Annotated in this window: 444 protein-coding genes, 1 tRNA gene and 6 pseudogenes (2 of these 451 cut by a window edge); 222 read left to right on the top strand and 229 right to left on the bottom strand. The window is 68.5% G+C overall.

Features of this window, described 5'->3' with window-relative positions:
* A protein-coding gene (locus tag JOE46_RS22095) for an HAD-IIA family hydrolase (protein WP_209929228.1) crosses the window boundary here: on the top strand, positions 1-307 show its 3' portion. 452 nt of this gene lie to the left of the window's left edge; 307 of the gene's 759 nt are visible here — the last part of the coding sequence; the start codon falls outside the window, past its left edge; it ends in the stop codon at positions 305-307.
* A 9-nt stretch (positions 308-316) separates the two neighbouring features.
* On the opposite strand, the gene JOE46_RS22090 is transcribed toward JOE46_RS22095, so the two are convergent.
* Positions 317-955: a DedA family protein gene (locus JOE46_RS22090; RefSeq protein ID WP_209928506.1), complete on the bottom strand. Its 639-nt coding sequence runs from the start codon at positions 953-955 to the stop codon at positions 317-319.
* Positions 956-1118: 163 nt separating this feature from the next.
* Between JOE46_RS22090 and JOE46_RS22085 the strand changes: the two genes are divergently transcribed.
* From JOE46_RS22085 to JOE46_RS22075, 3 genes are read left to right on the top strand one after another with little or no spacing between them, the layout of a single operon-like run.
* On the top strand, positions 1119-2405 hold the full coding sequence (locus tag JOE46_RS22085; protein WP_209928505.1) for a sensor domain-containing protein: 1287 nt from the start codon (positions 1119-1121) through the stop codon (positions 2403-2405).
* Positions 2396-3049: a response regulator transcription factor gene (locus JOE46_RS22080; protein WP_136908361.1), complete on the top strand. Its 654-nt coding sequence runs from the start codon at positions 2396-2398 to the stop codon at positions 3047-3049. The genes JOE46_RS22085 and JOE46_RS22080 overlap by 10 nt, the downstream gene beginning before the upstream one ends.
* Positions 3046-3831, top strand: a complete 786-nt coding sequence (locus JOE46_RS22075; RefSeq protein ID WP_209928503.1) for a DUF4097 family beta strand repeat-containing protein — start codon at positions 3046-3048, stop codon at positions 3829-3831. The genes JOE46_RS22080 and JOE46_RS22075 overlap by 4 nt, the downstream gene beginning before the upstream one ends.
* 11 nt (positions 3832-3842) lie before the next feature.
* On the opposite strand, the gene JOE46_RS22070 is transcribed toward JOE46_RS22075, so the two are convergent.
* Both JOE46_RS22070 and JOE46_RS22065 read right to left on the bottom strand, forming a co-directional pair.
* On the bottom strand, positions 3843-5066 hold the full coding sequence (locus JOE46_RS22070; RefSeq protein ID WP_209928502.1) for an O-succinylhomoserine sulfhydrylase: 1224 nt from the start codon (positions 5064-5066) through the stop codon (positions 3843-3845).
* Entirely contained in the window at positions 5063-5470 is a 408-nt protein-coding gene (locus tag JOE46_RS22065; RefSeq protein ID WP_097210094.1) for a rhodanese-like domain-containing protein, read from the bottom strand. The genes JOE46_RS22070 and JOE46_RS22065 overlap by 4 nt, the downstream gene beginning before the upstream one ends.
* 429 nt (positions 5471-5899) lie before the next feature.
* Between JOE46_RS22065 and JOE46_RS22060 the strand changes: the two genes are divergently transcribed.
* Positions 5900-7291, top strand: coding sequence for an FAD-dependent oxidoreductase (locus JOE46_RS22060; RefSeq protein WP_209928501.1), 1392 nt, complete (start codon positions 5900-5902; stop codon positions 7289-7291).
* 82 nt (positions 7292-7373) lie between these two features.
* Positions 7374-8111, top strand: a complete 738-nt coding sequence (locus JOE46_RS22055) for an amidohydrolase (RefSeq protein WP_097210092.1) — start codon at positions 7374-7376, stop codon at positions 8109-8111.
* Positions 8112-8425: 314 nt separating this feature from the next.
* On the opposite strand, the gene JOE46_RS22050 is transcribed toward JOE46_RS22055, so the two are convergent.
* On the bottom strand, positions 8426-8908 hold the full coding sequence (locus JOE46_RS22050; RefSeq protein ID WP_209928500.1) for a DUF456 domain-containing protein: 483 nt from the start codon (positions 8906-8908) through the stop codon (positions 8426-8428).
* A 56-nt stretch (positions 8909-8964) separates the two neighbouring features.
* Between JOE46_RS22050 and JOE46_RS22045 the strand changes: the two genes are divergently transcribed.
* On the top strand, positions 8965-9393 hold the full coding sequence (locus JOE46_RS22045) for a hypothetical protein (RefSeq protein ID WP_209928498.1): 429 nt from the start codon (positions 8965-8967) through the stop codon (positions 9391-9393).
* A 3-nt stretch (positions 9394-9396) separates the two neighbouring features.
* On the opposite strand, the gene JOE46_RS22040 is transcribed toward JOE46_RS22045, so the two are convergent.
* Positions 9397-9777, bottom strand: coding sequence for a VOC family protein (locus tag JOE46_RS22040; RefSeq protein WP_209928496.1), 381 nt, complete (start codon positions 9775-9777; stop codon positions 9397-9399).
* Between the two features lie 153 nt (positions 9778-9930).
* Between JOE46_RS22040 and JOE46_RS22035 the strand changes: the two genes are divergently transcribed.
* Positions 9931-11028, top strand: a complete 1098-nt coding sequence (locus JOE46_RS22035; RefSeq protein ID WP_097210088.1) for a CaiB/BaiF CoA-transferase family protein — start codon at positions 9931-9933, stop codon at positions 11026-11028.
* A gap of 85 nt (positions 11029-11113) precedes the next feature.
* Here JOE46_RS22035 and JOE46_RS22030 read toward each other — a convergent pair whose 3' ends face one another.
* Together JOE46_RS22030 and JOE46_RS22025 are read right to left on the bottom strand one after the other, a co-directional pair.
* The gene (locus JOE46_RS22030) at positions 11114-11992 is read right to left on the bottom strand and encodes an alpha/beta fold hydrolase (RefSeq protein WP_209928494.1); all 879 of its coding nucleotides are present in this window, start codon (positions 11990-11992) and stop codon (positions 11114-11116) included.
* 38 nt (positions 11993-12030) lie between these two features.
* Positions 12031-13530 carry a PLP-dependent aminotransferase family protein gene (locus JOE46_RS22025; RefSeq protein ID WP_097210086.1) on the bottom strand — a complete coding sequence of 500 codons (1500 nt, stop codon included), beginning with the start codon at positions 13528-13530 and terminating at the stop codon, positions 12031-12033.
* 61 nt (positions 13531-13591) lie between these two features.
* Here JOE46_RS22025 and JOE46_RS22020 point away from each other — a divergent pair, with 61 nt between their 5' ends.
* A complete protein-coding gene (locus tag JOE46_RS22020) occupies positions 13592-13825 on the top strand; it encodes a hypothetical protein (RefSeq protein ID WP_097210085.1) in 234 nt (77 codons plus the stop codon).
* Positions 13826-13906: 81 nt separating this feature from the next.
* Positions 13907-14452 (top strand): methylated-DNA--[protein]-cysteine S-methyltransferase, encoded by a 546-nt coding sequence (locus tag JOE46_RS22015; RefSeq protein ID WP_209928492.1) that lies wholly within the window; start codon positions 13907-13909, stop codon positions 14450-14452.
* A gap of 208 nt (positions 14453-14660) precedes the next feature.
* Here JOE46_RS22015 and JOE46_RS22010 read toward each other — a convergent pair whose 3' ends face one another.
* Positions 14661-14795 carry a LysM peptidoglycan-binding domain-containing protein gene (locus tag JOE46_RS22010; RefSeq protein ID WP_179800432.1) on the bottom strand — a complete coding sequence of 45 codons (135 nt, stop codon included), beginning with the start codon at positions 14793-14795 and terminating at the stop codon, positions 14661-14663.
* A 144-nt stretch (positions 14796-14939) separates the two neighbouring features.
* Between JOE46_RS22010 and JOE46_RS22005 the strand changes: the two genes are divergently transcribed.
* Entirely contained in the window at positions 14940-16619 is a 1680-nt protein-coding gene (locus JOE46_RS22005; RefSeq protein WP_209928490.1) for a tyrosinase family protein, read from the top strand.
* A gap of 19 nt (positions 16620-16638) precedes the next feature.
* On the opposite strand, the gene JOE46_RS22000 is transcribed toward JOE46_RS22005, so the two are convergent.
* The gene (locus JOE46_RS22000; protein ID WP_077040487.1) at positions 16639-17928 is read right to left on the bottom strand and encodes an adenylosuccinate synthase; all 1290 of its coding nucleotides are present in this window, start codon (positions 17926-17928) and stop codon (positions 16639-16641) included.
* Between the two features lie 300 nt (positions 17929-18228).
* Here JOE46_RS22000 and JOE46_RS26620 point away from each other — a divergent pair.
* Positions 18229-18488: pseudogene (locus JOE46_RS26620) on the top strand (TIGR03118 family protein); the annotation flags it as partial.
* An 18-nt stretch (positions 18489-18506) separates the two neighbouring features.
* Here JOE46_RS26620 and JOE46_RS21995 read toward each other — a convergent pair.
* The 8 genes from JOE46_RS21995 to JOE46_RS21960 all read right to left on the bottom strand — a co-directional run bounded on the left by JOE46_RS21995 (position 18507) and on the right by JOE46_RS21960 (position 27749).
* Positions 18507-18812 carry a hypothetical protein gene (locus JOE46_RS21995; RefSeq protein ID WP_209928488.1) on the bottom strand — a complete coding sequence of 102 codons (306 nt, stop codon included), beginning with the start codon at positions 18810-18812 and terminating at the stop codon, positions 18507-18509.
* Between the two features lie 114 nt (positions 18813-18926).
* On the bottom strand, positions 18927-20489 hold the full coding sequence (locus JOE46_RS21990; protein WP_097210080.1) for a GMC oxidoreductase: 1563 nt from the start codon (positions 20487-20489) through the stop codon (positions 18927-18929).
* Positions 20489-22375 carry a metallophosphoesterase gene (locus JOE46_RS21985; RefSeq protein WP_097210079.1) on the bottom strand — a complete coding sequence of 629 codons (1887 nt, stop codon included), beginning with the start codon at positions 22373-22375 and terminating at the stop codon, positions 20489-20491. The genes JOE46_RS21990 and JOE46_RS21985 overlap by 1 nt, the downstream gene beginning before the upstream one ends.
* Positions 22372-22986 (bottom strand): hypothetical protein, encoded by a 615-nt coding sequence (locus JOE46_RS21980; RefSeq protein WP_097210078.1) that lies wholly within the window; start codon positions 22984-22986, stop codon positions 22372-22374. The genes JOE46_RS21985 and JOE46_RS21980 overlap by 4 nt, the downstream gene beginning before the upstream one ends.
* The gene (locus tag JOE46_RS21975) at positions 22983-23345 is read right to left on the bottom strand and encodes a hypothetical protein (RefSeq protein ID WP_097210077.1); all 363 of its coding nucleotides are present in this window, start codon (positions 23343-23345) and stop codon (positions 22983-22985) included. Before JOE46_RS21975 ends, JOE46_RS21980 begins: the two co-directional genes overlap by 4 nt.
* Positions 23346-23347: 2 nt before the next feature.
* Positions 23348-24472, bottom strand: a complete 1125-nt coding sequence (locus JOE46_RS21970; RefSeq protein WP_179800430.1) for a hypothetical protein — start codon at positions 24470-24472, stop codon at positions 23348-23350.
* 80 nt (positions 24473-24552) lie between these two features.
* Positions 24553-27153, bottom strand: coding sequence for a LuxR family transcriptional regulator (locus JOE46_RS21965; protein WP_097210076.1), 2601 nt, complete (start codon positions 27151-27153; stop codon positions 24553-24555).
* A 56-nt stretch (positions 27154-27209) separates the two neighbouring features.
* Positions 27210-27749, bottom strand: coding sequence for a hypothetical protein (locus JOE46_RS21960; RefSeq protein ID WP_209928487.1), 540 nt, complete (start codon positions 27747-27749; stop codon positions 27210-27212).
* Between the two features lie 184 nt (positions 27750-27933).
* Here JOE46_RS21960 and JOE46_RS21955 point away from each other — a divergent pair, with 184 nt between their 5' ends.
* Positions 27934-28614 carry a hypothetical protein gene (locus JOE46_RS21955; RefSeq protein ID WP_245221142.1) on the top strand — a complete coding sequence of 227 codons (681 nt, stop codon included), beginning with the start codon at positions 27934-27936 and terminating at the stop codon, positions 28612-28614.
* On the opposite strand, the gene JOE46_RS21950 is transcribed toward JOE46_RS21955, so the two are convergent.
* Positions 28611-29621 carry a glutamate ABC transporter substrate-binding protein gene (locus JOE46_RS21950; protein ID WP_209928486.1) on the bottom strand — a complete coding sequence of 337 codons (1011 nt, stop codon included), beginning with the start codon at positions 29619-29621 and terminating at the stop codon, positions 28611-28613. The two genes, JOE46_RS21955 and JOE46_RS21950, sit on opposite strands and share 4 nt — an antisense overlap.
* Before the next feature lie 123 nt (positions 29622-29744).
* On the opposite strand from JOE46_RS21950, the gene JOE46_RS21945 reads away from it, so the two are divergent.
* Complete coding sequence (locus JOE46_RS21945) at positions 29745-30524, top strand: site-2 protease family protein (RefSeq protein WP_097210072.1); 780 nt, start codon at positions 29745-29747, stop codon at positions 30522-30524.
* Positions 30525-30575: 51 nt separating this feature from the next.
* Here the strand turns inward: JOE46_RS21945 and JOE46_RS21940 are convergent, their stop codons facing one another.
* Complete coding sequence (locus JOE46_RS21940; RefSeq protein WP_097210071.1) at positions 30576-31091, bottom strand: helix-turn-helix domain-containing protein; 516 nt, start codon at positions 31089-31091, stop codon at positions 30576-30578.
* A gap of 56 nt (positions 31092-31147) precedes the next feature.
* On the opposite strand from JOE46_RS21940, the gene JOE46_RS21935 reads away from it, so the two are divergent.
* From JOE46_RS21935 to JOE46_RS21920, 4 genes are read left to right on the top strand one after another with little or no spacing between them, the layout of a single operon-like run.
* The gene (locus tag JOE46_RS21935) at positions 31148-32578 is read left to right on the top strand and encodes an MFS transporter (protein WP_209928485.1); all 1431 of its coding nucleotides are present in this window, start codon (positions 31148-31150) and stop codon (positions 32576-32578) included.
* Positions 32575-33342: a thioesterase family protein gene (locus JOE46_RS21930; protein WP_097210069.1), complete on the top strand. Its 768-nt coding sequence runs from the start codon at positions 32575-32577 to the stop codon at positions 33340-33342. The genes JOE46_RS21935 and JOE46_RS21930 overlap by 4 nt, the downstream gene beginning before the upstream one ends.
* Entirely contained in the window at positions 33339-34511 is a 1173-nt protein-coding gene (locus JOE46_RS21925) for a thiolase family protein (protein ID WP_209928484.1), read from the top strand. The genes JOE46_RS21930 and JOE46_RS21925 overlap by 4 nt, the downstream gene beginning before the upstream one ends.
* Positions 34508-35431, top strand: a complete 924-nt coding sequence (locus JOE46_RS21920; RefSeq protein WP_209928482.1) for an alpha/beta fold hydrolase — start codon at positions 34508-34510, stop codon at positions 35429-35431. The genes JOE46_RS21925 and JOE46_RS21920 overlap by 4 nt, the downstream gene beginning before the upstream one ends.
* Before the next feature lie 61 nt (positions 35432-35492).
* Here the strand turns inward: JOE46_RS21920 and acpM are convergent, their stop codons facing one another.
* The 3 genes from acpM to JOE46_RS21905 form a co-directional block, all read right to left on the bottom strand.
* Positions 35493-35798, bottom strand: coding sequence for a meromycolate extension acyl carrier protein AcpM (gene acpM / locus JOE46_RS21915; RefSeq protein WP_097210067.1), 306 nt, complete (start codon positions 35796-35798; stop codon positions 35493-35495).
* Positions 35799-35855: 57 nt separating this feature from the next.
* The gene (locus JOE46_RS21910) at positions 35856-36662 is read right to left on the bottom strand and encodes a helix-turn-helix domain-containing protein (protein WP_143548371.1); all 807 of its coding nucleotides are present in this window, start codon (positions 36660-36662) and stop codon (positions 35856-35858) included.
* A gap of 67 nt (positions 36663-36729) precedes the next feature.
* A complete protein-coding gene (locus JOE46_RS21905; RefSeq protein WP_097210065.1) occupies positions 36730-37401 on the bottom strand; it encodes a helix-turn-helix domain-containing protein in 672 nt (223 codons plus the stop codon).
* A 154-nt stretch (positions 37402-37555) separates the two neighbouring features.
* Between JOE46_RS21905 and JOE46_RS21900 the strand changes: the two genes are divergently transcribed.
* On the top strand, positions 37556-38377 hold the full coding sequence (locus JOE46_RS21900; protein ID WP_209928479.1) for a class I SAM-dependent methyltransferase: 822 nt from the start codon (positions 37556-37558) through the stop codon (positions 38375-38377).
* A gap of 70 nt (positions 38378-38447) precedes the next feature.
* Here the strand turns inward: JOE46_RS21900 and JOE46_RS21895 are convergent, their stop codons facing one another.
* Complete coding sequence (locus tag JOE46_RS21895; protein ID WP_097210063.1) at positions 38448-39359, bottom strand: aminotransferase class IV; 912 nt, start codon at positions 39357-39359, stop codon at positions 38448-38450.
* A 97-nt stretch (positions 39360-39456) separates the two neighbouring features.
* Here JOE46_RS21895 and JOE46_RS21890 point away from each other — a divergent pair, with 97 nt between their 5' ends.
* Positions 39457-40419: a DUF389 domain-containing protein gene (locus tag JOE46_RS21890; protein WP_097210062.1), complete on the top strand. Its 963-nt coding sequence runs from the start codon at positions 39457-39459 to the stop codon at positions 40417-40419.
* A 4-nt stretch (positions 40420-40423) separates the two neighbouring features.
* On the opposite strand, the gene JOE46_RS21885 is transcribed toward JOE46_RS21890, so the two are convergent.
* Complete coding sequence (locus JOE46_RS21885; RefSeq protein WP_209928477.1) at positions 40424-41380, bottom strand: YafY family protein; 957 nt, start codon at positions 41378-41380, stop codon at positions 40424-40426.
* A 64-nt stretch (positions 41381-41444) separates the two neighbouring features.
* On the opposite strand from JOE46_RS21885, the gene JOE46_RS21880 reads away from it, so the two are divergent.
* Together JOE46_RS21880 and JOE46_RS21875 are read left to right on the top strand one after the other, a co-directional pair.
* On the top strand, positions 41445-41909 hold the full coding sequence (locus JOE46_RS21880; protein ID WP_097210060.1) for a pyridoxamine 5'-phosphate oxidase family protein: 465 nt from the start codon (positions 41445-41447) through the stop codon (positions 41907-41909).
* Complete coding sequence (locus JOE46_RS21875; RefSeq protein WP_097210324.1) at positions 41906-42829, top strand: SDR family oxidoreductase; 924 nt, start codon at positions 41906-41908, stop codon at positions 42827-42829. Before JOE46_RS21880 ends, JOE46_RS21875 begins: the two co-directional genes overlap by 4 nt.
* 6 nt (positions 42830-42835) lie before the next feature.
* On the opposite strand, the gene JOE46_RS21870 is transcribed toward JOE46_RS21875, so the two are convergent.
* The 3 genes from JOE46_RS21870 to JOE46_RS21860 form a co-directional block, all read right to left on the bottom strand.
* Complete coding sequence (locus JOE46_RS21870; RefSeq protein WP_097210323.1) at positions 42836-43756, bottom strand: cation diffusion facilitator family transporter; 921 nt, start codon at positions 43754-43756, stop codon at positions 42836-42838.
* 69 nt (positions 43757-43825) lie between these two features.
* A complete protein-coding gene (locus JOE46_RS21865) occupies positions 43826-44920 on the bottom strand; it encodes an aromatic acid exporter family protein (protein ID WP_223263884.1) in 1095 nt (364 codons plus the stop codon).
* Between the two features lie 37 nt (positions 44921-44957).
* Entirely contained in the window at positions 44958-45374 is a 417-nt protein-coding gene (locus tag JOE46_RS21860; RefSeq protein ID WP_097210322.1) for a DUF3151 domain-containing protein, read from the bottom strand.
* A 60-nt stretch (positions 45375-45434) separates the two neighbouring features.
* On the opposite strand from JOE46_RS21860, the gene JOE46_RS21855 reads away from it, so the two are divergent.
* A complete protein-coding gene (locus tag JOE46_RS21855; RefSeq protein ID WP_209928476.1) occupies positions 45435-47063 on the top strand; it encodes a hypothetical protein in 1629 nt (542 codons plus the stop codon).
* Positions 47064-47145: 82 nt separating this feature from the next.
* Here the strand turns inward: JOE46_RS21855 and fbaA are convergent, their stop codons facing one another.
* Positions 47146-48183 carry a class II fructose-bisphosphate aldolase gene (gene fbaA / locus JOE46_RS21850; protein ID WP_027502545.1) on the bottom strand — a complete coding sequence of 346 codons (1038 nt, stop codon included), beginning with the start codon at positions 48181-48183 and terminating at the stop codon, positions 47146-47148.
* Between the two features lie 273 nt (positions 48184-48456).
* Between fbaA and JOE46_RS21845 the strand changes: the two genes are divergently transcribed.
* From JOE46_RS21845 to JOE46_RS21835, 3 genes are all read left to right on the top strand, one after another.
* Entirely contained in the window at positions 48457-49134 is a 678-nt protein-coding gene (locus tag JOE46_RS21845) for a DedA family protein (RefSeq protein ID WP_209929227.1), read from the top strand.
* A 3-nt stretch (positions 49135-49137) separates the two neighbouring features.
* Positions 49138-49788: a DedA family protein gene (locus JOE46_RS21840; protein WP_097210056.1), complete on the top strand. Its 651-nt coding sequence runs from the start codon at positions 49138-49140 to the stop codon at positions 49786-49788.
* A 96-nt stretch (positions 49789-49884) separates the two neighbouring features.
* Positions 49885-50607, top strand: a complete 723-nt coding sequence (locus tag JOE46_RS21835) for an antibiotic biosynthesis monooxygenase (RefSeq protein ID WP_097210055.1) — start codon at positions 49885-49887, stop codon at positions 50605-50607.
* Between the two features lie 11 nt (positions 50608-50618).
* On the opposite strand, the gene JOE46_RS21830 is transcribed toward JOE46_RS21835, so the two are convergent.
* A complete protein-coding gene (locus JOE46_RS21830) occupies positions 50619-51764 on the bottom strand; it encodes a GTP-binding protein (RefSeq protein ID WP_209928474.1) in 1146 nt (381 codons plus the stop codon).
* A 59-nt stretch (positions 51765-51823) separates the two neighbouring features.
* Between JOE46_RS21830 and JOE46_RS21825 the strand changes: the two genes are divergently transcribed.
* Positions 51824-53734, top strand: a complete 1911-nt coding sequence (locus JOE46_RS21825; RefSeq protein ID WP_097210053.1) for a glycoside hydrolase family 15 protein — start codon at positions 51824-51826, stop codon at positions 53732-53734.
* A gap of 9 nt (positions 53735-53743) precedes the next feature.
* On the opposite strand, the gene JOE46_RS21820 is transcribed toward JOE46_RS21825, so the two are convergent.
* From JOE46_RS21820 to JOE46_RS21805, 4 genes are all read right to left on the bottom strand, one after another.
* A complete protein-coding gene (locus tag JOE46_RS21820; protein ID WP_097210052.1) occupies positions 53744-54865 on the bottom strand; it encodes a glycoside hydrolase family 76 protein in 1122 nt (373 codons plus the stop codon).
* A gap of 34 nt (positions 54866-54899) precedes the next feature.
* The gene (locus JOE46_RS21815) at positions 54900-55562 is read right to left on the bottom strand and encodes an RNA methyltransferase (protein ID WP_097210051.1); all 663 of its coding nucleotides are present in this window, start codon (positions 55560-55562) and stop codon (positions 54900-54902) included.
* A gap of 17 nt (positions 55563-55579) precedes the next feature.
* Positions 55580-56209 carry a hypothetical protein gene (locus tag JOE46_RS21810; protein ID WP_209928472.1) on the bottom strand — a complete coding sequence of 210 codons (630 nt, stop codon included), beginning with the start codon at positions 56207-56209 and terminating at the stop codon, positions 55580-55582.
* A gap of 98 nt (positions 56210-56307) precedes the next feature.
* A complete protein-coding gene (locus JOE46_RS21805; RefSeq protein WP_097210049.1) occupies positions 56308-57096 on the bottom strand; it encodes an SDR family oxidoreductase in 789 nt (262 codons plus the stop codon).
* A 47-nt stretch (positions 57097-57143) separates the two neighbouring features.
* Between JOE46_RS21805 and JOE46_RS21800 the strand changes: the two genes are divergently transcribed.
* Entirely contained in the window at positions 57144-57590 is a 447-nt protein-coding gene (locus tag JOE46_RS21800) for a hypothetical protein (RefSeq protein ID WP_097210321.1), read from the top strand.
* Positions 57591-57617: 27 nt separating this feature from the next.
* Here the strand turns inward: JOE46_RS21800 and JOE46_RS21795 are convergent, their stop codons facing one another.
* Positions 57618-58322: a lysoplasmalogenase family protein gene (locus tag JOE46_RS21795; RefSeq protein WP_209928471.1), complete on the bottom strand. Its 705-nt coding sequence runs from the start codon at positions 58320-58322 to the stop codon at positions 57618-57620.
* A 254-nt stretch (positions 58323-58576) separates the two neighbouring features.
* Between JOE46_RS21795 and JOE46_RS21790 the strand changes: the two genes are divergently transcribed.
* The 4 genes from JOE46_RS21790 (at position 58577) to JOE46_RS21775 (ending at position 61528) form a co-directional block, all read left to right on the top strand.
* Positions 58577-59464, top strand: coding sequence for a triacylglycerol lipase (locus JOE46_RS21790; protein WP_179800429.1), 888 nt, complete (start codon positions 58577-58579; stop codon positions 59462-59464).
* A gap of 76 nt (positions 59465-59540) precedes the next feature.
* On the top strand, positions 59541-60140 hold the full coding sequence (locus tag JOE46_RS21785; protein ID WP_209928470.1) for a phosphoribosylanthranilate isomerase: 600 nt from the start codon (positions 59541-59543) through the stop codon (positions 60138-60140).
* Between the two features lie 97 nt (positions 60141-60237).
* Positions 60238-60855, top strand: a complete 618-nt coding sequence (locus JOE46_RS21780; protein WP_209928469.1) for an FHA domain-containing protein — start codon at positions 60238-60240, stop codon at positions 60853-60855.
* A 160-nt stretch (positions 60856-61015) separates the two neighbouring features.
* Positions 61016-61528 (top strand): hypothetical protein, encoded by a 513-nt coding sequence (locus tag JOE46_RS21775; protein WP_209928467.1) that lies wholly within the window; start codon positions 61016-61018, stop codon positions 61526-61528.
* Positions 61529-61607: 79 nt separating this feature from the next.
* Here JOE46_RS21775 and galK read toward each other — a convergent pair whose 3' ends face one another.
* The gene (gene galK, locus JOE46_RS21770) at positions 61608-62792 is read right to left on the bottom strand and encodes a galactokinase (protein WP_209928465.1); all 1185 of its coding nucleotides are present in this window, start codon (positions 62790-62792) and stop codon (positions 61608-61610) included.
* Positions 62789-63907, bottom strand: coding sequence for a galactose-1-phosphate uridylyltransferase (gene galT, locus JOE46_RS21765; RefSeq protein WP_209928463.1), 1119 nt, complete (start codon positions 63905-63907; stop codon positions 62789-62791). Before galT ends, galK begins: the two co-directional genes overlap by 4 nt.
* Positions 63908-64029: 122 nt before the next feature.
* Here galT and JOE46_RS21760 point away from each other — a divergent pair, with 122 nt between their 5' ends.
* The 3 genes from JOE46_RS21760 (at position 64030) to JOE46_RS21750 (ending at position 66670) form a co-directional block, all read left to right on the top strand.
* Complete coding sequence (locus JOE46_RS21760) at positions 64030-64482, top strand: MarR family winged helix-turn-helix transcriptional regulator (protein ID WP_097210041.1); 453 nt, start codon at positions 64030-64032, stop codon at positions 64480-64482.
* 28 nt (positions 64483-64510) lie between these two features.
* The gene (locus JOE46_RS21755; protein WP_209928462.1) at positions 64511-65764 is read left to right on the top strand and encodes an MFS transporter; all 1254 of its coding nucleotides are present in this window, start codon (positions 64511-64513) and stop codon (positions 65762-65764) included.
* Positions 65765-65848: 84 nt separating this feature from the next.
* Positions 65849-66670: a DUF5602 domain-containing protein gene (locus JOE46_RS21750; RefSeq protein WP_209928461.1), complete on the top strand. Its 822-nt coding sequence runs from the start codon at positions 65849-65851 to the stop codon at positions 66668-66670.
* A 9-nt stretch (positions 66671-66679) separates the two neighbouring features.
* Here the strand turns inward: JOE46_RS21750 and pyrE are convergent, their stop codons facing one another.
* From pyrE to JOE46_RS21725, 5 genes are all read right to left on the bottom strand, one after another.
* The gene (gene pyrE, locus JOE46_RS21745) at positions 66680-67210 is read right to left on the bottom strand and encodes an orotate phosphoribosyltransferase (RefSeq protein WP_072752564.1); all 531 of its coding nucleotides are present in this window, start codon (positions 67208-67210) and stop codon (positions 66680-66682) included.
* A 47-nt stretch (positions 67211-67257) separates the two neighbouring features.
* Positions 67258-67878, bottom strand: a complete 621-nt coding sequence (locus JOE46_RS21740; protein WP_209928460.1) for a LemA family protein — start codon at positions 67876-67878, stop codon at positions 67258-67260.
* Between the two features lie 148 nt (positions 67879-68026).
* Positions 68027-68824, bottom strand: coding sequence for a hypothetical protein (locus JOE46_RS21735; protein ID WP_373560220.1), 798 nt, complete (start codon positions 68822-68824; stop codon positions 68027-68029).
* A gap of 88 nt (positions 68825-68912) precedes the next feature.
* Positions 68913-69977: a DUF5666 domain-containing protein gene (locus JOE46_RS21730; RefSeq protein ID WP_209928459.1), complete on the bottom strand. Its 1065-nt coding sequence runs from the start codon at positions 69975-69977 to the stop codon at positions 68913-68915.
* Between the two features lie 110 nt (positions 69978-70087).
* Positions 70088-70825: a FadR/GntR family transcriptional regulator gene (locus tag JOE46_RS21725; RefSeq protein ID WP_245221139.1), complete on the bottom strand. Its 738-nt coding sequence runs from the start codon at positions 70823-70825 to the stop codon at positions 70088-70090.
* Positions 70826-71131: 306 nt separating this feature from the next.
* On the opposite strand from JOE46_RS21725, the gene JOE46_RS21720 reads away from it, so the two are divergent.
* Positions 71132-71803 carry an MspA family porin gene (locus JOE46_RS21720; protein ID WP_097210035.1) on the top strand — a complete coding sequence of 224 codons (672 nt, stop codon included), beginning with the start codon at positions 71132-71134 and terminating at the stop codon, positions 71801-71803.
* A gap of 98 nt (positions 71804-71901) precedes the next feature.
* Positions 71902-72579: an MspA family porin gene (locus JOE46_RS21715; RefSeq protein WP_097210034.1), complete on the top strand. Its 678-nt coding sequence runs from the start codon at positions 71902-71904 to the stop codon at positions 72577-72579.
* Positions 72580-72773: 194 nt separating this feature from the next.
* Here JOE46_RS21715 and clpB read toward each other — a convergent pair whose 3' ends face one another.
* From clpB to JOE46_RS21700, 3 genes are all read right to left on the bottom strand, one after another.
* Complete coding sequence (gene clpB, locus JOE46_RS21710; protein WP_077040447.1) at positions 72774-75326, bottom strand: ATP-dependent chaperone ClpB; 2553 nt, start codon at positions 75324-75326, stop codon at positions 72774-72776.
* Positions 75327-75467: 141 nt separating this feature from the next.
* A complete protein-coding gene (locus JOE46_RS21705) occupies positions 75468-76163 on the bottom strand; it encodes an alpha/beta hydrolase (protein ID WP_209928457.1) in 696 nt (231 codons plus the stop codon).
* Positions 76164-76190: 27 nt separating this feature from the next.
* Entirely contained in the window at positions 76191-77768 is a 1578-nt protein-coding gene (locus tag JOE46_RS21700; RefSeq protein ID WP_209928456.1) for an AMP-binding protein, read from the bottom strand.
* A gap of 144 nt (positions 77769-77912) precedes the next feature.
* On the opposite strand from JOE46_RS21700, the gene JOE46_RS21695 reads away from it, so the two are divergent.
* On the top strand, positions 77913-78668 hold the full coding sequence (locus JOE46_RS21695; RefSeq protein ID WP_209928453.1) for an FAD-binding oxidoreductase: 756 nt from the start codon (positions 77913-77915) through the stop codon (positions 78666-78668).
* 68 nt (positions 78669-78736) lie between these two features.
* Here the strand turns inward: JOE46_RS21695 and JOE46_RS21690 are convergent, their stop codons facing one another.
* On the bottom strand, positions 78737-79591 hold the full coding sequence (locus JOE46_RS21690) for a mycofactocin-coupled SDR family oxidoreductase (protein ID WP_209928451.1): 855 nt from the start codon (positions 79589-79591) through the stop codon (positions 78737-78739).
* A 2-nt stretch (positions 79592-79593) separates the two neighbouring features.
* Positions 79594-80394 carry a mycofactocin-coupled SDR family oxidoreductase gene (locus JOE46_RS21685; RefSeq protein WP_097210029.1) on the bottom strand — a complete coding sequence of 267 codons (801 nt, stop codon included), beginning with the start codon at positions 80392-80394 and terminating at the stop codon, positions 79594-79596.
* A gap of 152 nt (positions 80395-80546) precedes the next feature.
* Here JOE46_RS21685 and JOE46_RS21680 point away from each other — a divergent pair, with 152 nt between their 5' ends.
* The 4 genes from JOE46_RS21680 to JOE46_RS21665 all read left to right on the top strand — a co-directional run bounded on the left by JOE46_RS21680 (position 80547) and on the right by JOE46_RS21665 (position 83048).
* Positions 80547-81098: a nuclear transport factor 2 family protein gene (locus JOE46_RS21680; protein ID WP_097210028.1), complete on the top strand. Its 552-nt coding sequence runs from the start codon at positions 80547-80549 to the stop codon at positions 81096-81098.
* A gap of 29 nt (positions 81099-81127) precedes the next feature.
* The gene (locus JOE46_RS21675) at positions 81128-81280 is read left to right on the top strand and encodes an antibiotic biosynthesis monooxygenase (protein ID WP_209928449.1); all 153 of its coding nucleotides are present in this window, start codon (positions 81128-81130) and stop codon (positions 81278-81280) included.
* A gap of 80 nt (positions 81281-81360) precedes the next feature.
* On the top strand, positions 81361-82491 hold the full coding sequence (locus tag JOE46_RS21670; RefSeq protein ID WP_209928448.1) for a TauD/TfdA family dioxygenase: 1131 nt from the start codon (positions 81361-81363) through the stop codon (positions 82489-82491).
* The gene (locus tag JOE46_RS21665; protein WP_209928446.1) at positions 82488-83048 is read left to right on the top strand and encodes an HD domain-containing protein; all 561 of its coding nucleotides are present in this window, start codon (positions 82488-82490) and stop codon (positions 83046-83048) included. Before JOE46_RS21670 ends, JOE46_RS21665 begins: the two co-directional genes overlap by 4 nt.
* Here the strand turns inward: JOE46_RS21665 and JOE46_RS21660 are convergent.
* The 11 genes from JOE46_RS21660 to JOE46_RS21610 form a co-directional block, all read right to left on the bottom strand.
* Positions 83035-83790, bottom strand: coding sequence for a GntR family transcriptional regulator (locus JOE46_RS21660; protein ID WP_097210027.1), 756 nt, complete (start codon positions 83788-83790; stop codon positions 83035-83037). The two genes, JOE46_RS21665 and JOE46_RS21660, sit on opposite strands and share 14 nt — an antisense overlap.
* Before the next feature lie 25 nt (positions 83791-83815).
* Positions 83816-84913: an ABC transporter ATP-binding protein gene (locus JOE46_RS21655; protein WP_097210026.1), complete on the bottom strand. Its 1098-nt coding sequence runs from the start codon at positions 84911-84913 to the stop codon at positions 83816-83818.
* Positions 84910-85824 (bottom strand): ABC transporter permease, encoded by a 915-nt coding sequence (locus JOE46_RS21650; protein ID WP_209928445.1) that lies wholly within the window; start codon positions 85822-85824, stop codon positions 84910-84912. The genes JOE46_RS21655 and JOE46_RS21650 overlap by 4 nt, the downstream gene beginning before the upstream one ends.
* Complete coding sequence (locus JOE46_RS21645; protein ID WP_209928444.1) at positions 85812-86699, bottom strand: ABC transporter permease subunit; 888 nt, start codon at positions 86697-86699, stop codon at positions 85812-85814. Before JOE46_RS21645 ends, JOE46_RS21650 begins: the two co-directional genes overlap by 13 nt.
* Positions 86699-87841 carry an ABC transporter substrate-binding protein gene (locus JOE46_RS21640; RefSeq protein ID WP_307861323.1) on the bottom strand — a complete coding sequence of 381 codons (1143 nt, stop codon included), beginning with the start codon at positions 87839-87841 and terminating at the stop codon, positions 86699-86701. Before JOE46_RS21640 ends, JOE46_RS21645 begins: the two co-directional genes overlap by 1 nt.
* Before the next feature lie 255 nt (positions 87842-88096).
* Positions 88097-88837 carry an ABC transporter ATP-binding protein gene (locus JOE46_RS21635; protein ID WP_209928442.1) on the bottom strand — a complete coding sequence of 247 codons (741 nt, stop codon included), beginning with the start codon at positions 88835-88837 and terminating at the stop codon, positions 88097-88099.
* Positions 88834-90693: an ATP-binding cassette domain-containing protein gene (locus JOE46_RS21630; protein ID WP_209928440.1), complete on the bottom strand. Its 1860-nt coding sequence runs from the start codon at positions 90691-90693 to the stop codon at positions 88834-88836. Before JOE46_RS21630 ends, JOE46_RS21635 begins: the two co-directional genes overlap by 4 nt.
* A gap of 1 nt (position 90694) precedes the next feature.
* Positions 90695-91552 carry a branched-chain amino acid ABC transporter permease gene (locus tag JOE46_RS21625; protein ID WP_097210318.1) on the bottom strand — a complete coding sequence of 286 codons (858 nt, stop codon included), beginning with the start codon at positions 91550-91552 and terminating at the stop codon, positions 90695-90697.
* Positions 91553-91619: 67 nt separating this feature from the next.
* Entirely contained in the window at positions 91620-92837 is a 1218-nt protein-coding gene (locus JOE46_RS21620; RefSeq protein ID WP_209928439.1) for an ABC transporter substrate-binding protein, read from the bottom strand.
* A gap of 246 nt (positions 92838-93083) precedes the next feature.
* A complete protein-coding gene (locus JOE46_RS21615) occupies positions 93084-94739 on the bottom strand; it encodes an NAD(P)/FAD-dependent oxidoreductase (RefSeq protein ID WP_097210021.1) in 1656 nt (551 codons plus the stop codon).
* Between the two features lie 109 nt (positions 94740-94848).
* Entirely contained in the window at positions 94849-96012 is a 1164-nt protein-coding gene (locus JOE46_RS21610) for a globin domain-containing protein (RefSeq protein WP_179800425.1), read from the bottom strand.
* Positions 96013-96275: 263 nt separating this feature from the next.
* Between JOE46_RS21610 and JOE46_RS21605 the strand changes: the two genes are divergently transcribed.
* Positions 96276-97400: a nitric oxide synthase oxygenase gene (locus JOE46_RS21605; RefSeq protein ID WP_179800447.1), complete on the top strand. Its 1125-nt coding sequence runs from the start codon at positions 96276-96278 to the stop codon at positions 97398-97400.
* Positions 97401-97404: 4 nt separating this feature from the next.
* Here the strand turns inward: JOE46_RS21605 and JOE46_RS21600 are convergent, their stop codons facing one another.
* Entirely contained in the window at positions 97405-98589 is a 1185-nt protein-coding gene (locus JOE46_RS21600; RefSeq protein WP_209928438.1) for a sensor histidine kinase, read from the bottom strand.
* 1 nt (position 98590) lies between these two features.
* The gene (locus tag JOE46_RS21595) at positions 98591-99229 is read right to left on the bottom strand and encodes a response regulator transcription factor (protein ID WP_077040433.1); all 639 of its coding nucleotides are present in this window, start codon (positions 99227-99229) and stop codon (positions 98591-98593) included.
* 203 nt (positions 99230-99432) lie between these two features.
* Here JOE46_RS21595 and JOE46_RS21590 point away from each other — a divergent pair, with 203 nt between their 5' ends.
* Entirely contained in the window at positions 99433-99996 is a 564-nt protein-coding gene (locus tag JOE46_RS21590; RefSeq protein WP_209928437.1) for a putative immunity protein, read from the top strand.
* Between the two features lie 89 nt (positions 99997-100085).
* Here JOE46_RS21590 and JOE46_RS21585 read toward each other — a convergent pair whose 3' ends face one another.
* From JOE46_RS21585 to dnaK, 4 genes are read right to left on the bottom strand one after another with little or no spacing between them, the layout of a single operon-like run.
* The gene (locus JOE46_RS21585; protein WP_077040431.1) at positions 100086-100502 is read right to left on the bottom strand and encodes a heat shock protein transcriptional repressor HspR; all 417 of its coding nucleotides are present in this window, start codon (positions 100500-100502) and stop codon (positions 100086-100088) included.
* On the bottom strand, positions 100502-101704 hold the full coding sequence (gene dnaJ / locus JOE46_RS21580) for a molecular chaperone DnaJ (RefSeq protein ID WP_097210016.1): 1203 nt from the start codon (positions 101702-101704) through the stop codon (positions 100502-100504). The genes JOE46_RS21585 and dnaJ overlap by 1 nt, the downstream gene beginning before the upstream one ends.
* Before the next feature lie 34 nt (positions 101705-101738).
* Positions 101739-102293, bottom strand: coding sequence for a nucleotide exchange factor GrpE (grpE, locus tag JOE46_RS21575; RefSeq protein ID WP_097210015.1), 555 nt, complete (start codon positions 102291-102293; stop codon positions 101739-101741).
* Positions 102290-104134 carry a molecular chaperone DnaK gene (gene dnaK, locus JOE46_RS21570; RefSeq protein WP_097210014.1) on the bottom strand — a complete coding sequence of 615 codons (1845 nt, stop codon included), beginning with the start codon at positions 104132-104134 and terminating at the stop codon, positions 102290-102292. The genes grpE and dnaK overlap by 4 nt, the downstream gene beginning before the upstream one ends.
* A 333-nt stretch (positions 104135-104467) precedes the next feature.
* Between dnaK and JOE46_RS21565 the strand changes: the two genes are divergently transcribed.
* Together JOE46_RS21565 and JOE46_RS21560 are read left to right on the top strand one after the other, a co-directional pair.
* The gene (locus JOE46_RS21565) at positions 104468-104842 is read left to right on the top strand and encodes a hypothetical protein (protein WP_209928435.1); all 375 of its coding nucleotides are present in this window, start codon (positions 104468-104470) and stop codon (positions 104840-104842) included.
* A gap of 46 nt (positions 104843-104888) precedes the next feature.
* Entirely contained in the window at positions 104889-105473 is a 585-nt protein-coding gene (locus tag JOE46_RS21560; RefSeq protein WP_209928433.1) for a hypothetical protein, read from the top strand.
* Positions 105474-105497: 24 nt separating this feature from the next.
* Here the strand turns inward: JOE46_RS21560 and JOE46_RS21555 are convergent, their stop codons facing one another.
* The 3 genes from JOE46_RS21555 to JOE46_RS21545 form a co-directional block, all read right to left on the bottom strand.
* Positions 105498-106970: a dynamin family protein gene (locus tag JOE46_RS21555; RefSeq protein WP_097210011.1), complete on the bottom strand. Its 1473-nt coding sequence runs from the start codon at positions 106968-106970 to the stop codon at positions 105498-105500.
* Complete coding sequence (locus JOE46_RS21550) at positions 106967-108820, bottom strand: dynamin family protein (RefSeq protein WP_209928432.1); 1854 nt, start codon at positions 108818-108820, stop codon at positions 106967-106969. The genes JOE46_RS21555 and JOE46_RS21550 overlap by 4 nt, the downstream gene beginning before the upstream one ends.
* Before the next feature lie 133 nt (positions 108821-108953).
* Positions 108954-111581 carry an IniB N-terminal domain-containing protein gene (locus tag JOE46_RS21545; protein ID WP_209928430.1) on the bottom strand — a complete coding sequence of 876 codons (2628 nt, stop codon included), beginning with the start codon at positions 111579-111581 and terminating at the stop codon, positions 108954-108956.
* 370 nt (positions 111582-111951) lie between these two features.
* On the opposite strand from JOE46_RS21545, the gene JOE46_RS21540 reads away from it, so the two are divergent.
* The 4 genes from JOE46_RS21540 to JOE46_RS21525 all read left to right on the top strand — a co-directional run bounded on the left by JOE46_RS21540 (position 111952) and on the right by JOE46_RS21525 (position 117651).
* Positions 111952-113793 (top strand): Hsp70 family protein, encoded by a 1842-nt coding sequence (locus tag JOE46_RS21540; RefSeq protein WP_209928429.1) that lies wholly within the window; start codon positions 111952-111954, stop codon positions 113791-113793.
* 5 nt (positions 113794-113798) lie between these two features.
* Positions 113799-116306 (top strand): LuxR C-terminal-related transcriptional regulator, encoded by a 2508-nt coding sequence (locus JOE46_RS21535; protein ID WP_307861322.1) that lies wholly within the window; start codon positions 113799-113801, stop codon positions 116304-116306.
* A gap of 107 nt (positions 116307-116413) precedes the next feature.
* Positions 116414-117187 carry a hypothetical protein gene (locus tag JOE46_RS21530; protein WP_245221138.1) on the top strand — a complete coding sequence of 258 codons (774 nt, stop codon included), beginning with the start codon at positions 116414-116416 and terminating at the stop codon, positions 117185-117187.
* A complete protein-coding gene (locus JOE46_RS21525; RefSeq protein WP_209928428.1) occupies positions 117184-117651 on the top strand; it encodes an RDD family protein in 468 nt (155 codons plus the stop codon). Before JOE46_RS21530 ends, JOE46_RS21525 begins: the two co-directional genes overlap by 4 nt.
* 25 nt (positions 117652-117676) lie before the next feature.
* Here the strand turns inward: JOE46_RS21525 and JOE46_RS21520 are convergent, their stop codons facing one another.
* The 3 genes from JOE46_RS21520 to JOE46_RS21510 are packed head-to-tail and all read right to left on the bottom strand — an operon-like array spanning position 117677 to position 120036.
* Positions 117677-118192 carry a nitroreductase/quinone reductase family protein gene (locus JOE46_RS21520; protein ID WP_209928426.1) on the bottom strand — a complete coding sequence of 172 codons (516 nt, stop codon included), beginning with the start codon at positions 118190-118192 and terminating at the stop codon, positions 117677-117679.
* A gap of 3 nt (positions 118193-118195) precedes the next feature.
* Positions 118196-118999 (bottom strand): family 1 encapsulin nanocompartment shell protein, encoded by an 804-nt coding sequence (locus tag JOE46_RS21515; protein ID WP_097210005.1) that lies wholly within the window; start codon positions 118997-118999, stop codon positions 118196-118198.
* Positions 118996-120036 carry a Dyp-type peroxidase gene (locus JOE46_RS21510; protein ID WP_209928424.1) on the bottom strand — a complete coding sequence of 347 codons (1041 nt, stop codon included), beginning with the start codon at positions 120034-120036 and terminating at the stop codon, positions 118996-118998. The genes JOE46_RS21515 and JOE46_RS21510 overlap by 4 nt, the downstream gene beginning before the upstream one ends.
* A 171-nt stretch (positions 120037-120207) precedes the next feature.
* Here JOE46_RS21510 and JOE46_RS26875 point away from each other — a divergent pair, with 171 nt between their 5' ends.
* From JOE46_RS26875 to JOE46_RS21490, 4 genes are all read left to right on the top strand, one after another.
* A complete protein-coding gene (locus tag JOE46_RS26875) occupies positions 120208-121944 on the top strand; it encodes an Hsp70 family protein (RefSeq protein ID WP_209928422.1) in 1737 nt (578 codons plus the stop codon).
* A gap of 32 nt (positions 121945-121976) precedes the next feature.
* Positions 121977-122891 carry a DMT family transporter gene (locus tag JOE46_RS21500; RefSeq protein WP_209928420.1) on the top strand — a complete coding sequence of 305 codons (915 nt, stop codon included), beginning with the start codon at positions 121977-121979 and terminating at the stop codon, positions 122889-122891.
* A 99-nt stretch (positions 122892-122990) separates the two neighbouring features.
* Entirely contained in the window at positions 122991-124340 is a 1350-nt protein-coding gene (locus JOE46_RS21495; protein WP_209928418.1) for a S1 family peptidase, read from the top strand.
* Positions 124341-124481: 141 nt separating this feature from the next.
* On the top strand, positions 124482-125780 hold the full coding sequence (locus JOE46_RS21490) for a S1 family peptidase (protein WP_209928417.1): 1299 nt from the start codon (positions 124482-124484) through the stop codon (positions 125778-125780).
* A 455-nt stretch (positions 125781-126235) separates the two neighbouring features.
* Here the strand turns inward: JOE46_RS21490 and JOE46_RS21485 are convergent, their stop codons facing one another.
* Positions 126236-126913 (bottom strand): ammonium transporter, encoded by a 678-nt coding sequence (locus JOE46_RS21485; protein ID WP_209928415.1) that lies wholly within the window; start codon positions 126911-126913, stop codon positions 126236-126238.
* 358 nt (positions 126914-127271) lie between these two features.
* Here JOE46_RS21485 and JOE46_RS21480 point away from each other — a divergent pair, with 358 nt between their 5' ends.
* Entirely contained in the window at positions 127272-130535 is a 3264-nt protein-coding gene (locus JOE46_RS21480) for a (Fe-S)-binding protein (protein ID WP_209928414.1), read from the top strand.
* Between the two features lie 237 nt (positions 130536-130772).
* The gene (locus tag JOE46_RS21475) at positions 130773-131732 is read left to right on the top strand and encodes a hypothetical protein (RefSeq protein ID WP_209928413.1); all 960 of its coding nucleotides are present in this window, start codon (positions 130773-130775) and stop codon (positions 131730-131732) included.
* 108 nt (positions 131733-131840) lie between these two features.
* Here JOE46_RS21475 and JOE46_RS21470 read toward each other — a convergent pair whose 3' ends face one another.
* Entirely contained in the window at positions 131841-133790 is a 1950-nt protein-coding gene (locus JOE46_RS21470) for a prolyl oligopeptidase family serine peptidase (RefSeq protein WP_209928412.1), read from the bottom strand.
* 252 nt (positions 133791-134042) lie between these two features.
* Between JOE46_RS21470 and JOE46_RS21465 the strand changes: the two genes are divergently transcribed.
* Positions 134043-134477: a hypothetical protein gene (locus tag JOE46_RS21465; protein WP_209928410.1), complete on the top strand. Its 435-nt coding sequence runs from the start codon at positions 134043-134045 to the stop codon at positions 134475-134477.
* Positions 134478-134483: 6 nt separating this feature from the next.
* Here the strand turns inward: JOE46_RS21465 and JOE46_RS21460 are convergent, their stop codons facing one another.
* Genes JOE46_RS21460 through JOE46_RS21445 form a run of 4 tightly spaced genes read right to left on the bottom strand, consistent with a single transcriptional unit; the run spans position 134484 to position 137365 of the window.
* Positions 134484-134858 carry a hypothetical protein gene (locus JOE46_RS21460; RefSeq protein WP_143548434.1) on the bottom strand — a complete coding sequence of 125 codons (375 nt, stop codon included), beginning with the start codon at positions 134856-134858 and terminating at the stop codon, positions 134484-134486.
* A complete protein-coding gene (locus tag JOE46_RS21455; protein ID WP_209928408.1) occupies positions 134859-135578 on the bottom strand; it encodes a hypothetical protein in 720 nt (239 codons plus the stop codon).
* The gene (locus JOE46_RS21450) at positions 135578-135922 is read right to left on the bottom strand and encodes a type VII secretion target (RefSeq protein WP_209928406.1); all 345 of its coding nucleotides are present in this window, start codon (positions 135920-135922) and stop codon (positions 135578-135580) included. The genes JOE46_RS21455 and JOE46_RS21450 overlap by 1 nt, the downstream gene beginning before the upstream one ends.
* A 48-nt stretch (positions 135923-135970) precedes the next feature.
* The gene (locus JOE46_RS21445; RefSeq protein ID WP_209928404.1) at positions 135971-137365 is read right to left on the bottom strand and encodes a carotenoid oxygenase family protein; all 1395 of its coding nucleotides are present in this window, start codon (positions 137363-137365) and stop codon (positions 135971-135973) included.
* Positions 137366-137481: 116 nt separating this feature from the next.
* Here JOE46_RS21445 and JOE46_RS21440 point away from each other — a divergent pair, with 116 nt between their 5' ends.
* Positions 137482-138789: a pyridoxal phosphate-dependent aminotransferase gene (locus JOE46_RS21440; RefSeq protein WP_373560251.1), complete on the top strand. Its 1308-nt coding sequence runs from the start codon at positions 137482-137484 to the stop codon at positions 138787-138789.
* Positions 138790-138811: 22 nt separating this feature from the next.
* On the opposite strand, the gene JOE46_RS21435 is transcribed toward JOE46_RS21440, so the two are convergent.
* Entirely contained in the window at positions 138812-139006 is a 195-nt protein-coding gene (locus tag JOE46_RS21435; RefSeq protein ID WP_097211573.1) for a hypothetical protein, read from the bottom strand.
* Positions 139007-139235: 229 nt separating this feature from the next.
* Between JOE46_RS21435 and bluB the strand changes: the two genes are divergently transcribed.
* The 3 genes from bluB (at position 139236) to JOE46_RS21420 (ending at position 141120) form a co-directional block, all read left to right on the top strand.
* Positions 139236-139865: a 5,6-dimethylbenzimidazole synthase gene (bluB, locus tag JOE46_RS21430; protein WP_097211574.1), complete on the top strand. Its 630-nt coding sequence runs from the start codon at positions 139236-139238 to the stop codon at positions 139863-139865.
* 86 nt (positions 139866-139951) lie between these two features.
* Positions 139952-140632, top strand: a complete 681-nt coding sequence (locus JOE46_RS21425; protein WP_209928402.1) for a helix-turn-helix domain-containing protein — start codon at positions 139952-139954, stop codon at positions 140630-140632.
* A complete protein-coding gene (locus JOE46_RS21420) occupies positions 140629-141120 on the top strand; it encodes a hypothetical protein (protein WP_097211576.1) in 492 nt (163 codons plus the stop codon). The genes JOE46_RS21425 and JOE46_RS21420 overlap by 4 nt, the downstream gene beginning before the upstream one ends.
* Here the strand turns inward: JOE46_RS21420 and JOE46_RS21415 are convergent.
* The 4 genes from JOE46_RS21415 to JOE46_RS21400 form a co-directional block, all read right to left on the bottom strand.
* Complete coding sequence (locus JOE46_RS21415; RefSeq protein ID WP_097211577.1) at positions 141071-142483, bottom strand: cytochrome P450; 1413 nt, start codon at positions 142481-142483, stop codon at positions 141071-141073. The two genes, JOE46_RS21420 and JOE46_RS21415, sit on opposite strands and share 50 nt — an antisense overlap.
* A complete protein-coding gene (locus JOE46_RS21410) occupies positions 142483-143706 on the bottom strand; it encodes an MAB_1171c family putative transporter (protein ID WP_097211578.1) in 1224 nt (407 codons plus the stop codon). The genes JOE46_RS21415 and JOE46_RS21410 overlap by 1 nt, the downstream gene beginning before the upstream one ends.
* 8 nt (positions 143707-143714) lie before the next feature.
* Entirely contained in the window at positions 143715-144239 is a 525-nt protein-coding gene (locus JOE46_RS21405) for a hypothetical protein (RefSeq protein ID WP_143548435.1), read from the bottom strand.
* Between the two features lie 360 nt (positions 144240-144599).
* A complete protein-coding gene (locus JOE46_RS21400) occupies positions 144600-145259 on the bottom strand; it encodes a hypothetical protein (RefSeq protein ID WP_097211580.1) in 660 nt (219 codons plus the stop codon).
* Positions 145260-145439: 180 nt separating this feature from the next.
* Here JOE46_RS21400 and JOE46_RS21395 point away from each other — a divergent pair, with 180 nt between their 5' ends.
* Positions 145440-146726 carry a YibE/F family protein gene (locus JOE46_RS21395; protein WP_209928401.1) on the top strand — a complete coding sequence of 429 codons (1287 nt, stop codon included), beginning with the start codon at positions 145440-145442 and terminating at the stop codon, positions 146724-146726.
* 45 nt (positions 146727-146771) lie between these two features.
* On the opposite strand, the gene JOE46_RS21390 is transcribed toward JOE46_RS21395, so the two are convergent.
* The 5 genes from JOE46_RS21390 to JOE46_RS21370 form a co-directional block, all read right to left on the bottom strand.
* Complete coding sequence (locus tag JOE46_RS21390) at positions 146772-148055, bottom strand: Hsp70 family protein (RefSeq protein WP_209928400.1); 1284 nt, start codon at positions 148053-148055, stop codon at positions 146772-146774.
* Between the two features lie 148 nt (positions 148056-148203).
* Positions 148204-149526: a UDP-glucose/GDP-mannose dehydrogenase family protein gene (locus JOE46_RS21385; RefSeq protein ID WP_209928398.1), complete on the bottom strand. Its 1323-nt coding sequence runs from the start codon at positions 149524-149526 to the stop codon at positions 148204-148206.
* 99 nt (positions 149527-149625) lie between these two features.
* Complete coding sequence (locus JOE46_RS21380; RefSeq protein WP_209928397.1) at positions 149626-150144, bottom strand: hypothetical protein; 519 nt, start codon at positions 150142-150144, stop codon at positions 149626-149628.
* A 41-nt stretch (positions 150145-150185) separates the two neighbouring features.
* The gene (locus JOE46_RS21375) at positions 150186-151904 is read right to left on the bottom strand and encodes an alpha/beta hydrolase (RefSeq protein ID WP_209928395.1); all 1719 of its coding nucleotides are present in this window, start codon (positions 151902-151904) and stop codon (positions 150186-150188) included.
* Positions 151904-152209: a hypothetical protein gene (locus JOE46_RS21370; protein ID WP_209928394.1), complete on the bottom strand. Its 306-nt coding sequence runs from the start codon at positions 152207-152209 to the stop codon at positions 151904-151906. Before JOE46_RS21370 ends, JOE46_RS21375 begins: the two co-directional genes overlap by 1 nt.
* A 225-nt stretch (positions 152210-152434) precedes the next feature.
* On the opposite strand from JOE46_RS21370, the gene JOE46_RS21365 reads away from it, so the two are divergent.
* A complete protein-coding gene (locus JOE46_RS21365; protein WP_179800531.1) occupies positions 152435-153724 on the top strand; it encodes an acyl-CoA dehydrogenase family protein in 1290 nt (429 codons plus the stop codon).
* A 51-nt stretch (positions 153725-153775) separates the two neighbouring features.
* Here the strand turns inward: JOE46_RS21365 and dcd are convergent, their stop codons facing one another.
* Positions 153776-154354: a dCTP deaminase gene (dcd, locus tag JOE46_RS21360; protein ID WP_097211587.1), complete on the bottom strand. Its 579-nt coding sequence runs from the start codon at positions 154352-154354 to the stop codon at positions 153776-153778.
* A gap of 77 nt (positions 154355-154431) precedes the next feature.
* Between dcd and JOE46_RS21355 the strand changes: the two genes are divergently transcribed.
* Positions 154432-154505: transfer RNA gene (locus JOE46_RS21355), tRNA-Gly, on the top strand.
* Positions 154506-154746: 241 nt separating this feature from the next.
* Here JOE46_RS21355 and JOE46_RS21350 read toward each other — a convergent pair.
* From JOE46_RS21350 to JOE46_RS21340, 3 genes and pseudogenes are all read right to left on the bottom strand, one after another.
* Positions 154747-155718: an aldo/keto reductase gene (locus JOE46_RS21350; RefSeq protein ID WP_209928392.1), complete on the bottom strand. Its 972-nt coding sequence runs from the start codon at positions 155716-155718 to the stop codon at positions 154747-154749.
* Positions 155715-156098, bottom strand: coding sequence for a MerR family transcriptional regulator (locus JOE46_RS21345; RefSeq protein ID WP_307861321.1), 384 nt, complete (start codon positions 156096-156098; stop codon positions 155715-155717). Before JOE46_RS21345 ends, JOE46_RS21350 begins: the two co-directional genes overlap by 4 nt.
* A 65-nt stretch (positions 156099-156163) precedes the next feature.
* Positions 156164-156304: pseudogene (locus JOE46_RS21340) on the bottom strand (IS110 family transposase); the annotation flags it as partial.
* Positions 156305-156721: 417 nt separating this feature from the next.
* Between JOE46_RS21340 and JOE46_RS27020 the strand changes: the two are divergent.
* The gene (locus JOE46_RS27020; protein ID WP_209928390.1) at positions 156722-157642 is read left to right on the top strand and encodes an SMI1/KNR4 family protein; all 921 of its coding nucleotides are present in this window, start codon (positions 156722-156724) and stop codon (positions 157640-157642) included.
* Positions 157643-157902: 260 nt separating this feature from the next.
* On the opposite strand, the gene JOE46_RS21330 is transcribed toward JOE46_RS27020, so the two are convergent.
* Complete coding sequence (locus JOE46_RS21330) at positions 157903-158355, bottom strand: hypothetical protein (protein ID WP_209928389.1); 453 nt, start codon at positions 158353-158355, stop codon at positions 157903-157905.
* Between the two features lie 72 nt (positions 158356-158427).
* On the opposite strand from JOE46_RS21330, the pseudogene JOE46_RS21325 reads away from it, so the two are divergent.
* A pseudogene (locus tag JOE46_RS21325) lies at positions 158428-158532 on the top strand (c-type cytochrome biogenesis protein CcsB); the annotation flags it as partial.
* Between the two features lie 1140 nt (positions 158533-159672).
* Here the strand turns inward: JOE46_RS21325 and JOE46_RS21320 are convergent.
* Entirely contained in the window at positions 159673-160191 is a 519-nt protein-coding gene (locus tag JOE46_RS21320) for a hypothetical protein (RefSeq protein ID WP_209928387.1), read from the bottom strand.
* 1294 nt (positions 160192-161485) lie between these two features.
* Between JOE46_RS21320 and JOE46_RS21315 the strand changes: the two genes are divergently transcribed.
* Positions 161486-162892 carry a PQQ-binding-like beta-propeller repeat protein gene (locus JOE46_RS21315; RefSeq protein ID WP_209928385.1) on the top strand — a complete coding sequence of 469 codons (1407 nt, stop codon included), beginning with the start codon at positions 161486-161488 and terminating at the stop codon, positions 162890-162892.
* Between the two features lie 496 nt (positions 162893-163388).
* Positions 163389-164228: an alpha/beta fold hydrolase gene (locus JOE46_RS21310; protein WP_209928383.1), complete on the top strand. Its 840-nt coding sequence runs from the start codon at positions 163389-163391 to the stop codon at positions 164226-164228.
* An 827-nt stretch (positions 164229-165055) separates the two neighbouring features.
* On the opposite strand, the gene JOE46_RS21305 is transcribed toward JOE46_RS21310, so the two are convergent.
* The 5 genes from JOE46_RS21305 to JOE46_RS21285 form a co-directional block, all read right to left on the bottom strand.
* Positions 165056-165316, bottom strand: coding sequence for a hypothetical protein (locus JOE46_RS21305; protein ID WP_143548437.1), 261 nt, complete (start codon positions 165314-165316; stop codon positions 165056-165058).
* A gap of 12 nt (positions 165317-165328) precedes the next feature.
* Complete coding sequence (locus JOE46_RS21300) at positions 165329-165811, bottom strand: LppA family lipoprotein (protein WP_209928380.1); 483 nt, start codon at positions 165809-165811, stop codon at positions 165329-165331.
* Positions 165812-165885: 74 nt separating this feature from the next.
* Entirely contained in the window at positions 165886-168486 is a 2601-nt protein-coding gene (locus tag JOE46_RS21295) for an alpha/beta hydrolase (protein WP_209928379.1), read from the bottom strand.
* A 110-nt stretch (positions 168487-168596) separates the two neighbouring features.
* A complete protein-coding gene (locus JOE46_RS21290; protein WP_209928378.1) occupies positions 168597-168983 on the bottom strand; it encodes an MspA family porin in 387 nt (128 codons plus the stop codon).
* Entirely contained in the window at positions 168967-169278 is a 312-nt protein-coding gene (locus JOE46_RS21285; RefSeq protein WP_209928377.1) for an MspA family porin, read from the bottom strand. Before JOE46_RS21285 ends, JOE46_RS21290 begins: the two co-directional genes overlap by 17 nt.
* A 251-nt stretch (positions 169279-169529) precedes the next feature.
* Here JOE46_RS21285 and JOE46_RS21280 point away from each other — a divergent pair, with 251 nt between their 5' ends.
* The 3 genes from JOE46_RS21280 to JOE46_RS21270 all read left to right on the top strand — a co-directional run bounded on the left by JOE46_RS21280 (position 169530) and on the right by JOE46_RS21270 (position 171254).
* The gene (locus JOE46_RS21280) at positions 169530-169703 is read left to right on the top strand and encodes a hypothetical protein (protein ID WP_179800534.1); all 174 of its coding nucleotides are present in this window, start codon (positions 169530-169532) and stop codon (positions 169701-169703) included.
* Positions 169704-169968: 265 nt separating this feature from the next.
* Complete coding sequence (locus JOE46_RS21275) at positions 169969-170322, top strand: hypothetical protein (protein ID WP_097211594.1); 354 nt, start codon at positions 169969-169971, stop codon at positions 170320-170322.
* Positions 170323-170474: 152 nt separating this feature from the next.
* Entirely contained in the window at positions 170475-171254 is a 780-nt protein-coding gene (locus JOE46_RS21270; RefSeq protein ID WP_209928375.1) for a hypothetical protein, read from the top strand.
* Positions 171255-171687: 433 nt separating this feature from the next.
* Here JOE46_RS21270 and JOE46_RS21265 read toward each other — a convergent pair whose 3' ends face one another.
* From JOE46_RS21265 to JOE46_RS21245, 5 genes are all read right to left on the bottom strand, one after another.
* Positions 171688-172251 (bottom strand): maleylpyruvate isomerase N-terminal domain-containing protein, encoded by a 564-nt coding sequence (locus JOE46_RS21265; protein ID WP_097211596.1) that lies wholly within the window; start codon positions 172249-172251, stop codon positions 171688-171690.
* A 44-nt stretch (positions 172252-172295) separates the two neighbouring features.
* Complete coding sequence (locus JOE46_RS21260; RefSeq protein ID WP_209928373.1) at positions 172296-173255, bottom strand: zinc-binding alcohol dehydrogenase family protein; 960 nt, start codon at positions 173253-173255, stop codon at positions 172296-172298.
* Positions 173252-173485, bottom strand: coding sequence for a hypothetical protein (locus JOE46_RS21255; protein ID WP_097211598.1), 234 nt, complete (start codon positions 173483-173485; stop codon positions 173252-173254). Before JOE46_RS21255 ends, JOE46_RS21260 begins: the two co-directional genes overlap by 4 nt.
* Positions 173486-174216: 731 nt before the next feature.
* Positions 174217-174663 (bottom strand): DUF1579 family protein, encoded by a 447-nt coding sequence (locus JOE46_RS21250; RefSeq protein ID WP_209928372.1) that lies wholly within the window; start codon positions 174661-174663, stop codon positions 174217-174219.
* 761 nt (positions 174664-175424) lie between these two features.
* Positions 175425-175754, bottom strand: coding sequence for a MerR family transcriptional regulator (locus JOE46_RS21245; protein ID WP_209928370.1), 330 nt, complete (start codon positions 175752-175754; stop codon positions 175425-175427).
* A gap of 140 nt (positions 175755-175894) precedes the next feature.
* Here JOE46_RS21245 and JOE46_RS21240 point away from each other — a divergent pair, with 140 nt between their 5' ends.
* Positions 175895-176317 carry an Hsp20/alpha crystallin family protein gene (locus JOE46_RS21240; protein ID WP_280923632.1) on the top strand — a complete coding sequence of 141 codons (423 nt, stop codon included), beginning with the start codon at positions 175895-175897 and terminating at the stop codon, positions 176315-176317.
* A gap of 389 nt (positions 176318-176706) precedes the next feature.
* Positions 176707-177138 carry an STAS domain-containing protein gene (locus tag JOE46_RS27155; protein ID WP_209928369.1) on the top strand — a complete coding sequence of 144 codons (432 nt, stop codon included), beginning with the start codon at positions 176707-176709 and terminating at the stop codon, positions 177136-177138.
* A gap of 574 nt (positions 177139-177712) precedes the next feature.
* Here the strand turns inward: JOE46_RS27155 and JOE46_RS21230 are convergent.
* Together JOE46_RS21230 and JOE46_RS21225 are read right to left on the bottom strand one after the other, a co-directional pair.
* Positions 177713-178144 (bottom strand): STAS domain-containing protein, encoded by a 432-nt coding sequence (locus tag JOE46_RS21230; protein ID WP_245222196.1) that lies wholly within the window; start codon positions 178142-178144, stop codon positions 177713-177715.
* 230 nt (positions 178145-178374) lie between these two features.
* On the bottom strand, positions 178375-178746 hold the full coding sequence (locus JOE46_RS21225; RefSeq protein WP_097211605.1) for a hypothetical protein: 372 nt from the start codon (positions 178744-178746) through the stop codon (positions 178375-178377).
* Between the two features lie 144 nt (positions 178747-178890).
* Between JOE46_RS21225 and JOE46_RS21220 the strand changes: the two genes are divergently transcribed.
* Positions 178891-179454 (top strand): hemerythrin domain-containing protein, encoded by a 564-nt coding sequence (locus JOE46_RS21220; RefSeq protein ID WP_097211791.1) that lies wholly within the window; start codon positions 178891-178893, stop codon positions 179452-179454.
* A 157-nt stretch (positions 179455-179611) separates the two neighbouring features.
* Here the strand turns inward: JOE46_RS21220 and JOE46_RS27015 are convergent, their stop codons facing one another.
* Positions 179612-180046, bottom strand: coding sequence for a hypothetical protein (locus tag JOE46_RS27015; protein WP_306455728.1), 435 nt, complete (start codon positions 180044-180046; stop codon positions 179612-179614).
* Here JOE46_RS27015 and JOE46_RS21210 point away from each other — a divergent pair.
* On the top strand, positions 180039-180890 hold the full coding sequence (locus tag JOE46_RS21210; RefSeq protein ID WP_097211606.1) for an SDR family oxidoreductase: 852 nt from the start codon (positions 180039-180041) through the stop codon (positions 180888-180890). The two genes, JOE46_RS27015 and JOE46_RS21210, sit on opposite strands and share 8 nt — an antisense overlap.
* Positions 180891-181269: 379 nt before the next feature.
* Here JOE46_RS21210 and JOE46_RS21205 read toward each other — a convergent pair whose 3' ends face one another.
* Positions 181270-181512 carry a hypothetical protein gene (locus JOE46_RS21205; RefSeq protein WP_209928366.1) on the bottom strand — a complete coding sequence of 81 codons (243 nt, stop codon included), beginning with the start codon at positions 181510-181512 and terminating at the stop codon, positions 181270-181272.
* A gap of 333 nt (positions 181513-181845) precedes the next feature.
* Between JOE46_RS21205 and JOE46_RS21200 the strand changes: the two genes are divergently transcribed.
* The 3 genes from JOE46_RS21200 to JOE46_RS21190 all read left to right on the top strand — a co-directional run bounded on the left by JOE46_RS21200 (position 181846) and on the right by JOE46_RS21190 (position 183536).
* Positions 181846-182268 (top strand): VOC family protein, encoded by a 423-nt coding sequence (locus JOE46_RS21200; protein WP_097211607.1) that lies wholly within the window; start codon positions 181846-181848, stop codon positions 182266-182268.
* Between the two features lie 137 nt (positions 182269-182405).
* The gene (locus JOE46_RS27010) at positions 182406-182666 is read left to right on the top strand and encodes a DUF4186 family protein (RefSeq protein WP_307861320.1); all 261 of its coding nucleotides are present in this window, start codon (positions 182406-182408) and stop codon (positions 182664-182666) included.
* Positions 182667-182912: 246 nt separating this feature from the next.
* Positions 182913-183536 carry a DUF4158 domain-containing protein gene (locus JOE46_RS21190; protein WP_209928364.1) on the top strand — a complete coding sequence of 208 codons (624 nt, stop codon included), beginning with the start codon at positions 182913-182915 and terminating at the stop codon, positions 183534-183536.
* Positions 183537-183789: 253 nt separating this feature from the next.
* Here JOE46_RS21190 and JOE46_RS21185 read toward each other — a convergent pair whose 3' ends face one another.
* Together JOE46_RS21185 and JOE46_RS21180 are read right to left on the bottom strand one after the other, a co-directional pair.
* Positions 183790-184179 (bottom strand): MerR family transcriptional regulator, encoded by a 390-nt coding sequence (locus JOE46_RS21185; protein ID WP_097211609.1) that lies wholly within the window; start codon positions 184177-184179, stop codon positions 183790-183792.
* A 944-nt stretch (positions 184180-185123) separates the two neighbouring features.
* Positions 185124-185423 (bottom strand): hypothetical protein, encoded by a 300-nt coding sequence (locus JOE46_RS21180; RefSeq protein WP_143548442.1) that lies wholly within the window; start codon positions 185421-185423, stop codon positions 185124-185126.
* A 992-nt stretch (positions 185424-186415) separates the two neighbouring features.
* Here JOE46_RS21180 and JOE46_RS21175 point away from each other — a divergent pair.
* From JOE46_RS21175 to JOE46_RS21165, 3 genes are read left to right on the top strand one after another with little or no spacing between them, the layout of a single operon-like run.
* Positions 186416-187288, top strand: a complete 873-nt coding sequence (locus JOE46_RS21175; RefSeq protein ID WP_209928362.1) for a CPBP family intramembrane glutamic endopeptidase — start codon at positions 186416-186418, stop codon at positions 187286-187288.
* 8 nt (positions 187289-187296) lie between these two features.
* A complete protein-coding gene (locus JOE46_RS21170; protein WP_307861319.1) occupies positions 187297-188496 on the top strand; it encodes a histidine kinase in 1200 nt (399 codons plus the stop codon).
* A complete protein-coding gene (locus tag JOE46_RS21165) occupies positions 188493-189161 on the top strand; it encodes a response regulator transcription factor (protein WP_209928359.1) in 669 nt (222 codons plus the stop codon). Before JOE46_RS21170 ends, JOE46_RS21165 begins: the two co-directional genes overlap by 4 nt.
* 451 nt (positions 189162-189612) lie before the next feature.
* Here JOE46_RS21165 and JOE46_RS21160 read toward each other — a convergent pair whose 3' ends face one another.
* The 3 genes from JOE46_RS21160 to JOE46_RS21150 all read right to left on the bottom strand — a co-directional run bounded on the left by JOE46_RS21160 (position 189613) and on the right by JOE46_RS21150 (position 191876).
* Positions 189613-190149 (bottom strand): AAA family ATPase, encoded by a 537-nt coding sequence (locus tag JOE46_RS21160; RefSeq protein ID WP_209928357.1) that lies wholly within the window; start codon positions 190147-190149, stop codon positions 189613-189615.
* Positions 190150-190272: 123 nt separating this feature from the next.
* On the bottom strand, positions 190273-190440 hold the full coding sequence (locus tag JOE46_RS21155; protein WP_307861318.1) for an ATP-binding protein: 168 nt from the start codon (positions 190438-190440) through the stop codon (positions 190273-190275).
* 995 nt (positions 190441-191435) lie between these two features.
* Positions 191436-191876, bottom strand: a complete 441-nt coding sequence (locus JOE46_RS21150; RefSeq protein ID WP_209928356.1) for a decarboxylase — start codon at positions 191874-191876, stop codon at positions 191436-191438.
* A gap of 561 nt (positions 191877-192437) precedes the next feature.
* Between JOE46_RS21150 and JOE46_RS21145 the strand changes: the two genes are divergently transcribed.
* Genes JOE46_RS21145 through JOE46_RS21130 form a run of 4 tightly spaced genes read left to right on the top strand, consistent with a single transcriptional unit; the run spans position 192438 to position 194770 of the window.
* Positions 192438-192788 (top strand): PadR family transcriptional regulator, encoded by a 351-nt coding sequence (locus JOE46_RS21145; RefSeq protein WP_097211614.1) that lies wholly within the window; start codon positions 192438-192440, stop codon positions 192786-192788.
* A 2-nt stretch (positions 192789-192790) separates the two neighbouring features.
* On the top strand, positions 192791-193153 hold the full coding sequence (locus tag JOE46_RS21140; RefSeq protein ID WP_097211615.1) for a DUF1048 domain-containing protein: 363 nt from the start codon (positions 192791-192793) through the stop codon (positions 193151-193153).
* 25 nt (positions 193154-193178) lie between these two features.
* Positions 193179-194009, top strand: coding sequence for an ABC transporter ATP-binding protein (locus JOE46_RS21135; RefSeq protein WP_209928354.1), 831 nt, complete (start codon positions 193179-193181; stop codon positions 194007-194009).
* Positions 194006-194770: an ABC transporter permease gene (locus JOE46_RS21130; RefSeq protein WP_097211617.1), complete on the top strand. Its 765-nt coding sequence runs from the start codon at positions 194006-194008 to the stop codon at positions 194768-194770. Before JOE46_RS21135 ends, JOE46_RS21130 begins: the two co-directional genes overlap by 4 nt.
* A gap of 885 nt (positions 194771-195655) precedes the next feature.
* On the opposite strand, the gene JOE46_RS21125 is transcribed toward JOE46_RS21130, so the two are convergent.
* Positions 195656-196879 carry a hypothetical protein gene (locus JOE46_RS21125; RefSeq protein WP_209928353.1) on the bottom strand — a complete coding sequence of 408 codons (1224 nt, stop codon included), beginning with the start codon at positions 196877-196879 and terminating at the stop codon, positions 195656-195658.
* Positions 196880-197077: 198 nt separating this feature from the next.
* Positions 197078-198190 (bottom strand): DUF418 domain-containing protein, encoded by a 1113-nt coding sequence (locus tag JOE46_RS21120; RefSeq protein ID WP_209928352.1) that lies wholly within the window; start codon positions 198188-198190, stop codon positions 197078-197080.
* Positions 198191-198376: 186 nt separating this feature from the next.
* Here JOE46_RS21120 and JOE46_RS21115 point away from each other — a divergent pair, with 186 nt between their 5' ends.
* From JOE46_RS21115 to JOE46_RS21105, 3 genes are all read left to right on the top strand, one after another.
* Positions 198377-199582, top strand: a complete 1206-nt coding sequence (locus tag JOE46_RS21115; protein WP_097211621.1) for a sensor histidine kinase — start codon at positions 198377-198379, stop codon at positions 199580-199582.
* A gap of 17 nt (positions 199583-199599) precedes the next feature.
* Positions 199600-200232 (top strand): response regulator transcription factor, encoded by a 633-nt coding sequence (locus JOE46_RS21110; protein WP_257017458.1) that lies wholly within the window; start codon positions 199600-199602, stop codon positions 200230-200232.
* A 64-nt stretch (positions 200233-200296) separates the two neighbouring features.
* Positions 200297-200518, top strand: a complete 222-nt coding sequence (locus tag JOE46_RS21105) for a hypothetical protein (RefSeq protein ID WP_097211622.1) — start codon at positions 200297-200299, stop codon at positions 200516-200518.
* Positions 200519-200817: 299 nt separating this feature from the next.
* Here the strand turns inward: JOE46_RS21105 and JOE46_RS21100 are convergent, their stop codons facing one another.
* Positions 200818-201324 (bottom strand): MarR family winged helix-turn-helix transcriptional regulator, encoded by a 507-nt coding sequence (locus JOE46_RS21100; RefSeq protein WP_179800538.1) that lies wholly within the window; start codon positions 201322-201324, stop codon positions 200818-200820.
* On the opposite strand from JOE46_RS21100, the gene JOE46_RS21095 reads away from it, so the two are divergent.
* On the top strand, positions 201323-202405 hold the full coding sequence (locus JOE46_RS21095; RefSeq protein WP_179800539.1) for a substrate-binding domain-containing protein: 1083 nt from the start codon (positions 201323-201325) through the stop codon (positions 202403-202405). The two genes, JOE46_RS21100 and JOE46_RS21095, sit on opposite strands and share 2 nt — an antisense overlap.
* Before the next feature lie 107 nt (positions 202406-202512).
* On the opposite strand, the gene JOE46_RS21090 is transcribed toward JOE46_RS21095, so the two are convergent.
* Positions 202513-204243 carry a cytosine permease gene (locus JOE46_RS21090; RefSeq protein WP_209928348.1) on the bottom strand — a complete coding sequence of 577 codons (1731 nt, stop codon included), beginning with the start codon at positions 204241-204243 and terminating at the stop codon, positions 202513-202515.
* Between the two features lie 208 nt (positions 204244-204451).
* Here JOE46_RS21090 and JOE46_RS21085 point away from each other — a divergent pair, with 208 nt between their 5' ends.
* The 3 genes from JOE46_RS21085 to JOE46_RS21075 all read left to right on the top strand — a co-directional run bounded on the left by JOE46_RS21085 (position 204452) and on the right by JOE46_RS21075 (position 207390).
* Positions 204452-204754: an FmdB family zinc ribbon protein gene (locus JOE46_RS21085; protein WP_307861317.1), complete on the top strand. Its 303-nt coding sequence runs from the start codon at positions 204452-204454 to the stop codon at positions 204752-204754.
* Between the two features lie 19 nt (positions 204755-204773).
* Positions 204774-206027: a formamidase gene (gene fmdA / locus JOE46_RS21080; RefSeq protein ID WP_097211624.1), complete on the top strand. Its 1254-nt coding sequence runs from the start codon at positions 204774-204776 to the stop codon at positions 206025-206027.
* Positions 206028-206658: 631 nt separating this feature from the next.
* A complete protein-coding gene (locus JOE46_RS21075) occupies positions 206659-207390 on the top strand; it encodes an AAA family ATPase (protein ID WP_097211625.1) in 732 nt (243 codons plus the stop codon).
* 500 nt (positions 207391-207890) lie between these two features.
* Here the strand turns inward: JOE46_RS21075 and JOE46_RS21070 are convergent, their stop codons facing one another.
* The 4 genes from JOE46_RS21070 to JOE46_RS21055 are packed head-to-tail and all read right to left on the bottom strand — an operon-like array spanning position 207891 to position 211750.
* Positions 207891-208472, bottom strand: a complete 582-nt coding sequence (locus JOE46_RS21070) for an ATP/GTP-binding protein (RefSeq protein ID WP_097211626.1) — start codon at positions 208470-208472, stop codon at positions 207891-207893.
* A 6-nt stretch (positions 208473-208478) separates the two neighbouring features.
* Positions 208479-208868 carry a DUF742 domain-containing protein gene (locus JOE46_RS21065; RefSeq protein ID WP_097211627.1) on the bottom strand — a complete coding sequence of 130 codons (390 nt, stop codon included), beginning with the start codon at positions 208866-208868 and terminating at the stop codon, positions 208479-208481.
* Positions 208869-208874: 6 nt separating this feature from the next.
* Positions 208875-209288 carry a roadblock/LC7 domain-containing protein gene (locus tag JOE46_RS21060; RefSeq protein ID WP_097211797.1) on the bottom strand — a complete coding sequence of 138 codons (414 nt, stop codon included), beginning with the start codon at positions 209286-209288 and terminating at the stop codon, positions 208875-208877.
* Between the two features lie 2 nt (positions 209289-209290).
* On the bottom strand, positions 209291-211750 hold the full coding sequence (locus tag JOE46_RS21055; protein WP_097211628.1) for a nitrate- and nitrite sensing domain-containing protein: 2460 nt from the start codon (positions 211748-211750) through the stop codon (positions 209291-209293).
* 860 nt (positions 211751-212610) lie between these two features.
* Between JOE46_RS21055 and JOE46_RS21050 the strand changes: the two genes are divergently transcribed.
* The gene (locus JOE46_RS21050; protein WP_143548444.1) at positions 212611-212871 is read left to right on the top strand and encodes a hypothetical protein; all 261 of its coding nucleotides are present in this window, start codon (positions 212611-212613) and stop codon (positions 212869-212871) included.
* Between the two features lie 158 nt (positions 212872-213029).
* Here JOE46_RS21050 and JOE46_RS21045 read toward each other — a convergent pair whose 3' ends face one another.
* Entirely contained in the window at positions 213030-214067 is a 1038-nt protein-coding gene (locus JOE46_RS21045) for an alpha/beta fold hydrolase (RefSeq protein WP_209928347.1), read from the bottom strand.
* A 127-nt stretch (positions 214068-214194) separates the two neighbouring features.
* Between JOE46_RS21045 and JOE46_RS21040 the strand changes: the two genes are divergently transcribed.
* The 9 genes from JOE46_RS21040 to JOE46_RS21000 all read left to right on the top strand — a co-directional run bounded on the left by JOE46_RS21040 (position 214195) and on the right by JOE46_RS21000 (position 224536).
* The gene (locus JOE46_RS21040) at positions 214195-215709 is read left to right on the top strand and encodes an MFS transporter (RefSeq protein ID WP_245221136.1); all 1515 of its coding nucleotides are present in this window, start codon (positions 214195-214197) and stop codon (positions 215707-215709) included.
* Positions 215699-216316: a TetR family transcriptional regulator gene (locus JOE46_RS21035; RefSeq protein ID WP_245221135.1), complete on the top strand. Its 618-nt coding sequence runs from the start codon at positions 215699-215701 to the stop codon at positions 216314-216316. Before JOE46_RS21040 ends, JOE46_RS21035 begins: the two co-directional genes overlap by 11 nt.
* Positions 216317-216478: 162 nt before the next feature.
* A complete protein-coding gene (locus JOE46_RS21030) occupies positions 216479-217150 on the top strand; it encodes an SRPBCC family protein (protein WP_097211634.1) in 672 nt (223 codons plus the stop codon).
* Positions 217151-217567: 417 nt separating this feature from the next.
* Positions 217568-218038 (top strand): Hsp20/alpha crystallin family protein, encoded by a 471-nt coding sequence (locus JOE46_RS21025; RefSeq protein ID WP_257017461.1) that lies wholly within the window; start codon positions 217568-217570, stop codon positions 218036-218038.
* 994 nt (positions 218039-219032) lie between these two features.
* Complete coding sequence (locus JOE46_RS26600; protein WP_245221133.1) at positions 219033-219440, top strand: hypothetical protein; 408 nt, start codon at positions 219033-219035, stop codon at positions 219438-219440.
* A gap of 325 nt (positions 219441-219765) precedes the next feature.
* Entirely contained in the window at positions 219766-220431 is a 666-nt protein-coding gene (locus tag JOE46_RS21015; RefSeq protein WP_097211635.1) for a hypothetical protein, read from the top strand.
* Between the two features lie 119 nt (positions 220432-220550).
* Positions 220551-221402: a DUF1707 domain-containing protein gene (locus JOE46_RS21010; RefSeq protein ID WP_209928346.1), complete on the top strand. Its 852-nt coding sequence runs from the start codon at positions 220551-220553 to the stop codon at positions 221400-221402.
* Positions 221399-222220, top strand: a complete 822-nt coding sequence (locus JOE46_RS21005; protein ID WP_097211637.1) for a DUF1707 domain-containing protein — start codon at positions 221399-221401, stop codon at positions 222218-222220. The genes JOE46_RS21010 and JOE46_RS21005 overlap by 4 nt, the downstream gene beginning before the upstream one ends.
* Before the next feature lie 144 nt (positions 222221-222364).
* The gene (locus JOE46_RS21000; RefSeq protein ID WP_209928345.1) at positions 222365-224536 is read left to right on the top strand and encodes a hypothetical protein; all 2172 of its coding nucleotides are present in this window, start codon (positions 222365-222367) and stop codon (positions 224534-224536) included.
* A gap of 22 nt (positions 224537-224558) precedes the next feature.
* Here JOE46_RS21000 and JOE46_RS20995 read toward each other — a convergent pair whose 3' ends face one another.
* From JOE46_RS20995 to JOE46_RS20970, 6 genes are all read right to left on the bottom strand, one after another.
* Positions 224559-225314, bottom strand: a complete 756-nt coding sequence (locus tag JOE46_RS20995; protein ID WP_209928343.1) for a GntR family transcriptional regulator — start codon at positions 225312-225314, stop codon at positions 224559-224561.
* On the bottom strand, positions 225311-226090 hold the full coding sequence (gene trpA / locus JOE46_RS20990; RefSeq protein ID WP_209928340.1) for a tryptophan synthase subunit alpha: 780 nt from the start codon (positions 226088-226090) through the stop codon (positions 225311-225313). The genes JOE46_RS20995 and trpA overlap by 4 nt, the downstream gene beginning before the upstream one ends.
* Positions 226077-227255 carry a tryptophan synthase subunit beta gene (trpB, locus tag JOE46_RS20985; RefSeq protein ID WP_108168825.1) on the bottom strand — a complete coding sequence of 393 codons (1179 nt, stop codon included), beginning with the start codon at positions 227253-227255 and terminating at the stop codon, positions 226077-226079. The genes trpA and trpB overlap by 14 nt, the downstream gene beginning before the upstream one ends.
* Positions 227256-227374: 119 nt before the next feature.
* On the bottom strand, positions 227375-227761 hold the full coding sequence (locus tag JOE46_RS20980; protein WP_097211642.1) for an HsmA family protein: 387 nt from the start codon (positions 227759-227761) through the stop codon (positions 227375-227377).
* 32 nt (positions 227762-227793) lie between these two features.
* A complete protein-coding gene (locus JOE46_RS20975) occupies positions 227794-228234 on the bottom strand; it encodes a hypothetical protein (protein WP_097211643.1) in 441 nt (146 codons plus the stop codon).
* Between the two features lie 638 nt (positions 228235-228872).
* Positions 228873-229475, bottom strand: a complete 603-nt coding sequence (locus tag JOE46_RS20970; RefSeq protein ID WP_209928338.1) for an AAA family ATPase — start codon at positions 229473-229475, stop codon at positions 228873-228875.
* 479 nt (positions 229476-229954) lie between these two features.
* On the opposite strand from JOE46_RS20970, the gene JOE46_RS20965 reads away from it, so the two are divergent.
* Entirely contained in the window at positions 229955-230596 is a 642-nt protein-coding gene (locus tag JOE46_RS20965; RefSeq protein ID WP_209928336.1) for an SMI1/KNR4 family protein, read from the top strand.
* Between the two features lie 49 nt (positions 230597-230645).
* Here the strand turns inward: JOE46_RS20965 and JOE46_RS20960 are convergent, their stop codons facing one another.
* Complete coding sequence (locus tag JOE46_RS20960) at positions 230646-232091, bottom strand: hypothetical protein (protein ID WP_209928335.1); 1446 nt, start codon at positions 232089-232091, stop codon at positions 230646-230648.
* 564 nt (positions 232092-232655) lie between these two features.
* On the opposite strand from JOE46_RS20960, the gene JOE46_RS20955 reads away from it, so the two are divergent.
* The 4 genes from JOE46_RS20955 to JOE46_RS20940 all read left to right on the top strand — a co-directional run bounded on the left by JOE46_RS20955 (position 232656) and on the right by JOE46_RS20940 (position 235206).
* Positions 232656-233105, top strand: coding sequence for an SRPBCC domain-containing protein (locus JOE46_RS20955; RefSeq protein ID WP_097211647.1), 450 nt, complete (start codon positions 232656-232658; stop codon positions 233103-233105).
* A 102-nt stretch (positions 233106-233207) separates the two neighbouring features.
* Entirely contained in the window at positions 233208-233729 is a 522-nt protein-coding gene (locus JOE46_RS20950) for a cysteine hydrolase family protein (protein WP_097211648.1), read from the top strand.
* 11 nt (positions 233730-233740) lie between these two features.
* Positions 233741-234175, top strand: a complete 435-nt coding sequence (locus JOE46_RS20945) for a MerR family transcriptional regulator (RefSeq protein ID WP_097211649.1) — start codon at positions 233741-233743, stop codon at positions 234173-234175.
* On the top strand, positions 234172-235206 hold the full coding sequence (locus tag JOE46_RS20940) for an aldo/keto reductase (RefSeq protein ID WP_209928334.1): 1035 nt from the start codon (positions 234172-234174) through the stop codon (positions 235204-235206). Before JOE46_RS20945 ends, JOE46_RS20940 begins: the two co-directional genes overlap by 4 nt.
* Before the next feature lie 24 nt (positions 235207-235230).
* On the opposite strand, the gene JOE46_RS20935 is transcribed toward JOE46_RS20940, so the two are convergent.
* The 3 genes from JOE46_RS20935 to JOE46_RS20925 are packed head-to-tail and all read right to left on the bottom strand — an operon-like array spanning position 235231 to position 238094.
* Positions 235231-235854 (bottom strand): YigZ family protein, encoded by a 624-nt coding sequence (locus JOE46_RS20935; protein ID WP_209928331.1) that lies wholly within the window; start codon positions 235852-235854, stop codon positions 235231-235233.
* A 29-nt stretch (positions 235855-235883) separates the two neighbouring features.
* Entirely contained in the window at positions 235884-236714 is an 831-nt protein-coding gene (locus tag JOE46_RS20930; RefSeq protein WP_209928328.1) for a DUF1707 domain-containing protein, read from the bottom strand.
* Positions 236715-236735: 21 nt separating this feature from the next.
* On the bottom strand, positions 236736-238094 hold the full coding sequence (locus JOE46_RS20925; protein ID WP_209928327.1) for an NAD(P)/FAD-dependent oxidoreductase: 1359 nt from the start codon (positions 238092-238094) through the stop codon (positions 236736-236738).
* A 44-nt stretch (positions 238095-238138) separates the two neighbouring features.
* Here JOE46_RS20925 and JOE46_RS20920 point away from each other — a divergent pair, with 44 nt between their 5' ends.
* Complete coding sequence (locus JOE46_RS20920) at positions 238139-239059, top strand: alpha/beta hydrolase (protein WP_257017463.1); 921 nt, start codon at positions 238139-238141, stop codon at positions 239057-239059.
* Between the two features lie 12 nt (positions 239060-239071).
* On the top strand, positions 239072-239533 hold the full coding sequence (locus JOE46_RS20915; RefSeq protein WP_209928325.1) for a HEAT repeat domain-containing protein: 462 nt from the start codon (positions 239072-239074) through the stop codon (positions 239531-239533).
* 228 nt (positions 239534-239761) lie between these two features.
* On the opposite strand, the gene JOE46_RS20910 is transcribed toward JOE46_RS20915, so the two are convergent.
* Positions 239762-240946 (bottom strand): FAD-dependent monooxygenase, encoded by a 1185-nt coding sequence (locus JOE46_RS20910; protein ID WP_097211655.1) that lies wholly within the window; start codon positions 240944-240946, stop codon positions 239762-239764.
* A 100-nt stretch (positions 240947-241046) separates the two neighbouring features.
* Between JOE46_RS20910 and JOE46_RS20905 the strand changes: the two genes are divergently transcribed.
* Positions 241047-241778 carry a TetR/AcrR family transcriptional regulator gene (locus JOE46_RS20905; RefSeq protein WP_209928324.1) on the top strand — a complete coding sequence of 244 codons (732 nt, stop codon included), beginning with the start codon at positions 241047-241049 and terminating at the stop codon, positions 241776-241778.
* Positions 241779-241913: 135 nt separating this feature from the next.
* On the opposite strand, the gene JOE46_RS20900 is transcribed toward JOE46_RS20905, so the two are convergent.
* Entirely contained in the window at positions 241914-242648 is a 735-nt protein-coding gene (locus JOE46_RS20900; protein ID WP_257017464.1) for an SDR family oxidoreductase, read from the bottom strand.
* Between the two features lie 75 nt (positions 242649-242723).
* Here JOE46_RS20900 and JOE46_RS20895 point away from each other — a divergent pair, with 75 nt between their 5' ends.
* Positions 242724-243338: a TetR/AcrR family transcriptional regulator gene (locus JOE46_RS20895; protein WP_097211657.1), complete on the top strand. Its 615-nt coding sequence runs from the start codon at positions 242724-242726 to the stop codon at positions 243336-243338.
* Between the two features lie 137 nt (positions 243339-243475).
* Here the strand turns inward: JOE46_RS20895 and JOE46_RS20890 are convergent, their stop codons facing one another.
* The 3 genes from JOE46_RS20890 to JOE46_RS26595 all read right to left on the bottom strand — a co-directional run bounded on the left by JOE46_RS20890 (position 243476) and on the right by JOE46_RS26595 (position 246225).
* Positions 243476-244963: a GMC family oxidoreductase gene (locus JOE46_RS20890; RefSeq protein ID WP_209928323.1), complete on the bottom strand. Its 1488-nt coding sequence runs from the start codon at positions 244961-244963 to the stop codon at positions 243476-243478.
* Between the two features lie 111 nt (positions 244964-245074).
* Complete coding sequence (locus JOE46_RS20885; RefSeq protein WP_097211803.1) at positions 245075-245575, bottom strand: DinB family protein; 501 nt, start codon at positions 245573-245575, stop codon at positions 245075-245077.
* Between the two features lie 23 nt (positions 245576-245598).
* The gene (locus JOE46_RS26595; protein WP_245221132.1) at positions 245599-246225 is read right to left on the bottom strand and encodes a bifunctional 2-polyprenyl-6-hydroxyphenol methylase/3-demethylubiquinol 3-O-methyltransferase UbiG; all 627 of its coding nucleotides are present in this window, start codon (positions 246223-246225) and stop codon (positions 245599-245601) included.
* A gap of 87 nt (positions 246226-246312) precedes the next feature.
* Here JOE46_RS26595 and JOE46_RS20880 point away from each other — a divergent pair, with 87 nt between their 5' ends.
* On the top strand, positions 246313-246906 hold the full coding sequence (locus JOE46_RS20880) for a helix-turn-helix domain-containing protein (RefSeq protein ID WP_097211659.1): 594 nt from the start codon (positions 246313-246315) through the stop codon (positions 246904-246906).
* Between the two features lie 482 nt (positions 246907-247388).
* Here JOE46_RS20880 and JOE46_RS20875 read toward each other — a convergent pair whose 3' ends face one another.
* Together JOE46_RS20875 and JOE46_RS20870 are read right to left on the bottom strand one after the other, a co-directional pair.
* A complete protein-coding gene (locus tag JOE46_RS20875; RefSeq protein ID WP_209928318.1) occupies positions 247389-248297 on the bottom strand; it encodes a hypothetical protein in 909 nt (302 codons plus the stop codon).
* A 135-nt stretch (positions 248298-248432) separates the two neighbouring features.
* A complete protein-coding gene (locus JOE46_RS20870) occupies positions 248433-249116 on the bottom strand; it encodes a transglutaminase family protein (protein ID WP_097211661.1) in 684 nt (227 codons plus the stop codon).
* A gap of 77 nt (positions 249117-249193) precedes the next feature.
* Here JOE46_RS20870 and JOE46_RS20865 point away from each other — a divergent pair, with 77 nt between their 5' ends.
* Positions 249194-249868 carry a hypothetical protein gene (locus JOE46_RS20865; RefSeq protein ID WP_097211662.1) on the top strand — a complete coding sequence of 225 codons (675 nt, stop codon included), beginning with the start codon at positions 249194-249196 and terminating at the stop codon, positions 249866-249868.
* A 7-nt stretch (positions 249869-249875) separates the two neighbouring features.
* Here JOE46_RS20865 and JOE46_RS20860 read toward each other — a convergent pair whose 3' ends face one another.
* The 4 genes from JOE46_RS20860 to JOE46_RS20845 all read right to left on the bottom strand — a co-directional run bounded on the left by JOE46_RS20860 (position 249876) and on the right by JOE46_RS20845 (position 252337).
* Positions 249876-250526: a hypothetical protein gene (locus JOE46_RS20860; RefSeq protein WP_097211663.1), complete on the bottom strand. Its 651-nt coding sequence runs from the start codon at positions 250524-250526 to the stop codon at positions 249876-249878.
* On the bottom strand, positions 250513-251223 hold the full coding sequence (locus tag JOE46_RS20855; RefSeq protein WP_097211664.1) for a hypothetical protein: 711 nt from the start codon (positions 251221-251223) through the stop codon (positions 250513-250515). The genes JOE46_RS20860 and JOE46_RS20855 overlap by 14 nt, the downstream gene beginning before the upstream one ends.
* A gap of 218 nt (positions 251224-251441) precedes the next feature.
* Entirely contained in the window at positions 251442-251873 is a 432-nt protein-coding gene (locus tag JOE46_RS20850) for a hypothetical protein (protein WP_097211665.1), read from the bottom strand.
* A gap of 38 nt (positions 251874-251911) precedes the next feature.
* A complete protein-coding gene (locus JOE46_RS20845) occupies positions 251912-252337 on the bottom strand; it encodes a hypothetical protein (RefSeq protein WP_097211666.1) in 426 nt (141 codons plus the stop codon).
* Between the two features lie 74 nt (positions 252338-252411).
* On the opposite strand from JOE46_RS20845, the gene JOE46_RS20840 reads away from it, so the two are divergent.
* Positions 252412-252825 (top strand): hypothetical protein, encoded by a 414-nt coding sequence (locus JOE46_RS20840; RefSeq protein ID WP_143548446.1) that lies wholly within the window; start codon positions 252412-252414, stop codon positions 252823-252825.
* Positions 252826-252830: 5 nt separating this feature from the next.
* Here the strand turns inward: JOE46_RS20840 and JOE46_RS20835 are convergent, their stop codons facing one another.
* The 6 genes from JOE46_RS20835 to cycA form a co-directional block, all read right to left on the bottom strand.
* Positions 252831-253202 (bottom strand): DUF4259 domain-containing protein, encoded by a 372-nt coding sequence (locus JOE46_RS20835; RefSeq protein WP_097211668.1) that lies wholly within the window; start codon positions 253200-253202, stop codon positions 252831-252833.
* Between the two features lie 67 nt (positions 253203-253269).
* Positions 253270-253686, bottom strand: coding sequence for a hypothetical protein (locus JOE46_RS20830; RefSeq protein ID WP_209928315.1), 417 nt, complete (start codon positions 253684-253686; stop codon positions 253270-253272).
* A 40-nt stretch (positions 253687-253726) separates the two neighbouring features.
* On the bottom strand, positions 253727-254359 hold the full coding sequence (locus JOE46_RS20825) for a class I SAM-dependent methyltransferase (RefSeq protein ID WP_209928312.1): 633 nt from the start codon (positions 254357-254359) through the stop codon (positions 253727-253729).
* 62 nt (positions 254360-254421) lie between these two features.
* The gene (locus JOE46_RS20820) at positions 254422-256035 is read right to left on the bottom strand and encodes a hypothetical protein (protein WP_209928311.1); all 1614 of its coding nucleotides are present in this window, start codon (positions 256033-256035) and stop codon (positions 254422-254424) included.
* An 11-nt stretch (positions 256036-256046) separates the two neighbouring features.
* Positions 256047-256418, bottom strand: coding sequence for a DUF3955 domain-containing protein (locus JOE46_RS20815; RefSeq protein ID WP_097211672.1), 372 nt, complete (start codon positions 256416-256418; stop codon positions 256047-256049).
* 72 nt (positions 256419-256490) lie between these two features.
* On the bottom strand, positions 256491-257951 hold the full coding sequence (gene cycA, locus JOE46_RS20810) for a D-serine/D-alanine/glycine transporter (RefSeq protein WP_097211673.1): 1461 nt from the start codon (positions 257949-257951) through the stop codon (positions 256491-256493).
* A gap of 734 nt (positions 257952-258685) precedes the next feature.
* Between cycA and JOE46_RS20805 the strand changes: the two genes are divergently transcribed.
* From JOE46_RS20805 to JOE46_RS20775, 7 genes are all read left to right on the top strand, one after another.
* Entirely contained in the window at positions 258686-259942 is a 1257-nt protein-coding gene (locus JOE46_RS20805; RefSeq protein ID WP_097211805.1) for an FAD-binding oxidoreductase, read from the top strand.
* 301 nt (positions 259943-260243) lie between these two features.
* A complete protein-coding gene (locus JOE46_RS20800) occupies positions 260244-261911 on the top strand; it encodes a CdaR family transcriptional regulator (protein WP_097211674.1) in 1668 nt (555 codons plus the stop codon).
* 367 nt (positions 261912-262278) lie between these two features.
* The gene (locus tag JOE46_RS20795; protein ID WP_245222178.1) at positions 262279-262737 is read left to right on the top strand and encodes a RidA family protein; all 459 of its coding nucleotides are present in this window, start codon (positions 262279-262281) and stop codon (positions 262735-262737) included.
* Between the two features lie 115 nt (positions 262738-262852).
* Complete coding sequence (locus JOE46_RS20790) at positions 262853-263086, top strand: hypothetical protein (RefSeq protein ID WP_097211676.1); 234 nt, start codon at positions 262853-262855, stop codon at positions 263084-263086.
* A gap of 15 nt (positions 263087-263101) precedes the next feature.
* A complete protein-coding gene (locus tag JOE46_RS20785; protein WP_209928308.1) occupies positions 263102-263374 on the top strand; it encodes a WhiB family transcriptional regulator in 273 nt (90 codons plus the stop codon).
* Positions 263375-263380: 6 nt separating this feature from the next.
* The gene (gene alr, locus JOE46_RS20780) at positions 263381-264604 is read left to right on the top strand and encodes an alanine racemase (RefSeq protein WP_245221130.1); all 1224 of its coding nucleotides are present in this window, start codon (positions 263381-263383) and stop codon (positions 264602-264604) included.
* Positions 264601-264816 (top strand): hypothetical protein, encoded by a 216-nt coding sequence (locus JOE46_RS20775; protein WP_143548447.1) that lies wholly within the window; start codon positions 264601-264603, stop codon positions 264814-264816. Before alr ends, JOE46_RS20775 begins: the two co-directional genes overlap by 4 nt.
* Before the next feature lie 46 nt (positions 264817-264862).
* Here the strand turns inward: JOE46_RS20775 and JOE46_RS20770 are convergent, their stop codons facing one another.
* Both JOE46_RS20770 and JOE46_RS20765 read right to left on the bottom strand, forming a co-directional pair.
* Positions 264863-265891, bottom strand: coding sequence for a MerR family transcriptional regulator (locus JOE46_RS20770; RefSeq protein ID WP_209928307.1), 1029 nt, complete (start codon positions 265889-265891; stop codon positions 264863-264865).
* A gap of 11 nt (positions 265892-265902) precedes the next feature.
* Complete coding sequence (locus JOE46_RS20765) at positions 265903-266568, bottom strand: HEAT repeat domain-containing protein (protein ID WP_097211679.1); 666 nt, start codon at positions 266566-266568, stop codon at positions 265903-265905.
* A gap of 132 nt (positions 266569-266700) precedes the next feature.
* Here JOE46_RS20765 and JOE46_RS20760 point away from each other — a divergent pair, with 132 nt between their 5' ends.
* Positions 266701-267324 (top strand): class I SAM-dependent methyltransferase, encoded by a 624-nt coding sequence (locus JOE46_RS20760; RefSeq protein WP_097211680.1) that lies wholly within the window; start codon positions 266701-266703, stop codon positions 267322-267324.
* Here the strand turns inward: JOE46_RS20760 and JOE46_RS20755 are convergent.
* On the bottom strand, positions 267289-268176 hold the full coding sequence (locus tag JOE46_RS20755; protein WP_097211807.1) for a hypothetical protein: 888 nt from the start codon (positions 268174-268176) through the stop codon (positions 267289-267291). The genes JOE46_RS20760 and JOE46_RS20755 overlap by 36 nt on opposite strands.
* Positions 268177-268377: 201 nt before the next feature.
* On the opposite strand from JOE46_RS20755, the gene JOE46_RS20750 reads away from it, so the two are divergent.
* The 6 genes from JOE46_RS20750 to erm all read left to right on the top strand — a co-directional run bounded on the left by JOE46_RS20750 (position 268378) and on the right by erm (position 274531).
* A complete protein-coding gene (locus tag JOE46_RS20750; RefSeq protein WP_097211681.1) occupies positions 268378-269331 on the top strand; it encodes an STM4015 family protein in 954 nt (317 codons plus the stop codon).
* Entirely contained in the window at positions 269328-270422 is a 1095-nt protein-coding gene (locus JOE46_RS20745; RefSeq protein WP_097211682.1) for an STM4014 family protein, read from the top strand. The genes JOE46_RS20750 and JOE46_RS20745 overlap by 4 nt, the downstream gene beginning before the upstream one ends.
* Positions 270409-271275: an STM4013/SEN3800 family hydrolase gene (locus JOE46_RS20740; RefSeq protein WP_097211683.1), complete on the top strand. Its 867-nt coding sequence runs from the start codon at positions 270409-270411 to the stop codon at positions 271273-271275. Before JOE46_RS20745 ends, JOE46_RS20740 begins: the two co-directional genes overlap by 14 nt.
* Entirely contained in the window at positions 271272-272630 is a 1359-nt protein-coding gene (locus tag JOE46_RS20735; RefSeq protein WP_097211684.1) for an STM4012 family radical SAM protein, read from the top strand. Before JOE46_RS20740 ends, JOE46_RS20735 begins: the two co-directional genes overlap by 4 nt.
* 2 nt (positions 272631-272632) lie before the next feature.
* Entirely contained in the window at positions 272633-273577 is a 945-nt protein-coding gene (locus JOE46_RS20730) for an STM4011 family radical SAM protein (RefSeq protein WP_179800540.1), read from the top strand.
* Between the two features lie 141 nt (positions 273578-273718).
* A complete protein-coding gene (erm, locus tag JOE46_RS20725) occupies positions 273719-274531 on the top strand; it encodes an ErmE/ErmH/ErmO/ErmR family 23S rRNA (adenine(2058)-N(6))-methyltransferase (RefSeq protein WP_209928306.1) in 813 nt (270 codons plus the stop codon).
* A gap of 99 nt (positions 274532-274630) precedes the next feature.
* Here the strand turns inward: erm and JOE46_RS20720 are convergent, their stop codons facing one another.
* Positions 274631-275350 (bottom strand): helix-turn-helix domain-containing protein, encoded by a 720-nt coding sequence (locus JOE46_RS20720; protein WP_097211686.1) that lies wholly within the window; start codon positions 275348-275350, stop codon positions 274631-274633.
* 277 nt (positions 275351-275627) lie between these two features.
* Between JOE46_RS20720 and JOE46_RS20715 the strand changes: the two genes are divergently transcribed.
* Both JOE46_RS20715 and JOE46_RS20710 read left to right on the top strand, forming a co-directional pair.
* Positions 275628-276416, top strand: coding sequence for an alpha/beta fold hydrolase (locus JOE46_RS20715; protein WP_209928305.1), 789 nt, complete (start codon positions 275628-275630; stop codon positions 276414-276416).
* 97 nt (positions 276417-276513) lie between these two features.
* Positions 276514-276912 (top strand): hypothetical protein, encoded by a 399-nt coding sequence (locus JOE46_RS20710; RefSeq protein ID WP_209928302.1) that lies wholly within the window; start codon positions 276514-276516, stop codon positions 276910-276912.
* Positions 276913-276991: 79 nt separating this feature from the next.
* Here the strand turns inward: JOE46_RS20710 and JOE46_RS20705 are convergent, their stop codons facing one another.
* Positions 276992-277396, bottom strand: a complete 405-nt coding sequence (locus JOE46_RS20705) for a DUF4259 domain-containing protein (protein ID WP_209928300.1) — start codon at positions 277394-277396, stop codon at positions 276992-276994.
* 394 nt (positions 277397-277790) lie between these two features.
* On the opposite strand from JOE46_RS20705, the gene JOE46_RS20700 reads away from it, so the two are divergent.
* Positions 277791-280166 (top strand): MMPL family transporter, encoded by a 2376-nt coding sequence (locus JOE46_RS20700; protein ID WP_307861316.1) that lies wholly within the window; start codon positions 277791-277793, stop codon positions 280164-280166.
* Positions 280167-280272: 106 nt separating this feature from the next.
* On the opposite strand, the gene JOE46_RS20695 is transcribed toward JOE46_RS20700, so the two are convergent.
* Positions 280273-280650, bottom strand: coding sequence for a hypothetical protein (locus JOE46_RS20695; protein WP_209928298.1), 378 nt, complete (start codon positions 280648-280650; stop codon positions 280273-280275).
* Between the two features lie 350 nt (positions 280651-281000).
* Between JOE46_RS20695 and JOE46_RS20690 the strand changes: the two genes are divergently transcribed.
* The gene (locus JOE46_RS20690; protein ID WP_097211691.1) at positions 281001-281420 is read left to right on the top strand and encodes a helix-turn-helix domain-containing protein; all 420 of its coding nucleotides are present in this window, start codon (positions 281001-281003) and stop codon (positions 281418-281420) included.
* 18 nt (positions 281421-281438) lie between these two features.
* Here JOE46_RS20690 and JOE46_RS20685 read toward each other — a convergent pair whose 3' ends face one another.
* Both JOE46_RS20685 and JOE46_RS20680 read right to left on the bottom strand, forming a co-directional pair.
* Positions 281439-282389: a hypothetical protein gene (locus tag JOE46_RS20685; protein ID WP_143548448.1), complete on the bottom strand. Its 951-nt coding sequence runs from the start codon at positions 282387-282389 to the stop codon at positions 281439-281441.
* The gene (locus tag JOE46_RS20680) at positions 282386-282886 is read right to left on the bottom strand and encodes an ImmA/IrrE family metallo-endopeptidase (RefSeq protein WP_097211693.1); all 501 of its coding nucleotides are present in this window, start codon (positions 282884-282886) and stop codon (positions 282386-282388) included. Before JOE46_RS20680 ends, JOE46_RS20685 begins: the two co-directional genes overlap by 4 nt.
* A gap of 587 nt (positions 282887-283473) precedes the next feature.
* On the opposite strand from JOE46_RS20680, the gene JOE46_RS20675 reads away from it, so the two are divergent.
* The 4 genes from JOE46_RS20675 to JOE46_RS20660 all read left to right on the top strand — a co-directional run bounded on the left by JOE46_RS20675 (position 283474) and on the right by JOE46_RS20660 (position 286718).
* The gene (locus tag JOE46_RS20675; RefSeq protein ID WP_209928296.1) at positions 283474-283692 is read left to right on the top strand and encodes a hypothetical protein; all 219 of its coding nucleotides are present in this window, start codon (positions 283474-283476) and stop codon (positions 283690-283692) included.
* An 850-nt stretch (positions 283693-284542) separates the two neighbouring features.
* The gene (locus tag JOE46_RS20670; protein ID WP_209928294.1) at positions 284543-285151 is read left to right on the top strand and encodes a hypothetical protein; all 609 of its coding nucleotides are present in this window, start codon (positions 284543-284545) and stop codon (positions 285149-285151) included.
* Positions 285152-285460: 309 nt separating this feature from the next.
* Positions 285461-285676: a hypothetical protein gene (locus tag JOE46_RS20665; RefSeq protein WP_209928293.1), complete on the top strand. Its 216-nt coding sequence runs from the start codon at positions 285461-285463 to the stop codon at positions 285674-285676.
* A gap of 109 nt (positions 285677-285785) precedes the next feature.
* On the top strand, positions 285786-286718 hold the full coding sequence (locus JOE46_RS20660) for a hypothetical protein (RefSeq protein WP_209928292.1): 933 nt from the start codon (positions 285786-285788) through the stop codon (positions 286716-286718).
* A gap of 30 nt (positions 286719-286748) precedes the next feature.
* On the opposite strand, the gene rox is transcribed toward JOE46_RS20660, so the two are convergent.
* Positions 286749-288179: a rifampin monooxygenase gene (rox, locus tag JOE46_RS20655; RefSeq protein ID WP_209928289.1), complete on the bottom strand. Its 1431-nt coding sequence runs from the start codon at positions 288177-288179 to the stop codon at positions 286749-286751.
* Between the two features lie 392 nt (positions 288180-288571).
* Here rox and JOE46_RS20650 point away from each other — a divergent pair, with 392 nt between their 5' ends.
* Both JOE46_RS20650 and JOE46_RS20645 read left to right on the top strand, forming a co-directional pair.
* Positions 288572-290767 carry an acyltransferase family protein gene (locus tag JOE46_RS20650; protein ID WP_209928287.1) on the top strand — a complete coding sequence of 732 codons (2196 nt, stop codon included), beginning with the start codon at positions 288572-288574 and terminating at the stop codon, positions 290765-290767.
* 443 nt (positions 290768-291210) lie between these two features.
* Positions 291211-291966, top strand: coding sequence for a hypothetical protein (locus JOE46_RS20645; RefSeq protein ID WP_209928286.1), 756 nt, complete (start codon positions 291211-291213; stop codon positions 291964-291966).
* Between the two features lies 1 nt (position 291967).
* Here JOE46_RS20645 and JOE46_RS20640 read toward each other — a convergent pair whose 3' ends face one another.
* Together JOE46_RS20640 and JOE46_RS20635 are read right to left on the bottom strand one after the other, a co-directional pair.
* Positions 291968-292399 carry a nitroreductase/quinone reductase family protein gene (locus tag JOE46_RS20640; protein ID WP_097211700.1) on the bottom strand — a complete coding sequence of 144 codons (432 nt, stop codon included), beginning with the start codon at positions 292397-292399 and terminating at the stop codon, positions 291968-291970.
* Positions 292400-292402: 3 nt separating this feature from the next.
* On the bottom strand, positions 292403-293017 hold the full coding sequence (locus JOE46_RS20635; RefSeq protein WP_245221128.1) for a pentapeptide repeat-containing protein: 615 nt from the start codon (positions 293015-293017) through the stop codon (positions 292403-292405).
* A gap of 48 nt (positions 293018-293065) precedes the next feature.
* On the opposite strand from JOE46_RS20635, the gene JOE46_RS20630 reads away from it, so the two are divergent.
* The 7 genes from JOE46_RS20630 (at position 293066) to JOE46_RS20600 (ending at position 301074) form a co-directional block, all read left to right on the top strand.
* On the top strand, positions 293066-293662 hold the full coding sequence (locus tag JOE46_RS20630) for a TetR/AcrR family transcriptional regulator (RefSeq protein ID WP_209928284.1): 597 nt from the start codon (positions 293066-293068) through the stop codon (positions 293660-293662).
* A gap of 223 nt (positions 293663-293885) precedes the next feature.
* The gene (locus JOE46_RS20625) at positions 293886-296255 is read left to right on the top strand and encodes a LuxR C-terminal-related transcriptional regulator (RefSeq protein ID WP_097211703.1); all 2370 of its coding nucleotides are present in this window, start codon (positions 293886-293888) and stop codon (positions 296253-296255) included.
* A gap of 24 nt (positions 296256-296279) precedes the next feature.
* Positions 296280-296531: a dihydrofolate reductase family protein gene (locus JOE46_RS20620; protein WP_209929218.1), complete on the top strand. Its 252-nt coding sequence runs from the start codon at positions 296280-296282 to the stop codon at positions 296529-296531.
* Between the two features lie 130 nt (positions 296532-296661).
* Positions 296662-297135 carry a flavodoxin family protein gene (locus JOE46_RS20615; protein ID WP_209928282.1) on the top strand — a complete coding sequence of 158 codons (474 nt, stop codon included), beginning with the start codon at positions 296662-296664 and terminating at the stop codon, positions 297133-297135.
* Between the two features lie 47 nt (positions 297136-297182).
* The gene (locus JOE46_RS20610) at positions 297183-297626 is read left to right on the top strand and encodes a hypothetical protein (RefSeq protein WP_097211705.1); all 444 of its coding nucleotides are present in this window, start codon (positions 297183-297185) and stop codon (positions 297624-297626) included.
* Positions 297627-297774: 148 nt separating this feature from the next.
* Entirely contained in the window at positions 297775-299358 is a 1584-nt protein-coding gene (locus JOE46_RS20605; RefSeq protein ID WP_209928280.1) for an MFS transporter, read from the top strand.
* A 108-nt stretch (positions 299359-299466) separates the two neighbouring features.
* Positions 299467-301074 (top strand): AMP-binding protein, encoded by a 1608-nt coding sequence (locus JOE46_RS20600; protein WP_209928278.1) that lies wholly within the window; start codon positions 299467-299469, stop codon positions 301072-301074.
* Positions 301075-301155: 81 nt separating this feature from the next.
* Here the strand turns inward: JOE46_RS20600 and JOE46_RS20595 are convergent, their stop codons facing one another.
* Positions 301156-302190, bottom strand: a complete 1035-nt coding sequence (locus JOE46_RS20595) for an SMI1/KNR4 family protein (protein ID WP_209928276.1) — start codon at positions 302188-302190, stop codon at positions 301156-301158.
* 36 nt (positions 302191-302226) lie between these two features.
* Here JOE46_RS20595 and JOE46_RS20590 point away from each other — a divergent pair, with 36 nt between their 5' ends.
* The 3 genes from JOE46_RS20590 to JOE46_RS20580 all read left to right on the top strand — a co-directional run bounded on the left by JOE46_RS20590 (position 302227) and on the right by JOE46_RS20580 (position 304479).
* On the top strand, positions 302227-302616 hold the full coding sequence (locus tag JOE46_RS20590; RefSeq protein ID WP_209928275.1) for a hypothetical protein: 390 nt from the start codon (positions 302227-302229) through the stop codon (positions 302614-302616).
* A 99-nt stretch (positions 302617-302715) separates the two neighbouring features.
* A complete protein-coding gene (locus JOE46_RS20585) occupies positions 302716-303342 on the top strand; it encodes a hypothetical protein (protein ID WP_209928274.1) in 627 nt (208 codons plus the stop codon).
* A gap of 162 nt (positions 303343-303504) precedes the next feature.
* Positions 303505-304479 carry a hypothetical protein gene (locus JOE46_RS20580; protein ID WP_209928271.1) on the top strand — a complete coding sequence of 325 codons (975 nt, stop codon included), beginning with the start codon at positions 303505-303507 and terminating at the stop codon, positions 304477-304479.
* A gap of 109 nt (positions 304480-304588) precedes the next feature.
* Here JOE46_RS20580 and JOE46_RS26870 read toward each other — a convergent pair whose 3' ends face one another.
* On the bottom strand, positions 304589-304723 hold the full coding sequence (locus JOE46_RS26870) for a hypothetical protein (RefSeq protein ID WP_257017466.1): 135 nt from the start codon (positions 304721-304723) through the stop codon (positions 304589-304591).
* Positions 304724-304914: 191 nt separating this feature from the next.
* Between JOE46_RS26870 and JOE46_RS20575 the strand changes: the two genes are divergently transcribed.
* Together JOE46_RS20575 and JOE46_RS20570 are read left to right on the top strand one after the other, a co-directional pair.
* Positions 304915-306066, top strand: coding sequence for an acetyl-CoA C-acetyltransferase (locus JOE46_RS20575; protein WP_209928269.1), 1152 nt, complete (start codon positions 304915-304917; stop codon positions 306064-306066).
* Positions 306067-306244: 178 nt separating this feature from the next.
* Positions 306245-306781, top strand: a complete 537-nt coding sequence (locus JOE46_RS20570) for a hypothetical protein (RefSeq protein ID WP_209928268.1) — start codon at positions 306245-306247, stop codon at positions 306779-306781.
* 56 nt (positions 306782-306837) lie between these two features.
* On the opposite strand, the gene JOE46_RS20565 is transcribed toward JOE46_RS20570, so the two are convergent.
* Positions 306838-307422, bottom strand: a complete 585-nt coding sequence (locus JOE46_RS20565) for a TetR/AcrR family transcriptional regulator (protein ID WP_136911126.1) — start codon at positions 307420-307422, stop codon at positions 306838-306840.
* An 89-nt stretch (positions 307423-307511) separates the two neighbouring features.
* Between JOE46_RS20565 and JOE46_RS20560 the strand changes: the two genes are divergently transcribed.
* The 3 genes from JOE46_RS20560 (at position 307512) to JOE46_RS20550 (ending at position 310206) form a co-directional block, all read left to right on the top strand.
* On the top strand, positions 307512-308549 hold the full coding sequence (locus JOE46_RS20560) for a beta-ketoacyl-ACP synthase III (RefSeq protein ID WP_097211713.1): 1038 nt from the start codon (positions 307512-307514) through the stop codon (positions 308547-308549).
* 176 nt (positions 308550-308725) lie between these two features.
* Positions 308726-309418 carry a FadR/GntR family transcriptional regulator gene (locus JOE46_RS20555; protein ID WP_097211714.1) on the top strand — a complete coding sequence of 231 codons (693 nt, stop codon included), beginning with the start codon at positions 308726-308728 and terminating at the stop codon, positions 309416-309418.
* Positions 309415-310206 carry an ABC transporter ATP-binding protein gene (locus JOE46_RS20550; protein WP_097211715.1) on the top strand — a complete coding sequence of 264 codons (792 nt, stop codon included), beginning with the start codon at positions 309415-309417 and terminating at the stop codon, positions 310204-310206. Before JOE46_RS20555 ends, JOE46_RS20550 begins: the two co-directional genes overlap by 4 nt.
* A gap of 31 nt (positions 310207-310237) precedes the next feature.
* Here the strand turns inward: JOE46_RS20550 and JOE46_RS20545 are convergent, their stop codons facing one another.
* On the bottom strand, positions 310238-310972 hold the full coding sequence (locus tag JOE46_RS20545) for an SMI1/KNR4 family protein (RefSeq protein ID WP_209928267.1): 735 nt from the start codon (positions 310970-310972) through the stop codon (positions 310238-310240).
* Between the two features lie 49 nt (positions 310973-311021).
* On the opposite strand from JOE46_RS20545, the gene JOE46_RS20540 reads away from it, so the two are divergent.
* Positions 311022-312275: a DUF4303 domain-containing protein gene (locus JOE46_RS20540; protein ID WP_209928265.1), complete on the top strand. Its 1254-nt coding sequence runs from the start codon at positions 311022-311024 to the stop codon at positions 312273-312275.
* A gap of 75 nt (positions 312276-312350) precedes the next feature.
* On the opposite strand, the gene JOE46_RS20535 is transcribed toward JOE46_RS20540, so the two are convergent.
* A complete protein-coding gene (locus tag JOE46_RS20535; RefSeq protein WP_097211813.1) occupies positions 312351-314669 on the bottom strand; it encodes an FHA domain-containing protein in 2319 nt (772 codons plus the stop codon).
* 136 nt (positions 314670-314805) lie between these two features.
* Positions 314806-315981 carry an NADH:flavin oxidoreductase gene (locus JOE46_RS20530; RefSeq protein ID WP_097211716.1) on the bottom strand — a complete coding sequence of 392 codons (1176 nt, stop codon included), beginning with the start codon at positions 315979-315981 and terminating at the stop codon, positions 314806-314808.
* Between the two features lie 193 nt (positions 315982-316174).
* Between JOE46_RS20530 and JOE46_RS20525 the strand changes: the two genes are divergently transcribed.
* Positions 316175-316675 (top strand): nuclear transport factor 2 family protein, encoded by a 501-nt coding sequence (locus tag JOE46_RS20525; RefSeq protein ID WP_097211717.1) that lies wholly within the window; start codon positions 316175-316177, stop codon positions 316673-316675.
* A 4-nt stretch (positions 316676-316679) separates the two neighbouring features.
* Here JOE46_RS20525 and JOE46_RS20520 read toward each other — a convergent pair whose 3' ends face one another.
* The 3 genes and pseudogenes from JOE46_RS20520 to JOE46_RS20510 form a co-directional block, all read right to left on the bottom strand.
* Complete coding sequence (locus JOE46_RS20520; protein ID WP_097211718.1) at positions 316680-317690, bottom strand: LacI family DNA-binding transcriptional regulator; 1011 nt, start codon at positions 317688-317690, stop codon at positions 316680-316682.
* A gap of 134 nt (positions 317691-317824) precedes the next feature.
* Positions 317825-318364 (bottom strand): annotated as a pseudogene (locus JOE46_RS20515) (LLM class flavin-dependent oxidoreductase); the annotation flags it as partial.
* A gap of 84 nt (positions 318365-318448) precedes the next feature.
* Positions 318449-319399 (bottom strand): GlxA family transcriptional regulator, encoded by a 951-nt coding sequence (locus JOE46_RS20510; protein WP_097211720.1) that lies wholly within the window; start codon positions 319397-319399, stop codon positions 318449-318451.
* A gap of 70 nt (positions 319400-319469) precedes the next feature.
* Between JOE46_RS20510 and JOE46_RS20505 the strand changes: the two genes are divergently transcribed.
* The gene (locus JOE46_RS20505; RefSeq protein WP_097211721.1) at positions 319470-320276 is read left to right on the top strand and encodes an MBL fold metallo-hydrolase; all 807 of its coding nucleotides are present in this window, start codon (positions 319470-319472) and stop codon (positions 320274-320276) included.
* Positions 320277-320570: 294 nt separating this feature from the next.
* Here JOE46_RS20505 and JOE46_RS20500 read toward each other — a convergent pair whose 3' ends face one another.
* Positions 320571-321326, bottom strand: a complete 756-nt coding sequence (locus JOE46_RS20500; protein WP_209928263.1) for an alpha/beta hydrolase — start codon at positions 321324-321326, stop codon at positions 320571-320573.
* A 166-nt stretch (positions 321327-321492) separates the two neighbouring features.
* Positions 321493-322458 carry a prolyl aminopeptidase gene (gene pip / locus JOE46_RS20495; protein WP_257017467.1) on the bottom strand — a complete coding sequence of 322 codons (966 nt, stop codon included), beginning with the start codon at positions 322456-322458 and terminating at the stop codon, positions 321493-321495.
* Positions 322459-322525: 67 nt separating this feature from the next.
* On the opposite strand from pip, the gene JOE46_RS20490 reads away from it, so the two are divergent.
* Entirely contained in the window at positions 322526-322846 is a 321-nt protein-coding gene (locus JOE46_RS20490; RefSeq protein ID WP_097211724.1) for a DUF6191 domain-containing protein, read from the top strand.
* A 31-nt stretch (positions 322847-322877) separates the two neighbouring features.
* Here JOE46_RS20490 and JOE46_RS20485 read toward each other — a convergent pair whose 3' ends face one another.
* The 5 genes from JOE46_RS20485 to JOE46_RS20465 all read right to left on the bottom strand — a co-directional run bounded on the left by JOE46_RS20485 (position 322878) and on the right by JOE46_RS20465 (position 327455).
* Entirely contained in the window at positions 322878-323324 is a 447-nt protein-coding gene (locus tag JOE46_RS20485) for a MarR family winged helix-turn-helix transcriptional regulator (RefSeq protein WP_097211725.1), read from the bottom strand.
* Positions 323321-323947 (bottom strand): DJ-1/PfpI family protein, encoded by a 627-nt coding sequence (locus tag JOE46_RS20480; RefSeq protein ID WP_097211726.1) that lies wholly within the window; start codon positions 323945-323947, stop codon positions 323321-323323. The genes JOE46_RS20485 and JOE46_RS20480 overlap by 4 nt, the downstream gene beginning before the upstream one ends.
* 59 nt (positions 323948-324006) lie before the next feature.
* Positions 324007-324642, bottom strand: coding sequence for a pyridoxamine 5'-phosphate oxidase family protein (locus JOE46_RS20475; protein WP_097211727.1), 636 nt, complete (start codon positions 324640-324642; stop codon positions 324007-324009).
* A gap of 78 nt (positions 324643-324720) precedes the next feature.
* On the bottom strand, positions 324721-325758 hold the full coding sequence (locus JOE46_RS20470; RefSeq protein WP_245221126.1) for an alpha/beta fold hydrolase: 1038 nt from the start codon (positions 325756-325758) through the stop codon (positions 324721-324723).
* 11 nt (positions 325759-325769) lie between these two features.
* Complete coding sequence (locus JOE46_RS20465; protein WP_245222165.1) at positions 325770-327455, bottom strand: alpha/beta fold hydrolase; 1686 nt, start codon at positions 327453-327455, stop codon at positions 325770-325772.
* 341 nt (positions 327456-327796) lie between these two features.
* Here JOE46_RS20465 and JOE46_RS20460 point away from each other — a divergent pair, with 341 nt between their 5' ends.
* The 3 genes from JOE46_RS20460 (at position 327797) to JOE46_RS20450 (ending at position 331449) form a co-directional block, all read left to right on the top strand.
* Positions 327797-329359, top strand: coding sequence for a hypothetical protein (locus JOE46_RS20460; RefSeq protein ID WP_245222164.1), 1563 nt, complete (start codon positions 327797-327799; stop codon positions 329357-329359).
* Between the two features lie 54 nt (positions 329360-329413).
* Positions 329414-329959 carry a TetR/AcrR family transcriptional regulator gene (locus JOE46_RS20455; RefSeq protein ID WP_209928259.1) on the top strand — a complete coding sequence of 182 codons (546 nt, stop codon included), beginning with the start codon at positions 329414-329416 and terminating at the stop codon, positions 329957-329959.
* A 113-nt stretch (positions 329960-330072) separates the two neighbouring features.
* On the top strand, positions 330073-331449 hold the full coding sequence (locus tag JOE46_RS20450; protein ID WP_097211730.1) for an FAD-dependent oxidoreductase: 1377 nt from the start codon (positions 330073-330075) through the stop codon (positions 331447-331449).
* 96 nt (positions 331450-331545) lie between these two features.
* Here the strand turns inward: JOE46_RS20450 and JOE46_RS20445 are convergent, their stop codons facing one another.
* The 4 genes from JOE46_RS20445 to JOE46_RS20430 all read right to left on the bottom strand — a co-directional run bounded on the left by JOE46_RS20445 (position 331546) and on the right by JOE46_RS20430 (position 336791).
* Complete coding sequence (locus JOE46_RS20445) at positions 331546-333171, bottom strand: long-chain fatty acid--CoA ligase (protein ID WP_097211731.1); 1626 nt, start codon at positions 333169-333171, stop codon at positions 331546-331548.
* A gap of 67 nt (positions 333172-333238) precedes the next feature.
* Positions 333239-334756, bottom strand: a complete 1518-nt coding sequence (locus JOE46_RS20440) for an NAD(P)/FAD-dependent oxidoreductase (protein WP_097211732.1) — start codon at positions 334754-334756, stop codon at positions 333239-333241.
* On the bottom strand, positions 334753-335979 hold the full coding sequence (locus tag JOE46_RS20435; RefSeq protein ID WP_097211733.1) for a serine hydrolase domain-containing protein: 1227 nt from the start codon (positions 335977-335979) through the stop codon (positions 334753-334755). The genes JOE46_RS20440 and JOE46_RS20435 overlap by 4 nt, the downstream gene beginning before the upstream one ends.
* Before the next feature lie 38 nt (positions 335980-336017).
* Positions 336018-336791 carry an SDR family NAD(P)-dependent oxidoreductase gene (locus JOE46_RS20430; protein WP_097211734.1) on the bottom strand — a complete coding sequence of 258 codons (774 nt, stop codon included), beginning with the start codon at positions 336789-336791 and terminating at the stop codon, positions 336018-336020.
* A gap of 165 nt (positions 336792-336956) precedes the next feature.
* On the opposite strand from JOE46_RS20430, the gene JOE46_RS20425 reads away from it, so the two are divergent.
* The 3 genes from JOE46_RS20425 to JOE46_RS20415 all read left to right on the top strand — a co-directional run bounded on the left by JOE46_RS20425 (position 336957) and on the right by JOE46_RS20415 (position 339224).
* Positions 336957-337874 (top strand): crotonase/enoyl-CoA hydratase family protein, encoded by a 918-nt coding sequence (locus JOE46_RS20425; RefSeq protein WP_257017476.1) that lies wholly within the window; start codon positions 336957-336959, stop codon positions 337872-337874.
* Positions 337858-338475, top strand: a complete 618-nt coding sequence (locus JOE46_RS20420; RefSeq protein WP_097211736.1) for a TetR/AcrR family transcriptional regulator — start codon at positions 337858-337860, stop codon at positions 338473-338475. The genes JOE46_RS20425 and JOE46_RS20420 overlap by 17 nt, the downstream gene beginning before the upstream one ends.
* 146 nt (positions 338476-338621) lie before the next feature.
* Positions 338622-339224, top strand: a complete 603-nt coding sequence (locus JOE46_RS20415) for a TetR/AcrR family transcriptional regulator (protein ID WP_097211737.1) — start codon at positions 338622-338624, stop codon at positions 339222-339224.
* Here the strand turns inward: JOE46_RS20415 and JOE46_RS20410 are convergent.
* From JOE46_RS20410 to JOE46_RS20385, 6 genes are read right to left on the bottom strand one after another with little or no spacing between them, the layout of a single operon-like run.
* Positions 339198-340019, bottom strand: coding sequence for an SMP-30/gluconolactonase/LRE family protein (locus JOE46_RS20410; RefSeq protein ID WP_179800544.1), 822 nt, complete (start codon positions 340017-340019; stop codon positions 339198-339200). The two genes, JOE46_RS20415 and JOE46_RS20410, sit on opposite strands and share 27 nt — an antisense overlap.
* Before the next feature lies 1 nt (position 340020).
* Entirely contained in the window at positions 340021-342264 is a 2244-nt protein-coding gene (locus JOE46_RS20405; protein ID WP_209928257.1) for an acyl-CoA dehydrogenase, read from the bottom strand.
* 29 nt (positions 342265-342293) lie between these two features.
* Entirely contained in the window at positions 342294-343250 is a 957-nt protein-coding gene (locus JOE46_RS20400) for an SDR family NAD(P)-dependent oxidoreductase (RefSeq protein ID WP_097211815.1), read from the bottom strand.
* A complete protein-coding gene (locus JOE46_RS20395; protein WP_097211740.1) occupies positions 343247-344056 on the bottom strand; it encodes an enoyl-CoA hydratase/isomerase family protein in 810 nt (269 codons plus the stop codon). Before JOE46_RS20395 ends, JOE46_RS20400 begins: the two co-directional genes overlap by 4 nt.
* The gene (locus JOE46_RS20390) at positions 344053-345069 is read right to left on the bottom strand and encodes a TIGR03617 family F420-dependent LLM class oxidoreductase (protein ID WP_097211741.1); all 1017 of its coding nucleotides are present in this window, start codon (positions 345067-345069) and stop codon (positions 344053-344055) included. The genes JOE46_RS20395 and JOE46_RS20390 overlap by 4 nt, the downstream gene beginning before the upstream one ends.
* Entirely contained in the window at positions 345066-345683 is a 618-nt protein-coding gene (locus JOE46_RS20385; RefSeq protein WP_257017470.1) for a TetR/AcrR family transcriptional regulator, read from the bottom strand. The genes JOE46_RS20390 and JOE46_RS20385 overlap by 4 nt, the downstream gene beginning before the upstream one ends.
* Before the next feature lie 126 nt (positions 345684-345809).
* On the opposite strand from JOE46_RS20385, the gene JOE46_RS20380 reads away from it, so the two are divergent.
* The 3 genes from JOE46_RS20380 to JOE46_RS20370 all read left to right on the top strand — a co-directional run bounded on the left by JOE46_RS20380 (position 345810) and on the right by JOE46_RS20370 (position 349223).
* Positions 345810-347240, top strand: a complete 1431-nt coding sequence (locus JOE46_RS20380; protein ID WP_209928255.1) for an aldehyde dehydrogenase family protein — start codon at positions 345810-345812, stop codon at positions 347238-347240.
* A 62-nt stretch (positions 347241-347302) separates the two neighbouring features.
* Complete coding sequence (locus tag JOE46_RS20375; protein WP_097211744.1) at positions 347303-348439, top strand: acetyl-CoA C-acyltransferase; 1137 nt, start codon at positions 347303-347305, stop codon at positions 348437-348439.
* 19 nt (positions 348440-348458) lie between these two features.
* Positions 348459-349223, top strand: coding sequence for an SDR family NAD(P)-dependent oxidoreductase (locus JOE46_RS20370; RefSeq protein ID WP_097211745.1), 765 nt, complete (start codon positions 348459-348461; stop codon positions 349221-349223).
* A 103-nt stretch (positions 349224-349326) separates the two neighbouring features.
* Here the strand turns inward: JOE46_RS20370 and JOE46_RS20365 are convergent, their stop codons facing one another.
* Positions 349327-350319, bottom strand: coding sequence for a hypothetical protein (locus tag JOE46_RS20365; protein ID WP_209928254.1), 993 nt, complete (start codon positions 350317-350319; stop codon positions 349327-349329).
* Between the two features lie 129 nt (positions 350320-350448).
* Here JOE46_RS20365 and JOE46_RS20360 point away from each other — a divergent pair, with 129 nt between their 5' ends.
* The 6 genes from JOE46_RS20360 to JOE46_RS20335 all read left to right on the top strand — a co-directional run bounded on the left by JOE46_RS20360 (position 350449) and on the right by JOE46_RS20335 (position 358204).
* Entirely contained in the window at positions 350449-351066 is a 618-nt protein-coding gene (locus JOE46_RS20360; RefSeq protein ID WP_209928253.1) for a TetR/AcrR family transcriptional regulator, read from the top strand.
* A 154-nt stretch (positions 351067-351220) separates the two neighbouring features.
* Positions 351221-353662, top strand: coding sequence for a glycoside hydrolase family 3 protein (locus tag JOE46_RS20355; RefSeq protein WP_245221125.1), 2442 nt, complete (start codon positions 351221-351223; stop codon positions 353660-353662).
* Positions 353663-353882: 220 nt separating this feature from the next.
* A complete protein-coding gene (locus JOE46_RS20350) occupies positions 353883-354485 on the top strand; it encodes a TetR/AcrR family transcriptional regulator (protein WP_143548451.1) in 603 nt (200 codons plus the stop codon).
* A gap of 22 nt (positions 354486-354507) precedes the next feature.
* Positions 354508-356052 (top strand): NAD(P)/FAD-dependent oxidoreductase, encoded by a 1545-nt coding sequence (locus JOE46_RS20345; RefSeq protein WP_097211749.1) that lies wholly within the window; start codon positions 354508-354510, stop codon positions 356050-356052.
* Positions 356049-356864 carry a mycofactocin-coupled SDR family oxidoreductase gene (locus tag JOE46_RS20340; RefSeq protein ID WP_097211750.1) on the top strand — a complete coding sequence of 272 codons (816 nt, stop codon included), beginning with the start codon at positions 356049-356051 and terminating at the stop codon, positions 356862-356864. The genes JOE46_RS20345 and JOE46_RS20340 overlap by 4 nt, the downstream gene beginning before the upstream one ends.
* A gap of 170 nt (positions 356865-357034) precedes the next feature.
* A complete protein-coding gene (locus JOE46_RS20335; RefSeq protein ID WP_097211751.1) occupies positions 357035-358204 on the top strand; it encodes a serine hydrolase in 1170 nt (389 codons plus the stop codon).
* A gap of 77 nt (positions 358205-358281) precedes the next feature.
* Here the strand turns inward: JOE46_RS20335 and JOE46_RS20330 are convergent, their stop codons facing one another.
* The gene (locus JOE46_RS20330; protein ID WP_097211752.1) at positions 358282-359442 is read right to left on the bottom strand and encodes a hypothetical protein; all 1161 of its coding nucleotides are present in this window, start codon (positions 359440-359442) and stop codon (positions 358282-358284) included.
* Positions 359442-360392, bottom strand: coding sequence for a metal-dependent hydrolase (locus JOE46_RS20325; protein ID WP_097211753.1), 951 nt, complete (start codon positions 360390-360392; stop codon positions 359442-359444). Before JOE46_RS20325 ends, JOE46_RS20330 begins: the two co-directional genes overlap by 1 nt.
* Before the next feature lie 163 nt (positions 360393-360555).
* Between JOE46_RS20325 and JOE46_RS20320 the strand changes: the two genes are divergently transcribed.
* Together JOE46_RS20320 and JOE46_RS20315 are read left to right on the top strand one after the other, a co-directional pair.
* Entirely contained in the window at positions 360556-361176 is a 621-nt protein-coding gene (locus tag JOE46_RS20320) for a TetR/AcrR family transcriptional regulator (RefSeq protein ID WP_097211817.1), read from the top strand.
* Positions 361177-361260: 84 nt separating this feature from the next.
* Positions 361261-362007 (top strand): thioesterase family protein, encoded by a 747-nt coding sequence (locus JOE46_RS20315; RefSeq protein WP_257017471.1) that lies wholly within the window; start codon positions 361261-361263, stop codon positions 362005-362007.
* A gap of 1 nt (position 362008) precedes the next feature.
* Here the strand turns inward: JOE46_RS20315 and JOE46_RS20310 are convergent, their stop codons facing one another.
* Positions 362009-362602 carry an NADPH-dependent FMN reductase gene (locus tag JOE46_RS20310; protein WP_097211755.1) on the bottom strand — a complete coding sequence of 198 codons (594 nt, stop codon included), beginning with the start codon at positions 362600-362602 and terminating at the stop codon, positions 362009-362011.
* Between the two features lie 145 nt (positions 362603-362747).
* Between JOE46_RS20310 and JOE46_RS20305 the strand changes: the two genes are divergently transcribed.
* Entirely contained in the window at positions 362748-363605 is an 858-nt protein-coding gene (locus JOE46_RS20305; protein WP_097211756.1) for a helix-turn-helix domain-containing protein, read from the top strand.
* Positions 363606-363611: 6 nt separating this feature from the next.
* On the opposite strand, the gene JOE46_RS20300 is transcribed toward JOE46_RS20305, so the two are convergent.
* The 4 genes from JOE46_RS20300 to JOE46_RS20285 are packed head-to-tail and all read right to left on the bottom strand — an operon-like array spanning position 363612 to position 366894.
* Entirely contained in the window at positions 363612-364487 is an 876-nt protein-coding gene (locus JOE46_RS20300) for an alpha/beta fold hydrolase (RefSeq protein WP_097211818.1), read from the bottom strand.
* A 30-nt stretch (positions 364488-364517) separates the two neighbouring features.
* Entirely contained in the window at positions 364518-365327 is an 810-nt protein-coding gene (locus JOE46_RS20295; protein ID WP_097211757.1) for an SGNH/GDSL hydrolase family protein, read from the bottom strand.
* Positions 365324-366124, bottom strand: coding sequence for a hypothetical protein (locus JOE46_RS26590; RefSeq protein ID WP_245221124.1), 801 nt, complete (start codon positions 366122-366124; stop codon positions 365324-365326). The genes JOE46_RS20295 and JOE46_RS26590 overlap by 4 nt, the downstream gene beginning before the upstream one ends.
* A complete protein-coding gene (locus tag JOE46_RS20285; protein WP_097211758.1) occupies positions 366121-366894 on the bottom strand; it encodes an SDR family NAD(P)-dependent oxidoreductase in 774 nt (257 codons plus the stop codon). The genes JOE46_RS26590 and JOE46_RS20285 overlap by 4 nt, the downstream gene beginning before the upstream one ends.
* 50 nt (positions 366895-366944) lie before the next feature.
* Here JOE46_RS20285 and JOE46_RS20280 point away from each other — a divergent pair, with 50 nt between their 5' ends.
* The gene (locus tag JOE46_RS20280) at positions 366945-367433 is read left to right on the top strand and encodes a MarR family winged helix-turn-helix transcriptional regulator (RefSeq protein WP_097211759.1); all 489 of its coding nucleotides are present in this window, start codon (positions 366945-366947) and stop codon (positions 367431-367433) included.
* Between the two features lie 73 nt (positions 367434-367506).
* Here the strand turns inward: JOE46_RS20280 and JOE46_RS20275 are convergent, their stop codons facing one another.
* Positions 367507-368139 carry an NAD(P)-dependent oxidoreductase gene (locus JOE46_RS20275; RefSeq protein ID WP_097211760.1) on the bottom strand — a complete coding sequence of 211 codons (633 nt, stop codon included), beginning with the start codon at positions 368137-368139 and terminating at the stop codon, positions 367507-367509.
* Positions 368140-368285: 146 nt separating this feature from the next.
* The gene (locus JOE46_RS20270; RefSeq protein WP_143548452.1) at positions 368286-368510 is read right to left on the bottom strand and encodes a hypothetical protein; all 225 of its coding nucleotides are present in this window, start codon (positions 368508-368510) and stop codon (positions 368286-368288) included.
* A gap of 146 nt (positions 368511-368656) precedes the next feature.
* On the opposite strand from JOE46_RS20270, the pseudogene JOE46_RS27150 reads away from it, so the two are divergent.
* A pseudogene (locus JOE46_RS27150) lies at positions 368657-369462 on the top strand (helix-turn-helix domain-containing protein).
* Between the two features lie 217 nt (positions 369463-369679).
* Positions 369680-370144, top strand: a complete 465-nt coding sequence (locus JOE46_RS20255; protein ID WP_097211763.1) for a MarR family winged helix-turn-helix transcriptional regulator — start codon at positions 369680-369682, stop codon at positions 370142-370144.
* 72 nt (positions 370145-370216) lie between these two features.
* Here JOE46_RS20255 and JOE46_RS20250 read toward each other — a convergent pair whose 3' ends face one another.
* Positions 370217-371128 carry a VOC family protein gene (locus JOE46_RS20250; RefSeq protein WP_097211764.1) on the bottom strand — a complete coding sequence of 304 codons (912 nt, stop codon included), beginning with the start codon at positions 371126-371128 and terminating at the stop codon, positions 370217-370219.
* Between the two features lie 182 nt (positions 371129-371310).
* Positions 371311-372030, bottom strand: a complete 720-nt coding sequence (locus JOE46_RS20245) for a DUF4386 domain-containing protein (RefSeq protein ID WP_097211765.1) — start codon at positions 372028-372030, stop codon at positions 371311-371313.
* A 116-nt stretch (positions 372031-372146) separates the two neighbouring features.
* On the opposite strand from JOE46_RS20245, the gene JOE46_RS20240 reads away from it, so the two are divergent.
* A complete protein-coding gene (locus JOE46_RS20240) occupies positions 372147-372839 on the top strand; it encodes a TetR/AcrR family transcriptional regulator (protein ID WP_097211820.1) in 693 nt (230 codons plus the stop codon).
* A gap of 43 nt (positions 372840-372882) precedes the next feature.
* Here JOE46_RS20240 and JOE46_RS20235 read toward each other — a convergent pair whose 3' ends face one another.
* The 7 genes from JOE46_RS20235 to JOE46_RS20205 form a co-directional block, all read right to left on the bottom strand.
* Positions 372883-373395, bottom strand: coding sequence for a hypothetical protein (locus JOE46_RS20235; RefSeq protein ID WP_245221123.1), 513 nt, complete (start codon positions 373393-373395; stop codon positions 372883-372885).
* 51 nt (positions 373396-373446) lie between these two features.
* A complete protein-coding gene (locus JOE46_RS20230) occupies positions 373447-374316 on the bottom strand; it encodes a citryl-CoA lyase (RefSeq protein ID WP_097211767.1) in 870 nt (289 codons plus the stop codon).
* Positions 374313-375563: a CaiB/BaiF CoA-transferase family protein gene (locus JOE46_RS20225; RefSeq protein ID WP_257017472.1), complete on the bottom strand. Its 1251-nt coding sequence runs from the start codon at positions 375561-375563 to the stop codon at positions 374313-374315. The genes JOE46_RS20230 and JOE46_RS20225 overlap by 4 nt, the downstream gene beginning before the upstream one ends.
* The gene (locus JOE46_RS20220) at positions 375560-376333 is read right to left on the bottom strand and encodes an IclR family transcriptional regulator (RefSeq protein ID WP_097211768.1); all 774 of its coding nucleotides are present in this window, start codon (positions 376331-376333) and stop codon (positions 375560-375562) included. The genes JOE46_RS20225 and JOE46_RS20220 overlap by 4 nt, the downstream gene beginning before the upstream one ends.
* A 180-nt stretch (positions 376334-376513) precedes the next feature.
* A complete protein-coding gene (locus tag JOE46_RS20215) occupies positions 376514-377797 on the bottom strand; it encodes an RNA polymerase sigma factor (RefSeq protein WP_097211769.1) in 1284 nt (427 codons plus the stop codon).
* 18 nt (positions 377798-377815) lie between these two features.
* Positions 377816-378235, bottom strand: coding sequence for a YciI family protein (locus JOE46_RS20210; RefSeq protein ID WP_097211770.1), 420 nt, complete (start codon positions 378233-378235; stop codon positions 377816-377818).
* Between the two features lie 131 nt (positions 378236-378366).
* On the bottom strand, positions 378367-379815 hold the full coding sequence (locus tag JOE46_RS20205; RefSeq protein WP_257017473.1) for an MFS transporter: 1449 nt from the start codon (positions 379813-379815) through the stop codon (positions 378367-378369).
* Positions 379816-379951: 136 nt separating this feature from the next.
* On the opposite strand from JOE46_RS20205, the gene JOE46_RS20200 reads away from it, so the two are divergent.
* Positions 379952-380551, top strand: coding sequence for a helix-turn-helix domain-containing protein (locus tag JOE46_RS20200; protein WP_097211822.1), 600 nt, complete (start codon positions 379952-379954; stop codon positions 380549-380551).
* 4 nt (positions 380552-380555) lie between these two features.
* Here JOE46_RS20200 and JOE46_RS26860 read toward each other — a convergent pair whose 3' ends face one another.
* Positions 380556-381125, bottom strand: coding sequence for a TetR/AcrR family transcriptional regulator (locus JOE46_RS26860; RefSeq protein ID WP_097211823.1), 570 nt, complete (start codon positions 381123-381125; stop codon positions 380556-380558).
* Positions 381126-381346: 221 nt separating this feature from the next.
* Here JOE46_RS26860 and JOE46_RS20190 point away from each other — a divergent pair, with 221 nt between their 5' ends.
* The gene (locus tag JOE46_RS20190) at positions 381347-382846 is read left to right on the top strand and encodes an LVIVD repeat-containing protein (RefSeq protein ID WP_245222156.1); all 1500 of its coding nucleotides are present in this window, start codon (positions 381347-381349) and stop codon (positions 382844-382846) included.
* On the top strand, positions 382843-383517 hold the full coding sequence (locus tag JOE46_RS20185; RefSeq protein WP_097211773.1) for a DUF305 domain-containing protein: 675 nt from the start codon (positions 382843-382845) through the stop codon (positions 383515-383517). Before JOE46_RS20190 ends, JOE46_RS20185 begins: the two co-directional genes overlap by 4 nt.
* 15 nt (positions 383518-383532) lie before the next feature.
* On the opposite strand, the gene JOE46_RS20180 is transcribed toward JOE46_RS20185, so the two are convergent.
* Positions 383533-384168, bottom strand: coding sequence for a TetR/AcrR family transcriptional regulator (locus tag JOE46_RS20180; RefSeq protein WP_097211774.1), 636 nt, complete (start codon positions 384166-384168; stop codon positions 383533-383535).
* A 107-nt stretch (positions 384169-384275) separates the two neighbouring features.
* Positions 384276-385991 (bottom strand): hypothetical protein, encoded by a 1716-nt coding sequence (locus tag JOE46_RS20175; RefSeq protein WP_097211775.1) that lies wholly within the window; start codon positions 385989-385991, stop codon positions 384276-384278.
* Positions 385992-386345: 354 nt separating this feature from the next.
* On the opposite strand from JOE46_RS20175, the gene rsgA reads away from it, so the two are divergent.
* A complete protein-coding gene (gene rsgA / locus JOE46_RS20170) occupies positions 386346-387368 on the top strand; it encodes a ribosome small subunit-dependent GTPase A (RefSeq protein WP_097211776.1) in 1023 nt (340 codons plus the stop codon).
* A gap of 61 nt (positions 387369-387429) precedes the next feature.
* On the opposite strand, the gene JOE46_RS20165 is transcribed toward rsgA, so the two are convergent.
* Positions 387430-388239 (bottom strand): alpha/beta fold hydrolase, encoded by an 810-nt coding sequence (locus tag JOE46_RS20165; protein ID WP_097211777.1) that lies wholly within the window; start codon positions 388237-388239, stop codon positions 387430-387432.
* A 367-nt stretch (positions 388240-388606) separates the two neighbouring features.
* Complete coding sequence (locus JOE46_RS20160) at positions 388607-389227, bottom strand: TetR/AcrR family transcriptional regulator (protein WP_097211778.1); 621 nt, start codon at positions 389225-389227, stop codon at positions 388607-388609.
* 125 nt (positions 389228-389352) lie between these two features.
* On the opposite strand from JOE46_RS20160, the gene JOE46_RS20155 reads away from it, so the two are divergent.
* From JOE46_RS20155 to JOE46_RS20145, 3 genes are all read left to right on the top strand, one after another.
* Entirely contained in the window at positions 389353-390534 is a 1182-nt protein-coding gene (locus tag JOE46_RS20155; protein ID WP_097211779.1) for a phosphotransferase family protein, read from the top strand.
* On the top strand, positions 390531-391685 hold the full coding sequence (locus JOE46_RS20150) for a hypothetical protein (protein ID WP_097211780.1): 1155 nt from the start codon (positions 390531-390533) through the stop codon (positions 391683-391685). Before JOE46_RS20155 ends, JOE46_RS20150 begins: the two co-directional genes overlap by 4 nt.
* Positions 391686-391770: 85 nt before the next feature.
* Positions 391771-392718, top strand: coding sequence for a tyrosine-protein phosphatase (locus tag JOE46_RS20145; protein ID WP_097211781.1), 948 nt, complete (start codon positions 391771-391773; stop codon positions 392716-392718).
* A 109-nt stretch (positions 392719-392827) separates the two neighbouring features.
* Here the strand turns inward: JOE46_RS20145 and JOE46_RS20140 are convergent, their stop codons facing one another.
* Positions 392828-393460, bottom strand: coding sequence for a TetR/AcrR family transcriptional regulator (locus tag JOE46_RS20140; protein WP_097211782.1), 633 nt, complete (start codon positions 393458-393460; stop codon positions 392828-392830).
* A gap of 47 nt (positions 393461-393507) precedes the next feature.
* Between JOE46_RS20140 and JOE46_RS20135 the strand changes: the two genes are divergently transcribed.
* The 7 genes from JOE46_RS20135 (at position 393508) to JOE46_RS20105 (ending at position 400243) form a co-directional block, all read left to right on the top strand.
* Complete coding sequence (locus JOE46_RS20135; protein ID WP_097211824.1) at positions 393508-394938, top strand: amidase; 1431 nt, start codon at positions 393508-393510, stop codon at positions 394936-394938.
* A gap of 26 nt (positions 394939-394964) precedes the next feature.
* Positions 394965-395489: a hypothetical protein gene (locus tag JOE46_RS20130; protein ID WP_097211783.1), complete on the top strand. Its 525-nt coding sequence runs from the start codon at positions 394965-394967 to the stop codon at positions 395487-395489.
* An 80-nt stretch (positions 395490-395569) separates the two neighbouring features.
* Positions 395570-396025 (top strand): group II truncated hemoglobin, encoded by a 456-nt coding sequence (locus JOE46_RS20125; RefSeq protein WP_097211784.1) that lies wholly within the window; start codon positions 395570-395572, stop codon positions 396023-396025.
* A gap of 115 nt (positions 396026-396140) precedes the next feature.
* Positions 396141-396500, top strand: a complete 360-nt coding sequence (locus JOE46_RS20120) for a Rieske 2Fe-2S domain-containing protein (RefSeq protein WP_209928246.1) — start codon at positions 396141-396143, stop codon at positions 396498-396500.
* 168 nt (positions 396501-396668) lie between these two features.
* Positions 396669-399440 (top strand): (Fe-S)-binding protein, encoded by a 2772-nt coding sequence (locus tag JOE46_RS20115; protein ID WP_245221122.1) that lies wholly within the window; start codon positions 396669-396671, stop codon positions 399438-399440.
* Between the two features lie 101 nt (positions 399441-399541).
* Entirely contained in the window at positions 399542-399754 is a 213-nt protein-coding gene (locus JOE46_RS20110) for a hypothetical protein (RefSeq protein ID WP_245221121.1), read from the top strand.
* A 3-nt stretch (positions 399755-399757) separates the two neighbouring features.
* Complete coding sequence (locus tag JOE46_RS20105; protein WP_097214437.1) at positions 399758-400243, top strand: Clp protease N-terminal domain-containing protein; 486 nt, start codon at positions 399758-399760, stop codon at positions 400241-400243.
* Between the two features lie 10 nt (positions 400244-400253).
* Here the strand turns inward: JOE46_RS20105 and JOE46_RS20100 are convergent, their stop codons facing one another.
* Positions 400254-401156 carry a LysR family transcriptional regulator gene (locus tag JOE46_RS20100; protein WP_097214436.1) on the bottom strand — a complete coding sequence of 301 codons (903 nt, stop codon included), beginning with the start codon at positions 401154-401156 and terminating at the stop codon, positions 400254-400256.
* Positions 401157-401235: 79 nt separating this feature from the next.
* Here JOE46_RS20100 and JOE46_RS20095 point away from each other — a divergent pair, with 79 nt between their 5' ends.
* The 5 genes from JOE46_RS20095 to JOE46_RS20075 all read left to right on the top strand — a co-directional run bounded on the left by JOE46_RS20095 (position 401236) and on the right by JOE46_RS20075 (position 404507).
* Complete coding sequence (locus JOE46_RS20095) at positions 401236-402474, top strand: MFS transporter (RefSeq protein WP_245221120.1); 1239 nt, start codon at positions 401236-401238, stop codon at positions 402472-402474.
* Positions 402475-402535: 61 nt separating this feature from the next.
* Positions 402536-403174: an NAD(P)-dependent oxidoreductase gene (locus JOE46_RS20090; protein ID WP_097214435.1), complete on the top strand. Its 639-nt coding sequence runs from the start codon at positions 402536-402538 to the stop codon at positions 403172-403174.
* Between the two features lie 32 nt (positions 403175-403206).
* On the top strand, positions 403207-403668 hold the full coding sequence (locus JOE46_RS20085) for a MarR family transcriptional regulator (RefSeq protein WP_209928245.1): 462 nt from the start codon (positions 403207-403209) through the stop codon (positions 403666-403668).
* Positions 403669-403697: 29 nt separating this feature from the next.
* Positions 403698-404099: an SgcJ/EcaC family oxidoreductase gene (locus JOE46_RS20080; RefSeq protein ID WP_097214434.1), complete on the top strand. Its 402-nt coding sequence runs from the start codon at positions 403698-403700 to the stop codon at positions 404097-404099.
* Between the two features lie 39 nt (positions 404100-404138).
* Complete coding sequence (locus JOE46_RS20075) at positions 404139-404507, top strand: antibiotic biosynthesis monooxygenase (RefSeq protein ID WP_097214433.1); 369 nt, start codon at positions 404139-404141, stop codon at positions 404505-404507.
* Between the two features lie 44 nt (positions 404508-404551).
* Here JOE46_RS20075 and JOE46_RS20070 read toward each other — a convergent pair whose 3' ends face one another.
* From JOE46_RS20070 to JOE46_RS20060, 3 genes are all read right to left on the bottom strand, one after another.
* Positions 404552-405967 (bottom strand): HNH endonuclease signature motif containing protein, encoded by a 1416-nt coding sequence (locus JOE46_RS20070; protein ID WP_209928243.1) that lies wholly within the window; start codon positions 405965-405967, stop codon positions 404552-404554.
* Positions 405968-406032: 65 nt separating this feature from the next.
* Positions 406033-406386, bottom strand: a complete 354-nt coding sequence (locus JOE46_RS20065; RefSeq protein ID WP_209928241.1) for a hypothetical protein — start codon at positions 406384-406386, stop codon at positions 406033-406035.
* A gap of 77 nt (positions 406387-406463) precedes the next feature.
* Positions 406464-409742 carry a BTAD domain-containing putative transcriptional regulator gene (locus JOE46_RS20060; protein WP_209928239.1) on the bottom strand — a complete coding sequence of 1093 codons (3279 nt, stop codon included), beginning with the start codon at positions 409740-409742 and terminating at the stop codon, positions 406464-406466.
* A 157-nt stretch (positions 409743-409899) separates the two neighbouring features.
* Between JOE46_RS20060 and JOE46_RS20055 the strand changes: the two genes are divergently transcribed.
* Both JOE46_RS20055 and JOE46_RS20050 read left to right on the top strand, forming a co-directional pair.
* Positions 409900-410934: an NADP-dependent oxidoreductase gene (locus JOE46_RS20055; RefSeq protein ID WP_209928237.1), complete on the top strand. Its 1035-nt coding sequence runs from the start codon at positions 409900-409902 to the stop codon at positions 410932-410934.
* Between the two features lie 39 nt (positions 410935-410973).
* Positions 410974-411369, top strand: coding sequence for a RidA family protein (locus tag JOE46_RS20050; protein ID WP_209928235.1), 396 nt, complete (start codon positions 410974-410976; stop codon positions 411367-411369).
* On the opposite strand, the gene JOE46_RS20045 is transcribed toward JOE46_RS20050, so the two are convergent.
* Together JOE46_RS20045 and JOE46_RS20040 are read right to left on the bottom strand one after the other, a co-directional pair.
* Positions 411359-412366 (bottom strand): NAD(P)-dependent alcohol dehydrogenase, encoded by a 1008-nt coding sequence (locus JOE46_RS20045; RefSeq protein ID WP_209928233.1) that lies wholly within the window; start codon positions 412364-412366, stop codon positions 411359-411361. The two genes, JOE46_RS20050 and JOE46_RS20045, sit on opposite strands and share 11 nt — an antisense overlap.
* A gap of 21 nt (positions 412367-412387) precedes the next feature.
* Entirely contained in the window at positions 412388-412786 is a 399-nt protein-coding gene (locus JOE46_RS20040) for a nuclear transport factor 2 family protein (RefSeq protein WP_209928232.1), read from the bottom strand.
* A 91-nt stretch (positions 412787-412877) separates the two neighbouring features.
* Between JOE46_RS20040 and JOE46_RS20035 the strand changes: the two genes are divergently transcribed.
* Positions 412878-413447 carry a TetR/AcrR family transcriptional regulator gene (locus tag JOE46_RS20035; RefSeq protein WP_097213863.1) on the top strand — a complete coding sequence of 190 codons (570 nt, stop codon included), beginning with the start codon at positions 412878-412880 and terminating at the stop codon, positions 413445-413447.
* Positions 413448-413499: 52 nt separating this feature from the next.
* On the opposite strand, the gene JOE46_RS20030 is transcribed toward JOE46_RS20035, so the two are convergent.
* The 4 genes from JOE46_RS20030 to JOE46_RS20015 form a co-directional block, all read right to left on the bottom strand.
* Positions 413500-414300 carry an SDR family oxidoreductase gene (locus JOE46_RS20030; RefSeq protein ID WP_097213862.1) on the bottom strand — a complete coding sequence of 267 codons (801 nt, stop codon included), beginning with the start codon at positions 414298-414300 and terminating at the stop codon, positions 413500-413502.
* Positions 414297-415955 carry an FAD-binding dehydrogenase gene (locus tag JOE46_RS20025; RefSeq protein ID WP_269588681.1) on the bottom strand — a complete coding sequence of 553 codons (1659 nt, stop codon included), beginning with the start codon at positions 415953-415955 and terminating at the stop codon, positions 414297-414299. Before JOE46_RS20025 ends, JOE46_RS20030 begins: the two co-directional genes overlap by 4 nt.
* 2 nt (positions 415956-415957) lie before the next feature.
* Entirely contained in the window at positions 415958-416602 is a 645-nt protein-coding gene (locus JOE46_RS20020) for a TetR/AcrR family transcriptional regulator (protein ID WP_097213860.1), read from the bottom strand.
* A gap of 158 nt (positions 416603-416760) precedes the next feature.
* Complete coding sequence (locus JOE46_RS20015; RefSeq protein WP_097213859.1) at positions 416761-417372, bottom strand: hypothetical protein; 612 nt, start codon at positions 417370-417372, stop codon at positions 416761-416763.
* A gap of 397 nt (positions 417373-417769) precedes the next feature.
* Between JOE46_RS20015 and JOE46_RS20010 the strand changes: the two genes are divergently transcribed.
* The 5 genes from JOE46_RS20010 to JOE46_RS19990 all read left to right on the top strand — a co-directional run bounded on the left by JOE46_RS20010 (position 417770) and on the right by JOE46_RS19990 (position 423010).
* Positions 417770-418111, top strand: a complete 342-nt coding sequence (locus JOE46_RS20010; RefSeq protein WP_097213858.1) for a hypothetical protein — start codon at positions 417770-417772, stop codon at positions 418109-418111.
* Positions 418112-418233: 122 nt separating this feature from the next.
* Complete coding sequence (locus JOE46_RS20005; RefSeq protein ID WP_027502787.1) at positions 418234-418437, top strand: cold-shock protein; 204 nt, start codon at positions 418234-418236, stop codon at positions 418435-418437.
* Positions 418438-418840: 403 nt separating this feature from the next.
* Positions 418841-419353: a hypothetical protein gene (locus JOE46_RS20000; protein WP_245221119.1), complete on the top strand. Its 513-nt coding sequence runs from the start codon at positions 418841-418843 to the stop codon at positions 419351-419353.
* A gap of 160 nt (positions 419354-419513) precedes the next feature.
* Complete coding sequence (locus JOE46_RS19995) at positions 419514-421247, top strand: Ig-like domain-containing protein (protein WP_209928228.1); 1734 nt, start codon at positions 419514-419516, stop codon at positions 421245-421247.
* Between the two features lie 35 nt (positions 421248-421282).
* The gene (locus JOE46_RS19990) at positions 421283-423010 is read left to right on the top strand and encodes an Ig-like domain-containing protein (protein WP_097213855.1); all 1728 of its coding nucleotides are present in this window, start codon (positions 421283-421285) and stop codon (positions 423008-423010) included.
* A 379-nt stretch (positions 423011-423389) separates the two neighbouring features.
* Here JOE46_RS19990 and JOE46_RS19985 read toward each other — a convergent pair whose 3' ends face one another.
* Together JOE46_RS19985 and JOE46_RS19980 are read right to left on the bottom strand one after the other, a co-directional pair.
* Positions 423390-424415 carry a beta-ketoacyl-ACP synthase III gene (locus tag JOE46_RS19985; RefSeq protein ID WP_097213854.1) on the bottom strand — a complete coding sequence of 342 codons (1026 nt, stop codon included), beginning with the start codon at positions 424413-424415 and terminating at the stop codon, positions 423390-423392.
* Between the two features lie 152 nt (positions 424416-424567).
* Positions 424568-425551 (bottom strand): isopenicillin N synthase family oxygenase, encoded by a 984-nt coding sequence (locus tag JOE46_RS19980; protein ID WP_097213853.1) that lies wholly within the window; start codon positions 425549-425551, stop codon positions 424568-424570.
* Between the two features lie 144 nt (positions 425552-425695).
* Between JOE46_RS19980 and JOE46_RS19975 the strand changes: the two genes are divergently transcribed.
* From JOE46_RS19975 to JOE46_RS19960, 4 genes are all read left to right on the top strand, one after another.
* Entirely contained in the window at positions 425696-426808 is a 1113-nt protein-coding gene (locus JOE46_RS19975; protein WP_209928227.1) for a DUF4185 domain-containing protein, read from the top strand.
* Between the two features lie 35 nt (positions 426809-426843).
* Complete coding sequence (locus JOE46_RS19970; RefSeq protein WP_097213888.1) at positions 426844-427452, top strand: methyltransferase domain-containing protein; 609 nt, start codon at positions 426844-426846, stop codon at positions 427450-427452.
* Between the two features lie 97 nt (positions 427453-427549).
* Positions 427550-429385: an acyl-CoA dehydrogenase gene (locus tag JOE46_RS19965; protein ID WP_097213851.1), complete on the top strand. Its 1836-nt coding sequence runs from the start codon at positions 427550-427552 to the stop codon at positions 429383-429385.
* A 214-nt stretch (positions 429386-429599) separates the two neighbouring features.
* A complete protein-coding gene (locus tag JOE46_RS19960; protein WP_257017778.1) occupies positions 429600-430832 on the top strand; it encodes an oxygenase MpaB family protein in 1233 nt (410 codons plus the stop codon).
* A 7-nt stretch (positions 430833-430839) separates the two neighbouring features.
* Here JOE46_RS19960 and JOE46_RS19955 read toward each other — a convergent pair whose 3' ends face one another.
* The 4 genes from JOE46_RS19955 to JOE46_RS19940 all read right to left on the bottom strand — a co-directional run bounded on the left by JOE46_RS19955 (position 430840) and on the right by JOE46_RS19940 (position 437387).
* A complete protein-coding gene (locus tag JOE46_RS19955; RefSeq protein WP_257017777.1) occupies positions 430840-432963 on the bottom strand; it encodes a VanW family protein in 2124 nt (707 codons plus the stop codon).
* Between the two features lie 577 nt (positions 432964-433540).
* Positions 433541-434332, bottom strand: coding sequence for a glycoside hydrolase family 19 protein (locus JOE46_RS19950; protein ID WP_097213849.1), 792 nt, complete (start codon positions 434330-434332; stop codon positions 433541-433543).
* Between the two features lie 613 nt (positions 434333-434945).
* Complete coding sequence (locus JOE46_RS19945; RefSeq protein WP_097213848.1) at positions 434946-435941, bottom strand: aldo/keto reductase; 996 nt, start codon at positions 435939-435941, stop codon at positions 434946-434948.
* 108 nt (positions 435942-436049) lie between these two features.
* The gene (locus JOE46_RS19940) at positions 436050-437387 is read right to left on the bottom strand and encodes an acetyl-CoA C-acetyltransferase (protein ID WP_097213886.1); all 1338 of its coding nucleotides are present in this window, start codon (positions 437385-437387) and stop codon (positions 436050-436052) included.
* A 116-nt stretch (positions 437388-437503) separates the two neighbouring features.
* Between JOE46_RS19940 and JOE46_RS19935 the strand changes: the two genes are divergently transcribed.
* Positions 437504-438850 carry a 3-oxoacyl-ACP reductase gene (locus JOE46_RS19935; RefSeq protein WP_097213847.1) on the top strand — a complete coding sequence of 449 codons (1347 nt, stop codon included), beginning with the start codon at positions 437504-437506 and terminating at the stop codon, positions 438848-438850.
* Positions 438850-439737 carry a MaoC/PaaZ C-terminal domain-containing protein gene (locus JOE46_RS19930; protein WP_097213846.1) on the top strand — a complete coding sequence of 296 codons (888 nt, stop codon included), beginning with the start codon at positions 438850-438852 and terminating at the stop codon, positions 439735-439737. Before JOE46_RS19935 ends, JOE46_RS19930 begins: the two co-directional genes overlap by 1 nt.
* A 69-nt stretch (positions 439738-439806) precedes the next feature.
* Here the strand turns inward: JOE46_RS19930 and JOE46_RS19925 are convergent, their stop codons facing one another.
* Positions 439807-440400, bottom strand: a complete 594-nt coding sequence (locus JOE46_RS19925; RefSeq protein WP_077040206.1) for a TetR/AcrR family transcriptional regulator — start codon at positions 440398-440400, stop codon at positions 439807-439809.
* Between the two features lie 125 nt (positions 440401-440525).
* Positions 440526-441656 carry a glycoside hydrolase family 3 N-terminal domain-containing protein gene (locus JOE46_RS19920; protein ID WP_097213885.1) on the bottom strand — a complete coding sequence of 377 codons (1131 nt, stop codon included), beginning with the start codon at positions 441654-441656 and terminating at the stop codon, positions 440526-440528.
* Positions 441657-441795: 139 nt separating this feature from the next.
* On the opposite strand from JOE46_RS19920, the gene JOE46_RS19915 reads away from it, so the two are divergent.
* The 4 genes from JOE46_RS19915 to JOE46_RS19900 all read left to right on the top strand — a co-directional run bounded on the left by JOE46_RS19915 (position 441796) and on the right by JOE46_RS19900 (position 448153).
* Positions 441796-442263 carry a universal stress protein gene (locus JOE46_RS19915; RefSeq protein ID WP_097213845.1) on the top strand — a complete coding sequence of 156 codons (468 nt, stop codon included), beginning with the start codon at positions 441796-441798 and terminating at the stop codon, positions 442261-442263.
* Positions 442264-442330: 67 nt separating this feature from the next.
* Entirely contained in the window at positions 442331-443437 is a 1107-nt protein-coding gene (locus JOE46_RS19910; protein WP_097213844.1) for an isochorismate synthase MenF, read from the top strand.
* An 83-nt stretch (positions 443438-443520) separates the two neighbouring features.
* On the top strand, positions 443521-443691 hold the full coding sequence (locus tag JOE46_RS19905; RefSeq protein WP_077040203.1) for a DUF2613 domain-containing protein: 171 nt from the start codon (positions 443521-443523) through the stop codon (positions 443689-443691).
* 37 nt (positions 443692-443728) lie between these two features.
* Positions 443729-448153: an alpha-(1->3)-arabinofuranosyltransferase gene (locus JOE46_RS19900; protein WP_209928225.1), complete on the top strand. Its 4425-nt coding sequence runs from the start codon at positions 443729-443731 to the stop codon at positions 448151-448153.
* 23 nt (positions 448154-448176) lie between these two features.
* Here the strand turns inward: JOE46_RS19900 and JOE46_RS19895 are convergent.
* Positions 448177-449226: pseudogene (locus JOE46_RS19895) on the bottom strand (acyltransferase family protein); the annotation flags it as partial.
* Positions 449227-449428: 202 nt separating this feature from the next.
* Between JOE46_RS19895 and JOE46_RS19890 the strand changes: the two are divergent.
* The gene (locus tag JOE46_RS19890) at positions 449429-450604 is read left to right on the top strand and encodes a DUF3068 domain-containing protein (protein WP_209928224.1); all 1176 of its coding nucleotides are present in this window, start codon (positions 449429-449431) and stop codon (positions 450602-450604) included.
* Positions 450605-450696: 92 nt separating this feature from the next.
* On the top strand, positions 450697-451452 hold the full coding sequence (locus JOE46_RS19885; protein ID WP_209928223.1) for a Mut7-C ubiquitin/RNAse domain-containing protein: 756 nt from the start codon (positions 450697-450699) through the stop codon (positions 451450-451452).
* On the opposite strand, the gene JOE46_RS19880 is transcribed toward JOE46_RS19885, so the two are convergent.
* On the bottom strand, positions 451449-452651 hold the full coding sequence (locus tag JOE46_RS19880) for a polysaccharide biosynthesis protein (protein ID WP_209928221.1): 1203 nt from the start codon (positions 452649-452651) through the stop codon (positions 451449-451451). The two genes, JOE46_RS19885 and JOE46_RS19880, sit on opposite strands and share 4 nt — an antisense overlap.
* A 6-nt stretch (positions 452652-452657) precedes the next feature.
* Here JOE46_RS19880 and JOE46_RS19875 point away from each other — a divergent pair, with 6 nt between their 5' ends.
* A complete protein-coding gene (locus JOE46_RS19875; RefSeq protein ID WP_374102906.1) occupies positions 452658-454481 on the top strand; it encodes a hypothetical protein in 1824 nt (607 codons plus the stop codon).
* On the opposite strand, the gene JOE46_RS19870 is transcribed toward JOE46_RS19875, so the two are convergent.
* Complete coding sequence (locus JOE46_RS19870; protein WP_209928220.1) at positions 454404-455642, bottom strand: glycosyltransferase family 4 protein; 1239 nt, start codon at positions 455640-455642, stop codon at positions 454404-454406. The two genes, JOE46_RS19875 and JOE46_RS19870, sit on opposite strands and share 78 nt — an antisense overlap.
* Positions 455643-455795: 153 nt before the next feature.
* Between JOE46_RS19870 and JOE46_RS19865 the strand changes: the two genes are divergently transcribed.
* From JOE46_RS19865 to JOE46_RS19855, 3 genes are all read left to right on the top strand, one after another.
* Complete coding sequence (locus tag JOE46_RS19865) at positions 455796-456551, top strand: class I SAM-dependent methyltransferase (RefSeq protein WP_097213883.1); 756 nt, start codon at positions 455796-455798, stop codon at positions 456549-456551.
* 83 nt (positions 456552-456634) lie between these two features.
* Positions 456635-457546, top strand: a complete 912-nt coding sequence (locus JOE46_RS19860) for an ROK family protein (RefSeq protein WP_209928218.1) — start codon at positions 456635-456637, stop codon at positions 457544-457546.
* Positions 457547-457635: 89 nt separating this feature from the next.
* Positions 457636-457868 carry the 5' portion of a phosphotransferase family protein gene (locus tag JOE46_RS19855; protein ID WP_097213881.1) on the top strand. 970 nt of this gene lie beyond the right edge of the window, so the window shows 233 of its 1203 coding nt (coding positions 1-233); the start codon lies at positions 457636-457638; the stop codon falls past the right edge of the window.

Here is a 457868-nt window from a genome sequence, read left to right as displayed (position 1 = left end):
CGCGACCGGGTCGGTCGCGGCGCTGATCACCAGGGCCACCGGGCGGGAGCCGTACTACGTCGGCAAGCCGAACCCGTTGATGATGCGCTCGGCGCTGCGGGCGATCGGCGCGCACTCCGAACACACCCTGATGATCGGCGACCGGATGGACACCGACGTCGTCTCCGGCCTCGAGGCCGGCCTGCAGACCATCCTCGTGCTCACCGGCATCTCCACCCGCGCATCGGTCGAGATGTTCCCCTACCGGCCGACACGGGTCATCGAGTCGGTGGCCGACCTCGTCGGGCGGACGGCAAACCCCTTCTGACGCCGCTGCTCAGAGCCGTGACCTATCGCGAAGCCGGCTCCCCACCGCGACGAGCACCACTGGAATCCACGCAAAACCGTAGGCGGTCCGCAGTACCTCGTTGTCGCCGACGATCGAGCCCACCGAGACAAGGGCCATCGCCCACAGGGTGGCTGCGGCAACGCTCACCATAGTGAAATCGCGTCGGCGAAGACGCGTTCCGGCCAGGACGCGAGGCGCCAGCGTCCGCACCCCGCCGATCATGTGACCGCAAACGGCGATCGAACGCGGTCTCGAACCCGACTGCTCGTGCAGCCACCGCTGCCAGGCCGCGACCCGGTCAGGCAGCGGGCGGCCGAGTACTTCGGGGAGGACGCATGTCCCGTGCCGACGCGCCCGAGCAAAAGCCAGCTGGGCGCCCGCGCACGACGACACCGCCACCACGACCACCGCATGGACCGTGTGGAGAGCGCCACTCGCCACCAGCATTCCGAGGGTCAGCGGGATGCTGTTTCCCGGCAACACAAGTCCGATCAGGTACCCCGACTCGACTACCAACAACACCCCCACGACCAAGAACAGCAGCGGCGCGGGCGCCAACGTCAGGTTGTCCACGTCGAGCATGCGGCCGAGACCGGTCACCATCGACGGCAGGTCGGGAATGTCCATGGAACCAGCCTGTCCGAGCGCCGCCCCCGAATCTGCCTGGGACGCCCACGAACTCCTGGTATGGATTTCCCTACCAGGGCTCGTGGGCCCGCCCGCCAGACCCCGGTCGTGCGCGGCCCTATGGTGGGATCGAAGCATCGAACCGACCACGAGAGGCAGCGCTGTGACCGCACCCGGTTCGTTGCCTATCCGCCGCAACCCGCTGCGCGCCTGGCTCAGCGTCGACTGGTGGCTGTCCGTGCTCTCAGTGCTGTCCGCCGCGCTCTCCGGAATCGTCGGCCTGCTGTTGATCACCCTCCTCGCCGCCGCCGCACTCACCCTGCCGATGGCCTTGCTCGGGGTCCTCGTGTTCGCCTGCACCATTCCGGCGGTCCGGGGCGCCGACGCGGCCCAACGGGCCGCGGTCCGATTCCTCGGCGGCGGTCGAATCGCCGAGCCCGACCGTCCCGGCGGTCCCACCCGGCGGGCCCGGTTCGTCGCCGCAGCCCGCGACCCGGCACTGTGGCGTTCGCTCGCCTACTGGTTCCTGCGAATCCCACTGGGAGTCCTGCTTCCGATCGTGGTCGCCGCCCTGTTCACCGCACCCCTCACCCTGACACTGGCTCCCGTCGCGTGGCTGCTCACCGACCCTCGGGATTCCGAGCTGCGAGAGCACTTTGTTGGACTGCCGTCGTTGTTGGCCGTCGGCGCTGTCGGCGCTGTCGGCGCGGTATGGCTGATGCTGCTCACCCCGCTGCTCGTGTCCTCCCTTGCACGGGCCGATTGGTGGTGCACCCGAATGCTGCTGGGCGCCTCGATCACCCAGGAACGCATGGCGCAGCTGACCGAATCCCGCGCCAGGGTGATCGATGCCGCCGAGGCGGACCGACGGCGCATCGAGCGCGACCTGCACGACGGCGCACAGCAGCGATTGGTATCGGTGTCGATCTCCCTGGGGCAGGCGCGATCCCGCTTGGCAGCTTCCGAGGACGAGACGCTTCGCACGCTGCTCGACGACGCCCACCGGGAAACGAAGAACGCCATCGGCGAGATCCGGGCGCTGACTCGTGGACTGCATCCGCCGATCCTCACCGACAGGGGACTCGATGCTGCGCTGTCCTCGGTGGCGACGCTGTGTGCGGTTCCCGTTGACATCGACGTCGCCGCGGAGCTGGCCGGAGTGGGAAGACCGTCGGCCGCACTCGAGTCCAACATCTACTTTCTCGTCTCGGAGGCCCTGACCAACGTGAGCAAACACGCCAACGCCACCCGCGCGACCGTCGCCGTCAAACGTGTCGGGTCCGCGATCCGGGTCACCGTCGACGACGACGGCGACGGCGGCGCACGGATCCTGCCCAGCGGCGGACTCGCGGGCCTGGCCGACCGGCTCAGCGGGGTGGACGGCACCCTGCGGGTGGAGAGTCCGGCCGGTGGGCCGACCCGACTCCTCGTGGAGGTCCCGTGCGGGTGATGCTGGCCGATGATTCGGTGTTGCTACGCGAGGGCATCGGCCGTCTCCTCGCCGACAGCGGCGCGACGATCACCGCGAGCGTCGGCGACGCCGAGGCCCTGCTGCGCGCCGTCGGCGACGCCGAGGCGCCACCGGAGGTGTGCGTCGTGGACGTGCGGATGCCGCCGACTTTCCTCGACGAGGGGCTGCGAGCGGCGTTAGTGATCCGCGAGCGGTGGCCGCGGGTCGGGGTCCTGGTGCTCTCGCAGTACGTCGAGGAACGCTATGCGTCCGAACTCCTCCGTGACCGCATCGACGGTGTCGGCTATCTGCTGAAGGATCGGGTTGCCGACGTCGCGGACTTCATTGACGCCGTGGAGAGGGTGGCGGCGGGAGGCACCGTCATCGACCCCGATGTGGTTCAACAACTCCTGGCACGCACGCCGCGTAACGACACGCTCGACACACTGACCCCGCGCGAACGCGAGGTGCTCACCGCGATGGCGCAGGGGCAGTCGAACGCCGGAATCGCCGCCACGCTCGTGATCGGGCACGCCGCTGTCGAAAAGCACATCGGCAATATCTTCGGCAAGCTCGGCCTCCACCACGACGCCGCCGACCATCGGCGCGTCCTGGCCGTCCTGCGCTACCTAGGAGCGACATGAACAGGCTCGCGCCCTCCCGCCGGATCGCCGCGTTCGCCTGCGCGACCGCCGTCGCGGTCGGGGCGGGCGGCGCGGCGTCCGCAACGCTTGCATACTTGTTCGGGGTGCCAAGCCAGCATGAGTTCTCCCACACCGCGTCCGGCGATGCCTCCGGCACACTGACGGTCCGAGCACCGGCCGGTGGGGTCGACCTCACCATCTCACCCAGCCCCGATGACCGCCTGCACGTGTCGGCCTCGGGCACCTATCGTGGTGGTCCGCCGGTGGTCACGGTCGGCGAATCCGGTGCCGCGGTGGACATCGTGTGCCCCGAGGGCCAGTTCTGGAGATGCTCGCTCGGCGTCACCGTAGCGGTCCCGTCACGGGCCGACGTGACGGCGGAGGGCGTCGCCGGATCGATCACGATGACGGACCTGCACGGTACCGTGACGGCAACCACCACCACCGGTGACGTCACAATACGGCGACACCACGGTCCCGTCCGAGCGCAGACCGCCGAGGGGGCAGTCGAGATCGGGGCGATTGCGGCACCCGAACTGTCGGCCCGCACCGCCTACGGCAGCATTCGAATCGACGTGGATACCCCACCTGATTCCGTCGATGTGCGAAACACCATCGGCGACATCGAGATCGGGTTACCCGGTGGTGTCGCCTACCACCTGGAGACGACCGTCCGCGACGCAACCGCCGTGACCACCGCCGTTGCCGAGGACCCCGCCAGCCCGCACCTGGTCCGGATCGAGTCCTCAGCCGGGGCAGTGGCGGTGTTCCCCAACGACTAGCGGGGCGCCGCTCAGCCCAGAGCCCGTTCCAGGTCCGACAGCAGGTCGACCGTGTCCTCGAGCCCGACGGACAGCCGGACCACGCCGTCGGTGAGGCCAACGGCCGCACGGCCTTCCGGGCCCATCGCACGGTGCGTGGTGGTGGCCGGGTGGGTGATCAGCGACTTGGCGTCACCGAGGTTGTTCGAGATGTCGATCACCCGCAGCGCGTCGAGCACCTCGAAGGCCCGCTTCTTGGCCTCCCCGTCCGGCGCGTCGAGCTCGAAGGTGACGACCGTGCCGCCGCCGCTCATCTGCCGCTTGGCCAGATCGTGCTGCGGATGCGACTCCAGGTACGGGTACTTCACCCAGCGCACCGACTTGTGGCCCTCGAGGAACCGGGCGATCTGGAGCGCCGAGTCGACCGAGTGCCGCACCCGCACCGGCATCGTCTCGAGCCCCTTGAGCAGCGTCCACGCGTTGAACGGGCTCAGTGCGGGACCGGTGTGCCGCATCAGGTTCTGCACCGGACCCTCGATGTAGTCCTTGGGCCCGAGGATCGCGCCGCCAAGCACCCGGCCCTGGCCGTCGATGTGCTTGGTTCCGGAGTACACCACGATGTCCGCGCCCAGGTCGAGGCTGCGCTGCAGCAGCGGGGTGGCGAAGACGTTGTCCAGCACCACCTTTGCGCCGGCCGCATGCGCGAGCTCCGAGACCCGCGGGACGTCGACGAGCGACTGCATCGGGTTCGACGGGGTCTCGAAGAACACCGCGGTGGTCGGCACCGACAGCGCCTCTTCCCACTGCTCGAGGTCCTCACCGTCGACGAAGACCGTCTCCACGCCCCAGCGCGGCAGGATCTCGTTGCACACCACGAAGCAGGAGCCGAACAGGCTGCGCGCCGCTACCAGCCGGTCGCCCGCGCCGAGCAGCGCGCCGAGCGCCGTGAACACCGCGGACATGCCGCTCGAGGTCGCGAAGCAGGCCTCCGCGCCCTCGATCAGGCGCAGTCGCTCCTCGAACATCTTCACGGTCGGGTTGCCGTACCGGGAGTAGACGAAGTGGTCGACCTCCCCGGTGAACGCCTGCTCGGCCGCTCCCGCCGACTCGTAGACGAAGCCGGAGTTGAGGAACAACGCCTCGGAAGTCTCCTCGAACCCGGTGCGCATGATGCCGCCGCGCACGCCGAGCGTGCCGAGCCCGACATCCGGCGGGAGCTCGCGGTGGAAGGCCCCGCCCTGCGGGATGCCACTCACGACTGCCGCCACGGGAGTCCGAGGGCGCGCCAGCCGGCCGCCCCGCGGTGGCCGTCCGCGTCGATGCCGCCCTCGAAGCCGTCGAGGACGTTGTAGGCCGGCTCGATCCCGGCCGCGGTCGCGGCCTCGGCCGCACCGATGGAGCGCTGGCCGGATCGGCACAGGAAGACCGCAGGTCCGCCGGAGATCCCGGCCTCCTTGAGCTGGTCCACGAAGTTGTCGTTCCTGGACCCGGTGACGCTCACCCACTCGATGAGCACCGGCTGCCTGCCCAGTTCGGTGGTGTCGGGAACACCCACGAACCGCCATTCCGCGTCGGTGCGAACATCGACGAGAACCGCCTCGGGATGCTCGCGCAGCAGGTCCCATGCCTGCTGCGGGGTGATGTCGCCTGCGTAGCTCATGGCATCAGTTTTTCACAGCCCGAGAATCCGTTCACGCTGCGGCGGCACCTTGGCCGCGCGCCCTCGCCGACCGGCACCTGGCAATGATTCCGCTCAGCCTGATCCACAGGGTTGCGCACAGGGCGGCCAGCCCGTAGTGAGGGGGGACACAAGCAACAGTTGTGACCCCCCAACCGGGGGCTGCCTAGCGGTGGGGCGCCGGAGAGCGCAGGATTGACAGTTGCGGTTCGGGGCTCCCGCCTCGAACGACCGGTCGGGGTGTGCTTAGCCTAAGCTGGAAGCCGACCGGCGGGCCCGAGAACGGCCTGACCACTGCTCGAAACCGCTAGCGACTGCTAGCAGGTCGCTCGAAAATGACCGCTAGCGACTGCTTGCAGGTCGCTCGAAAATGACCGACTGTCCGCACATCGAAAAGGTAGTTCGCTCCCGATGACAGAGACCCGTACGGCGTCGACTCCCGCCCACACCCGCCCGCTGCGCGTGGCCATCGTTGGTGCCGGCCCTGCCGGTATCTACGCCGCCGACGCCCTCATGAAGTCCGATACTGCCTCCGGACGCGGCGTGTCGATCGACCTGTTCGAGCGGATGCCCGCACCGTTCGGCCTGATCCGCTACGGCGTCGCCCCCGACCACCCGCGAATCAAGGGCATCATCACCGCCCTGCACAAGGTGCTCGACAAGCCGCAGGTCCGCCTGCTCGGCAACATCGACTACGGCACCGACATCACCCTCGACGACCTGCGCACCTTCTATGACGCGGTCATCTTCTCCACCGGCGCCAACGCCGACCGGGCGCTCAACATCCCGGGCATCGAGCTCGACGGCAGCTACGGCGCCGCCGACTTCGTCTCCTGGTACGACGGCCACCCCGATGTCCCCCGCGCCTGGCCGCTGGAGGCCGAGAAGGTCGCCGTGCTCGGCGTCGGCAACGTCGCCCTCGACATCGCGCGCGTGCTCGCCAAGACCGGCGACGAGCTGCTGCCGACCGAGATCCCGGCGAACGTCTACGAGGGCCTGAAGAACAACAAGGCCGTCGAGGTCCACGTCTTCGGCCGCCGCGGCCCGGCGCAGGCCAAGTTCACGCCGCTGGAGCTGCGCGAGCTCGACCACTCGCCCACCATCGAGGTCATCGTCGACCCCGAGGACATCGACTACGACGAGGGCTCCGAGGCCGCGCGCCGCGGCTCGAAGCAGGTCGACATGGTCGCCAACACCCTGCAGGACTGGGCCATCCGCGACCAGGGCAACCGCCCGCACAAGCTGTTCCTGCACTTCTTCGAGTCGCCCACCGAGGTGCTCGGCGAGGACGGCAAGGTCGTCGGCCTGCGCACCGAGCGCACCGAGCTGGACGGCACCGGCAACGTCCGCGGCACCGGCAAGTTCAACGACTGGGACGTCAAGGCCGTCTACCGCGCCGTCGGCTACCTGTCGCAGAACATCGCGAAGCTGCCGTTCGACGACCAGGCCGGGACTGTCCCCAACGAGGCGGGCCGGGTCATCGGCGAGGACGGCAACCACATCGCGGGCACCTACGTCACCGGCTGGATCAAGCGCGGCCCGGTCGGCCTGATCGGCCACACCAAGGGCGACGCCAACGAGACCATCGCCTGCCTGCTCGAGGACGCCCCCGGCTTCGAGGGCGCAGCGCAGCCCGAGGAGGACGCGGTCGTGACGTTCCTCGAGGGCAAGCAGGTCCCGTTCACCACCTGGGACGGCTGGTACCGCCTCGACGCCCACGAGCGTTCCCTCGGCGAGCCCGAGGGCCGCGAGCGCATCAAGGTCGTCGAGCGCGAGGACATGTTGCGCGCGTCGCAGCAGTAGGCTTCTTCAGATCGAGGTGGCGTTCGGCCCGCTGAGCGGGCCGGACGCCACACTTTTGTCACCGACAAGGCATGCTCTTACAGTGTTTGACGCCCACGTACACATCATCGATCCCCGGTTCCCGCTGGTGGAGAACGACGGCTACCTGCCGGAACCGTTCACCATCGCCGACTATCGCAAGCGGGTCGACGGCTTCGGCGTGGACGGCGGCGCGGTGGTGACCGCGTCGTATCAGGGCACCGACCAGGCCTACCTGGTCGCCGCGCTGCAGGAGCTCGGCCCCGGTTGGGTGGGCGTGACCCAGCTCGCCGAGGACGCCACCGACGAGGACATCGTCGCGCTGGACAAGGCAGGCGTCCGGGCACTGCGCTTCAATCTGCGCCGCAGCGCCACCGACCTCAAACTGCTGGCCACGCAGGCTCAGCGGGCCTGGGACCTGGTGGGCTGGCACGCGGAGTTCTACGTGGACGCGGCGCTGCTGCTGTCCCTGGAGCCGGTGTTCAAGAAGCTGCCCGCCGTGAGCATCGACCATCTCGGCATGTCCACCAGGGGCCTGCCCTACCTGCTCAACCTGGTCGACCGCGGCGTCAAGGTGAAGGCCACCGGCTTCGGCCGGGCCACCATCGACGACGTGGGCGACGCGCTGCGCCGCATCCACGCCGTGAACCCCGAGTCGTTGATGTTCGGCACGGACCTGCCCGGGACCAGGGCCAGGCGGGCCTTCGAGGCCGCGGACCTCGACATCGTCGCGGACGCGGTGGGCGACGACCTCGAGGCGGTCCTCGGCGGCAACGCCCGCGCCTGGTACCGGCTCACCTGACCGGGCGACAAACGGATCGGGCCTCTGCCGCCACTCCTAGGTGGCGGCAGAGGCCCGTTCGCCCCACGGAGAGGCGGGGTGGAGCATGACTACTTCGACGATCCACCCGTCGGGGCGGACGAGCCGTCGAGGATGCCGAAGACGGTGGACAGCGCGCCGAACAGGTCGGACAGATCAGACGAGGACATCGGTGCTCCTTAGCGGTTGCGGGATTGTCGACGCCACGAGACCCAGCGTCCAGATAGTTGTACCCGACGTCCCGGCCGCTTTCAGTGCTCGGAGGGTGAACGCGGGTTGAAACCTTCCCGGTTCCCCTACGCGAAGATCGCTGCGGCCAACCAGATCCCGGACGCCAGCAGCGCGCCGAGCAGTTCCACCAGGATCGACAGCCCAACGGCCTTCGTCGCGTGCACGGTCGAACGCCATGCATCCGAGTGTGTGCGGTGGCGCTGTACCTCCGCCAGGTAGGTGCCGAGCAGGAAGCCGATCAGCAGGCCGACGACCGGGATCACGAAGAACCCGACGATCCCCAGCAGCGCGCCCGCGACCAGCGACCGCTTGGGCACGCCCGCGTCGCGCATCCGGCGTCCCGGCCAGGTGTACTTGACGACACCCGACACGACCAGCAGCACGGCCGCCGCGGCGAACACCGACCACCCGGTCCCGGTGCCTTCGAGGATCGCCCAGACCGCAATGGCCCCCAGGATCAGCAGCGCACCGGGCAGGATCGGCAGCACGACCCCCACCAGTCCCACCACGATCGCCAACCCGATCAGGACCTCAACACCGACGCTCACGGGCGACACTGTGCCAGACCGCGGACCGGTGCAGGCGCGCACGCCACAATGGCCGGATGGAACTGGGGATCGACACCACGCTGACCCTGCTCGCCGCCGGGCTGATCTTCCTGCTCGCACTCGGTCTCGGCGTGTGGAAGTACCGGCAGATGGCGCTGTCGGAGAACCACCTCGCGCACCCGTACGTGGACATCGCGCACCGGGCGGCACTGCTGTATTCCTTTGCGACCCTGCTGATCGCGGTGTTCGTCGAGCTCAGCGCCTGGCCGACCTGGGTGAACCTGGTGGCCGCGGCCGTGACGGTCTTCTTCTTCGTCGGCGCGATCGCGAGCTATGTCGTGCACGGCGCCAAGCGGGACACCACCAACCAGTTCGAGCATCCGGACCTGGGTCTGCGCCTGGCGATGATCGCGCTGATCGCCGGCGAGATGGGCGGTTTCGCGGTACTGCTGGCCGGGTTCGCCCGCGGGCAGCTGCTCGGCTGACCGCTACGCCGGGACCTGGTGCAGCGACAGCACGTTCGCGTGCGGGTCCCGGAACCACGCGATCCTGGTGCCGTCGGGGCCCGTCCAGGCGTCGTGCTCGTCCTTATCCAGGCCCGGGTACCGGCTGAACTCCACCCCCTTGGACCGCAGTTCCTCGACCGCCGCGTCCAGGTCGTCCATCTGCCAGCCGAGCACCGTGTACCCGGTGTCCGCCTTCGACTGCACCAGGGTGATCCGGAGTTCGACCCCGTTCCCACCGTCGACCACCAGCGCAAACGGGGTCCGTTCGGTGAGGGTGAGCCCCAGCGTGTCCACGTAGAACATCGCCGAGACGTCGAGGTCCGTGCTGGGCGCGAACGCCACGAGTCGACCGGGGAAGGCCATGGCCTCACTCTGCTCGGCCGGTCGCGAACAGGCAAGACCCCCGCCCCTACGGGCCCCTCTCGAGCCGATCCGTGACCCGCGGCACACACCCCATTGGCCACGGGTTAACGTCTGTTAATTCACGCAATATCGTGCTCAGAACGAGGAGAATCCGTGTCCGCAGAAGACGTAAGGAAAGGCCCGCTCGCGGGCGTCCGCGTGGTCGAACTGGCAGGCATCGGGCCGGGACCGCACGCCGCGCTGCTGCTCGCCGACCTCGGCGCCGATGTCGTCCGGGTACAACGCGCCGGGATGATCCCCGGCCCCGACAAGCGTCACGACCAGACCCAGCGCGGCCGCCGGATCGTCGAGGCCAACCTCAAGGACCCGGCCGACATCGAGAAGGTCCTCGGCCTGCTCGAGCGCGCCGACGTCCTGATCGAGGGCTTCCGGCCCGGTGTCACCGAGCGGATGGGGCTCGGCCCCGACGTGGTCCTCGAGCGCAATCCGCGCCTGGTCTACGGCCGGATGACCGGCTGGGGCCAGGAGGGACCGCTCGCGCAGTCCGCAGGCCACGACATCAACTACATCTCCCTGACCGGCGTGTTGCACGCCATCGGCCGCAAGGGCGAGCGCCCGGTGCCGCCGCTGAACATGGTCGGCGACTTCGGCGGCGGCTCCATGTTCCTGGTGTTCGGCATCCTCGCCGCCCTCGTCGAACGGCAGAACTCCGGCAAGGGCCAGGTCGTGGACGCCGCGATGGTCGACGGCACGCTGGCCCTCTCGCACATGATCTGGAGCTTCCGCGGACAGGGGGTGTGGTCGGATGAGCGCGGCGTGAACATGCTCGACACCGGTGCGCCCTACTACGACACCTACGAGACCGCGGACGGCAAGTACATGGCCGTCGGCGCGATCGAGCCGCAGTTCTACGCGGTGCTGCTCCAGGGATTGGAGCTCGATCCCACCGAACTGCCCGGCCAGAACGAGGCGAACGCGTGGCCGGAGCTGCGAAAGGTGTTCACCGAGCGCTTCCTGTCCAAGACCCGCGACGAGTGGACCGCGATCTTCGAGGGCACCGACGCCTGCACCACCCCGGTCCTGACCTTCGCCGAGGCCCCCGACAACGCGCACATCGCGGCCCGCGGTTCGCTCGTCGAGCTCGACAAGGTCACCCAGCACCGCCCGGCGCCGCGGTTCTCGCGGACCGAGACCGGCCTCCCGACCCCGCCGCCGAGCGCGGCCGTCGACGCGGCCGACATCTGGACGTAGCGGGTCGCGATTCGCACGCCACGAGGGCGGGTGGGGTCATCCTGTCGGGAAACCCCGCCCGCCCCTTTTCGGCACCGGAGCCGGATCACGCGGGCGCCGAGAGTGATTCGAAGATCTCCCGGTAATACCGATGCGCCATGAAGTGGCCGCCCGGACGCGTGCGCAGCCGTGCGCCGGGGATCCGCCGGGCCAGCTCCCTCGGCCATGCGCTCGGGACGAGTTCGTCGTCGTCGCCGTACCAGACGTCGACCGGCACTGCGAGGTCCTCGGGACCGAATCCCCACGGCCGCATCCAGGCTCGGTAGTCCTCCACCATCCCCCGGCCGCCGCGCAACGCCGCACCCGTCATGGCGGCGAAGTTCGCGGCGGGCTCGCCCAGGATCACCTCGGCGTCCGCCCTGCCGAGTCCCCTGGCCGAGACCCGGGTGAACAGCGTCGGCGCGGACCGTGCCGTCACACCCATCGCCTGGAACACGACCCGCGCCACCGGCGCGGCGCGCTGGGACAGCCGGGTGAACACGCGATCCATCGTGGGCAACCGGTCGAACACGCCGTCCTCGGTCAGCGGTAGTGCCCCCGCGACGATCGCCACCCTGTTCAGTCGCGGGGCCAACGCGAACCCGAGGGCCGCGGCGTACTGTCCGCCCATCGACCACCCCATCGCCGACATCCGGTCGACCTCGAGGTGATCGGCCAGCTCCTCGACGTCACGCGCCCAGTCCAGCGGCGTCCGTCCCGGCAGCGGATCGGAGAGCCCGATGCCGGGACGGTCCGGCGAGACCAACCGGATCCCTGCGTCGTGGGCGACGGCCGACGCGGCCGCCACGTCGAGCCGTCCCGCCAGCCCACCGTGGGCGTTCACGACGACGAATCCGGCCGGGTCACCGTAGTCCGCAAAACCCAACAGACGGCCGTCGCGCAGGCGAATGACGCGATCCTGTGGTCCAACGTGATCTCGGCGCACCGGAGCCTCCGTTGGCGTCAACGCTAGATCCGTCGACGTCAGATCACCAGGGCCGGACGTTCCACCTCCACGCCCCCGGAGAGCGCGCGGTAGGCGGCTGCGATGCCGGTGACCGCGGCCCTGAGCTCCTCCTCGCCGCGGGCGTAGGGCAGCCGGATGTACCGCTCGAACGCGCCCTCGAGCCCGAACCGTGGGCCGGCCGCGAGCAGTACGCCGTGGTAGGGCGAGGTGGCGGCGAGCGCGGTCGACATCGGAGCCGGCAGCTGCATCCACAGCGCCATGCCGCCGCTGCCCGGGGTGCACCGCCAGTCCGGCAGATCCGTCGCGACCGCGTCGAGCAATGCGGCGCGCTGGCTGCGGAGCTGTTCGCGACGCTCCGGCAGCACCTCGTCCTCGACCTCGAACATCGACACGGCGGCCAGCTGCTCGACCACCGCGGTGCCCAAGTCGAGGGCGGACCTCGACGCGGCGAGCGCACTGATCAGCGGGGCCTCCGCCCGGATCCAGCCGATCCGCAGCCCGGACCAGAAGGCCTTGGAGGTAGAGCCGATGGTGACGATGTCCGCCCGTCCCGCGCCGCGCGCGAAGGCAGCGACCGGCGTCGGAGTGGGCGCGTCGAGCCCGAGGTCGGCCATCGTCTCGTCGATGATGAGCGTCATCCGGGTGTCCCGGGCGATCGCGGCCAGTTCGGCGCGGCCCTCGTCGTCGAGGCAGAAGCCCGTCGGGTTGTGGAAGTCCGGCACCAGGTACGCGAGTTTGGCCGCGGTCTGCCGTGCGGTGCTGCGGATTCCGTCCAGGTCCCAGCCCCTGGTCTCCTGCCGGACCGCGACCGGTACCGGCCGGGCGCCCATCCTCTTGATCGCCTCGATGGCGTTCGTATAGGTCGGGTGGTCGATGAGCACCCGCTCACCCGGCGCGGCGAGCAGGCCCAGCACCAGGACCAACGCGTGTTGCGCGCCCGCGGTGACCATGATCTGCTCGGGGGCGGTCGGCAGGCCTCGCCTGCAATACCGTTCGGCGATCGCCTGGCGCAACACCGGCAGCCCGACCGGTTCGATGCCGTGCCCGCCCAGGTAGGCGGGCAACGCGTCGAGTCCCTCCGCGTATGCCCTTCGCATCGGCTCGACCGGCGCGGACATCGAGGCGCACGTGAGGTCGATGACCGGGTCCGTGCTCGCGCCTCCGACGGCAGATCCGCCGAACATGGTGCCGCGCAGCAGTTTACCCGTGGCACCGGACTCGGGCAGGGCGACCGTGCTTCGCGACCCCTGCCTACTGATCAGGTATCCCTCGTCGCGGAGCACCGCGTACGCGGAGGTGATGGTGGTCCGGCTCAGTTCGAGCACGCCCGCGAGGTCACGCTCGCTGGGCAGCGCCACCCCCAACGGGATCCGGCCGTCGGCCACCAACATCCGCACGTTGTCCGCCAGCGCGCGGTACGCGGGCCGGGAGACGCGGCGCCGGCCCCCGGACTCGTCGTCCTGCCATTTCCCGAGATCGCGCGCCAACGTGGTCGCTCCGAGCACCCTGATTGCCATGCAGTCCAGTATTCGCAAAGTGGATGTTTATTGCAATACCAGTTGGGCGCAGGATGGGGACATGTTCGCAGCACTGACCCTCACCATCCTGGCCCTCGGCTCCGCAGGCCTGTACGTCGCGGCGCGCCGGTCGAACGGCACGCGAATCTTCCACCTCGACCAGTTCCGTCCCGCCGCACCACTGGCCGGACTGCTGCCGGAGGGTCGCGATGCGGAGCGCGCCCACCGCGACCTGCAGGCCGCGCAGTCCCGACACGAGGCCGTCGTGGCGGGCAAGGGCGCGCCCCACCACTGACCCCCGGATCTACCAGTCCAGTTGACTCCAACTGGACTGGTACTCCGGGCGGATGTCGGCTACCTGACTCATACTGAACCCGTGTGCTCACTCGAATTCGCCCTCTTCGACACCCCGGTCGGCCGGTGCGCGGTGGTGTGGGGAGAGCAGGGGATCGTGGGCTTTCAGTTGCCCGAGGGCTCGGACGAGCTGACCCGTGAGCGGAACGCGCAGCTCTTCCCCGACGCCACCGAGGGGGATCCGGACTCGAGCTCCGCGGCCCGACGCGCGATCGACGGCGTCGTCTCGCTGCTGGCGGGTGAACCCGATCCCCTCACCGACGTGCAGCTCGATCTGCGCGCGGTGCCGGACTTCGACAGCCGGGTCTACGCGGTGACCAGGGCGATCGAGCCGGGGGCGACTCTCACCTACGGGGAGGTCGCCGCCCGGATCGGCAGCCCCGACGCTGCCCAGGCCGTAGGTCAGGCGTTGGGGCGCAACCCGATTCCCATCCTGGTCCCCTGCCACCGGGTGCTCGCCGCCGGTGGGAAGACCGGCGGCTTCTCCGCGCCCGGCGGCGCGGTCACCAAACGCGCGCTGCTGACGATCGAGCGCGCCCCGGGTTTTGACGAGCCAACACTGTTCTGATCGGGGCCATGACCGCCCCGACGCGTGGCCACCCTACGGCGCGCCGAACATCATCAGGCCGTCCCTGGTGCACTCGGGGAAGTTGTTCTCGCGCGGGTGGCAGTCCCAACCCCTGATGCTCGCGGCCTGCCCCGGCGCCCCGGCGTCGCGATGAACTCCTCCATGACGGTGAACGCCTCACCGCAACCCACCCGGCCCATGGGGGCACTCACCGCGGCACGATCAGCACCTGCCCCGGATAGATCACCGTATCCACACTCGGGAACCCGTTGAGCCGCAGGATCTCCCCGACATTGCCGCCGAACCGAAGCGCCACATCCGACATGCTTCCGCCCGGCTCCACGACGTGCATCTTGGTACCGGGCGGGTACTCGGACGGGATTGCCCGCGGAACAGGTAGTGCACTACCCGCGACTGTGAGGACTATCCACCGAAGAATCATGATCGAGTCAGTTTCGATGTCCGAACCGTCCGGGGGGCCCGCTCAATGATCGTTTCCGCACTGTTCCAGGGGGACGGCGTGCTCGCCGCCATCGCCGCGGGCCTCGACACCATGTCGCGGACCAGGAACGACGCAGGCGACGCGGTGGGGAAGGTCCAGACCGCCCTACTGTCCTGGGACCCGAACAGCCTGCCCGTGCACGGCATCGACAAGGCCTACGGCGGCGAGACCGAGGCGGCCGTGCGCCGGTTCCAGATCAGCGTGCTGAGGACCCCGGCCGCTGCGGCGACGGGAGAACTCGGGCCGCGGGCGGTGCTCGGGCTGGACCAGGTGCAGGCCACCGCCGAGAACCCGCCGACCCGATCGACGGAACGTATCCGGCGCAACGTGTGGCGCCTGAGCACCGGGCGCGGTTGGGACCAGACCCTGCTCGCCTACGCGCAGGCGGTGTGCACAATGCAGGCCCGCCCCGCCGACGACCCCACCAGCTGGGAGTTCCAGGCGAACCTGTACCGCGCCTACCGCGCCACCTTCGCCGATGCGCGCGACAGCCAGGACGGCAACCGTTTCTTCCTCCCGTGGCACCGGATGTACCTGTACTTCTTCGAGCAGATCCTGCGCGCGGCCGTCATCGACAACGGCGGGCCTGCCGATTTCGCACTGCCCTACTGGAATTACGGGAACCCGGAGCCGCAGAGCACGCTCCCCTACCCGTTCCGCGACACGGGGCTGGCCCTCCCGGACGGCTCACCAAATCCGCTGGCACTCGCCGCCCCGCTGCGCAACGCCGACCTCATGGCGGGGGATCCGTTGAGCCCCACCATCACGTCCTCGTTCACCGCGATGTGGCAGCCGTCGTTCGCCGGCGCCATGCGCACCGGGTTCTCCGGGCAGCTGGAGAACATCCCGCACGGCGCGGTGCACGCGGCCATCGGCGGCGATCCGGGCGGGGAGCTCGGCGCGCTGATGAGCAACGCCGACTCCGCGCCCCGCGACCCGATCTTCTGGCTGCACCACGCGAATCTCGACCGGCTGTGGGTGCAGTGGCTCGAGCGCCACGCGAATCCGACCGATGGGGATTGGCTCGACGCCGAGTTCCGGTTCTTCGACGCCGACGGCCGCCCCGTCGACTGCCCGGTCCGCGACGTGCTCGATCACGTCGATCGACTCGGATACCGCTACGACGACCAGGCCCAGCTCCCCGTCCGGCCGCAGAGGGTGGTCCCGGTCGCGCCGAATCCCACGCTGGTCGCGTCGTCTCCTGGACCGACCGAGCTGACCGGACGAACCACCGTCGGGCTCGAGGTCTCGCCGAGCAGCCTCCCAGTGGTCGAGCACGCCCCGGACACCGCGGCTGCGGCCGGCTTCGGCGCGGTGCTGCTGACGGTCGACGGCCTTGCGGCACAACGGAACCCGGGGTGCGTGTACCACGTGTACATGAACCTGCCCGACGCCGAGGTCGACGGTAAGCCCGAACACCACCTCGCCGGGACCTTCTCGCTGTTCGGCGTGGACGCCGACGGGCGACTGGGCTTCACCTTCGACATCACCGCCCTGGTGCAGGCGCTCGCATCCGCCTACCGGTGGGACCCGGCGGCGCTGACGGTGACGGTTCAGCCGGTGCGGCCCACCACGAAGACACACGCGGGCGCCGTGGAATCCGGTCTCCCCACGAAAACCACTCTGCCGCTACGGATCGGGCGCATCGGCCTGTTCGTCGGCTGATGCGCCCGGGCCGTGGGTCCTACCTGAGGACCTCGCGGCGGACGATGGTCTCGTCCCGGCCGGGGCCGACACCGATGCAGGAGATGTAGGCGCCCGAGAGCTCCTCGAGCCGCAGCACGTAGTTCTGCGCGTTCACCGGCAGCTCCTCGAAGGTGCGGGCGTGCGAGATGTCCTCCCACCAGCCCGGCATCTCCTCGTAGATCGGCTTCGCGTGGTGAACCTCGGTCTGCGACATCGGCATTTCCTCGTATCGCACGCCGTCGATCTCGTAGGCGACACAGATCGGCACGGTGTCCAGGCTGCTCAGCACGTCCAGCTTGGTGAGGAAGTAGTCGGTGATGCCATTGACGCGCGTTGCGTAACGGGCGATCACGGCATCGAACCAGCCGGTGCGCCGCGCACGACCGGTGGTGACGCCGACCTCGCCGCCCTGCTTGGCCAGGTACTCGCCGTGGTTGTCGAACAGCTCGGTCGGGAACGGACCGGAGCCGACACGGGTGGTGTACGCCTTGAGGATGCCGAGGACCGTGGTGATCTTGGTGGGCCCGATACCCGAACCGACCGCCGCACCACCGGAAGTGGGGTTGGACGAGGTCACGTACGGGTAGGTGCCGTGGTCGACGTCGAGCAGCGTGCCCTGCGACCCCTCGAGCAGCACGGTCTCGCCCGCCTCGAGCGCCTGGTTCAGCTGCAGCCGGGTGTCGGCGATCCGGTGCTTGAAGCCCTCGGCCTGGCCGAGCACCTCGTCGACGACCTGCTGCGCGTCGAGCGCCTTGCGGTTGTAGATCTTGACCAGGACCTGGTTCTTGTACTCCAGGGCCGCCTCGACCTTCTGGGTGAGGATCTTCTCGTCGAGGACGTCCGCGACACGCACACCGACGCGGGCGATCTTGTCCTGGTAGCAGGGCCCGATTCCGCGGCCCGTGGTGCCGATCTTCTTGGCGCCCAAGAAGCGTTCGGTGACCTTGTCGATGGCCACGTGGTACGGCATGATCAGGTGCGCATCGGCCGAGAGCAGCAGCCGACTGGTGTCGACGTTGCGCTCCTCGAGGCCCGCGAGCTCGGTCAGCAGCACGCCCGGGTCGACCACGACGCCGTTGCCGATCACGTTGGTCACGCCGGGGGTCAGGATGCCCGACGGGATCAGGTGCAGCGCGAACTTGTCGCCGTTCGGCAGGACAACGGTGTGACCCGCGTTGTTACCGCCCTGGTAGCGCACCACCCACTGCAGGCGTCCGCCCAGTAGATCGGTAGCTTTGCCCTTGCCCTCGTCGCCCCACTGGGCTCCGATCAGGACGATTGCCGGCATGACGTTGACTCCTACGGTTGACGGGCATCTGTGCATGTCGCAGCGCAGAGGCCAGCCGTCCATGGACAGTGGCCGAAAGGACAGTTTAGTCCAGCCGACCGACGCAGCTGCCAACCACGTCACCAGAACCCGGATTTCGCTGACAATCGGCCATGGTGAGGCAAGGCTAATCAATATTGTTGCCCACGCCTGGAAGGGCCCCAGGACGACACCGCCCGCTTCCTGTTCGCCACCGACTCCGGCCACATCTCCGGATGGACCGAACAGGGCGCCGACGGACAGATCGTCCGCCACAGCGGCCCCGACGAGTTCGGCGCACTGGCAGGCAAGCTCCTCGTCGGCAACTTCGCAGGCGCCGGCCACCTCGCCTTCGACGACGCCACCGGAGAATTCGTCGACTATGTCCGCGACGACGCCGGTGAGCCGCTGGCCGTCGAGGGCCTGCGGGGCCTGCTGTTCGGGAACGGCGAAAGCCTCGGCGACGCCGACGCGCTGTATTTCACCGCAGGCCCCGGGGAGGAAAGGACGGCCTGTTCGGCGTGCTGCGCGCAGCGAACTGAGCCCATGGGCTCGTCCGGTCATACGACGTGCGGCGCGTGCACCCACGGTGCGGTGCTGACCTCGACCTCGAGCGCGGACGGGCCTGCGGCGGCCCGGATCGAAGAGGTGGGCGGCGCCCAGACGGCACCGTTGAGCTGCATGAAGATCGCCCGGTCCGGATCGCCGCCGAGCAGATAACACAGGTCCGTGTCCGTCCGGAACTCGTCGGTCGCGTGCGGGCCGATCCGCCGTGGGGGTGGCGGCTGCACAGGGCTCGGCGGCCCATTGTCGAGCAGCAGTTCCTCGTTGGTCGTGTTGACCACCCTGACGGTCATGCATGTCATCGGAGTCACCTCGGTTCATCCGTCCCACATGTCTATCGTTCGCGCTGACTCCATCGTGACACTGCCCACCGACATCGGCACCAGTAGTCCACTACCCGCCCGTTCGCGCCGCGATCAGTCCTCCGCGAGCAGCAGGGCGACCGCGCGTTCCGCGACCGCGGCGATCGTCTTCGACGGGTTCCTGCCGATCGCCCGCGGTATCACCGCGCCGTCCATGACGTAGAGCCCGTCCTGCCCGAACACCCGGCACGCGTGATCGACGACCCCCGCCGCGGGCGACGCCGCCATGTTGCATCCGCCCAGCGGGTGCGGCGTCACCAGGGCCCGAAACCGCTTCCAGGTCAGCAACGGGTTGGGCTTGCCCCCGGTCGCCTCGGTCAGCAGCCCGTGCATCTCGGCCATGGCCCCGATCACCGTCTCAGAGCGGTGCGGATTCCAGTCCAGCTTCACCACCCGGCGCCACGGCCGCACCCGGCCACGACCGAGGTAGAAGGAGCCGTCCGCCGCGTCGACCGACTGACCGAACCACGGCATCACCGAGTCGAACGCGCCTGCCTGCGACAGGCGCAGCCACATGCGACGACGCAACGGGGAGCCGACGCCGTCGCGCAGCCGCTGCTCGAAACAGTTCCGCAGCAGGTTAGGGATCCCGCCGTCCTCCACGAAGTACCGCCCGCCCCGCGAACCGTCGAGGAAGTCGATGGCCGAGGTGATCGTGGGACCGGAGGTCGGCGCGACCGACGTGCGGCCGTACCCGGCGGGGGTGAGGAAGTCTCCGTTCGAGCTCCATCCGCGACCGAGGGCACGCGGCAGTTCCCGCACCGTCCGGTACTCGTCGCGCGAGCGCAGCAACAGTTCCGTCGACCCGAGCGACCCGGCGGCGAGGATCACCCGGCGTGCCGTCACCGAGTCGGGCCTGCGACGACCGCCGTCCAGGTGATCGAAATGCACCCGCCAGCCCTCGTCCTCCCGCGAGAGGTACCGCGCCAGGGACAGCGGCGCGATGACGGCACCGGCATCCTCCGCCGCCGCGAGATAGTTCAGGTCGAGTGTGTTCTTCGCCCGCGTGGGACACCCGACGTCGCAGCTGCCGCAGTGCACGCAGGTGCCCTGCTCGCGGCCCTGGGCGTTGGGCGCCGCGACCGACCTCTCGTACTCGGGTGTCTCCGCGGGCGAGGGCGTGAAGCCCGGGTCGAACCGGATCGCCAAGGGCACCTTCTGAAAGCGCTGGCCCTCGCCTATGGCGTCCGCTGCCCGCCGCATCAGCTCGAGCCGGGCGGTGTGCTGACCCGCGGGGATCTCCATCGGGGTCAGCATCTCGGCGACGTCGCGGTAGTACGGCGTCATCTCCCGCGCCGTGATCGCGGCCGGCCAGCCGGAGTCGAACGCCTCCGGCCTGGCGTCGATGCACACGTTCGCGTAGATCAGCGATCCCCCGCCGACCCCCGCGCCCTGCGCGACGACCATCTGATCCAGGAACCGCAGCTCCATCCAGCCGTTGCGCCGATGCGGGGCGCGGGGATCGAACAGCCACGCGTCGCCGGGCCTGCGCGGATAGTCCTCCGGTTCCCATCGCCTGCCCCGTTCGAGCACCAGCACGCTGCGCCCCGCCGCCGCGAGCCGGCACGCCGCGACCGCGCCGCCGAACCCGCTGCCCACGACCACCACGTCGTACATCACGGCGAACCGCCCGGCGCGCGCACGGCGGACGGCGTGGGATCGGGCACGGCGCCGTTGGGGATCAGGAACGGCGCCTCGATCAGGTGCGGGCGCAGCGGTTCGACCGGGTCGATGACCCGCTGACAGCCGTCCGGGAGGTCCAGGCTCACCGACCCGGTCCGGCGGAACCGACCCCGCGGTGCCGGGTCGTCGCGGGACTCCACGCCGGGCGCCGCCACCCAGCCGGTCGACGGTGCGCGCAGGCCGATCGGATGGACACGCAGCCCCTGGGCGGAGATGTGGATCCGGAGGAAGGACTTGTAACCCTCGATGCCCTGTGCGGAATAGACCTCCAGCTTGTGCATGCCCAGCACCTTGTGGCTCAGGAACAGGTACAGCCCGAAGAGCGTGCCGCAGTACATGTAGAGCGCGGCCAACGAGATCGGGACGCTGAACCACCAGGCGAGGCCGGCCTTCAGCACCGCCCGCACGAGCAGGAATCCGCCCGCCAGTAGGAGCAGCGCGTGCGCCCCGCCGACCGCGCCCGCGGCGGCCGGGGGCATCCCGGGTGCGCGGCCGCTGACCGCGAACGCCGAGAAGGCGGCGACGATGGCGAGGCACACCGCGGCCGGTCCGAACCCCTGCAGGGTGCCGAGAACGCCGCCCAGGATCCCCTCGTTGCCGCCGCCCGCTCCCAGCAGCATCGCGGCGAACCCGGACAACACCGTGAGCACGGCGGTGAAGAAGACGTTCGAGGCCGGAAAGCCCAACACCCCGCGTCGCAGCCGAACGGACTGTCGCTCCGTCGGGAAGGCCGCCTGCAATCGGGCCGAGCCGACGTAGGAGGGCCCGTCCGACATGGACACGTCCACCGGCGTGCCGATCGTGCCCTGGGTGAAGGCGCCGCCCCCGCCGCACACGATGTAGTGGCGTTCCTGCTCCCCCACCGTGCCGTGGTGGCGCACGTAGTGGTGGTGGTCGCCGCTGAGGACCAACGGCACCTCGATGTCGCGGTCGGGTCTGCGGGCCAGGTCCATGATGACGTCGAGCTTCGTGGCGGTCGCGGAATCCACTCGGCCACCGGGAGTTCCGGCCGCGGCATCGTCGATCCAGGTCGGGTTCGGGACGCAGAGGATCACCCGGTCGCCGGGCTCGAGCTGCTGCGCGCGGGCCCGGAAGTAGTCGTACTGCGGCGGGTCCAGGTCGTCCTCCAGAGCGGTGTCCACGCCCCAGACCCACCACCGGTGCGGCAACCGCAGCGCGTAGTAGCTGCGTCGCTGCTGTGCCTCCCAGGCGCCGAACCAGGTTCTGCCGTCGGGTGATTGACAGAACTGCCGGATGAAGCTGGTGAGGCCGTCGTACCAGTCGTGGTTCCCAGGGATGGCGAAGAGACTGCGCCCCCGCGGGTGCGCGATCCGGGCGCTGCGCATCGGATCGACCAGCCGGTGCTGGTACTCCTGACGCGATCCCGCGGGGTAGACCTGGTCACCACCCAGCAACAGCACCTCGCCCGCGGGCAGCACCGTCTGCCCGGGACCCGCGGTCGGCAGCCCCTCGGTCCGGCAGTCGGCCGGCACCGGCTGCGGTACCGGGGCGCCCGGTTCCGCGACGACCAGTCCGTCCCGGCCGAGCAGCCAGGCGACGGAGGCGGTGGCGTTCCAGCCGTCGCCGGTGTCCGCCATGTAGTCCAGCCAGATCTCTTCCGCGCCCGAGCAATCCGCACAGAATGCCGGTTCGGCCTCGAGCGCGGCCATGATCTCGCGGCGCCCGCTCATCGAACCGATCACGGACGCGGCGACGGCCCGCGCGCCGAGGGCGACGAGCTGCCGGGCCTCGAACCAGCCCACCTTGCGCTGCGGGCTGATCGTGAGCCGCCCGGCGTCCATCCGGTACGGCACCGTCATGCCCGCCGCCGCAGCAGGTAGGTGGAGATCAGTCCGCCCGCGAAGAACGCGGTGAACCGCCCCGAGGCCCCCCACCGGCGCCACATCGACACGCCACCGGTCACGGTCAGCGAACCGAGCAGCGCCGTGAAGGCGGTCAGGCGCAGCCGCAGCATGCCCGCCGCCACCACCGGTCCCTCGCGATCCCCCTCGTGCAGGGTCACCAACAGCGTGGTGGTGGCGGGCCACAGCCGCCACGGACCGGCGACCCGGATCTCCTTGTGGCCCCGGAACCAGTGCCTGACCCCACCGACGTCCACACCCAACTCGTAGACCATGTGGGTCATCCGGGCCTGCTCTGTCGGGGTGAACAGGCCGAAGCGTCCCGAGTCGGACTCGAATCGGCCACCGAGCGACGGGATGTCGACCTCGCCGGACAGCCGCGCCTCGTGGCGCGGGTCGTCGAGAAACGCGCCCAGGTCCTCGATGTGGATGGTCCCGCGCACCACGACACCGAACGCGCCCGGATTGCGATACCCCGACCTCGGGTCGGTCTCACCGAGCGTGATCTGCCCGGTCATCGTCTCCCCGAAGCGGATCCCGGCGACGGGCCGCTCCGACGGCCCGCTCACCGGTCGGCCCTGGCGTCGAAGGCGAGCCGATAGAACCAGTACGCCACCGCCGCCCACTGGACGAACCACAGGACCACCGCGACGGAGCTGAGCGAGTCGGTCTTGTACGCGATGGCCGTCGCGGCCACCCCCGCGACCACCGCGACCCGCGAGGGCCAGCCGAGGCCGCTGAGCCATTCGGTGCCCATCATCAGCAGCCCGGTCAGCAACGCGATCAGCCAGAGCGCGAGGAACCAGCCGTCGGGCAGCGGCCGCGGACCGGTGGCCTCGTCGGAGAGTTCTGCGGCCAGTCCGGCCCCCATGAGCAGCGAGGCGCAGAGCAACAGCAGCAGGTGGCTCCACAGCAGCGAACGCGGCATCGTCAGCCCCTGTTCAGTTCGTCGAGGATGAAGGGGAAGACGTCCCGCGCGGCGTGCCTGCCGAGGAACACGTCGAGGTGCCCGTACCCGTGCATCTGCTGGAACACGTGGCGCCCCGGCGCGATCCGCTCGAAGTAGTCGAAGGTCTTCGCCATTCCCGAGGGCAGGAAGGTGTTGTTCTGGTCGCCGGTCATGAAGGCGAACCGGGCATCGGTCTGCGGCTCCTGCGCGAACAGGTCGCTCGGCAGCACATCCGGGTAGTTGCCCATCGTCACCAGATGGCCTGCGGCGGCGCACTCGGCCATCTGCGCGAAGAAGGTGACCGGGACGAACCCGAACTCGCCCTTGATCCACTCGTGGGTCGCCTCGCCCAGGTTCTCGTGCGACCACAACGTCGGGAAGGCGCTGCCGTAGGTGAAGCTGCTGTGCTTGCACACCGCGTTGTTGCATTCGTGGTGCGTCGCCCGCACCGCCCAGTCGAACACCTTGGGCCAGAACCCGGGTGCGTGCAGACCCCACTGCGGATTGAAGTAGGGCATCACCTTGCCGAAGGTGGCGACGGCGAGTGGCAGCTTCAGGAACGACAGGGAGGTCAGTTGCGGGTGCAACGCCACCGAATTGCTCACCACCGTGGTCACTTCCGGGAGCAGGCCGGAGACGATGGACATCATGAAACTGGTCGAGCCCTGGCAGTGCACCACCGCCTTGAGGGTCTCGGCTCCGGTCCGCTCCAGCACCGTCCGTACCGCGGCGGGGTGGTCGTACACCGCCGCGTCGTCGAGGTGGTATTCGCTGGGGGCGAAGTCGATGCTGGCCCGCCAGTTGAGGATCCAGACGTCGTAGCCGGCGCGGGCGAGGAACTCCGGCAGCGTGTCCTCCGTCGGCGGCGAGAAGATGTCGGCGCGGACACTGGTGCCGCCGATCAACAGCACCGGCCCCTCGCCAGGGACGGTCGACCCCGGCAGCAGGTGTTTGAGGTTGAGCTCGCGCGGCTCATCCTCCGTGGTGTGGAAGGGGACGGTCTCGAACCGGGCCTGTCGCGAGACGGACTGCCCGGGGGCGGGCGTCGCGAAGGCGGCACCGTCGAGACGCGCAGGATCGAGCCTTCTGCGCTGGGATCGCCGCATTGCGGCTCCGTTCATCGGAAGGGGCGGTTGTTGTCCCTTCCATTGTGTCGCCTACGCCCAGGAACGGCGCGCGTAGTGCACTACTTGCTTCCCACCCCGACCGCGTCCGCCAGCGCGGCTCGGTCCGCCACGTTGAGCTTGGTACACGAGCGGTAGATGTGACCCTCGACCGTGCGGACGGAGACCACGAGGCGATCCGCGATGTCCTTGTTGGACAGGCCGAGCGCCACCATCGACGCGACCTCCCGCTCCCGCTCGGTCAGCGGCAGCGGCTTCGCGACCACCGCGAGTGCGGGCGTCGTGGCCCCGCAGAGGTCGGCGAGCCGCTTGGCGTTGGCGGTCGAGGCGAGTTCGGCGCGGCGGTTCCCGGCGTTGGCGTGTGCCGCCGCCGCCTGCGCCGCCGCGTCCGCGGCCGAGAGCAGGGCGCCCGCCTCCTCCACCTTCCCGGCGATGGTGTCCAGCGCCGCCCCGTCGCCGTCCGCCAACGCCCTCGCGTGGGCGGCGGCGGCCCTGATCAGGACGCTGGGGACCCGCTCGGCGAGCTCCGCCAGGCGCGGTGCGGTGGTGGCATCCCCGAACCGGGTGGCCAGGTACAGGCACACCGCCTCCTGCGCGAGCAGTTCCGACCCGGCCGCGGCGTCGGCGCCTGCCCGGGCATGGGCGATCGCGCGCCGGGTGTCCGACTCGCTGGCCGCGACCCATGCCCTGGTCAGCTCCAGGTCGGACCGGAACACCTCGGTGTTCGCGCCGAACAGGCGCTCGGCGCGCACCAACTCCTCGCGGGCGTCCGCGGCCCGGCCGAGCGCGGCGAGGGACTGGCACAGGAACGCCGCGGACAGGAAGGCCCACGAATAACCGGTTCCCTCGAGAACCGCTGCCGCCTGGCGGAATTCGGTCTCCGCCGCGGCCAATGAGCCCTTGACGAACAGCACCCGGCCCAGCAGCACGCCACCGAGCGAGCGGCCCGGCTGCTGCATCTCGGCGAAGTCGACATAGTGCCGCGCGAGCTCCTCCGCCGCGGTCAGCTCGCCAGACATCGTCTGCGTGTACACCTGGCCGAGCCCGATGGTGAAGCGCAGCAACCCGGTCTCGGACTCCGCCGCCGCCGCCAGCCCGCGCTCGGCGAACGAGGGGACCTCGTCGAACCGGCCGAGGTACGCGGTGGCCAGGGCCCCGCTCGCGCCCGCCCATGCCTTCGCGAGCGGCAGTGCGACGGGCGAGTCGATCACCCCGTAGATGCTCGCCGTCGCCGCCGCGGGTTGCGCTGCGTACACGGCGAACATCGCCTCGAGCGCATCCAGCAGGTTCACCGCCGCCGGATGGGTGAGCCTGGCACGCACCGAGGCCATCACCGAGGCGGCCTCGTCGGGTCTTCCGAGCATCCAGAACAGGTTCGCCGAGCGGGGCAGGCACCACAGCAGCAGGTCGAACTCGCCGAGCGAGCTGGTGTCGATCGGGCCGAGCACGGCCTCGGCCTCGGTGCCGCGGCCCTGCCAGGCCAGCGAATGGGCGAGCGGAAGGGCCGCCGCGAACCCGGCACCCATCGCCATCGCCCCGCGCGCGAGCCGCTCACCGAGGACCAGTTCGCCGAGCGTGAGCGCGTCCCTGGCCGCGGAGATCAGCAGCTCGGCCTCCGGGGGCGAGTCGCTGTCCAGCGCGAGGGCGGCCAACCTGATCCGGTCGCTCACGTGTGCAGGCGGATGATCCGCGATCTGACGCGCCATCTCACCGCGCAGCCGGCGCGCGGCGAGGATGCCGGTGCCTGCGCGCACCACCTCGCCGTACAGCGGGTGCGCGAGCTTCACCGTCAGCCCGGAGTCGTCGCGGCGGCGCACCCGCACCAGGCCCGCGTTCTCCGCCGCCTCGACCGTCTCGGGGGCACTGAGCTTCGAGAGCACCTCGAGCGAGAGGGGCTCCTGAAACGCCAGCAGTTCCAGCACGTGCCGGAGCTCGGGGTCCAGGTGATCGATCCGCGACTCGATCAGCGTGCTCAGGTGTGGGCTGATCACGGTCTCGCCGCGGAGCTGCCACACCCCGGCGACCTCGCGCAGCGTGCCCGCCTCCAGCGCGCCCTCGACGACGTGCCGCAGGAACAGCGGATTGCCCTCCGACATCACGAAGATCCGGTTCGCGCTCGATTCCTCGAGCGGCCCGCCGAGCACCGTCTCGACCAGCGAGACCGCCTCCGCCCGTGTGAACGGGGGCAGCTCCACGCGGGTGAGCAGGTTGTCCTTCCACAGGGCGGTGATCGCGTCCGGCACCGGCTCTCCCGTTCGGACGGTGACCACGAGGGGTGCGATCCGGTTGACGGCGAGCTGGTGCACGAACGTGGCGGACAGCCGGTCGAGCAGGTGTGCGTCGTCGACACCGATCACGATGTCGGCGCTGTCGGCGACGAGATGCTCACGGGCCGCGCGCAACACCGAGGCCGCGTCCATCGGGCTCGAAACGCCGACGAGGTGGGCAAACGCCCCGAGCGGAACGGCGCGCGCCGACTCCGTGCCCGCGGCCCAACGGCGTTCGCCTGCGAAGGCACCGACTGCCGCCCTGGCCAGGGTGGTCTTGCCGACCCCGGCGTCCCCGGTGAGCACGGCGCCCCACGGGCCCCGCCGACTGCGCAACGTGGACACCACGGTGCGGAGCTCGTCGTCCCGATTCACCGTGGGCCACGCGAAGACCATTGCGAAATTCTAAGCTCTGGCGCCGGAAACCCCGTTACTCAGCGATGAGAGTGCCGTTACTCCGCTATGAGAACGAACCCGGGCCGATGCGAAGTGCCCCCGTCGTCATCCGCGCCGTCGATCGCGGCGACGATCACCCCGACTCCGGTCCGCACCAGCGACGAGCGGCCTGCCGGCTCCGGTGGGTTCTCGGCCGTGAACTGATCGAGCGGGTGCGTTCCGCCCTCGAGGGTGGCCATGTTGAACCAGGTCACGGTGAGCGTCTCGTCCCACGATTCGGGGCCGGAACCAGGCGGGAGGTCCACTGTGAACCGCAGGGTGTCGGCCCGCGCGACGAGCCGGTCGGTCCTGGCCTTGCCGGTTCGCAGGCCGCGCGGCTGGACCTGGAAGCGCCGGGAGTTCAGTCCGGACGGCGTGCACATCTGCCCGATCCCGAGGTCGAGCAGGTGCCGGGCCGCCTCGAGGTCCGCCGCGCGTCCGGCACCGCCCTCACCGCGCAGCTCGGCAGCCGCCGCGACGAGGCCTGACCTGCAGAACCGGATGGTTCGGGCAAGGGTGTCGGGGTGGTCGCGGGTCGTCGGCATCGTGATCTGCATGGGGATCTCCGGTCGGTTGGTCGGCTGACTTCGACGCTATTGCCGTGATGAGCCGATGACACGAGTAGTGAGGTACTCGTTATGTCCGCGTGCCCGGTTTGGTCGACCGAATGACACCTTCGTATCGTCTGGTTGTACGAATGTGACCTCCGGTCGACCGCCGACCCGAACCGGGAGCAGAACCTTGACCTGTCTCGTGCTCGCCTGCGGTGACGCGCCCATTCCGCCCCGGCTGGCGGAGCTCGCCACGGTCACCGCGCCCGCCGTCCCCACCAAGCCGGACTTCGACGAGCTGCTCCCCCGGCTGGACGAGCTGGGCGAGCGCTCCCCGTCCGCGCCCCGACTCATCGTCGTGGGCGAGGACGCCGCCCTGGCCGCGGCGCTGACCCGGCTGATGCGGAGCGAGCGGCTCTCCGTCGAGCTGGCCTATGTCACCGCGACGAGAACCGCGGCCACCCGGCTGTACCGGCTCCCCACCGGCTCCCCCGCCGCCGACCTGGCCGTGCTGGGGCAGGCCGCGCCGCTGCCACTGGTCCGGGACGATTCGGGCACCGCGCTGGTCGGGCTCGCCTCCATCACCGGACCGGAGGGCGGCGAGCTCGTCGGCGAGACCTACGCGGACTCGACCCGACTGTTCTCCGGAACCGTCCGGTCGGTGCGGGTCGCACCGACCCTGGAGGCTCCCGGCGTCCGGGCCACCGTCGGCCGCGGCTGGGGATTCCTCGGCCCGAGGTGGACCAGCGCGCGCGCCGTACAGACGGGCTCGACGGCCGCGGTCGTCACCCGCGACGGCGTCACGACACCGCGCTCGCTGAAGCGGTGCAGCTTCTATCGGCATCCGCAGGACTGGTTGCTCGTCCGCTAGTCGCGGTAGTGCGGTTCGGGCGGCGCTGGTGCGGGCCCGAGCACGGACAGCCAGTGGTCGTACAGCTTCGTCCAGGTCCCGTCCGAACGCATCCGCTCGAGCGTCCCGTTGACGAAGCGGACCAGTTCCTCGTCCGCGATGTTGACCCCGACTCCGTACGGCTCGGGTTCCAGGCTGCCCCCGACGATCTCGAGGTACGGGTCCTGTGCCGCGAGACCGGCCAGCTCGGTGTCATCCGCGGTGGCCGCGTCCACCTGCCGTTGTTGCAGTGCGACAAGACAATCCGCCCAGGTTTCGGTGGCGAGGACGGTGGCGGCGGGCTGGATCCGCTGCAGGTTGGCCAGCGAGGTGGTGTTGGGGACGGTGCACACCCGCTTACCCGCGAGGTCCGCGACGCCGCCGATTCCCGACCCCTCGGTCACCAGGATCCGTTGCGCGGCGTTCAGGTAGACGGTCGAGAAGGCGATCCGCTCCGCGCGGTCACAGGTGATCGTCATGGCGTTCACGATGAGGTCCACCGAACCGTCCCGCAGCGCGGGCTCGCGATCGACGGTGTCGCGGACCTGGAACTCGACCTTCGACGGGTCCCCGAAGATGTCGCGGGCGATCTCGCGCGCGACATCGACGTCGAATCCGGCGATCTGACCCGAATCGGGATCACGGTAGCTGAACAGGTTCGTGGACTGGTCGACCGCGACGATGAGCCTGCCGCGTTCGACGATGCGGGCCAGCGGGCCGCCCGGCGGCATCGCCCCCGGCGGCATCGGCGGGCCGGGACGCAGGCTGGCGGTCGCGTCGCAGCTCGTCGGTGCAGGCGCGGCTGAGGGCTCGCCGCTGACCGGTGCGAGGACCTGCGCGCCGCCCGGCAGCGGCGGACCGAACGTGGGGGTTGCCGTCGCGGGCCCTTCGGGGGAACCGGAGGAGCAGCCCGTTGCCGCCAGGAGCACACCCACCGCGAGCACCAGGGCGACGAGGTGCGGCGGGTGTCCCGTTCCTCGTCCCGACATCACACCCCCAGCTGGGCAATGGTCGACGTTCGTACCCGCCATCTTTCCGCTCGGCGGCCCCGAGCGGAAGGAATCCGGCCACACCTCGCCGGCCGCGAGGCGGATGCGGGTGATACTGGGCGCATGACCTTTCCCGGTGCCCCCACTCGGAGGGTCGCGATCCGCCCGAGCCCGGTCTTCTACGGCGTGCTCGCGCTTGCCGTGCTCGGCGGCGTGCTGTCCTGGAACGCCGCGCCCCGCTCGACGCTCGCGCACTTCGGCGTCTTCCTGCTGGTCATCGCGGGTTGGGTGGTCACGGTGTGCCTGCACGAGTTCGGCCACGCCTACACCGCGTGGCGGCACGGCGACGACGAGGTGGAGGCCCGCGGGTACCTCACGCTGAACCCGCTCAAGTACAGCCACCCGCTGCTCTCGATCGGGCTGCCGGTGCTGTTCATCGCTCTCGGCGGCATCGGGCTGCCGGGCGGCGCCGTCTATCTGCGCACCGCGGGCCTGCCTGCCCGGGTGCAGCGGCAGATCTCACTGGCCGGTCCTGCGGTCAATGCTGCCGCGGCGGTGGTGCTGCTGGTGGTCATCCGGTTTTTCGGCCTCGGCAGCGACCACAAGGTCTTCTGGTACGGCCTGAGCTTCCTGGCGTTTCTGCAGGTGATGGCGACGGTGTTGAACCTGCTCCCGATCCCGGGGCTGGACGGGTACGGGGCGCTGGAGCCGTCGCTGTCCCCGCAGACCCGCCGCTCCCTTGACCAGTACAAGGGCCTGGGCATCCTGTTCCTGGTGGCGTTCCTGTTCGTGCCGTCGGTCAACCGGGTGTTCTTCGACGCCATCTACGGGCTGTTCGGCCTGTCCGGGGTGCCGTCGATCTGGGCCGAGTACGGCAACTATCTGATGCGCTTCTGGCTGTAGGCGGCTCCGCCGCCCGTGCGCGGTTTGCGAGTGCAGGAACTCGTCGAGCACTCACGGGCGCCGACGGCGCTCTTCGACATGGCGGCGATACTGCTCGCCGGGGCGGATCCGCAGCCCCTCGAGCGGCATCGCGCGTCCCGACTCGCCGCGCACCTCCACCCGTACCGGCTCACCGGTGTCGTTCTCGACCAGGTCCAGCGGCGCGCCCTTGCCGTCCTGCAGGTACTTGTCGCCCCACTGCATCAGCGCCAGCACCGCGGGCAGCAGATCGCGCCCCATCTCGGTGAGCAGGTACTCGTGCCGGGTGCGCTGCCCGGGCTCGCGGTAGGGGCTGCGCTCGAGCAGCCCGGCCTCTGCGAGCTCGCGCAGCCGCGCCGACGCGACCGCCTCGGTGATCCCGACGCGGGCCGCGAAGTCGTCGAATCGCGTTGTGCCGTAGTAGGCCTCTCGCATGATGAGCATCGCCGACCGGGTGCCGATGACCTCCATCGCCTTGCCGATCGAGCATCGCGTGGCCCGCCAGGCGTCCCGGTCGGCCAGCACACCCTCCAGGTGAATCGCTCCCATGGCGTCATCGTACCCCTGGCTTGCGTAATCCATAGTCAGCTCGTACCTTGCTGACTATGGAACTCCATAGTCAGCTATCGCGGCCGGTCCGCTCCGGACCTGTCCTCCTCGCGCTCTGCGGCGCGAGCTTCCTGGCAGGCCTCGACCTGTTCGTCGTCAACGTGGCGTTCGACGAGATCGGCGCCGACTTCACGGGCCACTCCCTCGCGGACCTGAGCTGGATCCTCAACGGCTACGCGATCCTCTACGCCGCGCTGCTGATCCCGCTCGGACGCTGGGCGGACAAGGTGGGCAGGCGCCGCGGATTCCTGCTCGGGCTCGGGCTGTTCGTCGCGGCGAGTGCGGCCTGCGCGCTGGCCCCGAACCTGTGGTCGCTCATCGGTTTCCGCGCCGCCCAGGCCATCGGTGCCGCGCTGCTCACCCCGGCCAGCCTCGCCCTGATCCTCACCGTCCTGCCCGCCGAGCGCCGCTCCGCGTCCGTCCGCATCTGGGCCACCGCAGGCGCCATCGCCGCCGCGGCAGGCCCCGTGATCGGCGGCGTCCTGGTCGCCGCATCCTGGCGCTGGGTGTTCCTGATCAACGTCCCGATCGGGATCGCGTTCCTCGTGCTCGCGGCCCGCTCCATCCCCGAGTCCCGCGACCGCGACGCCGACCATCCCGACGTCCTCGCCGCCGCCCTGCTCACCGTGGCGGTCGGGGCGCTCGCTCTCGCGCTGGTCGAGGGGCCCGACTGGGGCTGGTCGAGCGTGGGGGTCCTCGGCGCGCTCGGGGTCTCCCTCGTGTCGGGTGCGGCGTTCTGGATCCGGAACGGCCGCGGCGGCGCACCGATTCTCGACCCCGCCATGCTCCGGGTGCGCAGCTTCGCGTGGTCCAACGCCGCGATGCTGCTCTTCAGCGCCGGGTTCGCCGCCGCGCTGCTGGCGACCATCCTCTGGATGCAGACGGTCTGGGGCTACTCGGCGACGCGCACCGGCATGGCGATCGCGCCGGGCCCGCTGATGGTGCCGGTGTTCGCGATCGTCGCACAGCGGCTCGCCTCCCGGGTCGACGCGGGCCGGATCGCCGCCCTCGGCTGCCTGCTCTGGGGCGGCGGCGCGGTGCTCATGGCGGCGTCCGTCGGACCGGAACCGGCCTACGCGACGCAGGTCCTGCCCGGCTGGCTGATCGCGGGCGTCGGTGTCGGCCTGGCGCTGCCGACCATCCTGGCCACCGCCACCGCGGGCCTGCCGCAGGATCGCGCGGCCACCGGCAGCGCCGTGGTCTCCATGCACCGGCAGATCGGCGCGGTCATCGGCATCAGCGCCCTCGTCGCCATCCTGGGCACACCCATCGGATTCGAGTCCACCCGAACGGCTTTCACGCATTCCTGGTGGGCCGTCGCGGCGGTCTCGGCGCTCGCGGCCGCCGCCGCGCTCGGCATCACCGCCCGCACCTCGCCCCCGGAGCGCTCCGCCCCCGCCACCGAGCCCGCGGAGGTATTGCGATGACCACCACCACCACCACCACCGGGTTCCCGACGAGCTTCGACGAGTCCTGGCGGGGGTTCGGCGGCATCCACGGCGGCCTGGTCGTCGCCGCACTGCTCCGCGGCGCCGCCCGCGCCCTCGACGCCACCCCGGTCGCGGTCACTGCCCACCTGTACGCCCCGGTCGCCGCGGGACCGTTGACCGTCGACGCGGAGGTGGTCATGGGTGGACGCTCGGCGGGCGTCCGGGCGCGCCTCGGCGACGCCGCGACAGCGGTCGTTCGGCTGGCCCGGTCCCCCGGCACCACCGTGGCCTGGCCACCCGGTCCCGTGTCGCCGCCCGACGTGGACCCGGAAACACTTCCCCCGCTGGAGATCCCGGTCGAATTCGTGCCGTTCTCGCAGTACCTCGACATCCGGCCGATCAACTCGGCGCGGCCGTTCGCGGGCGGCGAGACACCGGAGTTCGACGTCTGGATCCGCCTGACCGCCGACATCGACCTCACCCCACAGGAGACCGCGGCGGTGCTGCTCGACGCCCTGCCGCCCGGGCTGTATGCCACCCGCACCGCGCCCGTCCCGATCCCCACCATCGAGTTCAGCGCCCACTTCCCACCCGGAACGCCACCCTCGCGCTGGTACCGGCTGCGGCACCGCACCGCGTGGGCGACCGACGACCTGTGCGTCGACGAGGCCGAACTCCACACCGAGACAGGTGAACTCGCCGGACAAGCACGCCAGCTCCGCCGAATCCTCGGCGGCGCCACCACGAAGGAGCAGTCATGAGAGACGCCGTCATCGCCGCCGCCGTCCGCACCCCGATCGGCAAGGGCAAGCCGGGGGGCGCCCTGCACGGGATCCACCCGGTGGACCTGCTCGCGCACAGCCTGACCGCGCTCGTCGATCGCACCGGGATCGACCCGGCGCTCGTCGACGACGTGATCGGCGGCTGCGTCACCCAGGTCGACCAGCAGGCCGCCAACATCACCCGTACGGCGCTGCTGGCCGCGGGTTTCCCCGAATCGGTGCCCGGCACCACCGTCGACCGGCAGTGCGGCAGCAGCCAGCAGGCCGTCCACTTCGCCGCGCAGGGCGTCATCTCCGGCGCCTACGACGTGGTGATCGCCTGCGGCGTGGAGTCGATGAGCCGCATCCCCATGGGGTCGAATATCCGCGCGGGCGCCGATCCACGTGGCACCCGGTTCGCCGAGCGCTATCCGGACGGGCTTGTGCCCCAGGGCATCAGCGCCGAACTGATCGCCGCGCGCTGGGGCATCTCGCGGGCCGAGATGGACGAGTTCGCGCTCCGGAGCCATGCGAAGGCGCACCGCGCCACCGTCGGCGGCGCCTTCGCCAAGGAACTCGCCACACTGCCCGAACTCGGCACCGACGAGGCCATCCGCCCCGGCGGCACGCCGGAGTCGCTGGCGGCGCTGCGTCCGGCATTCGCGGACGAGGCGATGGCGACGCGGTTCCCGCAGATCGACTGGGGAGTCACGGCGGGCAACTCGAGCCCGCTCAGCGACGGCAGCGCAGCGGTGCTCATCACCACCAGCGAGACCGCGGCCCGGCTCGGGCTCACCCCGCTGGCGCGGTTGCACAGCTTCGCGGTCGCGGGCGACGACCCGCTGTACATGCTCACCGCGATCATCCCGGCCACCGAGAGGGTGCTGCGGCGGGCCGGGCTCGCGCTGGCGGACATCGACCTGTTCGAGGTGAACGAGGCCTTCGCCTCGGTGGTGCTGGCCTGGGCACAGGAGACCGGCGCCGACCTCGACCGGGTCAACGTGCACGGCGGCGCGCTCGCCCTCGGTCACCCGCTCGGCGCCAGCGGCGCACGGCTGCTCACCACCCTTGTGGGCGCGCTGGAACAACGTGGCGCCCGCTTCGGTCTGCAGACCATGTGCGAGGCTGGCGGCATGGCGAATGCGACGGTGATCGAGCGGCTGGCGTGACATCAACCGAGGTCACGACCCGTCCCGTCACCTTCGGGTGCCGGGACGGCGTCGTGCTGGGCGGGAACCTGTTCGATCCCGCGGTCGCGGCTACGGACGCGCCGATGGTGATCGTCAATTGCGCCACCGGGGTGCTGGCCCGCTACTACCACCGGTACGCGCGGTTCCTGGCCGAGCTGGGCTCGCCGGTGCTCACCTACGACTACCGCGGCATCGGCGAGTCCCGGCCGCCCGGCACGCTGCGCGGCGCCGCGATCCCGTGGCGAGCGTGGGGCGAGCAGGATTTCGACGCGGCGGTCGAGTTCGCGCGGACGCAGGAACCGGACCGTCCGCTGGCCGTGGTCGGGCACAGCATCGGCGGGTTCCTGCCGGGGTTCGCCGCCGGTGCGGTGCACGTGGACCGGATGCTCACCGTCGGCGCCCAGTACGCGTACTGGCGCGACTACGCCCGCCGGAGCCGGGTGGGCCTGCTCGCGAGGTGGCACCTGGCGATGCCGGTGCTCACCGCCGCCTACGGGTACTTCCCCGGCCGCAGGCTCGGCTGGCTCGAGGACCTGCCCGCGGGTGTGGCCCACGAGTGGGCCTTCCGCCGGGCCGCGATGGAGTCCAGCTACCCGCGCGGCGAGCGGGCCGAGGTGCGGCGCCGGTTCGCGGCCGTGCGGGCACCGATCCTGGCGGTGGCCACCACGGACGACGAGTTCGGCACCCCCGCCGCCCTCGAACGGACGCTCGGGTACTACCGGGGCAGCGACCGCGCCCGGGTGGAACTGGACCCGACACTGTTGGGCCACGAGGAGATCGGCCACTTCGGGCTCTTCCACGATCGGCACCGGGACGGGTTCTGGCGTGGCACCGCCGAGTGGCTGCACCGCGGGGTGAACCCGTGGCCGGCGGCCACCGAACGCCGGGCCGAGGCCTGAGTACCCATCGGCGGGAAGGATCCGCCCCGGTTTCCGGGGCGGATCCTTCCCGGGTCGCCGATCAGGGGCGGTCGGTCTCGGATTCGATCTTCGCCCGGATCGCTTCCGCGGCTTCCGAATCCTGGGCCGCCAGCTTCTGGATGTAGTCGACCGCATCGCCGACGGTCCGCAGACCGGCAAGGTCCTCGTCGGGGATCTTCACGCCGTACTTGTCCTCGGTCTGGACCGCGATCTCCACCATGGAGAGCGAGTCGATATCGAGATCGTCGACGAAGGACTTCTCGATCGTCACCTCGGACGGCTCGATTCCGGTGACCTCCTCGATGATCTCGGCGATTCCCGAGACGAGTTCTTCCTGTGTTGCCACTTCCTGGCTCCCTTTCTCACGTGGACCGCTTCGATCGAGCGGTTGATTTCGGGTGGATCAGCGTCGACGGGAATCGGTCACGGGCACACCGTTTCCGGGCCGCGCCTGGTAACGCGGCGTCGTTCCCGGCCGTCGCCGCCGCTCGAGTTCCGGATAGGAGGGATCAAAGATCTCGTAGGTCTCTTCGATCGCCGCGGTGAGCAGCTTCCACACCTGATGTGCGGTCGGGCGCCGACCGGGCCAGCCGTTTCCGAAGAGGTCATCGCCGTCCCTGAGCCCGATCTCACCGAGCGGGAGCGACGTGTGGCTGCCCGCGCATCGCCCGTCCTCCAGGCCCGGGCAGCGCTCGATCAGGTAGCGGCCTCGCCGATCCCAACCGTCCTCGGTCGTCTCGTCGGGCCTGCCCTTCCAGCGTTCCTGTGAGTACACGAGGATCCGCTGGCCGGTTGTCACCTGCAGGTACTCGCGAGCGGCGGTGTCGGCGAGACCGGCCGAGCGGAGGAGTTCGACGTCGATACCGTGGCGGGCCATCCGTTCGTGGCTGACGAGCTGGTCGTCCTCGATGATGAAGTGCTGCCCGGACATGCCCGCGACGTCGACCCACACCCCGAACCTGAGCACCTCGACCTGACCGGCCGCCGACTCGTCGTCGACCTCGGGACCGATCGCCATCGCCCGGATCGACGATTTGCTGACGTCCAGTTCCGCCGCGATCCTGCGGTCGCTCAACCCCTCGGCACGCATGACGGCGATCGCCTCGGCGATCACACTCCGGTACGTCGCATCGGCGATCTCCGCCCGTTCCCGGGCGAGCCGGGCGGCCTCGACGGAGACGCCCACCCGGAACGAATGATGATCTTGCACGGCAGCAGCATGGCACGCAGGCGTCCAAGTGTCCAGCCAATTGGACACTTGGCCATAGCGTCGGACACTACGGCCTGACGGTCGCGGCCAGGTTCATCTGCCCCAGCCACGCGGGCACCTCCCGCGCAACCGAGCTCGGCCCGGAGATGGTGACCCGCCCCGACGTCAGCGCCTGCTCCCAGGACCGGTCCCCGCGCCAGACCTCGATCAGGGTGCGCAGGCCGGTGGCGACGGTGACGGTCACCTCGAAGCCAGGGTCGTAGTCGCAGGCGTCGGCCTCGTCGCCGGTCACGCAGAGCCACCACCGCCCGGCGCGGGCGGCGACGTCGTCGAACTCGAAGGCCACCACGGTGCGACCGCGCGGCCACCGGTCGATCGGCACCGTGCGGCGGATGTCCCACATCAGTAGGTGCGGGTCCAGGTCCTCCTCGCCGAGTTCGCCGATCCAGCGCACGCCCCACGCCCCGAGGGCCTCGACCACGCCGCCGAGCTCCTCACCGCAGGGCGTGAGCGCATAGCTGCTCCGGCCGTCCTCGACGGTCCGGCGGACCACCCCGGCCCGCTCCAGCGTCCGCAGGCGCTTGGACAGCAGCGCGGGCGACATCTTGGGGTTACCCCGCCGCAGGTCGTTGAAGCGGGTGCTGCCGGCCAACAGCTCGCGCACCACGAGCATGGTCCAGCGCTCGTCGAGCAGCTCCATGGCCTTCGCCACCGGGCAGAACTGGCCGTATTCCGACACGGCTTCCTCCTCGGTTTGCCCCCTGACCAGTACACGCCTGGCCCGGCGAGGACGCCAGTACAGATCGTGAACCGCCGGTGGTTCACATCTGGGACTAGAGCTCCCGCCGGGATGGGCCGACGCTGGAAACACCACCACATCCGAGGAGGACTTCATGAGCACACACACCACCGCCGCCCCCGACATCAAGGCCAAGCACCGGGCCATGTGGGCGCTGGGCGACTACCCGTCGGTCGCCGCCGACGTCATCGCGGCCCTCGGCCCGAGCCTGGTCGGGGCCTGCGGCATCAGGGCGGGCGACCGGGTCCTCGACGTCGCGGCCGGTTCCGGCAACGCCTCGATCCCCGCCGCCCGACTCGGCGCCGCCGTCGTCGCCTCGGACCTGACCCCCGAGCTGCTCGAGTCGGGCCGTCGGCAGGCCGAGTCGCTCGGCCTGACGCTGGACTGGCGTGAGGCCGACGCGGAGGCACTGCCGTTCACCGACGACGAGTTCGACGCCGTGATCTCGTGTGTCGGAGTGATGTTCGCACCCCACCACCAGCCGAGCGCCGACGAGCTCGTCCGCGTCCTGCGCCCTGGCGGCACGCTCGGGCTGATCAACTGGACGCCCGAGGGATTCATCGGCCAGATGTTCGCGACCATGAAGCCCTACGCTCCCCCGCCGCCCGCAGGCGCGCAGCCGCCGCCGCTGTGGGGCAGCGAGGAGCACGTGCGCACCCTCCTCGGCGACCGCGTGACAGAGGTCGTGGCGCGCCGCGAGCGGCTGACCGTCGACTGCTTTGACACCGCCGAGCAGTTCCGCGACTTCTTCAAGGCCTGCTACGGCCCGACGATCGCGGTGTACCGGGCGATCGCCGACGACCCCGAGCGCGTCGAGGCCCTGGACCGCGAGCTCGCCGAGCTGGGCCGACGCTTCGACCGCAGCGACGGCACCATGGAATGGGAGTACCTGCTGCTCACCGCCGTCAAGAAGTGAGCGGCTCCGCCGCCCGTGCGCGGTTGACGAGTCCACACACTCGTCAACCGCGCACGGGCGCCGCAGGCGCCTAGAGTTCCGTGACCCAGCCGTGCAGCTCATCGGTGCGCATGGCCGCCGCGTGCCGCTTGCGCAGGGCCTGACCGATCGGTCCCGCGGTGCCGTCGCCGACCACCCGGCCGTCCACCTCGAACACCGGGGCGACGCCCGCGGAGGTGCCGGTGACGAACACCTCGTCCGCGATGTACAGCTCGGTGAGGTCGACGGTGCGCTCGACGACGGGGATGCCGTCCTCCGCCGCGAGAGTGAGCAGGGTCCGACGGTTGATGCCGTCGAGGATGTCGCAGGACACGTCCGGCGTGATCAGGGTGCCGCCGCGGACCAGGAAGATGTTGGCTGCGCTGAGCTCGCAGACGTGGCCGTTCCCATCGAGGAAGATCGCGTCGTCGTAGCCGGCGTCGATGGCGTCCTGCTTGGCCAGCACCGAGTTCACGTACGCCCCGTTGACCTTGGCGCGGGAGGGGATGGCGTCGTCCGGGATCCGGCGCCAGGTGCTGGTCTTGAGCCGCATGCCGTCCTGCGGGACGATCGGCACCGCGTCGTAGACGAACATGCTGACGGTGGTGTGGCAGCCGCGCACCCGGGTGCCGGCGATCGACTCGTCGACGTGCACGGTGGCCCGGACGAACACGTCCTCGGTCGGCGCGTTCGCGGCGACGAGTTCGGTTGCCACCGAGACGAATCGGTCGTAGTCCCACTCGTCGGCGAACCGATCCATCCCGATGATCTTGCAGGACTCGACCATTCGCTGGAAATGGTCACGCAGCCGAAATGCGCTACGCCGGGACCCGTCGACCTGCACCGGGAACACCGTGTACACGCTGAGCCCGTACAGCACAGCCGAGGTGGCGACGCCGAGCGTCGCCTCCGCGACGTCGACGATCCGGTCACCGAAGTACACGCGGGGATGTGGGGTAGCCATGGCACGCCATGCTATCGACCAGGTCGGTACCCCGGAAACCGAATTTCGTGCCGGCCACCTCCCGCGACTTCCGCCTGACTCCCGGCAGACTGTCGGGATGCTCCATTTGCGGATCCTGGCGCCGAGCGACCTGACCGACGAGGCCCTCAGGATCCTCGACGCGGAACCGGCCGTCAGCGGCCTCGCGGTGATGCGCGGCGCCTCGCTGCGCCCGGAGGGCGACGTGGTGTACGCCGACATCGCCAGGGAGGCGGCCAACGACGTGATCGACGAGTTGCGGGCCACCGGGTTGCACCACCGCGGCAGCATCGAGATCGAACCGGTCAACGCGTGGCTCTCCCGCAGCGGATTCGACGCCGAACTGCGCACCCCGGGCAGCAGCGCGGACTCCGTGGTGTGGGCGGAGGTCGCGCAGCGCTCCTACGAGGAGACCGAACTCAACTGGACCTACCTGAGCTTCATGTCCCTGGCGACCCTGCTGGCGGCGATCGCGATCATCACCGACTCACAGATCCTGGTGATCGGGGCGATGGTGCTGGGGCCCGAGTTCGGGGCGATCGCCGCACTCGGGGTCGCGCTGGTGCGGCGCCGGTGGGTGCTGCTCGCGCTCGCGGTCCGCACCCTCGTCGTCGGGTTCGTGGTCGCGATCGCGGTCACGGCGATCCTCGCGGTGGTCGGCAGGGGGCTGGGCTGGGTGACGATCGACGACGTCACCGGTCCGCGGCCCGACACCGCGTTCATCTACAGCCCGGACAAGTGGTCGTTCATCGTGGCGGTGATCGCGGCGGCCGCAGGCGTGCTGTCGCTGACCTCGGCGAAGTCGGCCGGACTGGCCGGCGTGTTCATCTCCGTGACGACGGTGCCCGCCGCGGGAAACGTGGGACTGGCCCTGGCATTCGGCGCCGGTCACGAGATCTGGGGCAGCAGCCTGCAGCTGCTGCTGAACCTGTCCGGCATGGCGATGGCCGGATGGGCGACGCTGACGATTCAACAGGCACTGTGGTCGCGGGTGTCGGTGCGCAGGGCCCGTGCGCTCGACCGGGTCCGCCGGATGCTCTGAGACCTCAGCCGTTCCGTCGGGCCATCTCCGCACCGATCGCGCGCAGGCCCGCGCGCAGCGAAGCCGGCTCCAGCACCTCCACGCCCGCGCCGAGCGCCGTCAGCTGGTGCACCGCAACCTCTTCCGACTCGAGCAGCAGTCCCGCCTCGACCCAGCCGTCTGCGTCCGCCGGGCCCGGGGTCACCCGGGCGGCCTCCGGCCCGATAACGGCGGGCAGCGACCGCCACGCCGCGGGCGCGAGCCGCACCCGGCACGGGTACCGCAGCAGCGACCGGTCGAACTCGGCGGCCGATCGCGCCCACCAGGCCGCCAGGTCGAAGTCGTCCGGTCGTCGGGCGTCCCCGTCGAGGACCACCGCGGCCTCGACCCGCGAGACCCGGAAGGACAGCGCCGCGCCGCGATGCGCGGCGACGAGGTACCAGATGCCCGCCTTCGCCACCAGCCCCAGCGGGTCGAGGGTGCGGGTCACCTCCCGGCCGCCCCTGCGATAGCCGATCCGCACCCGACGGCCGTCGAGCACGGCCCGCGCCACCGTCGCCAGGTGTGGGGCGTTCGCCGCCCGCCCGAACCAGCCGGGGGCGTCCACGTGCAGGCGGCTGCGCCAGAGCTCGGCACCCGCACGCAGCGGAAGCGGCATCGCACCAAGGAGTTTGGCCTCCGCGGCGGCCGTCTGCTCCCCCAGACCCAGGTCCGCAGCCAGACCGGGGACTCCGAGCAGCATGAGCGCGGAGGTCTCGACGCCGGTCATCCCGCTGAGCTTGGACTGCCAGCCGTCGAGGAGCCGGATGCCGCCGCCCGGCCCGCTCTCCGTCCACAGCGGGACGCCCGCGGCCTGCAGTGCCGCGACGTCGCGGTACACGGTGCGCACGGACACCTCCAGCTGCTCGGCCAGCCGCTCGGCGGTGCTACCCGGGCCGCCCTGCAGCCGCAGCATGAGGTCGAGCAACCGACTGGAGCGCACCGGCGAAGCCTATCCCGTAATCACTGACAGAAGATGTCAGTGATTACGGTGCACACTGACCGTCATGACAACCTGGCAGCAGTTCTCCGACGAAGCACCGGCCTTGTCCGAATCCATCGCCGCGCGGCTGCGCGTACACAAGCATCACGTCCTCGCGACGCTGCGGGCCGACGGATCCCCGCGGGTCAGCGGCACCGAGGTGGAGATCTTCCGCGGACTACTGGTTCTCGGGTCGATGGCGGGCGCGATGAAGGTGCGGGACCTGCACCGCGACCCGCGCTTCTCGCTGCACTCCAATCCGGGCCACCACACCATGGAGGGCGGCGACGCGAAGATCTCCGGTCGCGCCCGCGAGCTGTTCGGAGACGAGAAGCAGGCAATCCTCGAGAGCTACGACCAGAACCCCGGCGACGAGGCGCAGATCTTCGAACTCGGCGTCGAGGAGGCGGTCCTGACGACGGTCTCGGAGGACCGGCTGCACGTCGACCTGTGGCGGCCCGGCGCGGGCGTCACGAGGCGCAGCCGGTGAGCGGGCCGGATCTGACCGGAAAGGTGGCGCTGGTCGCGGGTGCCACCCGCGGCGCGGGCCGCGCCATCGCGGTCGAGCTGGCCCGCGCAGGCGCGACCGTCTACGCGACCGGGCGCAGCAGCCGCGAGGCCGGTCGGTCGGAGATCGACCGACCGGAGACCATCGAGGAGACGGGCGATCTCATCGCGGCGACCGGCGGTGACGGTGTCGCGCTGCGGGTCGACCACCTCGACCCGGACCAGGTACGCGCGCTGATCGCCCGCATCGACACCGAGCACGGTCGGCTCGACGTCCTGGTCAACGACATCTTCGGCGGGGACAGATACGCGCAATTCGGCACCAAACTCTGGGAGCACGACCTGGAGGGCGGCCTGCGCATGCTGCGGATGGGCATCGACACCCACGCGATCACCAGCCATGTCGCGTTGCCCCTGCTGATCCGCCGACCCGGCGGCCTGGTCGTCGAGATGACCGACGGCACAGCGGAATACAACGTCGCCTACCGGCACCAGGTGGGCTTCTACTACGACCTGATCAAGGCCGCGGTGCAGCGGATGACCACCGCGCAGGCCCACGAACTGGCCCCGCTGGGCGGCGCGGCGGTCGCCGTCACCCCTGGCTGGCTCCGGTCGGAGACGATGCTGGAGATCTTCGGCGTCGCCGAGGACAACTGGCGCGACGCGCTCGACCGGGAACCGCATTTCGCCATCTCCGAGTCGCCGACCTTCGTGGGCCGGGCGGTCGCCGCGCTGGCCGCCGACCCGGATGTCATGGGGTTCAGCGGAACCGTGGTCTCGAGCGGGCAGCTGGCCGAACGGTACGGCTTCACCGACGTGGACGGCTCGCGGCCGGACTGCTGGCGCTATCTCGTCGAGGTGGCTGACAGGGACCTGCCCGCCAACACCGAGGGCTACCGCTAGCCGGCGTCACCAGGTGAGGTTCTCCTGGCAGTGGCTGCCCTCGACGCCCGACTCGATCTGCACGGTCGCGTGGCCGAGCCCGTGCGCGTCGAGCACGACCTTCGCCGCGCCGAGCACCTGCCGCGAATCCGCCTCGCTGGTCAGGTGCACGGTCGCGACGTCCATGCCGGTGGTCAGCGTCCACACGTGCAGGTCGTGCACGTCCGAGACCCCGGACAGGGCGCGCAGATCCGACTCGACGGCGTCGACGTCGACGTGCGCGGGCGAGGCCTGGGTGAGGATGCGCAGCGCGGCGCCCGCGAGCTTGACCGCGCGGGGCACCACCCACAGCGAGATCAGCACGCCCACCACGATGTCGGCGTACGGCCAGTTGAACACCAGCACCACGGCGCCTGCGATGAGGACGCCGACACTGCCGACGGCGTCCGCGAGCACCTCGAGGTAGGCACCGCGGACCGCGAGGGAGCCCTTGGCGTCGGCGCGCAGCATCAGCATCACGACGATATTGGCCGCGAGCCCGGCAGCGGCCGTCAGCATCAGCGGCAGGCCGGGTACCTCGGGGGCGTCGCCGATCCGTCCGATCGCCTCGTACATCACCCACGCCGCGACGGCCAGCAGCAGCACCGCGTTGGCCATCGCGGTGAGCACCTCGGCGCGATGCCAGCCGAAGGTGCGTGCGGCGGCCTTGGACCCCTGCCTGGCGAGCAGCAACGCCACCAGGCCCATCGACATGCCGACGACGTCGGTGAGCATGTGCCCGGCGTCCGCGAGGAGCGCGAGCGAGTTGATGGTCAGGCCGACCGCGACCTCGAGCGCGAGGAACGCGAGCAGGATCCCCAGCGCGATGACCATCCGGCGGATCCGGCCCGCCGACGGCCCCGCGGCGGTCGGCTCACCCCCGTGGCTGTGCCCGTGCCCAACTCCCATGACGCTCCCCTTCGTGTGGTTCGCGTCCATCATATGCATACATTCGCATATGTGGCTACATCGTCGCCGCTACTGCTCCGGCGGATAGTAGGGATGCGCGACCGTCGGCGGCAGGGTCGCGATGGCCGAGATCCGCTTCAGCCCCGCGACCTGCAGCAGGTCCACCGTCAGCGAGCGGATCTGCGCGAACACCACGGTCGCGGACACGCCCGCGTTCTCCACCAGTTCGGCCTTCGCCCCGGACGCCACCGAGCGCAGCACCCGGGCCGCGTCGGCCTGGTCGGGCTTCTCGCCGGGATCGGCCAGCATCATCCGGCGCAGCACCTCCAGCGCCTGCGCGAGCTTCTCCACCTCGTCGACCAACCGCGGATCGAGGATCTCGTCGTCGCGGACCAGCGTCAGCGACCGTCGCGCGAGCACCCGGATGTTGCGCATCGCGTTGTCGATCGGATCGGCGGTGGCGCTCAGCCGCGCGAGACGTTCGCGCGAGTTCCAGTACAGCGGCGATACCCGGCTGATCTCCCGGCCACCGATCAGGTTCGAGCGGAGCCCGTCGATCGCCGACTGGGTGTCGCGGGCCTTCTGCAGCGCCTTGACGATCGGTTCCGGGTCGTTCTCGACCAGCCCGTCCGCCACCAGCTGCAGCACCTCCCCCGCGGTGCCGAGGATCGCGGCGGCGTGCTGCCGCGCCCGCAGCACCGGATGGGTCGGCACGAACGCGACGACGAGGATCCCGACCAGGCCACCGATGAGGGCGTCGATCATCCGGTCGGGACCACCGCCACGTTCGGGCGGGATCAGCGTCGCGACCAGCACCGCGGAGGTGCCGGCCTGCATCGAGATGATCGGCCCGCCGTCGAGGAAGATCGCCGTCGACATGGCCAGCATCACCACCAGCACGATCTGCCAGGCGCCGGTGCCGATCTGGGAGATCAGCAGGTCACCGATCCCGATGCCGACGGTGACGCCCGCGAGCAGCTCCACCGACCGCCGCAGCCGCGCCCCGAGGGACAGGCCCAGCGAGACGACGGCCGCGATCGGCGCGAAGAACGGATTCGGGTGGTGGATCAGGTCATTGGCGATCCACCAGGCGAGTCCGGCGGCGAGCGCGCACTGCAGGACGGGAAACGCCGACCCGCGCAGCCGTTTGACCGAGGCCCTCAGTCGAGCGCGGCCCCGGTCGGCGGTGAAGAATTGAGGGCTAGCCGAGGCCAAGTGCTTCGGCGGCCCTGGGGTCGCAGTCCTCGAGCAGGTCCAGGCAGCGGGCGTGCTCGTCGGATTCGCCGATCGCCTTGGCGGCCTTGGCCAGTACCGCGACGCAGCGCAGGAACCCGCGGTTCGGCTCGTGGCTGTACGGCACAGGACCGAAACCCTTCCAGCCGTTGCGTCGCAGCTGGTCGAGCCCGCGGTGGTAGCCGGTGCGCGCGTACGCGTAGGCGGTGATCGTCTGATCGTCGGCGAGTGCGGCCTCGGCCAGGTAGGCCCACGCGATGGACGCCGTCGGATGGTCGGCCGCAACCTGCTTGGGGTCCGCCTTGTTCAGGAGTTCGGACTCCGCGTCGTCGTCTCCGGGCAGCAGGGTGGGCTGGGGGCCGAGCAGGTCACCGAAAGAGGTCATGCCGACCATTGTGCCCCGACCACCGGTCGCTCGATAGGCTGCCCACAGTCACGAACAGGAATGGCGAACGAGAGGGCGGACGTGTCGGACCCCAAGAACCCGGAACCCAAGGACTCTGCCGCCCAGAGCGCGGAACCCGGCAGCGACCGGGCAGCGATCGGCGCGGACGCGAAGGACACCGGAAACGCCTCGGTGACAACGCCGGAGACGACGGACGCCGAGGCACAGGAGACCCCCGAGGCCGAGACCCCGGCCACCGAACCCGACATCGCCGGCGATGCCGCTGTCGCTGTCGCTGTCGCTGTCGCTGTCGCTGACGAGGCGGAGGCGGCGGACGGGCATGCGGCCGACGACACGCCGGTCACCGACGCGACGGACGACGTCGCACCGGAGTCGGCGGAGCACACCGAGAAGGACGAGGACCCCGCGCCGGTCGAGACCGTGACCGAAGCGAAGTCCGAGCCCGGAACAGAGCCAGAGGCCGAGACGGGGGCCAAGCCCGAGCCCGACGCCGAGGCTGAGGCGGATGCCGAGGCTGAGGCGGATGCCGAGGCAGACGCAGAGCCTGAGGCGGAGGCTGAGCCCGAGGCGGACTCCGAAGCGAAGTCCGAGCCCGAGCCCGAGGCGGACGCCGAAGCGAAGTCCGAGCCCGAGGCGGACGCCGTGACCCAGGGCGAGGACGCACCGGCCGAGCCCGAGCCCGAGGCGGACGCCGAATCCAAGGCCGAGCCCGAGCCCGAGGCGGACGCCGAATCCAAGGCCGAGGACGTCCACGCACCGGCCGAGCCCGAGCCGACGGACACGGACACGGACACCGACGCCGATGAGGACGGATTCGCCGCGGTCACCGTCCCGGTGGAGAGGTCGGGCGCGGCATGGAAGCCGCAGGCTCCGACGGCCGCACCGCGAAAGGTCGTGCCCGCAGGCGCCCCGCCCGCGCCCACCACCGCCCCGCAGTCCGCACCCGCGGCCACCGCCGGGACCCCAGACGACGCCACCGTCGCCCTCCCGAGGGTCACACCGCCGCCCGCCGCCCCCGACGACGCCACCGTCGCCCTCCCGAGGGTCACCCCGCCGCCCGCACGGCCCAACGCCGTGGTGCCCCCGACCCAGGTCTCGCGCCCCAAGGCCGCGCCGGCCAAGGTCGGTCCCGGCCGACCCGCACCGGCGGTCCGGCCGCCCGCGGGTGCCTCTCCCATCGCCGCGCCGCCGCGCCCGGCACCTCCGGTCGCGGGGCCCGCCAAGATCCCCGCCCCGGAGCCCGCGTCGAGCGGCAAGAAGCGATGGCCGATCGTCGTCACCGTCGGCGTAGTGCTGGCCGCCGCGGCGGGTGGGGCCTACCTGCTCACCTCGACGGTCAGCAGCAACTCGGCGGAGGACCAGGTCAAGACCGCGATCAACACCTTCGTCGACGCGATCGAGGGCGGAGATCTCGCGACCCTGCGGACGATCTCCTGCGGCGACCTGGCGTCGTACTACGCGCAGATCCCCGATGCCGAGTTCGCCGACGTGTACCGGGTGGCGGTCGACCAGCGGTCGATCCCCGTCGTCGAGAGCATCGACACGGTCTCCATCACCGACGACACCGCGATCGCCCAGGCCACCGTCCACACCGGCGCGGCCCCGAACGAGAGCTCGGCGCGCTCGTTCAACCTGCAGCGCGACGGCGACGCGTGGAAGGTCTGCTGACCTAGCCCGGAAACGACGAAAGTGCAGCTACCGGGGCATCGGCCGAGAGGCCGAGCCGGTAGCTGCACTTTCGTGCGAGCGACTAGCTGCCGGAGACGGAGCGTCCGGCGGACTTGAGGTCGTTGCAGGCCTCGATGACGCGAGCGGTCATGCCGGCCTCGGCCTTCTTGAGGTAGCTGCGCGGGTCGTAGACCTTCTTGTTGCCGACCTCGCCGTCGATCTTGAGGACGCCGTCGTAGTTGGCGAACAGGTGTCCGGCGATCGGGCGGGTGAACGCGTACTGGGTGTCGGTGTCGACGTTCATTTTCACGACACCGAAGTTCAGCGAGTCCTCGATCTCCGACTTCAGCGAGCCCGAGCCGCCGTGGAAGACGAAGTCGAACGGCTGCGAGCCTGCGGCAAGGCCGAGCTTCGCGGCCGCGACCTTCTGGCCCTCCTCGAGCACGGCGGGCTTGAGCTTGACGTTGCCCGGCTTGTAGACGCCGTGCACGTTGCCGAAGGTGGCGGCCAGCAGGTACTTGCCGTTCTCGCCGACACCGAGCGCGTCGACGGTCTTCTCGAAGTCCTCGCTGGAGGTGTACAGCTTGTCGTTGATCTCGGCCTCGACGCCGTCCTCTTCGCCGCCGACCACGCCGATCTCCACCTCGAGGATGATCTTCGCGGCCGCCGAGAGCTTGAGCAGCTCCTTGGCGATCTCCAGGTTCTCGTCGATCGGGATGGCCGAGCCGTCCCACATGTGCGACTGGAACAGCGGGTTCTGGCCCGCGTTGACGCGCTCCTGCGAGATCGCCAGCAGCGGACGCACGAAGCCGTCGAGCTTGTCCTTGGGGCAGTGGTCGGTGTGCAGCGCGATGGTCACGTCGTACTTCGCGGCGATGACGTGCGCGAACTCGGCCAGCGCGACGGCGCCGGTGACCATGTCCTTGACGCCGAGGCCGGAACCGAACTCCGCGCCGCCGGTCGAGAACTGGATGATGCCGTCACTGCCCGCGTCCGCGAAGCCCTTGATGGCGGCGTTGATGGTCTCGGAAGAGGTGCAGTTGATGGCGGGGAAGGCAAAGGAGTGCTCCTTGGCCCGACCGAGCATCTCGGCGTAGACCTCGGGAGTTGCGATCGGCACGGAACTGACCTCCATTTAAAGAGTCGAGGGGCGCATCCCTTGATGTCAGGGGCGCCGGGGGTACATGCAGTATTGCAAACCCCGCCGCGCGTGCCCGACGACTCCTGACCGTCGCCGCCCACCGGCGACCTCACGATTGCCGCCGGCGCCGCGTGCGTTCACCCGGTTCCGACCGGCCGCGGGGCGCGGGCGGGCGAGCCCGCGCCGATCGCCGGTACTCTGGGCCGCGTGATTGTGCAGGCAGCCTCGGAGTCCGTGACCAACCTAGCCCTGATGCCCCAGTGGATGGACCCGATGTATCTGCTGACGGAGTCGTGGCTCAAGAACCTGGTGCTACCGGCGATCCTCACCATCGTCTTCATCGAGACGGGCCTGCTGTTCCCGCTTCTGCCTGGCGATTCGCTGCTCTTCACCGGTGGCCTGCTCGCCGCACAGCCGAACCCGCCGGTCAACATCTGGGTCCTGATGATCGCGGTGCCTGTCGTGGCGATCCTCGGCGACCAGACCGCGTACTGGATCGGTCGCAAGATCGGCCCCGCGCTGTTCAAGAAGGAAGACTCGCGCTTCTTCAAGAAGGAGTACGTGACCGAGTCGCACGCGTTCTTCGAGAAGCACGGGCCGAAGACCATCATCCTGGCCCGCTTCGTGCCGATCGTGCGCACCTTCACCCCCGTGATCGCGGGCGTCTCGAAGATGAACTACCGCACCTTCCTCGGCTACGACATCGTCGGCGGCATCCTGTGGGGCGGCGGCGTCACGATCCTGGGCTACTTCCTCGGCAATGTCGCCTTCATCCGCGACAACGTCGAGGCCATCTTCCTGCTCATCGTCTTCATCTCGATCCTGCCGGGCATCGCCGCGGTGGCCAAGAAGGTGTTGGCCTCGCGCCGCGAACCGGTCGCAGCGACAGCGCCCGAGGTCCCCGTGACCCAAGACGACCCGACGCCGTAGCCGATGACGCTCGCCGCCGGCAGTTTTGCGCCACTTGAAACCGCCGGGCCGGCGGTGGTGTGGCTGATCGTCCTCGCCTTCGTCTTCCTCGAGTGCGCCGTCATCATCGGCCTGTTCCTGCCCGGTGACTCCCTGTTGATCACAGCGGGCATCGTGCTGGCGGGCCACTCCTCGGGTTCGGCCCACGTGTGGGCGCTGTCCGCGGGTGCCGCCGTCGCCGCCATCGCGGGCAACCAGGTCGGCTACCGGATCGGCCTGCGCACCGGGCACCATCTGGTGGCGCGCCGCGGGGGCCGCTACGTGACGGCCGAGAACCTGCACAAGGTCAACGTCCTGTTGGATCGGCACGGCTTCCTGTCGGTTCTGGTGGCGCGCTGGATTCCGTTCGTCCGGACCCTGTGCCCGCTGGTCGCGGGCGCGGCGGGGATGAACCACCGCATGTACACGGTGGCCAGCAGCCTGGGCGCGCTCGCGTGGGCCCCGGTGCTGCTGCTGATCGGCTACTACGCGGGCGAGTTCCTCCAGCGCGTCCCGTGGCTGATGCCTGCGGTGCTCGCAGTGATGGTGGTGTGCCTGATCGTCGGCACGGTGCTCGGCATCCGGCATTACCGGCAGGAGATGGCAAAACCACCCGTGGACTACGCCGTCGAGTGACCGCGTCCCCACGGCTTGACCTCAATTGAACTTCAGGTTCAAGGATGTCTCTCAGGACCCGAGCCCCAGCGCCCCCCGAGAGACCGGAGATCAGCCATGAGCGTCGTCAGGAACCCCCACGCGCTGCCACGGATCACCCGTCCCGGTGCCGGCATCGTCAAGGCCAGTGCTTGGGACGTCGGCACGCCCGAGCGACAGCGGGCGGCGGTCGACGCGATCGCCGCGGCCTGGGGCAAGCGCGACTGGCCCGACGAGCACCTGCTCTCCTACAGCGTCTACATCGGCAATGACGGCGGGACGCTGTTCCACTACTCACAGTGGGCCGACGAGGAGAGCTACCGGATCTGGCTGACGGGGGCGCGGAGCGACACGGTCGCGGAGATCGACGCCGCGGTGCCCGGCATCGAGCGACTCTGGCTGCACACGTACGAGCTGTACCGAAACAGGGGCGGCTCCGCCGGGGACGCCGGCCGGGTGCCGGGCGCGATCATCGTCGTCGACATCGAGTTCGACGGTCCCGACCCCGTGCGCCAGCGGGCCTGGGTGGACGGCGTCTTCGAGGCGCTGGAGAACGACCCGGAGCCGGCCCCCGGCGGGATCTCCGGACACTTCCACGTCAGCGTCGACGGGACCCGGGTGCTCAACTACGCCGAGTGGGAGAGCGCGCAGGCGCACATCGATGCCCTCGCCGGGGGCGAGGGCATCGGCTCGGCGACGCCCGAGTGGCACCGGGTGCAGAGCTTTCCCGGCGTGACCGGTCTCGGCATGAAGCGGTACACGCCCGCGCTCAGCCTGAGCGGCGGCGTCGCGGGGGCGTGAACCGCCCCGCCTCAGTGCTCGTGGTCGTCGAGTTCCCACGCGGGCAACGGATCCGGGTAGCCGACCCACGCACTCGGGCCCGCGGCCAACTCGCCGTCGGTCAGCAGGGCGGTGTCGAGGATCCGCTTCGGCGCGTGCACGTCCAGGCGGACACCGATGAAGACGAGCTCCTGCCCCGGTGGCACCTCGGCGCTCGACCACAGCTGCGCGGGCTCGATCGTCAGGTTCGGCCCCGCCTGCGACCAGATCGCCGCGACCTCGGGCCTGCTGGCGATCCAGCAGAACCCCTTGCTGCGCAGCAACCCCTTCAGCTCCGCGAGCGCGACCTCGAGGCGCGCGGGATGGAACGGCCGGTCGGCCCGGTAGGTGACGCTGCGGATGCCGTACTCCTCGGTCTCCGGGGTGTGCCCACCGGCCAGCTCGTCGTCCCAGCCGGGAGCCCGGGCGGCGAGCTCGGGGTCGTAGAGGCCGGTCTCGAGGACCTCGTCGAGGTCGACGACGCCTGCCACCGTGCGCAGCAGTCGCGCGGACGGGTTCAGCCTGCGCAGCGTCGCCTCCACCGTCCCGGCACCCTTTTCGCTGACGAGGTCGGTCTTGGTGAGCAGCAGTACATCGGCGAATTCGACCTGGTCGACGAGCAGGTCGGAGATGGTGCGTTCGTCACCGTCCCCGGCGACCTCGCCGCGGTCGGCGAGGCGCTGGCCGCGGGTGAGCTCACCGAGGAAGGTCGACGCATCGACGACGGTGACCATCGTGTCGAGCTGCGCCACCTGGCCGAGGCTGAACCCGTCCTCGAACTCCCAGTCGAAGGTCGCGGCGACCGGCATCGGCTCGGAGATGCCGGTCGACTCGATGATCAGCTGGTCGAACCGACCGTCGCGGGCCAGTGCCCCGACCGCCTCGATGAGGTCCTCGCGCAGCGTGCAGCAGATGCAGCCGTTGGTCAGCTCGACCAGCTTCTCCTCGGTCCGGTCGAGGTGCCCCTGGCCGGCAACCAGGGCGGCGTCGATGTTGATCTCGCTCATGTCGTTGACGATCACCGCGACGCGGCGCCCGTCACGATTGGCGAGCACATGGTTGAGCAGGGTGGTCTTGCCCGCGCCGAGGAATCCGGACAGGACCGTGACGGGCAGTTTCTTGGTCGGGACTGAAGTCATTCCTTAATAGTAATGGTTACCATTTCCGTCTATGCCACCCGTGTGCGCGTCGCACCCCGATGGGGGTACAAATCACGCACCGCCGCCGGGCCCCGGCGTACCTTCACAGGGCACAGGCACCCCGCAGAACCAGACGAAGGGCGGCGATCATGTCCGAATTCCCTCCGATCGCCGACTACGCATTTCTGTCCGACTGCCAGACGTCTGCCCTGGTCGCCCCCGACGGTTCGGTGGAGTGGCTGTGCATTCCACGACCCGACGCCCCCAGCGTGTTCGGCGCGCTCCTCGACCGGTCCGCGGGGTCCTTCCGGTTCGGCCCGTCGCACGTCCAGACGCCCTCGCAGCGTCGCTACCTTCCTGGATCGATGGTCCTCGAGACGACCTGGTGCCTGCCCACAGGAACCCTGGTGGTGCGCGACGCGCTGGTGATGGGCCCGTGGAACGGCACCACCCGGTCGGACGAGTACCGGCGGCCACCGGCGGACCAGGTCGCTCAGGACATGTTGCTGCGCACCGCGGAATGCATCGAGGGCAGCGTCGAGATCACCGTCAATTGCATGCCGCTCTTCGAGTACGGCAGGTCGACCGGCGCGTGGACCTACTCGGGCGAGGGCTACGAGAGCGCGACCTGCTCCGCAGGCGAACTCACGCTGACGTTGACGAGCAACCTCCGACTCACCTTCGGCTCGGCGCGGGCGGGCACCAGGACCGAACTGTCCGCTGGGGATACCGCTTTCGTCGCGCTCTCCTGGAACGGACTTTCCGTCACGAGCCTCGACCAGGCCACCGGCCTGCTCGACGGGACCGACCGGATGTGGCGCGACTGGATCAGAAAGGGCGACTTTCCCGACCACCGGTGGCGCCCGTATCTCGAGCGCAGCGCGCTCACCCTCAAGGGCCTGACCTACGCCCCCTCGGGCGCCCTGATGGCGGCCGCGACCACGTCACTTCCGGAAACGCCTGGCGGCGAACGGAACTGGGACTATCGCTACACGTGGGTGCGGGACTCTGCGTTCATGCTGCACGCCCTGTTCGAACTCGGCTACGACTGGGTGGCCTTCGAGTATTTCGCGTTCCTGATCGACGCCGCGGCGAGCGGTCCGATGCAGATCATGTACGGCCTCGGCGGCGAACGCGACCTGACCGAGCACACCCTCGACCACCTCTCCGGCTACGACGCCGCCCGTCCGGTCCGGGTCGGCAACGGTGCCTGGAGCCAGCGCCAGCATGACATGTGGGGGATGCTGATCGAGTCGGTCGCGACCCACGTTCGGCACGCCAGCCAGCTCGGCCCTCCCGCCTGGGCCCTGGTCACCCAGCTGGTCGACAGCGCGATCGACGTCTACCGCAAGCCGGACCGGGGCATCTGGGAAGTGCGCGGCGAACCCCGGCACTTCACCGCGTCGAAGGTCATGTGCTGGGTGGCGGCCGACCGCGGCGCATCGATGGCCGCGGATCGCGGGGTGGGCGAGCTCGCGGAGCGATGGCGGCAGGCAGCCGACGAGATCCACGCCGATGTGTGCGCCAACGGCGTCGACGCCCGCGGGGTGTTCGTCCAGCACTACGACACCACCGCCCTCGACGCCTCCACCCTGCTGATCCCGATCATGGGTTTTCTTCCCCCGGAAGATGATCGGGTCCGGGCGACGGTACTGGCGATCGCCGACGAGCTGACCACCGACGGGCTCGTCCTGCGCTATCGGACGGAGGAGACGGACGACGGCCTCTCGGGCGAGGAGGGCACGTTCACGATCTGCTCGTTCTGGCTGGTGTCCGCCCTCGCGATGATCGGCGAGGTCGACCGGGCGCGGATGCTGTGCGAGAAGCTGCTCTCGTTCGCCAGCCCACTGCACCTCTATGCCGAGGAGATCGAGTCCTCCAGCGGCAGACACCTGGGCAACTTCCCGCAGGCCTTCACCCACCTCGCGCTGATCGACGCCGTCACCAGCGTGATCAAGGCCGGGGGCTGACGACGGGACCTAGATCGCTCCCGACGCCACGTACGCGGCCTCCATCAGCATCCAGCCGCCGAGCTGCACCGAGAAATCCCGCTCGGCGATGTCGGACGACCGCACGGTGCCGCCGGTGAAGGTGGCGATCCCGTCGCCGAGACCGGGCAGGTGAGCCGGGGCCGTCCAGTCGCGCCCGAAGAGCGGCAGTCCCTCGACCTGGAGGCGGTTCTCCCACGCGACCTCCGCGGAGTCCAGCACGATCTGCGCCGCGGTCCGGCGCGCTCGCACATCGGCCGCGCGATCGCCCGGTAGCTCGGCGGCGACCAGCGCCAGGTAGCGCGCGAGGATCCCGTTGAAAAGGCCGCCGTCCCCTCCCCCGCCGCCGACGATCAGGCCGTCCTCGGTGAGCCGCTTGTCGATGGCCTCGACCAGCGCGTGCACCCGGTGCCGGTGCCGGGGCGCGCCGAGCCGCACCGCGAGCTCGACCTCGGTGCCGAGCGCCACGCCCTGGCAGTAGCTGTAGATCTCGCGGTCGAGCTCCCCAGGGGAATCCGCGTCGTCGGTCCGGATGCCGTCGAACATCAGGCCCGTGAACGGGTCCCGGAGCTTCTCGTCCATCCAGTCCGCGATGGCCTGCGCCCGCCACAGCCGTCCGGTCCGGGCCAGCATGATCGCCGCGGGACCGTTGGCCGGGGTGTTGTAGAAATTGGACCTCTTGCACCACGGGATGCCGCCGCCCTGGTCAGGGGCCCACGCATCGAAGAGCTGGGATTCCAGGTCCTGGATGGCGTTCCGATAGTCGAGGTGGTGCAGTCGCTGCGCACGCTCGAGTGCGATCCCGAGCCAGGCCATGTCGTCGTAGTAGTTGTTCGTCCATCCGCCGATGTTTCGGACCCGATGTGCCCGAGCAATTTTCGTTATGCGACGGCGACGCTTGGGGGTTGGATCGCGCAACGCCGCATCCACGACGCAGTCGAGGAGGTGCGCCTGCCACCAGTAGTGCCAGCTGAAGAAGAGCCGTTCGCGCCGCACCGGCGGCCAGGCCACCACGCCGAGGGCGGTGCCGGGCAGGGCCCACAACCGGCGCACGTGCCGGGAGACCATCGCTTCCTCGGCGGCGTCGGCTCGCTCGGCCCACTGATGCTGCATAACAAACGATCTTGCCTATATATGTGACGAATCGCTACCAGGCACGCCCCAGGTCGGCGTGCTGGCGAATCCACGCGTGCATCGCGATACCCGCGGCGACCCCCGCGTTGATGCTCCGGGTGGATCCGAACTGGGCGATCGAGACGGTCATCTCCGCCGACCGTTTCGCGTGGTCGGTGACGCCGGGGCCCTCCTGTCCGAACAGCAGGATGCACTCGCGCGGCAGGCTCGCGGTCTCCAGCGGCACCGAGCCCGGCGTATTGTCCACCGCCACCACGGCCAGGTCGCTGCGGGCCGCGTATTCGAACAGCGTCTCCACATCGGGGTGGTGGACGATGTGCTGGTACCGGTCGGTCACCATGGCCCCCCGGCGATTCCAGCGACGCCTGCCGACGATGTGCACCGAGGCCGCGGCGAAGGCGTTGGCCGTGCGGACCACGGTGCCGATGTTCGAGTCGTGCCCGAAGTTCTCGATCGCGACGTGGAACGGATGCCGCCTGCTGTCGATGTCCGCGACGATCGCCTCGCGGGTCCAGTACCGGTACGCGTCCACCACATTGCGCCGGTCACCCAGCGCGAGCAGCTCCGGGTCGTAACGGGGGTCGGTCGGCAGCGGGCCGTCCCGCTCCGTGTCCCATGGCCCCACCCCGTTGGGATGCTCTCCCCACTCGGTCGGGCCGGATTCGTCGTCGGTCATTGCCGTGTCCGCATCTGTCAGAACGTGTCGTTGGAGTCGGTCGCGATCCGGAACCCGTGCCCGGTGTCGTCCTTGACGCAGGTCACGCCCTTCGCCTCGGATTTGCAGGTGAACCCGAACGAGCTCACCTTGTCCCCCACCGGGAGCACGGAGTCAGCGGCCGAGACGCCGGAGGTGTAGACGGGACCACCCGAGCACAGGAACTCACCCGGTCCGTTGCCCGTCACCCTGATCCCGTTGCCCCAGTTCACCATGCAGTTCTCCGGCCGGGCCGGAATCGGGGTGGTGGCGCCCTGGCAGCCGGCCTCGGTCCGGGTGGGCAGCGAGATGATGCCGCACTCGAAGCCACCCACCGGCGAGCTGAAGTAGACCGCCTCGTTGCGCGCGTACTCGACCGCGGTGGTCGAGGGCGGCGCGCTGGTGGTGGTGGTGGTGGTGGTGGTGGTGGTGGTCGTCGTCGTCGTGGGCGGTGCGGTGGTGGTGGTCGTCGGCGCGAGGGTGGTGGTGGGCGCGGAGGCGGTGGTGGTGGGCACCGCGATACTGGACGGCGGCGCCTGACCGGCCTCGGAGGTGCCGCAGGCGGCCGCTCCGAACACCGCCGCGACCCCGAACACCGCTGCTACAACCCGACCTGAACGCACACGCACACCCTTCCTCGACAGTCGCCACAGAACTCTAGTGGCCGACGCGCCGAGGTCCACGCGGGCAAGGGATCGGGTACCGGGCTCCCCGGCCGGGCGACCCGCTAGCTGTGGCTGATCCGCCGGTTGATCTCCCTGGTCAGCCAGGCCGGGGAGAACCGCGACGCCATCATCATCGCGCCAGCCTGACGACCCACCGGGTAGTGCACCTTCGCCAGCATCCGGTGCGAGCGCCTGGTCGCCTTGACGACGACCTTCGCGACGTCGGTCGCGGTCAGCTTGATGCCGAGCGAGTCGGCGGTGCGCATGTCCAGGTTCCCGGTCATCGCGGTGTTCACGAACAGCGGCCAGACGGCGAGCACCCGAATGCGGTGCCGCCGCCACTCCAGTTCCAGCGCCTCCGTGAGGCCCCGGATGGCGAACTTGGTTGCGCTGTAGGTGGCGAGTTCGGGCTGGCCGTAGATCGCCGAGGCCGAACACAGGTTGACCAGCTGCGAACCGGGCGTCGCCTGCAGGTAGGGGAAGGCGGCCCGGCTGCCGAGCACGACGCCGCCGACGTTGATGTCGACCATCCGCCGATGCTCGGTCAGCGACATCTCCTCGAACCGGCCAGAGGAGAGCACCCCCGCGTTGTTCACCAGGATGTCGAGGCGGTGCGAGGCGACCTCCGCGAACTCGGCGAGCCGCGCATCCCACTGATCGGGGTCGGTGACGTCCAGCACCCCGGTCGAGATCTCGCCGCCACCCGCGCGGATCTCCCGCGCCAGGTCCGCGAGACCGGTCTCGTCGATGTCGAAGGCACCGACGAGGTATCCGGCCCTCGCGAACTCCAACGCGGTCGCCCTGCCGATCCCGGCCGCCGCACCGGTGATGACCACTGTCTGCTTCGCCATGTCGGCCAGGGTAGGCGGTGCGCCTACCCTGGGGGGTGGAGGATCCGATGTTTCACGAGCGCATCGTCCGCACGGTGCTGACCATCACCGTCGGCTACCTGATCGTCCTGGCGATCTGGCTGGGCTGGCTCGTCCAGCACACGCCGCCGGGCACCGTGCCGTACCAGATCGGCGGGCTCCTGGCCGCGTACGGTTCGGCGCTCGGGCTCGGGATGATGTGGGCCGACCGGCCGACCCGGGCGGACCGGAAGCTGGAGCGGCGAGGGCTGGAGGGCTGGGCGAAGATCGAGAGCACGCAGCGGCTCGCCGAGACCGCCGATCACGGACAACTCACCGAGCTGCGGCTCGCGCTCACCGTCCCGGGCGAGGAGTCGTATTCGGGCCGGGTGGTCTACGAGGTGCCCGCGTCGATGCGTGAGCGATTCGTGCCAGGCAGGACGGTGCCGATCCGGGTCGACCCCCACAACCGGGACCGGATCGTGCTCTGCCCCTGATCGGTTCGGGGGTTCGGCGGCCGGGTCCTAGCTGGTGCGGTTCTTCCGCCCGAGCGCGAGCATGCCCTCGACCAGGAGGAACTGCGCGGCCGCGTAGCTCGCCAGGACCACGCCCTCGGCGGCCCGGCGGCCCGACTCCGAGCGCACGAACAGTCGCCGCACCACGATCAGGCCATCCGAGCCGGTGAACAGCAGCCCGCCGAGCCCGAGCCAGCTCCGCCGGTCCGCGTTGGGCAGCGCCATACCCGCGGTGGTGGTGGCGCCGGGGGCCAGCGCCGGGTCGGCCGAGAGCATGGACGTGGTGGCCAGCGCCGCGCCGTACGCGGTGAGCGGGGTGGAGACCGTGCGAGCCCTGGCCCGCAGCAGCCCGGCCGCACCGAGCCAGCCCAGCTTCCGCGGGACAAGGGCGGGCAGGGTGGGGCGGGCCCCGCGTCGCAGCAACAGCGTCGTGTAGCTGGCCTGCATCACGGCGAACGACGACGCGCCGCGCACCAACCGGGCATCGTTGTCGGGGTCGATCATGAAGACGTCGCCGACGGTCGCGGCGGCGAGACCGCCGACGAGCAGCGCGGTGTCGGCGGCGTCGGTGTCGGCGCGCTTGCGCAGTACCCGGACCGCGAGGGACGGCGCGATCAGCGGCTTGGCGATCTGCTGCAGCCGTTCGTTCCCGATGACCGCGCCGAGCACGGTGGCTCCGGTCGCGCCGAGGAACACCGCATGCTCGAGCCGCATCTCTACCTCTTTCGGTGACGGTTGACGTGTGGCTCGAGCGTATCGGGTGCTCGAGCGGGGCCGGAGCGCCGGCGGCACCCGGGTGACATCGGGCCGGCGCACGAGCCCGCCCGGCACCGGCGATTCGCCTTGACGGTGATCGCGGGGTCTGTTGCCATGTGATCGAAGGCCTTGATCGCGATCGGATTTCGCCGGTCGGATCGGCTCACAGGGGGGGCGTTCCACATATGGCGATCAAGCATGGTGCCCGATCGATGTCGATGCGGCTGGGGATCCTCGGCGTGGCGCTCGCGGGGGTGCTCGCGATATCGGCGGCGCCTGCCACCGCCGCGCCCGACACGGGCTCGGCGGCTCCGGCGCCCCCGTCGGGAACGGTGATCGAGCCTGCGATCGATTGCCGTCCCAGCAGCGTCCGGCCCCGTCCGGTGCTTGTTCTGCCCGGAGCGGACGGCACCACCTCCGAGACGGCGTCCCAGTGGGAGGTCGTCGTCTCGGCGCTGCGGCAACAGGGCGCCTGCACCCTGGTGTTCCAGGGCGGGGTCGTCGACGGCCGACGTTGGGCGGGAGACATGGCCGCCTCCGCCGGCCAGCTGGCGCAGTTCGTCGAGAAGGTCAAGGACACCACCGGGGCACCCCAGGTCGACATCGTCGCCCACTCTGCGGGCTCCGTCGCCGCGAACTACTACGTCAAGGTGCTCGGCGGCGCGCCGGATGTGCACGACATGGTGCTGCTCGCGCCGGAGGCCCGCGGCTGCGACGGCGCAGGCTTCCTGGCCCAGTACGGAATCAAGGACTTGCCGGTCACCCCGGTGCAGGTGCTGGAGGCGCTGCCCTTCCTCGCACCGGCGCTGGCAACGCTGATTCCCGGGATGGCCTCGGCGCTCCAACTGACGCCGGTATCCGACATCTATCGGACTCTCATGGACGGGCCCATCGCCCAACCCGGCGTCGGCTACGCCGTGATGGCGACGAAGAACGATCAGGTCGCGACGCCGCCCGGCACGTGTTCCTTCATCACCGAGCCCGGCGTCACCAACGTCTTCTTCGAAGACGCCTTTCCCGGCGGCCCCGCCGTGGACCACTCGAGCCTTCGATCGAACCCGAACACGGCGAGCTGGATCGTGGATCAGCTCTATCGGTGACGCCGAGCGATGACCGAGTTCCCTCGGCCTGCCCCTATCCTCTAGCGGACGAGCACACGGAGGATCGGCGATCTCAATGACATTCATCAAGATGTGTGGCCTGCGTGACGAGGTCACGGTGGACCGCGCCGTGCAGCTCGGCGTCGACGCCGTTGGCTTCGTCTTCGCGCGGAGCCCACGCCAGGTGACCCCGGAGGTGGCCGCGCAGCTCAGGCAGCGTGTGCCCGAGGGCGTCCTCGCGATCGGGGTGTTCACCGGGATCGGGATCGCCGATATCGTCTCCGCAGCGAGGACCGCGGGAATCGACGTCGTGCAGGTGCACGATCTGCGCTCGGCCGACGAGGTCGCGGCCCTGCACGACGCCGGACTCCGCGTCGTCCGGGCGCTGAACACAGGGAGTTCGGGCGATCCGGCGACCGGTTTCGACGAGGACCTCCTGCTCGTCGACGGTGCCGTCGCCGGGGCGGGCGTCGCCTGGGACTGGCAGGACCGGTCCCTGCTGCCGAGCGGTCGGTGGATCCTCGCCGGCGGGCTCGACCCCGACAACGTCGCGCACGCGCTGGACGCCAGCGGAGCCTGGGGCGTCGACGTCTCCAGCGGTATCGAGTCGAGCCGCGGCGTCAAGGATCCGGAACTGATGGCTGCCTTCGTGACCGCGGTGCGTGGCCGCGGTTAGCGGCCACTGCTCCTGCCGACCTGCGGCCGATCGGAACTAGACTGGACGGTCAGGGGCATGTGTGTCAGTGCCCACCGAGGCGCGCATTGGGGTGGCCGTGAGCCAACTGGATGGGCCCCGTCTCAGCTATACCGACGACGACGGGATTCATCGCGAACTCGCATTGGTCGAGGACTCGCCCCGGGTCACCGTGGGGCGATCTCCGAAGGCCGATATCGCGTTTGCGTCGGACCACGACGTCGCGCTCCTGCACGCTGCGATCGAGTGGACAGGCACCCACTGGACCATCGTCGACGAGGGGCTCTCCCACACCTGCACGTTCGTCAACGGCGAGCGACTGAGCGGGCGCAGGCGCCTGCAGTCGGGCGACGGCATCGGGATCGGATCCTCGATGCTGACCTTCCACGACACACCTGCGGGTGGTGACCCTGCCCGGATCGCCGACGCCGTGCCCACCCGCGCCGCATTGACGCCCGCCCAGCAGGCGATCGTGGTCGAACTCTGCCGGCCCTTCAAGGGCAACGCCGCGGCCTGCAAGCCTGCCTCCAACCAGCAGATCGCGGAGCGGCTGTTTGTCAGTGTCGAGACGGTGAAGACCCATCTGCGGACGCTGTTCTCGAAGTTCGGCGTGGAGGATCTGCCGCAGAATCGGAAGCGGGCACAGCTCGCCGAACGCGCTCTGCAGAGCGGCGTCGTCACCGACCGTGATCTCTGAGAACCCGCCCCGCGAGGGGACTGCCCGATCGTCGCGCACAGACTGTGCGGTTGGTTTCGGGGCCGTGGTCTGTGGGAACATGTCCTCGGCCGACCCGCTGGCGCTTCGACGCCGGGGTCGCGGCCGGGGGAATGACACATCACACAACGGGGGATTCACAATGAGTATTCGTAGCTTTGCCGTGCGCGCGATCGTCGCGGGCACCGTCGCCGCGGCCGCCGTGGTCGGCCTGACCGGTCCGGCCTCGGCCGCGCCCGCACCGGCACCCATCCTGCACACGTTCTTCACCGGACCACTGCTTCCCGTGCTCGGGCAGAACGCGTTCTGCAACGGCGTCATCGACACCCTCGTCGAGACCGATCCCACTCGTCCGGGGCTCGCCACGGTGGTGCTCACCTCGCGCGGCATGCATGGGGTCGGCCCGGAGTGGGCAGCCAATCCGGTCTGCCGCATCAAGGCAGACATCGTGTGGGGCCTCGGCGTGCTGGCGGGCCAGGCCAAGACCGTCGAACTCAACTTCGGCGAGCGCCCCGGCGAGTCGGTCCGGACCGAGATCAACCCCGGTCCCGGCGTGACCGGACTGACCATCCAGGCCACCTTCATCAATCCCTACGTCAACGAGCTCCGGCCGCAGTACTCGCTGCCGGTCGGGGCGTACGCGATCATTCCCTGATCCGCGGCACCCACTGAACACCCACTGAGCGGGGGTTCGGCGGTCAGGTTTCACGCGAAACCGGCCACCGAGCCCCCGTTCAGCACGTGAGGGAAACGCGACGGGCAGGACCGGCGCAGGCCCGCAGCTCCAGGAAGCGCGGTTCGGTGAGCCCGCGGGACCGCGCGCCAGCCAGCACCTCGGCTGCCACGCGCTCCGCCGCACCGGCATCGATCAACGCGATGGCCGACCCGCCGAAGCCCCCGCCGGTCATCCGGGAGCCGAGCGCGCCCGCCGCGAGCGCCGAGTCCACCGCGCAGTCCAGCTCCGGGCAGGACACCTCGTAGTCGTCGCGCAACGAAACGTGCGACGCGGTCAGCAAGGGGCCGAGCTCGCGGTAGCGACCGGAATCCATGAGGGACAACACCTCCCGTACCCGGCCGATCTCCGAGACGACGTGCCGCGCACGGCTCCGCAACACCGGATCGGTCAGCGCCGACACGTCGGTCACCTCACGCAGCGAGGCGCCGAGCGCGGCGGCCGCCTCCTCCACCGAGGCCCGGCGCTGCGCGTACTGGCCGTCGACCAACCGGTGCGGGGCGCGGGTGTCGATCACCAGCAGCGCCAGCCCCTCCCCCACCAGCTCGAACGGCACCGGGGTGACGCCGCCGTCCCGCGAATCGACGAGCAACGCGTGACCGTCCTCGGCGCGCAGCGAGACCGCCTGGTCCATGCCGCCGGTGGGGGCCAGCGCGATGTCGTTCTCCGCCCGCACGCAGCACGCCGCCAGCGCGGCGCGGCCCGCGTCGTCGGTCGGCCCCCCGGACAGGTCCGCCAGGGCGAGCGCCAGCGCGCACTCGAGTGCGGCCGAGCTGGAGAGGCCCGCACCGATCGGCACCGAGGACTCGACCGCCACGTCCGCGCCGCCGAAATCGCTGTCCAGCAGCCCGTCTCGCCGCATCGCCCACACCACACCCGCGAGGTACGCCGCCCAGTCCGCCGGGTTGCCCGGCGCGATCTCGTCGACCCGTCCGGTCCAGGCACCCAGGCCGGACCGGCACCGCAGCATCCCGTCGCGCCGGCGCCCGACCGCGACCACGGTGCTGTGCGGCAACGCGATCGGCAGCGACAGGCCCTGGGCGTAGTCGACGTGCTCGCCGATGAGGTTCACCCGCCCCGGCGCGGCCCACACGCCCTCCGGGTCGGTGCCGAACTGGCCCCGGAACCGATCGACGACGGACGCGGCCAACGCCGAATCCGACGCGGACTCCACCCATTCGCTCACGGCGCGATCTCCCGAAAGCGCGCCGCGATCCGCTCCGGGGTGGTGTCGCTGACCCAGGCTCCCATCCCCGACTCGGAACCCGCGAGGAACTTCATCCGGTGCGGGGACCGCATCAACGAGAACAGCTGCAGGTGCAGCCTGCCCAGCGCGCGCTGCTCCCCGACCGGCGCCTGATGCCATCCCGCGATGTACGGAAGCCGTTCCACCCCTTCGAAGAACCGATCCAGGCGGCCCAGGATGTCGAGGTAGACGTGCGCCAGCTCGTCCAGCTCGACCGCCTCCAACGCGGCCAGATCGGGGACGTCCCGGTGCGGCGCGAGGTGCAGCTCCACCGGCCACCGCGCGGCAGCGGGCACGTAGGCCGTCCAGTGCTCGCCCTCGAGCACGACCCGGCTGCCCGCGCGCCGCTCCGCCTCCAGCACGTCGCGCAGCAGCGATCGCCCGGTCCGCGCCAGATGCCGCTCGGACTGCCGCAGCAGCGCACCGGTGTTCGCGGGCAGCATCGGGTACGCGTAGATCTGGCCGTGCGGGTGCGCCAACGTCACGCCGATCTCCTCGCCCCGGTTCTCGAAGCAGTAGACCTGCTCGATGCCCGGCAACGCCGACAGCTCCCTGGTCCGGTCGGCCAGCGCGCCGAGCACCGTGCGCACCCGGCCCACCGGCAGCTCCGCGAAGCTGCGGCCGTGGTCGCTGGTGAAGCAGACGACCTCGCAACGGCCGGCTGCGGCCCGCTGCGGCCAGAGGGACTCGCTGTCGACGTGGTCGGTCGGCGGCGCCACCGCGCCGGTCGCAAGGGACGGAAACCTGTTCTCGAAGACGGCGACGTCGTAGTCGTCGGCGGGGATCTCCGTCGGCGTGCGGCCGGGGCCGCTCGGACACAGCGGACACGCGTCGGCCGCGGGCAGGAAGGTCCGATCCATCCGGTGCGCGGCCATCGTCACCCACTCGCCGGAGAGCACGTCGTAACGCATGGTCGACTCCACCCGGATCGGCGACAGGTCACGGGTGTCGTGCAGTTGCCGGGTCGCCGCCCCGCTCACGTACGGCTCGGAGTCGTCGAAGTAGATCAGCTCTCGGCCGTCGGCGAGCGCCGTCGCCGTCCTCCGGATCGTCATCGGATCTCGTCCCCGCCCTTCACCCGTGTTCGCCGCCGCACAGATTGTGCCCCACGCGCCTCACCGGCCTGTTCGACCACAGGGTTCACATACATAGTTTGCCTATGCAATAATATGCACCCATGGCATCCGAACACCCGGCGGAGCGCCACCTGCGCGAGGTCCTCGCGGAGCTGGTGACCAACACGTCGAGATTCACCCGACTCGCCTCCTCGATCGCGACCGACGACCGGCCACGAGCCTGGATGCGGGCGCTCTCACACCTCGACGAGTACGGCGAGCTCCGCATCAGCGAGTTCGCCCGGATCGATCGCTGCTCACAGCCGACGGCCACCGCCCTGCTCAAGCAGATCACCGATGCCGGCCTGGCCCGCAGACACCGCGACCCCGCGGACTCGCGGGCGGTGGTGGTCGAGATGACCGAGGCCGGACGCCGATGGCTCGGCGAGGCCCGCGCCGAGATCGGCACCGCACTCGCCGCCCACCTCGGCGACCTCGAACCCGAACAGATCGAACGACTCTCGCAGAGCCTGGCCGACCTTCGGGCCGCGATCAAGGCGTCTACGCAGCGATGAGAGAACCAGCGACACAGAGGAAGAGCCCGTGACAGTCACCGACACGGCCACAAGCGCCGGCACCGAGAGCAAGAGCATCCTGCAGCAACCGAAGGCGGTCTGGGCGGTCGCGTTCGCGAGCGTCATCGCCTTCATGGGCATCGGCCTTGTGGACCCGATCCTCAAACCGATCGGCGAGCAACTCGACGCGACCCCCTCGCAGGTGTCGCTGCTGTTCACCTCGTACATGCTCGTGACCGGTGTCGCCATGCTGATCACCGGCGTGGTGTCGAGCCGGATCGGCCCGAAGAAGACGCTGCTCTTGGGCCTGGCGATCATCGTGGTGTTCGCCGCGCTGGCCGGGATGTCGGGCACCGTCGGACAGATCGTCGGATTCCGCGCCGGCTGGGGACTGGGCAACGCGTTGTTCATCGCGACCGCGCTGGCGACGATCGTGGGCGCGGCCAGCGGCGGCGTCGCGAAGGCGATCATCCTGTACGAGGCCGCGCTCGGCATCGGCATCGCGGTGGGGCCGTTGGTCGGCGGCGTCCTCGGCAGCGTCAGCTGGCGCGCCCCCTTCTTCGGCGTCGCCGCGCTGATGGCCATCGCCTTCATCCTGATCGTGGTGATGCTGCCCGCCACCCCCGCACCGAAGTCGGGCCGGACGTCACTGTCCGCCCCGTTCCTCGCGCTGCGGCACCGGGGCCTGCTCACCGTCGCGATCACCTCGCTGCTGTACAACTACGGCTTCTTCACCCTGCTCGCGTACACCCCGTTCCCGCTCGACATGGGCACCTACGCAATCGGTTTCATCTTCTTCGGCTGGGGCCTGATGCTCGCGATCTCGTCGGTGTTCCTGGCGCCGCGGTTGCAGCGGGCGTTCGGCACGCTGCCGATGATGATGCTCGCCCTCGCCCTGTTCGCGGTCGACCTCGCGGTGATGGCGCTGTTCACCGAGAACAAGACCGTCCTGATCGTCTGCGTGATCCTGGCAGGCCTGTTCCTCGGTGTGAACAACACCCTGATCACCGAGACCGTGATGATCTCCGCGCCGGTCGAGCGCTCCACCGCGTCCGCCGCGTACAGCTTCGTCAGGTTCGTCGGCGGCGCCGCCGCGCCGTGGGTGGCGGGCAAGCTCGGCGAGAGCAACGTGCACCTGCCGTTCTGGGTCGGCGCGCTCTGCACGGCCGCCGCCATCGTGGTGCTGTCCACCGGGCGCAGGGTGCTCGCCCACGTCGACGACCACGACCCGGCCCCGCACAGCGTCGACGAGGCCGCGGCCATCACCGCCGGTTCGGACTAGGCGACGCCGAAAGGGGCCGCCACCCCGGGGCATCGGCACTAACATCGACGGGTACGCGAATCACCACGGAAGCCGAGGTGCACGATGCGTCCACGGAGCCGGTTCCTGTCCGCCGGACTGATCGTCGCGTGTGCGACGCTGACCATGGCCGGGGGTACCCACGCGCCGGTGGACCGGCCCGCCGCCGTCGGAGCAGGCGTGTTCGACGGACCGACGGTTCGGGTCGGCGATGGCACCGCCCACAGCTTCGTCACCCTCGACGCCGCGGGCAATCCGACCGAAGTGGGCATGCGGCTGTCCGAGGGTGCGATGGACGGCCTGCCCGCGACCCACGCCGACGTGGCGACCTTCGAACTCGACCTGCCCGACGAGGCCGCGGCGACGGTCTTCGACCACACCACCCTCGACTGGAACGACCACGGTCACGGCCCGAGCGGCATGTTCGACAAGCCGCATTTCGACACGCACTTCTACATGGCCGACAAGGCCGAGGTCGCCGAGATCGATCCGGCGAGTCCGGATTTCGAGGCGAAGGGCTTGCGGCTACCGGACCCGCGCTACCTCCCGCCGGACTACTTCCCGATGCTCGGGCCGAAGCTCGTGCCGCAGGCGTCGCCCGCGATGGGGGTGCACTGGTTCGATGTCGCCGACGGGGTGATCCCGGGCCCCTACCAGTTCACGCTGGCATTCCTCAACGGAACCTGGGACGGCGACTACACCTTCATGGAACCGATGGTGACCCGCGAGTGGCTGCTGACCAAGCCGAACACCGTGCGGAGCATCAAGCAGCCGCAGGCCTATCAGCGCAGCGGCTACTACCCCACCACCGTCGCCGTCACGTTCGACGACACCGCGGACGAGTACGTCATCACGATGGGCGGCATGGTGCTGCGCCAGGCGTCGTGAGGAGGCGCGCTAGAGGCCCAGGTCCTCGAGGCCGAGCAGCGATCGGTACTCCACGCCCTCCGCGGCGATGACGGCGTCGGCTCCGGTCGCGCGGTCCACCACGGTCGCCACGCCGACGACGATCGCGCCTGCCTCGCGCAGCGCGCGCACGGCGGTGAGCGGCGAGTTACCGGTCGTGGTGGTGTCCTCGACGACCAGCACCCGCTTCCCCACCACGTCGGGGCCCTCGATCTGGCGCTGCATGCCGTGCGCCTTGGCCGCCTTGCGCACCACGAAGGCGTCGATCGGCCTGCCCTCGGCGTGCATGACGGCCATGGCCACCGGATCCGCGCCCATGGTCAGGCCCCCGACTGAATCGAAGTCCCAGTCCGCGACGAGCTCGCGCAGCAGCTTCCCGATCAGCGGTGCGGCACGGTGGTGCAGCGTCGCGCGACGCAGGTCCACGTAATAGTCGGCTTCCTTGCCCGAGGACAGGGTCACCTTCCCGTGCACCACAGCCAGCTCGCGTACGAGCCCTGCGAGCTCCGCCTTCTCCGTCATTCGACCGCTCCTCTTCGCGTCCAGTTTTCGACGCCTAGCGTAGTCGGCTAGAGCAGGGCGCCGGGAACGCCCGCATCCCGGCCCGAAGGGGCGACCGTGTCGTCATGGAGGGGCGCAGGCGAAACAACCTCGTCATGGAGGCGAGCCAGCGGCGGGACGTCGTGCAGGGCGTGCGCCTCCGCGGCCACGTCGGGGCCGACCGGCAACTCGACGACCGTCGCCTCGAACAGCGGCATCTGCTGCCCGCCCACCAGCCGCGCGACAAACCCGGCGGGAACCGAGCGCACCAGCCGGTTCACCGCGGTGGCACTGTCGTTGTAGACCCGGGCCGCTCCGATGATCCGCTGCTCGGTCACCTTGAGCTCGAGGGCGGGGCGCTGAATCGCCCAGTCGTGCTTGACATTCGGGTTGCACTCCACCTCGAACATCAGCCGGTGCAACGCGACCGACAGCGCGTTCTCGGAACCGGCCTGCTCGCCGAGGCTCATGCCCTGCTCGCGCAGCGCCACGGCCAGCGACCGAGCACCGACCAAGGGGGCCAGGATCTCGGACGGCATCGCCGCGGCCCGGGCAGCGGCGATCAGCTCAGGCGCCTGATCGCACCGTCGTTTCAGTTCCACATCGAGTAGGCCCCGGCTCGCGGTGAGGTTTCCCTCGAATCGACGCAAGCGTCGAACCACGGACACCACCCACGTCACAAGAAGAACAACAGCAACGACCGCCACAACCGTCACAAGAGTCACAGGCGTGCAATCTACTCACACCCCGGGGCGCGCGCACACCGGGTCCACCCACCGGCCGTACGCCGGGCCTGATTCAGCCGCGCGGGTCCTGGTCGACGTCACCCTCGTGCGGGTACGGACGTCCCGGATCGTGATTTACATTGCGCGCCATCGGGACAACGTTCGGCGGCGCGTAGTCGTCCACGTCCGGCGCCGAGTACGGCGAGCGCTCCCAGTCAGGCAGCTCGCGGGGGGCGGGGGCGGCGACCGGCGGAGCCTCCGGCTCGGAGTCGAGAACGGGGGGCAGCACGTGCAGGATGCCGGAGAGCCGGGCCACCGCGTCGATCGCGGCGTCCCACTCCCGGCCGTTGCTGGTGACCGGCATCGAACCGAGCGTCCACTCCCCCTCGCTCCACAGCATCTGCACATGCGGCGGAACCGACTCCGTGAAGTGCACCATGCGCTGATCGCAGACCCGTCGGGCGATCTCCAGATCGGTGGCGAACACCACCCGCGGCCCGATCGAGCCGAGCAGGTTCATGTCCGCATCCTTCGGCGGCGGCGTCGACCGCAGCCGGAGATCGATGTCGACGTCGGACCCGACGGTGCGCTGGACCGCGACGATCGTCGTCGTCTCCTCGACGTCGAACAGCACGAAGTTCTCACCGCGCCGGATGCCGTGCACCACGTCGACCGCCCCGAGGTACTCCTGCTTGGCCAGCGCGGCCCGGTGCCAACGCGACGGCAGGTGCTCATCCGACTCGTTGTAGGTGTAGCCCTGCGCCTTCGCCCAGATCTGCCGGACGCGACCGAACTGGTCACGCCTGCTGCGATCGATGGACAGGAGCACGATCGCGCCCACGAGCGCGATCGCTGAGAGTCCGAACCAGATAAGCGTCATCGCCAGTCACAATATCGACTGAACGGTCCCCGCGCGGCACTCGGCTCGCACGGGGACCGAAATCATCTGCCGAATGCCGTCAGTTCCCGAAGTTCCCGAGGTCCGGGAGCGTGGTGTTCACGATCACCTTGGCGAGGACGGACCCGTCATCGCCCTTCTCACCCTGGACCACCACGGTGTCGCCGGGCTTGAGGTCGCCGACCTTCGCGCCGCTGAGCGAGATGATCTTGGTGGACCCGTTGGTGACGACCGTGACCGCGGAGCCGCCGATTCCGTCGAGGATCAGCGTGGATCCGTCATTGGAGGTGATCGTCCCCACGGCCGCGCCTGCCGCGCCGATCGCCTCGCCGACACCGCCCGGGATCTGCGACAGGTCCGGGGCGCTGGTGGCGGGAGGTAGGGAGGTCCGCGGCGGTGCGGTGCTGGCCCGGGGCAGGGTGCTCGTCACCGGGGCCGACGCGCTGCTCGGGGAGTCCTTGCCGCCGCCACCGATCAGCATGACGCCGAGGCCGACGACAGCCAGGAGCAGCAGCCCCGCCACGACAAGGGCGACCGCCAGCACGCCCTTGCCGGGCCCCTTCTTCTGGTCACCGTCGAGGTACGGGTCCGCGCCGGTCGGCGGTGGCGTCGGCGGCTGATTCGGGTCGTACCCCTGATACGTCGGGTACGCCTGCGTCGCATTCGGCGGCTGATTCGGGTCGTACCCCTGATACGTCGGGTACGCCTGCGTCGCATTCGGCGGCTGATTCGGGTCGTACCCCTGATACGTCGGGTACGCCTGCGTCGCATTCGGCGGCTGATTCGGGTCGTACCCCTGGTACGTCGGGTACGCCTGCGTCGCATTCGGCGGCTGGTTCGGGTCGTACCCCTGGTACGTCGGGTACGCCTGCGTCGCATTCGGCGGGACCTGACCGTAGGCCTGGTGCGGGTCCGTGGTGTATTCCGGCGTCACCGGCCCGGCCGATCGGTCGAACTGCTGCGTCGGCTGATCGGCGCCGCGGGCCCAGACCTCGGTCGGTTGGTCCGGAGCCGCGCCCTCGGCCGCCGGAGCCCACTCCGCGGCGGGGTCGGGGCCGGCGTCGAACGGCTCGGTACCGTCGCCGGTTCGCTCCTGCGGTGTGCGCGGATCGTCCGTGTTGTTCATGTCTCGGGCCTGCTCTCTGCGCGGGCGATCGTGGGTCCCGCCGCTGGTCAATTCAGTCCGACCCGTCAGGATAGAGGCGGAACCTGAGACCGCGCTGAAGACGACGGTGGTTACCGCATCACATTCCAGGCGATCGGCCTTGACAGCTCGCCGGGGAAGTTGTCCCGCAGGTAGGCCGTCCACTGCGCGGCGTGCGCCCGCATCGCCGCTTCGGCCGCGTCAGGGTCGCCCTCGGCGATGGCCGTGAGGATCGCGACATCGTCCGCGAGCACCCTCGACCGCAACCGCTCCGAATAGGCGACCCCGACCCCGGCGCCGACGAAGACCCCGTCCATGGCGTCGACCAGATAGCCGTACAGCGCGTTCCCCGACGCCCACGCGATGGTGTTGTGGAATCGGCGGTTCGCCGCGAGGAACACATCGAGATCGTCGAGGTGCTCCTCCATCGCACGAACCGACTCGGTGAGGACCCGACGATGCTCCTCGGTTCGGTGCTCGGCCGCCATCCGCGCCATCAACGGCTCGAGGCCGACGCGCGCCTCCACGATCGTGCCGAAGGGCGACTCCTCGAACTGCAGCAACAGACCGAGGCCGGTCATCAGATGGGAGCCGTCGGGCTTCTGCACCGTCGGGCCCCCGCCCGGTCCGGGCTTGATCGAGAGCGCACCGGACAGCTCGAGATATCGCAGCGACTCGCGGAGCGTGCCCCTGCCGACCTGATACTGCTCGAGCATCACCCGCTCCGGCGGCAACCGGTCACCGGGCCGCAGACCCTCTCGCTCGATGTCCGCAATGATCCGCCTGGCGATGATCATCGCCGTCTTCTGCGGACGATCCGCCCTGTCCATCACCATCGCTCCGCCCCCTGCACAACCAGCACTTCCGTACAACCCCCAGACGCCGAATCCTACAGATGATTCGCAGGATTTGGGGTCAATCTGGACACCTGTCCTGCACTGTACGAGTCTCGCCCAGCCTGACCGCATGGTGTGAGATGAGTCTCATTTCTGCCTCGGTGTGGTCCATTGCATTCAATCGAATGATGCGGATAGTTTCTTGGGCGCAGCGTTCGGAAGCATGGCTCACGATCTGACCAGCCCTCCGGTCCCGTGCACCGCTTCCGACCACCACTGACCACCTCTAGAGGGGAACGAATGAGCGAGATCCGCAAGTCAGGCCTGCGCCGTGGCGCCCGTATGGCAGGCGCAGGCGCCGCCGCGGCACTGGCGATCGGCCTGATGTCGACGGGTGCGGCGCACGCCGACACCTTCGTGCCGCTGCCCGACGGGCAGAAGGCCGGACCGGGAGCGGTCGTCTCCCGCACCGGCGAGAGCGCCCTGATCTCTCCGTCGCTGGCCGCCAACGGCGCCGGCCGCACCGCCTGGGTCTCGGGCACCGTCACCGCGGACGTCACCGGCATCACCAAGGAAGGCGAGGTGGGGCCGTTCAACGGTGCCACCAACGACAAGGGCACCAACAACTCCTCGACGCACGGCGTCTCGCGGATCAGCACCGGCTACATCGTCGGGTGCCAGGTCGACATCACCGGCCTCGGCGGCTCCATCGGCGCAGGCATCGACCTCTCGGGACCGTCGGTCTCGGGTTCACTGACCGTCCCGGTCTCCGCCGGCCAGGTCAAGTTCGTCGGTGTCGCGGGCAAGGACATCAAGAAGAACGGCAAGTACGCCGTCCAGTACCAGGACACCCAGCTCGAGATCCAGAACTGCGGCGGCTTCGCCCAGGCCCGCTCCTACACCGTGGTCGAGATCGTCGGAAACGACTACTCCAAGACCACCCTGTACGGCCAGCCTTTCAGCATCGGATAGCGGCTGCGCCGCCCGTGCGCGTGTTGCACCCCGACTGGGGTACGACACGCGCACAGTCCACGCCTGAACTCGATACCTGAACCCTCAGAGGGGAATTCATGAACGTCAACACCACCGGCCTGCGTCGCGGGCTCAAGATCGCGAGCGCCGGCAGCGTCGCCGCCATCGCCCTCGGCTTCTTCTCCGCGGGCGCGGCGAACGCCGACACCTTTGTCCCGCTTCCCGACGGCTCGATCACCGAGACCCTCGTCGACGGCACCGTCGTCACGGTCAGCCGCACCGGCGAGACCGCCAACATCTCCCCATCGATGGGATCGACCCCGCTGCACCGCAACGTGTGGGTCTCTGGCTCCACCAAGGTGGAACTGTCCGGCGCAGGCGCCGAGGGCGGGCGGATCGAGCCCGGCTACGTGGTGGCCTGCCAGCTGACCCTCGGCGGCAAGGGCGGCGCCGACACCGGAATGTCCTCGAACTGGGACGGCGAGAGCGTCAAGCAGACCGCCAAGAGCGCGGGCAACCTGTCCATCGCCCCCGGCCAGGCCAAGAACGTCAAACTCCTCGACCTGGAGAAGGCCGACGACTTCGGCGGCGAGCTGCACACCGGCGCCAACACCTTCAAGGGCAAGAGCGGCAGCGTCACCTGGGCCGACTCCACCATCGGCGTCGAGGGCTGCGCCGGCTACGCCCAGGCCCGCTCCTACGTGAAGGTCACCGTCAGCACTGCCAGCGTGACCAGCAACGTCACCCTCTGGGGCCAGCCCTTCAGCATCGGCTGATCCCACCCCCAACGCACCCGGTCCACTCGGCCGCGCCCCTCACGCGACCGAGCCCGGGTGGCGCCGAGCTCGACGGCGCCGCGGCTCCTGGCCTGCCCCCCGGTCCATGAGTCGCGGCACCCCGACCCGGCCACAACGCGACTGTGCGCGAGGTTCCTCTTCGAACCTCGCGCACAGTCGTGTGTGTCACACCTCTATCCCAGGACGAGCGAATCGCCGTCGACCGAGACGTTCACCGGCACAGTGTCGCCGTCGTGAATCTCCCCGGCCAGCAACAGCTTCGCGAGCTGGTCGCCGATCGCCTGCTGGATCAACCGGCGCAGCGGCCGCGCCCCGTACAGCGGGTCGTATCCGCGGTGCGCCAACCATTCCTTCGCGGGCCCCGACACCTCCAGGCTCAACCTGCGGGCCGCGAGCCGCTTCGCCAGCTGCCCGAGCTGGATGTCGACGATCGACTCCAGCTGCTGCTCCGAGAGCGGATCGAAGATCACCACGTCGTCGAGCCGGTTGATGAATTCCGGCTTGAACGCGTGCCGCACGGCATCCATCACCTGCTCCCTGGTGCCACCGGCGCCCAGGTTCGAGGTGAGGATCAGAATGGTGTTGCGGAAGTCGACCGTCCGACCCTGACCATCCGTCAGGCGCCCCTCGTCGAGAACCGCCAGGAGGATGTCGAACACGTCCGGGTGCGCCTTCTCGACCTCGTCGAACAGCACCACCGTGTACGGCCGCCTTCGGACCGCCTCGGTGAGCTGACCGCCCTGGTCGTAGCCGACGTACCCCGGAGGAGCACCGACCAGCCGCGCCACCGAGTGCTTCTCGCTGTACTCGGACATGTCGATCCGGACCATCGCCCGCTCGTCGTCGAACAGGAAGTCCGCCAACGCCTTCGCCAGCTCGGTCTTGCCGACGCCGGTCGGGCCGAGGAACAGGAACGAGCCGGTAGGCCGGTTCGGGTCGGCGACCCCGGCCCGCGCGCGACGGACGGCATCGGACACCGCGATCACCGCTTCGTCCTGTCCGACCACCCGCTTGCCCAGCTCCGACTCCATCCGGAGCAGCTTGGCTGTCTCGCCCTCCATCATCCGGCCCGCCGGGATACCGGTCCACGCGGACACGACATCGGCGACGTCGTCGGGCCCGACCTCCTCCTTGAGCATCACGTCACCGTCGCTGGCGCCGCCGGACGCCTCGACCGCGGCCTCGAGCTTGCGCTCCAGTTCCGGGATCCGGCCGTACCGCAGCTCGGCCGCCTTGCCCAGGTCGCCGTCCCTCTCGGCCCTATCCGACTCGCCGCGGAGCGCTTCGAGCTGTTCCTTGATCTCGCGGACGGAATCGATGGCCTGCTTCTCGTTCTGCCACCTGGTGCTCAGCTGACCCAGCTTCTCGCGGTCGTCGGCGAGTTCCTGACGCAGCTTGACCAGCCGCGCCTTGGACGCCTCGTCGGTCTCCTTCTCGAGCGCCATCTCCTCGATCTCGAGCCGCCGCACCGTGCGCTCGACCTCGTCGATCTCGACGGGCCTGGAGTCGATCTCCATGCGCAGCCGTGACGCCGCCTCGTCTACCAGGTCGATCGCCTTGTCCGGCAGGAACCGGGAGGTGATGTAGCGGTCCGAGAGTGTCGCGGCCGCAACGAGAGCCGAGTCGGTGATACGCACGCCGTGGTGCACCTCGTAGCGCTCCTTGAGGCCGCGCAGGATGCCGACGGTGTCCTCCACCGACGGCTCCCCGACCAGCACCTGCTGGAAGCGGCGCTCCAGGGCGGCGTCCTTCTCGATGTACTTGCGGTACTCCTCGAGGGTCGTGGCGCCGACCATCCGCAGCTCACCGCGGGCGAGCATCGGCTTGATCATGTTGCCTGCGTCCATGGCGGACTCGCCGGTCGCACCCGCGCCGACGATCGTGTGCAGCTCGTCGATGAAGGTGATCACCTGACCAGCCGAGTTCTTGATGTCGTCGAGGACGGCCTTGAGCCGCTCCTCGAACTCGCCGCGGAACTTGGCGCCCGCGACCATCGAACCGAGGTCGAGGGAGACGACGGTCTTGCCGCGCAACGACTCCGGGACGTCGCCCGCCACGATGCGCTGGGCGAGGCCCTCGACGATCGCGGTCTTGCCGACGCCCGGCTCGCCGATGAGCACCGGGTTGTTCTTGGTGCGGCGGCTGAGAACCTGTACGACGCGTCGGATCTCGGTGTCCCGGCCGATCACCGGGTCGAGCTTGCCTGCGCGCGCGGCCTCGGTGAGGTCGGTGCTGTACTTCTCCAGCGCCTGATAGGTGCCCTCGGGGTCGGGGCTGGTCACGCGCGCGCTACCACGCACGGCGGTGAAGGCCTCGCGCAGCGCCTGCGGGGTGGCCCCGTGGCCGACAAGGAGTTTCGCGACGTCGGAGTCCCCGGAGGCCAACCCGACCAGGACGTGCTCGGTGGAGACGTACTCGTCGTCGAGCTCGGTGGCCAGGTGCTGGGCGGCGGTGAGCGCGGCGAGCGCCTCGCGGCCGAGCTGAGGCGTGGTGGTCGCGCCGGTCGTCTGTGGCAACCGGTCCACCATCGCCTGGGCCTCGCGGTGCACGGCGGTCGGGTCGACGCCCACCGCCTTGAGCAGCGGGGCGGCGATGCCGTCGGTCTGGTCGAGCAGCGCGGCGAGCAGGTGCGCCGGACGGATGTCCGGGTTGCCCGCGGCGGAAGCAGACTGCAAAGCGGCGGTCAGTGCCGCCTGAGTCTTGGTGGTCGGAGAAAACGAGTCCACTGGTCACCCCTTCGGAAGACGTCGGTCGTTGCCGTCGAGCCTATGCAGGGCCACTCGGCGTTGTCACATGTTCCAACGCTCGGAAGGTTGAGTCTGTTCCGCTCAAGTTTGAGAATCTTGGGGCTGATGTGGTGGCGCTGGTCACAGCCCGAGGCCGACGCGGTACCGCTCGAGCCGCTCCACCAGCTCCGCCGGGTGCGCGAGCGCGGGCAGGTGGCCGCCGTCCATCTCGTCGGGTGTGATCCCCAGCCGATCCCGCACCACCCGGCGCTGGAACTCCGCGGGGAACATGCGGTCCTGGCGGCACAGCAGGAACCGCGTCGGCACGTCCGGCCACGCCGGTAGCGGCCAGGGCGCGAGGAACGGCGTCTCGGACTGTTCCCGCGCCCCGTCCGCCATCACGACCGGGATCAGCTCCGGCGGCACGTCGTGCAGAAAGACCGTGACCGGATCGAACTCGGCGTCGGGGTCACGACCGTCCGCCACGTCCTGCGCGCGGCGGGCGGCCCTCTGCCCGGTGTTCGCCCACCAGTCGCCCGGCGCCTCCCCCGGAACCGGGACCATCGCCGCGACCAGCACCATCAGCGACACCGGTACCCGCTCGCACACCAGCGGCGCGGTGAACCCGGCCATCGACTGGGCCACCAGGATCAGCCCGGTGCGGTCGCCGATCGCGTCGACCACCACATCGGTGTACTCCGCGAGCCCGGCCGAATCGTCGTCACACGGCAGGTCCGGCGTCACCACGTCGTGCTCGGCAGCGCGCAGCAGCGGCGCCACAAACTGCCAGTACGACGAGTCGGATCCGGCTCCGGGGATCAGGACGTAGGTGGCCATGGGCCGACGCTACGCCCGCGATCGCCGCTATACCGCGCGCGCCGCGCCCTCCCAGTAGCGCGCCCGCAGTGCTTTCTTGTCCAGCTTGCCCAGCGGGGTCAGCGGGATCGCGTCGACGAAGTCGATCGTCTTGGGCGCGTGCACCGCACCCTTCGCGGCCTTCACCCGCTCGACCAGCTCGGCGACCTCCACCGTCGCGCCCTCGCGCAGCACCACGCAGGCCTTCACGGCCTCGCCCCACTTCTCGTCCGGCACACCGACAACGGCGACCGAGGCGACCGCGGGATGACCGGAGATGACGTCCTCGATCTCCCGGGGGAAGACGTTGAAGCCGCCGGTGATGATCATGTCCTTCTTGCGGTCGACGATGTACAGGAATCCGTCCTTGTCCGCGCGGGCGACGTCACCGGTGTGCAGCCAGCCGCCGCGCAGCGCCTCGGCGGTCTCCGCCGGCTTCTTCCAGTAGCCCTGCATCACCAGCGGGCCGCGCACGCAGATCTCGCCGAGTTCGCCGCGGGGCACCTCGTTCAGGTCGTCATCGAGCAGGCGCACGTCCAGCCACGGCACCGGACGCCCACAGGAGGCCAGCCGCTCGAGGTTGGCGGGGTCGTGCTCCTCCTTGCGCATCACGGTGATGGTCATGCCGCACTCGGACTGACCGAAGTACTGGAAGAAGATCGGGCCCAGCTTCTCGATGCCCTCGACCAGGCGCGTGGGCGACATAGCCGCCGCGCCGTAGTACAGCGTCTGCAGGCTGGAGAGGTCCCGCTTGGCCAGGTCCGGGTGGTCGAGCAGCATGTAGATCATCGTCGGCACGAGCATCGTCACGGTGATCTTGTGCTTCTCGATCGCCTCGAGGACGGCACCCGGCTCGAAGGCGGGCAGCACCACCAGCGCGCCGCCGCGCATCAGCGTCGGCACGAAGAACGCCATGCCCGCATGCGAGAGCGGGGTGCAGGCGAGGAATCGCATCTCGTCCGGCCACTGCCACTCGGCCATCTGGATCTGCGGCAGCGTCACGCCCGACTGGAACGTGTTGATCACGCCCTTCGGCTTGCCGGTGGTGCCGCCGGTGTAGACGATGCTGCTCGGGTCGGAACCGGACACCTTCGCTGCGACCAGTGGCCCGGCGGTGAAATCCCCCACCAGCGCCAGCAGGTCGACGCCGACCTCGGACGGGCCGAGCGAGAAGAAGTTCTTCAGCGACGGCACCGAGGCCTTGAGCTCCGCCGCGCGCGCCTCGAACGCAGTGGGATCGAAGATCAGCGTCTCGATCTCGGAATCCTCGAGGATGTAGCGGTGATCGTCGAGCGATCCCATCGGCGCCAGCGCGGTGTTGCGGCAGCCGAGGATCATCGTGGACCCGACGCTGATGAGCACCTCGGGACGGTTCTTCGAGAGCATCGCGACCGTGGAGCCAGTGCCGATGCCGAGGGACTGCAGCGCCTGCACGAAGCAGCTGATCTGGTCGCGCATCTGCCCACCGGTGAGCACCACATCCCCGAGGTAGAGCGCGGGGCGGTCCGCGTTGCGCTCCAGCGCGGTGATCAGCAGGTCCGCGGTGTACTGCGGGCGGTGCAGGTCGGCGAGCTCATCGGTGGTCATTTTTTCTCCGCTCTGACTGGGGGTCACGGCTGGCGGGCCGCGGCCGTGCACGTGGCACGCCTCACATTAGAACGCAAACTGACACATGTTCTAGTGGCAATTGCATTTGTGCAGGTGCCAAACCCGTCGCGATACCCTCTGGTCATGCAGAACACGGGTGTCGAACAGCAGGTGTGGACCGCGACAGTGGTGGAGCACCATCGGCTGCGAACCGATCTCGCGGTCGTCCGGCTGGAGGGCGAGTTCGTCCCGTTCACCGCGGGGCAGTCGGTCTCGGTGACCGTGCCGCAGAACCCGCGGGTCTCGCGGCGGTACTCCCCCGCCCTCCCGCCCTCGCTCGACGGCAAGCTCGAGTTCCACGTCCGGACGGTGCCCGCCGGCTGGATCAGCAGCGCGATCGTCGGCGACACCGCCCCGGGCGACCAGTGGCAGATCAGCGAACCGAGCGGACGCCTGTCGGTCGACGATTCCGGCCGGGACGTCGTGATGGTCGCGGGCGGCACCGGACTCGCCCCGTTCCGCTCGATCATCCTGGAGCTCGCGCGGCGACCGAGGCCGCCGCGGGTGTACCTGTTCATCGGCGGCCGTCATCCCCGCGACCTCTACGGCTCGGACATGCTGTGGATCCTGGCCCAGCAGCTGGACTGGCTGACCGTGGTTCCGGTCGTGGAGCACGTGCAGGACCCCGAGTGGGCCGACGAGTGGTACGACCGGACCCGCGTCGACATCGGCTTCGGCCCCGACGACATCATCGCGGGCACGCTGGCCGAAGTCGTCAGCTCGTACGGCGCCTACACCGACCACCAGGTGCTGGTCTGCGGCTCCCCCGCCATGGTGCGGTTCACCCTGCGCTCGCTCATCGACAGCGGAACCCCCGCGGGCGCGATCCAGTTCGAATAGGCGCTCCGCGCCCGTGCGCGGTTGACGAGTCCACACACTCGTCAACCGCGCACGGGCGGCGCAGCCGCCTAGCGCCTGGTGCTGCCTGCGTCGACAGGCAGGGACACCGAGGTGATGTAGCGCGCCTCGTCGGACGCCAGGAAGAGCGCGGCATTCGCGACGTCCACCGGTTCGATCCACGGGATCGCGAGCATGTTCATCGTCGCGGCCGACTCCGCGAACTCCTCGCGCGTCGGCGGCCGGTCGAGATCGGGGCGGAACTTCGCGCGCACCGCGTCGTTCTGGATCATCGGGGTGTCCACGTTGGTGGGGTGCACGGTATTGACCCGAACCCGGTGCGGCGCCAATTCCTTTGCCATCGAACGCATCAGCCCGACGACGCCGTGCTTGGCGGCGGTGTAGTGGGCGACACCGACCAGGCCGCGCAGCCCGGCGATCGAGCTGGTGAGGATCATCGACCCGCCACCCCGCTCGATCAGGTGCGGCGCCGCCACCGCGCACGTCTGCCACACCCCGGTCAGGTTGACGTCGAGCATGGTCTTCCAGGTCTGCTCGTCGAGATCGAGCGCCGGGGCCGAGGAGGTGATCCCCGCGGTGGCGCAGACGATGTCGAGGCCGCTGAACGCCGCGACGCCGGCGTCCACCGCGGACGACAGCGCCGCCCGATCGCGCACGTCCACCTCGAAAGTCTCTATCCGCCCGCCCGTTTCGCGCACGAGTGCCGCGGTCTCGGCGAGGTCCGCCGCGCTCGACGGCGGCGTGACCACCGTGTCGACCGGCCCGCACAGGTCGACGGCGATCACGTCGGCGCCCTCCTGCGCGAACCGCAGTGCCTGCGCCCGGCCGATGCCGCGGGCCGCGCCGGTCACCAGCGCGACCTTGCCCGCCACCCGTCCGCTCGGAGTAGTCCCCGCTCGCGTCATCGTCACACCTTCTGTGTCAGGCCGGCGTCGACCACCAGCTCGGTTCCGGTGATGTACCGGGCTTCGTCGGATACCAGGAAGAGCAGGGCGTTGCTGACGTCGGCGGATTCCACCCACGGCACCGGCAGCAGATGGTTGCGCGCCAGCACCTCCATCACGTCCTCCGCGGTGGGGTCCGCCAGGTCGGGCCGTAGCCGGGCGAAGGTGGCGGGGTTCAGCGTCATCGCGGTACCGACCGCGCCGGGCAGCAGGGCGTTGACGCGAATCGACCTCGGCCCCAACTCGTTTGCGAGGGTCCGCATCAACCCGATCACCGCGTGCTTGCTCGCCGAGTAGTGGGCGGCGCCCGCGACGGCCTTCATGCCCGCGGTCGAGCTGACGATGACGACCGACCCGCCGCCGGCGCCGATCGACGGGGCCGCGGCCTTCACCGTGTGCCAGACGCCGGTCAGGTTGATGTCCAGGGAGCGCTGCCACACCGGGGCGTCGATGGTCCACGCCGGGCCCGGGTTGTCGCAGACGCCCGCATTGGCGACGACGACATCGAGCCGGCCCAGCTCGGCCACGCCCGCGTCCACGCCCGCCTGCACCGCGGCGAGGTCGCGGACGTCCGCTGCCCCGACCGCCGCACGCCGCCCCGCCTCGCCCACCAGCCGGGCGGTCTCGGCCAGGTCGGCCGCCGCGCCGGGAAGGTCGAGCGCGATGATGTCCGCGCCCTCCTCGGCGAGACGGACCGCATGGCTGCGCCCCATTCCGTTACCGGCGCCGGTGATGAGCGCGACCTTGCCCGCCATACGAGACATCGGTGTCTCCTTCCACGTCTGCAGCCGACGCTAAGGGGCACTCCTCATGGCCGACACAAGCTCTCCCGCGCAGCGGGAGGTCCGCACGAACTCCGCCTGTCGCGGTGGGCGTCCGGGGCAGTATTCGATCGACCCGACGATTGGAGACCCACATGGCGATCATCGATCCGACCCGCACCTGGGAGATGCTGCAGAGCCGACTGGCCGACACGACCAACCCGCGACATCGCGTGGTGCTCGGCGCCGTTCTGGAGCACATGCAGGCCGAGGAGGAGCCCGACCTCGACCGGTTGATGGGCACCCTCACCCCGGACCCCGCCTACCACTTCTGGAACGCCGGAAAGGACGTCGGCCCCAAGGGAACGGACGCCGTTCGGACGTACTACAGCTGGTTCATCGGGACCCAGACGAACGTGCTCGAGTTCGCGCTCGACCGGCTGGTCGTGGACGACCACTGCGTGGTCACCGAGGGATTCCTCAAGCAGATCTACCCCGGCGCGTATGCCGCATCCGTCGGCATCGAGGTCGACGACGAGAGCGCCGACTACCTGGTGGTGAACCGACAGCTGATCCTGTGGCCGGTGGACGCCGACGGGCTCATCGGCGGCGAGGACTCCTACCAATCCGGCCCGGTGAGCGTCACGAAGATCGCGTTCGAGGACCTGCCGCGCAAGTACGTGGACATGGTCCACGTCTCCACCTGAGACCACAACGACGACCTGAAAGGCACACCGTGCACACCGCTTTCATCCGCGTGAAGGTAGCCCCGGCCGCGGCCGACCGCGCGGCGCTCGCCATGCTCGCACTCGTCGAGCCGACGCTCGCCGAGCCCGGCTGCGTCACCTACGAGCTCTGGGAGTCCAACCACGCGTCCACACTCGCCTGATCCGCCACGCTCTGATCCGCCACCCACTGTTCACCCCGGCGTTGTCGACCGGCACGCCCGACCATGCCAACCTCGAAGACATGTACAGCCAAGTTATCGAGAAGAGGGCAATCGACGCGTCGGTCGTCGACGGCGACCTGCGTCTGACGGTCGACGGCAAGGTGGTCGAGGTTGCCGCGGTGTGGCTCCGCGACGCGTGCACGGACCCCGCCAGCCGCGACGCCGTGAGCGGTCAGCGACTGTTCAACATCGTCGACCTGCCCGCCGAACTCCGGGTCCGCGACGCCCGGATCCGCGGCGACCGCGTCGAGGTCGAGTTCGCCCCCGACGGCCACCGGTCGACCTTCGAGCTCGACGCGCTGATCGCAGCGGACGCGCCTGCGCCACTGGCCGATTCGCGTACCGAGCAGGGCAAGCGGCTGTGGCGTACGGCCGCCGAGGCGTCGCCGCTGCGGTCCCACGACTGGGCCGGCTATCTCGCAGAGCCGACGCCGGCACTGCGCGAGGTGGTGGGATGCGGATTCGCGCTGCTGCGCGGGGTGCCGACCGAGCCAGGTCAGGTCACCAAGGTGGCCGAGACGTTCGGCTTCGTCCGGGAAACCAACTACGGCAGGCTCTTCGACGTGCGGGTCGAGGAGAACGCGGTGAACCTCGCCTTCACCGGCCTCGCGATCAGCCCCCACACCGACAATCCGTACCGCGACCCGGTGCCGACGCTCCAGCTCCTGCACTGCCTGCACAACGCCTCGGTCGGCGGCGAGTCAGGCCTTGTCGACGGCTTCGCGGCCGCGGCAACCCTGCGCGAGCGCGACCCCCGCGCCTTCGAGATCCTCACCGGCACCGCGGTGACGTACCGCTTCGACTCCCCCGACGCCCATCTGAGCGCGGTCACGCCCCTGATCTCCCTCGACCAGTCCGGCCGCATCCGCGAGATTCGTTTCAACAACCGCTCGATGGCGGTGCCGCGCCTACGTCCCGACCTCGCGCGCGAGTTCTATCGCGCCTACCGCGCCTTCGCCGAGCTGTTGTACGCACCCGAGGCCCGGCTCGATTTCCACCTCGGCGCCGGCGACTGCCTGATCTTCGACAACACCCGACTGCTGCACGCGCGCACCGCCTTTGCCGCCAACGGTGACCGACACCTCCAGGGCACCTACGCGGACCTGGACGGACTGCTGAGCACCATCGAGACCTACCGGGAGATCCGATGACCCACGCCTACGATGCCCTGACCGCGCTGTTCGACGGAGAGGGCGGGCAGGAGTACCTCGGCGAGCAGGTGTCCATGGCCCAGCACATGCTCCAGACCGGGCGGGCCGCACGCGCGGCGGGCGCCCCCACCGAGCTGGTGGTAGCCGCGGTGCTGCACGACGTCGGCCATTTCTCAGGCGCGATCAGCGGCCGAGAACTCATGTCGGGCAACGACAACCACCACGACGCCGTCGCAGCCGAGTGGCTGACCACCTGGTTCGACGATGCGGTGACCGAGCCGGTGAGGCTGCATGTCGCGGCCAAGCGCTACCTGTGCGCCACCGACCCCACCTACTACGACAAGCTCTCCGACGCCTCGAAGTTCACCATGGCGGTGCAGGGCGGGGTGATGGACGAGGCGGAGGTCGCGGCGTTCGCCGCCGAGCCCTACGCCGAGGAAGCCTGCCTGCTACGCCGGTTCGACGACCTGGGCAAGGACCCCGACGCGCCCGCGGTCACCCTCGCGGACTTCCGCGTCGACATCGACGCACTGGACCGAACCCTCAGCGGGAACTGACCCGGCTGGTCGCCCCGGCGGCCAGCGAGTTGCGGACCACGAACGCGACGGCCTCGCCTGCGTACAGGTCGATCGAGCATTCGAGGACCTCGCCGACAGGGTCGGTGGTCCGCCGGACCGTCCGCAGCAGCGGCGCTCCGGGAGCGAGGCCGAGCAGCTCGGCCTCCCGGGGTCTCGCCGCGACGGCGTCGATGGCGTGCTCGGCGTCGGCGAAGACGATGCCGTGGTCCGCCAGGCGGTCGGTGATCGACTCGGCGTCCAGGTCGATCGCGGCGATCAGCGGCGCGAGCGACTCCGGGTAGTAGGTGCTCTCCAGCATCGTCGGCGCCGCCCCCAACAGCCGAACGCGTTCGACGTGAAAGACGTTGGCGCCCTCGGCGACTCCGAGCTTGTCCGCGACCGCCCCGGACGCCGGCACCGCGGCAGCGCCCAGCGTCCGGCTGCTCGGCGTCTCGCCGAGGCCCCGCGCCCACCGGGAGAAGCTGACCAGCTCGGTCATCGACTGCACCTTCGGGCCGCTCCGGACCTGCCGCCGTGCACCCCGTCGCGAGGACACCACCCCGGTGGAGCGCAGGAACGCGAAGGCCTGGCGGATGGTCCCACGGGAGACGCCATACCGCGCCGTCAGCTCGTTCTCCGACGGCATCGTGGCCCCGCCTGCGAAGTCACCGCGTTCGATCGCGGTCTGGATGTCCGCGGCAATCGACCGGTAGAGCGGCAGATCGCTTGCTCCCGCACTCATCTCACCACCGTACCGACCCGGCGGCTCACGCCAGCAGCACCGGGCGGTCGAGCAGGGACACGTGCACTCGGGTGCCGGGCGTCAGTGCCCCACCGCGATGGCTGGCGACGTCGGCGAGCAACTCCGCCCCGTCCGGCCGTGCCAGCCGCAGCCTCGTCGACGCTCCGTAGAAGGTCGCTGCCGAGACGACTGTGTCGCCCTCGGTGGCCTCGTGCACCAGCACCGCCTCGGGACGCGCCAGTACGGTCACCGGGCCCGGCCCGGGCCACGCTCCGTCACAGACCAGGGTCTGCTCGCCCACGCGGACGGTGCCACGGTCAACGGCGACCGCCGGGATGTGGTTCATCGTGCCGACGAACTCGGCGACGAAGGGCGTCGCCGGACGGCGGTACACCTCGCTCGGGGGCGCACACTGCTCGAGCCGGCCTGCCCGCATCACCGCAACCCGATCCGCGACGGCGAGGGCCTCCTCCTGATCGTGGGTGACCAGCAGGGTGGTCACGCCCAGGTCCAGCTGGATCCGGCGGATCTCCTCCCGCAGCTGGTACCGGACCTTGGCGTCGAGCGCCGAGAGCGGCTCGTCGAGCAACAGGACGCGGGGGGCGATCGCCAGCGCCCGCGCCAACGCCACCCGCTGCTGCTGTCCGCCGGAGAGCTGATGCGGGAACTTGGCGACGTGGTCGGCGAGGCCGACCAGGTCGAGCAGCTCCCGCGCCCGGGCCAGCCGCCCGCCGCCCCGGCGTCCGCCGCCGCGGCCGCGCAACCCGAGGCCGAATGCGACGTTGTCCTGGGCAGTCATGGTGGGGAAGAGGCTGTAGGACTGGAAGACCATCCCCATGTCGCGGCGGTTGGCAGGCAGGCCCGCCGCGTCGCTACCGCCGACCAGCACCTGCCCGCTGTCCGGCTGGTCGAAACCGGCGAGGATCCGCAGAGCGGTGGTCTTGCCGCAACCGGACGGCCCGAGCAGCGCCACCAGTTCGCCCGGGGCGACGTCGAGGTCCAGCCCGTCCAGTGCGTTCACGGCGCCGAAGGTGCGCCGGACGCCGACGAAGCTGACGGCCGTGCCGCCGCCGTTGACGGTGGCGCGAGGCGGGGTCTCGTTTCGGACGCTCGGATTCGTCATGGCTTTGCCTTTCGTGTTCGGCCCGCGACCGCCACCACGATCAGCAGCAGCGCCCAGGTGACTGCCAGGCTGAGCAGGGCCAAGGCGACCTGCAGCTGGCCGTCGGTGGCGCCGGACTGGGCGAGCCACACCGGGAAGGTCGGGAAGATCAGGATTTTCGCGATCGTGTACTCGCCCATCACCAACGCGAAGGCGAGGAAGCCCGCGTTGAGCAGCGACGTCCGCAGGGCCGGGAGCACGACGCGCCACAGCACCGTCGGCCAGCGCGCCCCCAGGTTCAGCGCCGCCTCGACCAGGACGGTCACCTTCGAGCCACGCAGCCCGGCATCGAGGCTGCGGTAGGTGAACGGCAGGGCGATCACCACGTACATCAGCGCGAGCACCAGGGGCAGGGACTTGTCCTGCAATGCGGTGAACACGGCAGAGACCTCGACGAACTCGCTGCCGTTGCCCCAGCCGAGCACACCACGGACGCCGACGACGAGGGCCACCGGCGGAATCACCAGCGGCAGCAGCGAGAACACCTCGACGTAGGGCCGCGCCCGCGGCAGCCGCAGGTGCACCAGCAGCATCGTCGGCACCATCAGCGCCAAAGTGATTGCCACCGAGATCAATCCGAGCAGCAGCGAACTCGTCATCGCGTCCACGAAGCCGGTCGCCGTGAAGATGCGGGTGTACGCCGCCAGACTCGGACCGTCGGCGCCGTCCACAGTGAACCAGAACGCCACCAGGACCGGACCGAGGAAGTACAGGCCCGCCAGCCCGAGGACCACCCCGCGCCAGAAACGCACCGGCGGCCCGGCCCGGCGCACGCGGCCCCGAGACTGCGGCGGGGCGGCGGTGGGCGCCGGCGCCCCAGCAGTTGGTGTCACCGTGCTCGGTGCCACCGGCGCGCCGATCACTGCAACCATCGCGAACTCCTCCGCTGCATCAGTTGGTAGAGCAGGGTCAGCGGGACCACCACCACGATCATGGACAGGGCAAGAGCCGCCCCCAGGTTCTCCTGCCCGGCAAGGACATTTCCGGACAGCGCGCCGTCGATCCGCAGCGGCGTGATCGCCAGCGTGCCGTTGGTGAGCGCCTCAGCGGTCGCGTACGACGAGAAGGCGGTGCAGAAGAGCAGCGCGATGCTGCCGAGGAAATGCGGCAGCAGGGCCGGGCCCGCGACGTGACGCCAGTATTGCCAGCCACGCGCACCGAGCCCCTCGGCCGCCTCCCGCCACTCGGGGCGAAGGCCCTCGATCGCCGGGGTGATGACCAGCACCATGAGCGGGATCAGGAAGTACAGGTACACGAACTGCACCCCGCCCCGCGAGTACAGGTCCAACCCCAGGTCGTCGCGAAGCGAGAGTCCCAGGCGCTCCTGCACGAAGACGGTGAGCACGCCGGCGTTACCGATCGCCGCGACGAAGAGGAACGCCAGCGGCAGCCCACCGAAGTTCGCGAGCACCGCGGCACTGGTGGAGACCAGTTTCTGCAGCAGCCCGCCCCGGCTGGTGGCCACCGCGTACGCGAGCACCATCCCGAGCACGGCAGCGATCACCGCACACACCAGCGACATCGTCGCGCTGTTCCACAACGCGTCCAGGTAGGCGCCGCCGAGCGCGGCGGACATGTTCGCGACGCCGAAAGTGCTGGCGCCGCCCTCGCCGCGCACCCGGAACGCCGAGTACGCGATGACCGCGGTGGGCAGCAGGAAGAAGACGCTCACGTAGCCGAAGAACGGCACCAGACCGAACCAGCTCCACGGCAGGCGCGCGCGGCGCGCGGCAGTCCCGGATCGCACTACTGGACCGTGCTCGCCCACGTCTGCGTCAAGGTGTTCTTCGCCGCGGTTGCCTGTGCATCCGTGGGGAATTCGGCCTTGACGTTCACCGCGGGCAGGTGCTCGGCGAGCGCCGGGTCGACGGTTCCCGCGGCCTGCATGGCCGGCAGGCGCGCCGGGCGCGCGTAACCCGCGAGGTAGCCGTTCTGGCCCTCGTCGCTGTAGAGGTACTCCTGCCACAGACGCGCGGCTGCCGGGTGCGGTGCGGTCGCACTGATCGCCTGCGCGTAGTACGAGCCGATCGTCGCGTCATTGGAGACGGCGACGCTCCAGCGCACCCCGGCGTTCGCGAGGTCCTTGGTCTTCGCCGCGTTCAGGTAGTCCCAGTCGACGACGATGGGGGTCTCGCCGGACTGGATCGTGGCCGCGGTCGCCTTCACGGGGACATAGTTTCCGCTGGCCTTGAGCTTGCCGAAGTAGTCGATCCCAGGCGCGATGTTGTCGACCGAACCCCCGTTGGCCAGGGCCGCGGACCAGACGGACATCAGGGCGGAGTTGCTCTTGAGGGGATCCCCGGTCAGCGCGACCTTGCCCCGGTACTCGGGCTTGGCCAGGTCCGCGAACGAAGCCGGGCACACTGCCACCTTCGCGGCGTCGCAGCCGATCGAGATGTATCCGCCGTAGTCCGCGTACCAGGTGCCGTCGGGCGACTTCTGCGTCTCGGGGATGCCGTCCCAGGTCGCCACCCGGTACGGCGCGTAGAGCCCCTCTTCGGCACCGCTGATGGCGAACGCGGTGCCGACGTCGACCGCGTCGGGCGCGCGGTCCTGCCCCTTGAGGGACTTGATCGCGTTGACCTCGTCGGCGCTGCTGGCCTCCGGGTTGTCGACGGTGACCGGGATGCCGTACTTGGCGCCGAAGTTGTCGATGAGATCGCCGTAGCCTGCCCAGTCGCGGGGCAGAGCAATGAGATTCAGCGATCCTTCCGCCTTGGCGGCGGCGATCAGCGCTTCCATCCCGCCGACGTCGGCGACCGATGTGGCGGTGGCCGCGGCGGCGGGTGACGCGGTCGCATCAGCCTTCTTGGTGCAGGCGGCCGAGCCGAGGACCACGGCCCCCGCGACGAGAATGATGCCCGCGTTGCGAATCGATGTTCTGCGCACGTGTCCGACTCCAGGGTGAGAGTGCCCATCCGCTGCGGCCGGTTGGCCGAGCAGGTCAGACTCTGCGTGCACAAGTTGTATAGCCAAGAGACCGATCGGGGCGGCCAGGTGAACACAACCTGAATGCCTGGTTGTGACCCGGCCCGCGGTCCGGGAATGCCTCCGCCGCCACAACGTTGACGGCGGTCCCGGAGGAGTCCCAATGCCCCCGAGACCGTCGACAACATCCTCACCCTGCTGTCCAGGAGACCGGCCCTAGCCGCCGACCCGCCCGAAGTACGCGTCCCGCAGGACCGCGAGGTCGTCGATGTCACCGGCGTCGGCGTCCATCACCACCCGTCCGATGTCGAGCACGGTGACGTGGTCGGCCACGCTCATCGCCGCCTCGACCGCCTGCTCGACGAGCAGCACCGCGAGCCCGGCCTCCTTGAGCACGCTCACCCGTTCCATCACCTCGTTGACGATCACCGGGGCCAGGCCGCCTGACGGCTCGTCGAGGAGCAGCAGCGTCGGCTCGGCCATCAGCGCCTGCCCGATGGCCAGCATCTGTTGCTGGCCACCCGACATCGAGCCCGCGAGCAGGCCGCGCTTCTCGCCGAGGATCGGGAACAGGTCATAGATCCGCGCGACCTCCTGCTTGAGCGCGGACCGCCGCATCTTGCGGACGTAGCCGCCGAGGATGAGGTTCTGCTCGACGGTCTGGCGGTGGAAGACCCGCTTGCCCTCCTGGACGTAGGCGATCCCACGTCGGACCCGCTGGTGGGCCGGGACCTTGGAGATGTCCTGCCCGTCGAACTCGACGGAGCCCGCCGAGATCTTGTTCAGCCCGGAGATGGCGCGCAGGGTGCTGGTCTTGCCCGCACCGTTGCGACCGAGCAGGGCCGTCACCTTGCCTGGCCAGACGTCGAGCGAGACGTCCCAGACCACCCGCAGGTCGCCGTATCCGGACTCCAGGTTCCGCACGCTCAGTAGCGGTGTCGGGGCGCCTGCGGTCATGACTTCACCTCCGTGGACAGTGCGGCCTCTTCGTCGGCGATGGTGCGGGCACCGGTCTCCTCGACGCTGACGCCGAGGTACTCGCTGAGCACCCGCGGGTTCTGCTCGATCTCGGCGGGGCTGCCGTCCGCGATGACGGCTCCCTGGGCGAGCACCACGATGCGGTTGGCGAGCTCGAGGACGAGCCGGAAGTTGTGCTCCACCAACACCACCGTGGCGCCGGCGTCGCGCAGGTCGCGGATCAGGTCCGCGAGCCGCTCGACCTCGTTCTCGTCCAGGCCGGAGGCGACCTCGTCGAGCAGCAGCACCCGGGGCTCGGCGACCACGGACCGCGCGACCTCGAGGAGCCTGCGCATGCCAAGGGGCAGCGCGGTGGCCGTCTCGTCGCGCAGGTGTGACATCCCGACCATCTCGAGGGCGCGCTGCGCCTCGGCGAGGTCGGCGGCGCGCACCCTGCGGTAGCTGGGCAGCCGCAGCACGGTGGCGACCATCGACACCCGATCGGTGCTGTACCGCCCGGAGGCCACCGCCTCCAGCACGGTGATGTGCTCCGGGATGTTCGGGGTCTGGAAGGTCCGGGCGACACCGACCCGGGCGACACGGTCCGGGGACAGGCCCTGGACCTCGTTGTCCCCGATCAGGATCCGGCCGGAGTCTGGCTTGTAGAACCCGCAGATCATGTTCAGCATGGTGGTCTTGCCCGAACCGTTCGGCCCGATCAGCGCGGTCACCTGACCCGGCTCGGCGCTCAGCGAGGCGTTGTTCAGCGCCTGATTACCACCGAACGCCTTGGAGATACCGTCGACGACGAGGATCCGGCCCTCCATCAGGTCCATCGCCGGTCTCGGCCCGTCCGCGGCCGGATCGGGGGTACGGGTGCCGGCCAATCCCGCCGCCCGGTCGAGCCGCGCCATCGCCGCCTTCCCGAATTTCGCCAGACCGCCGCTGAGCAGCACGCCACCGACGATGAGGAAACCGCCGTAGAAGACCAGCGCGTACTCCTGGAAGTCCGAGGCCTGGTTGGGACCGAACTGGATGATCGCCGCGCCGATCAACGCCCCGTAGACGCTCGCCGCGCCACCGAGGATGCAGGCCGCGAGAACCGCTGTGGCGAAGGTGAACCCGAACGCCTCCGGCGTGACGAACATGTCGATGTTCGCGAACAGGGCACCCGCGAGCCCGGCGGGGAGGGCGCCGATCGCGTAGCCGAGCAGCTTCATCCGGAACACCGAGACGCCGACCGACGAGGCCAGCACCGGGCTCTGCTTGAGGGTGCGGAAGGCGATGCCGTGGCGGGACACCACGAGGTTGCGCATCACCGCGAACCAGGCGATCGTCACCACGACGATTACCAGATAGAACTCGTTGTTCTCGGGGTCGAGCACGTGGCCGAAAAGGGTGGCCGGCTCGATTCCGATGAGCCCGCCGCGCCCGCCGGTGGTCTCGCCGAACACCGCGATGATGTCGGGCACGAGCAGCACCAGGAAGAACGAGGTCATGGCCAGCGACCAACTGCCCAGCCGCAGACCGGGGATACCGGTCACGACGCCGACCGCCAGCGCGACCAGGCCCGCCGCGACGAGCTGCAGCACGATGTCGGTGTAGCCCGCGATGGACATCAGTCCGGCCGTGTAGGCACCGGCCGCGTACATGGCGGCCTGGCCGAGCGCGAGTTCACCGGCGTAACCGAGGCTCAGGCTCAGCCCACTGACCACCAGCGCGAGGATGCAGGCGAGCTGCACCTGCCTGATAAGCGCGAAGTCGATCCCGAGCGCGGGCAGGAACAGCACGAGGACGGCGAGGGCGAGCGGATAGATCCAGCTCGGCACCGCACGGAGGGAACGCCAGATCTGCATCTCACACCACCCGTTCCCGGACTCGACCGAACAGACCCGCCGGCCGAACCATGAGGATCACGATCAGCACCACGAACACCGCGATGTTGCTGTACTCACTACCCAGTTCCAGGGCGGCGTAGGACTCGACCAGGCCGACCGTGAGCCCGCCGACCAGCGCGCCAGGCAGGGATCCGAACCCACCGATTGCCAGCGCAACGAAGCCCTTGATCGCGAGCGCCGACCCGAGCGTGGCGACGGCGAAAGTCTTGGGCCCCACGAAGAGTCCGAGGAAACCGGCAAGGGCGCCGGACGCGGCGAACGCAGCAAGCGCGAGCGCCCGGACGTTCACGCCCCGCAGCATCGCTGCCTCGCGGTCCTCCGAGATACCTAGCAGCGCAAGCCCGGTCACGGTCCGCTTGCTGAACTGACCGAGCAGCACCACCAGCACGATCGCGAGGACCAGCAGCGCGATCTCCACGGGATACGTGCGGCCACCGAGCAGGGTGATCGGCTCGTTGGAACCGAAGAACGGCACGGTCAACGGTTCGCTGCCCCAGATCAGCTGTGTCGCACCGCTGATCAGGGTCGCGACCCCCAAGGTGGTGACGAGTTGGTTCTGGTGGTCCTTCACTGGCCGGACCGCGATCACCTCCTCGAGCCCGGCGAGGATCATCACCGTCACGGTCGCCATCACGGCAACGACGAGGACGGGCAGCTTCAGCGTGACCAGGCCGGTGTACGCGACGAAGGTGCCGACCATCATCAGCTGCGCCTGCGCGAAGTTGAAGGTGTTGGACGAGACGAACACGATGTTGTAGCCGATCGCAACCAGCGTGTATACGGCGCCGAGTGCGAGGCCCGACCAGAGAATGGTCATCTGCTCCACTCCTCACGACTGTGCGGCCACCGCCAGGGCGACCGCACCGTCAGCAATCAGGGATCGATCAGGCGGCCGGATTGCCGTACTGACCGTTGAGCAACTTGCTCGGCGGAACGAACTCGTAGGCCGCGTCGCCGGGCTTCGACGCGTGCGACTCCGCCGTGTAGTGGTAGGCAGGCGCGAAGGCGGTTTTCGCGGTGTCGAGAACCTCCTGGTTCTCCAGTGCGTCGGCCAATGCCTCCGGGTCGGTTGACGATCCGACCTTGTTCGCCGCCGCCACCACGAGCGGAAGCGCGTCGTAGTTGTCCGCGAGAATCAGCGTCGAGGGGATGTCGCCGAGCGCCTTCATGTTCTCGACCATGGTGTTGACGGCCGCATCGTCCGGGTTGTAGACGGTGCTCGACAGCACGTGCATCACCAGGTTCGCGGTGGCCGGAGTGCCCAGCACACCCTCCGGCGCGGGCTTGGACACGAGCGACGTGCCCGAAACCGAGGTGTTGCCGATCAGAGGGATGTTCCATTCGAGCCGCTGAAGGCTGTTCAGCAGATAGCCGAGCGGTGCGCCGTAGGCATCGATGACGAGGGCCTGGGTTCCCTTGTTCTTGAGCGCCTGGAGCTGCGCCGTCATGTCGAGCGCGGCGACGTCATACTCCTCGGATCCCGTGCTGCTCACCCCTTCAGCGCCGAGCGCGTCCTCCATCGCCTCCCCGAAGACCTCGCCGTAGGCGCTGCTGCCGTGGATGGTTCCCACCGACTGGTAGCCCTTGCCCTTGATGTACCGCGCCATCGTGGCGGCGTTCTCGTCGGGGCCCGATGCCAGGTCGAAATTGAGCGGGAACTCGTTCGGGTCCGACGATTCCGCGGTCGGCCCGATGTTGAAGGACAAGATCTTGTTCTGCTTGAGGATCGGCAGGGTCGCGGCGGACACCGTCGACGGCCCCGAATTCAGGTACAGGTCAGGCTTCTTGCCGGAGGCGACGGCCTCGCGCAGGTTCGAGACCGCCCGCGTGGCGTCGCCACCGTCGTCGGCCACGGTGAGTTCGACCTGACGACCGCCGATGCCTCCGGCCTGGTTCACGGCCTCGACGCCCGCCTTCGCGGAGAGGATCGAAGTCTGGGAGTTCGCAGCCAGTGCACCCTGACCGCTGATGGCGCCGGTGACGAGAACCCGATAGGGACCGTCCGATCCGGTATCGGCGCCGGAGCTCGATCCGGAGCAGCCCGCGAGCGCGACCGCCGACACAGCGAGCGCCGCCACGAGGGCAGAATGCCGATTCTTCATGCAGGTCTCCTCGTTCGGATAAGCAAGCAGTTGCTCGGGGGAGCGTAAGGGTGTGATCTAAGTAACGTCAAGCCCGACACTGTGATCCAGATAACGAAACGGATTGAATTGCAACACGTTTCAGAAAAGGTCCTGCGGATACGACTAGACGCTGGGCGCCACCGTCTGGCGCCCAGCGTCTTTCAGTGCCCTCGACCTGGACGCCGTCGACTTGGACGTGTCCCAATCAGCACCGGGACGGTGTGGTCAGGCACCCGCCTCGATGAGCTCGAATCCCTTGTACCCGGCGGCCGCGACCTCGGCGATGATCTCGCCGTAGGCGCCGAAGCCGCCGACGAACGGCATGAACACCCGCGGCTTACCGGGGATGTTGGCGCCGAGGTACCACGAGTTCGCCGTGGTCATGAGCGTGGACGCGGCCCGATCGGTGCACTCGCGTCCCCACGCGGTGACCGCATCGGCGGTCGCCTCGACGGCGACGGCGCCGTGGGTGTCGAGGTGTTCGATCAGGTCAGCGACCCAGTTCACGTGCAGCTCCGAGTGCAGCACCATGTTCGCGAGCACCGACGGGCTGCCCGGCCCGGTCAGGTTGAACAGGTTGGGGAACCCGTCCGTGCCGAGGCCGAGGTAGGTCCGCGGGCCCTCCGCCCACGCCTGGTTCAACGTCCGGCCGTCGCGGCCGACGATGTTCACCTTCTCGAGCGAACCGGTCATCGCATCGAACCCGGTGGCCAGCACGAGGGCGTCCAGCTCGTAGCGCTCGCCGGTCGTGTTGACGCCGGTCGCGTCGATGCGGGCGATCGGGGTGGCCTTGAGGTTCACCAGGTTCACGTTGGCGCGGTTGTAGGTCTGGTAGTAGTTGGCGTCGGTGCAGATCCGCTTGGTGCCGATCGCGTGGTCCTTCGGGATCAGCAGCTCCGCGACCTCGGGGTCGTCGATGACCGCGCGCACCTTGCCCTCCCAGAACTCCCTGGCGGTGGCGTTGGCGTCGGCATCGAGCACCTGGTCCGGGAACGTCTTGCTGAACAGCACCCCGCCGAGCTGCCAGCGCTTCTCGTAGGCCTCGCGCCGCTCCTCCTCCGAGACCTCGAGGGCGTTGCTGGGGTGCGCCTGGTGCGGGGAGCCGCCGCCGCTGAGGAACGAGAGCCTGCGTCGCTCGGCGTAGCCCGCCTTCTGCGCGCGCCTGGTCTCCTCGTCGAGCGGCACGTTGCCCGCGGGCACGCTGTAGTTCGCGCTGCGCTGGAACACGTGCAGCTGCTCGGCCTGCTCCGCGATGAACGGGATCGTCTGGATGCCGGAGGATCCCGTCCCGATCACGCCGACCCGCTTGCCCGTGAAGTCGACGCCCTCGTGCGGCCAGTGCGCGGTGTGATAGACCCCGCCCTGGAACTCGTCGAGGCCCTCGATGGCGGGGATGTTCGCATTGGACAGCGGGCCGACCGCGAAGATGACGAACCGGGCGGAGATCGTCTCGCCCGCATCCGTGCTGACCTGCCAGCGCAGCGTCTGCTCGTCGAGCACCGTGTCGGTCACCCTGGTGCCGAAGGTGATGTCGCGGCGCAGGTCGAAGCGGTCCGCGACGTGGTTGACGTAGCGCAGGATCTCCGGCTGGGTGGCGTACTTCTCGCTCCAGTCCCAATCCTGCTGCAGTTCTTCGGAGAACGAGTACGAGTAGTCGACGCTCTCGACGTCGCAGCGCGCGCCGGGGTACCTGTTCCAGTACCAGACGCCACCGACCCCGTCGCCCGCCTCGAACACCCGCACCGTGAGCCCTGCTCCTCGGAGCCGATGGAGCGCGTAGAGCCCGGCAAAGCCGGCGCCGACGACGACCACGTCGACGTCGGCTGCTGTGTCGGCCTGAGGGGAAGCGGTCCCTGCGGACGAAGCTGACTGGGCGTTCACGGTGACTGCCTTTCGCTGGAGACTCTCTCTCCAGCGACGCTATTGCGGCGGCGTCATCGTGGCCTACCGCCTCTCCCGCTGACCGGGCGGTGCGATGCCCTGACCCGGATCAGTACAGGGGGTCGTGCCGCATGTTCTCGACCGGGACACCCTTGGCCTGCAGCCGGAACTTCGCGGTCTGGATCGTGGAGGCGGACCCGACGATCTGGATGTCGTGGTTCGACCAGTCACCGAAATCGGCGGCGACGGCGCTGACCTTGCCGGTGATCCGCTTGTACATCCCGGCGGGCGGGGACGGGATCGGGTCGAGGTGGAACCAGGGGTTGGTGTCCTCCTCGGAGACCGGGATGACGGTCAGCCACGGGTTGGTCAGCGACAGCTGCCACAGGGTCTCGATGTCGTACAGGTCGCACGGGTAGTTGCCGCCCACGAACACGTGCACGTTCGGGTTGTTCGCGCGCATCGCCATCTCCATCAGCTGCGCGCGCAGCGGGGCGATGCCCGTTCCCGACCCGATCATCAGCATGTCCCGGTTCTGGGTGCGGTCCACGCCGAGCGCGCCGAGCGGGGAACCCATCACCCAGGTGTCGCCGAGGTTGGTCTGGCCGACCATCGCCGGGCTCACCCAGCCGCCGGAGACGCGCCGGACATGGAACTCGATCTGCCCCTCGGGGTTCGCCGGGATGGCGGGCGAGAGGTAGCGCCACATGCGGGGACGGCCGGGGACGGTCACGCTCACGTACTGGCCGGCGCCGTACTCCATCGGCCGGTCCAGCTGCAGCCGGACCACCGCGACATCCTGGAGCACCTGCTTGTGCTCGACGACGGTGCCGGTCCAGGTCGCGGGGCCGGTCTCGGCGTTCGCGGCCTCCATCATCACCGAGGCGATCAGGGCGATGGCCTCGCGCCAGGCGTTGTCGACCTCGTCGGTCCACATCTCGTTGCCCGCGAAGTTCTTGAGCGCGAAGATCAGCGCGTTGCCGACGGCGGTGTAGTGCGCGTCGACCACGCCGTACTTGCGGTGATCGCGGCCGAGCTGAGCGAGGAACAGGAGAACCGGCTCAGGGTCGTCGAGCTGGTCGATGACGTAGGCGATCGCGTGGACCAGCCGCTCTCGCTGGGCCTCCATGGCGGCGGGGAAGAACTCGCGGACGTCGGGGTTGTTCGCGAACAACACGGAGTAGAACGACTGCGTCAGCCGAGCCGGTCCGTCGTCGATTGCCGCCACGGCCTTGAAGGTCGTTCGGACAAGCGAAATAGCCGTTGAATCCACTGCAGAGTCCCCGTTCCGCATACAAACGCGGCCTGCGGTGTCCTCTGCAGGTCGCGTGGCCCCTCCGGCTGGTTGCCGTTGGGTTTGGGGAAGTCTAGCGAGGAATCGCCACATCCGAAACACGTACTAGTAGAACGTCCGTTCAACTCGCAGACTGACGGTTCTCACACTAGGGTCTTCGTCGATGTGAGGCCGCCGCGGGGGCGGCAGAATGGAGTTCCGTCACCGTGGTCATAGCCTCCGGAGAGGAAGGGCTCCGCGACATTTCGGCCGCGAGCGCCCGGACGTCGACAACCGAGGACCTGGAGCGGCGGCTGCGCGAGTGCACCGAGTTCTTCGCGCAACCGGAGCTGGCGCACCTGCCCGCGGAACGGCACACCGCGGCACTCGACGAGTTCGCGCTCACCGGGCGCTACGAGCACACCGCCGAGGAACTCCTGATCGGGGCGAAGCTCGCCTGGCGGAACCACGCGCGCTGTGTGGGGCGCAATCACTGGCGCACCCTCAAGCTGATCGACGCCCGCCACGCGGTGACCGCGGCGGAACTGGCCGAGGCGTGCTGGGAACACCTGCGGGTCGCCACCAACGGCGGCGCGCTGCAGTCGGTGATCACCATCGGCCCGCGACCGCTCCCGGACGGCCGGGAGTTCCGCATCCTCAGCCCCCAGCTCATCCGCTACGCGGGGTACCGCAACGAGGACGGCAGCATCACCGGCGACCCGTGGCACGTCGCACTCACCGAACAGGTGACGAAGATGGGCTGGAAGGGCGAGGGCACCCGGTTCGACGTGCTGCCGTTGCTGATCTCGGTCCCCGACGAGCCGCTGCAGTGGTTCGAGGTGCCCGAGGACCTGGTTCTCGAGGTCCCGCTCGAGCACCCGAACTACAAGTGGTTCGCCAAGCTGGGCCTCAAGTGGCACGCGGTGCCCGCGGTGTCCGACATGGACCTGGAGATCGGCGGGCTCACCTACCCCTGCGCGCCTTTCAACGGCTGGTACGTGAGCACCGAGGTCGGTGCCCGCAACTTCAGCGACGAGGACCGGTACGACATGCTGCCGACCATCGCCAAGAAGCTGCGGCTCGACATGAGCTCGGACCGCACGCTATGGAAGGACCGGGCGCTGGTCGAGCTGAACCGGGCGGTCATCCACAGCTACCGGGAGGCGGGGGTGATCATGGTCGACCACCACACGGTGGCCAAGCAGTTCCTCGACTTCGTCGGCCGTGAGGAGAAGGCCGGGCGCACCTGCCCGACGGACTGGTCGTGGATCAACCCACCGATGTCCGCGGCATTGACGCCGACCTTCCACCGGCTCTACGACGACCCCGATCTCGATGTCCGGCCGAACTTCGTCAGCAGGACACCGGCTTCCGGCTGCCCGATCTGATCCATCAGGACGAGGGGACCGTCGCCACCACACGGGTGCCCTCCCCCGGCGCCGACGTCAGCTCCAGGGTCCCGCCCAGGTTCTCGATCCGGAGGAACTGCGAGGCCAGCCCGATGTGCCCCTCGGCGACCCGCGCGGGCAGGTCGTCCGGGTCGAAGCCGACACCGTCGTCGGCCACCTCGAGGGTGATGGCCGTGGCGGTGCGGGCCAGCAGCACCTCGACCCGGCGCGCGTGCGCATGCTTGTCGACGTTGCCGAGCGCCTCCCTTGCCACCCGGTAGAGCTGCGACTGACAGTCCGGCCTGCCCACCTCCTCCAGCCGCACCCGCATCTCGTAGCCGCCGCGGCGGCCATGCCCGTCGGCCAGCTCACGCAGCGCCGCCGTCAGGCCCAGCTGCTCGAGCACCTGCGGGTGCAGCGTGGTGACCGTCGAACGGAGCTGGGTGGCGGTCTCGCGCAGCGCGGCCTCCGCGGCCACCAGTGCGGGGTCCCGGTCGCGCTCGATCGCCTCCTCGAGGTCCATCCGGGCGGCGAGGACGTTCTGCAGCGGGCCGTCGTGCAGGTGCTCGGCCAGTCGCCTGCGCTCGCGCTCCTCCGCCCCCATCGACTCGGCGACCAGGCGTCGGCGCACGTCCAGCAGCGAGATCACGGTCCCCGAGCGGCGCATAAGGACGAAGGACAGCGCGGTGGTCGCGGCGGTGAGCCACAACAGGAAACCGAAGTACAGGAACACCACTCCCGGCAGGTCGACGAGGTCGTCTCGGACCGCGTAGAAGATCCACACCAACAGGTAGCCGACGGCCGTGCAGGTGCCGAGGGAGGCGGTCAGCGCGGGCCGGTACTGGAACGCCACCGCCACCGGCAGCAGGAAGAACACCGGTAGCAGCGAGGAGGTCGCGCCGCCGGACGCCAGGCAGAGCGCGAGCAGCGCCGCGATGTCGACGCCGGTGGACCCCCAGCCCGCCCACGGCCGCACCTGCCTGCGCAGCACCACCGCGAGCCACACCGCCGCCGCGACGGCGTACCCCAGCAGGACCAGCCGGAACAGCGTCGGCATCCAGTGCTCGATGCGGACGACCGGACCCAGCAGCGCGATCAGCGCGATCAGCGGGAGCCGAAGGACGGCGGTGACCCGCACGGCCTCCGTCGCGTACCGCTCGACGACACGGTCCCGATCACGGCCCGCCACGTCACTCCAGCAATCCCCGGCGCATGGCCTCGGCCACCGCCGCCGCGCGATCGCTCACCCCCAGCTTCTCGTACAGCCGCTGCACGTGGGTCTTCACCGTGGACGGCGCCAGGAACAGCTCCCCCGCGATTGCCGGGATCGTCAACCCGCGGGCGATGGCCGCCAGCACCTCCCGCTCGCGGGCGCTCAGCGCCGGACCGGTGGGCTCGGCGTGCCGCCGGACCTCGCCGAGCAGGCCCGCGGCCAGGCCGGCGGGGAGCACGTCGCGACCCTTCGCGCAGTCGAGGACCGCGGCCACGATCTCGGCCCGCGTCGACTCCTTCGGCAGGAACCCGGCCGCGCCCTCCTGCACCGCGTGGTACACGATCGCGGACTCGTCGTGCGCGGAGAGCAGCAACACCCGGGTGCCCAGTTCGTCGCGGCGCACGGCGGCCGCGACCTGACTCCCGTCGAGCTGCGGCATCCGGTAGTCGACCAGCGCGACCTGCGGTCGATGCTCCCTGATCAACGCCAGCGCGGCGGCCCCGTCGTCGGCCTCCCCCACCACCTCGACGGCGCCGCTCCCGACGAGCGCCCGGACGACGCCGTCACGAAAGAGCGGATGATCGTCGGCGACCACGACGCGTACCTTCTCGACCATCGCTCACCACGACCCGAGACCGGCCATGGCTCACTGTCTCACGAGGCTCCGACCGCGATCTGGCAATTCGCCGGATACCGGCGCAGCGGCCGGGCCAAAGGCCTGTCGCCTGAGTCGCCGACCATATTGAAGGTTTTGCGTCACTGTCCTGCCAATATCACTGGAAAGCTTCAACGGACAGTTCAACGATACGGTTGAGTGTCATGAATGTGGCTGACGAGAAACTGACGATAGAACTCAGCATGGCTGAACTGCGCGAGATCACGCGCTTTGCCGTGACCTGCGCGGAGCCCGCCTTGGCCATCTTCGAACGTGAACACCCTGACGATCGGCGCCCACGTGCAGCGATCGACGCTGCGCAGACGTTCGTGGAGGGAGCCAAGCGGACCAAGGCGATCCGGGACAACGCGTGGGCGGCAAACCGGGCCTATCAAGAGACACGTGATGCAGGACAGGCTGCGGCGAGCGCTGCTGCGCGGGCTGCCGTTGCCGCGGCCAGTGCGGCGTTCCTGCATCCGCTGGCAAAAGCGACTCAGGTCTTGCACATCCTCGGACCGGCCGCCCACGCGGCTCGAGCCTTTGAGCTCGATGCATGCGACGACCACAGCGTCGGCGCCGAATACATCGAGAAGGCAGAAGATCTGGCAAGCCCCGTCGTGGTGAGCGTCCTGACGCGTTACCCGAACGCCCCGAGCGGTCGCGGCCGTGTCGGAGCGCTAGTACGGGACCTGGACGCATCATTGCGACGACTGGCGACCGATCGCTAACCAATCGTCGCCATCAAACGGAGCCCGGCCCTGCATCGTTCAACGCCGCCGAACCGATCGCCCTGCGCTCGACTGCGCGACAGGGCGGATCAGCGCTCGTGCCTGGGCTTCCAGACGACCAGTGCGTTGTTGCGCGGGATCGGCACCAGGTCCCGCCGATAGCTGGCGTGCACCTGGGCGATCTCGGCGGCCATCTCGGTGACCCGCCGTTGCAGCGCCTCCACCTGATTGGTCAGCTCGATGATCCGCTTGATGCCCGCCAGGTTGACGCCCTCGTCCTGGGAAAGCCGCTGCACCTCGCGCAGCAGTGCCACGTCCCGGGGCGAGTAGCGGCGACCCCCACCGGTGGTGCGGTGCGGGGTCACCAGGCCGAGCCGGTCGTAGGTCCGCAGCGTCTGGGCGTGCATGCCCGCCAGTTCCGCGGCCACCGAGATCACGAAGACCTGGGCGTCCGGGTCCGCGGGCACGTCAGACCGGCTGTGGCCTGGTCCCCGGGGCGCGGTCATCACGCACCCGCCCAGCCCGCACGCGGATCGAATCCGCTGGCCTTCTCGGCCGACAGATAGGTCTGCAGCGCCTCGGTGGCGGTCTCGTCGAGATCCTGCGGCACCGCGACCTTGACGGTCACGAGCAGATCGCCCGCACCGCCGCTGCGCTTGGGCACCCCGCGACCGCGCACCCGGAGGATCCGGCCGTCCACGGTGCCGGCCGGGATCTTGACGCCGACCCGGCCCTCGAGGGTGGGTACGGAAACGGTGGTGCCGAGCACCAGTTCGCCGTAGCTGACCGGCACGGTGACGGTCAGGTCGTCGCCGTTGCGGCCGAACACCTTGTCCGCCTTGACGTGCACGGTGACGTACAGGTCGCCCGACGGCGCGCCGCGCAGGCCCGCTTCGCCCTGCCCGGCCAGCCTGATCCGCTGCCCGTCGCTCACGCCCTTCGGGATCCGGACGGTGAGGTTGCGGGTGCGGTTCTGCACGCCGGTGCCGTGGCAGTCGGTGCACGGGTCGTCGATGATCGAGCCGGTGCCGCGGCAGTCGTCGCACGGCTCGCTGAACCCGAACGCGCCCTGGTTCCTGCTGACGATTCCGGAACCGTTGCAGCGCGGGCACACCCGCGGGCTGGTGCCCGGCTTCGCACCGCTGCCGTGGCAGGTGATGCAGGACGCCGGACTGGTCAGCCGCAGCGGCACCGTGACGCCCGTCGCGGCCTCGCGGAACGGCAGGGTGGTCTCGGCCTCCACGTCGCTGCCCCGCTGCGGGCGGGTGCCCGCACCGGTCCGCGTGCCGCCACCTCGACCGCCGCCGAACAGGCCGCCGAAGATGTCGCCGATGCCGCCGTCACCGCCGGAGGTGTAACTGGTGCCACCGCCGAACAGGTCACCGATGTTGAACTCGCCGCCCCCGAATCCGCCGCCCGCCGTGCTGTACTCGGCGCCGGGGCGGAAACCACCGCGACCGAAGCCGCCGCTGGCGAACAGCCGGCGGGCCTCGTCGTACTCCTTGCGCTTGGCGGCATCCGAGAGCACGGCGTTCGCCTCGCTCACGGCCTTGAACCGCTCCTCGGCCGCCGTGTCCCCCGGGTTGGCGTCGGGGTGCAGATCCCGCGCCAGCTTCCGGTAGGCCTTCTTGATCTCGTCTGCCGAAGCATCAGAGGAGACGCCCAGCTCCTTGTAGAAGTCCTTCTCGATCCACTCCCGCTCACTCACCGGGCGTCTCCTCCTCTCGTTGCTTCCTGTGTAACTACTCCGGGGCCCCGTCCGGCGCAGGCGCGCCGTCCGTGACCGTCACCATCGCCGTCCGCAGGATCCGGTCGCCGAGGCGGTAGCCCTTGCGAAGGACCGTCCCGAGCACCGGATGGTCGCCGTCGCCCTCGACCTGCACGGCCTCGTGCAGCTCCGGGGAGAAGGCGTCGCCCTCGTCGCCGAACGCCGCGAGACCGAGACCCTCCAGCACCCCGGCGAGCTTGTCGGACAGCGCCTTCAGCGGGCCGGACTCCAGGTCACCGTGCGCGCGGGCCCGGTCGAGGTCGTCCACCACATCGAGGAACTTTCCGACCACCGAGGCCCGCTCCGCCGCGACCGCCTGGTCGATGCGGACGAGCGAATTCCGGCGGATGTTCGCGATCTCCGCCTTCGCGTAGCCCAGTTCGGTGCTGGCCTTCTCGAGCTCCGAGGTCAGCGTGAGCAGCTCGTCCACGGTGTCCTCGGTGTCGGCCGCGGCCCCGGCCGCCGCATCAGCGGCGGCCAGGGTCTCGGTGTCGACTACTGGTTCGCGGTCGGCGTCCCGTTCGGTCACTTCTTGTCCTGATCGGAGGGCTCGTCCACGACCTCGGCGTCGACGACATCGTCGCCCTGGCTCGGGGCGGCGCCGTCGGCGCCTGCCGCGGACTCATCGGCCTGCGCCTTGTAGATCGCCTCGCCCAGGGCCTGGGACTCGGTGGCGAGCTTCTCCACGGCGGACTTCACCGCGGAGATGTCGGTGCCGGCAAGGGCGGTGTTGGCCTCCGCGATGGCGGCCTCGACCTTCTCCTTGACGTCCGCGGGCACCTTGTCCTCGTTGTCCTTGATGAACTTCTCGGTCTGGTGCACCAGCGACTCGGCCTGGTTGCGGACCTCGGCCTCCTCGCGGCGGGCCTTGTCCTCCTCGGCGTGCGCCTCGGCGTCCTTGACCATCCGCTCGATCTCCTCCTTGGACAGGCCGGAGCCGTCCTGGATCTTGATCGTGTTCTCCTTGCCGGTGCCCTTGTCCTTCGCGGTCACGTGCACGATGCCGTTGGCATCGATGTCGAAGGTGACCTCGATCTGCGGCACGCCGCGAGGGGCCGGCGGGATGCCCGCGAGCTCGAAGGATCCCAGGAGCTTGTTGTGCGAGGCGATCTCGCGCTCACCCTGGAACACCTGGATCTGCACCGACGGCTGGTTGTCGTCCGCCGTGGTGAAGGTCTCCGAGCGCTTGGTCGGGATGGTGGTGTTGCGCTCGATGAGCTTGGTCATCACGCCACCCTTGGTCTCGATGCCGAGGGAGAGCGGGGTGACGTCGAGGAGCAGCACGTCCTTGACCTCGCCCTTGAGCACGCCGGCCTGCAGGGCTGCGCCGATGGCGACGACCTCGTCCGGGTTCACGCCCTTGTTGGGCTCGCGGCCACCGGTCAGCTCGCGGACCAGGTCCGAGACCGCGGGCATACGGGTGGAACCACCGACGAGCACGACGTTGTCGATGTCCTTGACCGAGATACCGCTGTCCTTGATCACGGCCTGGAACGGCGCGCGGGTGCGGTCGAGCAGGTCGGAGGTGATCTTCTGGAACTCGGCGCGGGTCAGCTGCTCATCGAGGAACAGCGGGTTCTTGTCCGCGTCCACGGTGATGTACGGCAGGTTGATCGAGGTGCTCTGCGAGGAGGACAGCTCGATCTTTGCCTTCTCGGCGGCCTCGCGCAGACGCTGCAGGGCCATCTTGTCCTTGGTCAGGTCGATGCCGCTGGACGCCTTGAACTTGTCGACGAGCCAGGAGACGATGCGCTCGTCCCAGTCGTCGCCACCGAGGTGGTTGTCGCCGGAGGTCGCGCGGACCTCGACGACGCCGTCGCCGATCTCGAGCAGGGACACGTCGAAGGTGCCGCCGCCGAGGTCGAAGACCAGGATGGTCTGTTCCTTCTCGCCCTTGTCCAGGCCGTACGCCAGCGCGGCCGCGGTGGGCTCGTTGACGATGCGGAGCACGTTGAGGCCGGCGATCTGGCCGGCTTCCTTGGTGGCCTGACGCTGCGCGTCCTCGAAGTACGCGGGCACGGTGATGACGGCGTCGGTGATCTCCTCACCGAGGTACGCCTCGGCGTCGCGCTTCAGCTTCATGAGCGTGCGCGCGCTGATCTCCTGCGACGTGTACTTCTTGCCGTCGATCTCGACGTTCCAGTCGGTGCCGACGTGGCGCTTGACCGAGCGGATGGTGCGGTCGACGTTCGTGACCGCCTGGTTCTTTGCGGGCTGGCCGACCAGCACCTCACCGTTCTTGGCGAAGGCGACGATCGACGGGGTGGTGCGCGAGCCCTCGGAGTTGGCGACCACTACGGGCTCGCCGCCTTCGAGCACAGACACGACCGAGTTGGTGGTCCCGAGGTCGATTCCGACCGCACGAGCCATAGTGTTCCTCCTACTTGTCGCAGCACCCCCGGCGACGTTAGGCGCCGGGGCTGGTTGTGCTGGCATTTCTTGGCCATCTCACCCTAAGTGAGTGCTACACGCTCAAGTTTGCAACCCATCGGCGTGGGAGTCAAGCTCGAACTTGAGTCTGGTTCACTCAAGGCTGTCGAAGTGGTCAACGGGGGCGGTTCGCGTTTTGTTCCCTGGCGCACGAACTTTCTCCGGCGAGTTCCCGTCCCGTGTGGTGATGGTGCGGCGAGGGGTCCGGTCATAGCGTTGAAGGTGTCCTGCGAGCCTCGGCCGCACCCCCAACCACACGAACGGTCTGCCGTCATGTCCACCAACCGAATCACCGCGGCCATCCGCACCGCCGCCGTCGCCGCACTGATCGCCCTGCCCGCGCTCGGGCTCGGGGGCGCCGCCGTCGCCCACCCCGGTCCGCACCCGCCCGCCGCCGATCCGATCGTCGGATCCAAGGGCGGAGGATGCTCGGAGAATCGAGTCGGCGTCGACGGGGACACCGGCGAACAGCTCTCCTGCCGGCGCGGCCCCGACGGGGGCGTCTGGTCGGGTACCAACGGAGGGATCGTCGGCGTCCACGAGTTCGGGTCGCCATGCGACCCCGCGCTCGACGAGAGGTCGCAGACGCCGGAGGGCAGGGAGATCATGTGCACGCCCGCCGGTCACCAGTGGCAGTACGACGCCTAGTCCGGGATCCGCGGGGAACCCCTAGCCGGACGCCTACGATCCAGGCATGGACAACGCAGGCGAGCAGGAGTTCGGAGTCCCGCCCCAGGCCGCACCGCCGCAGCCGCCGCACCGCCCGCAGCCACCGCGCCCGGAGTTTGCCGCCACCCCGCTGCGCCCCGCGCCCACCGACGCCCCGCCGCGCGCTCTCACCGTCGCCCGGTCCGCCTGGATCGGCTCGTTCGCCGTCCTGATCGGCATCGGTGCCGCCACCGCGCTCGAGCTGACCGCGGTCCGCGACGCGCTGGAGTCCGCGCTGTCCGCCGAACGGCCGCGCACCGCCCACCGCGACATCGCCGACACCGTCTCGGTCACCCTGCTGGGCTGCGCGTCGGCCGCCGCACTGCTGCTGGTCGCCGGACTGATCTGTCTGCACCTGCTCGGTGGGCGTCGCAGCGCCGCCCGAATCGCCCTCGCCCTGGTCGGCGTCGTCTCCGTCGCCGCGGCCATCGTGTTCTTGTCGCTCATGGTCGACGCGGGCGAGGCCTCCGGCGGCGTGCTGGAGTGGGCCCCACTCGTCTACGCCGGACTCGTGACCATCGGCGTCGCAGCGCTTTTCGCGCCCGCTATGAGTCGCTGGTTGCGGCACTGACCGCCGCGACCCGCGGCCGGACGCCTAGCCCGAGAGCTCGGCGAGCACGCCCTCCGCGCTGCGCGCGCCGATCCCGCAGGCGCGCGCGGTGAACTGATCCAGCAGCGGATGTTCGGCCCAGGTCCGCCACTTGCGCACCGCCGCAAGGGCCGCGGCCCGCTCCGCGGCGACGCCGTCATCGGGGTCGAGCCCGAGCCGCTCGCTGCGCCCGATGCCGAACCCGCCGACCAGCCGCTGCAGCTGCGCGACATCATCGTCGGACAGGTTCGGCCGGGTCGAGCGCAATCGCCCGAGCAGCCGCAACTCCTGGAAGCCGTGCACATCGGCGAGCAGTCGTTGCGCCGCGGCGAGGATCGGCGCGGACTCGGCGCGGGGGTGGGCCGAGAGCACGCGGGTGAGCGCGAGCAGGGCCGAGTGTGTCTTGAGCTGATCCGCGCGCTGACCGAACTGCACGTCGATCACCTGCCGCAGCTCGTGGAGGCCACTGCGCTCGACGAGCTGCGTTGCGAGACTGGGCGAATCGGGCGTGCCGAGCTTGATCAGCGTGACCGCCAGCCGGATTCCGAACAACCCGAAACGGTGCGCCAACTGGGCGCGGGTGTGCGCGTCCACCGGCAGCGGGCTGTCCGGGCGGGAGAACCGGTCCGCGGACAGCATCGCCAGCTGCAGGTCCTCGGGCGGAACCTCGGCCAGCGCGCGGAAGGCCTCGTACTCGCGCTGCCGTAGCGTGCGCGCGCCGAGCGCGAGCAGCCCGGCGACCGGGACCACCGCCTGACACAGCCCCGTCAGCTCCAGCTCGGTGGCGAAGCGGGACGCGACCTCCTTGGCCGACATCATCGCGTCGAGGCGGCCCGCGCCCACCTCGTCCGCGCGCGAGACCACCCCGACCACCCCGAGGGGTCCGGACTCGCCGCCGACGTGCGAGCCGATCTGACCGAGGAATGCGACGTCGGTGGCGGCGAGGGTGCGCAGCAGGTACACCACGGCATCCGCCCCGGAGGCCGAGTCCTCCGGGGTCAGCATCTCCAGTGTGCGGGCGGAGACGTCGCGCGAGAGCGAGGACGTGCCGGGGGTGTCGATGATGGTGGTGTTGGTGAGCGCCCGCGCCGGCCACTCCACGTCCAGCCGGTCCACCTCCGCGGCCGTCATCGCGCCGAGGTCGAAGGTGAGGCTGCTGCCCTCTCGCCGCTGGACGGGCACGTTGAAGGACTGGTCGCCGTGGTGCCACGCGGTGACCGTCGGCGTCGGGCCCTGCCGGTACCAGGTGACGACACGGGTGCACTCCGTGGCGTCGGTCGGTGCGATGTCCTGTCCCACAAGCGCATTGAGCAGCGTCGACTTACCGGCCTTCAACGACCCGGCGAGCGCGACCCGGAGCGGCTGATCGATCCGCTCGGCGCACTCGTCGAGTTGCCTGCGTACCGTGGGATCGCCCGCATACACCTCACGTGCCGCACCGATCAGTGCCCGCGCCTGCGCCAGCGCGCCCGCGCTCACCGTTCGATCTCCACCGGGAGCATCTGTGCCGCAAGCTCCTTGAGCTCGCTCAGCGCGCGCATGTCCCGCTCGATCTGGGCGGCGCGCTGGGTACGTTCGGTGGTGGCCAGGTTCGCGGCCTCCTGCGCGGCGCGCAGCGAGTCGTTGAGTGAGCGCAGGGTCTGCTCGGCGATGGCGGTGAAGTGGTCGCGCAGCAGTCGCTGGATCAGCCGCAGCCGATCCTTCGACTCCTTGTTCACCTGGAAGCTGACGTCGTCGACGAACCGCCGGATCGCGACCTTCGCCTCGCTGCGGCGCTTGAGGATCCGCTGCTCGCGATCCTCCCGATAGGCCTTGGTGCCCAGCACCAGCCCGGCGCCCACGGAGATCGGGTTCACCAGGGCCATCCCCATCAGCGTGGTGATCAGCCCGAACATCAGCACGCCGCCGTACGAGCCGCGCATGCCGACGAGCATCTTCTGGGTGATGCCGATGCTCCCCGATTCGAGGTCGGCGAGGGAGCTGACGGGCTCGAGGACCCCGCCCAGGTCGGCGACGTCGAGGTGCGGCAGGTCCACCGACCCGGACTCCGCGAAGTGCCCGGCCACCACCTCGGCCAGCCAGATCGCGCGGTCGTGCGCCCAGACGAAGTTGTCGCCGATCGAGGTCGCGACCTGTTGCTCGAGCCACTCGCCGAGCTCCGCCCAGTCCTTGCCGGGGTCGCCCTCGTCCACGGACTCCTCGGCCTGGCGGGTGACGCGGCGCAGCCGGTCCCGCAGGTCGTGGTCGATGTCGGCGGCCAGGTCGGTGACGCCGTCGGACAGGGTCTGCTGCCACAGCGAGGTGCGCTTGTGCAGCTCCTCGGCCGCGACCTTGGCCTTCTGCAGCTCCGCAACGGCCGCAGCGCCTTTGGCCGGGTCACGAAGCGCGGCGAGCTCGCTGCCGAGCGCGAGGGTCAGGTGTTCGGTGACCGAGTGCACGTCCAGCGCCACCGCGCGGCGGGTGGTGAGGTCTCCCCTTGCCACCACCTGCTCGCGCAGGAACGCGTAGAGGTCGGTGAACCCCGACTCGACGTTCAGCTCCTCGTCCTGCAGTCGCACCGCGTGCGAGCGCAGCGCCGACGACACCGGGATCAACGGCACGCTGAGCCCGGCGCGGCCGAGGTGCCCGCGGTCCGCCTCGACGATCTCCCGCCAGTGCGGGTACAGATCGGTCTTGCTGATCAGGCAGGCCACGGCCGGGCACAGGCCGAGGACCTGCCGAAGGAACGCGACCTCCGGTTCGGTGAACTCCTGACTGGCATCCGAGAGCACCAGGACCGCGTCGGCAGCGGGAAGTAGGCCGAGAGTGCTTGCCGCGTGTGGGTTTCCGTGCCCGCCGACGCCTGGGGTGTCCACCAGCACCAGCCCGTCGGCGAGCAGCGGGCTCGGCACGTTCACCTCGACCCGCAGCACCTCGCGTCCGCCGGCCAGCGGCGTCGACGGCGTGACGGCGCTCAGTTCCTCCAGCGGCACCGCCACCCTGACGGCGTCGGCTCCCGGCTCGGCGAGGACCAACTCCGCACTCGCCGTCTGCGCGTTCTGCACGACCGTGGGCACCGCGGTGGTCTCGTCGTCGCCGACCGTGCACACGGTCAGGCCGAGCAGCGAGTTCACCAACTGGCTCTTGCCCTGCTTGAGCGGGCCGACCACGACAATCCGCATCCGCGGATCCAGCACCCTGGTCTTGGCCAGCTCAAGGCGGTCCACCAGATCGGCTCGCCCGGCGGTCCGGGCGATGACCCCGGTCCGCTCGAGCAGCGCCACCATGTCCGCGGCCGTTGCCTGTCCCGCGGCGGTGCGTTCGACTGCCGAAGCAGCTGCGTTGTCCATGAACCCGACCCACAATCCAATCTGCGCCGCGGGCGCCCGAACGGGCGCTCGCGGCGAGCGATTTCACTGTATCCAGCACGGAGCCGGCCCCACACGCAATAACGCGTACGGGGCCGGCTCCGTTACAGATCGATCAGGGCAGCAGCGGATCCGCGTGCGCGGCCGCCTCGCCGCCGATCTCGGCGGCGCCGGTCGCATCCGCGTCTCCGAAGAGCCCGCCGCCGATGCCGCCGAGCCCATCGCCGAACAGGCCGCCGTCCGCCTCGTGGGTCGTGGTGACCTCACTGCCGAAGGCGTTCGAGGCGTCCAGCGACGACCACGCGTTCCCGGTGGCCGCGGTGGCACCGCCGAGGCCGGAGCTGATCCCGCCGACCAGGTCGGAGGTGCCGCCGAGCTCGCCGCCCGCCGACGTCGCGCCGCCAACGCCCGCCCCGATGCCTGCATCGACCGCACCGGTGACCGCGCCGCCGAGGTCCGCGACGGCGTCCAGGCCGGTCGTCAGGTCCGTGGCCGCTCCCGCGGCACCCGAGAGGGCGCCACCGAGCTCCGCACCGGTGTTCGCGACCCCCGACAGTGCGCCGCCCAGGTCTGCGCCAGCGCTCGCCGCACCCGACAGGGCTCCACCCAGCTCCGCGCCCGCGTTGGCCGCACCGTCCAGTGCGCCGGTCAGGCCGCCGCCGAGCTCAGCACCCGCGTTGGCCGCGCCATCGAGCGCACCGGTCAGGCCGCCACCCAGCTCCGCACCCGCGTTCGCCGCACCCGACAACGCGCCGCCCAGGTCCGCGCCCGCGTTCGCGGCACCGTCCAGCGCGCCGGTCAGGCTGCCGCCGAGGCCGGCACCCGCACCGAACAGGCCACCGAGACCGCCGGCCAGGCCGCTGGTCAGGCCCGCACCGAGGCCCGCGACCGCGTCCAGTCCGCCGCCGAGGCCCGCTGCCGCATCGAGACCGGCGTCGAGGTCCGCGCCGACACCGAGGTCGAGGCCGACGCCCGCGCCGAGGAGGCCGTCGAGAGTGCCGCCCAGATCGAGGGCGCCGCCCGCACCGAGAAGTCCGTCGACCGCGCCGCCCAGGTCGAGGCCGCCACCGAGCGCACCCCCGAGGGCACCGCCGAGGTCGAGGTCTCCGCCGAGCGCGCCGCCCGCCCCGAGCGCACCCTCGAGGGCCGTGCCCAGCCCGCCTGCGAGGCCGCCGTCGAGATCGAGGGCGGTGCCGAGCACCGTGCCGAGCGCGCCACCGAGGTCGATCTCACCGGTGCCACCCGCCGCGCCACCGAGCGCCGCCTCGAGTTCCCCACCGAGATCGCCGCCCGCACCGAGCGCCGCGCCGAGCACCCCGCCCAGCGAAGCCCCCAGGTCCGTGCCGATCTCCCCGCCCGCACCGAGCACGCCCTCGAGCGCGGTGCTGAGCGATCCGCCGAGGCCACCCTCCGCACCGAGGTCGAGGCCGCCCGCGGCGCCGAGCGCCGCGTCCAGCGCCGCACCGAGCCCGGCAGTGAGGCCGCCGTCCACCCCGAGCGCACCGCCGAGCGCACCGGCCAGCGTGGCGCCGAGGTCCCCGCCGATCTCCCCGCCCGCACCGAGGACGCCGCCCAGATCCAGGCCCGCACCCGCACCGACCAGGGCGCCGAGCGTGCCACCCAGCGCGCCACCGAGGTCGGCGGCGACATCGCCGCCCGCTCCGAGCGCCCCGCCCAGCGCCGCGCTCAGCGTGGCGCCGAGGTCGCCGCCCAGGTCCAGGCCACCACCGAGGCCGCCGCCCAGGTCCAGCACCCCGTCGAGCGCACCGGTCAGACCGGAGGTCAGGCCGCCACCGAGACCGAGCACGCCGTCGAGGTCAAGGCCACCGCCCGCACCGAGCGCCGCGTCGAGCGCACCGGTCAGACCGGAGGTCAGCTCGCCACCGAGGCCGAGTGCGCCGCCGAGGGTGCCGCCCAGCGCAGCGCCGAGATCGAGGCCGCCCTCGAGCGCGGTGGACAAGGCGCCACCGAGTGCACCGTCCGCACCGAACGCGGCACCGAGCACCCCGCCGAGCGCGACGCCCAGGTCGGCGCCGATGTCGCCGCCGACCTCGAGTGCGCTGCCCAGCACCGCGCCGAGGTCGAGAGCCCCGCCCAGGTCCAGGTCGGTCACCCCGCTCAGCGCGGCGTTCAGCGCGCCGCCGAGCTCGGCCACCAGGTCTCCGCCGACTCCGAGCGCGCCACCCAGCGCACCGCTGAGCGCACCGCCAAGGCCCAGGTCCGCGTTCACGTCCACGGCGCCGCCCAGACCGAGCGATGCCTCCAGTGCCGCGCCGATGGCCGCACCGAGATCGGCGCCGATCTGGCCGCCGATCTGCAGGGCAGCCCCCAGCGCTGCGCTCAGAGCCGCGCTCAGATCGGCTCCCAGGTCGATGTCGCCACCGAGACCGAGTCCGCCACCGAGCCCCAGACCCGCGCCTGCGCCTGCCGCGAGGCCGCCACCCAGACCGAGGCCACCTCCCAGTCCGAGGCCACCACCGAGGCCGCCACCGAGGCCGCCACCGAGTGCACCGCCGACGGCCGTGTCGAGCCCCGCGTTCACGATGCTCGTCAACTCACCTGCGGCGCCGGCGAACAGACCCGACTCGGCGACCAACGGGGCCACTGCGGAGATGTCCGCGGCGCACACGCCGCCCAGCCCGGCGGCGGCCAACGCCGCGTCCGGGTTCTGGCAGTACAGCGCCCTCGCCTCGTCATCACGCAGGAGGCTGAGGATGAAGTCGAGAAGAGCGTTGGTGGTCATGTCGATCTCCTGAGGTCTGGTCGAACGGATCGCGATAGACGACGCGAAACGATTGCCCTCAACGCTAGGTACGCGGACACCCCGCCCCAACGGGGTGAACTCCCCTGCCTCGCGGAGCGCGTGGGGGGTGGGGCCGATAGGGGATCCCCGCCCGATAGGGGATACCTCCCCCATCTGCGCGTTTGTCTTCGAATCGGTAACGCTTCACGCGCGTGACCCGACACAGTGGGCAACAGCGGGGGCCACATTCGGCCCCCACCCCCGGCTCAGAACCCGGGAAATCGTCACCCGCCCCTGGCTCCGGCCAACGGGAGAATTGTCAGCCACTCCGGCGGCGGAAGCCGCGGGGCGAGCACGGGAGAACACTTCGATGACTGTTGGACTCGGACTCACCGTCGGCGCCGTGAACTCGGTGGCGGTCACCGCCCTCGAGCACGACGCGGACGCGCAGGGACCGTCGATCACGGCGAGTTCGACCCTGGCGCTCGGCGGGGACGCCCCCGCGGTTCTCGGCGTGCCCAGCAGGCACGAGGGGGACGTTCCACGTGGAACCGTCATCTCCGGTTTCGCCACCCGCGTCGGCGACCCCGTCGCGCTCGTCGCCGACGACGGCTCGACCCACACCGGCGAGGACCTCGTCGTCACCGCGATGCAGTGCCTGATCGAGGCGTCCTCTGCCGAACTCGCCGAGTTCCCCGCCGTGGCGGCGGCGTATCCGGCGGTCTGGCCGGGCCACACGGTGGACGCGCTGCGCTCCGCGCTCGACCGCGCCGGCCTGGGCGGGGTCACGCTCGTCCCCGAGCCCGAGGCCGCGGTCACATGGCTGCAGCGCAACGGATCCCGCGACTACGCAGGCACCTCCGACGACCTCGTGCTCGTCTACGACCTCGGCGGCACCAGCCTCGACGTGACGCTCGTTCACGCAGGCGACACTCCTCGGATCATCGGGAAGCCGATGCGGTCCGAGGACTTCGGCGGATCCGAGTTCGACCACCTCACGCTGCGGTACGTGCTCGACGGTGTCGTGGGCGAGGCAGGCGAACTGGACCCCTTCGACCCCGACACCATGAACGCCCTCGCCCAACTGCGGGCCCGCTGCTGCGCAGCCAAGGAGGCACTGTCCTCGGACACCGAGACGGTCATCGGGATCGACCTGCCCGGCGTGCACAGCGACGTCCGACTGGTGCGTGCGGAGCTGGAGGACCTGATCCGGGAGCCGCTGGCGGACTCGGTCGAACTGGTCCGGGAGACGCTGCGCAACGCGGGCGTCGACCTGTCCGACGTGGGTCAGGTCCTGCTCATCGGTGGCAGCTCGGCGATGCCGCTGGTCGCCGAGTTGCTCTCCGCCGAACTGCGGCTGCCCGTGGTCGCCGACGCCCATCCCGAGCGAACCGCGGCACAGGGCGCCGCGCTCCTCGCCGCCGCGGAGGGCGCCCACACGGTGCCGCTCGCGGTGGTTCCGGCCGCCGCGGCCGCCGCGACCACCGTCGTGGAGGTCGCGCCGGTGCCGCCCGCGTCGGCGGGTCCGCGTCCCGGCATCCGGCCCGCCTCCAGGGGCGCATCGCTCTCCACCCCCAAGAAGGCCGCGATCGTCGCCGCCGCGGCCGCCGCGATCGCCATCCTGGCCGCAGGCGGGCTCTCGCTCGGTACCGGCGCGCTGACGCCGTCCAACGCGGACACCAGCCGGGGTGCCACGACCAGCGGCCACAGCGTCACCACCACGGTCGCACCGGACGGCACCGTGCTGCCCGTCGTCGACGGCGTGGTCAGCCCGACCACCGGGGACTCCCCCGTCCGTCTTGACCCCACCGGCGCGCCCATCCGATCCGACGCCGGTTCGACCGCGCGGCAGGTCTCCGCCAATTCGGGCGGCGCCGCGGCACCCGCCCCGGCACCCGGCTCCCCCGCCGCCGCACCCGCCCCGGCGCCTGCACCGGGACCCGTTGGCGGCGGGACACCCCCGCCCCCACCTGCGCCTCCTGCGGGCGGCGGGTACACGCCCCCGCCCGCGCCCCCGCAGGGTGACGGCGGCGGCCAGATCGCGAACGACTTCGTCGACGGCGTCGGCGGCGCCGCCACCGGTGTCGGAAACGGCGTCGGCGGCGTGGTGGAGGGTGTCGGTAACGGCGTCGGCGGCGTGCTCGGCGGTCTGGGCGGCGTCGTCGGCGGCGTCGGCCAGGGCGTCGGCGGGTTGCTCGGCGGCGGGCAGTAGGAACCGTGACCGTGCTGACCTCCGAACCAACCGGCACCGCTGCGGCCACCCTCGCCGGAATGCCTGGGGCACAGGCGTTCCTCGCCGCCGCGCGAACGGGCACCCCGCACATGCTGATCCGCGGAACTGCTGGCAGTGGCAAATCGACCCTGCTCGCCACGATCCGAGACGAGCTGCGTGCCAACGGGACCGCCGTCGCCTCGACGGCGGGCGCAGACGTCGAACCCGGCGGCGCGCTGGTCGTCGACGACGCCCATCTGCTGCCCGACGCCGCGGTCGACGCGCTGACCCTGGCCGCGCACCGCCCGGACATCACCGTGATCGTCGCCACCGAACCGCGGCCGCACAGCCGCGCCCTGCGCTCGCTCGGCGATGCGCTCGGCTCACTGCCCCTCGACCCGATGACTACGCGGGACATCGTCGTCCGCGCGGAATCGACACTGGGCGTGCGACTTCCTATCGGTCTCGCCGCCGCGATCCTGCGGATCACCGGGGGCGGCGTGCAGAGCGTCGACGCGACGCTCGGCGCCCTGTCCCGCCTCGACCCCACCGAGCCGCGCACCCAGCCCGCTCTGGAACGGGCCCTCGACGCAGCGACGGCCGCACACCTGCGCCCCCGGCTCGCGGAGCTCGACGCGGACCTGTTGTGCACCCTGGCGATCGCCGCGATCGGCTCGGGGCCCGATCCCGTCGAACTCGTCCGGGTGCTGTCCGTCGACCCGACCGTGGCCCAGGACCTGATCGACCGGGCGCGCGGCACCGGACTGGTCACCCACACCCTCCTGCCCGTCGCCCGCGAACCGCTGGCCGCCGCGCTCGGAGCGCAGCGGCTGGCCCGGCTGCACGCCGACTCGCTGCGCGCGAAGCTGGCGGACGGCGCCCTCGATCTCCCCGCGGCCCGCGCCTACGGCGAGGCGGGCGTGACGGATCCGGAGCTGGCCGAGTTCCTCTGCAGCGCCGCCGAACACGCCGAGCCGCCGCTGGCCGCGAGCCTGTACGCGGAGGCCGTCCGCGCGGGCGCCGATCGGAACACCCTCGCCCTGCGCTGGTCCGAGGCGGCGGCGCTGAGCGCAGACTTGGACACCGCGGTCGGGCTCACCGACGGCCTGCTCGAACGGGCTGCAGACCTGACCGACACCGAACTCGCTGCGGCCGTTCGGATCGCGGCGAGCGTCGCCGCGCAGCAGGGCATGCTCGGCCGCAGCGCAGATCTCTACGAATGGCTCGGCCCGGCCCGCGTCGGCTCCGACGCACCCATCGCGGCCACGGTGCTGCTGGCCGCGGGACGGCCGGAGCGGGCCGAGGCGATGACGGACCGCCAGGCGGGCTCGCCCCCGACGTCGACGTCCGCGGGCGCAGCGCTGCTCGCGCAGGGCCTGCGACAGTCGATCGACGGCCGGGTTGCGATCGCGGTCAACTCGCTGACCCGTGGGCTGTCCCTGTCCGCCAACGGTTCCCGACCCCGGTTGCTACCCGACAGCGGTGCCGCCATCACCGCACTGGCGGGCATCGCGTGCGGCGAACTCGCGGGGGCACAGGCCGTGCTGCAGCGGGCACTGGACACCGAGCCTCGCGAGAGCATCACCCGTCAGCGGCACGAGTTGCTGCTGACCTGGATCGCCATGATCCGCGGCGACCTGGATGCCGCGACGGCCCGGCTCGATGCGATGCCGACGGACACCGAGCCCACCCCGCGCGACGCGCTGTTCATCGCGGCGCTGCGGGTCGGACTGGCCCGTCGCGTCGGTGACATCGGCGCCCTCACCCACTCGTGGGAGCGGGCACACGGCGTCATCGCAGAGCACTCGGCCGATCTCTTCAGCCTGCTCCCGCTCGGCGAACTGTGGCTGGGCGCGGCCAGACTGCGGGACACCGACCGACTCGCGCACCTCATCGAGCAGGCCAACGAACTGCTCACCCGGCTCGGCGAACCCACGCTGTGGGGCTCGCCCCTGCACTGGTACGGCGTGCAGGCCGCGATCCTGGCCGAGAGCCCGTCGGAACTGCTGCCGCACGCCAACGCCCTCGGTGTCGCGGCCGAGACCAGCCCGTACGCGGCGGGCCTCGCGGCCGCGGGCCGCGCCTGGCTTCGGGTGCTGCAGGGTGAGATCGACGCGACCGTGGTGGAACAGTCCGCGCGCACCCTGGACCGCATCGGGTTGCCATGGGACGGTGCCCGTCTCGCCAGCGAGGCCGCGCTCCGCGCCTCCGACACCAGGACCGCGACCACGCTGCTGCAGGTCGCGCGCTCCCTGCGACCCGCCGCGTCGTCGACGCCCGGCACGGTCGCGGGGACCGAGCGCGAACTCAGCGCGGGCCTGACCGACCGCGAGGCCGAGGTGGCGAACCTGTTGGTGATGGGCCTGACCTACCGGGACATCGGTGCCCGGCTGTTCATCTCGGCGAAAACCGTCGAGCACCACGTCGCCCGGATCCGCCGTCGCCTCGACGCCACCTCCCGCGCGGACATGCTGTCGATGCTGCGCGCCATGGGTCACGGCACGGAGAGCTGAGCACCGAGCCCGGGTCACGACCCCGACACAACCGGTGTCGTACCCACCTGTGACACCTATGATCACGACCTGACCTCTTCGCGTCAGACCCCGATCTGGGAGGGACCATGTCACCGGACCAGCACGTCACGCCCGCGCCGAGCCGGCCGCCGGCGAGCCTTCCCGGCGCAGACGTGGTTTTCGTGGCGATCGGCGCCGCGGTCACGGCGGCCGAGGTGGTGGGCGCGACGGCCCGTTTCGCCCTCGGCACCCTGCGCCGGGTGCCCGGATTGGCCCGGCGCCTCGACGCCACGACGGACGCGCTGCGGGCGCGCGGCGAGGAGGTCGCGCGGACCGCCGCCCCGACCGTCCAGGACCTGCTTCGCCTCGTGATCAGGGAGGTCGTCGCGGCGGCCCTGCTCGAGGTCGATCTCACCCGCCTCGTGCGCGAGAACGTCGACTTGAACCTGATCGCCGAGTCCCTCGATCTCGACCAGATCGCCGCCACCATCGACGTCGACAGCATCGCGGCCCGACTCGACGTGGACGCCGTGATCGGCAGGCTCGACCTGGACGGCATCGTCGACTCCGTCGACCTCGACAGGCAGATCGCGCGGGTGGACCTCGACGAGGTGGCGCGCCGGATCGACATCGACGCGATCATCGCCCGGATGGACCTCGTCGGCCTCGCCAACGACATCATCGAGGGCGTCGACCTGCCGGAGATCATCCGGGAGTCGACGGGTTCGCTGTCCTCCGAGGCGGTTCGCGGGGTCCGGAGCCAGGGCATGCAGGCCGACGACGCAGTCGCCGGCTTCGTGGGCAAGCTGTTCGGCCGCGGCTCAGGCCCGGACGACGAGGTGCCCATCGGCGGCGGCCGCCCCGGGGACCCGGCGCCGTGACCGAGCACCTCGATCAACCTCCGCACCGGCCCGCCGGGATCGTCACCCGCGCGATCGCCGCCGTGATCGACCTCGGGGTGGTCCTCGCGATCATCGGCATGACCTACCTGGGCCTGGCCCTGGTGCGATTGCTGTACTCCCCGCAGAACTTCCGGTTCCCCGAGCCGGCCTTTCTGGCCTCGGCGACCGTCACCCTCACCGTGTCGGTCGTGTACCTGACCGGCTGCTGGGTCACGACCGGACGCACCGTCGGCGCGGTGGCGATGGGGCTGCGGGTCGTCACCGCCAAGGGCCGGCTGCTCCGGTTGCCCCGCGCCGCCGTGCGGGCCGTGCTCTGCGTCCTGTTCGCCGTCGGCCTGCTGTGGGCGGCCGTCGACCCCAGGCGCCGGTCGTTGCAGGACATCGTCCTGCGGACCCGGGTCGTCTACGACTGGCGGAAGGAATCGAGCGAGCTCATCGGCTGAGTGGTGAGCCCTCGCGTCGTCGGGCTCAGCCGCCTGCCCCGGGTTCGAGCACCATCACCGGGATCCGCCGGTCGGTGGCGCGTTCTTTGTAGGCGGCACGGCTGGGATAGACCTCCAGGTCCATGCGCCACAGTCGCTCCCGCTCCTCCCCCTCCGCCTCGTAGGCGACCACCTGCCGGGGCTCACCGTCCGCGACGGTGACCGTGGCCTCGGGATGCTTGCGCAGATTGAAGTACCAGGCCGGGTTCGAATGCTGGCCGTAGTTCGAGGCGATCACCACGATCCGGTCCCCGTCCGGCATCCCCACCAGGGGGACGGTGCGGCTCGCCCCGCTCTTCGCCCCCGTGGTGGTGAGCATGACCAGCGGCAGTCCGGTGAGGAGGGTCGTCAAGGTGTTGCGCCCCTTGGTCAACCGGTAGACGGGGCCGTCGACGTGGTGAAGCGTGCGGGCGAAGAACCACGCCATCGGTTTGGTCCCGGCGAGGTCGCGCATCGCCCGGTACAGCAGGTTGACGTCGCGATACCTCGACGACCCCGACATCGGTCAGCGTCCCAGCACGACGGCGGCCTCCGCCGTCAACGACGAAAAGGTCAGCGTCTCTTCCAGGTACAGCGTCACCGACTCGGCGGTGTGGCTGTCGTACCCGATCGACAGGTCCGTCCCCAGAGTGAGCTGGTTGTCGCCGCCGCGGGTGGACAGCACGTAGCCGCCCGCCACCGCCGGGGCCCAGATGATGTCGCCGACGAGGTCCTTGAGGTGATGGAACACCGGGTGGCCCTCGTCCCTGGTCTCGCTCACCGCGGTGTAGGTATCCGCGTCGAGCACCAGGGAATACGGTCCCTCCACGCCTGCCAGTCGCAGCGCCGACAGCGCGGAGGCGACGGCGTCGGGGACCAGCAGCGGGTCCTCGGGCAGCGACAGCGGCGGGTTGCTGCTCGACGGCCCGAGGCCCACGATGCCGGCCTCCTCGAAGCCTGCGAAGACGGTGCGGTCCTCGGCGAACGCGATCGCCTTGGCCGCGTCCTTGACCGGCTGCCAGTCGGAGTCCAGAGACCCGCGGGCCACGTCGTCGATCTCCGCGCGGCTGAGCGTGAACGGGAAGCGCAGCTCGACGAGCGGGTGCACCTCGCGGAGCTGTGCCCGAATCCTGCTGTCCGATGCGGTGATCGAGCGCACCCGGCCGAGGTTGTGCGCGGAATAGGAGTACCCGAACGGCCCGGCCACGTCGACCACCCGGCGCCCGGCGACATGGCGCTTGAAGGTGCGCGCGGCCTCTTCGCCGATCTGCTCCCACGCGGCCTCGGTCACCGGCGCGAGGTTCCGGTGCAGATTGCTCGAATCAGTCATTGCGACACTCCTTTGAGATCACCGATTTTCAGGGACAGGTCGCGCGGCGCAACCTCTTCCGGCTCCGCTTCCTCGACGTCCGGCACGGGGACGTCGGCAAGCGCCTCCAACAGGTCCTGGCTCGGCACGAAGAACAGGGTGCCCGTCGCCGCCTCGGAGAAGTCCAGGATCCGGTCGTGGTTGCCGGGGGGATCGCCGAGGAACATGTGCCGCAGCATCAGCTCCGTGACGGCGGGGTCCTTCGCGTAACCGATGAAGTAGGTACCGAACTCGCCCGCGGAGAGAGAACCGAACGGCATGTTGTCGCGCAGGATCTCGTGCTCGGTCCCGTCGTCGTCGACGATGGTGTTGAGCGCGACGTGCGAGTTGCTCGGCAGGGCCGCGTCGTCGAGTTCGACGTTCTCGAGCTTCGTCCGCCCGATCACCCGCTCCTGCTCCTCGGTGCTCAGCTCGGCCCATGCGGCCATGTCGTGCAGGTACTTCTGGACGATCACGTAGCTGCCGCCCGTGAACGCGGGGTCCTCCGCCCCGATCAGGGCCGCCGCGCCCGCGCCCGCCCCTGTCGGGTTCTCCGTCCCGTCGACGAAGCCGAGCAGGTCGCGGGCGTCGAAGTAGCGGAACCCGTGCACCTCGTCCGCGACGGTCGCCGCGTCGCCGAGCGCAGCCAGGATCAGGCGCCCCAGCTCGAAACACAGGTCCGCACGGGAGGCCTTGATGTGGAACAGCACGTCCCCCGGGGTGGCAGGCGCGCTGTGCACCTCACCTCGCAGCGGGACGAAGGGATGCAGCCCGGCCGGTGTGGCGCCCGGCCCCACCCGATCCCAGAACTCCGAACCGAAACCCACCACGCAGGACAGGGACCCGGCGAGCTCCCGGAATCCCACCGCCCGGACCAGCGACCCCACGTCCGACGCCACGTCGCGGAGCGTGATCGCGTCCTCGGTGCCGGGGCCTGCCGTCATCACCAGGAAGAGGGCCGCCGCGCTGAGCGGCTCGAGGACCGGCTGCGGCACCGGTGGCGATTCGGGATCGGTCATATTTCTCCCAGTACCTCGCGCAGGGCCATGGGTCACCACCCCGCTTGCGTCGATGCTCTCCGGATCGAGCGTAGGCGAATAGATAGGCTGTCGCCCGAGATCGCGCGTCGGTCCGGCAGCGCGACGCGCGAACCCCCGGCGAGCGCGACAGCGATGAGATGGGGGAGAGACATGGCCGCGGGGCTTGGGCTGGGGGTCGGCGGCACCAACGCCGTTGCGGTCCTCCACACCATCGAAAGTCCTCGTACCGGCGCCGAGCCGGCCACCATCGCTCGCCGCGCGACGTTGCAGTTGACGGCGGCGGGCGAGGCGATACTCGGCTCACCCCTCGATGCGCCCGACGTCATCTCCGGGTTCGCCGCGCACGCAGGCGATCCGGCCGGACTCGTGATCGGCGACGGCTCCGCATACCTGGCCGAGGACCTGGTCGCCACCGCCATGCACAGCCTCGTGCACGAGGCGGCCGAGGCATTCCCCGGCCTGTCCGAACAGCCCGAGATCGTCGCAACCCACCCCGCACGCTGGTCCGACGCGACCGCGCAGTCGATGCGGGACGCCCTCGCACACGTCGGGCTGGCCGGGGTGACGCTGGTCCCCGAGCCGGTGGCCGCGGTGACCTGGCTCGAGGCGGCGCACGGCACGCTGGGCGACGCGATCGTCGCGGTCTTCGACCTCGGCGGCGCCGGGCTCGACATCTCCCTGGTGCGCACAGGCACGGATGCCGGGCTCCTCCGTCCGTCGACCTTCACCACCCGCTTCGGTGGCGACACCTTCGACCAGGCGATCCTCGAGCACGTACTGGGCTCGGCCGCCGGCGACCTCGGGCCGGTGGACCTGAGCGATCCGGCCACCCGGGCCGAGCTGTCGGTGCTGCGACGCCGATGCGCCGAGGCCAAGGAAGCACTGTCCACGGCGACCGAGACGCAGATCGCCGTCGAGCTCGCGGGCGCCACCGCCACCGTCACCCTGCTGCGCAGCGAGCTCGAGGAGCTGCTGGAATCGTCGATCACCGGATCGCTCGACCTCGTTGAGCAGACCATCAGCGCCCATGACCTGGCGCTGTCGGACGTGTGCGCGCTGCTGCTGACCGGCGGCGGATCCGCGATGCCGCTGGTGTCGCGACTGGCCGAGGCGACCGTCGGTCTGCCGACGGTGCTGCCGCCCCGGCCGGGATACACGGGCGCGCACGGCGCCGCGATCATCGCCGCGGGCGGTGCGGCGGGCGACGCTATCACCACGGCGGCCGCCGCGGCCACCGTCGCGGCGGTCCGCACCGACATCGATGGCGACGCCGACACCGTGATCATGCCCGCGGTCTCGGTCGCGGGCCCACCGACGGCGTTCACCGAGGCCGGCCCCGGCCGTCCGGTGCTCCCCGTCCTGTTGGACCCGGATCCGGTGCCGCTCGCTCCCGCCGCGGCGACGCCGATCGCCGCGGCGCCCCGCTTCCGGTTCCAACGCACCACGGCGATCACGGCGGCGGCCGGCGTGATCCTGGCCGTCGCGCTGGTCGGTCTGGTGGTGAGCCTGCGCTCCGCCGATGCCCCCGCGACCGCGGTCCCCGTCATCGCCCCGTCCGCGACTCCCAAGGTCACCGTCTCGCTTCGGCCGACCACCACGACGACCAAGGCGCCCGCGTCCACAACGGCCAGGAGCAGCAAGACATCGAGCCCCGCCTCGACCGCGCCCACCACCACCGTCGCCCCGACGACCCAGGCCCCGCCGCCCGTCGTCACGACGCCGCCCGCCCAGCCGAGCCCGTCTCACCGGCCGACCACGACCACCCCGAAGACGACCACGACAACCAAGCCCACCACGACGACCGAGGCGACCACCACAACGACCACGACCACCCCGGAGGCGACGGCCACCACGACCACCCCCGCCGACGGAGCGGCCGTCGCCTGACGCACCGGGCGCGAATTGCCTACGGTCACCCCATGACCAACACCCGTGCCACCACGCGTCTGGCGCTCGCCGCCGCCGGTGTCACCGTGGTCCTGTGGGCCTCCGCCTTCGTCTCGATCCGCAGCGCCGGGGCCGCCTACTCCCCCGGCGCGCTCGCCCTCGGTCGGCTGCTTTCCGGGGCTCTCGTCCTCGGTGCGGTCCTGCTGATCCGGCGGGAGGGGTTGCCGTCGCGGGCGGCCTGGAGGGGGATCGTGGTGTCCGGCCTCCTGTGGTTCGGCGTCTACATGGTGGCGCTCAACTGGGGTGAGCGGGAGGTCGACGCGGGTACGGCCGCGATGATCGTGAACATCGGGCCCATCCTGATCGCCCTGCTCGGCGCCCGGTTCCTCGGCGAGGCTCTGCCGCCCCGGCTGATCGCGGGCATGACGGTGTCCTTCGCAGGCGCGATCGCCGTCGGGCTGTCGATGTCCGGCGACGGGCAGTCCTCGGTCCTCGGCGTCCTGCTCTGCCTGTTGGCGGCCATCACGTATGCGGGCGGCGTCGTCGCACAGAAGCCCGCCCTGTCGCACGGCAGCGCGCTGCAGATCACGACCTTCGGGTGCCTCGTCGGCGCGGTGGCGTGTCTGCCGTTTGCCGGGCAGCTCGTCCACGAGGTGAGCCGGGCACCCCTCTCCGCGACGCTGAACATGGTGTACCTCGGGGTGTTCCCGACCGCCCTGGCCTTCACGACCTGGGCCTACGCCCTGGCCCGTACGACGGCGGGCCGCATGGGCGCGACGACCTACGCCGTGCCCGCTCTGGTCGTCGCCATGGCCTGGGTGTTCCTCGGCGAGCTGCCGGGGCTGCTCACGCTCGCGGGCGGGGCGCTGTGCCTGGCGGGCGTGGCCGTCTCGCGCTCCCGGCCGAAGCCCTCGAAGGCTCCGGCCGAGAGCGTCGAGACGGCATAGATGCGTTCGCCAACCGGTCTATCAGGCACACGGGCGGCAAAGCCACACTTGCCCTAAGGTGGAGCGCTGATACATCCGCGCTCTCGACGAAGGGTCTTCATGCGTCTCCCGCTGGCGTTCCGCGCCGCAATCCTCGCCTCGGCCACCCTGCTCCCGTTCTCCGCTATTGCACAGGCCGAACCGCATGAACCCCAGTCGAATTCGCCCGCCGAGGTCGCGCAGCAGCTGCCGGCAGAACTCGTCGACGCGATCGCCCGCGACCTGAAGCTGACCCCGCAGCAGTACATCGAGCGTGCCGAGGCCGCGCAGCGACTGGCCGGCTACGCGCAGACGCTGCGCGAGGGCAGCCCCGCCACCTACGCCGGTTCCTGGATGGGCGTCGACGGCGTCCCCGTCGTCGCGGTCACCACCACCGCCGAAGCGCAGCGGGTGGCCCGCGACGGCTATGCCACCCACCTCGCCGCGGTGTCCGCGAAGGATCTCGAGGGTTCGCTGGCAGAGGTCAACAAGTGGATCCTCGGGCTGCCGAAGGACGTCTCCTCGCAGATCAACTCCAGCTCGATCGACGTGCTGGAGAACCGGGTCGTCATCGACGTGGTGAACAGCCCCATCGGCCGGGCACTGAACCTGCCGACGCTGCTGGCCGGGCTGAAGGTCGTGCTGAGCCCCGGCGGCCAGCCGCCCGTCGACCCGCACGCGCAGGGCGGCGACACCTACATCAGCACTCCGCGCCCGATCGCCCGCGACATCGACCCGGGCGAGATCGGGGTCTGCTCGTTCGGCTTCAACGCCGTCGACGCCGCCGGTGCCCCCTACAACCTCAGCGCGGGCCACTGCGATCCCTCGCAGGAGAACACGAAGGTGCCCGCGGGCGCCCCGGTCTACCTGCCCGATTTCGCCGATGTCTCCCGCAGCACGCAGATCGGCGCCTTCCGGCACTCCGCGATGGGCGAGGCCGCGGGCGGCCTTGACTACTCGGTGATCAAGCTCAACGAGGCGGGCACCGCCGCCGGGCTGGACAAGCCGACCGTCCGCGGGGCCAACGGCACCACCGTCACCGTGACCGGCACGGCGCGTCCGGTCATCGGCGCGCCGATCTGCAAGTCCGGCCAGACCTCCACGTTCACCTGCGGCATGGTCCTCGCCGACAGCGTCGACGCCCCGCTGCACATGGCGGACGGCAGCACCCGCCTGGTCCGCGGGTTCGCGGGCTCCACCTGCACCCTCGGCGGCGATAGCGGCGGCGCCATCCTGACCGGGACCAGGGCCCTCGGCATCACCAGTGGCTCCAACTCCGGCGGTGCCCCGAATTGCACGGAGGCCAACCTCGTGCTGGCGCCCGAGGGCGGCACCGCGAGCATCGGCATCCCGATCGAGAAGATCGTGAACCACGCGAACGCGACTCTCGGCCTCGACCTGCAGGTCCGGGCCGGAAACGCGCGCCCCTGATACATCAGCGGCGCCGCCGCGGCGCCGAATCATCCGATGGTTTCCGGTAGGCAACGGCGGGCGTAACCCATATAGTCGCTACAACTGACCCGGCCTAAACGGATGGGTCATGCCCGCATGCCCTCAATCCGAAAGGTCCCCATGCGTAGCGTTCGCGCCCGCCGTGCCGCGATGATCGGCTCTGCGGCCCTCCTCCTGATCGCGCCCGGCGCGGCCCTCGCGCACGCGGAGCCCGCCGCCCCGGCGCCCGCGACCGCGCTGCCCGCCGACCTGGTTGCCGCGATCCAGCGCGATCTCGGCCTCAGCCCCGCCCAGTACCTCGACAAGGCCGAGGCCGGGCAGAAGCTGGTGGAGTTCGCCAACACGATGCGCGGGAAGTTCCCCGAGTCCTTCGCGGGCGCGTGGCTCGACCCGGCCGGCTCGCCGCTGATCGGTCTGGCGGACGGCCCGGACAAGGCAGCCGCCCGCGCGGCCGTCGAGGCAGCCGGTTACAAGGTGAAGGACCTGCCGCGCAGCGAGCGCGCGCTGCGCGATCAGCTCGGCCACATGAACAGCTGGATCGAGAAGCTCCCCGCACCGCTGTCCGGTCTCATCAGCGGCGCCGCGATCGACACGGTCAACAACGACGTCGTGTTGCGCGTCCAGAACACCGCCGAGGGCCAGGGTCTGCAGCTGCCCGACTTCCTGGAGTCCGCTCGCGTCGTGCTGGCCCCGGCGCTCGGCTCGTCCGCGCCGCCGGTCGCCGAGAGCCCCGTTGCCGCCGATGCCCGCCTCGGTGGTGACGCCTACGCCGCCGAGAACGCGGACGGTGCGTTCCGCTGCTCACTCGGCTTCAACGGCACGGACGGTTCCGGCCGCGCGGTGAACATCTCCGCCGGACACTGCGACCCGAACCGCGATGCCGCGGGCACCGGCGCCGCCTCGATCGCCTTCGAGACGCACGGCGCCGCGTTCGGCGATCGCTTCGGTACCTTCGCCAAGTCGACCGTCGAGGGCCTCGACTACTCGGTGATCAAGATCGACGACGCCGCCACCAAGCGGTTCGAGAACAACTTCGTCCGCGCCCCCGGCGCGAACCCGGTGCCGATCACCGGCACCGCCGATCCCGTGGTCGGGGCGCCGGTGTGCAAGTCCGGCCTCACCACCGGCTTCAGCTGCGGCACCATCAACTCCGTCAACCAGATCGTGGACGTCGGAACCCGCACCCTGAAGAACGGCTTCACCGCGAACATCTGTGCGCTGCAGGGTGACAGCGGCGGCGCCATCGTGACCGGCACCAGGGCGCTTGGCATCTCGAGCGCCTCCAACGTGGGCGACATGATGTACTGCGAGCTGGCCTCCGTGGTCACCACGCTGGTCGGTGACAGCCCCCAGCTGTACGGGACGCCGATCAACGCGATCCTCGCGGCCAACCCGGGCCTGAAGGTCCGCACGGGCTAGATCGAGGATTCACGGCCTCACGAAAAGGGGCCTCGGACGCAGACTTTCGCGTTCGAGGCCCCTTTTCGCATTCCGGGGTAACACCCCACCGAACCGCGGGTTAACGGTAGAATCCCGTTGTTCCTGGGGCGGGGAGGATTGCGCGCGCCAGCGACAACCTGACTGGGGGGCCCAGTCAGAACATTGCCGGGCACTCGCGCCGGCGTACAGAAGGAAGTTCCATGGAGGATCTGCTCCCTATCGTGATGAAGTCGTTCGGCTACATCGTCACCATCGCAACGAACGCGGGCACCGCGTCCTGAGCGACTGAGAGGGTGCGGACCGCTGGTCCGCACCCTCCACGCTCGCGACCTCGGCGACCCCACTCGGGCGGCGCCATCCACGAGGCCACGACAAACGAAAGCGGCCCGTCCCCTCCGTAGAGGTGACGGGCCGCTTTCGTTGCTCTGCGAGTACTACTTCTGCAGGTGCTCGGCGTACATGCTCGTGCCCGGCTCGGCGAGCAGGGTCTGGCCCAGGCCGATGCCGGCGGCGATCAGGGTCGGTCCACCGACGAGGATGGTTCCGGCGATGCCACCGATGCCTGCGCCCGCGACGGTCCCGACGGCGGGCATGATGAACGTGCCGACGACTGCACCGATGATGGTGCCGATCAGACCACCGGAGGCGGTGGCAACCGCGAGCTGCGCACTGAAGGTCTGCTGCGCACTCAGGTTCTCGGCCGGCGAGGCGATGTCCTTGATCGCGATGTTGCCGACGGTACGGTCGCCGCGATCGGCCGGGGTGACCGGCTTGGCCTTGCCCAGGTCGAAGATCGGGGTCAGGGTGACGGTCTTTCCGTCCTCGCTGATCTTCTGCTCCATCGGGAACTTAAGGCTGTTGAGCTGGAACGCCAGCGGCAGGCTGACGACGGCCTTGCCCGCGTTGTCCTGCAGCTCGATGTTCTGGCCATCGCCGGAGACCTTGAAGCCGCCCGCGTCGATGGTCGTCACGACCGACTGTCCCTCGACCTTCGAGCTCCAGTCGATGGTCTCGGGCGCGGGCGCAGCCGGTGCCGCGTACGAGGTGCCCGCACCCACACCCAGCGCCGCGATCGCCATAAGCGACGTCGCCGCGAACTTCTTCAGCCTCATCTACAAATCCCCTCTGGAAACCAAAATTGACACATGGGTCACAACACAGTCTCGGTGGACACTAATCTGTGATTCTTCTGAGAACAAGGCGCAGCAATTGCCCGCCGACCCCTTCGTTCCGCTCACTTCTCCGCAGGTCATCCAGCGAAGTTAGGTTGACCTGCACTGAACCCCCAAAAGGGGCACAAATTACGGTGAGCGTGAGAACTCCTGTGCCTCGCGTCGACCCCTCGGCGATGCGACCATGGACTCGACGTTGGCTCGGGATGCTACCGACGAGTAACTTAGCTGTGACAAGCCCCGAGGCTCCGCCCGAGAAGTTCGTTGGCGTTGCCGTCGTAGAAGGAAAGGCCGTGACATGAACGCCCTGACGATCACGTTGGGCACGATCGGCGCACTGCTCAGCCTTGTGTGTTGGGCCTCATTCTTGAGTGGGGCCTGGACCATGGGGAAGACGGTGCAGCTCGGTCAACCAGCCCCGGACCGCTGGCGCCCGTTCGTCCCCCGCTTCAAGCAGATGATCATCGAGTTCATCGCGCACACCCGGATGCAGAAGTTCCGCACCGTGGGCTGGGCGCACTGGCTCGTGATGATCGGCTTCCTCGGCGGCTTCCTGTTGTGGTTCGAGGCCTATGGCCAGACCTTCAACCCGGAGTTCCACTGGCCGATCTTCGGTGACACCTGGATGTGGCACCTCTGGGACGAGCTCCTCGGCATCGGCACCATCGTCGGCATCACGGTGCTGATCGTGATCCGCCAGCTCAACCACCCGCGGATCCCGGAGCGGCTCTCGCGCTTCGGCGGCTCGAAGTTCGGCCCGGCCTACTTCGTCGAGATCGTCGTGTTCGTCGAGGGCCTCGGCATGGTCATGGTGAAGGCAGGCAAGATCGCCACCTACGGCCACGCCAACCCGTGGACCGACTTCTTCACCATGAACGTCGCCAAGCTGCTGCCCGCCAGCGCGGTCATGGTCTCGATCTTCGCGTTCGTCAAGCTGATGTCCGGCATGATCTGGCTGTACGTGGTCGGTCGCAACATCACCTGGGGTGTCGCCTGGCACCGCTTCTCCGCGTTCCCGAACATCTACTTCAAGCGTGAGGACGACGGCGCCGTCGCCCTCGGCGCCGCGAAGCCGATGATGTCCAAGGGCAAGGCCCTGACCATGGACAACGTCGACCCCGACACCGACACCCTCGGCGCCGGTCAGATCGAGGACTTCTCCTGGAAGGGCTGGCTCGACTTCACCACCTGCACAGAGTGCGGCCGCTGCCAGTCACAGTGCCCCGCCTGGAACACCGGCAAGCCGCTCTCGCCGAAGCTGCTGATCATGTCGCTGCGAGACCACGGCTACGCGAAGGCGCCCTATCTTTTGGCCGGCGGCCGCAAGGACATGGGTGGCGACGAGGTCGGATTGGTCGACGCCGACGGCAACGTCAACGAGGCCGCGCTGGCAAAGATCCCCGAGGCCGCGCTCACCGAGGCCGGCCGCAAGCTGGTCGGCGAGACCGTCGAGGGCGAGCTGGCTCCGGTCATCGACCTCGAGACCCTGTGGTCGTGCACCAACTGCGGCGCCTGCGTCGAGCAGTGCCCCGTCGACATCGAGCACGTCGACCACATCATCGACATGCGCCGCTACCAGGTGCTCATCGAGTCGGAGTTCCCGTCCGAGCTGGCCGGGCTGTTCAAGAACCTCGAGAACAAGGGCAACCCCTGGGGCCAGAACTCCAAGGACCGCCTCAACTGGATCAACGAGATGGACTTCGAGATCCCCGTCTACGGCAAGGACGCCGACACCTTCGAGGACTACGAATACCTGTTCTGGGTCGGCTGCGCCGGCGCCTACGAGGACCGCGCCAAGAAGACCACCAAGGCCGTCGCCGAACTGCTCGCCACCGCGGGCGTGAAGTTCATGGTCCTCGGCGCCGACGAAACCTGCACCGGTGACTCCGCTCGCCGCGCCGGCAACGAGTTCCTGTTCCAGCAGCTCGCGATGCAGAACATCGAGACACTCAACAACGTCTTCGACGGTATCGAACAGTCCAAGCGCAAGATCGTCGTCACCTGCGCGCACTGCTTCAACGCGCTCGGCAACGAGTACCCGGAGGTGGGCGGCGACTACGAGGTCGTGCACCACACCCAGCTGCTCAACCGCCTGGTGCGGCAGAAGAAGCTGATCCCCGTCGCCTCGGTCAACGAGGACGTCACCTACCACGACCCGTGCTTCCTCGGCCGCCACAACAAGGTCTACGACGCGCCCCGTGAACTGATGGCCGCCACCGGCAGCAACCTCAAGGAAATGCCGCGGCACGGCGAACGATCCATGTGCTGTGGCGCCGGCGGTGCGCGCATGTGGATGGAAGAGAACATCGGCAAGCGCATCAACGTCGACCGCGTCGACGAAGCGCTGTCCACGGATCCGAAGAAGATCGCCACCGGCTGCCCCTTCTGCCGCGTCATGCTCACCGACGGCGTCACCGCACGCCAGGAATCGGGCCAGGGCGAAGGCGTCGAGGTCGTCGACGTCGCGCAGATGATGCTCGAATCCATCACCCGCCTCGAACCCGCGACACTGACCGCGAACATCAAGGTCGAACCCCGAGAGAAGGCACCGGCACCCGCCGCCGAGACCGCCCCGGTCGCGGAGGCAGCTCCGGTTGCCGAGGCTGCTGCTGCTCCCGCCGCCGCGAAGCCCGCGGTCAAGGGACTGGGCATGAAGGGCCTCGCCAAGGCCCCGGGCGCGAAGGCACCGGGCGCCAAGCCCGCCGCTGCCGCTCCCGCCGCCGAGGCTGCTCCTGCCTCCAAGCCCCCGGTCAAGGGTCTGGGCATGAAGGGTCTCGCGAAGGCCCCTGGTGCGAAGGCTCCGGGCGCCAAGCCCGCCGCTGCCGCTCCCGCCGCCGAGGCTGCTCCTGCCGCCGAGACCGCTGCGGCTCCGGCCGCCGCTCCGAAGGGCCTCGGCCTCAAGGGTGGCGCGAAGGCACCGGGCAAGGGTCTGGGCATGAAGGGTGGGGCCAAGGCTCCGGGCGCCAAGCCCGCCGCCGCTCCCGCCGCCGAGGCCGCTCCGGCCGCCGCCGAGGCACCCGCTGCCGAGGCCGCTGCTCCCGTCGCCAAGCCGAAGGGTCTGGGCCTCGCGTCCGGCGCCAAGGCTCCCGGCAAGGGTCTGCAGATGAAGGGTGGGGCCAAGGCTCCCGGCGCCAAGGCTGCCGCTCCGGCCGCCGCCGCTCCGGCCGCCGCCGCACCGGCACCTGCCGCCGAGGCTCCGGTTGCCGAGGCTCCGGTTGCTGAGGCACCGGCACCTGCCGCGCCGCCGCAGCCGAAGGCGGGCGGGCTCGGATTCAAGGCCGGCGCCAAGGCCCCGGGTGCGCGCAAGGCCGCCCCGGCCGCCGCCGCGCCCGCGGCTCCGGCCCCGGCTGCCCCCGCCGCCGAGAGTGCACCTGCCGAGGCCGCACCGGCCGTCGAGAGTGCACCTGCCGACGAGGCTCCCTCCGCCAACGGTGCACCGGAGGCCAATGGTGCTCCTGCCGACAACGGTGCACCTGCCGCTGAGGCCGCTCCGCTGCCCCAGCCGAAGGCGGGCGGACTCGGGTTCAAGGCCGGCGCCAAGGCCCCGGGCCGCAAGAAGTAGCAACACCCAGCAACGCGCCCCCACCGACTCTCGGTGGGGGCGCGTTCTGTTTGGCCGCACACCTTTTGGCAAGTTCGCACCCCCGTTGGGCGCCCAAACCCAGTGCGACCTTGGCAACGGGTGTGCGCCCGACGCAAAACCAGCCGCCTGTGCACAACCCACGACCCGTGCACAGGCTGCTGGTTCGCCCAGCGCTCCGAACGCCGAACCCCCGAGCCGAGGTGCAGCCTTCATCGCATGGGGGCACACATCATCCGACGCCAGGAGGCACTGCGACGCGGCGCCACCGACCACGAACTGCAGCGCCAGTGCCGCACCGGGGCCTGGGAGCGGCTGCGGCCGGGAACGTATGCGCCCCGCGACGACCTGGACACGCTCGATCCCGTTGCGGTTCACCGGCTGGTGGCGGAGGCAGCGCTGCGGGTCGCGTCGCCGGATGCCGTGCTGAGCCACCAGTCCGCCGCGGCGGTACACGGCCTCGAGATGTGGAACACGCCCCTGCGTCGAGTCCACCTGACTCGCAACCGCACGGGCGGCGGGCGCAGGACCGGGCTGCGGCACGTGCACGTGGCGGAGCTCGCCGACCACGAGACAACCGAGGTCGACGGGCTGCGCGTGACCACGCTCGCCCGCACCGTCCTCGACCTGGCGCGCTCGCTCCCCTTCGAGGAGGCAGTCGTCGCTGGTGACCACGCGCTGCGCACGACCGCGCTCACCGCCGCCGAACTCGGCGAGGCCGTCGGCGGCCTGCCCGAGCGCTCGGGCCGCCGCAGGGCCCACCGCGTCGTGGATCTGCTCGACGGTCGATCGGAGAGCGTCGGCGAGTCACGCAGCCGAGTGCTGATGGTCAGGGAGCAACTCCCCGTCCCGGACTGTCAGCCGAACCTGTACGCCCCGGACGGCGCCCACCTCGGCCGGGTGGACTTCCTGTTCGAGGAGCTCGGAGTCGTCGGCGAATTCGACGGCCAGGTCAAGTACGGCCGCCTGGTGCCGGAGGGCCAGACGCCCGCGGACGTGCTGTGGGCGGAGAAGCAGCGCGAGGACGCCCTTCGCGCCGCGGGCTGGCAGGTGGCGCGGTGGACCTGGCAGGACCTGGCGACGCCGCGCGTGGTGGCCGGCCGCATCCTCGACGCGATCGAGCGAGCCCGCCTGTCGCCGCCGCCCCGCGGCCGGGTGGCGTGCACGCCGAAGCCGTGACCTCTCGCTCCCCCGCACACCCTCTCCCGAGATCGCACACCCTCTGGCACCGGAATACCCGTGCGACCTTGCCAAAGGGTGTGCAAGCAAGACGAAGCGCGACGCCGGCTACGGACGCCAGAGCTCGAGCCGCGGGATCCCGGGCGTCTCGAAGCCGAGCACCTGGCCGTAGAACGACAACTCCGCCTCCCGCGAGCTGACGATGGTCTCCACCTTCCGGAAGCCGTGCGCCTCCCCCTCGTACGCCAGGTACGCGTGCGGTATCGCCTTGCGGACCATCGCATCCCGGAACCGCTCCGCCTGCGACGGCGGGACGATCGGATCCGACAGGCCCTGCAGCAGCAGCACCGGGCAGGAGAGCCCGTCGACGTTGTTCACCGGCGCCCGCCGCGCGTAGAGCTCCTTGCTCTCCGGCAGCGGACCGATCAGGCCGTCGATGTACCTGGACTCGAAGTCGTGCGTCTCCTGGACGAACAGCTCGAGCTCGGCGACGCCGTAATACGAGGCACCGCAGGCGAACACATCGGAGGTCGTCAGCGCCGCCAGCACCGTCCAGCCGCCCGCCGAGCCTCCCTCGATCGCGAGCCGCGTCGGATCGGCCAGCCCGACGTCGGCCAACCCGCGGACGGCGGCGATGGTGTCCTCGACGTCCACGATCCCCCACTGCCCACGCAGCCGGTTGCGATACTCGCGGCCGTATCCGCTCGACCCGCCGTAGTTCACATCGATCACGCCGATCCCGCGGCTGGTGAAATACGCGAACACCATGCTCAGCGCGGGCGCGACGTGTGCGGTCGGGCCACCGTGCACGAACGCGACGTACGGCGGCAGCTCACCGTCCACCCCCGTGTAGTCCGGGTTGCGCGGCGCATAGGTGTACGCGTGCACCTCACGCCCTTGTGGCCCGGTGACCGTGATCGGTTGCGCGGTCGGCAGATACGCGACATCGGGCAGATCGTCGACGCCGAGCCGGACATCGGTGACCGCACCCGTGCCCAGGTCCAGCAGCCGCAGCCCGCCAGGCGTCTGCGCGCCACCGCTGCGCAGCAACACCCGATCGCCGTGTACGTCCGTGATGCCGAGGGAGGTGAGGTCGCCGAGGTCGAGGTCCCGGATCGAGCCGTCGGATGGGTCGACCAGTGCCAGCGTGTCCGTGCCGACGGTGCGGGTGGCGAGCAGGCGACCGTCCGCCAGCTCGGCGTACCAGCGGACACCGAGATGCCAGAGGGGCGCGCCGAAGTCCGCGTCCAACGGGCACACGGGTTGTGGCGGCTGAGCACCGAGATCCACCCGGTACAGGTTCCACCAGCCGCTGCGGTCGCTGATCGCGTAGAGGGAGCCGTCGTCGAACCACTGCGGCTGCAGCACCGACTCCTCGGGCCCGCCGAGCAGCACCCGGCCCGGGCCGCAGACACCGTTTTCGTCGAGCTCGGCGACCCGCAGTTCGGTGCCGTCCCATGGCATCTGCGGGTGGTCCCAGGCGATCCAGGCGAGTCGCCTGCCGTCGGGCGAGAGCCGCGGGTAGGCCAGGAAGTGCGAGCCGGACACCACCGACCGCAGCCGTGCGGGATCGCCGCCGCCGGAGCCGTCGAGCGGGATGGCGCAGATGTCGCGACGTACCTCGCCGTCGGCCGAATGGGTCTCGCGTACGCACCACACCTCGTCGCCGACAACGCTCAGCTCGCCGTACCGCAGCCCCGCGCGGACCGCGGGCGGCGGCGTGAGCGGGATCGGGTGCTCACCCGGACGGAGCGCGTACACGCGTTGGTCGCTGAACTCCGCGAACACCAGCCGACCGTCGTGGGTGACCGTCCACCCGCCGCCGCCGTACTCGTGCACCCGGGTGCGGGCGTTCCACGGCGGCGGCAGCACGTCCTCGGGCTCCCCGCGCCTGCCCGCGCGCCGGATCGAGGTCCGCCCGCCCTCGCTGGGACGCAGCTCGGACCACCAGATCTCCTCGCCGACAAAGTGGCCGGCGTCGACCGGGTGCCCGCTGGAGGCGAGGTCCGCGGCGGTGATGGGCGAGAGCCAGGAACCGTAGGGTGCGCGCTGTGGCATGCGGTCCAACTTAGGCCGAGTCGCCGACAATCGCGCACAGCGGCGGCCAGCCGGGTCGACTCGAAGGCGATAGTCCAATATGTATTCGTGGGGGATCAAGAAGCAGTCAAGCTGTCGACACGGGCACTGGCCGGTCGAGGGGTGCCATCAGCAGAGGCCTCGCATCGCAAGGGGCCATACCTCTATGTTCTGGAGGAGCGGGCCCCCCGAGCATGTTCAGCGCATGGGCTTCCGGAATCGCGACGCGTCAAGATGATGGTGAGGACGAAGCCGTCGGCGTCCAGAGCACCCGGCCGGCGCTTCGGCATCACCGCGAATATCTTCTCGACGGCCGCCGGCGTGTCGGAGGATTCTGAGCACGCTGTCCTCGTGAAGGCCCGTTGGCCGCTGTGCCGGCAATGCGATCTCCGCCGCCGCGTCTATTTCGGATCGTTCTTGCTGATGCTCGCGTCGGGTCTGCTGGCACTGATCGCTGTGGTCTTGATCCGCGCGACGGGCGATGCGAGCCCCAGCCTGATCTGGCCATTTCTGATCGGGCTGGCCCTTTTTTTGGGTTCAGTGGTTCCATTCGTCCTCGGCTCGCTGCCCAGATTGACGGGAACTCACGCTGCCGCCGATGGCTCAGGGCTCATCGTGGAACACCCGGACCCCAAGTTCATTCACGCATTAGCCATTCGAACTTGCTGAGACCTTCTACCAATCCGAGCTCAAAACTCCACGGGACCCATAGCCTTCATCCTCGTCCGCAGGTTCAAGATTCGGTGAAGTCGCGCCGAGCCGATCGAGTTGACGTTGACCTTCCACCGCCATCGCCTCTCGATCGGTGTCACTGAGCTCACGGTATTGCTCAGCGAAGGAATCGACCAATGGGCTGAGAACCCGCTCGAATGAATCCGACCCAACCAAGTCCCGCAGGCTTCGCTTGCCCGCGACCGCATCTGCGATGGCCGCCTTGAACTCGGCGTCCTCACTCCGTTCTGCAAGGAGTTGCATGCAGGCCTTCAGGTGGGACGAAAGTCCACGATCACCCCGGGCAATATCCACAGGTATGTCAGTTTCAGAGTTCATTCAAACCCCCGGGTGATCATAGGAGCGTGTGGGAAGGACATTGGCCTCCAAGTCCTGCAAGCCACCGAGACTGCCTGCGATGACCCCAATCGTGCCTTGTGCGGCATTCCAAGTATTCGAATGGAGAGTCAATACCTCGCCCCACACGCCCATCGCCTTGGCGATCGTTACGACCGCCGCGGCTCCCGCGAGTACCGGACCGATGACGGTCACCCCTGTCGCGGCCGCAGCTGCCATCTCCAGGGCAGCTGCGATGAGTAGATCCAATAAGAACTCCCACAAGCCCTTGATGGCCTGCGCCGTCTCATACATTCCGGTCGACATCATCTTCAATTGGTCGCCGATCTCACCAATGACATGTGCCTGGCCGTTCACAGAACCACTGAACCGCGAAAAGTACTCGGCCGCCGCGTCGGCTGCATGCCCATCCCACGAGTGGTCAACACCCTCCATCCCGATGCGGACTGCGGCAGCGTAGCTGCGGTTGAACTCGTCGAGGTTCGACAGCGCTTGTCCCGCTTTGTTGACGGCTTCCCAGTCCCCCGCAAACTGCTCTGCCACCCACTCCCATGGGTTGGTGCCTGTCGCCAATGCGGCCGCTTGACCCAGCCAGTACGACACGCTGATGTACTGGGATGCGCCGAGGATGTTCTCCACCAGGTCCGGTACGGGATCCATGGATGCGGGATCTTTGAGATGCTCGATCGGGTTTGGAGGCATCACGACTCCTGATACGTAGCGTCGAGTTGCCCTGCGGTATTAACATCCGTGACGCGGTACGAATTAGCGGCTCGGTCGAGCTCGTTGCCCGCGTCACCACTCAGCGTCGTCAGAGTCGCGTAGGCAGGCGTCAACGTCGACAGCACATCCGAGATCTTCTCGACCACAGGGGCAAAGAGACGACCCTCGGCGTATCCGATCTGGAGCCATTTGTTCAGGTACTCCTCGGCCTGCGATGCCTGTGTGGCCAGATCAGCCAATGTTGCTGCGAATTTATCCAGGTCATCCGGATTGACTCTGAAATCTGCCATTTCGCCCCCGCGCATTACCCCCTGCGCGCCCATTCGACGCGCTCCCGCGCCGAATCTATCAGTGACCGCGATACCGACACATCACGCGGGCAACCACGCCCCGTGCAGCCCGGCGGGCACCCGGAGCGGCAATCGCGCCCTGCCGAGCGGGCCCGATCCGGGGTCCTCCGCGGGGAACACACAGAACCACGACGACATGTCGGCGCGGTCGGTGCCGATCATCCCCCAGTAGCCGTGTTCCGCACCGGGCATGAAGATCGGTTCGCCCACCGTGAGGCTGCCCGGATCCCAGTGCGCCTCGGATCCGGACGGCCCGAAGAACCACAGCGAATCCATCGGGCCGTCGCGGCCGGCGAGCTTGCCGACGGTCGCGACGGTGCCGTGGCCCCTGGTGAGGCTGCGGTCGTCGATGCGGGGGAACTCGACGTCCCTGTCCGACAGGGCTGTTCGCTGCACCGCGCCGGTCTCCGGATCGATCACCGCCCGCATCAGCGTGCCGACGTTCGGGTGGTCGGCGTCCGCGAACCCGCCCGGGTACGACCATTGCGCGTAGTCGATGCTGACCCGCCCGTCGGGCAGGTCGAACCCGTTCGCGAAGTGCCACACCCAGAACGCCTCGCAGCTCGCCCACCGGACCGGGCCGCCGTCGCGCGGGATCAGGGCCACCCTGGTGCCGTCGTCCGGCCGCCAGTCCAGTACCGACCCGCCGGTGAGCAGGCCGGCCATGTCGAAAGCCAGCGGGCACACCAACAGCACGATGTAGCGCCCGGTCAGGGCCATGTCGTGGATCATCAGCGCCTTGTCCATCCCCGCGACCGGTGTGGGCGGGCGGGCGAGCGAACCGTCGGCCGCGACCACGGACCAGGTCAGGTAGGGCGGATCGAGCAGGTAGTTGAACAGCACCAGCTCCCCGGTCGTCGGGTCGATCTTGGGGTGTGCGGTGCTGCCGACCGCCATCGCGCCGTCGCAGTTCTCCGGCCCGAGGGTGCGCAGATCGGCCGGGTCGAGCCGATAGGGCCGGGTGGTCTCGGCCATCGCCATCAGCCGGCCGCCGTGCCGGACCACGTTGATGTCCGGCAGCTCGCGCGGCGTCCCGACCAGCTCGGGCCCGACCTCGGCCTCGCTCGGCGTGTACAGGTCGGTCACGCCTGCCCAGATCGCGTGGCCGACCTTCTCCTCCGCCACCACCATCGGCGTCCGGACGAACCGGTTGGTGTACCGGGCGGCACCGTCCGCCAGCTCGATCCGATGCACCATGCCGTCACCGTCGAGCGGGTAGACGTAGCGGCCGATCGGATCGAACCGGGGGTTGGGCCCGTTGCGCAGGTACGCGCCGTGCAGGTCCGACGGCAGCTCGCCGACGATCTCGAGGCCGCGGACGTCCACCTCCTCCCGCTGCGGCTCGAAGATCCCCGTCAGGTGCGAGTGGTGCGCGATGTCGACGGACGCGGGCCGGGGAAAGCTCGGTGCGTTCATGGGAAGGCCACCTCCGTGCGGAGTTCGTTCCGTCTTTCAGGGTCCTCTCCCCGGGTGCCGCCGAACAACGATTTGGCGGTGCGGACCGCGTCCGATCAGCCCGTTACCTGCGCCACATGCGGGGTAGCGGGAGAAATCCGCTTGAACCGGGGTGGCACCATGGACCGGTGACCGTCTCGGAGCCCTCCCACCACACCCACATCCAGCCGCGCGTGCTCAACCAGTCCGCGAAGCTGCAGAACGTGCTGTACGAGATCCGTGGACCGGTACACGCGCACGCCGCCCGGCTCGAGGCCGAGGGCCACCGCATCCTCAAGCTGAACATCGGCAACCCGGCCCCGTTCGGCTTCGAGGCGCCCGACGTGATCATGCGCGACATGATCGCCGCGCTGCCGACCGCGCAGGGCTACTCCGACTCCAAGGGCATCCTGTCCGCCCGCCGCGCCATCGTCACCCGCTACGAGCTGGTCCCGGGCTTCCCCGACCTCGACGTCGACAACGTCTACCTCGGCAACGGCGTGTCCGAGCTGATCACGATGACGATGCAAGCGCTGCTCGACAACGGCGACGAGGTGCTGATCCCGGCGCCCGACTACCCGCTGTGGACGGCGACGACCAGCCTCGCGGGCGGCACCCCGGTGCACTACCTGTGCGACGAGTCCGACGGCTGGAACCCGGACATCGCCGACATCGAATCGAAGATCACCCCGCGTACCAAGGCGATCGTTGTGATCAATCCGAACAACCCGACCGGCGCGGTCTACACGGCCGAGGTGCTGAGCCAGATCGTCGCGCTGGCCCGCAAGCACCAGCTGCTGCTCCTCGCCGACGAGATCTACGACAAGATCCTCTACGACGACGCCAAGCACATCTCGCTGGCGACCCTCGCCCCCGACCTGCTCTGCCTGACATTCAACGGCCTGTCCAAGGCCTACCGGGTGGCCGGGTACCGCTCGGGCTGGTTGGCCATCACCGGCCCGAAGGACCACGCGGCGAGCTTCCTGGAGGGCATCGACCTGCTCGCCTCGATGCGGCTGTGCCCGAACGTGCCAGCGCAGCACGCCATCCAGGTGGCGCTCGGCGGGCACCAGAGCATCGAGGAACTGATCCTGCCCGGCGGCCGGCTGCTCGAGCAGCGCGATGTCGCCTGGGAGCGGCTGAACATGATCCCGGGCGTCACCTGCGTGCGGCCGAAGGGCGCGCTGTACGCCTTCCCCCGGCTCGATCCCAACGTCTACGAGATCCACGACGACGCCAAGCTGGTCCTTGACCTGCTGCTGCAGGAGAAGATCCTCGTGGTCCAGGGCACCGGGTTCAACTGGCCCAACCACGACCACCTGCGGATCGTGACCCTGCCGTGGGCCCGCGACCTGGCGGTCGCGATCGAGCGGTTCGGCAACTTCCTGGCCGGCTACAGCCAGTAGCAGGAGCGCTTCGGTGCGGGCGTCAGCTCGAACCGAACATGATGAAGTTCGCCACGTCTGCGAAGGCGTTCCAGACGTTGCTGAGGAACACGATGGCGGCACCGGCGATCGGTCGCAGCGATTCCGGTACCCCCGCCAACGGGTCCGGCCCCGGAGGGTTCGCCGCCGCAACTCCCGAACCGAGGAGCGACAGCACGCCGACGAGCAACAGTGTCAAGGCAACTCGAATCCTGTTCACACTCGGTCTACCGACCGGAGCAGGCGAAGCGTTACCGGCGTCGCACAGCATTTGACGAGATCGCACACCCATTCTTCGCCCAGAACGTGTGCGATCTCGTCACCGTGTGTGCGTACTGGTCAAGGGTGCGCGACGGCGGCCGGGGCGTCCGATCGGCTACCGTCAGTGGGGTGTGCGCACCTCGGACTTTCCCAGCAGGACAGATCGCATGACCGGCGAGCCGCTCTCGGTCTATGACGCCATCCGGATGCGCCGCGACGTCCGCGCCGAGTTCACGGGTGAGCGGGTCTCCGAGGAGCAGCTGACCCGGATCCTGCAGGCCGGGCACTGCGCGCCCAGCGTCGGCAACACCCAGCCCTGGGACTTCGTCGTCGTGCAGAAGCCCGAGACGCTCGATACGTTCGCCGAGCACGTCGCGGGCTGCAGGCGGAACTTCGCCGACTCGCTGCCGCCGGAGCGCCGCGCCACCTTCGACCCGATCAAGATCGAGGGCATCCAGGAGTCCGGCACCGGCGTGGTGGTGACCTACGACGCCAGCCGCGGCGGCGCCAACGTGCTCGGCAGGCACACCGTCGAGGACACCGGCGTGTTCTCCGCGGTGCTCGCGATCCAGAACATCTGGCTGGCCGCGGTCGCCGAGGGCATCGGCGTCGGCTGGGTCTCGTTCTACGAGGAGGACTACCTCACCGAGCTGGTCGGGATCCCGTCCCCGGTGCGGCCCATCGCCTGGCTGTGCGTCGGCCCGGTGTCGGAGTTCCAGGAGACCCCCGACCTGGTGCGCTTCGGCTGGCGGGACGGCAGGCCGCTCTCCGAGGCCGTGCACCGCGAAAGCTTCTGAATCAGGCTCCGCCAAAAGCCACAAACAAGCGACAAAGCAATGGTCTCGATGTTGGTTGGGTGACCCAGACAACATAGGGTGCACTCATGGTCTCCGAGAGCAGAGCGCGCTTCGGCAGATTCGTCTCCGAACGCCGCCGCGCCCTGAACCTGACCCAGGACGAGGTCCGGGCCGCGGGTGGCCCGTCCGACGCGGCCCAGACGCGGGCCGAGAACGGCACCGGCCCCGAGCCCAGCCAGCGCACCCTCCGACGCCTCGACACCGGACTGAACTGGGCCGCGGGCAGCGCCGCCCGCACCCTGCTCGGCGGCGTCCCCGACCCGCTCGAGGCCGAGCCCGACCGCGCCCCGGGCAGGCCGCGCGGTGCCACCGAGTTCGGGCCCGACTCCGTCGCGGTATCGGTCGAGATGATCGCCGACCTCCTGGCCCCGCACGCCACGCTCAATTCGTTCCGTGGCCGGTGGTCCGAGGTCACCGAGGACGAGTTCGACAAGGCCACCGACGCACTCAACGCGGCCATCTCCCGGATCACCGGCGTGTATGTCACCGACATGCTCGAGCGCAACGGCGGCCCTGGCATCCCTGTGCCCGCCCTGATCGAGTTCGCCTTCGGCCACCACCTCGACGAACCTGTCGGTGAGGATCCGGCCGACGCCGAGGAACGGCTCTACCGCCGGTGGCTGGCCGGCCGGCCGATCGACGCGGACGCCGACCTCGATTCGAGGTTCCGCCGACGGTGGCAGGCACGACGAGGAGCAGACGCATGACCCACGCGGACGTACAGCCGATTCCCCTGTCCACCCGAGTCAACCGGTTGTTCGAGTGGGGACACCGGCGCGGCGACCCCGAGCAGACGAACGAGGAGGTCGCGCTGGCGCTGGGCGACCGACTCCGGCGCCCCGTCGAGCCGCGGATGGTCAAGTCCATCCGCGACGGCAGCCTCGCCGATCCGCCCCTCGACCTCCGCGATGCCGTTGCCGACCATTTCGAGGTCTCACGGGCGTACCTGTCCGGCAGCGACTACGGGTACGTCGACACCCAGGTCCGGCTCTGCATCAGCGCCCGCGACGCCGGGGTGAGGAGCCTGTCGATGCGCTCGCTCACCGACCCCGACCCGGCCGGCGGGGCGCTGCCCCGTCAGGCAATGGAGGAACTGATCGGGTTGCTGGCGCGGCTCGGCGGGGCGAGCGGAGCGACGGGGGATGTCACGGACGGACCCGGCGGCGCACCCGCAGCCGGAACCCATCCGGCTTGAGGGTGAGCTGCTCCTTGACCCTGAGCTGGTAGCCGGGTTCCGGCTCGAGGTCGTAGCGCTGCACGAGCAGAGCCAGCGCCAGCACCATCTCGTGCAGCGCGAACTGCCGGCCGATGCACGCCCGCAGCCCGGTGCCGAAGGGCTTGTAGACGTGGCCGGGGCGGGACCGCACCTTCTCCGGTAGGAACCGGTCCGGGTCGAAGGTCTCGACGTCGGGCCCCCAGACCGGATCGCGGTGCAGACCGAGCACCAGTACGAACGCCCAGTCGTTCTCCGCGAACCCGTAACCCCCACCATCGCTGTCACCGCCGATCGTCGTGTCGGCGACTGCCTCCCGGAAGTAGCCGGGAGCGGTCGGCCACAGACGCATCGTCTCGTCCACCACCCGGCGCACGTAGCGCAGCTTCGCGACCTGCTCGAAGGAGACCTCCGGCCGATCGGCGCCGGGCCACAACGACTCCACCTCGGCCCGCGCTCTGGACGCAATCTCCGGGTTCTGCGCCAGGAAGTGCAGCGCGAACGCCAGGGCATTGGCCGAGGTCTCGTGCCCCGCGACGAGGAATGTCAGCACCTGGTTGCGAATGTTCACCTCGTCGAGCCGCTCGCCCGTCTCGGGGTCGGCCGAATCCAGCATCAGGTCCAGCAGGTCGGGGCGACTTGTCTCGTCGGGGCTGGCGCGCCGCTCGGCGATCACCTCGTCCACGACGCCGGCCACGTACGCGATGTCGGCGTCGTTCTGCCGCTCGGCCTTGCCCGCGAACAGCGAGCGGAACGGGATCGGGATCGCGGTCTGTTCCGCGTGCCGCAGCGCCCGTAGCATCGCGCCGACGAACGGGTCCTCCTGATCGCCGTGCGCGCTGCCGAACGAGTCGAAGCTGTACCCGAACCCGGCGCGGCCGATCATCTCGAGCGTCAGTTTGCTCATCTCCGCGGGCACGTCGACGAACTCCGTGGTGGCGTGCTCGTCCCAGCGGCCGATCAGCTCGCGGGTGGTCTCCAGCATCGTCTGGTGGTAGCCGCGCATCGCCTCCCTGGTGAAGCCCGGCATCAGGATGTTGTGCGCCTTCGACCAGTTCGGCTCGTGGTGGAACGCAGTGAACAGGCCGTCGGCGACGATGGTCCGCAGCTTCTCCAGCGGCCGGCCGACGTGCTTGCGGAACCGCTTCTCGTCGTTGATCTCCTCGACCAACTCCGAACCGGTCACGAACGTGAGCTTGGTGCCGACGATGACACGCTGATAGATCGGTCCGAGCCGCTGATGCTGCCACAGCGTGCGCTGACTGGGGGCGCTGCGGTCCATCCCGAGGATGTCGCCCACGAGGGGGACTCGGCGCGGTGGGTGCGGGATCGGTCGTGTCTCCATCAGATGGCAGAACCCGCGCTCACCACTGGTGGGCCGGGGACCGCGCTCCTCTCTCGGGTGTCGGGGCGGCGAAGGCCTCGGGCCTCGCTCGGTTCGGTTGCTCGGGAGCCGGTCTGGTGCGCGATGGTCGCGGCGAGCCGCCAGCTGCGGGCCAGGCGCAGCAGCGCGCGTGTCTCGTCGACGAGGTCGTCGTGCGGGGTGTCCGCCTCCCCCGCGCCCGTCGCCTCCAGCGGGGGACCCCCGGTCCGCTTCCGCTCGCAGGCGCGCAGCAGCTGTACCGACCGGCGGACCGCCGACCTGGTGTCGCCGTCCAGCCCGCGGCGCTCCAGCTCATCCTCCAGATCCGCGTCGACGGCGGCCGAGGTGTACGGCTGCAGTTGCATGGTGGCGTCCCAGATCTCGACGACCGTCCGGTGCAGACGCTCCTCGAACCCTGATGCCGGCAGGACCACCTGGGGTACCGCGGCCGTCAGCGTCGACCACATCGGTTCGAGCTGACGCAGTTCCCGTCGGCGCATCCACATCGCGACGACGGGCACCATGCTGACCACGGCGATCAGGGCCACCTCAGGGAGGAAGAGGACGTCGTTGGATCCGGCCCGCCACCTCGTCAACGCGTTGTCCACCTGGGCGGCCGAGAAGAAGGCCGCGACCGGCCTCGCGACGTTGTCCACCAGGGAGAACATGCACATCACGCCCACAATCACGATCATTACCAACTCGAGCCAGCCGGGTCCGGACCGCAGGAACTCGTAACAGATCACCAGGGCCACACACACCGCGACGACAATCGGGATCGAGTACAAGACGAAGTAGACCGCGCACTGCCAGCCGCCCGCCGCCTCGATCGTGAGGCCGGCATCCCGGGACTTCTGACTCAGCATCAGCAGCGAGACGCCCAGCGCGAGCGTGATCGCGTACACCGCCGGCTGACGCCAGTACGGCTCGTCCGCACCCTCGTTGAGCGCTGTGGCAAGGCCGAGGATGGCGGCGCCTGCGAGCATCACGCAGAGGTGCGTCAACGGCCGTATGACCGCGATGTCGGTGAGATGTGGCGCGAGGGCGGACTGGACCTCCGGCACCCGCAGGGCCGCCGGCACCGCCCAGAAGAGCAGGACCAGATTGATCCGGCGCTGCGCCAGTGCCTCCCGCATCACGGCCAACCGGATCAGCGTGATCACCCAGATGCCGATCAGCAGCGGCCACATGATCGCCGCGGGCATGGTGGAGGTCAGCTTCGGCTCCAGACCACATTGTTCAGCCGCGACACCCGCACCGACTGCTTGGCGCCGGCCTTGGATCGCGCGCTCACCGCGCCCGAGTCGGCCAGGAACAGCCGCGTCGCGAGGAGCTCGGCTTCCTGCTCCACCTCGTCGTCGTAGGCAGCCCGGCCGAGCAGCGAGCGCACTGTCTCGGGCCGCACGTCGGGGGCCAGCTTCTGCAGCGTCGTCAGGTCGACGTTGAGGCCGGAATCGCCGCGGAGGATGTGGGCCAGTTCGTGGTAGATGATGTGCCTTCGCAGGTAGACCGAGGCATCTGCGGCGTACATTACGACATCGTCGTGTTCGCGACCGATCCACAACCCGCATGGAGCGCCCCTGATCACCGCGGCGTCGACCGGCTCCAACCGGATCGGTCGCCCGCGCTCGGCCTCCATCCAGCCGATGAAATCGTCGAAGGACCAGGGCCGCTCGATGGGCAGCGCATCCATGAACGCGTCCACCCGCCTGCGCGCGACTTCCAGTGATCGGGCCACCGGCGAACCCTATCGAACGGGGCTCGCGGTAGGCCCCGGAGGCTAACTGGACGGCCGACTACCCCCCACGATGACAGCCAGATCCGCGCCATGTACATTCACACAAGACACCTTGTGTGTCCAGCAAGCCCGATTGCCCCTCCCCCCCCTGTGGGCAATCGGGTCGGTGGCGGGGACACACCCCCCTGTTCCCCGCCACCGCTGCAAAACTTCCCCGAATTCGGCGCTGACCACTCGCGCTCCCGGGTCTCCCAACCGAGTAGGCGCTCCCCAGCGCTGATTTCGGTGTGTTTCCGCATCGCGTGCGCGGCACAATTGAAGCACACGAAGCCACAAAAAAGCCACACAGAGGCAACATTCTCAGGACGAAATCGCGACGGTGATGGCGGTGCGGTCGACCGACGCTTCGACCGTGACCGTGGGCGTACCGCTCCGTGTTCCCACGAAGGACTGCACCAGCGCGCTGCCGCTCGGGTAGCCGAGAACCTCGACCACGGAAGACGCCTCGCCCTCGGGCGATATCCGCATCGGCACCTCGCGCCGCAACGAGTCGATGTTCGAGTCCACGCCGGTCAGGTCGATCTGCAGAACGCACGCACCCGAGATCGACACGGGTTCATCCGTGCCGTGCAGGAGCGGCATCTGCACGAAGCGGGCGCTCCACCCCATCGATCCATCTCCGCCGAGACCGAACACGATGGTGTCCGCGGCGGCGGTCGGTTCGATCTCGATCGAATCCAGGGTGGGTAGAACGGGCGCGGGCGATGGCTGCGCCCCTGGTTCCACGGGAACCACGTCGGGCACGGTGGGCAGGGTGGGCACCACGTCGGGCACGGTCGGCAGCGACGGCGAATCGCCGACGAGGAGCCGCCCCGAGAACGACTCGAACTGTTGACACCGCAACCCGTGCGCCTCGCCGGCAGGGTGATCCGGGTCCGGCGCTCCACACGCGGTGGACACGGCCAGAGCCGGAAGGACCAGGGCCACCGCGCTCACCCAGGTTCGCGTGGGTACGTCCACAGTGCGGTTCCCCCATCGTCGGCATCGGCGGTCACCGGGTACATCGCCGTCGGGCACCGAGCCGTTCCACGCGGCGTTCCGGGCTCGGGAGCGGCCCGGTCTTCCGTCCACCCGAGGTCGGTACCCTGGCCGGATGCGTCGACAGGGCCGCGCGGCCACCATCCGGGCGAGCAGGCCAACGTGACAGAGCTGCGAACCGGCCACGGACATGGACACGGCCACGGGCACAGCGGTCCGATCCCGGTCGGCCCGGTCGCCGCCCGCGTGGTCGTCGGAGTGCTCGTCGCGATCGGCATCGCGGTGCTCGCAGGCGCGGTCGTCCTGTGGCCGAGCAGCCGCAGCATCGACATCCCGCTGCCCTTCCAGACCTCCGGCGGCGGCGCCGTCGTCACCGAGGCGGGCACCGTCACGCTGCAGGACATCGGACCGTGCGGAAGCGCCTCCGCCGGTAGGCCCTTCACGGGTTCGCCGCAGCCTCCGCCGAACGACTCCTACCACTGCCAGCGCAGCCTCATCGACATCGAATCCGGCCCGAACGAGGGCACGACGACGCTGCTGGAGATCGGGCCCGGCCCCGGGCAGCCGGATCTGCGTGTCGGGGACAGCATCCGGCTCGTGCGCCAGACCGATCCGTCCGGCGCCACCATGTACTCATTCGAGGACTTCGCCCGCGGGCTCCCACTGCTGCTGATCGTCGCGGCGTTCGTGATCGTCATCGCCGCGGTCGCCCGCTGGCGGGGCGTGCGCGCCCTGCTCGGGCTCCTCGTCGCCTTCGGCGTGCTCGTCGGGTTCATGCTGCCCGCCCTGCTCGACGGCCAGCCCGCGATCCCGGTCGCCCTCGTCGGCGGCGCCGCCATCCTCTACGCGGTGCTGTACCTGGCGCACGGGGTGAGCCTGCGGACCAGTTCGGCCCTGCTCGGCACCCTGGCGTCGATGCTGCTGGCCGCGCTGCTGTCGTGGGTCACGATCGAGATGACGCACCTGACGGGGCTGTCCGAGGAACAGAACACCAACGTGCAGACCTACATCGAGCACGTGAGCATCACCGGCCTGCTCTTCGCCGGGTTCATCATCGGCTCGCTGGGTGTGCTCAACGACGTCACCATCACCCAGGCCTCGACGGCGTTCGAGCTCGCGGGCATCGAGCGCGAGGCCACCCGCCGCCAGATCTTCGGCTCCGCGATGCGCGTGGGCCGCGATCACATCGCCAGCACCGTCTACACCCTGGTGCTGGCCTACGCAGGCGGCGCGCTGCCTCTGCTGCTGCTCTTCAGCGTCGCCGGCCGCTCGATCAACGACGTGCTGCTCGGTGACGCGGTCGCGATCGAGATCGTGCGCTCCTCGGTCGGCGGCATCGCCCTGGCCCTGTCCGTCCCGCTCACCACGGCCATCGCGGTGATGCTGGCCCGCCCGCCGCGGTCCGGCGCCGCGGTCACCGGGCGGTCGGGGGGAAGACACGCGCGCTGACGCCCCGGCCGGGGCGCCGCCTCGCGGCGTGCTCGGCGTCCGGCGTCAGCGGACCATGCCCGGCGGCAGCTCGACGCCCGGCGGCACCTCGATCTGGATGGGGTCCGGCAGGTTCAGGTAGCGCCGCGGCGGCGGGCCAGGAACCGGCGGCGCCGGGTTCGCCGATGACGACTCTGCGGCGGGCGACGGCGCAGGGGCGCGCGAGGGCGTCGACGTCGGCGGTGTCGTCGTCGTGGTGGTCGGGGGCGCCGAGGTCGTGGACGGCGTCTCGCGGTCCTCGGTCACGGCCGTGGCGCGGCCCTCGCCCTGGGTGGTGTTGGCACCGTCGCGCCCCATGGACAGGCCGATACCGGCGACGACGACCAGACCGGCGGCCGCAGCCCCCGCGATCGCGAGCTGACGCCGGGACGCGCCGCGGGTCCGGCGCGGGCTCGGGGCATCGGTGAGGATCCGCTTGGGCTCCGGCACCGAGACCGGTGTCGCCAGCATGGCCGCGCCCTGCGCCGTCACCATCTCCGGTTCGGCGGGCACCACCGTCGGAAGGTTGAGCCAGGTACGCAGGATGGACTGGACGAGCGGGATGTGCGCGCCGCCGCCGAGCAGGACCACCGCATCGGGATACCGGCCGGACGCCGCGATCACCCCGCGGGCGAACCGCGCAGAACCCTCGACGGGCACCACGATCATCGATTCGAAGGTCTCCCGGGAGAGCAGGATCAACCCGGCCTCGCTCGGCACGGCGATCGCCTCGCTGGCGGAGAGCTGCTCCTTCGCGAAGCGGCACCGCTCGTTGAAGGCGGTCGCCTCGTCGGCGCCCACCGGCGAGACGATGCCCTGCGCGCCCGCCTGGTGCTCGCTGATCAGCCAGTCGAAGTAGTCGCCGGCGATCTCGGTGCTGCGCTCGGTGGCCAGCACCTCCCCCGAGGCCCGGTCCACCACGCTGACCGTCAGGCCGGAGCTGCCCAGGTCATAGAGGACCAGCGTCCGGTAGTCGTAGATCTCCCCGGTGGCCTCCAGCCGGACGATCGCGGCCGTGCTCGCGGGGATCAATTGGTAGTTGTGCAGGCGCTGGCGCGCCATCGCCTGCTGCATCGCGTCGGCCTGGCGCTGCGTGGCGTACGCGACCCCGGTGGCGCCGACGGTCTCGCCGCCCTGCGCGAGCAGCACCCCGATGGACTGGGCGGCAGTCTCCTCGGCGCGATGCGGCACCGTCGCGATGACCTGGCGCTGGAACGCTTCGACCCCGCCAGGACCGCGGCGGGAGGCGACGTCGGGACGCGCCATCCGCACGGCACTGGACCCCACCGACACACCCAGAACCGCACTCATCGAGCCGCCTTAAATCGGGGTTGCACGCAGCCGACGCTCGAATCGCGCGCACTTGGACCACGTGAGCATAACGAACGAGTGTCCAGTCGCACCCTCCGCGCGGAGATGCCCCGGACGACGATCCGGCCGACTGTCCGGCTCACGCCCCTCAGCTGCGGCCGAGGCCCCGGTACGTCCACCCGGCGGCCGCCCACTCAGCGGGATCGAGGCAGTTGCGGCCGTCGATGAGCACCTTCGATCGCACCGTCCCCGCCAGGTCCGCGGGACGCAGCGCCTTGAACTCGTCCCACTCGGTGGCGAGCAGCACCGCATCGGCGTTGTCACACGCCTCCTCGACCGAGGTCGCGTAGTTCAGCGTCGGGAACAGCCGGCGGGAATTGTCGAGCGCCTTGGGGTCGAACACGCTCACCACCGCGCCGTGCAGCTGCATCATCCCCGCCACGTTGAGGGCGGGCGAGTCCCGGACGTCGTCGGACTCCGGCTTGAATGCCGCGCCGAGGACCGCGATGTTCGCGCCGAGCAGCGACCCGCCGCAGGCCCTGGTCGCCAGCTCGACCATCTTGGTCCGGCGGCGCATGTTGATGCTGTCCACCTCGCGCAGGAAGGTCAGCGCCTGATCGGCGCCGAGTTCGCCCGCCCGCGCCATGAACGCCCGGATGTCCTTCGGCAGGCACCCGCCGCCGAAGCCCAGTCCAGCATTGAGGAAGCGGCGCCCGATCCGGGCGTCGTAGCCGAGCGCGTCCGCGAGCTGGGTGACGTCGGCGCCGGTCGCCTCGCACACCTCGGAGATCGCGTTGATGAAGGAGATCTTGGTCGCGAGGAAGGCGTTCGCGGACACCTTCACCAGCTCCGCGGTCGGCAGGTCGGTGAGCAGGAACGGCACCTCGTCCTCGATCAGGCGCGCGTACAACCGACGGATCAGCGCCTCGGCGCGCCCGGCGCGGGCGGGGTCGACCCCGAGCACCAGGCGGTCCGGCCGCAGGGTGTCCTCGACGGCGAAGCCCTCGCGCAGGAACTCGGGGTTCCACGCGACCTCGACCTCCTCGCCTGCGGGCGCGAGTTCGCGGGCCCGCGCCCCCAGTTCGGCCGCTGTGCCGACGGGGACGGTCGACTTGCCGACGATCACCGCGGGCCGGTCCAGCAGCGGGGCGAGGGTGTCGATCACCGAGTGCACGTGACGCAGGTCGGCGCCGTACTCGCCCTTCTTCTGCGGGGTCCCCACCCCGAGGAAGTGCAAGTCCGCGAACGCGGCGGCGTCGGGGTAGGAGGTGGTGAAGTGCAGCCGACCCGCGTCGATGTTCCGCTTGAGGACCTGCGCGAGGCCCGGTTCGTAGAACGGCACCTCTCCCCCGGAGAGCTTGGCCACCTTGCCCGGGTCGATGTCGACCCCGAGCACCTCGTGTCCCAACTCGGCCATGCAGGCGGCGTGCGTGGCTCCGAGATAGCCGGTTCCGAAAACGGTGCAGCGCATAGGTAGTTGATAGGCGCCCAGGGTTAGCGCAGCGGATACCCGGCGCAAGGGTCGCGGCAACAGCAGGTGTACATCCGGCGACGGCGGCCGAGCGGCCGGTCAGGGGCGGTCGATGACCTCGGGTTGGTCGGCGGAACCCGCGTTGGCGCGCGGGAAACAGGCGGAGGTGCCCGAGACCGACAGGCTGCCCCGGCCGTTGTCGTGGGCAACGATCGCGGATCCGTCGGGCATGGTCGCGACCGCGGTCCGACCACCGCCCGTCGATCGGCGGACGAGCGGACGGTCGAGACCCTCCCAGTGGGCGGCGATCGCGTCCAGGTTCTGCGCGGCGCCGCCCTCCGGGATCCCGCTCACCCAGTAGTTGAGGGTGAGGAAGACCGGGCCGGCGGCGTCGCGGTCGTTGTCGTCGCAGGGCGTGACGCCGCCGGGGTTGAACGCCCCGACGGGCGAACTGGGATGCGCCAGAGTCAAACTGGTGCCCTCGGGCAGCGCGGACAGGGCCTCGCCGAAGTGCTCGACCAGCGCGGCGGAGGCGACGCCCTCGGTCAGTGCGGTGTCCATGTCGGGCTCCTCGTCTGAGCTGCAGGAGGCGGCGAGCAGCACGAGCGCACTCGCCACCAGCACCCTCCCGACGCCGGTTCTCGGTGCGATCTCGGGCCTCACGAGGGCCCGCCCATGCCGGCGATGATCTGTCCCATGCCCTCCAGCGACCGATTCCGCAGGTCCCAATATTCGCTGTGGACCCGGGGATTGGTCCCGAGGAGCGGGCCCGGATCGCCCGGGTCGCTGGCGAACACCCGACCCCCGAAGTCCGGGTCGGTCGGATTGGTGCCGTGCACGTGCCTGCCGGCCAGCGTCGCGTCCCCGAGGTAGGGCACCGGGTCCCAGCGGGCGGCGGTCGAGTACACGTGCGCGCCGACGTCACCTGCGTTGACGCCGTCGAGATGCAGTTCCGAGACGTGCTCCGCGTTGACCCCGGGGCTGCCGACGAAGACCAGCTCGTCGACATCCAGCGATCCGCCGCCGACCGCGGCCGTGCCGATCACGGTGCTCCCGTAGCTGTGGCCGACGATCACCTGGTGCGCCGCCTGCCCCTGGTGCGCGGCCCGCAGTCCGTCCTGGAAACTGTCCAGCCGGGGCGCGCCCCGCTCGGCGAACCTGTCGAGCCCGGCCTCGGGAATGCTCTGCGGCGCGTTGTAGCCGTACCAGGTGACGACGGAAGTCGTGGCGAGCGGATCGGCGCGGGTCGCGGCGTCGAGCATGCGGGCGGACCGGTCGATGTCGCCCCCGATGCCGGCAAGGTGCGAGCCGGTGCCCGGCACGAGGGTGGCGACATTGTCGGCGAGGTCCGGGTTGCCGAGGGCGATCGCCGCACGCCCGTCGCCGTCGATGCCCATGAGAAGTCTCGGCGGCGCCGACCCCGCGTCGATGGCGCGGTGCACGGCCCCGTACTCGTCGATTTTCGCCAGGAGCGGCTCGCGTTCGCCCCGCCAGGCGTTGTACTCGGCCCAGGCCTTCCATGCCTTCTCGTCGCGGGAGTTGGACGCCGGCTGAGCGGGCACCTGCTCCCCCGCCGCCCATCCGGGATGCCGCGCGTTCACCGCGTCGAGCGCCGCCGCCGCCCGGGTCTGCAGGTCCTCGAGGTGGATCCGGTTGTAGCGATCCTTGTCGGCGGCCGGGAGGCCGTCCCGGTTGCCGACCTCCCGGTCGTGCGCGAACAGCGCGTCCTTCTCCTCGCCGGTCAGGCTCGTCCAGAACTCGTGGAGCTCCGCCGCGCCCGCCGGCAGGGTGGATCGCCAGTCGACGATGTCCTGGACGCGCGGGTCGGGCGCCCGCTCCCCGGGCACCAGATCGAACTCCGCGAGGCAGTCGGTCAGCGTGGCGGCGGTGCGGCTGTCGGCGAGCGCGACCTCGTCCAGCGCCCGGGCGATGTCCTCGGCGAGCTCCCGGGCCCGGGCATCGAGGACCCGCTGTGCGAGGGCGGCGTCGCCCGCCGCGGCGACGGTCAGTCCCGGACCGGCCGCGGGCGCGGTGACGGCACCCTCGTCGGACACCGCGAAGCCCTCGCCGAGCGCGCCCTCGATCACCGCGATGGCGTGCGCGGCAGCGGATTCGATGGTCGCCGCGCCGCGCCGCAGCGATGAGGAGGTCTCCAGCAAAGCCATCGCGATCCTGTTGCCCGCGGACCGTTCCTCCACCGCGCGGTCCCAGGCACCGCGTGCCGCGTCGCCGTGCCAGGTGTCGAGGACACCGTCGACGCCGCGGACCACGAGGGCGATCTGCTCGTCCAGCTCGGTGGCGGCGCGGGCGAGCTCATCGGCGGAACCGTTGAGGCATTGTGGATTCCAGCCCCGAAGCTGGGTGAGCGCGGGGCGCATCAGCCGCCCCAGGCCGGGGCGAGCAGGCTCCTGTTCCTGGCCTCGGCGTCGTCGTACCGAGCGGTGTTGGCGGCCGCGATCTGAGACATCACCCGGACCCTCGACCCGATCGCGCGCACGCCGGCCTCGATCAGGTCGGCCCCAGCGGCGTAGGCCGCGGCGGTGGCAGACCCGACGAGCCCCTCGGCCGTGCCCCGAAACGCGGGCGCCGTGTCGATCTTTTCGATGGCCCCGGCCGCCGACTCCAGCGCCCCCGCGAGCCGTGCCAATGCGGCGGTGTCGACCGCCATCTCCCCTGACGTCATGGTTGCCCCCCAGCATTCAATCCACGTCATCCGCCAGCACCCTAACCCAGCCGACCGCGCGCCGGCGGCGCATTGAGAGAGGTAACCTCCGCCACATCCCGCTTGAGCGCTAACACGGGGTCAGTACTGATCGATAAGGTTCACGGCGGCGCTCCGGAGGGAGATCGTGCGCCGGCTGGGTCCCACTTCGGGCCACCGGCACGAGTTCAGGTGATAGGGGGTTCGGTGCCGGCATCCATCCGCATCGGGCAGGACGAGTTCGACACCGAGATTCTCGACCCGACGCGCCGGGATTCGCCCCGCACAGGCACAGGTTCGGCTGCGACAGTGGTGGATCCACACCGTCCCAGTGTTCGGAGCAGGGACACCGCGCCGCCCGTCGGCGCCCATCGCGGTCTCGATGAATGCGTGCGGGTCGCCGCGGTGTGGGCGGACGAGGTCGATCGCGAGGGGCGGTTCCCGGCGGAATCCGTCGCCGCGCTCAGATCTGCCGGGCTCTTCGGCGCAGCGGTGCCGACCGACCTCGGCGGCGCCGGGCTCTCGCTGACCCGGCTCGCCGCGATCACCCGCGCGCTGGGCCGGTCGTGCGGCTCGTCCGCGATGATCTTCGCGATGCACCAGACACAGGTGCTCAGCGTCGTCCGGCACGGTCGCAGCGCGTCGATGCGCGCGCTGCTCGCCGCCATCGCCGAGCACCAGCTGCTGCTCACCTCCGCCACCACCGAGATCGACGTCCGCGGCGGAGTCCGTTCCAGCGGCTGCGCGGTGGAGCACAGGGGCGACCGCGTCCGCCTGGCGAAGACGGCGCCGGTCATCTCGTACGGCGGGTACGCCGACGTGGTGCTGGTGACCGCCCGCCGCACCCCGGCCGGCGCGCCGAACGATCAGGTCCTGCTCGCCTGCCCGAGGTCGGAGATGAGGCTGACCCCGGTCGGCACCTGGCACACGATCGGCTTCCGCGGCACCAGGAGTCCCGGCTTCCGCCTCGCCGTCGACACCGGCTCCGGCGCGCTGCTCGACGATCCGTACGCGGAGATCTCGGCGCAGACGATGCTCCCGGCGTCGCACGTGCTCTGGTCCGCCGCGTGCCTCGGGATCGCCGACGCGGCCCTGCTGCGGGCCAGGCAATCGGTGCAGACGGCCCGACGCCGCTCGGCCGGCCCGGCGCCCCTCGGCTCGATCCGGCTCGCCGAGCTGGTGATCGCGCACCAGCAGCTCGTCGACACGGTCTTCGGGGCGGCCGCACGGTTCGAGTCCCTCGCGAAGAACCCGGCCGCGATGTCGACGGTCGGGGTGCTGCTGGAATTCAGCGCGGTGAAGGCGAGCGCCTCGACGCTCCTCATCGACCTGGTCGGCCGGGCGCTGACCATCTGCGGGCTCACCGGGTCCCTGCCGGGTCACGAGCCCGCGATGAGCCGACACCTGCGCGACGCCTACGGGACGGCGGTCATGATCAGCAACGACCGCATCCTGAACCACGACTCGCAGCTCGCCCTCATGCGCCTGGGACACTAGCGAGGGCCCGGCCAATTGCGTTGCGGCCGGCCCTTTTCCGGCGGCGCGGGGCTACTGCGTCGGGGACTTCACGAAGTTCAGGTAGGCCTTCGACGGCGTCGGCCCGCGCTGGCCCTGGTACTTCGACCCGACTGCGGCACTGCCATACGGGTTCTCGGCGGGGCTGGAGAGCCGGATCAGGCAGAGCTGACCGATCTTCATGCCGGGCCAGAGGGTGATCGGCAGGTTCGCGACGTTGGACAGCTCGAGGGTGATGTGCCCACTGAAGCCCGGGTCGATGAACCCGGCCGTCGAGTGGGTGAGCAGGCCGAGACGGCCGAGGCTGGACTTGCCCTCGAGGCGCCCGGCCAGGTCGTCGGGCAGGGAGCAGAACTCCAGCGTCGAGCCGAGCACGAACTCGCCCGGGTGCAGCACGAACGGCTCCCCCTCCGCCGGCTCGACGAGGCTCGTGAGCTCGTCCTGCTGCTGAGCAGGGTCGATGTGCGTATACCGGGTGTTGTTGAAGACACGGAACAGACGGTCCAGGCGAACGTCCACGCTGGACGGCTGAACCATCGAGTCGTCGAACGGATCGATGCCCAGCCGCTGGGTGGAAACTTCGGAACGGATGTCGCGATCGGATAGCAGCACAGCTAGAGGTTAGCGGTCTGCTAGAGTTGCCGCTCGCAGGGTCTTGCACTGCCACATTGGCGGCAAAACCCCTGCATGCCGATGTAGTTCAATGGTAGAACATCAGCTTCCCAAGCTGAATACGCGGGTTCGATTCCCGTCATCGGCTCCATCCAGTCTAGTCCCTGATCTGATCTGATCCGGTCTGTTCTGTGTTCTGTTGTGTCTTCCACTGCCCAGGCTGGACCAACGACGTCAGCTCCGCGGCGACGGAATGCCAACGCAGAACGCTGGGCCGGGAACCCCGGCCCAGCGTTGTGCATGACCTCTTCCCCACAGGACTAGCCACACAAGTGTTGATGACCCCTTGAAACCGCCCGAACCGGCGGCCATTTCCGTGCGGGAGGGGCGACTCAGCGGTTGACCGGCGACATGTCGCTGTACCGGTCGCCCGACGGGGCGGGCACCGCGTCGAGCGCTGCGAGCTGCTCGGAGGTCAGGGTGATGTCGTCGGCCGCGACGTTCTCCTCGAGGCGGCTCGCCCGCTTCGTCCCTGGGATGGGTGCGATGTCGTCGCCCTGGGCGAGGAGCCACGCGAGCGCAACCTGGGCGGGAGTCGCGCCCACCTCGGCGGCAACCGACTCGACGGCCTCCACGATGCGGAGGTTCCGGTCGAGGTTCTCGCCCTCGAAGCGCGGGGTGTCGCGCCGGGAGTCGCCCGGCGCGAGCGCGTCTGTCGAGCGGATCGCCCCCGTGAGGAAGCCGCGGCCGAGCGGCGAGTACGGCACGAACCCGATGCCGAGCTGGCGCACCGTCGGGAGCACCTCCTGCTCGGGATCGCGGGTCCAGAGCGAGTATTCGGTCTGCACTGCGGTCACCGGATGCACCGCGTGCGCGCGCCGGATCGTCGCCGGTGCCGCCTCCGAGAGGCCGTAACCTCTGATCTTGCCCTCGCCAATCAGCTCGGCCAGGGCGCCTACGGTCTCCTCGATCGGTGTCGCCGGATCCATCCGGTGCTGGTAGTACAGGTCGAGGTGATCGACCCCGAGTCGCGTCAGCGAGCCCTCGATCGAGAGCCGGACGTTCTCGGGGCTGCCGTCCAGTCCATGTGCACCGTCGGTGCGATGGCGGATTGAGCCGAACTTGGTGGCGATTACCACGTCGTCGCGTCGGTTCCGGAGTGCTAGCCCGAGCAATTCCTCGTTTGTGTAGGGCCCGTAGATCTCGGCCGTGTCGAAGAACGTGACTCCCAGGTCGATCGCGCGATGGATCGTGCGGATGGACTCGGCGTCGTCGGTTCCGGCCCCCGCGTAGTACGCCGACATGCCCATGCAGCCGAGGCCGAGGCGTGAGACGTCGAGCGTTCCGAGTGCGATGTGCTTCATTCCTTTTCGCTTCCCTTCGAGTAGATGACGATCTTCGCGTCGATGGCGGCGAGAGCCTGCGAGATGTCATCGAGTTTCGCGACGACGCTCACGCGATGCCGCTGGAGCATGTGGAGCCGTGCCACCCTGGTCGCTTCGCCGAGCCGGACGAGGTCGACGTACTCGCGCATCTGTGCGATCGGCATCAACGCGGACCGGAGCTTCGTCAGGAACCCCACCCACATGATGTCGTCATCGCTGTATCGCCGATGCCTCGATGAGGCGCGATCGACCGCCGTCAGCATGAGCCCGGCGCGTTCGTAGTACCGCAGGGTGTGCGTGCTGAGACCAGTACGTTCGGCGGCTTCGGCGATGGACAGGGAGTGTTCGACCGGTTTCACGCGCCCCACGATAAGACTTCGAGTGCGCTCTAAGTCAACCCCAACTCAGGGAATGCTCAGCGGTCGGAACTGGCGGCGTTCGAGCCGGGCACGGTGACGGTCTGTGCGGGCAGCGCGGCCAGGACTTCCTCGACCAGACGCGCGCCCATGCGGGGTGCGTGTTTGGTCGCGATCGCGGTGAGTCTGCGGCGGCCAGCAGCGCGGATTGTGTGATCAGGAGCCATCCTTAAGTGTGACTACCGACCGGTAGGCCTATCCAATCCGCATGCAGCCCACCACGCTCCGCCATTGGTGAACACCCCTCCATCCATCCATCCATCCACCCATCCAGTCCACGCGCAGGGTGTTCACCCATCAACGCCGATCGGGTTCACCTATCAACCCGCCAGAGGGCAGTTCTCTTCGACGTCCCTGATGACATGACTCCGTCCTTCTCCAAGGAATAGAGTCTCGGAAGCCTGGGGCGATTCGTACTCATCAGAACCCTCCATCGCTTGGTGGAACTAGATTCCTTGGCAACCGCTCACACGTGACGCCAAAGGACGCGAGATGGTCGACTAACCAGTCCGACACTCATGCAGACTGAACCGATGAGGAAACCCACCGAGTCCTACTCGTGGACGGTGATCATCGACGGCTCGCGGTATTCCAGCGTGTTCGAGGGTATCGAGGATTCGCGCGGCTCCGCCTTCTCAGCGTTGCTTCGATCCGCTCGCGAGGTTCACAGAGCACGACTGCCGGAGCACGTTGGCGGCCTCCGACTTGGCGTCGCTCGCGGGTCAGCACCTGATTACTTGCTGTGGCTCCCAGTGACCGATCTCCACAACGACGACGCCGACTTGATCGAGCGGATCGAATCCCACGCAGCCCTGGAGGCCGAGCGGGAACAGGCCTGGCGGCGTCGCATCGACGAGGCGGCCGCGGCCACGAAGCCGACCGCGCGGCCCACGCCTCCTAGTTCGCTTGCCATGCAATGGAATCGCCTCGTCCAGTGGGCGCGAACCAACGCACCGAAGGCCGCACAGCACGCCGTCGCGGGCGCCAGTCCCGACGACATTTCAGCTGCCCAGCCCACCACGGGTCTCGCGTGGCCGGCTGAGCTCGCCGAGTTCTACCGCCTCGAACACCCGAACGCACGCCTCACCCCACGCGGACGTTTCTTCGCGCTCGAGGAAATGCTCGCCATTCGACGGACCGAGATCGATGACTGGGTCGAGTTCCTACGAACACAGGACGACGAGGAAGACCAGCTCGCAGTACAGGCATCGAACTCTGAACCGGCCGGATCCGAAGCGTTCGCCTTCCTCGACGCCTTCGTGCCCCTCGCCGGCGACGACGGGGACTTCTACGTCGTCGACACCCGCCCTGGCCCCCTGCACGGCTGCGTCAGCGAGTTCCTGCGCGAGGGCGACAGCAGCATGCGGTGGCCCTCGCTCGCCGATATGGTCGCCGAGCTGGCACAGAGCCTCGAGACCGGGCGGCCGTTCGCCGACATCTGGGTGCCTGCGGTCGACGACGGCAGCCCAGTCTGGGATACACAGTGACTGTTGACATTTCGCCGATCACAGGCCATCAGAAACGCCCCCGGTCTCACACGGAGTGGGCTCGACATCGGCAGGCTCAACATCGGGTGGGTTAAGCAGCACAGCGACGGAACCACGTACTTCATTGACACCGACATCTCGTTCGGCACCACGCAGGGGTGGATCTACGCACCGAATGGGGAGGAGGGAAGCAGAATTTCATGTCGCTGAGAAACGTCGGCGATCCCTGGTACCAGTTCGAGGACGAGACGTGAGAGTGGCTACTCTCGCCTACTCGGCCAGGTAGGCCGGCCTCGGCCGATCCAGTGGATGCCGTCCGTGTCGGACACATACGGCTCCGGCAGGTAGCAGGGGTAGAACTCGCCCGTGTGCCAGGCGCCTGCCACGGATTCCGGCGCGTCTGGCTTGAACCCTGATCGCACCGTGGGTAGATGTTCCCGCCACCCCACCAGCCGCGAGACGTCACGCCCCCACACACGCACTACCAACGTCATCACCGAATCGGCCCATTCCAGCCGTTCGATCTCGTAAACGCCCGTGTCCCAGGGTCTCGCGGACAGCATCCGCGTCAGTGCGGACAGGAATCGCATGTCCCAGTCCACCTGTTCGAAGTTGCCATGTCGCTCGGCTGGCGGCTCCTGTTCGAACCCGCCGGTGACGTAATACTCGTGCCAGCCCCGCTGGTCGCTATCGGTGCGATCGTCGCCTTCCATGTCTGAAGTCTGCCAGCTGGGCGGCATCAAGCCGCGGTGGAGACGGCAGCTACGAGCGGATCGGGGAACGTTCACGCATCGTGGATCAACGTCGCGGTCCTCGCCACCACACTGTTCAACATGTTCGCGATCAACTTCGTCGTCTCGGGCCTGCACTCCTACGCAGGCCTCGACTAGCGTTCAGCGGACTCTGCGCCGACATCGGGTAAGCGGGATGCGACTGTCGCCGACTGCCACCGTGCAGCTCTCGCAATGAGAATGGGCTCCACGCGACCGATCCAGCCCAGCGTGTGCCGGCTGCGCATGTTCTGCCGGCGAGTGTGACGACACAGGCGAGGAGGTTCTGCGCCAGTTTGCCTCGCCCATACCGTCGGAAGGCTGGAACTCCTCCAGATTTGTGTGATCTGGAGCCATCCTTAAGTGTGATTACCGACTGGTCAACCTATCTAATCTGCATGCAGCCCAGAACGAATCGCCATTGGTGAACACCCCTCCCTTCCCTCCGGCCATGGGGTGTTCACCCATCAACGCCGATCGGGTTCACCTATCAACCCGACGGTGACAACATCCAGGCATTTTCAGCTGAGTTTCGGATCTGCGTCGAGGACCAGCCGGCGGCAGAGCTTCGGTTGGGCGCTTCTCGGTACGCGTGCCCCCGAATTCACGCCTCAATAGCCAGATTTCGGCATGTGACCCACGACACTCCCCTGGGGCCTTGGGTCCCAGTGCGGAGCGTGGTCGCTAGAGACTGTTCCCCTCGGCCCTCGCCCGACGTGACGCCCCTCGGCGAGAACCTCGCCGCCGCGAAGCGGCGTGCCGAGGATCGGGTTCCCCAAGTAGCTGTCCCCAGGGGTCGGGCAAATCGCGTTCGAGGTGCCAAGACCGCAAGGTCACCACATTCATCGCAGCCAGGGTGAAGCCGAGCAGCAGTCGGTGCGCGGTGAGGCCAAAAATCCGGAAGTACCCGCGTCGCAGGTGCAGCACATTGCTTTTCAGCCCACCGAACGCCGATTCGATACCCACTCGGCGGTAGTAAGACGCGAACCACTGACGGCTCCCGTGCGGGAACGGCATTCGGATCTGCGGCTGGTCCTCGTTGGTGAGCGTCACCGTCTTGCAGCAGGCGCAGGGGTCATCCGGATGGCGGCGGTCGCATTGCACAGTCGGATGCTCGTAACCAAGCCTCATCGATCGCGGAGACAAGGGACTGCGGATCCGTGCCGGCCACACCGCCGGCCCCCGGAAGCGCTGGGTTCCATCCGGCCTCTTCGCGCCGAGCGGCACAAATGCGTACGGGGCTCTAAGCGCACGCAGTTGCTATGCACGAACCTTGTCCTCCGCGTCCAAGTCCCGGGTGAGGCGCTGAATGCGACGCAGCCGCTGTGGCAGGCATTCGGTGTAGAGCGTGCCGTCGATCCAGATGGTTCCCTCGATCGGTCCGGGATGCACGCCGTACTGCTTGCTGTGTAGGTCCACGATCGGGGTGTACCCACAGCGGAGCAGCGGTAACGAGAAGAGCACCGCGCGAGTCCAGTTGTACGCGCGATCGCAAATCACCTCGCGTGGTTGAGGTAGTTCGCCCGCGACGAGAACGGCGATCAGCCCGGCGACACCGCGGTGGTAGCCAGCACGCACCAGGTGCACGGCACGGGCAATGTGTGGGACCGGGCCGGCGCCCGGCTTGGCGGGAACATCGGTGACCACATGCGCCTCGTAGCCGACGTAGATGTTGGATTCGGTCGCACCCGCACTACGGTGCGCGGCCCGCGCGTCCTTGTCGACCGGCTCCGAAGGAGATCGTGGACGGCGTAACAGCAGTCGGCCTTGCTGGTGCAATCCACGAGGCAGACAAGGCTGGAAAGCGTATGAAAGTCCTCTACGACTTCCCGTGGACGACTGTAGCCGGCATCCAGGGCGAGGAGGTTCTCACACTCGGGCACTACAGCATCTCGCCGTCGATCGCTGTGATCGCATCGCCAGGCACCCGGGCAATCATCAGCTGCAGTACCGGCTGCAAACGCACATGTACGACGTATACGATTTCGCCAAACCAGCAGGTGAGTACGGAGAGTTGAATCAGGCCGCTGTGCTGACCTCATACCAGGGTCTCCTACTCGGCTTGGCGAGGAAGTTCCTCGTCTTGGGTTCAGGGTCCGTCAAATCGTGGTCCGGAATTGGGTAGCAATGACAGATACAGGTCGGGTTCGTGAGCGGTGGAGCGCCGCAGTTGGGGTCTGCATCGGGTTCCTCGTCGGGGTGCTTCTGTACCTTCCCATCACCATGACCGCAATGCGCGTCCTTGACGTGCCGAGCCCAAACTTGATGCCGCCCCGGACGATATGGAACGGGCTCTACAAAGGTTCCCCGTCCTACTACGCCAGCTGGACCGCAGGTGTGCTCGTGTTTCTCGCTCCGGGAATCGTGTGCCTCGCATTCGACCGGTCTCGCCGATTCGGGGTCGGATACGCAATCACCGTGACGCTCGTATCCGTACTGGCCGCGCTTGCGGTCATCTCACTCGACCTCGGCGGCCCAATCGGACCTGACTAGGTCTCCAGTTCGCCACGAAGGGCCCCACCAGTAACGGTGGGGCCCTTTTCGTTTGATCAGAGCACGGGGGGTGGGGGCTCAGCCGGAGCGCGCACCTGAGGTTGAAGTCGATCTCCGAGAGGAACTCGGGGCGCGCTGGCGTCTCTGGTTCAGGCGTGATCAGAACTCTCGCGACTCTATCGACGGCCCTGCGTGTACGGCTGAGGGGGCAACGTACTGCTGCGGAGCAGACGGACAACCCGCCTGCCACGGCTGAGGCAGCCCGAGCTGCTTCTATAGGCGGCCCTTCCGGTTGCTCCACACGATGGCACCGCGGATCAGACCGGCCGCAGGTGCCGGCCACGGCACCGATGACCGCGAACAGCATCGCGATCGACATGAACTTTCCGCCGTCGACGTCGCTGAAATCGACGCCGTTCTGCTCGGAGTCCCACTGACAGCAAGACCCAGCACAGCACGAACCCAGCGGCACCGCCGGCCAGCGCGCCAACGATGGCACCGATGCGTATCCAGACTCGACTCCGTCACCAGGGTTGTCACTCTCACGAACTGCTCCGGCCAGGTCGGTTAGCGTGTGGCGATGCGCGCAGGTGTGAGGGGCCACTGGAAACTGGTAGTCGTACTCGGATTGGTGTTCGTGGTCGCGGTCGGGGCGCTCGTGACACTCCTTCGGGCGGACCGCTCCCCGACCGGCGGTGAATCGCCTGCCGGTGCCGAGCGTTCCGTCGTCACCACCCCACTCGACACCGCGCCGCAGCTCGTGTGGACGCTCGACGTCGGACGGCTCACCGATAACACCGGTGAGGTCCTGTTGGCGATGCCGTATCAGCTCGGCGCCTACTACGGCTACGGCGGAGTTCTCGACGGTGGCGACCTCGTGATCGCGGCCACCGCCCTGCCCCTCCCCGAAGCTCCGGGCGATTCTGGTCGTCCGGTCGGTGCCGTCACCCTCGTCGGGGTCCGCCCGACGGACGGATCCCCGAAGTGGAAGACGCGGGTTGGCCACGTCACTCAGTGCAGTCCGACGGTGGAGGGATCGGTCATCGCATGCTGGGAGGCTCGTCGGATAGCTTTCGTGGACACCATATCCGGGACCCTGCTGGCCGAACTCGGCACCGACTTCGACATCAACGGCGCACAATTCAGCGGCGACACCGTCTACCTGTCGGGTTCGACGACGGACGGCGGATCCACGACATCGGTGCTCACCAGTGGAACCGTCACCGACCTCACCGCGCATTTCCGGCGCACCTTCGAGACCCTCGGCGACTCCGCCTCGGTTCGCGCGGTGCCGGACACCGGCACGGTCATCGGCCAGGTGCGGGGCACTGGGGATCCGCAGTACTACTTCACCGTCTTCGATCTCGACTCCGGGGCCGAGCGGTTCACGTTCGAGGGCGATTCGCTCCAACCGGTCGGGGATGGCCTGTTTCTCGTCAGTCGCGGTTCTCGGTCGGGGACGGTCGGCACGCAGGACCTCCTCGCGGCCGACGGCTCACCTGTCCGTGCGATCCCCATCCCGGCGTTCGGCGCACAGATGTATCCCAGCAAACCCTCGGTGCAGGCGCCGATGTTCTTGGGCGACGGCGCCTACGATCCCGAGACAGGCGACGAACTGTGGCGGAGCCCGGCGCTGGTGCAGGACGGATGGTCCGGCAGATCCAGTGCCCTGGCCGCACTCGTCGGAAGCACCGCACTGGTCACCTCACCGGACTCGAAAACCATTACGGGCCTCGACGTGGCAACGGGCGAGCAGATGTGGCAAACCCCGTGGGAAGACGCGTACTGGGTGCGCGCCGGAGCCACTGACGGCGAGTACTTCGTATTCGGCGACTACACCGGCACGCATGCGATCCGGGCGAGCGACGGGACGATCATGTGGTCGCTTCCGCTACCGGACGGCGCCGACCCTCGACAGGTTCAGGTGTCGAGTGCCGGGGGAAGCCTCATGGTGTCGTGGCTCGACCACGTCACCATCTGGAGGTAGCTGTGGCGCTTCGCCACGCGTCGAGATCCTCCTCGCTGTTCGCAGCCTCAACATGACGGTCCGGGACAGCGGGACTACCTCGGACCCCAGAAGCGGGCTCCTCGTTCGCCACCTTCGGGATGAGTGTCAGGGCACTCCGCCAGCGCCACGTTCAGATTGCTCCAATCGGACACATGACCGCACCACGTGACTGAAACAAAGCTGGAACGCATCCAGATTGCTGTGTGATTAACGACCGTTGCTAAGTGTGATTACCAACTGGTCAACCTATCCAATCCACATGCAGCCCAGATCGAACCGGCATAGGTGAACACCCCTCCATCCGGATCCCGTCCATGGCAACGGCCGACCGACCGACCGACCGCGCGCGCGTGGTCCATCTCTCCTTCATCCATCCGCGCCCAGCCATCCATCCAGTCCAGTCCATCCACCACGACGGCACTGAGCGCTACTGTCCGCCATGGTCGATCGTGCTTTCGGTGATTGAATTGGGAGCATGGAACTGATCGATACCGGACGAATCCGGCTCGGGGTGGATCGACGAGGAGAAGGCCCGCCAGTCATCCTGGTCGGCGGGACGGGGATGCCTCCGATCGCATGGGAGGTCTCCGGGCTGACAACTGCCCTTGCCGACAGCGGCTTTGATGTCATCGCCTACGCCTCCCGAGGCGTGGCCCCCAGCGACGCTCCGTCACCCCAGTGCACCGTCGCGGACCTCGCCGAGGACCTCACGTCCCTCTTCGACACCCTCGCTCTCGATCGGCCGCCAGCATTGGTCGGCTACTCCCTGGGCAGTTTCACCATCGAACACCTGCTGTCTACATGCCCAAACAAGTTCTCAGCCGGAGTCCTCATCGCCGGCCCTGGGCCGACGACACCCCTGCTTCACTCAGTCGTGAATTGCGAAGCTGCACTGATCGATCGACTCGGTGCGCTGCCCGCCGAAGTGATGACGATGCAAACCCTTCTCACCGCACTGCCACCGACGGCGCTCGCCACGGCAGACCCACTAGTCGACCAATGGGCAAGCATGTGCGCCTACCAGGCCGACCAGTGGACATCGAATGACGGCGAGGTTGCTCAAGCACGTGCATCCCATGCCTGGCTTCGCGATAAGGAGCGTATGGATCGACTCCAACACATCGAGGCACCGGTCCTGGCGGTCGCGTTCGAGTTCGACCCGCTCCTCGGGCCAGCCCAGGCGCAGTCGGCCGTGGATCTGATTCCGGGCGCTGAGCTCTGCGTGATCCCCGAGGCTGGGCACGGTGGCGTGGTGACGCATGCTCAGGTTGTCGTTCCCCGAGTCGTGGAGTTCCTCGTCAAGCACCACAGCTGAAGAAGCGAATCAACGGCCGACAGCCTCCAACTACACCCTGGAACCCGTCCAGATCTGTGTGATCTGGAGCCATCCTTAAGTGTGATTACCGACTGGTCAACCTATCCAATCGGCATGCAGCCCTGAATGAGCCGCCATTGGTGAACACCCCTCCATCCATCCATCCCATTCCATCCATCCATTCCTCCATCTTCTCCTCCCTCCATCCATCCATCGATCCCATTCCATCCATTCGCCCATCCATGTCTACACCCCGCGGGCCAACCGAACCCGGGGCGGTCCTGAGGGTCTTACGGTGGTCTTTCCATCTGTCGGTCGATCGGATTCAGTACTGAATCGCACGGTGACCTCGATCCCGGGGGTTGAGCGATTTCGGGGCTACCTCAGGACTTTCGGTGACTCGGATGGCCCGGATGCCAGGCGGGAATCTGATCGGGCGGACGCGGGTACTTTTCGAGATCCGCCATGTACGTTTCATCCAAAGGCCGGATATGCCAGTCCGGTTCATTGTCGTAATCGAAGTCGAACGAGTACCGACCGTCTGTTGACACCCGGACCGTAGTCGTGAACCAAGCTCCGCGGCCAGGCTGCTCCGCCATGACCTCCCGTAGCCGGTGCCAGGCCATCCCGACTCGGCCACCACCCGAAATACTCGGAGATATACCGCGACCGGAGTCGACCACTCTGACTTCGTCTTCCCCAACGAAGCCAGCCGATCGGTAGACCCCCACGCAGTCCCCGCCGTGCTTCTGCACCACATTGTTGAACAATGCCCTCACGACTGCTTGCTGTGCCTCTACGACTTTATCCATGCTGTACGAGCTCGGTCAGTGTGCCCGCACCGCCGCGACAACGGAGTCCGTTCCGTTCCAGAACAGTCGACCGGCGACCGACATCACAAGGAAGAACCCCAGGTACACGGTGACGGTTCCGTGGGCGTCCGCCCAGCGGGTCAGGTTGGTCATATTCGCGAATGCGGCGATCAGCAGAGCGAGTCCGGCAAGTAGGGCCAGACATGCGCGGGTCATTTCAACCGGGGAGGAGGGCGCGGTGTCGCTGGTCGGGTTGTGAGTTGCAGTGCTGTTCATGGGTTCTGATCCTCAGGAGGTAGCAGGCGGGGAGGTCGTGGCGTGGTGGTCGGCGGCAGGAAGATGGCAGCCGGTAGTGGCCGTGAGATTCGTATTTCCGCGATGACCGAATTCGAGGAAGCCGCCGTCGGGGCTGTCACGCCGGATTTCATGGCGGCCAGGCTCGCTGGCGTAGACCAGTGTGGAGTCAAATCCGTACCGGACGGAGATCTCCTCGACCACCGCGAGGGCGGAGGGCCACACCTGGTCAGGAACCGGCCCGGCAGCATGCCAATCGGGGATGGCCACGGTTCGCCCGCCGAGATGGACGAGGTCATCGGAGCAGCCGGCGTGCGTTGCGGTCCGCCACGGTTCCCAGCGCAGTGTGGGGACGATCGGGCCGAGCGCAGTGACGATCTCCCCGAGCATTCTCTGGTAGGTGGCGACGGCTTCCTCACTGGTGGGACGGGCGAGGAGCTCGCGCATCCCTTCGTCGTGGGTGACGGGCTGGTTCATGCATCCTCCTGACAAGACGGCGACCGCACACACCGCCACGATCGCGGCGGCGGGACGCCGAAACCTGATGGTGTTCATCCGGTCACGACCAAATGTGGCAATCCGGCGAGGACGACGGCCATGTTGTAGAGGCTCATGGACTGATTCTTGTAGTACTCGCTGTGCCCCTCTGAACCGACCCGGTGCCCATCACCGGGTACCGCACCCTCGGAAGTCGACAGTTCGGTGATGCCGTCGACGGCAGTGGGGGCATCGCCGAACTGTCCGAGTGCCAGCAGTGGGTTGATTGCGAGCTGAGCGACGGGAGGAATCCAGGAGCGTATTTCTGCCTGGCCGGCGACCGGATCGCCGTCCGCGGCTAGCGCGTAGCCATGGGTGCCCTGCAGGTCGGTGGCGGTGTCGGTGCCGATGCCCGGGGAACCGAAGAACACGACGTTGTCGGTGGGGGTGTTCTGTTGCACAGCGAGCCCGGCGGTGTAAGAGCCGTAGGAATGTGCGAGCACCGTCATATTCGGGTCTGCGGGGCGCGAGGCTTCGACGCCGCGCAGGAACGACGTCAGCTGATCCGCACCGGACTCCGCCTTTCCCGACGTCGCCACGCCCAGCGGTGCGCTCATCTGCGGGGCCTCGTATCCCATCCACGTCACCACCGCCACAGTCTGATTCTCCCTACCCGGTTCACGATCGAGCTGGAGCTCAGCTTGGCTTTTCAGGTTGGCGGCATCGCTGTCCGAAGCTTCGATGCCACCGTCGACTGTGGTTGTGAAGCCGTGAACCCGAACCGCTACGTTGTCGGCGGTATCGACGTCGCCGACGGAGATCGCGGCCTTCGTCAGGTCGCCGGAGTTGTCAAGAAGAAGCAGCTGACGGGTTTGGCCATCACCGCGGTTGAGCACGTTCTCGATGGCCTCCAGAGAAGCGATCTTGTGCTCCGTTTCGGCGAGTTCACGCGCGGCCAGTTCCTGCCCAGGTGGCATGACCCCCGCGAACGCGTTACCCGGATGAGGTTTGCCGAGTTCGCTTCGGAGTCGGGCTTCTTCGGCGGTCAGGCGCGCGCGTTCGGTGGCCAGACGAGCCCGGTTGGCGCGGTCACGTGCGGAAGCGGGGATCCCGTCGTGTGTGCCGACCCACTCCGGGTAGGTCCGGATCACCCGCTCACGCTGCGCAGGGGTCAGCGCCGCCCAGTAGTCAGAGGCGGAGGTGACCCCGGCCCCCGGGTCAGCGTCCTCATCGGATTGTGGAGGGTCAGGCGGCGGCACCGTGACGATTTCCTCGAGCGCGCTGCCCTGGCCGCTGCCCTGCGTCGAGTTGTACGTCGTGGGCGCGGTGTTTCCGGCCAGTTCGTTGCCCCATTCACCGGCACCGATCTGCGGACTACCTGCCTGCTGCTCCTCGATGGCGTCCAGTGCGGTGCCGTCACCGGCGTTGGCCGTGTTGTACGTCGTGGGCGCAGTGTTTCCGGCCAGCTCGTTGGCCATTTCGGTGGCGCCGATCTGCGGGTTTCCGATGGCGGGCGCCTGTTCGGCTGTCGGCGGATTCGTGGCGCGGGGAACCGAGCGGCCGGGCGACTTGTCGACAGGGGTTCCGGTGCCAGAAGCTGCGGTACCGCCGCCACCGAACTTGCCCCCGTTCGGCGGGGGGTCGGCGAGGATCGGGTACGCGGTGTCGGAGTCTGCGAAGACCTGCTGGATCAGCTGTCCGTCACGGACGACGAACCGTGTCAGCACGGGTCGCCCGTTGGCGTCGTACGCCCACGGCATCGCGACGCCGCCGACCCGGTTGCCCCCGGCGTCGAGGATCGAGGCGGAACCGTCGAGCTCGACGACGATCCGCCCGCCCGGCGGCACCGCCATGATCTCGACGACCCCTTCGCGTGGCGAGGTGGGGTCGTTGATGAGCAGCAGAGTCCGGAATCCTCCGCCCTCAGCGATCGCGAGGCGCTCGACCCCGCCGGGCGCGTACTGCATGAGCGGTGCGGCGGCGGTCGTCACCAGTCGTGAGAGCAGGGCCTCCGGCGGCGCCGCTGCGATTCGCGAGGCTGCGGCGGTGGTTGAGGCTCGCCGACGGCGCCCCGCACCGAGGCCCCCGGCGGTGAAGGCGGCGGCAGCGATCACCAATGCCAATCCCACATCGTCGGTGTTGCCACCAGAGACGGGGGTCGGCAGCGCCCTCGCATCGTGATGGATCGGCGCCGGTGCGCTCGGCGGAGCGGTGTCCGTGCCCACTGGCGAGGAGACAGTACCTGTGGTCGGTGCAGTCAGTTGGGCGCTCAGGCCGTCCGGCGGCGCGTTGGTGCCCGCGGAATCGCCGGCCGCCCTGGTCTGAGGGCTCGCCAACATCGTCGACGGCGGCTGGGCGCCGGTGCTCTCAGGCGAGAGATCACTCGTGCCCCCGACCACCCCGATGCCGCCGACGTTTACGCCGATTCCGGTGCCGTTGTCGGTACCGGTCGGCACCGCACCCATCGTCGGCTGCGGTGTCGTCGTGGTGGGCTGCGACTGCCCAGGGTCCACGCACACGTACGGCGGGGACGGTGGCGGCGCGTCAGCCGCGGTGGAACCGGGATGCGCGGCAACCCAACCCTGCACCCACACCTGGTTGTACTGGGCCGTTTCTCGTGCGCAGCGCTCGGCGGGGGTTTCCTGTGCGTTGGCCGTGGCGGTGCATCCGAGCATCCCGATTCCCACCCCGGACATCGCCGCGAACACGGCGACCGCAGCGGCGCCCCGACGACAGCTGCTGTTCGTAATTCGGCGCGGTGTCAACGTAATTCGCCGCCCTCGCGCTAGAGCCACATCGGCTTGCTGTAGGCGTAGACGACCTCGTTGGACACCGTCGTCGACACCGTCAGCTTCGACACCAACCGCGTCGAAACCGGACCGAGGCAGTTGTTGACCTTGATCGGCAACTCCGCGACCCGCACCCCACCTAGGAACGGATCACCCGGATTGGTGGGCTGCTCGAGCTGCTTCTTACCCAGACTGACGGTCGAGATCGCACCTGGCTTGAGCTGAGTGCTCACGGACGGACCCACACTCGCGTTCAAACCAGGCGAAAAACCCGACACCGGACCGATATTCACGTTCGCCGATGCACCGACGCTGCCCTGCAACCCGACGGTCACGCCATTGGACACGTCAAGGCCGCACCCGATGTCAATCGACAACTCCACCTCGGCGCCATGCAGGGCGCCGGGTCCCGCCGCGCTGCACCTGCCCGGCCGCCAACACGGAGATGAAGCCCTCCCGCGTGGTGTTCGCAACCGCCAGATTCGGCACGGGCGTCACCGTCATGTCCCGCAGCGCGGCCTCCGCCCGCCACCCACCGAGCGTGGTTATCGAGCGCTGCTCATCGGCCAGTGGTGACACATCCGCCGAGCTGACACCCACCCCAACCGTGAGTGCCGCGGCCACCGCGACGGCCCCCGCCGCCACCGCTCCGCCCCTGATCCGAGACAACTTACGCATCAATACCCCTCCCCTGAGTATTTGCTAGACATTTGCCCAGCCCGCTTGACGTTGCCCCACGCCCCACATATCCGCAACCCGCCATCACAGAATCTCACGCTCACCCACCGGCCCGAGTAACATCATTTACCCTCGTCACGCCGCAAAAGCCGCCCTGCATACAAGCGCCGGCAGTGTCGTCCATCACAATCTGCGGTCCAACCCGTGCGGACCCAACCCCGACCCCGCCGTCCCTACGGAGGTAGCTTGGAATGAACCGATATCAGAGCGCAGCGATCGGCCTGTACCTCACGGCAACGATCGCGCAGGCACTGACCTGGAGCGACCTCAGCGGCGACGAGCGGAGCACGCGCATCGCCCTATTCCTCCTCGCCGGGTCGCTCCTGGCGGCCATCCTCGGCGCAGCCGCACGACCAAAGGACTGACACCGGAAGGGATACGCGAAAGCACTCACGGCCATCCGCCCACACCACACGCCAGACTTGCGAGTGTCATCGTGCCCGAATGTGCCACTCCCGCAGCCAGATACGAGCTGGGAATAGCGCTGCTCGGCGCGCGCCCGATGGAGACGGCAGCCCGGAGTGATCCCCCACACAAACGCCCACCGAGAGGTGGTGACCGCACGGCCGATGTGTTCGGGTGGGGTTCGTAGCTGCCGACACTCGGCAGCCAACAGGGGAGGAAATCGCCATGCGAAACACCATCACAAAAACCATCCAATTCACCACCGTCGCAGCAGGAATCGGCGCGGCCATGACCCTCGGCGCCGGCGCCGCATCCGCACTGACCGTCACACCGATCCCCGGCGGCACCGCCATCGAACTCAACGCAGCCGAAACGGCCGCGCTGGCAAACGCACACATCGCCGGCCCCGTCCTCAACCCGCTCTACCCGAACCTCCGCAGCGTCGACAACGGTCTGAGCTTCGGCGACAGCGTGCAGATCTCCGCCGACCGCGGCGCCGCCGCACACCGCGGCAGTGGAGCCGACGTGTATGGCCCGCTGCACTACCCAAACACGGTCCGGCTCTACCACTACGAGTAAACCGTCGGACCGCCCTGGGACCCTGACGAAGGCCCGCCCCAATCGTCACAGGGCGGGCCAGTCGCACCCGCCAGCCAGGACGAGAACCCGCTCACGAAACCGACCTGGGACCACGCTCCCCAGCAACCGCAACCTCCGGAGGATCGGGTCTGATGACCGAGACCAACGCTGAGTTCAACGCGCGGATGGCCCGCGAACTGTACGAGAAGGAACGCCCCCGCAAGGGCCGCGGTGCGGCGCGGAACCGGATCCTCGCCGGCGCCGCCGAACGCCTCGGCCCGGAGTGGGTGGTCATCGACAAGGGCATCAACGCATCGCTGCTGTGGACGCCGGTGCGGTGGTGGTATTGCGCGATCGGGAACACCGCCGCTCCGAATCGGGAGGAGTTGACGGTCTCGCACTTTCCGCTCCTGGTGCCACTACACCCGGGTTCCTACGTTTTCGATCAGGACGGCTATGCGAGTACGCGGTATTACTTGGGTGATACGGCCGTCTACCCGACCTCGATCAACCTGTTCGACCTTGATGCCGGTGTCGAGATGGTGTGTTGGTGGGCGCTCGGCCCGGCGATGGAGCGATTCACTCTGCACAGCGACCGCCGTATGACTGAGCTGCTCGAGATCACATTTCGCGATCACCTCAAACGCCGGCCTCTTCAGTGGCCGCAGTTGGCGGGGTGGCGGGCCCTCTACGGGACAGGTGACCCTATCGAGGTCATCGAGAAGATGATCGACGTCCTCATCAATCACGGAGGTTTCGAGGAGAATCTGCCGTTCTGGCAGGAGTTCCACGATGTCGCGGCGGTAGGTGACCGGGTGGCGACGGTGCGGTGGCTCGACGGGCAGCGCCGCCGCGTGCTCACCGACCTACTCGGCCTGCCTGACCGCTACGTCGCTGACGTGATCGACACCGACAGCCAACCCCTGACCTGACACGTCACTCGGACGGTTCACCCGACCGTCGCGCGCACGCTGGAACTCATCCAGATTTGTGTGATCAGGAGCCCTCCTTAAGTGTGATTACCGATTGGTTAACCTATCCAATCCGGCTGCAGCGCAGAACGAACCGTCATTGGTGAACACCCCTCCATGGTCCATCCATCATCCATCCACATCCACCATCCATTCCATCCATCTCGCTCGCGGCCCGCGCGCACAGAAGCGCTGGCGCGGATCTCTCTCTCCATCCATCCACCCACTCCACCAGACAGCTCCATCCACATCCGCTCCATCAGGCTCGGGTTCGCCGAGGATCTCGCCCCAGGAGTCGAGAATGCCGCGGGGGAGGTGTCAGTCACGCAGAGGAACCAGGTTCTGCGGAGCGATGCGGGATGCCTGAGTCGGCCGGGGCGCCGGGCCCCGAACGTCACCCACGACCCCACTCGGCGAGCACCTCGGCGGTCAGCCCGCCACCTGCCGAAGTTGTCACATGCCCGAGTACCCCATGTGTGCGGAGCATCGTGCGAACTGCCTTACCACGGTTGAGAAGAAACCGACAAAGTGACGGATCTAGTTCGATACTCGGCTCGGCGACAGAGGCGATGTCCCAGCCATGGAACACCAACTCCTGCACACGCATCACCAGCAGCGTTTGTGCGTCAACGTCCTGGAGCGGATGGTGCAGGACGATGCCCTCGTCGCGGTGGTCGACGAATTCGCGGCGAAGTGCGTCCGCCAGCTTGCGGTGTGCTCCAGCTGGGTCGTCCCCGACATGATCCGCGGTTCGGCTCCAAGCAATCTCGGCGGGATCAACACCGGAAAAGTAATGCGCGTAGCGGATCGCCCCGCCGAGAACGTGGTTGGCGACGTCATGCGTACTCCATCCCGGGCACCGGCTGGGCTGGGCCCCGATCGCGTCCTCGCCGCGGAGCACCCCCGCGAACGTTTCCGTGGCAAGGTCGAGCTTCTCCAGATCGACATCGGAGATCATTTGGTCGCGTCCGTCCTCTCACTATTCTGATGGGATCCGCAGCGCTAGGGGACGAAGACGAATTTGCTTGCAGCCCCGGCGGCCAGTTCGCTATAGGTTTCCACCGCTTGGTCCAGCGGACGGGGGATGATGTCTGCCGGTGCGTCGAGTGCACCGGACTCGAACAATGGCCGCAGGGCGTTGAGTCCGCCTGCACTGGTGATGGTGTCGTGGCGGGCGGAATTGACTCCAATAAGAGTGGCTCCACGTCGATAGAGTTCGAGCACCGGAACGCGCTCGTGACCGTCTGCGGGAGCAGCAATGATCGCCACCCGTCCACCGGCCGCCAACACCGGAATCGCGGCCGGCAGCCAGAATCCGGTCGTGTCGAACACGACCTCGGCACCGTCGTCAAAGTGGTCACGCACCCGCGCGTCCAGCCCGGTATCGAGCACGATCGCCTCGATGGCCCTGGCCCGTAGTTCCTCGGCGTGCTCGGCGCGGCGGACGGCCACCAGGACGCGGGCTTTACGGGCGGCCGCTAGAGCCTGGGCGGCGCTGCCGACCGCACCCATGCCGATCACAACCACTGTCGTCCCAGCGCCGATCCCGCAGCGCTCCACGGCCTCCCATGCAGTCAGGTGCGGCACACCGCTCGCCGCTGCTGCTGCGAATGACAGATTCTCTGGCTTGGCCGCCACCCCGCGTGCCGGCAGCGCGACAAATTCGGCGTGTGAACCGTCCCGGGTGAACCCGAGTTCTCGACCACTTCCCCACACATCGAGACCGAGCAGGTCGGCAGGGCCGGCGACTACGGTGCCGGCGAAGTCACGGCCCGGGGTCCGCGGCACCGTCGTGTATGGGAACTTGCCGAGCACATTCTTGAAATCGCTGGGATTGAGCCCGGCCGCACGGATCTGCACTACGACCTCGCCCTCGCCAACTTGCGGCCGGGAGACGCGGTCGAGATGCAGTGCGTCCAGCGAGCCGATGCTGTCGAACCGCACGGCGATCATGTCCGTCATCGGTGTGCTTCCTTCACTGTCGCGCTTGAGAGTTGCCGACGCGGCACGTCGCCCGTGCGCCGCATAGCGTTGTTCCTCCGTGACGGGCCGCGCGCCATCCATCCATGCCGGCCGCACCGATCGGACCGTGGTTGGGGCACGGCGAAGAAACGATCGATCGCGGTCAGGTGCTCCAGGAACGCCCCGATCGGCTCGACCACACTGAAGTCCTCGTCGAGGACGTCCACCACTCGTCAACACCTTTCGGCGGCAAGGCTGGCTGAGCACTCACCACAACCCCCAACCACTGCACCGACGTTCGGGATGGCTACGTCATCGCGTGCAATGTTGAGTGCCATGAACCCGAACGTAGAACACGTTCCAGCCCACGTCTAGTTAAACGAACCGATTGGTCCTTTTTGTGTCGATTCCCCATCCCGAGCGTTCGGCAGTCACAGTGCACCCCAGCCAGACGGAGCATCCGCACCTATCGAGGCCAAGGAACGACGCAGGAACCGACTCGCCTGCGCTTGGACCAACAGCGCCCCTCCTGGGACACCCGGATAGCACCGCTCGACTGCGAGCAATTGGGGACGCAGCGTCACCGCCCTGGTCCCGTGTCGACTAACCGATGAGGTCCTCGAGCGCCGAGCCAGCGCACTCAGGGCCTGACCACCACCGCCGCTGGGTAGGCGCGTAGACAAGTCGAATCCCGGGCGCGATGCCTGAATGTCCTGTTTGACGAGTCACGCCAACCGACAGCCTGGAACTCATCCAGATTTGTGTGATCTGGAGCCATCCTTAAGTGTGATTACCGACTGGTCAACCTAGTGAATTCGCGTGCAGCCCAGCGCGCTCCGCCATTGGTGAACGCCCTTCCATTCCATCCATCAATCCATCACCCACACCTATCGCTGTCGACTATTAGCGATCGTCAAGTAGGACACCCTTCGAACCCAATGCAATCCGGGTTGGGCGTGCGCTACGCCATAGCGACGAATCGCATGTCCATCCAGTGAATCCAGCTGCCAGTGTCGTCCTGCCGCTCCCATCGCGCCGTCATGGACGACTTGTCCTCGGACGGCCGGAGGGTGCTGCGCATCCCGTCGCCCAGGAACGTCCATGATCGGTCGGCGTTCAGGTTCGCGGTCATCCTCCCGTACGCGCCGGAGCCGTCGAACGCCCGCATGGCGTACGTGTCGGTCGCGGCGTCGTGGTCACCGATGAGCTCAAGGGCCTGCACGTGGTCGTCGCCCATCGTGACGTCAACACGATGGACGATCCATCGCCCGCCGGGCATCCACTCGTACTCGTCGGTGCCGTCGATTATCGCGGCGGGCTCCCCTTGCTCGTCGAACGCAGTGCCCGACGTCCTCCACCGTCCGATGATGGTCTCGAACGAGCGCATGTCGTCTGCTGTGACTGTCATGTAGTTCCCCTCGTAGTCAAGCGCGGTCGCGCACCGCCGACCTCCCGGAACCACCCTCTTCCCGGTCGTCTGGTGGCGGCGACGGCCCCGCCAGTGCGCACGGCGATCGGCGACTCCCTCAGGTAGACCCGCCGGCGCTCGAAAACTCATCGGTCCGGACTCTGCATTCACTCGGCGAGGAGCCTTCCGGTCGCCTGCGCAGAAGACCCGATTCCGCTGTCGCGCACCCTGGACACCGCGGACAATCGCTTACGACCCAGCCGTTTGTGTGCGCTAACGCCTCCGCCGTGGATCTGTCCGGCGCGGTGGTGCTGTACCCGAGATCGCAGCGGACGCAGCGAATGCTCCATCGACGGGAAGCTGCATCGTCAGATCGAAGCACTGCGATTGCCCTTCATCACGGCCTGCCACCACTCGTTGAGGGGGCTTGGATCCGGCCAATGGACCGGATCCTCAGCGGGGGGAACGGGGTCGCGGCTACGCATAGTCGACTCGCCGGCCCGGGGCTTCGTGTGATCATCTTCGCGGCGCACAGCTCTGCACCTCCCTGACGCCTGTGCGCCCGCCCAGTGCGAACGCGACTCACTGTGCACTTTCAAGCTAGCACCGGACGTCGCTAGGTTCCAGACTTCACTACCTTTTTCCTATGCCATACCGCATAGAAAAGTTGCTCTACTCATCAGAAGAGGAAGAATCGCTGGGAACCGCGAGAGGCACGGGTCGGACACCGCATTGATGGGCAGCTCGGCAGGCAGACCGCCCTAACGGACCTGCTGCCGAGGGGAAGTGGCCTCGCGCCCAGCACGCAGGTCCGCATTCTCGGACTCAAGGCGCAGATTGTCCGCCTCGAGCGACAGAATCCGCGCTACACCTGCGAGGTTCACGCCAGCGCCAACGAGCTCGACGACCCTCTGCAGGATTGCCAGATCGTCGTCGCTGTAACGCCGGGTTCCGCCTTCCGTCCTGGCTGGGGTGAGCAGGCCTCGCTGTTCATACAGGCGCAATGTCTGCGGGTCGATGCCCGACAACTCGGAAGCGACCGAGATGCCGTAGACACCCAACCGGGAGCGCGGGGTGGACTCGTTCACCATCCGCGGCCCTCCATCTTTTGATCCTCTTGCACCAGGTCAGCCATAGTGCCATCATAATCTATGGCGGGAACATGAGGTTACCTTCCCGCGTTGATACGGGTATCAACTGTTCATCTGTATGAAGTTGCCTGGAGGTGACGATGATGTTGATGCGTACTGATCCGTTCCGTGACTTCGACCGCCTCGCCCAGCAGGTCTTCGGGACGGTGGCGCGTCCGGCTGTGATGCCTCTGGATGCGTGGCGCGACGGTGACAAGTTCATTGCCGAATTCGATCTTCCCGGGGTGAAGGCCGACTCGATCGATCTCGATGTCGAGCAGAACGTGCTGACCGTTCACGCAGAACGCCCGGAGTTGAGCACGGATTGTGAACTGGTCTCCGCCGAGCGGCCACGTGGGGTGTTCAGCCGGCAACTGTTCCTCGGCGAAACCCTCGATACCGCCGGCATCGAGGCAAGCTATGAGGACGGGGTCCTGAGATTGTCCATTCCTGTCGCGGAGAAGGCGAAACCACGCAGGATTGAGATCGCGGGCAAACGGGAGCAAAAGGTGATCGACGCCTGACTCAACGTTCTGGCCCGGTCGCAGTCGATGGCGGACCTGGTTCGCCGTCCAATCCCGTGCCTGGGTACCACCCGCAACGCTCGGGACATGGGAAATATGGCCTCACTGCCGACATCGTTCCTGTCGGCACTGAGGCCACACTCTCGGGGCATGGCAGGGCGAGTTCGCGCTTGAATGTTCGATGCTTGACACCCACCCCAGCGGTCTTGAAAAAGGGTTTCACCAGGCGAAACACTCTTCAGATCCGCCATGCTTCTTGGTGAGCATGAACCCGGTAGAGAACACAGCCAAGCCGAAGCGCTGAGGGCGGCAAGTCCACGCCATTCTTCTCACCAGGGTCAATCCGGTTTCCTTCGAGCGACGACGTCCTCAAGACCGGAGGCCGTGACATGAAGATTCACATTCATCACTACAGCCGCTTGGACGACTGCCTGCGCGCAGGGCGGGATCGCCGCGGTGGGCCCGGGTCGACGGTCGTCGACATCAGAGGGGAAATCGACTACGCATCCGCCGAAACTCTGCGATCAGCCCTCGACGCCGGCATCGATTCAGCGGTCATGAGCCTGATAGTCGATCTGACTCACTCAACATTTCTAGGAGTCTCTGGCGCACAGGCACTGGCCCGCGCAAATATCCATGCGTCCGCCAATGGTCTACAGCTACTCCTCGTAGCGCCACCACAGTGTGTGGAACGAGCCCTTGAAGTGACCGGCCTGACGGACCAATTCCAAATCTTCCCCTCGCTCCAGAGGGCGGTGGATGAGAACCGACGGTTGCGGGCCGAGAAGGAATCAAGCGATACGCGAACACGCGCAGGATGATCGACGAGGCAGACGATGCGGACGGGTTCGACCATCAACGGCGGAGAGTGAGCGCAGACGATCCCCGCATCTATCCAGGACCGAACGTACTGCGCAACACGCAAGTTCGACCTCCGTAAGAGCGTGCGACTGGAACGTGTCCCAGTCTCCAGAGCCTGGTCGCCTCGCTCGGCTGCCGTCGCGCCAATTGAGGGAAAGCAGACTTCGCGCCACCGGCTGAAATGACTACGACACTCGGCGATCTCGTCAAGCTATCGAGGTAGCGCGCATTCCCTGGGCGGCCCCCACCAGCGCGGGCAGCAGCTTGATGGGGGCCGCGCCCGCGGGAGTGTGCGTTGCGGACGCACCGACCGTATCGAACATAAGGCCGCGTGAGGAGGGAAATCTACACCTCCGTCACTGGCCGGATCCTGACGGTCGATCGATACAGCGGGGCCGCCTCGGACTTGGCTGAAGGAACTGATCCACGGCCTGCGCAAGGACAGAGACCGTCGGCAGCCGACAGTTGCCTCCGACGGTCCCTGTTCGGCGTGCTGAATCCACGCAGCGGCACGAGCACGCCGAACCCCCACCACTAGCAATTTACCCCCGCAGCGCTGCAATGGATCTGGGTCGGCACCACCAGAGAAAGGGACCACCGATAGCGGCTTTCGCATGCTTCGAATGCGCGTTTCGGCGAGGTGAAGCAGTGGAACTGCTTGTCAGCGCCCGTGACGGAGAGGGCGCGCTCCACGCAGTGGGGACCGCCGACCAGGACGACGTCCACCCCCGCGCACCCGGCACGCCAATGCACCCGGGTGAGAGCTTCGATGGCCGATACCGCCAGGAAGGTAACTCTGGAGAGGTCCACGACGAGGCCGTATTCGGCGGCGTTGGCTCCTGCGTCGAGCCGCCTTTCGAGGTCGGGCAAGGTATGCACGTCCACCTCCCCCGATACCTCGATGGCGCCAATTCCGACGCTGGGTACACCTGCGGGGATTCGGCCAATTCCGGGGCCGTCTGGCATCGGCCGGCGGGTGAGTATGGGTGAAATCGACACAGCAGGCCTCCTGGTTCTTGCTGCACCTCCCGGGTCGAGTGCGCCACGCCAGGAAGCAGATGCTGATTGCTCACGGGCTCACGGGCTCACGTGAGAGGCAAGCGGGGGCGGCTGTGGACTCAACCAACTAGGGTCTACCACCCTCGTCGCGCGCTGTACAGGCCCCTTTTCGGCTCGATGCACCCGGGCCCCTTGGGCTATCGCCCGGCGGGACTCTGCGAGACGTGTTCGCTCAGGCGGCGCAGAAATCTCTCGCGATGCCCGTGCAGCAGTTCCGCCTCGGCCGCGTGCACGGCCTCTTCGTGCTGCTCGACCCTGCGCAGTTCGAGTGCGCGAGTCACGCGCGCCGGGGCCGTCTCCTCATGCAGTCGACAGGCGCGAGCTGCGGCCGACTCGTCACGCAGCAAATGAGCGGCCACGCGATCGCAGTCGATGAGGATTCGCTCGTATCCCAGGCGCAGCGCCGACTCTTCGGGGAGACGCACGACAGCGACATCCTCGATCAGCTGGAGCGGTAGGCGTACGAGCCTGTAGTTGAATCGGGCCATCGCCAAGGGCAGGCCGAACACGGCTCGATCGTACCGACCGCGTCGTGCTGAGGGCTGTGGACAGCCGTTGTGGAATTCGCTGTGTGTTTCCTGGGTGAGTTTCGTGCCCAGGCCCCGCGGGTAGGCCAGGTGTGGCAAATGACCGCGACACGGAAGGCCGAGCCGATGCCCACGACACAAATCCGATCGACCGAAGATGTGGTCCAGTTCCTGGTTGGCCAGCACCAACAGATCAAGACCCTGTTCCGCGAGGTCCTCGCCCAGTCTGGCCAAGCCCGAGAGGAAGCATTCTTCGAGCTCCGACGACTGCTCGCGATCCACGAGGCTGCTGAGGAAGAGGTCGTTCATCCCCGCGCCCGACGCGACCTCGACAACGGAGAGCCACTCATCGAGGAGCGGCTCGAAGAGGAACACGAAGCCAAGGTGGCGCTGTCCGAGCTCGAGGAGCTCGATGTCGACTCGGACGAGTTCACCGCGAAGATCAGGGAGCTACAGTCCGCGGTCCTCGAGCACGCCGAGCATGAGGAGAACGAGGAGTTCGATCGGCTGCGCAAGGCCCTGACCGACGAAGAGCTCGCCCGCATGACCAACTCGGTCAAATTGGCCGAAGCGATCGCACCCACACGCCCGCATCCAGGAGTCGAGTCAAAGGCAGAGAACATTCTCGTCGGACCATTCGCGGCCATGCTCGATCGGGCGCGTGACGTGATCGACGGACGTCGTACCTGAGCCGGGCCCCTGCGTGACTTGGCGGGCGACGACTTAGCTCAAGTTCCCCCACTCCGGTCGCTGTCGCTGTCGACGGCTCAGTCGATCGATCGCGATCGGCGCGCGGCTATGTGGTTGTCCCGCTGTTGTCACGCAGCTTCCGAAGGACCTGGTCGACTCAGCCTCGGGTGAGCGGATCATGAGGCGCTGACCTGATCCGCCGATGTTCGAGGACTACCAGGGCGACGCCGGCAACAAACAAGCTCAGGCCAGTGACACCGCTGATCCATGCCCAACCCTCGAACCCGTATCCGGCCGCCACCAGGCACAGCGCCATCAGCACCACGCCTGCCGCGACCACCGCGTAGCCGACCCAGCTGCGCGTGTCGATCACCGCTTCGCCGGCGTGCGGTCGAGCGGTCCTGGCGTCATCTCGAATGTCATCCCTGTCCTCGTTCACCGTGACTCCCTTCGCGTTCCTACCGTTGGATACCCCGGTCGCATACGCATACGCATACGGCGGGCAGAAGGGTTCGCGTTTCGCCTTCGTGCAGTCGGGTAGCCCGGTGTCGATGAAACCAAGTTCTGCCGCGGAGGCCACGACGATGAGCACCGAGCACACCCCCCACACCATCGACTATCCGGGCGAGACGGAGGAGATGGCCGAGGAACCGCACGACGAGATGCGCCGATACCGGGGTCGTGGCTTGCTCGAGGGCAAGAAGGCACTGATCACCGGCGGCGATTCCGGCATCGGCCGCGCGGTGGCGGTCGCGTTCGCCAAGGAAGGTGCCGATGTCGCCATCGCCTACCTCGAGGAGGAGCGGGATGCGGAACACACCACCGCCCTGGTGGCCGCCGAGGGACGCACCTGCGCCAGATTCAGAGGCGATCTAGCGGAACCGGCACACTGCCGCGCCGTGGTCGAACACACCGTTGACGAACTGGGCGCGCTGGACATCCTGGTCAACAATGTCGCCTACCAGAACCCGGTCGAGGACCTCGCCGAACTGTCCGACGAACAGTGGCGACGCACCTTCGCCGTGAACATCGACAGCTACTTCCATGTCACCAAAGCCGCACTGAACCATCTGCCAGATGGAGGATCGATCATCAACACCAGCTCGATCAACGGCCTACGCGGGAACCGGACCCTGATCGACTACTCCGCGACGAAGGGTGCGGTCATCGCACTCACCTACGCGCTGGCCCAGGCACTCCTCGATCGCGGTATCCGGGTCAACTGCGTGGCACCCGGACCGGTCTGGACCCCGCTCATCCCGGCTACGATGAGCGCCGACAAGGTCGCCGGGTTCGGTAGCCAGGCACCCTTCGGTCGAGCCGCGCAGCCGGACGAGATCGCCCCCTCTTATGTCTTCTTCGCCTCCTGCCTTTTGTCCTCGTACTACTCCGGTGAGGTGCTCGCCCCGATCGGCGGCGAAACGCTACCTGGGTGACCAGACACACGAAACCCGCGGAGCGAACACAGTTGAGCAGCGCGTCGCGCCACCAGAGAACCTCAGGAAACCAGCACCGAGCTACGGGAATTGCGCGAGCGGCTCGTAGCACCGAATGCGGGAAATCCTCGCCGACGATGGTGCGAGCACGTCTAGTCCGCGGCCCTACGCCAAACTTCTCTACCGTCCACCGGTGTCCGGTTTGACGATCGTTGGGCAGGACAGTTTTGTGCCTGCATGCGTCTTGGCAGCTGTCGTCGGCCGCTCTCGGCGTGAAACGCGCACAAGGGCATTCAGCTCCCCTTGCCGCGCAGTATTGAAATTGAACCCTTGGTTGGCACATCACCCCATGACGACGAGGAACCCGACGATATGTCGGTCAGTCTTCGAGTTCGTCGATGTTGTACTTGATGGCTGCGTCGCTGATCAGCAAGCCGAGCCCGAGGGCCGCGCTGCCGAGGGCGAGTCCGATGGTGAGGGCGAGTCCGATGGTGAGGGCCAAGCCCACACCCAGACCCAGCGCGAGGGCGGTGCTGCCCAGACCTAGAAATAGGCCGAGCATGATCTCTTCCAATTCAGTGGATTTGTTCCCGACATCGCCGGGAAATCCTGACATATCCATTCTCGTCCGGTAGCACCCGCAACAGAAGAACCCAGGGGTACGGAAAAACGGATGCTGGGGCGGCCATGCGTCTCCGGCGCTGGAGGCCCAGAAGGCCAGGACAGGCAGGCTCCGAGATCAGGGTTCGCAATAATCGACTGCGAGTGGCGCGAGTTCGGAATGAGGCGTCCACTGTCCACGCTGGTGCAGTAGTAGCACCAGGGAGACCAGCCGGTCGGCGCGCATAAACAAAAGACTTACCAGTAATCACGACAGGAGGTGTCGTGATTCGTTGAGACCTTGATTCTGCGCCCATCGGACAGCCCGATGGTCACTTCACGAAGGAGCGTCCAAGTGGGGTCTCAGGTCAATCCGTGCATCACGTTCAACGGCAACGCGCGGCAGGCAATGGAGTTCTATCGGCAGGTTTTCGGCGGCGAGCTGGAGATAGGAACCGTCGCGGACTTCGGCTTACCGGACGCACCCAACGCCGACAAGATCATGCACTCTCGTCTAGACACTTCGGCCGGCTACACGCTGATGGCATGGGATTTCCCCGACGACCGGCCAGGCCATCCGCCCTATCGTCCAGGGAACAACGTCGCGGTCTTCCTCGGCGGCGACGACGGCGAACTCCGCGACTACTTCCAGAAGCTGTCCGTCGGCGGCACCGTCACCCTGCCGCTGGAAATGCAGGTCTGGGGCGACGAGGCGGGCTCGCTCGTGGACCAGTTCGGGATCAGCTGGATGTTCAACATCACCGCCCAGCACAACTGAAACACGACGGAGTCGCCCGTGTTGATCGAAGAGTTGAACGCCAAGCTGGAACGGATCGGACAGCACCCCTTCCGCGCGAAGTTCCAGCTGCGCGGCCGGGACCGCGCAATGGTCGAACACCGCGGATTTGCGACTGTGTGCGCGGGCACACAGACGAACTGATCCGTGACCGGCTTGCCCCCGCCCAACCACACAACGACGGCCGGCAAACGCCCTACTGCGGCCATCCCGTCTTCGTCGCTCAACACGCGACCGCGACCTGCTGCCGCATCTGCCTGCAGCATTGGCACGCAATCCCAGCCGGCCGTGCGCTCAGCGACACCGAACGCAGCCATGTCGTGGAGGTGATCTGCTTCTGGATCGCGAAGCAGTGCGACCCAGGGCACCCTCCACCGTGACCACGCGGTTGCTGTCAACCTGCCGCGTGGATCACTGCCTCGCTGCGGCACGCCATCGGCGGCCAGCCACCGGCCGCCATGCCCAACCGTGGCGTCACCAACGTCATGGCCTCATACATCTACCAGCACCGACCATCAAAACGCCGTTGCAGTATTAGCGGAGGTTTGGGCTTGAGGCCGGGCTATGGTGCCGGATCTACGCAACGGTGAGCGGTGTTGCGGTGTAGGTGATTTCATGGCGCCGTGATGGATGGGGGCTACGGCCGGGTCGGTTCGTATTCACGTGTGGAGATGGAGCGGTTCTTCCACCCGGACGTTGAGGACCGGCGGCTGATCGCGGCCCGTCGCCGCGATTACAACCGGCTCGGCTACGCCGTGCAGATGATCACGGTCTGTCATTTGGGCATGTTCCTGACCTACCCGCTGGATGTGCCGCCGGAGTTGGTGGAGTACCCGGCCGAGCAGTTGGGCATCGACGACCCGGCATGTCTGAAGGACTACGCAGATCGGCGAATGACCCGGTTCGAGCATCAGGCCGAGATCACGCAGGAGTACCACTTGGCCGCGTTCGCGGACGTGGAGGCGGAGCTGGCGGCGTGGATCGCGGACCAGGCGTGGATGACCGGCGACGGGCCGAAGGTGATCTTCGAGGGCGCGGTGGCGTGGCTGCGGGCATGCCAAACCTGCTGCCCGGCATCACGGGGTTGGAGAGGCTGGTCGCCGCGGGCCGTGAGGTCGCTGACAAGCGCCTGTGGAATCAACTCGCGGGCAGGTTGGACCCGGCCGGGTCGGCGTCGCTGCTCGCCCTGCAAACCGCTCAACCCCACGAGTCAACCTGAGTGGGGGCAGTCCGACCGCTACCGCAGATAGTTTCCCGAGTCGTCCCCGCGGGTCAGGTGAATCGCGCCAGGACGACTCAGAGGTTACCGCACATAGTGAGCTGCTATGTGCGGTAACTCCTTTCGGGCCCATTGTTCCTGCACTGCCGTCCGAGTGAAGTCGACGGGGGCGGACCTCTAGCGAGAGCCTCCTCCGCGCGACCGACAGGTATCGGTTCGATAACTAGGGAATGGGACTGCTCCCCGAGCTCCGCGTCGTGAGTCCATGGCGCTATACAGCCGGGTCAGTCGGTGGTGGCTTCAGTGTTCGTGGCCTGGTCTGGGTGCTGCTGTGCCTGGCGGAATTCGGTATTGATCCGTTGGGCTTCGGTGAGTTGGTCTTCGAGGATGATGATGCGGCAGGCGGCGTCGAGTGCGGTGCCCTGGTCTATTAGTTCGCGGGCGCGGGCGGCGACGCGTAGTTGATATCGGGAGTAGCGTCGGTGGCCGCCTTCGGATCGCACCGGGGTGACCAAGTTCGCGGTGTCGAGGCTGCGGAGAAAGGCTTGTGTGACGCCCAGGAGTTCGGCGGCGCGTCCCATGCTGTACGCCGGGAAGTCCTCGTCGTCGATTCTGTCTCCCGGGCCGCGGTCGTTCGGTTTCGCCGGAATGTTCGTGGCACCTTTCGTATGCACGGACGGGGGCCCCGGCGCCTGTGCGGCGCCGGGGCCCGAGGGGATTCACTTGAACAGACCAGCCATTCGGCCGGCTTCCTTACTGGTTCCCCGCCTCGGCGGACGGGACGCGATCGTGTAACAGCTGACCGTGCACCACCTCCTAGTCGGGACTTTTCAATGTTCCTGCGCGGCGATCTTGCAACCGCCCAGGTGCGACGCCTGCGTGCGTCGCATTTCCTGCAACTTCCTGTTCCGCTCTACCAGGCTCATCTGACTGCCCGGTAGAGCGGCGGGACGCGTCGAGTCTTCCGAAACACACTCAACACATCTTCTCGACGCGTCCCGCCCTACTTACCGGTCTTCCTTCATGCGGGCAGTTCGTCCTCTGCCACGCCCCTTGGATCCGTCTCTCATCTACGGCTGGAAGATTACAACGGCGACATTCGATTGTCTACAGTCGCCACTACAGAATCTTCGTGAGCGCGGTCACTCACTCGAACCTGCAGTTCAGAGCGCTTGAAGCGGGTCTCGTGGCGGCGCGCGCGCCATCCGAGAGTGAGCTGTGCGCGCCCGGCCTCCCGATTTCCCGCTGGTGAACCCCGCACTGACAGAATGGAACCCATGCCACTACCCCTAGACGCAGCGTTCAGACGCCGCGTATATGCGGATCGACAGCGCGTGAAAGACGACAGGGAACGGGTGCCCGGAACAAATCGACGGTGGCCGGACGGTGGTGGGGCTGTGCAAGGGCGGGTGATCCCGCTCAGCCATGCCACCGCGATGAAATCCGCGCGCGCAGAACTCGCCACCCACGCGCGCAGCATCGAGAACCTTCACGGGGCAATTCATCCCTGAAATATTCTGCACTACAGAGGTTTCGGCGACGGTTCATGGCTAAAAACGTGACTGCTGCCGAGCAGCCTCTGTGTGGACACGAGATTCAGCCCCGACGGGTCTGCCGGTTACCGATGCTTGGCGAGGAATGGGCGGTGCACGACAACATCGTCTGCTGGCGCGAAGGTGATGGCGTCGATGCCCGGTTCGGCGAAGGTGACGCGGACTTCCGGATTGTGGGGTTCATTGTCTTGCCGACGCTCAACAGTTGTTTCGACCAGGTAGCTGCGGCGATATGTCCGCCCGGATTGTTCGCTGGTGTCCACCTCGACGAGGATCGGCCCTTCGCTGGCGAAATCTGGCAGGTCCGCCGCTTTGATAGAGACAGTCAGGATGCTGGTTGGCGCCTGTTGGGTAGCAGAAGACATGGCGGCCGTCGTTCCTTCACTCGGGTCTGACGCGCATCACTATCGGTGGCTTCCCGCTAATCCTACGCGTGGATGGTGCGGACCGATCTGGACTCCTCGTCTGTGCCTCGCGGCGTTACGTGGCGGTGTTCTCGCGTCACTTCTTGGCGTTTCCGAGGGGATGACTGCCGCCGCGGCTCTTCCCAATCCGCCGCGCACGGGTTCGCGGGTCCTGCATGACGATCGGCTACCAGTACGCCCTCAGGCTTGCGCGAAGCCGATTGGGCGCCCACCCAAGTTGGGCGTAACGCTCGGTATGTTTTGGGCGATTCTCCCGATATGAACAAGATGAGAGCAGCAACGCTCGTTGCGACAGTAGGGGTGCTCGGTCTTCTCGGGGGCGGGGTCGCAAATGCATCACCGGGTGGCTACGACCCGTACGCCGGCCTTCCGCTCGAGGTCCGAAATTGGCTGCAGCCGACTGTTGCCGCTGTGATGCACTTCTTCGGCATCGGGTAGCCAACCTCTTCAAACTGATCAGCCCCGGCCGAGATCCTCGGCCGGGGCTGATCTCGTCGTCCTCCATCGATAGGCGGACCCTATCGCTGTCGGCTGTCCTGCAAGGCGATCGCCAAGTCGGACGGCCATCTCGAATTGGCGTAGCAAATCCGAGATGGATCAGACGCCGGCGCAGGCGTCCCGGTAACCCGTCCTGCATCTCAGTCCGGGAAGGCTGGCCTATCCCGGACTCGAGCCCACCCAACGGTCAAAAGACTGGAACTTCTCCAGATTTGTGTGATCCGGGGCCATTCTTAAGTGTGATTACTGACCTGTAGACCTGCCCAATCTGCATGCAGCCCAGAACGCTCTGCCATGGTGAACACCCCTCCATCCACCCACCTCTGGCCTGCCGCGGTTGCAGCGACGCATCGCGTCGTAGGTAGCGTGCACGCCACCCCGAGACGGTCGCGTGGGCTACAGCCTTTCCGTTCACCATGTCGTGAAGTGGAGGCATGACCACTGCTTCGACCTTTCGGCCATCTGCAACCGTCCTCGATTCGTCCGTGCGCGCACGTGGAGTTCTCTGGTTCCTCGTTCTCGCGTTCGGGGCTTCCTGGGTTCCGTGGGCAATCGTGTGGGCCGCCGGCTACTCGCTCGACGACCCAGTCGTCCAACTTCTCACCGCCGCGTTCGTGCCCGCCGTCGCCGCGATCGTCACGCGCCGGTGGATCACCCGCGAAGGGTTCTCCGATGCGGGGCTGAGGCCCCGACTGCGTGGGGCGTGGTCGTCGTACCTGATCGCCGCGCTGCTTCCGGTAGCGGTTCTCGCGACCGCGTTGGCAGCGGCCGCGGTGGCGGGCGTGTGGGACGTCGCGGCGTGGAACTTCGGGCGGGACGACCTGACCTTCGTGGCGATCGCGGTGGTGGTCCCAATTGTGGCTGCGCCCGTGTTCTGGGGAGAGGAGTTCGGCTGGACCGCTTACCTGCGGGATCGTCTCGTTCCGGGCAGGCCGTTCGCAACGACGGTCGCGACCGGCCTGATCTGGGGTGTGTGGCACTGGCCTCTGCCCTGGGTGGGGTACTTCGGCGCCGGCGGTACCGCCACCGACGCGGTCGTGGCGATGCTGATGTGGCTTCCGTTGTCGGTGCTGCTGGAATTCGTGATCGGTTGGCTGTGGAGTCGTAGTGGGTCCGTGTGGCCGCCCGCAATCCTGCACGGCGGCAGCAACCTCGTCGTGGCCGTCGGTCTCGAGCGTTTCGTGGATCCCGGCGCCAACGCGAGTGCCGTTACGCTTCTCATGTGCGCCGCCTACGTTCCCGTCGTCCTCCTCATCGTCGGGACGACGAGGGTACGTCGGCGCGCGGCGATCGGGGCCGAGCAGTGAGGGGTGGCGTGTCGGCAGCACTGCGGTCTGGCCCCCGGTACCTCCGCACCGTGTGGCCCTGGCGGTCGTTGGCCTGCCTCGCCACCGCGGGCGTCCTCTCGGTTGTCACCGTGATCGGCATCCTCCCTGTCCTGCTGTTGGGCATGACGCGTCGACTGCGGACGGCGTTGTGGGAACCGATGCTTCGCGCGCACAGCGCGCGACTGAGGCTGGTCGATCGGTCGATCGCGGACCGTGCGGACGTGCAGGTGACGGCGTCCGCGAACGAGGAGCGACTGCCGACGATGCGGCATGTCGCGTACGTCCTGTGTGCGGCGATCTCCGGCGGCGCCGCCACCCTCCTGGCGATCTTCGGCGTCACCATTGTCGGGATGCTTCTAGCCGCGCCCGTGGTCATCCGCGACGACCACTTCGATCTCGGCGCGTGGACTGTCGAAACCAGTTCGGGTGCCTGGGGTTTGGCGCTGGCCGGGGCAGTCGGCACGGTGCTGCTGCTGGTGGCGGTCGGCGCCTGGGCCGCGTTCGAGGCGGCGATGGCCCGTCGTCTCCTCGGGTCCGACGCCGATCCGTGGCGTCTCGAAGCGGCCCGCCTCGAGACGACCCGTTCCGCGCTACTCGACGCAGAGGGCTCGGAGCGGACCCTCCTCGAATCGGAATTACACGACCGGGTACAGCACCGACTGGTTGCGCTGTCGATGAACCTCGGACTGGCCGAAGCAGCCGACTCGGACGGACCGACGGGCCGGCTCGCCGCCGATGCTCACCGGCAGGTGGACGAGACGCTCGCGGAGTTGCGGGCCGTGCTGCGCGGCTACTCGCCGCGGGCGTTGATCGAGCGGGGCCTCGCCCCCGCGCTGACGGACCTGGTGGCAGACGTCCCGCTCGACGTGACCATCGCGCTCGACGGTGTCACCGGTGCGGGGGAACGACTGTCGCCGCCGGTCGAGCACATGTCCTACGTGTTGGTGTCCGAGGCCCTGACGAACGCCGTGCGACACGCACAGACTCGACATGTCACCGTGCAGGGTGACCGCGTCGGGGACATGTGGCTGTTGACCGTCACCGACGACGGCGCGGGCGGCGCACACATCACTGCCGGTGGCGGTCTGGACAGGCTGCGTGGTCGTCTCGGCGCTCTCGACGGAAACCTTTCTGTGACAAGTCCGGTCGGGGGTCCCACGACAATTCGGATGGAGTGTCCGGTGTGAGTCCGACCGAACGGCCGCTGCGGATCGTGCTCGCAGAGGACAGCCCGCTGCTACGGGCCGGCGTGGAGAGCGTGCTGGCGTCCGCCGGACACGTGGTGTGCGCGGGTGTGGCGGATGCGCAGGGGCTCCTCCACGCGTGGGAGGCGCACCGACCGGACCTCGTGGTGACCGATGTCCGGATGCCGCCGACCAACACCGATGACGGACTGCGCGCGGCGGCGGCACTCCGCCAGCGCGATCCGGACCTCCCGATCGTCGTACTGTCCCAATACGTCTCGGTCGCCTATCTCGACGAGTTGCTCGGCGACGACACCGCACGGGGCGGCGTGGGATACCTCCTGAAGGAGCGCGTCGGACATGTCCGTCAGTTTCTCGACGCCGTGGATCGGGTTGCTCGTGGTGAGACCATCATCGATCCCGACGTCGTGCGGGCTCTCGTCAAGGCCACCCGCAGCCGCGCGCCGCTGGCGGTTCTCACGGACCGCGAGCGGGAGGTCCTCGCACTGGTCGCCGAGGGGCACACCAACTCCCTGATCGCACAGCGGTTGACGGTGTCCGAAGCCGCCGTGCGCAAGCACGTCGGGTCCATCTTCTCGAAGTTGCCGCTGCAGGATGGTGACAGACGCGTGCAGGCGACGCTCATCTACCTTCGGTCGCTGGGCTGACGACGGGGTGAGGCAGGTCTACGCTGCCCCGGTCCGACCACAGCCACCGCCGCAGGACTGCTCCAATCGACACCCGACTGCGGCACCTGCATGCCATCCATCTGGAATCCATCCAGATTTGTGTGATCAAGAGCCGTCCTTAAGTGTGATTACCGACTGGTCAACCTATCCAATCCGCATGCCGCCCAGAACAACCCACCATTGATGAACATCGCCGCGTTTCCAGTCCACGCTCTTCCAGGACCGGCCGTACGGCTTTGGCTGGCTCGTACGCAGTCGTCGGCCAGCCCGCTCGCTCCACGGCGGGCGTCCAAGCCCCGTCGACCCCGCACGCGCCGCCCGGCGCGGCGCGTCCACGCCCGCGACGTCGAGGCTGGGCTGCCCGGTTGTGATGTCGCGGCTGCCGCACCAATTTCTTCCTTGGCGTGTTTACCGTCCGACGTTGCCCGAGCTAGAGGCGAAGGCGAAACCTACTGGAAGCAAGGGCATCGGTGACGCGTTCGATTGTGCGGCGCGCATCGTCGCTCGACGTGTCGAGTACGTACGGCTCGTACTCACCCAGGGACGCGAACTGCGCCCACATCGTGACAATCGGGTGCTCGTCGACGAGCGCATCGGGCGCCGTGCGAGCCTGAGCGCGCGAGAGAGTGGTGCTGCGGTCGGGCCGGAGTACGACATAGTGGAGGGCGATATCCGTTGTGTGGCTGCGGAAGTGATCGAGCATCCACGGCCCGACGATACCGTCGAGTACCGTTGTGAATCCGCCTGCCGCGTACGTGAAAGCAGCTCCGGCGATGACGTCCATGACGGTCTGGTTCTGTGTAGCGGATGCTGGCTCGTACGGCGGGATCGCCCCGGCGACAATGTAATGCCAGAAGTCATCGGTATGCAGGTGCACGCCCCGCTCGAAGCTCCGGGCGAGCGCGGCCGCGACAGTGCTCTTCCCCGCTCCCGGCGGGCCGGTCAGAATGATCACGGTTCCGCTCATCCGATGAGCCCCCTTAGGTGCCGTCCTGTGCGCTCGGTCAGCAGATCACTCTTCTTCGACCCGACTGGCTCTGTCAACTGGAAATGGCGCAAGGTGGGGTCTGACCGTCCCGACCCCGACGGGTTAGCCGGTGGTCGCTGCTTCGGCGTGGGTGAGTCGATAGGCGTGGGTGCCGGTCTCGATGATGGTGTTGCGGTGGGTGAACCGGTCGATGATGGCTGCGCAGAGTCTGGGGTCGGTGAAGAGGGTGTGGGGCGCACGATTCGCTTTTCGCGGCGTTAACCGCGGCACCTAAAGGCCATCAATCTGGAATCCATCCAGATTTGTGTGATTAGAGGCGCCCGTTAAGTGTTATCACCGACCGGTCAACCTATCCAATCCGCATGCAGCCCAGAACGAACCGCCATAGGTGAACACCCCTCCATCCAACCATCCACTGTCCACATCCATTCATCCATCCATGTGTTGGAAGGGCATCCGGATTTTCGGGAAGTCCTCATCTCTCAGCGTGACCGTTTTGGCACATCCGCACTCCACACCGGGGCCGAGAAGGTCGCAGTGCGCCGTTGGGACTTCATATCGGCGACGCATCGATCTAGGAGCCCGCAGACTTCTAATCTACGCAGGGGCAAGCGCTGTCCCCCGGTAACGCCGGGTGCCGTTCGGCTTCCTGGGTCAGTGCGGGCGAAAGGCCCATGGCTTTCGCAGTCGGCGCTGGACTTCTGCCCGCTCACAGCCGGCACTCATGTCACGGGCGATCGGAATCGACTCGACAAGCCCGGGTGGAGTACTCCTCGCGGACGAGGATCGGGTGTTCACCCCGCGAATCCAGTCTTGGGTGGTGTCGGGCCGTGCCGTGATGCCGATAGACCCCTACGGGACTGGCAGTGGCACAGGGCAATTCGGGTGTAACAGCGACGGCGACGGATCGGCCGAGTCGGCTACAGGAGGCTGAGGCAGTACAAGTAGAAGCGGTGGACAACCAGCACTGCGACGGCGAGGAACCAGAATGTCACCGAGATCAGGTGGCTCCCGGCCGCGGTCATGGCTTTCGTACGGACGGGCCGGGCGAAGGTGCCGTTGTGCAGTTTCCGGAGGGTGACGTATCAGAAGACCTGGATGGTCGCGGCCCACACGACCATGCAGTACAGACAGAGGGCGCCGATGACGTAGAGCTCTGCGCGATCAGCCAGTGCACGAATGCCACGGCAGCGGTCGCACCGAGTTTCAGGCCCAGCCAATACCAGCGGGCGCCGGAGGCGAGTACGGCGCCGGTCGCCGCAAGGTCAGTCCGTCGAAGTCGTAGCGAAAGCAGTGGGCCTGGTCATGAATGTGACGCTGGGGCGCGGGAACCGGTAGGTCGCACACGCCACATCCAACGCGTCGTCCACCGCGGTGACCAACTCGAGCTCGTGTCCCGCCGGCCGTTCAGCAACCTCGATGACCAACTCGGTGAGGATTTGGCCGTGGTCACGGTGGACCTGCTCCATCAGCGAGACCATCAAGTCGACTGTCGCGCCGATGCTCCGCGGCGCGGCTACTTCACCGCTGACGGTGTAGCAGAGCCCGACCAAGGAGAGGTTTGGCTGCTCGATCACCTCAGTCAGCTCGCGCGTGATCGCGCGCCGGGTCGCCGCATCGGCCTGCTGGGGCACGTGAACCAGGGCGTTCCGCTTCGGCTGCGGCCGGGCCAGCCAATGGTGGCGTCGGTGCAGATGCAGGGTCATCGAGTGCCTCCTAGGACATCCGGGCGTCTCGGGTGCAGACTCCCTCTCCCCATATGTACCGCTGATAGCAGTCGACGCGCCGCCCCATTGACGAACTGCTTACATTGCCGCGCACATCGTTGACGCGACCTTCACGCCCCGGTCCTCAAGTAGTGGTCGCGCAGGAACCCGCCTAATCGGCTAACCCATGGCGCACCTTGTGGTTACGGCCCGTGCACGGCTGTGTGTGGATCGTTGCGCCACTCGGCTTCGAAGCGTTCACTCCCGCGGGCAACCCCGACAGGTTTCGGGCTGTACATCGCCAGAGCGGGATCGCTGTCCAAGAACGCCCTCCAGATGCTCGCCTGCCGGAACGCAGACAATCAAGTCTGGTCGCCTGGCGACTGGTTCTCCTGCTCCCGCCCAGAGGCGCCTACACGTCGATTCGGGAACCCATGATCACTATCCGCTCGCCCGGCAGGCCGAAGTACTCCGCAGCATCTACCCCTTGCGCGATCACTACTCAGCGCTACTATCTAGTGGTAGTCAGCAACACTGAGTAGTGGAGAGGAGGGGGGTTCCATGGGCAGGCAGATGACCGAGATGCTCAAAGGCACGCTCGAGGGCATCGTCCTCGCGATTCTGGCCGTGCGGCCGGCGTACGGCTACGAGATCACGGCGCGGCTTCGCGAGCAGGGTTTCTCCGAGATCGCCGAGGGCACCATCTACGCCCTGCTGGTCAGGATCGAGCAGCGCGGGTTCGTCGATGTGGAGAAGGTCCCGTCCGAGAAGGGGCCGCCGCGCAAGGTGTACTCGCTCAACTTGCTGGGCGGCGAGTACCTCGAAGAGTTCTGGAGGACGTGGAGCTTCCTCGCGGAACGGATCGAACAGCTCCACCAACACGTCGAACACCCGCAGAACGAAGGAGAGTAGTCATGGCCGCAGGATGGATCGAGCAGATCACGGGCTCGTTCGAGGACAAGAAGCGTTGGCGCGAGTACAAGGCCCGCAAGGAACAGCTCCCTACGAGCTACCGAACCGGGATCGACGGGCTTGAGCGCTATTTCATGTACGCCGGGTCGATCGTCAAGGGCGATGTCCTCATGCAGATGCACGAGGACCTCGCCGACCTGATCGAGCGCGCCGCTGCAGACGGCACCCCGATCCGCGACATCGTCGGGGACGACCCGGTGGAGTTTGCGGACACCTTCATCCAGAACTACTCGGACGGCCAATGGATCAACAAGGAGCGCAAGCGCCTGACGGACGCCATCGATCAGGCCGCCGACGAGGAATGAACCCGCCAAGAACGGAGAACCGGATATGACCACCGATCAGGCCCTCGAACCCGCGATCCGGGTGCAGGGCATCGTGAAATCGTTCAATGACCTACACGTGCTGCGGGGTGTCGACTTCGACGTGACGGCGGGGAGCATCCTCGCGCTGCTCGGCTCGAACGGTGCTGGCAAGACCACGCTGGTGCGGATCCTGTCGACGCTACTGAAGGCCGACGCGGGCGCCGCCACGGTGCACGGCTTCGACGTCGCCGCGAATCCCGGCAACGTGCGCGAGTCGATCAGCCTGACCGGCCAGTTCGCCGCGATCGATGAAGTGCTCACCGGCCGTGAGAACCTCGTACTGGTCGCCAAGCTGCGTCACCTGAAGAACCCGAGTGCGATCGCCGACGACATGCTCGCCCGCTTCTCACTCACCGATGCAGGCAGCCGCAAGGCGGCGACATACTCGGGTGGCATGCGACGTCGGCTCGACATCGCGATGAGCCTGATCGGGAACCCGCCGATCATCTTCCTCGACGAACCCACCACCGGGCTGGACCCACAGGCCCGGATCGAGGTGTGGCAGACGGTCAAGGAACTCGCCACGGGCGGCACGACCGTGCTGCTGACCACCCAGCACCTCGACGAGGCCGAGCAGCTCGCCGACCGCATCGCGATCCTGCACAAGGGCACGATCATCCAGAACGGCACCCTCACCGAACTCAAGAAACTCCTCCCGCCCGCCAAGGTCGAGTACATCGAGAAGCAGCCCTCCCTCGAGGACGTCTTCCTCTCCCTCGTCGGTGACACCGGCGAGACCGAAACCGCCGGCGACCGTACCGACGGCACTGTCCCGGCAGGAAAGGAATCCCGATGACCACCCACGTCCTCGGCGACACCGGCGTCCTCACCGGCCGCTCGCTGCAACACATCGTCCGCAGCCCTGACACGATCGTCACCACCGCGGTGACCCCGATCGCGCTGATGCTGCTGTTCACGTACGTGTTCGGCGGCGCGATCAACACCGGATCCGACGAGTCGTACGCGAACTACATGCTCCCCGGCATCCTGCTCATCACGATCGCGTCCGGCATCGCGTACACCGCGTACCGGCTGTTCCTCGACATGCAGGGCGGCATCTTCGAACGCTTCCAGTCCATGCCGATCGCGAGGTCGAGCGTGCTCTGGGCGCATGTGCTCACCTCCATGGCCGCGAACCTGGTCTCGGTCGCGATCGTCACCGGCGTCGCGCTGCTCATGGGGTTCCGCACCGGAGCATCCGTGGCCGCGTGGCTCGCGGTCGCCGGCATCCTGATCCTGTTCACCCTCGCACTGACCTGGATCGCCGTGATTGCCGGGCTCTCGGCGAAGACGATCGACGGCGCGAGCGCGTTCAGCTACCCGCTGATCTTCCTGCCGTTCATCAGCTCGGCGTTCGTGCCCACCGACTCGATGCCCGGCCCGGTCGCGTGGTTCGCCGAGAACCAGCCCGTGACTTCCATCGTGAACACTATCCGAGCCCTGTTCGCCCAGGAACCCGTCGGCAGTGACATCTGGATCGCCCTCGGTTGGCTGGTCGGCATCCTCGTCGTCGCCTACACCTTCGCGATCACCATCTACCGTCGCAAGATCAGCTGAGTCCGAGTGCCTCCCACGGAAGGCACACACCCGTGCCACACGACGTCGCCCGCTTCCCCGCACCGGGGCGGGCGGCATCGTCAATCAGCGGCGCGGTCCCCGAGGCTGGGCATGGTTGGGTGATGACGCATGCTCAGCATGTCGTTCCCGAGTTGTCGAGTTTCTCGTCAAGCACCACAGCTGAAGAAGCAAACCAATCGAAACGGTTTCTTCGACCCGAAGGCCAACCGCGAAGCAACCTGGAACTCATCCAGATTCGTGTGATCTATAGCCGCCCTTAAGTGTGATTGCCAACTGGTCAACCTATCCAATCCCCATGCAGCCCAGACCGAATCGCCATTGGTGAACACCCCTCCACCCACGCGCTCGCCTTCCATCCACATCCACCCACCTTCCTCCATCCATCCATGCCGCTCCATCTCGCTCGCTCGGTGCCGTTGCAGGAGACCCTCGACGCGGCTGGTGTCGCGGGCGATCGGCACGTCCTCGACCAAACCGGGCGGAACAGGCGGAGAACAGGGTGCCGTCGATCCAGACGGTGCCCCGAATCGGGCCGGGATGCACGGCGCACCGGCGGGGATGAAGGTCGACGATCAGGATGTCTCCCTGCCGCAACGGCAGGGAGAACGTCAGCGGGCGGCGCAGTTGTATGCGCGGTCGCACAGGGGCTCACGCGGCGCCGGCATCTCCCCCGCTCGACCGGACCAGTCCCGCCCTGCCGTCGCGTTATACAATCCTGACGATGCTTGCACCCAAAACGGCAGTAGTGCAATCGATTTCATCCGGCGGGCAATGGAGATTTCATCCGACCTGCAGCTTCCTCCGTCGCCGAAGCCTGCTTCTCGCGACCAGGCATCGACGCCTCCAGGCGTAATACGAGTGGCCTCACCGGGTGTACGCCACCTCGGGGAAGTCGGGCGAAGGGCCGTCCAGCAGGTGACCGATGCCGCGCAATTGCTGGTCGAAGAAGGCGAGTGGATAGGCTTGCTGGAACGCAAGCGCACGATCGGTCGGGATGGTGCCGACCATTTCTTGTATGTCCTCCGACGAAACGCCTGCGAACGGAAGAGCGATCGGTATGAGCTGAGCGTCATCGCCGAAAGAGTTGTGCGCCGCACCCTTCAGTGTCAGGTTGAGTCGCCATCCGCGCAGATTTGACCAGAACTTCTGTAGGAGAGGGTTGGTGGCCCTGCCGCCCTTGCCCTCGGTGTCCACCACGAGGAATGGTCGATCCAGGCCGGCCTCGACGACCGGTCCGACACCTCCGCCGTCCAGACCCATGCCTGCCTTGATGCGTCCGTCGGCGTACATTGCCGATGCTGTGGCCGCGGCACCGAGAGAATGACCCATCATGCCGACCCGCGTGAGGTCCAGTGCACCTGCGAGGCCTGCGGGAAGTGGCGCGCTGTCGACGTCGGGGTTGTGACCGGCCTCCAGCGACTCGAGCTGATCGAGTACGAATCGTGCGTCGTCCGTACGAACGCTGACCGCTTTGCCGAAGTCCGTGATCTCGCCCTCCGGATTCGTCACGACCCGATTGCCTGGGAATTCCACGACCATTGCGTCGTAGGTGTGATCGATGGCGACCACCAGGTACCCGCGGCTGGCCAGCTCCTGTACGACGCCGGTGCCATAGGCTCGTGATGCGTTGGCTCCAGGGGAATACAGCACCACCGGCAAGTCCCCCAGGCTCCGGTCGACAGGCGCTCCCACGAGGCCCCGAGTATTGCCGAAGGCAACCTTGCCCGGCTCCACACCGGCGTGTTCCATATAGCTGTCAGCAGCGGCCTTCGGCAACCACGGGGCGCTCGGGTACTCGCCCTCACCTGCCCGCGTGGGATACCACAGGCTGACCATCAGTTCCCGCTTTTCGTTGGCCACCCAGGGATCTGGGCGTGACTCGTCGATCAGGTGCAGGGACTGTGTGCCGATCCGATTCGGTCCGGTCGGCGCTGCCGGCGAAAAATCGGCGGCTCCGAGACTGGACGCTGGGAGCGCCCCCGATGTTGTCGCGATGCGAGCTTCCGTGTCCGTACAGGCCGTGGTGGCGGTCGCTATGGCGACTGTAATCAGCGCTGCGCCAGAGATCATCATTGCTCGTCTGTTCATGCTTCCCACGATCGCGCACCGCAAGGCACCACACATCTGCGCACGGGAGGACATTTGCTCCGAGTTCCTCAGGGATAACCCCTACTGGCATCGCGGCGGATAATCGGAGTGGCGCGCGGTCCACCGCCGATACCCGGTCTTCGAGAGCGCCTACGCTGTTCAGGCCGGACCGGACGCGACGGGCCGCGCACCTGGTGGTCATCTCGAGCGCGATCGGCCGTAGGTCGCCATACGAAGGACCCACTCGACCGGGCCGTAGCGGTGGCGCCGGACCCACCACGCGCTGACAACCAGCTGGATCGCATAGACCGACGCGGCGATGCCGAGCACCGCCCAGTCGGACAGGCGCCCGACGAGCGCGAAACCGTATCCGGTGAAGATGATGGCGGTGACCACCGACTGGCCGATGTAATTGGTCGCCGCGAGCTTTCCGGCCGGCGCCAGCACCCGGGCGACCGATGGGTGCCGGTCCATGACCCGCAGCACGGTGGCCCCGTACGCCGCGGCCAGGACCGGGCTTGCGAGTGCGTTCGGGCCGGTCAGGATCGGCATCTCGGTCACCGCAGAGAGCACGGAGATCGGAGCCGCGACTCCGAAGCCGATCCACTGGACGGGGCGGAGCAACGGCCGGTAGCGCTCCGGGCGTTCGAGCAGCCGCACCTTGCCGGCAGCCAGGCCGACCAGGAACAGTGGCAGCACACTGAGCAGACTGATGAGCAGGAACGCGGCGATGTTATCGGTGAAGTTCTCCCATCGGTAGTGCGCGGCGTCCAACCATCCCGACTGCATCGCCGCCAACTCCCTCGCGGTCTCCGCATCCTCCGCGGAGCCGGTGGCCGCCGCGGATTTGATCATGCCCAGCACGGTCATCCCGATAACGGAGATTGAGAAGGGCACCGCCGCCGCGATCAGCGCGGTTCGGGGGCGAAGGGAACTGAGCGCCAACAGGATCAGGCCCATGACCCCGTAGCAAAACAGGATGTCTCCGCTGAAGAAGAACACGTAGTGCACCAGCCCGACCGCCATCAGCGCCAGGCAACGCCGCACTGTCCTGGCTCGCGGGCTCGCCCCGGCGCGCTTTGCCGAACGGATCTGCATCGTGAGGGAGTAGCCGAACAGGAAGGAGAAGATCACGTAGAACTTGTTGTGGAATATCGCCGCGATCAGCGACTGCGCTGGACCGTCGGCGAATCCGCCCGGGGTCGACATCACGGTGATGTTGACCATGAGGATGCCGCCGAGCGCGAAACCGCGCAGCACGTCGAGTGCTTCGATGCGAGAGACCGCAGGGGCCCCTATCTGGGTAGTCATACCGTGACATTAGGAGCGCATGCACAGTGTTCAGATCGCCCTGCGGGCAGATTCGGCCGCAAGCACACTGGGGAGCTTTCCCTAGGGGAAAACCCTGATTGCGGCGGGCGACGACCGGTCTGTGCCGTGCCGATCATCGGACCGTAGGGGGATGTCTCGGCGGGCACCACTTCCTACGATGGGCAGATGCCGGTCACGCCGCATCCACCCCTGATCACGCGGCTTCCGCCCGGATTCTGGCTCGTGCTCGATGCCGCATTCGGCGCGCTGGTCGCGCTATGGAGCATTGTCGAGCTGCAAGGGGAATCCCGCGATCCAGACCCACTCGGCCGCGGACTCCCACATCCGGGCCCGGCCGCCCTTGCGCTGGCCGTCGGAACCATCATCGCCTCAGGCATGGTGATCGCACTGCGCCGCCGCGCCCCGCTCGGTGCGTCCCTGGCCCTTCTGGCAACGTGGGTCGTCTTCGTCGCCGTGGACGGTCGGTACTGGATCGCCGTCGTCGTATGCACCACCACAATCGTCGCCGCGACCATGGTGGTGTACCTCCTGGCGTCGACCCGCGGCACCTGGATCGGCCTGAGGGCGCTCGGGGTCGCCGTCGCGGCCGGCGCCCTGGCGCTCTTCGGCCATGCCGACCTGCGACAGTTCGGGTACCTGGCCGCCATCGCCACGACGAGCGCGTGGGCGATCGGGTACGCGGTCGCACGGCATCGCGCATACCGCACGGACCTCGCCCGACACGAGCGCCGGCTCGTGCACGCCGAGTTCGTAGAACAGCGGCTCGAGATCGCCCGCGAACTGCACGACGTCATCGCCCACAGCATGAGTGTGGTCTCCATCCAATCCGGGTACGGGCTCTACGTGCTCGATCGAGACCCGGCGAAGGCACGCTCGGCCCTCGACGCGATCCAGGCCACGAGCCAGTCCTCGATCCGAGAGCTGCGGAACCTGCTCGCCGTGCTGCGCGCGGGGTCCGGCAACGACGGCACCGACGGTCTGGTCCCCACACCCCGGCTCGCGGACCTCGACACCGTGATCGGCCGGACCGAGGACGCCGGCGTCCAGGTGGACCTGCGGATCACCGGCACCGCCCGGCCCCTCACTGCGGGCATGGAGGTGTCCGTCTACCGGATCATCCAGGAAGCCCTCACCAACGTGGTCAAGCACGCGGATGCGACGACAGCCGTAGTCCGGGTGGACTACAGGGCGGACGAGTTGGCCGTCGAGATCTGCGACGACGGCTGCCTCGGGACCGCCGCTCCGGACGGGCACGGCCTGTCTGGGATGCGCGAACGGGTGGCGATCTATGGTGGACGATTCAGCGCGGGTGCCGGACCGGACACGGGCTTCCTGGTCTCGGCCCGTCTCCCGATGGGCGGACTCAGTTGAGATCACGGACGATTCGCGTGCTGGTGGCCGACGACCAGATGCTGGTGCGGTCCGGCGTGCGCGGCATCCTCGAGGCCGCCGACGGATTCGCCGTGGTCGGCGAGGCCTCCGATGGGCGGGAAGCGGTGGCCATCGCGCGTGCGACGGACCCCGACGTCGTCCTGATGGACATCCGGATGCCCGGCATGGACGGGATCGAGGCGACCCGCCGCATCACGGCGACCATGCAGGCACGGGTTCTGATTCTGACGACCTTCGACATCGACGACTACGTTTACGGCGCGCTTCGCGCCGGCGCGAGCGGATTCCTCCTCAAAGAGGCCACACCACAACAGTTGCTCGACGCAATCGAGGTCGTCGCCGCCGGCGAGGCCCTGCTGGCACCGAGCGTCACCCGCCGACTGATCGGGGAGTTCACCAGCCGGCCCACCGATGCCCCACCGGTCCCGATCGGCCCGCTCGCCATCACCGCCCGCGAGCGCGAAGTGCTCACCCTCATCGCGGAGGGCCTGACGAACAAGCAGATCGCAGATCAGCTGTACATCACTGAGGGCACGACGAAAACGCATGTCGGCCACCTACTCGCCAAGCTCGACGCACGCGACCGCGTACACCTGGTGATCATCGCGTTCCAGGCCGGCCTGGCGTGAGCTCGACCAGACAGTGACCGGCCCGGCCTCGTCTCCTCCCCCTTACCTTCTTCGTAGCCCCGGTATGTCTCCTTCCCTCTGTTATCAGACCGAGGAAGTCGAACACGTATGGGTCCTGGACCAGCTGCTGAGCGAGGTCCGACTCCGAGACAGCGAGCGTCATCGCGGGATGGCGGCCGACGAAACCTACTGGCTCACCGATACCGCCTGGATCGGCACCGATTCGCTCACCTGGGTGCTCGACGACCCTCGTGAGCAGCCCGCATTAGCCGAAGAAACGCATTAAGGACACCGAACCGCCCAACCGCCACTGGAAATGATCCGAACCTCGCGTCGGCCGCTGGGGCCGGTATGCCTCCGCACGGTGGCGGTGGCAGTTCCGATCCGGTCGGGAGCGTCAGGTCACTGTTCGGATCGTCAGGTCGAAACTGGCGCCCGCTGCTAATTCGCCCCGTCAGTCTGCAGTTCCAAGACTGTGGACTGACGGGGCGCGCCATCTGCGGTTCCCATATCCATTCTGAAACCGACATTGGCCGCCCGGTGAACCAGCCTTCCAGTCGGTGAGTCGCCCCAGCGTTCCTGGCTCTAGATCCGGGCAGGCTCGGGGTCGTGCAGTTGTTCGAGGAATGCACTCAATGACCGCGCCAGCCGGCCGTTGTCGTCGGCGAACCGGTCCAGGCCGCCGGCCTCGATGGCGCGGGTCATCTTCTGATGGGTGGCGAGTCCTCGCCTGGTGGGGAAGACGAGCACGCGCCGGCGGTCGGTGTCGTCGACTTTGCGGTGCACGAGGTTGTCGGCGATCATCGCGTCGATCAGCCGGGTCAGGCTGGCCCCGGTGAGCTGTGTCGCGTCGGCGAGTTGCGCCATCGGGTGGCCGGCGGAATCCGCCACGGCGGCAAGTACATGCCAGCGGGCGGTCGAGGTTTCTCCGAGGCAGGTTGAGATGGACCGTTCCAGTTCTTGTGAGGCTTGCCGCACCAGTCGCGTCAACTGCTCGAGCGCGGTGGCGCCGGTGCTATTGTCCACAACGACACTATACAGCGCCGTATGGGATTGTTTCAGATAGAAATATATGGCGGCGGTGAAACCCATGACGAATTCGATCTCGGCTTTCGGTCGCACTCGACAGAGCATCGACATTGCGCTGGTCGTGCCACGCAGCGGTGCGGCTGGAATGTTCGGCCCGTCCTGTGAGGCATCCGCGGACCTGGCCGTCGCAGCCCTCAACGCGGCACGTGGCATTCTTGACCGGCCCGTGAGGCTGCACCCTGTCGACGCCGGGGCGCCGCTGCCGGTATTGGCGGCGCAGATCGACGCGATGGTCAGCTCCGGGTCGATTGACGGCGTCGTCGGCTGGCATCTGTCCGATGCTCGCAAGGTGATCACACCGACGACCGCGGGCCGAGTTCCTTACGTCTACACCACCTTCTACGAGGGCGGTGAGGATTCCGACGGCGTCTACATGGTCGGCGAGACACCGGAGCAGCAGTTGTTCCCGGCAATGAGCTGGCTGCGCGCCGAACTGGGAATCCGCCGCTGGTGTCTGGTCGGCAACGACTACGTGTGGCCACGGGAAACAGCAAGGACAACACGGGAATTCGCCGGCTCAACCGGCATGGACATCGTCGGGGAATCGTTCGTCCCCCTCGGTGGACGCGATTTCACTGCGGCGCTCGAGATGGTTCGGCGCTCGCGGGCACAGGGCGTGTTGTTGTTGATGGTCGGCGCCGACTGTGCCGCCTTCAACGATGCGTTCGCACGGGCCGGCCTCGACGAGGACCGGATCCGGCTGAGCATGATGATCGGCGAGGACGTGCTCTACTCGGGCGGACCGGACAGCACACGCGGATTGTTCACCGCCAGCGGCTATTTCGAGGGCGTGATCTCGTCGGCAGGCATGGATTTCGGTGCCCGCTACCTCGAACACCACGGTCCGGCGGCGCCAGCGCTGAACAACATCGGCGAATCCTGCTACGAGGGGATCCTGCTGTTCGCGGCCTTGGCACAGGCGGCCCGGAGCCTCGACCTGCGTGCGATCGAACGTCATGCCCCCTCCGTTACCTACGGCGGTCCGCGCGGTGAGGTCCGGGTACGCGGAACCCACACCACCCAGCCCGTCTATCTCGCCGCCGCGGACGAACTCGAATTCAACGTGCTCGCCGAATTGACCTGAGATTTGTCGGTGCAAGCCCGGTCGTTTACGGCGGGGAGGATGACAAGCCCTGACCGGACAGTCCCAGCCAGGTCGGGTGAACGACCTGGCCAGGACGCCCATGCCGATCACACGACGCTGTGTGCTTGCCGAAGGCCGAGTCCGTCGGCGTCGACGTCATTCTTGTAGGACGCGGATTGGCACTGCTCGTGACAGTTCTTGGTGAGTGTGCAGCTGAGCGAGGAGATCGGTCCGCCATGGAACGGGCAGTCGTGCACCATGTCGGGTAGTTCGTAGCGCTTCCCGTCCACGATGTCGAGGAGGGTCTGCCCGGCCCACAGTGGTTCCTTTTCGATCTCTTCACGGAGCGGGTTCGGCCGGGCCAGGTAGTATTTGCCGCCGGTGAGGACCGCGATGAGTGGGGTCAGGACCAGTGCGATCGCCAGTGCCAGGTAGGGCGACCACGCCTGTAGGAAGGCGCCGAAAGCTCCGAAGTAGGCGACGATCGAGACCGATGATGCGACCAGCATCGAAACGAATCCGACCGGGTTGATCGGATAGAGGTAGGCCCGCTTGAACTCGATGTAGGGCGGGCTGATCTTGAGGATCCCCTTGTTGATGACGAGATCCGCGACGATGGCTCCGATCCAGGCGATGGCCACGTTGGAGTAGAACCCCAGGATCGTGTTCAGGACGGTGAACATGTTCGCCAGCATCAGTGTCAGCGCGATCGTGATGTGCAGGGCGAGCCAGACGACGCGGCCGGGGTGGACGTGGAGGACGCGGCTGAAGAAGTTCGACCACGACAGCGAACCCGAGTAGGCGTTGGTGACGTTGATCTTGATCTGGGAGAGCAGCACCATGACTGTGGCGATCGCGAGGGCCACGGTGGGGTTGTGGATCATCGAGCCGTAGCTGCCGAGGAACTGCTCGATCGGCTCGGTGGCCCGGGCGAAGCCCACTTCTCCAGCGACGTAGAACGCGAGGAACGCTCCGCAGATCTGTTTGGCGGCACCGAGGATCACCCATCCGGGGCCGGCGGCGAGTACGGCGGCCCACCACCGCAGCGGCGGGGTCTCAGACTTTTCGGGCATGAAACGCAGGTAGTCGACCTGCTCGCCGATCTGTGCGATCAGGGACAGGGCGACGCCGGCGCCCGCGCCGACCGCGATAGCGGTTACCCGTTCAGTGCCGCCGTCTCCGCCCCATGAGAGAAACCCGTCGAAGCCGCTCGGGTCGGCGATCGCGATCATCACCAGCGGCGCGGCGAACAGGATCAGCCACAGCGGCTGTGTCCACACCTGGAATTTCGCCAGTGCAGACATGCCGTAAAGGACGAGCGGAATGATGATGAGGGAGCCGAGCAGGTATCCGACCGGCAGCGGCATGTCAAAGGCCAAATACATCGCCTGGGCCATGATCGCACCCTCGAGTGCGAAGAAGATGAAGCAGAAGCTGGCGTAGATCAGGCTGGTCAGAGTGGACCCAAAGTAGCCGAACCCGGCGCCGCGGGTGAGTAGGTCCATGTCCAGGTTGTACTTCGCGGCGTAGTACGCGATCGGGATACCGGTCAGGAAGATGGTTACCGCTGCGACGAGGATCGCCACGATCGCGCTGGCAGCGCCATGGCTGACGGCGATCGACGCGCCGATGGAGTAGTCGGCGAGATACGCGATGCCTCCCAGTGCGGTCACGGAACAGGCCATCGGACTCCAGCGGCGGAACGACTTCGGTGCGTAGCGCAGCGAATAGTCCTCGATGTTGTCCTTCGCGGCCCACTCCCGGAACCTGGACCAGGTTGTTCGTGTGCCCGTGTCCGTCGGTTGATGCCCGGCGGGTGTTGGCGAGACGGTGCTCATCTGTGTCCTCTCTTGCTGTCGAAGCTGCGGCGTGTCCACGAGCTGCAGTAGGCAAGACGCTAAGGGGAATAGGCCCAAATGGAACTACTTCAGATGGAAATTAACGGGACCGCCACAAGACGCCGCGCACGTAACACGAAGCTCACCTGACGGATTCGCCGCGGTGACCTACCGCGACTTATATCGTCGCCATACGGAATAGCTCCGCATGAAACTAAAGGAGGTGGCCATGCCCTACTACCAGTTCACATGCCGAAGCTGCGGCAGCTTCGACAGCAACTACGCAATGGCCGACGTCCCACTCGAGTCCCCCTGCCCGCACTGCGCAAACCCCAGTGCTCGAAGCTTCGGCGGCGCCGGCCTGATCAGAACTCGGTCCGCGGCCACACGACTGATCGACCAAACGAAACGGACCGCCAGCGAACCCGCAGTCGTCAGCGCGCCACCGTCCAACACCGGAAGCCGGGCCTTCACCCGAAACCCTTTGCACCGCCAGCTCCCCCGCCCCTGATACCGAAAGAAGGTCCGCCATGCCCGAACTGATCTTCCCCCTCGACTCCACCAAGAAGTTCACCGATCAACACATCGTCGGCCACAACCGCTGGCACCCCGACATCCCCGCGGCCGTGACCGTCAAACCGGGCGACGAGTTCCGCGTACACGTCCGCGAATGGTTCGATGGCGCCATCCACAACGACGACTCCGCCGAGGACGTTCTCCATGCCCCGCTCAGCACCGTGCACTGCCTCTCCGGCCCGTTCGCGATCGAAGGCGCACAACCAGGCGACCTGCTTATCGTCGACATCCTCGACATCGGACCGATCCCCCAAGAAGACTCGGGTCCACTCGCCGGCCAAGGCTGGGGATACACGGGCATCTTCGCCACCGAGAACGGCGGCGGATTTCTCACGGAACAGTTTCCCGACGCCTACAAGGCGATCTGGGACTTCAGCGGCCACACCGCCACCTCCCGGCACATCCCCGGGGTCAGCTTCACCGGCATCACGCACCCCGGCCTCATGGGAACCGCCCCCTCCGCTGCGCTGCTGGCAAAGTGGAACACCCGAGAAGGCGCACTGATCGCGACCGACCCGCAGCGGGTACCGCCGCTCGCGCTGCCACCCGAGCCGCAAGACGCGATCCTCGGATCACTGACCGGTACCGCATTCGATCGGGCCGCAGCCGAAGCCGCACGCACCGCCCCACCGCGCGAGAACGGAGGCAACCAGGACATCAAGAACCTCACCCGCGGCAGCCGGGTCTTCTACCCGGTGTTCGTCGACGGCGCGAACCTGTCCGTCGGCGACCTTCACTTCTCCCAAGGCGACGGCGAAATCACCTTCTGCGGCGCCATCGAGATGGGCGGCTTCATCGACCTACGAGTCGATCTGATCAAGAACGGCATGGAGCTCTACGGCGTCGCCGAGAACGCAATCTTCCTGCCGGGCAACGAAGGTCCGAACTACACCGAATTCTTGGCCTTCTCCGGCACCTCGGTCACCCTCGACGGCAAACAGCGCTACCTCGACTCCCAGCTGTCCTTCCAACGTGCCTGCTTGCACGCTATCGACTACCTCACAAAGTTCGGCTACAGCCCGGAGCAGGCCTACCTGCTGCTCGGGGCCGCGCCGATCGAAGGACGCTTTTCCGGGGTGGTCGACATCCCCAACTCATGCGCCACCGTCTACATTCCGACCGCCATATTCGACTTCCCTATCGTCCCGACCGCCGCCGGACCCATCACTATCAACCCTGGCCCCGGCGCCCCCCGAGCCACCCGATAAGGGGTCTGAGGAGTATTGCCGACCGATCTACTGCTCAGCCTCAACCCGCCGACTCATCATGCCTAGAGTCCCAGAACATTCACTGCAACAATGTATTCAGACATGACTCACGCCAAGAACCCTGCATCGGACAGATGCAGGGTTCTTTCCGGCGAGATGCAGTGTCGGTCCCCGGAAGTGAGAGGCCACTGTCGAATTGGTCGCCGTGCTGGAGTGTTGTCAGCCAGAGCTGGATTGGTGACCTGAGGTCCGCGATGCCGGCCGTAGATCCGGGGAGGCGAGCGCGTCCGTCTGACTGCGGGCATCGCGGGGGTGGGGCGTGAATGTCATCAATCTGGAATCCATCCAGACTTGTGTGATTCGAAGCGCCCGTCAAGTGTGATCACCGACTGGTCAACCTATCCAATCCGCATGCAGCCCAGACCGAACAGGCATAGGTGAACACCCCTCCATCCATCCACGAACTGCGACGAACGAGATCGCAAACTCGCAAGAGCGGTGGCCTTCTTCATTTTCGTTGCACGGATCGGTCCGCTCGTCACGGCTGTCCCAGTCGGTTTCTCCGAATCAGGTGAGACTGCTACGAGGTCAGCGCCGACGCGAATCGGCCGTGCTCGCTAGGCTCGGCGCAATGCTCATATGGATCAACGGCGCGTTCGGTGCGGGAAAGACTCAGACTGCGTTCGAGTTGAATCGACGTGTCTCTCGCTCTCACGTCGCCGATCCTGAACTCATCGGATTCGCAATCCACAAGATGCTTCCGGCATCCGCGCGACGCGACTTTCAGGACCGACCCCAGTGGCGATCAGCTGTAGCCGCGACGCTCGCCGACACGGTGGCTGCCCACGACGGTCCAGTGATCGTCCCGATGACGCTGGTCAACCTGGACTATTTCGACGAGATCATGGTGGGTCTGTCCGCCGAAGGGGTTGACGTCAGGCACTTCTCCCTCGTCGCGTCACCAGACACTCTCCGACGTCGACTGCGAACCCGCGCCGGTTACTGGCTGGGTCGCGCTGTGGGAAACGATGAAACCTGGGCTATGCAACAGATCGGCCGGTGCGTGACCGCGCTAGCCACGGAACGATTCACTGAACATGTCGATACCGACGATCGCGCCGTCGACGACGTAGTCGAGCACATTGCGGCACGCACGGACTTACACCTGGCACACGACCGCCTGAACCCCGTCCGCCATCAGCTCCCGCCGGCCGCAGTCGGCATCCGTCACATCAGAAACCTGAGTGGCGATCGGCAAACAGGACGGAGTCGCAGCCGATCGACGAAGAGCGATCGACGCCCGGTGGTCGATCCGTACAGCACCTACCAGTTGGACGACGAGTTACCAGGTGGCGACGTGTAGCGGCCGGCCTTGCGTCCCGCGCGAGCACGACGTCCGGCCGCAAAGATGCCCAGCACCAGAATCCCTGCGAACAGCATCACCCCGCCTACATACGCGACAGCGATCATCTGGTTCGACATAGCTGGTCAACCTATCGCCGATCGCTGTCCCACGGATCGCTGCCCCACTCGTCATCGACGACGTCCAGCCAAGGATCGGGACTGGGATCCGGCGGCCGCGGCGCCTCGTCATCAGCCCGCGCGCTCCGCGGGCCCGGACACGAACTGCGACGGCCGCCCTGCCGCAGGACCTGTCCCCTAACGACCTAGCCCGCAGCATGCCCGAACAGCTCGGCCGCCCCGGCCGCCCCGTCCGCTACGAACGCCAGCCGCTCGACGAGCTGCATGCCACCCCCACTCCCTTCCGGAGGATGGAGAGTGAGTCTGCGACCGCGCAGGCGTGTTCGAACCGCCCGGTGAGTCCGGCGACTGATCCCGCCGCGACGACAAACGTTACGTTGCTCAGGCCACCGCGGTGCTGACCTGGGCGATGAGGTGTTCGACGAGCGTTATCAGTACAGATTTGCACGAATCGCGATCACGAGCGTCGCAAAGCACGATGGGGGTTTCGGTATCGAGGTCGAGTGCCTCACGAACCTCGTCAGTTGTGTAGGCCTGGGCGCTGTCAAAACAGTTCACCGCGACCGCGAACGAGACTCCCCGCCGTTCGAAGAAGTCGATGGCGGCGAACGAGTTCTCCAACCGACGGGTGTCTGCGAGAACGATGGCGCCGAGGGCCCCGCGCACCAGTTCGTCCCAAAGGAACCAGAATCGGTCCTGTCCAGGAGTGCCGAACAGGTACAGAACCAGGCTTTCATCGAGGGTGATACGACCGAAGTCCAGGGCCACGGTGGTCGTGGTCTTACCCTCCACGCCCGACAAATCGTCGATGCCGGTGGATAATTCGGTGATCGTTTCCTCGGTACGCAGTGGTGCGATCTCGCTGACGGAGGCCACCATCGTGGTCTTACCGACTCCGAAGCCGCCGGCTACGAGGATTTTGACCGAAGCAGCCAGGTCGGCTGAGGACGCATTGTCATGCATAGTTGTCTACAGCTTTCGGATTCCATCGAGCACTGCTTGCAAGATGTTCAGGTCGCCGATCCCGGCAATGTCGTTGTAGGAGTCGCTGCTGGCGGGAGCCCGGAAGTTCAGCATTCCCTCGGCGATGAGATCACCGACCAGGATTTTGGTAACCGCCAGAGGCAGATTCAGGTGCGCCGAGACCTCGGCCACCGACTGCGCAATAGAGCACAGCTGAACGATCTCCGCGTACTCCGTTTCGATGTGCTGCAGCCGCGGAGCGGGGGACACGGTCACTACGAGCGTGAGCATGTCGAGATCGTGTCCCGCGCCCATCGTGCGGCCCCGTGTGACGGCGTACGGGCGGACCAGAGGACCGGCCGCATCGTCGAACCACGATTGACCTATACCTGTCACGGCAACCTACGCTCCCTGCTCGGCCACACCGTTACGAGGATGGGCGGACAGATAGCTACCGACACGCTGCACAGTCAGGTTCATTTCATACGCGACCATACCCAGATTCGCGGTGTCGACGGCTTGCAACGCGATACATGCGTTGCTTCCGGCCGCCGTCACGAACAACACCGCCTTCTCGAGCTCGATGACGGCCTGGCGAACGCCGCCGCCTTGAAAGCGATGTCCCGCGCTGCGGGCCAGTCCGTACAGGGTGGCCGACATGGCGCCGAAGTGCTCGGCGTCCTCACGGCTCATGGACGTGGACCGGCCCAGCAGCAGACCATCGGTGGAAAGCACGACTGCGTAGCGCACCCCGGCAAGACGATTGACCAGATCGTCGAGAAGCCAGTTCAGATCACCTGTGTTAGAAGTCGTCACGTTCACCTTCCTTCACCTTCCATTTCGTCCCTCGTTGTATACCCCTGCGGTGGTTCCGAATGGCGAGCCTGCTGGGTACCGTACGCGATGGCGGACATCAGATCTCGCGCTTCCTCCGCCGATCGTGACGGCTGCTGCGCGTCCACCTCGAGTTGAGTGTCGTGCGCCAGCTCCGGCGCCAGACTGGCCTGCCGGCGCCGGCGAGGCAGGCTTGGGCGAACGCCACCGCCGTTGTCGGGCAACGGTTGCGGGGTGAGGGCCTCCGGCTCGACAGCGGGGGTCGGCGGCTCATGCCACGGCGTTGCCACAGAAGATTCCGTGTACTCGGTGTGCGGCGCGCTATCGATGCGCTCGACATTCGACCACGCCTGTGGCGGGGCCACCGACTGCACTGGCTGTTCGATGGGAGGCGCTGGAGCCGGGGGTGCCAGTGTCGCGACACCCGCTGCAGCCGAGACCGATTCGGATGAATCGAGGTCCGGTATCGCAGTGGCTATCCGCCTCTCGGGCCGATGTCCGGCGAACCGATCCGGCTGATGGCCAGCTACAGGTGTCGCATCGGCGGCGACCACCGAGTTCGGCACCAGCACGATGGCGCGAACGCCGCCGTACTCGGATTCGGTTAGCTGCACAGAGATTCCGTGCCGTCCACCCAGTTGTGAAACGATGAACAAGCCCAGGCGTGAAGTCGCAGAGAGCGTTTCGACTCCGAAATCCGGTGGATTGCGCAGCATCTCGTTGACGCGGTCGAGTTCTTCGACGGACATTCCCATGCCCTGATCAGTGATCTCGATCGCGACACCCTTGCCGACCACGTTGCCGCTCACCTCGACGCGCGACTGCGGCGGGGAGAACGCCGTCGCGTTGTCGATCAGTTCGGCGAGCAGGTGGATGAGGTCGGCGACCACATTGCCGACGATGAACACCTGAGGCATGCGGCGGGTGTGCACCCGCGCGTAGTCGAGGCTCTCGCCGGTCGCGCTACGCACCAGATCGACCAGTGGCACCGGACTCCGCCACTGCCGGCCGGGCTCGCCACCACCGAGGATGATGAGGTTCTCGGCGTTGCGGCGTTCGCGGGTCGCCAGGTGGTCGAGTCGGAAGAATGTCTCCAGCAGGGCGGGATCCTCTTGGCTTTGTTCGGCCTCGTCCAGGACCTCGAGTTGCCGGTGCACCACCATCTGGCTTCGGTGGGCGATGTTGAGGAACACCGCGCGCACGCCCTCGCGGGTGCGGGCCTCGGTGACCGCGGCGGAAACGGCTGCTGTGTGTGCACGGTTGAAGGCCTGTGCCACCGAGCCGATTTCGTCGTCACCGAAGTCCAGGTGCGCAGCTTTGGGATCGATTTGCTCGCCCGCACCCAGCTTGCGCATGGTTTCGGGCAGTTCGACCTCTGCCAGGTCCAGCGTTTCCTTGCGTAGGCGCGTGAGCCGCCCGATCAGTCGGTTGGCCATCCATAGCGACAGCAGGAACGCGACGAGCGCAAGCGCGAGCACAGCGGCACCCGCCCACAGTGAGTTCGCCGCGGTGCGTTTGCCCTCGTCGGCAGCGATCTGGTTCGCATGGTCGTTCAGGCCTTTCCATGCGCCGATCACCCCTGCAGACAGCTGTTCCTGCGCGGTCTGCCATTCGGCAAAGGTCATTGGCGGTGGCGGGACGTCACCGTTCTTGTCCGACTTCGGCGGATTGATGAGGTAGTCCTCCATCGCGGCCACCTGCTGCCAGCTGGGAGAGGCCAGCGCTGCCTGGATCTTCTCAGCTGCTGGATCAGCGCCCAGGTCGGCGGCGAGCTGCGGAAGTGCGGTCCGGTAGAACCCGACCAGATTTCGATAGTCGTTGCGCAGTGGACCGCTGCTGAGCTGCCCCTGTAGTTCGGCAGCGGTGAGCGCGGCGGAACGCGACATTCCCTCCATCGCGTGCAGGACGCGCACGCCATTGATCAGCGTGACGCCGACCTGGGCGTTGGGTGCGTTGCCGGTGATGAGGTTGGTGCCGAGCGCAACCGCATCGAGAATCGTGTTGTAGAGGGCGAATGTGTCCTCGATCGGCATTCTTCCTGCATCGATCTGACCGCGAATCTGGGGCAGGCGAGCCAACAAGGTGTCGAATCCACCCGTGTCGGCACCCATGGTGCCCTGCGACGCGCTCTGCAGCCTCGATGAGTAGGGGGCCAGCTCTGCGAACGCGGTGTCGAGCTTGTTCCGTGCTGCGGCGAGCGCGGCCGGATCGCTCTGTTCACCGGACAGATGCCACAGCGACAGCATCCGTTCCTGTTCTACCCCGGCAACCACGTCGCGAGCGAGGCTCACGGCATCTCCGTTCGCTGCCGCCCATTGTTCGGACTGTCGGCCCTCACGTATCAGGTATCCCGCCGTGCCTACACCGATTCCGAGCAACGCCAGGCTTGGAACCAATGCGATGGCCAGGATCCGGGCTCGGACACCGAGGCGCACTTTCAACATCGGGGGAATATAACTGGTCGAATTCCTACCGCGTACGTCGGCCTCGCCACCCCGAACTTTCTTGATTCGGCTGGGCCGCTTGGTGTTTAACCCTAAACTCGGGCGGGTCGAGGTGGGTTGCAAGGCTAACGAATTTTCTCTCTCTTCGTAGTGCCTCTAGAGACGATGGCGGACCTGGCCGATGGGGACTGCCCCGGCTGTGTCCCGTGCGGCCGACCTCATCGAAGCGATGCGCGCGAGTGCGTTGAATGATCGGCCGTTGGAACGCGGATGAAGGCGGATGAAGGCGGGCCCAGCCTGGCCACCTTCGTCGCCCACCGGCGAGGCGACTGAGCCGACGGTAGCCCAAATCTGCGCCACGGACTTCCACCTGGCACACGACCGCCTGAACCCCGTCCGCGATCAGCTCCGGCGGGCCGCAGATGCCGTCGACGAGGATGATGGCTACCAGTTGGACGACGAGTTACCAGGTCGCGACGTGTAGCGGCCGGCCTTGCGTCCCGCGCGAGCACGACGTCCGGCCGCAAAGATGCCCAGCAGCAGAATCCCTGCGAACAGCATCACCCCGCCTACATACGCGACAGCGATCATCTGGTTCGACATAGCTGGTCAACCTATCGCCGATCGCTGTCCCACGGATTGCCGCCCAGTCGTCGTCGACGGCGTCCATCCAGGGATCCGGCGGCAGCGGGAGCTCGTCATCCGTCCGCGCGCGCCATTCTGTGTAGAGAAATCGACACCGGGACAACGGGATTCTCGATGCCACCGATGCGATCGAATCAGCCACCAACCGGACGGGCGATATATATGGTTTCCACGACGTCACTCGGCGTCGAACAGCACTAGTGGAGAGGATCACCTTGAAGCGTTCAATCATCGTTGCGTTGGCCAGCGCAGCCATCGCCCTCGGCACCGCGGCTTCGGCATCGGCCGCGCCGGTCAACCTCGGAAATCCGGCTGATGTCGCCGATTCCGGCAGCAGCAACTTCTTCAATGCAACCCCTGGCCACAACTCCGGATCCACCGACCTCGCGAACAGTGTGGGACTGGCTCCGTTTGACTTGCTGTGCAGGCTGCTCACCGGCGAGCCGCTAATAGCCTGTATTCCACACGATTTGTGACCCCATGAATGGGTTGCGAAGCCGATGACACACCGTGCGTCCTCGCCCTGTCCGCACAAAACCTGGCTCCGCGCCGAGTCGCCACAATGGTGTTGGTGAACACTCCCCGCCCCTGCCCCGCCACCAATTCAGTGGTGTCACACAGCAACACGACATCATCACGGCATGGCCGCCCCTCGCCTCGCCTGCTGTCCAACCCCTTCGCCGACCACGGATTCCGGCTGGAGGACCAGCATGGCGGCGAGCAGTTGATCCCAGGCGGTGGCCGGAAGTTCGTGGCCGATGCCGTTCAGGGGGAGCAGGTCGGCGCCGGGGATCTCGCGAGCCATGGCCTGTCCGTTGCCGTACGGAAAGAACGGGTCATCGGTACCGTGGACGACGAGGGTCGGCACGGCGATGTCGCCCAGGCGCTCCCGCCAGCGGTCGCCCGCCTCGGCAAATGCCAGGTTGCGCATGCTGGAGGCCATGTTGGTGGTGCGGTCGACCATTCGGGTCATCTGCTGACGCGCCTCCTGTTCGTCGAATCCGAGTGCGCCCGCTCGTACCCGGGCCTGTTCGACGCCGTAGTCGATCACCGCAGCCCGGTCGGACCAGTCCGGATCGGCTGCCTTGGTAAAGAACTCCACGATCCGGTCCGAGTGTTCGGGTAGATCCGTGTCCGCCGGGCCCGGGGAGGTCGGACGGGTGTTGATCAGGGTCAGCGCCGACATACGGCCGGGATGGTCGAGGGCGGCAAGCTGACAGATCCATCCGGCCACCGAGAAGCCCACCAGGTGAGCTCGCGGAAGTTCGAAGACATCCATCAGTCCAATGATGTCCGAGACCAAGTCACGGAGGCTGTAGCCGGGAGAGCCGGTCGCATAACTAGTCGACCGGCCAGTGTCGCGGATGTCATAGCGCAGGACGAACCGACCAGCTCCGGCAAGCTGCTCGCAGAACCGGTCGTCCCAGAACAATCTCGATGTGCACGGCAGCACCACCGGCGGCTGCTTCCGGTCCCCAAATGTGGTCACACACAGGTCGGCGTCACCGACGGCGACCAGGCGCTCTGGCGATCGTTGAATATGAAGCGGCATGGCGACTCCTCCACGGTTGCATCTCGCAAGAAGAGACCACTTCCGCGGCTCTAACTCATCGGTCCGGGTGCCCTTCCATGACCAGCGACGAAGCCGAGCGCCAACCACGCTGGAAATCATCCATCCATCGCCGTCCACCGCCATCCAGCGGGCAGGTGCCGAATGGATGACGCTTCAAGTTTTGACAGTTACTACTAAATGCGAGACACTCTCATTATCGAGTAGAACCCAAATGATTGGAACTGCCATGAAAGCACCAGGCGTGCGCCGTTGGCTGGCCCTCGGCGCCCTGGCCGTCGCCATGCTGACCATCGGACTCGACGTCACCGTCCTGACCGTCGCCCTGCCCACCCTCGCCGTCGACCTGCACGCCGACACCGCCGCGCTGCAGTGGTTCAGCGGCGCGTACACCCTCGCCCTCGCCGCCTTCATGCTTCCGGCCGGCGCGCTTGGTGACCGCTACGGACGCAAGAAGTTCCTGCTCGCCGCCCTGCTGCTGTTCGGCGCGGCCTCGATCGCCTGCGCCTTCGCGGCCTCCTCCGGACAGCTCATCGCCGCCCGCGTGGTGCTCGGCGTCGCGGCGGCCGCCATGATGCCGCTGTCCATGTCGGTGCTGCCCGGCCTGTTCCCCGAACCGGCGCTGCGTCAGCGCGCCCTCACCATCTGGATCACCTCCACCGCCATCGGCCTGCCGCTCGGCCCGATCCTCGGCGGCTGGCTGCTGCAGAACTTCTGGTGGGGTTCGGTGTTCCTGCTCAATGTGCCCATGGTGGCCATCGGGGCGACCGCCGTCGCGCTACTGGTGCCAGAATCGAGCTCCGACAACAAGTTCCGGCTCGATCTGCCGGGTGTCGCCCTGTCGATCGCCGGAATGCTCGGTCTTACATACGGTTTCATTCGCTGCGGACAGGAGGGCTGGGATGATGGCCTCGCCTGGGCGGCCATTCTCGGCGGCGCGCTCGTGCTCGGGGCGTTCGTGCTGTGGCAGCGGCGCGCGGCCTATCCGCTGATCGACCTCGGCCTCTTCGGCGCACGCGGATTCCGCTGGGGCACCGTCTATCTGGTCCTGGTCAACTTCGCCATGTTCGGCATCTTCTTCACCATGCCGCAGTACTTCCAGTCCGTGCTCGGCACCGACACCCTCGGGAGCGGACTGCGGCTGCTGCCACTCATCGGCGGGCTCGCCGTCGGTAGCCGGGTGGTGGACAGGGTGCTGCCCAAGGCTGGGCTGCGCGCAGTGCTGACCGCCGGATTCGCGCTGCTCGCAGCCGGACTCGGCATGGGTGCACTGCTCACCGTGGACAGCGGCTACGGGCTCGCGGCCACCGCGCTGGTCCTGCTCGGCTTCGGCATGGGGCTGGTCATGCCCGCCGCCATGGGTCTGGCCATGGACGACCTCACCCCCGAACGCGCCGGCTCCGGCTCCGCACTGCTGCAGGCGCTGCGGCAGGCGGCGGGAACCATCGGCGTCGCCGTGCTAGGCACCGTGTTGTCCACGCAGTACCGTTCCAGCCTCGGCGAGCTCAACCACGACCCCGTCTCCGACGGTGTCAACGCCGGGATGGGAGTCGGGCACAAACTCGGCGATCCGGCCATGCTCACCCACGTGCAGACGGCGTTCATGGACGGCATGAGCGTCATGCTCTGGGTGTGCGCCGCGATCTGCCTCGCCGCCACCGTTCTGGCCGCGACGCTGACCCAGCGAAAGCCGGTGACACCGGAGCCCGAGACCGATGCTGCACAATCGGTTCATGCCAGCTGAGTCCACCAACGCTCTACATTCCGAAGAACCCGCACGTCGGCCCAAGCCGACGCTGCGGGAACGGAAGAAGGAACGCACTCGGCGCACCATCCGCACCGAGGCGTTCCGCCTCTTCCGGGAGCAGGGCTATACCGAGACCACCGTCGAACAGATCGCGGAGGCCGCGGACATCTCGCCCAGCACCTTCTTCCGCTACTTCCCGTCCAAGGAGCAGGTGGTACTCGCCGACGACCTGGATCCGGTCATGATCCAGGCCATCGAACGCCAACCGGCCGATATGCCGCTGCTCGCGGCCTTCCGCCAGGCCACCATCGAATCCTTCGAGGAGATCTCCGACGAGGACTACGCGTTCGAGAAGGAACGGATCAACCTGGTGTACTCGGTGCCGGAACTGCGCGGTGTCATCGCCCGGGAATTCGAGCGCAATATCGAACTGGTCGTGGGACTCGCGGTGGCGCGAACCGGGCGCAGCACAGAGGATTTCGAGATCCGCGCACTTGCGGGCGCGCTCACAGGGGCCATGCTGGCGCAGATGGGGCGCGACCCGTTCGATCTCGATCAGATCCTGCGCATCATCGATTTCCTGGGTTCCGGAATGCCGATCTAGACCGGCCGCACGCCGGTCAGGCTCGCCACCGTGTCGTCGCTTGGTGTCGAGAAGAATCCGCCCTCCACGTCAACGAGGCCGTGTCGTTTGAAGGCACGGGCGGCGTATCATTCGCCCGGTCGCCGAAGGGCGGCAGCGGTCTCGACGGATGAGGAAACGCGAATGGTCGAACGTCCTGAGCAGATCTGCGGACAGCGAGCCGGGAGCTCGGCACCCAAGCTTGTCGCAGCCTGCGTGCTGGCCGCCTGCATCACGCTGGGCGGCACGGGAGTCGCCGGGGCCGATCCCGATTCGGGTTCCTCGTCCGCACTGGACGCGGAATGGGAGGCCTCGTGGGCCGCCTACGAGTTCGAGGAGAGCCAGGCCGGTTCGGCACTGGTGACGGTGAACGTCGACCTGCCGGTCACCATCGACGCGCCCATCGATCGCGTGTTCCCGGCGTATTCGAACTTCTCCAACGGCTTCGGACGGCACCCGTTCCTGAAGGGCGTGCTCGATCGCCGCAAGTTCACCGAGGGTGGCGCCGACGTATGGGAGTTCATCGCCCTCGAGAACATCCCGGCAGGTCCGATGTCGATCCCGGGACGCACCGTCGGGCAGCAGCGGGTGTACGCCGCCGACCACTGGTACAGCACCGATACCTGGGACATGCCCGGCGTGATCACCCACCAGAAGGTCACCTTCGCCGAGGACGGCGACGCGACCACGGTCACCGAGCACCTGACGTTCTCGGCGCCGGCGGCGCTGATCGACTACACCGTGCAGAACGGCGTGTCCTCGCACATCGCGAACCAGCAGGCCATGCAACGCGACATCGAAAACGGCACGCTCTAGGCGCTGATCGCGCCGGCCGAGGGCCAACCGCGCTCATATCTGTGATCACGGGGCATCGAGGCGGTGATCGCCGAGCCGGAGTGATGCTCGCAGCCCGCAACGGAATGCTCAGCATCCCGCCGGCGGAGCCGGTGCGACTGCGGATCAACTCCTGGATCCGAGCCCAGCACCTGTCCGACAACGTCGTCGACAGCGTCAGATGTCACCGCCTGTCAGAAGCGACGCAGACTCGTCCGCACCGACGCATAGGAGCGCCTGGACTGCCCCGAGCTCCACTGACTCGTCAACCAAACCGGGGGCAATCCCCTGGCACTGGCACTAGTGCCTGCGAAGTGCTAAACCGAAAGGAGTACAGCCGAGCCGATATCCCACCACGGTGGCGGGGTGCGGCCCACCAACCTGTAGGAGGTGGTTGCTGTGCCACTTCGATTCGATCCATTCCGCGATTTCGACAGGCTCACCGAGCAGGTGCTCGGGGCGTCGGCCGGATCCGCCCGGGCCCCACGGTTCATGCCGATGGACCTCTACCGGTCCGGCGATCACTACGTACTGCACGCCGACCTTCCGGGTGTGGACCCAGGTTCCGTCGAGGTCAGCGTCGAAGGCGGCATCCTCACGGTGAAGGCCCAGCGCAGCGAGCGCACCGAACATGATGTGCAGTGGCTGGCCTCTGAACGTTTCGCCGGGGGTTACATGCGCCAACTGTCTCTCGGCGACGGAATTGACTCCGAGCACATCGCCGCGACCTATCAGAATGGGGTGCTCACGGTCACCCTCCCGGTGGTGGAGAAGGCCAAGCCCAGGCGCATCGAGATCACTCCCGGCGCGAGTGAGGAAAGGAAGATCATCGAGCCCGCCGACGCACCCGAGCAGGCCAACAAGACGTAGATTCTTCACAGGACGGGTTCAAGCTTGCCGGGGCGGTCAGCGCGGGTCGGCGGCGGATAGGCGTGCGGATCGACGACGGCATCCCCGTCAAGCGATCTCGACTGGCTTCGCCCTCGATCGCGTCTAGCTAAGTGCGCGTCCCCAGCTCCAAAGGACGTTTGCGTGGGCCCGCTCGAGTTCTCGATTCTCCGCCCTTCGAGCAGTTGCGGGGCGACGACCGGCTCGCTCCAGCGCTACTTCGCGCCCCAAGTTGTGATCCCCCTGACCGGTCCCCTTGCCGGTGCCTTCTCGTCGTGCTTGCGAGTGAGGTTTCTGGCGACCGCTAGGACAGCGCGCGCTGTCGTCGCCCTGGCTGACTTGTCGGCATCACCTGTGCGCTGAGAGTGCTGGCGCGGACGAGAGGCATTGCCGCTACTCGGACTCGACCACATGGCCGTCTGGGTTTACGCCCCACCATCCGCCGCAGAGGAGGAGCTCCGATCCGAATCTGCTGTCGCGAATCACGATCGTCCTGTTCGGATCAGGCCGCACAGGATCGTCGTCACGAGTGTCAACTCCTCATGAAGAAGCTGGGAACCAGCGAGCACCACAAGTTGACAGATTCGAAATATACCGAATGCCGTCGGGGTTTTTCGGTGCGCGAGAGTCGGTTTCAGATCAGGTTCGACTGCCATTAAACAGATCCCGCCGCACCCGGTCTAATATATGTGCGCCAAGTGCGAGTCCAGATCGGACGGGTCACGACGAGAATTCAGCGTCTTGCACGCGGCACGCATCGCGCGCGAGCCGTGCCCAGAGATTGCACGAACTTCTGCCGCTGGTCGTATGACAGGCGACTCGAGTCATCGACTGACAGGTTCCGGCGTCGACCTCTGAGACCGACGCCGGCTATGTCTATCCTCCGCCGTACCACCAACCACTGTGTCGCTACGAACCGCTACTCTCCTACCCACTGCGATCAACAAGGTCGGACTCGTGGACGAATGGAGCGATGATGGGCATCCAGGGATGCAGCGAGTCCGGAACCCCCGATGGTGCAGAAGCAGCGGCGACGAGTATTCCTGCACCGCTTCTTCGGGACTACCGCCACATCGGAGGAATCGAATCAATCGCGGTCGACGGCACTCGGTACTTCTTCGGCTACGACTTCAGCGAGGATCTGGTGCTTTCCCCACTCATCGACGACACCGAACTCATGTCGGTCTTCGCGGAGACGCACATGGAGCAGCGGGACGGCCTGCACGATCGCCAGTACTGGCGGGATCTCGTTGATGGATCACTCGAATACTCAGGGTTGGCGGAGCCGGAATCTTGCTCCTTCGAGTCCGACCAACTGCGCTTGATCGTCACCTCGCTGAACAATATTGCCGAGACCGGAGTGCCGGCGCCTGACTTCGACTAACCCTACCACCTGAGATTCCTGTTGTCCTCCGCCGGGCAGTGGGAAGAGCAATTCACCGCAACCGAAGAGGGCATGACGGCCCTCCAGGGCATCGAGAGCTCTGCCGGAGGGACCACGCTCGAGCAGATCGCTCGGGACGTTCTCCTCGAGACTCGGAATGCGATGAATGTTGCTGGGGGAAACTGGGCAGAGGTCTTCAACGCACTCGCACACTGACGACGCGGTACCGCTCCCCGACGCTGAATCCACCCGTGGATCGACGAAAGCTAGCATCGTCGCTGCCGGGCGATTTGCCCGGTTCCGCTCGTTATCCGGAGGTGGCGCTGTGAGCGCGTTGTCGAACCCGAACACGTTCCCGCCCTACGCCACCCTGCCCGACCTGCCCCTCGACGAGGACGGCCGCGTTGAGCTGACCCGGCAGATCTGGGATCAGCTGATCACCGGCCGCGGCGACGCCGACGATTTCGTCGACACCTACGGCGACGACTACGACCTCACCGACGAGCAGCTCCGGGCGGCGTTCGCCGCGCTCCGAACCGCACGGCTGCTCCAGCAGACGGAGATCGGCCCGTACACCTCCCGCACGATCGCCGCGTTCGAGGAGCTCAATGCCAACGGCGTGGTCGCCCGCGCGGACTTCTCCTGCTGCGGCAGCTGCGCGTCCGGCGAGATCTGGGGCGAGCTCGACGACAGCCGCCACTGGATGGGCTACGCCTACTTCCACCAACAGGACACCAGCGGTCTCATCGAGGACGGCGAGACCTATATCGGGTACGGCGCGTTCCCGCCCGAGGACTTCGACGAGGCCACCTACGACACGCTCAGCGATGACGCGAAACAAGACCTCTACACGGCCGACGTGACGCGCCTGCTCGACGACGTGATGTTCCCCGTCTTCCTGCGGCACGGCATCGAGCCGGAATGGAACCGCGACCTGGGCACGAGGGTGCTGCTCAAGAACGCCGACTGGTACAGCCCGATCGAGGCGTAGCGCCCGGTCGAGTGGGCGTAGCCGCACGTGGGGACCGAAATACGGCATGGACAGGTCGGGACCGGATCGGTCCGGAGCCGGGCGGACAAGGTTCCGAACGGTTTCCTAGGATCACGTGCGTGCCTGATCAGGTTTCCTCCACTCGCGCGCGCGATATCGATCGCGCCCAGACATGCGGGCTGCTCGACGCCGGCTACGGCGAGGGACAGCTCGACCCGGCCGAGTACGAGGCCCGCACCGCCGCGGCAATGAAGGCCAAGACGCTCGGTGAACTCGACGCGCTGGCCTCGGACCTGCAGATTCCCGAGCATCTCGTCGAGGCCGCACGCGCTTCCGCACCGGTACCACGCAGGCGCGTTCCCGGACGCGTCGTGGCCGCCGGTGTCGTCGCGGCCGTGGCGGTCGTCGGAACCGTCGTGTTGATGACCCGAGGCCACGACGCGGCACCCGCGACGGTCGTCGCAGCCGAACCGGTTCCGGCGCCCGTCGCTCCTGGCGAGCCGCAGCCGATCGTGATCGAACCGCTCGATCCGCGCTCTCCCGCCGCGATCCGTGACTTCCTACATCAGTACGAGCAGACGTTCGGGGATCTGCGGGTGGATGAAGTGCTGTTCTACCCGACCTACGTGTTCTTCACCCGAATGCTGCAGGACCAGCCGCACCGCGAGCAGAGTTGGAGCTTCCGCGCCGGCTTCTCCACGTCGGGGTCGCCGAGTTCACGCACCTCCGACACCGACACGGTCGATCTCGCAGCCCTCGACATCGACCGGCTCGGCGAGCTGATCACGACGGGGGCGGGCCTGGTCGGGATCCCGGCGGGAAAGGTGGAGCACATCTTCGTGCGCCCCGATTCGTCGACCGGCGAGGGTCTGGTCAGCGTGTTGTTCCAGGACAAAGACGATCGACGGGGAATGGTGGACACGCGCCTGAACGGCACGGTCGTCGACGTCTCCAAGGCCGAGGGACGATGACCACACCGAACAGCCGGCGCCCCCGGGCCTCGGCACTGCGGCTGCGCGCCCGCGACGTCGACCGCGCCGCGGTGTGTGACGTCCTCGATGCGGCGTATTCCGACGGCCAGCTGAGCGATGTGGAGCACCGACATCGGACCGAGGCGACCCGGTCGGCGCGAACGCTCGCCGACCTCGACCGACTCGTGCGGGACCTGCAGGTACATCCGGATCTGCACGATGCCGTGCCGACACCGCCATCACTGCGGGACGCCCGCTGGGCCGTCGCGCTCTCGGCAGCCGTGGTCCTGGTGTGCGGAATCGTGGTGGTCACGTCGGCCCGGGATCACGACGAGCCGGCCACCGCCGCCGCGACGACCACGGAGTTGACCACCGCGGCAGGACTCGGACGGATGCTCGACGAGATAGCCCACCAACTGGGCAACTCGGAGGTCGACCAGCTGACCGTCTACCCCGAGTACGCGACGTTCTCACGCCCGGTGCCCAGCAAACCCGGCCTCGCGCAGAGGTACGAGTACCAGGTCGAAAAGGGACAGGCCCGGATCACGGAAAACGGGACGTCGTCCAATCGCACCGAGGGCGTTCCCATCAACCTGGCGGAGCTGCGCCCGAACGTCCCGCGGGTGATCGGGCTGCTCCACGGCGCGGATCGCACGCTTCGCGTGGACGACCCGACCCGGATCCACATGGAAGCGAAGCGCGGCGATGACGGGCCGGTCGTGAGCATCCACTTGTGGAACGAGGACGCGGGCGCGCAGGGCTTCCTGACGGTCGGGTTCGACGGCGCCGTCCGCAGCGTCTACCGAAGCGACCAATAGTTCCTCGCCCTGCAAGCGACGCCAGGCCCATCAACTCGGCTACACGATCACCTGAAGCGGCGGATACGCCGACCCGTCGCGGTGGCGGCGCAACTGTGCAACTGCCCTGTCCGACACCGGGCAGTTCAATGACAAGGAGACCCCATGAACAGCGTGTCCCGGCGCACCCACCTCGCCGAGGTCGACTGGCCGACACTGGAACACGCCTACGGCGACGCGAGCGATGTGCCCGGCTGGATCGAGGGGCTCGCCGGCGCGGAGACGGTCGAGGAGTCGCTGCACGAACTGTGGGCGGCGGTGTTGCACCAGGGAACCCTCTATGACTCGACCGCGCCGGCGATGACGTCGATCGCGTCGGTGCTCGGCGCACGGCAGTCCGCGGATGCGGAGAGCACGGCGTGGTTGCTGCTGATGTTCGCCGACACGGTGCGTGCCTACGAACAGGTCGAGGTGGACGACGCCGAGACGGCCGCCCTGGTCCGGTCGGCCCGGGACTCGTTGATCGATATCGCGGCGCTCGTGCGACCACTAATCGTCGACGACGGCTCGGAGGCCGCGGCCGCGGCATTGCTGCAGGCCGCTGCGCGCACGGCCGATTCCGCTGCCCTCGACACGCTCGCGGCGCGGGCGTGCTCCCGCCCGGCGGAGCAGGTCGAGCAGGCATGTGTCGCCGCGCTCACGACTCTCGGTGTCGATGTCTCGGCCGCCCTCGCTGACGGGGATCCCGGCCTGGTGATGGCGGCGACGCTCGCGCGGATCACGGCCGGGGGCACTGAGACCACCGATCTCGACGCGCTCGTAGCGGGATGGGAGCTCGCCGTCGAGGTGGCGCCCCGCATCGCGTTCGGCGTCGGAAACCTCCCGGAATGGTTGAGCGAGGTCAACCCGGAGGCATCGGCTGTCGTACTCGCCGCGCTGCCGGCGCCGGACGAGACGACGATCGCAGGGCTCGTCGATGTCGTCATCGGTTCCCGGAGCAACGCTCCGGCGGCGGTCCGTCGCTTGCTCGCGCTGGCGGCGCTGCCTGAGGCCAGGCCGGAGGCGATGATCGCTGCGCTCCGGCAGTGCCCACCGACACCCGAGGTCTGCGACCTGCTCGTCGCCCTCGCGGAGCGGGTCACTACGGGCGACACCTCCGCCATCGGGTCGAGCACCGTCGACACGGATGCTCGGGCAGATTCCGCGCTCGCTCTGCTGCGGGCCGGCGACGGACGGTGGGCTCGCCCGATGGCTCAGGCCCTGCTCACGAACCCCGCCGCGCGCGGCCTCATGGTTGCCGCCTCCGCGTCGGGACGGTCCGCGCTCGGCTACGCGCTCGTGCGCGAACACGCACCGTCCGCCACCATGCTCATCGTCGGCATCCGGCAGGCGCTGCGGCAGCAGCCTCCTGCCGATCCGTCCCGCGACGGCGCCGGACACCTCATCGAGTTGCTCGCCTCCTGGCCCGCCGAGACTGCCGCCGAGGCCCTGCCCGAGGTACAGGAGATGCTCGCGGTCGCGCCGAAGCAGTCCGCCGACGCGCTCGCGACATGGGGCGACACCGCCGGCATCGACCGCGTCCGCGAGGCGAGCGTTTCCGGCGACGCGACCGTGCTGCTCGCTCTCGCACGCCTGACGAAGGACCCGGAGGACTTCCATCGCGTCCTCGACGCTGACCTCGAGTACAGGGAGTCCGCGGTGCTCGCGCACTGGGCTGACCGCACCGATCCGCGCTTCCTCGACTGGTGCCGCAGCCTCGTCGGCGAGGAGCCCGCGACGAGCGACTACCAGCGAGATAACCAGCTCGCCTCACTACGCATTCTCGCCGCCACCGACCCGGGCGAGGCCGCAACCGGCTGGCCCGTGCTTCGCAGCATCATCGACGAGGGGCGCGGCCCGATCGAAGAAGCCATCGGTCTCGCGCTCGAGTGGCGCGCCCAGCAGTTGCTACCGCCCAAGGCGCACACCGACTTCGAGGCGCTGCTCGCCGACCTCGTCGTCACCGACCGCAAGAACTACAACGGCCCGCTCATCAAAGCCAATGCCGCCGCCGCGATCGCCCTCCTCGACCTCGGGCTGCCCCTGCCCGGCACTCCCACACGAATCGTGAAGATCGTCGCGGGTGCCCTGACCGACCGGTGGGCACGCGATCTCGGCCTCCGACTCGCCGAACGGCTGGCGGCAGCACCGGCAACGGTCCGCCGCGAGGTCGCGAAGAAGCTCCGTTCCCTCGTGGACCGCGACGATCGCTTCGACTCCAGCGGCGACATCGCTGTCGAGGATGAACGCGCGCTTGCCCGCCTGCGCCCGATCCTGCACGACCTGGAGATCGACTGAACCCCGCCGTACCCACACGTCGTCAGGTGTGCCGGTCGTTGATGCGATAGGTGACGCGAAGCTGCTGGGGCCCGCGGTCGATGTGGATCTCTGCGATGTCGGACGGAATGAGGGCGGTGTCGTGCAGGACCGGGGTGCCGTCCTCGGTGACGTTCGTCCGGCGACTGAGCATCGCCGGGCTCTGCTCCGGGCGCGCCAGCAGTTCGGCTTCGGCAGCACCGAGCGTGGTGACGGTGATCGACTCGTTGGCCGAGGCGACCGGGTAACCGTGTTGTGCGAGAACCTGATACAGCGACGCATCGACCAGTTCATCCGGGGAGATGCCCATTCCCCGCGGTATGTAGGAGTACTGGAGCACGGAGGGATGCGTGTCGATCACGCGGTGGCGCGTGACCACGAGCACCTGCTCGGTCGGCCCGAGGTGCAGCGAGCGGGCGACCTCGGGTGGCGGAATCTCCCGCGCTGACCCGAGAATGTGCGTCTCGACGTTGGCACCCTGCGCCCTGAGATCATCCGCAAATCCCGATAGGTGGAGCAGGTTGTAGGTGTACCGCTTGTTCGCCGGGAAGGTACCCGCGCCCGGACGCATTTCGATCAGCCCGTCGTTCTCCAGCAGTTGCAGTGCCTGCCGGAGGGTCATGATCGTGACACCGTAGGACGCCGCGAGTTCACGCTGCGCGGGCAAGGCGTCGTCGGACTGCCATTCGCCGGTGTCGATCCTGGCCCGCAGGTCGTCGTAGATCGCCAGGTACTTGGGCAGTCGAGATTGCCTGGTCACGGAATTGCTGCCTCGTCGAGTCGTTGGCGGAAGTCTTGGACGGTTCCCATGATCGACGCCGCGGTCGCACCCTCGAGCACCGGGTCCATCAGCGCCGAGGCGACGACCACGCCGTCGGAGTACCGAGCGGCCCGTGCCGCGCGCTCGGGTGAGTCGATTCCGAACCCGATCACAACCGGCAGACCGTCCGCCGACCGGAGGCGTTGGGCGAACTCCCACCCGCTCTCGTCCGTGGTCCGGTGCCGCCCGGTCGGCGCCATCGCGCCCATCGAGTAGACGAATCCGCCACTGGCCCGGGCGATTTGCTGCGCCGTGTCCGCCGATGTCGACGGGGCCGCCATGAGCACCGGAGCCACGCCCGCGGTGTGGGCCGCCGCGAGATAGTCCGCCGATTCCTCGAACGGCAGATCCGCGACAATGGACCCGCTGATTCCGGCGGCGGCGATCGCACCCAGGTAGTTCGGGACGCCGCGCGAGACCAGGTGATTGCTGTAGGTCATGGCGATCAGCGGCACGGACACGTTCGGGAGTTCGTCCAGGATTCGTTCCACCTGCGCACCCCGCTGCAGAGCGGCGAGGGAGGCGCGCTGGATGACTGCCCCGTCCAGCATCGGGTCCGAGAACGGGAGCCCGATCTCGACGGCGTCGGCACCCCCGTCGATCATGGCCTGCACGAGATCGGTCCAATCCTCTCGGATCCCGCCCATGACATAGCCGATCAGGCATTTGGAGCCGCTGTCGCGGACCTTGCGAAGCGTCATCTCAAGCACGTTCACGGTCGAGTCTCCTGACTTGTTCGGCATCCTTGTCGCCGCGGCCGGACACCGTGACCAGGACGGTGGAGTCGGGAGCGAACTGTCGGTCGCGGGCGGCCTGCGCGACCCAGGCGAGCGCGTGCGCGGACTCCAGGGCGGGGAAGATGCCTTCGAGTCGCGCGAGCTGCCCGGCCGCGTCGAGGACCTGCTCGTCGGTGACGGTCACGTAGTCCGCGCGGCCGAGCTCGGCGAGGTGGGCGTGCTCGGGCCCCAGCCCCGGATAGTCGAGACCGGCAGCGACGGAATGCGCTTCGAGCACTTGACCCGCATCGTCCTGCAGGTAGAGCGACATCGAGCCGTGCAGCACACCCAGGGTGCCGTTGGTGGCGCCGGCGCCACCCGCACCCTCGACGCCGACGAGTCGCGCCTGCGACGAGGCGAACCCGGCGAACGTTCCCGCCGCGTTGGATCCGCCACCGACGCACGCGACGACGATGTCGGGGACGCCGCCGGCGAGCAGGTGCGCGCACTGCGCCGCCGCCTCGATCCCGATCACGGACTGGAACTCGCGAACGATCCACGGGTAGGGGTGCGGCCCGAGCACCGAGCCCAGGCAGTAGTGGCTCTCGTCCGCCCGAGTGACCCAATGCCGAAAGGCCTCGCTGGTGGCATCCTTCAGCGTCCTGGCGCCGGTTCGAACCGGAATCACCTGCGCGCCGAGCGTCTCCATCCTGTAGACGTTGAGCTCCTGCCGGGCCATGTCGACCTCGCCCATGTACACGGTGCACTTCATGCCGAGCAGTGCAGCGGCCGTTGCCGTGGCGACGCCGTGCTGACCGGCGCCGGTTTCCGCCATGAGTTCGCGCTTGCCCATCCTGCGGGCCAGGAGTGCTTGGCCCAGAGCATTGTTGAGCTTGTGACTGCCAGTGTGATTGAGGTCCTCACGCTTGAGCAGGACGCGGACGCCGAGTGCCTCGGAAAGCCGCAGTGCCCGCGTGACGGGCGTCGGCCGTCCGCAGTACTCGGCCAGGAGTCGGCTGAGTTCCGCCCGAAACTCCGGGTCCGCCCACGCATCGCGGAAGCCTGCTTCGACCGCGCGGCATGCCGGCGCGAGCGCCTCGGGGACGTATCGCCCACCGAACCGGCCGAACCTGCCGGACAACCCAGGGTCGCCCATTGGTGACATGGCCACACCCACCCCCAATTCTTTCCAGTGTTCTAGTGTTCTAGAACAATATCAAAGTAGCAGGCCGGCGAAGGCGCAGCGCAGCCAGAGTCACCTAGGTCCGGCTGGCTCAGGCCGCGCTAGCCGGTCATGGCGCCGATGGCCCCCGTGAAGTAGGGCACCAGCCAGATCGTCCACACGACCAGGCTGAACTGGTGGAACTTCGCCTTCTCCGAGGGGCGATCGCGGAGCAGGACAATGACGGCCCACACCAGGTGAATGGCCATGAGCACGATCGCCAAGGCTCCGGTGACGATCATGATCTTGTCGAAGGTGGATGTTCCGGTTTCCGATGACCCGTCGGAGATTTGGCTCATCAGGAAGGTACCGGTGGCGTCGCAGACCAGGCCGAGCGCGAAGGCGCAGGCGTGCCACCACTTCAGGGTCTTCTGGATCCGTTCCGACCACACGCCGATGGAATAGAAGACCAGGGCAAACGTGATGACGATGATCGCGGTGGCCAGCATGTCCCCGAGACTAGCCACCACCATGGAGGTGGTCATCGGAGGTAGCGCGGCCGCCCGGCGTCCACCCAGGCGCGGAAGCGTGCGGCGATCCGATCCGCGATCACGGCGTACGTCTCCCAGCTGTCCTCGACCCGGTAGATGTTCGCCGCTGTGGTGTCGAACGCGTCGAGATAGTCGTCGATGTACCGGGAGTCGTCGTTCTCGCCGGCGTAGTACGCGACGGCGAAGGCGTTGCCGTCGGCGGTGAGATCGTCGCTGACGAACTTCTCGTCGAGCACCTTCAACAGAAAGCCGCCGGGCGTCACCTCCCGAGACTCGAGTGGTTCGAGTTCATCCTCGACATCCTCCCCCGCGAAACCGCTCAGCAGGCACCACGCGACAAACATGCCGATGTGAGTGCCACCAGCAGCATTCGGCAGATCGTCGGGAAACCTGCCGCCGTAATGCCAGGCGGCGTCGTCGTATTTCGTCACGGATTCTCTTCCTTCGGTTCGGTCCACGTTGCAGTGCGCCACGAACTACATCGTCGCTCGGATCAGAGCTGTCGATTCTGTTGGTTCACGGCAATCCAGGCCACGATCTGGGTCCGCGAGGTGCGACGAGGTTTGCCACCTCGGTTTCGCGGCGGGTCAACACGGATACCGCGGATTTCGTCGGGGGCTTATCGGCGCGCTGGTCTCCGAGTGCGTACGCGACCGCGTCGTCGATGCTCACGGCGGCACCGGTGCGGAATGCGTCGCCGTAGGCTTGATTCCCGAGCGCGTCGCGGGTGAGCGCCTCACATTCGTCGTGGTTCCCGAGCAGGTGCGGTTGGGGCACTGAAACGCTCCCGAGCGTCTGCGAGAGGTTCTTCCGGCGGCACCCATCAGGACGGCGGCGCGCGTCGGCTTGTCTTCGCGTATCGCGATCCAGGCCAACGTCTCCAGGCACCAGCCGGCCACGAACGGGACGCTGACCTTTCCGATCAGCCGCAACGTCTGTTCCATCAGGGTTGCGGCCCGATCGGCCGCTCCCGCCCTCACTCCATCACCACGATAGATGGAAAGCTTTTCGGAACAGTGTTTCTGACGTCCGACAACCAGGACTGAACAACACGAACCAACCCCCGCCGTCACGCGTCGAGGTGACCCCCGCCCAGCGACCTGAGCCACGCATCGACCTCACGCTGTCCCGCGAGCCGAATCACTGGCCACCCCGACGCGACCCGCACTGCCATCCGTTGCCGAGTGACAGCGTGCTGTGTCCATGCCCAGAGAATGATGTTGTCCTGCGGATTGCGCTTCACCCACGACAACGGACTCTCACGGTTGCCGTGCCACAGCTCCTCGCGCAAGAGACCGCGCCGAAGCGTGCGCCGGATAACCCTGCCCATCACGACCGGCCGGGAGTGATCGAGCCACACGACCGCGTCGGCGCCACCCGGCGTGCCCGGGTCAAGTAAGCCATCCAAACGCGATGTCCAGTTGCCGTCGATCACCCACCCGCTCGGGTGATCGGCTGTGAAATCGCGAACAAGCGAACGCGCCTCGTCGAGATCGCGATACGTCCAATCAGCGTCCCAGAAGACCGCATCGAGCTCTAGGCGCGGAACGCCGAGAACCTCCGAAACTCGCGCCGCGAGCCGACTCTTGCCGGCCCCGGAGGTCCCCAGAACACGCAACCTGCGCGGGGCAGATGCGGCCGTCGAATGGGTGGCAGCAGCCTCACGGACCATCCACTCAATCTAGGGCGTGCCCGGAACCACGAACCACTCGATACACACGGCACGACCCGGATTGTGTAGCACCCGGAGGTCCAGCCCGCCCCGGTCGGGAATGGGCTGGACCTGCCGGTAGCGGACTCGATTGAGCGCTACGACATGGAGACGAGGCCGGCGCCACCCCAGATCGCGAGGAGCCCGACTGCGCCGACTCCCGCGATGGTGCCAATCTGACCGAGCTGTTCGTCTGAAGAACCCATGGATGTACTCCTTTGTTGATGGTCGGGTTGTCGTACCAGCGGGCAGCGAAATACGTTGCCCGACTGGACGACGCCACATTCATACATGCCGAGTCCCCCAGCTCGCATTCATGCACGTCGGGGCTGCACCAACGGGGCAACGCGAATAACTCGAGTTGCCTGCACGGCGGTCAGCGCGGGTGCGTCCGCGACTCGTACGCCTAGTCAGGAGCACGGTTTGCGTAGGGTTCGCTCATGACTGTCGCCGCCGAGTGGGCAAGGCTGCTTGACGTCCTTCGAGAGGTCGCGCCCAGCACCGCGAACTCGTTCCGCCCACCCGCCTCGCCCGAGGCGCCAGCCCGGATCGAAGCCCTGACGGGAACGGTCTGGCCATCTGAACTGCGCGAGTTCTTTTCGCTGCATGACGGTCAGATCGACAATTCTCCGGCGGGTGGCGGCTCGGGAGAGTTGCTCCCCGTGCAGCATCTTCTCAGCCTCGACGGGGTTGCAGACTGGCACGCGATGTCAGCCGAAGTGTGGCGCGAGCTCGCAGATGCGGACACCGACTATTACGAAGGCGGATACGACGGCGTGTGCGTTCAGCACCCGAACGCCGGCTCAACCGCCATGATGTTCCTCCCGAGCTATATTCCCATCGCCGAACTAGACGCCTACGCGTACTTCTGCGACACCCGCCCGGGTGAACACCACGGCTGTGTACGCGAATTCGACAAGTACTCCGCAGACAGCCACGGACCCGCCTGGTCATCCATCAGCGCGATGCTCGCAGGAGTCCGAACCTGCATCACCGACTCCCTCCCAATCGGATATTGGGTGCCAGTCATCGAAAATGGCATCCTGTTCTGGGAAGTCGTCGACAACAGCCAAGGCCCATAGCGGAGCCATACCCCATCGAGATCAGAGGCCCGCACAGCCGTTTGCTCGTTCAGGAGAATCCGCGATAGACCCCGTCGGGGCCGGCAGAATCGGCGAAGTCCTCGAAGTCCATGTTGGCGAGGGAGAGGTTGTTCTCGATGGACCACATCTGCGACGGGATCACCCTCACGGTCTGGCCTCTGCCATGACCTGAGTCTGCGGGTCCGGTGTCCACGGCGAGGATCGGATGTTCGGGGTCGGTGATCGTGGTGGTGTCTGCGATGAACACGTAGTACGGGGGCCGGTCACCGATCCGTTCGAGCAGATCTGAGATCGACAAGCCGTCGTTCGCAGGGTTGTCGATACAGGTCAGGCACGCCATGAATTCGGATTCGTCGCCTTCGCCGGCCGCCATCGCCGCGGCGGCCACCTCGCGCCAGGCGGCGCCGTTGCTGAAATCGGTTCGGATGAACAATGAATCCCCGCCTCGATCGCCGAGGTAGTCGTCGAGGTGGCGACCTGTCCCCAACATTTCACTGAGTTCGGCGTCGGCCCGTTCGGCTGTGTCACGGTCGAGCATCTCGCGGATCTGCGCGGCGGTGGTGGCCGGCGGGTCAGCCGGAACGATCGAGCCGATGATTCGTGCGCAGTCGTCGGAGTCGATCAGGTTGTGGCTGCGGATCTCAAACGTCCATGGACCGATTGCTTCGCGGTGACGCAACGGTGTCTGCCCTTGCATCCAGGTGATCTCGGGCTCGCCGACCTCGGTGACCCATTGGCGCAGAGTGAGGTAGCCGTACTGAGCCGTCACCTGCAGATCCATGGCCCCGGTTCGTGGATCACCGTCAACCGGTTGGACTTCGATGGTCCGCGGCAACCAGGCGACCTGCGGCCGCGGCATCTGCGCGAGCGCCTGTGCCTTCGCTTCATACTCGCGCTGAGCAGGGGTGATGAACCGATCCTCTTCCTCCCGGACCGGGCCGATCCAGGTGAACAACGCCGGATCGAAGTCTTCGTCGAAATGGGGTTTCGCCAGTTCCATCACCTGCGAACCTATGGACCTCGACAGGACGATGCCCAGTTCTGCGTCGATCACGTAGGTCACCTCACCACCTGGCATAGCGTCGGCGAGCTGGACCTGCCAGCCTGCGCGGCCGCGGACCTCCACTGGACGAGGCAGACCCGTAGGGACCAGCCGCTGCTCCGTCCCTGAATCTTCCAGTGGCCACGTGGCATACGCCTGCAGGAGTTGCCATGGCGCGGCACCGCTGGTCATGACAAACCGATTCGGAGATTTGGCCGTGTGGACCATCACTCCGTCGTCGGCGAGGCGGTACTCATCAGTGTCGTTCTCGATGTAGGTCGCTTCGCCGGCTGCGTCCTCGATACGCCACGTCGTGGGCGGCAAGAACCACACCCGCCCCGTGAAGGTGTCGTCGCACCACATGTCGGCGCGGACGGACCGCCCCATCGTGCTGTAATTCAAACCTCGTATCTGCGGCCACGTCATCGACATCCACCCAACCTAGGACGTTTCTCTACTCAGCCGGGTACTTGTCCACGAAGTCGCTTGTAACGCGGCACCCGCCGGCCCGTATTAACAGACTGTCGATCACCTTTGCTGGGGGAGGCAATTCGAGATGAACCGCACAGTGCTCGTCGCGGCTTGCGCACTGACAGTCAGCCTCGGGGCCGTCTTGGCACCCAACGCAGCGGCGCAAGATATCGGCTTGCGCGAGTACCCGTGCAGCGACCAATTCCGGTGCCGTGGGCACTCGACGCATGGAATGGCCTCAACAAGGTTGCGTTCAGCCCCTTCGGATCCGACAACATCCACTGCGTCACCTTCCACGGAATGACCGCTGTGTACCAGCTCGATCCACAAGGGAGAAGGCGCGCTCTCAATCCCCCAGCAGGGTTCTTGATCGGCGCATTTGCACGTCAGCTCTATTTCTGGGATCCCGCAACGTACTGACCAACAGTGACGCGTCTCGAGTGCGAGCGACCCGCTGAGCGCTACGCCCCGCCGCGGCAACCGCGTCACGGCGACCACATTCGGATTCGTTGAGGAGGTGCACCGGTGATAGCTGATGCAGAGTTGGATCCCGCTGCGGTCGAGATCGGCAGCTTCTTCCCGCATTCGCCAGACGCCGTTTGGCGTGCTCTGGCAGAACCGGCACTGCTCGAGCGATGGTTGATGCGATCGGTCGGCTTCGCCGCGTCTGTCGGGACGCACTTCACTTTCGCAGTACCGGGTCAGCCGACCGCCGAGATCGCCTGCGAAGTCCTGGCGGCTCGGCCAGGTGAGCAGTTGATCCTGAGTTGGGTCGATCTGCGAGCCGCGCATCCTGCGCGGTGGACCGTTGACTGGACGATCCGGCCACAGGGCGATGGCACGCGATTTCTGCTGACGCAAACAGGATTTGATATCGACGACCGTCGGCAGAGAATGGCGCGCAATGCCTTGGAGCGGGGATGGAAGGTGACCTTGTCGCGACTTCGTGAGGTACTCGACCACCTTGAAACCTGAGGTTCCACGGTCGGAGACCAGTCCGAGTCATCACGAACGCGCCGACAGCGCTCGTATCAGCGGCTTGCGCTGGAGTGCGCTCCAGTCGCTAGCGTGCCGCGGATGGCCACCACCACCGCACTGATCGAGATCGACTTCCAACACTGGATCGTCGCGCTGGCGCACGACCGCGAGGTCGTCGGCCGGGCGGCGTTGGCCCGTACCCGGTTTCGGACCGAGGGAGCGCTGGTCGTGTGTACCCGGTACCTGAGCACGGACCCGACCGATCCGATGCGGTCGGATCCGGCGGGCCACGGCGCGTCGTTTCATCCGGTGCTGGCGCCGGACGAGGGAGATCAGGTGCTGACGAAGTACGACCGCGACGTCTTCACCAACCCCGATCTGGACACGAACCTGCGCCTGCGTGGGATCACCGATGTCGTATTCACCGGCATCGCCACCGAGCACGGGGTTGCGCTCGCGGCGAGGTCGGCGCGCGCGCTCGGGTACCGCGTGTCCGTCATCGCCGATGCCTGCGCCGGCACGACGGTCGGGTCCCACCACCGGGCACTGGCCGCACTGGCGACGGAGGGAATCACCGTGGTCCGAGCCGACGCTTGCGCTGGAGTGCACTCCAGCACCTAGCGTCGGTACCCATGACGACGGCACTGGGCATCGCGCAGGTCTCCGAGGCGACCGGGCTGACCCGCGACACGCTTCGCTGGTACGAGCGTGAGGGTCTGATCCCGCGTATCGAGCGCGGGAGCGACGGGCGCCGCCGCTACGACGACGCCTCGCTGCGGACGATCCAGCTGATCATTCGGCTCCGCCGCACCGGTATGCCAGTGGCGGAGATCCGGCGGTTCCTCGAACTCTACGAGGAGGGTGCAGCCAGTCACGGACGCCGGATGACGCTGCTGCTCACGCATCGCGAACGAGTACTCGCCCAACTCGACCAGCTGCACCAGGACCTCGACGCGATCGACGACAAGGTCGAGCACTACCGAGGGCTGATCGACCGCGGCCTGGACTGCGGCAACGCGCCGATCACCGACCTCACCGTTCTCGAACGACAAGGAGATTCCCTATGAGTCAGGCACCGACGGTCGAACTCGGCCACGGGCTGGCGGTCAGCCGCATCGGCTTCGGCGGAATGGCGCTGAGCCACGTCTACGGACCGACCGATCCGTCCGAGGCGTTGACCACCCTGCACCACGCCCTCGACATCGGCGTCACCTTCATCGACACCGCCGACGTGTACGGCCGACCCCGCCCGGACGCGCTCGGGCCTGCCGGCACCAACGAGGAACTGATCTCCGAGGTGCTGCGCACCCGCCGCGACGAGGTTCAGCTCGCGACCAAGTTCGGCATCACCGGCAGGATCGGTGACCAGCCCGGGGACACGCCGACCCGCGGCGACCGCGACTACGTCCGGTCGGCGTGCGAGGCCTCGCTGCGGCGACTCGGCACCGACGTCATCGACCTGTACTACATGCACCGACGTGAGCTCGGCCGGCCGATCGAGGAGACCGTCGGCGCGATGGCCGAACTCGTCGAGGAGGGCAAGGTGCGGCACCTCGGGCTGTCCGAGGTGACCGGTGACGAGCTGCGCGCGGCCGCGGCGGTGCATCCGATCACCGCGGTGCAGAGCGAATGGAGCATCTGGTCGCGCGATGTCGAGCGTCAGGTGGTGCCCGCCGCGATCGAGGTCGGGGCGGGTTTCGTGCCCTACTCGCCCCTCGGACGCGGATTCCTCACCGGCACGCTGACCAAGGAGAGCGTGTCCGGTTCGATGCGCAAGGGACAGCCGCGATTCGACGAGAACTTCGAGGCGAACCAGGTCGTCGTGGACGTGGTGCGCGCGGTCGCCGGCGAGGTGTCGTCCACGCCGGCGCAGGTGGCGCTGGCGTGGCTGCTGGCACAGGGTGAGCGGCTCGGCGTGCCGGTCGCGCCGATCCCCGGCACCCGGCGGGCGGCGCGGGTCGACGAGAACGCGGGCGCGGTCCGGGTGGCGCTCAGCGACGACCAGATGTCGAGGCTCGACCGCGCGGCGGATCTGGTGACCGGCGATCGAAACCTGACGTTCAACGGACCGCAATGGATTTCGACGGGGCGAGAGTGACGTCGACGCCCGCTCGCGGCCTGCTCACACATCCACCCACCGTGCACCCGCCGGGACGAGCTCGCCTGCGCCGGCGGTGATCTCGGCGACCGTGTCGGCCAGCCGCGCGGGGTCACGGGTGGCGAGGGTGAGGGCGGCGGCCGCGCCGTAGGCGGTGTCGACGACGGCGACTCCACGACCGCGCAATTCGGCCTCCACCCTGCCGGCGGTGTCATGACCGACCTCGAGCGTCAGCAGCTCGAGGCGTTCGCGGCCGACCAGTGGCGCCGCGTCGACCACCGCCGCCACCGCCCCCGAGTACGCACGCACGAGCCCACCTGCGCCGAGCTTGACACCGCCGAAGTACCGCGTCACGACCACCGCGACGTCGACCAGGTCCCGGGTGCGCAGTACCTGCAGCATCGGCACCCCGGCGGTGCCGCCGGGCTCCCCGTCGTCCCCCGCGCGTTCGGCCAGCTCCGAGGGCTCGTCTCCGGTGATGTAGGCCCAACAGTGATGCCGCGCATCGGGATACCGGCGTCGCTGCTCGTCGAGGAAGTCCTGCGCCTCGGTTGCTCGGTCGGCGCGCCGCAGCACCGCGATGAACCGGGAGCGTTTGACCTCGGTCTCGGCCACGATGTCGGTGCCCGCAGGCAGCGTCGAAGGCATGATGGTCCAGTCACCAATTCCGGGCGCAGTCAGGCGACCTTGACGTCGCGGATCTCGCCGCGGAGTGTCGCTTGCACGTACCCCTTGTAGGCGTCGCCCTCCCTCACGTACACCGTGACGCGAGGCTCGGTGTCGGAGGCGCGGATCCCTACTCGATCAATGCGGCCGCTGGGCAGGCCAACCATACGGGGAGCGTCGGCAATCAGTTGGCCGATCCGGTCGACATCGAGTTGTTCGAGATCGACCGTGGCCTGGTCCCGATCCCGGTTCCTGGGCTCCGTCCATGGTTTGAATCCGCCGGTGAACATCCATCGCTGCGAGCGGTGCGGCTGACCGGGCATCACCCGGTCGACGACAGCATCGTCACGGTAAAGGTCGACATCGTCGGCAGTCGTGTCGCGAAATTCCTGCTCGAAGCGGCGCAGAAACTCGCGGATGCCGTCGGCTGTCAGGGTGTCGACCGGCTCACCAGCAGCCACAGGTTGTGCAGGGGTCGATCCGGACGCGCTGATCGACTGATCGCTGTCGGCGGCGCGGCCGAACAGCAGATAGCCGAAGCCGAAGCCGCCGAGGAGAACCACCACTGCGACCGCGACGACCAGTCCTCGCCCCGGCAGGCCGGAGTGGCGGGCCGGGGCCTCGGGTGCACTCGACAACTCGAGAAGGTGGGCGGGGATCTGCAGGTCAGCCGTCAGCCTGCTGAGGTCACCGATCGTTGCCGCGTGCATCGCGGCCGCGGTGCGGGCCTCGTACTCGTCCACACCGAGCTGGCCGTCGCTGTACGCGGTGTCCAGCAAGGTACAGGTCTGCGAACGGTCGAGGTCCCGTGCTCGGGTGGTAGCTGAATTCAAATCGGACACCCACCAATCCTAGGAAAGCGGTCAGCGGGCGGCCCGGGCGCGGCGGGCGCCGCGCCGGCGCTCGCGTTCGAGACTCCAGAGGTAGTGGTCGAAGTCGACCTCCATGGTGTGTCGCGGCGAGTCGTAGAACCGCCGCTTGGCGCGATCGTGCTCGGCCGTCATCTGCGACCGGATCTCGGCGTCGGGCGGCGGTAGGTACCGGCCGGCGAGGGTCTCCGCGATCCACACGCTCTGTGCCTCGGCAAGTGGCATCACCGCGCCGAGCGGCTGCAGAAGCCCGACGAAGTACAGGCCGGGAAGATCCGGGTGCACAGTTCGCCTCCACAGCGGCAGGTCGTTCTCGGGGGCGGCGACGAGCTCCGGGTCGAGGAACGGAAAGCTCACCCGGTAGCCGGTGGCCCACACGATCAGGTCGGCCCGGGACCGGGTCCCGTCCTCGAAAACGACTGTGTCACCGTCGAACCGGTCGATCTTCGGGCGTGGGATGATCGCACCGGCCTGCAGTCGCGCGCGGATCTGCTCGGACTGAACCGGGTGCGCTTGACCGGGCCGATGTGTCGGCCGCGGGAGCCCGTAGCGGGTCAGGTTACCGGCCGTGAGGGCGGTGACGCGGAGTCCGGCAGAGATCGCCCAGCCCGGCATCCAGCCCGGCATCACAAATCGGTCGGCGGGCTTGCCGAGCAGCATCTTGCGCATCACCCAGTGGCTGCGCCGCACCGCCAGCGTGGTGCTGCGTGCGACCTTGGACGCCTCGACTGCGATGTCGAGACCCGAGTTCCCCATGCCCACGACCACCACGTCGCGGCCGGCTAGCTGGTCGGCGGTGCGGTAGTCGTGGGAGTGGATCTCCTCGCCGGTAAAGGTTCCAGGAGTGGGGTCCGGCCAGCGGGCGTCCCAGTGGTGCCCGTTCGCGACCAGCACGGCGTCGTAGCTCTCCACGCGCTCGCCGGCGGGGCCGGTCGTACGCACCGACCATGTGCCGTCCGGTGCCCGCTCGACCTGCTCGACGGTGGTGCCGAAGGTGATGGTGTGCCGGAACCCGAAATGCTCCACGTAGGACTCGAAGTAGGCCCGGACCTGGTCGTGCCGCGCGTAGGGCGGATAGTCGTCGGGCATCGGGAAGTCCGAGAACGCCATCCGCGGGCAGGACGTGTTGATCTCGAGCGTCTCGTAGCAGGCAGACACCCCGTTCGGGTTGTCGTAGACCCAGTTGCCGCCGATCACGCTGCCCTGCTCGAAGCAGTCGAACGGGATGCCGGCGACGTGGAGCGCCTTCGCCGCGGCGATGCCCGACGACCCCGCACCGATCACGCACACGCGGGGCCGGGTCTCGACGTTCGGGGCCGGGACGCTCCGCCGGGATTCGACAGAATTGTGCATGGCGGCATGCTCGCACGCGCCCACGCTGGGTAGCATGCGATTTCGTGACGTTACGGCGACCTCTACTTCCCACCACCCGACGCACCCGGACACTGCTCCTCGCCGCGATCATCGCGATGCCGATGGCGTCCGGGTTCTCGGCACCGGCACTCGCATCGGCTCCCGCGCCAGGTGCCGCGGCGCCTGCGGCTCCCGCTGTTCCAGAAGGGCAATCCGTCAGCGAGCGCTACGCGGCCACCGGCATCCACGCCGTCGCATCGGTCGCGGTGCCCGGATATCAGGTGTTCCACCCCGCCGACATCGCCACCAGCCCCGACCGTCATCCGGTGGTCACCTTCGGTAACGGCAGCCACGCGACGTACGAGCAGTACGAGGAGTTGCTACGCCACCTGGCCTCCTGGGGATTCGTCGTCGTGGTCGCCGACAGCAGCGTCACCGGTGACGGGACCGAGATCCTGGCGGCAGCGCGCTACATCCTGGCGCAGAACGACAACCCGGAGAGCGTCTTTCACGATCGCATCGACGTCGCTCACGTCGCGGCGGTCGGACATTCGCAGGGCGCCGGGGGATCGATCAACGCCAGCACCGACTCCGACGGTCTCATCACCTCCACCGCCGTGCTCGACCTGCCCGATCCGTGGTGGGCCACCCGGCCCGTCGACGAGATCGACGTCGCCCGGCTGACAGGTCCGGTGTTCTACCTGACCGGGTCAGACGATCCGGTCTCGACGGCCATACCGCAGGCCGCCTATCACTCCGTCAGCCCGGGGCCCGCTGCCCGCGGCCGCCTGCTGGGGGTGGGGCACAACTGGCCCACCGACGGGGGCGGATTCCGCGGGTACCTCACCGCGTGGCTGCGCTTCACCCTCACCGACGACACCGACGCCGCGCGCGCCTTCGTCGGTCCTGCACCGGAACTGTTGGCCGACCCACGGTGGGACGGGACCGCGGTCAAGGGTTGGTGAGCCGAGAGCTTCATGAGTTCCGAATCAGCAGCCGCACGTGACTTGGTCAGCAACTTCGCGCAGTGGAGCGCGGATAGGCGTTTCTCCGCACTGCGAACATTCGTTCCCGAGGATGGCGACGGATCCCTGCTGGCCCATTTTCTGCTCGCGGTAGCGGCTGATGTGTCAGAAGACGACTTGGTGAGGATCGAAGCGGTAAGGGTCTTCGCGATCCTTCGGATCGATGACGATTCCCTTGCCGAGAGATGCCGCGGGGCACTGATCCACCTGGCCCGGACAGACGACGATTGGGATGTCCGCAACGCTGCTGGTTGTGCGGTGTTCGACCTGCCTGGCGCCGAGCGTGAACTCGAGACGATGCGCTCCGTGATCGCGGCCGAGCAAGAGGACTTCGTGCGCGAGAATGTCGGAGCCGCACTGGACATGTTCCTCCGGCGCCGTGATTCCGCTTGGTTCCACCCGTTGGACACCTGAACGCACACCCGCCGCCACACGAGAATGGAACACATTCAGAATTGTGGGATCGGGAGCCCTCCTCGAGCGTGATCAGCGCCTGGTCGGCCTGACCGATCCGCCTGCAGCCCAGGAGGACCCGCCATTGGTGAACGCCCATCCAGTCGGCCAGGCCGCATGCTCAGCTGAGTAATCCAATGCAAGCGCCGCATCCGGACCCGTGGGTCGGACACTGCAGTAACCCCTACTTCAGTGTGTACCTACGATTTCCGGGTAGTTCTTCAACTCGATATCATTCTTCGAGTTCTCCGCGGACTTCACCATCATGTCGAAGAACCTCGACTGCAGAAACCAGTTGCGCAAGCGCAGACCCAGCGCGGTCTTCGGCGCCAGGAACCGCCCGGGCTGCGCACCATTGGCCATCTTGCAGTAGCGCTTCATCATTTCCTGGTAGCGGCTGAATGCCACGGCGTAATCGCCGCCCGCGGTGGCCAGTTCACCGGCGAGCACATAGGCACCGACAACGGCGAGGCCGGTGCCGAAACCCGCGAGGGTGCTGCCGTAGCCGGAATCGCCGAGCAGTGCGACGCGACCCTTGACGAAGGTCTTCATGCTGACCTTGCTGATCGAGTCGAGGTAGAAGCCGTCCAGGCCGGGTAGCTCGGCCAGCATTCCGGGCACCTCCCAGCCCACGCCGGCGAACTTCTCCGCAATCAGGCGCCGCTGAGCATTGAAATCATCACGGTCGTAGTCGAGTTGTGGGGAGGCGAACAGATACATCTGACCGGCTTTGGAGCCGCCCACGAGAGCCAATCGCCCCGGTGCATTGTGACCGTGTGACACCGCGCGTTCACGCAGCCTGCTCCCGTCGAGCTCCCAGTGCGAGGCTCCGGCAATGCAGTAGTAGTAGCCCTGATGTTTGACGAAGTCCTGTTCAGGACCGAAGGTCAGCTTCCGCACCCGGGAATGGATGCCGTCGCAGCCGAAGACCAGATCGAAGGTGCGGGCGGGCGCGCGGGCGAATTCCACATCTACGCCGGCGGTGGTTTCGGTAAGGGCTGTGATGGTGTCGCCGAACAGGTATCGGCAATTGTCGGCGGTGCGCTCGTACATGACCTCGGATAGGTCGCCGCGCAGGATCTCGATATCGCCGCCGGTGAATTCACCCGAGATGAGGGCCTGCTGCCGACCCTGCGCATCGACGAGCACCATGTCGGTCTTGCCGGTCTGGCGGGCCTTGATGTCCTCGATGATGCCCATGCGCTCGAGCACTGCCATATGCGTGTGGCCGGTGAAATCGATCGCCTGGCCGCCGCCCCGCAGGGCGGGCGCCTTCTCCACAACGGTGACGTCGAAGCCGTAGCGGTCCAGCCAGTAGGCCAGGGCGGGACCGGCGACGCTGGCGCCGGAGATGAGGACGGTGGTGTTGCGCATTTCGAGGACCCCTCCATTAACTGTGTCTACCGGACGCTGTTTCGTGATTAGCGTATGCTGGACGCAGTTAAACGTCAAGAACTCCGAGAGGATGACGACCATGGCCGGACCGACCGCCGCCGAACTGCTCTGGGGAGTCCCTCAGGCGCCCAGGCGCGGACCGAAACCATCGCTCACCCTGGACCGAATCGTCGCCGAGGCCATTGCCCTCGCCGACGCCGAAGGGTTGGCCAATCTCTCTATGGCCCGCCTGGCCGAACGCCTGGGATGCGCCAAGATGGCGCTCTACCGCTATGTCCCCGGCAAGAGCGAGCTCGCAGCACTCATGCTGGACACGGCATTCGGACCCGCGCCGGAAGTGGCTGCAGCCCTGCCAGATTCACCGGAACCTTGGCGCGAGTACCTGGCAGTGTGGGCCGTGACCGCTTTCAACCGCTATCGCGCCCACCCCTGGGCGCTCGAGCTCACGACCGGCCCCCGACCCATCGGCCCCAATGAACTGAACTGGCTCGAGACTGCACTCGCCGCGCTCGACGGCAGCTCACTGACCGGCCCCGAACGCCTCGACAGTGCGGTGCTGCTGCTCGGTCACGTCCGCAGCCTGGTTCAGCAGGTGGGTTCGGCCACCGAGGACGACGATACGGAGGGCCAGCTGGCCAGGGAGATCGGCGCGATCCTGACCGCCCACGGCGACAGCTTCCCGCGCGTTGCGGCCGCGTTCGCCGACCAGGCCGAGCAGACCGATCCGAATGCCGGACGCAATGATGCCCTGCGATTCGGCATCGACCGCATCCTCGATGGAATCGCGGCCTACGTCAGCGCACGGAAGTAGGCGGATCCAAGCGACACAACCGATGATGGAGCTCGAAGTAGCCCGGATGCGAAGGAATCCCCTTGCCGGGCCTGCGATTTTCGATGGTGCGGCGCGTTCACATCAACCGACGATGATGCACTGAGCGACGGTCATTCAGATCCGAGGCCCGAGAAAAAGGCCGCCGCTCGCATCGAGCACCTGACCGGTGATCCACCGAGCATCGGGTGAGGCCAGGAACCCGACCACGTCGGCGATATCGACCGCTTCCCCCAGCCGGTCCAGTGCGGTCATCCCTGCCAGGAAATTCTCGATGCCCGGGGCCTCGAAGTAGGCCCCGTTCGTCGCCGTCCTGGTCGCGCCGGGCGCGACGGCGTTCACCGTGATGCCGCGGACCCCCAGCTCGTTGGCCAGCGTCCTGCTCATCGTCTCGATCGCGCCCTTCGTCATCGCGAACGAGGTCTGGGTCGCGTTGGCCATCCGGGCCGCCACCGAGGAGAGCGTGATGATCCGTCCGCCGGCGGGGAGCAACGGCAGAGCCCGCTGGATGATGAAGTACGGAGCCCTGACATTGACCGCGAACAGGCGGTCGAACTGCTCCGGCGTGGTGGCCTCGATCGGACCCGCCGGCTCCGCGGCCGCGTTGTTGACCAGGATGTCGAGCGGCCTCCCAGCCAGGCCAACGGCCAGCCCATCGAAGAGGGCGTCGATGTCGCCGTCCACCCCGAGCTCGGCACCGACCACGAAGCCTCCGCCACCCGCGGCTTCGATCTCGGCCAGTGTCGCCGTCGCACCGGCGCGATCCGTGCCGTAGTGCACGGCCACAGTCGCGCCGTCGGCAGCGAGCCGCAGGGCGACCGCCTGCCCGATCCCCCGCGAAGCTCCGGTCACCAGTGCGGTTCGACCCGTCAGCGGGCCGCCATGCTTCGAACTGTTAGTTAGTAGCATGATGGTAGTCTATACCACATGAGTGCTCCCCAACCCACCCTCCGAGACCGCCGGCGGGCCGAGATGCAGCGCGCGATCCAGGCCCACGCGATCCCGCTGTTCGCCGAACGCGGCTACGACGCGGTCACCCTGAGCGAGATCGCTGCAGCCTCCGGAATCTCGCCGATGACTCTGTACCGGCACTTTCCCACCAAGGAAGACCTGGTCCTGGTCGGTCAGCAGGACCAACTCATCGCCGACCGGATCGCGGCAGGCCCGGCCGACGGCACGCTGGTCCAGCGGATCGGGCGGGCCCTGATCGAGGCGGCCGACCTGATCAGCGGCTCCCGGACCGATGCCGACGATCTACTGCTCGACCGACTCCGTCTGATGATCACCGTGCCGGCGCTCCGGGCCCGACACCTGGACAGTCAGTACGCCACTCAGCAGGCCATCGTCGACGCCCTCCGCGGCGATGCCGCCGCCGACCCCGAATCGGACTTCCGCGCCTGGGCGGCGGCCGGCGCCTGCCTGGCTGCAATGAACGCCGCCCTCACGCGCTGGGCCACCGAGGACGGTCGCCCGGACCTGTCCAACCTGATCGCGGCAGCATTGACGGCCGCCTTCGGCCCCGACGTGACCGGCGGAAGTTGATCCACTGCAGAAGGATTCGACTCGCATGCCGCTCATCGGCCGTACCGCATTCGATCAACGCGGCGACAAATCCATCCCGGCCAAGCGCCGGTTCCGCCGCAGGCCACCGAAGTCGAACCCGCAGAACTTGCCGTAGCTCAGATCAGTTGCGCGGCACGTTCGGCCATCATCACGCAGCCGAGGTACGTGTTGCCCGCAGGCAGCACCGGCATCGCCGAGGCGTCCACGACCCGCAGGCCCTCGACCCCGCGCACGCGGCAGCGCGCGTCCAGGACGGCGTGCGGGTCTCCGTCCGGACCCATCGCGCAGGTACCGCCCATGTGGGCGTAGCTGATCACGCCGCCGTCGACCAGGCCTGCCGCGGCGCCTTCGGCGCTCAGGTCGGCCATCGGCTGGACGCGGGCGGCGCCGAGCTCCGCGAACGGCCCGGTCGACTCCAGTGCGGCAATGCGACCCAGGATCCAGTCGAGGCGTTCCAGGTCGTGCGCTGCCAGCGCCGGCATCGCCACGTCAGGTTCGGCGTCAGGATCGACCGAGGAGATCCGTACCGTTCCCCGCCCGGTGACATCGAGCAGGTACGGGACGACCGAGAAGTACGCGCCGTCTGCGGTCGGTTCGCCGATCGGCAGGTTCAGAACGTGGAAGTCGATCGTGTCCGACTGCGGCGTGCGGCCCACCCACACCGGCTGGACAGGACCGCCGCGCAGCGGCCCGCCGCCCGCGTGGTGATAGACGAGTGGGAAGCCGAGGTGATCCTGCAGGTTCGCCCCGACCCCGGGGATGTCGGCGACGACGGGGATACCGAGGCCGTCGAGCAGATCCTTGGGACCGATGCCCGACCGCTGCAACATGGCGGGTGAACCCGTTGCGCCGGCGCTGACGATGATCTCGCCTGCGGACAGTTCCCGGCCATCCGCGGTGAGGACACGGGTCGCCCGTCCCTCCTCGACGAGGACCCTGTCCACGGTCACCCCGGTCTCGACGGTCAGGTTCGGTCGCGACCGGACTTCCCCGGTCAGGTACGCCTGGCTCACGGTCAGCCGCTCGCCGTCCTCGGACACCGTCAGCGGGAAGATCCCGACGCCAGGGAGCTGCCCGGGGTTGTTGACGTCGTCGGCCCACGGCACGTCGAGTTCCCGCAGTCCCGCGAGGAACGCCCGCTGCGATTCGGTCTGTTGGTCGGGGGTGGAGCGGCGTACGACGAGTGGCCCATCGGAGCCGTGCAGCTCCGATGCGCCGCAGTCCAGGTCGTTCTCCATGGCCCGGAACGTCGCGAGGACGTCGGGCCAGCTCCACCCGTCGAGCCCCCGCGCGGCCCACGCGTCGTAGTCGGCCGGCTGGCCACGCATCGTGGCGAGGTAGTTCACGGCTGAGGTGCCGCCGAGGACGCGCCCGCGCACCATCTGGACCGTGGTGTGCCCCGCCTGCATCGGGAACGGCCGAGCGAAAGGCGTTCCGGCCCATACGTCCCCCGCCGCGGCGGGCCGCAGAACGGAGTCGTCGTATGCCGCATCGTCCGGGCCCTGCTCCAGCAGCAGGACGCGCCGATTCGGGTCCTCAGACAGCCGCGCGGCCAGTACCGCACCACTGGTGCCGCCGCCTACGACGATCACATCCGCGTCCATCGCCACTCCGCCTCGACTCGCTCGCCCGTTGCTTCACCTTGCTCGACTCTCGGTCACACTAATGGCCGTGGTCTGCTGATCATGCGTTCTGTCCTGGAGAGATTGTTGAAGTCAGCGCCCGGTGGTGTTGTCGATCAGTTCGCGGAGGATGTCTGCGTGGCCGGCGTGGCGGCCGGTTTCCTCGATCATGTGGGTGAGTGCCCAGCGGAGGCTGGGGGCGGGGCGTCCCGACCGCGACAGGGGAACAGGTGCGCAGAGCTCGGTGCACTCGTCGAGGACCTTGTTCGCAGCCGCGACCGTCTCGCGGTAGCGCGCGACGACATCGGACACGCTGTCCGTTGGCGCGGCCAGGAACGTCGCCTGCCAATCGGTCACGTTGTCTCCGAGAAACATCGAGCGCTCGACGAAGGTCAGATGATTGAGCAGACCGAGCAGGTTCGTGCCCGAAGGTACTGCCGCTGTACGCACCTGCGGTTCGGGGGCGCCGTCGACCTTTGCGGCAATCGCTGACCGGAGGTAGTCGAGGAAGGCGCGCAGGGTCTCGGACTCGCCGTTTCCGCTTCGGGGCGGCGGGGTGTCAGGGCGGCGCTTGCGACGTGAGGTGGTGGGCACGGTGGTCTCCTTCACGGGACGGGTCAGGCGGTGCGGCGGATGAGCAGGACATGGTCGGTGACCTCGGCGGTGTGCCCGCCTGGTCCGGTCGCAATCCGGCGGGGCGCCTCGGCCCGCTCGACCGTCCACGTCGTCGGATCCAGATCGAGACCGGCGGCGATCTCCCGCGGTGTCGGGTACCGGAGGTCGGGATCCTGGTTCCATGACCAGGGCGTGGTCGAGCCGTGGTCGACGACCAGCAGTCGCCCGCCCGGACGCAACGCGTGCGCGGCTGCGCGCAGGACGGTGGTTCTGTCCAGGTCGAAGGGCGTGTGGAGGTAGTGCGCGCAGATCAGGTCGAACGCGCCGGGTGGGAACGATTCGTGCAGGTCGTGACGCTCGGCGGCGAGGAAGTCACCCAGGCCGCACGCCACCGCCAGGTCGGCCAGTCGGGCGGCCGCCACCGCCGAGATGTCGACGGCGGTGACTCTCCACCCCCGGCGGGCGAGCCACAGCGCGTCGCCGCCGTTGCCGCATCCGAGGTCCAGCGCCTCGCCGGGCGGCAGGCCTGTGACTGTTTCGGCGAGAAGGTGATTCGGTTGCGGGTTCGTGGCTGCCGGTCGGGCCGCGTGGGCGCCGTCCCAGAACGGGCCCGCGTCGGTGGTGCTCATCATGGCTCCTCTGGTCGGGACACGCTCAGTCTCGCCGGGCGCACAACGATCTGGCACTACTTCTTGCGGTTCCGGCAAGATGGGCGCGTGGATCGCGAAACGGAGGACGTGCTCGAGGTGGTGGGGCCGCGGCTGCGAGCGCTGCGGCGCGCCCGTGGTTTGACGCTCGCTGATCTCGCGGCGAGGACCGGGGTGTCGGAGAGCACGCTGTCGCGGCTGGAGAGTGGTCAACGCCGGGCGACGCTCGAGTTGCTGCTGCCGCTCGCCCGTACCTACGACGTGCCGCTGGACGATCTCGTCGGTGCCCCACGCACCGGCGACCCCCGAATTCACCTGAAACCGATCCGGCGGGCCGGGATGATCTTCGTGCCGCTGTCACGGAGGCCGGGCGGGGTGCAGTCGTTCAAGATGGTCATCCCCGCTCAGCCGGAACCGCTCGAACCGACCCCGCAGACTCACGACGGTTTCGAATGGTTGTACGTGCTCAACGGTCGCCTGCGGCTCGTCCTCGGCGATCGTGACATGACATTGCCGCCCGGTGAGGCCGCCGAGTTCGACACGTCCATGCCGCATTGGCTCGGCAGTGCCGACGGCGGAGTGGTCGAGCTACTAATCCTGTTCGGCCCGCAGGGGATACGTGCACACGTGCGGGCCGATGCTGATCGGTCATCTCCTAACTGAATCCCCATTGGGACTCATTACCGAGAGTAGGAAGTCGGTGCGCAACAGCGATACTGGATGAGTGAGTATCACAAGGTGTGTTGACCTGTCGGCCGCGCGATGGATCGAGGAACGACAGGAAGATTGACACCGGCTGGCTGTTCGGGGCCCGGTCTGCTTCGACAAGTACGCGCGCCTGCGATTCATCCCGGACCCCAGCTATCCAGGCCAGCGGGAGGGCGAAGTTCGCGCAGATGATCCGACGCCGAAGCTGTCGATCCCGAACCGCGACTACTTTCTATTCCACGCAGCGCTGAACGACTTCACCGACTGGGATCCACAGGTTATGGCGCTGCTCGACGACATCGAAGCACCCACCCCTGCGTTCGTGTGGCAGGCCGACAGTTCCGTTTACCCCCGAGAAATTGAGCTGAACGGTCGACGATACGTTCACCGCCGTTCATTCAATCGGGTGCGAGACCCCGCCGGGCTCCGGAATCGAATCACTGGAAGTAGGACGCATAGTCGCTGAAAGGAACCTGGCCGGTGGGGCTCGACTTCACGGCGTCGGCAACCGCCGAAGGAATGGGAGCCCAGCGGGCAGGCATCGCGGCCGCCAGGGATGGATTCAATATGTAGAGCAGGGCGAAGTTCACTATCCAGAGGGGCGGCGCCATCGACATGCCCACCTCCGAACTCACACCCCCCTTGGTGTTGGTGACCAGTTGAGCTGCGCCCGAAATCTGTTGCGATGCGAAGCCATAGACCGCTTGTACCGTGTATGCCGACTGGTAGAGCGCTATCAGGGTCTGGGTCGCACCGTTGTTCCGCATCCATGTGCCCACAAACCCGCCGGGAGCGAGCAGCGGGTTCACCTGCCTCGTCGGCGCGTCCGCGTTGGCCGGGCTCTCCAGCTGTCCGCTGGGGTTCACGTATAGCCCGTAGCTGGCCAGAACCGACGGTGTGGAGTTGCCGTCGACGTTGGAATAGACGGGGCGGCCGTTCGTATTGGTCAGGATCTGGACGCATGCATTGATCACCTCGGCATCTTCCAAGCTGCCGCCGACTCCACCGCCGGAAGTGAGGTCGCGATACTGCTGCTCGGATAAGGCGTCGGCCCTGTTGAGCCCGATCTGGCCGGCAATCTCGTCCGCCGCTTGCCGACCGAGGGGCTGATTGAGCTGACCCGGGCTGGTCATCTGCGTCGGTGCGAGATGCTCGTAGCCGGGCGCCCCGGAGAAGGGGATCGCGAACCCGGTGGCGACGGTGTCCGCCGCTGGTTCACCGCTGGCTGTCTGGGTAACTGTCAGGGAGAGAAGGCACGCTCCAACCAGTGCCAGCAACGAAGTGGTCCTGCGGCGGGAAGTTGCTCCGCGCCGATGCCCCGAACCCGCGAATCTAATGACGCGCATACGTCAACCTCCCAGAACACCGTCGGGCGAGGCAACAAGCTTGCGTCCCAGTCAAACGCCGTGAATGACGCCGTGTCAAGACCCACGCCGGACCAGGCAAGATGCGCGCGTAGTTGACGAGGATGGCGCATTGCCTCAGGAATCCGTCGACGACACCCTGCCCACATTGACGGTTTCACTGTCGGCCACGTATGGGGAATTCCCGGGTTCTGGATCTGGCAGGACGCCTAGGCCGCCGGTGGCCAGGGACCTGATGTCGTCGACGGAGCGCAACGCCCGAATCACCTGCGGCGGCGGGCTGACGTGCAATGTCGGGAAGTCACGCTCCCCCAGTTCCGGCCGCACCGGCCACGCCAGCCGCTCGACGTCGAGGTCGAACTGTGCGTCGACACCTGCCTTGTTGCCTCGAGCATCCAGCCGATGCCAGCGCCCCTCCAGGCTGACGGCGACGAGCCCGTGCAGCATGTAGTACCCGTCATCGACGAGCCACTGGTAGCACAGCGCGGTCGGAACTCCGCCGACTCGCAGTACGGCCGTGAGGAGGTGAGACTTGGCGTAGCACAACCCGACCCGGCTCTCGAGGACCTCGCCTGCCGTCACCGTCACGCGGGGATCGTCGGCGTCCCATGAATGCGCCACTTCGTCCCGGACAAACTCGAACGCCCGTCGGGCATAGTCCGTTCGGTCGACTGACTCGCCAAGTAGGCGGTCGGCAATCGACCGCACACCCGGGTCGTCCGTCTGTACGACGTCATCACCGAACAGATAGTCGGCAACCGGCGCGAGGGCCTGCAATTCCGGTACCTTCGAGTCGGCCATCTTGATCTGTCTCCGCTCTACACAGGTCATGGGTCGGACATCCAAAGGTTCCCATCACCAGGAACGAGGGTTCCACGATGAGCGACGATCCTCATACTCCCTCAGGTAGCGAGTCCCGCGCGGAGCGGCGCTGGACCGCATCGGCATTCGTCCTGGTTGCGATGGCCGTGCCGTTCCTGCTTCCCTCGCGCTACTCACCGGGCACCGACTGGGTGCTGCCCGCGATCGAAGGGTTCGTGCTCCTCACCCTGATCGTGGTCGACCCGGGCCGCATCGACCGGCCAGGACGGTGGGTGCGGGCGCTGTCGATCGCGCTCGTGGTGGCCATCGCCGCGGGCGCAGCGTGGGGTTCGGCGCGGCTCGTCTGGGATCTGCTGCACGGCGCCCCACAAACGACCGTGGCGACCGAGTTGCTGATATCGGGGGCTCTGGTGTGGTCGCAGACCGTCCTCGCATTTGGCTTCCTGTACTGGGAACTCGACGGCGGAGGACCCGTGAACAGGCATCTGCAGCCCCCGACCCACCCAGATCTGGCGTTCCCCCAGCAGCTTGATCCCGGCCTCGCGGCACCCGGTTGGCGGCCGGTGTTCGTCGACTACCTGTACCTGGCCCTGACCAACGCGACCGCCTTCAGCCCCACCGACGTCATGCCGCTCGCGCGGTGGGCGAAGCTCACCATGTCCGTGCAATCGATCCTGTCGATCGTCATTCTCAGCTTGGTCGTCGCCAACGCGGTCAACCTCCTCGGCTGAGACCGATTCATTGCACCGGATACCGGAGCGCCTCGATCTTGGCGAGGGCTTCGGTGGCGTCCGCCCTGGGATTCAGCGCGGCGATATGCTCCTCGGTGAGCGGGAGCGACGCCATGAGGTGGTGTGCGAGAGCCGGACTCATCTCGCACCCGTAGTAGGTCGCGTGGCCGAGGAAGTCCTCAAGGGTCCAGTCGGTCAAGGCCCCGAACATCCACGAGGCCCCGTCCGCGTAGACATCGCCATCGGGATAGGCGAAGTCCGAGCAGTTCCACGACGAGTCACCCACCGCCCACCACAGGCACACCGTCATCGTCGGCACGCCATCGAGAGTGAAATCGTCTATATAGGAACGGAACACAGCGGGTAGGTGGTCGGTGAGCCCCGGCCATAGGGCGGCATCAACCTGGTCGTAGGTGTTCATCTCTGATTCATGGTCGAATCCCCGAACGTAGGTTCCTTTGGGACCGAAGATGATTGAGTACTCGTCGCCGGCGCCGTTGTCCATCGAGGCCAGCGACTCATCTGCCCGCCAGCCAGGTCGATACACGTACTTGGGAGAGCCCGTGGTCATGACTGCGTCGAGTGCGGCCAGCACGATGCTGCGGCGCCGTAGTTCCTCGGGCGCCGGGAGCGATTCGAGGAGTTCACGGGTGGGCATGTGGAGACCTTCCTGTTGTCTCGATGTCGTTTGTCCTGACCGCCAAGAACCGCGCGATCCCGACAGTCAGCCCGATACCGACCACCACAACACCAGCGACGACCGCTACACCGACGAGGTAGGCCGCGAGAGACGTGAAGAAGTTCGTGGTCCGCATGATGACAACCACCGCGCCGGCACTGAACGCGGCACCTATCGGAAGCAATACAGCGAGCCACCGCACGGTCGACTTGGCGCGAGGATCACCGAAGTTGTGAAGGAACCGCCACACGAACAGCAGTGTGCCCAGATATCCCAGGATCCCGGACGAGACATTCAGCGTCTCTTCGTACTGTCCCATCTGGATCGCCGATAGGGGCGCGAGCACAAGCGAGAGCACGAGCCAGAGCAAAAGCGAAGGTGTAGCCAGACCAGCCACGAGGCCGAGAACGGCGGCTGGAATGGCCAATTCCAACCGCAACGCGCGACCGCACATGCCCCGCTCGAGCGCCCGTTCCTGGAGCATCTGCTCACTCACCGCTTCCGGGACCGCCGGTATACCGAGTCCATCTCGGCCGACGCCGCGGAGTTCAGCCTCGAGTTCCGTGAGCAGCGTCCGACGATCAGCCCCGCGGACACCGGCACGTCGCCAGAGGCTGTTCGCCTGTTGGATGATCTCGGCCCGTTCGGCGCTGTCAGCGCGTGCGATGGTGTTCATACGACGTCCGTTCCACTGTCAGCTGCCCGCGCCCAGCGGGCAGCTCCCCCCTTGAAGTGTGCGGTGGGGATCGTATTCGCTGAGCGCTTCTCCTGACCACGAATCCAGACGAGGAATTCAGTAAATGAGGCTGGCCGGAATGAGATGGACCGTGACGGTTGACACGGCACCGATGGCTCAAACCGGCACTTCGACAGGTCGGGAAGTCTCCATCTCCATCAGTTGGTTTGGGTAAGTGTTCCGATGACAGTGACTCGTTGGCGTGTTGCAGGGCCGTGGGCTCCGAGCGTGTTGAGGTCATCGTCGTCGTTGACGAGGCGCCAGAAACTCGATTCATCGACTGCGGTTCCGAGGACTAGCCACGTGGATCCGTATCGGGTTGGCGCCCACCAGAGCTCGGTGGACGGCACAGTGTCGTCGACGAGGATGTCGCCGACGGGGTAGCCCTCCAGCGCGCCTATGAAGGTGAATGGTCCGCACCCGGAAGGCAGGGCGTCCAGCAGGTCACGGGTAATGCGGTCTGCCTGGTCGTATGCGTGGTCTTCACTGTCAGCGTTCGCGGTCGAGAAGTCCGGCATCCGAAATCTGACAAGAACCGCGCTCCCGAACGCGGCGGTGAAAAGCCGGAACACGGGGAATCCGCCTGCCATTTCTCCACCTCCCCTGCACGGCATGTCCGCCGCACTCGTCAATTCAGGTGCGTCGCTGAGCGCTCGACCGGCACGAGGGCTGCCTCGATCTGCTCGGTCGGCAACAGTAGCTCGGCGACGGCGGTGCGGTCATCGTCGTGCGTATCCAGTTCCCAGAGGTCGGTGAGCAGCTTGCGGATGGCGGCCGCGAAGTCGGGGTAGGTGTCGAGCGGCTCCTCCGGATACTCGGCGCCCCACCACTGCACGGTGCCGTCGGGCGCAGCGAACACCGCGGTGGCGCCCGAGCTCCACAGCGGCACGAGCTCGGGATGCCGCTCGACGACCGACCAGGCCGGCGCCCACACAGAGTCGGCCCGGTTCTGCAGAACTGGGTGAACGGTCGCGCCGCCCTCGAGGGCGATGCGCACGACGACCTCCGGCAGTCCCAGCGAGCGGATACCGGCGGCGTGCTCCTCTGGCGTCATGCCTTGTTCCTATCGCATACCTGTCGCCACGAGTTGGGGCAATGGGCCGGTCGCCGCGCCGCTACGGTGGGCGCATGACCTCGCCGCTGTTCACCGAACCCCGGCTTGACCATATGGTCACCGATGCTGCGACAGGGCAGGCCATGCGCAGCACCGAGTACAGCGGTGTGGTGTGGATCGGCGGTCAACCACCCACCGGCGGCATGTATCTCCGTCGTACTGTCTTGGCATCCAAGCCCCGTGTGGCGTCCGTGTTCCTGCCCGACTCCCTGCCCTACCTGGACGCCGAGGCGAAGGTCGTCACGCACACGTGGGTGTCGAGCGGCCCGGACGCCTTTATCGTCGCCGGGCAGGCCGAACTCGCGCCCGACCCACGGGACGCTCAATTGCACTGGGTGCAACTCACCGTCCGCGTCGCCGGCAGTGTCCCCGTAGGCATCGGCTTCCGCATCATCGTGGAGGCCCGCCCCGACATGATCGGCCGATAGGCTCCTCATCCCTCGCGCCGCGCCACCTCGGCCAGTTGGTCGAAAGTCCTCACGAGGACCTCGCGTCGGCGCTCCTTGTGGCCGGGCTTGGGCTCCAGCCCGTCGATCGCCCCGTCCCAGACGGCCAGGAACCGGTCCTTCCAGCCGGCGATGGTCTCCGGGTCGGGCAGGATGACCCCGACGTAAGGCTGCTGCGCGATCAGGTGGAGCAGCTCCAGGTTGCACGGCACCGCGACGCCCCAGTATTCGTCCGGCTCGATCTCGACCGGGTCGCCGGACATCGCCTGGGTGATTTCATCGACGAGCCGGCCGGTCAGGTCCGAGAGATGATCGGCGGCGGTGTCGTCGTCGAAGTTGCCGCTGCCCCAGGTCCCCATGGTGTCCGCATCCTCCCGCGTCTGTTTCTGGCGACATTGAACCAGACAGCACCGACGTTCTCAGGGCTTACCGCCCCTGCTCGTTCGGTTCGGGATTGGCCTCCAGCACCCGATTCAGTGGCGGACAGACAACCAGTGCGCAGAGGTATGCGAGGCCGGCGACCGCCGCCTCGTACCAGTACAACGTGGCGGCAGCTCCCGAGCCGAGCAACGACACGGTGACGGGCAGGCTCAGGAGAAAGACGGCGGCTCCGACGCAGATCGCGAACAGCTGACGCCACATCCAACGGCGCGGGTTGATCTCTCGGGCAACAGCAATCGCGGCAAAAGCGCCGGCGAGCGCGCATCCACCGAGCAGCGCGCCAACGAATCCTGCGAACGGCAGCGCTACCAGCAGCGTGGCGGGCGCGGGCCGGACCATCACGGCCGCCGCCAGCAACGCGACCGCGATCGGGATGGCCATGAGCCATCCACGCCAGGTCATCGACGAGGCGGTATCGCTCGATGCGGCCTCCGTCGATCCCTCACCGGGTGCTCTGCCTGCGTGCGGTGATCGCGCCGTGAGGCCTGGTGCTGCTCGCCGTTCGGGTATGCGTCTCGATCACCTCGAAGCCGGCCGCGACCAACTCCTGGCTGATTTCAGCCACCGGCCATCGATAGGCAGTGGTTGCGGCATGGTCGAAAGGCCCTACTGCTGCTCCCTCGAAGAAGCCCACCAACAACCCTCCCCCCGGGCGGATCACTCGCGCGAACTCGGCGAGCGGAGTCTGGATGTCCTGCGGACTGTGGTGAATGAGCGTGTACCAGGAGAGCACGCCACCCAATGAATCCGTCGCGGCGTCCAAGGCCTCGAAGCTGCCGACTTCGAAGGAAAGCTCTGGATACTGCGCGCGAGCTCGTTCGACGAACTCAGGAACCAGATCGATCCCGCTCACAGCCGGCCCGCACTCGGCGGCCAAGAAGTCGGTCCACTGCCCCGGACCACACCCGGCGTCGAGTACGGGACCCGTCAGGGTGTCGGCCCAGCTGCTGACCAGCGCCCGATCGGACGGATGTGTCGAAGTCATCGAGCCGAACAGATCCACGTACTCCTGGGACCTGGCCGAGTACGACTTTCGGACGGTGTCGCCTGTTCGGGTGCTCGCGTTGATCTCCATGCCGTCGATGATCGCCGATGGGACGCCCCGACCGCCGGCAACTTGCCGGCAGGATCCGATGTTCAGTCGTCCAGCGCTTCCTCGATGTGCGGTTCGAGCGCTCGATTGGCCTCGGGGGAAAGGCTTTCGGTCAGGGCGTTGACGGCGTCGATGACCTCGTCGCGTTCCAGGGTGTAGAGGAATTGATGCTTGCGGTTGAGGGCGGCGATCGTGTCGAGGAACTCGGTGACCGCCGTGGTGACCGCTTCGGTGTGCGCGGGCTCGGCGGCGCCGGAGGTGTCGCGGACCTGACGGAGCGCAGCGACAAACGCTGTGCGGGCCTTCTTGGAGACCGCGCCGGGGATGCCGTCCCGGCCGTCCCAGTGGCGGAGCGGGTTCTCGAGGTTCTCGGCCAGCCACTCGGGTTTGCGAGGCTTACGGACGGTGAGGGCGACGCGGGGCACCTTCCGGTACTGGGCGCGCACGCCGGTGGCGGCGTCGGCGGGAATGCTGTCGAGGTCGAGGCTTGTGAGGGACGGGAGCTCGTCGGGGCCCGGGAAGTCGGAGGAGTCGTAGCCGAACAGGTCGCAGATCCACAGCGTCGTGAGCTGCGACAGCCCCCGCAGCTCGTCGAGTTCGTCGAGTAGGCCGGGGGCTCCGAACAAATGCAGCCACGAGACGCCAGGGAAATGCTCGACGATGTCGCCGATCTCGAGCTCCTCGATTGCACTGATCCGCAGCCCGTGCGCGCGCTCCAGACCGCGCACGGGCGGCACGGTGCCGGTGAGGTTCACGGTGATCCAGCGGCCGTCCTGCTCGGCGACCACCTGCAGCATCGGCTCCGCCGCGGGCTCCGCCGCGGGCTCCGCCGCGCTCAGCTCGTCGACCAGCGAGTCCAGCGAGTCGAAGCTGTTGACCGCGCCGTCGCCGCGCAGGATCAGGTGATCGAGGCTCTGCGGGAGCACGAGCCGGTGGAGACCGGTGATGTCGATCGTGAGTTGGTCGAGGTTCGTGCCGGAGAAGTCCAGTTCCCGTTGTCCGTGGCCCGTGAGGTTCAGCTCCTTCACCAGAGGTGATGACTCCAGGAACGGCAGGAGGTCGTCGCGCCACGCGTGGAGCTCCACCTGGTAGAGGGTGGGCCAGGCGCGAAGCGATTCCAGGCGGAAGTCGTCGCCGATCAGGTAGCCGGCGTCGTCGCTGAATCGGCGGGCATGGGCCAGGCGCGCTTCGTACCGTTCACCGCTGCGCGAGCACGTGAGGCCCGGTGTCGTCGCCACCTCTTCGCCGTTCAGCGCGGCCCTGAACGCAGTCCTCGCCTCGCTGGGAATCGAGTTCCAGCGGTACTGACGCTCGACGTCGCGGTCGAACTCCCACGAGAAGTACGCGCGGGAGACGGTCTCGCCGATCACGGGGAGCGAACCGATCCGAAGGTAGGAGGCGGGAACCGTGAGGGGGACGTTCCTCAGCATCTCCTCCGGGGTCCAGAACATGAAGTCCCGCACCATCCGCGGCACGCCGGCAAGCGTGGTGACGTCCGGAACCTCGGTGCCCGTCCAGGCGAGGACCGCGGCCGTCGCGAGATCCCGGGTCTCGTCGACCGCGACGACCTGGCACGCTCCGTAGCGACCGATCCGTTCGAGGGTGAAGGCGAAGACATCGCCGGGTGCTGCGACGGACGGGGATTCGGATGTGTTCACCGATGGGAACCCTAACCGGTAGCCGGCATGCGGTGGCCCAGCTGGCGACCCAACCGAGCCAGAACGGCTCCTGCCCCGGCAAGCATCAGCAGGTACCCGAGGGGCGCGAGCGCGAAGAACGGCTCGTGAAGTACGCCGTCCGGCCCCACCTCGCCAGGGTTGGCCACGTAGACCGTCAACGCGAGCACACCGATTCCGATCATCGCTGCACTGACCGCCCAGTACCGTCGTCCTGATCTGGATGAGAAGACCTGTGCCACGGCATAGCCGAGGATGGCTGCGCAGGCGGCGATCACGACGAATCCGAACGCGGTGATGTCAAACATGGTGATGCCCTTCTCCTGTCGGCCCACCGGGTGGGCATTTCGTGTCTGCACCGACATGGTTGCTGTGGCGGACGTGTCCCGTCATCAGACTGGGGTATGACATCCATGCCTGGTGGAGCCGACGGATCACTACTTGTCTGTCCCGTCCTGGAAAGCGGCCGCGCGGGCCATCTGCACGGGTCGACGGCGAACGATCGCCCATGCGACGCCCAGTACCGCAAACCACACGGGGGTGATCAGCAGCGCCTGGAGGGTGTCCTCCTTCTGGGTGAACGCCCAGATCAGGAATCCGAAGAAGGCCATCACGACATAACACATCGGGATGCCGCCGGGCATCTTGTACGTAGAGGCCTCGTGCAGGTGTGGGCGGCGCTTGCGGTAGACGATGTAGCTGATCAGGATGATCGTCCAGACGAAGATGAAGCAGAGTGAGGAGATGGTCGTCACGATCGTGAAGGCCTCGATGAGCGAGCTTCCGACGGCGACCATCACAACACCGGCCAACAGGAACACCCCCGAGAGATACAGGGCGTTGGCCGGGACGCGGCGCGAGGTGAGCTTGCTGAACGAGGCCGGCGCGTCACCCTGCTGGGCGAGGCCATAGACCATTCGCGATGTCGAGTAGATACCCGAATTCGCCGACGACGCGGCGGAGGTGAGGACCACGAAGTTGATCACCGACGCGGCGATGCCGAGGCCCGCGAGGGTGAACATGGCCACGAACGGGCTGCGGTCGGCGCTGATCTCCCGCCACGGGGTCACCGAGATGATCACGACCAGGGCGACCACGTAGAACAACATCACGCGGACCGGAATCGAGTTGATCGCCTTCGGCAGGTTCTTCTCCGGGTCCTTGGCCTCGGCGGCGGTCGTGCCGACGAGTTCGATTCCGACGAACGCGAACGTCGCGATCTGGAAGCCGGCGACGAAGCCCATGAAGCCGGTCGGGAAGAACCCACCGTCATTCCACAGATTGGTGAAGGAGGCCTCCGCGCCGCCCGGCGCGGTGAAATGGCTGAAAACCATCGCGAGGCCGACCACGATCAGGCCGACGATCGCCACGATCTTGACCAACGCGAACCAGAACTCGGTCTCGCCGAACGCCTTCACGGTGGGCAGATTGAGGCCGATCAGCAGCGCTACCGAGACGAGGGCCGGGATCCACAACGGCAGCGAACCCGACCAGTACGACACATATCCTGCGATTGCGATGACATCGGCGATGCCGGTGACGATCCAGCAGAACCAGTAGGTCCATCCGGTGAAGAAGCCGGCCCACGGTCCGAGCAGGTCCGCGGCGAAGTCCGCAAACGATTTGTAGTTTGTATTGGACAGCAGCAGCTCCCCCATCGCCCGCATGACGAAGAACAGCAGGCTGCCGATGATCATGTATACGAAGATCACCGATGGGCCGGCCAGGGAGATCGTCTTTCCAGACCCCATGAACAGGCCAGTGCCGATCGCCCCACCGATCGCGATCAGCTGGATGTGACGGTTGGACAATTGCCGGGACAGTCCCGGCTCGTGTGACTCATCGGCTGCGCCAGTAGGTGGCTCAGATGCGACTCTTGGCTTCGTGTACTCGGACACAAGATGCTCCTAGCTTGGGATGGGTGCTGCACAGCAACAGCTCTGGGCCCACGGGCGGGGCCGAAACACGGCCCGACTCGACCGGTCGGATCGATCGCAGCTGGGATGCCGTGAGAGAGCACGGCTACGCCTCCCAACTGCTCGGATGCCAAGGAACGGCCATGGTCCTCGACAACACCGGCATTGCCCCTCGCGATTTCTCCGGCATCTAGCCGATGGAGAATGGTCGCAAGCCATCACTGCGACTGAAGGACGTTCCGGCCCTTGGCCTCAGCGCCTCGCACCTGAGTCCTGTGCCGCGGATCACACTGTAGGGCGGGCGGGGCTGTAGCGCAACGGTCGATTCAAATCGCCAGGCCACATGGATTCACTGTGAACACACGGATGTTGCGCCCAATTCTAGCCAAATTCGCAGAGCAACAACGTCTTACGGCACCAATGACGGCGCCACTCGTTCCACCCCCAGCGACAGGTGCGGCAACCTCCCCGCAGCGGACCGATTTGGCCACAGGCGGCCGAATCGGGGTAGTCGCGGCCCGCATCTCCATAGGCGCATCGCCAAAGGGCGCATCACGCCGCTGCCGTAGACCTCGATCGTGTCACCGCTGGTCAGGGGACTGATTGTGCTGTCGGCACTGACTGCAGGCGAAGTGTTGGAAGGACAGCACCGTGACTTACCGCACGACCCACTCGAAGATTGTGTGACGGCCACCACGTTCGAGGAGAGGTACTTCATGAGGCTCAGTTCCACGGCCCCACAACGCGTCGGCATCGTTGGTGCAGGAATGGTCGGGCTGTCGACAGCATGGTTCCTGCAGGAGCGGGGAATCGAGGTTACGGTCTTCGACCGCAAGGGAATTGCGGCCGGCGCATCGTGGGGGAATGCCGGGTGGATCACGCCCGGCATCAGCACTCCGCTACCCGAACCTGCGGTGCTCCGATACGGCATTCGCGCCATGCTCAGCCCGTCCTCGCCCGTCTATGTGCCGCCTACCTTGAATCCTCGGTTGATTCGGTTCCTTGCATCGTTCGCCCGACACAGCACCGCCGCACGGTGGCGCGTGGCGATGGAGTCGTTGGTGGGAATCAACCGACATGCGTTGTCCGCGTTCGACGAACTCACGGACGGCGGCGTGACGGGAAGCGCATATGAGGCGAAGTCCTTTCTGGCTGCGTACCGGACGCCGGCGGAACGGGCCATCCTGCTCGAGGAGATCGAGCACATTCGGGCTGCCGGCCAGGGCATCGAATTCGACGTTCTGACCGGCGACGACGCGCGCGAAGTCGAGCCGTCACTCTCCGACGAGATCGGAGCCGCTATCCGGCTACACGGCCAGCGATTCATGAATCCCGGTGACTTCGTGAACAGCCTCGCGGAGGCGGTCCGCAAGCGCGGAGGCACGATCCACGAAGGCTACGAGGTCTCCGGTGTCGTCGATGAAGTTGGCGCCGTGCGTGTTTCGAGTCCAACTGGCGACGTTAGGCGATTCGATGCCGTCGTCCTCGCGACCGGGACGTGGCTCGGCGACACCGCCCGCGACTTCGGCGTCGGGATTCCTGTACAGGCGGGACGCGGATACAGCTTCAGCGTCGCGATCGATCACGTTCCGGCCGGGCCCGTCTACTTCCCGGCACAGCGGGTGGCCTGCACCCCCCTCGGAGACCGCCTCCGGGTCGCCGGAATGATGGAGTTCCGCGCCCCCGATGCTGCCCTGGATCGGCGGCGGATTGCCGCGATCGTGCGGGCCGCGCGGCCGTTGCTGCGTGGCGCTGACCTCGATGCGCGGCGCGACGAATGGGTGGGTTCACGACCGTGCACACCGGACGGACTGCCTGTGATCGGAGCGACCCGATCGCCGCGCGTGTTCGCGGCCGGCGGTCACGGCATGTGGGGGATCACCCTCGGGCCCGCGACGGGGCGTCTGCTTGCCGACACCATCACCACCGGGCGAATCGCGCCCGAGCTGGCACCGTTCAATCCCCTGAGATAAGTCGAGCGGCGGTGAAGTCCTATGCACATGCCGTCGCCCTCGACGCGCCTTCCGGCTTGGCGATCTCCCGTGCCAGGCGTCAGGTCGCGTCGAGGTGACGGCAGAATTCCGAGCTGAAACATGTGCCTGCGATCGGACCCCCGGTCCAGGAGTAGCGGTGTACGAGCGGACTACCGGCAGCGAGCCGCTGGGCACTACCGTAAGAACACCAGTTCGGCCGGCTGGGCTTCGATCATGACTTGCACCTTTGAGCGAATGAGAACAGGCCCAGCTGAGTTGCCTCCGGCACCGAGGAGTACCGATGATCCACGTCAGTGCATTGATCGACTCTCTCGGCGGAGCCCTGCTTCGCCAGGTTGTCGCCGGCCACCGAGACCAGATCAGCGACGTCACCCTCTCTGGCGACCCGTCCTTCGAACACTCCGGCGGCCTCGTCCTGGGACTCGGGATCGACAGCACGGCCGCCGCCGTCGACCTCCTCAATCGCTCAGACCGCACGGGCGCCGCTGCCGTGATCCTCAAAGCACCCTTCGCCGAGGACCCGGACGTGGCCGGCCTCGCCACCGAACTGGGCATCGGACTGGTCGAGCTGCAGCCGCAGGCATCGTGGACACACCTGGTCTGGTTGACACGCAGCGTCCTCGATCACTCCACGACACTCGCGGGATCGGAGATTCAGCGTGATCCCAGCGGCTACGGCGAACTGTTCGCGTTCGCCGACGCTGCCGCCGCGATCGTCTCCGCACCCGTAACAATCGAGGACGCCGACTCACGCGTCCTCGCCTATTCCGAACTCCAGGACACCGCCGACCCCGCCCGCATCTCCACCATCGTCGGACGTCGCGTCCCTGACCGCATCATCAGCCACTTTCGCTCCCGCGGAACCTTCCGGCGACTACAAAAGTCCGACGAGCCGATCTGGGTCGATGCCGGCCCCGACGGCGTTCTGCCGCGCCTCATCATTCCTATCCGCGCCGGACGCGAGCTGCTCGGCTCCATCTGGGCCGTGGACCCCGGACCCGTCCCCGACGACCAGGTACGCGAGCTGACCCGAACCGCTTCGGTGATCGCCCTGCACCTGCTGCGATTGCGCGCCCAGTCTGGTGCAGCACGACGCATGATGGCTGACCGTCTTCGTGCCGCATTGCTCACACCAGACCACGAAACCGGCCTGCGACTCCCTCCAGGCCCATGGCGGGTCGTCGCTTTGGCCGACACCGGTACCGATGAGCCGCCGGACTATCGCGTCGAACTGTGGGAGTCGGTCATGCGCCGGCATGGATGGACACAGCCACTCCTCACTGCCATCGATGGCATTCCGATAGCCCTGGTCACAGAAAATGGGGCGCCGCGTACCACGGGGAGCTGGGCATGGCTCCGTGCACTGGCCGCCGAGACATCCTCGTACGACAGTAGCGTGGCGGTCCTCGCCGGAAGGCCCGCGCACACGACGAAGGATCTCCCCCGATCACGTACCGAGGCAACCGAACTCATTGATCTGGCCCGCACCGGTCGCGTAGCGGCTCCGGCGACGACCTTCGAAGAAGCCTGGCACGAAATCGTTCTCGCGAGAGCCCGAGCAGCTCTACTCACGGGGAGAACGCCGCTCGGCGAGGGACCTGTCCAGACGCTGGTCGAGCACGATGCAGAGCGCGGAACCGAATACGTGACCACTCTGTCCACATTCCTCGCGCACTACGGCGAACCGAAGCGGGCCGCACACTCGCTCCATATCCATCCGAATACATTGCGCTACAGAATGAAGCACATCACCGAACTCACCGGACTCGACCTGACTGAGACCCGACTCCGCCTTGCTATCGCAATCCATCTCACCTCAGTCCTGGACGCCCGAAACGACACGAAAGCCAAGAAGGACCTCACAGCCGGGGACGTCACCGCTGGATCATCCGAAGATGGGGCGGTGTCTGAAGGTCCGAGTGACCAGACGTCCGAGGACATACCGTAGCGGCTACGTGCCAGGAACCCCGGACGCAACGCAACGCGCGCTTCAGATCAGGCGGGGCCCACTGCTGTACTGACCACAGTCGCCGGGTCCCGGACCAAAGCCCTTCTCATTGTTGAATCCGCACTAGATCTCCGCTGCGATTGGTGCCGACGGGACGATGCAATTCTGGGTGACGAGCAGCACAATTGACACATCGAACGACGGTCATGGGCGCTGAATGTTGAATGCCGCTCAGGCAGCACACGTCCTTCGCCAGAAGGCCAATTCCCTTAAATAACAACAATACTCGAGACAGGAGCAATGTATGTACGAGAACCTATCCGCCCCAGATGCGCCCCGCGACGCGACGAGTGCCGCCCCTGCACGCTTGACATCAGGAGCGGCGATCCTCAGCAAGTCCGGGTACACCCTGCCGGTAGCGTCGGCGCCGATCGGTGCATATGTGGCGGCCGTGCGGGCTGGCAATCTGGTCTATACCTCGGGACAGCTACCGTTGGTTCAGGGAATGATCGAGCGGCCGGGAAAGGTGGGTCGGGACGTCTCAGTGACTGATGCGTCGCGGGCGGCGGAGACCTGCACCCTGAATGCCCTCGCTGCCATCGATGCGCTCGTTGGACTCGACGCCGTTGTGCGTGTGGTGAAGGTGGTCGGGTTCGTCGCGTCCGCGGACGATTTCACCGGCCAGCCAGCCGTAATCAACGGGGCCTCGGAACTATTGGTGAATGTCTTCGGTGACGCCGGGGCACATGCGCGCTCAGCTGTCGGCGTCGCGGAACTACCCTTGAATGCACCCGTCGAGGTCGAACTCGTCGTCGAGGTCGCCTGACCCGCACATCTCGCAGGTCGCCCGCAGCCAGTCGGGCGGCCCGATCACTTGTCCGACACCGCCGTCCGGACGCCATTCACAGAACCGCTGGCATCGTAAGCCCCACGGAGGCACCATGACCGACAACGACCACCTCCTCGCATTCGCCCTGAAATGGAGGCATTGGGGAGGCGGTTCGGCAGGCGACATCCTGGTGGAGTTCGGCCTCACCCCGACCATGTACTTCCAGCGTCTCCGCCACTACCTGCACAGCGGCTCAGCCCCAAGTCTGCCGGAACATGTAGTGCACCAACTCGATACCCTCTGCATCACTCGGCTTGCTCAGTCCGGTCTCCGCCACAGCCACTGACGCGCAAACTCCACGATGCCACTATCGGTCCCGCAGCTCCCAGCCCCTGTCAGCGAAGAGTGGGACTGGCAACTCCGCGCACGATGCCGAAACATGGACACCAACCTGTTCTTCCCCCGCGATGACGAGGGACGCGGAGCGCGGGCCCGCCGCGAACGCGTCGCGAAGGCCGTCTGCGCTCGGTGCCCTGTCCTGCAGACATGTCGGCTCCACGCCTTCCGCGCTCGAGAACCGTTCGGAGTCTGGGGAGGCACCACCGAAGGTGACCGCACTCGATCTCGAGAGTAGGCAATCATGATCCACGAGAACAGATTCCCTGCGATGCCGGCTGCGCCGCAAGCCTGCGCCGTCATCGACCTCGATGCCATCCGCGACAACGTCGCGGCACTCCGGTCGCGGGCCCGCACCTGCGAGGTGATGGCCGTCGTGAAGGCCGACGCTTATTCCCACGGACTGGTTCCGTCCGCCCGTGCCGCCCTGGCCGGCGGCGCAACCCGACTCGGGGTGGCGGTGCTCGGGGAGGCGTTCGCGCTGCGCAGCGCAGGTGTCACCGCACCGGTGCTCGCCTGGCTTGCGGTCCCCGGCGCACCGTACCGACGGGCAATCGACGAGAACATCGACCTGGCAGTACACACCATTGATCAGCTACATGAGATTTCCAGTGCAGCAGCAGATTCCGGACACAGGGCCCAGATCCACCTCAAGGTGGACACCGGGATGGGGCGTGGTGGTGCAGCCACCGACGACTGGCCCGGTCTCGTCGAGCAGGCCCGAGCGCGTGAGCGCGATGGACTGGTGCGGGTCGCGGGCATCTGGTCACATCTGGCCAGCGCGGACGAACCTGGCGAACCCAGCATCGGGCGGCAGCTCATGGTGTTCGACGAGGCGCTGGAGGTGGCCGCGCGCGGCGGGGTGCGGCCCGACGTCCGGCACATCGCCAACTCGGCGGCGACGCTCTACCTACCGGAAGGCCATTACGACATGGTGCGTCCCGGAATCGCGGTATACGGCGTGGATCCACTTCCCACCGAACTCCGTTCGCCCACCGTCGCGCTGCGCCCGGCGATGACGCTGGAGGCCCGCCTCGCTCAGGTCAAGCGTGTGCCTGCGGGCACCCCGGTTTCCTATGGGCAGACCTACACAACTCCCGACGCCACCACACTCGCGGTGGTGCCCCTCGGGTACGCGGACGGAGTGCCCCGTTCCGCGAGCGGAATCGGGCCCGTACATGTCCACGGACGGCGCTGCGCGGTGGCGGGGCGGGTGTGCATGGACCAGTTCGTCATCGACATCGGCGACGAGCCCGCCGCGGCGGGTGACGACGTCGTACTGTTCGGCCCGGGCGACCACGGCGAGCCCACAGCCACCGACTGGGCAGATGCCGCCGGGACGATTGCCTACGAGATCCTCACCCGGATCGGCGGCCGTGTCACCCGGATCTACACCGGATCGACGCCGATGGATGCACCGCCCCGGGAGCCGGCACCGCACGGCACCACGCCAAAGGAGGAGCGATGAAGATTCCGCTCTGGATCGGCGGCCCTGCTTTGATTTCCCTCGCGGCTGTAGATGCAGCACTCGAACTTCAGGTCCGGGTAGTGGGCTCGCTGACGCGAAGCCTGTTACGCGGCATGGGAACTGACATTGCTGAACCCTCATCATACGAGGATGGTTCGGTCAGGATGGGTGGTCCTCACATGACAGGAGAATCAGGCCCCGCCCTCAGGTGATACGGGGAGACCGAGCCGAAGCCACTGGGTGTCGAGTCGAGCCTCTCTAACATTCCGATTGTCGGCGGGATCCCCGCCCGCGGTCCTGCGTACTCACGATCGCTGCCGCGGTGGCGGCGATCGTCCTTTCGCTGTCATCGGCCAGCCGCGCTAGGGCCTCCCGTGCCGATGTGCCCGGAATCTCCGCAAGGGCCTGCGTGATTCGCAACCGCGTCGTCACATCGTCCGCGTTGTCGAGCGTGTCCTGCAGGGCCCTCACGACGTCGTTGGCCGCCGGCGAGACCTCGGCCAGCAAGCCCAACACCTCGGCGGCCTCGACATCGCGCTGCCCATCGACGACCATGTCGAGGAGCACGGGCATCGAGTCGATGCTCCCCCGGGAGCCGAGGGCGAGGGCTGCGCGGCCGCGGACCGTGTCGTCGGAATCGGTGAGGGCTCGTCGCAACAGCACCGTCGCCTCCGCTGCGGGCACTGCGGCTATCGCCGACACCGCACGGCGCCGGACGTCGACGACTTCCGAATCCAGACCGACAGCCAGGTCGGCCAGTCCCCGGCCTGCAGCCCTCGCCAACGACCACTGCAGCGCCCCCGCCACATTGGGGTCGTCCTCCGACAGGACTGCCGCGACCAGCGCTTCGACCGGCAGCGGCGCGCTCTCGTCGTGGGACAGCACCGCTTGTTGACGGCGAGCCGCGGACTCCGATTCCAGCGCTCGCAACAGCGCGACGATGCGCAGGACGTCGTCCCACTCCGCCGGTGCGGCGGCGTCGACGCGCTCGAGCTTCGCGAGCAGTTCCTCTTCGGCGGCTATTCGCTGGCGCGTGTGCCGGATGAGGTCACCCACCAACTCGGTCGGTGCGAAATCGGCCTCGTCCAGCGCGCGCTTGGCGTCGTTCAACGACAGCCCCAGAGTTCGCAGGCTCTCGACATGGAAGAGCCGTCGGATGTCGTCGGCGGAGTACTCGCGGTAGCCGCCGGAGGTGCGGCCCGTGGGTTGCACCAGCCCCAGCGAGTCGTAGTGGCGCAACATCCGCGTGCTGACACCGGAACGCCGCGAGACCTCACCGATCAACATCCCATCTCCTCCTACGTGTCCGGACCGACGACCGCGACGCGCTTGGCCATCTCGAGCGAGACGGTGAACCCGCTGTCGGGGTCGTGGCAGAGCTGCTTCGTGGCCTCCGCATGCGCACGAATGTGCGGATCGGGACTCGTCCCGGCCGCGTCGAGGACCGGGAGGACCGTGTCCCCGAGTCCCGCCAGCGCTCGGCTCAGACTGAGCTGCATCTGGCGGTCCCCCCGTCCGAGCTCGGTCGCGAGGGCGGCCGCGAGAGCGGCCTCGTCGCCGGGCGGAACGAGTGCCACGGCCGCCCGCCACGCGCTGCGCGCGACCTCGTCGTGCTCGTCGTGCACCAGTGCCGACACCGCGGGCCAGGCGAGCCGGTCCCCGATCTTGGACAGGGTGTGCAGCGCCTGACTGCGGGCCTGCGCGGTGTCGGACCTGAGCTCGTGGACGAGGCGCGGCACCGTGATCTCGGCGGACAAGCGGCACAGCGCCCAGGTCAGCATGTCGCGGACGAAGAAGTCCGGCTCGACGGCGCACCGCGCGACGAGAGCCTCCGTCAGCTGGGGATCAGGGCGCGTGCCCGCAGCGAGCGCCGCCTGCAGCCGACCCGACGGGTCCGCGGCGGCCAGGGCGTCGACGAGATGGGCATTCGACCCACCGTGATTGGTTGTGTTCACGACAACCACCTCCTTCGTCGACCATTCGAGTCCTTGTCACTGTGTCAGGGTCAAGTCCTCACCGCCCGGAGGACAAGGCGGCACCTTGCGTGGCCGTGCAATGCTGGAGCAGGCGGGAAATGCGAGCATGGGGAGGCTGTCATGGGGTTCTATGGGGAGCAGATCGTTCCGCGGCTGGTGGACTGCTCGTGTGGGATGTCGCTGACCGAACGGTCACGGGAGCGGGTGTGCTCCGGCCTGCACGGTCGCGTGATCGAAATCGGGTTCGGGTCGGGCCTCAATGTCCCGTTCTACCCGGCCGCCGTCGAGTCCGTCAGCGCCGTCGAACCGGCGGACCTGGCCTGGAAGCTGGCCGGCAAGCGACTCGAGGCCTCCTCTGTCCCCGTCGAACGCTCCGGACTGGACGGCCAGGCACTTCCCTTCCCCGACAACACCTTCGACACCGCCCTGTCGACATGGACGATGTGCACGATCCCCGATGTCGACGCCGCGTTGCGCGAGGTGCGGCGGGTCCTGAAGCCGGGTGGCACCCTGCACTTCGTCGAACACGGTCGCGCCCCGCACGAGAAGGTCCGACGGTGGCAACACCGCTTCGAACCGATCCAGAAGGCCACTGCGGGCGGCTGCCACCTCACCCGCGACATCCCCGCTCTCGTGCGGGCATCCGGGTTCGAGATCCGCGATATCGACACGTTCTACGAGAAGGGCGCCCCGAAGATCCTGGGCGCCCTATCGCTCGGGGTCACCGCGCCCCTCGCGGATTGACCACCGCGCATCAGCAGCGGCGCCACATTCACCACACGCGGGCGGCAGCGCCTCGATGGGCGGCTGTCCCGCACCGGCCGGCGACCGCACCGGGAGCAGCGGCCGCCACGGCCAGTGCCGGCCGAGGCGGCCCCGCACATGCAGGAAGCCGAGGCCGAGGACCAGCCCGAAGATCAGGTGCCCGATCAGCGACAGCGTGATCGTCGTCGGCGTGAGCGGAAACATGTCGTCCTGACCGTGCGGCGACAGGGCAACCGTTCCGATGAGCCCGGACCATACGGGGAACACCGCGAACGCGACGAACGCGAGGAGGACGGTGCGCCGTGATCGGTGTTGGAGGCCGAGTGCGAGGGCGATGAGGAAGAAGGCGATTCCGATGCCACCGCCGTCGCCGAGGTAGCGCCACAGGTAACCGACGATCGCGCCGGTCCTGGGGTCGGTTCCCGTGTGGAGCCACGTACCCATCTTCGGGATGAAGTCGCCCCAGAGGCCGAGCAGATACACGGTGTCGAGGCGGAAGACGTCATAGACCAGACACGCGAACATCCCCCAGCCGAGGCCATGGCCGACGATGCGGTCGATCGGGTGCGGCGCGAACACGCACAACACGATGAGGGTGGCCGCGAGCGGAATGATCAGCAGCGGACCGGTGGCATTCATCGACACGACGCCGAACACGTGCGCCGAGATCGCGAGCAGCGGTAGGGAAGCGAGCAGCAGGTACATGCCGATCCGGGCGAAGGCCCAGTGGTGACGGACAGCCTTCCTGACGGATTCGACGGCGGGCAGGGCTGCGCCAGGCGGGCCGTGTTCGTGCACGTCGGGGGCGGTGGTACCGAGGATGCGGGGCATGGCAGCGGGTTCCTTTCGGCCGAGGGTCACTCTCGACGAGTGGTCGATTTCCGACTCCCAGCGTCCGTCGAACACCCGGCATGCGAATAGTGCCCCGAGGGGTGGTGATAGCCACCCCGCTTTGGCCCGGCTGGTTCATCTCGACCTTCGCAAGTCGGGCATAATCCCCGTCGAACCCACCCGAGACCAGGAGCGCCCCCGGTGATCAGCGAGCTGCAGAACAAGGTCCACGGCCTTCCCGTCGTGGAGTTCCCCATCGACACCGCCCCCACCGTGCCCGCGCAGGGCCCGGTCGCCTGGCGAATCTCCGTCCCCACATACGAACCGCCCTTCGAGTGGCCGGAGGCGTTCGCGAAGTTCCGTGCCGCGGTCGATCCGTCGACCGTGCAGGCGATCGTCGTCGGCGGCTGGTCCGATCCGTACGAAGACGACCACAGTTCAGCTCATGTAGTGGAGGCTCTCACCGCGGCAGCCGGCGAACTTCCCGCGTTGCGGTCGCTGTTCATCGGGGACATGACCTCCGAGGACTGCGAGATCTCGTGGATCGTGCAGTCGGACGTGACCGCCCTGCTGACGGCCTTTCCTCGGCTGGAGCACCTGGGGGTGCGCGGCGGCAACCAACTGGCGCTGAACCCGGTCCGGCACGAATACCTGCGCAGCCTGGTGATCGAGACTGGCGGCCTGCCCGCCGACGTGGTCAGGGCCGTCGCCGCTTCGGATCTGCCGGCCCTGACCGACCTGGAATTGTGGTTGGGCACAGAGGAATACGGTGCGGATTCGACCGTCGACGACCTCGCCCCGATCCTTGCCGGCGAGAAGTTCCCACGGTTGACCCGCCTCGCACTCTCCAACAGTGACCAACAGGACGCGATCGCGGCCGCCGTCGCGGCAGCACCGATCCTCCCGCAGCTGCGTGCCCTGGATCTGTCCAAGGGTGTGCTGCTGGACGCGGGCGCCGAGGCGCTGCTCGCCGGACAGTCGCTCACCCACCTCGAATCGCTCGACCTGCACCACAACTACCTCAGCGACGGTATGCGGGAACGTTTTCGGGCGGCACTCGAGCCGTCCGGTGTTGCCCTGAACCTCGACGCCGGGGACGCCGACGAGGACGAGTACGACGGAACGATCTACCGATCGGTCGCGGTCGGCGAATGACCCGTCCCCGCCTGGCGGTCGTGGGAAATCCGGAGAACCGACGCGTCACGCTGCTGCAGGATGCCGCGGCCCGCAACGGCATTCCCGCCCCGCGGGTGGTGTCCTGGCGCCAGGTGCTCGCCGAGCGCGGGGCGCGGTTCGACCCCGACGAGTTGGTGCGGCTCGACTCGCCCGGTGAAGACCCCGAGGTGGACGCACTTCTTCGCGGGCCAGGAGACCCGACCCGCATCGCCGGTGGCCCACGCTGGTACGCATCGCTGATCGCCGCGGTGGGAACGCTTCGCGGCGGGCGACGACTGACCGATCCGGACGATCTGGCCGTGCTGTTCGACAAGCGACGGTGCCACGCGGTCCTCGCGGCCGGGGGCGTCCCGGTGCCGACCTCCCCCACCTCGGGCGGCGACGCACCGGTGCCGCGGGATTGGCCGGCGGCGCGCGAGTTGGCCGCAGCGGCAGGGTTGCGGCGGTTCTTCGTCAAGCCGACGCACGGCTCGTCCGCGGCCGGGGTGGTCGCGGTGGAGACCGCGCCCGGTGGCCGGGTGCAGGCCCGCAGCAGCGTGGAGATCGCGCCGGACGGTGTCTACAACTCACTGCGCGTCCGCCGGCTCACCGGAGAAGCCGAGGTCGGCGCCCTGGTCGACGCTCTGGCGGGCGAACTCCTGCACATCGAGGCGTGGTTGCCGAAGCCGTCATTGCGGGGCCGCGCCGCCGACCTTCGGATCGTGGTGGTCGCCGGGCGGGCGACCCACGCGGTGCTCCGCACCAGCGCCCACCCCATGACCAACCTGCACCTGGGCGGGCAGCGCGGCGACCTGGACACTGCGCGAGCGGGTTTCGACTCCGCGGGATATGGCTGGGACAACGCGCTCGCCGTTGCGGAACGGGCCGCCGCCCGGTTCCCGCGCACCCTGTGCGTCGGGGTGGACCTGCTGCCCGCCGCAAACTGGCGCGGCGCTGCGGTCGGTGAGGTGAACGCCTTCGGCGACCTACTCCCTGGCCTGAGCGGTCTCCCGGGCCGCGCCGACGGTCTCGACACCTATTCGGCGCAACTGGCCGCGATCGCGGGGTGGACCGATCATGCCGCGGCCTGACGCGACGGCCGCCGCACAGTCGGAATCGACTGCGGCACGGCCGGACATGAACTCCGTCGTGGGATCCGACGACATCCTGATGATCACGCTCGACACCCTGCGCTACGACGTGGCGTGCGAGCTCGCGGCCGCCGGACGGATCCCGAACCTGGTGCGGCACCTGCCAGACGGCCGGTGGGAGGAACGCCACGCCCCCGGAAGTTTCACCTATGCCTCGCATCAGGCGATGTTCGCCGGATTCCTCCCCACCCCGGTCGGACAGGGGCCACACCCGCGGCTGTTCGCGGCCGAGTTCGGCGGGAGCGAATCGACTGCCAACGGGACTTTCGTGTTCGCGGAGTCGAACCTGCCCGCCGGCCTCGCCGCCGCCGGCTACCGCACGGTGTGCATCGGTGGTGTCGGCTTCTTCAACCGCCGGGGTGCGCTGGGCTCGGTGCTGCCCGACCTGTTCCAGGAGGCGCACTGGTCGCCCGAGCTCGGCGTGACCTCGCCGACCTCATTCGAGGCGCAGGTGAGTCTGGCGGAACGTGTGGTGGCCGAACTTCCCACGAAGCGTCGCCTGTTCCTGTTCGTCAATGTCTCTGCGCTGCATCAACCGAACTGGTTCCATGCCGAGGGCGCGACCGCGGATCACGGGGACACGCGGGAAACGCACGCGGCAGCCCTGGAGTACGTGGACCGGCACATCGGGCGGCTGTTCGCCGCCATGTCCGGCAGGCGCCGGTGTTTCGCGATCGTGTGCTCCGACCACGGAACCACCTACGGCGAGGGCGGGTACACCGGGCACCGACTGGGCCATCCCTCGGTGTGGACGGTGCCCTACGCCCACTTCTTCCTCGAGGGACCACGATGACCACCGTCGACCTGCCCCTGCCGACCGGCATGGCTCCGGCGGGATACGTTCCGCCATACCAGAACTACGTGTACGCGTACCCACACAAGACCGCGTACCGGCCGCTGCACCCGCGCCCGGCCCTGACCGACCTGTGGGCGGACGAGCCGCAGGACGCGCTGTCGCTGTATCTGCATGTGCCGTTCTGCGAGGTGCGCTGCGGATTCTGCAACCTCTTCACCCGCGTCGGCGCGCCGGGCGAGCTGACCACCCGATACCTGGACGCCCTGGAGCGGCAGGCCGAGGCGGTGCGCGAGGCCCTGGCGCCGTCCGCCCGGTTCGCGACCGCGGCGTTCGGCGGCGGCACCCCCACCTACCTGACCGCGGCGGAACTGGACCGGCTGTGCGACATCGCCGAAGGCATGGGGGCGGACCTGCGGGCGATCCCCCTGTCGGTGGAGGCGTCCCCGTCGACGGCCACCGCCGACCGGCTCGCGGTGCTGGCAGGGCGTGGCGTCACCCGGCTCAGCCTCGGGGTCCAGAGCTTCGACGAGACCGATGCCAGGGCGGCGGTCCGACCACAACGACGCGCGGACGTGGAGGCCGCACTGCAGCGGATCCGGGACGCGGCCATCGACGTCCTGAACATCGATCTGATCTACGGGATCGACGGCCAGACACCGGAATCCTGGATCGCCTCCCTCGACGCCGCGTTGGCCTGGCGCCCGGAGGAGTTGTACCTGTACCCGCTGTACGTGCGACCGCTGACGGGTCTGGCCCGCCGCGGCGGCGGGCCCGATCCGGAATGGGACGCCCGCCGACTGGACCTCTACCGGCGCGGCCGCGATCATCTGACCGCGTCGGGCTACATCCAGGAGTCGATGCGCATGTTCCGCCGCGCCGACGCGCCCGATCTCGGTCCGAACGACTACGCCTGTCAGACCGACGGCATGATCGGACTCGGCTGTGGCGCGAGGTCGTACACCCGAGGACTGCACTACTCATTCGACTACGCGGTCGACGCACACGAGGTGCGGGCCATCATCGACGACTACGTCGCGGGCACCACCGCGGACTTCCGCCGCGCCGTGGTGGGCCACGCGATGACCGGGGACGAGGCCCGACGCCGGCACCTGCTGCAGTCCGTGCTGCAGGCAACGGGAATGCTGTTGGCGGACTATCGTTCCCAGTTCGGTGCCGACCCGCACGAGCACTTCGGCGCCGAGCTGGACCGGTGGACCGAGCGCGGATGGCTGCTCTCCGATGGTGACCGACTGCGGCTGACCGCGCTGGGCCTGGCGTACTCCGACGCCCTCGGACCGGAGCTGTTCTCACCGGAGGTGCGGGCCGCGATGGCCGAGTACGAGGGCCGCTGACGGTGCTGACCATCCTGTACCGAGGCCCCCTGGCGTCATGCGACTACGACTGCCCGTACTGCCCGTTCGCCAAACGCCGGGACACCCCCGAGCAGCTGCGCACCGACCGGGCCGCGCTGGAACGCTTCTGCGGGTGGGTGGCGGGTCAGGATCAGGAGCTGTCGATCCTGTTCACGCCGTGGGGCGAGGGCCTGGTTCGGTCCTGGTACCGACGGGCCCTGGTGACGCTGTCTCGGCTCCCGCAGGTTCGCAGGGTGGCGATCCAGACCAACCTCAGCTGCCGCACCGGCTGGCTCGGCGACGCCGATCGCGACGCGGTCGCGCTGTGGTGCACGTACCACCCCGGCCAGACGCCTCACGATCGGTTCCTGACCAAGACCACCGAGCTGACGGCGCTCGGTGTGCGCTTCAGCGTGGGCGTCGTCGGACTGCCGGAGCACCTGGAGGCGGCCCGTCTGCTGCGCGCCGAACTGCCCGATTCTGTGTACCTGTGGGTCAACGCCGCCGAGGGCCACGAGTACACCGACGCCGACGCGGCCGGCTGGATCGGGATCGACCCGCTCTTCGAGTTCAGCCGGAGTCCGCATCGCACGCGGGGTCGCGCCTGTCGTACCGGGGACTCGGTGGTGTCCGTCGACGGTGCCGGCACCGTCCGGCGCTGCCATTTCGTCCCCGAGGTGCTGGGCAACCTGTACGACGGGTCCTTCCGGGACGCATTGCGGCCGCGGCCCTGCCCGCTCGACGTGTGCGACTGCCACATCGGCTACGTCCATGCCGAACAGCTTCCGCTGTACGACGTCTTCGCGGACGGTGTGCTGGAACGGATCCCGGCGGAGCCGGTGTGGCTACCGCTCCCTGCGCGGCGCGAGAACGACCTGGAGCTCATCCGATCTGCGTCCCACGGCCGCTCTGTTAATTGCGTTGCCGCGGGAGAGACAACTCATTAGGTTCTGTCGCATGCATTGCCTCCACTTCATCCGCATCCGCCACAGCCGGGCTCTGGCCCGCTAGCGGACTCCCGGTCGCGCTGGCGCGCCCAGGGCCCTTCGAGACCTTCATTCACTCGAGGACCCGGAAGGGCAGCAGCTGTGGCGTCACAGTCATTCGCACACGGAAACTACTCACACACGCAGAAAAAGGTACGGGCCAAGGGCGGTCGCACGCCAAGGGACCGAGCCAGGCGGGAGCTCTCGCAGAACTTCCTGACCGACCGGCACGCCGTCGACCTGGTGGTCAAGGCGGCCAGACCTGCCGGACTGGTCCTGGAACCCGGATCCGGCAAGGGCGCGCTGACCGTCGCCCTCGCCGGCTCCGGAGCCGATGTCGTCGGCTACGAGATCGACCCGCTGCTGGCCGTCACGCTCAAGGCCAGGACCGGACTCAAGGTGGTCACGGGCGACTTCACCGCCGCCCGGCCGCCGCGCGAGCCGTTCGCGGTGGTCGGCAACATCCCGTTCTCGATCACGTCGAAGATCGTCGACTGGTGCCTGCGGGCCCCGTCGCTGACCTCGGCGACACTGGTCACGCAATTGGAGTACGCGCGCAAGCGGTCCGGGGACTACGGCCGCTGGAGCCGGGTCACGGTGCAGAGCTGGCCGTGGTTCACCTGGGAGCTGCTCGAACGGATCGGTAGGGAGAGCTTCAGGCCGGTGCCCTCGGTCGACTCGGCGATCCTCCGGATCGAGCGACGGCCGGAGCCGCTGGTGCCAGAGGGACCCGCCTACCGGGACATGGTGGAGCTGGGGTTCTCGGGCATCGGCGGTTCCTTGCACGCGTCGTTGTCCCCGCGGTACCGCGGGGTGGACGATGCCTTCGCCCGGGCGGGGATCTCCCACGACACGGTGGTGGCGTTCGTCCATCCAGACCAGTGGATCGCGTTGGCCGACCTGTTGCTCGCCTGAGCGGGCACACCCGGGCATCGAACCCAACGATGCCCGGGTGTTCCGCTTTCGCTTGAGTAGGGGCGTCCGCGCCTCACCACCAGCGAAGGATCGCAGTTATCACCCGGCGCTGCGAGCGGCCAGGCGCTGCCGCCACTGCTCCATGGCCTGCCGGAGGGCTTCGCTCACAAGGAGAGTCAGTTCGGCGGAGGATTCGAAGCGGGCGCCCGCCGGGGTGGTGGGCCCGAGGATCTCGGCTGCGCGCTGCGATGCGGCCGCAAGGGCGACGCTCATCTGCACAGCGGTGAGAAGGTTCCGGAGCCCGATCTCATCGTCGATGACGTAACGTTCGCGACGCCCACCGGGAACCAGTTCCCGCCGGAGCATTCCCTGCTGTTCGAGGAATGCGACTGCGTGTGAGATGGATGCGGGGCTGACCCGAAGCCGCTCGACCAGGTCGGCGGCGGTGAGAGCGCCGGAGTCGGTGATCTGCAGGCATGCCAGCACCCTGGCCTCCATCCGGGGCAGCCCCTGCTGAATCAGGAGTTCGGTGAAGGATTCGGCGACTTCCTGGACCGCTTGGGGGTCACGCCCATGGCCGCCGTCGGGGATCGGCGGCGCCGGAGGCTGAGCCTGCTTCTGCCGGCGCGCGCGCTGGCGTGTGGCCTTCTGCGCCCGGTCCGCGCGGTAGTCGTCGGGTCCGCCGTTGCGGGTGACCTCCCGCATGATGGTCGAGGCGGGCCGCTCCAGACGGCGGCCGATTTCTGCGTATCCGAGCCCCTTGGCCAGCCCCGCCGCGATGTGCTGACGGTCCTCATTGGTGAGTCTGCCTCCGGGCATCGGTGCCGGTCCCCTCCGTATCGACATGCGCTGAGCGCGGCGCCCGCACCCGCCCCAGTATGCATTCAGCCCCACCCCATTGCAAAGATCGAACCGAACCACCCATTGCGTTCACCGTCATATTCATTGCAAAACAAGCCAATCATCTCCGTTTGAACTGGCTAAATAGACCAAAGTTGCATGTTGACGGATTAATAAACGCAACGTACTGTCTCAATCGTTCAGAAGTTACCGAACATCGACGGGGTGCCGGTGGCGCCGCAAGGAGATGAGAAGAATGACTGTTTCGAACTCGACCACTTTGAGCTGGACCGGCATGGTTCCCGTCGACGACACGGAGCTGGCCGTGACCGACACCGGTGGGCCCGGCCGTCCCATCGTCTACCTGAACGGCTCCTACGCCGATCAGAAGTCCTGGCGGCCGTTGCTCGCCGCACTCGGCCCCGACTACCGGCACATCACCTTCGACGAGCGGGCCCGCGGCAAATCGAAGCGGTCGGCGGACTACTCCTTCGAGGCGTGCCTGCGGGATGTCGACGCGATCCTCGCGGCGCGCGGGGTGGAGCGGCCGATCCTCGTGGGCTGGTCCTATGGTGCGCTGCTCGCGGCGCACTGGGCCGAACGGAACCCGGACCGCGTCGCCGGGGTGGTGTCGGTGGACGGCGCCATGCCCTACGGCATCACCGGCGAGGAGGCTCGTGAGCGGATCCGGAAGCTGTTCCGCCGGATGCGGTTTCTGATGCCGGTGGCGCGCCCGCTCGGTATGGCCGCACGGATGACCGCCGACCAGCATGCCGAGGTCAACATCGAGGCCAACGAGCTCCACGCCGCCCTCGGTCCGGTCCTCGACCGCGTGACCTGCCCGATGCGCTACGTGCTGGCCACCGGTGCCAACCTCGGCGGAGGCGAGGAGGAGATGGAAGCGGTGCGGGCCTCACTCGATCCGGTGCTCGCCCGGAAGCCGAACATCCAGGTCAGCGCGAAGGTCGCGAGCAACCACTCCCACATTCTCCGCAAGGACTTCCGGGCCGTCGCGGAGGCAGTACGTGAGACGGCAGCGGACTAGGCGGGTTGATCGGTCCGACCGCAGACGGGCTCAACACTTTTCACCATTGTCTATTCAATTCAGTTTCACCACAACAGATTCGAAGGAGAACACAACCATGTCCATCACCCTCACCGACCAGGACAAGATCACCCTGCGGACCGCCGCCTACGGCGCCGTCTCGCTGCTGGCCGCCGCCGGCCGCTCGCCCCACAAGATCGCCACCAACGGCACCATCGCCCTTTCCTCCGCGACCGGCCTCGTCGGGCGCGTACTCGCAGAGAAGTCCTCGATCAAGGACCTGAACGGCAAGTCCGTGGCCGAACTCGCCGACCACGTGCTCCCGGCACTGACGGCGGCCATGAGCCTGCTCGAGAAGCAGGCTCCGGCAGAGGCAGAGAACTTCCGCAGCACCATCAACGTCACCATCGAAGCCGCCCAGATCCATCAGGGCGAGCCCAGCCCCACGATGACCGAGATGGCCCGAAAGATCACCGGTGCCCTCGACGCCGCTTGATCGGATGCAGACCCACGAAGCCGCAGCGTGCCACGGGGTCCCTTTCCGGACCCCGTGGCACGGCAGCGGGCTGATCGACTCAGCTCAGCGCTCTGAGGCTCTCCAGCCTGCTCAGGATCGGCGCCCGCCACGCCTCGAGATCCTCCGGACCGTTCTCAGCCCACAACTCGTGCAGCTCCGAGGTGTCGCTGTCGGCGATCGTCCGTTCGAGCGTGGCGAGAATCCATCCGCGCTGCTCCTGGGTCAGGGACCCGGTGTACGCGGCGGCATCGATGCCCTCGAGCTGCGGGGGCATCGGCAAAAGTCCGTGGGCCACCGCGACGACCTCCGCAAGCGCGATGGCCGCCTGTGCGTCGTCCGCCTCGAGGTACCCCTCGTCGACGTGCCCGCTGAAGTCTTCGATCTCGAAGTCACCTGCCCGCAACGCCGCGAGCAGGTCGCCCGCTCCGTCGTTCTCGAACGGTCCCGAACCCCACGTCCCCACGCCTCGCTCCTCCTGATCCTCGGGCCGCTCGGCCCGTCGCGCCGACCCTACGATCGACCACCGACAGCCTGCACGTCAGGCTCCTCGGACAAAGAGACGCGTCGGTTGGTGGGATTCTCAGAACCTTCTTAGAGGACCACCGGGGATCGCTCTTGGACACCTGACCACCAGGGAATTCATCCTTCGCCGTGCACCTTCCACCGGTGGTTCGGTCGGCTGACCCCGCCCGGTCCGCAGTTGTCTGCCCTCCAGAACCGGAGACCTTGCGTACCGTGAGCCTCGCAGTGCCGAGCATGTCGAGGACCGGTGGGGATGTTGCCTCGACATGTTCGGGCATACCGGGCTCGGCGTTCGGTTAGCCCGGTACGTGCACCACCAGGGGGGAGCGCAGCAGGTGTTCGCTACGTGGGGACGGATCGCCTATCGCCTGCGGTTCACTGTGATCGGATTGATGGTCGGGTTGATGCTCGCGCTCGGGGCATATGGCCTCGGGGTCGAGAAGCAGTTGAGCCAGAGCGGCTTGGTCGACCCGGGATCTGAGTCCGTGGCCGCCGCAGAGTTGGCCGACGGCACCTTCGGTCGCGACACCCGCGCGGACGTGGTGCTCCTCTACACCGCGCCCGAGGGCAAGACCGTCGACGACCCGGCGTTCGGCGCGAAGGTCACCAAGAGCCTCGACGAGCTGGCGGCGAACAACCCGGACGAGATCCTCAAGGTCAACGCCAGCTATTGGCAGACCAAGATCGCTGCCGCCCTGATGGCCGATCCCGCCAAGAAACACGCCATCGCCAGCGTTGCGATCAACGGCGACAACGACACCGAGGTCGCCGCGAACTTCAAGAAGGTCCGCGACGAGTTCTACATCGACGGCATCGACGTCCAGCTCACCGGGCTGCAGCCGGTCACCGGCACGATCAGCGACACCATGGCCGACGACCTGCACCGGATGGAGATCCTGGCCATCCCGGCGGTCGGCGTCCTGCTCTTCTTCATCTTCGGCGGCGTCGTCGCCGCGGCCCTGCCGCTGATCGTCGGCGGCCTGACCATCATCGCCGCCAATGGTGTCGTCAAGGCACTGGCTCAGCTCACCGAGGTCAACGGGTTCGTCCTGTCGGTGGTCTCGCTGATCGGCCTCGGCCTGGCGATCGACTACGGGCTGTTCATGGTCAGCCGCTTCCGCGAGGAGATCGCCGAGGGCTACGACACCGGCGACGCCGTGCGACGCACCGTGATGACCGCCGGCCGGACCATCGTCTTCTCCGCAACGATGATCGTCGCCAGCCTCGGCGGCCTGCTGATCTTCCCGCAGGGCTTCCTCAAATCCATGGCATACGGCGCCATCGCGGCGGTCATCCTGGCCGCACTGATCTCGATCACGCTGCTGCCGGCAATCCTGGGGACCCTGGGCCCTCGTGTCGATGCGCTCGGACTCAGGTCGATTCGCAAGACCAAGACCACCGAGGAGATCGAGAACGGCGTCTGGGGCCGGCTGACCCAGTGGGTGATGAAGCGCCCACTGAAGGTCGCGATCCCCATCGTGATCGGACTGCTACTACTCACCATCCCGATTTCGGGGATCAAGCTGGGCGGGATCAACGAAACCTACCTGCCACCGGACAACCCGACCCGCCTCGCGCAGGAACAGTTCGACGAGTTGTTCCCCAGCTATCGAACTGAGCCGATCAAGTTGGTGTTCGAGGGCGCCCAGGGCACGCCGCAGATCACCCAGATCGTCAAGGAGGCCAACGGTGCGCCCGGTCTGGTCGAGACGTTCTCGGTGAACAACGCGACCAAGGATGGGGTGACGGTCTTCAAGGCCGGCCTTGTCGACCGCAACGACTCCGAGGCGACGATCGACTACCTCCGGGCCATGGACGTGCCCGACGGGGTCACGATGCTGGTCGGCGGGACACCCGCGATCGAGCAGGACTCGATCGCCGCGCTGCTGGACAACCTGCCGGTGATGATCGCCACGGTGGTACTGCTGACCACGTTGCTGATGTTCCTGGCGTTCGGATCGCTGGTGCTGCCGATCAAGGCGGTGCTGATGACCGCGCTGGGCCTCGGCGCGACCCTCGGCATCCTGACGTGGATCTTCATCGACGGAAACGGCGCAGGGCTGCTCAACTTCACGCCGGGACCGATCATGTCGCCGGTCCTGGTGCTGATCATGGCGATCGTCTACGGCCTGTCCACCGACTACGAGGTGTTCCTGCTGTCCCGGATGGTGGAGGCGCGGGCACAGGGTGCAAGCACCACCGAGTCGGTTCGGATCGGCACCGCGCACACCGGCCGCATCATCACCGCGGCGGCACTGATCCTCATCGTCGTCACCGGAGTGTTCGCGTTCTCCGAGCTGGTGATGATGAAGTACATCGCCTACGGCATGATCGCCGCGCTGATCATCGACGCCACCCTGATCCGGATGTTCCTGGTGCCGGCGACGATGAAGCTGCTCGGCGAGGATTGTTGGTGGGCGCCCGCCTGGATGAAGCGTATTCAGGAGAAGCTGGGCATGGGCGAGCCGATCCTCGCGGACGAGCGGATGCCATCCGACATCCCGGATCTCGCCGCATCGTATGGCCCGATGCCCGCACAGGAAGCCGCCCCGGAAACCGCGCCCTCGCTGAAGTCCGTTGCCGGCGAGTCATGTCCGTCCGTCTCGCCCGCTTTTGGGGCCACCCGAAATCGGCGTTCGGACGACGCACCGACGATCAGTGTTGCCGAACTGATTGCGCGGCAGAACCGCCTCCGGGCCCCCCGGAGCTAGCCAAGAGCGACCTCGCCGGCAGTGGCACTTCGGCGGCCGGAATTGCCCGAATGTGACACTTCCGCAAACAGATACGGATGCGGACAGACCTGACGTGGCTCGGGTCTCACCATCGCGAGTAGGCGGTGAACACATTCCCGTGGAGGTCGGGGGTTTGCAGGTACACCGCGACCCGACCCCCATGGGAGGCGGCTTCGTCGATGAACTGATCGCCCGTCACCGGCGTCCACTCCCCGGTGTTCCACACCGACTTCGGGTCGAGACCGACGGTCCAACGGTCCCCGAAGACCGCATTGATCACATTGCCTGCTTGGATGTCCGCGGCGACCCGGGTTTCGCTGGGATCGAGAACCGCACCGACATATTGGAGTTCGGGGTTCACCACCGGCGTCAGCGCCGACGCGGTACCGGCGCCGAGCAGCAATGCCCCCGCCGCCCCGACAACGAGCCCCGCGACCGCAGTGGTGGTCTTGACGATATTCATGAAATTCCCCTCCCGTGCCGGCGCCCTCGGCCCCAGCGAACGTGCGGGACCCGTCAGACAGCCAGCTAACATCAGGCTAATCAACGGCGGTCGATTCCGAAAGTCGGCCGGCGACCGAAGGTTCCGAGCAGTGCCCATTCCTCAAGGCCGGAATACGTAGGGTCCGCCGACGAGTGGGGAGTGCGACCGGCCACCCCAATAGCGGCGATTTCGGCGACCCACACCCACCCGAGCCGGCCGAGTCCGAATCAGCGGCTAGTATTCCGAACACGAGTGGTGACGTGAGTTATCATCTAGCTATCTCAGCCCTCTGACGCGGTAAACCCGCTGGAAGGACCCAGTCCCCGAAGATGGACTCCGATTTCGCTTCGCGCTTGAACAAGCTGTTCGAGACCGTGCACCCTCCCGGGCGAAAGCCGCACACCAACGCGGAAGTGGCGGATGCACTGATCGAGGCCGGGCACCACATCTCGAAGCCGTACCTGTCACAGTTGCGCTCGGGACAGCGGACGAATCCTTCGAACGAGACGGTGGCCGCATTGGCCAAGTTCTTCAAGGTCAAGCCGGACTACTTCTTCAACGACATCTACGCAGCGAAGATCGATCACGACCTGAAACTCCTCTCGCAGCTGCAGGGGTACGGGCTGCGCCGGCTCTCGAGCCGCGCGTTCGACCTGTCAGAGGAGTCGCAGACTCTCCTGACCGCGATGGCCGAGAAGCTCCGCGCGAGCGAGGGCCTGCCCGCGGTTCCCCCGGACTCGACCGAATAGTCCGCGCCGCGGGCGCGATCAGCGCCGGGCGAGCCGGGAATGCGCGCGGGCGATCTCCAGAACCCATCTGCGGTCCGAGACGCCATCTGGGGTGCTGATCCACTCCGGGTCGAACGGGACCTCGGGCGAGTGGTCCACCCATTGCGCGACAACCCGAGCGCGTTCGGCCGCACTCGACGGGACCGGCGAATCGTCCAGTCCACCCATTCCGAGACCGATCTGAAGGTAGAGCGCGTCGAGAATCTGTGACACCTGATCCGAGGCCCGCAGCACGCTGCTGGAGTGCGCGAGGTCGCCATCGACCACCTCGGGAAAGCGCTCGGTGACCAGGCGATGAACCTTCCGCAGCCGGGCAAGCACGATCCGCGCCCGCACCCACGCCTCCACCATGAACCACAGCGCACCCGAGGCCATCAACGCGGTGCCAAGCGCCCACGGCCAGCCGGGATCGAAAAAGGTCGATCCGTTGCGGACGATCGCGGCGACCCCGGCCACCACGATCACCGCGCTGCCCGCAGTGAACAGCGCGATCCCGCGACCGAGCGGGGTCGGCGCGAGGTGGCGGACACCGGTGACGGACACGACCCCGAACATCGCAACCACGACCGCGCAGGCAATCCACGGCGCATCAAGAACCCAGGCGGCGCCGACCGCGACCGCCGCCAGGGCGTACACCACCCCGGCGAACCGGCCGACGGCGCGCCGGGAATCGAGCGGCCACACGGCAGCGGCGATCACGAAACTCGAGGCCGCGCTGACCATCCACAGTCCGACCGAGAGCAGATCGACGTCGACGTGACGTCCCAGCAGAACGCGGAGTTCCGGGGTCGCGACGAATGCCCCGACCGCGAGCGACGCCACCGCTGCCACGATGGCGAATCTGACCATCGTGGGGGCGCGGACTATCGCGCGCCCCACCCGTGCTCCCGCCGCGATCCAGGCGAGCAGCGCAACTATCCAGTAACTCACCCGAGCGCCTCGTCGTATCGCAGCACCGACACGGGATTGCCGTGTCTGGACAGAATGGCCAGCCGGTGCAGAAGCAGGCCGGCGAAGGTCTCGGCCTCCCACTCCTGGATCTCGTGCTCGACGGACGGCGGGTCCACGCCGCGCGAGCGCTGGCTGAGCATGTATGCGATGAGGTCATCGTCGGCGGCCAGCGTCTCCTCCTCGATCGCCGCACCGGCATGACCGAAGACGACGTGCCCCAGCTCGTGCGCGAGCGTCCGGTCCGGGTTCGGCAAACCATCGGCGATGATGATCTCGTCATGATCGACAAAGCTGAGGTGTTGTCCATAGACACCGATGGGCAGCGGCTGCGTGCGGACGGTGATCTCGCGACCTCGCTCCGCAGCGACCCGCACGACCACCGACGCGAGGCTTGACGCCTCGGCCGACGCCGCGACCGCACACACCGCATCGACGGCCGCCGACACACGGCGATGAGACCTGATCGCCTTGGTCATTCGTCCCCCATCACAGGCCGCGACGCGCGGTCGGTCCGAAGAACTCTGCGTATGTCGCGTTCGCCCTCGCGCGCTGCGCACGCGCGCCCCGGGCCGAGAACACCGCAGACACCGCCGCGACGGTCGAGAGCCCGCCGAGGCTCACCAGCGCGCTCCCCCACTCGCCCAACCCAGACTGGGCCGAGGTGGCCTCGTAGCCCGGTTGCGGCGACCGAGTTTCGTCGAGCGGTGAGACATCGGGACGAACATCGGTCGAACCAGGCGCGATGGCGTCGGCGGCAGAATCCGGGACGGGCGCAGGGATCGCCGTCTCACCCGGAGGCGCCGGGACGGGTGCCGGGACCGACTCACCTGGAGTCACCGGGACGGGCGCCGGGACCACCTCGCCCGGAGGTGCCGGGACGTGCGCCGGGACCAACTCGCCCGGAGGTACGGAGATGGGAGGCGGTATCACCAGATTGTTGCCGGACAGCGTGGGACCACCGCCCTGGAGAGGGGGGACCGGAATCGGAATCGGAATCGGGACCGGGACCGGGACCGGGACCGGGACCGGGACCGGGACCGGGACGAGTCCACCCCCGGCCGTGGTGGACGGGGTCGTTGGCGCCGTGGTGGACGGGGTCGTTGGCGCCGTGGTGGACGGGGTCGTTGGCGCCGTGGTGGACGGGGTCGTTGGCGCCGTGGTGGACGGGGTCGTTGGCGCCGTGGTGGTCGGCTCGGGCACCACTGGCGTCACCAGCGGCGGGGCCGTCTGCGGAGCCGTTGGGCGGGTTCCGCAGGGAGGCCCGGACGCAGGGACTCCATGAGGACACTGGGGATGGTTCGGATTGCAGGGTCGATGCGAGTGTGACTGGGCGCAGCCCTGAATCGGGTCGGCGACCGCCGTCGCGGCGCCACCCAGGCCGATCCCGGCAAGGATTGCACCGGCATAGCACCAGCGGAGTACCGCCAGCGCCCGGTGGCCGCGGCGAAGGCGCTGTAACGAGCGTCCACCTGCATCACGTCCACCGATCGCCGGCACACCACTCTCGGCCGGCATCCTCACCATTGCGTCTCCAAGTCCGCCGCTCGCCGATCAAGCAACTCCGATACCCATGAAGGCCGTCGGACAAATCCCCATCCAGCGACGCACCTGCAACGATTCGTGAGTGGGCAACCACTGAGCGATCGGCTGGGTCGGCAGGCCACCACGGGTATGCTAGCTGTTTGCTGAAATCTGGCAAATGCCAGACTGCAAGGCAGGGCACCGATGCCCGTGAAACCTTCACTCACCCGCAATAGCGGCCACTTCGCGGCGCCGAACCGACCACACCCGGCCTGTTGCCCACAGACATCCACGTGACACCCCGACCGAACGCCGATTCGAGCCCGGCTCCGACAGCGCCCCCCACAACGCCGAAAGCAGCGCCAGCAAATCTACAGCCTCGCATCGCTTCCTCGGCCGCGAAGTCGGCAGGTGCCGTGCAATTAGAGTCAACCACCACAATCGACTAGGCATCCGAGCCGGCTCACCGCCCTCGGCCTTGACCAAGCCTAGAACTGCTATCTTCTAGCAACATCCTGACGGCCAAGTGCTGCGGATTAGCCGGATGCCTCCAGCTTCGATCAGTAGCCGAACAGCCCGGTCCATCTGCGCATGAAAACGAAGAGGGCAGTATGACCGCAGCAAATGGTCGAGACCAGCGTGACGAAGGCCAACCGATGGCGTTCAAGAATCGAGTTGCCGAACTCGCCGCAGGCATTGGCCTCACCTGCGGACTGGCCCTCGCGGCGCACTTCACCGAGTCCGAAGCGCTGATACTCCTGACAGCAGGAGCGTCCGCGGCCCTCATCGCCGTCGGACTTCTCTGCATGCAGGCAGGCCACTCGGCCCGGAGGTCCGTCGCCCCGCGGAGATCCGTCGCCCCCGTCAGTACACCTCTGATGGAGGCGGTGAACGACATGACCGACGAGGAACTGTCGGGGGCTATCGCCGCACTGCATTCCAACCAAGTCGCGATGGCCGCCGCCGGCCATCCGGCGCAGGCCCAAAGGATCGCGCACGACAAGTTCACATGCCTCGAGGTAGCCCGACAGCGCCGCGCGGCCGCCAACAGACAAGCCCGCCGACAGCGGCGTTTCATCGCCGCGGTGGTGGCAGCGGTCGCCGCGATCGGGTTTGCCGTCGGCATAGCCGGCATCGCCGACAGCATCGCGTCGGCGAAGGCGCAGGAAACCCCGGAGCAGTGGTACGCCCGGGAAACCCCGCAGCACAACGTCATCTGAGGCTGCGTTCGCGGAACCGGATGCGATGGGCAACCAGTTGAGTCCAGCCCCGATAAGTTAGCTAGAAGCTTGCCAGCAATCGTTCGCGTCGCTAGGCTTCACTCGCGCCGTTTTCGTCCCCCGACCGAAACGTCGCCGGTCCCGCTGGGTAGAACCCCCGATCCGCCCAGCGGGGCCGACCACCCGATCGGCAGACCTCGGTAGGTCGCCCGGCACGGACCACGATTCAGTAATCTTCCAGCTATGTCAGCGCCTACGAGGCGATGCATCTCGCCGACGCTGGCGGGCAACGAGACCTGAGGAGGAGCGATGAGGATTCCGCTGTGGATCGGCGGCCCTGCCCTGCTCGCACTGGCGGCTCTGGACGCAGCGCTCGTGATCCAGACTCGTTCGGTCGGCTCGCTGATGCGGGCGGTGATGCGTGGGATGGGAACTGACCTTCCTGAACCGTCGTCATACGACACGGTCACCCGGTGCAGTGCGCACCGCCCCGAGGTCGACGAGGTCGTCGCCACACCGAGTTAGCACCGAATTGCTGCGGCAGTGCACCTCGGTGCATGCGGGCATCGAAGGCCGAGCCAGGGAGGGCCGAGCGCGCACGGTGGTCGCCGCCATCGTTTGTAGGCTCGGCACCATGCCGAACACATTCCTGGTACCTGTGGGCGCCGAGTTGACGATGCCGGAGCGCAGCACGGTCACCTCGCATCCGGCCGGCTGGCTCGTCTCGTCGCCCGAACGGCTGGAGGTATTCGACGCGACCTTCGGGCGGTCTCTGTTCGCAGCCGAATTCGAAGGATGCGGTGCTTCGACGGTGTCCGGCGCGCTCGACTACGCGGCGGTCAGTCTTCGAGACCGAGCGCAGCTGCGCAGGCCGGACGGATCGGTCGTCTGGGAGCACGTCCACGACGGTTGGCCGGAGTGGGGAACCGGTTCCGCGTACTGGGATTCGGCCAGCGAGACATTCGCGTTCACCGAGCCTGGTGACGACAGTGATCGTTGGTGCCTTGTCCGCGCCGGGAAGATGGTCACCTCCGTCGAACTCACCGACCTGACGGCGGGAGGATCACACGTTTCCCGCACCCGCAGTGGGTATCTCGGGCTTTCGATCGGCGCGGGGCAGGATGGCTGTGCGGTCTATTGGATCGACCCGATTCGGCTCGGCGATCGTCTCGACCCGCTCGTGTACGACGAAGAGCTCGTCCTCGATGCCGGCCGAGGCGATTCGGTGGTGACGCTGACACACGAGTCGGACGTCATGCGCGTGCGGCCGTCCGTGGACTCGGATTCGTTCATGTCGATACGTTCCGCAGACATCGATTCCGGCATCGAGGAGGGCATCCCCTTCCACTGGGCGGTTGGCGCCGAGGATCGATTCGTTGTGTGCGTCGGCGACGACGATCACCAGGTATTCGCCTCCGGTGCAGCTGATCTCGGTTCCTGGATCCAACTCGATCTCCCCGCAGGCCTCGGTCCGGATGCCACTCTTGTCGGCGGTGTCAACGGATTGTGCGCGAGCTGTGACTGGCCCTCAGGCGTGGTACGCCTCTGGCACGGTCCGATGGTGTGATCCGCACGCGGATACCCGGGTCACACGCACTCATCCGGCCGCAGCGCCGAACCACGTGGGCAGCCGGCCGATCAGATCCTGTTGATCCTCACCGACCCAGGCCACGTGCCCGTCCGGCCGAAGCAATACGGCGGGCACGTCGAGTTCGTCGCTGACGTCGACGACGAGATCGACGCGGTCCGCCCAGCCCGTCACCGACAGCCGGCCGGTCTGGTCGAGCAGCAGCCCGCGGCCGGCGTGCATCAGCCCGTAGAGGCGGCCTCGCTTCTTCAGCGCCACGTCCCGCAGCCGCCTGCCGAGCAGCGCATGCCCCTCGCCGAAGTCGTAGCGGACCCCTATCGCGGTGACCTTCTCGGTCAGGAACCGATTCACCTCCTCGAAGTCCATCAGTTCCGACAGCAGCAGGCGCACGGACCGGGGACCCGGCTCGGTGGACAGCAGCTCGGACTGCACGCGGGTGTTGTTCAGCACGTCGGCGGCCACCGGGTGCCGTTCGGTGTGGTAACTGTCCAGCAGCCCCTCCGGCGCCCAGCCGCCCACCTCGGCGGCCAGCTTCCAGCCCAGATTGAACGCGTCCTGGACGCCCAGGTTGAGGCCCTGCCCGCCCAGCGGCGGGTGGACGTGCGCCGCGTCGCCTGCCAGCAGCACCCGGCCGACCCGGTAGCGCTCGGCCAGCCGGGTGGCGTCGCCGAAGCGGGACAGCCAACGCGGTGAGTGCACGCCGAAGTCGGTGCCGGCGAACACTCGCAGCTGTTGCTTGAACTCCTCGAGGGTCGGCGGGACCGACCGGTCCTCGGCCACCCCCGCGGCGGGCACGACGATGCGGTACACCCCGTCCCCGGAGGGTCCGGCGCCGAATCCCTTGTGGGTCTTGCGGACCTCGGACACCACGGCGTCCAGGATCTCCGGCGGCGCGGCCACCTCCATCTCCCCCAGCAGCGACTCGACCCGGGTGGGTTCGCCGGGGAAGCCGACACCCAGCAGCTTGCGCACCGTGCTGCGGCCGCCGTCGCAGCCGACGAGGTAGCGCGAGCGCAGCTGCGTGCCGTCGTCCAGCTGGGCGGTCACCCCGTCGTCGTCCTGGCTCAGGCCGACCAGTTCGCGGCCGCGCCGGATCGGGGCGCCGAGTTCGGCGGCGTGCTCGCTAAGCAGTCGCTCGGTGACGGGCTGCGGGATGCCGAGGATGTACGGATGCGCGGTGTCCAGCCGGTCGGGCCGCGGCTTGGCGATGCCGGCAAAGAAGCCGCCGACCGGGTACTTCTTGCCCAGCGCGAGGAACCGCTCCAGCAGACCGCGCTGGTCCATCACCTCGACGCTGCGCACGTGCAGGCCGAGCGACCGGACATGCCTGGTCGGCTCGGTCAGCTTCTCCAGGACGAGCGGCTGCACGCCATGCAGCCGCAACTCTGCGGCCAGCATCAGTCCGGTCGGTCCGCCACCGGCAACGATCACGTCGATCATTCGAAAACCCCCGTTCGACAAGAACCCGCGTGCTTCGCGAATCCCTGATTTCCGCAGGTCCTGGCCTCCGGCTTGGAGATTCTGCAACACGATGGGGGTCTTGCCGCAAGACCCCCATCGCGCTATATGTTGAGAGTGGCAGGGAGTTGGCAAACTCCTTGCCTTTCTTTCGTCGTCCGACCCCCACGGACAACCTCCTCACGAAGCCGCGGGAGCGCTGAGCGAAGCCCGACAGACCGGAAAGTTGTCCCGGCGTGGCTCGGCACCGTGCGGGGATCTCAGTGGGATGATTTCGCCTACGCTGCGGCCGACCGCTGCACGGGACTCCGCTGCGGTGCGTCTGCCCGGATACACGGGGTGGCTGGATCTTCGGGGGAGGACGGCTGGTCGGGGTGAACACCGTTGTCACTGCAGAGCGAGAACGCCGATCCGACGGTGACCGCCTCACCGATCCCGCTGCAACACGATCCAGGGATTTCCGCCCGGACATCGAGGGTCTGCGGGCCGTCGCCGTGGTCATGGTCGTCCTCTTCCACGCGGGCGTTCCCGGTGTGGGCGGCGGGTTCGTCGGCGTCGACATCTTCTTCGTCGTTTCCGGCTTCCTGATCACGGGGCTGCTGTGGCGCGACGTGTCGACCACCGGCACGGTCGGCCTCACCCGGTTCTACGGCGCGCGGGCTCGCCGGCTGCTGCCTGTCGGTGGCCTGGTGCTGGTCGTCACCGCGATCTGCTCGGCGGTGCTGCTGCCTCCGCTGCAGGCGCGGGACGTCCTCGGCGACGAGATGGCGAGCGCGCTCTACGTCGGCAACTATCGGTTCGCCCTGCGCGGCACCGACTACCTGGCCGCCGACGCGCCGCCGTCGCCGTTCCAGCATTTCTGGTCGCTCGGTGTGGAGGAGCAGTTCTACCTGCTGTGGCCCGCCCTCATCATCGGGGCCGCCTGGCTGGTTCGGCGCGTCTCGCGTCGCGGCGGCGCGGATGCCCCGACATCGCCGACGCCGTACCTGCTCGTACTCACGCTGGTTGCGGCGGCATCGTTCGCGGTCTCGTCGGCCTGGACCGACACGCTGCCGTCGTGGGCATTCTTCTCGCTGCCGTCGAGGGCCTGGGAACTGGCAGCGGGCGGACTGGTGGCGCTCTCGCTCCGCGGGTGGAGTCGGCTGCCCGCGACCGCGGCCACCATCGCCGGATGGGCGGGCCTGGTCCTGCTCGTCCTCGCGTGCACACGACTTGACGAGACGACTCCGTATCCCGGCACCGCCGCGCTGCTTCCGGTGCTGGGCACCGTCCTGGTGATCGGCGCCGGCTGCGCCGCACCGCGACTGGGGGTCGGTCGCGGACTCTCACTTGCGCCGATCCGGGCCGTCGGCCGGGTGTCGTACTCCTGGTATCTCTGGCATTGGCCGGCACTCCTGCTGATGCCTGCCCTCCTCGGTCATCCCCTCGGCCTGCTCGGGCGGCTCGGTGCGGTCGCGTTGTCCGCCGGATTGGCCATGCTGACCCTGTACCTCGTCGAGAATCCGGTCCGGTTCGCAGCACCGCTACGGGATTCGGCATCGCGCAGTCTCGCCCTCGGTGGCGCCATCACGGCCGTCGCCGTGTGCGCGGGGCTGCTGCTCCTCGTCGCACGCCCCGTCCCGGTCGGCCACGGCGCGGCGGCTGCGGATCTGACGGTCACCACCGCGCCCGCGCCCGCGGCGGCGGCCCCGTCCGTCGACCCGCACGAGGCCGCGGTGCAGCAGCTGACCGCGCAGGTGCACGCCGCGGTCACGGAGTCGGCCGCAACGCTCGCCGTGCCGTCGAATCTGTCCCCGACGCTGGCAGACGCACCGGCCGACAAGCCGGAGGTATTCGTCAACGGCTGCGTGCGGTCCTGGCTCGAGGTCGGTGCGATCGACTGTGCCGCGGGCGATCCGACCTCGACGACGACGGTGGCGCTGGTCGGCGACTCGCACGCCGCAATGTGGGATCCCGCATTCGAATCGGCTGCCGAGCAACGACATTGGCGGCTCAAAACCCTGGGCAAGGTCACCTGCCCGCTGCTCGACCTGCCGATCACCAGCCCCTACCTCGGTCGGGAGTACAGCGAGTGTGAGCAGTGGCGAGGCGAGGTCGTCGCGCGGCTACAGGCCGAGCGGCCACGGTTGATCGTGCTGAGCATGTCCCGGCGCTACGGCGGCGACTTCGGGTTCGACGTCTACGGCCCCGCCTGGCTCGACAGCCTGACCCGCATGGTGGCGCAGCTACGGGCCACAGGAGCGGCCGTCCTCGTCCTCGGTCCGGTCCCCGATCCACATTCGACCGTGCCGACGTGCTTGTCCGCCCACCTCGACGACGTGACCGCCTGCTCGCCGCTCCGCCCGGTCGCGGTGAATGCCGCGGGAGTCGCGGCGGAGGCCGCGGCGACCGCGGCAGGCGGCGGACAGTACGCCGACCTCACGGAGTTGTTCTGCACCGCGGACCGCTGCCCCGTCATCGTCGGCAAGGATCTGGTGTTCCGCGACGACAACCACCTGACGCTCGAGCATGCACTGGCGCTCACGCCGGTCGTCACCGCACTCGCGGACCGCGCACTCGCCCCGCGCTGAGCTCAGGACGTACACGCCATTCACTTCAAGTCATCATCGAATAGTGCAGGCGTAGAACCGGAACCAGGTCCCACCTGTCGATCACATTCGGTGCTAACTTCGTAGTGCACAATGGCCGCGCTCGCGCTCGGCGGTCGCACCGGTGCCAGGGAGGTGCAGCGCTGTGCCGCGCGAGGACGATCACCCGCAGACCCGGGTCGGCGAGTCGAATACGAGCCGCCGCGACCCCCACGTTCCGCCCGCCGAGGAGCAGATCCACTGGCCGGAACCAAGCCCCCTCAACGACTGGTGGCAGACCGTGATGAACGGCGGTCGAAACTCTCCTGCCTGACCGCGGGCGCATGCCGAGGAATCCGTGGTCACCGACAATCGGCCGCTTCGAAAACGGGGCGGGCGAACGAAGCGTGTGGGAGGGTGTGCGGGTCGAAACCGGAGGGAGAACCGTGAGCCGCAGGATCACCCGAAAGGCCGGCATCGCCGCCACAGCGTTGACGGCGGCCACCGTGCTGAGCGGCTGCCTGGCCCCTGGCACGCCCCCCGGTTGGTCGAGCTACACCATCGAGCAGGGCGCGCACAGTGCGTCGGTGGGTCGCCCGACCGGCGCAACCGGCCCGTTGGAGGGCTGGGTCAGCCCCGGTGGGGCGTCGCGCACCTACGACTTCGTGCTGACCCCGACCGCCGAGTACGTTCTCACCTCTCCCACCCAGCCAGAGGACCAGTTCGACTGGAACAAGCTGCCCGGCTTCTCTGACTGCGGCGACTTCGACCTTGCTCGTAACGGCGCCATGTTCGGCTGGCGGTGGCGTACCGACACATCGCCGCGCGTACTCGAACTCGTGCCGTACGCCAATGCGAATGGAGTGCATCAATACCCGGAAAGCGCGCTCGTCACCCTCTCCCACGACGATCTCGCTGCCACTGTGCCCCTGAGGTATTCGATCCAGATCGACGGGCCGGTATACCGTTTCGCCGTCGATGGCACCATCCTCGGCCGGGACATCCACGAGACGGCCACGCTCCCCCGGTCCTGCCCTTCCAACCCCACCAGCACCGGGAAGTGGTACGCCGGCTTCTACTTCGGCGGCACCTCGACCGCCCCGTCGCAGATGTACGCCTACGTGCGCGAGCCCGCAGGCGGCGCGGAGCCCGGTCAGCCCGGCGGGGAGGGTTCCGTTGGCATCGGCAGTCCTGCAAGCTGATTCATGGTCGCGCCAGGACGCCCACCGGGAACGTACGCCCGGAACGCGCCTCATGTTTCGCGAGCGAGGGCAGGTCGGGCGCAATCACGTTTCGCCAGAGGCTGTCTCGCTCGTCACCCGTGGCGATGCGTGCCGATACATCCCACTCCTGATCGGCGATCCGAATCCGAACGGAGTCGGCCGCCGCTAGGTTCCTCATCCAATCAGGGTCGGTTTTCGATCCAAATGCGGAACCCACCACAACGTACGAATCGCCGTGCTCGAGGTAGATGACCGGGGCGGTTCGCGGAATTCCGGTCTTGCGACCGGGCACCGTCAAGAGGAGAACGGGCAGTCCTACCGACTTCCCACCGAGACGACCGTCCGATCTCCGGTACAGGGCGGCGGTCACTCTGTTGACGAACGCCAATGCGGTCTTCACCGTCGGATGCATCGGTCAGCCGGCCTCCGTGCCGTCCGGCATGGTGACGCCGGTGAGATCGGCGCCGTCCAGGACGGCACCGGCGAGGTTCGCGCCCGTCAGGTTGGCCTTGCCCAGATAGGTACCGATCAGGGTGGCGCCGGTCAGGTTGACGTCACCGAGGAATGCGCTGGTCATGTACGCGCCGGAGAGATCCGCTCCGGTCAGATCCGCGTGCCCGAGGAAGGTTGACGTCAGAAAGGCCATCGTCAGGTCGACCTCCCGCAGGTCGGCCCGCGTGAGAAAGGCGCCGGTGAAGTTCGCGTCATGGGCGACTGCACCGGCGAGATCGGCCCTCGTCAGGACGGCCCCGACGAACTCGGCGGAGGTCAGATTCGCACCTGCGAGACTGGCATCGGTGAGGTCGGCTCCCGACAGGTCGGCGCCGGTGAGGTCGGCGGCGGCCAGGTTTGCACCGGCGAGATTCGCACCCGCCAGATCGGCGTCGACGAGGCTGATGCTCCCCGAGTCACAAACCGCCCGTTGGGAATTCCAGGCAGCAACATCCGAACAGAGTAATTCGAGCGGATTCGCCTGCGATGTCGATGTCATTGAGCCCCCATCTAGGACGAACCAGGTTGACGGCGTCAACCTAACAGCGGTTTGTTGACGGCGTCAACAAGCTTCTACCCTCAGGAGATGCAGGACAGAACCCGGGACACGCGCCGCACCCTGATCGCCGCGGCCAGCGACCTCTTGGCGCGGGGCGGACCGGCTCACGTCACGCTGCGGGCAGTCGGCGCGGCGGCCGACGTGTCGCGGACGGCGCCGTACCGTCACTTCCAGGACAAGGACGACCTGCTCAGCACTGTGGCCGCCGAGAACCTGACCGCCCTGAAGGCAGAGATGCAGCGCGCAGTCGCGGACACCGCGACGGACTCCACCCCGCTGTTTCGCGCCTGCCTCGCCTACGTCCAAGTCGCCTGGGAATACCCGAACCACTACCGACTCGAGTTCGGAGGCGACTACGCGATCAATCCGAGCCGGGCGCTGGTAGACGCCGCCCAGGACTTCACCGACTACTTCAACGAACTCGTGGTCGAGGCTCAGCAGAGCAACACCCTCATCGCCGGCGACGTCCGGGAGGTCGGCCCCCTGCTCTGGGTCCTGCTGCACGGACTGGCCATGTCCAACCACCTCGTCGCCGACCACACGTGCGAGCCCGGGACGGGCTATCAAACCGAGGACATGCACCGCGTTCTCGCCCTCGCCCTACGAAACCTGGCCCCGCGCTGAGCTTTAGACAATTCACCCAATAGCCCCTCTACGGGCCTGAGGCACGTAACGTCACCCACCACCTGGTCGATACCCAACCAGGCAGCCTCGCCTCCCGGTTCGAGGCGGTGCCAAGGTCCGGTCATTCTCCGATCGGCAACAAACATGGCCACCATGAGCCGGTCGGAAACCCGGCAGGCGTAGCGTTGAACACCGGAAGCCTGCGAGATGGGAGGCCTGCTCGATGACGACCTCCGTGATGGACAAGCCAGGAAACCTGCCGGCGGAATTGACGAGTTTCATCGGCAGGCGCCACGAGATAGCCGAGGTCAGGCGGCTGCAGTCCGCCTCCCGGTTGGTGACATTGACCGGCATCGGCGGCGTGGGCAAGACCAGGTTGGCCTTACGGGTCGCCGAGGATTCGCGTCGGGCTTTCGCCGACGGGGTCTGGTGGGTCGAGCTCGGCGAACTGCGCGACTCGGCCTTGTTGGCGGAGACCGTCGCTGCCACACTCGGACTACCGGATCAGCCGGGTCGGTCGATGTCCGACCTGCTGATCGATCACCTCGCCACCAGGCAGACGATGTTGGTCCTGGACAACTGCGAGCATCTGCTCAGCGCCGTCGCGGAGCTGGTGGAAAGCCTGCTGCGAGCATGTCCGGGGCTGCGGATCCTGACGACGAGCCGCGAGGTCCTCGGGGTGGACGGAGAGCGGGTGGTGCGGGTGCCGCCGTTGACGGTTCCTGACGCGGCGCAGACCCCACCGCTCGAGGCGATGGCCCAGTACGAGGCGGTGGCGCTGTTCGTCACACGGGCCAGCGCCCGGCAGCCGGACTTCGCGCTCACCGAGACCAATTGTGCTGCGGTGGCGGGCATCTGCGACAGGCTGGACGGGCTGCCGTTGGCGATCGAGTTGGCGGCAGTGCGGATCCGGGCGATGTCGGCCGGACAGATCATGGACCGCCTGACCGACAGGTATCGCCTCCTGACCGTCGGCTCGCGGGCGGCGCCGACCCGGCTCCAGACGTTGCGGTCGTGTGTGGACTGGAGCTACGAGCTGTGCGGGGCTCGGGAGCAGAAGCTGTGGGCGTGGCTGTCGGTGTTCGTGGGCGGTTTCGAGCTGGATGCGGCCGAGGGGATCTGTCCCGAGGAGCTGGTCGCCGGCGAGTTTCTGGACGCGGTGGCCTCGCTCGTGGACAAGTCCGTCCTGGTTCGTGAGCAGGTCGGGGACGTCGTGCGCCTGGGCATGGTGGAAACGATCCGCGACTATGGCAAGGAGAAGCTGCGCGAATCCGGCGACCTGCATCGGGCTCAGCGGCGGCACCTCTCGTGGTACGAACAACTGGTGCTGAGGGCGGAGTCCGAGTGGATCGGCCCCCGCCAGACCGATTGGATCGCCCGGCTCGATCGCGAACAGCCGAACCTCCGGGAGGCGCTGGCGTTCAGTCTGACCGAGCCGGTCGTCACCACCGATCCGGATGTGAACGCGCGTCTCACCAATGCCATGTTCGTTGCGTTCTGGTTGTGCCGCAGCCAGTTGGCGGAGGCCAGGCGTTGGATGGACCGCTCTCTGACAACCGCCGTCAACGCGCAGACCGAGGAACGCCTGAACTCGCTGTACGACGACACCGTGTTGGCGGGAATGCAGGCAAAACCCGACGAAGCCGCGGCGAGGGCTGCGCAATGCCGAACGCTCGCAGAGCAATTGGGTGACCCCGAGTCGCTCGAGACCGCGAACTACGCGAGCGGCTATATGGCGTTGTTCACCGGCGACCTCGCCGCCGCGGTGGAACCGTTCCAGGCCGCGCTCGCCAGCGCAGGAGTGCGATCCGAGATCGGGCCCCCTCCAAGGCGAGCCGGGTACGAGATCACCCGGCAGCTGGGTGGCCTCCTCGGCCTGGCGGGCGCGAGCGGACTGCTGGGAGACGAGGAAACGGCCGTCGCCTGCCACGAGCAGATCCTTGCGATCACCACCCCGCGAGAGGAATCCTTCTTCCGCGCACACTCCTCGTGGGCTCTCGGACAGACAGCGCTACAGGCGGGCGACTACGACAGGGCAGCCACCCTGACGGCACAGGCGTTGCGGCTGAGCCGGAAAATCAACGACCCGGCCATGACGGGCTGGTGCCTGGAGTCGTTGGCCTGGAACGAGATGCGCGAGGGCAAGGCGACGCGCGCCGCCGTCCTGATGGGTGCCGCGCAGACGCTGGCGAAGGCCGTGGGAAGCGACTCGGTGACCCTCACTTACCTGATCGGCCATCACGACCAATGCGAGCGACTCACCCGCGACGCGCTGGGGACCCGTGCCTACGGCGAGGCCTTTCGCACCGGCACCGAGATGAGTGTGGACGACGCTGTCGCCTACGCACTCGGGGACCGCCAAACCGACAAGCCCCGTGCGGCACCGGTCGCACCGCTGTTGACCCGCCGCGAAACCGAGGTGGCCGACCTCGTGGCAGAAGGACTGACCAACAAGGAGATCGCCGCGACGCTGGTGATCTCGCCCCGCACCGCGCAGGGTCATGTCGAGCACGTCCTTTCCAAGCTCGGGTTCACCTCGCGGACGCAGATCGCGGCCTGGATCGCCGAGAATCAGAAACCTCGACAGCCCTGATCCGAAGCCGGGAAGGCGGAGAGCATCCGGCTCAACGCCGAACTCAAGGCCACCGGCGAGGGCGACATCCTCGTCGACAGCAGCGCCAGCATCATCAAGCCACTCCTCTCGGCGGACCTACTCGACCGGCTGTATCTGATGATCTGCCCCGAGATCGCCGGGAGCGGGCAGCGACTGTTCGACGACGGCCTGCCCAGTTCGAATTGGACGCTCACACATCAGAAGACCGGCGAACTGGGCGAGATCGCGATGGTCTACGACCCTGCGCGCTCATGACCTCTGTGACGATGCAGACAACGCATCCTTCCGAGCGCAACTGCCGCTAGTCTGACGACGCACCTCAAAGGGGACGGGGTGGGGAAGGCAAGCGTGTCGGCGCCATCCCGAAATCGAGGGGAGCGTCTTCATGAAGTCGATCATCGTGTGCACCTCCGTATCTCACGGAAACACGAAGCGGGTTGCGGACGTCATAGGCCAGGTGCTCGATGCCCGCGTTGTCGCCCCTGACCAGGTCGATATTGCGGAACTGGCCGCCTACGACCTCGTGGGATTCGGGTCAGGGATCTACCTGGGGTCCTTCCACGCGCGGCTGCTCGAGTTCGTCGAGTCACTCCCGGAGGGGCAACGACACAAGGCATTTGTCTTCGCCACCAGCGGATTTCCCGATGCACGGCCCCATGCCTTCTCCCGCCCCCTCGTACGCCGTCTCGGACAGAAGGGCTTCGAGGTGATCGACACCTTCTCGTGTCGCGCGTTCGATACCTATCTTCCGTTCAAGCTGGTCGGCGGCATCCGGAAGGGACGACCGAACGCCGCGGACCTGGAGTCGGCCCGCGCCTTTGCCGAAGGGCTGCCGGCTCGGGCAGGCGCCAGGCCCTGACCGGTTCAACTCTGTAACGGCGCCGGCGACAAAACCGACCCACTGGTATGAATTCTTCGAGGATTGCCCGCGCCACCCCGCTCGCCGTGGCCGTCTGCGCCGCGGTGGTCACCATGTCCGCGCCCTCGGCCGCAGCGGAGGTAGTCGACGTCACCGTCGTCCCCGGGCTCAGCGGGGGCCCGACAACGCCGTACGGGGCCGGTTGCACCTACCTGGTCGTGGCCAGGACGGGCACTCTCGCAGAGCCCGGCGTGGGGATCGTCGACCTCAACCGCGCGTCGACCTTCTTCCCGCACGAGCTGATCTGGGACACCGTCGATCCCTACTACGTCCCGCCCGTCGTTTTGGGTCACGCCTTCTCGCTCTGGACACCGACCGCGCCCGGAGAACACACCCTGATGGCCTATCAGACATCGGCGGGCGGACCGATCGAGACGGTCACCGTCAACCCGGGTACGCCGATCGGACCCGGTTGCATCGTCGCGCCGTAACAAAACAGACGCGTTGGCCATGCGATCGGTGCGGATACGGCGCGGCGGACTCGGCCTCGCGCATCGTGTCAGACATGCAATACTGCTGGTCCGTGGCTCGTTCTTCTTAGTGCTCGCCCACGGTGACTGCCGAGATGGTGGGTGTCCGATGACAGAAGGATCAACTGACAGCGGCGCCGAGCAACTGGCGGGCACTCAACGCCTGCTCGCCGTCCTGCTGGCAATGGCGATGTTCGTTCTTGTCGTCGACACGTCCCTGATGAACGTGTCGATCTCGTCCGTGGTTCGAGACCTCGACACGACCGTGAGCGGTGTCCAGGCGGCCATCGCCCTCGAGGCGCTGGTGTCGGCGGCATTCATCCTGATCGGCAGCAAGGTCGGCGACCTGATCGGACGCAAACGTGCCTACGTGCTCGGCCTCCTCGGCTACGCCGTTGGTGCGTCGGCGATGGCCCTCGCGCAGAGCCTGACTGCGGTCGTCATCTTCTGGGCCGTGCTGGGTGGGATCGGCGCGTCACTCCTCCTGCCCGCCATGCAGTCACTCATCCACGGCAACTTCGAAGGAGGCGCCCAGAAGAAGGTCTACGCCCTCGTCGGGGCGGCGGCCGCGATCGCCGCGGCGGTCGGGCCGCTGCTCGGAGGGTTCATCACCACCTACCTGTCCTGGCGCATCGCGTTCGTACTCGAGGTCGTCATCATCGCCATCGTGCTGTCCGGCATCACGCTCGTCCGCGATGTCCCGTACACGGGGCCTCGGGGCATCGACACGGTCGGGGCGGCGCTCTCCGTGCTGGGCATGGGCGGCATCGTGCTGGGAATCCTGGTGTGGCAGGAGGGCGGCGAAGCAGTGGCCGCGCTCCTGGTGATCGGTGCGACAGCACTGGCCGGACTGGCGTACTGGCTGGTGCGGCGCAAGCGGCGGGGCGAACCAACCCTGCTGGACCCGGATCTGTTCACATCCAAGATCTTCAGGCTGGGGGTCTCCCAGCAAATGCTCCAGCAGATTGCGCTGGGCGGCACGATGATTGCGCTGCCGATCTACCTGCAGATGGTGCTCGAGTACAACGCGATGCAGGCGGGTTTGTCCCTCGCACCCCTCTCCCTCAGCATGTTCGCGGTGGCGGTGCTCGCGGGGAAGAGGGCGGGCGATCGGCGCCCCAGCGGCATCATCCGGTGGGGATTCTTCCTCCTCACGATCGGGATCGTTGCGCTGATCCCGATCGTGCCCCGGGCTGAGTTCGGCTGGGCACTGGTGGTCCCTCTGATCATCGCGGGGTCGGGCTTGGGATTGTTGGTGTCGCAGCTCAACGACTACACGCTCGCCCCGATCTCAGACGAGCGGGTCAGCGAGGCCGCAGGCACCAACTCAGCGGCAGGGTCGTTCGGGCTGTCGTTCGGTCTGGCGTTCGCCGGCGCCACCCTGCTGGCAACGCTGTCCATCGCGTTCACCTCGATGGCGCAATCGAGCACCGTGCTCCCGCCGGCAGACCAGCAGCACGTGGCGCAGGTGCTCGAGGACGACGCGGAGGTCATGAGCAACACCCATCTCGAGGGATTGCTCGTCGACCAGCCCCAGGAGATTCAGGACGAGATCATCCGCATCAACACGGAGGCACGACCCCTCGCCCTTCAGATCGCCTTGCTCGTTCCTATCCTCGCCGGCCTCCTCGGGCTGCTCAACTCGTTCCGCATGATGCGGATACCGGAAGCCCCGTCAACGACCTCCGACTGACCGCAGGAAATGCACCAATCGATCAGTTTCCCCGCAGATGGCCTGGAACGTGTTCTAGGTTCGGGTCATCGCCCTCGACATCGCGGACCGGTTCTGAAAGGAATGAAGATGCAGTTCAACCTCGCGGACGTTTTCGAGACGGTCGCCAGCGCAGTACCCGATCGCATTGCATTGACCTACGAGGGCGAGAACCTCTCCTACGCCCAGCTCGACGCGGAGGCCAACAGGGCCGCCCACCTGCTCGCACAGGCCGGCATCTCCCGGGGCGACCATGTCGCGTTGTTCCTGAAGAACGGCATCGAGCACGTCACATCCATCCTGGGACTGATCAAGATCCGCGCGGTGCCGATCAACGTCAACTACCGGTACACGCCCGCCGAGCTCGAGTACATCTTCACCAACTCCGACTCGGTCGCGGTGGTCATCGAACTCCCCGAGCATCAGCGCACCCTCGCCGCCCTCCTCGAGGCGTGCCCGATGCTCCGGACGGTGTTCGTGGTGGGCGAGGTCGCCGACGAGCTGCTCGCCGCCGCGGATGCGCGTGCAGTGTCCGTGGTCTCCTTCGCCGAGGCCCGCGAGCTGTCGCCCACGGCGGATTTCGACTCCCGCACGGGCGACGACCTGTACCTGCTCTACACGGGAGGGACCACCGGATACCCGAAGGGTGTCATGTGGCGGCACGACGACTTCTTCCGCAAGCCGCTCTCCGGCGGGAATCCATACGGCGAGGGCACCCGGCAAGACCTTGCCGAGATTGCCAGCGCTGCAAAGGAATTCCCCGAATTCTCCTTCCTCATCGCCGCACCCCTGATGCACGGCGCCGCGCTGTACTCACTGTTCACCTTCTTCACCCTCGGTGCTCGCGTGGTCCTCAGGCGGGACTTCGACCCGCAGAAGGTCGTCGAATCGATCGAGAAGGACTCGGTCCAGGTGATCCTCATCGTCGGCGACGGCATGGGGCTGCCGTTGGTCGACGAGATGGAACGACGCAAGGGCGAGGTCGACCTCAGCTCCCTGTTCTCGATCACCTCCGGCGGCGCGATCTGGTCCACCAGCGTCCGGGACCGCATGCTGGCGGTCAAGCCGGACCTGCTGTTGCGGGACAACTTCGGCGCCTCGGAGTCCGGGAACGACGGCGCCTTCACCATCGACGAGGCAGGCAATCTGCGAATGCCGCCCTCGCCGAACATGATCCTTGTCGACGAGCGGCTGAACGAGCTTCCCGCGGGCTCCGACGAGATCGGTTACATCGCCCGCATCGGCAACGTCCCCCTCGGCTATTACAAGGACGAGGAGAAGACAGCCCGGACGTTCCCGACTCGCGCCGATGGCACCCGCCTGTCGGTGCTCGGCGACATGGGCCGGGTGGAAGCGGACGGCACCATCGTCTTCCTCGGCCGCGGCTCGCAGTGCATCAACACCGGCGGCGAGAAGGTCTTCGCCGAGGAGGTCGAGGCCGCCCTGCACGCGCACCCGTCGATCTCCGACGCTCTCGTCGTGCCCTCGCCCGACGAACGGATGGGCCAACAGGTCGCCGCGGTCATCGCGACCTATCCCGGATCGCCCGAACTGACCCTCGACGAGGTTCAGGAGCACTGCCGCAAGACCTTGGCCGGCTACAAGATCCCGCGTTCGATCGTGCTGGTGGACGAGGTCAAGCGAACACCGGCCGGCAAGGCGGACTATCGCTGGGCGACGACGATGGCGTCCGCCTAGTCGCACACGATCCGATCCACGCCCGGCACGCGACGCCCGGGCGTGGATCGGATCGCCATGACCTTCTGTCACGTCGGTCGCTCAGCGAATCCCGCCGGCCGCGCGCAAAACCCTCAGCAGCTGTGTCGCATACTCCGGATCGAACCGGTACCCGCCGTCGACGGCGACGAGGTTCCCGCGTTCGACCTTCGCGTCCCACCAATCCCGCAGGAACCCTTCCGCGTAGCCGCCCGTGCAGAAACCGTACGGGTCGGCCACGAACGACGTGGTGACCATCAGGGTGTAGCAGGGCCGCTCATAGTCGTCCTGCCCCTCGGCCCGGTTCACGAAGTCGTCGAACGATGACGCGGTGGCCAGGTGTGAGTACAGCCAGAACATGACGTCGTACATCAGCCACGAGTCGCCGTCCGCGTGGAGCGCGTAGAACCCCTTCTCCGTCACGATCCGCTCCGCGAGGCCGCGGACCAGTGCCTCGCCGTCCGGCAGGCCCGCCGCCTCCAGGGCGCGGCGGACGATCGGCGAGAGCGTGCCGCGCCGCACCACCGCGAGATCGGCCTGCAGCGCCTCCTCGCTGTCGTCGAACTCGTCCTCGCTCACCAGGCCCCGGACGAAGGATGCGAAGTCGGGCGCGACCACGGTGATGCGGTAGTCGCCCTCCTGGTCGACGTGCACGACCCGAGGCTCGCCGCGGGGGCCGCACGCGCGGTAGTCGAGCATGATCTGCTCGTGCCCTGCGCTCGGGGTGTCGGCGATACCGACGCCGATGTCCGGGTACCCCCACTCATCCCGCATGAACGTCGAGCCGAGCTCCCCGCACAGCGACCAGGTGGCGGTACGGCCGATCGCGTACAGGCCGCTGATCTGGATGTAGTCCTCGGCCCAGCTCGTCGATTCGTCCATCGGGTGACACGGCCGCTCGACCATGCCGCCGTTGTGCATCCGCATCAGTTCCACGAAGGAGTCCGGGAGCCGGTACCCGCCCAGCTCCTCCTCGATCGACGCGATCAGCTCATCGGTCGGCGAGGGCTCGGCGTAGTTCTCCCGCGAATAGTCGCTGTCGTCCCAAAAGCCCTCGAAGTCGACGCCGCCGAAGTGGCCCGTGGTGCGCACGCTCACTGCTCTGTCCTTTCATCCGGATGCGACGATCGAACCATGAAGCACCCACCACCGGTCTTCGGCGGATTCGCTGACCTGGATTCGGCCGAGCCGGTTCTCGTTGCGGCACACCTCTTTGTGCGGACCTTCGGCGCGAAGCACACCTACGCGGCAGGCGCGAGACTGAAGTGGCACCCGATCATCACAGAGCTGGCGCGCCTCGGCGGATGCGAGTCCGAATTCAGACTCTTCGGCGGCGGCGAGAGATCCGACGCGATCGGTGCCATCGCCACGGAGTGCGTCGTGCTGTGGGAGTCCGCGTTGCTCGCGGCACGCCGAAACGAGGACGTTCTGCTGCTCCGAGCGGGGGTCACGGCACTCTCCTCCCCCGACCCGGTTCGGACCGTGCGGCAGAGGGTCACGGCGGTGTGGTCTCCACCGGGCTGACCAGGTGTAACCCAATTTCACAGTTACAGCGTGACAACTGACGTCAATGTGTAACACTCCCCCAGGGTTTCTGATGGTCTCGGGGGAGAGGGTTTGCTGATGACCGAGCACGCCAAGATGGCGCTCGAACTGCTGCGCGACAGCAGCCAATTCAAGTGGTACGTGATTCCGCTGCTACTCCTGGTCATCTACGTGTACGCCACGGAAGTGGAGCGCCGGAACTGGAACGTCTTCTTCGCCGGGCTCGCACTGTGGGGCATGGACCTGTTCAACGAGATCTGGAACTCGCTGGTCTTCCACGCCACGGGCCGCGCACCGGTATGGGCCGCGACCGGACCGACGGCCTACCAGCTGCTCATCGGCCTGAACATCGAGATCTGCTTCATGTTCGCCGTCATGGGCGTCGCGGCGGCGAAGATGCTGCCGCCCAAGGAGACCCGAATCTTCGGCCTGCCCAACCGGCCGATCCTCATCGCGATCAACTCCGCCGCCGCCGTGGGCGTCGAGGTGGTGCTGAACAAGATGGGCGTGCTGACCTGGGACTGGTCCTGGTGGCAGCCGGGCTTCCCCTATCTCATCTGGCTGATCGGCTACGTGCCGTTCTTCGCCGTCTGCTTCTGGGTCCACGACATGGCGACCGTGCGTGCGAAGGCCATCACGGTCGGCACGATCTTCGGCATCGATGCCGTCGCCCTCATCATCTTCGGAACGCTGGGCTGGGTGTGATGAAGCGACTTGCCACGCTAGGCGCCCTCGTCGCGGTTGCCGGAATCGCGTTCGCGGGTCTCACGGTGCAGCCCGGCGCGGTGGCGCACCCTTCCCCCTGGCACGCTCGACTGGACCTGGTCGGTTCTCTCCGCGAACGAAGACCATGTCTGGCGCGACGCCGTGGGCAACAACCACCCCGTGGGCCTGGCCAAGGTCTCCCACGTCTTCGCACTCACCGACGGCGGCACCCGCATTCGCTACGTGGACCCCTGGCTCCCGGTCGATCACAGCTACGAAGTCGGCATGCCCGCCGGAGGCCGCTTCCGCGCGGTCGCCCTCTCCACCAGCGGCTCCACCTCGCTGGTCGTGAATCGCCATGGGGACCTGTACACCCGGCTCTATGACTTCGACATCTCCGGCGCGGACAAGGTCTTCTTCCGCTACTCCTACGACGACCAGCCGGGCCTGCGGGAAGCCGCGGACATGCTCAGCGAGCGCATCGATGTCGGCACCGCCGCCATTGCGCTCCCCGCGCCCGACTGGCTGCGTCAACCAAAGGTCCCCGGCGAGATCACCGACCGCATCTCGATACACAAGACAGGCATCGGCTCCGACGCCCGCGAACTCCGCGTCGAGGGCGCCAGCGACGGCCGAACCGGTTATTGGACAAAGCAGCTCACCGCGGACGAGTGGAGCTTCGTCGCCACCGACCAGCCCCTCACCGGGGAGCGTCTGGCCAATACCGCCGACGACCGCAGCGTCGACCCGTCCGTACCGGCCTCGCCATACAACTACGCGGGCCGCTCCCCCGCGGGTTGGACCGCCGCCGTCGAATCCTTCGACATCGCGAGCTCCCCCACACCGCTGCGCGTGGACTTCGGCAACGGCGTCGGACTCGACCTGATCCTCCACACCGTCGACGCCCTCTGGCAGACACCGCAACCGGCAGGCCTCACCGGGCAGGCCCGTCACTTCGACGGCACGATCGAGGTGCCGGCGAGTGTCTCGAATTCCGGCGCCGCCCAGGCCGGTCCGATCCGCGACTTCGTCGCCGGCGCACTGGGCGGTCGGCGTTTCACCGATGTCGGTGTCGACGTCACCGATCGCGACTTCCGCATCGACGGGCTCGGCGTCACGCTCGCGCGCACGCCCTAGGAACCGGGTACGCACTTGGGGTGCGGCGATCGCCGGACCGGACGACCGCAAGCACAACCGCCTCCGACGAGGCGGCCGCGACGGCCGTCCGGTCCGATCAGCCGATCGGTCAGATCACTCCGCCACCGAACAGCACGCTCACGAGTCCGCCGACGACGAACGTCACGACGTAGAGCGGCCCCCGGATCGGGTCTCCTGCATTGGCTCCCTCGCGAAGCCACTCCATGATTTCAAGCGAACCCATGTCCCCACTCCTCATTTCGCGCTGACAGGTACTCCGCGTCGGTAACGCCTCCCCGCCCGCGAGCATTCCCGGGGCGCGGCCGCGGGCCGATCTCGACCGGTGGACCCGACGATCAACCCGAACGATATAAGGTGTAATCATCTAACTGATTAACGCATGCCTGAAGCGACCGAGGAAACGAGGAACCCGCGATGACCGAGGCCTACATCGTTGACGCAGTTCGCACCGCAGTCGGCAGGAAGAACGGCGCGCTGTCCGCCGTCCACCCGATCGACCTGGGCGCGACCGTGATCCGATCGCTCGCGGACCGGAACCCCATGGATCCCGCGGCCATCGACGACGTGATGTTCGGCTGCGTCGACACCATCGGTGGCCAGGCAGGAAACATCGCACGCACGTCGGCGCTGGCCGCCGGCCTGCCCGAGGGCGTCCCGGGCGTGACGGTCGATCGCCAATGCGGATCCAGTCAGCAGGCACTGCATTTCGCCGCCCAGGCGGTGCTGAGCGGGACGGCGGACCTGATCGTTGCGGGCGGCGTGCAGAACATGAGCCGGATCCCGATCTCCGCAGCCATGACGGCGGGCCGGGAATACGGATTCGACGATCCCTACTCGGGCTCCGAAGACTGGCGCCGCCGCTACGGCAACACGGAGATCTCCCAGTTCCGGGCCGCCGAGCTGATTGCCGAGAAGTGGGGCATCAGCCGTCTACAGATGGAGCAGTGGGCGTTGCGCAGCCACCAGCGCGCACGGGATGCGATCGCGGGCGGACGATTCGACGACGAGATCGTCCCGGTCGGCTCGTTCGAGGTGGACGAGTGCCCCCGCGACACGAGCCTGGCGAAGATGGCGGCGCTGCCACCGCTCCGAGAGGGCGGGCGCCTGACCGCGGCTCTGGCCAGCCAGATTTCGGACGGCGCCAGCGCCGTGCTCGTCGCGTCCGCGGCCGCACTCAAGACACACAACCTGGTACCGCGCGCCAGAATTCACCACCTGAGCGCTCGCGGCGCAGACCCGATCTACATGCTCACCGCTCCGATCCCGGCCACCGAGTACGCGCTCGGGAAGACGGGCATGAGCATCGACGACTTCGACGTGATCGAGATCAACGAGGCATTCGCCTCGGCCGTCCTCGCCTGGCTCGCCGAGTCCGGCGCAGACCCGGAGCGCGTCAACGTCAATGGCGGCGGCATCGCGCTCGGGCATCCACTCGGCGCCACCGGCACCAAGCTCTTCGGGACGCTTCTGAACGAACTCGAGCGCGCGGGTGGACGATACGGACTTCAGACGATGTGCGAGGGCGGCGGCACCGCGAACGTCCTCATCATCGAACGTCTCAGTTGAATCGGCTGGTGCAACCGTCGTCGTCCATGCCGGCGTCCGAACAGCAGGAATTGCCGAATTCGGTTGCGCGAGTATGGTCCAGATTGCACGATTTGTAACAAACCGTATGCCGCCTTCGGTATGAAAGGTGCGGCCGAAATGTCTCGGTTCTCGCATTGTCGGATCAAGGGGAGTGATCATGAGCAATAAGTTGGTGCGGCGTGGGTGCGCTGCGACCCTCACTGCTGTCGGGCTCGGTATCGCGGTGGTGACCGGTGGAGGCGTCGCGAACGCTCAGCCCGCGCCGCCGACGTCGACGACCATGACGTGCGGGAGCCTGAACCCGCTCTTCTGGGCACCGTCGTTCACGTGGACCGTCCATGCCGCGTCGGGAGCGTCGCTGCGTCCGGGCGCAGACGCGCTGGAGCCGGCAATTCTGCTGAGCGGCGGGAACGAACTGCCCGCGCCGCCCCCCGGTCTGCTGCCGAGCTTCGGAGTCAACTGGTACGGCACGCGGGTGCTGGTCGACTGGACCAACAAGACGACGGGGGCCTCCGGCCACAGCGTCAGCGACGAGACGGCCCTGCAGCAGAAGCCCGGGATCCCGATCAACCGAACCTGGACGGGTACCGGAGCGGTGGACTTCACCGTCACCGTCGAGACCGGTGGGGGCTGGCGGTTCATCAATACGCAGAAGGCCGTCTGCAAGGGCACGATCTCGGTAGTGCCGGCGTAGTCACTCGGGACCGTCCGGTTGGTGGCATGCCGCCAACCGGGCGGCACCACCGGCGCTCACCCGAGCGTGAGGTGATGGCCCATCAGAACGCTGAGCTGGGCGCGTGCATCGACGAAGGGCTGGCTCGACTCGAGCGCGCGGCTCTGCACGATGGCGCCCTCGATCACCGACAGCAGCAGCCCCGCCATCGAGCGCGCGGCCGTTCCCTCGATTCCGGCCGCGACCATGCCGTCCGCGAGCCGGGAGGTCCAATCGGTGAACGCCTGACCCGCGGCGGCCTGCACCGCCGGGTTCTGCTCGTCCAACGCGGCCGCCATCATGAACGAACCCAGCCGGTACTCGCTGGACTCGAGCGGCTCGCGCCAAAATGCGAACAGCTCGTCCAGCCACTGCTCCACCGACGGCGCGCTCGCCAGCTTCTCCGCCATGACGCTCACGTGCGAATGCACCACTCTCGACACGATCCGTGTCGCGGTCTCCACGAGCTGGCCCTTGCCGGCCGGGAAGTGCTGATACAGCGAATTACGCGACGCATTGCTGCGTTTGAGCAGCTCGGTGAGCCCAGCCGCATTCACCCCGAGCTCCTGCACCGTGGCGATGGTGCTCGAGAGGAGTCGGGCTCGCGGTCGTGCCGTGGTCATGCAAATCCTCCCGCGCTTGTGTGAACCGATCGGTTCATGTTAGATGATCTCAACTATATGGACCGATCGGTTCACATGGAGAGGATGCTGTGCCCGCCCCCATCGCCACCGCCAATCCCGTCACGCACACGGCCCTGCTGGGCCTCGGCGCGTACCGACCTCGACGCGTCGTCCCCAACGCCGAGATCGTCGATGCCATCAATTCCAGCGACGAATGGATCCAGACCCGCTCCGGCATCAAGTCCCGAGGCTGGGCCGACTCCGAGGAGACCATCGTCTCGATGAGCGTCGCGGCATCCCGCGACGCGCTCGCCGCCGCGGGTATCGAGGCCGGGCAGATCGACGCCGTGGTGCTGGCGACGTCGTCACAGATGGTGCTGGGACCGTCGGCAGGCGCTGTGGTGGCCACGGAGCTCGGCATGCACGACACCGCGGCCTACGACATCTCCGCCGGGTGCGCGGGCTTCTGCTACGCGCTCGGCAACGCCGCGAGCCTCGTCCGCGCCGGGCAGGCCCGCCACGTCCTGGTGATCGGCGTGGAACGGCTGTCCGACCTGCTCGATCCGACCGACCGGACCTGCGCGTTCATCTTCGCCGACGGCGCGGGCGCGGTCGTCGTCGGTCCAGCCGACGCAGAGGGAATCGGTCCGGTCGCCTGGGGTTCGGACGGAACCCAGACCGAAGCGATCAAACAGGACAAGGACTTCAAGCAGTACTTCGCCGAGGTCGCGGCCGCAGAAGCCAGCGGCGGCACCACGGAGCGGCCCTACATCCGGATGAACGGCTCGGCGGTGTTCCGGTGGGCGGTGACCTTCCTGGAGAAGGCATGCCGCGACGCCCTGGAGAAGTCCGGGATCACGGCGGGCGACCTGGACGCCTTCGTGCCGCACCAGGCCAACAGCCGCATCACCGACGCGCTGATCCGGACCCTGGGACTGCCCGAGACCGTCGCGGTCGCCCGCGACATCGTCGAGACCGGCAACACCAGCGCGGCATCGATCCCGATGGCAATGGAACAGCTGCTCCGTTCCGGCGGCGCCAAGCCCGGCGACACCGCGTTGCTGCTCGGCTTCGGCGCCGGACTGGCCTACGCCGGCCAGGTCGTCCGGCTGCCCGCGATCGTCTGAGTCACCGGGCCCTGGCGGGGCCGCGTCAGCGCGGTACCCGCCAGGTCAGCGTGGCGTCCGGATCAAATTCCCTTCCGCCTCGTACGCCAGACATGGAGTACACGGGCGGAAACCAACCAAAGAGATCAGAGGTCTGATCTCTTTGGTAGCCTGATGGTGCCACCGAAAGGACACCTGTGAACTCGCAGCTGAGAAGCGGCCCGCTCGTTCCACAGCTGGAACGCCTACTGCGCGAACGTATTTCTAGCGGCCACTGGGCAGCGGGGCAACGACTGCCCCGCGAGTCGGACCTGGCCACCGAGCTGGGGGTAGGCCGATCGTCGATAAGGGAAGCCGTCCGACTGTTAGCGCAGGACGGCCAGCTGATTGTGCGTCACGGCGTCGGCACGTTCGTCACCGAGTCCGGCGCCACACCGAGCGCCTCCGATCTCCCCCGCCTGCTTCGCCGCGCCCGCCTGCTCGAGGTGTTCGAAGTCAGGCGCGCATTGGAAGTCGAGGCTGCCCGACTCGCCGCTGCGCGCGCCCGATCACACGACCTCAGCGCCATCCGATCGGGACTCGCTGCCCGGCACTCCCTGCTGGGGAACGACATCGAGGACTTCGTCGATGCTGATCTCGATTTCCACGCCTCGATCGTGACACTGTCGGGCAACGCCGTCCTGGCGTCGCTGTTTGCCTCGGTCCGCCCCTTGCTCCGCGACGCGCTCATCGAACTCGAGAAGGACGAGCCCGACCATCCGGACACCTCGAGCGCGCACGACGACCTCCTGGCCGCCATCGAAGCGCAGGACGGAGCCGCAGCCATGGCGGCAGTCGCCGCAAACATCGACTCGGTGATCACGGCACTGCAGATAGAGGACAACGCATGACTTCGCCAATCGTCTCCACCGAGGCCGTCACGGTCGTTCGTGACGGGCGGGCCCTCATCTCGGATATCTCGGCAACAATCGAGCCCGGCCAGCACTGGGTCTTGCTCGGGTCCAACGGGGCGGGAAAGAGCACCCTACTCAGCCTGCTCGGCGCCCAAACCCATCCGACGACCGGCGTCGTCCGGGTTCTTGGGCATCGGCTCGGTCGGGTGGACATGCGCAGCCTTCGTGCCGCGATCGGGCATGTGAATCCGCGCCATCCTCTCCAGTACCCCCTCACAGTTCGCGAGGTCGTCCTCACCGGACTCACCAACACCACGGAACTGGTCCAACGCTGGGCACCAACCCCCCAACAACTCGACAGGGCCGACGGTTTGATCGCAACGTTCGGGGTAGCCGATCGTTCCGGTGCCCGATGGCCGAACCTCTCCCAGGGTGAACGGGGACGAGTGCTGATCGCCAGAGCCCTGATGCCGGAGCCACAACTCCTCCTTCTAGATGAGCCATCCACCGGTCTCGACCTCGCTGCCCGAGAACAACTACTGACGGCCCTCGACCAGGTTCGGCGCGAAAATCCCAGGCTTGCAAGCGTGCTCGTCACCCATCACATCGAGGAGATCCCGGCATCCACCACCCATGGGATCCTTATTCGTCGGGGCCAGGTCCTCGCACAGGGATCAATCGGGGAGGTCCTCACCAGCGACTTGATCACTGAGTGTTTCGAACACGGCATCGAGATCAGCGCGCATCATGGTCGTTGGGCCGCCCGAGCGTTGGCGTCCGTCTGACGGACACGGCCGGGTGGCCCGGACGCCCCTTTTACCCGATGGCCAGCCATCCGAGCAGGTCGTCGGTGAGCAGTTCGCCGTCGATGGCGAGGTTCCCGCCGATCGCGCCGAGGTCGAGCAGATAGACGCTGCGTCGGTCCCGTCCGCGGTGCCTCATGAACAGTCCCCGCCCCCCACTGTCGTCGCCGACCAGCACCCAGTCGGGTGCATACTCTCGCACCTCGAATGTCTCGTTGCGCTCCTGGATCTGGTGCGGTCCGTACAGCAGCAGGCCATCGTCGCGCAGGGCCCCGGCCGTCGACCGCCACAGCGCGGCGATCGTCGGATTCGGGCCGTCCCGGAGCCCGCGGGCGAGGGCGGCCTGGACAGCGAGGAATCCCGCGAAGTTCTCCGCCACGGGGTACTCGTCGCCGTCGAACGGGTCTCGGCGGACCACCGGCCACTCGCCGTCGATGCCCCGGCGATCGAGCGCGAAGTAGTGCGTGTCGCCGCCCTCCTCGGCGTGGAAGCACAGCCGAGTACCCGTCGATCGCCAGTCTGCCGTGATCGCCTCGTCGGCCTCCGCGGGCGCGGCCGTCGCGATCGGGGCCCCGCGCAGCCACCCGGCTCCGTACTCGCCGAGCCACCACCGGTAGGACGGGGGCAGCGGACCGAGGCGGGTCTGCACATTCTCGATCCGGTCCCGCGACGTCGGCCCGGCCGGGCGTTTCGCCAACCCGGGCGATGCATCGAGCAGGGAACGCAGCTGTTCGAGATCCGGTCTCACCGGGGTGAGCCTATCCGGGGCGTCCGTGCCCTCCACTACGGTCGGACGGGTGGACTGGGCGAGCGTGGAAGCGGCCGTACGGGATCAGATCGTGGCGTTCGTGCGCCTCATGCGCGTGGAACACCCCGACGACCGGATCTACGGCGCCGCCGTGCACGAGTTCTATGCCGAAGCCGGCGGCGTGATCGCGTGGCCGTCGATCGGGGTCGCCAGCGAGGAATCCCTCGCGTCGGTCGCGACCGACCACCTCGCCGCCGACGCGCTGCGGTGGAGCCCGGCGGACTGGCCGTGGCAGCTCGACCCAGGCGAGGCGGAGGACCGCTTGGCCGAGCGCGTCGAGGCAGCCGCGACGGCCGATGACGGCGAGCGCTGGCATGCCGTCCACCACCGATTCGAGCGCACGGTCGCCAAGGCCTGTAAGGCGGCGCGCCGCACACTGATCGACGAGGAGGTCGTCGGCCGGGAGTTCGTCGCGGTGGCCATGGACGAGGCGTGGGAGCTGATTCCGCTGAGCCTGACCAAGACCCAGGTACGCAGGCACTTCCCCGAACTCGACGAGGAGCAGCGGGCGCTCGACCGGCTGGCCGCGCTGCCGCCCGACCTGAGGGTGATCGAGTTGATCGCGATCGCCGACTCCCCCGTCCACGCGCCTCCGGGTACCGAACGCGCACGCGCCTGGCTCCGCGAGCTGGGAACCGACGCGGTGTCCGCGATACTGGAACATCTTCCGGTGGCCCGCGAGAAGTGGTTGTGGGCGAAGCTGCTCGGCGAACTCGGCATCCCCACAACGGAAGTGGTCGCAGCACTGGATGCGATTGTGGGCAACCGTCGACTGGGGGAACCCGATCGAGCCTGGGCAGCGGCGGCGCTCTCCCGTCTCGGCCGGATGGATCTGGTGACGGCCCGGCTCGATCGGCTGCCCCGGGAGGTCGCCGTCCGCGGGCTCACCGCCCCGTACACCTCCTTCCGGGACGTCGGTGTCCACCAGCCGTTGGACTACGGCCCGTTGGAGGCTGCGCTGACCGAGCATCCCGCGCTGCACGACGCGGTGTGCGATCGGCTGTCTCCGGGCAGCGGGTACTGCACGATCGACGCGGACGAGGCCGAGGCCGCGTTCGTGGGACTCGCTTCGCCCTGGGCCGCGGTGCGGCGGCACGGCGTGTTCGTGCTGACGGACACGGCGCTCACCCTGAACCTGCGAGAGCGGTACAACGCCGAGCTGCGCCGCCTGGCCAGGGATCCGGATGCCCTCGTCCGCGATGCCGTCGCAGCAGCCAGCGATCGCGGTCCAGCCGTGCATTGAGCCGCGGCTCTGGTGGAGCCCGGCCGACCGCGACAACGCTCGCTTGCACCAGCCGGGTCGGCCCGTCGTCGGCGGTCAGCTCCGGCGCGGACGGCGCAGCCGGAGCCGGCTGTAGGTGAAGACTGCGAGCACACAGCTGATGAGCACCAACATGGCGATGCTGAGCAGCCACCACGATGCGGTGTGCTGCCACAGCGTGTCCGGCTCGGTGCCGGTGGAATTCGTGACCAGGTCCACCGTCGAGGCCGCGGCCGCGAACCCCCAGCGGGACGGGAAGAGCCACGCGACCTGTTCGAGTACGGCGCGTCCGGTGATCGTGATCAATCCTCCGCACATCACCAGCTGCGCCATGATCGTGACCACCAGCATCGGCAGTACCTGCTCGTTCGAGCGCGCCACCGACGACAACGCCAATCCGACCAGCACACAGCAACAAGTGGTGGCGGCGATGTCCACGATCAGTTCGACCGAGCCCGAGGGGATCAAGCTGCCGCGACCAGGGAGACCCTTGCCCACGAAGACGATCAGCACCATGATCACCGACTGCACGATCGCGGCGGCGCAGAACACGACGATCTTCGCCGTCAGGTAGGCGGACGGCAGCAGCCCGGCGGCACGTTCGCGCTGATAGACCATGCGCTCACCGACCAGGTCGCGGATGGTCAGTGAACAGCCCATGAAGGCGGCGCCGAGAATCAGCACCACCAGGATCTGGGTGAGTTCACCGGATACGTCGGTACCCGACGGCCCGAACCCGGTGTCGCCCGGCACGAGCAAGGCCAGCCCGCCGAGCACGAAGGGCAGAAGCGACAGGAAGATCAGGTAGCCCCGGTCGGCGCGGATCAGCCGAACCTGGCGGCGGGCGACGGTGCTCAGCTGCTTGCGCCCCGACGTGTGTGCGGGGCGACCGAGAGGCCCCGGCGGGCTCGGTGGCGGCACCGCCTCGGGGCGGGTGGCGCGATATTCGGCGAACACCCCGTCCGGGTCGGATGCGACACGGGCGAAGATGTCGGCCCAGTCGGTACTGCCGAGCGCGGCCCCGACTCGGTCGGGCGGGCCCACATACGCGGTCTTGCCGCCCGGAGCGAGGAGGAGGACCTGGTCGCACATCTCGAGGTACGACAGCGAATGCGTGACGATGACGACGACGCGGCCCGAATCGGCGAGACGGCGCAACGTCGCCATGATCTGCCGGTCGAGCGCGGGGTCGAGACCCGAGGTCGGCTCGTCGAGGATGAGTAGGGATGGACCCGTCAGCAACTCCAGCGCGACGGATGCGCGTTTGCGCTGTCCGCCGGAGAGACGATCGACGCGGGTGTCGGCGTGCTCGGTCAGTTGCAGTTCGTCGAGTACCCCTGCGATCACCTCCTCACGGTCGGCCCGGCTCGTGTCCGGCGGCAGTCTCAGCTCCGCGGCGTAGCCGAGTGCCCTCCGGATGGTCAGCTGGCGATGGACGACGTCGTCCTGGGGGACCATGCCGATGCGGGAGCGCAGTACCGAATAGTCGGTGTGCACGCTGCGCCCTTCGAATTCGACGACGCCTTCCGTGGGGCTTCCCGAACCGGAGATGATCTTGGCGACCGTGGTCTTTCCCGCGCCGGAGGGCCCGATCACCGCGGTGAGGCTGCCGGGTCCCGCAGTGAAGGCGACCTCCTCGAGCAGTCGCCGCCCGCCTTCGATGACGAGTCCGACGCCGTCCACCCGCAGCCCGCCTGCGGTCGGGGCCACCACCTGCCGTGGAACGAGCCGGCCTTCCTGCACGCTGAAATCGGTGTTGCCGATCGTGACGACGTCGCCGTCGGTCAGCTGCGCGCGCGACACCCGGGCGCCGCCGACGAACGTTCCGTTGGCGCTCCCCAGGTCGTCGATCTCGAGGCCGGACGGCCCGTTGTGGACGATGGCGTGATGGCGCGAGGCCAGCACATCTCGGACGACGATGTCGCTGTCGGGCGACCGTCCCACCGTGAGGGATCCCGCCGGGACCGCCTCGTGCGGTGTCGGGGGCGGGCCGCTCGAGGCCCCTACCTCGATCGTCGACTCGTCAAATCGACCGCCCACGTCCAGTCGCGTCGCGTCGGGATCTTCGATCGAGATCCGCACGACGGGCCCCTCGACCGCGTCACCCAGCCGGACGAGGACGTGGCTCGTGACGGGGACCTTCTCTCGCCGCTCGCCGCCGACGTAGATACCGTTCTTGCTGCCGGCGTCGACGAGCTGCCATCCCTCGTCCCACCTGAGCCGTGCATGCTCGCGCGACACCAACGGATCGACAATCGTGATCTCCAATTGCGGATCCCTGCCGATGCGTACGGCTTTGCCTGCGCTGTAGCTTGCGCGGCCGTGATCGGTCTCGACCACGACCCGCTGGTGCTCGTTCCTCGCCCGGTCGTCCATCGCCACGGCCTCCGGTCAGCCTTATCGGGTGTAGAGCGTCGGCTCTTCCATGGTCGCACGTACGTCGACCCCCCTCCTCGGTGTCCGGGTGGGGCCGCTGGGGCCGCTGGGGCAACTGGGGCAACTGCGCTGCGAACTAGCCGGCGCGCTCGACCAGCACACACCGGGCGCCGGAGAAGATCGTCGGCATGCACTTGTTGCAGTGGATGCACAGCGACTTCGCACGGGCGTCCTCGGCGATGCGGTTGACCAGATCCGGCTCCCGCAGCAACGCCCGCGCCATCGCCACGAACTCGAAACCCTCGGCCATCGCGGTGTCCATGCCGGCCCTGTCGGTCACCCCGCCGAGCAGCACAAGCGGCAGCTTCACCGCGGCCCGGATCTGACGGGCCTGCTCGAGCATGAACAAATCCCGATACGGATACGCGTGAAACATCTGCTTGCCGATCAGCTGCACGCCGAGCCGCACCGGCTGCGGCATCGCCGCCGCGAACTCCCGCACCGGAGCATCGCCCTTGAACAGATACATCGGGTTGAGCAACGAACTGCCCATCGTCAGCTCCAACGCATCGACGCCACCGTCCGCCTCCAACCACTGCGCAACCTGGATCGCCTCGTCCACCCAGAACCCGCCCGGCACACCGTCATCCATGTTCAGCTTCGCCAAGATCGCGACCCTGTCACCGACCGCCGCCCGCACGGTGCGCGCAGTCTCGAGCACCACCCGCGCACGATTCTCCAACGAACCACCGTAGGAATCCTTGCGGTGATTGAGCTTCGGACTCAGAAACGAGCTCGCAAAATAGTTGTGACCGAAATGGATCTCCACCGCGTCGAACCCGCCGTCCACAGCCAGCTGAGCCGCCGTCCCGTGCGCCTCGGTGATCCGCGCGATGTCATCCTTCGACGCCGACCGGATCATCCGCATGCTCATCGGATTGAACGACCGGGACGGCGCCAACGCAGGCAAACCCGTCGACTTCTCGTTCGCCACCGGCCCGGCATGGCCCAGCTGCGCCGACGCCGCCGCCCCCTCGGCATGGATCGCGTCGGTCAACCGCCGCAGCCCCGGCAGGGCCTCCGGCCGCATCCACAACTGCCCGCGTTCCGTGCGCCCCTCCGGCGCCACCGCGCAGTACGCGACCGTGGACATGCCGACCCCGCCCGCGGCCGGACGACGATGAAACTCGATCAACTCATCGGTCACCAGAGCGTTCGGCGTCTTGCCCTCGAACGTCGCGGACTTGATGATCCGGTTACGCAGGGTGATCGGGCCCAGCTTGGCCGGGGCCAGGACATCGGGATGGGTCATGGGAGTCCTCCAATGTGTTCGGGGGGACCGCGGCGCAGACGACTGAGCCGGCTGTCGAGGTCAGGTGCGTGCACCAGATTGCGGCCGAACACCCGGACCCGATGTGACCCGTCTCACTCAGCGGGAAACCCCGTGGCACCGGAAGGCGGGCGCATAGAGTGTTACACGTGTCACCCGTTGGGCCAGGGGAAACATGACGAATCAACCAGGGAAGGGCGGCGCAGCTGTGCGAACTGATGGGCCAGATTCGACGTTCCGATCGACTCCGCCCGCCGACTTCGGGCAGCTGCTCGATCACCAGGCGGTGGTCGACAGCCTGCACCGGTTCCAGGCCCGACTCGACGCGAAGGACTGGCCAGGGCTCCGGTCGTCGATGACCGAGGACGCCCGCGCCTACTTCGTCGAGGGCGCCGACGCGGTTCTCGCCGTGGTCCGGGCCCACCTGGACGCATGCGGCCCGACGCAACACCTCATGGGCAACGTGCAGGTGCAGCTGGACGGGGACACCGCCCGGACTCGGTCGTACTTCCGCGCGTTCCACGTCGGCGCGGGCACGAACGAGGGCGCGGTCTACGAATGCCTCGGCGACTACGACGACTCGTGGACCCGGACCGACACCGGCTGGGCGTTGACGAGCCGGGTCATCGCCGTCCGCGCCGAAACCGGGGACCGGGCCGTCATCACCCCGCGGTGACCCGTCAGGCCGACTGCCGGACCACCACTCGCGGGGCGAAGAGATCGCCGAGCGGTTCGAAGGGGAGTCCGTCGACCAGACGGTGAATCGACTCCGCCAGGCCCGACGCGACAGCCGGCAGGTCGACGCAGGTCGTCGTCAGGTGCGGTCGCAGGATCGCGCCGAGCGGCAGGTTGTCGGACCCGACGACGGCGATGTCGTGCGGCACCTCCAGCCCCACCTCCCGCAGCGCCTGGATCAGCACCAACGCGAACTCGTCGTCGTACGCGTACACCGCGTCCGGGCGGCGTCCCGGATCGCGCCAGACCGAGAGGACGGGGAGCAGGCTGTCGATCGACAGGGCGCAGTCGACCCGTTCGACCGAGGCCCCTTCCTGCGCGGCCGCCGACGCGAACACCCGGAACCGGCGCTCCCCGAGCTCGGCGAGTTCGGCCCCCGGCACCAGGCACGCGAGTCGTCGATAGCCGCGTCGGACCGCGAGATACCTTGCCGCACAGTCGGCCAGCGAATCGAATTGGAACCGCGCGGTCGGCGCGTACGGGACCACCTCTGGTCCGGCGAGGAGCACGGCCCGCACCCCGGCCCTCCGCAGCAGCGCCGCCGCCTCGGCGTCGCAGCGCGAGGTGTCGGTGAAGACCGCTGCCGGGCGGAGCTGCGCCCACGCGCGGGCACCGGCCACGCCGCCCGAATTGCGGTCGCCGTGCAGGAGGAAGCGGAGCCCCCGCTCCGACAGACCCAGATCGAGCCCCTGCAGGATCGCGTCGACCGCGAACCCGAGCGGGATGTCGGGCATCGGCATCAGCACGATGTTGCTGCGACCGGCGCGCAGAGCGCTCGCCGTGAGGTTCGGCGTGTACCCGAGGGCGTCGACGCTCGCCAGCACGCGTCGCTTCGTCTGCTCGCTGATCGGGTGGTCGTCGCGACCGTTGAGCACATAGGACACGGTGGCCCTCGACACTCCGGAGTGACGCGCGACGTCTGCGCTGGTCGGCCGTCGTTCTCGCGCCCGGTCCACCGTCGTCCCCTTGACCTCCGACCGCCCGCCCCGGGTATCGGAGCGGGATACCCGGAACGCTACACGCGCGGCCGACCGTTGATGGCGGCGAAAGGCCGTCAACCGCCGAGCGCGCGCACCCGCTCGATGACCGGCGCGATCCGCAGGATCCGGTCGCCGGTGCCCCCGACGTTCAGCGGCGGTCCGAAGCCGCCGAATCCGACGCGCTGAGTGGGTCGGAGCACTGCGACCCCGAAGGCCTCCCGCAGTCCCGACTGCTGCTCGTAACCGGCGTCGGCGAACAGCAGGCGGAGCCGGTCGATCGTGGTGAGCAGCGACTCCGCCCTTGCGCCGAACGGTTCCCACGCGATGCCCGCCTCGTCGAACTCCCATTTCATGTGACCCGCGCCGAGGCCGACCTCCAGGCGGCCGCCGGTGAGGATGTCGGCGGTGACGATCTCGCGTGCCAGCAGCGCCGGATTCCAGAACGGGGCGTTGAGCACCAGCGTGCCGACGCGCAGCCGCTCGGTCGCCGCGGCCGCGGCGACCAGCACGGGGAAGGGTGCGGCGACGCCCAGGTGGTCCGCGGCGAACACCGTGTCGTAGCCGAGGCGCTCGGCGCGGCGACAACTGTCCACGAGGTCATTGCGCGAGCCGAGTCCGAAGATGTTGTACGAGAATCGGAATGCCCTCATGAGGGCCACGTTGCCACCGCGACGCGGATTCCGCCGCGGTTTCTGCCCGCGGCGGCCCTCCCCAAGGACGCGGGCGGCGCCCGGTCACCCGGTCGAGAACAGGTCCCGATGCGCCGACGGGCTGATTCCGAACGCGCGCCCGAAATGCAGCCGCAGCGACGCAGGCGACCCGAAGCCCGATTCGCCGGCCACCGCGTCGACGCCGAGCTCCGTCGTCTCCAGCAGCAGCCGGGCCCGATCCAGCCGCTGCACGAGCAGCCACTGCTGCGGGCTCGACCCGGTGCGCTCGCGAAACCGCCGGGTGAAGGTGCGCCTGGTCATCAGGACCACCCGCGACCAGTGATCGAGGTCGACGGGCTCGGACAGGTTCATCCGGGCCCACGCCATCGCCCGCTCGATCTCGTCCTCACCGTCCTGCTCGCGCACGGGGACCGGGATGAACTGCGCCTGGGTGCCGCTGCGGTGGGGAGCCAGCACCAGTCGACGGGCGAGCGCGGTCGCGGCGGAGACACCGTGGTCCGATCGGACCAGATGCAGGCAGCAGTCGAGCGCCGCGGCCGTACCGGCCGAGGTCACCACGTCGCCGAGATCCGACCACAGCACGTCCGATCTGACCGTCACCTGCGGATGCCGACGCGCCAGGTCCTCCGCGGCATGCCAGTGGGTCGCCGCCTCGCGCCCGTCGAGGATCCCGGAATCGGCGATCGGGAAGGCGCCCAGGCACAGTCCGACGATGCGCGCCCCGCGCCCGTGCGCCCGCCGGATCGCCTCGAGCAACGCATCCGACGGCCGGCGGGCCTGCACCCAGCTCGGGACCACCACCGTGTCCGCCTCGACCAGCGCGTCGAGGGAACTCCGCACCGCGACGTCGTAGCCGGCGTTGGTGGGCAGGATGCCCGGATCTTCGGCGCAGATGGTGACCCGGTAGCGCGGCGCCGTGCCGCGGTTCTCCGCGTGCCCGAAGACCAGCGACGGCACCGAGAGGTGGAACGGGCTGATGTCGGGAAAGGCAATCACCGCGACCGAACTGACCATGGCCCGATCTTAGCGAAACATGTCCTGAGGGCCACTGGTCCCGCCTGGGCGAACGGCCGATGCTTGGGGCATGACCTCGACAACAGCGAGCACGACATCGACCGGTTCCGCAGCGGCGCACGGCGTTCGGGCGGTCCTCGTGGGTGGCCCCACCCTGCACCTGAAGGTGGCCGGCCTGAGCATCCTCACCGATCCGACGTTCGACGAGCCGGGCAGCTACGAGGGCGGCGTCACCCTGACCAAGCTGACCGCGCCCGCGCTCCCCGCGGAGGCGCTCGGCCCCATCGACCTCGTGCTCCTGTCGCACGATCAGCACGCGGACAATCTCGACGACGCGGGCCGCCGACTGCTCGGCCGGGTCGAAACGGTGCTCTCCACGCCGGAGGCGGCCGGGCGACTGGCCGGGGTGACCGGACTCGCACCGTGGGACCACACGACGGTCACCGCCCCGGACGGCCGCGAACTCACCGTCACGGCGGTCCCGGCGCTGCACGGCCCCGCCGGATGCGAACCGATCACCGGCACGGTCACCGGGTTCGTGCTCAGCGCCAAGGGGATTCCCACGATTTACGTCTCGGGGGACAACGCGTCCGTCGAGCTGACCCGCGAGATCGGGGAACGGCTCGGCCCCGTCGACATCGCGGTCCTCTTCGCCGGGGCCGCGGATCCCGGCCGCTTCCCGGTGCCGGTCACCCTGACGTCGGCGGAGGCGGTCGAGGTGGCCCGGATCCTCAACCCGTCCGTCGTCATCCCCGTGCACACCGACGGCTGGGCGCATTTCACCGAGGGCGCGGACCGGTTCGCGGCGGCGTTCGAGTCCGCCGGACTCGACGCACGCCTGCACACGCCGGTGCCCGGCACGTACTTCGACATCTGAACTCGTGGGGCGCCGCGACCGCGGACACCCCCGAACACGGAAACGGTGGGTCGAATCCAGTGACTCGACCCACCGTTTCCGGAGTGGTCCTAGGTCTCGACGACCAAGTCGCTAGAACCGAGCGCACTGGCGATCTCGTTGAACAACGAGATGACGGGGTCGAACACCAGCATCGAGACTCCTTCTCACCGTTGGGATCTGCCGCCTCGACCGACTCGAGGGACGACCCATTTATACATAAGCGACCGAATCCCGGGGCCGGATTCCGAACAACACGACCCGATTCCCGTCACGTCAGGCCGGTGACGCACCGACCTGTCCGAGATGACGGGCGAAGAAGCGGGTCGCGCTGTCCATCTCGAATCTGGGCATGTCGACGTGCCCGCCGGCGTTGGCGTGCAACGACTTCTCCTTCGAGGCGAAGGCGTCGAACAGAGCGAGACCGGATTGACGTTCGACGTGCTCGTCGTCCCACTGGAGCAGGAACTCGATCGGGACGGTGATCTGTGCCGCAGCCTCGGTCAGCGATTCATGCCCGAGGCAACCGAAGACGGCCGCGGCGATCCTGGGCTCGGCCGCCGTCAACGGCACCCCGATCCCGGTGCCCTGCATGATGCCCCAGAAGCCGACCGGGACGTCGGCGCCGATCTCCGGCAACGCTAGGAGAGCGTCCAGCGTCGCCCGCCATTCCGGCACGGCGCGAGCTGCGAGGTCCTTGTGGATCTCCACGACGACCGGGCCGAGCGGCTCGCCCGCGGCCTGAGCCTGCCGCAGGACGGCGATGTGCTGCTCGTCCGCCGCGGTTCGGGGCCGCTCACCGTGCCCGGGCGCGTCGAGGGCGGCGACGTGGAAACCGCAGGCCCTCACGAACCGGTGCGCGCGGGCCAGGATTCCCGGAGCTCTCTTGTGCTGGCCGCCACCGTGCGCCATCAGCACCAGCGGCGCGGGCTCGGAGCCGGATGCCGGCGACCAGAGCAGGCCGGTGATGTCACCCAGAGTGAAATTGCGTTCGACGACACCGTTCGACGATGTCTCCGCAGTGAAATGCATAGGTCGTTGCCTTTCGGGATTGCCTTGTGGGGGCGCTCCCGGCGACGTCTATTTCAGTCGCCCGACCGTGAAGAACAGGGGGAGCACCCAGTGGATACAGCGTTCACGGGTCTCACCTCCTCGAATGTGTCACGGTCGTCTTTCGGCGACTCCCGGAGGCTATCAGCTAGGGATTCAGAACGCGGGCAAGCATTGCATCGACGCCTGCCGTGAACTCCGCGACGAAGCCACCGCCTCCGTGCCCCGCATCGTCGACGACCACGAGCCGACTCGCCGGCCACAGCCGGGCCATCCGCCACGCGGTGTCCAACGGACCGGACACGTCGTAGCGACCGTGGACGAGAACGGCCGGGATCGCTGCGATCCGGTTCATCGAGGCCATGACCTGCCCCTCCTCGAGAAAGCAGTCATTGCTCCAGTAGTGCGTGACCATACGTGCGAAGATGCTGCGGAACAACGGATCCGAGTACCGCTGGCTCGGTTGCCAGTCAGGCACCAGGGACACGTGCGCCTCCTCCCACTCGCACCATTTCCTGGCCGCCTCCTCACGAACCGCCGCATCCGGGTCGGACAGCAGCCGCGCGTAGGCCGCCGCGAGATCACCACCGCGCTCGGCCTCGGGGACCCCCTCGACGAATCGCTCCCACTCCTGTGGGAACACCCGCCCCATCGCGCGGGTGATCCAGTCGATCTCGACGCGGGTGCCGGCGGTCACCGCGCCGAGCACCATCGCCGGCACCCGGCCGGGGTGCTGCTGCGCGTAGGCCAGTGCCAGCGTCACACCCCACGACATCCCGCTCACGATCCACCGGTCGATACCCAGATGCTCGCGCAGCCGCTCGATGTCCGCCACCAGGTGAGCGGTGGTGTTCGAGGAGAGGTCCGCGTCGGGTCCGTCCGCGAGCGGGCGACTGCGGCCGCAGCCGCGCTGATCGAACAGCACCGCCCGGCTCCGCGCCGGGTCGAAATACCGTCGGGCACCGGCGGTAGCGCCGGAGCCAGGACCGCCGTGCAGGAACAGCACCGGCACCCCGTCAGGGTCGCCGACGCTCTCCCAGTAGAGGACATGCCCGTCGGACACATCGAGCAGGCCCGTCTCGTACGGCTCGATCGGCGGGTATCGCGTGGTCACCGAAACAGCATGCCGAACCGCCGACGTCCGATCCACATCCTCGAGATCGCGCCTACACTCGGACCGCATGGGGATGCTGTTCGCGATGACGATTCCGGGGCTGGTGTGCCTGCTCGTCCTGGCCGCGTTCGCCGAGACCCTGTTCAATCGCCTCACCGGCGGCCGTTTCCTGCCGTGGACCCGCCGCGGTGGGCGCGGCACCGTGTCGGCCACCGGCTTCGAGCAGGTCACGGCGATGTTCCAGGGCTCGAAGCATCACGAGTTCGAGCAGCGCCAGGTGTCCCTGATGCATCGCGAGGACGACGCGGACGGGGCACCGCCGCTGGTGCGCGTGGATATCGCATCGAACCGGGCTGTGCTGCGCAACGCGGGTGACGTCCCGCGCTGACGGATTCGGGACCGGGCCCCCTCTCGGCGGGTCAGTCCGCCAGCACGTCGAGGGCCGCCGACAGCTGTTCCAGCGCCTCCAGCGCACGGCCGAGTTCCTCGACCCCCAGCTGATTCGCGAGCCGGTCGGCGAAGGCCCGCTGGTCGGGCGTGATGCGCCGCATCGCCGCCCGACCCTGGGCGGTCAGACGCAGCAGCTTCGCCCGGCGGTGGGCGGGATTCGGCAGGTACTCCGCGAATCCCTTGTCCACCATCAGGTCCGCTATCCGCTGCACGCTCTGCCGGGTGATGCCCATAGCCCGCGCGATGCCCACGACCGGCAGTGGTTCGTCGACGATCGCGCCGAGCACCTGCCACCACGCGGCGGTGAGACCGGTCGGCCGGGCCAGTTGCTCCGCCACCGCCAGGAACTGGCCGTTGAGCCGGAACGCGGTCAGGGCGGCGCCGGCGAGCAGCTCCGACGGCTTCGGCTCGGTCATTGCGCGGTCGCCGCCTGCAGCACCTCGAACGCGCTCGCGTCCGAGTGCGCGTACAGCCGATACCAGGCGTCGAGCACCTCCGGGGTGTAGACATCGAGGCGCCCCAGGATCTCGCGGGCGAACTCGACGGGGTTCGTCGCGCCCGCGGTGATCAGGTTCCGATCGGTCACCGCGGGCTCGTCCCGGTACCGGCCGCCGCCCGCGTAGCCGGTCATGGCCAGGAAGTACGCGACGTTGCTGGTGTGGTCACGGTCGTCGAGCAGGCCCTCGCCCGCGAGCCCGTAGGTCGCGCCGCAGATCGCCGCGACCGGCACGCCCGCGTCGAGAAACGCGCGCGCCTTTGCCGCGAACGGCGCCAGGGTGTCGCCCCCGATCCAGGTATCGGCCCCGGGCAGGATCAGCATCGCGCTGTCCCCGGGGTCGAGATCGGCCAGGAGGAGGTCCGGGATCATGCGCACGCCGCCGCTGCTGGTCACCGGGTCCAGGGTCAGCCCGACGGTGGACACCGAGTAGCGACCCGGTTCGCGCTGCCACTGACGTTGGTTGATGTGCGCGATGGCGTGACCGGTCTCCCAGTCCGCGAGGGTGTCGTAGATGGCCAGGTGCACCACTTGGTTCCTCATGACAGCATTCTGTCATATAGACAGCATGCTGTCACTAGGGGTTTGGCCGATGGAGGTCGTCACACCCTCACCGCGGTGACCAGTCGGCGCACGGATTCCGGTTCCGGGACGCCCTCCCGCACCCACGGTGCGGGTTCCGGCTCACCGGCCACGGTCCGCAGCGGGACCACGCCCGCCCAGTCGCCGGAGGCAGCCGACGGCGCGGGCGGTGGCGCGTCGCGCACCTTGACCGTCCAGCAGCCCGGCTCGATCGGCAGGGCGATCGCCAGGGTCGCCGCGAGCTCCTTCTTCGTGTGGGTGCGCACCTCCGAGCTCCGGCCGGGGATCAGCGCATCGGACAACAAGTCGAGGGCATCCACCGCACCGTCCCCGCTGAACGCGGTCAGGCGGCCCCGCACGACGGCCGACCGATAGTTGGCCGTGGAGTCGAACAGGGTGTCCGCCACCACGATCCCGTCGAGCATCGTCACCGAGAACGCCACTGGCGCGCCGGCCGCGACGTGCCGCAGGGCGCCGGCACCCGTCGACCCGTGCAGCACGATGCGGTCACCGCCGCGGGCGTAGAGCATGGGCACCACCCACGGCAGTCCGTCCACCACGGTCGAGAGGGTGCCCACCGCAGCGGCGTCCAGCACCGCGTCGAGATCGGATCGGTCACTTCTGGCGAGGTCGGCGTATCTCCTGATCTGCTCCATGCACCGAATCGTGCCCACTTTCCGGAATCGCCGACAGGCCCAGAATCACTCAAATCAACAAGACCACAATTCGCCGGCTCAGGGCGCCTTGACGTGGTCGTCGAGGAAACGCTCCGTCAGCGCGGCGATCGTCGCCGCCTGAACGTGGAACAGATAGTGATGGCCGTCGAGGATCGCGACCTGCTGGATCGACGGATTGCTGATCGCCGCGCGGTGTGAGGGCCCCCACTCCGGTTCCGCCTCGAGCGAGGAGGCAGCCAAAATCGACAGGACCGGCAACGTCGGCGGGAACACGGCCCCCTCGACCGCTCGCACGTTCTCCGGCTCGCGGGCGACCTCGTCCAGCATCGTCGGGTTCAACACCCAGGAGTACGCCCCCAGGTACCGGTCCTGCTGGTCCGGGGTGTACTCGGCGGCATCGCCGAGACTCTGCCGATAGTCGGCCACCAGGCCCAGGTAATCGGTGCGCTTGTCCAGGGCGATCAGGTCGCGGATGCCGCCGACAGAGGTGACTTTGGACATCCAGCCCGGCCAGTCCGGGTCGCCCTTGGCGCCGTCCGAGGTGTAGCGCTCGTCGTCCAAGCCCACAACGGCGGCAACCTCGTCCGGCCGGTGCGTGGCCCACCACGTCGCATACAGACCCGAGATCGAATGGGGCATCAGGACATAAGGACCGTTCAGCCCCAGACCGCGCAGCGCGGCCCGCGTCTCGGTCACGATCGCCTCACTGGTGCGGGGGGCGTCGGTGCCGTCACTGAGGCCCAGCCCGAAGTACTCGACGGTGACGACCGTGTTCTTCTCCGCCAGGCGACGAGCCAGCGGGGCGAAGCCGAGGATGGGTTCCGGCGTGCCCAGTCCGGGCATCATGACGATGGTGCGCGGTCCCGATCCCTGGACCGCGACGCTCATCCGGCGCCCGTCCACCTCGACATAGCGGTGATCGGCACCAATCGCTTCCTCGATGGCCGCCTTGTCGCGCGGTGTCTGCCACCGATGGAAGCCGGCCGAGACCGCAACGGCGAGGACGGCCACAGCGACGACGCCGGCGATCACCCGCCCGACAACACGGAGGACGCGGCGCGGCCGCGATCGCTTCGACGTCTCGCTGTCCACCATGGCCTCCAGGCTCAATTGGTTTTGCAGGTCTGGTCTTTCGGCGGCAGTTCACCGGCCGTCAGGTAGCGGACGGCGATGTCCGTGGCGCACGAGCTGGTTCCCGGAACGCCGCCGGGGAGCCCGAACGGAGTCCGCTGGGGCAGGACGAGGTGGGCGGCTTTGCCCTCCACCGTGACCAGTCGCGAACCGGCGACCAGGTCGCGGAGGGCGCGCGCGCCGCCGGCCGGTGTGACGGCGTCACGCTCGTTGGTGATCAGCAGCATGCCCGGCACCTCGCCCCACTCCGACTGCGAATCCGCCCGCCCAGGAAACGGCCACTGCGCGCACACGGCGGAGAACCCCATCCCGAGGTACGTCAGCGGCGCCTGCTCGGCCGCCCACTGCTGCTCCGCGAGGACGGCATTGGTGTCGTGGCTCCATTCCGCGGCATTGCAGTTGTAGGCCGTCCACCAGCCCTGCCGCGGGGCGCCGGAGAGAACGGCACCCAGCTCGCGGTCGATCAGCGGCGAGAGCTGGAACTGGGAGACCATCGCGACGACCGCCTGGACCGACGCGGGTGACGAACCCCCTTGCACCGCCGCGCGAATCGTCAGAAGTTTCGACAGCACGGCCTCGTTGGCGGCGTTCCCGACACCGAACAGGATGGGGTTCAGGTCGTTCGCGGTGAACGCCTGGCCCCCGGGAAGCCGGATGGGCCGGACGGCGAGGTCGGCGCGGAGCTTCGTGATCGACGCCAGTACCCGATCCGCGTTGTCGCCGAGGACGGTTCCGCGGGTCGCGGCCCAGGGCGCGAACTCGGTCTCGACGGCCTGCTGCCGGGCCCGATACCGTTCTTGCAGAACCGCGTTCGGGCTCCTGAGCGGATCGACGACGGAATCGAGCACCCATCGGTCGACGTGGCCGGGGAAGGTCCGCGCCAGCTCTCGCCCGAGCGCGGTCCCCTGCGACACCCCGAGGTAGCTCCACTTGTCCGCGCGCAGGAGCTGCCGCACCAGGTCGAGGTCACGCACCGTCTGCCAGTAGGTGACGTAAGGTGCCGTCGACGCGCCATCCGGGGTCGTGGCCGCCCCGGCGAGGCATCGCTCGGTCCACCGCCGGGCGTCGTCCAGCTGACGGGCCACGGAGGGCGCCGAGAAGTCGAGGATGTCGTAGCCCTCCCGCGGCCCGGTCCCGAGGAGGCCCGGATCCCCGGAAACGGCCGGATCGCAGGACTGCGCCGTCGACGACGTGGATGTTCCCCGCGCGTCGAAACCGACGAGGTCGAACGATTCCCGGAGCTTCGGCATTCCGCCGGAGAAGCTGTGCGGATCGAGGAGGGTACCGGCGCCCGAACCGCCGGTGCTGGTCAGCAGCGGTGTGGTCGCACTGCCTGTACCGGGAAGCCTCGAGATCCAGAAGGTCGCCTCGCGCCCGTCGGCGGGATGCGCCCAGTCGAGCGGGGTGCGGATGCGTGCGCAGTCGAGACCGGGCAGTACGGCCGATCGGGCCGCCGCGTAGCCGCCGCCGGCCAGCGCGTGGTCGAGGAGGTCCGACGGACACGGACGCCAGCGGAGCTCCTGTTCGGCAAACCCAGGAGGGACACCCACCTCCGAGACCGGCGCCGCGGTGGCAGTGACGCTCCCGGCGAACCCGATGAGCACCGCGGACCCCGCCGCGACGACGACACGCGATCGCCGGGCCCGTCCCCCAAGGACCATGCGCACTGCAACCCCTCCCCTTGTAGCGAAGTCGGCCGCGTCGGCCCACTTCGCTTCCGCCGCGACCATTTCCCCCTGTCCGCGCCTCTTCCCATTGGAACATGCCACAGTCACCTCGTCGGCTTGGGGATGTGGAGCAGGGATCATCACCGAGGATTGGGCCGGAGGTCTGGTCGAGCGAGGCCGTCGACCTGGGACATGTAACAAACCATCAATGGCAGTTGATGTTTCATGTCGTGAGCATTCCTACCTATCTCGACGATGCCCCCCGATCGCGAGTTCGCACCGCCGTCGTGTGCTCGATTGCGGTTGTGGCGCTGACCGCGTCGGTGCCTGCCGCGATGGCCGCGCCCGCATCGAGCGCACCCGCCGACTGCGTCCCGTTCGGCACCGCGCAGGTACCGCCCGGCCTGCCATCATTCGGAGCCAGGGACGGGTTGGCGGGGCTGCCGGAGTTCGCGGGGTCGGGCGCGCCGGCGAGCGTCGAACTGCGCACCCAGACAACTCAGTTCAACAAGTTCTGGGACTACGCGCTGGCCGGAAACGCGTTGCTGACCCGGCCCCGGTCGTGGAACGGCGCCAATCCCGAGCCGTGGCGATACGCGCCGCTGCCGACGTGCCTGCGCGATCGCCTGGTCGGGATCTCGGTGGACGACGACGAGCTGATCGCGGTCGACGAGGACGGGTGGATCTACACCATGGACAACGCCTCGCAGGCGCCGGTTTTCTGGAACTGGACCTCCTCGTTCGGGGCACCGCTGTGGCTGGGCAAGGGCAAGCGGCTTCCCGGCGGGGATCCCGGCGCCTGGGCGCTGAGCGTCGGATCGCCCTGGGACAACCAGACCTACACGGACGTCGCCGGCCGGATCCACTACTTCGGGCTCGCGAAGATGACGATGGTGCCCACGCTGACCGGGGACGGCAGCCGCATCACGTACGCCGACCCGTGGTTGCCCGACGACGACAGCTACGAGATCGGCGGCCCCGTCGGCGGGCGCTTCCAATCGATCGCGCTGTCTTCCTCGGCTTCAACCACTTTCGTGATGAACAAGTACGGCGACATGTACACCCGCAACTACGACATCGACGGTACCGGCGGAGACTCGGTGTTCTTCCGATACAGCTGGGATGACGAGAGCGGCAAACCCACCGCCCCGAACTCGGCGTTCGAGTCGTGGTTCCACCACTTCGCGGCGATCCAGCTACCCGCACAGGACTGGGTGCACCAGCCCAAGATCCCCGGCGAGATCACCTCGGCCATCAGCGTGCACTCCACCGGCGTGGGTCCGGACCGTCGTGAGCTGCGAGTCGCCGGACGCCAGGACGGCAGGTCCGGGTTCTGGCACAAAGACCTGAACGACCCGGCCTGGTCGTTCGCGGCCACCGGTGCGCCCCTGCCCGGAATCCCGTTGAAGAACCCGCCGGCGGAACGGTCGTCGGACACCCTGGCCCCGCCCGCGCCGTGGAATCTGTCGGCGCAGCTACCCGCGCGCGACACCCTGATCGACGCCGAGCTGCTCGTCGAGGCGCAGGTTCCGTACTCGATCCTCGATCCGCGCCTGCTCGACGAGGCCGGCTTGCACGCCGGTCCGTCGGCCTACCGGCTGTCCGTCGAGCATTTCGATCCGGCCGCGACCACCCGGCCCGCCAAGGTCACCGCCCCCGACGGGAAGACGATCCCGGTGCTTCTACACACCGCGGACGGCCTGCGCTTGGGGCCGCGCGGTACCGGCCTCGACGATCAGCCGAGGCATCTGGTCGGCGCGATCGAGGTACCCCGCGCCGCCTACGACGCGCGTGGCGCAGACCCGACCCTCGACGCGTTCGTGCGGGACTGGTCGCGGGGCAAGCGCGTGGCGCCCATCACCCTCAGCGCCACCGATCACGACCTGGTCGTGCGGTAGCCACACGCGCAAGCGAGCACGGGAGCGGAGACGATCCCCAACTACGATGATCGCGTGTCAACGAGGAGAGAGACCATCCTGGCCGCCGCGACCCCCGTTCTGGCACGCGACAGGGGCGCATCCATGCAGTCGATCGCACAGGCAGCCGGGATCAGCCGCACCTCATTGACGCGATTGTTTCCGACTCGCGAGACACTCGTCACCGCATTGGCCGACCGCATTCATGCCAGGGCGGCCGAGGCACTCGACGCCGCCGAACTCGGCACAGCGGACTTCCAGACCGCACTGACCGCACTGACGAACAACTTTCTGCCGCTGGCCCAGATCTGGGGAGTCCTGTCCCTGGAACCGCATCTCCTGAGCCAGCCGGCACTGGTCGCGCGGGCCGAGGACCTGATGAACCGTCTCGACGAGTTCTTCGCCCGCGGCCAGCGCGAGGGCCACATCCGCCCCGAACTGCCGCCGCAGTGGTTGTCCTTCACCCTCTTCGGGCTGGCGGAGACCGCCTGGTACCTGGTCCTCGACGAGCAAATGGGCTCCCGGCAGGCACCCGATTTCCTCCTCTCGATGATCCTGCACGGGGCAGCCAAGCGCGACTGAGTTCTCGAGGATCGTTGGGCGCCCGGCACTTCAGGCAGCGCGATATCTGGTACATCGATGTACCATCAGGGCCTTAGTTGTACCGACGTAGAGGGTCCAAGGAAGGAACCACCATGAGTCCGAACCGACGGTCCGTGCTTATCGGAGCCGCGATCCTCGCAACCACATCGGCCGCAGGCTTCGGGCGCCGCAGCGCCAACGCATCGACGCCGGGCACCGGTTCTGTGCTGGTGATCGGAGCCGGCATCGCGGGGCTCACCGCAGCACGCGACCTCGCCCGAGATGGACGCCGGGTGACAGTGCTCGAAGCGCGCGACCGCATGGGAGGTCGATTGTGGACCGATCGCAATTGGCGAGACATGCCGCTGGACCTGGGCGCCTCCTGGATCCATGGCATCGACGGCAACCCCGTCACCGAGCTGCGCGACGAGTTCAAGCTCCCCACCGTGGTGCTCAATCAGAACGTCATCACCACCTACAGCGGCGGCGACCACCTGACCGCGGCCGAGATGGCGGAGCACGAAGCCGACGCAGCGGCGGCCCTGGCCGCAATACAGGTGCTGTCCGCGCTCCCACGGTTCGCGAACACCTCCTTCGCCGCCGCGATCGACCTGGTGCTGACGCAGCTGCGCCTGACCGGCATCCGTGCCGACCGCGTCCGAAACACCGTCCACCACTTCATCCAGGACTCTTTCGGCGCCGACCCCGAACAGGTCCCGCTGTGGGTCGGCCAGCACCACGTGAGCCACGGCGGCGATCAGGTGGTCTTTCCCCGCGGCTACGACGAGATCCCGACCCGGCTCGCCGAGGGCCTGGACGTGCGATTGGGTCATGTCGTCGATCGGATCGCCCACGACACCACCGGGGTTCGGGTGCACACCGACCACGGTGTCTTCCATGCCGATCACGTGGTCGTCACCCTGCCGCTGGGGGTGCTGAAGACCGATGCCGTCACCTTCGATCCGCCGTTGCCAGCGAAGAAACAGGAGGCGATCCGACGCCTCGGCATGGGCGTCTACAACAAGCTGTATCTACGCTTCGACACCCAGTTCTGGGATGACGCCGAGCTCATCGCCCAATTCGGCGTGCCGAACGATCCGATGGCCGCATGGTTTCCGCTACAAAGCGTCACCGGGGTGCCCGTGATCGCCGCGCTGCGCGGCGGGTCGGTCGCGCGCCGCATCGAAACCCTCGACGACACTGCCACCGTCGCCGAGGGGATGCTCGCCCTGCGCGCCATGTACGGCGAGAGTGTGCCCGAACCCCGCGACTATCGGATCACTCGCTGGTCGTCCGACCCCTACGCCCGCGGCTCCTACTCCTACCCCGGCATCGACTCCACCCCCGACGACCGGGACATCGTCGCCGAACCGGTTGGCAACCGAGTCTTCTTCGCCGGTGAGGCCACGCACGCCACCGAATCCTCCACGGTCCATGGCGCGCTTCTCTCCGGCCGGCGCGAGGCCGACCTCATCCGCCGAATCGGATGACCGTGTACGGCCGAGGCGCGCACCCTGGCTGACTCCGTATTCGAAGCACGACCCGTGGTGAACCCGCCCCGGTCCGATCCGGGGCGGGGCGGGGCGCTACGCGTACAGGGCGTCGAACACGTCGCCGTACTTCTCGTGCACGGCACGCCTCTTGATCTTCAGGCTCGCGGTGAGTTCGCCGCCTTCCGGGGTCCATTCCGTCGGAAGCACCCGATAGCGCTTGACCTGTTCCACCCGAGCGAGGTCCTCGTTGGCGAGATCGACCGCGCGGTCGATCTCCGCGATCACATCGGGATGTGTGGCGAGCTCAGCCGGTGTGGCGAAGGCGATGTCACGCGAGGTCGCCCACGCCGCAGCCGCTTCCTGGTCGAGAACGATGAGTGCGACCAGGTACGGCCGGCGGTCGCCGTAGGCCAGCGACTGACCGACCAGGGGGTGCTTGGTCAGCAGCGCCTCCACCGCGGCGGGCGCGATGTTCTTCCCGCCCGCGGTGATGATCAGGTCCTTCTTGCGGTCGACGATGTAGAGATGCCCGTCCTCGTCGATTCGTCCTACGTCGCCCGAGTGCATCCAGCCGTCGTCGTCGGTGACGGAGACGAGTGATCCGTCCTCCTGGAGGTAGCCCGGTGACACGATCGGACCGCGCACGAGGATCTCGCCGTCCTCCAGCAGCTTGATCTCGGTGCCCGGGATAGGGATACCGACCGAACCGAACCGGAAATCCTCCGCGCTGGTGGAGGTGACCACACCGGTCGCTTCGGTCATCCCCCACGCCTCGACGATCGAGACTCCCAGCGACCGGAAGTACTCCTGCACAGCGACCGAAAGCGGAGCAGCCGAACTGCAGGCCCACAGGACCTCGTCGAGTCCGACGTCCGCGGCAGACGAACCCGGCCGCGAACGCAGCGCCCCGGCGAGCTTCTCCCAGATTCGGGGGACACCGAAGAAGCTGGTCGGGCGAGTCCGGACGAGCTGCTCCACCAGCCGACTCGGATCGGGGCAGAAGGTCACGTGGCCTGCCTTGTGAACGATCATGTAGACCGACACCATGCGCTCGGCGATGTGCGCGAGGGGCAGGTAGCAGACGCTGCGGAAGTGTTCGGGCGTGGGCGCCGCCGCGTCCCTCGCCTCCGCATTGGCGATCACGTTGCGGTGCGTCAGCAACACCCCCTTGGGCACGCCGGTCGTCCCAGAGGTGTAAATCAGCGTCACCGGATCGTCCTCGGTGATCTCCCGCCAGACAGCCTCGAACGCCTCGAGGTCCGTCCCCTCCGTCACCACGTCGGACCACCTGACGAAGCGCTCGTCGCCGGCCACACACGCCTCCGGATCGAGCACGACGACGTGCTCGAGCTCGGGGAGTTGGTCGAGCACCGGGAGCCAGCGTTCGACCTCGTCAGCTCCCTCTAGCACCGCCACACGCGCCCGGCTGTGATTCGCCACGTAGGCGATCTGGGAGGACGGCATGGTGCCGTAGACCGTGGCCGGAAGGGCACCGAGGTGCACCGCCGCCTGGTCCGTCAACCAGTGCTCCGGGCGGCTCGACATCATGATCGCGACGCGATCGCCCTTCCGGACACCGAGCCGGGACAGGCCCAGCGCGATCCGGGCGATGCTCAACTGGGCTTCGCCCCAGGTGAGCGTCACTCCGTCATGGGTGAGCGCCGGCTTGTCGTGGAACAGGTCGGCATTGCGTTGGAACAGTTCGGGAATGGTCGTCATTGCGGGGCCTTTCTGAGATGAGTGAGGAGTCCGCTGGGATTCGGAACGAGTGCGTGCACCGTGCGGCTCAGCCGGTGGTGACGGACGGTTGTGAGACGGTGGCCCTGGCGTGCCGCAGATAGTCGGAACGCCGCACGAAGCGGGTGCGCAGCCAGTACGACAACGTCGATCTGGGCCACAGCAGCGTGTTGCGCCCGGTGGCGGGATCCTGGTACCAGCTCTTGCATCCACCGGCCTGCCACACGGTCGAGGAGAGCCGCCCCTGCAGGAACTGGTTGAAGCGATCCTGGGCGTCGCGCCGGACCTCGATCACGCCGCCGCGGCCCGCGTATCGCATGCACTTGGCCATGTACTCGGCCTGTGCCTCGATCATGAAGACCTGAGAGTTGTGCCCGAGGCCCGTGTTCGGGCCGCACAGCAGGAAGAGGTTCGGGAAGCCCGCCACGGTCGTTCCCAGGTACGCCTCCGGACCCGACTCCCACTGCGAACCGAGGGCCACGCCGTCGCGGCCCCGGATCGGCACCCGGCTGAGGCTGTTCTGCGCATCGAAGCCGGTGCCGAAGATGAGGACGTCGGCGTCGTATTCGGTTCCGTCCGTGGCGACCACGGACTGCGCACGGACCTCCTCGACGCCTGCGGTGACGACGTCGACGTGCGGCTTGGCGAGGGCCGGGTAGTAGTCGCTGGAGATGAGCAGTCGCTTGCAGCCGATCTCGTAGTCGGGGGTGAGCTTTGCCCTCAGCTCGGGATCACGGATCTGCTTCTTCAAATGGCTCGAGGCCAGGGCCTTCGTGGGCCCCATCTTCGAGGTATCCGAGACGAATCCCTTGGCCCGCTTCTCGTGGATCCAGAACAGACGCGCGCGGCGATTCCATCGCTTGATCGGGTTGCGGCGCATCTCTTCCCGTTCGTCCTCGCTGAACGCTCGATTGACCTTGGGAACGATCCACGGGGCGGTCCGCTGGAAGAGCGCGAGCGTGGCGGTCCGGTCGACGATGGCGGGAACGAACTGGATCGCGCTCGCGCCGGTGCCGACGACGGCCACTCGCTTGCCGTCGAGGTCGCACGAGTGATCCCAGTGCGCGGAATGAAACACCGGTCCCTGGAAGTTCTCGATGCCGGGCAGCTTCGGGTAGGAGGCGTGGTGCAGGACCCCCATCGCGGAAACCAGGAATCGTGCCCGGAAGACCGAGCCGTCCGCCGTGTCGACCCGCCAGGACCCGTCCTGCTCGTCCCAGTCGGCACCGGTGACCTTGGTGCCGAAGCGAATACGCTCGGTGATACGAAGTTCCGCGCTGGTGTCGCGGAGGTACTCCAGGATCTCCTGTTGCGGCGCGAAGAGGTGGCGCCAGTCCGGGTTCTGCCGGAAGGAGAACGAGTAGAGCGGCGAGGGGATGTCGCACGCGCACCCCGGGTAGGTGTTCTCGCGCCACGTCCCGCCGACATCATCGCCCTGCTCGAGGAGCAGGTAGTCGAGACCACCCGCGCGGGAGATCATCGCGGCCGCCGCGAGTCCGGAGAACCCGGCTCCGAGGATGAGCACGTCTGTCCGTGTCGAATCGTCTTGTTCGTTGGAGGAAGTCATCGTTGATCCTGTTCGAGTTGCGGCGCTCGTCGCGCCGGCGGCGGCGGGACGGTCTGGCCGAGTGAGCGGTAGATGGCATCTACGAGGGCCCGTCCGCGCTCGTTGAGCAGCGTCCCCTGGCCCTGCTTGTTCATGGTGTAGCCGACGCTGAGGCCGAGCTCGGGGTCGGCGAACCCGATCGAGCCGCCCGATCCACAGTGGCCGAACGCCTGGCTCCCGATTCGCATGCTGTGGCCGTCGCCGAGCTCCGCGCGGTTGTCCATCGACAGCATGAATCCGCCACGGAACCTGGTTCGCATCAGCAGTGTCGCGTCCAAGCCGTCGGACACCGGCATCGAGTGCGCCGGAGCCGATTCGAGACGTCCGAGACCTCCCACGACGGGATCGAGAAGGGCGTTCGCGTACATCTGCGCGAGGCCTCTCCCGTTGGTGACACCGTTGGCCGCGGGAATCTCCGCCGCCCGGCCGGCGCGGGTGTTCACCCCCTTGCGAGCCCAGTCCCCCGAGTTGAACACAAAGAGGTTCGGGATCGAACCGCGCTGGTGAAGGGCGGCATCGAGGAACGGTGTGGTGGTGACCTCGCCGGTGATCCCCTTGACGATCGGAGCGATACGCGGCTCGATCTCCTGCGGCAGTCCGATCCAGAAGTCGAGTCCCTGCGGACCAGCGATCTCCGCCGCGAAGAACCCGCCGATCGACGAGCCGGTGACGCGGCGAACCACCTCACCGAGCACAAACCCGAAGGTCACCGGGTGGTAACCGTGCCGCTTGCCCGGCCGCCAGAACGGCGCCTGGTCCGCGATCCGGCCGACCATGTACTCCCAGTCCTCGAGCATGCCGGATCCGAGCGGCTCGCTGAGCACGGGAATCCCCGCCGAGTGATCGAGCAACATTCCTATCGTGATGTCGCCCTTGCCGTTCGCGGCGAACTGCGGCCACACCTGTGCCACCGGCAGGTCCTCGCGAATCTCGCCGGACGCGATCAACAGCTGGATACACAGCGCGACGGCAGCCTTGGTGCACGAGAACACGACACCGACCGTGTCCCGTTCCCATTGCCGCCCCGTCTCGGGATCGGCGACACCGCCCCACAGGTCCACGACCGGCCTGCCGTCGACCAGGACGCACAGGGAGGCACCCACCTCGCCGCGATCGGTGAAGTTCCGCTCGAACTCCTCCGCCGCCGCGGCGAACGCGGGGTCGACCACGCCACGGTATTCCATTGCGACAGCTCCTTTCACGAGCTCGGGGGAACCTCAGGTCAGCGGTAGAGGCCCTGGGTGTTGATCCCCGCGCCGCCGTCGACCCGCAGCGACTGGCCGGTGATGGCGCCGGCTCCCGTCGACATGAGGAACAACACCGACGCCACCACCTCGTCCACCCCGACAAGGCGCTTCATCGCGACGTTCTGCAGCACTCGATCACGGGTGCTGTCCGGCATCGAGAGAACCTTGGGGGTCGCGACCAGCCCGGGGACGATCGCGTTGACCCGGATACCGGAGTCGGCCCATTCAGCGGCGAGCGTCCGGACCAGCCCGAGCACTCCCGCCTTGGCGGCCCCGTACGACACCTGCCCGGGCAGGCCGTCGAGGGCCCCCGTCGAGGAGAAGAGGACCAGGTTCGCGCAGTTGCTCTCGGCCAGGGCTGCGTAGGCGGCCTGTGCGGTCCAGAACTGGGACAACAGATTTGATTCGATATCCCGGCGGAAGGTATCCGCGGAGAACGACTTGGCGCGGTGCACGGTTGCGACGCTGGCGGCGGCGCCGATGAGGCAGTCCAGCCCCCCGAGCAGTGACACCGCCCGTTCGACCGCGGCCGCCGCGGCCGACTCGTCCGCGAGGTCGGCCTCGAGGAGCGGGATCGCCGCTACTCCATCCGGCAGCGTGGTGCCGGGGCGGTCGATCCCGACGACCTCACATCCGAGCGCCGCCAGGGCCGCGACAAGCGCTGCTCCGATCCCTCCAGCCGCACCCGTGACGATGACCTTCATCCCGGGGCCCGGGGCCGTTGCGGGACTGACCGATGACAACTCCATGGCGGATGACCGCCTTCCTATCCACGTCAATCGACTGGATGATGTTTGCGCCCAAAGACATTGGGTCGATCAATCGATCGACCGCTCGAATGCGGATCAAGTTACCCACGTCACCCCGAGTCCGTCAATGGGGTAGACAACCGCGTCGATCCAAAGCTAAAGTGAATTCACTTTACCAATGAGAGGTGGAAAATGTACGAGACTTTGATCTACTCCGTCGCAGGCCCCGTGGCCACGATCACCTTCAACCGCCCCGATCGACTGAACACCATCGTTCCGCCGATGCCCGACGAGTTCCAGGACGCCATGACGAAGGCGACCCGCGACACCGAGGTCAAGGTGATCGTCGTTCGCGGCGCCGGCCGATCCTTCTGTGCCGGATACGATTTCAGCGGCGGATTCAGCCACTGGGGCGATCAGATGAACACCGACGGGAAGTGGGACGCCGGCAAGGACTTCGTGATGGCGACCGCGCCCTCGGAAGCCCCGACCCAGAAGTTCATGAGCATGTGGCGAAGCCCCAAGCCGGTGATCGCCCAGATCCACGGCTGGTGTCTCGGCGGCGGCAGCGAGATGGCGCTCGGCGCCGACATCGTCATCGCCTCCGAGGATGCCCGGATCGGCACGCCGTACGCGCGGATGTGGGGCTGCCACCTCTCCGGCATGTGGATCTACCGTCTCGGGCTGGCGAAGGCCAAGGAGTACGCTCTCACCGGCAAGCCCGTCTCGGGTGTGGAGGCGGCGGAGATCGGACTCATCAACAAGGCGGTGCCGTTTGCGGAACTCGAAGCCGAGGTGGCACGGCAGGCCGAGCAGCTCGCCAGCATTCCTGTCTCCCAGCTCTCCGCGATGAAGCTCATCGTGAACCAGGCGTATGAGAACATGGGACTGGCCAGCACCCAGATGCTCGGACCGATCCTCGACGGGCTGATGCGAAACACCCCCGAGGCATTGGAATTCATCGAACTGGCCGACAAGCAGGGCGTCTCCGCCATGGTGGCCGTGCGGGACGCGCCGTTCGGCGACTACAGCACCGCACCCAAGGAAGAGCAGCCGGACCCGAACAATGTCATCGTCCCCTGACAAAGCTTCCCCCCACGCGCTGACGGCCAGGGGCGGAGCCACCCGGCTGCGCCTCATCGAGGCCGCCCGCGCGGAACTGCTGGAGACGGGCGGGGCCCTGGAGGTGGCGAAGGTCGCGGCACGCGCCGAGGCATCTCCAGGGCTGCTGTACCGATACTTCGGCGCCAAGGACGGCCTGGTCGCCGCCGTTGTCCACGCCTTCTACGACGCCTATGACGACGCGGTCTTCGCCGTCACGGTGTCCGAGGATCTGGGCTGGATCGAGCGGGAGCGGTTGCGCCTGTCCAGGGAGATCGACTTCCTGCGCGAGGATCCGCTCGCCCCGATCATCGTGGGCAGGCGGCTGCGCGAGCCGTCCGCTTCGCAGGCCGACGCCGAACGCCTCGCGACCCAGATCGACATGGCCGCGCGCAATATCGTGCACGCGCAACGGAGCGGCGAGGTCGATCCCACCGTCGATGCGCGACTTGCCGCGGCCGCGTTCCTCGGCGCGTTCCGCGAGCTCATGGCTGAGGCCATGAGCCGGGAGGTCACCCCCTCCCGACAGGAGCTGTTGGACACGATCTGGCGTCTCGGCACCAGCGTCATCCCGGGCACCTGACGCACCGTCGACGCACTGTGGAAGGGGGCGACCGGGAGGATCCTCGATCGCCCGCCGGGCGCCGACCGGTTCCGGGCGCCGGTTGTCCTGCTAGATTTCCCTGCAAGACGCCTGGAACCGGGTGGTGGTTCACGTCGGAGGTGGAAGTGGCGAGAAACCTTGGTCTCGAGGTCGGTGTCGACGTGGCCGAGCAGATCAGAGTCGAAGCGGCGCGACTCTTCCACCAACGCGGCTACGGCATGACCGCGATCCGCGAGATCGCCGAGGCCGCCGGGATCTCGTCGTCGACGATGTACCACCACTATCGGAACAAACAGGATGTGCTGTTCGCGATATCCCGGCAGTTCATGATCGACTTCAACGACGCGCTCCTCCCGGTGCTGAACGACTCGACGCGCCCGCCCCGGGACCGCCTGGACGACGCGATCGGCCTCCACCTGAAGATCAGCAGCGAGAGGCACACCGAGCTGCTCAGTATCCGGGGCAACCGCGGCGCCCTCTCCCCCGTCCAACTGGACACGATCGTGGGCCTGCAGGCCACCTACCAGCGGGCCATTCGCGACGTCGTCGCCGCCATCCAGGGCCCTAAGGCCACCCGCGGCGATGTCGCGATCACCACCCTGGCGCTGATGGATCTGATCAACGGGGTGTGCCAGTGGTTCGAACCCTCCGGACGCCTGTCGATCGACGAGATCGCAGACCACTACCGGCACCTCGCACGGTCATTGGTGATCGGCGCAGCCCCCTAGCCTGAGGACCGCCCCCGCCCCGGCCGCGGTGACGTAGAACTCCCCCGAACCCGTAGGACCACAGCAGATGTTGGTGGGCATACTGCCCGCGGGCAGACGGTGGCTCGCCTCGAGCGCACCCCCGGGACCGACGATGTCGATGCGGTCGCCGCTGGTGGTCGCGACCCAGAGTCGACCGGCACCGTCGATGGCGAGACCGTCCGGATGCCCGTCGGTCACCGTGTACACGTTCGCCCGATCGATGGTATGTCCCTGTGTCACATCATATTTCGACACCTGTCCGCTGACGGTCTCGGTGAGGTAGAGCCGGTCACCGTCAAAGGCGATCCCGTTGACGAAGACCGGGCCCTCGAGTTGCAGTTCGGCTTCGCCGCTGTCGATGTCGACGGCCCAGACGCGACCCGGCAGAGCCCTCTCCAGACGTGAGAAGTCGACCTGTTCCCGCGAGTCGGTGACCCACAACCGCCCGTCCGGCCCGAAGGCCAGGTCGTTCGGCGCGCCCATCCCCCTCGCGAGGTACGACACCTCGCCGTCGCGGATGACCTGGATACCCGGTTCCGCCGCGGCATGCGCCGCCCAGATACCACCGTTCTGGGCGACATAGAACTCACCGTCGGGACCGAGCGCGAGGCCGTTCGGGCCTCCCCCGACCCGGTGCTCGGCCACGACCGAGCCGTCCCGTTCGAGGACGATGACCGAGCCCCGACTCATGGACACCACGGCCATCCGGTTGTCGGGCAGGCAGATCGGGCCCTCGGTGAAACCGAGGCCATCCGCGAGCAGCGTGACGTTCATGTCAGCGCGGCAGGCCGAGCACGCGCTGGGCGATGACGTTGAGCTGGATCTCGATGGTTCCGCCACCGAACATGACGGCCGGGACTCCCAGGTAGTCACGGACATACGGCTCTTCCGGGCTGCCCACACAGCCGAGCGGTCCGAGCAGGGCGACCACCGCGCGGGAACCATCGCGCTGGGCGATGGCGTGGAACACCTTCTGCACGCTGTTCAGGGACCCAGTGGTGTCCTCCGATCCGTGGAGTCGCTGCAGCACGCTCCGCAGGTTCAGCGCCGCCACCGACAGCTCGCGGGCGGTGTTGCGGCCGAGGACACGCATGGCCTCGTCCCGGGTGCTCCCGTACTCGTCGCGGTCGAGCAGCCGACGAACCATGTTCGCCGATCCGTGGCCCAGCTTGGCCGATCCCATCTTCAGGCGCTCGTTCGACAGCGTGGTGACCGCAAGCCGCCAGCCGTCGCCCGGGCCGGCGACGACGCCGTCATCCGGCACGAACACCTCGTCGAGGAAGACCTCGTTGAACTCCCAGATCCCGGTCACCTGGCGAAGCGGCCGCACGTCGACGCCGGGAGCGTGCATGTCGATGAGGAAGTAGGTCAGACCGGCGTGCTTCGGCACGTCCGCGTCGGTTCGCGCCAGGCACACTCCCCAATCCGCCTCCTGCGCCTGGGAGTTCCACACCTTCTGTCCGGTGAGCACCCAGCCGCCGTCCACCTTGCGGGCACGGCTGGACAGGCCGGCGAGATCCGATCCCGCACCGGGCTCGGAGAACAACTGGCACCAGATGAGTTCCCCACGCAGGGTGGCCGGGACGAACCGCTTCTGCTGCTCCTCGCTGCCGTGCGCGACCAGGGTGGGCAGCACCCACTCGGCAATTCCCATGTCGGGCTGGGTGAGCCCGCGCCGGGCGAACTCGTCGCCGATCACCGCCTGCTCCACCGGTCCGGCGTCGAGCCCGTAGGGCTGCGGGTAGTGCGGCGCGGTCAGACCCTCCGCCGCCAGCCGGGCGCGACGGGATCCACCCCGGGCCGGGGCCCATCCCTCCGACGGGATCTCGTCGTCGGGAAGCGCCAGCACCTCGTCCAACGCACGCCCGACGCGCTCCCGCAACTCCGGCAGCGAATCCCCGTCGATGAACGAGAAGTCGCGTTCGGTGTGCAGGGCCGCATCTCCCAGTCGCGCCGCCCAGATATCCTGCGCGCCAACCGCGGAGGCGATGCTGATGGCACGGCGCCAGTACAGGTGCGCGTCATGCTCCCAGGTGAACCCGATCCCGCCGAGCAGGCTGATGCAGTCCAGCGCCTGGTCGACACCGGCAGGGACCGCGGTGAGCGCCGCCTGCGCCGCCGCGAGCCGCTGCTGATCGGCGCTCGCATCGGCTGCACGGGCCGCGTCCCACGCGGCGGCGCAGGCCACCTGGGACCGCACCAGCATCAGCGCCGCCTTGTGCTGGACCGCCTGGAAGCTGCCGACCGGGCGTCCGAACTGGTGGCGGGTGCGCACATAGTCCACGGCGGTCTCCACACACCACGCGGCGATCCCGCTGGCCTCGGCCCCCAGCAGCGAGGTGACGACAACGTCGACCCGGTCCGCATCGAGTCCGGACAACGCCCGCTCGTGAGGAATCCGGTGACCGGCGAGTTCGAGCCGGCCCACCGAGCGCGTCAGGTCGAGCGCCTCGCAGGGCGCCACCTTCGCGGTGGTCGCGGCCTCGTCGAGATCCGCCCGCTCGAGCCAGAACCACAGGTTCCCGCCGGAGGTGCCCTCGAGTGCGGCACGCACCAGCACCCGCTCGGCGCCCGGCAGCCCGATGGTGGGATCGGAGGTCCCCTCGACCGCCCAACCGCCGGCCACCGGCTGTGCGGTCAGCCGGCTACCGGTGACGAGCGCGCCGGTGGCGCCGCCGGCGAATGCAGCGAGCAGATCGTCGGCGCCGTTCGAGGCCGTCGCCGCCACGGCGCTCGTCAGGACCGTGGGCAGGTACGGGCCGGGGAACATCGCCTTCCCGAGCTGCTCGACCACGACCGCCAGCACCGGCAGCCCGCAGTCCGAACCGCCAACGGCCTCCGGCAGGTGCATGTTGTGCAGGCCCTGCCGCACCACCGCATCCCACATCGAGGCGGGGCAGGTACCGGCGGAGAGGGCGTCGAACTGGGTGCGGGTGGCGGCAATCGGCGCCGTCCGGCGGGCGAAGGCCGCGACGGAGTCCGCGAGCGCCCGCTGATCCTCGTTGATCGATAGTGACATGTGTCCTCCTGGAACGAAGTTCGGGTGGGTTAGGGCTGCCGCGCGCTGGGGGCGGTCAGCTCGTCCGACAATTCCCACAGGGCAGCGGCGGTGGCGGGATCGGTGGCGTGGTCTGCGGCCGCACCGACCACGCAGTCCGCGAGGTAGGCACCGCCCACCGAGTCGAGCTCGGGCGCGGTGGCTCCCCATACCGACGTCGCCGCGGCGGCGGGGACGGACTTGAGGTTCGTCAGCGCGTTCGGCGAGCCCGCCGACATGCGCTTCATCTCGGCCATGTCGCCGGAGGACATGTGGCGCGCGAGGCCGGTGGCGCACACACCCGGATGAACCGCGAACGCGTGCACACCCTGACCGCCGACCCGTCGCTCGAGCTCGACGGTCATCAGTACGTTCGCGGCCTTGGACTGCGCGTAGGCGACGAACTTGTCGTAGGTCCGGCTCTCGAAGTTCGGATCGACGAGATCGACGGGGTGTGCCCGATGCGCGTCCGAGGACACCGTGATCACCCGTGCTGGCACACCGGATCGATCGGCGGCGGCCGACAACGAGGGCAGCAGCGCCGTGGTGAGCGTGAAGTGGCCGAGATGGTTGGTGCCGAACTGGAGCTCGAACCCGTCGCGGGTGCGTTCGAACGGGGTGTACATCACCCCGGCGTTGTTGATCAGGATGTCGACCGCCAGCCGGCGCTCGGACACCCGATCGACCAGGGCACGAACGCTTTCCAGGTCGGCGAGGTCGAGTCCGAACACTTCCGGTTCCGACGAGGGATGCGCCTGACGTATCCGTGTCGCCACCGATCCTGCCGCGGCGGTGTCGCGGGCGGTGAGGACGACGTGCGCGCCCGCTCCGGCCAGCGCCCGGGCGGTCTCGGCGCCCAGACCGCTCGTCACCCCTGTGACTAGCACGGTGCGTCCGTTCAGGTCGACGCCGTCGAGGACCTCGTCCGTGGTGCTCGCGCTGCCGAGGGTTGCCCCCTGCTGTGTCATTCCGGCGAGACCTCCTCCCAGTCCGTGGACAGCCGCGAGGTCCACCGGGGGTCGCGCCGGTCGAGGTACGCGCGAACTCCCTCGGCCGCATCGGGTTTGCCCATCACTCGCAGATGCAGGTCCGTCTCGAGTATCGCAACCTTCTCCGGGCCGTACCCGTGCCGAGCGGTCTGCCACAGCAGTCGTTTGGACAGCGCGACCGAGATCGGCGCGGTGTTCACCGCGATGTCGCGAGCCACCTCAAGAGCGGCGGGAAGCACCTCGCCGGACGGCAGGCACCGGCTCGCCAGCCCCAGCCGGACAGCCTCGGCGCCGTCGAAGGTGCGGCCCGTCAACAGAACGTCTGCCGCGGCCGCCATGCCGGCGAAATGCGGAACGGTCCAATGGGACATCGCGTCTGGCAGCACCCCGCGGCGGACCTGCGGGATCGCGTACTTGGCGTCCTCGGCGACGATCCGGATGTCGGCCTGCATCGCGAGCGTGAACCCGATTCCGATGGCATGCCCGTTCACCGCGGCGATCACCGGTTTACGCAGATCGAAGGCCGGTGGATTGACCGGCGAGGCGGTGAACTCGGCAGCGGGAGCGTCGAAGGTGTCGGCGCCACCGGCGAGATCCGCGCCTGCGCAGAACGCGGGGGGCGCACCGGTGAGCACGATGACCCGGATCGAATCGTCCTCGTCGAGGGTCCGATATGCCTCGCCCAGTGCGCGGCCCATGGCGCTGGTGAAGGCGTTGCGCCGGTCGGGCCGGTCGAGGGTCACCACCGCGACTCCCCCATCCGTCCGCACGGACACCCCGCTCACGGCCGCGCCGTCTGAATGGCCGAGATCAATTCGGCGACATGCTTATTCGATACCGGATAGCCGGGGAAGTAGCAGCACACCCGGTCCGCGTGGTCGCCGAACCGGGCGACGATCTCCGCCGCGCACTGCTCGGGGGTCCCGTGCACCGCGAGCGTGGTCATCATGGTGGTGTCGATCAACTCCGTCATCGCGGCGACCTCGCCGCGCTTGGAGAGCACGTTGAGTTCCGGCTGCACGTCGGCCCAGCCCTCCACCTCCAGCACCGGCCGGTACGCCGGGGTCGAGCCGTAGAACGCGAGCAGGCGCCGCACGCCCCGCGCCGCCGCGTCCAGCTCGTCCGGGGTGCGGCCGGTTCCCACGATGATCTGCGGGTAGATCGCGAGGTCCGATCGTGAACGTCCGCCGAGTTCGAGGCCCTCCTCGATCGAAGGCAGGGTCCGTTCCCGGAAGTGCCTGGCGCTGTTGAACGGCATGACGAGCAGTCCGTCCGCGACTTCCGCAGCCGCCCGCGTCATCAACGGGCCCAACGCCCCGAGACAGATCTCCGGAGGCCCATACGGATTGGGCCCGGGGTTGAAGGTCGGGGGCATGAGGGTATGGGTGGTGAACTCGCCCTGGAACTTGAGCGGGGCACCGCCCTCCCACGCGGCGAAGATTGCCTTGATCGCGAGCACCATCTCGCGCATGCGGGCGGCAGGTTTCGACCACTCGGTACCGTACCGGCGCTCGATGTGCGGCCGGATCTGTGAGCCCAGGCCCAGCCGGAACCGCCCGCGGCTCAGGGTCTGCAGATCGTTGGCGGTGTGGGCCAGGTGCATCGGGCTGCGGGGCAGCGCGATGGCCACGTTCGTCATCAGATCGGCCTCGACCACACCCGACGCCGCGATCAGCGGGACGAACACATCGTGGGCCCCTTCGAAGGTGAACAGCCCGTCCGCACCCAGCGCGACGAGCTCACGCGCCCGCGCGGCCGCGTCCTCGGGCCTGCCGTCCAACTGCACGTCGACCTTCATCGGTTCACCGCCGTGACGTCCGACGCCTCGGTCGCGTGCGCGGCCAGCACGTACAGCGAGCCGGCGAGCGCGTCGACGAAGTCCTCCTCGTCCTCCACTCCCCGGGTGAGCCCGCGCATCGTCGTGGTGCCCGAGAGCAGGTCGAACAGGAACATCGCATTCACCCCGGCGGCGATCTCCCCCCGGGCGACGGCGCCGTCCAGCAGCTCCTGGAAGGCCTTGCGCACCGGCGCCCCGATCGCCAGCAGGCGCTGGCGCGCCTCTTGGGTCTGGGAGTCGGCAAGCAGGCCCGGCACGCCGGCACGCGCGGCGGGCCGCGCGGCACGAATCAGAAAGATCCGCACCCAGGTCGCGAGGTCCGTTCGCAGGTCACCCGACTCATCGGGCAGCGGGTGACCCCCGGTCCCGTGCACGGCCTCCTCGATCAACGCCTCGCGCGTGGGCCACCGCCGATAGATGGCTGGGGTGTTGACGCCTGCCATCCGCGCAATCGCGGCGACCGTCGTCTGCTGGTAGCCGACCTCGGACAGGAGGCGGCGGGTCGCGACAAGCGTCGCCTCGTCCTTGCTCAGATCGCGGGGACGCCCGGCACGGGGCGGAGTCTCATGCTTCACTATTACATAGTAACTCGTTACGTTAGTGTCCGCGGCACCTTCCCCCTCGAGGAGTCGTGACATGAGAAGAATCCGGCCGACCCTCGATTCCGCCCCGTCCGTGGTGGTTGCACCCAGGAGAAGACGTTGAACTACGAACTCGCGGATACCGCCCACACCGTGCGAACGCTCGACATTCCGAGGCTCGACCCGCGGCCGTCGAGTAAATCGCTGAGCAGCCTCAACCCCGCCACCCTCGGACAGATCGGTACCGTCGCGATCACCACTGCCACCCAGGTCGACGGCATGGTCGCGCGGGCACACGGCGCATTCGCCGCCTGGCGGACCGACCGCGAGGCCCGACGGAGGTTTCTCACCGACTGCGCACGCGAGCTCTATCGCTCCGCCGGCACGCTCGCGCCCCTCTTGACCATGGAACAGGGCAAACCGCTCGACGAATCCGACGGCGAGATCCGGTTGGCGGCGAAGTGTCTGGCCGAGGCCGCCCATGCCGATTGGGACGATGACGCCCCGGCACACACCTACGACGAACGCTCCGCAGTCGTAGAACACCGCCCGGTCGGGGTGGTCGCCGTCCTCGTCCCCTGGGACCTACCGATCCTCCGCATGGCCGCGAAGATCGGTCCCGCCCTCGTGACCGGCAACACCGTCGTCGTCGAGCCGCCGTGCACGGTCGCGCTGTCCGTCGCGCGTGCCGTGGACATCCTCAAAGCCGTACTCCCGGAGGGAGTGCTCGACATCGCCGTCGGTACCCGCGAGGCCCACAGCCCGCTGGTCGCCCATCCGAAGATCCGCCGGATCTCCTACGTCGGCTCCCGAGGGGGCGCGCGGACGATCATCAGCCACGCGGCCCGGTTCCTCACCCCTGTAGCGGCGACCACGGCCTGCGGCGGGACCGCACTGCTCCTCCCGGACGCCGACGTCGAGAACGCGGCGACCGCGCTGGCCGAATACGCCTTCACCAATTCGGGGCAGACCCGCTGTGCCCCCAAGTCCGCCTACGTACCCACCGACATCGTCGACGACTTCTGCGAAGCGTTCGCCGGAGCGATGCGAACGCTCACCGTCGGCGATGGAATGGACCCGGAGACCACGGTCGGCCCGCAGCACAGTGCGCACCAGCTGTCCATCGCCGAAGACCTACTCCGCCAATCCATCACGGCCGGATCGGCGCTCGTCGCAGGCGGTGGTCGGGGCACCGACCTGCCCGGCTATTTCCTGGAGCCGACCCTGCTGCGGGACACCGACGGATCGACCGACTTCGAGGACGCGGGGAAAGCCGGCCCCGTGTTCACCGTCATCGGGTACGACGACATCGACCGGATCGTCGACCGCATCAACGAGCACTCCCGTGTTCTCAGCGTGTCGGTGTGGGGAGCCGACCTCGACCGGACAGACCAGGTGGCCGAACGCGTCGACGCCGAATCCGTATCGGTCAACCGGCACGACACCACCGAGGCCCCAGCACCGCTCGAGTCGGCCACGGTCACCGAATTCGGCATGCGCGGTGGCCGCGCCGTCGACGAGTTCCTCCATTCCCGCGTGATCACACACTGACGAAACTCGCCGTCCACTCAGCACACCGCCACAGATCCCCAGACACGAGAGAAGGAACAACCATGCATGACGCCGTCATCGTCGACGCCGTTCGAACACCCATCGGGAAGCGAGGTGGGTCCCTGTCCGGCGTGCACCCGGCCGACCTCTCCGCACACGTCCTGGCGGCCCTCACCGGCCGCGTTGGCATCGATCCCACCGAGATCGACGATGTGATCTGGGGATGCGTCGTCCAGGCCGCTGAGCAGGCGGGCAACATCGCGCGCACCGCGGCACTGGCGGCCGGCTGGCCCGAGTCCATCCCCGGCACCACCGTCAACCGCGCCTGCGGCTCGAGCCAGCAGGCGTTGAGCTTCGCGGCGGCATCGGTGATCGCCGGGCACGCGGACTTCATCGTCGCCGGTGGCGTCGAATCCATGAGCCGGGTGCCGATGGGCAGCGCGGCCAAGGAGGGGAGCTCGGCCACGCCGCCGAGCGTGCAGGAGCGCTACGGCATCGAGAGCTTCAGCCAGGGACTCGGCGCCGAGATGATGGCCGAGCGCTGGAACCTCGACCGCCGTAGCCTCGACGAGTACTCGCTTCGCTCGCACGAGCTCACCGCCCAGGCCATCGAGACCGGCGCCTTCGACTCGCAGCTCGCGCCGATCGACGGCCTGCTCGCCGTCGACGAGGGCGTCCGCCGCGGCGGCTCGCTCGAGAAGCTCGCGACGCTGAAGACGCCGTTCAAGGAGGACGGGGTCATCCACGCGGGCAACGCATCACAGATCTCCGACGGGGCGGCGGCGCTGCTCGTCACCACCAGCAAGATCGCCGCGGACCGCGGCCTCGACCCCATCGCCCGGATCCACACCGTCGCGGTCACCGGCGACGACCCGGTGATGATGCTCAGCGGCCCGATCTCCGCCACCGCGAAGGCTCTCTCCCGCTCGGGCCTGTCCATCGAGGACATCGGCGCGTTCGAGGTGAACGAGGCCTTCGCCCCTGTACCGCTCGCGTGGTTGGCCGAGACCGGTGCGGACGAGAAGCGCCTGAATCCGCTCGGTGGCGCCATCGCCGTCGGGCACCCGCTCGGCGGCTCCGGCGCGATTCTCATGACCCGGCTCGTGCACCACATGCGCGACAACGGAATCCGCTACGGACTCCAGACCATGTGTGAGGCCGGCGGCATGGCAAACGCGACCATCGTCGAACTCCTCTGACCTCGAAAGGCCCTCCACCATGGAACTCAAGGGAATCTCCGTCGCCGTCACCGGCGGCGCATCCGGACTCGGCAACGCGACCGCGCGGCGACTGGTCGACGCCGGCGCCTTCGTGACCCTCGTCGACCTGCCGACCTCCGACGGCGATACAGCGGCACGGGATCTCGGACCCAACGCACGCTTCGCGCCCGCCGACATCACCGATCCGGAACAGTTCGCCGCCGCACTCGACGCCGCGACCGAGGACGGAGAACTCCGCGGCCTCGTCCACTGCGCGGGCAGCGGGCGCGGCATGCGAATCCTCGACAAGCACGGCAACGCCGGCTCGCTCGAGGACTTCGAGCACGTCATCCGGCTCAACCTCGTCGGATCCTTCAATGCACTGCGCCTCGGCGCCGAGCGCATCGCGAAGACCGACGAGGTCGACGGCGAACGCGGAGCGATCGTGATGACCGCCTCCGTCGCGGCCTTCGAGGGGCAGATCGGCCAGATCAACTACACCGCGTCCAAGGCCGGGATCGTGGGGATGACCCTGACCGCGGCCCGCGACCTGGCGACCCGACGCATCCGGGTGTGCACCATCGCGCCGGGAATCATGGACACGCCGTTGCTGTCCGGAATGCCCGACGCGATGCGGGCGGGCCTCGAGGCCTCGGTGCCGAACCCGTCCCGGCTGGGTCGTGCGGACGAGTTCGGCCAGCTCGCCGTGTCGATCCTCGAGAACCGCTACCTCAACGGCGAGACCATCCGGCTCGACGGCGGAATCCGCATGGCGCCCCGCTGACCTGCTGATGTATGCACAAAAGACGCGATCGGCTCCTGCCCGCCCTGTTCGGGTGGGCAGGAGCCGATCGCGTCTGGTGTTCGGGTTGCGTCCGACTCCGGTATCAGCCGGTGATGTTGCTGGCCTGGTTGCTCCAGGCCGTCTGGCCGAAGAGCTCACCGGTCCCGGAGACGAAGGCGCTGTGTGCGTGCGCATCGCCGCGCAGCTTGTCCATGTTCCAGGCGGTGAGAACACCGAGGAATCCCTGCACGCCGCTGACGCAGCCCGGATCGTTCACGGGACAACCGGGCTGGCCCTGAATGTCGTTGTGGTTCGGGCCGTTCAGCGTCGCCATCGCCTTCTGCATCGAGTCCGGGGTCGCGCCGAAGTAGCCCTGCGCGGACTGGGGTCCGATCTGCTCCCACGGAAGCGGCTGGGTGGACGGCGAGATGGGGCTGCCGGAGCCGTTGACGTACAGGATGGAGCCGGTGGTCAGTTGCCGGGGATCCGCGCAGACGGTCATCGCCGGGTCCGGCTTCGGCGAGTTGAGCGTGCACATGAACTGTCCGGGGAGCTCGATCGGGACCGCGGACTTGATGGCGCCGCCGGAACGGACGGTGGCATTGAGGGTGCCGACCGCGCCCTGCGAATGCCCCATCGCGCCGACGTTGTCGGTGTCCAGCGTCTGATAGAAGACGCTCGCGGGATCACTGTCCTGACGCTTGAGGAAGTCCACCGCGTCCAGCATCTCCTGGCCGGAGCCCGAGTTGGTGGTGTCGGGCGCGATCACCACGAAACCCCAGGATGCCAGGTGCGAGAGCAGGTAGTCGTACTGGAAGGGATGCGCAAAGGTGCCGTCGCCCCAGGTGATGATCGGGTGCGTGGTGCCGTCCGAGCCGAGGTCGGTGGGGTACCAGACGTCGAACTTGTGGCCGGTGGAGTCGCAGCAACCGAATCCCTGCTGCTTGGTCACCTCCCACGGTCCACGTTCGGAGTAAGTGGCCTCGACGGACGCGGTCGGCTCGTTGCCCGGTGCGGGCGCACCGGCCTGCGCCGTGGCGCCGGTACCGAGCACGGCCAGGGTTGCTGCGGCGAGGAGGACTGCGCCTCTACTCAAGCGACTTCTCATGGCCCGAGACTAACGACAGCACCTAACGACTTTAAGGCTTTGATACACAATCGTTATATATTCCGAACAATGCAGGTTGCCGCGCCGGAGCCGCACGCTCGTCGTTAGGCTCGCCTCGTGACGGAGCGACAGCGGGGCGGACGTGCGGCCAGGGCAGAGGCCAGGCGCGAGGCCATCCTCGACGCCGCGATGGCCGAGATCGCGGAGCGCGGATACCGCGCCACCACCCTCGCTGCGGTGGCCGAGCGCGTCGGACTGACGCAGCCCGGCGTGCTGCACTATTTCCCCAGCAAGAAACACCTGTTGATCGGCGTGCTCGAGGCCCGCGACCAATGGGATACCGCCGCCCTTCTCGCGAGGTCGACGGACGTGCGGCTGTCCCACCTCGAACAGATCGTGGAGTTCAACGCCGGACGCCCCGGCGTCGTCCAGACCTACACCGCACTTGCCGCGGAGAGCACGACCGGACAGCATCCGGCGCGCGAGTACTTCACCGAGCGCTACGCCGCCGCCCGCGATGCGTTCGCCCTGTTGCTACACAAGGAATTCGGCGACCAACTGCCGGGCGGACTCACACCCGAACAGGCGGCGCCGTTGCTCATCGCCATGCTCGACGGCATGCAGATCCAGTGGCTGCTGGCCCCGGACGAGGTGGACATGGCCGACGCCTTCCGCAACTTCGTCTCCCTACTCAGTGCGGGCGCCCACGTCGAAACCCGAACCGACCAGAGCTAGGCCCCCTCCCAGATCAGTCATTCATAACGTTTCGATAACAACACCTAGTGCTCGCAAGGTAGACTGGCAATATCGCCCAGACGGACCGGCGAGCCGACGGACACTTCTCCTGACCGGCACGTCGAGCACCCGGCCGACGACGAAGGAGTTCATGATGGAAGACGAAGCAACGCGCGAGGCCGTGGAATCGGCGCTCGCCAAGCTGGATCTGGACGCGAAGGCGCGACTGCTCCAGGGGCAGGACATCTGGACGCTGCCGCCGCTCCCCGAAATCGGTCTCGGCTCCCTTGTGATGTCCGACGGCCCGGTCGGCGTGCGCGGGGCCAGCTGGGGTCCGGAGGACCCGTCCGTTCTGCTGCCCTCGCCCACCGCGATGGCCGCGTCCTGGGATCCCGAGCTGATCGCCCGGGCGGGGACACTGCTCGCACAGGAGGCCCGCCGCAAGGGCGTGCACCTGCTCCTCGCCCCCACCGTGAACATGCACCGCACCCCGGTCGGCGGCAGGCACTTCGAGGCGTACTCCGAGGACCCGCTGCTCACCGGCGCCATCGGCTCCGGTTTCGTCCGCGGCGTGCAGTCCGGCGGCGTCGGCGCCACCGTGAAGCACTTCGTGGCCAACGACGCCGAGACCGACCGCATGTTCGTCGACAACATCGTCTCCCCCGAGGCCCTGCGCGAGATCTACCTCGCCCCGTTCGAGGCGATCGTGCGCGACGCCAGCCCGTGGGCCATCATGTCCGCTTACAACAGCGTCAACGGCACCACGATGAGCGAGCACATCGAACTGCTGCGCGGCGTGCTCCGCGACGAGTGGGGCTTCGACGGCATCGTGGTCTCCGACTGGATGGGCACCCGCTCGACGGTTGGCGCGATCCTCGGCGGCCTCGACGTCGCGATGCCCGGCCCGCAGTCGGTCTACGGCGAGCTTCTCGTCAAGGCGGTCCGGGACGGCGAGGTCGATGAGTCCGTAGTGGACGAGGCCGTGCGGCACGTCCTGCTGCTCGCGGCGCGCGTCGGCCTGCTCGAGGGCGCGCCTGCCGCCGTCACCGAGTTCCCCGCCGCGGTCGACGGTCGCGAGATCGCGCGCGAGGTCGCACGGCGCTCCTTCGTGCTCGCCCGCAACGCCGAGGTCGATGGCACTCCAGTCCTGCCGATCACCCCGGCCGAGACCACCGTCGCCCTCGTCGGCCTGGCCGCGCGCGACGCCCGTGTGCTCGGCGGCGGCTCCGCCATGGTCTTCCCCGAGACCGTCGTCTCCCCGCTCGACGGGCTGACGGCCGCGCTGCCCGAGGGCACGCTGAGCTACAACGTCGGTACGGTGCTGAGCGAAGACATGGGCGTCGCCGACCGCGGGTTCGACCTGCGCGCCCGCTGCCTCGCCGCCGACGGCTCGCTACAGCGCGAGCTCCCGATGGCGGACGGCAACATCATGTGGATGGGCGACCTCCCCGAGGGCATCGACTACCCGACGCTGCAGACCGTCGAGATCTTCGGAACGTTCACGCCGGAGCTGTCCGGCCCGCACCGCTTCGGCACCAAGGGCATCGGCCAGTTCACTCTGACCGTCGACGGCCAGACGGTGTTCGAGGGCGACCAGGCACTGGAGAGCTTCGACCCGTTCGAGATGTTCTTCGGCTCGCCGAAGGACCGCGCCGTCGTCGAGCTCGAGGCGGGCCGCCCCGTCGAGGTCTCCCTGCGGTATGACCCGATGAAGATGGAGGGCGCCCCCATCGCCATCGTCAGCTTCGCTCTGGGGCATCTCGAGCCGCAGCGCGACCCCGAGGAGCTCATGGCCGAGGCCGAGGCCGCCGCGGCCGCGGCCGATGTGGCCGTCGTCGTCGTGGCGACCACCGACAAGGTTGAGTCCGAGGGCTTCGACCGCACCACCCTCAAGCTGCCCGGACGTCAGGACGAGCTGGTCTCCCGCGTCGTCGCCGCCAACCCCCGCACCGTTGTGATCGTCAACTCCGGCGCCCCCGTGGAGATGCCGTGGCGCGACGACGTCGCCGCGGTGCTGCTGAGCTGGTTCCCCGGCCAGGAGGCGGGCTCGGCGCTGGCCGAGGTGCTCACCGGCGCGGCCGAGCCCGGCGGCCGGCTGCCCACCACCTGGCCCGCGACGCTCGAGGACTGCCCCGTCACCGAGGTCACCCCGACCGATGGCAAGCTCGCGTACACCGAGGACCTGTTCATCGGCTACCGCGCCTGGGACCGGTCCGACATCGCGCCCGCGTACTCGTTCGGGCACGGCCTCGGCTACACCACCTGGGAGTACGAGGACATCGAGTGGGACGGCGAGACCGTCACGGTCCGGGTCCGCAACACCGGGTCCCGGCCGGGACGCGAGGTCGTGCAGGTCTACCTCGCCCCGGTCGACGGCGACCCATCCCGGCCCGCTCGCGCGCTGGCCGGCTTCGCGAGCGTGGAGGCGGCTGCAGGCGAAACAGTGACGGCGACCGTCACCCTGCCGCAGCGCGCCTTCGAGACATGGGAGGAGACGAGCCGGAAGTGGGCCTACCGCCCCGGCGCGTACACCCTGCAGGTCGGCCCCTCCTCCGCAAACTGCCCTCTCAGCCTGCCCATCGAAGCGGCCGTCTGACAGTTCAACTGTCGAATACGGCCTAGACCGTGCCGGCCCACCGTCCCTCGCGACGGGCCGGCCTGAGACCTTCCCGATCCACCGTCCCTCGCGGTGGGCCGCCGGGATGGTCACGGAATGCCCCGCTACCGAGCCCGCTGCCTGAACAGAGCGGGCTCGGTAGCGGGGCCTTTTTTCGAATCGGGCACCTCGTTGAACACTTTGACGTAATTTGTTCAACATGCTCAATGAGAGCGAGGGGGCCCAGACGGCCGCACCCACCCTCGAACTGGTTCGCGTGGCCGCGGAATGCGTGCGGCGCAACGGGGTTCGGGGGTTTCGCCTGAGCGAGGTCGCCACTGCAGCTGGGGTGTCCCGGGGCACCGTGTACAACACCTTCGGCGACAAGCAGGCCGCCATCAACGCCGGCCTCGCCTACCTGTGCACCGCCTTCATCGACGGATTGGCCGCGGCCGTCACGCCCAAGGAGACGCTGCGCAGCCAGATCGGCGAGGCGGCTGCCCTCATCTACGAACACGCCACCACTCCGCAGGCCCTGGTGCCGCCGCTCCGCACCGAGAGCATCATCGCGACGTTGCTGGAGCACTACGGCGACCAGCTCTGCCGCACGTGGGCTGCGTTCTGGGCGTCGCTGGTCGCCGAGGCACAGCGACGCGGCGAGGTCGACCCCGGCCTTGACCCGATGCAGGCAGGCGACTGGATCGTGCGCGGTCTCCTGAGCTTGGAGATCCTACCGTTCTCGGTGGCCGGATTCAGCAACGCAGACGACGCGCGGAGCCGCATCGGTGACCTCATGCTCGACGGTCTGACACCACGTCGCTGACGACGAAAAGAAATGAGCCGCAATGACATACGAGTACGTCGACGTCGCCATCATCGGCGCCGGGCCGGGCGGCATCACCGCGGCCCACCATCTGCAACGCGCCGGCATCGAGAACTTCGTCATCCTCGAGCGCAGTGACGAGTTCGGGGGCAGTTGGCGCGACAACGTCTACCCCGGCCTGTCCGTGGACGTGCCCACGCTGTTCTATCAGTTCCCCTTCGCGCGCAAGCCCGACTGGTCACGCCTCTTTCCCACGGGCCCGGAGATCCAGGAGTACAACAAGCAGGTTGCCGAAGACCTGAACCTGCACAAGTACTTTCGCGGCAACTGCACCGTCATCCGGGAGGTGTGGGATGACGCGGAGCAGCTGTGGGTGCTGCACATCGAGGACGAGGCCCCCGTGCGCGCACGGTTCGTCATCAATGCTGTAGGCGGCTACGTCAACGCCAAATCGGCCAGCGACATCGAGGGAATCGGCGACTTCACCGGCACTGTCCTGCGCCCGAACTCCTGGGACCCGCACTACGACTGGTCCGGTAAAAGGGTCGCGGTGATCGGCACCGGCTCGAGCTCGGTGCAGATCGTGCCAACGATCTATCAGCAGGCCCACAGTGTCGAGATCTACCAGCGGACGCCGTCCTGGATCCTGCCCAAGCCCGACGTCGAGCTGTCCGCACGAGCACACCGTCTCCTCGCGATACCCGGCGCGGGCGCCCTCATCAACGGCGCCGCGCTGGCCGCCATGGAACTGCCGATGCAGTTCCTCTGCAATGTCCTGCCACTGCTCCCGCGCAAGCTCCTCGCCACGGTCATGCCGCAATACGACCGGATCTGGCAGTCGATCTACCGACGCATGTTGCGGCGCAGCGTCGATGACGCGAGTATCCGCGCCACACTGGTTCCCGACTACGGCATCCTCGCCAAACGGCCGGTGCTGTCGAGCAGCTTCTTCCCCGCTCTGGCGGATCCGTCCGTGTCGCTGGTCGCCGACCCGATCGAACGGGTCACCACCGACGGCATTCGCACGTCGGATGGCACCGAGCGCCCGTACGACCTGATCGTCGCGGCCACCGGATACGAGCTGTTCACCGACCCGGAGACGTATCGCAGCGGCACCATTGTCGGTCGCGACGGGTTCGACCTCGCTGACGACTACCGGCGCAACGGGCTGCGCAGCTACGGCGGCAGCGCGCACCCGGGCCTGCCGAACCGCTGGTCATTGGTCGCACCGCAGGGATACGTCGGCATCGCATGGCACACGTTCGTGGACCTGACCGCCCGGCACGCCGTGCGGGTGATCGCCGAGACCGGGCGGAGGGGCGCGACGGTGGCACAGGTCCGCTCCGAAGCGTTCGCCCGATGGGTGCGCAAGATGCGCCGTCACGGCAAGGCGATCAGCGCCTACACCGTCGACAGCAACCCCGGGCTGCGCACCTACTTCGTCAACTCGCAGGGCGAGGCGCTCTACTACCGGCCGCAGACCATCAGCGGCGCCTTCTGGTTCAGCCGGTTCTCATCGTTCGACGACTACGCATTCGACTACACACTCACGGAGGTTCAGACATGAGCTCACTGGCAGGGAAAGTCGCCTATGTGACGGGAGCGGCTCGGGGGCAGGGCCGTTCGCACGCGGTTCGAATGGCGCAGGAGGGGGCGGACATCGTGGCCGTCGACGTCTGCGCGCAGGTCGCCGAGTTCAGCGGATACCCGATGGCGGAGCCCGCCGACCTCGAGGAGACGGCGCGGCTGATCGAGTCCGAGGGCCGCAAGGTGCTGACCCGACAGGTCGACGTGCGGGATCTCGCGGGCCAGCAGGCGGTGGTGGCCGAGACCATCGAGACCTTCGGGCGCCTCGACGTCGTGGTCGCCAACGCGGGCGTGTGCAACTGGGGCCGAATCTGGGAGATCTCGGCCGAGCAGTTCCAGGAGACCGTGGACGTCAACCTGACCGGCGTCTGGAACACGATCAAGGCGACGGTGCCCGCGATGATCGAAGCCGGTAACGGCGGGTCCATCATCACGGTCGGCTCGTCGGCGAGCGTGAAGGCGCCACCCGGCTGCGGTCACTACGCCGCAGCCAAGTTCGGGGTCCTCGGCCTGACGAAGGCACTGGCGGTGGAGTTGGGCGAGTTCGGCATTCGCGCCAATGTTGTTCTCCCGTACGGCACCAATACGGCCCTCGGCAATGACACCTCGATGTACAAGCTGTTCGAGCAATACCCCACGTACGTCTACAGCTACCCGCCGAACCTGCTCAAGACCGATGCGCTGGTGGAACCGGAAGAGATCTCGGAAGCCGTCGTGTGGCTCGCCGGCGATGCCTCTGCCGTGATCACCGGTGCGCAGATACCGGTGGACAAGGGGTTCCTCGCGCGCTGACCATCCGGGCCCGGAGCGGCGGGGGTACAGCCCGCCATACCACCGCCGCTCCAGTCCGGTCCACCGCAAATACGGTGGTCAGCGCCATGGGAAGCGCCCGCCCTGGTCAATAGCGTTCTGGTCGTAGTGATCTCACCGCGAGGTCCGAACAACCAGGAGGACCAGTGCCGATGACCACCTCTCGACGTCGCGCCGTGCTCGCCGTCACCACCGCCGCCGCCCTCGCGTTGGGAGCGACCGCATGCGGTGACACCGCGCAGTCCGCCGCCCCGTCGCCCGACATCGCGGTACAGCAGAGGCTGGACGCGGTCACCGAGCGGGGGATTCCCGGCGCGCAGCTGGTGATCACCGACCCCGGCCGCGGCACCCGCGTCCTCCGCGCGGGGACAGGGAACACCGCCACCGACGAGCCGATCCCCGATGATGCGAGGGTCCGGATCGGAAGCAACACAAAGGCGTTCGTCGCGACGGTCGTCATGCAGCTGGTAGAGGAGGGACTGGTCGGCCTCGATGCGAGCGTTGAGCACTACCTGCCCGGAATCGTGGCGGGCAACGGGAACGACGGCAGCCGGGTCACCGTCCGCGATCTCCTGCAACACACCAGCGGACTGACGGACTACCTCGCACCCGGAGGCGCGAAGCCGGAGGACGTCAGGCCCGGGCAGCTGCAGGTCGCGACGGGCGAGGAGCCCATGGGGCACTACATGCCTGCCGAGCTCGTGAAGATCGCGATGTCCCTGTCGCCCGGCCCGGCCGCCAAGGACGAGGCCGTCTACTCGAACACCAACTACATCCTGCTCGGGATGCTCATCGAGAAGGTGACGGGCCGCCCCGCCGCGCAGGAGATCGCCACACGCATCATCGATCCGCTCGGGCTGAAGGACACCTACTTCCCTGATTCCGGGGAGACACAGATCCGCGGACCGCACGCGCACGGATATCACCGGATCGGCGAGCAGCAGGTCGACGTCACCGAGGGCGACGTGTCGTGGGCGGATACCGCGGGCGCCATGGTCGCGACCGGCGCCGATCTCAACACGTTCTTCACGGCACTGCTTCGTGGCGATCTCGTATCGCAGGACCGGCTCGCCGAGATGAAGCAGACCGTGCCGTTCGACCGCGGCCCGAAGGACGCATACGGCCTCGGGCTCGTCCGCGTGAACAGCTCCTGCGGGAAGGAGATCTGGGGGCACGGCGGGGGCATCCCCGGGTTCGGCACCTCCGGCGGCGTCGACACCAACGGCCGCGCGGTCACGCTCACCGTCAATCACATCCCGATGAGCGCGGACTCCGTCGACGCGGCGCAGCAGGTCGTCGACGCCGCGATGTGCGCGGACTGACCGAGAACGGCCCAGGACACGGTTCGAGGCCCGTCACACGCGACGGGCCTCGGGTCGTGTCTGCGCATCACACCGACCTATGCAGGCTGCGTCACCGCGCTCTCGCCCGACACGGGCTCACCGCCGTCCTTCGACTGCCCGCGCGGGACGGTGAAGGTGGCGGCAACGCACAGGATCGCGACGGCGAAGCACGCGATGGTGTACCAGAGGTTCCCGACCGGATCGCCGTTCGTGGTGAACCCGTCGACGGCGCCGAAGAAGTCGGGTAGCGCGGACATCCACAACACCGCCATCACAGCGAGATACACGATCGCGTACCACTGGGCGAAGCCATTCCGGTACCCGGGAGCATCCGACGGTACCTGCCGCAGGTGCGACCACTGCCGCACCAGGACCACGACCGCGACGACTGAGAGCACGGCCAACTCCGCGGCGTAGAGGAACCCGCGGACCGTGTCGCTCCCCATGCCGAAGACTGTCGCCGGAAGCGGGAGCACGAACACCCCGACCGAGGCGGCGAGGCCGATCACCACGGTGCGCCACACCAACTGCAGGCCGGAGAAGTGCCGGCCCGCATCGACGTGCCTGCCGACGAAGAACTGGACGCACAGCGCCAACGACATCGGCCACAGCGCCGCGAACACCACGACGCTCGGCAGCGGAACCGAATCGAAGAAGGGCAGGTTGACCTTGTTGTCGAGCGTCCATTCCCACCAGCGCAGCTGCGGTCCGAGCTGGTCGAAGATCTCGTAGAACGCGTGGTGCACGAAGCCGACGCTCACCGCGCCGAGGAGCACGCCGTACTTCCGGAACACGCCGAGCATCCGGACGATCTCGAACGCGATGGTGGCCATCAACGGGTAGATCGCGACGATGTACAGCGGCAGGCGACCCCACAGGAAGTCCACGGTGAACACGTTGTGCGCGAACATCGTGCCCAGGTAGTCCTCGGTGCCGAACGTGGCCGGGAAGTAGATCGGCGGCTCGATCACGAACAGGAACGCGGTGGCACCGAACCACAGCACCAGGTTGGTGGGATCACCGTGCCGACGCAGCCGCAGAACCGCGTAGACGAGCGCGAGCACCGCCCCGAGGACGATGGTGAACTCGAGGACCGGCAGGGTCCAGTTCTCGAGCGCGAACGGGTTGCGGACCTCGACCAGTCCACCGGCATCCTCGCACGAGAAGCCAAGGCGGCTAGCGAGATCCGAGAAGGTGGGAGAACAGTGGTCCGACATCAGTTCGCCCCCGCGGAGACCGGCTCGGCCTCGGGCTTCTGCGAGTCCGCGGTGTACCAGCGGGTGCAGTCGTAGCCGGCGTCGTAGCGGGTGAACCACTCGTCGGCGAGGACGGGCAGTTTCTCGTGTGCGGGCTTGTGCCCGGGCATCTGGCTGCGAACGGCGCCGGACAGAGCGGTGAGCTGCTCACCGATCGGCAGGCCGTCGAACGCACGAGGCATCGGCCCCTTGGTCAGGTACGGCGCGAAAGCGGTGAGCACCTTCTGCTTGGCCCGGTGCCGAGCGAACATCGACATCGAGTCGACCTTCCGCTCGGACAGCGGAACGTGCTGGTTGAAGCCGGCGCACGCAATCCGGATCGCCTTCATCACGTGCGCGAAGATCGACGCGGCCATCCGCATCCGGTAGAGCTCGTTGCCGACGACGGAGTTGTAGATGATCAGCGCCGAACTGCGGTGCTCGACCTCCTCGACGAAATGCCAGATGAACAGGGACGCGACCCGGTCGTCGCCGGGCCGGAACAGGGTGGCCTCGTTGTCGAGCATCAGCTTGAACACCGGAGTGAACGTTGCCTCCAGGTCGGCGGTGTACGCCAGCCTGTAGTTGATCGAGGTCCGCTCGGTGAGGAGGTCGAACTCGCCGGTCACGGCGTCGAGGGTGTTCTGCAGGCCGGGGTAGCGCCGGATCAGCGCGTTCACGTGCTGGCGGTGCGCGGTGGAGTGGTGGCCCTCCTGACGCATGAACGCGACTGCTTCCGCCGCGACCTCCGGATCGGCGATCAGCGGCTTCGCCTGCAGGATCAGCTTGACGATCATCTTCTCGAAGCCGATGGCCAGGAACGAGACCGCGTTGGACATGCTCGACCACGCCGGGTTGTCCGGGTTCCACAGGAATGGGACGTCCTCGTCCTCGAACCCGAAGTCCATCTTCCGGGGTTTCAGATCTGTCATGCGAGATTCCTCGTTTCCGTTTTGCGCCGGCGAACCCTGTCAGGGCAGGTGGGGGTCACATTCGCAGTGATCATACAAATACACGAACCTTTGTATGATCACATTCGTCGAATCCACCGCTGTTCGTGAGGCGGCCGGAGGCGGTGCTGGTACCGTCCGCTCGGTGGCGCGCAGACGTGGATGGGGTGGCCGGCCGCCGGTCGACGATGAGGAGGCCGCGCGCCGCATCGTCGACGCCGCGGTCGAGGTGATCTCGCGCACCGGGTCGGCGATCAGCATCGCCGATGTCGCGGAGTCGCTCGGGGTGATCCGCCAGACGGTGTACCGCTACTTCCCCAGCGCTGAGGCCCTCATGCGGGCCGCGGCCATTTCATCCGTCGACGGATTCCTCGATCGGCTGACAGAGCATGTGCATGGTCTCAATAACCCCGCCGAGGCGATGACCGAGGGCGTGATCTACACGCTGGACGAGGTGCATCGCATCCCTCATCTGGGCATCATGCTCTCGGGTTCCCATTCGAACATCGGCGCCTATGGGCTCACGTCGGACGAGGCGCGCGCCTTCGGCATGACGATGATCCGGCGATTCGACGTCGATTGGGAGGGCCACGGCTACGACGAGGACTCGCTCCGCGAGCTCGTCGAGTACGCCCTGCGGACGATGCAGTCGTTCTTCATCTCGCCCAGCGACCCGCCGCGCAGCGAGGACGAGCTGCGGGGCTACCTGCGCCGCTGGCTGGGAACGGCCATCAGCGCCCAGACACGTTCGCCCGCAGGCAGTTAGACGGCATACATATACGCAAGGCGTATCCAACAGGGGGGTTTGGCAGCGATGGTCGGTTTCTTCACCAGACGTGGAGATCTGTTCGTGGCGGAAGAGTTCGCGGTGAGTCACTGGACGCCGACCCAGGTGGGTGGTCACGCGGTGTGCGGCCTGCTCGCCCGGAGTCTCGAAACGCACTGTCCCGCTGGGTTCGTCCCCGCCCGGATGACCGTGGACCTGTTTAGGCCGGTCCTCAACGCCCCGATCGAGGTGCGCAGCGAGGTGGTCCGCCAGGGCACACGGATCACCGTCGCCGACGCCTCCATCGTGCAGGACGGAGAGGTGCGGACACGTGCCTCGGCGGTGTTCCTGACCACCGGTCCTGAACCCGCGGGCCGCATGTGGAGCCCGGAGACGGACCTGCCGGTGCCGTCGGAGGGGTGCGTGTCCCCGGACGGGGCGCCGCCGCTGTTCAAGAGCGGCGACCGGGAGTGGACACACGACTTCGCGGCGAACCAGAACGCCGACCGCAAGACCTCATGGCACAGCCTTCCCCCACTCGTCGACGGCGAACCGATCTCACCGTTCCAGCGTGCCGCGGTGCTCGGTGACACCACGAACCACGTCTGCCACTGGGGATCCCACGGCGCCGGCTACATCAACACCGACATGACCCTCACCCTGTCGAGACTCCCGGTCGGGTACGAACTCGGCCTCCGCGCCGAGAACACGGTCACCTCCGCGGGCGTCTCGATCGGCACCGCCACCCTCTACGACCGCACCGGACCGCTCGGCACCTGCGTCGTCACCGCGCTGTCCAACGGCCGCAGGCAGATCGACTTCGCCCGGTAGTTCACGCGAGCGCCGGGACCGCTCGGGCCGCGGCGAGGGCGCGCGCCCACCACTGCAGCCGGTCGAGCATGCCCCTGGCGGCGGCCGCGGGCTCGTCCGGTTCACGCAGGGCGCCGTCCTCGTCGAAGAGCAGGTAGTAGCGGGGGAAGGAAACGTACTCGCGCACCGTGTGCGCGTCGAGCTCGTTGAACACCTGACGCAATCCCTCGATGGCGAGCAGACCGCCGCTGGCACCGCTGTAGCCGACGAAACCGACTGTCTTGCCGCTCCACTGGGTGAAGTGCCAGTCGATGGCCGCCTTCAGCGCGGCCGGGAACGATCGGTTGTAGTCCGGGGTGACGATGACGAACGCGTCGGCCGCGTCCAGCCGCTCGGTCAGCTCGGCCATGCCGTCGGGGCGGGCCGGGTGCGGGTCCATGGCCGGCGGGACCGCGGGCAGCTGCAGCGGCAGGTGTGCCTCGGCCAGGTCGATGACGTCCACGTCGAACTCGCCGTGCAGGCGGGCCTGGTCGGCGAACCAGGACGCCACCACCGGGCCGAAGCGCCCCTCCCGGACGCTGCCGATGATCACCGCGAGTTTGAGATTGTCGGACACGCTGTTCTCCTCTCGGAATGTGCGACGACCGCACGGCCGCCGCACATCTCACCCTGGTGTCCGGCCCGGCCGGCAGGAAGGCCGCGGGAAGGGTGGTAGTGGCAGGGCCACCCTCCGCGCCGCGAACGCTTGTACCGTTCGAGGGGTGAGCGACAACGAGTTGGGGCTGTTCCTGCGCACCCGCCGTAATGCGGTGACTCCCGCCGCGGTCGGCCTGCCCGCCGGTCCACGGCGGCGCACCCCGGGCCTGCGCCGCGCCGAACTGGCCACCATGGCCGGGGTGAGCGTCGAATACATCACCCGGCTCGAGCAGGGCCGGGACCGCCGCCCCTCGCCGCAGGTTCTCTCCGCCCTCGCCGACGCGCTGCACCTGACTCCGAGCGAACGCGTCCACCTGTACCGCTTGACCAAGACGGCCGACGGCGGGTTCAGCTGCATGGGCGGCACCCATCCACTACGCGAGATCCGCCCGAGCGTGCGTGCGCTCCTGGACCATCTGGAACCGGCGCCCGCGGTGGTCGTCAACCGGCTGTCCGAGATCCTCGCTTGCACCGAGGGCTACCGGCGGCTGATGGCACCGACGGGGCTGCTCGCCGACGAGACCCGTTCCAACCTTGCCCTGTTCGTCTTCACCGACCCCCACGCCCCCGCCGTCTATCCCGACTGGGACCACGTGGCCGACGACCTGGTCGCCTCCCTCAAACAGGGACCCTTCCGCGCCGACCCGCACATCGCGGCCCTCGCTGACGAACTGGCCGTCGTCGCGGGCGCGGCATTCACCGACCGGGTCGCGACCGTGCCCAATCTGCCCACCGCCACCGGCATCACCCGGCTGCGCCATCCCGTTCTCGGCGAGCTCCGACTCGCCTACGAGACCCTCGATCTGCCCGCGGACGACGCCCTGCGCCTGATCGTCCATCTCCCCGCCGACACCGCCACCGCCTCCGCCCTCGATTCCCTGGTGGGCCGCCGCCCCGGCGGGCTGCGCGCGGTCTCGAGCTGACGGGACTCACCGCCGGGCGAGGAACTCCAGGATCCGGGCATTGACCGCCGCCGGCTGCTCGAGCTGGAGGAAGTGGCCCGCGCCCGCGATCAGGTGGGCCTCGCTACCCGGCGGGAGGTTCGGCCCCACCAGGGCGGCGAGCCGCGGATCGAGGCAGCCGTCGTCTTCGCCGTGGAGATACAGCATCGGGATCACCGGCAGCCGCATCTCGGCCCCGGCCCACCGCCGGTAGCGCGCGGGCAAGCGCGGAAACGGCCGGGCCGCGTTCCGGTAGTAGGCGAAGACGGCCCGGCGGTGTGCCCTCTCGGGGATCGCCGCCAGCACCGCCGGCAGGTCCTCGCTCGCGTCGTACCCGGGTGACCAGTCGGCCCACAACCGACGGACCAACGGTTCCGCGACGCGTTCCGGCAGGAGCGGGAGCTGGTTGAACAGGATGTACCAGCTGTTGCGCAGCTGCCGTGGGAGCACCCGCAGCGCGGCAGGCGTCCGCAGTGCCGCGAACGGCGGGACCGACAGCGCCGCCACGGCGACAAAGGGGTTGTCGGCGTGGGCGGCCAGCGCATTGGCGGTGACCGCACCCCAGTCGTGTCCGATCAGCGCAGCGTCGGACCCGCCGCCGAGCCGGGCGTGGATGGCGACGGCGTCGTCCATCAGGGCCGCGATGTGGCCGCTGCCGTCCCCCGGCACCGCCGAGGGGGCGTAGCCGCGGGTGAACGGCGCGACCACCCGCCAACCCTCTTCGGCCAGTGCGGGTCCCAGGTGCCGCCAGGTGTGCGCGGTATCCGGGAAGCCGTGCAGCAGCACCGCCAGCCGGCCGGTTGCGGGCCCCCAGGTCAGGGCCCGCAGCCGGACCTCGTCGAGGTCGAGGGTGATCTCACGCATGCGGACCATCCTGGCCCATCCGCTACCTCGTCACCGGGTCAATGCGTCCAAGACCAGGCCGGCCACGGCCGCCTGGGTCGCGGCCTGCGGATGGACCCCGTCCTCGAGCAACGATTCGGGTCCCGTGACGGCCGGGCTCGTGTCGATCACCAGATCCCGGTCCCCCGCGATCCGGCGAACCGCACCGGCGGTGCGTCGGACGTCGTCGTTGGACCAGTGCAGTCCGGCGCCGCCGAAGAACGGGAACGCGGCGACGGCCGCCTCGTCCACCGGCGGCGGGGTCAGCCAGATCCAGTGCGCCGCATCGCCGGACGCTCGCTCACGGAGCAGCCTCAGGTTCCGCTCGGTCTCAGCCTCGCTGACCAGCCGCGGCCCGTCGACACCACACCGCTGGATGTCGTTGCCGCCCAACAGGATGAACACCCGATCGGCCGGCTGCCTGCGGATCCCGGCCAGTCCGGCCAGCGTCCCCGTGGTGGACGCCCCCGACACCGCGAGGTTGATCAGCTCCAATCCGAGGTCCGGCCGGTGCCGGTCGATCAGCGTGCGCAGCACCTCGAACCAGGACAACCGGTCGGCGGTGGTGCTCTCGCCGATCGCCACGATGCGCTCCCCCGCGGTGAACGGCAGGCGGCGCAACCGATCCGCCACCCCCGCGTCCGCGGCCAGCCGGTCCGCGGCCTCGTCCCGCTGCCGATCCAGGTCGGCCAGTGCGGCCTCGTATCCCGCGAGGTCGGTGCCGAACACCGCAGCCTCGGTGGCCCGGTCCGGCCGCGCCCATGGCAGCGCCCGGTCCGGCCGCTGAAATCGCACCAGCTTGGGCAACATCGGATTGCTCATCGTGAACTCCCTTGATTCGCAGTGGTTTCGCCGCGCCTGGCCCGCCGGCGCGGTAGCAGGAAGGCCGCCGACACGATCCAGACGAAGGCCGGGAACCGGGCTATCGGCAGCAGGATCGACAGGCCCGGCAACGCCACGGACAGCGTCGCGACCATCGCCACCGCCGCGATCACCAGGCCCGCCCAGGCGTGCCAGCGGGGCAGCAACCGGGCCAGCAGCCCGGGCACGGCGATGCCGGCCACGAGCAGGCCAAGCGGCACCACGAACCCGGCCCCGCCGGTGACGAAGGCAAGATCGTGCAGCAGCCGGATCAGTTCGTCGTGCGCCAGGATCTCAGGCCGGGTCAATGCCCAGCTGAAGCCGGCCGACATCGCCAGCGCAGCCGCGGCCAGGACGCCACCCCCGAAACCGATCCGGGGACCGGGTGCCTGCACGCCGAGCCGGCCCAGCCGAACCGACACGACCGCGGCGAAGACGGCCAGCGGCAGCGAGGCGGCGAACTGCAGCAGGCTGGCGACCAGCACCTGGTCCGAGTGGTCCCGGAAGTAGGCGACGATCTCCTCCGCCGGGGCGAACGGTGACGGGTAGACGGCCCCGCCGCCCAGGACGATCGGTAGCACCAGCGAGGCCATGAACAGGGCGACGGCGGCGATCGCCACCGGTGGTAGCGGCGGTCCGTCCTGCTGCCGCCTCCCGGCCACCGGTCCCGGCGCCCGGTCGAGCGTCTGCACGCCGCCCGACGGTCCGCTCGGTCGCGGGCCGACGGCGCTCCTCGTATCACTCGCGTTCTCGTTCACAGCGTCATCCCTCCGGTGATGTCGATGGTGTTCCCGGTGATCCAGCCCGCCGCGTCCGAGACGAGAAACGCGACGGTCTCGGCGATGTCGGCGGGTTGACCGATGCGGCGCAGCGGCACGTGTCCGGCCACGGCGGCCAGCTGGGCGGCGGGCATTCGGTGCCGCAGCGTGGCGGTCTCCACGATGGACGGCGCCACGCAGTTGACCCGAATGCCGTTGCCTGCGTGCTCCTTTGCCAGGTGCTCGGTCAGCATGACCACGCCCGCCTTGGCCGCGGCGTAGGCGGCGTTGGCCTGCGAGGCCCGGCGTCCGGCGCTGGAGGCGACCGTGACGATCCGCCCGTCGCCGCGCTCGACCATCCCTGGCAGCACGGCCCGCAGGGTGAGGAACGTCGAGGTCAGGTCGAGATCGACGATCTCCCGCCAGCGCTGCGCGCCCATCTCCGCCGACGGTTCCGGCGCGCCCGCGCCGCCCGCCAGCGGGACCGCGATGTCGATCGGCCCGAGGTCCGCGGACACCCGTTCGGTCAGCTCCGCCAGGTGGTCGGGGTCGCGCACGTCGCCGAGGTGAGCGGTGGCCGTGCCGCCGGACCCGCGGATCTGCTGGACCAGTGCGGTCAGCCGATCCTCGGTACGACCGTGCACGGCCACCGCCGCGCCGCGGTCGGCGAGGGCGCGACCGACCGCGGCCCCGATCGATCCGGACGCGCCGGTCACCAACGCCACCCGACCGGTGAGGTCGGCTTGGTTGAGCTCATTAATTCCAGTCATGCAATCATTCATAGCACAGAATGATTACGTGTCAATGGTATGGTGCGGGCATGGCCACCGACCCCGCGGCGCAGCCGTTCCGACCGCCCGCGCAGCGGGTGAGCTTCCTGTTGTCCCAGCTCGGCATGTACGCCACCGCCCGATTCGCGGAGCGACTGTCCGCACTGGAGTTGCAGCCCAGCGACGTCGGCCTGCTGCGGCTGATCGCGACCGATCCGGGAATGAGCCAACAGGCGCTGGCGACCAAGCTCGGCGTGGTGCCGAGTCGGGTGGTGGCGCTGGTGGACGGACTGCAGGCCAAGGGGCTGGTGGAGCGTCAACGCAGCGCCCGGGATCGTCGCAACTACGAACTGCACCTGTCGGTGGGCGGCCGCGCGGTGATGGCGCAGATGCGCGAGATCGGCGAGGCACACGAGGCTGACCTGGTCGCGGCGCTGTCGGCCGAGGAGCGACGCACCCTCGGCGAGTTGCTGGCGAAGGTGGCCACCAGTCACGGCATCGAGCCGGACGTGCACCCCGGCTATCGCGCCCAGTCCTGAGCGGCCCGCGCCGGCCCCACCCGCCTGCGCCGCGCAACGGAAAGCGTCGCGCGGCGCAGGGCCGACGTTTCGGTCAGGCCGAGACCTCGACCGTGCCCTTCCAGGTCGTGGGGTCTTCCAGGATCCGCACCGCATAGTCGGCCAGGGCGGCGCGGCTGATCGACCGCGGCTTGTCCAGGTGCCGATTCACCGCCGCGCGGGCCTCACCCGTCGAGGCTGCGTCGGTCAGCATCGGCGGCCGGACGATGGTCCACCGCACGTCCTGCGCCGAGACGAACTCCTCCATCCGGGCCATGTCGGCGTAGCCGTGCCGGAACCGCGGCTGGATCACCAGCCGGGTCACCATCCGCTGGGCCCACGGGGTGTCGGGTGCGATCTCCAGGCCCGCCGAGGACAGACAGACGAGCCGCCGCTCCGGCCCGCCGTCCAGCGCCGCCAACAGGTTCGCGGTTCCCTGCGAGTAGACGGTGGTCGGATGCCTGCGATCCGTGCTGCCCAGGCAGGACAGGACGGCCCGGCAGTCGCCGACCTCCGATTGCCACCGCCCGCCCTGCAGCACGTCGCCCCCGATCACCCGCAGCCCCGGCCGGGCCGCCACCGCCTCCGGCCTACGGGCGACCGCCACCACTTGATGCCCGGCGTCCAGCGCCCGGTCCAACGCCAGCTTCCCCGTGCCGCCGGTCACCCCGGCCATCAACAGGTCCATCGCAACTCCGATCGCAGCAGTAAATGATTCACATTACTGAATCATAGACCGATCAATCACGCATGAGAACAGAGACAGCGTGCGGCGGGCAGCCCTGCGCTCGCATTCCGCCATTTCCGGATACCGGTTCAAGGCACCGCGTGGCGTCAACGGCACAGCCACCCACTCAGATATCGGGCGGTGAACGGGTTGATGACCCACACCATGGAAGCGACCGCAAACGACACGCTCACGGCCAACCGCACCGGCATCGGCGCACCATCCATGAGGGGCGTCAGGACAGTCCCGAGCACGGCCAGAATCGGGTAGATGCCACACACCGTCAGCAGCCACACCTTCCATCGGCGCGGTGCGCTATTCGTGGTCGTCAACAAAACCTCCAAGTTCATCGATGGCGTTCCTACGCACCCGAGTCTTGAACCTCACGCGATGATGTTGAAGACCGTGGCCTTCCTAGCAGTGACACGGCCAGGGACAGCGACCTTCATCTGTCGCTGGACTTGGCAGAATTCGGTGCGTGAGCACATCTGGGCCTCTCGGCGCCTTCCTCCGATCGCGGCGATCACTCGTTCTGCCGGCCGACGTCGGACTGTCTGTGGGGCCAGGCCTGCGCCGCACTCCTGGGCTGCGACGTGAGGAGTTGGCAACGATCGCGGGCGTCAGTTTCGATTACTACACGCGCCTCGAGCAGGGCCGGGAACGTCGACCCGGGCACGCCGTGCTGGAGAGTCTCGCCCGGGCACTACGGCTGAGCACCGACGACAAATGCCACCTGCACCGCTTGGCAGCGCACGCCGCCGAACCACGAGCAACCACACCCCCGGCGCCCGCCCCCTCAGTGCGTCCCGCCATCGATGCGATCCTGACAGCGTTGCGGCCTTCGCCGGCATACGTCCTCAACCGGGTCAGCGACATGATCGCCGCGAACCCCGAAGGCCTGTCTCTGTTCCACGGAATCGTCCTGTGGCAACCGAACCGACGCAACACCGTCCGCTACATTTCACTCACCCGGCAGCCCGCACGCTGTTCCGCGATTGGGAATCCACCGCACGCTCCAGCGTCGCGCAATTACGGACCATGAACGCTCACTGCCCGTCCGACCCCCACTTGCGCGAACTGGTGAAAGATCTCGAGTCAGCCGACCCGACATTCCATCGGCTCTGGAGGGACCATGCCGTCGGCCCACGACGGCACACAACCAAGTCATTCGACCATCCAGATCTCGGATCAGTCACCTTCGACTTCGAGACGCTGCACCTACCCGACGACGGGCTACGGCTCTCCATCTACACAGGCGCCCGTGACACCACATCCACCGAGTAGTGCACCGTCACGGGAAGCAACGGAATATCAGCTCGTTCCCGCGTAACCGCATGGGGTGCTTCAGGTTGGCTCATCGACTGCCGGAACCTGGCCTGCAACACTCGACGGCCGGCGGCCGACGCACGCTCCATCGCCTACCGCCCCCATGCCACCCCGCCCATCAACAGGTCAACCAATTATTGGCTACGCCAATACTTGACATCCCTATAATGCCTGCATGAGTTCGTCTGACCACTCCAGCACACCCCAGCTTTCGAGTCGGCCAGGGTACGTGCTGGTTAGAGCGGCTTTACGGGTTCGCCAATGCTATGCCGACACATTGGCAGGCACTGGGTTGCTGCCGAACCAGCACGCTATCCTCAGCACGCTGCACGAACTCGGCCCTTCACACCAAAAGGAACTCGCACTTCGCGTCGTAATCGACCCGGGCGACATCGTGTCCTATCTCGACGGCCTGCAACAGAGCCAGTTCATCGTTCGGGAGCGCGATCCCGCTGACCGGCGCCGCCAGATCGTGACAATCACCAAAGCCGGCCGCACCAAGCTGATTGAGGCGGACAACGCACTGGACGAGGTGGAAGCAACCATATTCGCTTCCCTGACCGCCCGGGATCGAACGTTCCTCGACAAGCTCTCCGCTCGAATCTATGACGCGGCCGCCGAGGTCAGCGCCGCACGATAGCTCCGTGCACCGCAGAGTTTGGCGACGTTGGACGCTCGGCGTGGACATCGGGCATGCCGAACGTCATTGCCGCTAGACACCAGCAGGGATGGGCTTGACGATTCCCGGCAGGCGAGACTTCGCGACATCAGAGAGCTTGTGCCCCCAATAGCTGGGCCTGCCGTAAGTCCTAGCAACCCAACTCAAGTCGTCGACCGTCAACCCCCCAAATCCATACTCGATCTGCAATCCCGATGGGCTCCCGATGTAGACAGAGGTCATGAGGTCGTTGGTGTGCCTGCCAAGGGACTGCATCACGTCGGTGTCGTAAGTGTCGAGTAGGTCGATCAGACGGCCAAGGTCATCCATATGCTCGACTTCGAGCATCAGATGATTGAACCCAACGTGACCAGGGAACTCCGACAACGCGAGCGAGTGATGGCGACCGTTGATGTGATAGAAGCGCACGCTGAAATACTTGGTCGTGATCCGATCCGAAAGCCGGAAACCGAGAACATCGACATAAAACTCATTGGCCTTCTCGATGTCCGGAACCTGAAACACAACATGCCCGAGCCCCTGATCGCCCGTGACGAATCCCCCGCGCATCGTCCGGCCAGTCGAGAACGACAGGGGCGTTGCCACCTTTCCCCACGTCAGCTCATGCCGAATCCCCCAGGGGTCTTCGAACCATGCCAGCTCGGCAACCTCTCGCTCTGCCAAGAGTTCGGGATCACCGGTATGGACCACCACCCCATGCGATTCGAGGTGGTTTACGAATGCGTGCAGATCTGTCTCATTCGCCATTCCCCATCCTGCGTAACGGAACTCATCCTCCTCGCCAGGGTGGATCGCAATCCGGTAGTTGATGTCGTCAACTGCGAGACGAACGGCGCCGTCTGCCCCGTCCGGAGCAAGCATCCCTCCGAGGAGCTCCGTCCCGTAGGTCCGCCATTCCTCGGACCGGGGCGAACCGATGCCGATGTAGGACAGCTCTTGAATCATGCGCCCGACTCCTTCACTCGAGGGCCGCGACCGCGTCAGTCCTACCTGCCCGACTGAGCAGTCGCCTCATGCCCGACGTTTGGTATGCCGAAAGCGACGGTACACATGCCAGCCAATGATTGGCAATGCCAATAGTTAACTATTTGCAGCCGGCCGCCGGACCATCGCCAACGGCACGGAACTCACACTGCCAACGGCTCGAGACGCATGCCGCCCGAGCCAACGGCGCGGTCGCGGACGGGAACAGACTTGAAGCCCTTGGTGATCAGATAGACGGCAAAGCTGACCTCCCACGCGAACACCGGCAGCGCGGAGATCGCATGGGCCGCAGGGCCGTAGAGCCCGAACAGCACGGCAATCGCGGAGGCGGTGACGAGCGGGCCACCGACGAGCCCGAGCACGGCGATGGGCCGGGGCGCGAGCTCGGACCGGTACACCAGGTAGGCCAGCAACAGGGTGTTCATGCCCAGCACCACGCTCGGGCCGAGCAGGAACGTCCAGTCATGGATTGCGACCAGCGCCTGCCCAACCGCGACGAGCGCGCCCTCGCCCGCGCCCGCGGCCGCGCCGTCCCGCCGCAGGGTCACCAGCGCCAGCACACTGACGATGCCGATTGTGATGATCGCGGCCTCGAGGATCCGGCCGGCGACGTGACCGAGGGCCATTCCCTCGCCCTGCCTGCGGATGACCGGATACAGCGTGACGGCCGTGCCGATGATGGCTGCGATCAGGATGAGTTCACAGAGGGCGCCCAGCAGCACCCGGCCGTCGGCACCGGCGCCGCCGACATAGCCGGGATCCGAGAGCGCCGGCTGATAGAGGGCTAGCCCCGCGATCGCCGAGACCTCGGTGACCAGGAACAACACACCGGCGGCCATTGCGGTCCTTCTTGCTGAGGTCATTGCGCCACTCCCTTGAGTCCAGAGGTGTACGTAGTACACCATCGGCCAGAACGCTAAGGTGTACGAAGTACACCTGTCAACCGATGGCGGGTGGCACGCAGGAGAGGACGGAGCCGATGGCCCGCAGCAAGGCGGAGACCCGCCGCACGCCCCTGAACCGAGATCGCGTGCTGGCCACCGCCATTGCCCTGGCCGACTCGGACGGGATCGAGGCGGTGAACATGCGCCGGCTCTCGCAGGAGCTGGGAGTGGTCCCGATGGCGCTCTACAAGCACGTGTCCAACAAGGACGAGCTCCTCGACGCGATGGTGGACACCGTCGTGACCGAGATCGATGTCCCGGACCCAAACCTGCCGTGGCGGAACGCGATCCGATCCCGCATCCTGTCCGCGCGCGCGATGCTGCTCCGGCACCCGTGGGCGCGACGCGTCATGGAATCGAGGACCGCCCCGACCCCGGCGGTGCTGGCCTACATGGACTCCACCATCGCGACCTTCACCGCCGGCGGCCTGTCCGTCGACCTCACCCATCACGTGATGCACGCACTGGGGAGCCGCATCTTCGGGTTCACCCAGGAGCTCTTCGACGAACCCGCCGATCAAGAAGTCCCCGCGGCCGCCGCCGCGCAGCTGGCCGAGGCCTACCCCCATATCGCGGCGGTCGCCGCCAGCCACCCGCACGACGAGCATTCGGTGGTGGGCACGGGCTGCGACGACCAGTTCGAGTTCGAGTTCACCATCGACCTCCTGCTCGACGGTGTCGAGCGGCTACACCGACAGGGCTGGGGCTCCGGCCAGACACCCGCCTAGGCGCGCCGTCGGAATCAGTCGGTCCCCCCACGCCGTGGCAACGTCAGCAGCCCGGTGACCCCCACACCAGCGTCTCGCCGTCGACGCGAACACTTGCGAAGAACCGCTGCTCGGCGTCCGCACCACCGCGGTTGTAGCCCTTCATGATCTCGGCCAACTCGTCGGCGAGCGCCCGCAACGCCGGGCTGACGGTCTCGATGCCGTCCTCGGACACCCACCCCCACTCCCGGGGGACGTCGTCGATCGTGATGACGACGCCGGCATCGTGCGGCGTCTCGACGAGGTAGGAGATCCCGGGAGGGGCATCGCGGATCGGATCGTGCACGGCCAGCTGCCCCGGCGCAGTAGCTGTCGCGAAGACCACTCGCGCAAAGGCGATGTCGTCGCGGATCGCGTCCGCGATGTGCGAGAGACCCGCATGCCGGCCGACTCGATCGTGCCGCGCACCGTGCGTGCGGTCGCCGGCGCCGTCCTTGACGAACTTCGTCAGGATCCGGTCGAGCATCCGCTGCGCCGCGGCTCGTTCGCCGGCGCCGGTTCGTGGATGCTCGATCAACGTTCTCAGGCGAGTGATTCGAAAGCTTGAGTTTCCGGCCACCCACCCAGGCTAGCCAGCGGGGTGCTCGGCATTCTCGCCGAGGGGCACCGCCCGTTCACCAGGCCCGACATAGGCGGCGAGCAGCGGCGGCGGCAGCGGCCCCTTGATGCGGCGACCGCCCTCGCGCTCTTCCCAGGAGTGCGCGAGGATCCCGACCGATCGGGACAGGATGAACAGGCCGCGGGCCAGCTCCGGCGCGAACCCGAGCTCCGCGTAGATGACCGCGGTGGCGCCGTCGATGTTCATCGGCACCGGGCGGTCATGACGTTGCGCGAGTTGCCGTTCGATCTCCTCGGCGACGACGAGATGCTCCCCGGAGACCGTGCCGAGCTCGACATGACGCCGCACCGCGGCGAGCAGGGGGTCACGCCTGGGGTCTCGTGGGTGGAAGCGGTGCCCGAAACCGGGCACGTAGCGGCGGTCGGACGCGAACTCGTCGAGGGAACGCCGCACCGCCTGCCCCAGGCCCGCACCTTCGAGGGTGGCTCGGCGGATACCACCGAGGACCTCCACGCATTGCTGCCCGGCGCCGCCGTGGTCGTCGCCGAGCAGGCCCACTCCCGTGGAGATGGCGCCGTGCAGGCCGACCCCGCAGGTCGCGGCCATGCGGGCCGCAGCGATCGACGGCGCCTGCGGACCATGGTCGACCGCGGACACCAGCGCCTTCTCCAGCAGCGACGCCTGCGCACGCGTCGGTAGGTCGCCGCGCACCATGAGCCAGATCATCTCGACGAATCCGATCCCGTCGATGAGCTGCTCGATGGGGTACCCACGCAGACGGATGACGCCCGGCTCGATGTCGCTGATCGCGGTGGACCACCAGTCGACGACATCACGGGTGCCGGTGCGGGACAGCGCGTCATCGCGCGCGGCGCTCATATCGCGTGATCCTCACGGAGACGGACGATCTCGGACCGACCGTAGCCGATCTCGGCAAGGATCTCGTCGGTGTGCTCGCCCAGCCTCGGCGCCGGAGAGGAGGGTGACACCGGATGTCCGTCGACATGTGTGGGAAGCCCGAGGACCTGCAGGGTGCCGCCGCAGGCAGCAGGCGACTCGACGGTCGCAACCAGGCCGCGACGGGCGACCTGCTCCGAACACAGGGCCTGGGGTACCGACACCACCGGGGCTGCGGGGACTCCGGCGCCCAGGAAGATCTCGTCCCATTCCGCGGCCGACTTGGCCTTGAGCGATGTCTCGAGCTCCTCGCGCAGCACGTCCCTGTTGAGCTTGCGGTCCTCGCGGGTGGCGAAGCGCGGATCGTCGACAAGCTCGAGACGGTCGAGGATTCGGCACAGGATCTCGAACTGTTCCTGCTTGTTCGCGGCGATGTTGAGGGCTCCGTCGGCGGTGCGGAAGGTGCCGGACGGCGCCGAGGTGATGTTCTCGTTACCCATCGGAGTCGGTTCGCGGCCTGCGATGAGGTGATCGGAGACCACCCATCCCATCGAGGTGAGGGCGGCGTCGAGCATCGAGGTGTCGAGGTAGGCGCCCTGCCCGGTGCGCTGTTGACGCACCAGCGCCGAGGACACGGCGAAGGCCGCGGCGAGCCCACCGAAGCTGTCGCACACCGGGTACCCGACCCGCAGTGGCGCGGTGTCGCGAGTGCCGGTGACCGACATGATCCCGGACAGCCCCTGGACGACCTGGTCGTAGGCGGGCCTGGTCCGCATGGGTCCGTCGGCGCCGAATCCGGAGACGGCGCAGTACACAAGACGGGGATTGATGGAACGTAACCGGCCCCAACCGAATCCGAGTCGTTCGAGCACACCGGGTCGGAAGTTCTCGATCAGGACGTCCGCTCGCGTCACCAGCCTCTCGAACACCTCCTTGCCGCCTGCGGTCTTGAGGTTGACCGTGACAGAACGCTTTCCGGAGTTCTGCGCCAGGAAGGAGGTCCCGAGACGCTCGCTGCTCAGCTCGGCGCTGTCGCCGAGCTGGCGGGCGAGATCACCGGTCCCTGGTGTCTCGATCTTGATGACGTCGGCGCCCATGAGCGCGAGTTGATAACCGGCGAACGGGCCTGCGAGGACGTTCGTCATGTCCAGGACGCGGATGCCCGCGAGCAGTCCGACGCTCGCGTCCGAGCCCCCGCCGTCGATGTCGTGTTCGTGCTCTTCGTTCACAGGAACGCCTCCACACTTCCCAGACCGATGCTGCTGATCTCCGCCGCGGACTCGGTGACCGCGTCGACATAGCGCCCCACCCGATCGGCGGTGAATCGGGAGGTGGGACCACCGATGGACAGCGCCGCCAGCACGCGTCCGTCGGCAGACAGGATGGGCGCCGCGACGGCCGAGGCGCCCAGTTCACGCTCGCCGTGGGTCACCGCGTATCCGGCCTGTCTGATGCCGAGCACTTCGCGGCGAAGCGAGTCGAGATCGCGGTCCGGGCGCCCGACGAGGTGACGCAGGACCGACTCGGACGCTCCGCCGAGGAGGACCTTCGCGGCAGCCCCTGACTCGAGGGGGTACGGGACGCCGGTCTTCACCACGCTGCGCACGGTTGCGGTTCCCTCGACCTGCGCGATCGAGACCCGGCTGAGGTCCCGGCGGATGTATACGTTGACCGTTTCACCGCACATGTCGACGAGACGGGTCATGACGCGCCGCGCGTCCGCACCGACTTCCCACAGCGACCCCGCGAGATCGACCCAGCGCAGGAAACCCGCGCCCAGGCTGCAGCTGGAGTCGCCTAGATCGACGATCAGACCGAGTCCGTCCAGGGTGGCCAAGACCCGCACCGCGGTGGTCTTCGGCAGGCCGGTCAGCGCCACGATCTCGCGCAGCGTGCGGCGCGGATGATCGAGGTCGAACAACCGGAGCACGTCGACCGCCCGGGCGATGCTGCGCACCCCGCCGTCCACTTTGTCCGCCGCCAGTCCCGCTTCGGCCATCACCTCACAGTAGACCGCTAGCCGGTTTCACAGAACCATTGTGCGGTTCTAAATTGTCGTCACCGCGGGTCGCGATCGGTCACTCGGTGACGGGTGCGCTCGCTCCGGGAGGCTGTAGCTCTCGCTCTTACGAGTAAATCACGACAATCCGGCCAACCCGGACACGTGGAGGCCGAGCCGTCAGCCGAGGCCGGCGAGCTTGCGTTCGAGCACCGCCCGCTCGCGCGCATTGCCGCACAACCGAACTGCGAGCTGGAGCTCGGTGCGTGCCTCCTCGGCGCGTCCCAGTCTGGTGAGCAGCTCGCCTCGAACGGTCGGCAGCAGGTGCGAGGTCGACAGCGCCCCGGCCGCTGCCAACTCGTCAACGATCGGCAGCGCCGCGGCGGGGCCCTGGGCCATCGAGACAGCCACCGCGCGGTTGAGCTCGACCACCGGCGACGGAGAGAGCCTGCCCAGCGCCTCGTAGATGAGCACGATGCGCTCCCAGTCCGTCGCGTCGACCGATGCTGCGACGGAATGACATTCGGCGATCGCCGCCTGCAGACCGTAGGCGCCCAGTCCCCTGCCGACCCGCTCCGCCCTCGCCAGGGCGGCGCGTCCCCGACGGATCGCGGCGCGGTCCCAGCGGCGGCGGTCCTGGTCTTCGAGCAGCACCGGCTCGCCGTCTGACCCGGTGCGGGCGGGAAAGCGTGCCGCGGTCAGCTCGAGCAGCGCCAGCAGGCCCTGGGCCTCCGGCTCGTTCGGCACCAGCCTGGCCAACACCCGCGCGAGCCGCTGCGCCTCGCTCGCGAGGTCGAAACGGATCAGGTCGCCACCGAAGGTGGCCGAGGACCCCTCGGTGAAGATCAGGTAGACCACGCTGAGCACCGAGCCGAGCCGCTCGGCGCGCTCCTGCGCCGACGGCACCTCGAACGGCACCCGAGCCGCCCCGAGGGTCTTCTTCGCCCTGGTGATCCGGGCCTGAACGGTCGCGGTGGGGACGAGGAACGCGCTGGCGATCTCGTCGCTGGTCAGGCCGCCGACCACCCGCAGGGTGAGCGCCACCCTCGCCTCCCGCGACAGCACGGGGTGGCAGGAGATGAACATCAGCGCGAGCACGTCGTCGTCGATCTGGTCCGGATCCCACAGCACGTCCTCGGCGTCCCGGGTCGGGTCGACCGGTGCGCTCCCCGAGACGGCGCCGCCCTCGCCCAGGTCCTTGGCAAGGGCGGCGTACCTGACGTCGAGGGCGGAGCGCCTGCGGAATGCGTCGATCGCGCGGCGACGGCCGACGGTGAGCAGCCACCCTGCGGGGTTGCGGGGTTCGCCGTCGCGCGGCCAGGTCACGAGCGCCTCGGCCAGCGCCTCCTGGGCGAGATCCTCGGCCAGCGCGAAGTCGCCGGTGTACCGCGCGAGCGCGCCGACGATCCGCGCGGACTCGATCCGCCAGACGGCGGCGACGGCCTCACGCCCGGTGTGATCCACCCTCGCCCGCCGATCCGCTCAGAGCTGGCCGGTGGCCTCGCGCCACGCCCGCTCCTTCTTGATCCACTCGTTGTCCTGCGGGAACTCGTCGATCGTAGGGACCCTGCGGATCTCGGTCTTGAAGCCGGGGCCGGTGATCGGCGACCGCTTCGCCCACTCGATGGCCTCCTCCTTCGACGCCACGTTGAGGAGGTAGAAGCCGCCGAACAGCTCCTTGGTCTCGCCGTACGGACCATCGCTGACCACGGGCTGCTCCGAGGAGTGGTCGACGACCACACCCTCGGCGGCATCGTCGAGCCCCTCCGCGGCGAGCAGCACCCCGGCCCTGATCATCTCGTCGTTGTACTTGCCGACGGTCTCGAGCATCTCGTTGAAGTCGGTGTTCATCATTCCCGCGAAGGCCTCGTCGGTGGCTCGCATGATCAGCATGTACTTCATCGTTGTCTCCCTCGGTGGTCCGGGTCCCTCTCGGACCCTCTCATCCATAGGTCGAACGGGGAAGGACGTGGATCGACACCGCCACGAACTTTTTTTCGCGGCGATCCGAGTTCGGGCCGGCGCAGGGTCGGTCAGCTCGACTTCCCTGCCGTCGGCGACACCCGGGCGACGAGGAGCACCAGCAGTCCGCAGCAGGCCACGAGGATCCAGCCGGGCCGGGAGGCATGAGCGAGATCCGCGGGGGCGGCGGTGGCGATGACGCCGCCCGCGAGGGCAACGCCGAGGGCGGCGCCGAATTGGCGTGCAGTCGAGGTGAGCCCACCCGCAACCCCCGAACGGTCGGCGGGCAGGCCGTTGACCGCGGTGTTGGTGATGGGGGCGTTCGAGAATCCGAACCCGATGCCGAGCAGCAGATAGGCCAACAGCAACACCAGGATGCTGGTGTCTTGGTCCAGGGACACCAGGCAGAGGCCACCGAGGGTGGTGAAGGTACCGGCGATCAGCAGCGGGCGCCGAGCGCCTACGCGTCCGACGAGGATCCCGGACAGCGGCGCGCAGGCCGTGGCGCCAAGGGCCATCGGCAGAGTGACGGCGCCCGCGGCGAAGGCGCTCATCCCCCGCGCATCCTGCAGGTAGAGCGTGCCGAGCAGCAAGGTCGCGTTCAACGCCACGAACACCACGACGGCGCCGACAACGGCTGCGGTGAACGGCTTTCGCCGGAACAGTCCGAGATCCATGAGGGGTTCGCGCCGCCGGGACTCGGTCCACACGAAACCTGCGGTGGCGGCGGCGACCACCGCGTATCCGATCAGCGCGACGGGGGAGACCCATCCGATTCGCGGGCCCTCGATGAGCATCGCCACCGTGCCGCCGACCATGACGATGAGCAGCAGCTGACCGGGCACGTCGAGCCTTCTTGGCCGCTGGCCCCTCGACTCCGGGACGAAGAACGCGGTCAACAGCAGGACGGCCACGACCACCGGCACGTTGATCCAGAACACCGATCGCCAGCCGAGGCTCTCGACCAGCGCGCCACCGGTCACGGGACCCGCGGCCATGCTGACGCCGAAGACCGCCGCCCACACACCGATCGCCCTGGCCCGCTCCCTGGGATCGGTGATCACATTGACCACGATCGCCAACGCGACCGGGCTGAGCATCGACCCGCCGACGCCCTGCACGACCCGTGCCCCGATCAGGAGACCGATGGACGGCGCCAAGGCACACGCGGCGGACGCGACGCCGAATACGAGCAGCCCGAGCTGGAAGACCCGTCGTCGCCCTACCCGATCGGCCACCGCCCCGGAGGAGATCAGCAGGCTCGCCAGGACCAGTGTGTAGGCGTTGACCGTCCACTCGAGGCCGGATGTGCCGACGTTCAGGTCCTGTCCGATCGCAGGCAGGGCCACGTTGACCATCGTCGTGTCCAGCCCGACCACGAACAGGCTCAGGCAACAGATGGCGAGCACCACCCAGCCCCTCCTGCCGCTGCTGCCCCCGGGGTCGACCGGTCCCGTCGAGGGGTCCTGCCGCGGATGCGGTGGCAGGTTCGTGGTGCTGATTCCAGGCTGAGGTCGCACGATCAGTTCCTCCGGTCGGTTCGTCCGGACCGCGCGCGGATCCCCCGCTGCGCCGATCCCCATTCGTCGGGGGGATCGTCGCAGTCGATCCCTCGAACCCGGTAGGAAATTTGCGAGGACTGCAAAGATGGGCGGCATGGACACCGAGCTGGAGCAGATGCTCGCCGACGTCGGACCGCGACTGCGCTCGCTCCGCCGCGATCGCGGCATGACCCTCGAGACGCTCTCCGCCGCGACCGGCATCTCCGTCAGTGCGCTGTCACGGCTCGAGTCGGGCAAGCGACGCCCGACCCTGGATCTTCTTGTTCCCCTTGGCCGGGTGCATCGGGTGGCGCTCGACCAGCTCGTCGGGGCTCCGGCCACCGGCGATCCGCGCGTCCACCTCACACCGCGGCGACGCCGCAACGGCAGCGTCGTCATCTCGCTGACCAACTACCCGGGCCGGGTTCAGGTCTTCAAGCAGGTGATCGGGCCGTGCACACCAAAGCTGGTCACCCATGCCGGGTACGAGTGGCTGTATGTCCTCGCGGGTGACCTGCGCCTGATCCTCGGCGAGCGCGAGGTGCTGTTGCGTCCCGGGGAGGTCGCCGAGTTCGACACCAGCGAGCCGCACTGGTTCGGCCCGGCTGGCTATCAGGCGGTCGAGATCCTCCACCTGTTCGGGCCGCAGGGCGAGCGGGCCCACGTGCGCGCACGGCCGAAAGAACATGCGGCCCAAGATCATCAGGATTGCTGAGGATCTACCGGATCGGTTTGGCCCCCAGCCCGCGCCGCAACAACCGCCACGCCCGGTCGGCCGTGTCACGGCGGGAGTCCTCGTCGCTCTGGAGCAGGATGGGCGCGAACATCGCCAGCGCCAACACCACGTCTGCCGCCTCCACCTCAGGCGCGATGGCGCCGGCCCGGCGAGCACCCTCGACCTTCCCGACCAGCAGGTCGGTGAACCGCACACTGACCTCGACGAGCCGGGGGTCCTCCAGTCCGGCAGGGATGAGCATCGCGACGAATGCCGTTGAGGCGGTGATCTGCTCGACGATGAACTCGAGGACCTCGTCGAGCGTCGATTCCGGCCGGGCTGCCAGTTCCTCGATCTCGGCGATGTTGTCCTCGAACACCGCCAGGATGATGCTCTCCCGGTTCGGGAAATGGCGGTAGAGGCTGCCCTGGCCGACCCCGGCGGCGCGCGCGATCAGGCTCAGCGGCGCGTCGACGCCGTTCTCGGCGAACACCCGTCGCGCCGCATCGACCAGCGCCGCACGGTTTCCCGCCGCGGCCTTGGGGCCTCGATTGACTCGGTGCGATGTGTTCACGCCGACCACCCTACGGAGGTGAACATTTCGGACATCGGCCGCCGCGAGCAGTGCACTGAACGGTGATTCGAAGCTTGACTCGACGACCGGTGTGACGCACACTACAGAACCATCCGGACAACGGTGTCCGGTTAGAGGGGAAACAAAGCGTGAACTCCAGGAATGTGGTGCGTGCCGGCCGAGCTGCCACTCTCGCCGCTGCCGCGGCACTGTTGCTGCCCATGGTCAGCGGCGCCGCCGCACCCCAGTCGGACGCGCCCGGCAAGGTGCTCGAGGAGCACGCCGTCGCCACCAACACGGCAGCGCTCGCGGACTGCGGCCCGGGTTCACTGCCGGAAACCGGACTGCAGGGCGACGTCCCCGCCGCCGAGCGCGACAACGGCCGCAGCACTCAGGGATACCGCTGCAACGCCTCCGCACTCGGTGGATTCGCGGGGCGTGGGGCAGGCATCGTCTCGGCCTCCTACGACCACTGCGCCTACCTGGGCACGATCTTCCCCGGCGACCTGCTCGGCCCCTCTCCCGGCGTACAGGTCCTGGACGTGTCCGACCCGGCCCACCCCGTCCCCACCGCGAACCTGACCGAACCCGCCATGCTCGCGGGCACCTGGGAGAGCCTGAAGGTCAACGAGAAGCGCAAGCTCCTGGTCGGCACCGGCGTCCCCGCGCTCACCGGCAACGGCCTGCTCTCGGTGTACGACATCTCCGATTGCGCCCACCCGCGCCTGCTGAACCCCGGCCCGGGCACCAACCTGCAGATGCCGCTGCCCATCACCTCCCACGAAGGCGGCTTCTCCCCCGACGGCAACACCTACTGGTCTTCGGGAATCGCCCCGAGTGTGGTCAGCGCCGTCGACCTCACCGACCCGGCCAACCCACACGTCATCTGGCAGGGCCTGATCGGCCAGTCCGCCCACGGGTTCGGCATGACCCCCGACGGCAACCGGATGTACCTGTCGGACAACGGCGGTGGCATCACGGTTCTCGACACCAGCGCGGTGCAACGCCGCGATCCCAATCCCCAGGTCCCCCAGCTCGCTCAGCTGACCTGGACCGATGGCATGGCGACGCAGCACAGCGTCCCGGTCACCTACGACGGCACGCCCTACCTGTTCACCCCAAACGAGGGCGGTTCCGGCGGGGTGAAGCTGATCGACGTCTCCGACGACGCCAACCCCCGGATCGTCAATACGATCAAGCTCGAGATCAACCTCCCGGAGAACCAGGACTCGGCCATCGGGTCCGCTTCCGGCGGTTCGGCATTCGGCTATGAGTCGCACTACTGCGCGGCGGACCGGCCGACCAACCCGACCGCCCTCGCCTGCGGCTGGAGCTCCTCGGGAATCCGGGTGTTCGATGTCAGTGACCCCTTCGACGTGCGGGAGATCGCCTACTACAACCCGCCCGCGATGAAGGGCCGCAACCTCGAACGCTGGAACTCTCCGCACGCGCTGGCGTCGGTCCTGGGAATCCCGGCGCTCAGCATCTCGGCCGCGATGCAGGCCAAGGAGCAGGGCAAGTTCAACATGGACGAGGCGCTCACCTCGCGCACCGGGATGATCGCGGGCGGCGACCTGACCACCGACTGGTGCTTCTCGCCGCCGCAGTGGCGCGGCACCCAGCTCTGGGTCACCTGCTCCGACAACGGATTCATGGCCCTGCAACTCGACAACGACGTCTATGACCCGCCCGCAAACCAGAAGTCCACGCTCGGATCATGACGAAGGCAACCTGCATTCGGGTCGCCGCGCTCGGGGCGGCGGCGCTACTCTTCCTCGCTCTGGGCGCGGCGCTCCGCCCACTCGTCATCGACGAACCACAGGTCTCCACAACGGTGTTGAACGACACCGAGATCGGCTTCATCCAGGATATGGCGGGGCATCACCAGCAGGCGCTGATGATGGTCCAGCGGCTGGACCCCGGGATCGATCCGGGCGTCGCGCGCCTCGCCCAGCAGATCGGTGACGCCCAGCGCATCGAGGTCGGCACTCTGATGGGCTGGCTCCGACTCGCGGGCGTCACCGCCGCCAACCCCGCGCCGATGGCCTGGATGGGCGCCGACCACGAAACCGGCGGCGCCCATACGCATCGCGCCACAGTCCCGCCCGCGGACCCGCCGGCGGACCAACCGGCGGCGCTCATGCCCGGCATGGCCACCACCGCCGAGCTCGATGCCCTCGCCACCGCCCGCGGCCGCGACGCCGAAACGCTGTTCCTGCAACTGATGCAACGCCACCACCTCGGCGGGATCGCCATGGCCCAGGCCGCAGACCATCTGCTCGACGAAGGCCCGGTCAAGCAAACCGCGCGCAGCATGATTCTGGAACAGGGCTCGGAGACCGGGCTGATGACGGCCCTGCTCGATCAGCGGGGTGCCCAACCCCTCGGATAGGCGAGCCGACCGCCGCTACTGGACGGCGTCGGGGTCCGAGCCGGAGCCGACCACGTCTCCATCGTCGAACCCGGCCGCCCAGTACCGACCCCGCAGGGACAGGTTCAGGAGCATCTCGGTGACCTCCTCGGGCGTGAGGGGTGGTGGGTCGAGGTCGAGCCACCACTGCAGCACGCCGACCACTTCCCCTACCCATGCCCGCGACAGCACCGTGAGATCCATGCGCGGGGTGACGCCGAGTGCCGTGGCCCTGGCCCCGAACATCTCCGCCGCTGCCGCGCTGCAGTCGTCGACGAACCGCCGCAATGCACGGCCGTCCCCCTCGCCCCGCAGGATCATTCGATAGATGTCGCGTTCCTCGGCTGCGTGCCGAAAGATCTCGAGTACCGGCCTTCCGGTGAACCCCACCGACGATTCTGGGGTCAGCGAGCGAAGGCGCTCCTGCAGATCATCGATCAGGCCGGTGACCACCTGTGCGAGCAGGGCGTCCTTGTCCGGGAAGTGGGTGTAGAAGGTGGCCCTGCCGAGGTCTGCTCGCTCGGTGATGTCCTCGACCGTGACGGCCGAGTACCCACGTTCCAGGGTCAATGACACCAGCGCGTCCCGTAGGAGTCCGCGACTCCTACGAACCCGACGATCTTCGCTTGCCACGCGATACTCCCTGGGTTGCCTGAGGTCGGAGCTGGACAGAGTACCCACTACCGTACAGAGCGTCGGTGCCGTCCCTACCCTGCTGACCACCGGGTTCACCCCGGGTTCTACCGGGATCGCCGCGGGATGCGGTGGACGAGGAAGGGATCGAGAGTGTCGATCGCCTCCTCTGGCTGGGTGCGGTGATTCCAGCGGAACATCGAGATGGTGATCGCTTCCGGGGTGAAATCGATCAGGGTGAACCCGTTCTCCTCGAGCGGTTGGACGATCTCCTGCGCAGTGAGGGTGGTCGAAGGTATCGGCGGTGTTCCCCGGAACGACGAGGGAAAGCCCGGGGTGCTGCTACCGGGCGTGCCCACGCACAGGCTCACAACGGGGTTTGCGGACAGATCGTGGTCACGGGTCCGGGAGATCGTGCCCAGCGCCGAGCAGTGCAGATCCCCGCTGACCCACAACGGAATTCGGTCCCGGCGCTCGGAGGTGGCGACGACGAGGCGGTCGTGCTGGTCGTGCCAGCCGCTGGGCCAGAACGGCTTGTCCAGGTCGGCCGAGAGTTCGCCGTCCTTGCCGAGCAGGTCCGGGTACCACTCGGCGAATTTCCCTGCGCCCCAGAGAATCGGCGAGCTGGGGATGTGCGCGATGTGGGACGCCGTGGTGCTGCGCGTGCGTTTGATCAGCCACTGCTCGATCGGCTTCGGTACCAGGCGGGCCTCGGGGTGGCCGTCGCGGCCCGGATTGTTGTTGTAGTCGGGCTGCGCCGGGTCGCGAGTGTTGTTCATCAGACCCTTGGCATTGTAGATCCAGCCCTCGAACAGATCGCCGTAGCGCAGCACTCCGAAGTCCGGTGACCGGCCGTCGGCGTTCGCGTATTCGGACGGCATGTCGTATCCCGCAAAGAGTTCCGGGTAGTAGAAGTCCTGCGTCGCGCGGGCGGTGTCGAAGGCGAACCGATCGGGCGGGAAGGTCCGCGCTGCATCGGTCGCCTCGTCGTTGTCGAGGTAGTCGTGGTCGTCGCGCACGAAATAGACGGGGGTGGAGCGCCACTCGACCCCGTACAGGTCGGCGATCTGCGGACCGAAATCCCGCTTGAGGATCTGCTCGTTCGCGGTGCCCTTGACCGGCTGATTGCGGTCGAAGTACCCGCCGCCGATCACCGCGGCCTGTGGCGAACGCCCCTGGGCGATGCTGCTCGGGATGGAGCGGGTGTCCCAGTAGATGTGGTCACCGTTGGCGTGCATGGCGTCCGGAGCAAAGGACCGCATGCGATCAAGCAGGCGACGCTTGACCCGAAGAGGCTGGAACTGCGGGACGAGCGGCGGGAACCCACCCGCGTTCGGGCCGAGGAACTCCTCCGGACCACCCGCGCAGGTGATGCACGCCAGACGGAAGCTCGACGCCCGACTGTCCGGCGCGGGAAAGGTCCGCAAGGGCCACGTCGAGGTCACCGCGGCGCCGGCGGAGTCCACGATCCGCAGCGTGTACTCGTGGTCGGCGGACAAGCCGCGAGCATCGAATTCGAAGCACTCGCCCATGGTGTCGGTCATCCGCCCGGGGACACGGAGGTCGTCGACCAACAACACCGGCTCGGCCTGCTGCGGACCGCGGAACGACACCTTCACCACGAACCGCTCATGGGTCGCCGACGGCAGGATGTGCCGGACACTGCCCGCCTCGAACCCCTCCACACCGGCCGCACCACCGCCGGGCACGCCCGCTTGCGCGCTCGCCGGGGCCGTGACCAGCGCCGCTGCCGCGGCTGCTGCCACCCCACCCGTCCGGGCGAGGAACGCCCGCCTGTTCCAGGACCCACCCTGCTGCTTCACGATCAATCTCTCTTTCCGCCGGCGAACATCCACTGATTCCGTCGCTCAGGCCTCTCCCGACGACTCCAAGACCATTAATAGACATGGTGTACAGCATTGGACATAGTGCCCTAGACCTAGGAAAGCAGCAAGGGTTGGCCGGCGAGGCTTCGAGTGGCCGGAAATTCGGTTGCGGCACGACCTCCTCCTCCTGCAACATCGGTGGGTCCGATCCGACAGTCGACTTCAGGGAGGGGAACCGCATGGCCGCATGGCCGTTCGGCGCCGCGTGCGCCGTCTCGCTCCCCTGCCCTCCCGCCTGACCGAGGCCCCACGTGACGTGACCCGGTCGGCGCCCTCGTCGAAGGATCACCCATGTTCACTCCCCATCACCTCGTCCGCTTCGGCTGGAACGAGGCGGTCTCCCACGCCTTCAGCACCCTCGACCTCGACCTCTACGAACCGGGTCGCGTCGTCCGCGTCGACCGCGGCGAATGCGACGTCGTCACCGCATCCGGGCAAATCCGTGCGCGCACCGGCGCCCAGTCGGTCTGCACCGGCGACTGGGTCACTGTCGGCGGCTCGGTCGTCGAGGACGTCCTGCCCCGACACAGCGCGATCGTGCGCGCCTCGGCGTCGATCCGCTCCGAGAGTCAGGTGCTCGCCGCCAACGTGGACACCGTGGTCATCGCGGCCGCGCTCGACACCGATGTCGACCTCGGCCGCATCGAACGCTTCCTCGCCCTCGCCTGGGAGAGCGGGGCGACGCCCGTGGTCGCGTTGACGAAAGCCGATGCGGCCCTGGATGTCTCCCGCGCCCTCGCGGATGTCGCGGCGATCGCGCCCGGCGCCACGGTGCTCGCGGTCAGCGCCAGGACCGGGGACGGCCTCGATGTTCTGATCGCGGCGGTCGACGGCACCGTCGCGCTCGTCGGGCAGTCCGGCGCGGGCAAGTCGACGCTGGCGAACGCGCTCCTCGGCGAGGACCTGTTCGCGACAGGCGAGGTCCGGCACGGCGATCACAAGGGCCGCCACGTCACCGCGCACCGTGAGCTGGTGCCGCTGCCGGGCGGCGGCACCCTCATCGACACCCCGGGGCTTCGTGGCGTCGGGCTGTGGGACGCGGCCGACGGAATCGGCCGGGCGTTCAGCGAGATCGACGCCCTCGCCGAGCAGTGCCGGTTCGGCGACTGCAACCACGACGCCGAACCGGGTTGCGCGGTACGCGACGCCGTCGAGCGCGAGGAGCTGCCGCAGCGCCGGCTCGACAGCTACCGCAAGCTGCAACGCGAGAACGAGTGGATGGCCGCGCGGACCGACGCACGCCTGCAGGCCGAGCGGACACGCCAGGTCAAGGTGCAGTCACGCTGGCTCAAGGAGCGTTACCGCAACCGGTAGATCGGCGCGGCCATGGGCCGTCGAGCGGGTGGCGGACGCCTGTTCGACGGCCCGCGCCCGCCTAGGTGGCGTCGGCGGCCGCGACGATCGTGTCGGCCACCACCCGTGGTTGGGAGACCAGCGCGACGTGCGAGGCCTGGACCTCGCTGGTGTGTGCGCCGATCCGGTTGGCCATGAAGCGCTGCGAGGCGGGCGGGATGACCGTGTCGCCCGCGGAGACCAGGTACCAGCTCGGTATGGCCGACCAGGAGGTCGGGCCGGACGGTTCGAGGTTGGCCCACAGCGCGATCGAGCGCTGGTGCGCCAGCATGGTTGCGGCCGTCGCGTCACTGACGTCGGGCGCGAAGACTCGATGGAAGGCGTCGGCGGCGATGTAGCCGTCGAGGTTCTTCCCACCGATCGCCTGGGCGTCGTCGACGACCTTCACCTGCAACGCAGGCGGGAGCAGCTGGCTGCCGGGGAATCGGATCGGGTCGAGGGCCAGCATCACCGGCTCGCCCTGCGCCGGCGCAAAGGCCGCGATATAGACCAGGGCCTTCACGTTCGGGTTCTGGGCGTTGGTGATGACGGCGCCACCGTACGAATGCCCGACGAGGACGACCGGGCCGGAGATCCCGGCCAGGGTCTTCTCGATCGCGGCGGAGTCGTAGCCGGGTCCGCGCAGCGGATTGTCGGGCACGACGACGGTGTAGCCGCGCCCCCGCAGGTCGGCAGCGACGCCATCCCAACTGGTGGTGTCGGCGAAGGCGCCATGCACCAGCACGATCGTCGGACGCGGCGCGGCGGACGCCGGCACCACGCCCGCCACGATCGTGGTCGCGAGCATGGCCAGCACCAACAGAACGGCTCGGGCGAATCGGGTGAATCTCATCGTGCCCCCTTCGACGAAGGTACCTGCGCTCGCACGAGTCGGGAGATCACGAGAGTCGTGGTGTCGCACCGCCGTTGGAGGTTGCGATATTCTTCGTCGCCGAGCTTTCTCGACGGCGATACGGTGAGGCCGGTGGCCGCGCAGGCGTTGCTGATCGGGACGTCGACGCCGCCGAGCCGGACCAGCGACCAGGGCGCACTTTCCCGCGAGGTTCATTCTTCACCATCCCGCCGGGAGAATCCGAGGTTCCGTCCGGCGGACCGCCCCGGATGCCGCCCCTACCGCGCACATCTTCTGGCATGGACGCACACTCGTTGCGGCGCCAGAACGGGTGCGACCCTGTCAACCGGTGTGCGCCCGGACGCGCCTACTGCCCGGGGGGAAGGATGCCGCGCAGGACGATGTCGGCCAGCGATTCGGCGAGCGGCCCGGGATCGTCGACGTCGCGGACGGACAGCGCGAAGATGGCCGCGCCGGCCATGATGTCGAGGAGGGTGTCCGCGTCGACCCCGTCGCGGATCTCGCCCCTTTCCCTCGCCGCCTCGAGCCGACGCTTCAGCACCACCCGCACCCCGGCGAGCTGTCGCACCACCAGGACCTCACGCAACTCGCCGTTTGTCCGCACCTCGCTCATCAGTCCGGGGGCCGCGGCCCGGGTGGCCGGGGATGCGAAGAGGGCGACCGCGCCCTGAACCAGCGCGCGAATCTGGTCCGCGATCGTGCCCTCGGTGCCGAGCTCGGTGAGGTCGGCGCCCTCCTCCGCGTCCAGCACCGGATAGATCGCCTCGTTGACGATGTGGGCCTTCGACGGCCAGCGCCGGTAGATCGCCGGCCGCCCGACGCCCGCGAGGGTGGCGATGGCGTCGATCGAGGTCCCCGCGTAACCCTTCTCCACCAGCAGCTGCCTGGTGGCCTCCAGCACCGCCGCGTCGATCGCCGGGTTTCGTTGCGGTCCGAGCCGGTGCTTGGCCTCGGGTTCCTTCGGCATTTTCTGCAAACCCCTTGCGTCCTCGTGTGATGGCCGTTACATTCTGTCACGACTTTAGTCGATACAAAGTGTATCGGCTAACGCCACGTGCGCATCGGCGCCACCCGAACCACGAGGAGTGGTGAATGACTTCTGACACTGTCGGCGTAGATCCCGATTACGCCGAGCTCGCCCGCCCCGGCGAATCCCGCACCGACCCCGCCGTGATGCGCAACAGCCTCGGACGCTGGCTCGCGACCGTGCTGGAACCCGGCACGGAACCCGAGGTGACCTCGGTCGACGTCCCGGCCGCGAACGGCATGTCCAACGAGACCGTGCTGTTCGACGCGACCTGGAACGAGGACGGACGCCGGACCGAGCACCGCCTGGTCGCCCGCATCGCCCCGCGCGCCAGCGCGACCCCGATCTTCCCGTCCTACGACCTGGACCAGCAGTTCCAGGTCATGCGCGCCGTCGCCGCGCACACCTCGGTGCCGATCCCCCGGGTGTACTGGTCCGAGAGCTCGCCCGACGCGCTCGGCGGCGAGTTCTTCGTGATGGAGCGGCTCGACGGGGAGGTCCCGCCCGACGTCATGCCCTACACGTTCGGATCCTGGCTGTCCGAAGCCTCGGCCGCGGACCGGTCCCGGCTCCAGCAGGCCTCGGTCCGGGTGCTCGGCGAACTGCACGCCATGACCGAGCCGCACCGGGCCTGCCCGAATCTGGCCCCCGGCGGCGCCGAACCGACCGGCGCGGAAGCGCTGCGCGCGCACGTCGAGGAGCAGCAGCGCTACTACGAGTGGGTGATCGCCGACGGCCCACGGTCCCCGCTGATCGAGCGGGGCTTCGACTGGATCGAGGCGAACCTGCCCGCCGACGCCGGTCCGGCGGTGCTCTGTTGGGGCGACTCCCGGATCGGCAACATGATGTACCGGGACTTCGAGCCGGCGGCCGTGCTCGACTGGGAGATGGCCGCGCTCGGACCACGGGAGCTCGATCTCGGCTGGATGATCTTCCAGCACAGGTTCTTCGAGGATCTCGCCGCGATGGCCGGCCTCCCCGGGATGCCCGATTTCCTGCGCCGCGACGAGGTGTCGGACACCTACCTGCAGCTGACCGGTCATCGGCCTGCGGACCTGGATTTCTACACGCTCTACGCCGCGCTGCGCCACGCCGTGATCATGTTCCGCGTGCAGAGCCGCGCCGTGGCATTCGGCCAGGCCGAGCTGCCGGCGAACCCGGACGAGATGATCCTGCACCGAGCAACGCTCGAGGCCATGCTCGACGGCACGTACTGGGCATCGATCGCATCCGGAGGCATCGAATGACGCTGTCCCCGCTCGACGACTACCCGGTGCACCAGATCGCCGAGACGATCCGGCACGTCGGCACCTCCGATCGGAACTTCTACGACCGCTACTACTTCAACTGCCATGCCGGCGTCGATGGCGACAGCGAGCCGCTGTTCCTCATCATCGGACTCGGCCAGTACCCCAATCTCGGTGTGTGCGACGGGTTTGCGGTGCTGCGGCGCGGCGACGACCACATCGTCTTCCGGGCGTCCCGCGCACTGGGCGACGATCGCATGGACCTGTCCGTCGGGCCGCTGCGGATCGAGATCCTCGAGGGCCTGCACCGCCTGCGGGTGGTGCTGGACCCGAGCCCCGAGGCACCCGACCTGAGCTTCGATCTCACCTTCGAGTCCGACGGGCCCGCCAACCTCGAGGCCCGACACTTCCACCGCCAGCTCGAACGGGTCACCTTCGACACCCAGCGGTTCGTGCAGACCGGCGCGTGGTCCGGCTCCCTCACGGTCGACGGCGAGGTCATGCCCGTCACCGCGGACACCTGGCGCGGCAACCGTGACCGCTCCTGGGGCGTCCGGCCGGTCGGCGAGGCGGAACCGCCTGGGCGCAAGGCGGATCCGGCGCTCGCGGGGAGCCAGAACTTCTTCTGGATCTACTCGATCATGCAGTTCGGCGACTACAGCATCGTCACGGTCATCCAGGAGGACCAGCAGGGTCGCCGCATCGTCGAGGATGCGACCCGGGTCTGGTCGGACCACAGCCGGGAACCGGAGTGGCTGGGCCGACCCGACCACGAGCTGACCTTCACCCCGGGCACCCGCGAGGTCGCCGCCGCAACCCTGCACTTCCGACGCCCGGGCGCGCCCGACCGGGTCCTCTCGGTCGCGTGTGAACCGGTGCTGCCGAACTACATCGGCGTCGGCACCGGCTACGGCCTCGAGCAGGACTGGCGCCACGGGATGTGGCAGGGCGAGTTGGTGGTCCAGGGACTGCGGGAGAAGGTCCCGGACATCGAGCCCTGGAAGAAGATGCTGTGCCCGGTCGACAACCTCGCCCGGTTCACCGTCACCGAGGACGGCGTCTCCCGCACCGGGGAGGGCCTGTTCGAGGTCGCCGTCATCGGACCCCACCAGCGTTACGGGTTCACCGGGGTCGGTGACGTCGCGCCCTGATCGGCCCGGCCCTCGCCAGGGCTCGACCGCCGACCGGAATCCCTTCGGTCGGTTCGCTCCACACAGACAGAAGAGGCTCCATCACATGTCCACACGATCCCGAACACTGTCCACCCGCACCGCGAGGGCCGCCGCCTTACTGGTCGCAGGCGGTCTCCTGTTCACCGCGCCCGCCACAGCTGGCGCCTTCGATCTGAGCTCCATCGACACCGGGTCGCTCGGCGGGTCACTCGACCTCGGTTCGAGCAACCCCGTCCTCGCCCCGACGCCGAAGCTGGCCTCCGTCTCCAACTTCCGCGACGTCGCGGGCAACGACGGCGGCGGGTACGCCACCGCGGACGGCAAGCACCTCAAGCGCGGCGTCGTCTACCGTGCCAACGCACTCACCGCGACCAGCGACGCCGACAAGCAGACCCTCGCCACCCTCGGCCTTGCCGACGTCTACGACCTGCGCGGCGCCAACGAGATCAGCAACCCGCTCATCGGCGGCCAGGACAAGCTCCCGGACGGCGTCGCGTACAAGAACATCCCGGTCGAGTTCGCTGACCTGATCCAGCTTGCCCAGACCATCCAATCGCCCGAACAGGCCAGGCAGTTCATGATGGACGCCAACCGCAGCTTCGTCACCGATCCTCAGCGCCGGGCCGGCTTCACGCAGGTGCTCTCGGACATCGCCGCCGGCGACGGCGTCCAGCTCTTCCACTGCACCTCGGGCAAGGACCGGACCGGCTGGACCACCATGCTGCTGCACTCGATCGCCGGCGTCCCCGCCGCCACCACCATGAGCGACTACCTGCTGAGCAACACCTACCTCCAGGCGACCAACGAGAAGACCCTCGCCCAGATCACGGCCGCCCTCGGCCCGCAGGTCGCCACCAACCTGACCCCGACCCTCGGCGTCGACGCGACCTACCTGGAGGCCGGTCTCGCCCAGATCACCGCCGACTACGGCAGCGTGAGCAACTACCTCACCCAGGGTCTCGGACTGAGCCAGGACACCATCGCCGCGCTGAAGGCGAAGCTCGTCGCCTAGCCCTGCCTGACCCTTCCCTGCCGACGACCCCGGGTGCCCGCACGGGCACCCGGGGTCGTGGCGTGAAGCCCGGCGATATCGCGGAACTCGAGGCTCGGCGTCGTCGCGGTCACGGGCGGGCCTCGGCGGCGGCTGCGACGGCGACACCGTCGAGGATCAGCGCCACCCCGGCGGCGAAGCGGCGGTCGTAGTCGTGGTGATCGGCGTAGACCGAGACCGCCCGGCGCTCGGCGGGGACGGTGCCGAAGTCCCCGCGGCTGAGCCGGATGGCGACGTGCCCGGTCACGAAGTCGTGCAGCGTGGCGTAGGCATACGTGGCCTTTTCGTCTCCCAACCCGGCCTCGCGGAAGGCGCGGACCACGCGATGCGCGGTGTCGTCGGCGCCCGGCGCCTCCAGCGCGGCCTGCCGGTGCGCCTCGAGGACCAGCGGGTGCCGCATGAGCAGGTCGTGCAGGGTGTCGGCGAAGGTCCGCGCGACCGCTCGCCACTCCCCGGGCCACTCGATGCCGGCGACGGCCTCGCCCACCAGGGTGGACACCAGGTCGCGGCGCAGCGCGTCGATGCCACCCGTGGTGCGGTGCACGGCCATCGGCGAGATCCCGAGCCGGTCCGCGAGCACGCGGAAGGACACGGCATCGAGCCCCCCGTCGTTGGCGATCTGGGTCGCGGCCTCGAGGATCTCGCTGTGGCTCACAGCTTTTCGGCGTCCCACCCTTGCGGTGTCCCCGGATTCGGCTACCATGCATTCCACCATAACGATACGCGTAACGGAATGACAAGGTGGCCGCCGTGACAGATCTGCACCAGCTCTCCGCCGTCGAACTCGCCGAGGCGATCGCCCGTCGGCAGCTCTCCGTTCCCGAGGTGACGCGCCACTTCCTCGATCGGGCGACCACGCAGGACGATGTCGGCGCCTTCACCACGGTGGCGACCGAGCACGCGCTCGAACTCGCCGATCACGCCCAGGCCCGGCTCGACGCCGGTGAGGAGGGCCTGCCCCGGCTCTTCGGCGTCCCCACCGCGATCAAGGACCTCGAAACCACTCGCGGGATCCGAACGACGTTCGGCTCGGCCATCTTCCGCGATTTCGTCCCCGAGGTCGACGACGAGATCGTCGAGGCGATCCGCGACGGCGGGCTCGTCGACATCGGCAAGACCACCGTCCCGGAGTTCGGCGCCGCCTGTTACACCGAACCGGACGTGGCCCCGCCCGCGCGCGGCCCGTTCGATCCCGCCCGCAGCGCCGCCGGGAGCAGCGGCGGCGCCGCGGCCGCCGTCGGCGCGGGCCTCGTCCCGATCGCACAGGGCAGCGACACCGCGGGCTCCCTGCGGTCACCGGCCAGCGCGTGCGGCGTGGTCGGACTGAAGCCGAGCCGGGGACTGCTCACCATGGGGTACGCCGGGCACGACGGTTTCGGCTTCGCCAGCAAGGGCCCGATCGCCCGGACGGTGCGCGATACCGCCGCGCTGCTGGACGTGCTCGCGACCCGCCCCGGCGCCGGGACCCTGCATCCTCCGCGCCCGGACTCCTTCGAGGACGCCGTCGTACGCGGCGCCGACGGATCGTCGCGGAGGCTGACCGTCGCGCTGGCCCAGGGATCGGTGTCGCGGGGTCCCGTGGACCCGGAGGTGTCGGCTGCCGTCGCGCGGGTGGGCGCCGTCCTGGAGTCGCTGGGGCACACCGTGGTCGAGCGTCCGCAGGCCGTCGACACGGCGTTCTCGGACGCGTTCATCACGATGTTCTCGTCCCTGGCCGGCACCAAGCCCATCCCGCAGGAGTACGAGCACCTGCTGCGGCCCATCGTGCGGCACCTGCGGATTCGGGCCAGGGAGACGTCGTCGGGCGACCTCGCGGCCGCGATCGGGCTGGTGCAGGCGTGGTCGCGGCGCTGGAGCCTCGACCACGAGGACGTGGACCTGGTGATCACGCCGACCGTCACCCTGCCGCCCGTCGCCGTCGGCGAACTGCGCAACGACGCCGATCCGGCCACCGAGCTCGCGGACATGGTGGCCTTCACCGGCAACACCATCGTCGCGAACGCGACGGGCTTCCCGTCCGTCAGCCTGCCGCTGGGCTGGACCGACGAGGGGGTCCCGCTCGGCGTGATGATCTCGGCGAAGTGGGGCGCCGACGCGGACCTGCTGACGGCCGCGGCGATGCTGGAGGCGGCCATGCCGTGGCACAGCCGCTACCGTTTCGACAGGAGCTCGGTCTCATAGTCCGCCGCCGCCAGGAGGCCCCAGTCATGGATCCGATCGATCTCGACAGTCTCTTCGAGCCCTGGAACCGGACCCTGGGCGAGGACCGCACCGCCTACCGCAATCACGTCGAGCGCGTGCTGCGCCTCAGCACGACGCTCGCGGGCGGCGAACTTCCCGATCCGGTCGCGTTCCGCGTCGCGGCGGTCCATCACGACCTGGGCATCTGGAGCGACGGGACCTTCGACTACCTGGACCCCTCGACGACGCGCGCCGTCGAGTGGCTGCGCGAACACGGCCACGCCGACAAGACGGATCTGGTCACCGCGCTGATTCAGCAGCATCACAAGGTGACCGCTGCCGGGGCCGCGCGGGACGCCGTGGAGATCTTCCGCCGGGCCGACTGGATCGACGTCTCACTGGGCCTGCGCAACTTCGGCCTGCCACGCGGGCACTACCGCGAACTGCTGCGGGAGTTCCCGGACGCCGGCTTCCATCGCCGATTGCTCGAGTTGGGCGGCAGGCGGGCACTCACCAGGCCGTGGAGTCCGCTGCCGATGTTTCGCTGGTGACGCGGCGACCTATCCGAAGCGGATCACTCGCAATTCTGTAATCATGTAATCAAGCGTCTCGTCCCTCACCGAGGAGTGCCATGACAGCGGACAGGAACACCACCGAATCCCTATTCGAGCACGTCGGCGGCAGGGAAGGACTGCACCGCCTCGTCGCGACCTGGTATCCGCGAGTCCTCGCCGACCCGCTCCTGCACCCGCTGTTCGGCGCGGGCAGCCCCAGCCACATCGACCACCTGACAGATTTCCTCGCCGAGGTGTTCGGCGGTCCCACCGTCTACACCGACCAGTTGGGCGGATTCCCCGCGCTGTTAGAGGCGCACCGCGGCAAGCAGATCAGCGAGGAGCAGCGCCAACGGTTCGTCGACCTGTTCCTCACCGCCGCGGACGACGCCGGGCTGCCCTCCGACACGAAATTCCGCACCGCATTGCTCGACTACCTCCGCTTCGGCACCGAAGTGGCCGTACAGAATTCGCATGCGACCGGCGACGTCGACCTGCATCCCTGCCAGGAAGTGCCCCGCTGGGACTGGTGAGCCGACGTCGACTCGACGCCGATCCTCGCGCGTTCCCGCCCAGCGGATCGACCCGTTGACGCCCGGCCTGCGGATTGACACGGTTGCGCCTCCGAGCAATACGAAGGGACGCACCATGACCGCTGTCGAGACCGGGTGGCACTGCCTCGGACCGGCCGAGGACTACCGCGACGGCAGGCCGCACCCCATCGAGGCGTTCGGCACCAAGCTCGTCGCGTTCGCCGACCGCCGGGGCGAGATCCGGATCCTCGACGCCCGCTGCCCGCACATGGGCGGAGACCTGAGTTACGGCTCCGTCGTGGGCGACACGCTCGACTGCCCGATCCACCGCTGGCGCTGGGACGGCAACGGCGAGGCCGCAGGCGGATCCCCCCACCCGACGCCCACCCGCGCCTGGCCGACCCTCGAGCGGGACCACCTGTTGTTCGTATGGCACGACCCGGAGGACGGCCCCGCCCCATCGAACCCACGGTAAGCCGCAAGTTCATCCCACGGACAGCGGCCTCGCGGACCCAGGCGTTTGGAGTCTCGGTTCGCACTGTGTGGTAAGAATCGATTGGAAGCATCACAAGTTACCGATGGGTAACTTGCCGGGGGTGGGGACCGGTGGCGAGTTTCGACACCGGACCGGGAGGGACGCGACATGAACACTGTGACCGTGACTCTGGGCGTGATCGGCGTCCTCTTGAGCCTGCCGTGTTGGGCATCGTTCTTCGGCGGCGGGTCGACGATGGTCCGGACGGTCCGACTCGGCCAGCCGGCGCCGGATCGTTGGCGCCCCTTCTTCCCGCGCTTCAAGCAGATGATCGTCGAGTTCGCCGCGCACACCCGAATGGTGAAATTCCGGACGGTGGGCTGGGCGCATTGGCTCGTGATGATCGGCTTCCTACTGGGAATGTTCGTCGCGATGGAGGCGTACATCCAGACGTTCGACCCGGCGAGCGGGTGGCCAATCGTAAGCAGTTGGCCTATCTATCATTTCGTCGACGAGCTTCTCGGGATCATCACTGTTGTCGGCGTCCTGACATTGATTCTGATTCGCCAGCTCAACCATCCCCGCGTCCCGGCGCGACTATCCCGTTTCGGCGGATCAAACTTCCGCGCAGCCTATTTCGTCGAGGCCGTCGTCCTGATCGAGGGCGTAGGCATGATCATGGTGAAGGCCGGTCGCATCGCGATGACCGGTCACGCGGACCCGTGGACCGATTTCTTCACGATGCATGTCGCCGAACTGCTGCCCGCCAGTCCGAACATGGTGTCCGCGTTCGCTTTTGTGAAGTTGATGTCAGCGATGGTCTGGCTGTACGTGGTCGGTCGCAACATCACCTGGGGTGTCGCCTGGCACCGCTTCTCCGCGTTCCCGAACATCTACTTCAAGCGTGAGGACGACGGCGGCGTCGCCCTCGGTGCCGCGAAGCCGATGATGTCCAAGGGCAAGGCCCTGACCATGGACAACGTCGACCCCGACACCGACACCCTCGGCGCCGGCCAGATCGAGGACTTCTCCTGGAAGGGCTGGCTCGACTTCACCACCTGCACCGAGTGCGGCCGCTGCCAGAGCCAGTGCCCCGCCTGGAACACCGGCAAGCCGCTGTCGCCGAAGCTGCTGATCATGTCGCTGCGAGACCACGGCTACGCGAAGGCGCCCTACCTGTTGGCCGGTGGCCGTAAAGGCCCTGGGGGCAACGGGTCAGCCGGCGACGAGATCGGCCTGGTCGACGCCGACGGCAACGTCAACGAGGCCGCGCTCGCCGCAATCCCGGCGGCCGCCCGCACCGAGGCCGGCCGCAAGCTGATCGGCGAAACCGTCGAGGGTGAACTGGCTCCGGTCATCGACCTCGAGACCCTGTGGTCGTGCACCAACTGCGGCGCCTGCGTCGAGCAGTGCCCCGTCGACATCGAACACGTCGACCACATCATCGACATGCGCCGCTACCAGGTGCTCATCGAGTCGGAGTTCCCGTCCGAGCTGGCCGGGCTGTTCAAGAACCTCGAGAACAAGGGCAACCCCTGGGGCCAGAACTCCAAGGACCGCCTCAACTGGATCAACGAGATGGACTTCGAGATCCCCGTCTACGGCAAGGACGCCGACACCTTCGAGGACTACGAATACCTGTTCTGGGTCGGCTGCGCCGGCGCCTACGAGGACCGCGCCAAGAAGACCACCAAGGCCGTCGCCGAACTGCTCGCCACCGCGGGCGTGAAGTTCATGGTCCTCGGCGCCGACGAAACCTGCACCGGTGACTCCGCTCGCCGCGCCGGCAACGAGTTCCTGTTCCAGCAGCTCGCGATGCAGAACATCGAGACACTCAACAACGTCTTCGACGGTATCGAACAGTCCAAGCGCAAGATCGTCGTCACCTGCGCGCACTGCTTCAACGCGCTCGGCAACGAGTACCCGGAGGTGGGCGGCGACTACGAGGTCGTGCACCACACCCAGCTGCTCAACCGCCTGGTGCGGCAGAAGAAGCTGATCCCCGTCGCCTCGGTCAACGAGGACGTCACCTACCACGACCCGTGCTTCCTCGGCCGCCACAACAAGGTCTACGACGCGCCCCGTGAACTGATGGCCGCCACCGGCAGCAACCTCAAGGAAATGCCGCGGCACGGCGAACGATCCATGTGCTGTGGCGCCGGCGGTGCGCGCATGTGGATGGAAGAGAACATCGGCAAGCGCATCAACGTCGACCGCGTCGACGAAGCGCTGTCCACGGATCCGAAGAAGATCGCGACCGGCTGCCCCTTCTGCCGCGTCATGCTCACCGACGGCGTCACCGCACGCCAGGAATCGGGCCAGGGCGAAGGCGTCGAGGTCGTCGACGTCGCGCAGATGATGCTCGAATCCATCACCCGCCTCGAACCCGCGACACTGACCGCGAACATCAAGGTCGAACCCCGAGAGAAGGCACCGGCACCCGCCGCCGAGACCGCCCCGGTCGCCGAAGCCGCACCGGCCGCTCCGGTCGCTCCGGTCGCCGAGGCTGCTGCTGCTGCTCCCGCCGCCGCGAAGCCCGCGGTCAAGGGTCTGGGCATGAAGGGCCTGGCCAAGGCCCCGGGCGCGAAGGCACCGGGCGCCAAGGGCCTCCAGGTGAAGGGCGTAGCCAAGGTCCCCGGGGCCAAGGCTGCCGCACCGGCATCGGCAGACGAGGCCCACGCCGCTGAGGCACCCGCTACCGCGGCGACCCCGACCGCCAAGCCCGGCGGACTCGCCATGAAGAGCGGCGCCAAGGTACCCGGTGGCAAGGGCCTGCAGATGAAGGGCGGAGCGATGGCGCCAGGCGCGAAGAAGGCCGCCGCTCACGCCCCCGCTGTCGAGGCTCCCCACCCTGAGGCACCTGCCGCGGCCGAGCCGCCGCAGGCCAAACCCGGCGGACTCCAGATGAAGCGCGGGATCAAGACACCCGGGCGGAGGTAAGGGCACTTTCACCGGCTCGGTTCGAATCTGCCGACCTACGGCTTCCGCCCGCCCATCAACAAAGGTTGACAGCTCATGCCCATCAACCTAAGTTGATGGGCATGAGTGAGAGCCCAGACCAGGCGTTCGCGTCCGTGGTCGCCCTGCGGCGACGGGCCGATCAGCTCGAGATCGAAGCCGTCGAACAGGCGCTCGATGCCGGCTGGACCTGGGCCCAGATCGGGCTGGCGCTCGGCATTTCCGGCCAGGCCGCGCACAAGCGACTGGGCCCCCCACGCGCTCGGCGACTCAACCGCCACGCAGACAAGGAGTAGTCGATGAGGATCGCTCGCGCGCTACGTGACATGCGCACCATGAAGCAGCTGTTCGCGGAGACCGAGGCCGAGGCCGACCGTCTGGGCGATCAGAACCCGGGAGCCGAGCACCTGCTCCTCGCGGCCCTGTCCCTGCCCGACGGTTCCGCGCAGCGCATCTTCGACAGGGAAGGCGTGTCGAGAGACGCACTCCGCGACGCGATCGCTCGCGTGCACGAAGAGGCCCTCACCGCAGCAGGTTTGAGCGAACCCGGTCGCTCCGGCGCGCAGGCGCTCGAGCGGCCAAGGACCGGAGCGCTGCGACTGACCGAACCCGCGCAGGCCGCATTCAGGAGCGCGACCGCGCTGGCCAAGTCCGAGCGCAGGCCGATCTCGGGCGCCGACGTGGTCGCCGGAGTCGCGGAACTCGAGCACGGCACCGCCGCAAGAACATTGGAGCTGCTGGGCATCAGCCGATCCCGCCTGATCGAGGCGGCTCGGGCGCGCTGAGCGCGGGTCGCTACCGACGCCCCGGCGACGACAGGAGCTGGTCGTCGGCGACCCCCAGCCCGGACAGGTAGGCCGCGGCCGCCGGCGTGGGCCGCCGCGGGCTCCACACCAGGTGCTCGACCCGGGTCGGGGGATCGCGCAGCTCGACGGCACACAGGTCGGGGAACCCCGACACGATGGACGCCGGCAGCAACCCGATGCACAGGCCCTGCCGGATCAGCCGAGCGAAGAAGTCCACGGCCATCACCTCGAAGGCGACACGACGCTGGACACCGACCGCCGCGAACGCCTGATCGGACTGCGCTCGACCGGCGGAGCCCGCCGGAAAATCGACGAACACCTGGTCGGCCAGCCCCTGCAGGTCCAGACCCCTCGCCTCGGCGAGGGGGTGTCCCGGCGCCATCAACGCGACCAGTTCTCCACGCGCCAGTTCGACGCCACGGACGCCCGTCGGCTGCACGCCTGGCGGCAGGCCGAGGAAGGCGACATCCAGTGTGCCCTGGCGGATCTGGTCGATGTGATCGCCGCTCGCCCCCATTCGGAGACTGATCTGCACCTGCGGGTGACGTGCCGTGAAATCCCGTAGCGACGCGGCGAGGTCGACCGCCCCGACAGTCGGGATGGCACCGATCGCGAGCCGGCCCCGGATCTCGCCCGCGACGGCGGTGACCTCGGCCCGTGCCCGTTCCGCGGCCTCCACACTCTGCCGGGCCTCGGGGAGGAACGCCTCCCCGGCGGGCGTGAGCTCGACCCGGCGACTGGTCCGGTCGAACAGCTTTGCGCCCAGTTCTCGTTCCAGGCGCGCGATCTGGTGGCTCAGCGCGGACTGGACAACCAGGCAGCGTTCGGCAGCTCGGGTGAAGTTCTTCTCCTCCGCGACGGCGAGGACGTACCGCATCTGCTGAAGCTCCATCCATCTATCTTGAATCACGATCGTTGCGGTGACAAACATGTGTTGGACTCATTGATCTTTCTTGGCCAGGCTTTCGGTCATGACAAACCTGATGGCGCGAACGACACCGCGTGCCGCCGCTCCCGAGGCCGCGGGCGGCCTGAGCCGAGGACTGCTGCTCCTCATGTCGGTCTCGACCGGACTCGTGGCGGCGGGCAACTACTTCGCACAACCACTCCTGGACGTGATCCGCCAGGACCTCCAGCTCAGCACGTCGACAGCGGCGATGGTCGTCACCGCCGCGCAGGCCGGCTACGCCCTGGGGCTGATCCTGTTGCTGCCGCTCGGAGATCTCCTGGAGCGGCGCCGCCTCGCGGTGGCGATGTTCGGGGCCACCGCGGTGTTCCTCCTGATGTCGGCCGCCGCCCCCAACGGTGCGGTCCTGCTGGCTGGCACCGCACTCGCCGCCATCACCTCGGTGGCTGCGCAGGTACTGGTGACCTTCGCGGTGGCGCTCGCCGATCCGGAACATCGCGGCCGGGTGGTGGGCACCGTGATGAGCGGCCTCCTGCTCGGCGGACTGCTCGCGCGGACCGTCTCGGGAATGCTGTCGGAGTTCGGCGGCTGGCGCACGGTCTACTGGGTCAACGCGGTGCTGCTGACCGTGGTCGCGGTGTTGCTGTGGCGCGTCCTGCCCCGCCTGCACACCCCCGCCGGGATGTCCTACCCCTCGCTGCTGCGCTCGACCGTCGTCCTGTTCCGAACCGAACCCGTGCTGCGTTGGCGGGCGATCATCGCCGCGCTCTCGCTCGCCTCGTTCAACGTGTTCTGGACATCCGTCACGTTCCTACTGGTCGGGGACCACTACTCGTGGTCGGAGGCGGTGATCGGCCTCTTCGGTCTGGTCGGCGTCGCGGGGACGATCGCCACCCCTGTGGCCGGCAGGCTCGCCGACCGCGGCTACGTGCAGTGGGTGTCCGGTATCGGTACCGCACTGCTGGCGATGTCCTGGCTGGCGATCGCCGCGGGGGCGACATCGCTGGTGTGGCTGTTGGCAGGCGCGATCGCCCTGACGGTGGCGCAGCAGTCGGTGCTCAACAGCAATCAGAACGTCATCTACGCCCTGGCCCCCGAGATCCGCAACCGGCTGAACTCCGCATTCATGACGGCCTTCTTCGTCGGTGGCGCCGCAGGTTCGGCACTGACCGCCGTCGCCTGGGTGCGCGGCGGATGGGCGGGCGTGAGTGCCCTCGGGGGTGCACTCGCTCTCGCCACCTTCCTGGTCTGGGTCGCCGAGCGTGTGAGCACCACCAGGCGCAGCCCCGCCCTCCCGGCCTGACCACGGACCGCACGGACCACCCGACATTCATCGACAACCAACTGACAGGAACGAAACAACCATGCGCATCACAGTTTTCGGCGCGGCGGGACAGGTGGGCAGCAGGGCGGTGGCCGAGGCCCTCGACCGCGGCCACGAGGTGACGGCCGTGCTCCGGAGCCCCGCGCGAGCACACGAGGTGCCGGCGGGAGCAGAGGTCCGCATCGGCGACGCAGCCAGCATCGAGGACATCATCGACCTGAGCGTCGGCCAGGACCTCGTGATCAGTGCGACGCGGCCGACACCGGGCAATGAGGACGAGCTGGTCTCGACCACAAGGGCATTGCTCGCAGGGCTGGCCCGGACCCGGGTGCGGCTGCTGGTCGTCGGCGGCGCCGCGACCCTGACCGTGCCCGGCACGGCCGGGGTGACCGTGATGGACGAACCGGACTTCCCCGCCGAGTTGCGGGGCATCGCGCGGGCGTGTGCCGACCAGCTCGAGGTGTGCCGTGCCGACGCGTCGGCGCAGTGGACGTACCTCAGCCCGCCCGCACTGCTCGAGCCGGGAACGCGAACCGGACTGTTCCGGCTTGGCACGGACGACCTGCTGGTCGATGCCGACGGCGCCTCCGTGCTCTCCATGGAGGACCTGGCGGTGGCGCTGCTCGACGAGGCGGAACGGCCACGGCATCACCGGGTCCGGTTCACCGCCGCCTACTGATCCGCGCAACGCAAACCCGAGAGGACAACGACATGACGATGATCGGCTACCCCGACGACGTGATCGCCGCCCAACCGATGGGCTACTGGACCGACCTGGCGGCCCGCGCGGTCATCGGAGCCCTGCGCGGACAGCTCGCGGTCGAACAGCTCACCCAGCCGCACTGGTGGACCCTCAATCACGTGAGCGGGTCCCCCGGCACCTGGACCCGCACGACGCTGGCCGAGCGTCTCGACGAATTCGCCGACGAGGGAACAGATTTCGGCGCTGTCCTCGACGATCTGGCCGGCAGGGGCTGGCTGCGCGTCGACGAGGGCGCCGGCACCCTGACCCTGACCGACGACGGCGAGGCCGGGCGGCGGCGCGCCCACGAGCGGAATGCTCAGGCACACAGGCAGATGCGCGAGGGGGTGCCGACCGCCGACTACGTCGCGACCGTCAACGTCCTGCGGCGCATGGTCGCCAACCTGGACGGCCGCACGGATCTGCCCTGACCACCACGACCCCCACCTGGAGCACCGACATGAGCACCGATTCACCCGCACTGACCGCCATCCGCCGCCTCGTCGCCGACGCCGTGGAGTTCCAGAACAACGTGGACCGATTCATCCCGCTGCACACCCCCGAGGTGACCATCGTCAACTTCGGCGGACGCCGGGTCTCGGGCCGGGACGCGCTGACCGAGGCGATGCGGCAGGCGCTGGCGACACCGCTCGCGGACGTGACCACCACCGTCGACATCGAGGACATCCGATTCCTCCGCGACGACGTGGCGATCGTGGCCTGCGTCAAACGGGTCTTCGACGGAAGGGATTCCGCCGCAACGGCCCTGCCCGCGACCACGGGGCAACTCACTTACGTGATGGTCGAGGACGGCGACCGCTGGCGGATCGCCTCCGCGCAGACCACGCCGACCACGACCTGAACCGCCGCACCCATCACGTCTCGACAAGGGAGAACCACCATGAGCACCGACACCGGCTTCTACTCGATCATCGACTACACCGTCGACGGTCCCCGGACCCGGACAGAGCTCGTCGACGCCTTCGCCGAGATGCAGAACCGTTGGGTCAGTTTCTATCCCGGATACCGATCCGCGCGATTCCACGTGAGCACCGACGGATCCCGGGTGTACAACATCGTGCACTGGGCCAGCGAGGCCGACTACCGCAACTTCGTCGAGACCTCCGATACCGAGGGACGGATGTCGGCGATCGGCGCGGCACTCAAGGCGATCGCAGGCAAGGCCGAGCCCCGCATGAGCGGGATCCCCACCTACACCGTCGTGCGGGAGGTCGGCCCCAGGACTCGGGAGCCCGAGGATGCAGCGTGATCACCGCACTCGGCGCCCCGCGCTCTGTGCCCGATGGATTCGCTTTAGGCGGCGAAGGTGAGTTGGTTGCGCCGGTTGTGTGCCGGCATGGGTTGTCGTCGGGGGTCGATCCAGGTGGGTGGGGTGAACCAGGGGTGGCCGTCGGTTTTGCTGATGGTCACGGTCCAGTCGCCGCGGTGGATGGTGGTGTGGTGGAAGCGGCAGAGCAGTACCAGGTTTGACAGGTTGGTGGGGCCGCCGTTGGACCAGTGCTGGATGTGGTGGCCTTCGGTCCAGGCGGCGGGGCGTCCGCAGCCGGGGAAGGCGCAGCCGCAGTCCCGAGCATTGAGGGCGCGGCGGAGTTTGCGGGGGATGAGGCGGGTGGTGCGTCCGACGTCGATGGGGTTGCCGTCGGCGTTCATGGTGATGGGGGTGATGTCGGCGTCGCAGGAGATCTGGGCGGCGAGGTCGAGTGAGATGGGCCCCAACCAGGGCATCCAGGCCGGTCCGCGGCGACGCCCCCGGTGGCCGCGTTCATGGTGATGGTGTTGGTCGGTGGTGGCGGCGAGGTCGTCGGCGTCGACGAAGACGTTGATGTGGGGTCGTTCGCCGCCTTCGCTGGGTGCCTGCCCTGAGTCCAGATAGGTGCGGACGATGCGGGTGAGGGCGTCGGCTCGGCGTTGGGCGGGGGTGCGTTGGTCTTTGCTGGTTTGTCCGTCGCGGTTGTCGGCCCCGGGGCGGGGCTTGGACAGGGCGGAGAGTGCGGTGAGGAGGGCTTCGCCGGAGGCGGCGTCGAGGTGTCCTTTGAGGTGGACGCGGCCGCCGAGTCCGGGTGAGGCGTGGAATTCGTTGAGTTCGGCGTTCTCCGAATCGGGGTTCTTCTTGTCGCCGTTGAGGATCTGATCGAGTGCCTTGGCTCGGCGGGCGAGGGTGGTGGAGTCTTCGGTGCGGGCGGCGTAGAGGAGGTAGCGGGCGCAGGCCTGTGCGCGGGTGGAGTCGGTTCCGACGATGTCGAACACATTCTCGCCGTTGCCGTCACCGTCGGGTTCTCCGTCGCCGTCACTGTCGGTCTCGGCCGTGTCGTCGTCGGCGGTGTTGTCGGTAGAGCGTGCCGGGGCGTCGGGGTCGGGAACCTTGCTCAGGAGTTCAACGATCACCCGGATCTGGTCGTAATCGGTTTCGCCGGCGTCGAACGCGGCGGCCACCTCCGAGTGCTTCGCCAGCTCCCGTCCGAGTTTGACGATCCTGTTTGCCTGGCCGGGCGTCATGGTAGTCGCGCCGGCGAGCCAGTTGCCGGGGGAGGAGGCCCCGACCTGCTCGGCCACGCACCGCTGATCGACCTGATGCATCAGACGTACCCGCAGCGCCTCGAGCTGCCGCATCCGCAGCGAGAGCTCGGGAATCAGCCGCAGGAGTTCGGTGTCTGCGAGCTGCCACGCGGCCACATCCGGTGGCGCGGTGAGCATCTCGTCGAGATCCATGTTCGAAGTCTACTCGAACACACGTTCGATAATAATTGGGTTGAAAGTAAATAGCTCAGCCCGGCTTACGGCTGCCAGACGTAGACCTTGCCGCCCTCATACCCGGCCCCTGAGCCCGAGCCGAAGAGCCCCATGGCGGCGAGCGGGTTCTGCAGGCCGTGCACCTTGCCCTGCGGATCGGTCTGGCTCGCATAGAAGAACCCGTGCCACGAGCCGCAGGAGATGCGATCCGTGCCGTACGGGCTGATGACGACCATCTTGTCGGTGGTCCAGGCCTGCGGGTCGAGCGGCACCACGAACTGGTCACTGCACGGATGCGACTCCGGCCCACCCTGTCCCCTGACCGCCTCGGCCGAAGCGGCCGGGGCCAGCAGGGTTCCGAGACCGATCGCCAGGGCGCAGGACCCGGCTAAGAGCATGCGGTTCATCGTCGATTACCTCCCGGAGACGCGAAACAGCCCAGACAGTATGTCTGTCGGCCCGGGACCGGCCCCCGTTACCGCACCGTCGCGGGCACGGCGGCGAGCACGGGATCGCCCAGGACATCGGCGAGGTCGCGGGCGGCACCTCGGTCGAACTCCTCGGTGAACACCGCCGCAGACACGGCATCCCTGATCAGAGCCTCGATCCGGACCACGTCACCTCGCTCGGCGTCGGGTAGCGGCTGGCCCACCGCCTTCCTGGCCGCGGCGGCGGCCCCCAACAGCCGCGCGGCGAGCTCGGGGCGGCCGCCCGCCGCGTGTGCACCGGCGATCCCCTCCAGCGCCAGAGCGATCGCGCGGGGATCGCCGGTCTCCCGGACCGCGGCGAGACCCTCGTGGTGCAGCGCCAACGCCTGCTCGACCTCGCCGCGCTGCTCCGCGTTGAAGCCCAGTTCGGCGAGGATCAGCACCACGCCGTAGAACGGGATCCCCTGGGCGGACTCGAGCCGCCGATCCCACTCGAGCCAGTGCTGCAGATGCACCCGGGCGCCATCCAGGTCGCCCGTCCTTCGGGCCACCAGCGCGAGCCCGATCTCGGCGAACTGCTCGGCGAACCGGTGCGACTGCTCCGCGGCGACCCGCATCGCGCGCTCGTGTAGCTCCCTGGACTCATCGAAATCACCTGTGAGTAAGGCAATTCGACCGAGACCGGACAGCCGGTACGACACATCGGTCCACAGGTGGAGCTCCTCGGCGAGGCCGACCCCTTCCCGGTGCAGGCGGGCGGCATCCGAGTAGTCGCCGGCGATCTCCGCGAGTGTGGCCAACACATCGGTGGCCTGAATTCGGCCCCACCCGTCCCCCAGTTCCGCGAACGCGGCCATGCCCGCGGCGGCGTGACGCCCGACCGATTCCAGATCCCCCCGGAACAGCGCGGCGGTCGCGAGGGCATGCTCCGCCGCTCCGATGCCCCAGCGGTCACCGAGTTCACGGAAGGTCGAGATCGCCGCGTCGATCAGCTCGGAGCTCACGTCCAGCGCGCCCAGCCTCAGGTGGACATACGCCAGGAACCACTGCGCCCGCGCCCGCCCACCCCGATCATCGGCGCCGTCGAAGGCCCGCAACAACGCCCGGCTCCGCTCCCCCGGTTCGGTACCCTCGCCGACCAGCATCGCGAAGCCGGCGAGCCAGGCACCGGCCCTGGCCGTGCCTGCGACCGCGGCTTCCCCTGGGGCCGCCAGCGCCGCGCGCAGCGCCCTGTTCCCCTCCGACAACCGGCCACGAAGAAACCAGTACCACGCCATCGCATCGGCGATCCGCACCGCGAGGTCCGCCTCGCCTCGCTCCGCAGCGCCGTCGAGAGCGGCACGAATGTTTGCTGCCTCGGCGTCGAGCCGACGCAGGCCCGCGTGCTGGTCTCCGCCGCGCAGCCGCGACTCGGTCCGCTCGGCGAGCTCCGTGTAGAAGATGTTGTGCTGCAGGCGAACCTGCTCGAACTCTCCGGCCTCGTGCAGCCGTTCGAGGCTGTAGGCCGCAACTGATTCGAGCAGCCGGTACCTCGGCTCCGCCCCGTCGTCCACGACCACCACGAGCGATCGGTCGACCAGACGGCTCAGCAGATCGAGCACCTCGACGGTGCCGACGCCGACACCGGCACAGACGGCCTCTGCGGCGTCGAGGGCACAACCGCCCTCGTGTACCGCGAGGCGGCGCAACACGATTCGCTCCTGCTCGTCGAGGAGGCCCCAGCTCCAGTCGATCACCGCCCGCAGGGTCTGCTGGCGGGCCGGGGCGCCGCGCCTGCCGGCGGCCAGCAGTCGGAATCGGTCGTCGAGCCGGTCGGCGAGCTGGTGAATCCCCAACGCGCGCACCCGGCTCGCCGCCAACTCCAGCGCCAGCGGAATGCCGTCGAGTCGGCGGCAGATCGCGGCCACGGCGCGCGCGTTCCCGGCGTCCAGCACGAACCCAGGGGCGGTGGCCACGGCGCGCATCGTGAAGAGCTGCACGGCGGCGGACCGTTCGACGTCCGCGAGGTCCGGCTCCGCGTCGGGCAGGCGCAGCGGGGGTACGACCTGCAGGACCTCCCCGTCCACCGCCAGCGGTTCCTGACTGGTGGCCAGAACCCGCAGGCCTGGCGCCCGCCCCAGCAGCAGATCGACCAGCGTCGCAACGGAATCCGCCACATGCTCGCAGTTGTCCAGCACGAGCAACAACCGCCTTGATCGCAGTGCACCCGCGAGCAGGTCCGCCGGATCGGCGGATTCGATCGCCGGGCGGGGACCCGTGACGGCGTCATCGCGTATCCCGAGCACTGCGGCCACCGCGGCGGCCACCTCGCGGGCGGACGACGACTCCGGAACCGCAGGCCTACGCAGCTCGGCGAACTCGACGAACCACACGCCGTCCGGGAAGTCCTCGGCCACCGCCTCGGCGGCGGCCAGCGCCAATCGCGTTTTCCCCACCCCGCCGGGCCCGGTCAGCGTGACCAGTCGGGCGCCGGCGAGCCGGTCCCGGGCCTCGGCCAGCTCCCGCGCCCGGCCGATCAGGTCGTTGCGCGCCGCGGGCAGGTTGTCGCGGGCGCGCGCGGCGGCGTCCGGGGCCGCCAGAAGCCCCGGGTCCTGATCCAGGATCGAGTGATAGAGGGTGACCAGGTCCGGACTGGGGTCGACGCCGAGCTCCTCGGCCAGCACCTCCCGCAGCTGCCCGTAGCTCGCCAGCGCCTCGCTCTGCCTGCCGGCCCGATAGAGGGCCAGGACCTGCGCGGCACGGAGGCGTTCCCGCAGCGGATGGGCGGCGACCGACGGCCCCAGCTCGTCGGCCAGCAGGTCGTGCTCACCGAGCTCGAGGCGGGCCTCGGCGTGATCCTCGAGAGCGGTCAGCCGCAGTTCCTCCAGGCGGGTGATCGCCTCGCGCGCGAATCCCTCGTCGGCGAAGTCGGCGTAGGCGGACCCCCGCCACAACGCCAGCGCCTCCGCGAGCAGCCCGGCCCGCTCGCGCGGATCGACGGTGGCGCGCGCCCGCGCGGTCAGCGCGGCGAACTGCCCGGCGTCCACGGCGGCCGCCTCGACCCGCAGCAGGTAGCCGGGTGGGCTGTACCCGACCAGATCCCGGCCGCCCGGTTCCGCACCCTCGAGGGCCCGGCGCAGCTGGGAGACCTTGGTCTGCAGGGTGTTCGTGGGGTTACCGGGGAGATCCTCACCCCACAGGTCGTCGGCCAGCCGCGCGGCCGTCACCGGCCGCCCGTGATGCACCAACAGGTCCGCCAGCAGGGCTCGGACCTTCACCTCGGGGACCCGCACCGGGGTGCCGTCGGAGGTCCACACCGCGAGCGGACCGAGTACCCCGAAACGCATTCGGCCACAGTAACCCAGCCGTGCGTGACCCCCAGCGAACCCTGCGCGGATCGTGCGCGCCCGTCGGCACAGTGGTTCCAGCGAGGCCGGAGGAACCGACGAACAGCCGGTCACCACCTCGAAACCGAACCGCACACCGATCAGAGAAGAGAACCCCATGAGCGCGAACCAGAACGCCGCCCCCCAGCTCACCGGCCGCGAGATCCGCCTCGCCTCCCGCCCGGTCGGCGAGCCCGGGCCGGACAACTTCGAACTCGTCGAGGTCGCCGTGCCCCAGCCGGGCGAGGGCCAGATCCTGGTCCGCAACACCTGGATGTCCGTCGACCCGTACATGCGGGGCCGCATGGACGACGCCGAGTCCTACATCCCGCCCTTCCAGCTGGGCGCCGCCATGGACGGCAGCGCGGTGGGTGAGGTCGTCGCGTCCCTATCGGAGACGATCCCCGTCGGCACGACGGTGACCCACTTCCTCGGATGGCGCGAGTACGCGGTCCTGGACGCGGCCGACGCCACCGTCATCGACACCGCGATCGCGCCGGGCCAGGCCTACCTCGGGGTGCTCGGCACCACCGGCCTGACCGCGTACGCCGCCCTGACCGAGGTCGCACCGGTCCGGGAGGGCGACGTGGTCTTCATTTCCGCGGCCGCCGGGGCCGTGGGATCGGTCGCCGGCCAGATCGCACGGAAGTTGGGCGCCGCCACGGTGATCGGATCGGCGGGCGGTCCGATCAAGACCAAGAAGCTGATCGCCGACTTCGGCTACGACGCCGCGATCGACTACCGCGAGGGCCGCCTCACCGAGCGGCTCGCCGAGGCCGCCCCCGAGGGGATCGACGTCTACCTCGACAGCGTCGGCGGAGATCATCTCGAGGCCGCCATCGGAGCCGCGCGGGTCGGCGGCCGGGTCGCCCTGGTCGGCGCGATCAGCACCTACAACAACACCGCGCCCGCCCCCGGCCCCACCAACCTGTTCCAAGCCGCCGCGAAGGAACTGACCCTGCGCGGCATGCTGATCGGCTCGTACTTCCACCTGTTCCCGGAGTACATCCCGCTGGCGGCGGGCTGGCTCGCCGACGGCACCCTGCGCACCGAGGAGACCGTCGTGCACGGTCTCGAGCAGGCCCCGGACGCATTCCTCGGCGTGCTGCGCGGGGCCAACACCGGCAAGATGCTCGTCCGCCTCGGCGACTGACCTCGACCCTCACCGACCACCCCCGAAAGGACCCGCGCCATGTCGCACTCGATCATCAACCCCGAGAACCTGCACGACCCGGTCGGATTCGGCTACAGCCACGTCGCCCGCACGCGCGGGGACCTGGTGTTCATCGCCGGCCAGTACGCCTCCGACGGCGACGGCCACGTCACCTCAACCGATTTCACCGACCAGGTCGAACAATCGCTGGCGAACCTGCGGACCGCACTGGCCGCGGTTGGCCTCGACTACCGCCACGTCGTCGCGCTCCGCACCCACATCGTCGGCCACGACGCCGACAAGCTCGCGGTCATCGCCAGGCTGATCGGCGAGATCTGGGGCGACCGGCCGCCGACCCAGACGCTGACCGGGGTGGCCGCGCTCGCCCTCCCGGACATGCGGTTCGAGATCGACGCCGTCGCGGTCACACAGTGACCACCACCTTTCCCAGCGCCGCGCCCGAGGCGTAGTGGCGGTAGGCGTCGGGGGCGTCGTCGAAGGCGAACACTCGGTCGATGACCGGGCGGATCCCGTTCGCCTCGATGACGCGGTTCATCGCGAGGAACTGCGCGCGGCTGCCGACCGCAACGGCGCGCACCGTGGCACCGGAGGCGAACAACACCCGGGCGTCGATGAGCGGCGGTGCGTTGTCGGAGACGAAGCCGACGCAGGCGACGTGCCCCTCCGTCGCCACCGCCAGGAGCGACTGCTCCAGGTACCCGGTCACGTCGATGACGCGGTCGGCGCCTCGCCCACCGGTCAGGTCCCTGACCTCGCTCGACCAGTCGGGCGTTGCCCGGTAGTCGATCACCTCGTCGGCACCGAACTCGGTCAAGCGGGCGGCCTTGGCCGGGCTGCTGGTGGTGGCGATCACCCTGGCCCCGAGCGCCTTCGCGAACTGGAGCGCGAACAGCGACACCCCGCCCGAGCCCTGCACGACCACGGTCTGCCCGGCCCGCAGGCCGATGCCGTCACCGGTCAGGGCGTTCCACGCGGTGACCGCGACGCAGGGCAGCGTCGCCGCCTCCTCGAAGGACAGGTGATCGGGGACCGGCACGAACTCGTCCTCGCCGAGCACCACGAACTCGGTGAGCATGCCGTCCAGCGAGCCGCCCCGCTGCGGCAGGTGCTCGGCCCCGAACGGCCCGTCCTGCCAGCTCGGGAACAGGGTCGCTGCCACACGGTCACCGATCCGGGCCGAGCGGACCCCCGGTCCGACCGCGATGATCTCGCCCGCCCCGTCCGACACCGGCACCACGTCCGGCTTCACGGGCAACACGTACGTGCCGCGCAGCACCAACAACTCGCGGTAGCTGAGCGAGACGGCGCGCACCGCGACCAGGACCTGTCCAGGGCCTGGGACCGGGACCTCGTGCCGCCGGATCGTCAGGCCGTCGATCCCGGCCCCCTCGTCAACGTGATAGCTACGCATCGGTGTTCTCCCTCCTCTTCCTCAGTGCCCGGCGGCGGTGTCGATGGCCAGCGGAACCTCGCCCGCGGTCTTGCTGTAGCCGAGGGCCTCGACGATCAGTCCGTCCCGGACCCGCATGAGGTTCACCCCCTCCACCCAGTCCGCTTCGCCGTCGCCAAAGCGGTACCGCCAGCGGATCGTCGCCCGGTCCCCGGCCACCACCACCTCCTGGGGACGGAACTGGGTGGCGCGGTCCAGGGCCAGCGCGCCCCACCACGCCAGGCAGGCCGAGCGGCCCTCGACGCGCTCCCCGGTCGGGGCGGGCTGGACCGACTCCATCACGCAGTCCTCGCCGATCAGGTCGGTGAGGAGGCCGGCGTCCGCGTCGGTGAAGGCGCGGTTGAAGAGGTCGATGACATCGGTGGTGGTGCGGAGCGACATGGTGACAATCCCATCAGTAGATAGAACGTTCGGTCTCATCGGAATATATAGAACGGTTGATCTACCCGTCAACACCTGGAAGGCTGGCCCCATGACCACCCGCACCACACCCGGGCCACGAGAGCGCCTGCTGGACGCCGCCCAGGAGCTGACCTACAGCCAGGGCATGGGCGTCGGCGTCGACTCGCTCCTCAAGACGGCGAGCGTGGCGCGGCGTTCGCTGTACGAGCACTTCGGCGGCAAGGACGGGCTGATCGCCGCGGTGCTCGAGCGCAGCACCGCCGAGGACGAGGCCGACTACGAACGGACGATGCGCGCCGCGGGCGACAATCCACGTGATCGCCTGCTGGCCGTCCTCGACCGGCTCGGCGAGGTCATCGCCCAGCCGGGGTTCCGCGGCTGCCGCTACCTCGCCGCCGACCTCGCGCTGGCCGACCCCGACCATCCCGGGCACGCCGTCACCCGCAGCTATCGCGAGCGCGTGCACCTGCTCCTCGAGGCGGAATTCGTCGCCCTCGGGCACCCTCGGCCCGCGCACGCGGCCGATCAGTTCGCGCTGCTCATCGACGGCACGCTGGCGGCAGGGGTCACCCAGCCCGGCACCGACCCCGCGACCTCCGCCCGCGAACTGGCCGGGCCGATCCTCGACGTCCGGGGCTAGGACCGGCGCTCGCCCCCGTCACGGCGGTCGAACCGCCGTGACAGGGTGCGGCTCAGCGCAATCCGTGCCGACGGGCCACCAGCTTCTCGACCATCGTGCGCGGGAGCATCCGACGCAGCGCGAACGTCACCGGGGCGTTGCTGCCCACCGCGTAGAGCTGCTTGGGACGGTCTGCCTCGATCGCCTTCACGACGGTCTCGGCCACCTTCTGACCGGAGATGCCCGCGCGCTCGTTGGCGTCGAGCGCAGCGATCATCGTCCGGTACTCGGCCGTGTACGGCGACCCCTCGTCGAGGTAGTGGGTGCGGCGCTCACCGATGCCGGTGCTGATCGAACCCGGCTCCACCGTCGTCACGCCAACGCCGTATGGCGCGACCTCCCGCCTGGCCGCGGTCGCGAAGCCCTTGATAGCCGCCTTCGTTGCGACATAGGACGAGCGGTAGGCCAGCGGGAAACTCGCGAGCATCGACCCCACCATGACGACCCGTCCGTACCCGCGCGCACGCATCCCGGGCAGCACGAGCTGGGTGAGCCGGACGGCGCCGAAGACGTTGGTCTGGAAGAGCCGCTCGACCGCCTCCATCGGAAGCTCCTCGATCGGCCCGCTCTGACTCTCCCCGGCATTGTTGACCAGGACGTCCACCTCGCCCGCCGCGGCCGCGCACGACTCGATGCTCGCCGGATCCGTCAGGTCGAGGGCCAGGTACTCGACACCGGGGATGGGATCGCCGATCGACGCGGGGTTCCGGCTGGTACCGAACACCCGATATCCCCGGCCGACAAGAGTTTTCGCCACCGCAGCACCGATACCGGAGGACGCCCCGGTCACCAGCGCGGTGCGCGTACCGGTCACGCGAGCTCCCGCGCCAGCGCCCGGCCCGCGGCGCGGCCGGAGAAGATGCAGCCGCCGAGGAAGGTCCCCTCGAGGGCGTTGTAACCGTGCACCCCGCCGCCGCCGAACCCGGCGACCTCGCCCGCCGCGTACAGGCCATCGAAGGCCTCGCCGTCGGCGCGAATCACCTGCGAGTCCAGGTTGGTCTCGAGCCCACCGAGGGTCTTGCGGGTGAGGATGTTCAGGCGCACCGCGATCAGCGGTCCGTGCTCGGGATCGAGCAGCCGGTGCGGCTTGGCGACCCTGGTGAGCTTGTCGCTGCGGTACTGCCGCGCGTTGGTGATCGCCATCCGCTGCAGGTCTTTGCCGAACTTGTTGTCGAACTGGCGATCTCGGGCGAGGACCTCACCCTCGACCTGATCGAAGTCGAGCTGGGGGCCGCGGGCGATCTTGTTCATCCCGTCCACCAGCTCGCGCAGGTTGTCCGCCACCACGAAGTCGACGCCGTGCTGCTTGAACGCCTCCACCGGGCCCGGCGCCCCCTTGGCCAGCCGGCTGCGCAGCAGCAGCTTGACGTCCTTGCCGGTGACATCCGGGTTCTGCTCGGAGCCCGACAGCGCGAACTCCTTCTCGATGATCGACTGGGTGAGGATGTACCAGGAGTAGTCGTGCCCGGTCGCGAGGATCGCCTTCATGGTCTGGTTCGTGTCGAAGCCGGGGAAGTTCGGCGCGGGCAGCCGGCGCCCGGTGGCGTCGAGCCACAGCGAGGACGGGCCCGGGATGATGCGGATGGCGTGGTTCGGCCAGATCGGGTCCCAGTTGATGATGCCCTCGGTGTAGTGCCACATGCGGTCGCGGTTGACGATGTTGCCGCCCGCGCTCTCGGTGATGGCCAGCATCCGACCGTCCACGTGCGCAGGCACGCCCGAGATCATCGTCTCCGGCGCCGGGCCGACACGCTCGGTCGGCCAGTTCTTGCGCACCAGGTCGTGGTTGCCGCCGATGCCGCCGGACGTGACGATCACCGCCTTGGCGCGGAACTCGAACTCGCCCACGGCGGTTCGCGAGGACGCCTTGCCCCGCTCGAGGTCCGTCGGCTCCAGCACGGTTCCCCGGACACCGACGACCGCGCCGTCCTCGACGATCAGCTCGTCGACCTGATGCCGGAACTCGAAGTTGACCAGACCCCTCTTCTCGCCCTCGAGAACCGGCTCGGCGAAGATGCGCACGACCTCCGGTCCGGTGCCCCAGGTGAGGTGGAACCGGGGCACCGAGTTGCCGTGCCCGGACGCGCTTCCGCCGCCGCGCTCGGCCCAACCGACGGTCGGCACGACCTTGAGCCCGAGCTCACGTAGGTACTCCCGCTTCTCGGTGGCCGCGAAGTCGACGTAGGCGCGCGCCCACTGGCGTGGCCAGTGGTCCTCGCGCTCGCGGTCGAATCCGGCCGATCCCATCCAGTCCGCCAGCGCCAGCTCGTGGGAATCCTTGATCCCCAGTCGGCGCTGTTCGGGGGAATCCACGAAAAACAGGCCCCCGAGCGACCAGAATGCCTGTCCACCAAGGTTGTTGCGATTCTCCTGGTCGATCACCAGCACCCGGCGTCCGGCCTTCACGAGCTCGTGGGTGGCCACCAGTCCTGCCAGGCCCGCCCCCACCACGATGACATCGGCGTTCACGTTCACACTTCCTCGCTGTAGTTGCGCAGCACGCTCACGAACAGATTCGTGCGCGCCCGGCGGACGGTGTCACTTTCTGGTTCCATCAGGCATTGGACGGTGGTCCCGTCGTGCACGGCCACCAACGCCCGGCCGAGGGCTTGCGGGTCCGTCGCTCGCCGCCCGGCCCGCGCCAGTGCCGCTTCGACGATCGGCAGGATCGTGGCGAGGATGGCCTCTTCCCTGGCGGCCATCACCCGCTTGAGCGACGGATTTCGCAGGGCGTGCGCCGTGAATTCCGCGGTGATCCGGTACCACTGGTCGTCGATCGGGATCGCGTCGAGAATCCGTGCGGTGGATTCCACCACGCCGAGCTCACCCGGTTCCCCGGTGTACTCGCCCGACACCGCTTCGCGGAGGTCGGCGAGCATCTGCGCCGATCGTTGCTCCCACATCGCCAGGAACAGCTCATCGAGGGAGGCGAAGTTCGAGTAGAAGGCGCCCCGCGTGTAGCCGGCGCGTTCGCAGATCTGCTCCACCGTCGAGCGCCCGAAGCCCTCTTCGGCGAAGACGAGCAGCGCGGCGTCGAGCAGCCGCTCCCGCGTCTGGATGCGGCGCTTCGTCACGCGCTTGGGCGTCGCGGATTCGGCCGTGTCGTCCACACGCATCAGCCGCTCCTTCCCGAGACACCGCGCATTTCGATACATTTCTGCATCCGATGCGGAACCGTATCAGTTCGGCGGCCACACGTGTCGGGAATCGGGAGGCGGCCGCGCAGACGAAAGCCCCCGGTAGGTCCGGAGGCTTCGTGTGCGGCTGGAGATCGTCAGGTCCGCCGCGCGGTGACGAGCATCGGCTCGTGCAGGTCGAAGTACGACACCTCCCCCATCAGCCGGCCCTCCTCCTCGAACAGCGAGCGCAGGTCGTCGGGGATCTCGATCTTCTCGTGGGCGCGCGCCTCCGCTTCGGACGTGAAGTAGACGGTCTCGACGTATCCGCCGGAGCCGTCCGTCGCCAGCGTCCCACCGACGATCTCCGGGCGCAGCTCCTGGACCTGGTCGCCTGCCTGCGTCAGCACCTCCCGCATCCGGGTCTCGTCGCTGGTGTGCCCCTCCATGATCTGCACGAATCCGGCGTCGTCCGAGCCGCCGCCGAGCCATTCGGTCACCTCCGGGCAGTCCATGAAGGAGACCGGACCGTCGAAGCAGCGCTCGGTCTCAGCCCACCAGGCGCTCTGCTCGGGGCGCTCGCTGTTCCTGCGGGCCGCCGCCTCGGACTCGAACCGTGCCACCACGATGAAGGTCCCGTCCTCGGACATTCCGCGGGTCGACCCCAGAAAGCCGGTGGCCCCCGGCTGCAGTTCTTCCGCCCACCAGTCCATGCACCTGCGCAGGCCCTCCTCGTCAGACACCTTTCCTTGGACGACTTGGATGAACATCTCTGCCTCCTCGAGTCGGGGCCTGGACCCCAACTCAACGGATCACGGTGACCGACCGACGCGGTCCACCGATCGGCGGGCACCACCCGGCCCGCGCGGCGGCCACTACGGGTTCAATCCTTCGCCCGGCCCCCACCGCACGCAAGAGCCCGTCACGGGTCACAGATACAACTCCAGGCGGCGACGGTCGAGGAGTCGTGGTCACCCGGCACGCCCACGACAAGCAACACCGCGACTGTTTCTCTCATGGCGTTCTCCGGCGTGGATCGGCCCAGATCAGGCGGGCTCACCACTCAACCTTCCGGCGGGCGACCAATATCACGTGAGTAGCCGACTACTCGAATCGACGACGCCGGGCAGGGTTGCGCCTGGCACCCGAACGCGGTCGAATTGATTCGTGGACCCCGAGGAACGCTTCACCTCGCTGGTCGACGAGTTCGCCGGCCTCGCGGGCGTGTCGGTGCCCGAACAGTGCACCCGGCGGGGCTTCGGATCGGGCGCACTGAAGGTCAACGGCTCGATCTTTGCCATGCTCACGGGCGGTCGACTGGTGGTGAAGCTGCCGAGGACCCGGGTCCAATCCCTGGTCGGGAGCGGAATGGGCGGAACGTTCGAGGCCGGCAAGGGGCGGCCGATGAAGGAATGGCTGACGGTCACCGTGGACGACGACCTGACGTGGCTCTCGCTGGCCAGGGAGGCCCTGGAGTTCGTGGGAAGCAGGCGTCCCGCACCCCGTTGAGAGCGTCCTGAACCCCACAAAGTACAGCCCGCTGTGGACGCAGCGGCATCGAGGTGGCATCCTTACCGTGAGACCAGGGTTCTCGACCTGAGGATCCGGCTCGCAGTAACAGGAGTAATAACGTGGCACAGGGCACCGTGAAGTGGTTCAACGGCGAAAAGGGTTTCGGTTTCATCGAGCAGGACGGTGACGGACCCGACGTGTTCGTTCACTACTCCGAGATCCAGGGCAGCGGCTTCAAGTCCCTCGACGAGGGCCAGCGCGTGGAGTTCGAGATCGGCCAGGGCCAGAAGGGCCCCCAGGCCACCGGCGTTCGCACCGTCTAAAGCGACTTAGTCTCCGGGCGCGCGCCACACGGCGCGACCTGTCAGACCTTCCGAAGGGCGTCTCCGTTTACGGAGGCGCCCTTCGGCGCGTTCGCCCCAAGCGCGGGACTCGCCGTCCCCAGCGGCCCGCGCCTCCCTCCCGACGATGTCCTCGCTCGTCGACCCCGTGTGATCTCGGCCGCAAAATGGCGATTCAATGCCAGACTCGGGGCGCATAATCTATCATCTGAGGCTTTTGGCGCTGATTGGCGCTACTTCTCGCCCGGTGCCACGGCGAACAAACCCGAGGATTGGAGCAGAGATGCGAATCTTGCGTGCGTTTGTAGGAGCGGTCGGTGGGGTGATCATCCTGGTTCTGGCGCTATCTCTTCACGCACCCGTGGCGACCGCTCAGACCGAGTGCATGAGAATGCCGTACTTCACGCCGTTCGGATATGCCAATTTCGATTTCCCCCCGCAAATCGTCGGGCTGCTGAACGACAACGAGATCGCGGTCGAGGGCATCACGCCGTTCCAGGCCAAGCCCGCGAAGACCGGTCTCTATCTGCCGATCGGCTCGCACACCAACCACATCGACGCGTGCATGGGCGTGTACTACCCCGGCGGGCCGAAGTTCGTCAGCAAGACCGGGAACTCTGTTGCGGCCGAGAACATCTGGCTGCGGATGGACGGCGCCTACGCGACCGTGAAGATCAACGGGGTCGCCCAGGGCGAGAGGATGGTCGCCACCTACAACGTGGGTGAGATGATGCCGACGGTCATGACGCCGCACGGTGGCGGGATCGGCCCCACCTACTGGCCGTTCCGCTTCTCCCCCTATTTCGCGCAGGTCTTCAACCAGACCGCCGGCGCCAACCTCGTCAGTGCGGGTGAACTGTTCGCCAACCTCGACGCCGTCGGGAAATTTGCGCCCTGATCTGACACGCAGACAGACCGCTCGTGAACAGGCCGAAATCCCCCGAACAGGAATCTTAAAAAGCGTTCAATCAATTCCCTCATTCTCGTAACCACACCGGCCCGGTTGTGCTCTACTCGGATCTTTGGTCTCACCCCCCTCTCCGAAAGACCGGGTCACCATGCCTCGCTCAACCCTGCGCCGCTCCGTGGCGCCCGTCGGCGTCCTCGCCCTGACCGCCGGGCTCGCCCTCATCGGCGGGCCCGCGCACGCCGGCACCGTCAACTTCCAGACCGCCTGCCAGGCCACGCCGTCGACCTCGCTCGCCGGTCCGCAACACCAGGTGGTGGCGGCGTCGGCCTCGGTGACCGCGCCCGCGAGCGTCGCTCCCGGCGACACGTTCACCTACCGGATCCAGCCCGGCCCCGGCTCCTATCCGGACTCCCAGTCGGGTGGCACCACCGCCGGACTGTCGCGGCTGAAGTTCGACTTCGAGATCCCCGCGAACTCGTCGTTCGTGAACGCCGTCGTGGCGGCAGGCACCGGTGCCAACCTCGGCGGGGTCGCCCCGAACGTGCTTCGGGTGAACACCTCCGGCACCGTCGACGCCGCAGGCCCGATCCTGCGTCTCTCCGGCAACAACCAGACCATCGGAAACGGCCCCTCGTCCAGTGGCAACAGCGAGGGCGGCATCACCGCCCCCAAGCTGAAGAAGAACCTCGACGGCACCAACAATTCCGGCGGCAACAGCGTCTTCCAGCTGCCCGCCGTGGACGTCACTGTCGTCGCCGGGTCCGCAGGCACCATCACCCCGAAGCTGCGGGTGGGCGGGAACGCGGCCGCCTACAACAGCGACGAGAACTACAGCACCTCCCTGGCGAAGGCCAGCGCCCCGTTCGTCGGCACCGTGTGGGCGCCCACCCGCTGCGTGCCCAAGGACAGCAGCGGTGGAGCGCTCAACGCCGGCGGCGGACCGCTGGCCACCGTCAACGTCGTCGCGGCCGCCGTGACCACCGCCACGACCCTGACCGCGCCCGGCACCGCGACCACCGGCACCGCGATCGACCTCACCGCGGCCGTCGCGCCCGCCCCCAGCGGCGGCACCGTCCAGTTCAAGGACGGCGACACCAACATCGGCGCACCGGTCAACCTCACCGGCGGCAACGCCACCCGCAGCCACACCTTTGCCACCGCGGGCGCCCATGCCATCACCGCGATCTACAGCGGCGCGACCGGCTTCACCGGTTCCACCTCCGCGGCCGCGACAGTCGACGTCCAGGGCCCGGCCCCCGTCGACGTCGCCACCGCCGTCACCCTGACCGTCCCCGCCACCGCGACCACGGGCTCCGCCGTCGGCCTGTCCGCGACGATCGCGCCCGCCCCGAGCGGGGGCACCGTCCAGTTCAAGGCCGACAACACCCCGATCGGCGCACCCGTCGAGGTCGTGGGCGGCGTCGCCACCCTTGCGCACACCTTCACCACCACCGGGCACCGCAACATCAGCGCGTCCTTCTCCGGCAGCGCCGGATTCCTGGGATCGAACTCCGCCTCGCAGACCATCGAGGTCAACGCCCCGGCGCCCACCGACGTGGCCACGGTGACCAAGGTGACCGCGCTGAGCACGGCCACCGTCAACACGGCGATCGACCTGTCCGCGACGGTCACCCCCTCCCCGGCGGGCGGCACCGTCCAGTTCATGGACGGCACCACCCCGATCGGCGGACCGGTGACCGTGGTGAACGGGACCGCGATCCTGGCGCACACCTTCACCTCGGCGGGCGAGCACGGCATCACCGCCGTCTACAGCGGTGCACCGGGCTTCGTGGCCTCCACGTCCGCGACCTTCGCGGTGACCGCCTCGGCCGCAGGAACCCCGGGTGGCAGCGGATCGGCCGGCAGCCTGTTCGGTTCCTGATCACCTTCCTCAGACCCACCCCCTCAGGAGTTGCTTTGACATCCCCCACCCTGCGCCGCGGCGCGGCGGCCCTCGCGGCCGCCGGATTGACCGCGGGCGCACTGCTATTGGCGGCCCCGGCCACCGCGGCGCCCACCACCACCGGCTTCGATGCCGCGTGCTGGGGCAAGTTCAAGAGCCTGCTGGACAACACCCACAAGTCCATCGGCACCGGCGTGACCGTCGAGGCCCCCGCCAGTGTCGTCACCGGCGATACCTTCACGTACCGGCTCCAGCCCGAGACGATGACGCTGGCGCGCAACGGCGAGAACCTCCGGATCCGCTCGAGCGTGTCCCGGATCAAGTTCGACTACGAGATCCCCGCCGGCGCCCAGTTCGTCTCCGCCACCGTGGTTCCCGGCACCGGGGTCAACCTGGCCGGATCGGCGCCGACGGTCACCCGGGTGGCCGAGAACGGTAGCCCCTCCGCCGCAGGCACGATCCTGCGCCTGTCCGGCAACAACGAGACCGTGGGCAACGGCCCGACCACCAACGACGGCGCCGAGGGCGGCATCGTCGTGAATGCCGCGGGCTCCGGCGACACCTCGTACCGGCTGCCTGCCATCGAGATCACGGCCGTGGCCGGTCCGGCCGGATCCGTGGTGACCCCGAAGATTCGCACCACCGGAGCGGCCGCGAACTACAAGGCCGACGAGAACTTCTTCACCTCGCTGGTCCGGGAGAAGGACCCGGTGTTCTCCGTGTCCTACTGGTCCGCCACCCGGTGCGTGCCGAAGAACGGCACCGACCCCGGCAGCGGCGTCCCGCTCAACGCGGGTGCGGGACCGCTGGCCACGATCAATGTCACCGCCCCACCGGACGCGACGACCACGACCGCGGTCGCCGCTCCCACGACCGCGAACACCGGTGCGGCCGTTGATCTCACGGCCACCGTCAGCCCCGCCCCCGCGGGCGGCACGGTCCAGTTCAAGGACGGCGCCGACAACATCGGCGGGCCGGTCACCCTCAGTGGCGCCACCGCCACGCTGAGCCACACCTTCGCGACCGCGGGCGCACACGCCATCACCGCGGTCTACAGCGGCGCTCCCGGGTTCGCGGGCTCGACCTCCGCGCCGCATTCGGTCGAGGTCGGCGTCGCCACCGTCGACACGACCACGGTGCTGACCACCCCGACCCACGCGAAGACCGGGGTGTCGGTCGGCCTGGCCGCGACCGTCGCACCCACACCGACCGGCGGCACGGTGCAGTTCCTCGACGGCGGTGCCCCGATCGGCGCACCGGTGACCGTCGCGGGCGGCGTGGCCACGCTGGCGCACACCTTCGACTCGGCGGGCAGCCACTCGATCACCGCGTCGTTCAGCGGTGCGCCCGGCTCGGCCCCCTCGACGGCGGCCGCGAAGACCGTCACGGTCTCCGTCCCGGCGCCGAACGAGGCGACCACCAGCACCACGCTGGACGCCCCGACCCCGGCCACCCAGAACCAGGCCGTGACGCTCACCGCCACCGTGGCACCGAGCGAGGCGGGTGGCACCGTGCAGTTCTACGACGGCGTCACCGCGATCGGCGTCGCGGTGCCGTTGTCCAACGGCACCGCGACGCTGTCCCACGCGTTCGGCGCCGTCGGCGCGCACGGCATCACCGCCGTCTACAGCGGCGCGGCCGGATTCCTGGGCTCCACGTCGGACGCGCACGTGGTCAACGTGACCGCGGTGGGCACCCCCGGCGGCGGTAGCGGCTCGGCAGACAGCATCTTCGGCTCCTGATCGAACCGCTCGCCCCACGGCGGGGGCGTCGCCTTCCGGTGACGCCCCCGCCGTTTCTCGTCCGGCGGGGCCTGTTCGTGGTGCCGCCGATGCGCCAGTCTGGAGAGGCCATCACCTCATTCGAGTAAGGACACGTGATGACTTCCGCAACCATCCGGGCGATGCAGGTCAGCGAGCCGCGCAGACCGGGGCGCGGGCCTGGATCGAGGAGGCTCCCCTCGCCGAGGACGGACAGGCCTTCGACCGGATGCTCACCGGCAAGGCCCGCTTCCGGATGGTCCTGACCACCGGCAACTGACAGGCGGACGCGAAGGGGCACCGCAAGCGCGAATTCGCGCGAGGATGCCCCCTCGGCCGGGCGCGGGGTGTCCCGCCCTTGTCAGCTCTCGGCCAGCACCGGCATCTTGACGACCTGGCCTGCGTAGGACAGGCCGGCGCCGAAGCCGAGCAGCAGCGCGGTCGCGCCGGCCTGAACCTGACCGGTGCGCAGCATCTTCTCCATGGCGAGCGGGATCGACGCCGCCGAGGTGTTGCCGGTCTCGATGATGTCGTCCGCGACCGGAACGCCCTCGGGCAGGTCGATCGACCGGACGATGACGTCGTTGATGCGCAGGTTCGCCTGGTGCGGCACGAACGCGTCGATCTGGTCGATCCGCACGCCTGCGCAGTCCAGAACCGTCTTGGCGATCTTGCCCATCTCGAATGCCGCCCACCGGAAGACGGCGGTGCCCTCCATGATGATCCAGGGGCGCTTCTGCTCCGGGTTCAGCGCGAAGCCGACCCAGTCCGGCTCCTGCCGGATCGAGCGGCCCTGCGCACCGTCGGAGCCCCACACCGTCGAGCTGATGCCGACCTCGTCGGAGACGCCGACGACCACAGCGCCCGCACCGTCACCGAAGATGGCCCGCACCGAGCGGTCGGTGGGCTCGGTCGAGTCCGTCATGCGGTCCACCCCGACCACCAGCACCTTGTTCGCGGTGCCCGCCCGGACCAGGTCCGAGGCCACCCCGAGCGCGTAGCAGAAGCCCGCGCACCCGGCGGCGACGTCGAAGGCAGAGGGGCCGCCTGCGCCCAGCATGTCGGCGAGGATCGCCGCGCCCTGCGGCGTCTGCATCGGGTAGGTCGACGTGGCCAGGATGACCACGTCGAGCTCGGCAGGCTCGACTCCCGCGGCCGCGAGCGCGGACCGGGCCGCCGACTCGGACATGTCCAGCACGGACTCCTCCGGGTAGGCCTTGGCGAACCGCCGCTCCTTGATCCCCGTGCGCGACTGGATCCACTCGTCGGTCGAGTCGATCGACTGGCAGATCTCCTCGTTCGTCACCACGCGCTCGGGTCGGTGCACCCCGAGCCCGAGCATGGCGGTATTGCGGATTTCGGTGGAGTTCGTGATCACTGCACCCATGGTCTATCTCCTCTTGTTCAAAGTTTCGCTTCGGGATGCTCGGGCGAAACCCACGAACTCTCCTCGCTCGACACCGTAGCGCCCAAAGAAACTGGACGGTGATCCAGCCCACAAGGGCGATGCGGTACGCAATCGCGTACCGGCGGCGCGGTTCAGCTGGTGTACCCCCAGCGGGCCGCCACGTCCGGGTGCGCGCGCACCCTGCTCTTCCACGCGTTCGCGCCGTAGGTGTCGAAGATGGGGTTTCCCGGGTCTGCGCTGACCCCGCGCGCCCGGCCGGCCAGCTCCGCGGGCAAGGTCAGCACCGGCACCACCGCGTCGAGCGCGGGGTTGAAGAAGTAGGGCACCGAGATCCGCTCGGGCGAACCCGGGGCCGAGAGCACCCGATGCCTGGTCGCCCTCAGGTATCCCGCGGTTGCCACCTCGAGCAGCTCGCCGATGTTCACGATGAACGCCCCCGGCAGCGGCGGGGCGTCGATCCAGTCACCGCCGCGCCCCTCCACCTGCAGCCCGCTCGACCCCGGCTCGACCAGCAGCAGGGTGAGCACACCCGAATCCTTGTGTGCGCCAACACCCTGGTCGCTCTCCCGTTCCGCCCCCTCGCCGACTCGATGGCCCGGATAGCGCACCACCTTGATCAGGGTCGCCGGGTCCGTCGCGAACGCGGGGTCGAACACGTCGGCACTCGCCCCGAGCGAGACCGCCCACTCCCGCAACAGTTCCAGGCCGAGCCGCGACAGTTCGGCGTCCCAGCGGATGATCGTCGCCCGTAGCTCGGGCAGCGCCCTCGGCCAGCGGTTCGGGCCCTGCAGGTTCCAGTACCCGACCGCGCCGGGGATCGCCGCGCGCTCGGGCCCGATGTCGATCTGCTCCCGCCAGTCGGTCCGTCCCTCGGTGAGCTCTCCACCGAGCCGCGTGTAGCCCCGGAAATGCGGACTGCCGAGCATCTCGATCGACATCTTCTCCTCGACCGGCAGCGCGAAGAACCTGTGGGCCACCCCGAGCACCTCGTCGATCAGAGCCCTCGGCACGCCGTGGTCGGTCAGGTAGAAGAAGCCGAGCTCGTGCGTCGCCCGGCGCAACGCCAGTCGCCCCCGCACACTGGTCAGTTCGCCGAAGTCGACCACCGGCAACATGAATCCAGGGTATCCCCGGTGAATCCCTGCAATACCGGCTAACCCTGATTAGGATCTACGTGGCGTGCGCGTTGCCGCTCACGCCACGGGAACTCGTGTTCCATGACCAAAAGTCACAATGGACGTCGATGGGGTGGTGTGATCATGGGAGCTTCGAAGCGATTGGTGCAGGTCTCGGCAATCGGGGCGGCGGCGATGCTCCTGCTGGCCGGGCCTGCCGCGGCAGATCCGAACACCGTGAACCCGATCCCTGGCCTCAACGGGACCAACGGGCTGCCGGTGTTGAACGGCCGCTCCTCGGCCATCGCCCAGGCCACCGGCCTGCTCAGCCCCAATCGAACCCAGGATGCCAACGTCCTCGGCACCGACCTCGGCATCATGTGGGACAACGGAAACGGCGAGGTACTCACCGCGTTCGGCGATTCGGCCGGGCTCGGCATCCCGAACCTCATGAACGGAAGCCTCTGGTCGTGGCGGAGCAACACCCTCTTCCGCAGCGCCGATCGAAATCTCGCCGACGGCATGAGCTTTGACAGCTCGCCGCGCGACTTCCTCGGCCAGGCCAAGGAACTGATCCCCAGCCCGAAGATCCCGTTCGTCGAGATCAGCAGGATCCCGACCGCCGGTGTCGCGGTGGACGGCGTCCAGTACATGTCGCTGATGTCGGTCAAGAACTGGGGCGAGCCGGGCCAGTGGGACACCAACTACTCCGGGCTCGCGTTCTCCACGGACAACGGGGAGAACTGGACCGTCGCCCCCGAGACCAACCGTCCCGCCACCGCCGGTAACCGGAACTTCCAGATGAGCGCGTTCGTCAAGGACGGCGGCTTCGTCTACCAATACGGCACCCCGCCGGGCCGCGGCGGACTCGTGCACCTGGCCCGGGTGCCGGAGAAGCAGATCCGCGACCTCGGCGCCTACGAGTACTGGAACGGCCACGAATGGAAGAAGGGCGACCCGAACGCGGCCGCGCCCATCGTGTTCGGCGGTGTCGCCGAGCTGTCGGTGCAGTACAACCAGTTCCTCGGCCAGTACCTGATGCTCACCACCGACAACTTCAACTCCGTGGTGATGCGCCGCTCGCCGTCACCCACCGGCCCCTGGGGCCCGCCGGAGGTGCTGCTCGAGGCCCGTGAGCTGCCGACCGCCTACGGCGCGTACATCCATCCCTGGTCCACCGGGCCCGATCTGTACTTCCTCACCACCGTGCACTCCAACTACAACGTCCTGTTGATGCGCACCACCCTCAATCGGTGAACGCCGGCCGGCAGCGCACGGCTAGCGTCACCGCGATGGACGCACAGGACTGGAACGAGAAGTACGCGGGCACCGAACTGGTCTGGGGCGCGCCCGCCAACGCCGTGGTCATGGAGTTCGCGACCTCCCTGCCGGCGGGACGGGCCCTGGATCTCGCCTGCGGCGAGGGCCGAAATGCGTTGTGGCTGGCCACTCGTGGCTGGCAGGTCACCGCGGTGGACTTCTCCTCGGTGGCACTCGAGAAGGGGGCAAGGGCCGCCGCGCCACTGCCCCGGTCAGTGCGCGAACGACTCGAGTGGCTGCACGCCGATGTGACGAAGATCGAATTCCGGCAGGAGTATGACCTGGTTCTCGTCGTTTACCTGCATCTTTCGCCGAAAGAGCGGCCAGAACTGCTGCGCAGGGCCGCGGCCGCACTCCGGCCAGGCGGCACGCTGCTGGTCCTCGGGCACGACGCCACCAATATCGCCGATGGCGTTGGCGGGCCACAGGACATCGAGATCCTATACACCCCAACGGAGCTGGTCGACGAGCTGGGCGACGCGGTGGACCCCACAGTCGCGGAACGGCGGCACCGGCACACCGAGACCGGCACCGCGATCGATGCGCTGGTCGTGGGAAGGCGCCCCTATCTTGGCAGCTAACTGAATGCCGAGTAATATCGGCTAAGTTACCGACGAGTAGCTACTTGGGCGGTACTTGACACAGCATGACCGCACCGTCTCACCGGGAGAAAAAGACATGGGCCATTACAAGAGCAACGTCCGTGACCTGGAGTTCAACCTCTTCGAGGTACTCGGTCTCGAGAAGCCGCTGAGCGAGGGCGCCTGGGGCGACCTGGACGCGGACACGATCCGCACCATGCTCAGCGAGGTCGCCAAGCTGGCCGAGGGCCCGCTCGGCGAGGCGTTCGCCGACGCGGACCGCAACCCGCCCGTCTTCGATCCCGAGACCCACACACTCGCGCTGCCCGAGTCGTTCAAGACCTCGTTCAAGGCCATGTGGGACGGCGAGTGGTACCGGATGGGCCTGCAGGAGGAGATCGGCGGCGTCGCCGCTCCCCGCGCCCTGGTCTGGTCCATCGCCGAGATGCTGCTCGGCGCGCAGCCTGCCGCCTTCATGTACGCCGCGGGCCCGTCGTTCGCGGGCGTGCTGTTCGAGAACGGCACCGAAGAGCAGAAGAAGTGGGCCGAGACCTGCGTCGAGCGCGGCTGGGGCGCCACCATGGTGCTGACCGAGCCGGACGCGGGCTCGGACGTCGGCGCCGGCCGCACCAAGGCCGTCAAGCAGGACGACGGCAGCTGGCACATCGAGGGCGTCAAGCGGTTCATCACCTCGGCGGTCTCCGACGATCTGTTCGAGAACATCTTCCACCTGGTGCTGGCCCGCCCCGAGGGCGCCGGACCGGGCACCAAGGGTCTGAGCCTGTTCTTCGTGCCGAACACCCACTTCGACTTCGAGAAGAACGAGCTGGGCGAGCGCAACGGCGTCTTCGTCACCGGTGTCGAGCACAAGATGGGCCTCAAGGCCTCCGCGACCTGTGAGCTCACCTTCGGCGGCCACGGCATCCCCGCCAAGGGCTGGCTGGTCGGCGAGGTCCACAACGGCATCGCCCAGATGTTCGACGTCATCGAGCACGCCCGCATGATGGTCGGCACCAAGGCCATCTCCACCCTGTCGACCGGCTACCTCAACGCGCTGGCGTACGCCAAGGAGCGCGTGCAGGGTGCCGACCTGACCCAGATGACCGACAAGGCCGCGCCACGCGTGACCATCACCCACCACCCGGACGTCCGCCGGGCGCTGGCGATGCAGAAGTCGTACGCGGAGGGCCTGCGCTCGGTGTACCTCTACACCGCCGCGCACCAGGACGAGGTGCTGGCGCAGCTGGTCTCCGGCGCCGACAAGGACCTCGCGTTCCGCGTCAACGACCTGCTGCTCCCGATCGTCAAGGGCGTCGGCTCCGAGCGGGCCTACCAGTACCTGACGGAGAGCCTGCAGACCCTCGGCGGCTCGGGCTTCCTGCAGGACTACCCGATCGAGCAGTACATCCGCGACGCGAAGATCGACTCGCTGTACGAGGGCACCACCGCGATCCAGGCGCAGGACTTCTTCTTCCGGAAGATCGCCCGCGACCGTGGCGTCGCCCTGGCCCACGTGGCGGGCGAGGTCAAGAAGTTCATCGAGCGCGAGGATGCCGACAACCGCCTCAAGTCGGAGCGTGCCCTGCTCGCCACCGCGCTCGAGGACGTCCAGACGATGGCCGCGACCCTGACCGGCTTCCTGATGGGCGCCCAGGAGCAGACCACCGAGCTGTACAAGGTCGGCCTCGGTTCCGTGCGCTTCCTGATGTCGGTCGGCGACCTGCTCATCGGCTGGCGTCTGCTGGAGCAGGCCGAGATCGCCATCAAGGCGCTCGACGCCGGTGCCGCCGACAAGGACAAGTCGTTCTACGAGGGCAAGGTCGCGACCGCGTCCTTCTTCGCGAAGAACGTGCTGCCCGAGCTGACCGCGAACCGCGCCATCATCGCGAACACCGACAACGACATCATGGAGCTCGACGAGGCCGCGTTCTAAACGGCACGAGCTCGGCCGCGCAAACGGGCCCGATCCGGATCAACGGCGATGCCGCACACCGACACGGTGTGCGGCATCGCCGTTTCCGTGCCGGATGGGCCGCAGGCGCCGGGCCGTGACCAGGTATTGACAACATGCGTTGTCATACTGCATGTTGGCCATGGGCCGGTACGCAGATCCGCGGGCACCGGATCCCCCGAGCGAAGGGCACACCGTGACCAAGAGCCTGTCGGATACCACCGGAGCACGGGCGCCGCAGCGGTTCATGCGGGATCCGATCGCCGCGCGCCGAGTCGCGGCGCCCCTGCGCCTGCTCGTCGGCGCGGCGCCGGACCCCACCGACGACGAACGCGACCGGCTCGGCCGGGCACTGATGGAACGCGACGAACCGGCCGACGCCCTGGTCCGGGCGATCCGCGAGGACCACATCGTGACGATGCCGATGTTCCGCCAGGCCCTCGAACACGGCATCGACTCGATCCCCGATCCGCCGGACCCGCTGCGGGACTTCTTCGAGACGCTGGCCCGGACCCCCGACTGGGTGGACGAGGCGAAGTTGACGCACGGCGCACGGGTGCTGCGCCGGGTGGGCCTCGATGCCTCCCTTGTCCTCGGTTACGGCTCACTTCTTGGCGGCTACAACAACTCCGGGCCGCTGCCGCTGTTGATGGCATCGGGCAAACTCACCGGCGAGCAGACGCTGCGCCGGGTATCCGAGACCAGCGTGTGGTGGCGCGCGGTCACCGCGCCGGACGGACTCGAGCGCTTCGGCGAGGGCTGGAAACTCACGGTGCACGTGCGGGCGATGCACGCGTTCCTCAACTACCATCACGAGCACGACCCCGCCTGGCGCAGCGACGTGCGCGGGCTGCCGATCAACCAGTTCGACCAGGCGGGCACCCTCGGACTGTTCTCGACCACCTTCCTGATCCACACCCGGGTTCTCGGCCTGCGCTACACAAAGGCGGACGCCGACGCCGCGATGCACCTGTGGTGTTACGTCGGCTGGCTGATGGGCGTGGACGAGCACTGGCTGCCGTTCACCGAGGCAGGCGGCCGCCGGATGATCTACCACATCGGGACCGCGTCACCGGCGGCAGACGCGAACAGCCTCGCTCTTGCCAAGTCGCTGATCGAATCGCCGAAGCTGATCCACCACAAGAACTTCCAGCGAGTCCGCCGCACCTACGACTACGAGCGCGGGCTGAGCCTGGCCACCACGCTGCTCGGCCCCGCGGGAGTGCGTGCGCTCCGGGTGCCGATGCGGCCGCCCTGGTACCCGGTGTGGCGGGCCGCTGCGAACACCGTCAAGCATCGCGTCATCGCCCGACTGCCCGGCGGGCAACGCTGGGTCGACGCCCGCGCGGAACGACAGCTGGACGACGCCCACCGCCGCCTGCTCGGCGGCGAGCGACCCCCGATCGGGCAGATCACCCACTCGGACTGAGCGGCCGCTACTCACATTTGACGATGGGCACCGGGTCGTACTTGACCGTGCGGGTGTCGCGCGAGATCTCCTGCCCGGTGGCGTGATCGGTGATCACCCTGGTGTCACTGGTGGTGAAGCCCTTCGCGCCGCTGGAGGCGATGCAGCCCGGCCCCTTGGGCAGGGTCACGGTGTTCGGGTCGGTTGGCGCGTACCGCTCCCCCGGGATGGACTCCACGTCCACCGTCTTGGTGCCCCAGAGCCGCACCGTCACATCGGATCCGGTGCCGACGGCCTGGATCAGCACACCGGTCGGCGAGTCATTCTTGAACTTCAGGTCGATCGCACCCTCGAACACGGTCGCCTCCCTGGCCGCGGGGTAGCGGGAGATGTAGTAGCTGTGCTCGGTGTGGCCCGCGTCTTCCATGCCCGCGAAGTAGGCGGCGTTGTAGAGCGTGGTGGCGAGCTGGCTGATGCCACCGCCGACCGCCTTCGCCGGCCGGCCGTTGTTGATCACCCCGGACTCGACGTAGCCCTCTGCCGATCCACGCGGACCGGTGTGTCCGTTGAGCGAGAACGTCTCCCCCGGCTTGACGACGGCGCCGTTGATCTCGCTGGCCGCCAGACGGATGTTGACCCCCGAGGCCGCCTCGAAACCGCCGCTGGTGAACTCGCCGATGACCTGCCGGATGCCGAGCTTGTCCGCGGCGGCCGTGGTCAACGCGGGCTGCTTCTGCTCGTAGACCGCGGCCGTGCTGCGCGGTCCCGTCTGCGCCAGCAGCGTGGGCAGCTGCTCGAGGGTCTTGCGCCACTCGATCATGTCGCCGGTCACCGCGGGCACCACCGTTGGCGCGCCGCTGGACAGGCTGAACGTCGCGTCCTTGGGCTGGACCTCGGTGCCTGCGAGTTGCGGCGCGAGCACACCGATCGCCGCGTCGACGTTGTACTGCGGGGTGAGTCCACCGTTCCCGTCGGGCGCAAAGGTGAGAACACCGCCGACCTGGTCCCGGCGCAGCACCGCGGACTTGTTGTCCCGGCCGGTCACCACGAGATCCGTCGCCACGGCCGGGACCGCGACCTCGCTCATCGCCCGATCCACGCCGTCCTGCCCCACCGAGACGGGCACCACGCTCACGGGCAGGTCCACGCTCTCCCCGTTCGCCCAGTTCTCGGCGAAGGCGGTCTCCGCGGCCTGTCCGTCGAGATTCTGGCCCTGTCGGGGCGTGACGGCGATCGGCGTCGCGCCCTCGAACACGACGTTGCCCTCGAGCGGTGCGCGGTCGGTCTGCAGCCGGATCCCGTCGATCGCCTCGGTCAGCTTCACCGGGTCCGTGGTGGTGACGACGCCGATCTCGCGCTCGGAGAACAGTGACGTCAGCCGTGTGACGGGGTTCAGCGGCTGGGAGCCGGCCCGGTCGAGCGTGGCCGACCAATCGACGGCGAGGCCCGCCTCGCTCGGCACGATCTCGGTCTGCACCTCCCCGGCCTGCACCGGGACCGGCTGGTCGGCCCTCGGCCCGATCTGTGCGCGCAGCTTCGCCTCCGCGTCGGCGGTGCTCAATCCACCGACGTCGACACCGGCCACCGTGACGCCCCGCGGGACCGAATCGCCGGACAGGACGTAGTCCGCCCCGTATGCGACGAGCCCGACCGCGGCCAGCGCCGCGGCGCCGATCGCGATCTTGGCGAGCGGGGATCGGCCCGGCGACCCGGGCTGCGACGACCCGGGGCCGTCCTGCGGGCCATTCGGCGGACCGACCGGCGGGACGGGCGGAGGTCCGGGCGCGGCGGGTTCCTGCCGCGGTTCGGCGGGCGGGCCGGACTGATGCGCGGCGCCCTCCCCTGCCATGAGCACGGTGTCGGGGTCGACCGGATCCGACGGTCCGGCGGCCGCGCCGGCTCCCGGCACATCGCTGTAGGCCTGCACCGGCGCATGGAAGGCCTCCGACGGCGCATCCGCCTGCTGATCGGGGCGCACGACGGGGATGATCATCGTCGCGGCTTCGTCCGGCCCGGCGTCGTCACCCTGGTCTGGCTGCGGCTGCTCCTGGCGCTCGATCCGCGCGGTCGGGGCCTCGGCTTCCTGTCCCGGGTCGAGGACGATGCGAACCGTCTTGGCGCCGTCGGCGTCGCCGACGGAATGGCCGGGCACCTTCCCGCCATCTTCGGTCGGGGGTGCGACATGCCCGTTCGCATGCCTACCGCTCCCGCCGTTACCGTCCGTCACCCTGGCCCCTCCTACCGAATTGCCGCTGGGCCAACCGCCTGTTTTCCGAGGTCCAGCGTAACGCGACGCTGATGGGGCTGCAGATTCGTCGCGTCGCCGGACCGGGGAACCGTCGGATTCCATCTCTGGTCACCGTCGGACCACGAGACGGCGTCATCACGAATGACTCAGCCCCTCGGTAACTTTGGCGAAAAATGTTGGTCGGGCGTCCAGTCAGGCGGACGCCAACACGCGGATATGGGTAGTCCCGCATTGCAACCGGGTCGGGGGTCAGGCTGCAACGCGGGACTACACGGGTATCGACCGGCGTCGAGATCCCGTTACACACCGAGATCAGAACCCTTCTCGGCCGTCCCAAGATTCGGGATGAAGCCACGCCACCTGCACAAATACCTGCACACTCGGCCATCCGCCGCGCAGAAGCCTGTCGCACCACGGCCGGATCCCTTCTCCGCGAGCACCTTTGCCGACGAGACCACACGGAACGACCGGACGGTGAGCGCTAAGGGCGGATGAGCACGTCCAGACCACGCTGGAAGTCCGCCACCCGCCGCTCGAGAGCGTGGTGACCACCGTTGACGAGCTCGGACACCCGGACGATTCCCGCGGAATCGGCAACCTGGTTGAGGTCCCTCGACTGCCAGTACCAGACCGCGGTGGTGAACGCGTTCTCCGGCGCCTCGACGAGCTCGGGGTGCGCGACGAAGTCGATGCCCGTGAACTGGCTCAGGCTCTCGTAGTTGTGGCGGCCGGTGATCTGGATGGCGCCGCGGCCCTTGTAACGCTCACCGTCGCCCGCCTGGGTGTTTCCGAGGTCGGCCCGACCCTCGTACGCCCCGCCCGATGCGTACTCCTCGAAGGTCCGGAACGAGTCGGATTCGACGGCGAGCTGCGCGATGAACGCCGCCTGGCGGACGGGGTTGTCGATTCCGCCGCGCTCCATCGCCGCGTTCAGGGGAGCGACATACTCCGCAATCTTCTCCGCCGGCATGCCGGGCACGATGCGTCCCAGCTCGTCGGGGGTGACGCCCGCAGGCGCCGGGGCAGGCGGCTGGGGCGCGGGCTCGGCCGCGGCAGCCGGCTCGGCGGGAGCCGGATCCGCGGGAGCCGGCTTGGCTGCACGAAGCGTCTCGACCCGAGGGGGCGCGGAGGCGTCGAGGGGACCGTAGAACCCGGCGGGCACTGCGGTGGCGGCGTTGGCGACACCACCGGGTCCGATGACTGCGGCTCCGGTGGCGATCAGGGTGGCTGCGGCGAGGGCGACACCGAAATGGCGCGAGCGTGAAACGTTCAAGGGTCGGGCTCCAAGATTCGACCGAATGTCGATCCGGCCTCCGAACGGTGCCGCGGGCGCTTGGACAAGGACGTCATCATCCTGTCAAGTCACCGTCAAGCAGCAATTAGGTCACAACCAGGTAACGTCGCAGGTGACCCAGATTTCAACCAATTGCGACGAGCGTCACAAACAGTGCTTTGGCGTGTCGGGTTGACATTTGATGCCGATCGGAGTTGGGCGACCCGCTCGGCGCGGCAGTCCTCCTCCACGGCCACCACGGCAGGATTCGCCCAGGAATGGACGGGCCGACGCGCGGCCGGCTTCCCAATGTCGGGGTACTCCAATGAGATTCATCCGCCGCATCGCAATGAACCGGCACGGCAGGGCCGGGTCGGTGTCGCGATCGACGACGGCGTTCCCGAGCGGTCCCGTGACCTGCAGGCATCGCCCTCGCGACCCCGCAAGCAAAACAGGGCGGTCGGTTGGTGTCCTACACAACACCCGTAACCGGGCCTGGTCGAACCTCGGTTGGACACAGAACGGCGTCCGCGAGCCCTGTCCGTGACATATCCGAGACCGGACTCCGGACGGGCGGCTCCCGTCGTCGAGCGGGCTCCCTCGCGGGGTGGTCCTACTCCCGGCCGGAGGACACCCAGGCCGGATCAGCCGACCGCGCCCCGACCGTGATCGCGGCCAGCTCGTCGAGCCGGGAGATGAGGTCGGCGGGCAGCTCGAGCGCCACCGCCTCCGCGTTCTCGGTGACCCGCGCGGCGAAACGCGTCCCCGGGATCGGCACCACCGGCAACGAGAACTCGCGCCCCTTGGCGTACAGCCAGGCCAGCGCGACCTGGGCCGCCGTCGCATCGGACTCGCGGGCGACCGCTTCGATCACCTCGAGCACCTTCGCGTTGCCGGGCAGCGCCTCGGCGTCGAAGCGGGGGAACCGCAGGCGCAGGTCGGACTCGCCGAGCGCGGCCGGGTCGTAGGTGCCGGTGAGAAAACCCCGACCGACCGGCGAATACGGCACGAAACCGACGCCGAGCTCGGCGGCGGTGGGGACGACGCTGCGCTCGACGTCGCGGCTCCACACGCTCCACTCGCTCTGGATCGCGGCGATCGGGTGGACCGCGTGGGCCCGGCGCAGCTCGTCGCCGGTGGCCTCGGAAAGCCCGAGGTGTCGCACCTTCCCCGCGGTCACCAGCTCGGCCATCGCGCCGACCGTCTCCTCGATCGGGACATTCGGATCGACCCGGTGCAGGTAGTAGAGGTCGACGCTGTCGACGCCGAGGCGGCTCACCGACGCCTCCAGAAAGCCCGCGACATGCTCGGGTCGGCCGTCTATGCCCCGCTGTCCCGCGGCGATGTTGCCGACGAGACCGAACTTGGTGGCCAACTGCACCTCGCCGCGCCGGGTGCGCAGCACCTCGCCGACGGCCTTCTCACTGTCGCCGTTCCCGTACACGTTGGCCGTATCGAGGAAGGTGACGCCGATGTCGATCGAGTGGTGCAGGGTGGCGAGGGCCTCGGCCGGGTCGACCGGTCCGTAGACGGGGGCCACCGACATGGCCCCGTACCCCAGGGCACTGACGTCGAGTCCTTCGGCGAGCGCAACGGTGCGAACAGTCATGGCTCGTATCCTCACGCACCACAAAGACAAACGCACGGTCTGGGATCAACGTGATTCCAGACCGTGCGTCGACAGCAGCAACAGGCTCGGCGGCCTGCCCGTTCGGTTTTACCGCTCGATGATCGCCGTGACGCCCTGGCCACCCGCGGCACAGATGGAGATCAGGCCCCGGCCGGATCCCTTCTCCGCGAGCATCTTTGCCAACGAGGCCACGATGCGGCCGCCGGTCGCCGCGAACGGATGCCCGGCCGCGAGCGAGGAACCGTTGACGTTGAGCTTGCTGCGGTCGATGGAGCCGAGCGCGCCGTCGAGGCCGAGGCGCTCCTTGCAGTACTCGTCCGACTCGAAGGCCTGCAGCGTCGCGAGGACCACCGAGGCGAACGCCTCGTGGATCTCGTAGTAGTCGAAGTCCTGCAGGGTGAGCCCATTGCGGGCCAGCAGGCGCGGGATCGCATAGGTCGGCGCCATCAGCAGCCCGTCGCCACCGTGCACATAGTCGACCGCCGCGGTCTCCGAGTCGACCAGGTGCGCGAGCACCGGCAGGTTCCGCTCGGCCGCCCACTCATCGGTGGACAGCAGCGCCGCCGAGGCACCGTCGGTGAGCGGGGTGGAGTTGCCCGCGGTCATCGTCGCGTCGCCGAGCTTGGTGCCGAACACCGGCTTGAGGGTGGCCAGCTTCTCCACCGTCGAGCCGGGCCGAAGGTTGTCGTCGCGGGTCAGCCCGAGGAACGGGGTGACCAGGTCGTCGAAGAACCCGCGGTCGTAGGCCGCCGCCATGTTCTTGTGGCTGGCCGCGGCGAGCTCGTCCTGGTCCTCCCGACGGACGCCGAACTCCTTGGCGGTGATCGCCGCGTGGTCGCCCATCGACATCCCGGTGCGGGGCTCGCCGTTGCGCGGGATCTCGAGGCCGAGCATGGAGGGGCGCACGTTGCCGAGCAGCTTGATCCGGTCGCCGGTGGTCTTGGCGCGGTTGATCGAGAGCAGGAACTCGCGCAGCGCGTCGTTGACGCCGATCGGGGCGTCGGAGGTGGTGTCGACGCCGCCGCCGATCCCGGCCTCGATCCGGCCGGAGGCGATCGCGTCGCCGACCGCGATGATCGACTGCAGGCCGGTGCCGCAGGCCTGCTGCAGGTCGTAGGCCGGGGTGTACGGGCTCAGCGCGCTGCCGAGGACGCTCTCGCGCATCAGGTTGAAGTCGCGGCTGTGCTTGAGCACAGCGCCGCCGACCACCATGCCGAGCTGCTCGCCCTGCAGGTTGAAGCGACTCACCAGGCCGTCCAGCGTCGAGGTGAACATGTCCTGGTTCGATGCCTGCGCGTACGCCTTGTCGGAGCGCGCGAAGGGGATGCGGTTGCCGCCGACGATGGCGACGGGGCGAAGCTGCTTGCCGCCCGCGCTCGGGGCTGCTGCGGCCGGCTTCTTGGCGGTTCGGGCTCTGGGGGTCACGTCGGTCTCCATGTATGTGGGATCCTGCCTCGACATTGAACTTACTCCAGAGTAAGTTCAATGTCGACACCGCACCCGAAATCCGGGTGCCCCGATTGCGACAAAGAAGGTGGACCGTGGCAGCCAGCAAGGGCGCTCCCGACCTCTACTCCCAGTTCCTCTCCTCCGCGCCGGGCGCGTTCATCGCCAAGCAGGCCGGACTGCCGCAGCCCGAGAAGCTGCGCCGGTACAAGGCAGGCGAGCCTGCGCTGGCAGGCCCGGTGCTGATCGGCGGCAAGGGCCGCCTGGTCGAACCGCTGCGGAACCTGCTCTCCGACTACCCCGCCGCCGCACCCCACGACGACCGCCTCGGCGCGCTCGTCTTCGACGCCACCGGCATCGGCCAGGTCAGCGAGCTGGTCCAGCTCTTCGAGTTCTTCCAGCCGGTGATCCGCAACCTCGCGCCCAGCGCCCGGGTCGTGGTCCTCGGCACCACCCCCGAGGAGACCTCGGGCGTAGACGAGCAGATCGCCCAGCGCGCGCTCGAGGGCTTCACCCGCAGCGTCGGCAAGGAGGTCAAGCGCGGCGCGACGGCGCAGCTGGTCTACGTCTCGCCGAACGCGTCGACCGGGCTGTCCGGCGTCGAGTCCACCCTGCGCTTCCTGCTCTCCGCCAAGTCCGCGTTCGTCGACGGCCAGGTCATCCGCGTCGGCGCAGCCGACTCCGTGGCCCCGGCCTCCTGGGACCGCCCGCTCGAGGGCAAGGTCGCCGTGGTGACCGGTGCCGCCCGCGGCATCGGCGCGACCATCGCCGAGGTGCTCTCGCGCGACGGCGCGAAGGTCATCTGCGCCGACATCCCGGCCGCGGGCGAGGCGCTGTCGGAGACCGCGAACAAGGTCGGCGGCACCGCGCTTGCCCTCGATGTCACCGCCGACGACGCGGGCGAGAAGCTGGCCGAGCACCTGCTCGAGCGCCACGGCGGCGCCGATATCATCGTGCACAACGCAGGCATCACCCGCGACAAGACGCTCGCGAACATGGACGATGCCCGCTGGAACATGGTGATCGCCGTGAACCTGGCTGCCCCGCAGCGGATCACCGACACCCTGCTCGCGAAGGGTGCGCTCCGCGGCGGTGGCCGCGTGGTGGACGTGTCCTCCATCGCCGGCATCGCGGGCAACCGCGGCCAGACCAACTACGGCACCTCCAAGGCAGGCGTCATCGGCCTGGTGCAGGCCACCGCCCCGGTGCTGGCCGAGAAGGACATCACCATCAACGCCGTCGCGCCCGGCTTCATCGAGACCGCGATGACCGCGGCCATCCCGTTCGCCACCCGCGAGGCCGGCCGTCGGATGAGCTCGCTGCTGCAGGGCGGCCAGACCGTCGATGTCGCCGAACTGGTCTCGTACTTCGCCAGCCCCGCGTCCAATGCCGTGACCGGCCAGGTCGTCCGGGTGTGTGGCCAGTCGCTGATCGGCGCCTGATGTCCGCGCGGAAGGGCGATCTCGTGCAGCTCACGGAACAGCCCAAGACACTCGAGATCTACGCCCGCGCTGCGCTCGGCGCGCTGCCCGTCGTCGGCAAGTCCGGCACCAGGCGCAGCCTGCCGAAGCAGACCCTCGCCCTCGAGGGGCTGCGGGTGGACCCGGACAACCTCGCGGCGTACGCGCGGGTGTGCGGGCTGCGGTTCGGCGACACCCTGCCGATCACCTACCCCTTCACCCTGGTCTTCCCGACCGTGATGAAGCTGATGGTCTCGGCCGAGTTCCCGTTCCCGGCAATCGGTTCCGTCCACACGGACAATGTGATCGAGCAGCTGCGCCCGATCTCCGTCAGCGAGCCGCTGGACCTGAAGGTGCACGCGGAGAACATCCGCAGGCACCCCAAGGGCACCCAGGTGGACCTCGTCAGCGAGGTGTCCGTCGGCCGCGAGCTGGTCTGGCGGCAGGTCAGCAGTTTCCTGAAGATGCACCCGACCGGCGAGCCGAAGGAACCGAAGCAGGTGCACGCGGACGAGGTGCCGCCGCGCCCGATGCGGACGCTGCGGGTCGATCAGTCGACCATCAGCCGCTACGCCGCGGTGTCCGGGGACCGGAACCCGATCCACGTCTCCTCCCTCGGCGCCAAGGCGTTCGGGTTCCCGCGCACCATCGCGCACGGGATGTGGAGCGCGGCCGCGGTGCTCGGTGCGATCGAGGGCCGGATCCCGGACCGGGCCACCTATAGCGTCAAGTTCGGCAAGCCGATCGTGCTGCCCGCCACGGTGAACGTCTACGCCGATCAGGTACCCGGACCGGACGGCACCGGCTGGGACCTGGCCCTGCGCCACCCGAAGAAGGGCTATCCGCACCTGACCGCGACCCTGCGGTAAGGCGGCTCCGCCGCCTGTGCGCGGTTGATGAGTCCAGGGACTCGTCAACCGCGCACAGGCGCGCAGCGCCTACTTTTTCTTGCCGGACAGACCGCGCCAGGCCAGGCGCTCGAGCAGATCGGCCGCGGCGTCCACGGCGATCTCCCCGCCCGCGATCCGGTCCGCGACGGCCTCGCCCGCGCCGACCAGTGCGACGGCCATGATGGAGAAGTCGGTCCCCTCGTCGGGATCCTTGGTGCTCGATTCGAGGAGCTTGGCGGTGAGCTCGATCAGCCGGTCGCGGGAGCCGCGCACCTGGCCTGCGAACGCCTGCTGACCGATCGCCTGCCGATAGAGCACCATCCAGGACGAGCGATTCTGATCGACGAAGCCGAGGAACCCGACCAGGGCGGCGCGCAGCTGCTCGCGCGGGGACAGGCTCGGGTCACCCGCGGGCGTGATCGCCTCGACGAACCGCAGGCCCTCGCGGTGGATACAGGCCGCGAACAGCTCCTCCTTGGAGCCGTAGTACAGGTAGAGCATCGGCTTGGAGATCTGCGCGGCAGCGGCGATTGCGTCCATCGACGTGTCGTGAAACCCGTTGACGGAAAACACCTCGACCGCGGCGTCGAGCATCTGCTGCTCGCGAACCGCCCGAGGTAGGCGTTTGGTCCCGCCAGCCATGTGTCCTCCAGAGGTAAGACCCTTTATCTTACTCTAGAGTAAGTAGATCGATTGACGTCCTACATTCTGCCGGATCCGCCCGGTGCGCCCGCACGCGGCCGGTTGCGCCCAGGAAAAAGCCGCCGCTAGCAGGTGACGACGCCCTTGGCCCGCGCCACCCGCAGCACGGAATCGTCCACCTGCTGCTGACTGAGCTTGCCGGAGGCCACCAGCGCCTCGAGGTGGTCGAGGACCTCGGGGACCTCGTCGGTGGTCAGCCATAGCGCGACGTCGGCGCCAGCGGTCAGGGCCGCAGCCACCGCCTGCGGGGTGTCGAGCTTGTCGGTGATCGCGCGCATGCCGCTGAGGTCGTCGGTGAAGATCGGTCCGTCGAAGGCGGGCGCGCCGTACCCGGTCCCCGTCCGCAGCAGGGTCATCGCGGCGGGGCTGATGCTCGCGGGCACGCCCGGCGCGGTCAGCCCCGGCACCTCCAGATGCCCGACCATCACCCCGACGCCGGTGTCCACCAGCTCTCGGAACGGCACCAGGTCGCGGGTCTGCAGCTGGTCCAGCGGCGGCGTGGTGACCGCACCGGTGTGCGAATCACCCGACGCCGCACCATGTCCCGGGAAATGCTTGATCACGGGCAGCAGACCCGCGTCGCGTAGGCCGCGGGCGTACTCCCCGGCGTATTCGGTGACGACGTCCGGATCGTCGCTGAACGAACGGTCCCCGATCACCGAGTTCGCGGGCTGGCTGCTGACGTCCACGACGGGGGCGTAGTCGACGGTGATGCCGAGGCCCCGCAGGCCCCGCCCGCGTTTCAGCGCCATCTCGTAGGTCTGCTCGGGCGTCATCGTCTCGGCCACGGTGCGCGGCGGCGGATCCTCACCGAGCAGGTCCGCGACCCGCGACACCCGGCCGCCCTCCTCGTCGATGCTGACCATCAGCGGCACCTTCGCCACGGCCTCGACCTGCGGCACCTGCTTGCCCGCCAGCATCGACTCGTCGGTCCAGCTGCCGATGAAGATGCCGCCGATCTGCTCCTTCCGCACCACGTCCACCGCGTCGGCGGTCCCGGTCACGCCCACGTTGAGCAGCTGCGCCAGCTTCTGCCGCCCCGTCAGGGACGCGAGGAAGTCGGCACCGCAGTGGGCAGGCAGGGTCTGGTCCCTTGCCCCGGTGACGAGGTCGCGCTCGGGTGCCGCCGACGGGGACGGCGAGGCGGAGGTCGACGGCGCGGTGTCGGTCGCGGTGCTGCCGCAGGACACGAGCATCCCGAGGCCGAGGACGAGGGCGGCGGCGCGGGGCACTCGAGTGATCTTCACCGTTCGAGGGTAGGACAGATCCCCCGTCCGCCACACCCTCCACCGGGTAGCGTGGGAGGTGGATCGCCCCCGAAACGAGGAGGTCTCGATGCCTGCAGACCTGATGCTCATCGCCTACGACGGCTCCGACGATGCCAAGCGCGCAATCGAATACGCCGGCCGCTTTCTCAGCGCCGAACGGGCAGTCGTGATGACCGCCTGGGAACCGATGGTCCGCCAGGCCGCCAGGATGTCCGGGCTGTCCGGCGTGATGCAGCCGGAATGGGTTCCGGACGAGGAGTCCGAGGACATCGCGCTGACCGACGCCAAGGCCATCAACATCGAGGGCCTGGACCTGGCGCGGGACGCGGGCCTCAATGCCGAGGGCCGAACCGTGGAGTGCGTCACCACCATCTGGACCACCATCGTCGAAGCCGCAGACGAACTGAACGCGGACATCATCGTCACCGGCACCCGCGGCACCACGGGGCTGCGGTCCCTGCTGCAGTCCTCGGTTGCCGACCACGTCCTGCGGCACAGTCACCGGCCCGTGCTGATCGTCCCGCCGGGCGCATAGGCCACCGGGCACCGAGCCACCGGCCGGGCAGGCCGTCGCGGGGGCGCGGGACTATCGTCGTGAACCGATGGACGGTTTCCTGCTCTCCCGCGCCGACCGGACCCTGCGCACCTCCGGGAGCCGGGAACGGTTCCACGAGATCGACGCCGCCGCCGAGGCTCTCGCGCGGCGTGACATACCGCTCGTGGTCGGCGCGCTGCCGTTCGACCCCGCCGGACCCGCCGCGCTGACCGCGCCGGAGACCGCGCGTGTCACCGACGGACCGTGGCGGCCGGACTCGCTGCCCGCCCTGCCCACCGTGCGCTTGACCGAGGAACTGCCCGAGCCCGCGGAGCACCTGCGCCGGGTGGCCCGCCTGATCGACCGGCTCCGCGACGGCGACCTGCAGAAGGTGGTCGCGGCGCGCTCGGTGGTGCTCTCGGCCGCCGCGCCCATCGACCCGTGGTCGCTGCTGGCCCGGCTGGTGTCGCGGGACCACGCGGGCAACGGCTTCGGCGTCGACCTGTCGCCCGCGGGCGACGGCTACGCCGGGCACGCTCTCGTCGGGGCCAGCCCCGAGCTGCTGCTGCGCCGCACCGGCCGCGGAGTCGAGTGCTTCCCGCTGGCAGGCACCGCCCCGCGCCACGCCGACCCCGACGAGGACCGCGCCGAGGGGCAGCGGCTGCTGGCCTCGGCGAAGAACCGGTCGGAGCATGCCTTCGTGACCGAGTGGATCCGCTCCGTGCTCGACCCGGTCTGCACCGAACTGACCGTGCCGCAGTCGCCCCGGCTGATCGGCACCCCCGCGGTGTGGCACCTCGGCACCCCGATCGCGGGCGTGCTGCGCGATCCGGCTCCGTCGGCGTTGGAGCTGGCCCGCCTGCTGCACCCGACGCCCGCCGTCGGCGGCACCCCCACCGACGGTGCGATCGTCGCGATCCGCGAGTGCGAGGAGCCGCGCCGGTTCTACGGCGGCGCGGCCGGCTGGTGCGACCACGACGGCGACGGCGAATGGGTGGTGGCCATCCGGTGCGCCGAGATCGACGCGGACGGCCTGCGCGCGCGAGCGTGGGCGGGCGGGGGCATCGTGGCCGCCTCCGACCCCGATTCCGAGCTGGCCGAGACGTCCGCGAAGCTCCGCACGCTGCTCGGGGCGCTCGGCGTCGACCCCGAACCGGCCGGCCGCGGCGCGTAACCGGTAAGCGAACCCGACCGTCGGGTCCCAGGTGATACCTTGACGCGAGACGTTTCCGGTCAGTAGCAAATGGGAGATCCGAGATGAAGTTCCTTGTCCCCGGTGTGGCAAGCGCAGTGATCGGTGCGGTGCTCGGTCTGGGCGCCGTCTTCGGGGTTACTGCGGCCGCGTCGGACAACACTCGTCCGGACATCGATCGCAGCGGCAACGCCGATTCCTCCCTGCTGAACCAGGTTGAGTACGGCAGCCGTTAAGAACGCTGGAAGCGCGAGTTCCCGCACTCCTTCTGTCTTGGCGTCCGAGGCGCCGAACAACGCCCCACTGACCCGTCGGTGGCTGTTCGGCGCCTCCGCCATAGCGTTTCTTCTTGCGTTCCTGCAGGCCCCCGGCCAGCTGGTCGCCGACACCAAGTTCGACCTCACCCAGAACCCGATCGGGTTCCTCGAGCGCGCGTCGCACCAGTGGAGTAGCCAGGCCCCGCTGGGCCAGGTGCAGAACCAGGCCTACGGCTACTTCTTCCCGCACGGCGCCTTCTTCAGCCTCGGCGAGCTCGCGCACATCCCACCGTGGATCACCCAGCGCATCTGGTGGGCGCTGCTGCTCATCGCCGGGTTCTGGGGCATCATCCGGGTAGCCGAGGCCCTCGGCATCGGCAGTCGGAGCTCCCGGATCATCGCGGCCGTGGCGTTCGCGCTGTCGCCGCGGGTCCTGACCACCCTCGGGTCGATCTCCTCCGAGACGCTGCCGATGATGCTGGCGCCCTGGGTGCTGCTGCCGGTCATCCTGGCGACGTCCTCGCTCGTGAGCACTTCCGGCCCCCGGGCGGACCAGAAGTACTCACCGGCGCGGCTCGCGGCCCAGTCGGCGCTCGCTGTCGCACTGATGGGCTCGGTGAACGCCGTCGCCACCGCGGCCGCGTGCCTGGTCGCGGCCCTGTGGTGGGCCGCGCACCGCCCGAACCGGCGCTGGTGGATCTTCACCGCGTGGTGGATCCCGCTCTGCGTGGTCGCGACGGCGTGGTGGATGGTGCCGCTGCTGCTGCTCGGCAAGGTCAGTCCCCCGTTCCTGGACTACATCGAGTCGTCCGGGGTCACCACCCAGTGGACGAACCTGGCGGAGGTGCTGCGCGGCACCGACAGCTGGACGCCGTTCGTCTCACCCGAGCGGATCGCGGGCGCGGTGCTGGTCACTCAGCCCGCCGCGGTCCTCGCGACCGGACTGATCGCCGCCGCAGGCATGGCCGGCCTGGCGATGCGTTCGATGCCGGCCAAGGGCAGGCTGGCGCTGATCCTGTTCGTCGGGCTCGCGGGCCTGGCCGCGGGCTACGTCGGCGACCTCGGCTCCCCCATCGCCGAGCAGGTCCGGGTGTTCCTCGACTCCGGCGGCGCCCCGCTGCGCAACGTGCACAAGCTCGAGCCGCTGGTCCGGCTGCCGCTGGTCCTCGGTCTCGCGCACCTGCTCGGCAAGGTCCCGCTGCCGGGATCGGTCCCGCGCGCCCGCTGGCGGACCGCGCTCGCGCACCCCGAACGCGAGCCGATGGTCGCGCTGACCAGCCTGATCCTGGTCGCGCTCACCCTGGCGACCTCGCTGGCCTGGACCGGCAAGCTCGCGCCCCGCGGGGCCTACCCGGAGGTGCCGAGGTACTGGCACGAGGCCGCGGACTGGCTCGGCGAGCACGTGGCGGGCACCTCCCCCGACGGGTCCGACGCGCAGCGCGCGCTGCTGGTGCCCGGCGCCCCGTTCGCGACCCAGTTCTGGGGGCTGACCCGCGACGAGCCGATGCAGGCACTGGCCGACACCCCGTGGGCGGTGCGCGACGCGGTGCCGCTCGTACCGCCCGGCGCGATCCGCGCGCTGGACTCCGTGCAGCGCCTGGTGGCGGACGGCAGCCCCTCGGCAGGCCTCGCGGAAACCCTGCTGGGACAGGGCATCGGCTACGTCGTCGTGCGCAACGACCTGGACCCGGAGACGTCCCGCTCGACCCGTCCGGCGCTGGTCCACCAGGCGATCGACGGGTCGCCGGGACTGGAGAAGGTCGCGCAGTTCGGTGAGGACATCGGCGCGGGCGAGGCCGACGGGCTGGTCACCGACAGCGACCTGCGGCCCAAGTACCCGGCCGTCGAGATCTACCGGGTCACCGTCCCGGCCCTGCCGAGCGCCGTCGGCTCCGGCCCGTACACCGTGGACTTGAACGGGACGCCGAGGGTGCAGGGCGGACCGGAATCGTTGCAGCGCTTGGCCGCACGACGCGACCTGGGCGACGCCGGCCTTGACCTGCCCGCAGGCCCGGTCCTGCTGGCCGCCGACGCCGAGCGCGCCGGACTGCCGGTGGACTCGGTGGTCGTGACGGACACCCCGACCGACCGCGAGACCGACTACGGCCAGGTCGACAACCACAGCTCGGCGCTGCGTACCCCCGACGACCCCCGGCGAACCCACAACCTGGTGCCGGACTACCCGGTGTCGGGAGCCCCGCTCGTCACGGGCGAATGGGACGGCGCGCGGATCACGGTGTCCAGCTCGGCCGCCGACGCCACCCAGCTCGGCGGCACCGCGCCCGGCAGCGGTCCTGCGGCAACCGTGGACGGCGACCCGGCGACCGGCTGGTTCAGCAACGGCCTGGAAAGTGCTCTCGGACAGTGGATCCGATTGGACTTCGACGCGACCGTGACCAGCGGCCTGCTGAAACTGCGGACCAGCCCCGGGGCGCTCGGCGTGCCCGTCAAGCAGCTCGAGGTGACCACACCCAACGGCAGCACCGCCGTCCGCGTCGGCAAGCCGGGCGAGGTGATCACGGTGTCCCTGCCAACCGGCAAGACGGACTGGCTCAAGATCACCGCGACCAAGACCGAGGACGGCTCGGTGGGCACCCAGTTCGGTGTCAGCGAGATCTCCGTCGAGGATTTCTCCGATCGCGATGCCCCCGTGCAGGTGCCGATCCGGTTCCGCACCGTGCTGCCGCCCACCCCGGCGGACGCGACCGTCGCGGGCTGGGACCTCGGCCAGGAACTGCCCGGCCGGACCGGCTGCGTCGAGGCGCCGGACCGGGTGCGGTGCAGCCGGGGACTCGGCCTCGCCCCGGAGGAGCCGGGCACCTTCCAGCGCACCCTGTCCGTACCGGCCGCCACCGCGGTGACACCGCAGCTGGTCCTCCGCTCCCGGCAGGGCCCGGCGCTCGACGCGCTACTCGCCGAGCCCGGCCGCGCACAGGCCGTCGGGCAGGCCGCCGTGGGCGACCTGCGCGGGTCCGCCTTCGCCGCCACCGACGGTGACCCCCGCACGGCGTGGACCGCATCCGAGGACACCACCAGCGGCAAGGATGCGAAACCGACTCTGACGGTGAATCTTCCGGAGCCGACACTGGTGACGGGGCTGAACCTGATGTCGAGCCTCGGCGCCCTCCCCGCGGCCCCGACCACCGTCGCGGTCGACCTCGGCACCGGCCCCCAGGTCCGGGAGCTGAGCGACGACGAACCGATCCGCCTCGAACCCGCCGTCACCGACCGCATCGTGCTCAGCCTGGTCGACTGGGAGGACGTCCTCGACCAGACCGCCCTCGGCTTCGCGAAGGTGCAGCCGGCCGGGCTCGCGGAGATCGGCGTCCTCACCACCACCGAGGACGGAACCGACCTGGTGGTGGCAGGCACCGGGGTGGAGGAACAGCCCACCGACCGGACCGTCACCGTCGGCTGCGCCGACGGGCCGACGCTCTCGCTCGCCGGGCGGACGCTGCGCGCCTCCGTCACCGCGACCGTGGGGCAGTTGCGCTCCGGCGCGCCGGTGCCCGCGACCGTGTGTCCGGACGACACCGGCGCGGTCGACGAAACCGAGAGCACCGCAGTCGATCCCGATGCGCTCGCGGCAACCGTGATCTCGCTGCCCGCCGGACGTCAGGACGTCACCGTCGCGCCCGGCGCCGCATTCTTCGTCGACGGACTGCAGCTCGCCGCCACCCCCTCGGCCGGAACGGCCCCGGTGGCACAGGACGCCGTCCGCGTGCCCACCGACGGATGGACCCCCAACCAGCGGGCACTGCGGGTGGCCGCCCCCGACGGCGACCGGCTGCTTGTGGTGCCGGAGTCCCACAACATCGGCTGGGTCGCCACCGCACCGAACGGCGCCGAGCTGACGCCGGTCGTCGTCAACGGCTGGCAGCAGGGCTGGATCGTGCCCGCGGGCACCGAGGGCACCGTCGTCCTCGAGTTCCCGACCGACCGCTGGTACCGGCTCGGTATCTTCGGCGGCCTCCTGCTGCTGATCCCGCTGCTGCTGCTGGCGGTTATCCCCGCCCGTCGACGCGTGGCCGCAGGCCCGGCGCCGCGGACCTGGCACGCCGTCACCGTCGGCTACCTCGGGCTACTCGCGCTGGCGACGGTGATCGCCGGACTGCCGGGCACGATCGTCGCGGCGCTGGTGACCGGCCTGGCCCTGATCCTTCGCGTCCGACGCGGGCCTGCCAGTGCCGCGCGCATCCTGGTCGGAATCGCCGGGGCGGGCAGCATGCTCAGCGCCGCCTTGCTGTCCACCGGTCCGTGGCGGGCGCTCGACGGCTACGTCGGCCACTCGGTGCTCGTTCAGCTCCCGGCGCTGATCGCGGTGGTCGCGGTGGGGCTGGCCGCGTTGCCGCTGGCTTCCTCGGCCCGCGCCGCCCGGGCATTGCGGCGTCTCTCCCAGTTCTTCACCGCGAGGCGGGTCGGCTCCTCGACCAGCGCGTAGCTCGCGGAGGCGACGGCCAGACTCAGGCAGGTCGTCACCACGAGCACGAACACGAAACTCCCGCTGAACGGCACGATGCCGAACACCGGGAAGATGATCGACAACACCGCGAGGTGCCAGATGAACAGCCCGTAGGACCAGCGCCCGATCGTCAGCGAGAGCGGGCTCGCCAGGATCCGGTGCTTCTCGGTGTCGCCGAGCACCAGCGGCGCCAGCAGCGCGAACGCGAGCACCGCGCCCAACGCGATCTTCACCGAGTACTGCCACGGCTCGGCGCGGGTGAGCCCTTCCGGCCCAGCCAGATCCGTGCACGAGAGCGCGAACGCGGCCACCGCGATCGCTCCCATCAACACGCGCCTGCGCGCCAGCCGGTGCACCGGGCCGTCGACCTGCAGCGTGAGTTCGGCCAGCACCATGCCCGCCGCGAACCACGGCAGGTATCCGGGCAGCCAGTTGTCGGAGTGGATGGCCTCCGGGGTCGGCACCGGCACGAACACCCAGCCCAGGCTGAGCGCCGCCGCGCCGAGCAGCACCGGGACCCGCAGTCGCGCGGTCGCACCGCGCAGGCCGACGAACGCCAGCGCGATCAGCGGGAGCAGCGCGTAGAACGCCACCTCCACCGACAGGCTCCACATCTGGGTCAGTCCGCCGGTCAGCGTCAGCGGCACGAACACCTGGGCAAGGCCGAGGTTCGCCAGCCACACCTGCAGCCCGCCGCCCGCCTCAGGGAGGAACAGCAGGATCAGCACGACTGCCACCCAGTAGGCGGGCAGGATACGGGCGGCACGGTGCATCAGGTACCGCGCGACCGGCGGGGTCGAGCCCAGTCCGCGGGCGGCCACCGCGTGCGGGCGCCACAGCAGGAACCCGGACAGCGCGAAGAACAACGCCACCGCCATGTCGAATCGGCCCCAGATGCGGCCGAGCACCGGATCACCCGTCGCGCCGGTCTGAAATGCGACGTGGGTGACCAGCACACCGAGCGCGGCGAATCCCCGCATGCCCTCCAACGCGGGGATGAACCCGCGCGGTGCTGACACGACCTGCTGCGGGTGGGAAGCCTCGGTACTCATTTGCCGACCAGTGTGCCCCAGCCCCGGTGTGTCCGAGGAGGACACCCGGATGCCATGACACGGAAATACGGCGTGCCAGCGCAATCGGACACTGGACACTGTTACTGTCTGGCTCACTGAGTGTCGCAACCCGGACGCTCTGCGATCGGTGCCGCCCACGGCAGCACCTCGGGCTGACAATGATTGACGAAGGAGATTCAGCATGGCGGGACGCTCAGGGCCGAGCAGGACACTTGCCTGCATCCTGGTGGGGCTCGGCGCTTTCCTATTGGCGGCCGCTGTCCTCATCCCGACGTACACCGTCGGCAAGCTGAAGAAGACACCGCTCGACCTCGAGGTCACCACGGTGGCCGAGGGCATCGGCGACGTCCTCGACTCGAAGTCCCTGACCGCAGGCAAGGCCGTCGTCAACAACAACGTGCCGCTGGTCGCCCAGCGTTACGTCACCGTCGTCGACCCGTCCGACGCCGAGAAGATCACCGTCCAGGCCGGACAGACGCTGCGCCGCACCGACAAGCAGGGCGACACCGGCCTGCTGACCGCGAGCGTCGACACCGTCACCCTGGACCGGGTCAGCTCGATGCCGATCCAGGACCCGATCGGGTCGATCCAGACGCAGCCCGACAAGCCGGCCGACGAGGTCGAGCACACCGGCCTGCAGTACAAGTGGCCGTTCGACGCCGAGCAGCAGGCGTACCCGTACTTCGACATCAACTCCCGGTCCACCCACGACATCAATTTCGTCGAGGAGACCGAGATCAACGGCCTGAAGGTGTACCACTACAACCAGAAGGTGGAGCCGGTCGACCTGTCCAAGGTCGTCGCCTCGCCGACGAACAAGCTGACCCTGCCCGCCGCCACCTGGGGCGTCGAGGGCGGCGACGCACCGGTCACCATGACCCGCTGGTACGCCAACGAGCGCGACACCTGGGTCGACCCGGTCACCGGCGTCGTCGTCAAGGGCCAGGAGAAGCTGTACCAGTACTACGCCCGCACAGCCGACAAGCCCGAGGTCACGGTCATCAAGGCCACACTGCCGTTCAACGAGGACACCATCGAGTACCAGATCGGCCAGGCCAAGGACGGCGCGGACAAGCTGTCCATGTTCGGCCGCACCCTGCCGATCATCCTCGGCATCCTCGGCCTGATCTCCCTGATCGCGGGCATCTTCCTCGGCGTCCGCGGAGGCAGCGGACCGAAGACCCCCGCCGCCGCGAACGGCGCGGACACCACCCCGAGCGGCCCCGCGCACGAGTCGTACGACTCCGGCAACGCGGAGACCGAGCAGTTCCCGCGTCACGACTGGACCTCGGACAAGACGGAGGAGTTCCCGGCCGTCGACACCCGCGACCAGGAACCGCCGACCACCCGCCTGTAGGCAAGCACGCAACGCGAAGGGCCCGCACTCATCTCGAGTGCGGGCCCTTCGCGTTGCCGGGCGTAGGTTGGGCGGTAGTCGAGAGTGCGCACATGAGTCCGTCCCGTCGCCACTGCGAGTTCCGCTTCTACGAGGAGCTGAACGACTTCCTGCCGCCCGCGCTGCGCAAGCGCGACGTCGCGCACGACTTCGACGGCACCCCGACGGTGAAGGACCGGATCGAGTCGCTCGGCGTGCCGCACACCGAGGTCGACCTGATCCTGGTCGACGGCGACTCCGTCGGATTCGGGCACCGACTGCACGGCGGCGAACGGGTCGCGGTCTACCCCGTGTTCGAGCGCTTCGATCTGGACGGCCTCACCCGACTGCGCCCGCTGCCACTGCGGGAGCCGCGGTTCGCGGCCGACGTGCACCTGGGCCGGCTCGCCTCCTACCTCCGTCTGCTCGGCTTCGACTGCCTGTACCGCAACGACTTCGCGGACGAGGAGTTGCTCGCGCTCTCGCTGAGCGAGCACCGGACGGTACTGACCCGCGACATCGGTCTGCTCAAACGCGCGGCCCTGCGCCGCGGCGCCTTCCTGCACGAGACCGACCCGCGTCGGCAGCTCCGCGAGGTGCTGGACCGGTTCCAGCTGGATGCGCGAATCGCGCCGCTGACCCGGTGCGCCCGCTGCAACGGGCCCGTCGCCCCGGTGCCGAGGCGGGTCGCGGCGGGACTGGTACCAGCGGGCGTGGCCCGCGAACAGCGCGAGTTCAGCCGCTGCGGTTCCTGCGGCCGGATGTACTGGCCTGGCAGTCACCTGGTGCGGCTGCGTCGGCGGCTGGGCGAGGTCGGGGTGTGGCTCTAGCTCTCCGCGGCGCCGTCGGCGCCGCGCAGGGCCGCGACGCTCACCACCGCCGCCGCCGATGCGGCCGTGACCACCGCGATCGTGATCAACTGCCGGATCGTCGAGGCGAAGCCCAGGATCAGGACGACCTCCACCGCCAGCGCCACCCACGCGGCCAACGCCAGCCGGGTGCGCTCGCGCGCGATCGCCGACAGGAGCGCCCCCTGCAGCACCGCGAGGCACGCCCCGTCGAGCGCGAACAACCACAGCAGGCCCTGCACCGGCGCGTAGGCCTGCCCTACCAGCATCGGCGCCAGCGGCGCGACCAACGCGACGCCCGCGACCGTGACCGCGCCGAGCCCCACCAGCACGCCGAGCGCCGAGCGCACCGCCCGCGCCGAGTGCGTCGGGCTGGCCATCCTCGGGTACAGCACCACCCCGACCGCGGCGGGCAGCCAGAAGGCCGCCTTCGTCGCCACCGCGCCCAGTGCGTACTGCCCGGCCTGCGCCTCGTCGAGCACGACCCGGGTCAGCAGCAGGTCCGCCGAGGACAGTGCGATCAGCGCCAGCTGGACCTGAGAGGCCCGCAGCACCGCCGCGACCCCGACCGGGACGGCCCGCTCGGCACCGGCGATCGTGCCCTCGCGGCCGACCAGCACCCGGGCGCCCGCGGCCACCGCGCCGGTCCCGATCGCCGCCACCGCCAGCGCGGCGCCCGCCCCCCACCCGAGCGCAAGGGCCGCGACCGCGGGCACCACCTTGGCGATGCCCGTGGCGGCCAGGATCACGCTCAGCTCACCGAAGCGGCCGCGTCCCTGCAGGAGTCCCTGTTCGGTGGCCAGCAGGACCAGAAGCGGCGCCGTGAGCAGCGCGGCGGCGGTCGCACCGACCCCGGTGTCCAGTACCGCCGCCACCGGGACCACGAGCGCCGCGGCGAGCACCGCGACGATCACCGCGCACCGGCGGCCGAGGCCGCGCAGCGCGGCGTCGCCCCCGCCGAGCACCACCTCGCGGGCGACCACAGTCTGCAGGGCGAGCGCGGGCACCGCGAGGACCAACTGGGCGGCGAGCAGGCTCGCGAACTCGCTGTAGCCGGCCGGCCCCAGCCAGCGGCTGGCGAGCAGAGCCAGCACGTACGAGGCCAGATTCGCGGTCATCGAGCCGACCGTCACCATCGTCATCCCGGCCACCGCGGAGGTGGCGGCGGGGCGAGGTGTCATCCGCCCATGATCGCACCCGTTATCGTCGGGACCATGATCGCGCGGCCCGCGGGGCTCACCCGGGCCGTTCCCGCGCTGTATTCGCTTGCGCTCGCGGCGCTCGTCCTCGGGCCGCTGCTCGGACCCGGATACCTCCTGCTGCGCGACGCGGTGAGCACCCCCCGCTCGTACCTGACCGATTCGGCATTGGGGCTGACCGACGCCGCCGCGCGCGCGGTCCCGCAGGACGCCTTGATCGCCGCGCTGACGTCGGTCGTGGACGGCGGTCTGGTGGTGAAGGCGATCCTGCTGTCGGCGCTGTGGCTCGCCGGGTGGGGCGCGGCCAGGATGGTCGCCGCGCTGCTCCCGACGACCGGACTCGGTCCGCAGCTGCTGGCCTCGACGGTGCTGCTGTGGAACCCGTACGTGGCCGAGCGGCTGTTGCAGGGGCACTGGAGCCTGCTGACCGGGTACGCGGCGCTGCCATGGACGGTGCTCGCCGCGCTGCGCCTGCGGCGCTCCCCCGTCCCGTGGTCGCCGCGGTCGTGGTGCCCGCTCGGGCTCACGCTGGCGGCCGCCGGGCTCACCCCGACCGGCGCGCTGCTGGCCAGCACGCTGGCCGCAGTGTTGCTGGCCCTTCCTGGCGGCGCGGGCGCGCGGTGGTCGCGGCTGGCGGTGACCGCCGCGCTGGCGGTGGTGGCGTCGGCGCCGTGGCTGACCGCGACGGCGCTCTCCGGCGCCGGGGCACAGGGATCGGACCCTGCCGGGGTGGCGGCGTTCGCCGCGCGCGCCGAGCCGGGACTGGGGACGCTCGGCAGCCTGGCCGGGCTCGGCGGGATCTGGAACTCCACGGCGGTCCCGGCGACCAGGACCGGGATCTTCGCCCTGGTCGGGACGGCGGTGCTGCTGGCGGTGGTCGCGTGCGGGCTGCCCGCGCTGTGGCGGCGCCGCGGCAACCCGGTGATCGTGGCGCTGGCCGTGGTCGCGGCCGCGGCGGTCCTGCTGCCCGCGCTGGCCGCCACCGGCTGGGGCCTGACCGCGGGCGAATGGGCGGCGACCCGGGTGCCCGGCGCCGGGCTGCTGCGCGACGCCCAGAAGTGGGTGGCTCTGGCGGTGCCGTTCTACGCGCTGGCCGCGGCGGCCGGGGCCGGAGCACTGGCCCGGCTCGGCGGCCGGGTGTTCGGCACGGCCACCGCCGGGCGGACCCGAACGGGGGTCGCCGCCGCGGTCGGGATCGTCGCGGTGCTGATCGCGCTGCCCGACCTGGCCTGGGGGGTGGGCGGGGCGCTGCGGCCGGTGCACTATCCGGCGTCCTGGGAGCGCGTCGCCTCGCAGCTGCGGACCGCCGACGAGAGCGGCGACGTCGCGGTGCTGCCCGCGGGGATGTTCCGGCTCTTCCCCTACAGCGGCGACGCCCCCGTCCTCGATCCGGCACCGCGGATGCTGCCCGAGGACGTGCTGCAGACCGGCGAGCTGATCGTCGCGGAGGGCACCGTCGAGGGCGAGGGCAGCAGGGCCCGCGACGTCGAACGACTGCTGCTCGCAGGCGGAGACGCGGATGACCTGGAAAACCTGGGGGTGCGGTGGGTGCTGGTCGAGCACAGCACCCCGGGCCCGCTTGCGCAGTCGCGCCGCACGCTCGATCAGCTCGACGAGGTGTACGCCGACGAGGAGTTGTCGCTGTACCGGGTGGCCGGGCCCGTCGAGATCACCGCCGCCGACCCCGCGCGCCGCGCGGCCTCCGTCGCGGCCCACCTGGTGTGGGCGGCGTTGCTAGCCGGCAGCGCGCTGGGATTTCTGGCCCACAGGGCCCGCGACCGCCGCGGCCGGGGCCGCACCGATCAGGCCTGAGACGGGCCGCCCGGCGGCCGACGCCGACAGCACCGTGCGCACCCCGGACGCGGTCTGCGCCCAGGAGAACTCCGCGGCCCGCGCGCGGGCCTTCTCGCCGAGCTCGGCGCGCTGCTCCGCGTCCGCCAGGAGGGATTCCACCGCCTCGGTCAGGTCCGCGACGTCGCTGTCCGCGACCTCGTCGCCGCCGACCAGCGACCCGGTGACCCCGTCGATGATCGAATCGGTCAGGCCCCGCGAGCTGCGGTAGCCGACGGTCGGGACGCCGTGCAGGGCGGCCTCGATCACGGCGAGACCCCAGCCCTCCTTGCGCGAGGGCATCACGTGCACCCAGGACCGGGAGAGCAGCTCGTGCTTGCGATCCTCGGGGACGTGCCCGTGGAAGGTGACGGCGTCGGCGATGCCGAGTTCGTGCGCGCGGTCCCGGAGGTTCTCCTCCCACCAGCCGCCGCCGATCACGTCCAGGTGCAGCTCGGGGGTGTCGCGACGCAGCGTCGCGACGGCGGAGAGGGCGTCCTCGATCTGCTTGTGCGGCACCAGCCTCGAGAGCACGCACACGCTGGGGTGTTCGGTGCGGGTGTCGTCGGACCCGATCCGCACGGCGGGCGGGACCGAGTCGGCGCCGTTGCGCACCACCGCGATCCGTTCCCGGTCGACGCCGAGCGCGGTGAGCTCCTCCGCGGAGGGCAGAGACACCGTCAGGTACTGGTTGCGGCGGTGTACCCGCGGCGACAGGGTGGACTCGACCCACCAGCCGACGCGCGCCATCAGCCGTCCGGCCACCGGCCACTGCTCGCGGTGGCAGTGGTGCACGAGGACCGTGACCGGGGCGCCCGCGACCGCGCGCGCGAAGAAGGGGATGCCGTTCTGGGTGTCGATCACCGCGTCCGGGCGCACGCCCTTGAGGGGGCCGATGCCGAGGCGGCCGAGCGCGATGGCGGCCAGCGCCCGCGGGTAGACGGTCAGCCGCCCGCCGCCGCGACTGATCGCGATGCCGTCGAGGGTGTCCGTGCGCGGCGCGCCCCGGTAGCGGGCGGTACGCAGCGTGACCTTGACGCCCTGCTCTGCGAGTCCGGCCCCGACCTGCTCCAGGTACCGCTCGCTGCCGCCGCCCTGCGGGTGCCCGCTGTCACGCCAGCACAACAGCAGAACCTCGCGCACGGTCACAACTCCTGTTTCGGATGCCTACGGCCGCGGTGGCGGTCAAGTGGACACAATAACCGCTGCGCAGCGCGATCGTGTCCGCTACGGTGATCCGTCGATCCGTGTGCCTCGGCGCGGCCGCTATGGTTCCTACCCGTGACCGCCCTTCCCGTGACCCGCATTTTCGCCCGTCGGGCCACCCTCCGCCGGTCCGTCGGACTGCTCGGCGACTTCCGCCACGAACAGGACGACCCGGACCTCTTCTACGGCGCGTTGGCACGAGATTCGCTGGAGCTGATCGAGGATCTGTACGCCGGGATGACCGGTCAGGACCTGACCGGCCGGACCGTGCTCGACGTCGGCGGCGGTCCCGGCTACTTCGCGGAGGCCTTCCACCGGGCTGGCGCGCGCTACATCCCGGTCGAGCCGGACCCGACCGAGATGCACGCGGCGGGGCTGACGGTCGGCGGCGCGATCAGGGGTTCCGGGATGGCACTGCCCTTCCGCGACGACAGCGTCGACATCTGCTTCTCCTCCAACGTCGCCGAGCACGTGCCCGAGCCATGGACGATGGCCGACGAGATGCTGCGGGTCACCAAGCCGGGCGGTCTGATGGTGCTCTCGTACACCCTCTGGTGGGGACCGTTCGGCGGGCACGAGACCGGTCCCTGGCACGTGTTCGGGGGCGAGTACGCCGCCCGCCGCTACGCGCGCAAGAACGGCCGCGAGCCCAAGAACCGGTTCGGGGTGTCGCTCTTCGACGTCGGGGCGGCCGACGGGTTGCGGTGGGCGCGTACGACTGCGGACGGCGAGCTGCTCGCGGCGTTCCCGCGGTACCACCCGCGATGGGCCTGGTGGATGGTCCGCATCCCCGGCCTGCGCGAACTGCTGGTGAGCAACCTCGTCGTGGTGCTGCGCAAAAGGTAGGCGCTTCGCGCCCGTGCGCGGTTGACGAGTGTCTGGACTCGTCAACCGCGCACGGGCGGCGCAGCCGCCTACGCTTCTTGGCCATGACCGGACTGGCCCTGGACATCGGCGGTACCAAGCTCGCGGCGGGACTGATCTCCGCCGACGGTGAACTGCTGGCCGAGGAGCGCAGCCCGACCCCGGCGACCGGGGTGTGGGACGCCGCCGCGACGCTGCTGCGCGCGGTCGCCGACGGGCACACGATCACCGGGGTCGGCATCGCCTCCGCGGGACCGGTCGACATCGAGGCCGGCACGGTCAGCCCGCTGAACATCCCCGACTGGCGCGGCTTCCCGATCGTCGGCGCGGTGCGCGAGCTGTTCCCCGGGGTGCCGGTGCGGATGGCGATGGACGGGACCTGCACCGCGCTCGGCGAGTACCGCTTCGGCGCGGGCCGCGGGACCGGCAACATGCTGGGCATGATCGTCTCCACCGGGGTGGGCGGCGGTGTGCTGCTCGACGGCAGGCCCGTCGGCGGCCGCACCGGGAACGCCGGGCACATCGGGCATGTCGTGGTGCCGGGCGCCGAGGACATCGCCTGCGCGTGCGGCGGCATCGGCTGCCTGGAGGCGGTGGCGAGCGGACCCTCGTCGGTGCGGTGGGCGAACGAACGGGGCTGGACGGGCTCGACCGGACTCGAGCTCTCGGAGTCCGCACAGGCGGGCGACGCGATCGCGCTGGCCGCGCTGCGCAGGTCCGGGACCGCGGTGGGGGTGGCGATCGCCTCCGCCGCCGCGCTGCTGGACCTGGACCTTGCGGTGGTCGGGGGCGGTTTCGCGCAGTCCGGCCCGCCGATGTGGGAATCGATGCGACGGGCCGCCGCGGCCCGGGCAGGCCTGTCCTTCACCCGGGGGCTCCGGATCGTGCCCGCGGAGCTCGGCGGGCGCGCCACCCTGATCGGCGCGGGCGCCCTGACACTCGGCGATCAGCCGGATCCCGGTTTCGTTCAAGCCTGACACGAAAAGGGGGCTGATTTGCGCCCGGAAGTTCTGTAACGTGTTCTAGTGTGCTTCTCACCACACCTCTGACGACGAATGAGGGCACCGTGAGTACAGCCGACATCACCCAGGACAACGGCGACAACTTTGCCGAGGTCGCCCGCCCAACCGGATCGCAGCGCGACACCGCCGAACTGGGCCGCGAGCTCCAGGAATGGCTGACGGGCCGGCTGCCGGACGGCGCCGATCCCGTGGTCTCCGACGTGCGACTCCCCGCCGCGAACGGCATGTCCAGCGAGACCATCCTGTTCGACGCGACCTGGACCGAATCCGCCACGGA

The organism is Rhodococcus sp. PvR099 (assembly GCF_017833315.1).
Lineage (GTDB): Bacteria > Actinomycetota > Actinomycetes > Mycobacteriales > Mycobacteriaceae > Rhodococcus_G > Rhodococcus_G oryzae.
Note: the sequence above shows the minus strand (reverse complement) of the source record. Positions and strands in the feature narration are given on the sequence as shown.

Bases quoted from the DNA above. Each gene is read 5' to 3' on its own strand.
- JOE46_RS21890 (WP_097210062.1), top strand. From the start codon at position 39,457: ATGCTCCATTTGCGGATCCTGGCGCCGAGCGACCTGACCGACGAGGCC.
- JOE46_RS20430 (WP_097211734.1), bottom strand. From the start codon at position 336,791: ATGGAGTTGTCATCGGTCAGTCCCGCAACGGCCCCGGGCCCCGGGATG.
- JOE46_RS21625 (WP_097210318.1), bottom strand. From the start codon at position 91,552: ATGACCATTCTCTGGTCGGGCCTCGCACTCGGCGCCGTATACACGCTG.
- JOE46_RS19975 (WP_209928227.1), top strand. From the start codon at position 425,696: ATGGGAGCTTCGAAGCGATTGGTGCAGGTCTCGGCAATCGGGGCGGCG.
- JOE46_RS21245 (WP_209928370.1), bottom strand. From the start codon at position 175,754: ATGGTGAACGAGTCCACCCCGCGCTCCCGGTTGGGTGTCTACGGCATC.
- JOE46_RS20575 (WP_209928269.1), top strand. From the start codon at position 304,915: ATGACCGAGGCCTACATCGTTGACGCAGTTCGCACCGCAGTCGGCAGG.
- JOE46_RS20670 (WP_209928294.1), top strand. From the start codon at position 284,543: ATGACCGCAGCAAATGGTCGAGACCAGCGTGACGAAGGCCAACCGATG.
- JOE46_RS21945 (WP_097210072.1), top strand. From the start codon at position 29,745: ATGACCTTTCCCGGTGCCCCCACTCGGAGGGTCGCGATCCGCCCGAGC.
- JOE46_RS20470 (WP_245221126.1), bottom strand. From the start codon at position 325,758: ATGGTGGACAGCGAGACGTCGAAGCGATCGCGGCCGCGCCGCGTCCTC.
- JOE46_RS19970 (WP_097213888.1), top strand. From the start codon at position 426,844: ATGGACGCACAGGACTGGAACGAGAAGTACGCGGGCACCGAACTGGTC.
- JOE46_RS19875 (WP_374102906.1), top strand. From the start codon at position 452,658: ATGATCGCACCCGTTATCGTCGGGACCATGATCGCGCGGCCCGCGGGG.
- JOE46_RS21415 (WP_097211577.1), bottom strand. From the start codon at position 142,483: ATGGAGACACGACCGATCCCGCACCCACCGCGCCGAGTCCCCCTCGTG.
- JOE46_RS21635 (WP_209928442.1), bottom strand. From the start codon at position 88,837: ATGACCGCAGGCGCCCCGACACCGCTACTGAGCGTGCGGAACCTGGAG.
- JOE46_RS19980 (WP_097213853.1), bottom strand. From the start codon at position 425,551: ATGTTGCCGGTGGTCGACTTCGGCGAACTGACCAGTGTGCGGGGGCGA.
- JOE46_RS20855 (WP_097211664.1), bottom strand. From the start codon at position 251,223: ATGAACACCATCGCACGCGCTGACAGCGCCGAACGGGCCGAGATCATC.
- JOE46_RS21895 (WP_097210063.1), bottom strand. From the start codon at position 39,359: ATGGCTACCCCACATCCCCGCGTGTACTTCGGTGACCGGATCGTCGAC.
- JOE46_RS20715 (WP_209928305.1), top strand. From the start codon at position 275,628: ATGACTGTTTCGAACTCGACCACTTTGAGCTGGACCGGCATGGTTCCC.
- JOE46_RS20420 (WP_097211736.1), top strand. From the start codon at position 337,858: ATGTCATCGTCCCCTGACAAAGCTTCCCCCCACGCGCTGACGGCCAGG.
- JOE46_RS21820 (WP_097210052.1), bottom strand. From the start codon at position 54,865: ATGCAGCATCAGTGGGCCGAGCGAGCCGACGCCGCCGAGGAAGCGATG.
- JOE46_RS21705 (WP_209928457.1), bottom strand. From the start codon at position 76,163: ATGGCCACCTACGTCCTGATCCCCGGAGCCGGATCCGACTCGTCGTAC.
- JOE46_RS20440 (WP_097211732.1), bottom strand. From the start codon at position 334,756: ATGACTTCCTCCAACGAACAAGACGATTCGACACGGACAGACGTGCTC.
- JOE46_RS20865 (WP_097211662.1), top strand. From the start codon at position 249,194: ATGAGCGACGATCCTCATACTCCCTCAGGTAGCGAGTCCCGCGCGGAG.
- JOE46_RS20445 (WP_097211731.1), bottom strand. From the start codon at position 333,171: ATGACGACCATTCCCGAACTGTTCCAACGCAATGCCGACCTGTTCCAC.
- JOE46_RS20325 (WP_097211753.1), bottom strand. From the start codon at position 360,392: ATGACAGATCTGAAACCCCGGAAGATGGACTTCGGGTTCGAGGACGAG.
- JOE46_RS20370 (WP_097211745.1), top strand. From the start codon at position 348,459: ATGGAACTCAAGGGAATCTCCGTCGCCGTCACCGGCGGCGCATCCGGA.
- JOE46_RS21425 (WP_209928402.1), top strand. From the start codon at position 139,952: ATGGTCTCCGAGAGCAGAGCGCGCTTCGGCAGATTCGTCTCCGAACGC.
- JOE46_RS19880 (WP_209928221.1), bottom strand. From the start codon at position 452,651: ATGACACCTCGCCCCGCCGCCACCTCCGCGGTGGCCGGGATGACGATG.
- JOE46_RS21950 (WP_209928486.1), bottom strand. From the start codon at position 29,621: ATGTCGGGACGAGGAACGGGACACCCGCCGCACCTCGTCGCCCTGGTG.
- JOE46_RS27155 (WP_209928369.1), top strand. From the start codon at position 176,707: ATGAAGATTCACATTCATCACTACAGCCGCTTGGACGACTGCCTGCGC.
- JOE46_RS21280 (WP_179800534.1), top strand. From the start codon at position 169,530: ATGAACCGATATCAGAGCGCAGCGATCGGCCTGTACCTCACGGCAACG.
- JOE46_RS22045 (WP_209928498.1), top strand. From the start codon at position 8,965: ATGGAACTGGGGATCGACACCACGCTGACCCTGCTCGCCGCCGGGCTG.
- JOE46_RS21790 (WP_179800429.1), top strand. From the start codon at position 58,577: ATGTCGATGCGGCTGGGGATCCTCGGCGTGGCGCTCGCGGGGGTGCTC.
- JOE46_RS21445 (WP_209928404.1), bottom strand. From the start codon at position 137,365: ATGAACGCACCGAGCTTTCCCCGGCCCGCGTCCGTCGACATCGCGCAC.
- JOE46_RS21450 (WP_209928406.1), bottom strand. From the start codon at position 135,922: ATGGGCGCGCAGGGGGTAATGCGCGGGGGCGAAATGGCAGATTTCAGA.
- JOE46_RS21760 (WP_097210041.1), top strand. From the start codon at position 64,030: ATGGCATCCGAACACCCGGCGGAGCGCCACCTGCGCGAGGTCCTCGCG.
- JOE46_RS22090 (WP_209928506.1), bottom strand. From the start codon at position 955: ATGGACATTCCCGACCTGCCGTCGATGGTGACCGGTCTCGGCCGCATG.
- JOE46_RS20950 (WP_097211648.1), top strand. From the start codon at position 233,208: ATGGCCACCACCACCGCACTGATCGAGATCGACTTCCAACACTGGATC.
- JOE46_RS21145 (WP_097211614.1), top strand. From the start codon at position 192,438: ATGGGCAGGCAGATGACCGAGATGCTCAAAGGCACGCTCGAGGGCATC.
- JOE46_RS21690 (WP_209928451.1), bottom strand. From the start codon at position 79,591: ATGACGCGAGCGGGGACTACTCCGAGCGGACGGGTGGCGGGCAAGGTC.
- JOE46_RS20285 (WP_097211758.1), bottom strand. From the start codon at position 366,894: ATGACTGGAATTAATGAGCTCAACCAAGCCGACCTCACCGGTCGGGTG.
- JOE46_RS19915 (WP_097213845.1), top strand. From the start codon at position 441,796: ATGCCTGCAGACCTGATGCTCATCGCCTACGACGGCTCCGACGATGCC.
- JOE46_RS20895 (WP_097211657.1), top strand. From the start codon at position 242,724: ATGAGTGCTCCCCAACCCACCCTCCGAGACCGCCGGCGGGCCGAGATG.
- JOE46_RS21975 (WP_097210077.1), bottom strand. From the start codon at position 23,345: ATGCCGCGTTCGCTGCTGTGGAGCCACCTGCTGCTGTTGCTCTGCGCC.
- JOE46_RS22020 (WP_097210085.1), top strand. From the start codon at position 13,592: ATGTTCGCAGCACTGACCCTCACCATCCTGGCCCTCGGCTCCGCAGGC.
- JOE46_RS20340 (WP_097211750.1), top strand. From the start codon at position 356,049: ATGAGCTCACTGGCAGGGAAAGTCGCCTATGTGACGGGAGCGGCTCGG.
- JOE46_RS21120 (WP_209928352.1), bottom strand. From the start codon at position 198,190: ATGACTACCCAGATAGGGGCCCCTGCGGTCTCTCGCATCGAAGCACTC.
- JOE46_RS21265 (WP_097211596.1), bottom strand. From the start codon at position 172,251: ATGATCTCCGATGTCGATCTGGAGAAGCTCGACCTTGCCACGGAAACG.
- JOE46_RS21045 (WP_209928347.1), bottom strand. From the start codon at position 214,067: ATGATTTCCAGCGTGGTTGGCGCTCGGCTTCGTCGCTGGTCATGGAAG.
- JOE46_RS20825 (WP_209928312.1), bottom strand. From the start codon at position 254,359: ATGGAGATCAACGCGAGCACCCGAACAGGCGACACCGTCCGAAAGTCG.
- JOE46_RS21500 (WP_209928420.1), top strand. From the start codon at position 121,977: ATGACCAACACCCGTGCCACCACGCGTCTGGCGCTCGCCGCCGCCGGT.
- JOE46_RS21310 (WP_209928383.1), top strand. From the start codon at position 163,389: ATGGAACTGATCGATACCGGACGAATCCGGCTCGGGGTGGATCGACGA.
- JOE46_RS21005 (WP_097211637.1), top strand. From the start codon at position 221,399: ATGACCACACCGAACAGCCGGCGCCCCCGGGCCTCGGCACTGCGGCTG.
- JOE46_RS21275 (WP_097211594.1), top strand. From the start codon at position 169,969: ATGCGAAACACCATCACAAAAACCATCCAATTCACCACCGTCGCAGCA.
- JOE46_RS20375 (WP_097211744.1), top strand. From the start codon at position 347,303: ATGCATGACGCCGTCATCGTCGACGCCGTTCGAACACCCATCGGGAAG.
- JOE46_RS20350 (WP_143548451.1), top strand. From the start codon at position 353,883: ATGCTCAATGAGAGCGAGGGGGCCCAGACGGCCGCACCCACCCTCGAA.
- JOE46_RS20275 (WP_097211760.1), bottom strand. From the start codon at position 368,139: ATGGACCTGTTGATGGCCGGGGTGACCGGCGGCACGGGGAAGCTGGCG.
- JOE46_RS20755 (WP_097211807.1), bottom strand. From the start codon at position 268,176: ATGCCCCGCATCCTCGGTACCACCGCCCCCGACGTGCACGAACACGGC.
- JOE46_RS19965 (WP_097213851.1), top strand. From the start codon at position 427,550: ATGGGCCATTACAAGAGCAACGTCCGTGACCTGGAGTTCAACCTCTTC.
- JOE46_RS21300 (WP_209928380.1), bottom strand. From the start codon at position 165,811: ATGAACCAGCCCGTCACCCACGACGAAGGGATGCGCGAGCTCCTCGCC.
- JOE46_RS21520 (WP_209928426.1), bottom strand. From the start codon at position 118,192: ATGTCGGGGTCGTCGAGGTATCGCGACGTCAACCTGCTGTACCGGGCG.
- JOE46_RS21315 (WP_209928385.1), top strand. From the start codon at position 161,486: ATGCGCGCAGGTGTGAGGGGCCACTGGAAACTGGTAGTCGTACTCGGA.
- JOE46_RS20230 (WP_097211767.1), bottom strand. From the start codon at position 374,316: ATGAGCGCCGCGCGCGATGACGCGCTGTCCCGCACCGGCACCCGTGAT.
- JOE46_RS22040 (WP_209928496.1), bottom strand. From the start codon at position 9,777: ATGGCCTTCCCCGGTCGACTCGTGGCGTTCGCGCCCAGCACGGACCTC.
- JOE46_RS20035 (WP_097213863.1), top strand. From the start codon at position 412,878: ATGACCACCCGCACCACACCCGGGCCACGAGAGCGCCTGCTGGACGCC.
- JOE46_RS20850 (WP_097211665.1), bottom strand. From the start codon at position 251,873: ATGGCAGGCGGATTCCCCGTGTTCCGGCTTTTCACCGCCGCGTTCGGG.
- JOE46_RS20690 (WP_097211691.1), top strand. From the start codon at position 281,001: ATGGACTCCGATTTCGCTTCGCGCTTGAACAAGCTGTTCGAGACCGTG.
- JOE46_RS21030 (WP_097211634.1), top strand. From the start codon at position 216,479: ATGGTCGAACGTCCTGAGCAGATCTGCGGACAGCGAGCCGGGAGCTCG.
- JOE46_RS21270 (WP_209928375.1), top strand. From the start codon at position 170,475: ATGACCGAGACCAACGCTGAGTTCAACGCGCGGATGGCCCGCGAACTG.
- JOE46_RS20720 (WP_097211686.1), bottom strand. From the start codon at position 275,350: ATGCCCGGAGGCAGACTCACCAATGAGGACCGTCAGCACATCGCGGCG.
- JOE46_RS22060 (WP_209928501.1), top strand. From the start codon at position 5,900: ATGACAGAGACCCGTACGGCGTCGACTCCCGCCCACACCCGCCCGCTG.
- JOE46_RS21230 (WP_245222196.1), bottom strand. From the start codon at position 178,144: ATGCCAGACGGCCCCGGAATTGGCCGAATCCCCGCAGGTGTACCCAGC.
- JOE46_RS20255 (WP_097211763.1), top strand. From the start codon at position 369,680: ATGAGTTCGTCTGACCACTCCAGCACACCCCAGCTTTCGAGTCGGCCA.
- JOE46_RS19985 (WP_097213854.1), bottom strand. From the start codon at position 424,415: ATGGGTGCAGTGATCACGAACTCCACCGAAATCCGCAATACCGCCATG.
- JOE46_RS21940 (WP_097210071.1), bottom strand. From the start codon at position 31,091: ATGGGAGCGATTCACCTGGAGGGTGTGCTGGCCGACCGGGACGCCTGG.
- JOE46_RS21160 (WP_209928357.1), bottom strand. From the start codon at position 190,149: ATGAGCGGAACCGTGATCATTCTGACCGGCCCGCCGGGAGCGGGGAAG.
- galT (WP_209928463.1), bottom strand. From the start codon at position 63,907: ATGACGATCCGGAGGACGGCGACGGCGCTCGCCGACGGCCGAGAGCTG.
- JOE46_RS20050 (WP_209928235.1), top strand. From the start codon at position 410,974: ATGTCGCACTCGATCATCAACCCCGAGAACCTGCACGACCCGGTCGGA.
- JOE46_RS20805 (WP_097211805.1), top strand. From the start codon at position 258,686: ATGAGGCTCAGTTCCACGGCCCCACAACGCGTCGGCATCGTTGGTGCA.
- JOE46_RS26875 (WP_209928422.1), top strand. From the start codon at position 120,208: ATGGCCGCGGGGCTTGGGCTGGGGGTCGGCGGCACCAACGCCGTTGCG.
- JOE46_RS20710 (WP_209928302.1), top strand. From the start codon at position 276,514: ATGTCCATCACCCTCACCGACCAGGACAAGATCACCCTGCGGACCGCC.
- JOE46_RS22025 (WP_097210086.1), bottom strand. From the start codon at position 13,530: ATGGCAATCAGGGTGCTCGGAGCGACCACGTTGGCGCGCGATCTCGGG.
- dnaK (WP_097210014.1), bottom strand. From the start codon at position 104,134: ATGGCTCGTGCGGTCGGAATCGACCTCGGGACCACCAACTCGGTCGTG.
- JOE46_RS21870 (WP_097210323.1), bottom strand. From the start codon at position 43,756: ATGGGAGTTGGGCACGGGCACAGCCACGGGGGTGAGCCGACCGCCGCG.
- JOE46_RS21390 (WP_209928400.1), bottom strand. From the start codon at position 148,055: ATGAGTGCGGTTCTGGGTGTGTCGGTGGGGTCCAGTGCCGTGCGGATG.
- JOE46_RS21550 (WP_209928432.1), bottom strand. From the start codon at position 108,820: ATGGACAACGCAGCTGCTTCGGCAGTCGAACGCACCGCCGCGGGACAG.
- JOE46_RS20845 (WP_097211666.1), bottom strand. From the start codon at position 252,337: ATGACGCCAGAGGAGCACGCCGCCGGTATCCGCTCGCTGGGACTGCCG.
- JOE46_RS19885 (WP_209928223.1), top strand. From the start codon at position 450,697: ATGAGTCCGTCCCGTCGCCACTGCGAGTTCCGCTTCTACGAGGAGCTG.
- JOE46_RS21985 (WP_097210079.1), bottom strand. From the start codon at position 22,375: ATGACGGTGCCGTACCGGATGGACGCCGGGCGGCTCACGATCAGCCCG.
- JOE46_RS21125 (WP_209928353.1), bottom strand. From the start codon at position 196,879: ATGAACAGACGAGCAATGATGATCTCTGGCGCAGCGCTGATTACAGTC.
- JOE46_RS20060 (WP_209928239.1), bottom strand. From the start codon at position 409,742: ATGCGTTTCGGGGTACTCGGTCCGCTCGCGGTGTGGACCTCCGACGGC.
- JOE46_RS19860 (WP_209928218.1), top strand. From the start codon at position 456,635: ATGACCGGACTGGCCCTGGACATCGGCGGTACCAAGCTCGCGGCGGGA.
- JOE46_RS21115 (WP_097211621.1), top strand. From the start codon at position 198,377: ATGCCGGTCACGCCGCATCCACCCCTGATCACGCGGCTTCCGCCCGGA.
- JOE46_RS20280 (WP_097211759.1), top strand. From the start codon at position 366,945: ATGGCCACCGACCCCGCGGCGCAGCCGTTCCGACCGCCCGCGCAGCGG.
- JOE46_RS21655 (WP_097210026.1), bottom strand. From the start codon at position 84,913: ATGACGAATCCGAGCGTCCGAAACGAGACCCCGCCTCGCGCCACCGTC.
- JOE46_RS20095 (WP_245221120.1), top strand. From the start codon at position 401,236: ATGACAAACCTGATGGCGCGAACGACACCGCGTGCCGCCGCTCCCGAG.
- JOE46_RS20120 (WP_209928246.1), top strand. From the start codon at position 396,141: ATGACCGCTGTCGAGACCGGGTGGCACTGCCTCGGACCGGCCGAGGAC.
- JOE46_RS21090 (WP_209928348.1), bottom strand. From the start codon at position 204,243: ATGAGCACCGTCTCGCCAACACCCGCCGGGCATCAACCGACGGACACG.
- JOE46_RS21805 (WP_097210049.1), bottom strand. From the start codon at position 57,096: ATGGCGAAGCAGACAGTGGTCATCACCGGTGCGGCGGCCGGGATCGGC.
- JOE46_RS19925 (WP_077040206.1), bottom strand. From the start codon at position 440,400: ATGGCTGGCGGGACCAAACGCCTACCTCGGGCGGTTCGCGAGCAGCAG.
- JOE46_RS20105 (WP_097214437.1), top strand. From the start codon at position 399,758: ATGAGGATCGCTCGCGCGCTACGTGACATGCGCACCATGAAGCAGCTG.
- JOE46_RS20745 (WP_097211682.1), top strand. From the start codon at position 269,328: ATGACCCGTCCCCGCCTGGCGGTCGTGGGAAATCCGGAGAACCGACGC.
- JOE46_RS20335 (WP_097211751.1), top strand. From the start codon at position 357,035: ATGACCACCTCTCGACGTCGCGCCGTGCTCGCCGTCACCACCGCCGCC.
- JOE46_RS20840 (WP_143548446.1), top strand. From the start codon at position 252,412: ATGACCTCGCCGCTGTTCACCGAACCCCGGCTTGACCATATGGTCACC.
- JOE46_RS20155 (WP_097211779.1), top strand. From the start codon at position 389,353: ATGACTTCTGACACTGTCGGCGTAGATCCCGATTACGCCGAGCTCGCC.
- JOE46_RS21670 (WP_209928448.1), top strand. From the start codon at position 81,361: ATGTACAGCCAAGTTATCGAGAAGAGGGCAATCGACGCGTCGGTCGTC.
- JOE46_RS21965 (WP_097210076.1), bottom strand. From the start codon at position 27,153: ATGGTCTTCGCGTGGCCCACGGTGAATCGGGACGACGAGCTCCGCACC.
- JOE46_RS20775 (WP_143548447.1), top strand. From the start codon at position 264,601: ATGAAGATTCCGCTCTGGATCGGCGGCCCTGCTTTGATTTCCCTCGCG.
- JOE46_RS20480 (WP_097211726.1), bottom strand. From the start codon at position 323,947: ATGAGGAACCAAGTGGTGCACCTGGCCATCTACGACACCCTCGCGGAC.
- JOE46_RS21350 (WP_209928392.1), bottom strand. From the start codon at position 155,718: ATGAAGCACATCGCACTCGGAACGCTCGACGTCTCACGCCTCGGCCTC.
- JOE46_RS21650 (WP_209928445.1), bottom strand. From the start codon at position 85,824: ATGGTTGCAGTGATCGGCGCGCCGGTGGCACCGAGCACGGTGACACCA.
- JOE46_RS20770 (WP_209928307.1), bottom strand. From the start codon at position 265,891: ATGTTGATCGGTGAGGTCTCGCGGCGTTCCGGTGTCAGCACGCGGATG.
- JOE46_RS21665 (WP_209928446.1), top strand. From the start codon at position 82,488: ATGACCCACGCCTACGATGCCCTGACCGCGCTGTTCGACGGAGAGGGC.
- pyrE (WP_072752564.1), bottom strand. From the start codon at position 67,210: ATGACGGAGAAGGCGGAGCTCGCAGGGCTCGTACGCGAGCTGGCTGTG.
- JOE46_RS21460 (WP_143548434.1), bottom strand. From the start codon at position 134,858: ATGAACTCTGAAACTGACATACCTGTGGATATTGCCCGGGGTGATCGT.
- JOE46_RS21530 (WP_245221138.1), top strand. From the start codon at position 116,414: ATGTCACCGGACCAGCACGTCACGCCCGCGCCGAGCCGGCCGCCGGCG.
- JOE46_RS20535 (WP_097211813.1), bottom strand. From the start codon at position 314,669: ATGGACGACCGGGCGAGGAACGAGCACCAGCGGGTCGTGGTCGAGACC.
- JOE46_RS21630 (WP_209928440.1), bottom strand. From the start codon at position 90,693: ATGCAGATCTGGCGTTCCCTCCGTGCGGTGCCGAGCTGGATCTATCCG.
- JOE46_RS20210 (WP_097211770.1), bottom strand. From the start codon at position 378,235: ATGAAGTACATGCTGATCATGCGAGCCACCGACGAGGCCTTCGCGGGA.
- JOE46_RS20145 (WP_097211781.1), top strand. From the start codon at position 391,771: ATGTCCACACGATCCCGAACACTGTCCACCCGCACCGCGAGGGCCGCC.
- JOE46_RS26600 (WP_245221133.1), top strand. From the start codon at position 219,033: ATGGGCATCCAGGGATGCAGCGAGTCCGGAACCCCCGATGGTGCAGAA.
- JOE46_RS21855 (WP_209928476.1), top strand. From the start codon at position 45,435: ATGGCGAACGAGAGGGCGGACGTGTCGGACCCCAAGAACCCGGAACCC.
- JOE46_RS21815 (WP_097210051.1), bottom strand. From the start codon at position 55,562: ATGACCGACGACGAATCCGGCCCGACCGAGTGGGGAGAGCATCCCAAC.
- JOE46_RS20790 (WP_097211676.1), top strand. From the start codon at position 262,853: ATGACCGACAACGACCACCTCCTCGCATTCGCCCTGAAATGGAGGCAT.
- JOE46_RS21095 (WP_179800539.1), top strand. From the start codon at position 201,323: ATGACGAATTCGATCTCGGCTTTCGGTCGCACTCGACAGAGCATCGAC.
- JOE46_RS21960 (WP_209928487.1), bottom strand. From the start codon at position 27,749: ATGCAGATCACGATGCCGACGACCCGCGACCACCCCGACACCCTTGCC.
- JOE46_RS20220 (WP_097211768.1), bottom strand. From the start codon at position 376,333: ATGGCCGAAGCGGGACTGGCGGCGGACAAAGTGGACGGCGGGGTGCGC.
- JOE46_RS20150 (WP_097211780.1), top strand. From the start codon at position 390,531: ATGACGCTGTCCCCGCTCGACGACTACCCGGTGCACCAGATCGCCGAG.
- JOE46_RS21385 (WP_209928398.1), bottom strand. From the start codon at position 149,526: ATGCGCTGCACCGTTTTCGGAACCGGCTATCTCGGAGCCACGCACGCC.
- JOE46_RS22075 (WP_209928503.1), top strand. From the start codon at position 3,046: ATGAACAGGCTCGCGCCCTCCCGCCGGATCGCCGCGTTCGCCTGCGCG.
- JOE46_RS21190 (WP_209928364.1), top strand. From the start codon at position 182,913: ATGGATGGGGGCTACGGCCGGGTCGGTTCGTATTCACGTGTGGAGATG.
- JOE46_RS20660 (WP_209928292.1), top strand. From the start codon at position 285,786: ATGCCGAACACATTCCTGGTACCTGTGGGCGCCGAGTTGACGATGCCG.
- JOE46_RS20610 (WP_097211705.1), top strand. From the start codon at position 297,183: ATGAATTCTTCGAGGATTGCCCGCGCCACCCCGCTCGCCGTGGCCGTC.
- JOE46_RS21595 (WP_077040433.1), bottom strand. From the start codon at position 99,229: ATGGTCGAGAAGGTACGCGTCGTGGTCGCCGACGATCATCCGCTCTTT.
- JOE46_RS20405 (WP_209928257.1), bottom strand. From the start codon at position 342,264: ATGTCACTATCGATCAACGAGGATCAGCGGGCGCTCGCGGACTCCGTC.
- JOE46_RS21040 (WP_245221136.1), top strand. From the start codon at position 214,195: ATGAAAGCACCAGGCGTGCGCCGTTGGCTGGCCCTCGGCGCCCTGGCC.
- JOE46_RS20830 (WP_209928315.1), bottom strand. From the start codon at position 253,686: ATGACCTGGCGTGGATGGCTCATGGCCATCCCGATCGCGGTCGCGTTG.
- JOE46_RS20080 (WP_097214434.1), top strand. From the start codon at position 403,698: ATGAGCACCGATTCACCCGCACTGACCGCCATCCGCCGCCTCGTCGCC.
- JOE46_RS21465 (WP_209928410.1), top strand. From the start codon at position 134,043: ATGATGGTGAGGACGAAGCCGTCGGCGTCCAGAGCACCCGGCCGGCGC.
- JOE46_RS21880 (WP_097210060.1), top strand. From the start codon at position 41,445: ATGACAACCTGGCAGCAGTTCTCCGACGAAGCACCGGCCTTGTCCGAA.
- JOE46_RS21565 (WP_209928435.1), top strand. From the start codon at position 104,468: ATGTCCACCAACCGAATCACCGCGGCCATCCGCACCGCCGCCGTCGCC.
- JOE46_RS21935 (WP_209928485.1), top strand. From the start codon at position 31,148: ATGGAACTCCATAGTCAGCTATCGCGGCCGGTCCGCTCCGGACCTGTC.
- JOE46_RS21845 (WP_209929227.1), top strand. From the start codon at position 48,457: ATGCCCCAGTGGATGGACCCGATGTATCTGCTGACGGAGTCGTGGCTC.
- JOE46_RS21295 (WP_209928379.1), bottom strand. From the start codon at position 168,486: ATGCTCGGATGCACCGCCACGGCCAACGCACAGGAAACCCCCGCCGAG.
- JOE46_RS21990 (WP_097210080.1), bottom strand. From the start codon at position 20,489: ATGTACGACGTGGTGGTCGTGGGCAGCGGGTTCGGCGGCGCGGTCGCG.
- JOE46_RS20970 (WP_209928338.1), bottom strand. From the start codon at position 229,475: ATGGTCCGTGAGGCTGCTGCCACCCATTCGACGGCCGCATCTGCCCCG.
- JOE46_RS20130 (WP_097211783.1), top strand. From the start codon at position 394,965: ATGGATCCGATCGATCTCGACAGTCTCTTCGAGCCCTGGAACCGGACC.
- JOE46_RS21490 (WP_209928417.1), top strand. From the start codon at position 124,482: ATGCGTAGCGTTCGCGCCCGCCGTGCCGCGATGATCGGCTCTGCGGCC.
- JOE46_RS20490 (WP_097211724.1), top strand. From the start codon at position 322,526: ATGGGGATGCTGTTCGCGATGACGATTCCGGGGCTGGTGTGCCTGCTC.
- JOE46_RS21070 (WP_097211626.1), bottom strand. From the start codon at position 208,472: ATGCATGACAATGCGTCCTCAGCCGACCTGGCTGCTTCGGTCAAAATC.
- JOE46_RS21585 (WP_077040431.1), bottom strand. From the start codon at position 100,502: ATGACCGCGCCCCGGGGACCAGGCCACAGCCGGTCTGACGTGCCCGCG.
- JOE46_RS21205 (WP_209928366.1), bottom strand. From the start codon at position 181,512: ATGGATATGTCAGGATTTCCCGGCGATGTCGGGAACAAATCCACTGAA.
- JOE46_RS20085 (WP_209928245.1), top strand. From the start codon at position 403,207: ATGACGATGATCGGCTACCCCGACGACGTGATCGCCGCCCAACCGATG.
- JOE46_RS20605 (WP_209928280.1), top strand. From the start codon at position 297,775: ATGACAGAAGGATCAACTGACAGCGGCGCCGAGCAACTGGCGGGCACT.
- JOE46_RS21130 (WP_097211617.1), top strand. From the start codon at position 194,006: ATGACCACCCACGTCCTCGGCGACACCGGCGTCCTCACCGGCCGCTCG.
- JOE46_RS19890 (WP_209928224.1), top strand. From the start codon at position 449,429: ATGGCGGGACGCTCAGGGCCGAGCAGGACACTTGCCTGCATCCTGGTG.
- JOE46_RS20090 (WP_097214435.1), top strand. From the start codon at position 402,536: ATGCGCATCACAGTTTTCGGCGCGGCGGGACAGGTGGGCAGCAGGGCG.
- JOE46_RS21370 (WP_209928394.1), bottom strand. From the start codon at position 152,209: ATGACGTCAGGGGAGATGGCGGTCGACACCGCCGCATTGGCACGGCTC.
- JOE46_RS21730 (WP_209928459.1), bottom strand. From the start codon at position 69,977: ATGAACAACACGGACGATCCGCGCACACCGCAGGAGCGAACCGGCGAC.
- JOE46_RS21135 (WP_209928354.1), top strand. From the start codon at position 193,179: ATGACCACCGATCAGGCCCTCGAACCCGCGATCCGGGTGCAGGGCATC.
- JOE46_RS21660 (WP_097210027.1), bottom strand. From the start codon at position 83,790: ATGAGTGCGGGAGCAAGCGATCTGCCGCTCTACCGGTCGATTGCCGCG.
- JOE46_RS26595 (WP_245221132.1), bottom strand. From the start codon at position 246,225: ATGAGCACCACCGACGCGGGCCCGTTCTGGGACGGCGCCCACGCGGCC.
- rox (WP_209928289.1), bottom strand. From the start codon at position 288,179: ATGATCGACGTGATCGTTGCCGGTGGCGGACCGACCGGACTGATGCTG.
- JOE46_RS21480 (WP_209928414.1), top strand. From the start codon at position 127,272: ATGAACGCCCTGACGATCACGTTGGGCACGATCGGCGCACTGCTCAGC.
- JOE46_RS20165 (WP_097211777.1), bottom strand. From the start codon at position 388,239: ATGAGATTCACCCGATTCGCCCGAGCCGTTCTGTTGGTGCTGGCCATG.
- JOE46_RS21250 (WP_209928372.1), bottom strand. From the start codon at position 174,663: ATGACAGTCACAGCAGACGACATGCGCTCGTTCGAGACCATCATCGGA.
- JOE46_RS20510 (WP_097211720.1), bottom strand. From the start codon at position 319,399: ATGGTCAGTTCGGTCGCGGTGATTGCCTTTCCCGACATCAGCCCGTTC.
- JOE46_RS20000 (WP_245221119.1), top strand. From the start codon at position 418,841: ATGAGAATGCCGTACTTCACGCCGTTCGGATATGCCAATTTCGATTTC.
- JOE46_RS21100 (WP_179800538.1), bottom strand. From the start codon at position 201,324: ATGGGTTTCACCGCCGCCATATATTTCTATCTGAAACAATCCCATACG.
- JOE46_RS20835 (WP_097211668.1), bottom strand. From the start codon at position 253,202: ATGGGGACCTGGGGCAGCGGCAACTTCGACGACGACACCGCCGCCGAT.
- JOE46_RS21685 (WP_097210029.1), bottom strand. From the start codon at position 80,394: ATGTCTCGTATGGCGGGCAAGGTCGCGCTCATCACCGGCGCCGGTAAC.
- JOE46_RS21725 (WP_245221139.1), bottom strand. From the start codon at position 70,825: ATGGACAGGGCGGATCGTCCGCAGAAGACGGCGATGATCATCGCCAGG.
- JOE46_RS20460 (WP_245222164.1), top strand. From the start codon at position 327,797: ATGGCCGCGCCCGCATCGAGCGCACCCGCCGACTGCGTCCCGTTCGGC.
- JOE46_RS21825 (WP_097210053.1), top strand. From the start codon at position 51,824: ATGGGGGTACAAATCACGCACCGCCGCCGGGCCCCGGCGTACCTTCAC.
- JOE46_RS20665 (WP_209928293.1), top strand. From the start codon at position 285,461: ATGAGGATTCCGCTGTGGATCGGCGGCCCTGCCCTGCTCGCACTGGCG.
- JOE46_RS21220 (WP_097211791.1), top strand. From the start codon at position 178,891: ATGCCCACGACACAAATCCGATCGACCGAAGATGTGGTCCAGTTCCTG.
- JOE46_RS20505 (WP_097211721.1), top strand. From the start codon at position 319,470: ATGACCTCGACAACAGCGAGCACGACATCGACCGGTTCCGCAGCGGCG.
- JOE46_RS22000 (WP_077040487.1), bottom strand. From the start codon at position 17,928: ATGCCGGCAATCGTCCTGATCGGAGCCCAGTGGGGCGACGAGGGCAAG.
- alr (WP_245221130.1), top strand. From the start codon at position 263,381: ATGATCCACGAGAACAGATTCCCTGCGATGCCGGCTGCGCCGCAAGCC.
- JOE46_RS20015 (WP_097213859.1), bottom strand. From the start codon at position 417,372: ATGTTCATCCAAGTCGTCCAAGGAAAGGTGTCTGACGAGGAGGGCCTG.
- JOE46_RS20680 (WP_097211693.1), bottom strand. From the start codon at position 282,886: ATGACCAAGGCGATCAGGTCTCATCGCCGTGTGTCGGCGGCCGTCGAT.
- JOE46_RS21925 (WP_209928484.1), top strand. From the start codon at position 33,339: ATGAGAGACGCCGTCATCGCCGCCGCCGTCCGCACCCCGATCGGCAAG.
- JOE46_RS20410 (WP_179800544.1), bottom strand. From the start codon at position 340,019: ATGAACGTCACGCTGCTCGCGGATGGCCTCGGTTTCACCGAGGGCCCG.
- JOE46_RS21715 (WP_097210034.1), top strand. From the start codon at position 71,902: ATGAACGTCAACACCACCGGCCTGCGTCGCGGGCTCAAGATCGCGAGC.
- JOE46_RS20915 (WP_209928325.1), top strand. From the start codon at position 239,072: ATGAGTTCCGAATCAGCAGCCGCACGTGACTTGGTCAGCAACTTCGCG.
- JOE46_RS21240 (WP_280923632.1), top strand. From the start codon at position 175,895: ATGATGTTGATGCGTACTGATCCGTTCCGTGACTTCGACCGCCTCGCC.
- JOE46_RS20295 (WP_097211757.1), bottom strand. From the start codon at position 365,327: ATGAGCAATCCGATGTTGCCCAAGCTGGTGCGATTTCAGCGGCCGGAC.
- JOE46_RS21785 (WP_209928470.1), top strand. From the start codon at position 59,541: ATGACATTCATCAAGATGTGTGGCCTGCGTGACGAGGTCACGGTGGAC.
- JOE46_RS21795 (WP_209928471.1), bottom strand. From the start codon at position 58,322: ATGCGGCTCGAGCATGCGGTGTTCCTCGGCGCGACCGGAGCCACCGTG.
- JOE46_RS20870 (WP_097211661.1), bottom strand. From the start codon at position 249,116: ATGGCCGACTCGAAGGTACCGGAATTGCAGGCCCTCGCGCCGGTTGCC.
- JOE46_RS20020 (WP_097213860.1), bottom strand. From the start codon at position 416,602: ATGCGTGTGGACGACACGGCCGAATCCGCGACGCCCAAGCGCGTGACG.
- JOE46_RS20055 (WP_209928237.1), top strand. From the start codon at position 409,900: ATGAGCGCGAACCAGAACGCCGCCCCCCAGCTCACCGGCCGCGAGATC.
- JOE46_RS21175 (WP_209928362.1), top strand. From the start codon at position 186,416: ATGACCACTGCTTCGACCTTTCGGCCATCTGCAACCGTCCTCGATTCG.
- JOE46_RS21700 (WP_209928456.1), bottom strand. From the start codon at position 77,768: ATGACCACCGATGAGCTCGCCGACCTGCACCGCCCGCAGTACACCGCG.
- JOE46_RS20800 (WP_097211674.1), top strand. From the start codon at position 260,244: ATGATCCACGTCAGTGCATTGATCGACTCTCTCGGCGGAGCCCTGCTT.
- JOE46_RS20125 (WP_097211784.1), top strand. From the start codon at position 395,570: ATGACAGCGGACAGGAACACCACCGAATCCCTATTCGAGCACGTCGGC.
- JOE46_RS21035 (WP_245221135.1), top strand. From the start codon at position 215,699: ATGCCAGCTGAGTCCACCAACGCTCTACATTCCGAAGAACCCGCACGT.
- JOE46_RS21540 (WP_209928429.1), top strand. From the start codon at position 111,952: ATGACTGTTGGACTCGGACTCACCGTCGGCGCCGTGAACTCGGTGGCG.
- JOE46_RS21285 (WP_209928377.1), bottom strand. From the start codon at position 169,278: ATGCGTAAGTTGTCTCGGATCAGGGGCGGAGCGGTGGCGGCGGGGGCC.
- JOE46_RS19995 (WP_209928228.1), top strand. From the start codon at position 419,514: ATGCCTCGCTCAACCCTGCGCCGCTCCGTGGCGCCCGTCGGCGTCCTC.
- JOE46_RS21180 (WP_143548442.1), bottom strand. From the start codon at position 185,423: ATGTCTTCTGCTACCCAACAGGCGCCAACCAGCATCCTGACTGTCTCT.
- JOE46_RS21440 (WP_373560251.1), top strand. From the start codon at position 137,482: ATGCGGGGTAGCGGGAGAAATCCGCTTGAACCGGGGTGGCACCATGGA.
- JOE46_RS21305 (WP_143548437.1), bottom strand. From the start codon at position 165,316: ATGAACAGCACTGCAACTCACAACCCGACCAGCGACACCGCGCCCTCC.
- JOE46_RS20185 (WP_097211773.1), top strand. From the start codon at position 382,843: ATGACGAAGGCAACCTGCATTCGGGTCGCCGCGCTCGGGGCGGCGGCG.
- JOE46_RS20330 (WP_097211752.1), bottom strand. From the start codon at position 359,442: ATGTCGGACCACTGTTCTCCCACCTTCTCGGATCTCGCTAGCCGCCTT.
- JOE46_RS20400 (WP_097211815.1), bottom strand. From the start codon at position 343,250: ATGACACAGCAGGGGGCAACCCTCGGCAGCGCGAGCACCACGGACGAG.
- JOE46_RS21105 (WP_097211622.1), top strand. From the start codon at position 200,297: ATGTCTCCTTCCCTCTGTTATCAGACCGAGGAAGTCGAACACGTATGG.
- JOE46_RS19910 (WP_097213844.1), top strand. From the start codon at position 442,331: ATGGACGGTTTCCTGCTCTCCCGCGCCGACCGGACCCTGCGCACCTCC.
- JOE46_RS21680 (WP_097210028.1), top strand. From the start codon at position 80,547: ATGGCGATCATCGATCCGACCCGCACCTGGGAGATGCTGCAGAGCCGA.
- JOE46_RS20465 (WP_245222165.1), bottom strand. From the start codon at position 327,455: ATGGTCCTTGGGGGACGGGCCCGGCGATCGCGTGTCGTCGTCGCGGCG.
- JOE46_RS20940 (WP_209928334.1), top strand. From the start codon at position 234,172: ATGAGTCAGGCACCGACGGTCGAACTCGGCCACGGGCTGGCGGTCAGC.
- JOE46_RS20200 (WP_097211822.1), top strand. From the start codon at position 379,952: ATGGACACCGAGCTGGAGCAGATGCTCGCCGACGTCGGACCGCGACTG.
- JOE46_RS20960 (WP_209928335.1), bottom strand. From the start codon at position 232,091: ATGTCGATGACGTGGCCGCAGATACGAGGTTTGAATTACAGCACGATG.
- JOE46_RS20100 (WP_097214436.1), bottom strand. From the start codon at position 401,156: ATGGAGCTTCAGCAGATGCGGTACGTCCTCGCCGTCGCGGAGGAGAAG.
- JOE46_RS20740 (WP_097211683.1), top strand. From the start codon at position 270,409: ATGCCGCGGCCTGACGCGACGGCCGCCGCACAGTCGGAATCGACTGCG.
- JOE46_RS20695 (WP_209928298.1), bottom strand. From the start codon at position 280,650: ATGAATATCGTCAAGACCACCACTGCGGTCGCGGGGCTCGTTGTCGGG.
- JOE46_RS20485 (WP_097211725.1), bottom strand. From the start codon at position 323,324: ATGACCGAGCCGAAGCCGTCGGAGCTGCTCGCCGGCGCCGCCCTGACC.
- JOE46_RS21260 (WP_209928373.1), bottom strand. From the start codon at position 173,255: ATGACGGACATGATCGCCGTGCGGTTCGACAGCATCGGCTCGCTGGAC.
- JOE46_RS21720 (WP_097210035.1), top strand. From the start codon at position 71,132: ATGAGCGAGATCCGCAAGTCAGGCCTGCGCCGTGGCGCCCGTATGGCA.
- JOE46_RS20600 (WP_209928278.1), top strand. From the start codon at position 299,467: ATGCAGTTCAACCTCGCGGACGTTTTCGAGACGGTCGCCAGCGCAGTA.
- JOE46_RS21410 (WP_097211578.1), bottom strand. From the start codon at position 143,706: ATGCCCGCGGCGATCATGTGGCCGCTGCTGATCGGCATCTGGGTGATC.
- JOE46_RS26870 (WP_257017466.1), bottom strand. From the start codon at position 304,723: ATGGGTTCGCTTGAAATCATGGAGTGGCTTCGCGAGGGAGCCAATGCA.
- JOE46_RS22065 (WP_097210094.1), bottom strand. From the start codon at position 5,470: ATGAGCTACGCAGGCGACATCACCCCGCAGCAGGCATGGGACCTGCTG.
- JOE46_RS20925 (WP_209928327.1), bottom strand. From the start codon at position 238,094: ATGCACAATTCTGTCGAATCCCGGCGGAGCGTCCCGGCCCCGAACGTC.
- JOE46_RS20045 (WP_209928233.1), bottom strand. From the start codon at position 412,366: ATGCGTAGCTATCACGTTGACGAGGGGGCCGGGATCGACGGCCTGACG.
- JOE46_RS20190 (WP_245222156.1), top strand. From the start codon at position 381,347: ATGGTCAGCGGCGCCGCCGCACCCCAGTCGGACGCGCCCGGCAAGGTG.
- rsgA (WP_097211776.1), top strand. From the start codon at position 386,346: ATGTTCACTCCCCATCACCTCGTCCGCTTCGGCTGGAACGAGGCGGTC.
- JOE46_RS20945 (WP_097211649.1), top strand. From the start codon at position 233,741: ATGACGACGGCACTGGGCATCGCGCAGGTCTCCGAGGCGACCGGGCTG.
- JOE46_RS19945 (WP_097213848.1), bottom strand. From the start codon at position 435,941: ATGACTGTTCGCACCGTTGCGCTCGCCGAAGGACTCGACGTCAGTGCC.
- JOE46_RS21210 (WP_097211606.1), top strand. From the start codon at position 180,039: ATGAGCACCGAGCACACCCCCCACACCATCGACTATCCGGGCGAGACG.
- JOE46_RS21470 (WP_209928412.1), bottom strand. From the start codon at position 133,790: ATGCCACAGCGCGCACCCTACGGTTCCTGGCTCTCGCCCATCACCGCC.
- trpB (WP_108168825.1), bottom strand. From the start codon at position 227,255: ATGTCACCAATGGGCGACCCTGGGTTGTCCGGCAGGTTCGGCCGGTTC.
- JOE46_RS21835 (WP_097210055.1), top strand. From the start codon at position 49,885: ATGAGCGTCGTCAGGAACCCCCACGCGCTGCCACGGATCACCCGTCCC.
- JOE46_RS21075 (WP_097211625.1), top strand. From the start codon at position 206,659: ATGCTCATATGGATCAACGGCGCGTTCGGTGCGGGAAAGACTCAGACT.
- JOE46_RS21545 (WP_209928430.1), bottom strand. From the start codon at position 111,581: ATGACCACCAACGCTCTTCTCGACTTCATCCTCAGCCTCCTGCGTGAT.
- bluB (WP_097211574.1), top strand. From the start codon at position 139,236: ATGACCGGCGAGCCGCTCTCGGTCTATGACGCCATCCGGATGCGCCGC.
- JOE46_RS19920 (WP_097213885.1), bottom strand. From the start codon at position 441,656: ATGCTCGTGTCCTGCGGCAGCACCGCGACCGACACCGCGCCGTCGACC.
- JOE46_RS21830 (WP_209928474.1), bottom strand. From the start codon at position 51,764: ATGACTTCAGTCCCGACCAAGAAACTGCCCGTCACGGTCCTGTCCGGA.
- JOE46_RS20965 (WP_209928336.1), top strand. From the start codon at position 229,955: ATGACTGTCGCCGCCGAGTGGGCAAGGCTGCTTGACGTCCTTCGAGAG.
- JOE46_RS20565 (WP_136911126.1), bottom strand. From the start codon at position 307,422: ATGACCACGGCACGACCGCGAGCCCGACTCCTCTCGAGCACCATCGCC.
- JOE46_RS21750 (WP_209928461.1), top strand. From the start codon at position 65,849: ATGCGTCCACGGAGCCGGTTCCTGTCCGCCGGACTGATCGTCGCGTGT.
- JOE46_RS20910 (WP_097211655.1), bottom strand. From the start codon at position 240,946: ATGCGCAACACCACCGTCCTCATCTCCGGCGCCAGCGTCGCCGGTCCC.
- JOE46_RS20355 (WP_245221125.1), top strand. From the start codon at position 351,221: ATGGAAGACGAAGCAACGCGCGAGGCCGTGGAATCGGCGCTCGCCAAG.
- JOE46_RS20245 (WP_097211765.1), bottom strand. From the start codon at position 372,030: ATGACCTCAGCAAGAAGGACCGCAATGGCCGCCGGTGTGTTGTTCCTG.
- JOE46_RS20875 (WP_209928318.1), bottom strand. From the start codon at position 248,297: ATGCGCGTCATTAGATTCGCGGGTTCGGGGCATCGGCGCGGAGCAACT.
- JOE46_RS22005 (WP_209928490.1), top strand. From the start codon at position 14,940: ATGATCGTTTCCGCACTGTTCCAGGGGGACGGCGTGCTCGCCGCCATC.
- JOE46_RS20115 (WP_245221122.1), top strand. From the start codon at position 396,669: ATGAACACTGTGACCGTGACTCTGGGCGTGATCGGCGTCCTCTTGAGC.
- JOE46_RS21375 (WP_209928395.1), bottom strand. From the start codon at position 151,904: ATGCGCCCCGCGCTCACCCAGCTTCGGGGCTGGAATCCACAATGCCTC.
- JOE46_RS20110 (WP_245221121.1), top strand. From the start codon at position 399,542: ATGAGTGAGAGCCCAGACCAGGCGTTCGCGTCCGTGGTCGCCCTGCGG.
- JOE46_RS20240 (WP_097211820.1), top strand. From the start codon at position 372,147: ATGGCCCGCAGCAAGGCGGAGACCCGCCGCACGCCCCTGAACCGAGAT.
- JOE46_RS20250 (WP_097211764.1), bottom strand. From the start codon at position 371,128: ATGATTCAAGAGCTGTCCTACATCGGCATCGGTTCGCCCCGGTCCGAG.
- JOE46_RS21515 (WP_097210005.1), bottom strand. From the start codon at position 118,999: ATGACTGATTCGAGCAATCTGCACCGGAACCTCGCGCCGGTGACCGAG.
- JOE46_RS20860 (WP_097211663.1), bottom strand. From the start codon at position 250,526: ATGCCCACCCGTGAACTCCTCGAATCGCTCCCGGCGCCCGAGGAACTA.
- JOE46_RS21775 (WP_209928467.1), top strand. From the start codon at position 61,016: ATGAGTATTCGTAGCTTTGCCGTGCGCGCGATCGTCGCGGGCACCGTC.
- JOE46_RS21150 (WP_209928356.1), bottom strand. From the start codon at position 191,876: ATGACCCTGCATCTGCACCGACGCCACCATTGGCTGGCCCGGCCGCAG.
- JOE46_RS20585 (WP_209928274.1), top strand. From the start codon at position 302,716: ATGACCGAGCACGCCAAGATGGCGCTCGAACTGCTGCGCGACAGCAGC.
- JOE46_RS21970 (WP_179800430.1), bottom strand. From the start codon at position 24,472: ATGCGGCGATCCCAGCGCAGAAGGCTCGATCCTGCGCGTCTCGACGGT.
- JOE46_RS21590 (WP_209928437.1), top strand. From the start codon at position 99,433: ATGAATGTGGCTGACGAGAAACTGACGATAGAACTCAGCATGGCTGAA.
- JOE46_RS21475 (WP_209928413.1), top strand. From the start codon at position 130,773: ATGGGGGCACACATCATCCGACGCCAGGAGGCACTGCGACGCGGCGCC.
- JOE46_RS20760 (WP_097211680.1), top strand. From the start codon at position 266,701: ATGGGGTTCTATGGGGAGCAGATCGTTCCGCGGCTGGTGGACTGCTCG.
- JOE46_RS21840 (WP_097210056.1), top strand. From the start codon at position 49,138: ATGACGCTCGCCGCCGGCAGTTTTGCGCCACTTGAAACCGCCGGGCCG.
- JOE46_RS20630 (WP_209928284.1), top strand. From the start codon at position 293,066: ATGCAGGACAGAACCCGGGACACGCGCCGCACCCTGATCGCCGCGGCC.
- JOE46_RS20390 (WP_097211741.1), bottom strand. From the start codon at position 345,069: ATGAAGGTCGACGTGCAGTTGGACGGCAGGCCCGAGGACGCGGCCGCG.
- JOE46_RS21560 (WP_209928433.1), top strand. From the start codon at position 104,889: ATGGACAACGCAGGCGAGCAGGAGTTCGGAGTCCCGCCCCAGGCCGCA.
- JOE46_RS21455 (WP_209928408.1), bottom strand. From the start codon at position 135,578: ATGCCTCCAAACCCGATCGAGCATCTCAAAGATCCCGCATCCATGGAT.
- JOE46_RS20785 (WP_209928308.1), top strand. From the start codon at position 263,102: ATGCCACTATCGGTCCCGCAGCTCCCAGCCCCTGTCAGCGAAGAGTGG.
- JOE46_RS20435 (WP_097211733.1), bottom strand. From the start codon at position 335,979: ATGGAATACCGTGGCGTGGTCGACCCCGCGTTCGCCGCGGCGGCGGAG.
- JOE46_RS20570 (WP_209928268.1), top strand. From the start codon at position 306,245: ATGAGCAATAAGTTGGTGCGGCGTGGGTGCGCTGCGACCCTCACTGCT.
- fmdA (WP_097211624.1), top strand. From the start codon at position 204,774: ATGCCCGAACTGATCTTCCCCCTCGACTCCACCAAGAAGTTCACCGAT.
- JOE46_RS21330 (WP_209928389.1), bottom strand. From the start codon at position 158,355: ATGGAAGGCGACGATCGCACCGATAGCGACCAGCGGGGCTGGCACGAG.
- JOE46_RS20935 (WP_209928331.1), bottom strand. From the start codon at position 235,854: ATGCCTTCGACGCTGCCTGCGGGCACCGACATCGTGGCCGAGACCGAG.
- JOE46_RS20980 (WP_097211642.1), bottom strand. From the start codon at position 227,761: ATGCTGGCCACCGCGATCATCGTCATCACGTTTGCCCTGGTCTTCTAT.
- JOE46_RS20075 (WP_097214433.1), top strand. From the start codon at position 404,139: ATGAGCACCGACACCGGCTTCTACTCGATCATCGACTACACCGTCGAC.
- JOE46_RS21800 (WP_097210321.1), top strand. From the start codon at position 57,144: ATGTTTCACGAGCGCATCGTCCGCACGGTGCTGACCATCACCGTCGGC.
- JOE46_RS21495 (WP_209928418.1), top strand. From the start codon at position 122,991: ATGCGTCTCCCGCTGGCGTTCCGCGCCGCAATCCTCGCCTCGGCCACC.
- JOE46_RS21055 (WP_097211628.1), bottom strand. From the start codon at position 211,750: ATGTTGAAAGTGCGCCTCGGTGTCCGAGCCCGGATCCTGGCCATCGCA.
- JOE46_RS21930 (WP_097210069.1), top strand. From the start codon at position 32,575: ATGACCACCACCACCACCACCACCGGGTTCCCGACGAGCTTCGACGAG.
- JOE46_RS20590 (WP_209928275.1), top strand. From the start codon at position 302,227: ATGAAGCACCCACCACCGGTCTTCGGCGGATTCGCTGACCTGGATTCG.
- JOE46_RS20525 (WP_097211717.1), top strand. From the start codon at position 316,175: ATGACGAATCAACCAGGGAAGGGCGGCGCAGCTGTGCGAACTGATGGG.
- JOE46_RS20615 (WP_209928282.1), top strand. From the start codon at position 296,662: ATGAAGTCGATCATCGTGTGCACCTCCGTATCTCACGGAAACACGAAG.
- JOE46_RS20550 (WP_097211715.1), top strand. From the start codon at position 309,415: ATGACTTCGCCAATCGTCTCCACCGAGGCCGTCACGGTCGTTCGTGAC.
- JOE46_RS20530 (WP_097211716.1), bottom strand. From the start codon at position 315,981: ATGACCCATCCCGATGTCCTGGCCCCGGCCAAGCTGGGCCCGATCACC.
- JOE46_RS20450 (WP_097211730.1), top strand. From the start codon at position 330,073: ATGAGTCCGAACCGACGGTCCGTGCTTATCGGAGCCGCGATCCTCGCA.
- JOE46_RS20140 (WP_097211782.1), bottom strand. From the start codon at position 393,460: ATGGTAGCCGAATCCGGGGACACCGCAAGGGTGGGACGCCGAAAAGCT.
- JOE46_RS20345 (WP_097211749.1), top strand. From the start codon at position 354,508: ATGACATACGAGTACGTCGACGTCGCCATCATCGGCGCCGGGCCGGGC.
- JOE46_RS21085 (WP_307861317.1), top strand. From the start codon at position 204,452: ATGAAACTAAAGGAGGTGGCCATGCCCTACTACCAGTTCACATGCCGA.
- JOE46_RS20160 (WP_097211778.1), bottom strand. From the start codon at position 389,227: ATGCCGAAGGAACCCGAGGCCAAGCACCGGCTCGGACCGCAACGAAAC.
- JOE46_RS21900 (WP_209928479.1), top strand. From the start codon at position 37,556: ATGAGCACACACACCACCGCCGCCCCCGACATCAAGGCCAAGCACCGG.
- JOE46_RS21620 (WP_209928439.1), bottom strand. From the start codon at position 92,837: ATGAAGAATCGGCATTCTGCCCTCGTGGCGGCGCTCGCTGTGTCGGCG.
- JOE46_RS21140 (WP_097211615.1), top strand. From the start codon at position 192,791: ATGGCCGCAGGATGGATCGAGCAGATCACGGGCTCGTTCGAGGACAAG.
- JOE46_RS20815 (WP_097211672.1), bottom strand. From the start codon at position 256,418: ATGTCGGTGCAGACACGAAATGCCCACCCGGTGGGCCGACAGGAGAAG.
- JOE46_RS20065 (WP_209928241.1), bottom strand. From the start codon at position 406,386: ATGCTCTTAGCCGGGTCCTGCGCCCTGGCGATCGGTCTCGGAACCCTG.
- JOE46_RS20475 (WP_097211727.1), bottom strand. From the start codon at position 324,642: ATGGAGCAGATCAGGAGATACGCCGACCTCGCCAGAAGTGACCGATCC.
- JOE46_RS21995 (WP_209928488.1), bottom strand. From the start codon at position 18,812: ATGACATGCATGACCGTCAGGGTGGTCAACACGACCAACGAGGAACTG.
- JOE46_RS20625 (WP_097211703.1), top strand. From the start codon at position 293,886: ATGACGACCTCCGTGATGGACAAGCCAGGAAACCTGCCGGCGGAATTG.
- JOE46_RS20070 (WP_209928243.1), bottom strand. From the start codon at position 405,967: ATGGATCTCGACGAGATGCTCACCGCGCCACCGGATGTGGCCGCGTGG.
- JOE46_RS19930 (WP_097213846.1), top strand. From the start codon at position 438,850: ATGTCCGCGCGGAAGGGCGATCTCGTGCAGCTCACGGAACAGCCCAAG.
- JOE46_RS21510 (WP_209928424.1), bottom strand. From the start codon at position 120,036: ATGACCGATCCCGAATCGCCACCGGTGCCGCAGCCGGTCCTCGAGCCG.
- JOE46_RS19905 (WP_077040203.1), top strand. From the start codon at position 443,521: ATGAAGTTCCTTGTCCCCGGTGTGGCAAGCGCAGTGATCGGTGCGGTG.
- JOE46_RS20640 (WP_097211700.1), bottom strand. From the start codon at position 292,399: ATGCATCCGACGGTGAAGACCGCATTGGCGTTCGTCAACAGAGTGACC.
- JOE46_RS20905 (WP_209928324.1), top strand. From the start codon at position 241,047: ATGGCCGGACCGACCGCCGCCGAACTGCTCTGGGGAGTCCCTCAGGCG.
- JOE46_RS20735 (WP_097211684.1), top strand. From the start codon at position 271,272: ATGACCACCGTCGACCTGCCCCTGCCGACCGGCATGGCTCCGGCGGGA.
- JOE46_RS20040 (WP_209928232.1), bottom strand. From the start codon at position 412,786: ATGTCGCTCCGCACCACCACCGATGTCATCGACCTCTTCAACCGCGCC.
- JOE46_RS21695 (WP_209928453.1), top strand. From the start codon at position 77,913: ATGCAGAACACGGGTGTCGAACAGCAGGTGTGGACCGCGACAGTGGTG.
- JOE46_RS20890 (WP_209928323.1), bottom strand. From the start codon at position 244,963: ATGGACGCGGATGTGATCGTCGTAGGCGGCGGCACCAGTGGTGCGGTA.
- JOE46_RS21485 (WP_209928415.1), bottom strand. From the start codon at position 126,913: ATGAGGCTGAAGAAGTTCGCGGCGACGTCGCTTATGGCGATCGCGGCG.
- JOE46_RS20300 (WP_097211818.1), bottom strand. From the start codon at position 364,487: ATGCGTGAGATCACCCTCGACCTCGACGAGGTCCGGCTGCGGGCCCTG.
- JOE46_RS21420 (WP_097211576.1), top strand. From the start codon at position 140,629: ATGACCCACGCGGACGTACAGCCGATTCCCCTGTCCACCCGAGTCAAC.
- JOE46_RS20500 (WP_209928263.1), bottom strand. From the start codon at position 321,326: ATGCATTTCACTGCGGAGACATCGTCGAACGGTGTCGTCGAACGCAAT.
- JOE46_RS21000 (WP_209928345.1), top strand. From the start codon at position 222,365: ATGAACAGCGTGTCCCGGCGCACCCACCTCGCCGAGGTCGACTGGCCG.
- JOE46_RS21860 (WP_097210322.1), bottom strand. From the start codon at position 45,374: ATGACCTCTTTCGGTGACCTGCTCGGCCCCCAGCCCACCCTGCTGCCC.